Below are 400,710 nucleotides of genomic sequence, written 5' to 3' on the forward strand. Positions count from 1 at the left end.
TGGCCGGGTCAGGCCAGAACACTGTTTGGCGATCATGATCGTTTCGAACAAACCTACTTCTCCACCTTTAAAGGCATGTATTTCAGTGGTGATGGCGCCCGCCGTGACGAAGATGGCTACTACTGGATAACCGGCCGAGTCGATGATGTGTTGAACGTTTCAGGCCACCGCTTAGGTACTGCCGAGATTGAATCAGCCTTAGTCGCTCACCCCAAAATTGCCGAAGCAGCGGTTGTTGGGGTTCCGCACAGCATTAAAGGGCAGGCTATCTACGCCTACATCACATTGAATCATGGTGAAGAGCCAACACCAGAGCTCTATACCGAGGTTCGTAACTGGGTGCGCAAAGAGATTGGCCCGATCGCCACACCAGATATTCTGCACTGGACCGATTCGCTGCCAAAAACCCGCTCAGGCAAAATTATGCGTCGAATTCTGCGTAAAATTGCGGCGGGGGATACCAGCAACTTAGGGGATACCTCTACGCTGGCCGATCCGGGTGTTGTGGACAAATTACTGGAAGAAAAACAATCAATGCAAACACCGTCGTAAATTGTGCCGCCTGCGGGCGGCAACCTTAATTAATGCCTCAAAGGAGAAACTCTGATGAATGACAGCATTTATCAAGAGATTGAAAATAACCCGCGTTTCAAAGAGTTGGTGCAAAAGCGTGGTCGCTTTGCCTGGCTACTGTCGCTGATTACTTTGGCGCTGTATGTCGGCTTCATTTTCCTTATTGCTTTCGAACCACAATGGCTCGGCACCCCGCTCTACGACGGTTCCAGCATTACTCGCGGTATTCCCGTTGGTGTGGGGCTGATTGTTATTTCTTTTGTTCTTACCGGTATTTACGTAATTCGTGCTAATGGCGAGTTTGACCGTCTGACGGCAGAAATTCTTCGCGAGGTGAAGCAATGAAGATCCGCCATTGGTCTGCACTTTCCTTACTGGCTCTGCCTGCGCTGTCACAGGCAGATGCAATAACTGGCGAAGTTCATCGCCAACCGCTAAACATCCAGGCGATCGTGATGTTCCTTCTGTTTGTCGGCGCAACACTGTATATCACCTACTGGGCGTCAAAACGGACTCGCTCCCGACAGGATTATTACACCGCAGGCGGGCGGATTACCGGCTTCCAAAATGGCCTGGCGATCGCCGGTGATTTTATGTCGGCAGCATCCTTCCTCGGCATTTCTGCACTGGTTTATACCTCCGGCTACGATGGCTTAATTTACTCCATCGGGTTCTTAATCGGCTGGCCGATCATTCTGTTTTTAATCGCGGAACGTCTGCGTAATCTGGGGCGCTATACCTTTGCCGATGTGGCTTCCTATCGATTGAAGCAAAAGCCCATTCGAACCTTATCCGCCTGTGGTTCATTAGTGGTCGTTGCCCTGTATCTGATAGCCCAAATGGTGGGTGCAGGTAAATTGATCCAGCTGTTATTTGGCTTGAACTACTACGTCGCTGTGGTGCTGGTCGGTATCTTGATGGTGCTGTATGTACTGTTTGGTGGCATGTTGGCAACCACATGGGTGCAGATTATTAAGGCGGTCATGTTGCTGGCCGGTGCATCATTTATGGCCCTAATGGTCATGAAATCCGTTAATTTTAACTTCAATACGCTATTTAGCGAGGCTGTCAAAGTTCACCCTAAAGGCCTGGCAATCATGAGCCCAGGCGGGTTGGTCTCTGACCCCATATCAGCACTATCTCTTGGTCTGGCATTGATGTTTGGTACTGCGGGTTTACCCCACATTCTGATGCGCTTCTTTACGGTAAGTGATGCGAAAGAGGCACGTAAAAGTGTGTTCTACGCCACTGGTTTTATCGGCTACTTCTACATCTTGACCTTCATTATTGGGTTTGGCGCGATTCTATTAGTTGGCCCGAATCCCGCATTTAAAGATGCAGCAGGCGCACTGCTGGGTGGTAACAATATGGCGGCAGTCCATCTGGCTGATGCCGTTGGTGGTAGCTTCTTCTTAGGATTTATCTCAGCGGTTGCCTTTGCAACCATTCTCGCCGTCGTCGCCGGCCTGACATTAGCGGGTGCATCGGCGGTCTCCCATGACCTTTACGCTAGTGTGATTAAGAATGGTAAAGCGAATGAGCGCGATGAGCTGAAAGTCTCAAAAATTACGGTCGTGGTGTTAGGATTCGTGGCTATTGGTTTGGGGATTCTGTTTGAAAAACAGAACATTGCCTTCATGGTAGGTTTGGCATTCTCCATTGCAGCCAGCTGTAACTTCCCCATTATCTTCATCTCGATGTATTGGGAAAAACTGACCACCCGTGGTGCGATGATTGGCGGCTGGTTGGGGTTATTGACGGCGGTTATTCTGATGATTTTAGGCCCCACCATCTGGGTAACGATTCTGGGACATGCAAAACCAATCTATCCGTATGAATACCCTGCACTGTTCTCAATGATAGTGGCGTTCGTCGGCATCTGGTTCTTCTCCATCACCGATACTTCAGAAGCAGGTCAGCAAGAGCGCCTGCGCTTCAAAGCTCAGTTTGTCCGCTCACAAACGGGCTTGGGCGCATCACAAAGTAGCTCTCACTGATAAAGTTTTATCGCGACAAGGCCCCTCGGGGCCTAAGGTTATTGACAAAGTGCCGGTTGTGGAGAGAACAGCTAGATCGTAAAGACGCCGTAAATCCTTCCCTGGAGGCTCGAGCCGCTCCATCCCTGGCGCGGACGCTTTACTCTTCTACCCGCCCTCTCCGTTCCAGATCGCGTCATCGGGGGTTTGTCAGCACTCTGGGCCCCTCGGGGCCTTTTTTTATGGTTTTAACCAACGATCTAACCACGGAAAAACCACGTCTTGCTGCTCTTGATAAAATACATGTCCGAGATCCGGCCAACTGCGAGTGACCAGCCGCGACTCCGCATTTTGCGAACGCCAGATGGCATGCACTTTGCTGTAGGCCTGCTCGACTGCCGCTGACGGGAATAATTTATCTTTGCCACCATTAAAAAGTAGCATCGGCTTTGGCGCAGCTAAACTTGCAATATCAGGGAAATCCAACTTATTGGCGATACCGGGATGAAGCATGTAGAAAGCTGACTGCCCGCGCAGCACATTATTGCTCGGCGTCATCAGACCTTGATAGTTGCCAAACCAGGATACAGCTGCGGTTGCGGCCACCTTATCTGACAGTGCCGCCAGTTGCCATGCACGGTATGCTCCCATAGAAAAACCGAGCGCCCCAATACGTTGGCGATCAACTGACGGGAGTGTCGCCAGAAAATCAACAGTCCGCATATCTTCATAAGCCATATTGCCAGCTAATGAGCGGCCGAGATTAAAGAAATTGCTGGCTAAAGCCTGCTGCTGCTCATAGCTCATAGGGCCTCTATCACCCCAGCCAATAGCATCAATAGAGAGCACCACATAGCCACGTTTTGCCAACTCATCGCCGATAAACTTGCCGCTAAAGAATTTATCTGACCACGCCTGCGCCGAGGCCAGTTGTGCGCTATCCCCCCAAGGGCGGATCATTTTCTCTTTACCAATATCAAACTTAGAGCCGTGATCATGCAAAAGAACAATCGCCGGATGAGGGCCTTGCCGTTTAGGGGTTAATAGCAATCCCTGCACACGACTTTCGTCAGTGATATTAAATACTATTTTTTCAGCGACATAACTCCCACGATCTTGCTGATCTATCCTCTCTGCGGCGAACGCAATTGTTGAGTCAGGGGTAAGCAATGCTTGCCGGAAGATTTTTCGCGTATCACTTTTCCATAGCGCGAAATCTGTATATTTCCCAGCAAGCCATGAGCTTTGGTATGTCATCTGTTTTTTTAACTGCGGGTAAAAGACCGGAAGATTATTTTCGGTAATGGCTTCTTTTTGATGTGTCACTGAACTTGCCTGCACAGCTGTAACAGCAAGCATCGCAGATAGTGCGAGAGTGCGTACGAAGAGACCTGCATTCATTCAAACCTCACAATCAAAACATCATTCCAATTTAAGATTGAATGATTTTAAAGAAATAAAGGCTATTTTCTGTGGCGGGAACGATAGAAATGGGAGAAAACTAAAAAAGATTAATTCGGGGTAGATAATATTCGTCTCAACTTTAGGATCAGCCTCACCCCTCCGCGGCCAGCACAGGCGCTGTTCAAACTGCATTCGCAATTTGCTCAAGTCGCACTCAGTTAAAAACCATAAGCAAAAAAAGCCACTCATCAGTGGCAGGAGGTTATTGACAAAGTCGCCTGAGCGGAGAGAACGGTCAGATCGTAAAGACGCCGTAAAAACATCCCTGATGGCGCGGACGCTTTACTCTTCTGCCCATCCCCACTGTTATCGATCGAGTCATCGAGGTTTGTCAGCAGTCTGGCAGGTTTTTGTCTTTTTACACATAGCAAAAACCCCACGCTTTTGGCATGGGGTTTCGGCTTGATTTGATGCCTGGCAGTGTCCTACTCTCGCATGGGGAGACCCCACACTACCATCGGCGCTACGGCGTTTCACTTCTGAGTTCGGCATGGGATCAGGTGGGACCACCGCGCTATGGCCGCCAGGCAAATTCTGTTTTAACTCACCCGCTTCACAATAATATATCGTGCAGCCAGTCAGTCCAATCTCGGAACTTCGCTGAAAATCTCTCTCTCAAACCACCAAAACACCTTTGGTGTTGTAAGGTTAAGCCTCACGGATCATTAGTACTGGTTAGCTCAATGCATCGCTGCACTTACACACCCAGCCTATCAACGTCATAGTCTTTAACGTTCCTTCAGGGGGCTTAAAGCCCCAGGGAAGACTCATCTCGAGGCAAGTTTCCCGCTTAGATGCTTTCAGCGGTTATCTCTTCCGAATTTAGCTACCGGGCAATGCCATTGGCATGACAACCCGAACACCAGTGATTCGTCCACTCCGGTCCTCTCGTACTAGGAGCAGCCCCTCTCAATCTTCCAACGCCCACGGCAGATAGGGACCGAACTGTCTCACGACGTTCTAAACCCAGCTCGCGTACCACTTTAAATGGCGAACAGCCATACCCTTGGGACCTACTTCAGCCCCAGGATGTGATGAGCCGACATCGAGGTGCCAAACACCGCCGTCGATATGAACTCTTGGGCGGTATCAGCCTGTTATCCCCGGAGTACCTTTTATCCGTTGAGCGATGGCCCTTCCATTCAGAACCACCGGATCACTAAGACCTACTTTCGTACCTGCTCGAGCCGTCACTCTCGCAGTCAAGCTAGCTTATGCCTTTGCACTAACCTCACGATGTCCGACCGTGATTAGCTAACCTTCGTGCTCCTCCGTTACTCTTTGGGAGGAGACCGCCCCAGTCAAACTACCCACCAGACACTGTCCTCACCCCAGATTATGGGGCCGAGTTAGAACATCAAACATTAAAGGGTGGTATTTCAAGGTTGGCTCCATGCAGACTGGCGTCCACACTTCAATGCCTCCCACCTATCCTACACATCAAGGCTCAATGTTCAGTGTCAAGCTATAGTAAAGGTTCACGGGGTCTTTCCGTCTTGCCGCGGGTACACTGCATCTTCACAGCGAGTTCAATTTCACTGAGTCTCGGGTGGAGACAGCCTGGCCATCATTACGCCATTCGTGCAGGTCGGAACTTACCCGACAAGGAATTTCGCTACCTTAGGACCGTTATAGTTACGGCCGCCGTTTACTGGGGCTTCGATCAAGAGCTTCGCCTTGCGGCTGACCCCATCAATTAACCTTCCAGCACCGGGCAGGCGTCACACCGTATACGTCCACTTTCGTGTTTGCACAGTGCTGTGTTTTTATTAAACAGTTGCAGCCAGCTGGTATCTGCGACTGGCTTCAGCTCCGAGAGCAAGTCTCTTCACCTAGCGCCAGCGTGCCTTCTCCCGAAGTTACGGCACCATTTTGCCTAGTTCCTTCACCCGAGTTCTCTCAAGCGCCTGAGTATTCTCTACCTGACCACCTGTGTCGGTTTGGGGTACGATTTAATGTTACCTGATGCTTAGAGGCTTTTCCTGGAAGCTTGGCATCAACTACTTCACCACCGTAGTGGCTCGTCATCACACCTCAGCGTTGATAAGCAACCGGATTTACCTGGTCACTCCGCCTACATGCTTAAACCGGGACAACCGTCGCCCGGCTAGCCTAGCCTTCTCCGTCCCCCCTTCGCAGTAACACCAAGTACAGGAATATTAACCTGTTTCCCATCGACTACGCTTTTCAGCCTCGCCTTAGGGGTCGACTCACCCTGCCCCGATTAACGTTGGACAGGAACCCTTGGTCTTCCGGCGTGCGGGTTTTTCACCCGCATTATCGTTACTTATGTCAGCATTCGCACTTCTGATACCTCCAGCAACCCTCACAGGTCACCTTCAACGGCTTACAGAACGCTCCCCTACCCAACAACACCTAAGTGTCGCTGCCGCAGCTTCGGTGCATGGTTTAGCCCCGTTACATCTTCCGCGCAGGCCGACTCGACCAGTGAGCTATTACGCTTTCTTTAAATGATGGCTGCTTCTAAGCCAACATCCTGGCTGTCTGTGCCTTCCCACATCGTTTCCCACTTAACCATGACTTTGGGACCTTAGCTGGCGGTCTGGGTTGTTTCCCTCTTCACGACGGACGTTAGCACCCGCCGTGTGTCTCCCGTGATAACATTCTTCGGTATTCGGAGTTTGCATCGGTTTGGTAAGTCGGGATGACCCCCTAGCCGAAACAGTGCTCTACCCCCGAAGATGAGTTCACGAGGCGCTACCTAAATAGCTTTCGGGGAGAACCAGCTATCTCCCGGTTTGATTGGCCTTTCACCCCCAGCCACAAGTCATCCGCTAATTTTTCAACATTAGTCGGTTCGGTCCTCCAGTTAGTGTTACCCAACCTTCAACCTGCCCATGGCTAGATCACCGGGTTTCGGGTCTATACCTTGCAACTAGACGCCCAGTTAAGACTCGGTTTCCCTACGGCTCCCCTATTCGGTTAACCTTGCTACAAAATATAAGTCGCTGACCCATTATACAAAAGGTACGCAGTCACACCACGAAGGTGCTCCCACTGCTTGTACGTACACGGTTTCAGGTTCTATTTCACTCCCCTCGCCGGGGTTCTTTTCGCCTTTCCCTCACGGTACTGGTTCACTATCGGTCAGTCAGGAGTATTTAGCCTTGGAGGATGGTCCCCCCATATTCAGACAGGATGTCACGTGTCCCGCCCTACTCATCGAGTTCACAGAATATGCATTTTTGTGTACGGGACTATCACCCTGTACCGTGCGACTTTCCAGACGCTTCCACTAACACATAAACTGATTCAGACTCTGGGCTCTTCCCCGTTCGCTCGCCGCTACTGGGGGAATCTCGGTTGATTTCTTTTCCTCGGGGTACTTAGATGTTTCAGTTCCCCCGGTTCGCCTTGCATGGCTATGTATTCACCATGCAATAGTGCAACGAATTGCACTGGGTTTCCCCATTCGGGTATCGTCGGTTGTAACGCTTCATATCAGCTTACCGACGCTTTTCGCAGATTAGCACGCCCTTCATCGCCTCTGACTGCCTAGGCATCCACCGTGTACGCTTAGTCGCTTAACCTCACAACCCGAAGGTGTCTTTGCAGACCCTTTGCGTTGCGATTATTTGAGAGACTCTAATACAGGCTACTCTTTATCTCAGTCACTCTACGGAGAGATAAGTTTCAGCTGTATTGTTTCAATTTTCAGCTTGTTCCAGATTGTTAAAGAGCAATATTTCACAACACACTGTGTCTTGCGACCGCAGTACGTTTTGAAATAGTTTTTTATATGGTGGAGCTAAGCGGGATCGAACCGCTGACCTCCTGCGTGCAAGGCAGGCGCTCTCCCAGCTGAGCTATAGCCCCATATAAAAAGCAAATCACCTTATTGCTGCAACTCAACAGGGAATGGTGAGTTGGTGGGTCTGAGTGGACTTGAACCACCGACCTCACCCTTATCAGGGGTGCGCTCTAACCACCTGAGCTACAGACCCAACAAGGTACTAAAGCCCGGCTAATCTCTCAGCCCGGCCTTATTTGCTCGTTACTTTCTATCAGACAATCTGTGTGGACACTGCGCAATGCGTATCGTGAGGTAAGGAGGTGATCCAACCGCAGGTTCCCCTACGGTTACCTTGTTACGACTTCACCCCAGTCATGAATCACAAAGTGGTAAGCGCCCTCCCGAAGGTTAAGCTACCTACTTCTTTTGCAACCCACTCCCATGGTGTGACGGGCGGTGTGTACAAGGCCCGGGAACGTATTCACCGTAGCATTCTGATCTACGATTACTAGCGATTCCGACTTCATGGAGTCGAGTTGCAGACTCCAATCCGGACTACGACAGACTTTATGTGGTCCGCTTGCTCTCGCGAGTTCGCTTCACTTTGTATCTGCCATTGTAGCACGTGTGTAGCCCTACTCGTAAGGGCCATGATGACTTGACGTCATCCCCACCTTCCTCCGGTTTGTCACCGGCAGTCTCCCTTGAGTTCCCACCATTACGTGCTGGCAACAAAGGATAAGGGTTGCGCTCGTTGCGGGACTTAACCCAACATTTCACAACACGAGCTGACGACAGCCATGCAGCACCTGTCTCACAGTTCCCGAAGGCACCGAAGCATCTCTGCTAAGTTCTGTGGATGTCAAGAGTAGGTAAGGTTCTTCGCGTTGCATCGAATTAAACCACATGCTCCACCGCTTGTGCGGGCCCCCGTCAATTCATTTGAGTTTTAACCTTGCGGCCGTACTCCCCAGGCGGTCGACTTAACGCGTTAGCTCCGGAAGCCACGCCTCAAGGGCACAACCTCCAAGTCGACATCGTTTACAGCGTGGACTACCAGGGTATCTAATCCTGTTTGCTCCCCACGCTTTCGCACCTGAGCGTCAGTCTTTGTCCAGGGGGCCGCCTTCGCCACCGGTATTCCTCCAGATCTCTACGCATTTCACCGCTACACCTGGAATTCTACCCCCCTCTACAAGACTCTAGCTTGCCAGTTTCAAATGCAGTTCCCACGTTAAGCGCGGGGATTTCACATCTGACTTAACAAACCGCCTGCGTGCGCTTTACGCCCAGTAATTCCGATTAACGCTTGCACCCTCCGTATTACCGCGGCTGCTGGCACGGAGTTAGCCGGTGCTTCTTCTGCGAGTAACGTCAATCAATCGTGCTATTAACACGACTGCCTTCCTCCTCGCTGAAAGTGCTTTACAACCCGAAGGCCTTCTTCACACACGCGGCATGGCTGCATCAGGCTTGCGCCCATTGTGCAATATTCCCCACTGCTGCCTCCCGTAGGAGTCTGGACCGTGTCTCAGTTCCAGTGTGGCTGGTCATCCTCTCAGACCAGCTAGGGATCGTCGCCTAGGTGAGCCATTACCCCACCTACTAGCTAATCCCATCTGGGTTCATCCGATGGCGTGAGGCCCGAAGGTCCCCCACTTTGCTCTTACGAGGTCATGCGGTATTAGCTACCGTTTCCAGTAGTTATCCCCCTCCATCAGGCAGATCCCCAGACATTACTCACCCGTCCGCCGCTCGCCGGCGAAGTAGTAAACTACTTCCCGCTGCCGCTCGACTTGCATGTGTTAGGCCTGCCGCCAGCGTTCAATCTGAGCCATGATCAAACTCTTCAATTTAAGATTTGTTTGATTTGCTACCGAAGTAGCGATGCTCAAAGATTACTTTCTGCAAATATGCATTCGAACCGAAGTTCAAATGTGTACTGCTTTGGTCACTCTTCAAGACTTTGATATTGCTTCTGCCTGCCGAAACAGGCTTCGATATCGTCTTGCGAGTGCCCACACAGATTGTCTGATAAATTGTTAAAGAGCGTTCGTTACCCGTTGGCTTTTCAGCGAATCTTACGGTAACGCGGGAGGCAGATAATACGCTTTCCCGCTGAAGAGTCAAGGTGTTATTTGATTTCTTTCGAACTCAAACGCGTTCTTTTCTCTTCCTGACCCGGCGAAGTTTGTTTCGTTGTTCCCGGTCAGTGGAGGCGCATTATAGGGAGTTCCTGACAGGCTGCAACCCCTAATTTGAAAAAACTTTTCAACCGTGTTTTATTTCAACGATTTGCTGTGATAACCAGCGGTATTGCTATTTTTCGTACTGTAGTGCCGAGAAATCCTGAGTAAAACTGCTTACTTGTTGCCAATCGGTATATTCAACTTCTTTACTCGTATCGGTTTCTCCGCCTGTCATTCGCATAATCAGTTGAATCATCACCCGATCTATCCAGCGATAACGGGGATAACGCAGAGCACCCGCAAATACTGTACATAGCGTGGGCTGCCAAGGTGTACTCAGTAAGAACTTACGCACGTAAGCATTCGTTTGTGGAGAACGCTTTTCTGGCTTACGTGCAGTCAGATTTACCGCAAAGAAGGCACTCGGCATTTGATTTAACTGTTCGACGTGTTTGCTAACGAATTTACTCAATACCGGACTGAAATGCCCATAACGCACAGATGCGCCAATCATGACTTGTTGATATTGGTTTAAGTCGATTTGTCCAACCTGAGATAGGTCTTGTATTTCACAGGTCGCCGTTGCCGATAATTGCTTAGCTATATAAGAAGCGATTGCATGTGTTTGGCCATCTCGGCTAGAGAAGAGTATCAGTATGTTCATAGCAATATTCCTTATGCAAAATTACTCTCGCCAGAATGTTGGGGTGAAAAGAACCAGCAAGGTGAAGACTTCCAATCGGCCAAACAGCATAGTTATCACTAATATCCATTTAGCTGCCGGGTTCATAGAGGTGAAGTTATCAGCGACCACTCCCAAGCCTGGCCCGAGGTTATTTAGCGTTGCAGTGACGGCGGCGAAGGCTGAGAACTCATCAACACCAGTGGCGATGATCGCTAACATACTGATGATGAAAACCAGTGCATAAGCTGAGAAGAAGCCCCAAACCGCTTCCAGTATCCGTTCCGGCAATGCCCGCCGCCCCAGTTTGATGGTATAAACCGCATTCGGGTGAACCAGCCTTTTTAGTTCACGCGAACCTTGCAGGTAGAGCAACAGGATGCGGATAACTTTCAAACCGCCACCAGTCGACCCTGCACATCCACCGATAAAAGCAGAACATAATAAGAGTATTGGGAGGAACAGCGGCCACTTAGAAATACTGTCGGTCGTGAAGCCCGCCGTTGTCGCCATGGAGACCACCTGGAAGAATGCCTGATTTAAGGTTTCCATCCCCGACTTGTACACATTATGTTGCCAGAGTACCAAGGTACAAACGATAACCAGAGTCAATTGTACAAAGATAAACATACGGAATTCGGGATCGCGCCAATAAACCTTCAAGCTGCGGCCACTCAGAACCGCAAAGTGCAGACCAAAGTTACAACCAGAAATCAGCAAGAAAATGCCAATGATGGTGTTAATGGTGGGGCTGTTGAAATAGCCGATACTGGCATCATGGGTTGAGAAGCCACCAATGGCTATAGTAGAGAAGCTGTGAGAGATGGCATCAAACACTGACATCCCCGCACCCCATAGAGAAAGCGCACAGGCAATGGTCAGTAATACATAGATGAGCCAGAGTGTTTTAGCTGTTTCAGCGATTCGGGGCCGCATTTTATTATCTTTCAGCGGACCGGGCATTTCTGCACGGTAGAGCTGCATTCCCCCCACCCCCAAAATAGGCAGGATAGCCACCGCCAACACAATGATCCCCATACCACCGAGCCATTGCAGCATTTGCCGATAGAATAGAATGGCTTTGGGCAGTGAATCCAATCCCACCAAGGTGGTCGCACCGGTGGTCGTTAGCCCAGAGAATGATTCAAAAAATGCATCGGTGAGTGAAAGATTTGGCCGTTCTGAGAATAGGAAAGGTAATGCCCCCACGCTGCCCAGCACCGTCCAGAAAAGTACCACGATAAGAAAGCCCTCACGGGGCTTGAGCTCATGTTTCTGTTTTCGGTTAGGTAACCAGAGCAAAAGACCTATCGATAGGGCAACAAAAAAGGTTTCGCTGAAGGCTCGGCCAGCACCATCACGATAGATCAAGGCTACTAGTCCGGGGATAAACATAGTTCCGGAGAATAAGATGACCAGCAGACCAACAATACGGGTTATGGCACGAAAATGCATTCCGGCACGTTCCTTAGCAATTCACTTGGATGGGGATTATTGCGAAATGGGCGTCAATTGCAACGTACCACGACTGAGATCACGCAATTTATCCCCGACCTGACTGGCTTGAGTTGCTGGCAAAGAGAGATGAAGTGTTACGAGTTCGCGTATTCACTCCGTAAAGTCTGGCCTTCAACCTGCTGTAATAGCGTTTCAACCATGGCAAGCTGCGCGTAGTCACACTGTAAAGTATATTCTACCTGTGGGACTTTATATTTTACTTCAATCTGTTTTAACGCCTGTTGTACGCCGCTGCCGTAAGCCCTTACCAACCCGCCAGTTCCCAGTTTGATGCCGCCATAATAGCGGACAACCACCGCGGTTATCTCGCCAATATCACTGCCCATCAACTGGGCTAGAATAGGTTTACCCGCAGTACCCGATGGCTCACCATCATCGGAAAAACCTAATTGCTGTGAATCCGTCGGCGTGCCCGCAACAAAAGCCCAGCAATGATGCCGGGCGGTTGGGTGCTGCTGTTTAACCTGCTGAATGAAATCTTTCGCTTCATTCACCCCACAGGTATGCGCCAGTAAGGTGATAAAACGACTTTTTTTGATCTCTTCGCTGATTGATACCGACGCGGCAGGTATCAGATAAGGTTGCATCAGGCTAATTTCAGATCACGCGTCATATTCTCAACCCGCTTATCGTGAATAACAATATTGTCTTCTATACGTATACCACCATAAGGCTTCAGCGCATCAATACGTTCCCAATTGAAATGCTTACTGAACTCCCCGGTACGCCACGGTGCCAACAGTGACTCGATAAAGTACAGACCAGGTTCGATGGTCAGTACCATGCGGGGTTGCAGAATACGGGTACAACGCAGGTAAGGATACTTGGATGGCGCACTGAGGTGGGTGCCTTTATCATCCTGCATAAATCCAGCAGTATCATGCACTTGCAATCCAAGAGGATGCCCCAAGCCGTGTGGCAGGAATGGGCAGGTAATGCCTTGTTCGACCATCGCCTCTTCACTAATACCCGTGACTAGATTATGAGTGCGCAACAGCTTGGCAATGCGCCGATGCATTTGAACATGATAGTCGGTGTAGCGTTCACCACTTTTAATGGTTTTGATCAGCTCGAGCTGTTCGGTATTCAGGTCTTTGATTAATGCTGCAAAATCGCTGTCACTGTCTGCGGCATAAGTGCGGGTCAGGTCGGCAGCATAACCGTTATATTCAGCACCCGCATCCATGAGGAAGCTACGCATTTCTGCCGGAGGCTGATGTTGTAACGTGGTGTAGTGAAGTACTGCCGAGTGTTCATTCAGCGCAACGATATTATCGTAAGGTACATCAGTATCACGATGACCCGTCGCCATCAGATACGCCAGGTTGATATCAAACTCACTCATACCCGACTGGAAGGCTTCATGGGCTGCACGATGTCCAACAACTGCGGTCTTTTGCGCTTCACGCATACACGCCAGTTCATAATCCGTTTTATACGAACGGTAGAAATGAAGGTAATCCAGTACGGGTTGTGGATTGATATTTTCGGCACTGAATCCCAATGCCTGAGCGCGTTGTTGGGCATAGCCAATGTAGGCCACGCGTTCACGCTGCACAGGTAATTGCTGCGCGATGTCATCCGCATTGGTTAACGGCTGGATATCAATGGCCTTCGTCCAGAAGCTGTCCGGCAATGGCTCGACACAGTGCCAATAATCTACTGGCGAGTAAAACCATAACTTCGGTGTATTTACCCCATCGACCCATAACCAACAGTTTGGTACTTGAGTAACAGGCACCCAAGCTTTGAACTGTGCATTGGCTTTAAAAGGATAGTCACGATCATCGAGGAAAATTCGTTGCAATTCACCAGAATGAATCAGTAAAGCATCTAGCTGATGACGCTCCAGCACATCACGGGTGCGCTGTTGTAGGGTGGATAAATGTTCGTTATATAAAGAAGCCAGCGTTTCCATCACAGTACCCTTCGCTATTAGAACTTAATTTTTTAATCTTATCATAGTCACCGAGGCCATGTTTCGCCGACACTCATTCCATGACGTGATAACAACGATATCCAAAATAACTGACGTGGTAGCCCGCTCGCAAGCAGGCAATAAGCTCGTTTTTCCGCCCCTCGATACACCTCGAATAAAATTGATGAAAATCAGTTATCCCATCCGATTGACTGTGATCTTCACTGCAAAAAATCAATCTCTCATTTGCAATTCATTAACAAAATATCCACACTTCCTGAATATCTGGTCATACCAGATCACATGCGCTTATTCAGGAGATAGATATGCTCTACCAAAGCGAAACATTACAGCTTCACTGGCTAGAAAACGGCATTGCCGAGTTGGTGTTTGATGCACCGGGTTCAGTTAATAAGCTGGATACCAAAACCGTAGCCAATTTGGGTGAAGCCCTGGCTGTATTGGAAAAACAAAGCGAACTCAAAGGGTTGCTGCTTCGCTCTGCTAAAGCGGCCTTTATTGTCGGTGCTGATATCACCGAGTTTCTGTCTCTATTTAATGCCCCACCAGAAAAACTGCACCAATGGCTGGTTTTCGCAAATGATATTTTCAATCGTTTGGAAGACTTACCGGTGCCGACCATTTCTGCGATCAATGGATACGCATTGGGTGGCGGATGTGAATGTATTCTCGCTACAGATTTCCGTGTTGCCTCGCCGGAAACCCGAATTGGCCTGCCAGAAACCAAGCTGGGTATCATGCCCGGCTTTGGCGGTTCGGTGCGTTTACCTCGCTTATTAGGTGCGGACAGTGCACTGGAAATCATCGCCGCTGGCAAAGATATTATTGCCAAAGAGGCCTTAAAAGTTGGGCTGGTTGATGCAGTTGTCGCCGCCGAAAAACTGACGGAAGCTGCGTTGGTCATGCTGAAGCAGGCTATTGATGGCAAGCTCGACTGGCAAGCCGCGCGCCGCCCGAAACTGGAACCGCTGAAACTGAACCCAACGGAAGCCGCTATGTGCTTCACCATTGCCAAAGGTATGGTTATGCAAGTGGCTGGGAAACACTATCCAGCCCCACTGACCGCGGTAAAAACCATCGAAGCTGCGGCAAAATTTGGCCGCACCGAAGCGCTAAAGCTGGAAACCAATAGTTTTGTGCCATTGGCAGGTTCCAACGAAGCCCGTGCTTTGGTCGGTATTTTCCTAAACGATCAATATGTTAAAGGACAGGCGAAAAAACTGTCTAAAGGTGTCGATGCGCCAAAACAGGCCGCAGTATTAGGTGCCGGGATTATGGGCGGCGGAATTGCCTATCAGTCGGCATTGAAAGGTGTGCCAGTCATTATGAAGGATATTAATGACAAATCCCTGACCATTGGGATGAATGAGGCGGCTAAGCTACTGAACAAACAGCTGGAACGCAGCAAAATCGATGGCCTGAAAATGGCGAATATTTTGGCGACCATCCAGCCAACCTTGGATTACACCGGCATTGAACGCGCCCAACTCATCGTGGAAGCGGTGGTGGAGAATCCAAAAATTAAAGCCGCCGTTCTTGCTGAGCTTGAAGCGCTGATCGGCGAAGAGGCTGTTTTAGCCTCTAACACCTCTACGATCCCGATCGATCAATTGGCGAAATCCCTTCAGCGCCCAGAAAACTTCTGCGGTATGCACTTCTTTAACCCAGTTCATCGGATGCCGTTAGTTGAAATTATTCGTGGTGCGAAAACCTCAGATAAAACTATCGCTGCCGTAGTGGCATATGCCACGCAAATGGGTAAAACCCCAATTGTGGTTAATGATTGCCCAGGTTTCTTCGTTAACCGCGTATTGTTCCCGTATTTGGCTGGGTTTGGCATGTTAGTCAGAGACGGCGGCGACTTCCGCCAGATTGATAAAGTGATGGAAAAACAGTTCGGCTGGCCGATGGGTCCGGCTTATCTGTTAGATGTGGTGGGCATTGATACCGCGCACCATGCGCAAGCCGTGATGGCGGTAGGTTTCCCTGATCGGATGAATAAAGATTATCGCGATGCAGTGGACGTAATGTTCGATAACAAGCGTTTTGGTCAGAAGAACGGCCAAGGTTTCTACCGTTATACGCAGGATGCAAAGGGCAAACCGCGTAAAGAAAATGACGAGCAGGTGGATACCTTGTTGGCAGCCATCAGTCAGCCTGCACAGAAATTCAGCGATGAGGATATTATCGCCCGCACCATGATCCCAATGATCAATGAAGTGGTGCGCTGTCTGGAAGAGGGCATTATTGCCAGCCCGGCCGAAGGGGATATCGCGTTGGTTTATGGCCTTGGTTTCCCGCCATTCCACGGAGGTATCTTCCGTTATCTCGATACCCTCGGTAGCGCCAATTATGTCGAAATGGCCCAGCGTTACGCCCATCTTGGCGCGTTGTATCACGTCCCTGCGGGGCTGAGAGCCAAAGCTGAACATAACGAAAGCTATTATCCTGTGGCAGCAGCGCTGCTTGATGTTTCTACCAATCAACCGGCATGAGGTCTGAAAACATGGAAAATGTAGTCATTATTGATGCCGTCCGCACGCCAATGGGCCGCTCGAAAGGGGGCGCATTTCGCCAAGTGCGGGCTGAAGATCTCTCCGCTCACTTAATGCGAGAAGTGCTGAGCCGCAATCCAGGGCTGAATGCCGCAGAGATCGACGATATCTATTGGGGTTGTGTACAGCAAACGCTGGAGCAGGGTTTCAACATCGCCCGCAATGCCTCTTTGCTGGCAGAGATCCCGCACAGCGTACCGGCAGTCACCGTTAACCGCCTGTGTGGTTCATCAATGCAAGCGTTGCATGATGGTGCCAGGGCTATCATGGTGGGTGATGCACAAGTGAGTTTGATTGGTGGCGTGGAACATATGGGCCACGTCCCTATGAATCACGGCGTGGATTTCCATCCGGGTATGGGGCGTACTGTCGCGAAAGCTGCCGGTATGATGGGTTTGACCGCAGAAATGCTGGCAAAAATTCACAATATTAGCCGCCAATCACAAGATGAGTTTGCCGTCCGCTCTCATCAACGTGCCTATGCCGCAACTCAAGCTGGCCATTTCGCCAATGAGATTGTCGCCACCAATGGGCATGATGCCGATGGCATATTGAAACGTTTTGATTTTGATGAAGTTATTCGCCCTGAAACCCATCTGGCAGGTCTGGCTGCTCTGCGCCCTGCCTTTGATCCGGTAAATGGCACAGTGACGGCTGGTACCTCATCAGCACTTTCCGATGGCGCATCTGCCATGCTGATTATGAGCGAATCCCGAGCAAAATCATTAGGTTTAACGCCGCGCGCACGTATTCGCTCAATGGCGGTGGTGGGTTGTGATCCATCCATTATGGGTTATGGCCCAGTACCTGCAAGCCAACTGGCATTAAAACGTGCCGGGCTAAAGTTGGAAGATATTGGATTATTTGAATTAAATGAAGCATTTGCCGCTCAATCGCTGGCTTGTCTGAAGGGGTTGGGTTTGCTGGAGAGTATAGATGACAAAGTGAACCTCAATGGTGGAGCCATTGCATTAGGCCACCCATTGGGTTGCTCAGGGGCGCGTATTTCTACCACGTTGATCAATCTGATGGAGCGCCGTGACGTGCAATTCGGTCTGGCCACCATGTGCATCGGCTTAGGCCAGGGCATCGCGACCATCTTTGAGCGCGTTTAACTTCCGAACATATTTATCTGAAAAACATTAAGGGCCTGAATACAGGCCCTAATAACCGCTCTACCTGGTGTTTAGTTGCCGTTTTCCCGCCTGTCAGGGGCGGGTTTTTTTAACTGTTTTTTACTCAGATAAAGGCAAACGCATCACCAAAGATATGGGCTTCCTGCGCACCACGTTCAGCACAGAAACGCTCACGAGCAATCTTCGCCATCTCAAAACGGCCGGCGATATAGATATCTTGCTCAGCAAGAGAGCCGTAATCTTGCAGGACCGCACTCAGTACTGTTCCGGTTCGACCACGCCAGCCCTCTTCCGGCTGCTCCACGACAGGAATAACTTTCAACTGTGGGTACTGAATTGATAGCGCTTCCAGTTCACTTAGGTCATAGAGATGCACAGCTTCGCGCCCACCCCAATAGATAGACACTTCACGATCAGGCTGCTCTGCTAACGCGGCCAACAAAATTGAACGCGCATAGGAAAAACCGGTGCCGCCAGCAATCAGCACTAACGGACGGTGACTCCCCTCGCGGAACCATGCTTCACCATGCGGGATATCCACATCCAAGGTTTTCTCTTTTAAAATCCGGTCCATCACGGCCATGGCATACAGATTCAGTTCCGAAGCACCGATATGCAACTCAATGAAATCTTGCTGCAACGGCGTGGATGCCATAGAAAATGGTCGTTTATCACGCTCGTCCATGACTACCATCAAATACTGCCCAGCACGGAAAGAAAACGCAGATGCAGGCACCAATTGCACCCGGTACACCGTATCGGTAATGGCCTCTACGGAGGTTACTTTACAGCTTAAAGTTGTCATGCCTTCCCTCTGTCGGGTCATCAAATGCAAAACTAAGGACAAAATCTAACGCCGGTTAGCGTTTGGTCTCATTGTCACTGAAAATGGCGAGTTCGTCCCAAATAGCATCAACGCGAGCACGGACGTCTTCATTCATTTTAATTGGACGCCCCCATTCACGCGGGGTCTCAGCTGGCCATTTGTTGGTGGCATCCAGCCCCATTTTCGATCCTAAACCGGAAACCGGTGAGGCGAAATCCAAATAGTCTATTGGTGTATTTTCAATCAACACCGTATCGCGGGATGGGTCCATTCGAGTCGTAATCGCCCAAATGACATCATTCCAATCACGTGCATTAATATCATCATCACAAACAATAACAAATTTTGTATACATAAACTGGCGTAAAAATGACCATACGCCCATCATCACGCGTTTAGCATGGCCTGCATACTGTTTCTTGATAGTCACTACCGCCAGTCGGTATGAGCATCCTTCTGGCGGCAGATAGAAATCAACAATTTCTGGGAACTGTTTTTGCAAAATAGGAACAAACACCTCATTCAGCGCAACCCCCATCACCGCAGGTTCATCCGGCGGGCGGCCAGTATAGGTTGAATGATAAATCGCGTCTTTACGCTGAGTAATATGTGTGACGGTAAAGACAGGGAAACTGTCTATTTCATTATAATAACCGGTGTGATCGCCATAAGGACCTTCCGGAGCCATATCACCCTGCTCAATATATCCTTCCAATACAATTTCTGCACTTGCCGGAACTTCAAGTGAGTTGGAAATACACTTCACAACTTCCGTTTTATGCCCGCGTAATAGACCGGCAAAAGCATATTCAGACAGAGTGTCAGGAACTGGCGTGACTGCGGCCAAAATAGTCGCAGGATCTGCCCCCAGAGCAACAGCAACGGGGAAGCGTTCACCGGGATGTGCTTCGCACCACTCCTGGTAATCCAAAGCACCACCACGGTGGGATAACCAACGCATAATTAATTTGTTTTTGCCCAGCACTTGTTGGCGATAGATGCCCAGATTCTGGCGCTCTTTATGCGGGCCTCGAGTGACAGTCAGCCCCCAAGACACGAGAGGTGCAGCATCTTCTGGCCAGCAGTGCATAACAGGAATTCGGCTTAGATCGACATCATCACCCTGCCAGATTTGCTCCTGACACGGGGCCGAGCTTAAGCATTTCGTTGGCATATTCAATACCTGCTTAAATTTCGGCAGCTTATCGAATAGATCACGAAAACCTTTCGGTGGATCAGGTTCTTTCAGGAAAGCTAACAGCTTGCCTACATCTCGCAGTGCACTGACATCCTCTTGCCCCATCCCCATTGCCACGCGTTTGGCCGTACCAAACAGGTTGCACAGCACGGGCATGTCATATCCCTTCGGATTCTCAAAAAGCAGGGCAGGCCCACCGGCACGCAAGGTGCGATCGGCAATTTCTGTCATTTCCAAATAGGGGTCAATAGGCTGGCTAATACGTTTAAGTTCGCCCCTCTGTTCCAGCAACGAGAGGAAGTCACGTAAGTCACGGTATTTCATGCTGATCATTTCGGCGGCTAGGTGATGCGCCATTATAGGCTGTCTTTATAGTAGTTGCTGTCTTTTTGTTAAAAATGAGCACCACCTGACTCAAAAAATAGCCGACGGCAAGGTGCTACTAATTATCACCAATATAAGCATCATTATATCGATATAAGATAGATTAAACCTTTGTATAACAAACTATATATCCAAAGTGATGATTTCTTCCTCACTATATATATTCTCCCACTTTTGCTATGCTGCCAGATAGGATCACAAAGGCATGTGACATTATGAAACATTGGCATTTATTATATTGTAAACGTGGTCAACTTTTGCGTGCCAAAGAGCATTTAGAGCGGCAAGCAGTGAACTGTTGGACACCGTTAGTGATTATCGAAAAAATAGTTCGCGGGAAGCGTACTGAGGTGACGGAGCCTTTATTCCCCAACTATCTGTTTGTGGCGTTCGATGCAGAGGATATTCATACCACGACTATCAGTGCAACTCGCGGTGTAAGCCACTTTGTCCGTTTTGGTGCACAACCTGCGGTAATACCAGACATCGTTATTACCGAGATGCAGTCCCATACAACGGACAAAATCATTGCGCCAGAAGTACCTCTTCCTGGTGATATTGTGACGATTACTGAGGGTGTTTTTGCCGGATTACAGGCGATTTATACTGAACCTGATGGTGAAGCGCGGTCAATGCTGTTGCTGAATATGCTAAATAGCCAAGTGATACAGAGTCTGGAAAATCGCCAGTTCGAAAAGCAATAATATTGCTGTTTAGCATAATACAAACCATATTCCAGGTAGGCACATTTGTACCTACCTTCTTAATTTATACCAAATGAGTCATACCAGAGATATTAACGCTGCATTTGGTCGTCATGTAGCCATTGTGCTACCTGCTTCGCGAAATAGGTTAATACCCCATCTGCACCCGCACGTTTAAAGCATAATAGTGACTCCATCACAGTGGGCTTTTCTTGCAGCCAACCATTCTGAATTGCAGCCATGTGCATGGCATATTCACCCGAGACTTGATAGGCAAAGGTCGGCACGCCGAAAGTCTCTTTCACCCGACGCACCACATCCAGATAGGGCATTCCAGGTTTCACCATCACCATATCCGCCCCTTCCTGCAGATCCTGAGCTATCTCTTGCAAAGCTTCATCACTATTAGCCGGGTCCATTTGATAGTTTTTTTTATCGCCGCCTTTCAAATTACTGCTGGAGCCAATTGCATCGCGGAATGGGCCATAGTAACAAGAGGCATACTTTGCTGAATACGCCATGATTTGTGTATTTACCAAACCTTGTAGTTCCAACTGATCGCGAATAGCACCGATACGGCCATCCATCATATCGCTCGGAGCAATAATCTCAGCGCCAGCTTCAGCGTGTGACAATGCCTGACGGACTAAAATCTCTTTCGTAATATCATTAATGACATAGCCATCAGCATCAATCACACCATCTTGACCATGGGTTGTGTAGGGATCGAGAGCGACATCGGTAAGAATACCTAATTCTGGTACTGCGTCTTTAAGCGCGCGCACCGTGCGTTGTACCAGGCCATTCGGGTTATAAGCCTCTTCCGCGAGCAGTGATTTGGCACCGGACTCAATGACAGGAAATAACGATATGACCGGGACACCCAGCCTGGCAATTGCCTCAGCTTCTTTCACCAACAGATCGATCGTCATACGCGAGACGCCCGGCATAGATGAAACGGCCTGTTGCTGGTTAGATCCCTCCATGACAAACACCGGATAGATCAGATCATTAACTGTCAGCTGATTTTCAGCAACCAGGCGACGACTGAAATCATGACGGCGCACACGGCGCATACGGCGACCAGGAAAGGTGCCTGGGAATGCATAGCTCATATTGTTCTCCTAACTCAAACCAACCGGAAAATCCGGCGGGCGTTTTCATCAGTTTTCTGCCCTAGCCATTGAGGGTCTTCTTGTCGCCAGGCAGCAACCTGCTGGACGATATGGGGCAGAAAGCAGGGTTCATTGCGACGGGATGCAGGTTTAGGATGTATATCCCTTGGCAATAAATAGGGAGCATCTGTTTCTAGTAACAGCTGTTGCGCCGGAATGCGTGACAGCAGAGATCTCAGTTCAAGGCCACGGCGTTCATCGCAAACCCACCCGGTAATACCAATAGATAAGCCCAAGGCCAGACAGGAATCCAATTCATCAGCAGTGCCGGTAAAGCAATGCACAACGGCTGCGGGGATCTTGTCTAGCCAGGGCGAAAGTAGCGTAATGAAACGTTCGTGGGCATCACGGCAATGTAAAAATACCGGCATAGAAAGCTCGGCAGCCAGCGCCAATTGGGCGGTAAATGCAATTTCTTGCTCTATTGGGGTGGAGAAGTTGCGGTTAAAATCTAATCCACACTCACCAATAGCCACTACAGATACATTGGTGGCTAAAATTCTAATTTGCTGTTCAACATGGTTTTGCCAAGTGCTCGCTTGATGAGGATGAACACCAGCGGTTGACCAGCAATATTCCGGATTAGCGATAGCAAGATCAAGTGCGGCCTGACTTTCCTCAGCATCAGTACCCGTGATAAGTATACCGGTAACCCCGGCATCTTTTGCGCGAGCAACGACCTGCGAGTGATCTTTTGCAAATTGTGAACTTGTTAAATTCACGCCAATATCAAACATGAGCATTCCAAAATAGAAGCCGCCCAAAGGACGGCTTAAAATATCAAGGTATCTATTTAAGGCACTTTCGGATGATGGTCTATTTCGTCATCCTCTTCCTCAATATCTGAGCGACGTTGTTTACCGGTATAAAAACGGGCAAAGAATACACCGACTTCAAATAACAGATACATCGGAATTGCCAATAATGTCTGTGATAGCACATCTGGGGGCGTAAGAAGCATGCCGACAACAAAAGCGCCGACAAACACATAAGGGCGCTTTTTCTTCAATGCCTCAGGTGTTGTTACCCCTGTCCAGCACAAGAGAATTATCGCAATCGGGACTTCAAAAGAGATACCAAAGGCCATAAAAAGCGCCATAACAAAATCAAGATATGTAGTAATATCCGGCGCGAATAATACGTTTTCCGGCGCTGTTTTGGCGAAAAAACCAAAGGCTAACGGAAAAACAACAAAGTAAGCAAACGCCATACCTAGATAAAATAAGAAGCTGCTGGATATTAACAGTGGAACCATCAAGCGGCGTTCATGCTTATACAGCGCAGGGGCAATAAATGCCCAAACCTGATAAAGGATCATCGGTGCTGAGACAAATACCGAGACCATCATCGTCAATTTAATCGGGGTGAAGAAAGGCGATGCAACATTTGTTGCAATCATACTGGCACCCACAGGCATCTGTTTGATCAGCGGTGCCGATACCAGTTGATAAATATCATTGGCAAAAAAAACCAATACCAGAAAAACCACTAGAACAGTGATTATGCAATTCAATAGCCGCTTACGCAGTTCTATCAAATGCGTGATAAGGGGTTGGGTATCATCAACAGCCATGTTTACCGATCGCCGCCAGGTTGGTGAGTTCGAGGTTGGTCAGCGCTGAGTGAGTCAGTGCTATGGGAGTCAACTGTGGCAGTGTGTGCCTTGGCTACGGATGTTTTTGTAACAGGCACAGGCTCCCCACCAACAGAGGGGATGGGCTTAGTAAATTCCTCAACCTGAATAACAGGTTTCTCAACGCTATCAGGTGCAGTCTCCACAAGCTTAGTCTCTACCAGCGTGCTCGCATCACTCATCTCCGGCACTTGCGGTGACGCCGAAGCTTGAGTTGCTGACTCAGCCGGTGTAACTCCATCATGAATGGCTTCAGGCTCAGTCACCAATGGATTATGGATCGTATGTGGCGCTTCCGAGCTAGTGTCAGACTGATAAGAGCGTTTCAGCGCTTCAGCGGCCTCTTTGAGTTCATCCATTGAAGCTTTCAGCTCAGGTGTCAGATTTTGCAAGCCAGCCTGTTCTACTTTCTTTAAGCTATCTTGTAACTCTTGTACCTTAAGCTCTTGCGCCAATTCGTTTTGCACTGTTGCTGCAAGTGAACGCAATGTACGAATCCAGCCCGAGACAGTTCTGACAGCCACAGGTAACCGTTCCGGCCCAAGGACTACCAGACCGATGACAAGAACCAGCAGCAGTTCACTTACCCCAATGTCAAACACAGCTTATCCCTGCTCTTTGTCGTGACTCTTAGTTTCTTCAGCTTTGACTACCGGCTGCTGTTTTTCAGTAAGAGATTTTGCAAAATCAGCATCGTTGCTGGTTTTGTCAGCATTCGTTGGCGGGGTTTGTGGATCATCACCAATGGCCTTTTTAAAGCCTTTGATAGATGCACCCAGATCTGACCCTAAAGTCCGCAGTTTGTTGGTACCAAACAGCAGAACGACGATCACGGCAATGATTAATAACTGCCAAATGCTTATGCCACCCATTACATATACCTCTATTTACAGGGGTTATTCCACAGAAAACCATATTATACGTTATATAGCTTTTGTGAATACTAATCTAACTTACCGCACTTTGAACTAGCTCATAATCTGGCACTCTGAGCGATAGATATTTTAACGAGTACGTCTCCAACCAATAAACCAAGCTAATATGCCTACCGTAATGAATCCTATAGAGATTTCCATTTCACTGGCTAAGAATAAAATAGTACCGCTCACTAACAGTGTAGCGCCAACACCAAACAAATACCGTGACTGCCCCTGACGTTGTTGCTGGCCTTGTATCTGTATAGTGAGCTTATCCACACTTTGTTGTAATAATTTATGCTGTTGTAAGCTGTCGTAAACCAGTTCTGGCAATTCAGGAAATTTTTCAGCCCAGAACGGGGCCTTTTCTTTCAACGCACGGATCACGGCGGGCAGGCCGACTTGATCCCGTAGCCAACTTTCAAGGAAAGGTTTGGCCGTCGTCCAGAGATCGAGCTGAGGGTATAGCTGACGCCCTAACCCTTCGACATATAACAAAGTTTTTTGCAGCAACACGAGTTGTGGCTGCACTTCCATGTTAAAGCGGCGCGCAGTATTAAAGAGATTCAACAGCACATGCCCGAATGATATCTCTGCCAGTGGTTTTTCGAAAATAGGTTCGCAAACAGTACGAATAGCAAACTCAAAATCTTCTACATTAGTGTCACGGGGAACCCAACCAGAATCGACATGCAGTTCGGCAACCCGCCGGTAGTCGCGGTTAAAGAAAGCAATAAAGTTTTCAGCAAGATAGCGCTTATCCGCTTTGTTTAGCGAACCGACAATACCACAGTCAATACCAATATAAAGCGGATCATGGGGATGCTCATAGCTGACAAAAATATTCCCTGGATGCATATCTGCATGGAAAAAACTGTCGCGAAAAACCTGAGTGAAGAAGACCTGAACCCCGCGCTCAGCCAGCAGTTTCATATTTGTGCCTTGAGCTTCCAAAGCGGCAATATCAGATACTGGGATGCCATAAATCCGCTCCATCACCAAGACACTTTCCCGGCAATAGTCGGAATAGACTTCTGGAATGTAGAGCATGGGACTGTTTTCAAAATTACGGCGCAATTGAATGGCATTAGCTGCTTCACGCAGCAGGTTTAGCTCATCAAGCAGCGTTTTTTCGTATTCACGCACCACTTCTCGTGGACGCAGTCTACGTCCATCAGGTAGCAGTTTGGGAACCCAGCCCGCCAAACGGTACATCAAGCGCACATCTGCTTTGATAATCGGCAAAATATCAGGGCGAATAACTTTGAGCACCACTTCCTGACCGTTATGCTTTAAGCGCGCAGTGTGTACTTGAGCAATAGATGCTGAAGCTAGCGCTTGCTGGTCAAAGTCGTCAAACCATGTTTCTAAAGGTCCACCCATCGCTATTTCGATGTGCTTTCTTGCGAGTGCTCCATCAAATGGAGCAACCCTATCCTGTAACATCGCAAGTTGGTCGGCGATTGTCGGTGGGAAAAGATCACGGCGGGTGGACATCATCTGACCAAATTTGATCCAAACTGGCCCTAATTCTTGCAAGGCAAGGCGCAAACGCTCACCTAATGGCATCTCTTTATGCCGATTTGGCAGCCAGAAAAACAGATAACGACCAATACGCAGTGGTAGCGTCAAACGTATCTTCGGAATTAATTCATCCAGCCCGTAACTTAAAAAAACCCGAATAATGAGATACAGGCGCCGAAGTTCTCCTGGCGTCATTGTTTTGTCTCCATGGTTGCCAATCTGGCACTCAAAGCCTCAGTCTCTCGGGCTGTAGCGTCAACCTCTTCGTTAAACCACACTACTTCCAGTGGTGCCGGAGCCATTTTCCATTCTTCAGTGATAGCTTCAGCCAAATAGTGTTGTTGCTGTCGCAATTGCTCACGAAGAACATGGTGGCTCTTATGTACTACCTGCCCAATAGTTTCTGCCGCAATATCACCGATATAGGGTGCCAGCCATTCCGCGGGATCCCACTCGGCGAGATCCAAAAGAGCAACAATTTGTTGAACTACCTGAATGTCACCTTCGACGATCAGCTCACCACTGCGCATTAAAGGTGAAAGTTGCTGCCGGTCACGCAGTTTTGCCAACACAGCAACTTCCGTTTTTACTATGCAATCCGCATCACCATCCCATTGACTTAAAACATCCACCTGCCGTTCGCTGAATATGAGTAGCAAAGGGAAGTTAAGCTCGCGTAACTCGATACGCAAGACCTTCCCCACCAAACGTAAACGCGCAGTTTTCATGCTCTTATCGCGAAATAGCACACTATTTAATGATGTCTCTATAATGGCTGTTATGAGCGGCGACAGCAGTGTAGGCTTTAATGAAAATGGCTTAAATAACAGTGTTCTTAGCGGCATATCCATATTCCTGTTAAAACTTAAAACCCCGATGTAATGCAACAATGCCACCGGTTAAATTGGAATAAGTTACGTTCTCGAACCCAGCATCAATCATCATGCCTTTGAGTGTTTCTTGATCAGGGTGCATCCGAATAGATTCCGCCAAATAACGGTAACTTTCAGAATCCTGAGCTACAAGCTCACCAATTTTAGGCAAGATATGGAAGGAGTATGCATCATAGGCTTTGCTCAAAGGCTCCAGAAGTGGTTTGGAGAATTCAAGAACGAGCAAACGGCCACCGGGTTTTAAGACACGAAACATTGAGCGCAACGCTTTTTCTTTTTCGGTTACATTTCTCAAACCAAATGAAATAGTAATGCAATCAAAGTAGTTGTCAGGGAAAGGTAGCGCCTCGGCATTGGCTTGCACATAACTAACATTACCGACAATACCTTTGTCACGCAGCTTTTCACGGCCCATACGCAACATAGATTCATTGATATCAGCCAGAACCACTTCACCCTGCTCCCCCACCAAGCGAGAGAACTTAGCAGTCAAATCTCCAGTACCACCTGCCAGATCCAATACCCGCTGACCGCGACGGACACCGCTACAGTCAATGGTAAAACGCTTCCAAATACGATGAACGCCGAACGACATCAGGTCATTCATCAGATCGTATTTAGCTGCTACGGAATGAAAAACTTCTGCCACCATGCCTTCTTTTTTTTCTTTGGCTACGGTGCGGAAACCAAAATGAGTGGTTTCCTTCTCCTGATCTACCATTTTTTTATGCCTGCTTTTCAGTCAATCTTTCGAGGAAGTGTACCAGAACTCCGATGAAAGCCCCACCTCACCTGGTATTAAGGCCACTGCTTAACTGCAGTCTTCTCAACATCATACAGAAGAGGAACATGCAACTAACCCTGATACTTCAGCGGTGCAGGATCATCTATACCCATCTTACTGGGGTATGCCTCTGATTCCGCATCATCGGATAGTGCTAAATCGCCCTCTAGTTGATCTTCCATACTGGCTTTCTCTGCCAATGATGGACTAATAGGCCGCTTTACCTCGACCCCCAGAGCGCGAAAACCTTCAACTTGCCCTATCAGATTACCACGGCCTTGCGACAGTTTGTTCATTGCCTGACGATAACTTAGCTGCGCTTTATCGAGGCTTTGCCCCAATGACTCCATATCATCAACAAATAAACGTAATTTGTCATAGAGTTTGGCTGCTCTCTCAGCGATACGTTGTGCATTTTGGCTTTGATGCTCGTAGCGCCATAAATTAGTAATAGTCCGTAAAGCCACCAGCAATGTTGTTGGGCTAACCAACATAATGTTGTGCTGTAGCGCTTCACTGATCAATTCGGGTTGACGATCGATAGCCACCAAAAAAGCAGGTTCTACCGGGATAAACATCAATACATAATCAAGTGAACGTAAGCCAGGAAGCTGCTGATAATCCTTGCGGCCTAACATTTTGATATGAGAACGCAGCGACGATAAATGTTCATTCAACGCAACTTCGCGTTCAGCATCATCCTCACTATTAAAATAGCGTTCATAAGCCACCAGCGACATTTTAGCGTCAATAACAACATCTTTCCCCTGTGGCAAGCGGACGATCACATCTGGCTGCATACGGCTATTGCTATCAATTTTTACACTCACCTGAGTTTGATATTCATAGCCTTCACGCAGCCCCGATGCTTCCAGCACTTTAGCCAGAACCACTTCACCCCAGTTCCCCTGCGTTTTATTATCCCCTTTCAGGGCCTTGGTTAGGTTTAGCGCTTCTCGTGCCATTTGTGCATTGAGTTGTTGTAGGCTACGAATTTCGTGAGTCAAAGTATGCCGCTCTCGAGCTTCCTGCCCGAAGCTGTCCTGAACTTGGCGGCGGAAACCATCCAGTTGTTCCCGCAAGGGCAACAACAAGCGATCCAAACTCTGCTGATTTTGCTCATCTGCCCGCCGCCCTGTCTGTTCAAAAATACGGTTAGCTAGATTTTCGAATTGCGTAGTCAGCCGCTGCTCACTGTTAAGGAGTAAACGCTGCTTCTCTTCTGCGGTAAGACGCGTCTCTTCCAGGCGAATAGTCACTTCCCGTAGCTCCGCCTCTTGGGCGCTATTCACTTCTCGTTGAGCGCGCAGCTCTTGATTGAGTTGTTCACATTCACCACGCCAATGAGCCAACTGTTGTAGTTTTTCAGCATTACCCGCAAGTTGACTGTGCAAATTGCGCTGCTCCAACTCACCTTGCCGTAATTGCTGCTCATTGCGTTGCAAAGTAGACTGTAAATCTGCCGTATTCTGTTGGGCTTGCTGTAGCGCCTGCTCCAATAATCGCCGCTCAATATCTTGCTGTGCCTTATTACGCTGCTGATACAAGCTGGCAATCAACCACCCCATCAGCCCGCCAATAAGGCAGCCACCCAGCCCATAAAATAAACTGATATCCACGGTTATCTCCCCATTAACCTAATGTCAGTCAAGGTAAGGGGATACTGTATGGATGTCCAGAGTGTTTTTTCTATTACATTCTGTCTTGCGAAGCTGTGCGCATAAATAACAAGCAGATAAAAAAGCGCTCGCCATCTTGCGCAAAGTTAGGTTAAAACTGTCACCCGTTGACCGCCGACTGCCACTTGTGGACTTAATCTATCCAGCGAGAGAACCACTGAATACCGAATGCGCCCGGGGCCAAAATGCCAAAGGCCCAAATGAGGGCAGAAGTGATATTAGCCAATTGAAAATAGAATTTTGGCATGGCACAGATACCGGCAACCAAAGGAACGACTGCACGTAATGGGCCGAAGAAACGGCCGATAAAGGCACCAAAAAAGCCCCAACGCTCAAAGAATGCATGACCGCGCACGAGTAACTGGGGATTGCGAGAGAGTGGCCACATTTTGCCGACACGGTCTTTGTAATGGATACCAACCCAATATGAGACCCAGTCGCCAAAAAAAGCACCGGCGGCGGCGGCGGCCCAAATTGGCCAGAATGAGATACCACTTTCACCAATTAGCGCACCCAGTCCGAGCAAGATAACCGTTGCAGGCAGCAGTAAAGAAAGGAAGGCGAGGGACTCACCAAAAGCGAGAATAAAGACGATAGGCATGGCCCATGACTCATGTTCGCGAACAAAATCAATAATGATAGTAATGATGTCATTCAGGGTCACATGCGTTTTCCTATTGTTAAGAAAGTGGTCATTAGCATACTCAATGTATCGCTATTTTGGCTTAACAAATAATAAACGGCCGGAGGATCCCGACCGCTTATATAGATTAACGCGATGAATCAAGGGTATCAGGCGTTGGCAGTTACCACTTTATTACCAGCCATCTCGGCAGATCTGCGGATCCACAGTTCACGCCATTTTTTCAGTGCTGATATCAGGATAATAACGCCCAGTGTCATCATAATAATAGAGATAATACCGTTGAACAGATTGTAACCCTTCGCTGCTGAATTGAAGTACACGTGAGTGATCATCCAGTAGCCCGCATAGTTTACGGTGACAAACAGATAAGCGAGAGGAATCACACAGGTCAGCATATAGATACGTTTGGTTGCTAAACGCAGAATAATAGTGGCACCAATGATTAAACCAACAGAAGCCATTAACTGGTTGGATACACCGAATAGCGCCCAAACCGAATTGATGTCACCCGAGTTAAGGAGATAACCCCATAACGCACAAGCGATAACACTACATGCCAGGGTGCCAGGTAACCAGTCGGTGCGTTTTAGTGGTGCCCAGATGTCACCCAAGAAATCTTGCAGTAGGTAGCGAGCAACGCGGGTGCCTGAGTCAACGGCAGTTAGGATAAATACAGCTTCAAACATAACAACAAACTGGAAGAAGTAAGCAGCCATGCTGCTGAACCATGGCACACGAATAAAGATATCCGTCATGCCGACCGCTAAGGTTACAGCACCACCGGTGCGGCCATACAGGTCCAGACCAATTTCCTGGCTCAGTTGTGGCAGATTAACCACTTCCATACCCAGCAAACTCCATGCTTCAGCGGAAGAGTTAATGGCAAAGTAGTCAGCAGGATGCAGAGAGGTTGCCGCAATCAGAGCCATTACCCCAACCATACACTCGGCCAGCATCGCACCAAAGCCGACAGGTAAGATATCGCTCCATTTGTCGATCTGTTTTGGTGTTGTCCCTGAACCGATAAAGGCATGGAAACCAGAAATAGCACCACAGGCAATAGTAATCGAGATAAACGGCCAGACTGGACCTGCCAGCACTGGGCCACCACCATGGATAAATTGTGTTAATGCTGGGAATTGAATTTCGGGGTTAATAAATACAACACCAACAATCAGCGCACCGAATACACCGATCTTCATAAAACTAGAAAGATAACCGCGAGGGGTCAGTAACATCCAAACAGGTAAGGCGGTCGCAAAGAAAGCATACATTGGCAGAATAATGCTGACGGTATCGGCTTTCAGCATTAACCAATCGCCAAGCCAAGTGCCTTCAATGTATGGGCCAACAAATACGCACACCATGATAGCGGCGATACCGACATAAGAGGCCCCTTTCATGCTACCTGTCATGCGTTCCCATAAACCTACGCAGATAGCGATCGGGATTGTCATGAATACCGCGAAAGTACCCCAAGGGTTACGTTCCAAGGCATGTACCACAACCATTGATAACCCGGCCATGGTGATAGTGATAATGAACAGCATGGCAAGACCGGTGCACCAGCCAGCCACCGGACCAAGTTCTGATTTAGCGACTTCTGATAGGGATTTCCCTTGATGTTTCATTGACGCAAACAGAACCACAGTATCGTGAACAGCACCGCCAATAACACAACCAATCAGTAGCCACAGGAAACCGGGTAAATAACCATATTGGGCTGCCAGTACCGGGCCAACCAAGGGGCCAGCCGCAGCAATTGCTGCAAAGTGGCTACCAAAGTTCACCCATTTTTTAGTCGGAACGTAATCTTTACCATCTTCAAAGGTGTGGGAAGGTGTGACTTCACTGTCATCGACCCGCAGTACCTTACGAACAAAAAAGATACCGTATAAACGGTAGCAGATTGTCAGGATACACGCGGACGCGATAACAAAGGTAATCGCATGTTGCATGAGCATTCTCTCCAGGGAATTTGTCAGGCGTTAACATACGCCTGACGCCTAAGAGAAATATCAGCGATCTGGTTAAGCGGTAGTTTGTATCATTAAGCGGTTAAAAAGAGCCACTCAGTGGTGGCTCAGTACGAGATAAAAGCGGATGAATGGCGTGCAGGAAAAAAATCACTCTAAGAAGTAGGACTGTAACTTTTCACGCTCGATACTGCCTAGGCCAAATTCATGTTGCAACCAATGCTCACGGCTACCATATCGCTCTTGAATACTGCGCAACGCAGTTTGAATAAACTCTTCTTTGGCTGACAATACGAAAGCAAATTGTCCTAGCGCCTCATCGTTGAGTTTCAGTGACAACTCAGCCAGCATATGTTCACGGAAAGGCGTCAGTGTGGTTTCGGTCAACAGGTAATCTTCCAATACTGTTGATTCGTCGGCACCTAGCGCGAATAGCACCAGCGCAGAACCCACACCGGTGCGGTCTTTCCCGACAGCGCAATGCTGTACGACACTGGCAGCAGTATGTTCTGGCGAAGCGCAGTTTTGCAGCAAACCCGTCAGTTGCTTATAAGCCTGATTATTAAACGGTAATCGGTGATAAAGCTCTAACATAAAAGCACGGGCATCAAATGCCGCTAACGTCTCATTAGTTAGTTTTTCCAGATTGGCATTCACCTCGCTACTTAGCGGGTTGGCTGGAGTGTTGTGGTAACTGGCCCCTTGCCACACCACGTCGGGCTTGGCCTGAACTTCATCAGCATCACGATAATCAAGAATTTGAGCAATGGGGCCGCGACTGAGAACATCACAATCTTTGGCACTCAAGCGATCAAGTGAACCAGAGCGAAAGAGTAGGCCGCGCTTGATGCGCCGACCATCAGCGCCAAGGTTGCCACCGAGATCACGAAAGTTAATACCACCATCCAGTTGCAACAGGGAAGGATGAGAGAGCGCAGGTTTCGTCATGTTTTCCTCTTATTATTGTCCTTTATGTGAGCTACGACCTTACCAGATAACCGGATAAAATAAAAAACGGGCCAGTAAACTGACCCGTTCCAGACGGCTGACAAACCCTGATGACTCTATCTTGAGCGGTGAGGATAGGCAGAAGAGTCCAGCGCCGCGCCAGGGATGTACTGACGGCGTCTTGACGATCTGCCTGTTCTCTCCGTTGTAGCCACTTAGCCCATAAACGGAGAACTGTTACAGCAGGTGCCGTGCGGCTTCTACCACAATTTTCACCGCGTGGCTTTCGGTTGCTTTCATGGTTTCTTCGTTCGGGATCTCTTGCTGGGTGCGGTTTACAATCACCCCGGCGACCATACCAGCGCGCAGGCCCTGGCTGGCACACATGGTTAGCAAGGTTGCAGATTCCATTTCATAATTCATCACGCCCATAGATTGCCACTCTTCCATTGAACCTTTAAAACGGCGAACAACACGGCCAGAGAAAGTGTCGTAACGCTCTTGTCCTGGATAGAAAGTATCGGAGGAAGCGGTAACACCAATGTGGGTAGTTGCGCCCACTGATTTTGCGGCATTAACCAGTGCGGTTGTGCAGGCAAAGTCCGCCACTGCTGGGAACTCCATTGGGGCAAAGTGCAGGCTGGCACCATCTAACCGCACCGCCGCCGTGGTGACCAAAACATCACCAACATTAATATGTGACTGAATAGCACCAGTAGTACCAATACGTAGGAAAGTCCGAACACCGAGCTGCGCTAACTCTTCAACAGCAATCGACGTTGAAGGGCCACCAATACCGGTTGAGCAGACAATCACAGCTTTGCCGTCTAATTCAGCGCGCCATGAGGTAAATTCACGATGAGAAGCCAGATGTACTGGGTTATCCATCAATTTAGCGATTTTCTCAACACGTTGCGGATCACCCGGCACGATAGCCAGAGTTGCCCCTTGCAGATCATTTTTAGTCAGGCCCAGATGAAAAACGTCGGATTTAGCCATGTGTGAGACTCCTCTTTCATGAGAGATGTTGTAGGGGGTACAAAGAGATACTTTACTCAAAATCATCACATTATTTCGTGATGACAGTCACCTTGATAAAAGAAATGGTAATAGCCAATACATTATAATTGTGAACAAAATCACATATAGCATCAATTAAGGCTATTTATCATCCAAAAACAGCCAGTTGCAGTCGCCATTTTGTATGTGAATGACAATGATAGAACTCATTGATCAATGTCGTACCAATATCTTTTCAGTATTTGTCAGCCTGACTTATCAAATTCCCTTTATGTCACCACAAAGTCATTAATCACGACAAAACCTGACCTCATAAATCTCAAAGATTACCTATAGTTAAATTCGGTAGCGGATAACACAGTAGTAATAATTTAGTGACGGCAGTAATAGCTTATCGGGTAACTTTTCCTCATCTGCAAGGAGACCACAGTGAAAACTGATCTACTTATGACTCTCAGGCAGGCAGCAGGCGGCTTCACAGCTGCGGTATCACCATTAGCCTCGACGACCCGCCATACCGATCAACAGGGTATTCACTGCGGAGAAACCACCATTCCGTCTCAGGGTGATGAATTGCCGGCTTATATTGCCAAGCCCGCCCAGCACACTGGGCCATATCCTGTAGTGATTGTTGTGCAGGAGATTTTTGGTGTGCATGAGCATATACAGGATATCTGCCGCAGTTTGGCGAAGCAGGGATATCTGGCTATCGCACCGGAGCTATATTTTCGCCAAGGTGATGCCAAAGAGTATGATGATATCAATGCGTTAGTTAAAAATTTGGTTAGCAAAGTACCCGACCGCCAGGTCATGGTCGATCTTGATCACGCGGCACACTGGGCCTCTCGCCATGGTGGTGATACCAGCAAATTGGCGATTACAGGATTTTGCTGGGGTGGTCGCATTGCCTGGCTATATGCCGCCCATAATCCGCAGCTCAAAGCCGCCGTGGCCTGGTATGGCAAATTGGTGGGCGAAAAAACCTTACTGTTACCCAAATATCCGGTTGATGTTGCCATCGATCTCAGTGCGCCGGTACTGGGGCTGTATGGCGGCAAAGATGGCAGTATCACACCAGAGCACATTGACACTATGCGGCAGGCACTACGCGCCGCCAATGCTGATGCCGAAATCATTGTTTATCCAGAGGCAGGACACGCATTTAATGCCGACTATCGCCCCAGTTATCATGCAGACTCTGCGCTGGACGGCTGGCAGCGGATGCTCGATTGGTTTGCTCAGCACGGCGTGGCCGCCAATCCGGTAGCTGAAGAGGGCAAATAGCCACCATAAAAAAGGGCGCAATATGCCCCCACAGACTGCTGACAAAGTCGATTGAGGGGGAGATGTTCCGTTGGGGTCGTAGTCGCGTAAGCGACCGAAGCGCCCCGAGGGACAGTCGCCCCTTCACGCACCTGGCTTGATGCTGAGTTTGTCATTAACCTCAAGGGCGCAATATGCGCCCAAGTGTCACCACAGAGAGTTAATGGGTATCAATCAGATCTGCTCTTCACGCAAACGCTGTGCAGCCAGCACCATGTTGGCCAATGCCTGGCGGGTTTCCGGCCAGCCACGGGTTTTCAGACCGCAATCTGGGTTAACCCACAACCGTTCTGCTGGGATACGCTGAGCGGCTTTGCGCAGTAGCGCTTCAATCCACTCCACACTCGGCACATTCGGCGAGTGAATGTCATAAACGCCGGGGCCAATCTCATTGGGATAGGCGAAATCTTCGAATGATTCCAGCAACTCCATATCTGAGCGGGAAGTTTCGATGGTAATCACATCCGCATCCAGCGCAGCAATGGAATCCATAATGTCATTGAACTCGCAATAACACATATGGGTGTGAATTTGGGTATCGTTCTGCGCGACTGCTGCATTCAATTTAAAGGCATCGACTGCCCATTGCAGATAGGCTTGCCAATCGGCGCGGCGCAGCGGCAACCCTTCACGCAGTGCTGGCTCATCAATCTGGATGATACCAATACCTGCTTTTTCAAGATCTTCCACTTCATCACGCAGTGCCAGCGCAATTTGTTTGGCGATGGTTTCGCGGCTGACATCTTCCCGTGGGAATGACCAGCACAGAATGGTGACCGGCCCGGTCAACATGCCTTTTACCGGTTTATCCGTCAGCGACTGGGCATATTTCGCCCATTCAACTGTAATGGCTGCCGGGCGGCTGATGTCACCAATAATCACTGGCGGCTTGACACAGCGGGAGCCGTAGCTCTGCACCCAACCATTTTGGGTAAACACAAAACCATCCAGATGCTCACCGAAATACTCCACCATATCATTACGTTCAGCTTCACCATGTACCAGCACATCCAGACCCAAACGCTCCTGCTCCGTGATAGCTTGCTTGATATGCTCGCTGATACCGGTGCGGTAGTTTTTCCCATCCAAACGACCCTGTTTGAAGTCCAGGCGCAGGCCACGGATCTCGGTGGTTTGTGGGAATGAGCCGATAGTGGTGGTCGGCCAGGCGGGTAAGTTAAAGCGCTTACGCTGAGCTGTTGCACGGGCCTCATAAGGCAGTTGGCGCTCAATATCTTGGGCAGTGATTGCCGCCAGACGTTGTTCCACTTGCGCATTATGTACACGGCTGGAGGCACGGCGGGCGCGGATTGGCGCACTGTAAGCGGCCAGCTCCGCCCGCTTGGCTTCACTCGGTGCATTCAGCGCCTGAGTCAGTAATGACAGTTCAGCACATTTTTGCAGGGCGAAGGCGAACCAGCTTTTCACCTCGGCATCAAGGCGCGTCTCTTCACTTAAATCAATCGGGCTATGTAATAGGGAGCAAGAGCTGCCAAGCCATAACGGGCGGCTATTAATCAGTGGTTTCAGGCGTTCAAACCAATGACTGAGATCAGCACGCCAGACGTTACGGCCATTGATAACCCCCAGTGATAGCAGCCACTCTTTTGGCAGTTTTGCATTCAGAACCGCAATATCATCCTGGCCGGCAACCACATCCACATGCAGACCTTGCACCGGTAATGCCCGAATAGTGTCGAGATTATGGCCGATGCTGTCGAAATAGGTGGTCAGCAGCAATTTAACCTGGCCCTGCAATGCCTGATAAGCCGGTTGATAGGCATCCAGCCACTCTGGCGGAAGTTCCAGTACCAGTGCCGGCTCGTCAATCTGCACCCACTCAATGCCGCGCTTAGCCAGTTCAGCCAGAACTTGCTGATAAACCGGCAGAATATCTTTCAGCAATGAGAGGCGATCGAACTGCTCACCTTTCACTTTACCCAGCCACAGGTAAGTTACCGGGCCAAGCAGTACAGGTTTGATTTTGTGGCCCAAGGCCAGTGCTTCATCCACTTCATCCAGCAGTTGAGTCCAGCCCAGTTTGAACTGCTGGCCTTGCTGGAACTCCGGCACCATGTAGTGATAGTTGGTATTAAACCATTTGGTCATTTCTGCCGCAGCCGCGGGTGTGCCAGTGGGGGCGCGGCCACGACCAATGCGGAATAGGGTATCCAGATCAATCGAGCCATCGGCATTCTGATGGCGCTCTGGGACATTACCCAGCAGCAAACTGGTGGTCAATACATGGTCATACCAGGCAAAGTCACCCACGGGCACTAAATCAACGCCAGCTTGCTGCTGTTGTTGCCAATGACGGGCGCGCAATTCACGACCCACATTGAGCAATTCCTCTTGTGTCGAGTTGCCTGCCCAGTAACTTTCTTGTGCTTTTTTCAGTTCACGTTTCAGACCTACACGCGGAAAACCCAGTGTGTGATTTAAAATTGTCATCGTCATATTTCCCATTTAGCCATCCAGATGTTTACACATCCATAATCAGCAGGTACTGTATAATCCACAAGCGCAATTTGTTCACTGTCACTGTGAAGGACTCTCATGATCGAACTGAAACACTTACGCACCCTGCAAGCTTTGCGTAATACCGGCTCACTGGCGGCGGCGGCGACACAACTTCATCAGACCCAATCGGCCTTGTCCCATCAATTCAGCGATCTGGAACAACGTCTGGGCTTTCGTCTGTTTGTGCGTAAAAGTCAGCCGCTGCGCTTCACCACGCAGGGAGAGATCCTGTTACAGCTGGCAGAGCAAGTGCTGCCACAGATCAAACAGGCACTGCAAACCTGCAACGAGCCGCACCAAACCGCACTGCGTATCGCCATCGAGTGCCATAGCTGCATTCAATGGCTAACGCCAGCACTGGATAACTTCCACAAAAACTGGCCGCAAGTGGCGATGGATTTCCAATCTGGAGTGACCTTCGACCCGCAACCCGCCTTGCAGCAAGGGGAGCTGGATCTGGTGCTAACATCAGATATTTTGCCGCGCAGTGGTTTGCACTATTCGCCCATGTTTGATTTTGAGGTACGTCTGGTATTAGCGCCAGACCACCCATTAGCCAATAAAGCCCGCATTGAGCCGGAAGATTTAGCGCCAGAAGTGTTGATGATCTACCCGGTGCAGCGGCAGCGATTAGATATCTGGCGGCATTTTCTGCAACCGTCAGGGGTCACCCCAGTGCTGAAAAATGTCGATAACACCCTGCTGCTGATCCAGATGGTCTCCGCACGGATGGGGATCGCCGCACTCCCCCATTGGGTGGTGGAGAGTTTTGAACGTCAGGGGCTAATTACCACCAAAACATTGGGGGATGGCTTATGGAGCCGGTTATACGCTGCCGTCCGTGATGGAGAGCAGCGCCAACCGGTGACTGAGGCATTTATTCGTTCGGCCCGGCAGCACGCTTGCGATCATCTGCCATTTGTAAAGAGTGCGGAGCGACCCAACGCCGGTGTACCCATAGTGAGGCCATTATCACAGTTGCCCCAATGATAAAGCTGGGCCAATGGGGTTTTTCCTGCCAGATGGCCAGATTCACCAGTAACCCAGCCGGAACATGCACGTTATTCATGATACCTAAGGTGCCGGCATCGACCTGTGTCGCACCATAGTTCCACATGAAATAACCTAAGCCGGAAGCGCCAATGCCAAGCCACACCAGCACCCCCCATTGCAGTTCAGTGGTCGGTAGTTTTTGTGGATTGCCAAAAGCAAACCAGGCAAAGACCGCAACCAAAAAAGCACCGACATAGAACCATGAGAAGGCCACATGCTGCGGGATCGGGTGGAGTTCCATCAACCGCTTATACCCCACCTGCCCGATGGCAAAACAGAGATTTGCCGCCTGTACCAGCACCAATCCCCACCAAAAATGCTCACTCAGGTGGTCATAGCGAATGATAGCCGCCCCCACCACCGCCAATAGTGCACTGAGAGCATAGCCCCAACGCAGGCGCTGACGGCGCAGCAAATCATAAATTAAGGTGACATATAGCGGGGTCATCACGGTAAACAGCAAAAATTCCGGCACAGTCAGGTAGAGATAGGCGCGGAAGCTGAATAAGTACATGATACCTAATTGAATTGCGCCCACCACCATATACAGCAGGATCACTCGCCAACTAATATTGCGCCAACGCAGGAACGGCAAAAAGACCAGCGCAGCCAGCCCAACCCGCATCAACACGGAGAACCAGCTATCCACCTGCCCTGCCAGATATTCGCCAATCAGGCTAAAAGAGAATGCCCACAAAATGGTGGTAATGACCAGTAATGGCACGATAATTTGGCTCAATGAGGTGATAAAGTGCCATTGTAGCGGAAGTGAGGGAGCAGTTTTGGGCGAAGTGGGTTTACAATTGGTTAAAAATAAACCCACCGAGCTATCTAGCGCACTTTTACATCGCCGAGCTACATCCCGACCCCAATAATGGTCAAAATCAGGGGGGTGGTGACCGCGGCCAGCACCGTGGACATCACCAGACTGGCGGCAGCGGGGCCAGTTAGCACATTAAACTGGCGCGACATCAGATAGACATTCACACCTGTCGCCATTGATCCCAGCAATACCACCACCTGGGTTTCCAGCACTGGTAGATTCATCGCCCATGCCAGCGCCCAAATTACCATGGGTTGAACAATCAATTTGAGCAAGCAGATGGCGCTACTGATTTGCCAGCCTTCGGTGACTCGGTACTCCGCCAGCCCCATTCCCAGCACAATCAATGAGAGTGGTGGCGCGACTTGCCCCAGCATGGTAACCGGTTGGTCGATAAACTGCGGCAGTTGCAACCCCGTCAGGCTGAATAAGGTGCCGGAGATAATCCCGATAATCAATGGGTTGGTCAGCACACTACGCGCCGTTTTCACAAAACCCGCCATGGTCGGTGAACCATTGCGCGCCCACTCCACCGAAATTGTCACCAATGTCCACAAAATCAATCCGTTAAACACCAATACCAGCGCCACTGCCGGAATGGACTTCTCCCCCAGCATAATGGTGGCGATGGGCAGCCCTAACATCACGTTATTGGAGAAAATCCCGCCGAGAGCAAATACCGAGCCGGATACACCATCCAGATGAAATACCCGACTGGCGATAATTCGCCCGATAATAAACACCACCAGGCAGCTACCAAAAAAGGCGATCAACAGACGTGCATCTACCGCTGGGCGCTCGGAGAAGTCGCACATCATACGAAACAGCATGGCGGGCAGCGCGAGGGAGAAAACAAAGCGGGTCAGGCCATCAGTGATAGTGGATGGCCACTTACCGAATCGCACCAAGCAGTAGCCCAGTGCAAGCAGAACAAATAGCGGTGAAGACAAGACAATCTGGTGCCAGAGCGAAATAACAAAGGCGGGCATGGTTTACTTCCTGTCAGACCGGGCCAGGTCAGCCCGTAAATGTAAGAATGGCTGACCTGCTCTGTTCCTGTTCTGTTTATATCAAAGTCATTGGAGTTAGAGGTAGGCAACCAGCAAGCGAATCCCGATGAGCATACTCAAGTATGTGATTCTGGTGAGTGAGCGCAGCTAACACCCCTGTAGCTTCAAGGACGAGGATATATTAAATCTATACGGTCAGTACAGATACAATCAACGCCCCAATTTAACAACTCCTGCGCTCGGGTGGGCTGATTGACGGTATAGACCAAAATACGCAGCCCAGCGGCCTTGAGCTGCGCCACTCGCTCAGCGGTCAGTTGCTTGTGATTGATATGCAAAGAGACGCAATCCAGCTGCTGGGTCAATACCGGCCAATTATCATCCCATTTATCCAGCAATAGCCCACGAGGCAGCTCCGGTGCTGCTTGCTGCGCGGCGGCTAAAGCATCAAATGAGAATGACGACAACAGCGGCGGTATCGCCTGATCTTGCCACAGCTGACCCGCCGCCAGCGCGATAACTCGCCCGGTGACCACTTCCGCACCGCGGGTCGGCTTAATTTCGATATTCGCGGCCATGCCGTATTGCGCGCAGCGCGCAGCCACTTCTGACAGCAGTGGTAAGCGCTCACCCCGGAATTCCGGGCTATACCAGTCGCCCGCATCCAACTGAATCAGCTTCTCCCACGGCAAATCACCCGCAACACCCCAACCATTACTGGTCCGCTCCAGCGTGTCATCGTGCAGCAGAAATATCTGGCCGTCTTGCGATAACTTGGCGTCGAACTCAATCATTTTGTGACCATGACGCGCGCCGACCTCAATGGCCGCCAAAGTGTTTTCCGGTGCCAATGCACCACCGCCCCGATGGGCAACAATCGGAGGGTAAGGCCAATTTTTACTCATGATTCCATCCGTAGTCCGCTATCTGAATCAAAAAAGTGCAGCGCCGCAGGGGGCAGGGATAAGTACAGCACACTGCCCGCCGCCGGCATCTCTTCGTGGGATAAGCGGGCAATGATACTCTGCCCGCCCCACCGGCCATGCGCCAGATTGTCCGCCCCCAATAACTCCAGCGTTAACAGCGCCATCGGCACCCCCAGCGCTGAAGTTGTCTGCTGAATATGCTCCGGACGGATACCCAGGGTCAAGCGCCGATCGGCCCATTGTGGCCGAGGAGTTTCCAGCGGCAAGCGCACTCCATCAGATAAAATAAAGGCGCCGCCATCGGCACTGACACTTCCGGCAAACAGGTTCATGGCGGGTGAGCCGATAAAACTGGCGACAAACAGTGATGCGGGTCGCTGGTAAACTTCGCTTGGTGTGCCAATTTGCTCCGCCACCCCTTTGTTCATCACGATCACCCGCTGAGCGAGGGTCATCGCCTCCACCTGATCATGGGTCACGTACAAACTGGTGGTTTTCAGCCGACGATGCAGCTGTTGCAGCTCCAATCGCATCTGCACCCGCAACTTAGCATCCAGATTAGACAGCGGCTCATCAAACAAGAAAACCGCCGGTTCGCGCACGATGGCCCGCCCCATCGCCACCCGCTGCCGCTGACCGCCCGATAGCTCACGCGGTTTGCGTTTTAGTAGCGGCTCCAGCTCCAGAATGCGGGCCGCTTCATCAACGCGCTGACGGATCTGCTCTTTGCCAAAACCGCGGATTTTCAGGCCATAAGCCATATTGTCAAACACGCTCATATGGGGATAGAGCGCATAATTCTGAAACACCATGGCGATGCCGCGATCTTTCGGTTCCAGATCGGTAACCCGCTGATTATCGATATAAATATCGCCACTGGTGGTGCGCTCCAGCCCCGCTACCATGCGCAGCAGAGTCGATTTACCACAACCGGAGGGGCCAACCATCACGATGAATTCACCGTCGGCGACATCTAAATCAATCTGCTTAATCACCGGCGTGATGCCATCGTAAGATTTAGTTACTGCCTGAAGCTTTAAACTTGCCATATCAGATTACTTCTCACTGTCTACCAGGCCGCGAACAAACCAGCGCTGCATCAGAAGAACCACCACGACCGGTGGAATTAAGGTCAGAATCATCGCCGCCATCACCTGATTCCACTGGGTGGGTGCGCCCGAGCTGGAGATCATGCTGCGAATTCCCGCCACCGCCGTGCCCATGGAGGCATCGCTGATAATCAGGATTGGCCAGAGATATTGGTTCCAACCATAGATAAATGTGATAACAAACAGCGCGGCCAAATTGGTTTTTGACAGCGGCAGCACGATATCCCAGAAAAAGCGCATCGCCCCTGCGCCGTCGATGCGCGCGGCTTCCAATAGCTCATCCGGCAGGGTCATAAAAAACTGGCGGAAGAGGAAGGTGGCGGTGGCTGACGCCATCAGCGGCAGGGTCAGTCCGGTGTAGCTATCCAGCATATTCAGGTTTGCAATCACCTGAATTGTCGGGAAAATTCGCACTTCTACCGGCAGCATCAGTGTCAGAAAAATCAGCCAGAAGAACAGATTGCGCAGCGGGAAGCGGAAATAAACGATGGCGTAGGCCGAGAGCATCGACACCGTGATCTTGCCGACGGTAATTGCAAACGCCATCACAAAACTGTTCAGCAGCATCAGCCCGAAAGGTGCGCTGTTATTGCCCACCCCCGCGTGCCAAATGTGGCTAATATTCTGCCACAAATGCGGCCCAGGGATCAGGGTCATCGGCACCTGAAACACCTGAGTGTCATCTAGCGAGGCCGCCACAAAGGCCACATAGAGCGGGAACAGAATCAGTAGCACGCCAATTATCAGCATGATGTGACAAAAGATATCCAGCCCACGACGATTCTCAATCATTGGTAACGCACCTTACGCTCAACAAAGCGGAACTGGATAACCGTCAGGCCAATCACCAGCAACATCAGCACCACCGATTGGGCAGCAGAGCTGGATAAATCCAGTCCGGCAAAGCCTTCGCGATAGATTTTATAGATCAGTGTGGTTGTCGCCTGCATCGGGCCACCGCCAGTCGCCGCATCAATAACCGGGAAGGTATCGAAAAAGGCATAAACCAGATTCACCACTAGCAGGAAGAAACTGACCGGGGATATCAGCGGCAAGACCAAATTGAAGAAGCGGCGTACCGGCCCGGCACCGTCAATGGCGGCGGCCTCAACCAGTGAGCGCGGAATAGATTGCAAAGCCGCCAGGAAAAACAGGAAGTTATAACTGATTTGCTTCCAAACCGAGGCCAACACCACCAAAAACATCGCCTGCCCGCTATTTTGTGCATGATTCCAGTTGTAACCCAAGGCGGCAAGAAAGTGGGTTATCAAACCTAGCCCCGGATTGAACAGAAAGATCCACAAAACAGCAGCCACCGCAGGGGCGACGGCATAGGGCAGAATCATTAAGGTCTGATAGATACGGCTGCCGCGCACCACATAATCCACCATGGCGGCTAAAAATAGCGACACTATCAGGCCAATCCCCGCCACCAATGCACTGAAGATCAGCGTGGTGTAAAACGAGGCTAAATAGTATTCGTCCTGAAAGAGCTGAATAAAGTTGCTCAGCCCGACAAACTCGCTGGAGAGGCCGAAGGGGTCTAGCATTTGCACCGAATACCACAGGGCTTCGCCAGCAGGCCACAGGAAAAACACGGCCGTAATAGCCAGTTGCGGGAAGACCAACAGGTAAGGCAACCAACTACAGGAGAAACCGGGACGGGAGGATGACATAAAATTAACCGTTTATCTGACAGGTGCTCGTGTGACACAAACCATTTGCCGTGACAGGCACTGCCAGTTTGGGGGCGAAAACCGCGCCCAAACTGGCCAGTAGCGTCGCTGAATAACTCTATTTATTCGCCTGCTCGAAGCGGCGCAGCAACACATCACCCCGCTTCACTGCGCCATCCAATGCCTCTTGCGGGCTATTTTTACCGGTCCACACCCCCTCCAACTCCTCATCAACCACGGTGCGGATCTGCGGCATATTGCCCAGACGCAAACCCTTGGTATAAGGCAATGGCGGCTTATTCAACATTTGGCGCGTAGCAACATCAGCACCGGGGTTCTTCTCATAGAAGCCCTGCTGCTTGGTTAGCTCATAAGCGGCGGTGGTGATCGGCAGATAGCCGGTCTTCTGGTGCCATTCAGCCGCGATCTCCGGTTGAGCCAGATATTGCAGGAACTCAGCTACCCCCTGGTAGGTCTCTTTATCTTTACCATCCATCACCCACAAGCTGGCCCCACCAATAATGGCATTTTGTGGGGCATCTTTCGCATCGGCGTCGTAAGGCATCATGCCAACACCATAGTTAAATTTCGCGTATTGGCGGATATCGGCCAGTGAACCGGAAGAGGCGGTGGTGATGGCGCAATCGCCACTATAAAACTTGGCGGTCGACTCATCTTTGCGGCCAAAATAGGTGAAATCACCCTTTTTATTCATATCCGACAGCAGTTGAATATGCTTCACCTGCAATGGCTTATTGAACTCCAGCACCGCATCAGTACCATCAAAACCATTATTCCGGCTGGCGATCGGCTGACCATGCCAGGCGCTGAAGTTCTCGATTTGAATCCACCCCTGCCAACCGCTGGCATAGCCGCAGCTTGAACCCGCAGCCCGTAGCTTAGCGGTATCTGCCGCCAGCTCTTGCCAGGTTTTGGGCGGCTGATCCGGGTTCAGACCCGCTTTTTTGAAGGCATCTTTGTTGTAATACAGCACTGGGGTGGAGCTGTTAAATGGCTGGGATAGCAAATGACCTGTTTTGGCGTCGGTGTAATAACCGGCTACTGTCGGCACGAAAACAGATTCATCAAAATTAATATTGGCGTCTTTAAACACCTGGAATACTGGCTTGATCGCCTTACTGGCCATCATGGTCGCCGTGCCCACTTCATAAACCTGCAAAATGGCCGGCGCTTTACCGGAACGGAAAGCCGCAATCCCCGCCGCCAGACTCTGCTCGTAGTTGCCCTTATAGACAGGGACGATCTTATAATCGCTATGCGACTGGTTAAAGCGGTCAGCTAATGAATCCACCTCTTTACCTAACTCCCCCTCCATGGAGTGCCAAAAAGGAATCTCCGTTACCGCCATGGCATTGGCACTAAATACTAAAGTCAGCGCGATACAAATCGATGTTTTACTAATAGTATTATTAAACATAATCCGGCCCCTGAATAAATCTGTCTGACTCACCTCAATCAATTGCAGTGGATGAGCAATTTTGTTCGAAAGCAAACATGACACCACTTAGTGACAGAAATATAACTTTTACATGACATAAAAATGACAAGTCACTAATGGAAAAACAAAAATGACTTTTTAACGCTAGGATTAATTAAATAAACTTGTAATCTAAGTTAATAAAGAGTCAATTAACAAAATGCATTAGCACATTAGATTACTCATAGTGATAAATATAATTTTTATATATCTCAGCAGTTACTCAGATTAATTTTTTCTCCTTAATGCGACCTGTTAATTATTGAGCCACCTGATATGCCGTGATAGCATCACCTCGCCCTGATGGATGAATTATATTAATGCGATTCTATTAACGCCCAACCTATTATCGCTACTATATATATCCATCAAATAAGCATCATAGAGTATGATATTGCCTTCTCAGGTATCATCTGGAGCAAGGCTTCATTTAAACATTAAAGGACTATTAGGAATTTATGATGAAAAAGACCCTACTATCTATTATGACTATGGCAATATTGGCTAGCAGCACAGCGGCTTATTCAAACGCAGTAACCAAAGATATTATAGTTGAAGCAACAATCCCGGCGACATTAGATATGACTGATGCTCAGGGGAAGGCAATTAATATCACCCCTCTGAAAATGGTGCACGACCCCGATAACGGCGCTTACACAATAACTCAGCCAGTCAGGTTCAGAGGCAACGGTGACGGCTTGAAGGTTACTATGACCGAAGAACTCAAGCTAGAAGAAAAAATAACCAAAAAAGATTTTGGCAAGATTGACCTAAAACTGGGTACACACGATCTGAAGGTTGGCGAGGTTATTGACTTCGGAAATGACGATCTTAACAAAGATGTTAACTTAGTTATTTCGGGTAAAACACCAATTGATGCTGTGGGAGGAGATACATATAGTGGCACCCTTAAACTTACTTTAGAACCTAACTCTTAATTACCACCATGCTGTATATATTTATTTGATTAACAGATGCAGCTGGGAGACTTAGTTCTCGGCTGCATTTTTCACGCTATGAAAATTGAGTGATTACTACAATGAAATGGATATGGATTTTGCGCTTTGTTGTCATGGTAATGTTTGCTAGCAGCACAGTTGTTTACTCAGCGCCAGTGACCAAAGAGATTAAAGTTGAAGCAACAATTCCGTCAATATTAGAATTGGATATCGTGAGCCTGACAAAATCTGCACCGGGAGATGTCATTGTATTAGAATATGGAGATTATAATGGCCATGCGCCTCGTTTCATGAGCAGTGCCTTAAGTCTTAAAATAAGACATAATTCTGATGCTAAGCAGGGATATAATCTGAGTATCAACGACGACGCTGAATTGACAACGCTTACGAGGAGGGGATATAAAGGCTTTCCCATGGAGGTATCTATTAGTACAAATAACGGGGAGAAGCGTTTATTATCTGCCAATCCCGTAAAAATTAACAAAGTATCAATACTTCTACCAGGTAATGATGATGTAGTCCCTTTGTTAATACCGCTAAGGATTGAAGCTATACCAGGGTCTGTCCTTATAAAGGCGGGAGAGTTATACACTGGGATACTTACCTTTACCTTAGAACCATTGAGTTAATTATCCTTAAATGGCAGTAAAAAATATTGATAACACATCACTATCGACAACATAGACAAAAAATTTGGAATGAGTGTTACGCCCCTATCTGACACCAAAATATATAAAGGAACAATTAAGCTCGTTGTGGAGCCTATACTTTAGTTAAATTAAAAAAGCATTTAACCCTAAGCAAGACCATATTTTATAATAATTAATCGCGGAATGGAATCCAATGGCAAAGATACTAAAAGACAATCAGTTGATTTTATGTATTTTATTATTTCCTACATTTAATCCAGCGTGGGCAGAAGATATATCCATTGAGTACTTAGTCCCTGCAGGATTCTCTGCCGCTGAAGAAAATAATACACTGCAATTAATTGGCGTGTTAGATGGCAAAACCTTGCCTGGCCCGCTATTTTTTTCAGAAGATAAACAGCAATTAAGTTTTGACAAGCAAAAATATAGAAACAACAATGTTAGTGAACAATCAATTATATTGTTAGAACAGATCCTAGCTCAACTCCCCTATTTACAATGTCAAAATGGTTGTGACTATATTTTATCTGGCCATAATATCATGCTGGATAAAATTAATAATGTCATCACAATAAACAATAGCAACAACCGCTACTTGATGCCACCGACTACGTGGGGCCTGGTGCATAACCAATCTTTTGATCTGCGCATGACGGCCAAAAACTACCGAGCTATATCTGGTCGTGGTCAGGGCTATATTGGTTTGCCTTTGCAATCATATGGTTTTATAAATTGGTTTTATAACACCACACGTTCGAAGAGTAATTATCTGCAAAGGAACACCCCCCAGTACCAACACCAAACCCAGAAAGGAATTGATAGTTGGTATCTACAAAAGAACTTTCAGACACTCTATTTACGAACAGGCAGGCAAAATAGTCTAGATAACAGCGCCGGTAGCATTCACACCTTACTTAACCCGGCGTTAGACCAATTTATCACCTTGGGTAGCCAAAGCTATTTGGCTCTTGATAAGCCCTCTGCGGGTAGCCTGGTGTTATATGCCACTGCGGATGGGGATTTTGAGATTTACCGCGATAATCAACTTACTCGTCGTATTCCTGCACAACTGGGCCGCAATGAAATTAATTATAATCAACTGCCTGGCGGCTATTATAACGTTGAAATTCGCTTAGTAGATAATACTGGCCGCGTAATCAGCCAGGAAAGCCAAATCATCAGCAATATCAGTACTCAAACCAATAATGGTTGGTTTGTCACCATGGGAAAAGGGACGGTACGCAATAAAAATCCTAATAGAGATCACCCTTATAGAGCTCACCCTTATTTAGTGCAATTTGGCCGCAGTATGAATATAAAAAATCTACAAACAAATATTTCGCTGCTTAAAGATAATGCCCATCACTGGGCCGCTGAAGGGAATATATCGCGCCCATGGGGTTTCTCCGATCTGACGATTACCCCGACCCTTGGCATGATGTCTGGTGAAAAACATGGTGGTGGATATCTGCGCTTGAATGGCGGGAATACTATATTAGGCTATCTATCAGTAGCTCGATATCAAACACCAGATGTATCAATATATGCACCAAACTACGGCAGTACATCTGTATCTTACAGTCGTCGCTTTGGGCCAACTCAACTCAGTTACCAATTTAATCAATATGAACGCAGTAGACAGCACCGTATTCAGGGCAGTTGGGACTGGCGGCACCCACAATTTGGCCTAAACCTCTCCCTTGGCGTACAAAAAGGGGGCCTGTGGAACAGAACAAATAGCTATAGCTATCGCGATAATAACTATGGTGTTTTTCTCAATACTACACTCTCTTTCCAGCAGAGCAGCGCCAGCATAAACAGCGTCTATGCACAGCAACAGTTAACCACCAGTGCCAGTTACCAAAAAGAGTTCACCGATAACCATGGCACCAGCTCTTTGGGTATTAATGGCAGTACCAGTGGGAGTAACAATAGTATCGGCAGCTTTGCGCATCGTAGTGGAAGCCGTGGAGATATATCCGCCCGAGTAGGTATTGATAGCAAAATAGCCAATGGTGGGATCAGTTATAACGGTATGCTCGCCGTCAGCCCACAAGGGGTAGCTCTGGGGCGTAGTAGCTACAGCGGCTCGGCACTATTAATAGAAACGCCAGAATTATCAGATACGCCTTATAGCTTCCAGGCAGAAGGCCATCCAATAACGGGCGGCGGCCTCTATGCCATACCGATTCCCCGCTATCAGGATCGTTTCTTTATCTCTACTCATAATGACCGTAGTGATCTGGATATGCATATTCAGCTACCGGTCAATATTGTACGGGCGCACCCCGGGCAGGTCTTCTCCAGTAAAGCAGACATTAGTTTAAGCCTGCTTTACAACGGATTCCTCAAAGATCTCCGTGGGCAACCCGTCAGCGGAGTTATTCAGGAGACAGGTGATGCCGTCCACCCTAATGGGCTGTTCTCCATTAGTTCAAATACCATATTGAGAGAAATTACTGTCCAAAATGGCTCAATCCGTTATCGCTGCGATATGCGTCGGCAGCATGATCATATTTACCAGTGCCACTCGAATTAACATCAACAGGAATTATAATGAAACACAATAAGTTACTATCAGCCGCTTTTTTACTGTTGCTGCCAATTACTGCAACTTACGGGCAATTATCAGTCATTCCCGTCAAAACTACGGTTAATGCACTGGATCAACACCGCACGATACAAGTCTATAACAGCGGTGATAAGCCACTCTATTTAGATATCTCACTGCAACGGGTCGATAACCCAGGTATCAATCCAGAGAAAAAAACCCTGATTAGTGATATTCCTCAGCCTGAAATGATTTTTAACCCTAACCGAATTACATTAGGGCCGAAACAGAAGCGGGATATCAAGTTATTACCGCTAAAATCGCCAACGCAAGAAACACTCTATCGTCTATATATCGATCCGATAGTCGAGACCAAAGCCGTTGTGAACAAAGCCGATAAAAGTAAAATTCACGCGCCTATGACTATCAGTATTGGTTATGGGGTGCTGATTCACCATGTTCCACCTCTAGCGGCACAAACTCGCCATTGGCAGCATCAATGTATGCCCGACAACCGTTTGATGCTGAGTTCCACAGGTAGCGTCCACAGTAAGTTTGAACAACTCAAATCACCCAATGACTCCAAACTGGCTGACAGCCTGAATCTATACCCTGGCACGCCGATCACCTTGCCAGTCAAACAGCTTAGCGGGAAGGTAGATAATGAACCTTTTACTCTTAATTGCGGTTAGTTTGCTACCGCTCAGTGCATTTGGCGCCATTGATATTCAGCCACATGTGTTGGAGATGCGACAGGCCAATGCTGTGGTAAATGTTATCAATCGCAGCTCAATGACCGAATACATCACGGTCCAGCTATATCAAGTCAATAACCCCGGTGTATCACCCGAGCAAGAATCATTGACCGCAGTTGGGGAACAACTGCAGCCGTCACTGTTTGCCGTTCCAGCCAAACTGACTCTCGGCCCCAAGCAGAGCGGAAGAGTACTCCTGAAAGCGCTACAAGCGCCGGAGAAAGAGCAGGTCTATCGGTTATCAGTGGCCCCTGAAAAAAACCTGCGGGTTAAGGGCGGTCATGGGGCGGTATTAGGTGTGCAATTAAGTTATATGGGGTTGATCAGGCATTTGCCAGCATCATCGCAGCACCAGTGGGAGCACCGCTGTGTCAACGGGGGGATAGAGTTACAAAATATCGGTAATACCCGTCTGCGGTGGCACCAACTAATAGCCCAAGGCCAGGATATCAAAGATTTTAATCTCTATCCCGAGCAACGTCGGCAACTGGCAGCCAGAGATATACAGGGAATGATTGAGGATAAAACCTTTAGCTTGAGATGCACTGTCGATTAAAGACAAGGAGCGTTATGAAAATTATCACAATAGTCGCCATATCATTATTACTTCTCTGTCAGGTAGCTTCAGCGACAGCTCCGATTCCGCTAGGAAGTATTGATGTCAAATTAGATGTCACTGCACCAGAAAGAATTGAGATCGAAAATCCGACAGGCGGTGGTTGGTATAGCAACATTAAGCTGGAGAATACCCCAGAAAATCGGTCTCTTTTTCAGGCAGAAGTGCCAGTGAGGGTAAAACTTCGACAGGCAGAGAGTTTCACTATTTCGGTTAAGACGCCATTAATACTCACCCGCGAAACCAGTGCTGCACATTCAGTAGCATTGGCGTTCCTGCCAGCCGAGGTGAAGTGGGGCAGGGCTGGCCATCTACAGCCGTTAGCCGCTATTCCACAAAAATTTACTGTCGACAAAGGTACAACCAGCCAGAATAGTGCCGATTATCTATTACATATTTCGGCCCTGGCACCTGATGGGCAAGATACTGCTGGAAAATATCAAGGGCAGCTAACATTAATCTTCGAAATAAACAGCTGACAGTTATGGAGATATACCAAGTGAATATAATCAATAAACACTTATTTATGGGGCTATTGCTATTAATACTGTCTCCCGCCGTGATGGCAGCGCCTGAGTTCGTCAAAGACTATGCTAATTGCTCAATAAAACTATTAGATGATGACAGCGTAGAAGTCTCTTTTCGGGCAAATGTGGTAGATGATTTATCTGAAAAAACTGAGGATTCTGATGATCTGCACCCATTATTATCATTCCATCTTTATGATAAGGATGGTGATAAATTAAGTTCATATTATCCAGCCACTATCAGTAATTTATCTATTAATGGCAACGGCATAGTATCGCCCCTTCCCAATAATGAATGGGTACTTGACTCTAAAACTATTACTGGGACGGCATTCTATAATGTCTCATTTGTAGTTCCCTCTCATATTATTCGCTCTCTTGCCGCTGTAAGAGTCGGCGTAACTATTGGCCTTCTTGAATCTATTGATGACCATGCTCAATTACTTGTTGTTGATCCAAAGGGTGTTTCTTTTAACCCATTAGGCAATCAGTGCAAAGACTTTGATCCAAGTTCACCACCAGATGCGTTGAAAATTCCCCCTAAGTTTATTTTAAAATCAGCAACATGGGAATTAAAGCCCATTGATCTGGATACGTTGCTCGATAGGAAAGCTCGCGGCTTAGAGGCTCCACTGAAACATCCAGAGGCCAATCGCTTATGTATCAGCTACCGAGGGATGGGGATAAATGATGATGGTTATGTGATTAGCGTCGACAATACAAATGGGTTATCTGCAGACGGTCAACATTTTAAATTAATTGAAAAATCCGGCAATAACGTTATTAACTACAAGATATTTCTAGATGGCAATGACTATCAAGAGGACATCGTCGTTCTACCTGAGCAAGGAAATTGGGTTGAGTTAGCACGACACAAAAATGAGGCATGTTGGTCACCTAGAATTGAGGTTTATAGCACTGAAACTACTGATAAAGGTAGTTATAGCGACACACTGAATTTTACGATCACCCCTGAGGCATGATACTGATTAGCCCATTGATAATGTTATATTTTCACCATAAAAAGGCCCGTTACCGGGCCTTAAAAGAGAATCCTGCGTAATAGCTATGGCTGCTTAACCCCCCAGATAAGCTGAACGCACAGCTTCATTCGCCAGTAAAGCAGCCCCTGTATCTTCCAGAACAATACGCCCATTCTCCAGTACATAACCACGATCAGCCAATTTCAGCGCCTGATTCGCATTCTGCTCAACTAAGAAGATGGTCATTCCCTCTTCTCTTAGCTGTTGAATAGTATCAAATATTTGCAGGATAATAATCGGCGCCAGCCCCAGTGACGGCTCATCTAAAAGCAGTAACTTAGGTTGACTCATCAATGCACGGCCTATCGCCAGCATCTGCTGCTCACCACCGGACATCGTCCCTGCCCGCTGAATACGCCGCTCAAACAACCGTGGAAACAAGTCGTAAACGCGCTCAATGCGCTGCTGATATTGCTGGCGATCAGCAAAGAAGCCGCCCATCGCCAGATTCTCTTCAACCGTCATGCGCGAAAACACCCGGCGGCCTTCAGGTACAATCGCAATTGCCTCGCGCATAATGCGAGCCGTCTGCCAGTCAGTAATATCCTGCTCACCAAAAACGATGCTGCCTTCAGTGGCGCGCGGCTCGCCGCATAATGTTCCCAACAATGTCGTTTTACCCGCACCATTGGCCCCAATCAGCGTAACAATTTCGCCCTGTTGAATATGTAAACTAACCTGATGCAGCGCCTGAATTTTGCCGTAATGGGCTGAAACTTGATTAAATGACAACATGTTATGTTTATGCCTCGCCCGCTTTCCATTTACTCAACATAAGGTTACTCACCCAAATAGGCCCGAATCACATCCGGGTTATCACGGATTTCAGCGGGAGTGCCTTGTGCCAACGGCGTTCCCTGATTCACCACATAAATGCGGTCAGAGATACCCATCACCAGTTTCATATCATGCTCAATTAACAAAACTGAAACCTGATGCTGGCTTCGTAGCTCCATAATCAACTGATTCAGTTCATCAGTCTCTTTCGGGTTCAGACCTGCCGCAGGTTCGTCGAGCATCAATAGTTCGGGCCGGGTCACCATGCAGCGGGCAATTTCCAGACGCCGTTGCTGACCATAGGCTAAATTCCCTGCCTGTCGGTTTGCCAGCTCTAATAAGCCGACACGCTCCAGCCAGGTTGCGGCACGTTCCAGGGCATCAGCTTCTGCGCGACGAAAGCCCGGCGTCTTCAGCAAACCGGCAAAAACACCACTTTTAAGATGCTGATGTTGTGCCACCAGCAAGTTCTCTACGACAGTCATTTCGCGGAACAAACGCACGTGCTGGAAGGTACGAATCACGCCCATGCGGGCAATCATCTGGCCGGGTAGCCCTTCCAGATGGCGATCACGTAACTTAATGGTGCCGCCAGTTGGGCGGTAAAATCCAGTCAGGCAGTTAAAAATGGTGGTTTTTCCCGCCCCGTTAGGGCCAATCAGTGAGACAATCTCCCCCTGATTAAGGGTCAATCCCACATTGTTGACCGCCAGTAATCCACCAAAACGCATCGACAGCCCTTCAACGGCTAACAAAGGTTGCGTACTCATGCTTTCTCCCCCTGTTTAGCGTTGATTTCGGCTACTTTCAGCTTCAGTTGTGGCCGTTTCATTGGCAACAGGCCCTGCGGTCGCCAAATCATCATCAATACCATCAATGCCCCCAACAGCAACATGCTGTAGGCATTGAGATCACGCATTAACTCGCGCGAAACCACCAGTATTACCGCCGCCAGAATGACCGCGAACTGTGAACCCATCCCCCCTAAGACCACTATCGCCAGCACGAAAGCCGATTCAACAAAGGTAAAAGACTCTGGGCTGACAAAACCTTGTCGGGCAGCAAACAGCGTACCGGCAAAACCGGCAAAGGCCGCACTGATGGTAAACGCCGTTAGCTTGATTTTGGTTGGGCTAAGGCCCAGTGAACGGCAGGCAATTTCATCCTCGCGCAGCGCTTCCCATGCCCGGCCTAGCGGCATACGCAGCAATCGGTTAATCACAAACAGGGTCAAAATCACCAACAGCAGTGCCACCATATACAGGAAAATGATGCGATCGCTTGGGTCATATGTCAGGCCAAAGAAGTTATGGAAGGTATCCCAGCCGCCATCTTTTGCGGTGCGGCTAAACTCCAGACCAAACAGTGTCGGTTTAGGAATTTGGCTAATGCCATTCGGGCCACCAGTGATTTCGGTATTGTTGAGCAGCAAAATACGCACAATTTCACCGAAACCGAGTGTTACGATCGCCAGGTAATCCCCACGTAGGCGCAGGACGGGGAAGCCCAGCAAGAAACCGGAGAGCGCCGCGACAATCCCAGCCAGCGGCAAACTTTCCCAGAAGCCTAAACCGTAATAGTGATTCAACAGCGCGTAAGTGTATGCACCGATGGCATAAAACCCACCGTAGCCCAGCACCAGCAGGCCAGATAAGCCCACCACGACATTCAATCCCAGCCCCAGCATGACATAAATTAGCGTCAGGGTTGCAATATCAACTGAACCTCGGGAGACCAAAAACGGCCAGGCAATTGCGGCGATAATAATCGCGGTGGCGAATAATTTCTGCCGAGGCGTGGTGCCGTCAAAACTGGGCAGTACCCAGGCGGGGCCAGAGATTTTCTTGATGCCCTGTTGGATAACCGGGCGCACCAACTGGAAGAAAAACACCACGATACATGCCGCGCCAATCCACAGCCAGCGGACTTCCGAGGCACCTTGCACGATCAGTTTGGTGCCATCTAGCTGCAACTGTAGCCCCATAACAAACGAGGCGAGAACCAGCAGGACGAAACTGGAGATAATGGCGTTGACGAAGTTGAGCTGTTTCATACCTTTTCAACCTCCGGACGGCCTAATATCCCAGTCGGCATGACTAACAGCACCACAATCAGCAATGCGAATGAAACAGCATCTTTGTATTCGGTGCTGAGATAAGCAGAGGTCAGTGCTTCCGCAACCCCCAGAATCAAGCCGCCGATCATCGCGCCTGGAATACTGCCGATGCCGCCCAATACTGCCGCAGTGAATGCCTTCATGCCAGCCATAAAGCCGATGTATGGGTTGATCACGCCATAGAATTGGCCGAGCAATACGCCCGCAACTGCCGCCATCAATGCCCCGATCACGAAGGTCAGTGAGATGACTCGATCCGTATTAATGCCCAGCAGACTAGCCATTTTCAAATCTTCAGCACAGGCGCGGCACGCGCGGCCCATCCGGGAGTAGCGGATAAAGAGTGTCAGCGCCAACATGGCGAGGAAGGTGACTATCCAGATCGTCAGTTGCATGGTGCTGATAGTGGCGGCGAAACCATTGGTTTCAGCCAAGGTCCACTGGCCGGTCACCAAACTCGGTAGCGCCAGATCCCGGGAGCCTTGCGTTAGGCTGACGTAGTTTTGCAGGAAGATAGACATCCCAATTGCAGAAATCAGTGCAATCAAACGCTTAGAGCTACGAACCGGCTTATATGCCACCCGTTCGATACTCCAGCCATAAGCACTGGCGATCACAATTGAGACCAGGAAAGCACAGCCAATCAATAACCAGCTGGCATCAATCCCCATCATCATTAATGCGGCTATCACGATAAATGAGACGTAGCTGCTGATCATATACACTTCGCCATGAGCAAAGTTGATCATGCCAATAATGCCGTACACCATGGTGTAACCGATGGCGATCAGCGCATAGGTGCTGCCCAACGTCACGCCATTGAACATTTGTTGCAGAAAATACAGAAACTGCTCTGACATACCCTAACCCTTTGATTCACTTGCCTGGCTGCCCTAGCCAATTGCACCTAATCTACTGTGTGCAGAGAGGAAAATCCCCCCGAAACCTGGGGGGAATGCAACGGGTAAAAGGGGCCGGGTTGCTGCGGGAGCAACCCTACAACTTGATGTTTCTAATATTATTGTTATTTGACTGCGGTAGATGAGCCATCCGCGTGCCATTCAAAAATACCGAACTCAAACCCTTTCAAATCACCTTTATCATCCCAGCTCAATGGCCCCATCACTGTTTCGACCGGCTTGCCGGTTTTCAGATCTTTGACCAAATCAGCGGGTTCCTGGCTACCAGTGCGCTCCATCGCCGTAGTCAGCGATTGCAATGCGGCATAGGTGGTCCAGACGAATGGGCCAGTTGGGTCCAGCTTCTTCGCTTTCAGTGCATCAACGATAGGTTGGTTTGTCGGCACTTGATCATAACGTTTCGGTAATGTCACCAGCATACCTTCGGACGCATCACCGGCGATGTTGGACAGTGAGGAGTTACCCACGCCCTCTGGCCCCATGAAGCGGGCGGTCAGACCGGCTTGCTTAGCCTGACGCAGAATTTGCCCCATCTCCGGGTAGTAACCACCGAAGTAGACGAAATCGACATTCTCTTTCTTCAGACGAGCAACCAGAGTTGAGAAATCTTTATCACCGGCGGTCACCCCTTCAAACAGCACAGGTTCTGTACCCTGTTTTTTCAGGCTATCACGCACGGAACGCGCCAGACCTTCACCGTATTGCTGCTTATCGTGCACAACTGCGATACGTTTAGGTTTGATGGTCTCAAGAATATATTTAGCGGCAGTTGGGCCTTGATCAGAATCCAGACCCGTGGTGCGCATAATCATTTTATAACCACGGGTGGTTAGATCAGCATTTGTCGCGGCAGGGGTGATCATAATCACGCCTTCATCTTCATAAATGTCTGATGCAGGCTGAGTCGAAGAAGAGCAAAGATGACCAATAACGTAGCGGATACCGTCATTAATGACTTTGTTGGCAACAGCAACGGCTTGTTTCGGGTCGCAGGCATCATCGTATTCCACACCGACCAGTTTATCGCCTTTAATTCCACCTTTGGCATTGATATCAGCAATAGCCTGACGTGCACCGGTAAATTCCATGTCACCATATTGGGCTACCGGGCCGGACATCGCGCCAACAATGGCAACTTTAATGTCTTTCGCCAGTACAGAGTGGCTCATCGCCATCGCGATACACCCAGCCAGCAACACTTTACCTTTTGTTAATTTCATCCGCGAATTCCCCATCTGTCATTGTGAACGTGCTTGTTGTGTTGGTCTTAACGTTTTATCGTGCCGCTACGTTTTATTCATATGTAATAATGATTTAGTCTCAAAAGTGATGCTTTTTTCTAATAAGACTTTATTTTTCATGTTATTAAACAGGAGTTTTATGCTGTAAATCAACTCAGACAAGCAGAAACAAGCGGTGTAAACAGCATAAAATTAGGATTAAATTGAATGGGTTTTACTCAAATGATAGTGGGTTATGCTGGTTGCGTGACCATTTACTCAGTTAAAACTCGGAAAATGCAGTATCGAAAAAACATTTTCCCCCAAGCACGTACAGAAAAACTTACACAACGCTCTGGTCTGTGATCTAGTACAATAAACCACAGCATAATTCCCTTTACTTTTTTATGGTCTTTTGGCGATGAAACTGACTATTGAACGATTAACAGCTCTGACTCATCAAGATTTTATCGATTTAGCGAAGATTTGGCCTGAGCAGCAGCAAACCAGCTGGCAACAATGGATTATCGACGGTAATCCGCTCTTTGCTGCGCGCTTTAATGAGCGCCTGTTAGGTGCGGTGAAAGTTGTTGTGAATGGTCAAAATGCCAGGCTTCAGGATTTGTGTGTCAGAGAAGTGACGCGTCGGCGTGGCGTGGGGTTATATCTGATTGAAGAAACATTGCGTCAGCTGCCGGCCGTTCAGCACTGGGCGCTGGGTGATGAGCAGGTCACAGCCGAGAATCGCGCGGCCATAGCGGGTTTTATGCACGCCTGTGGTTTTAGTCGTAGCACGCAGGGCTGGCAGCGATAACTTGCAGCAATCATTAGAGGTGGAGTTATTAACGAAAAATGCCAGTGGCGGGGAGAACAGGCAGATCGTAAAGACGCCGTAAATCCATCCTTGGAGGCTCGAACCTCTCCGCCTTGGTGCGACATTTTACTCTTCCACCAGCCCTCACCGTTCCAGGTCGAATCATCGGGATTTGCCATCAGTTTGATGAGTAATTAACTCTGCGGCTTTGTACGATTTCAAACCAGGTTAACCAGATCAGCCTTGAGTGCCAGAAAAGCAAAAGGGCGATATTAATATCGCCCTTTCTGTGGTATCACAATCGCTGAATCGCCCTATCAGGCTTCAATTGCCATACGTAATTTTTTCATCGCATTTTTTTCAAGCTGCCGAACACGCTCAGCGGATACACCGTACTGATCGGCCAACTCCTGCAACGTAGACTTGTTGTCATCATCCAGCCAACGGGCACGGATAATATGCTGGCTCCGCTCGTCCAAACCTTCCAACGCATAAGCCAGTTTGTCTGCTGCGTGGTTATCCCAGTTATCCTCTTCAATGCCATCGGCAAAATCAGAAGTTTTATCCTGCAAATACAGGACTGGGGCCATAGATTGACCATCACGTGCTTCGTCATCTGGAGATGGATCGAAAGTCATATCCTGTGCGGACATACGTGATTCCATCTCGCGAACGTCTTTACTGGTCACACCCAGCTCTTTGGCAACCAACTCGACTTCATCCTGGTTAAACCAGCCCAGACGCTGCTTAGTTTTACGCAGATTAAAGAACAGCTTACGCTGAGCTTTAGTGGTCGCGACTTTAACAATCCGCCAGTTACGCAGAACATATTCGTGAATTTCTGCTTTGATCCAGTGTACCGCGAAGGAGACCAGACGCACCCCAACTTCAGGGTTGAAGCGGCGAACTGCTTTCATCAAGCCAATATTACCTTCTTGGATAAGGTCAGCCTGTGGCAAACCATACCCAGAATAATTACGGGCAACATGAGCGACAAAGCGCAGGTGAGACAGGATAAGCTGTTTAGCCGCTCCCAGATCGCCCTGGTAATGCAGCCGTTCAGCCAGCTCCCGTTCTTCCTCTGCTGTCAGCATTGGATAGGCGTTGGCAGCCCGAATATAGGCTTCCAGACTACCTTGGGGTACTAAGGCTAAAGTTTGCATTTCTTTGGTCATTCAAAACCCTCTCATTGCATTGGCTAGTAAGTGCAGATTTCTCTCAGCGCCGATATTTTAGCATCTGCTTAGACAGATTCAAGCGCTGGGCACCTTATCATTTCACTGTGCTTTTCGACCGAGTATTGCCAAAAAAGTTCATGCTGGATCACATTTTTTGCAGCGGATCGTAGTCAATAATTTGCAATACATAGCAGAAAACGTCGATGGAATTCACGGGTAAACAGCGCCTCTCTCCCTGCTTTAACTAAACACCGCAGGGAAAGAGTATAACAAACATTCTTTACTGCGGTGTAAATCGGCGTAAATGTTGCACCGTCGCCAGCCAGGCGGCGATCCAGCCAATCATGGCGGAGATCAAGACCAATAGCAGGCACTCATCCCAGCTTAGGCCATGCAGTGTAAAGCTGGTGCCGAACACCGTCGCTACCTGTGTAACCACTGATCCGAGCTTCCAAACCAGCGCTTCAGAGAGCAGCAGCGACAGAACCGCACCACCGAAGCCCAGCATCGCACCACCATTCAGGAACGGCCGTAGGATGAATCCATCAGTAGCACCAATCAGCTTCATGACATTGATAGTATCGCGACGGCTGAAAATGCTCAAACGCACACTGTTACCAATCACCAAGAACACGGCAACCACCATCAACACGCCAATTATGGCCGCCACCTGCCCAACCAAGCCCGTGAGAGCGGCCAGACGGGCAAACCAGCTGTCGTCCATGCGGACTTCAGCGACCCCCTCCACTTTACTGACGCGGTCTCGCAAGGTATCCAGTGTTCCAGAGCTTTGGAAATCCAACTTGGGTGTGATGATAGCAACAGCGGGCAGCGGGTTCTCTTCCAGCATATCCAGCGCACCACCAAAACCGGACCAGTTGCGAAACTCACCCATCGCTTCTTCCCGCGATAGATAATTGACCTTCTCGACGCCGGCTTCTGCTTTCAGTGTGGTGACCACATTTTCCGCCGCGTTATCATCCAGAGCTTTATCCAGATAAACTGTCAGTTGCGGGGTTGGATACCACTGGTCTGCCGCCTGACTGACGTTCTTCCACACGATATAGCAGACACTTGGCAGTGTCAGTGAGATAGCAATCACCATCACCGTTAAGAGAGTTGCCAGTGGTTGGCGCATCATATCGGCGATCGCATTGACCCACGAATAGCGCCACTGTTCACGCCAACCGCCTTTCAGCGCTCTGGTTTTAGCTTTCTGTGCACTATTCGCCATGGTGCGCTCCTGACATTCGCCCCTGACTTAGCGTCAGAATCGGGTAGCGCCGCCGGGCAATCAACGACGTATCGTGGGTTGCCATCAAGACGGTAACGCCCACACGGTTAAATTCTTCAAATAAGCGCAAAATACCTTCGGATAACGCGTCATCCAGATTACCGGTGGGCTCATCTGCCAGTAATACCGCGGGTTTGTTCACCACTGCTCGGGCAATGCCAACGCGCTGCTGTTCACCACCAGAAAGCTGAATCGGAAAGTTCTTCGCCTTATCCAGCAGCCCCACTTTATCTAGCGCCGCTGATACGCGCCGGCGAATATCTTCAGTGCTGGCACCGGCGATAATCAATGGCATGGCTACGTTGTCGTATACCGTCCTGTCCAGCAGCAGATGGTGATCTTGGAAGATCATGCCGATCTGGCGACGCAGGAATGGAACTTCGCGGTTTTTCAAGCGGCTGATATCGTGACCACCAAACCAAATATGGCCGGCACTGGGGCGCTCGATACCACAAATCAGTTTCAGCAGCGTACTTTTCCCTGCGCCAGAATGGCCGGTGAGAAACGCCATTTCCGCTGGTCGCAGATGAAAATCTACTCCTTGCAACGCCTGTCGTCCGCCTAGATAAGCTTTACTGACCTGTTCAAAGCGAATCATCCGTATTAATCCTCTCGGGCAAAAAGAGCCTCAATAAAATCGTCAGCCTTGAATGGCCGTAAATCTTCTATGCCTTCCCCAACACCGATATAACGGATTGGGATACCGAACTGATCTGCGATGGCGAAAATCACCCCGCCTTTGGCGGTACCATCCAGTTTAGTCAGAGTAATCCCGGTCAGACCCACGGCTTCATTAAAGAGTTTCGCCTGACTCACCGCATTTTGTCCGGTACTGGCATCTAACGTCAGCATAACCTCATGGGGGGCATCGCCGTCCAGTTTTTTCATCACCCGGACAATCTTCTTCAGCTCCTCCATCAGGTGGGCTTTATTTTGCAAACGCCCGGCAGTATCGGCCAGCAACACATCAATACCACGGGCTTTAGCCGCTTGAATGGCATCGAAAATCACCGAGGCGGAGTCCGCACCGGTATGTTGAGCCACCACGGCAATTTTGTTGCGTTCACCCCAAACTTGCAGCTGTTCTACCGCAGCTGCGCGGAAAGTATCACCCGCAGCCAGCATAACGGATTTACCCTCAGCCTGGAATTGACGCGCCAGTTTACCGATGGTAGTCGTTTTGCCCACGCCATTAACGCCAACCATTAAAATAACAAATGGGTTTTTACCACTAACATCCAGTGGTTTGTCTACTGTGGACAGAATTTCGGACATCTCCTCTTTGAGCTTGCTATATAACGCCTCCGCATCTTTTAGCTGCTTACGGCTAGCATGTTCAGTCAATGAGGTGATGATTTTGCGGGTGGTTTCAACACCAACATCGGCGATCAGGAGTTGTTCTTCTAACTCTTCAAACAGATCGTCGTCGATTTTTTTACCGCTGAACAGCCCCATAAAACCAGAACCGAGGTTCTGCTTGGTTTTGAGTAAGCTGCGTTTTAACCGCGCGAAGAAGCCCTCTTTGGTTGGCCGCTCTTGTTCTTGCGCCGCGACTGGAGCAGTGACCTCTTCAAGCACTTCTTCCGGTTCAATTTCGTCGTCAACGGCAGCATCTTCTGCAACGACCACCGTTTGCTCGAGAAGCTCGACCAATGGCTCTTCCACAATGGCTTGTGGTGCCGGTGTCTCGATAGCAATGCTCTCTTCCGTTATCGGCAGTTCTGGCGCACTGACAGTACCTTCATCCCATTCATCAGCACTGTTATCATCACTTTGAGATTGAGAGAAATGATGCTGTAAATACTCGGGTTCTGAAGATAAATTGAGCGGTTCGTCGACGACCTGAGCGGTAGGTTCAGCATCCACCTCTGGCAGAATTTCAGCGGCAGCTTCACTGATAGCAGCACTATCCCACTCACCTGGTGTTACCGCAGAGTGTTCAGCCGGTTGTTCATGCCCATCGGCATCAGCAGACTGACTTTCAGATATCACTTCAGATGCAACTTCAGCCTGTTTTTCGCTGCTAACTTGCTCTTCAGCTTGCTCAGCAACACCTTCTTTCTCAGTAGCCAATGGCTCTGCTGTTTGTTCTTCACTCTGACGGCCAAGACCCAGCCAGGAAAAAAATCCACGTTTTTTTTCTTTTGCCATTTTGGACTCTAATTACTTTGGGTTTGCATAAATAAGATAATAGTTCGCAAGTCTATCACTTTCCCCTGAACAGCAACACGCGCACAATGCTGCTTTCTAGTGTGAATTCAATCAACAAAAGTTTAACGTTTCCCCCTCGAGGGAGCTATAGGTAGAATAGACGCTAACTCTTTTATTCAGTGCTGCAATACTGGCCTATTTTCAAGTAAAGCGATCTATGGCAAAGCGACCAATAGCAAAAGAAAAACAAGCACCACAACAGTCCGCAGGGCAGATCCGGATTATTGGTGGCAAATGGCGAGGGCGTAAATTGCCGGTGCCAAATAGCCCTGGACTGCGCCCGACAACGGATCGGGTCAGGGAGACACTGTTTAACTGGCTGGCTCCCATGATTCAGGGCGTTCGCTGCCTGGATTGCTTTGCGGGTAGCGGAGCCTTAGGGCTGGAAGCACTATCCCGCCAAGCTGGCGAAGCCGTATTGCTGGAAGCCGATCGGCATGTCGCTAAACAACTGAGCAATAATTTGACTCTCTTGAGCGCCGATAATGGGCAAGTTGTGAATACCAACGCTTTACAGTGGTTAGCTCAACCGGGACAACCCTTTGATCTGGTATTCCTTGATCCTCCGTTCCGTAAAGGTTTGTTAGCTGAAACCATCAAGTTACTAGAGCAATTTAACTGGCTGACTGCCGATGCCTGGATTTATGTCGAAGCCGAAGCCGAGAGTGCCACCACCGACCTCCCTGCCAGTTGGCAGTTGCATCGCGAGAAGGTTGCCGGGCAGGTGGCCTATCGCCTCTATATTCGCCGTAAAATGGCGCACCAAGATGGTGAACCAGTTGAAGAACAGGAGCAACACCATGTGGATTAATCTCGGCCGATTATTGATGTTAGGAGTGTGGTTCTTCTTGCTGCTGAATCTGTTCCAACCGTTCCCTACACCTTTAAGATATTTTATTAATGTTGCCATGATATTTATGGTTTTGATGCATGGTCTGCAACTGGTCTTGCTCAAATCCACCCAACCAAAAGATCAACCGATCAGTGGCTTACAACAATTTAAGATTTTTGTCTTCGGGGTGTTTGAATTACTGGCCTGGCAAAAGAAACAGCCACCACTGCCTAAAAAATAGAGCTTCTGCCGCGAAGCTATTACCTAAGCTGCCATTTCTAAACGGTTATGGCGGCAACGGCTTATTTGGCCGCCGAATTGGAGGTAAAACCAATATAGCGGGTGCCTTGTAAACGCAATGTTCCCTGTGCGCCTTGCTCTATGCGGTTATACTCCTGCTGTGGCAATATCATTTTGATTTTACTGTTATTTTTCACTTCCATTCCACTAAAAAGTGGTTGGAAATAGACTTCATAGCGCTTTTCTTCGGCGACAATCTCTTCGCGCTGACGCGAGCGGCGATTAGGGGCCAAGACCTCCCGCTTTTCAGCAACTTCAACTTGCAAGCTGCGCACAGGCGCGCGGTCATTTTCTGCATCCTGCCGTTTTTTCTGCCAGTACTGACGAGTCGCCAGTACAACGATCAATACCACCACGGCAATCAATAATAACGGCGGTTTACTCATAAGGTTTGACCTTAAAATCACACCCAATAGCGGTAGTTGGGTTTATGACCCGATTTAGCTTTATGACCCAGTATTAAGGCTTATTGCCTGGTAAATAAGGGAAACTCATCACGTTATTGCCCAATTCAGAGATGCGGGCGCTACCCTTTTCTGTCACGGCATCAATGCGAATGACTGAATGCAGGGGAACATAGCTGCGGTTAACACCTGAAAACTCGGTCTTCAGCTTTTCTGTTGAGGGGTCGACCAGCAATGTTGATTGGCTATCAAAGACAAAATCAGCAATTTCAATAAATCCAAAGAGGTTACTAGGCCCTACCTCGCGGACATAGAGCTGATAATTCTTACCGTTATTTATAAACTGAATACGATAAAGTAACTGTTCATTGGTCATGACGTTATCTGCCTCTATCCCTTGATTTAGCGAAAGGAAATCGGCGTTAACATAACATGTGGGCCAAACAAGACCAAGAGCTGCGCCGGTTGATTCTGCCGCTAAATCAGATTATGCGCACTGCCGCGCATTTAGTGTTATAAAACATTCAAATCACTCTCGTGTCGCTATCACTCTGCTCCTCCATCCTTTACACTTATTCAGTGTATATACCCAAAGTTATTGGTGTTGCGCTTTTTTATTACAACCCAGGTATCTCGCTGAAACCTGCATAGAAAAAAGGATAAATAATGAGCTGGCCATTCCTTGCCGTATTCTTTTCTGGTTGGTTGTTTGTCGATGCTACTTATCGTGGCCCACGCTGGCAGCGTTGGGTATTCAAACCCGTTACTCTGTTGCTGTTACTCTTACTTGCCTGGCAAGCGCCAATTCTTGGCCCTATGGGGTATCTGATTGTATTAGGTTTGCTGGCAACCCTGGCTGCTGATGCCTTATTATTGCTACCCAGTGAGCGCTTACTTTATGCGCTAGGGGCATTTTTCCTCTCTCATTTGCTGTACACCGTCAGCTTTGCCAGCCAGATGACTTTCACGTTGTTTTGGCCGCTGCCTTTAGTTTTGATCATTGTCGGCGTGTTGCTGTTAGCCACTATCTGGACCAAGTTGGAAGAGATGCGCTGGCCCATTGTGGCATTCGTGGGCATGACTTTATTGATGGTATGGATGGCTGGTGAGCAATACTTTGCCCGCAGCACAGACCTGAGCTTCTCATTGCTGGCAGGGACGGTTTTATTGCTGATTTCACACAGTATTTGGCTGCTGAACCGCTATCGTTTCTCTTTCCGGGCTTCAGATGCCATCGTCGCGGGATGCTATTTTGTCGGGCACTTCCTGATTGTCAGATCGCTCTATTTGTAATTGAGTACATAAGTAATTGAGTAAATAAGTAGTGCAGCAACACATTATTTAGCTGATTGATGTGACTCATGGCTCCAGGGAGGGAGCTAAAACCTTAAGCGCAGGATGCGTTCCCCTTAGTCGTGTCCTTTCTGATATCAAAAAACCTTTTTAGCAATTATTCTCATTTGCCCTCTTGACTCTAGAGTTAACTCCAAGGTGTAGAGTGCCGTTATCTACCAAATCCTGTTTAGGGGTCACTACTATGCATTCACATTCTGAACATAAGCACTCAACTGAGACACAGGGCAGCTGTGGCTGTGGTCATTCTCATGCCAAAAAGCAGGCCGGTTGCAGCAGTCAACACACAACCAATACCAGCAATGACACGGTAAAATCAGTGAGTGAGCACTCACATAAGGATGGAGATTGCTGTAGTCAGATCCATGCAGATGAAGGTGATGACGAAAGCGACATACTTGCGGCAGCGATGCCTGCGGGGAGCCAGCGCTTTAGCTGGCAAATCAAAGGGATGGACTGCCCAAGCTGCGCTCGAAAAATTGAGAATGCCGTCAGTAGTCAGGTTGAAATTGAAAATGTAAAAGTGCTGTTTGCCACGGAAAAACTGGTGGTGGATGCCAGCACGGATATTCGTCTGCAAGTCCAGCAGGCGGTCAGGCAGGCTGGGTTCATCCTGATTGATACCCAATTATCTGCCGAAAATCAGGTTGAAGCGCCCGAATCACGCTTTCGTGAATACCTGCCAATAGCACTATTAACCCTATTGATGTTGATCAGTTGGGGAATCTCTCTATTCAGCACCGAACTGGCTGAGTTCGCCTTCGCCGCGACCACCATTGTTGGGCTGATTCCCGTGACAACCAAAGCCTGGAAGCTCATCCGCTCAGGTACACCTTTTGCCATTGAAACCTTGATGAGTGTCGCGGCAATCGGGGCGATGTTTATCGGCGCAACTGCTGAAGCGGCGATGGTATTGTTGCTGTTTATGATCGGCGAATTGCTGGAGTCCTATGCCGCAAATCGTGCCCGTCGTGGGGTGAAAGCGCTGATGGCGCTGGTGCCAGAAGAGGCGCTGTTATTGAAAAATGGTGAGCGTATCTCAGTTCCGGTCGCCAGTTTACGTCCCGGCGATATCATCGAAATTGCACCGGGAGGCCGCCTGCCCGCGGATGCCGAATTAATGACCCCGTTCGCCAGCTTTGATGAGAGCGCCCTCACCGGAGAGTCAATCCCTGTTGAGCGGCAGCAAGGCGAAAAAGTCGCGGCGGGATGCTTATCCGTCGATCGCGCCACCGAGATGCGGGTGATTTCAGAGCCGGGTAATAACGCCATTGACAGAATACTGCAACTTATTGAATTAGCAGAAGAACGTCGTGCCCCCATTGAGCGCTTTATTGACCGTTTCAGCCGTATTTATACCCCTGCGATTATGCTGCTCTCGGTGCTGGTGATGCTGGTGCCGCCGTTGGCTTTCGCCGAACCTTGGGAAAGTTGGATTTATCGCGGCCTGACATTGCTGCTAATTGGTTGTCCGTGCGCACTGGTGATCTCGACTCCAGCGGCCATTACCTCCGCACTGGCGGCGGCGACGCGACGCGGTGCACTAATCAAAGGCGGCGCGGCACTGGAACAACTTGGGCGCATTCAAACCGTGGCTTTCGACAAAACCGGCACACTGACCGAGGGTAAACCGAAAGTGACCGATGTTCTGCCGGTCGGTGGCGTAAGTGAAACCCGCCTGCTGGCTTTGGCAGCCGCAGTCGAAGCCGGATCGCACCATCCGCTGGCTGTCGCGATTATGCAGCGAGCACAACAAAACACCCCACTGCTGCCGCTGGCTGAGGGGCGTCGCGCGCTGGCAGGTATCGGCGTTGAGGGCAGCGTGAATGGGCTGGCGGTGCTTGTCAGTGCGCCCGGTAAGTTGCCCGCAGGGTTATTGACCGATGAGTGGCAAACGCAGCTCGATCAGTTGGAAAGCAGCGGCAAAACTGCCGTCGCCGTACTGGAGGATGAGAAGTTTATTGGCTTACTGGCGCTGCGCGACACACTGCGCACCGATGCTAAGCAAGCCATTGATTCACTGAAAAAATTGGGCATTCAGGGTGTAATGTTAACCGGCGATAACCCACGGGCGGCAGCGGCCATTGCCAGTGAGTTGGGAATTGATTACCGTGCCGGATTGTTGCCCGCAGATAAAGTGCAGGCGGTGATGGCGCTAAATGAAGCTCAGCCGACAGTGATGGTCGGAGACGGCATTAATGATGCGCCAGCAATGAAAGCGGCCAGTATTGGTATCGCCATGGGCAGTGGCACTGATGTGGCACTGGAGACAGCCGATGCTGCACTGACCCATAACCGGCTTACCGGGCTGGCAGAGATCATTCTGTTATCGCGGGCAGCGAATGCCAATATTCGCCAGAACATTACGATTTCGCTCGGGCTGAAAGGGATTTTCCTGGTGACCACGTTGCTGGGTTTAACCGGCTTGTGGCTGGCGGTATTAGCGGATTCAGGCGCCACCGCATTGGTGACGGCTAACGCATTGCGGTTATTGCGAAAAAGAGATGTTTAAGCGCTAAGACGAAAGGGGCAATTACTCCACCTTTGCCCCTTTCTGCACCAGATACCGATAGGGGGTCTGTTGGGTATCTTGGGCCAGCAACTGGTGATCCATAAAGCGGCAAAAGCCGGGGATATCACGGGTGGTGGCCGGGTCGTCAGCAATGATCAGCAGTGTTTGGCCATTTTCCATATGGCGAACCGTTTTACGTACCATCATCACCGGCTCTGGGCAGCGCAGGCCCAATGCATCAAGTGTTTTATCTGGATTAGCAAAAATATCGGTCATGACGGCTCTCTTGTGGGTCAGTATGCAGTTGCGCAACAGTATCGGAATTTATAAGCTGGCTGACGAAGCCGCATTCGTTTACGAAGTGGTGCTCGTTTACGAAGTGGCGCTCGTTTATGAAGTGGCATAGTTTACCCCGCCGATTTTTAGGTGCAAGTAGTGCTAACGTTTGCGTTAAAATTAACCATTGCATTCGTTGCGCAAACGGGTATCATGCCGCCGCGCCGTAAAATTACGGTACATTTTGTTTGGGTTCCCTCACCCCAGTAACCAAAAAGGTCACATTTATGTTTTCGTTTACTCCCCAACAGCGGATGACCGCGTTGGTATGGCTATCGCTATTCCATATCGTCATCATTACCTCCAGTAACTACCTGGTGCAATTGCCGATCGCTATCTTCGGTTTTCACACCACCTGGGGGGCCTTTACCTTTCCATTTATCTTCTTAGCCACCGACCTGACTGTGCGGATTTTTGGTGCCCCTTTGGCGCGCCGGATTATTCTGTCGGTGATGGTGCCTGCGCTGCTGATTTCATACCTGATTTCAGCGCTGTTTTATCAGGGAAGTTGGCAAGGGTTCCCAGCGCTAACCAGTTTTAATCTATTCGTGGCGCGTATCGCAGCCGCCAGTTTTATGGCCTATGTGCTTGGGCAAATTCTGGATGTTCAGGTGTTTAACCGCCTGCGTCAGCGCAGTGCCTGGTGGGTTGCCCCGACGGCAGCAATGTTCTTCGGTAATATCAGCGATACTATGGCGTTCTTCTTTATTGCGTTCTACCGCAGCACTGATCCGTTTATGGCGGCAAACTGGGTGGAGATAGCCCTGGTGGATTACAGCTTTAAGTTGCTGATCTGCATGTTGTTCTTCCTGCCAGCTTATGGCGTAATGCTTAATGTATTGCTGAAATATTTTGCCCGTAAGACCAACCAGCAACCATTGGCGACTGTCAGTTCTGCGACACATTAATGGCTATTCCGGCAGCCACACCCCTGTGGTTGCCCCTCGCTGACCAACAAGCGCTTATGGATTTCTCCTAAAACCGCCACCTCTTGGTTGCCCACAGAACAATAGGTTGCTTTTAGCGACTGAATAAGGTGCGATAGAGTGATTGATCATTAATAACTGATTAGTTATCGATGACGGTGAGTCATCGTATTTGACACGCGCTCAGCATTAATAAGGAACTCCCATGCATAAAATTACCAAGTTTCTCGCCGTCGGCCTGCTGGTTGTAGGACTCAGCGCCTGTGATAGCGGCAACGATAAAAATGTGGGTCAGGCGGTCAGCCTGCTGGAAGGTAAAGTCACGTTGAGTTTGCCCGCAGATTTATCGGACCAAAGTGGGAAAATGGGCAATCAAGCCAATAATATGTCTGTTTTCGCCAATAAAACCGGCGATAAAGCGGTGATCGTGATTTTAGGCGATAACACGAATGAAGCGCTGGAGGTGCTGACTGGCCGTTTAGCCGATCAACAGCGTGCACGCGATGCTAATTTACAAGTGGTGACGAATAAAGCGATCAAAATCGATGGGCAACCTTTCCAGCAGCTGGACAGCATTATTACCAGCGGCGGCCAGAAAGCTTACTCATCCGTGTTGATGGGGAGAGTCGATAACCATTTGATGACATTACAAATTACCCTGCCAGCTGAAAATCAGCAGCAAGCACAAGCTGAAGCTGAGTCCATCATCAGCACCTTGAAGTTGAAATAACCCTCCTCAACAGAGCGCAGTCAATCGCGCTCTGTCCCCATAGCCCTAGACTAAAGCTCGTGCCAGTAACGTAATTGGATGCTCACACTTCTTGCTCGTCGACATCTCAATCTGCCATTTGCAGGTTTCGCAGTCGGTGATCACCAGATCGACGCCACTCTCCTCAATTTGCTGGAATAGCGATGCGCCGATCCCTTGAGCTGTGGCGTAATTCTCTGATTTAAAACCATAAGTTCCAGCTATGCCGCAACATTGAGAATCCAGCACCACCAGCTCAATATTGGGAATGCGCTGCAATAAAGCCAAGGTATAGGCGGTCCAGCCCATTTTCTCCATGTGACATGGCGTGTGGTAGGCGATGCGCAGTGGCTTGTTTTTTGAGGAAAAAAGAGGTTTCAGCGGTAATTCTCGCCCCTGATCCAATAAACGGTAGAGGTAGCGAGTGGCCAATTCCACCCTGTCGCGCACGGGCGCAGTATCGACATCCAGCAAATGCGGATACTCATCACGTAACGTAAACGTACAGCTGGAGGAGGTGGCGACCACCGGAATATCCCGCCCAATTACCGCGTCAGTCAGTGATTCCAGATTGACCCGCGCCTGTTTCTTCGCCTGCTCAATAAAACCATTGGCGATCAGCGGTACACCGCAGCACTTCTCCCGCTTAAGCAGTTGCACGCCAATGTTCATCGCGTTGAATACGCTAACTAAATCTTTCCCCAGCTGCGGGTGGTTGTAGTTAACAAAACAGCCGTGGAAAAACGCGACCTGCTCCGCATATTGCTGCTGTTTCTCCGCCTGTTTGTGATACCAACGGCGAAAGGTGCCAAACGAATATTTTGGTAATTCACGGCGGTGGTCGATCTTCAGCGCTTTATCCAGCAAGCTCCGCACCGGTTTCAGACCCGTGACCGCATTAATAATGGGCGCGAATGGCGTCGAGAGTGTCCCCATGATATCGGTATGACTGAGGATCGCGTCGCGCAGTTTCGGTTTATGGCTACTGTAATTGGCTTTCGCGCGCTGGATGATGTCACCGATTTTGACATCCGACGGGCAGGCAACCTCGCAGCGTTTACAGTTGGTGCAATATTTCAATGCATCGTCATACAGCGCCGGATCCTTCAGGCGCAGGCGCTCACCATCCGGGCCAGCCTGCTTCGGCCCCGGATAGAGCGGGTTAACCTTCGCCACTGGGCAATAGGTGGTGCAAACCGTGCATTTAATGCAACTTTCAAAACTGTTATCTCGTGCCAAATGCTTATCCTGCGGTAGATCCTGAGAAAAAGTGCCGCTCTCTTTGTTCTGTGGCAACCCGGTCATAATGTCACCTCCATGGCGCTGACAATCTGCTCAGCGACGAACAGGGCGCTAGTCAGTGATACGCCCGCGCCACAGCCCTGTTGTAGCGGATCGTATCCCCCCAGTACCGCACCAATCACGTGCAGATTATCCAGTGCAACACCGCCACGCAGCGCCCGTAGCCGGTTGTCGGTGTTGACACCAAATTGCAGGTAAGGCTGCGGGGCAAACATATTGCTGCGGCTCCAGTCAGCCCGATTCGGCAGCGATAAGATATCCAGATCCAGTATCGGCTCATAAACATGCTCGAAGGTGGCGACCAGCCCATTGCTGAAGAAGCTGCCGCTGGCGAGCACCATTTGGGCCGCGCGCAACGGAATATCGCCATGGTTACGGCTATACAGCCCGGTAATCCGGTTACCCACCAGTTCGGCGCGCAGTACCGCGTCACCTGGCATGATAATGCCGCCCAATTGCTGAAAGCGCTGGCGCAGCGCCTGATGTAAGCGGATGCCGAGTAATGAAGGTGGCAGTGTCGGTAGCAGCTGAATCGGTTTGCCGACTGCCGTGCGCAGGGCCTCCAGCGGAGCGGACTCATCCAGCCCGATACAGGCTGGCAGTAAAATCATTTCCGCATCCGATGATAGGCGCGATAGCTCATCTGCCAGTGGTTGCCGATTCTCCGGCAGATCCAGCAAGCGGGCGATATTCACCGCACGGAATTCACTGGGGTTATCGCGCAAGCGGTCGAGTGCCGGTAAATGCAGATAATCCGCCGTGGCTTCAACGCCCTGCTCCTGTAAAGCGCTGGCGACCATCTGTGGCTGAAAATCGAGGAAGCCTTCAATGCCAATAACCGCGACATTTCGCCATGGCAGTGGCCCTTCCAGTGGCGCAACCGGAATATCCGCCGGGCTGAGCCAAGTGGGCCGGCAGCCACCTAATGGCGTCAAGCGCAGGTGATTTTTTGCCGCACTGCCCACCAGTGTCAGGCCGCAACGCTGTAATAGAGCTTCGGCTTGTGGCGCTAATTCACTCAATTCACCCACTGATCCGGCCTGGCGCATTTTGCTGTAGGGGTGCTCAGGGGCCAATTCAGCCAAAGCATCAATTGCCGCTAACGGCTGGCTGACCGCCCGCCCGTCAGGTAGTTTTGCCAATAGATCCAAAGAGCCGGAGGAGAAGTGCAGTGCATTTTGGCCGGCGCTGACAATCGCACAGTATTTGCCTTGCTCGGCCAGCCGTATCCCACAAGCCAGGCCAGCCAGCCCACCGCCGATGATAATGACATCAAATTTCATCGTGTTTCTCCTGAGCAGGGGCCACGGACGGGGTGTCATCCAACCCACACAATCCCTGATAGACCCAATGGGTAAACTCACTCTCCCGCAGCGCGTCGCCCCAAGCTATTGGGCGCACACCTTTCCAGCGCTCATTGAGAAATTGCACCAGTTGTTCGCGGGATTGTTGCGGCGTCGTCACTTTAAAGCGGCTGAGTAAACCGGCAGCCCGGCAGGCGCAGAGTTCGCCCTGACAGGTGCCCATGCCGACGCGGGTGCGGCGGCGTAAATCCAGCAGGTTGTTCACGGATAGTGACTCAACGGCATAGCGCACTTCACCGGCCGTGACCGCTTCACATTCGCAGACCAAGCTGTTATCGAGCCGATTCCCCGCCAACAGCTGTGTCGCGCGGTCGCCGTGGCGATAAACCGCAGAACCGCGAATGCTGGCAGGCAGCGAAATTACTTTGCTGAGGGTCTGTTCCGCCGACTGTTGTGAGCCGGGTAGCGGCTCCTTGGCGGTGGTGCAGCTCGCGGTCACCCCCAATTTTTCGCACACTTTATCAGTGGCCCACTCCGCCATCAGGCGGTAGGTCATCAGTTTACCGCCAGTGATGGTGATGAAACCTTCCAACCCATCACGGCTGGCATGATCTAGTAGCACGATGCCACGACTAACATTGCGCCCTGACGGGTCATCATCACTGGCCACCAGCGGTCTGACGCCGGCGTAAGCCCGTAGAATGCGGGTTTGCGCCAGTTGCGGCGAGAGTTTGGCCCCTTCGCGGATTAAGGTGTCCACCTCTTGTGCGGTGACCACCATATTGTCTATTTGGTCATATTCGATGTGGGTGGAGGTGGTGCCGATCAATGAGATGGTGTCGCCGGGAACCAAAATGTCCGCATCCGCCGGTTTACGGCAGCGGTTGATCACCATGTTATTGATCCGATGGCCGAGGATCAGTAGCGCACCTTTAGCAGGGAACATGCGAATACGAAGATCCGCGTATTCGGCAATGTGCTGCCCCCAGATCCCTGCGGCATTGACCACAATCTGCGCATGGATCTCATATTGGCGATGATTTTTATGATCGAAAACGCGCACGCCGCTCACACGGTCACCCTGGCGTAAAAGACCGATAACCTCATGATAAGTGAGCACATTCGCACCGTGCTCACGAGCATCCAGCATATTGGCGGCGGTTAAGCGAAAGGGATCAACAGTGCCATCTGGGACGCGAACGGCGGCAATCAATGCGGGGTTAGCGGCAGGTTCCAGTCGCAGGGCCTGTTTGGGATCAATGGCTTGCGCTTCGATCCCCGCCTCCTGACAGCGGGCAATAAATTGCTGCTGATACTCCAGAGAGTCTTCTGGCAGGGTAATAAACAGGCCATCTGTTTGCTCAATACAGTGGCGAGCAATACGTTTTAGGATCCGGTTTTCTTCAATACATTCACGGGCGGACTCGCCATCAGTCACCGCATAACGTGCGCCACTGTGTAGTAAGCCGTGGTTACGACCCGTCGCGCCGGTGGCAATGTCATGCCGCTCCAACAACGTACAAGCCAAACCCCGGCGGGCGCAGTCACGCGCGATCCCTGCGCCGGTGGCGCCGCCACCGATGATGATGACATCCGTTTCTGTGTAAGGAGAACTGTTCGTCATGAAAGACCCCGCATTATCAGACAGCCGCCTGGCGGCTAATTATGCGTCTATTGAGCCACACTCTTTATGGGTATTGTTTGATAAGGAACAAAAACGAACTAAAAACGAAACTATTATGGTGCTTTAAAACCATGATTGTGATCAAAGTCACAGGGAATTTCTCATTACTGGTTTCAAAATGTTAACCAATCGCTCAAAATTGCCCCTGCTTTCATATAAGTGTAACAAATGCGCCATCACTCACAGATAAACAGAGTGAATTTATCTAGCATGGCGTTCGTTATAGAACATAAACGAGAGCATGTACGCCGTTTAACCACCGGGTTGAAACACCGGGGTAAAAAACAACAAAAAAGCCATCGGAGGCACTCATGTTGAGTATTTTCAAGCCCGCGCCACATGTGGCACGGCTTCCCACAGACCAGGTCGATCCAACTTACCGCCGCTTACGCTGGCAAATATTCATGGGCATTTTCTTCGGTTATGCCGCCTACTATCTCGTGCGTAAAAACTTTACTTTGGCCATGCCGTATTTGATCGAACAGGGGTTCTCGCGCGGGGATCTAGGTTTCGCACTATCCGGTATTTCTATCGCCTATGGTTTCTCAAAATTCATCATGGGGTCGGTCTCTGACCGCTCGAATCCGCGGGTATTCCTCTCCGCCGGTTTGATTCTCTCCGCCGCCGTGATGCTGTTTATGGGCTTCGTGCCTTGGGCAACCTCCAGCATTGCCGTGATGTTTGTGCTGCTGTTCTTGTGCGGCTGGTTCCAGGGTATGGGTTGGCCGCCATGTGGCCGAACCATGGTGCACTGGTGGTCGAAGAAAGAGCGCGGCAGTATTGTGTCGGTCTGGAACTGCGCCCATAACGTGGGTGGTGGTTTGCCGCCATTGCTGTTCCTGCTAGGGATGGCGTGGTTTAACGACTGGAAAGCGGCACTCTATATGCCGGCGTTCGGTGCCATTTTGGTGGCATTGATTGTCTTTGGTCTGATGCGCGATACCCCTCAATCCGTGGGCTTGCCACCGATTGAAGAGTACAAAAACGACTATCCGGACGATTACAGTAAAGAAGCGGAAGAGGAGCTGACAGCTAAGCAGATCTTCATGCAGTACATCTTGCCCAACAAACTGTTGTGGTACATCGCGATTGCTAACGTTTTTGTCTATTTGCTGCGTTACGGCATCCTCGACTGGTCACCCACCTACCTGAAAGAAGTGAAGCACTTCGCGCTGGATAAATCGTCATGGGCATATTTCCTGTATGAATACGCTGGTATTCCAGGGACGCTGCTGTGCGGTTGGATGTCCGACAAAGTGTTTAAAGGCAATCGTGGTGCAACTGGCGTGTTCTTTATGACACTGGTGACTATCGCGACCATCATTTACTGGCTGAACCCGGTCGGTAATCCGGGCATCGATATGGCCTGTATGATCACCATCGGCTTCCTGATCTATGGCCCGGTGATGCTGATTGGTTTACATGCCCTTGAATTAGCACCGAAAAAAGCGGCAGGGACGGCGGCGGGCTTCACTGGCCTGTTCGGTTATCTGGGCGGTTCGGTCGCAGCAAGTGCCATCGTCGGCTACACCGTTGACTTCTTCGGTTGGGATGGCGGCTTTATGGTCATGATCGGCGGCAGCATTCTGGCCGTGGTGTTACTGATCGTCGTAATGTTTAGCGAGAAAAAGCATCACGAAGAGCTGGCGAGAAAGCAGGACCTATAAGTTCTGATAGTTCAGTGAGTTAAGATGATGACAGGCTGTGCCGTTATTTATGGATTAGATAGCGTCACGGCCTTTTTTTACCCCCTAGAACCTATACCCAATAGATTTCAAGATGGAGCACTATCAATGCAAACCCACATCAAAACCGTGTTGGCGAGTATTATTCTGGCATCTTCAATAGCAGGTCAGGTGCAAGCGGCGGAACCATTAGCCAAAGATAAATCAGCAGACAAAGTCGTTATCGCGCATCGGGGTGCCAGTGGCTATTTACCTGAGCACTCCCTGCCCGCTAAAGCCATGGCTTATGCGCAAGGCGCTGATTATCTTGAGCAAGATTTAGTGATGACCAAAGATAATGAGTTGGTGGTGCTGCATGACCATTATCTGGATCGGGTGACAGATGTCGCTGATCGTTTCCCTGATCGCGCACGCAAAGATGGCCGCTATTACGCCATTGATTTTACACTGCCGGAAATCAAGTCACTGAAATTTACCGAAGGTTTTGATATTGATAAGAATGGTAAAAAGGTGCAGAGCTATCCGGGCCGTTTCCCGATGGGCAAATCTGACTTCCGCGTGCACACCTTCCAGGAAGAGATTGAATTTGTTCAGGGGCTGAATCATTCGACCGGTAAGAACATCGGTATTTATCCTGAAATCAAAGCGCCGTGGTTCCATAAGCAGGAGGGCAAAGATATCTCCACCAAGGTGCTGGAAGTGTTGAAGCAGTATGGTTACACCAGCAAAGCCGATAATGTTTATCTGCAATGCTTTGATGCGAATGAGTTAAAGCGCATTAAAAATGAGCTGGAACCGAAGATGGGCATGAACCTGAAGCTGATTCAGTTGGTGGCCTATACCGATTGGAATGAGACCTACGAGCAGAAACCAGATGGCAAGTGGGTAAATTACAGCTACGACTGGATGTTCAAACCAGGCGCAATGAAGCAAGTGGCGCAGTATGCTGACGGTATCGGCCCTGACTACCATATGCTGGTTGTTGAAAGCTCCACGCCGAATAACATCAAGTTGACGGATATGGTCAAGGAAGCCCATGCCAATAACATGATGGTTCATCCGTTCACTATCCGGGCGGATAAACTGCCTAAATACGCCACTGACGTCAATCAGCTGTTCGACATTATCTACAACCAGGCGCAGGTTGATGGGGTGTTTACCGACTTCCCAGATAAGGGCGTGCAGTTCCTGCAAAAGCAGGGGCAGCATCAGTAAGTTAAAATAAGAAGTTAGGTTATTGAGTGACGGAGAGAACAAGCAGATCGTAAAGACGCCGTCAATCCATCCCTGGAGGCTCGAGCCGCGCCATCCTTGGCGCGGACGCTTTACTCTTCTGCCGGTTCTCACCGTTTCAGATCAAGTCATCGGGATTTTTCAGCCGTTACTTATCGGTGCCTAAAAACATCTTGCGCAGATAGTGTGGCACCGCATCATCCGCATTCGAACCAATCACTTCCAGATTCGGCAGCATATCTTTCAGGCGCTGGTGGGCATCCTGCATGATGCAACCTTTGCCCGACATAGAGAGCATCTCCAAATCATTCATGCCATCGCCAAACGCGATGCACTCTTTAAGTGAATAGCCGATGATTTTGGCGACTTGCTCGAGGGCGTGACCTTTAGATACACCGCCGCCCATCACTTCCAAACAGGTCGGGAAGGAGAAACTGACATTCACGCGATCACCCCAACGCGCATTGATAGCCTCTTCCAAAATCAATAACTTGTCATGATCTTCGCAAGTAAAGTAAACCTTGCACACCCCTTCGGTCGGCAGCAATGCCGGTTCAAACACCTGATAATTGAACACAGATTCGCGGAAAAACTCTTTCTGCGCTGGGCTTTCGCGGTTCATGTACCACTCATCATTCAGATAGACGTTAGTCAGAATATCGGGGTTGTGGTGTTCAATGTTGTACAGATCACGGGCAATATCCGCATCGAGGTTATGGGTGAAAATCAGCTCCCCCTCAGTGTTATGCACGCGGGCGCCGTTGGAGGTGATCATAAAGGCGCTGATCTCCAGACTGTCACGGATTTGCGCCACATCGATATGATGACGGCCAGTGGCAAACACAAAGTGCACATCACGCTGAGTTAGCAACTTTAGTGTCTCTTTGGCATAAGGCGTCAGAAGGTGATCTGGTGATAGCAGCGTGCCATCTAAATCGGAAGCAACGACATGATACATAACGGTATGTTCTAACCTCTGGTGGCGTCGGGGCCTTCATGGCCGACTGATGGTTGATGCTGCGCAAAAAAACGCAATATGGCGCTTAGCGCCTCGGCACGCAGTGTGTCCCGCTCGAACAGGATCTCATGGCGTGCACCTTGAATGACCTTAGGCTGCCCCCCTTCGCAAGGGTGCCCCGCCAGCGTCATTGCCTGAGAAAATGTGTTATGGGCCGGGTTATGTACCACCCGATCCTCACTGGCCTGTAACAACAGTACCGGCGTGGTAATTTTATCTGCTTGCGCGATAATTTGCTCACCCACCAGCAGACTTTCGCGGATCCAATGGTAAGTTGGCCCGCCGACCCGAATTTCAGGGGTGTCGGCGTATTGACGTAAATAGCGGCGATAGCGCTCGCGGCTGTGGGTCAGCATATTGACCAAATAGGGCAGTGGCCGCCACTGTCCAGTGCCAATCGCGTAATAATCCCGCAGCTTCTGATGCCGCTCGGCCCAATCAACAATCCGGTGCGCCAGCCAACCTGGCATCGGCAAGTGGATGCCAAACATTGGTGCGCATAAAGCCACAGCATCAAAGGTTGTCGGCTCTTGGGCCAGAAAACGCGTCAGAATCGCCCCCCCCATCGAGTGGGCGAGTGCAAAACGCTGCTGATAATGGCTATTGGCTATTTCGCGCTGCACCAGCTGCGCAAAATCCGCAATATAATCATCGAATTTGATCACATGACCGCGGTGATGATCAGCAAGCAACCGCCCTGAACGGCCCTGTCCGCGATGATCCAGCACGATGACATCGTAGCCCTGCTGGAACAGATCATAAGCGACTTCAGGATATTTGATGTAGCTTTCAATGCGGCCAGGCACCACTACCACCACGCGAGTATGTTGCGGCGCGCAAAAGCGGACATAGCGGATGGGGATGTTATCGACGCCGATAAACTCATCTTCATCTCGCTGTTGCCAGAAATCCAATAACGGCCCGTTCACAAAAGCAGCAAACTGCGCTTCGCGGTTGAGCCAATTGTGCATCTGATTATCTAACGGCATAGTATTTATCTGATGGCATAGTATTTATCTGACGGCATAGTGTGATTGATTGCATCCTTAAGCCGAGCGAAGCTACGATTATGTGAGCCATAGCACAACGATTAGCAATGGAGTATTGTGGCATAAAATGAGACGTTCAGGGAACTTTGCCGATGACCTTAGACTGGTGGTTAACCTATCTGCTGACAACACTTATCCTCAGTCTCTCCCCAGGATCGGGGGCCATTAACACCATGAGCACCACCATCAGTCATGGCACTCGCGGGGTTATCGCCTCGATTTGCGGCTTACAACTAGGGCTGGCCGTTCATATTGTATTGGTTGGCGTAGGACTTGGCGCACTCATTTCACAGTCGCTGCTAGCATTCGAAATATTAAAATGGCTCGGGGCGGCTTACTTAATCTGGCTAGGCATCCAGCAGTGGCGGGCGGCCGGTGCACTGGATTTACATGCGCTGGCCAACAGCATGCCACGGCGAAAACTGTTTAAGCGCGCGGTATTTGTTAACCTCACCAACCCGAAAAGCATTGTTTTTCTGGCCGCGTTGTTCCCGCAATTTGTGCTGCCACATCAACCGCAAGTAGCGCAATACCTGATTCTCGGCAGCACCAGCGTGATTGTCGATATCATTGTGATGATAGGTTACGCCACCCTCGCCACACGCATTGCAGGCTGGATTCGATCACCCCATCAAATGAAATTGCTGAACCGAATATTTGGTGGCTTATTTATGCTAATTGGCGCACTATTGGCGACCGCCAGAAAAGTGTAGTGCGGATATCAAAAAATGAGGCTCCAACCGGGATAAACCGTCGGTTGGAGTCTCACTCCACTCGCCAATAGGGTTAGCGGGACAAAATCAGGTGGATGCCGAATCCGGCGAACAAGACGCCCGCCAAACCATCAATCCATTTGGATAACCGCTGATAACCACGGCGCATCACTGGCAGGGCAAAGACGCAGGCCACCACACTGAACCACACGAAAGTTTCAGCCACGATCAGCACAAATAAGCCCCAACGCACACTGGCGCTCACATCATCGCCAACAAACAGTGAGAACACACTGCCGAAATAGACAACGGCTTTCGGGTTCGAGATATTGGTCAGGAAGCCCCGCAGGAAAGTGCGGCCACGGGCAGGTAACGCAACTTGCACCTCACCTTCTATCCCATGACGTTTGGCGCGGGCAGATTTCAATAATTGCCAGCCCATCCAGCACAGATACAGGCCGCCACCGACCATGATAACTTGGTGTAGCCACGCCATTTTCTGCAAAATCAGGTTCAACCCCATCAGTGCCACTCCCGCCCAGACAACAATGCCGAGGGAGATCCCGATCACCCCTTTCATCGCTTCACCACGTGAACGGCTGGCGGCGGTTTGTGAGACAAAAAAGAAGTCAGGCCCCGGGCTCATCAGCGCCACCAGGTGAACCAGTGCAACCGTCAGAAATAGCATTAGCATGAGAGTGTTCTCTTTACAGGGGAAACGGTATGTTAATCATCGTTGTTATCCACATGGTCGCGGATCATCGCCATAAAGGGCGCACCAAAGCGCTCGAGTTTGCGTTGCCCCACACCAGTGACACTCAACAGTTCGCTGGCAGTAATTGGCATCTGCTCCGCCATCTCCAGCAAGGTAGTATCGTTAAACACCACATAAGGCGGAATATTGCCTTCGTCGGCGATAGATTTGCGCAGTTTGCGCAGTTTGGCGAACAACTTGCGATCGTAATTGCCGCCATAGGATTTTTGATTGGCGCTGCTGCGCACTTTCAAACTTTGAATGCGCGGCACCGCCAGCTGTAACGGCAATTCAGCACGCAATACCGGGCGCGCGGCCTCGGTCAGTTGTAAGGCCGAGAACTGGGCAATATTCTGGCTCAATAGCCCCAGATGAACCAATTGGCGCAATACACTGACCCAGTGTTCGTGGCTCTGCTCGCGACCCAGACCATACACCGAGAGTTTATCATGACCAAACTCGCGGATGCGCTGGTTATTGGCCCCACGCAGCACTTCGACGATATAGCCCAGGCCAAAGCGCTGCCCAACACGATAAACACAGGAGAGGGCTTTTTGTGCATCAGCCAAGCCATCGTAACGTTTTGGCGGATCGAGACAGATATCGCAGTTGCCGCACGACTGCTGCTTGCCCTCACCAAAATAGTTGAGCAACACTAAACGACGGCAGGTTTGCGCTTCAGCAAACGCCCCCATGGCATTTAATTTATGCCGCTCGATATCTTGCTGCGCACCCGCTGGTTTCTCCTCCAGACAGCGGCGCAACCACGCCATGTCAGCCGGGTCATACAGCAGCACCGCTTCGGCGGGCAAACCATCACGCCCGGCACGCCCCGTCTCCTGATAGTAAGATTCGATGGTGCGCGGAATGTCAAAATGGACCACAAAGCGGACGTTGGGCTTATTAATCCCCATGCCGAAGGCCACGGTGGCGACCACCACCTGCAAGTCATCGCGCTGGAAAGCTTCCTGCACATGCGCCCGCCGTTCGTTATCCAGCCCCGCGTGGTAGGCGGCGACACTCAAACCACGGCTTTGCAGGCGTGCTGTGGTGTCCTCCACTTTGGCGCGGCTGTTGCAGTAAATAATGCCACTTTTGCCGCGCTGGTCTTGGACAAAACGCCACAATTGATCAAGCGGTTTGAACTTCTCCACCAAGGTGTAGCGGATATTCGGGCGGTCAAAGCTGCTGACCTGAATCAGTGGCTGATGCAGATTGAGTAAACGCACGATATCGCCCCGCGTGGCTTCATCAGCCGTGGCGGTCAGGGCAATTACCGGTAAATGAGGAAATCGTTGCTTGAGTTGCCCAAGGGCGCGGTATTCCGGGCGGAAGTCGTGGCCCCATTGGGAGATGCAGTGTGCTTCATCCACGGCTAACAGCGCAGGACGCCATTGATGCAGTTGGTCGAGGAAGCTCTCCATCACCAGCCGCTCTGGCGCGATATACAGCAGCTTAATCTGCCCACTGCGGCAGCCATCCATCACCGCCAATTGCTGTTCCCGCGTCTGTGACGAGTTTAAGCACCCCGCCCCTACGCCATAGGCCAGCAGTTGATCGACCTGGTCTTTCATCAGGGAAATTAAGGGGGATACCACCAGCGTCAATCCGTCGGTCACCAGTGCCGGAATCTGATAACACAAGGATTTACCACCGCCCGTTGGCATCACGACCAGACAGTCTTGCCCCTCTAGGGTGGCGTTGATAATTTCCTGTTGCCCGGGCCGGAACTGCTGATAGCCGAAAGTATCTCGCAATACTTGCACTGCCAGTAGTTCCCTATTCATCACTGCTGCGGTCGACACACTGTTCCCCAACTATGAGATCTGCACAGGCCGATTAACCGGCCTGTGGCTGAAACTGTTCTAACGCCGGATGACGTTAAAGGACATCGTTCAACATGATACCCACACCCACCCGTGTTTGCCTAAAGTTATAGTCGATCATTGACTCACCATAACCGCTGAACACTTGCGTGTAGAAGCGAACATGACTGGTGATAGGGTAGCTCCAGCCCATCTCTGCGCCACCGAAACCGGTATTCCAGTTATAGTGACCATCAATACTGAACACGCTGTCACCCAGGGCATAACCCACTTTCAGGCGATAATAACCCATGTATTTATTGATATCTGGGTTGTCATCTTTGACATCATTTTCCGGCAGACGATACCAAGGTTTCAGGTCAATTTCCAAATTACCGCGCTGTGCCATCACACGGGTGTAAACCCGATCCCAGCTACGTGAGGTGGGATCGGCTTTCCCGTTGGATTGGTGGTTATAACCAAACTCCACTTCACGGAAGGTCCAGCCCGCCAGTTCGTAATCTGTCGCCCAGGCCAGGAACAACTGCGGTTCATAGTTCGTTTCACGGAATGGCGAGGACTCATCACTATTCGACGCCTGCCACCAAGAACGCTGCGTATAGGATGCACCCAGTAATGAGTTATCGCCGAGAATACCGCGCCAGATAGGGAAACCTAAACTCAGCTGAAACTTAACTTCATCTCTCTTGGCATTTTCAGCCCAATTATAAGAGCTGATCGCATCCTTATTGATATCGCTGGTATAGGTATATAGCAGATAGTTCGTTTCATACGGATACAGCAGAAACGGGTTATCGTGATCCTGCAACATTGCCGCGATAATACTACCGCGCACCGCAGGCGCATCATGAATACTCTCAACCTTTGCTGGCTCCGCCTGTACCAAGGTTGGCACCAGTAATAACCCTATCAATACCCGCCAAAATCTACCCATTATCATCCCCCATCATCTTACGAATTATTTCTATTTATAATGAAAACAGCTCATTCTACACACAAATGTTACTCGGCATTATCATTGTTTCAGATTATGATTTAACGACTGGAAAACAACAAAATAGAAGCATAAAATAAACAATTCATTAACTCACAGTCTTATTACCCGTTGGTAATATCGAGAGAATAGAACGCAATGTCAGTAACACCACTAACGTTAGAAGATGCTCGCCGCATGATCGGCGAAGTTTTCGTGTATCACATGCCCTTTAATCGTGAGCTAGGGCTGAAATTAACCCGCTTCGAGCAAGATTACGCAGAAATCACATTCGATAACAGTGACAAACTGGTCGGCAATGTCGCGCAACGAATTCTGCACGGTGGGGTTATCGCCGCAGTACTGGATGTGGCCGCAGGATTAGTCTGTGTTGGTAACAGCCTGGTTCGTCATGAACCGCTGATCCAAGAACAACTGCAAATGAAACTCGCCAAAATGGGCACTATCGACCTGCGTGTCGACTATTTACGCCCCGGCCGTGGTGAGCATTTTATCGCCAGCAGCAGTATCTTGCGCAGTGGCAATAAGGTGTCTGTCGCCCGCGTCGAGCTGCATAATGACCAACAAATGCATATCGCCAGTGCAACCGCGACCTATCTGGTTGGCTGATTTGATCTTCAGCGGTGATGATTCGTAGCCTGAAGTTAAGTACACTCACCGCATCTCCTCTTTTGTTCTGAGTCACACCATGGATAAACAACGAACCCGTCAGGGCATTTTTTTTGCTCTGGCCGCCTATTTTATTTGGGGTATCGCCCCTGCTTATTTCAAGCTCATCCAACAGGTGCCGGCTGATGAAATTCTGACCCATCGGATTATCTGGTCATTTTTCTTTATGTTGATTCTGCTCACCGTCAGCCGCAATTGGCCACAAGTTCGCAGCGCCTGCCGAAATGGTAAGCGCCTGTTATTGCTGGCCGTGACCGCAGTATTGATCGCCAGTAACTGGCTCATCTTTATCTGGGCGGTAAACAATAGCCATATGCTGGAAGCCAGTTTGGGTTACTTTATCAATCCGCTGGTGAATGTGTTGTTTGGCATGATCTTTCTTGGCGAGCGCTTTCGTCGTATGCAGTGGGTGGCGGTATCATTGGCTTTTGCCGGCGTGTTGATTCAGTTGTGGCAGTTTGGTTCGCTGCCCATCATTGGGCTGAGTCTGGCGATTACCTTCGCTTTATATGGCCTGATACGCAAAAAGCTGGGGGTTGATGCCCAAACCGGTATGCTGGTTGAAACCCTGTGGCTATTGCCGATTGCGGCGGTCTATCTGTTCTTGATTGCCGATAGCCCCACCAGCCACATGAGCGCTAATGCCTGGTCGCTTAACCTGCTATTGGCTGCCGCCGGGGTGATTACCACTATCCCACTGCTGTTCTTCACGGCCGCCGCCTCGCGTTTAAAGCTGTCGACACTGGGCTTTTTCCAGTATCTCGGGCCGACCCTGATGTTTATTCTGGCGGTCACCTTCTATGGTGAGACGATTGGCCGCGATAAAATGGTGACCTTCATCTTTATCTGGGCCGCCCTGCTGCTGTTCACGCTGGATGCGCTCTATACCCAACATAAGAGACGTAACCTAAAAGAGGCCTGATATTGCTGCCACAAAGCAAAACGCCCACTGAGTGAGTCCGTGGGCGTTTTTTTATCGTGGCAGCAGTAGCGCAGTGTTATAACCAATTCTTGCGTTTGAAATAGAGATAGGGCGCTAAACCGGCAATAATCATCAATCCAATGGCCGCCGGATAGCCGAACGACCAGCGCAACTCTGGCATAAACTCAAAGTTCATCCCATAGCTGGATGCCACCAGTGTGGGCGGCAGAAAGACCACCGAGACCACCGAGAATATCTTGATAATGCGGTTCTGCTCGATATTGATAAAACCCATCGCCGCCTGCATCAGGAAGTTCACTTTCTGGAACAAGGATTCGTTGTGTGGCAGCAGGGATTCGATATCGCGCAGCACTTCTCGAGCTTGTTCCAACTGACCGCTAGGCAGCCGCGCCTTACGCACCAAGAAATTCAGCGCTCGCTGGGTATCCATCAGACAGAGTCGCACTTTCCAGCCAATATCTTCCTGTTCTGCCAAGGTCGAGAGCGCAGCATCATACTCATCCCCCTGCTGGCCCTCCATAATGACGCGGCTTAGCGCTTCCAGATCGCTGTAAATGTTTTCAATTTCATCAGCTAACTGCTCAATTTTGGTTTCGAACAGATCCAACAACAGCTCATAAGCATTGCCGTCAACCAGTGTCTGGTTACGGGCGCGCATACGATACAAACGGAAAGCCGGTAATTCACGCTCACGCAGGGTATAAAGGCGGCCATCACGGATGGTAAATGCCACGGTTGAGTTACCGGCGTGATCTTCCGCATCTTCATAATAAAAGAAGGAGTGAATATGCAAACCATCTTCATCTTCGAAGAAACGGGCAGATGCTTCGATGTCGTCCAGCTCAGGCCGGGTCGCCAGGCTCTGCCCTAACTCAGACTGGACGCGTTCCCGCTCGCCCTCTTCCGGCTCGACTAAGTCGACCCAAAGTGAGGTGGTCAGGTCATCTGATTCATCCAGCTCCAAACGGGATAAGCGATTGTTGCTTATTTTAAATGCGCTCAGCATGTGCCAAAACTCCCTTGCGGTGATGGATAGGGATAACGCATTGAAGCACAGAAACAGCTAAGTATTGAGAAATACTCTATGTTTCAGACCATAAGGAGATCTGACTCACAGCGACGGTTTAGCGGGGCCGCTGACAACCACGAAGGCTATCAGCAAATAGGAGGATAGCCTTAGAAGTTGCACCATATGAACAGGTTATTGAGCCAGCATCTACTGGGTGTGTCCAAGGCGAATGTCCTCATAAAGAATAGTGCGCGCATGTTACGCCGAGAAGAAAAAGACTGTCAACAGAGCGTTCAGAATTCTGTACTCAGTTCATTATGATAATGTGGGATTTTATGCATATCGACACTCATTCCAACACAATAGGATAGCCTCCACCCAAGAGCTACTGGCACAGCGGTAACAAAAATTTCATGCAGAGTGATGCGTAAAGCAGACGTGTTAAGGCTTAATGCCCGTAATGAGACTGAAATAGCCAGACGCAGGGATTATCTCAATATCACGGAACCCTGCACGGTACAGCAGCTGTTTTATCTCTGAAAAAGAGTACTGCTTACCTTGGCTCCAACTCAACATGGTGACATTAAATCCTGCAACCGCCAATGGCCCAGGAATATCACCATTAAAAAGTATTTCATGAATAATAATCCGCCCCCCATGAGGTAGGGCGTCGTAGCTTTTTTGGGTCAGAAATACATTTTTCTGCTCCGGCCAATCATGAAGTACATTGGAATAGAAATGAAGGTCAGCATCGGGATAAGGTCCAGACCACATATCGCCAATATGAATTGAGATGCTCTCTTCCAGACCATAGGATTTTATGAATCCTGCCGTAATACGCCCGACAGGGGCAAGGTCATAAATAGTGGCGCGCAGATGAGGCCAACGAGTCACCGCCCCCACTGAATGTATTCCCGAACCGCCGCCAATATCTAACATGCAGTGGTAATTAGCCAAATTCAGCTTATTCGGCCATACACTCGCCGCACCAATACTGATACCGTGCATAGCTTTCGTAAAAGCCTCCGCTTTTTCAGTGCTGTATATACTCTCTTCAAATAAGCTTTCCTTCTCCTCTTCTTGTATTTCAGACTTTCTCATCACGTTTTCTAAATTAGCCAGAGAGAAATTATCTCCAGTGCTATAAATCAGATCCCAATAGTATCCACAATAATTAGGACTTTCTTTAAGTAAAAACTCCTCGGTGACCTTTGTGAGCCTATAGCGCCCATCCTCAAACTCAACCAGTTCCAGCGCCAGTACAACCGCCATCACTACCTCAACAGATCTCAGTTCAATACCAATAAATGCGCAAATCTCGGATGGGCTTTTATTATCTTTCGCAATGTACTCAAAAATCCCGAAGTGATGGGCAAGGATTGCGGTCGGATATAAATATAAGCTGGTTGCTATATTGAATAGTTTTCTATCATCACATTGTGCTTGCTTAATCACTCTAATCATATAACCCCCACAGTAATAGTCGTCATATAAATTAACTTTCATGAAAAAATAGCGTGAATCAATATTCGAAAATAAATCCTGATGCTAAGCTTATTAATCCCAAACAAATTGCGGTTAAAACTATACGCATATCTCCTATGCAACCGCATTACTGTTTTTTAGTTAAATAATGATCAAAAAAAAAACCGAGGCCAGAATTGACCTCGGTTTTACGTATCCTGTAGCTTCATTTAGCCGATCATTTAGCCAAACTCACACACAGGCTTTCCCTTAAGTATTGGCAAGAATATCAACGTTTTATTTTTTTAAACTGTCTGGTCGTGTCCGTCAGTGCAATTTCTGTCGGTAACCGTTCCATCGAACTGGCACCGTAGAAACCGTCACATTGCGGGCAGTTATCCATAATATATTGGGCATCTTCAGGCGTAGAGATCGGCCCGCCGTGGCACAGCACAATCACATCTTCACGTACCGCTTTGGCGGCGGCCGCCCAGTCGTTAATCAAAGGCACACAGTCCGCCAGTTTCAGCGCCGTGTCTGCGCCAATATTGCCGCCGGTGGTCAGCCCCATGTGAGGAACAATAATATCGGCACCGGCTTGTGTCATGGCGACCGCGTCGGCAGCACTAAAGATATAAGGTGTTGTTAGCATATCTTTTTCGTGGGCCAGGCGGATCATCTCCACCTCCAAGCCATAGCCCATGCCGGTCTCTTCCAGATTGGCGCGGAAGTTACCATCAATTAAACCCACTGTTGGGAAGTTCTGTACACCAGAAAAGCCCAAGCTCTGCAAATGATCTAAAAAGTGGTCAAACTGGCAGAAGGGGTCGGTGCCATTAACACCGGCCAGTACTGGGGTGTTTTTCACTACGGGCAGCACTTCTTTCGCCATATCGACCACAATTTCGTTAGCATTACCGTATGCCAGCAACCCGGCCAGCGAACCACGACCTGCCATGCGATAGCGGCCTGAGTTGTAGATAACGATTAAATCAATCCCGCCAGCCTCTTCACATTTGGCTGACAACCCTGTCCCCGCACCGCCGCCAATAATGGGTTCACGGCGGGCAATCATTTCCCGGAATTTGGCCAAGATGGCCTGGCGTTGAAATTTTGGCATCTGCTTCTCCACTATAAATTGGCCCTAATGGGATCGGCTCTTCGCGATCTCGTGAAAGTTCTCTACCGCAGCTTGTGCAAACTGAGGGTCGTTAATGTTGAACGGATAATGGACCAGGCGGCGCTTATCGGTTTGAATCACGGTCTCTTCCAGCGTCTGGATAAAAGCGTTTAGTGCCTTTTCATCCCAGAATGGCTGGCCGGGGGCATCCAGCGCCGAAAATCCACCTTCCGGAATTAAAAAGCGCACTTCTCCCTGGCAACGATTTAGCTTCTCGCCAATCCAGCGTGCCAGTTGAATGTTCTCTTGCTCGGTGGTGCGCATCAGCGTGACTTGTGCGTTGTGCTTATAGAACAGCCGATCAGCATATTTAGCCGGAATAGTTGCCGGACTACCGAAGTTGACCATATCCAGCGCGCCACAGGAGCCGACGTAAGGAATATGGGAATGGGCAATAGCATCGAAGCGCTCTGGGCCACAGGCCAATACGCCATCAAATAGCAGATCACAAACTTCGGTGGTGGTCAGATCAAGCGCCCCTGCCAGCAAACCACTCTCAGCTAGTTTTTCCATCGCTTTGCCGCCGCTGCCAGTGGCGTGGAAGACCAGGCAGTCATACTCTGCGGATAATGCCGCGCTAACCGCTTGAATACAGGGGGTGGTTACACCGAACATGGTCAAACCCAGCGCTGGTTTGTCCTCTACCTGTAGCTCCTCTTTGGCGAAATAGACCGCACCCGCAATTTGGTGGGCCGCATTACTCAACACCCGCCGAGAGATACGATTTAGCCCAGCAATGTCGGTAACGGAATACATCATGGCAATATCGCTCGCGCCGATGTAACCAGACACATCACCAGAAGCCATAGTCGACACCATCAGTTTAGGAATACCGATAGGTAAACTCTGCATTGCTGGCGTGATTAGCGCCGTTCCACCGGAACCCCCCAAACCTAAGAGTGCGGCGACATCATCACGGCTCACCATAAATCGCTCAAATGCCACCGCCATTGCGCTAATCGCCCGCCCTCTGTCACCACAAAAAACCGCCTGACACCCTTCAGGATGGTAGCCCGCCACCAGATCCGCCGAGATATCCGCGCCGCTATCGCGCCTCCCTTCTCTGGTCGATAAATCAACCGTGACCGTCGTCAGTCCGGTTGCCTTAATCAATGCGCTGACATAGGCCAGCTCTTCACCTTTGGTATCTGTGGTCGTCGCGATAAAAATATGACGGGGCATCTGAACATCCTTCTATAAGGGCGGAATGTCACAAAATTTAAGCAGCTCACTTTTCTTATTGGGGGCTTATTTTTTTGCTTATAGCCGAACAATGAGGTGAGTTGGTTAAGATAGAATCATATTGAGACTAGAGTATCATTTTCGCAAAGTGCATGACTAAAATTTGAGACTGTAGTCTCAAAATTAATTTGCGCATGAAATGCTTTCATAGAGATTTGCGTGGATGGTTTGTTATAGTGGGCGCGAATACCCTCTGTAGACCCTGGAGTGACCGTGAATAATCAAGATAAGCAGGACAGCGCTCCTCCATCGTTAACCACCATCAAGGCGAGAACCCGACGGTTACTGATTGATACGGCCATGTCGATGTACGAGCAAGGGGCGTTTCCGTCGATAACTGAGGTGGCCAACGCCGCCCAGCTTTCTCGTGCAACGGCATACCGCTATTTCCCGACACAAAGTGCGTTAGTCTCCGCCATGGTTGATGAAAGTCTCGGCCCAATATTGGCATGGCAACCGACCCAGCCTGATGCAGGGCAGCGCATTGCCGAACTGCTCTCCTTTGCTTATCCACGGATGTTACAGCATGAGGGTGTGCTACGTGCCGCGCTGCATCTATCATTGCAGCAATGGGCTGATAACCGCAGCAATCCGAACAATAAAGAGAAGTTAGTCCGTGGCAACCGTAAGCGATTGTTAAAATTGGCGGTAGAGCCACTGGAGGGGAAACTGGCACCCGCAGCTCTGCAACGGGTGATCCATGCGTTTTCGCTAATTTATGGCTCAGAAGTGTTTATGGTGCTGAAGGATATTTGGCATCTGAATGATGCCGATATTCAGGATGTCACCCAATGGATGGGGAGAGCTATTTTATTGCAGGCCGAAACCGACGCCAAACAGGTAGCTCAGAATGAGAGCCGCTAACACCGCTGCGGCGTCAAGGGTACAGGGCTTACCCAACGTCATTGGCGTTGCAGCAAGGCAGCAAATGAACTCATCCCGATGAGCTTACATCAGTAAGTGATTCGGGTGGGTGAATGCCGCTAACACCGCTGCGGCGTCAAGGACACAGGGCTTACCCAACGTCATTGGCGTTGCAGCAAGGCAGCAAATGAACTCATCCCGATGAGCTTACATCAGTAAGTGATTCGGGTGGGTGAATGCCGCTAACACCGCTGCGGCGTCAAGGACACAGGGTAATTTATACCGCTTCTAACCGTGCATAAGCCGCGACTAGCCACTTAATGCCTTCACCTGGGAATGCCACTTGCAACCTGCTATGTTCGCCGCTACCTTCCAAATTAACGATGGTGCCTTCGCCAAATTTAGGGTGGCGCACGCGCTGGCCCAATGAAAATCCGCTATCATTCTCATTCATTGGCGTCCCCATGCTGCGGTGATTTACTGGGCGGGATACTGTCGCCCGCAGCCGCACCTCCTCGACACACTCCGGCGGCAGTTCACCAATAAAGCGGGAGGGGCGATGATTCACCTCTTTACCATACAATCGGCGGCTTTCGGCATAACACAGTGTCAGTTTTTGCATCGCACGAGTGACGCCAACATAGGCTAGCCGGCGCTCCTCCTCCAGACGCCCGCCCTCATCGAGTGACATCTGGCTTGGGAACATCCCCTCTTCCATGCCCACGATGAATACCTGCGGGAACTCCAAACCTTTGGCTGAATGGAGCGTCATTAGCTGCACCGCATCCTGATAGGCATCCGCTTGCCCCTCTCCCGCTTCCAAAGCCGCATGAGAGAGAAATGCCTGAAGTGGCATCAAGTCCTGATCTTCATCCTGATAACTGTACTGGCGGGTCGCGTTGACCAGCTCTTCAAGGTTTTCTACCCGCGCCTGACCTTTCTCGCCCTTCTCCTGCTCATACATCGACCACAAACCAGAGTCACGGATCACCCGGTCAGTTTGGACATGTAGCGGCATATCTGCGGTTTCATGGGCTAATGAGTCCACCAACTCGACAAAACGTTGCAGTGCAGAGGCCGCGCGGCCTGCCAGCACTTTTTCCTGCAACATGGAGCGGGTTGATTGCCACAAGGTTAACTGGCGATCACGGGCAGTCTGGCGCACCACATCTAGCGTGCGATCGCCGATACCACGGGTTGGCGTATTGACCACTCGTTCAAAAGCGGCATCGTCATTGCGATTAGAGACCAGACGCAGGTAGGCCAGTGCATCTTTGATCTCCTGACGCTCGAAGAAGCGCTGACCGCCATAGATGCGGTACGGCATCGCAGTCTGCAATAGAGCCTCTTCCAATACGCGCGATTGGGCGTTGCTGCGATACAAGATGGCGCAATCATTCAGCGCGCCGCCATTGTCCTGCCAGGCGCGAATGCGGTTCACCACAAAGCGGGCTTCATCCAGCTCGTTAAAGGCGCAATAGATCGAGATGGGTTCACCTTCGGCCCCTTCGGTCCAGAGGTTTTTCCCCATGCGACCATCATTGTGGGCAATCAGGGCGTTCGCCGCCGTCAAAATATTGCTGGTTGAGCGGTAATTTTGCTCCAGCCGGATAGTTTCGGCACCGGGGAAATCTTTCAGGAAACGCTGGATATTTTCGACCTGTGCCCCGCGCCAGCCATAAATTGACTGGTCATCGTCGCCGACAATCATCACATTCGCGCGGTCACCCGCCAGCAGGCGAATCCAGGCATATTGGATGTTGTTGGTATCCTGAAACTCATCTACCAGAATGTTGGTAAAGCGCTCGCGATAGTGATTAAGAATATGGGGTTTGTTGAGCCACAGCTCATGGGCGCGCAGCAATAGCTCGGCAAAATCCACCAGCCCCGCGCGGTCACAAGCCTCCTGATACGCCTGATAAATACGCAACCAGGTGGCCTCAACCGGATTACCGTAGCTTTCAATGTGTTGCGGACGTAACCCTTCATCTTTTTTGCCGTTGATGTACCACATAGCCTGACGTGGCGGCCACTGTTTTTCATCTAAATTCAACGCCTTAACCAGACGTTTTAATAAGCGCAGTTGGTCGTCGCTGTCCAGAATTTGAAAGTCTTGCGGCAGATTGGCATCCATATGGTGGGCGCGCAGCAATCGATGCGCCAGCCCGTGGAAAGTGCCGATCCACATCCCGCCCTGACTAGTGCCAATCAGATGCTCGATACGGTGGCGCATTTCTGCCGCCGCTTTATTGGTGAAGGTGACCGAGATAATCGAATAGGGCGAGGCGTTTTCTACTGATAGCAACCAGGCAATACGATGCACCAGCACCCTGGTTTTGCCACTGCCCGCACCGGCCAGTACCAACAGGTTGCAGCGTGGCGCAGCCACGGCTTCGCGTTGTTTTTCATTCAGGCTGTCGAGCAGATCAGAAACGTCCATAGGCACCGTTTATCGGATAAGGGAAGATGGTCAAATCACCGGTCATTCGGGTATTTTACCACCATTCCACTGTGAATTTATACAGAGTTATTGCAGGGGATTATAGCAATGCTGTCAGCGATGCCAACTGAGAAATCTCAATATGGGGTAATAATCGGCTATCACGGGCGGTCATCAGGCCTTGTTGCCGGTCATTGATCCAACACGCCTGCATACCACAACGCAGCGAACCTGCTACATCCGTGGTGAGATCATCACCCACATGCAAGATATGTTTCAGCGGGATATCCAGATGATTGGCCGCTTTATGGTACATATCACGGAACGGCTTGGCACGGCCATGAGGGCCGGAGCGCAGTACAAACTGAAAATAGTGGTCGAGGCCGCAAGCTTTAGGGTCAGCATTGCCGTTGGTGATCGCCACCAGCGGATAGTGCTCAGCCAGCGCGCTCAGCGTGTCATGAGTCTCTGCCGGCACATAAATGCGACTACGCCACAGGGCGAAGTTCTCCATGGCGGCATCGGCCCCACATTGCGCCTCTGATTTGCTCAGGCCATGGCGAATTAGGCCCAGCTCAATGGCATGCCAGCGCCACTGGGTCACATCGTGGTAGATATCCGGGTCTTGCGCCAGTAACTCACTGCGAAAACGCTGGAAATCCGCGGCCTGCAACTGCGCCAAATTAGGATGGTACTGCTGCAAAAAAGCCACTGACTCTTGTTCAGTGCGGGTAATTACCGGGCGATTGTCATACAGCGTGTCATCCAAGTCGAAGGTAATGGCGGAAATACGCTCAAGTGGACGATAAAAATGCATCAGGATTTGCCTCGTTTGGCCCGTGGATGAGCAGCATCATACACTGTCGCCAGATGTTGAAAGTCGAGATGGGTATAAATTTGTGTGGTGGTCAGATTGGCGTGGCCCAGAAGCTCTTGTACTGCGCGCAGATCGCCGCTGGATTCCAGCATGTGTGTGGCGAAGGAGTGGCGCAATTTATGTGGGTGGATGTGGCTACTGACCCCCTGCTTCACGCCCCATTCAGCAAAGCGTTTTTGCACATTGCGCGCCGAAATTCGCTTGCCGGTATTGGCTAAGAAGATAGCGTCATCTTGCGGCTCAAACAGTTCGCGCAGCGCCAGCCAGTGATGCAGCCATGTCACTGCCGTTTTGCCGATCGGCACTTTGCGCTCTTTGCTACCCTTACCCATCACCCAGACTTCACCGCTGGCTAAGTCGACGTGTTTGCAGTTCATGCCCACCAGCTCAGAGAGACGCAGACCGGCACCGTACATCACTTCCAGCATCGCGCGGTCGCGCACCGCCAGCGGGTCGTTGAGGTCGATATCCAGCAGTTTATCCACTTCATCGACATCAATATTTTTCGGCAGATGGCGGCCAGAGCGCGGCGTACTCACCCCCTTGGCGGGATTGGCCTGCATGACACCCTGGCTAACCAGCCAATTGAGGAAACTGCGCAACGCCGAAAGCCGCAATGCCAGGCTGGAGGCGTGCAAGCCCGCGCGTTTGCTGCGGGAAACCAGTGAGCGAACCTGCGCGGCATCCAGTGTTTGCCAGTGCGCCAGCCCCATCTGCTCGCCCATCTCCATCAGCGCCTGCAACTGGCGTCGATAGCTGGTGATGGTGAGCGAGCTGAGTTGGCGCTCAACTTTGAGGTAACGCAGAAAAGCCTCGACCTGTGGGGCAAGTGAGGCACTGAACTCGGTCATACCGGCTCGATCCAACGCGCCAGCAAGCTTGGCAATAGCGTGGATAACTGATTGAGCATCACAGTACCCATGCCTTGCTGGTAGTGCTGTGTGTCACGGCTGCTGAAGATAATCACGCCCAAATCCCCCTCTTTGCCCAGTAGTGAGAGCGCTACCGAACCGACTTGCTTCGCCTGAGGCAGTAACAGCAGCAGTTCCGGCCCATTCAAGCTGCCGAGATAGTGGTTATCACTACCTAGCCGCTGAATGCGTAGCGGCTCAAAGGCGTGGCGAGAGAGGCCTAAATGGGTGAAATCAGAGGGTGCACCAATATGCCAGCGGTCACTGAACAACCTGACATTGGCACCACTTAGCCCGAAATCTCTGGCCCAGCGCTGTAAGCGATTGAGCATATCTTGCAAGCTGCTGGCCGCCGTCAGATGAGTTTGCAGTTGCAGCAAGCGGTTGAACAGCACTTCGTTCAGGCCAGCTTGCTCCATCAGCAAGGTGATCTCCTCTTCCAACTGGCCAATCTGGTTACGCTGTCGCCCCAGTTGCCACTCCACCAGCGAGACACTGCCTCGAACCGGATGGGGAATATGCATCTGTTCAACCAGACGGGCATTGCGGATAAAGAAGTCGGGATTTTGCAATAAGTACTGCATGACAGTATCGTCGTCTAGCGCGATACCCTCTAACGCCTGCTCCTCATAACTTTTCATGTCACACCCGTCATACTTCAGTACCTGTTACATTATAGATGAATGAATCCGTCGTACACATGGGTTGCTGGCCCCGTCATATACAGCGGATGGCCTGGCCCTTTCCAACTGATAAGCAAACTACCGCCCGGCAGCTCCACCGTGACCTCTTCATCCAACAGATCTTGCTGGATACCGACGGCCACCGCAGCACAAGCGCCGCTGCCGCAGGCTTGAGTTTCACCGGCTCCGCGCTCATACACCCGCAGACGGATATTGTCACGGCTAACCACCTGCATGAAACCGATATTCGCCCGTTCAGGGAAGCGCTCATGGCTTTCTAATACTGGCCCCAGTAACGCAACATTGGCAACTGCAACATCATCAACTTGCAGCACACAGTGAGGGTTGCCCATCGACACCACGCCACATAATACCGTCTGTTCTGCCGCACGAAAAATATAGGTTTTCTCAGCTTTAGTCGCCCGGAAAGGGACGCTTTGCGGGTCAAAATTGGGTTCGCCCATATTCACGCAAACCTCTTCATCTTCCGTGACACTCAAGATCATGCGACCAGTCTGGGTGCTCACACTGATGTCGCGCTTGTTGGTCAAGCCCTTCAGCCGGACAAAACGGGCAAAACAGCGCGCACCATTGCCACACTGAGAGACTTCACTACCATCAGCATTAAAAATACGGTAGTGAAAATCCAGCTCAGGATCGTAAGGCGGTTCAACCACCAACATTTGATCAAAGCCCACGCCAGTGTGCCGGTCTGCTAATCGGCGGATTAATTCCGGCGAAAAGTAAACATTTTGGGTAACTGCATCGACAACCATAAAGTCGTTGCCAAGACCGTGCATTTTGGAGAACTGCATTTCATACTCCGCTGACTTTCATTTTTATTGCTGGATCAATTCGGTACTGGCTAAGCTTGATCCTGACACACTCTGGCGGCGATAGGGCTAATTACTGTGGCCCAGCGATCGTTTGGCTCTGCTTAGTGCCAGATAAGTCCTGCTGATTGCGTTCGGTCTTGCCACTATCGGGTTGCGTTGTTTCTGTTTTGGGTTTGTCTGACGGCGGAAAGTATAGCGGCCCTTTCAGGCCACAGCCGGAGAGTGCAAGCACCATCATCGCCACCAGCGGCCAACCTAGTTCTTTTTTCATTTCTAACGCCTGTAAATTGTTTTAGCGCATTAATGCCTGTGATTCATGCGCCCAAGGTCTCTATAATCGCAGGTGGATCATGAAAAGCAACAGGAATTGAATATGAACGATAGCGAGTTTCATCAGTTAGCCGATCAATTGATGCTTTGCATTGAAGAAACACTGGATAGTTTTAGCGGCGATAGTGATATCGATTATGAAACCAATGGCGGGGTGATGACCCTGACTTTCGAGAATGGCAGCAAGATTGTTATCAACCGCCAAGAGCCATTACATCAGGTCTGGCTGGCCACCAAAGCGGGGGGTTACCATTTTGATTACCGAGATGGGCACTGGTACTGCTCACGCAGCGGCGTAGAATTTTTCGCTAAATTATCTGAAGCCGCCACCACACAAGCGGGCGAAGATGTGAGTTTTGGTTAACTGCGGTTGGATCAATAAGGGACACGATTTTTTACGTGTCCCTTTTATTTGCTTATCAGATAGTGGTTTATCAGATAGTTGTTTATCAGCATGCTAATGCAGTTGGAATTGCTGCGGTGCTGGCAGGGTAGACTCTTTATCCGCAATATACAGATGCGATAACGTATTGCTGCGGAAAGGAATAACTTGCGTGCGGCCATCTAACTGCACAATTTGGTAGAACTGCGGCAAGTTGAAGTTGATAAAGCTGGAGCCGTAGGTAAAACGATCATGAGAAGAGGAGTAGAAACGGCTGACATCCCGCACCAGCTCCTCTTTGCTCCCTTCGCAATGGTGATAAACCTCAACGCGGTTTGACTCATCCAAAATGTAAATATTAAAGCCTTTCTCATCTGCGGTGCCTTCGAAGAAGAACTGAATAATCCCTTCACTGGCAAAACCGTCGACAACCGGCGGCAGATGAATTTGATCAGTTTCAACCTGAATCGATAACCCATGCAGTTTGTTATTGGAGATAGCCCCGTAGAATTCAACCGCGTTCTCCAGCTTCTGCACTGACACACTCAGGCGCTCGAAGAACAGCCCCCACGTCTGACCGGAAACCCGCACCGCTTTGAAGCGGCCCGGCTCTTGACGGGTGCTGGATAGGCGCAGCTCAATGCACTCCGAAACCAACTGCTGAATGCGGGTACGAATCAAGCCGCGTAAATGCTGGCTATAGCAGAACACATCCACCGACTCTGGCGGTGCCGCATCCTGATGCATCTTACCTAAAATCGTTTTCAGTGCTTCCAATACCGCCTGTTCGCCGCTGAAATGCAGGGTACGCACTTCGTTCCACGAGTTGCGGTACAGCAAATCGATACTGCCCACCAAACACTGCTGCTGCTCGCCAAAACTGAATACATCCAGTTTACGGAAATCAAAATGCACCACCTGATTGCGGAACGCGGCGGTCGGGTCATGCTCCAAATTGACGATAATCGCTAAGTGGCGGATCTCGCACGGGCTGTAGAGTGCCTTCGGCGTTGGCGCAGGTAGGCGCAGCGGGAAGTGGTGAGAGATATCCGTCACCAACTCTTGCAGTTTGGTGGTATTGCACAGATTGGCACTTTTTATATGTAGCCGGGTCTTGCTGGTCAACAGGCCGTTGAAATAGGCCCACGACACCAATTTGTTTAGGTAGCGGTTATACTCTAGCGGTTGATGGCTGACGATAGTGTCCATCGAGGGCGCTTGATTATACAAGTACCAGCCAGGGCGGTTCGCGCGACCCGCAGGGACATGAATAAAGGTCAGGTGCTCTTCCGAAAGATCCGGCGAAATTTGCGGGTTAACCAACGTCACTTTACCCGGCAAAGCTTCAAATGCCGCGTACAGTTTACGGGTCAATACCCCGATATCCTGCGGGCTAGCGCTGACACTCAGGTTGTTGCGGCGCGCAAAGCGAATCAAATTGCGATAACTCTGCATCATCGCATCTAACAGCTCATTATGCGCTTCACGTACCCGTTCAATCTTCCAGTTGGCGCGATTATCCAGCACCGCCAGACTCTCATCGCTCCAGCCCCACTCACTAACCAGTTGGCTAAGGATTTCACGCCGCCAGCCAACACTCGCCGGGGTGCGCGAGAGTTTCTCACACACTTTCAGATAGAAGCAGCGGCGCACCAAATTCAGCCGAGTGGTGTCATTGATTTGGGTCAGATAGCGGGTGACGCGATCGAGCATCATGCAGTAAGCATCAAGGCCGAAGGCCACAATTTCACCGGCATGTAGGCGCTGTTTGATCTCCATCGCCAATAATTGGGAATTAGGGTATTCCCAAGAGTAAGCTTCCAGCAGCAGGGTTTTTAGCACCGCTTTATATGGCGAATCGATACTTTTATACAGCTGCCACAAACTAGCACCGAAATACTCTTCCGCCGACAGGGTGCTTAAACCGCCCAGATCCAGCCACTCATTCGGCGTTAATACGCCCTGCGCATAGAGCGACAGCACGTAATCATCGTAATTATTCTCTTCTTCAACCGGAACCATATTCCACAGAATACGTTTCCCAGCCAGACGAACCGCGCTGCGGTAAAATTCATCTAGCAATAAAATATGTTGGGTCGAGCCGCAATCTTCGCCACCCAAACTGCCACTGGCATTGTGACGGAAGCGGTTTTCATCAATCAGGAAGAAGCTGACTTCAACACCCATTGATGCGGCCCATTTCTCTAGCAGGCTGCATTTTTGCTGTAGGCGATGGCGCTCGTCAGTATCGAGCCAAGCCTGATGACACACCCAGATATCCAGATCTGAGGTATGGCATTGCCCGATGGAGGAGGTGCTGCCCATGGAATAGACACCCGTAATCGGCAGTTCGCCGCCGACACTCTGCTCTAGAGGTGCGCCCGACTTAGCTTCAACCTCAGACAGATAATCCTGTTGTGTTTCATTAGGCGTGAAAATACAGACGCCATGGGGAACGTTACCATCAAGGTAACCCGGCATCAGTGGATGATGATGATGTAGTAGGGTCGGTAGCAGACTGTAAACCTTTTGGAAGGCTGGCCCCATGGCCGCCAAGGCGCGATCGACTCGTAATTGGTTGATCGCATCCAGTCGCTGTTTCAGTGTCTCGATGTAGAGGTACAAGACGTCTCGCCTGATTGTTCCGGTGCTTAGAAAGAAACCCGCGTTCCACATTCGTTTGTTGTTTATTTGAAGAATATTTAACGAATGATTGCTGGAAACGTGATCAATCTAACACCTTGCCGATTGACCGTAAAGAAAGTAAAGCTATCCCTACAATTATAACGTCACTTTCTGACTAAAATCATTCATCTTGCCATCGGGCAACAGACCAATAAATTTTAGCTAAAGCCGCTGACAACGCAGCAGTGGGCGGAAGGAGGGGATAAACCCCTTATCCAGCCACACATTTGTTACAATAGTTGCTTTCTTGTACTCTTACCCGCCTTGATCATGTGGCTACCGCACTGACACTACTCGTCGGTCAATGGTAGGATGGGCCGCAAAATATAAAACGGTAACAAGCAATGTTAGACAAAATTATTCGAATTGCCACGCGACAAAGCCCGCTCGCCTTATGGCAAGCACATTATGTTCAACATTTACTGCAAGCCAATCACCCCGGCCTGCATGTTGAGTTGGTCCCGATGGTCACTCGCGGGGATATCATTCTGGATACGCCACTAGCAAAAGTGGGCGGTAAAGGCTTATTCGTCAAAGAATTAGAGTTAGCATTACTGGATGGTCGGGCTGATATCGCCGTGCACTCAATGAAAGATGTGCCGATCGCTTTCCCTGACGGCTTGGGTCTGGTCACCATTTGCGAACGTGATGACCCACGTGATGCGTTCGTCTCATCGAGCTATGCCCATCTGGATGACCTACCGGCGGGTAGCATCGTCGGCACCTCCAGCTTGCGCCGCCAGTGTCAGCTACGCGAACGCCGCCCCGACCTGATTATCCGCGATCTGCGGGGTAACGTCGGCACCCGCCTCGCCAAGTTGGATAACGGCGATTACCATGCGATTATTCTGGCCGTTGCCGGCCTTAACCGCCTTGGGCTGGAAACCCGTATCCGCTATGCCATGCCAGTTGAAGAGTCGTTACCGGCGGTGGGTCAGGGCGCGGTGGGTATTGAGTGCCGCCTAGACGATGATTTTACCCGCCAACTGCTCGCACCACTCAATCATCGCGACACAGAATTACGCGTCTGTGCAGAACGGGCGATGAATACCCGTCTTGAAGGGGGCTGTCAGGTGCCGATTGGCAGCTATGCTGAATTGGAAGGCGACGTGCTGTGGCTTCGTGCCTTAGTGGGTGCGCCGGATGGCAGTGAGATCATTCGTGGTGAGCGCCGTGGCCCGGCTAACAATGCCGAGCAGATGGGGATTGAGCTGGCCGATGAGCTACTTTCACGTGGCGCGCGGGAGATATTGACCGCTGTTTATCAGGATAACCTACCGCGATGACCATTTTGGTGACCCGTCCCTCCCCCTCTGGGGAGCAGTTAGTCAGCCGCCTGCGTGCGCTGGGCCGGGTTGCCTATCATGCTCCCTTGATTGATTTCTCGCCCGGTGATGACCTGCCAAAACTGCCCGCCTTGCTGCAAAATATGCAGGCGGGTGATCTGGTTTTTGCGCTATCACAGAACGCCGTGCGCTACGCTAACCCGCTGTTAAAAAGAAATAACCTGTTATGGCCTGCGCAGTTATCCTATTATGCTATTGGTCGTGGCACCGCGCTGGCACTGCATACCGCCAGCCGGTTGCACGTCACCTTTCCGCCAATGGGTGAGACCAGCGAGATGCTGTTATTATTGCCTGATCTGCAAAAACTGAGCGGTAAAAAGGCGCTGTTATTGCGCGGTAATGGCGGGCGAGAGCTGCTAGGTGAGAGCCTTGCACAGCGAGGGGCGGAGGTGACTTTCTGCGAATGTTATCAACGTAGCCCGATCTTTTATGATGGCAGTGAGCAAAGTGCGCACTGGCAACGTGCTGGCGTCAATATTCTAGTGGTGACCAGCGGCGAAATGTTACAACAGATCTATACTTTAGTTCCTGATTACTATCGTTCTTCCTGGTTGCTACGCTGCCGCTTGGTGGTGGTGAGTGATCGTTTAGCTACCCTGGCCGCCCAAATGGGCTGGAGTGATATCCGGGTGGCAGAGAATGCTGATAATGACGCGCTGATCCGCGCGCTACAAGACCTAAAACATACCTGAAACCTGACTATGGGATGCCCAATATGACGGAACAAAATACCCCATCCGCACCAGTGGAAGAGACAACCACTGCGGTTGAGAGGCACCAACAGCCAGCACCTGAAAACCGCCGGGAAAAACGCACCGGGCCAATTCTGGGGGCTATTGCTATTGCATTGGCTATCGCGCTGGGTGCCGGGCTTTATTATTACGGACACCAGCAGGCCCAGTTACAGGATGCCGCGACTCTCTCGCTGCAAGAACAGCTGGCGGAACTAAAACAGAGCCAGTTGCAGGAAAAACAACAGTTTGAGTCATTGTTGCAGCAACAAGCTAAGGCGCTGGAAGCCGCTGATCGCCAACAGACCTCGCTGACTCGCCAACTCAATGAGTTGCAGGAAAAAGTCGCCACCATTTCAGGGAGTGACGCCAAAACCTGGCTACTGGCACAGGCTGATTTTCTGGTGAAAATGGCCGGCCGCAAACTGTGGAGCGATCAGGACGTCACCACCGCCGCCACATTATTGAAAAGCGCCGATGCCAGCCTCGCAGACATGAATGACCCTAGTCTGATAGATGTGCGCCGCGCCTTGACCGAGGATATCAGCACCCTTTCGGCGGTCAGCCAGGTGGACTTCGACGGCATCATCCTCAAATTAAATCAGCTGTCCAATCAGGTCGATAATCTGCGTCTGGCTGACAACAATATTGATGATTCGCCGATGGATGCCGATAGCGATGAGCTATCCAGTTCATTATCTGAATGGCGCCAGAATTTGACCAAAAGCTGGCACAGCTTTATGTCTGACTTTATGACTATTCGCCGCCGTGATAGCAGCGCCGAGCCACTGTTGGCGCCAAATCAGGACATTTATCTGCGTGAGAATATCCGCTCGCGCCTGTTGGTGGCGGCCCAAGCAGTGCCCCGCCATCAGGATGAAGTGTACAAACAGTCGCTCGAGACTATCTCCACCTGGGTTCGCGCCTATTTTGATGTGAACGACCCTAGTACCAAGGCTTTCCTGGATGAATTAGATAGCCTGAGTCAGCAGTCGATATCAATGGATGTGCCTGATCAATTGAAGAGCCAGCCAATGCTAGAGAAATTGATGCAAACTCGGGTTCGTAACTTACTGGCGCAAGCGCCAGCTGCCGCTCAGGGGGAATAAGTATGCTGCGAGTTTTACTGTTATTCCTCATTCTGACCGCCGGTATCGTCCTTGGCCCAATGTTGGCTGGCCATCAGGGCTATGTGTTGATCCAGACCGACAACTATAACGTTGAGACTAGCGTGACGGGTCTAGTCATCATGCTGGTGCTGGTTTTGGTCGCGTTCCTGATTGTGGAATGGATACTGCGCCGGATTTTCCGCACTGGCGCTCGCACCCGTGGCTGGTTTATGGGCCGTAAACGTACTCGCGCCCGTAAGCAAACCAAAGCTGCGCTGATCAAACTGGCTGAAGGTGATTTTAAGCAGGTGGAGAAGTTGCTAACCCGCAATGCCGATCACGCTGAGCAGCCGATGGTGAACTATTTGCTGGCGGCGGAAGCGGCCCAGCAGCGCGGCGATGAGTTCCGCACCAATCAATATCTGGAGCGGGCGGCAGAAGTGGCCGATACCGACCAACTGCCGGTGGATATCACCCGCGTGCGCATTCAGCTGGCACAGGGCCACGTTCATGCAGCGCGCCATGGTGTCGATCGTCTGCTGGATCAGGCACCGCGCCATCCGGAAGTCCTGCGCCTGGCGGAACAAGCTTACCTGCGCTCTGGCGCTTACAGCTCATTGCTGGAAATTTTACCGGCAATTGGCAAGGTTCAGCTTCATACGCCCGAGGAGATCGCCGCACTGGAGCAGCAAGCTTACATCGGCATGATGAATCAGTGCATGGCGGAAGAGGGTAGCGATGGCCTGAAACGTTGGTGGAAAGATCAGAGCCGCAAAGTTCGCAACGAGATCCCGCTGCAAGTGGCGTTAGCTGAGCATCTGATTGAGTGTGATGATCATGATGTTGCCCAGCAGATCATTCTGGATGGCTTGAAGCGCCAATATGATGAGCGCTTGGTGCTGTTGATCCCGCGTCTGAAGTCAGGTAATCCCGAGCCGCTGGAGAAATCATTGCGCCAGCAAATAAAACAACATGGCGCGACACCGTTGCTCAATAGCACTTTGGGCCAGCTTATGCTGAAACACGGTGAGTGGGAGAAAGCCAGAGAAGCTTTTGCCGCCGCGCTTGCTCAACGCCCAGACGGGTATGATTACGCATGGCTGGCGGATGCCTTAGATAAACTGCATCGCCCTGAGGATGCCGCACAAGCACGTCGTGAGGGGTTGCTATCGACCCTGCGGCAGAGTGGCGAACCACTTTAAACACTGTGAGTGCAGCGGAGAACGGGTAGATCATCAAGATGCCGTCGGCCCTTTGAAAAAAGCCATCTCTAGAGACTCGAGCCGCGCCATCCCTGGCGCGGACACTTGACTCTTCCACCCGTCCTCGCGCAGTCTGAAAGCTCTTACGGGAGCTTTGAGGTTAATGATAAAGCGGCTGATAGCTCAGTGAGTGAAGGGTTTACCGCACCTAGGGGCACTTCGGTGGCTCACGCCACTGCGACCCCAACGGCACGATTCCCCTTCATTTGACTTTGTCAGCAGTCTGAAAGCTCCTACGGGGGCTTTTTTGTTATCTATTTTGCCAAAAAAAAACGCTTGCCGTTTTCGGCAAGCGTCTAAAATTTTCAGGTCTACAGACAACATGTTGGCGCCTCACTCAACGTTATGCCCGGTATGTGATGAAGATATTCAACATCGTTTACATGGACAATAGGCACCCTAAAATCGGCTCTGCATCATCTCTGGGTTTATGAAGTGGCTATAAAGCCAAGCTGTCATAATAAGTGAGATGAGCATCTACTGGGTAGATATTGCAGTTAGCGTGCCAAAATGCGTAATCGGCAGCAATTTCACTCAATCGCCCGCAGATAACTTCCTAACAATATGATAAATAATAGATTTATTTTTATGTCCATTTGGCATGTCATGCCCTGCTCTGCCGAGGCTGATAGCGACACGCCCTAAGTGATCTGTCGCTACAAAACGACGCAATCGAGCATCATGATTTTTCTTTTTATTTATCAACATATTATATGTCTCCATTCAGAGACAATGCATTCGTCTTTTGTCGCGAAAAGCCAACACTTCTGATCTAAGAGGATAAATCACCGATCGAGGCCGGCTATCCGCCTAATTTGATCAAAGGGCAGCAACAAAGTTTCGGGCATAAAGAAAATGACAGTGAAGTGATAAAGCGCCATTGGCCGTGAACAAAACCGAGAGAGGATGAATGGCGACGAATAGAGATAACCAAGGGCGCGCTATTAGCGAGAGACAAAATAGAGACGAAAAAAAACCCCGCATTGCGGGGTTTCTTCTGAAATTGGTCGGCGAGAGAGGATTCGAACCTCCGACCCACTGGTCCCAAACCAGTTGCGCTACCAAGCTGCGCTACTCGCCGATTTCTTGCTTGTTACTCTACATGGTCTTGCGACCTATGTCCATGTAAATCTTAATAAAATCTACATGTTTGTGTGGTGCGAAGGGAGGGACTTGAACCCTCACGTCCGTAAGGACACTAACACCTGAAGCTAGCGCGTCTACCAATTCCGCCACCATCGCATGTTCCACAAAATTTGGGGTGGCTAATGGGGCTCGAACCCACGACAACTGGAATCACAATCCAGGGCTCTACCAACTGAGCTATAGCCACCATAACTTCTTACAGCTTACTTCGTACTCGTCGTACGCGGCAATCTTACCACCGCAGCTCTTGCACACAAAATTAATGGTGCGCCCGACAGGATTCGAACCTGAGACCTCTGCCTCCGGAGGGCAGCGCTCTATCCAGCTGAGCTACGGGCGCTTAGCGCCGTTGCGGGTGAGGATACTACGGTTTTAATAGTTGGCTGTCTAGTGCTTTTTTAGAAGAAATGGCCTGTTTGCTTACGCTTTGCTCAGTCTGCCACAAAAGTCAGCCATTGGTAGCCCTCACCTCACCTTGTTCGCTGGTTTTATAGGCGTTCCGTTTCGACCAGCATCGGTTTATGCATTCTCAGGCCGAAATAGCCTGCGGTTACTAATCCTAAGAAAATCGCCCCGGCTAATAGAGATAAACGTGTCTCTGGGTTAATCCCCATCCCCACCAGCACACAAATCAAAAAGGCGATTGTGAGGTAGTTGACGTAGGGGAACATGATCGATTTAAACGGATGCTGTTTCAATGCCTCTTTATGTAGCTGCCGGAAACGTAGCTGGCTCACCAGTACCACAAACCACGGCACCATACCCGGTAAGACGCTGGCACTGTATACGTACACAAATACCTGCTGCGGATTTGGAATGATGTAATTGAGGCTAGATCCCACCAGCAGACACAAAATCGTGACGGCAATGCAGTTAACCGGAACACCATTGGCGGAGAGTTTCGTCAGGCAAGCGGGTAACTGCCGGTTTTTTGCCAGGGCATACAACATGCGCCCGCCACTGTACATGCCGCTGTTACAGCCGGACAGCGCGGCGGTCAGCACCACGAAGTTGATAATCCCGGCGGCGGCGGTGATCCCTATCTTGGCGAAGGTCAGCACAAAGGGGCTACCTTCGGTGCCGATGCCGTTCCACGGGAAGATGGTGACAATGACAAATATCGCGCCGACATAGAAAATTAGAATGCGCCACAAGATATTATTGATGGCACGCTTTAAGGTGACTTGCGGGTTTCTGGCTTCGCCGGCGGTAATGCCGACCAATTCAACGCCCTGATAGGATGCCACCACAATACAGAGCGCGAACATGAATCCTTTCCAGCCGCCCGCAAAGAAGCCACCGTGAGCGGTCAGGTTATCAAAACCAATCGGCTGGCCGTGATTGCCAAAACCAAAGAAGATGACCCCTAGCCCCACCAGAATCATCACAATGATGGTGGTGACTTTGATCATCGCAAACCAGAACTCTAACTCGCCATATAATCTGACGGCCGCCAGATTAGCCAGTGCCACGATGGCGACCCCGGCGATAGCAGGCAACCATTGGGGTATTTCTGGGAACCAAAACTGAACGTAGACGCCAATGGCGGTAATTTCGGATATCCCCACCGCTATCCACATAAACCAGTAGCCCCAGGCGGTCAGATAGCCAAAATAGGGGCTGAGATATTTATGTGCGTATACGGCAAAGGAGCCAGCCACCGGCTCCAGATAGAGCATTTCGCCCATTGCGCGCATGATGAAGAACACAAATAAGCCGGCAATCATGTAAGCCAGCAATACCGACGGCCCGGCCCATTTCAATGTGCTGGCTGACCCCATAAACAGCCCGACACCAATAGTGCCACCTAGCGCTATCAACTCGATATGCCGAGCTTCCAGCCCACGGTGTAATCCTTTTTTCTCTTCGTTGTCTGCCATATTTCCCTCTGTAAACCAACTGGTGTGTGTCTGCTCCGGATCCCCGGTTGTTGTAGTTATAAAAAATAAAATACGCGACTGAATAAGGTATTCAGCCTAATTATTAATAACGACAGGTTAAAGACATAATGAAAAAACGCGTGACTGCAAAACTCTAACCGGGCCGTATCGTTTCGTATCTGCGGCAGATTAGCAAACAGGAAACTAAAACTTTATGGAATAAAAATAATTAAATTGGTTCCAGAATGGAATTACAGAGGAGTGGTATTAGCGGAGGAAATAAGTGGAATCGTTATCATAGCAGGGCCTTCGGTGGCCCTGCTTAGCTCAAAATATTACAAGCGGCCACTGTAATAGTAGCCCACAAACTTAAGCAGTTTGAATTGGCGACGAATGCGGCTGGGCTGTGCCAGTAGGCGATAAAGCCACTCCAGCCCCAGATTCTGCCAGATCTTCGGCGCACGTTTGACGTGACCCGTAAAGACATCGTAAGTCCCGCCAACGCCCATATAGAGCGCGTCAGGATAGAACTTACGGCAATCGCGCATAAACATCTCTTGCTTAGGTGACCCCATGGCAACCGTGACAATCGCCGCGCCACTGGCCGCAATACGGGCAAACAGTGCCTCACGCTGTTCTGGCGTGAAATAGCCATCCTGGCTCCCCACCAAATTCACACTCCACTGCGCACGCAACTTAGCTTCCGTTTCAGCCAGAATTTCCGGCTTGCCACCGACTAAAAAGACCGGCGTCCCTTGCTGGCCTGCGCGTTGCATCAAGGCTTCCCACAGATCCGCCCCTGCGACCCGCGAGAGCTGCGCCTGTGGGTATTTACGGCGAATAGCCCGCACCATGCTGATACCATCGGCATACAGGTATTCAGCCTCATTAATCAGTTCACGCAGTGCAGCGTCATCTTCGGCTTTCAGCAGTTTCTCTGCGTTCATGGCCACTAGCGTGCCGGTTTTTACCGGGCCACTGCTTAGCAGATGATCCAGTGTCTGAGCCATGTCACGAAAGCCCCAGATCTCGAAACCACGGACATTATATTTTGGAATGTCAGTTTCTTGGGTTGGAATAGCAGTATTCGGTTCCATTACAATCCTTACAGTTGATTGCCCGCTTCAGGCATGGACAGGCGCTTGGATCTGTTAACACGACGCTGAACCCGCTGCGTTATCAAACCCGCCGTATCGAACAACCAGTACAACAATTTTGCCAGTACCAGACAGGCACCAAAAATCACGCAGAAAAACACCACGCGCGAGACAAAGGAGTCTAACCCTTCGCGGGCCAAGACGATGATGTTAAATATCGCACCAAAACAGAAGCTTTGCAGAATGGCCGCTTTGTAGCGGTTTTTTTCCGCTTTACCCTGTTCGTACAGCCAGTCGAACCACTTAATGATTAACCCGACCACAATGGCACCCAGCGGGATAAACAGTACCCCGCCCATCACCACCAAAGAGCCGATCAGGGTGGGGGAGATTGCCAGCCCTGAGTGGTTATCCAGCACATCCCAGGTAAAGTAGTTGGCGGTATTTAGCACCAGGTCTGGGCGCTCCGGCCACAGGAGGCTGGGGATAAACACATAGAAATCACGGATTATCGGCGCTAAGCCCTGGAAATCTATTTTGTCGTAGTTCTGTAGCAGCAACCCGAGGTTTTCCCACGGCGAGAAGGTATCCCGTGTCAGGTAGAGGAAAGTGTAAAATGCCTCGGCCCCATTAACATCCAGCCCATAGCGTTTCAACGCCAGCCAGAACATTCCCACAATGCCAAAGACCCCCGCTGCCGCCAGCATCCACAGGGTTATCCAGCCGCGGACAATGCCGATAAACAGGAATAGTGAGAATGCGATAATAATGTTAGCCCGCGTCCCGCCGACGATAACATAGGTCAGGATGCCAAAGGCCACGGTGCTCGCAAGGAAGAAGAACCAGGCACGCATATCCTGTTTCAGGAAGTAGACCACCAGCATAGCTGGGATAAAGAAGTAGAAAAAGCGCTTCAACGCGACGCCCGAAACATCACTGGAGAAGATTTTACTGTAGGAGTCCAGCTTAAACAGCAGGAAACCATTCTGCATGAAGAAGATGCCCACGGTGCCGATGGCTACCAGCGCCAGCAGCATCCAGGTCAGATTGGTCTCCACCCGATTCATGGTGAAAATCGGGGTGCGCGGCTGAGTGCGCGGCTTGGTCAGCCGTGTTTTGTAGCTCACATAGTAAATGGCATAAAACGCCGTGGCGGAGAGCATGGCATATAGCAAGTACTCAACCGGCACGACTGCCACCCCAAATTGGAACACCAGCATACAGGTCAGCGGGAAGCCAAAATAGAAAGTGAGCAGGTAGAGCATGGAGAACAGCACGTTGAAGTTAAAGCGGACGCGCCGAAACTCCTGATACGTCAAGATCAGGATAAAAATGACCGCGATCAGGTAGACACCGAACAGACCGCCAAATTGCCCCAGTGTCATGGGTGTTCTCCTGCGGCCAGTGCCAGCGCTTGCTGCCAGCCCACAATGTAATTGGGGTTAAAGAACGCAATTGCGTGCTTATCCAGCCCGGCTAATTGGCGCTGTGCCTCGCGAATCAATGGCTCATCCAGTGAGTCGCCATAGAAAAGCACCGGAATATGCTGTTCGGCCAAATCTTGCCAGAAGGGGTTTTTACGGCTCAGGACAAAAGGCACGCCAAATTGCGTCAACAAACACAGGGTGCCAATGCCTTGCTGACGGTTGAAAATAAAGTAGCCCAAATCGCATTCGCGCAGGATATTCAGATAGTCATCAAAGGGGACCTGATCCGTCAGGATGCGCAGATTTTCTGCTGCGAACAGTGCCAGTCCCGCCTGCCTGACCTGCTCGATATACAGCTCATTATTCGCCGGATAACCCATTGGCAGAATCACTCTGGCATCCGGGCCAAACTGCTGATGAATCGCTTTCAGCGCTTCAATATGGCGGTTAGTGGTGTCACCGGAGTTCCCCACTAAAATTGTCATTGGCCCCGCCAATGGCTTCTCCACGTTGATAGCGGTTAATGCCGGATCCATGCGCGTCGGGAAGTAGAGTAGTGACGCAGGCACCCGAGGATGGCGCTGCTGGAAATAGATTAAGTCGCCACGGGTCGCAAAGACATGACCCACTCGCCCTTGAGCAAGGCGGCGCAGCAGGTAAAACAGACGAAATTTCCAGCTCTTGGCGTCTTCATATAAATCAGCGCCCCAGACATGCCAATAGACCTGCCGTGGTTTGATTTTGCCACTCAATAGCGCCAGCCACAGGGTGGCATTAAACTGACCGTGCCAGAAGAAGCGCGTGCTGCGATCCGCCTGTGCGCGGGCGATGACCGCCTCAGCCAAAGCTTTTTTATTTCCGTGCGTTTCAATATCCAACTGCGTGAATAGTGAAAAAGCTGCCGTCTCTTTTGCCGCCACCATAAAGTGCCGCACCTGCTCTGTGGGCGCGCGAGTTGCCAGCACATCATTAAAGAAGCGCAGCACAGTCAGATTATGGTGCGGGATATCAGATCCTAGTACATGAATCAGGGTTGTCATTTTTTTCTGCTGTAAAGAGTGTTTACGGTGATGAATGTCTACGATACATAATGAATACGCAGCTACAGAGCGCGAAATAGACAATATAAGTCGCCATATAGGCTTGTGCCGCGCCCAATGAGCCATTCATTGGGATTAACCAATGGGCAAACCCGGTCAACAGTAAGAACTGGCTCACTTCCGTCAAAATGTAAAAGCGCAGCGAGGCTTTGGCAATAACCAGATAGCCAAACACGTACGACCCCACTTTCAACACATCCCCCACCAGTTGCCAGGCAAAGAGGTCGCGCATCGCCGTGAACTGATGTGAGAACAACAGCCAGATAGCAAAGTCACGTAACAGCCAGACCAGTAGACTGGCGGTCGCCACTGCCGGTAAGACAAATTTCAGTGAGCGCAGAATCTCGCAGGAAATATCCGCTTTCGCTTTGAGTCGCGACAGTGTTGGCAGCAAATAGACGGTAAATGACGCCGTAATAAATTGTAGATAAGCATCGGAAATACTGCTCACCCCTTGCCAGATCCCCACTGCATCCCAGCCATATTGGTCAGCCAGCAAGTTTCGCATCATCACGTAGGCTACCGGCAAGGTCACTGAGGTAATCAGCGCCATGATAGTAAATTTGCCTAAATGGCTCGCTAACGCTTTATCCCAACTCAGCTTAAGATAGCTCAGCGGAATGGTTTTACGGCGAATCAACATGGCTGCCGCAGGGATAACCACCAGCGCAGGGACTAATGCCAAGCCCACTAATGCGCCGGGATAGCCGCCAATGCGAAAGCAAATATAGTACGCCAACACCCCAATCAGGCTGCCGCCAATCACCGCTAACGCATTGCCCATCGCATCGCGATAGCCTTTGAGGATCGCCAAAAACAGGTTGGCGTAGGCAATCCCCATCTGGATAAGTGCTACCGCGCGCACCACATTTTGGTAATCGCTATGACCAAATAACGCAATACTGACAGGTTTCGCTGCCAGCAGGAAAATCAGTGCCAGCAGCGTCGAGAACCCCAGCACAATGGCGGATGAGGTGCCCAGAACCGCACGTAGGCGTTCAGGTTGCTGATGATATTCAGCAACATATTTGGTAATTCCGTTAAAGATACCCGCGCCGGAGAGCACGCCTAATACCGTAATTAGCTGGCGGAAATTCCCCGCCTGCCCAACACCACTGGGGCCAAAGGTCACCGCCAGCAGTTTAACCACTAATAGCCCTACGCCAATCTTAATCAGCGTAGAGCCAGCAGTCCAAATCGATGCTTTTGCCAGAGACATATCAGGCGAAGTAACTCAGAACAGTATTAATGACCGTTTTCTGATTGATATCCGTCAGGTTATAGAAGATTGGCAGGCGAACCAGGCGCTCACTCTCTTGGGTGGTAAAGCGATCTTCACCCGCCATACGGCCAAACTCCTCACCCGCCGGACAGCCGTGCAGTGGGATGTAGTGGAAGACCGCCATAATTCCGGCTTCTTTTAGGAAGCTGATAAATTTAGAGCGATCGTCGATGTCGCGCAGTTTGATGTAAAACATGTGCGCATTTTGTTCCATATCGGCTGGGATCACCGGCAAATCAATGCGCCCCGCATCAGCCAGCGGCTTGAAAGCATGGTAATAGCTATGCCACAGCGCCAGACGGCGTTCGTTAATTTGTTGCGCCGCTTCCAATTGGCCCCACAGGTAAGCGGCCTGTAAATCAGACATCAAATAGCTGGAGCCAATATCACGCCAGGTATATTTGTCTACCTGACCACGGAAGAACTGGCTGCGGTTGGTGCCTTTTTCGCGGATAACTTCTGCACGATCAATCAGTGATGGATCATTGATCAGTGTCGCGCCGCCTTCACCGCCTGCGGTGTAGTTCTTGGTTTCATGGAAGCTGAAACAGCCAATATGTCCAATAGTGCCCAGCGCTTTGCCTTTGTAAGTCGACATCACACCTTGAGCGGCATCTTCGACCACAAACAGATTATGCTTTTTCGCCAGCGCCATAATGGTATCCATCTCGCAGGCAACACCCGCGTAATGCACTGGCACGATCACTTTAGTTTTATCGGTAATCGCCGCTTCAATCTTGGTTTCATCGATATTCATGGTATCTGGACGGATATCAACAAACACCATTTTCGCCCCACGCAGCACAAAGGCATTGGCGGTCGAAACGAAAGTGAAGCTTGGCATGATGATCTCATCGCCGGGCTTGATATCCAGCAATAAGGCGGCCATCTCCAGCGAGGCGGTGCAAGAAGGTGTCAGTAAAACTTTCGGGCAAGCAAAATGCTGCTCCATCCACTGCTGACAGCGGTGGGTAAATCCACCATCACCACATAATTTGCCACTGGCCATCGCGGCCTGCATATAACCCAGTTCAGTACCCACTACCGGTGGAGCGTTAAATGGAATCATTTTATCCCCTGCATAACCAATACGCGGTGCTCTCAATCGAAGCACCACTGCGAATATAAAGACGCAAAGCAGCAATATTGCTCATCTGCGTGGCCACCCGTAACCGCGGTAACCCGTGACTATGGCACCACTGCTTTGCCGCCAACATTAATGATGTGCCGATACCTTTACCCTGCGAATCAGGGAATACCCCTAACAGGCCGATACGTGCGCTGCCATCTTGCAGATCCCGTAACGTCACAAACCCCGCCGGCTGCCCTAACGAATTCATCACCAATAAGCATTGATGGTCGAAGGTGCCCAATACCGCCTTTTCAGCCCACAATGCATAAAACCGCCCGCTGTCTTGTGGGTCATACCAAGGTGCGCGAAAGCGGCTTAATGCAAAAGTGCTGGCGGCGACACTGCGCAACAGCGGAATATCCGCAGCAGTGGCGACCCTAGGTTTACCCTCTGCCTCAGATGAAGCATTTTCCGTGCCAATCCCAGTGTTGATATCCACGGCCAGTGACAGATCGACCTCCCCCTCAACTAATTTGAAGCCGAGTTGACCAAGGGAATCAATGAGATCAAGGCGATGGGTGGGCACTTTAGCTTGGGTAAGGGTATAAGCCTCCAACTCAGCCGGATTAAGTTGCGGGGCTGAGTCGGAAAAAATCAGTTTTGCACTGTGGCGCTGGAAAAATTCACTCTCCCAGGCCAGTGGCTCAATACTGGCGTGGACGGGCATGTAACAGATCCAACAAATATTTGCCGTAACCCGTTTTGGCTAGCGCGGTTGCTGCGCGTCTTACGCCGTCATCATCCAGCCAACCATTGCGCCATGAGATCTCCTCCAGACAGGCGATTTTGAAACCTTGCCGTTTTTCAACGGTTTGCACAAAGGTGCTGGCTTCAATCAAACTGTCATGGGTGCCGGTGTCCAACCAGGCGAAACCACGGCCTAGCAGCTCCACCGTTAGCTCACCGCGCTCCAGATACATCTGGTTGATGCTGGTAATTTCCAGCTCACCACGGGAGGAGGGCTTCACCTGCCTGGCGAAATCAACCACCTGATTATCATAGAAATATAGCCCAGTTACCGCCCAATTAGATTTTGGTTGGCTCGGCTTCTCTTCGATAGATAGAGCGCGGAAGTTGTCATCAAACTCCACCACACCAAAACGTTCTGGGTCCATAACCTGATAGCCGAACACTGTCGCTCCGTGCTCACGGGCCGCCACGGCTTTCAGTTTCGGGCTAAAGCCTTGACCAAAATAGATATTATCGCCCAGCACCAAGCAGCAAGGTTCATTACCGATAAACTCTTCGCCGATAATAAATGCCTGTGCCAACCCATCTGGGCTTGGTTGTGCGGCATAACTCAGATTAATACCAAACTCGTCGCCATTACCCAGCAAGCGCTGGAACGACGGCAGATCTTCTGGCGTAGAGATGATCAGGACATCACGGATACCGGCCAGCATCAGCACTGACAACGGATAATAGATCATCGGCTTATCATAAACCGGAAGCAGTTGCTTAGAGACGCCACGGGTGATGGGGTGCAATCGGGTGCCAGAGCCACCAGCGAGAATTATGCCTTTCATACGATCTCCTGAAACATACCATCTGCTGAAACCATCAGGCAGACGTTATACATAGGCAAAACATCATGCAAATGATTGAATGACGTCATCCCAATGATAAATAGACTCGAATTTACCCTAAGTCACCCAGGCGCTCACCGGCGTAGGAACCATCCTGAACACGACGCCACCAAGACTCATTGTTCAAATACCACAATACGGTTTTGCGGATACCACTTTCGAAGGTCTCCTGTGGCCGCCAGCCCAGCTCTCGCTCAATCTTACCTGCATCAATGGCATAGCGCATATCGTGGCCCGGCCTATCTTTGACGAAGGTTATCAAGTCACGGTAGTGAGCAATACCCGCAGGTTTTGCTGGCACCAGTTCATCCAGCAGTGCACAAATGGTCTCAACCACTTCAATATTTCTGCGTTCATTATGACCGCCGATATTGTAAGTTTCACCCACCACACCTTCTGTCACGACCTGATACAGCGCCCGCGCGTGGTCTTCGACATACAGCCAGTCACGGACTTGCGCGCCATTGCCATACACCGGTAGCGGTTTGCCTGCCAGCGCATTCAAAATCACCAGCGGGATCAATTTCTCAGGGAAATGATATGGGCCGTAGTTATTTGAACAGTTGGTCACCAGCGTCGGTAAACCATAGGTTCGTAACCAGGCGCGGACTAAATGGTCGCTGGATGCCTTAGATGCCGAATAGGGACTGCTTGGCGCATAGGGGGTAGTTTCGGTAAACAGATCGTCGGTGCCATGCAGATCGCCATACACTTCATCCGTTGAGATGTGGTGGAAACGAAATGCCAGTTTGGCCTCAGCACTGAGTTGCTGCCAGTAGTGACGCGCCGCCTCTAACAGGGTGTAAGTGCCCACCACGTTAGTTTCGATAAAGGCCGCCGGCCCATCAATGGAGCGGTCAACATGGCTTTCAGCCGCCAGATGCATCACTACATCCGGCTGATACTGGGCAAAAACGCGGTCTAACTCAGCGCGATCACAAATATCGACCTGCTCAAAGGCATAGCGCTCACTTTTTGCGACCACCGCCAGTGACTCCAGATTACCGGCGTAGGTGAGTTTATCCACCACCACCACGCTATCTGAAGTGCCATCGATAATATGTCTTACCACCGCAGAGCCGATAAAACCGGCCCCGCCTGTGACTAGAATACGTCTCAACGCCATACTCCTTTGGTGTCCACAATCCACGCTTGCTTCACATCTTCAGGTTTGATCGCCTTGAACTGGCTGTGATCAACTAACATCACCAGCACATCAGCCTGCTGCAATGCCGTGGCGGTATCTTTCAGGGTCACGTGGCCAACCAGTGATTTTGGCAGTTGCTCAACATTAGGTTCAACCACCAAGGTTTCGCCAGAGTGCCATTCAGCGATTAAATGGGCAATTTCAACCGCTGGGCTTTCGCGCAGATCGTCGATATTTGGCTTAAAGGCCAAACCAAAACAGGCAATTTTCACTTCAGACGCACGTTTGTCCGTCGCGGCCAGACAATCTGCAACAGCGGCTTTCACGCGGTCAACCACCCACAGCGGTTTGCCATCATTCACCAGACGTGCAGTGTGAATCAGGCGCGCCAACTCTGGATTCTGAGAAACGATAAACCATGGGTCAACCGCGATACAGTGACCACCAACGCCCGGGCCGGGTTGCAGGATATTGACGCGCGGATGACGATTCGCCAGACGAATCAGCTCCCACACATTGATGCCCTGCGCGTCACAAATCAGTGACAGCTCATTAGCAAAAGCGATGTTAACGTCGCGGAAGCTGTTTTCAGTCAGCTTGCACATTTCAGCGGTGCGGGAGTTGGTCACCACACATTCGCCTTCCAAAAAGATTTTGTACAACTCACTGGCGCGAGCTGAACATTTTGGCGTCATACCACCAATCACACGGTCGTTCTGAATCAGCTCAACCATCACCTGACCCGGCAACACGCGCTCCGGGCAGTAGGCAACATTAATGTCGGCCTCTTCACCGGCGTTTTGTGGGAAGCTCAAATCTGGGCGAGCTTCAGCCAGCCATTGGGCCATTTGTTCTGTAGCGCCCACTGGCGATGTGGATTCCAGAATGACCAGGTCACCCTTTTTCAGTACCGGTGCGATAGATTTAGCGGCAGATTCAACATAAACCATATCTGGGTCATGATCGCCTTTAAAAGGTGTCGGCACGGCAATAAGAAACGCATCTGCGGCCAGTGGCTTGGTCACCGCCTGAAGGTAGCCCCCTTCAACCGCAATTTTCACCACTTTGTCTAAATCGGGTTCGACAATATGGATCGCGCCGCGATTGATGGTTTCAACAGCATGGGCGTTGACATCAACACCAATCACTCTCTTCTTGCGCGAGGCGAAAGCCGCAGCGGTTGGCAGACCAATATACCCAAGACCGATAACAGAAATAGTTTCAAAACTCATAGCGTCACCTGATGATTCTTTAAAGCTTCAAGGATGCGTTGACAGGCATGCCCGTCACCGTAAGGATTATGTGCCCGGGTCATCTGATGATAGGCAGACTCATCAGTCAGCAAGCGGGTCACTGCATCGACTATCTTATTAATATTAGTGCCCACCAACAGAACCGTACCGGAATCTACAGCTTCCGGACGTTCGGTGGTATCCCGCATAACCAATACCGGCTTACCTAATGAAGGTGCCTCTTCCTGAATACCGCCAGAATCTGTCAAGATCAGGTAGGCATGATTCATCAGGTAAACGAATGGCAGGTAATCTTGCGGGTCGATCAGAATGATATTATCAATCCCTTTCAGGATGCGGTTGACCGGCTCACTGACGTTAGGGTTGAGATGCACCGGATAAACCACCTGCACTTCTGGGTGTTTACGGGCAATTTCCGCTAGCGCGCTGCAAATCCGCTCAAAACCACCACCAAAACTCTCGCGGCGATGACCTGTAACCAGAATCATCTTTTTACTGGTATCGAGGAATGGGTAACGTTGCGCCAGGCTGGCCCGTAGTTCTGGATTATTCATCACCCGATCACGGACCCAGAACAGCGCGTCGATCACTGTATTGCCGGTCACGAAAATGCGGCTCTCTGGTACCATTTCACGTAACAGATTTTGCCGCGAATTCTCCGTCGGCGCAAAATGGTACATGGCAAGGTGGCCCGTCAGTTGACGGTTGGCCTCTTCCGGCCACGGAGAGTAGAGATTTCCAGTGCGCAAACCCGCTTCGACATGGCCGACAGGAATGCGATGATAAAACGCAGCGAGACTGGTCGACAGTGTCGTGGTGGTATCACCATGAACTAAGATCACATCTGGCTTAAACTCAGCCAGCACCGGCTTTAAACCCTCCAAAATGCGGCAGGTTATTTCCGTCAATCCCTGTCCCGGCTTCATGATATTCAAATCATAGTCCGGCTGAATCTCGAATAAACGCAGCACCTGATCCAACATCTCACGATGCTGAGCCGTCACGCAAACTCGCGATTCAAAGGCTTCGTCCTGAGCCAAAGCATGCACCAGAGGAGCCATTTTAATGGCTTCAGGCCGGGTGCCAAAAACAGTCAACACTTTCACAGTGAATCTCTTTAAGGTCAGTTAGCCGCAGACAACGCCTGCAAGTTGGACGCACAATGCGCCCATTAACGATTTATACGCTTCTTACCTGACGTCGCAATATGACTTTTTTTGTCAGTCTGCGACGCCAATTTATTAGGGTCTAAACAACTTATTTAGCATCTAAGCCACTTATTTAGAATCTAAGCCACAGAGCCAATTACGGTTGTGTGCTGGTGCGACGAACCAATACCACACCGGCCCCGACCAATGCCCCAATCGCGCCCCACATAATCAGCAGGAACACACGGCGCGGACTATCACGAGTCACCGGATCTTCCGGGGTACGTAAGTAGCGGTAAGTTTGGAATGTTTTATCCAGTGTTGGCCCCACATTCAATGTGGCCAGCATGGCACGGTTCTGATCGTAATCAATATCAAAACTAGGGCCGGTCGCCTCTAATGTCTCCAGGCGAGCTTCGAGCATGGGCTTGCCTAACATAAACATTTTGGAGTCTGGCAACTGCTCAGCGGGGGTATCCGTTTGATTACGGTTAATCCCTTGCTGGCTGGCGACTTTCAATGCTTGTTTCACCGCAGCAACTTCACGATCAAACACCGCTTGTGCCACCGCCTCCTGCCGTTTGACTTGTGCTTTCATTGATTGAGTACGAACAGCCCATGCCCCCTCAATCTCGTCATTCAAATGGCGGGCCGCACGTTGGCTGGCAAAATCAATGTAACTGCGAAGTAATTTATTGGAATCTGTCGCGGTTTCTGCCGTTAGCTTAATGCTGTCGTTAAGCATTTTTTTATCATCACGGGGAGTGAAAACAATATTATTCACCAGCTCATCCAGTAATGCCGCGTCTGCTTTGGCATCACCTTCTAACCGCTGCTTGTAGTAATCACTTTGCAGCCAGAAGTCACGACGGGTGTCGTAGGCCGCTAACTGGGTGATAAACTCGCTGTAGGCCTCATCAGAAATCCCCGGCTGCTCACTGGCAACACCGCTATTAATCCGGGTATCCAGGTTACGCAAAAATTGCTGCTGAGAATAAAAACCGCCCAGATTATTGACTGTTGGTCTGTCAGTAATGGCCGTAGCACTCCACTGCTGTTTCACCAGATAGGAGACACCCACCGCAAGTGCAGCGAAAAGAATGGCCATACCGATAATCCACACCTTGCCACGCCAAAGCGTACGGCACAGGCTACGGATATCTAATTCGTTATCCACAGTAGGCTCATTATGGGTAGATCCTGTTTTATCCGACGACATAGATTCTGATTTCATCACTGCCTAAAAGCCTCTGATTAAGATTCATGCTTATTTTGCGATGCACGACGCATCCGGCGCTTCATACGCTTGATAAAACGCGCCACTCGCCATGCCCGTTTGATGCAGTAGCCGTACAACAGAAATGCAAGCAAGAATAATGCCAACATAACCCATTCAGGGATAAATGTTAGCCGTTCGCCGATTACACCTATCGCCGCTAATAGCGCCGCAGCCAGAGTGATTAAGACAAAAGCCTGCCGCGAGGTAAAACCCGCACGCATAATTAAGTGATGGATATGCTGACGGTCTGGGGAGAATGGGCTCATCCCTTTACGTAAGCGCCGATACATGATGGCTATCATATCCATCAATGGGATGGCGATAATCCATAATGCAGTAACCGGATTAATCGGGTGTGAGTTCCCTTGTGTCGTTTGCAGCAGCATCCAAATCGCCGTGAAACCAATCAAGGTGCTACCAGCATCGCCCATAAAGACTTTATAGCGACGCCCTAACAGCCCGAGGTTAAGCAAGATATATGGCAAGATCGCGGCAATCATGGCGAAACACCATAACGCCAATGCCATCTGTCCGCTTTGATAGAGCAAAATACCCATCGCGCCGAAAGAGACACAGGAGAGGCCGCCGAGCAAGCCATCGATGCCATCCACCATATTGAAAGCATTGATTGCCGCCCATACTGCGAACAGCGTCACGACATAGCCGAAAGGCCCTAATACCATCTCCCATGGGCCAAAAGTGTGCCCCAGGCTGCGTAAATAAAGCCCGCCGATCGCCATCATGGCAATGCCAACCAGTGCCTGAACAAAGGCTCGGATTTTTACGCTGATATCAAACCGATCATCTAGCGCGCCGATGAATACCAATAAGCCGGCGCAGCCAAGATATAAACGGAAATGGGGGATCTGCTGATTGGTGATCAGAAAAGTAAAGCAAATACCCGCAAACACAGATATTCCACCCACTAATGGGATTAACCCTTGGTGGCGTTTACGATAATTAGGTTTATCGACTAATCCAATTCTCTTGGCAACCTTGCGAGCAACAAATAAAAATGCCAGAGAAAACAGGAAGATAACAAATATTTCAGTACTCATAGTGAGTAAGTTCACGTTTAACCGCTCTCTGCAAATAGATACAACAGCTTAGCATGTAGGTTGGCGCAAACCATGCCTTAGCCACGCTTTCAGTTATTTCTGAATATGATGACAGCCTTGCTTGTTATTCCCAACTCTATTTTTGGTATTTTCTCGCTGGTAGTGAGAATAAATACCAAAATAACCGTTAGTTCGATCTTGCGATCGACTCAATGAATAGCAAACCCGAGTATCCTATATTCCAAAAGCAAAAAACGCCACGACTGAGCGTGGCGTTTTGACTAATTCCGATAAACTTACGAACGTCTCATATTATCGAAAAACTGATCGTTAGTTTTTGCTGTTGCCAGCTTGCTGATGAGGAACTCCATCGCATCGATTTCACCCATTGGATGAAGGATTCGGCGCAAGATCCACATTTTTTGCAGCTCTTCAGTGGTTGTCAACAGCTCTTCTTTACGTGTACCAGAGCGGTTGAAATCAATGGCTGGGAAGACACGTTTTTCCGCAATTTTGCGGGACAGGTGCAATTCCATGTTGCCGGTACCTTTGAACTCTTCATAGATAACTTCATCCATTTTAGAGCCGGTATCAACCAACGCGGTAGCAATGATGGTCAGGCTTCCGCCCTCTTCAACATTACGTGCAGCACCAAAGAAACGTTTTGGACGATGTAAGGCATTCGCGTCCACACCCCCGGTCAGTACTTTGCCTGAAGCAGGTACGACGGTGTTATAGGCGCGAGCTAAACGGGTAATGGAGTCCAGCAGAATGATAACGTCTTTTTTGTGCTCAACCAGACGTTTTGCTTTTTCAATTACCATTTCAGCGACTTGAACGTGACGGGATGCCGGTTCATCAAAGGTAGAAGCAATGACTTCGCCTTTAACCAGACGTTGCATCTCGGTCACTTCTTCCGGACGCTCGTCAATCAGCAATACCATCAATACGCAATCAGGGTGGTTGTAAGCGATGCTGGTCGCAATATTCTGCAACAGCATGGTTTTACCCGCTTTAGGCGGTGCCACAATCAGACCACGTTGACCGCGACCGATTGGCGATGCCAAATCCAGTACACGGGCAGTTAAATCCTCCGTCGAACCATTACCACGTTCCATGCGCAGACGAGAGTTGGCATGTAATGGGGTTAAGTTTTCGAACAGAATTTTGTTACGGGCGTTTTCCGGTTTGTCATAGTTAACTTCGTTAACTTTCAACAATGCAAAATAACGCTCACCCTCTTTAGGCGGACGAATCTTACCGGCAACGGTATCACCAGTACGGAGGTTGAAACGGCGAATTTGGCTTGGGGATACATAGATGTCGTCGGGACCGGCGAGGTAGGAGCTGTCTGCAGAGCGGAGGAAACCAAATCCATCCTGCAATATCTCCAACACACCGTCACCGAAGATATCTTCTCCACTTTTCGCGTGCTGCTTAAGAATAGAGAAAATAATATCTTGTTTACGCATCCGGGCCAGGTTTTCCAGCCCCATATTTTCGCCAAGTGTTATCAGATCAGAAACCGGCGTGTTCTTTAATTCGGTAAGATTCATAATGGTGGGTTCTTAAACTCGGGGTATGTCTCGAACTATGGTCGTGAATGGTATGGCAGCGTCATCCGTGCCTGTTTAATGGGCATTCAATCACCGGCCTTAGGCAAACTACGTAAGTCATCACTTACGCGAGATTTGCGCGACACTACGGTAAAAAGATTGAAGGTGCCTTCGACTGATTTTGTAAAGCCGTTAGACTGTCAAAAAACTGATTGAGTTCATAATCATTCTCAACACACATTATTTCGACATAGAGTAAAACTTTAGATTTAAACTTTTTAGATGCTACAGACTATTTATTAGATACTAAAGAATAAGCTAGATGCTACAAACCTGGACTCTGTACACAGGAATGTTTTATGCGCAGTAGAGTAAACTTAACACGCTTCTTTGCAGGCGTCTAGCGGTCAATGTGAGAAATCACCGCCACCACTAAACTCGCCGGAGTCCTTGACGCCACAGTGAGGTTAGCAGCGCTCAATCACCCGAATCACTGACCTGAGTCAGCTCATCGGGCTTTGTTCGTTTGCAGCCTTGCTACAGCGCCAATGACTTGGGTTGTACAGGCGGCTAATTACAGATTTGCATCCAAGAATGCTTTTAACTGGCCTTTAGACAATGCACCCACCTTGGTGGCAACCACTTCACCATCACGGAACAACAACAATGTTGGGATACCACGAATACCATATTTAGGTGCCGTGCCCTGATTGTCATCAATATTCAGTTTAGTGATGGTTAGTCTGCCTTCGTACTCTTCAGCAATTTCATCCAAAATCGGAGCAATCATCTTGCACGGACCACACCATTCAGCCCAGAAATCGACCAGAACCAGGCCGCTGGCTTTTAGCACGTCAGTGTCGAAGCTTTCGTCACTCAGGTGAATAATTTTATCGCTCATGTTCTACTCCAAAGGATTGTGTCTACCTCGTTGGTGTAGCATTAACCAACAATAGGATTGACTTTATTTCACCGGATACGCTTTCGTAAAGCAATAGTTAGCTGATATTCTACCACACTATGAGCAAAACACACTTGACCGAACAGAAGTTTTCCGACTTCGCCCTGCACCCGCTAGTTATTCAAGCCCTTGAAAATAAAGGATTTGAGTATTGCACGCCGATCCAGGCGCTAGCATTGCCACTCACTCTCTCCGGGCGTGATGTAGCGGGTCAGGCGCAAACAGGAACCGGCAAGACGCTGGCTTTCTTAGCGTCTACTTTCCATTATTTGCTTTCTAACCCCGCACAAGAGGGTCGCCAGACTAATCAACCACGCGCTTTGATTATGGCACCAACGCGTGAATTGGCTGTGCAAATTCACTCCGATGCAGAATCACTTTCCCAGATAACCGGGCTGAAATTAGGGCTGGCTTATGGTGGTGATGGCTACGACAAACAGCTTAAAGTGCTGGAGAGTGGCGTTGATATTCTGATCGGGACAACTGGCCGTTTAATCGATTACGCTAAACAAAATTATATTAACCTCGGGGCGATTCAGGTTGTGGTCTTGGATGAAGCGGATCGTATGTACGATTTGGGCTTTATCAAAGATATCCGCTGGCTGTTCCGCCGTATGCCTTCCGTTGATAAGCGTTTAAACATGCTGTTCTCTGCCACCCTCTCGTACCGTGTACGTGAATTGGCCTTCGAACAGATGAACAATGCAGAATATGTTGAAGTGGAACCGTTACAAAAAACGGGCCACCGCATTCAGGAAGAGCTGTTCTACCCTTCAAATGAAGAAAAAATGCGTCTGCTTCAGACGTTGATTGAAGAAGAGTGGCCAGACCGCTGCATTATTTTTGCCAATACCAAACATCGTTGCGAAGAGATCTGGGGCCATCTGGCTGCTGACGGCCATCGTGTCGGTTTGCTGACCGGTGATGTCGCTCAGAAAAAACGCCTGCGGATTTTGGAAGATTTCACCAAAGGTGATTTGGATATTCTGGTTGCGACTGACGTTGCCGCTCGTGGTCTACACATTCCACTGGTGACCCATGTCTTCAACTATGACCTGCCCGACGATTGCGAAGACTATGTTCACCGCATTGGTCGTACTGGTCGTGCTGGCGAAAGTGGTCACTCCATCAGCCTGGCATGTGAAGAGTACGCGTTAAACTTACCGGCTATCGAGACTTACACCGGTCATAGCATTCCGGTCAGCAAATATAATAGTGATGCGCTATTAACAGATTTGCCGGCGCCAAAACGTCTGGCCCGTACCCGTACTGGGAATGGCCCACGCCGTAACTCTGCCCCACGTCGTAGTGGTGCACCACGGAATAATAACCGTAAGCGACCGAGCTGATAAAACGATGCTAAGTTCCACCTCGCTTTATGCTGCCATCGATCTTGGCTCCAACAGTTTTCATATGTTGGTGGTACGTGAGGTGGCAGGGAGTATCCAGACACTGGCCCGCATCAAACGGAAAGTCCGTCTGGCGGCGGGTCTGGATAGCCAGAATCACTTATCACAAGACGCGATGGAACGCGGCTGGCAATGCTTGAAGCTCTTCTCCGAGCGTTTACAGGACATTCCTCGGGATCAGATCCGCGTGGTCGCCACGGCTACCCTGCGTCTGGCCACTAACGCTGAAGAGTTCCTGCAAACGGCAATCGAGATCCTCGGCTGCCCTATTCAGGTCATCAGCGGCGAGGAAGAAGCTCGGCTGATTTATCACGGGGTAGCACATACTACCGGTGGGCCAGAGCAGCGTCTGGTGGTCGATATTGGCGGTGGCAGCACAGAGCTGGTGACTGGCAATGGCGCACAAGCGAATGTTTTAGTTAGTTTATCAATGGGTTGCGTCACCTGGCTAGAGCGCTATTTCGGTGACCGCAATCTGGCAAAAGAGAATTTTGAACGCGCTGAACTGGCCGCACATGAGATGATCAAACCGGTCGCGGCGCGCTTTCGTGAGCATGGCTGGCAAATTTGTGTCGGTGCTTCGGGCACGGTACAGGCCCTGCAAGAGATCATGGTCGCCCAAGGCATGGATGAGCTGATCACCTTACCCAAATTGCAGCAACTCAAGCAAAGAGCCATTCAGTGCGGCAAATTGGAAGAGTTGGAGATCCCCGGCCTAACACTGGAGCGGGCGCTGGTTTTCCCCAGTGGATTATCTATCTTGATCGCGATATTCCAAGAGTTGGCGATTGAAAGTATGACGCTGGCGGGCGGCGCACTGCGCGAAGGGCTGGTCTACGGTATGCTTCATTTACCGGTGGAACAGGATATTCGCAGCCGCACCATCCGAAATTTGCAGCGCCGCTATATACTCGACACCGAGCAAGCCAAGCGGGTGAGCAAACTGGCCGATAACTTTTTGCTACAGGTAGAAAAAGAGTGGCATCTCGACCGCCGATGTCGGGAGTTATTGCAAAATACCTGTTTGATTCATGAAATTGGCCTTAGCGTCGATTTTAAGCGCGCTCCCCAACATGCGGCTTACCTGATTCGCAATCTGGATCTCCCCGGTTTTACCCCTGCGCAAAAGTTACTGCTCTCTGCGCTGCTACAAAATCAGTGTGATACCCTCGATTTAACCCTGTTGAATCAGCAAAATGCCTTGCCGGTAGATATGGCACAGCACCTGTGTCGTTTGCTGCGTCTGGCGATTATTTTTGCCAGCCGTCGGCGAGACGATACACTGCCTGCAATCAGATTGTCGGCCAAGGGTGAAGCACTCTATGTGCTGCTACCTCAGGGCTGGCTGCAACAGCACCCCTATCGAGCGGAAGCGCTGGAACAAGAGAGTCATTGGCAAAGCTATGTCCAGTGGCCTCTCTTCCTCGAAGAGTTTAACTAATTTTTTTGCTGTTGGGCGGCTGCAGTCGCCCCTCTCACTCTCTCCTCTCCCTAGCTCTTCTAAGTGACCTCTCCACAAAACCATCAGTTTGTGATCGCCTTCAGTTTAAAAAAGAAACATTGTGTGTATTTTTATAAAACAGCGTTTCTTTATGGTAAGGGATCACAATGCGATTACAGTTTCAACGCCCACATACCGCCGGTATGCTGGTGATGATGTCTAGTCTGATGGTCTGCGCCCCTCTGGCAATGGCCGCTAAATCAAGTCACCACGATGCTCCTCAGCAGCTGCAAGTACCCACTCTCGCTTATGACGAGAGCAGTATTGTGCTGGTATGGAAAGCCCCGGAAGAGACCGGGAAAATTGTGGATTATCAGATTTACTCTGCGGGCAAATTGCTGGGCAAAGCCAGTGATAACAATGATAAATTCTCCCCCGCCAAGCCCTATATCGACCACTTCTATGCTAACGATAAAGAGGATTTTCAGCATAAAATTGTGCTACAGAACTTCACTGTTGATGGCTTAAAACCCAATACTCGCTATCAGTTTACGGTCAAAGCCCAATACGCCGATGGATCGTTATCTGCCGCCAGCAACCCGATTAATGCAAAAACCAGTGTTAAGCCACAGATTGTGAATGTGCGCGACTTTGGTGCTATCGACGATGGCAAGACATTGAATACCAAGGCTATCCAGCAAGCCATTGATAGCTGTAAGCCGGGTTGTCGGGTCGAGATCCCTTCCGGCACTTACAAAAGCGGCGCACTGTGGCTGAAAAGTGATATGACCCTCAATCTGCAAGCTGGGGCAACACTGCTCGGTTCGGAAAATCCTGATGATTATCCCGCTGGCTACCGCCTCTACCCTTACTCCACGATTGAGCGCCCAGCATCACTGATCAATGCCATCGACCCCAATCACAGCAAGCCCGGCACTTTCCGCAATATCCGCATTACCGGTTCGGGGGTCATTGACGGCAATGGCTGGCAAAGAGCCAAAACCACTGAAATTACCGATGAGTTAGGCCGCCCACTACCGCAATATGTGGCAAGCAAAAACAGTAAAGTGCATGAAGATGGCATTCTGGCGAAGAATCAGGTTGAGAAGGCTGTTTCCGACGGTATGGATTTAAAAAATGCCTACGGTCAACGCCGCTCAAGCCTGATGACACTGCGCGGGGTAGAAAATGTCTATCTGGCGGGCTTCACCGTGCGTAACCCCGCTTTCCACGGCATTATGAATCTGGAAAACCACAATGTGGTGGCGAACGGCTTAATCCATCAAACCTATGATGCTAATAATGGGGATGGAATTGAGTTTGGTAATAGCCAGAATGTGATGGTGTTTAATAACTTTTTTGATACCGGTGATGATTGCATCAACTTTGCTGCCGGCACTGGGGAAAAAGCGCAACAACAAGAGCCAATGAAAGGTGCATGGCTATTCAACAACTACTTCCGGATGGGACACGGTGCCATTGTTACCGGCAGCCATACCGGTGCTTGGATTGAGGATATTCTGGCTGAGAATAATGTGATGTACCTGACTGACATCGGCCTGCGCGCTAAGAGCACTAGCACCATTGGTGGCGGTGCGCGTAATGTCACGTTCCGCAATAATGCGATGCGTGATTTGGCGAAACAAGTGATGGTGATGACATTGGATTATGCCGACAGCAATGCCAACATCGACTATCCACCGGCCAAGGTTCCGGCTCAATTCTATGATTTCACATTAAAAAATGTGACGGTGGATAACACCACCGGCAAGAGTGCGTCAATTGAGATCAAAGGGGATACAGCAAATCAAGCATGGCACCGTTTAGTGCACGTCAATAATGTACAGTTAAAACAGGTTGCCCCAACCGCCATTAGCGACTTACGTGACAGTGAATTTAACAAGGTTACCTTCACCGAGCTACGTGGTGAGACGCCATGGCATTTCAGCGAGGTGAAAAACGTCACTGTTGATGGCAAACAGGTGACTCCGTAATCAAGCAATAAATGGGCAGTACATCGCCCATTACTGTTTTTTGGCGTTAGCTAACTGAGCACGAATATTGGCCAGATGACTCTGGCCTTTTTGCATCCGCTCCTGTGGGCTAACCACCTGGCGCTCATTGTCCCACTTCAAATCATCCTGCGGTAACTCCATCAGGAAGCGGCTCGGTTCCGGGCGAATCAGCTCACCATACTGCCGCCGCTCTTTGCAGAGGGTAAAGAACAGCTCACGCTGAGCGCGGGTGATCCCCACATACGCTAACCGCCGCTCCTCATCAACATTATCTTCGTCGATGCTACTTTGGTGCGGCAACAACCCCTCCTCCATGCCCACTAAGAACACATAAGGGAATTCCAGCCCTTTGGAAGCATGCAGGGTCATTAATTGCACTTGATCCAGCTCGCCGTCACTCTCCCCCCGCTCCATCATGTCGCGTAGGGTAAAGCGCGTCACCACCTGTGTCAGCGACATCGGCTCATTCAGCTCAGACCCCTCCAACATTTCGGTCATCCAGCTGAAGAGTAGATTGACGTTCTTCATTCGCATTTCTGCGGCCTTCGGGCTAGGCGAGGTTTCGAACAGCCAGCTCTCGTAATCAATACCGTGGATCAGATCCCGCACTGCCGCCACCGGCTCGCGTTCAACTAGCCGGATAATAGCTTCCATCCAGTGGGTAAACCGCTGCAATGACTCCAGACCCCGACCTTTTAGATGCTCGCCCAACCCCAAATCGAAGCTGGCGCGAAATAGGCTTTTATCACGCACCTTTGCCCATTCACCCAGTTTTTGGATGGTCGCCGATCCTATCTCACGTTTTGGTGTATTGACGATGCGCATAAATGCGCTGTCATCATCCTGATTAGTCAATACTCGCAAGTACGCCAGCAGATCTTTGATCTCGGGTCGCGAGAAAAACGAATCACCACCGGAGATACGATAGGGGATGCGGTTTTGCATCAGCAGCTTTTCAAACAGCCGTGACTGATGGTTACCACGATACAAAATGGCATAGTCACTGTATTGCGTCTTTTTAACAAAATGATGGGCGATAAGCTCACCAACCACGCGCTCGGCCTCATGATCTTCATTATTGGCAGTGATGACTTTTAACTCGTCACCATACTCCAGCTCAGAAAAGAGCTTCTTTTCAAAAACGTGGGGGTTATTGGCGATCAGAATATTCGCCGCTTTTAGAATCCGGCCCGAGGAGCGGTAGTTCTGCTCCAGCTTAATCACCTGCAACTGCGGGAAATCTTCATTCAGCAGCACCAGATTTTGGGGTCGCGCCCCACGCCATGAGTAGATCGATTGGTCATCATCACCCACCACGGTAAAGCGCGCCCGACTGCCCACCAGCAATTTCACCATATGATATTGGCTAGTATTGGTATCTTGGTATTCATCTACTAATAGGTAACGCAGGCGATTTTGCCAACGCTCCCGCACTGCCAGATTATTTTGCAGCAGTAACGTCGGCAGGGAGATAAGATCATCAAAGTCCAGCACATTACAAGCTTTCAAATGGGCGTCATATAAGCCATAACAGTGAACAAACAACTTATCGCGCTCGGATCGCGCCTGTGCGGCAGCGGCGGCGGGATCAAGCAGATCATTCTTCCAGTTGGAGATCTGTGATATCAGTTGTTGCAGTAAGGTTTTATCGTCTTCCAGCCACTTGTGGGTCAGATCTTTCAATAATCCCAGTTGATCCTGCGCATCAAACAGCGAGAAGTTAGACTTCATCCCCAGTGCCGCATACTCTTTTTTGATGATTTCCAGCCCCAATGTATGAAAGGTCGCAATCATCAAACCACGGGACTCTTTGCGCCCCAGTGTCTGAGAGACACGCTCTTTCATCTCACGTGCAGCTTTATTGGTAAAGGTCACCGCGGCAATATGCTTTGGCTGATAACCGCACTGGCGGATCAGATGGGCTATCTTGTTGGTGATCACCCGGGTTTTACCCGATCCCGCACCGGCCAACACCAGGCAGGGTCCGGTGACAAATTCGACGGCTTGTTGTTGGCTGGGATTTAATCGCATGGGCGCAGGATCGCTCTTGGGTTATCAGGGGAAGAGGATTGTAGCAGAAAGCAGCCGTCGACCAAGAATCGCCTGTGCTTTTGAATTGTAAAACACGCGCCACAGTGGCCCCATCACCAGAAAAATAGGCTACACTGGCGCGCTTCTAGACCCTAATGAAGATAACCTTCGTTCAAATAACATTGTGGTGATTGTGACATGGCAAACAAAGCTTCTGCGCTACACATTCTGGTAGATGATGAAAAGCAGGCAAACGATATTCTGGCACAGTTGAATAACGGTGCAGATTTCCAAGAGTTGGCGAAAAAATTCTCCAACTGCCCATCAAAACGTAATGGCGGCGATCTGGGCGAGTTCAATAAAGGGGATATGGTCCCGGCATTCGATAAAGCGGTCTTCAGCTGCGAACTGCTGCAACCTTATGGCCCGGTAAAAACTCAGTTCGGTTATCACATTATTAAAGTGCTATATCGGAACTAAGTTAGAAGTGCGCCTCCTTAATCGGCGGCGCAAATAACACCTTGTCAGAAAAGTCACTAGCACAATGACTCATAATTAATAACATAATAATATTCCCACCTATAGTTTTCGCCTGTCATTTCTATACAAGATCTTTACCTAACTATATAAAACGACCGATGAATTAATATCTAAAATATTCTACATTAATGGACTAAAATCAGCCAAAAACAAACATTACCAACAAAAACAACAAGAAAGATCTTATAAACACACTATTTTTTATTCATAAAACTCATTTAAATACAATAAGTTAAATTAAATTCACCTCCAAATTCTTAATGGTAGGAATTTTCCCACATCAATTGGTTCTCTTGTCTTATTTGCAATAACCATCACCTTCTATATTATTGTCGTCATCAAGTAAGGGATGCAGCGGAAATATAAAACCTCTGAGTCACTTTAAATGAAAAACCCTTGTGGAAAGCTGACGAATATAATCGAATAACATTCGCCATATAGTCATTCACCACTTCATCTTTATTAAGTTAAGTTCTCATTCGCAATTAGATACTCATGAGAATCTGACTTACCTTAAATTATCGTATTGGAGTTTCAAATGAATAAGATTACTTTGGCTATGGCATTATTCGCAGCATCTACAACGGCTTCAATGGCAGCAAGCAATAATACAATTACTTTCCAAGGCGAAGTCACTGCACAAACTTGTTCAGTTACTGTAAATGGTCTTGAAGCTAACCCAATGGTTTTATTGCCGACAGTATCAAGTGCTGACCTAGATACCACAGGTAAAACCGCAGGTAAAACAACCTTTACTCTGGGTGTGTCTGGTTGTGCACCAGATTCTTCTGATGTTGATATCAAAACTGTTTTCGTTGGTAATCAAGTGACCACTTCTGGTAACTTAAAAAATACCGGCACAGCGGCAAATGTTGAGCTTCAATTATTGAAAGACACAACAACAACAACAACAGGTATTGATTTGAATAGTGGTTTGCCGCAAGAAGGTATTGTATTGAAAGCAAACCAGACATCAGCAGAGCATGATTTTGCGGTTCAGTACCTTGCTACTGGGCAAGCAGCACCGGGTTCTGTGATTGCATCTGTACAATATGCGGTTTCTTACCTGTAATATCTGTACTATCGGGTGGGTGACCCACCCGATAAATGCCTACAGAGGATATACCCATCATGTTTAATACACCTAGCTATCGTTATCTGTTCGCCACTTTATTAATGTTTATGGGTATCTCTTTTGCCAACGCCAGTGTCGTCATGGGCGGCAGCCGTATTATATATTCGGCGGGTGAAAAGGAGCACAGCGTACAATTAACCAATAATGACAACTTTCCTAATGCTGTTCAGGTTTGGTTAGACAGTGGTGACGCTACATCAACTCCTGAAACGGGCAAAGCGCCATTTCTCGTCACCCCTCCCTTCTTTCGTATTGAAGCCAATGCAGGCCAGACATTACGACTGAAATATACCGGCAGTGGTCTACCAACAAATAAAGAATCTGTATTTTATCTTAATTTTTTGCAGGTGCCGCCCGTCAATAAAGCAGAGAAAAACAATAAAATGTTAGTCCTGCTACGTAACCGTATTAAAGTATTTTATCGGCCGGAAGCTATTGTTGGTAAAGTTGATCAAGTTCCCAGTGCGCTGACATTCAGTGTCCGTCAACAAGGCAGTAATGTGGTTGTCACCGGAAAAAATCCAACCGGTTTCTTTGCCACTATTGCCAGCGGTGAAGTGGTTGGGAGCGGTAAAAACCTTAAAATGAAATCAGAGATGATCCCCCCCATGTCTCAGGTTGAATGGGTTATTCCAAATTCATCAGCGCCAGCTAATCCAGTTATTAATTTTCGACTAGTGAATGATTTCGGTGGACAAGATGCCGGTACTTATCGGATTTAATTGTCACATTCCGGCAAAGGAATATTTATGGGTTTCGCACGCGTCATTCTAAAAAAGAAATTTTCCGGCCGTAAGAAAGCATTAACGTTATGTATCAGTTTAATCCTACATGTTGATACTGTTTTAGCGCAAGAGGCGTCACAAGAGCTTGAATTTGATGAATCTCTCTTTTTAGGTACAAATTTTGCCTCAGGGTTGAATCAACTGAATAAAGAGAATTCTGTTACAGCGGGAACTTACGATGCTGTAGATGTCTTGATCAATAATAAGCAGTACAAACGCACCACCATTAAATTTATTAAGAGTGCTGACTCTTCAGAGGTTTACCCCTGCCTAAGTGATGAGTTCTTGACGGCCGCAGGTATTGAATTAGTCGGTAAAGATAGTGCAACACCCAAAGAAGCCAATACTGTAGCCACAGATTCATTAGCGGCGGATACTACAGCAGATGCCCCAGAAGACACCTCAGCAGGCCAATGTGTGCCACTCGCTGAGCGGGTCAAAGGAGCTTCTTTCCACTTTGATCAGGCCAAATTGCGCTTAGAACTCTCTATTCCACAAGCTTTATTGAAAAAGCAGCCGCGCGGTTATATCGAGCGGACAGAGTGGCAAGAGGGTGAAAAACTCGCCTTCGTTAACTACAGCACCAACTTTTATCGTAGCGAAACACAAGGTCAGCAGAATAATACCTCTGATTACGGGTTTATTGGCATCAAGGGTGGCTTGAACTTAGGATTGTGGCAACTGCGCCAGCAATCAAACGTGCGCTATTCCAGCAACACGAATAGCAGCGACACACAATGGAATAATATCCGCACTTATTTGCAGCGCCCTATTCCACAATTGGATAGTCAATTAACGCTGGGCGAAACCTTCACCGACAGTACATTATTCGGCACCATGTCATTTCGTGGCGCGAAAATGGCGACTGACCAACGTATGTGGCCAGAGTCGATGCGTGGCTTTGCGCCAGAAGTCCGTGGTGTTGCCAGTACCAATGCCCGCGTGGTTATTCGCCAGAATGGGCGGGAAATATATGAAACCAACGTTGCACCCGGCCCTTTTGTTATTAACGATTTATACAGCACCACCAGCCAGGGCGATCTTAATGTTGAGGTAATAGAGGCAAATGGTAGCCGCTCAACATTTACCGTGCCATTTAGCGCGGTGCCAGATTCAATGCGTCCTGGGGTGAGCCGTTATAATGCCGTTATCGGGGAGTCACGCGATTTCACTGATATCGATAATTATTTCACCGACTTTACCTATGAGCGCGGGCTGACCAATCAATTAACAGCGAATACCGGTGTGCGCTTAGCGCAAGATTATACGGCACTGCTCGTTGGCGGGGTTATTGGCACCTCGGTAGGCGCTTTTGGCCTGAATACCACCTATTCCCACGCCAAAGTTGAAGATGACCAAACACAGGATGGCTGGCGGATGCAGGCCACCTATAGCCAGACCTTTAGTGAAACCGGGACCTCATTCTCATTAGCGGGATATCGCTACTCCACCAAAGGATATCGCGATTTAAATGATGTTTTCGGCGTGCGTTCAGTGCAAAAAAATGGCGGGACTTGGGACTCATCCACCTATCAACAGCGCAGCCAATTTACCACTACGGTCAATCAGAGTTTAGGTAATTTTGGTCAGTTGTATGCCTCTGCCTCAACCAATGATTATTATAACGATACGCAGCGAGATACACAGTTACAGTTAGGCTATTCCAATAACTATCGTGATATTAGTTATAACGTGGCAATTAGCCGCCAGCGCAGTGTTTATACCTCGACACTGTATAACTGGGATACCGACGACACCAATCCAACCACCACGGCAACACGCTATGGCAATACCGAGAATATCGCGACCTTAACTGTCTCTATTCCGCTAAATATTGGCAGTAAAAATCAATATTTATCAATGTCTGCCAGCCGTAATCCAAAAAGCGGCAATAGTTATCAGACAGCACTTTCAGGTACGGCGGGTGAACGAAATGCCTTTAACTATTCCGTCAATGCCGGTTATGACGATAGCAATTTCGGCGGCAGCTCAAATACTTGGGGGGTGAATGTGCAGCAGCAGTTCCCTAATGCGACGGTTAATGGGAACTATTCTCGCGGTAATAACTACACCCAATATGGTGCAGGTGCTCGCGGTGCCGCAGTAATTCATAGCCAGGGTCTGACACTGGGGCCTTATTTGGGTGAGACATTTGGCTTAATTGAGGCAGAGGGTGCTCAAGGGGCCGCCGTGCGTAATGCGCAAGGGTCGAGAGTTGATAGTAACGGTTTTGCCCTGGTGCCTTCGTTAACACCTTATAATTACAATACGATCGGTTTAGATACCAAAGGCATTAACCGCAACACTGAACTGAAAGAGAATCAGGGCCGCGTCGTTCCTTATGCTGGGGCCGCAGTAAAAGTGAAATTTGAAACACTGACCGGTTATGCGGTGCTGATTCAGACTCAAACTGCCGGGGATGACGGGTTACCGCTAGGTGCCGATGTCTATAACAGCAAAGATGAACTGGTCGGTATGGTAGGTCAGGGCAATCAGATCTATGCACGGGTGCAAGACAAAAAGGGTTCACTCTTTGTTCGCTGGGGTGAAAACAGCAGCGACCAGTGCGAATTGCCTTATGCATTTGACTCTAAAGAGACTGAGCAAGATATTATTCATTTAACAGGCAGTTGCCGCCGTTAACGATGTGAGAAAAATAATGTTAAGACCAACAGCGCCATTAATATCTTACGAAGTTTCGCGGCCATCAACCGCTGCCTGTTATCGTCGCCCGCGCCTGCTGTCCGGGGTATTACTGCTAATAGGATTATGCAGTACCTCTGCGTGGTCAGCCTGTACCAAAATTACGGCACAAAACCAGCTAACTGCGGGTGATGGTACAGCCAGTTCCTGGGCTGGCTCAACGGATACCAACAATGGATCCCTCGGCTTACCGGGCATTATTGACCTCAGCACCAATGCTAACTTTCAGCCGGATGGCACCTTATTGGCGGCAGCAACCTCTAACTTTACCACTTTTGCCCTGAATACTGGCTATGACCCCGAGCGGGTGCTCTTCCGCTGTGCGGCGGCAGATGTTGATCAACTGTTCGAGATGTATGCAACTAACGGGGATAATGATTTTGCTGGCAAGAATGAAGATGGTGCTATTGCCGGCAATGTTCCCTCTGGTTTTGCCACCTATGTCCGCAATGTTGTTATCAGGCTTACCAATCTCTCCACTGGTGAGTATTACTCTCGCCTATGGAAAGGCCGCCGCTTAACCGACCTTGATACTGACAGCACTGGGCGTATTTTAGTCAAAGCCAAAAATTTCAGTAATCTGTATACCGAACTGTTTCGCGTTGATTATGTCCGCACCAGTACTAATAATGCAGCCTCTTATACCTATGCTTACACCCAACCGAATGCCTATATCGCCTTTAAAGGGCCAGGCATCACTGGCCCGGTTGAAGGAACTGACTCACTAACAAACTGGCCAGGTTGGTATGGCACCTGGCCGGCCTCCATTGGGTTGTACAACTATGTCACTTTCCGCCGAACCACGATCTGTGCAGTCACCCATTTTACCCCGACTGTGGTCTTACCCCGAATTTCGGTGGCAGAACTCAATACCGGGCATACCAGCGCCGCTGATTTTAATGTCGATTTTCAGTGTCAGACTGGCGTGACCTCAGGCGTGACGGCAGGTACGGTGGCAATGGGCTTTTTAGTGCCCGCCGCCAATGTCGCAAAAGCGCAAACATTGGGATTAATTAACGCCAGCGGGGGCGTCAGCCACTTAGTGTCGGATAATTATGGTGCAGCTGGTATGGCAAATGGGGTCGGCATCCGCATCTACCGTAACAATAACCCAATGAATCTACTATCAAAAGATGTCACCCAAACAGGTAATAGTGGTGGCTGGTATGGCATCTTCCAGGGCGCACAACAACAGACGGGTAGTGTGGCTGGAGGGAATAGCTACACTGAGAACTTTCGGGCTGAATTAAGCAAAATCAGCGGGCAAACTGTGACGGCGGGAGCAGTAAATGCACATGCGCAAGTGGTTATTCGTGTCCAATAATGTGCTTTTCAAAAGCATAAATAGCGGGATCAGCAGCTTGCTACTGTTGCTGATATTGGTCAGCAGTGCACCCACGATGGCGAGTGTGATTGCAGAAAGAACACGGGTTATCTTCAGCGAAGGGAGCACGGAAGAGTCACTGCAACTGGTGAACAGCAACAGCTATCCGGTGGCAGTGCAGGTTTGGGTGGATGATGGCAATTTGATGGCGACACCGGAGAAAGCAATTTCGCCGGTATTAGTGTTGCCGCCGATATTTCGGCTACAACCGCAGGCACAACGCAGTTTGCGATTAATTCTATCAGGTGCCAGTAAATTACCGATGGATAGAGAATCCGCATTTTGGCTCAACGTTTACGAAATTCCGCCTAAATCAACCACCAAAGTTGAGGATGAATCTTTCGTCACGCTAGCCCTGCGTATGCAGTACAAAGTATTTAATCGCCCTAAGGGCATACCCGCGCCGGGGGACACTCTAGCTAAAGCATTAACTTTTACTTTAGCGCGTAGTGGCGATACATCCCTGATTAAAGTGAATAACCCGACCCCCTATTTTGCGTCATTGGCCTCACTGAAATTAGGCTCGGCGGAAGCCTTACCAGATATGGTGGCCCCCTTCTCAACACTCGACTTTCCACTCAATCACTCGCCAACGGCTGGCAGCGCAACTCTCAATTTTGTCTTAATCGATGATTTGGGTAATAGTCAGGCCCTAAGCAGCAATCTAAAATAGAGAAAAAGAGTCGGGAGGGGGTTCAGAATATCGGACGATTATTACTTAATAATTGATCCTACCATTTTCGGCTCGCCATATATTGGTGAGCCAATCCTTAGAGATCATAACTTAAGTTAACCCCATTAATTTATGCTCTTTTTTTCGTCCATAAAGTCAATCACCTCATCCAATCGCCCTTTACAGATCTGTAGTTCTCGTTTTAATACCAAGGCGTAAATTCCGCCATCCCCCCAACTAACACCAGTAAATGCTGGTATTTCACAAGTTATTAATGCTGACTCTGGTGGAGATAATCGAATAACCTCGGCAACTTTTGGTGTCAGTGAATTACTCTTGCAAGAGGTTAATAATAGAGTCAGGCATGTGTTGAACAGCGCAAGGATCACCCATTGCTTCAGCCTGAAACTGCCTGACTTTCTCCTCATTTTCATTGCGAATCACCCTCTCACTCTCTAATTGACGGGTAATGGCTACGCGATTGGCACTATTATTTTCCTGATAAGCATCGATAATATGACCCAATGCAACGTTCATTGCCCGCTCTGTCGCTAACTCTTTTTCTCTTTTCTCTACCTGTTTAGAAAGGTTATGCCAATGAACAAACTGCATCAGAGAAAAGGCTACTAATACGGTTATAATCCCACCGACTATTTTATAAGGCATAGCACCCCTGTTATTTCATTAGTGATATATGGATAGTCATATTTGCACTCTCTCTGGCCATTCACTCCAGAACTTTAATTCAACCTTGATATTTTACCCGATGGGTTAATTTAAATAATATAACCGCCATAAAAGACGGTTGGCATGATGGTTTAGCGAGTTAACCTACTCTTTAACACCGCCATTGGGCCTCGGCTAGCATGGCCTGATACATGACTGCTTCATACCTCCAGATATCTCTGCACCATCGAAATTAATGTTAATACATTTCCAGTGAAATATTTGATTGCGCCAGACACCCGTCAATAAAACTCTCAGCGATTTGCAATTGACGCCGAATTTCCCGCTCATTACATTTTTTCAATCGGGCAATTGAAGCTTTAGATTGTCCATAAACGTAATAGCGAATAATAAGTTCCAGCTCTTTTTCTCTGGCTGAGCGCTTTAAATACCCAACGGCAACATCAATTGCCAAACCATCATTATCACTACAGGATTCAAGCTGTTTTTCTGCTGAGACTACTTCCTTAAATCCGCTGGCAATATGTGGGTAATCCAGACGATTATTATCTCTGGCCCACACACCCCAACGAGTGAGAATAGCGGGTATATTACTCATAACAACTCTCCTTGTTATATATAAATAATTTTGATTCAGTTTTAATATAAGCAGTAACAATACAAACAAAAAAACCTCGCTAATTAGCGAGGTCATTTGTTATAGCTCAATTATTTTTGACTACAGGAGTGAAAATAATAGGGTCTTCGCGATGGACTTAATCACAACTAACACCTTACAAGATTTTTTTCGGGCCGTGATAGCATTAATTACCTTGTCAGTTAATAAAACAGAAAGTGCATAACTGCCATAAAACAAATTAATAATTACTTCACTTATAAGTGCTTACACATACAGTCTATCTTAGTAAGATATCCCGCCATAAAAGACGAATTATATTATTTTTTAGTAAGCTAACTTACTCTTTAAAACCAGGCTTGCCATTCTCGGCTCGCCATTTTTTGATAACGCTTAGAATACCCTCAGGACTAGCCTCTGCCTCAGTCTCGGGATAAAAAAGAACCCCATTACCTTGTGGGTGTTCAGTAATCTTTACAAAATGACGAATAAGTTCGTCATGTTCATTTTCAGAAACCTCGACAGCAAGAATTTTATTTAAAAAATCTAAAAAATCAGATTCCGTATATTCAGTTATGCTATTTTTCAATTCCATTATTTACCTCCATTTTTTGAGTGAATACTAATGTGGTTTTTCGGTGTCACTATTCGTAGGTTGTCCACGTTGTAAACTGCTCTGCCATCTTTAATTGGAATAAAATGATGAAGTTCGAATTTCTCTCTCCCCACTACCTGCTCAATTGGTACTGGATACGGAGCATAACCATTCTTCATTCTATTCTGGTTCAGAGGTGAAAACTGCCCCGCTAGCTCAGGATCATGCCCAACGGCGGCCCAAAATGCCTCTCTGAATTTATCAAAACGACTAAACCATCTGCCACGTAATTGATCCGCAATCTGTGTGGGCTTTTAAGGTAAACATATAACCACTACATACGGAAACAAAAAAACCTCACTGCTTAGCGAGGTCATTTGTTATGGCTATAATTATTTTTGACTACAGGAGTGAAAATAACAGGGTCTTTGTGATGAGCTTAACCACAACTAACACCATACAAGATTTTTTCCGGGCCGTGATAGCATTAATTACCTTGTCAGTTAATAAAACAGAAAGTGCATAACTGCCATAAAACAAATTAATAATTACTTCACTTATAAGTGCTTATACATACAGTCTATCTTAGTAATATATCCCGCCATAAAAGACGGATTATATTATTATTTAGTAAGCTAACTTACTCTTTAAAACCAGACTTGCCATTCTCGGCTCGCCATTTTTTAATTTCCTCTACAAGTCCTTCAGGGGTATCCTCTTGATCAGAACTAGGATAAAAGATAATATCTGTACCCTTTGGGTGTTCTGATAAACGAATAAATTCGCGAACAGATTCATTAGCTTCAGTTTCAGTTTCGTAATCTGCGTTGCATATTTTCCGTGCGAATGCTAAAAACTCAGCCTCAGTATAATTTTCCAGCTTATTTTTCGTCTCCATTTTACCCCCTCCCTTTATTTGAATGAATCTCAATATGGTGCTTTACCGTTACTATCCGCAGATTATCTATATTGTACACAGCCCCACCATCTTTAATTGGAACAACATGATGAATTTCAAATTTCACTCTTCCCCCCAACTGTTCTTCAACTTGAGAATATTGTGCATAACCTCGCTTAAGAAATGCAATATTACGCAAATTAAACTGCCCCGCTAGCTCAGGATCATACCCAACGGCGACCCAAAATGCCTCTCTGAATTTATCAAAACGACTAAACCATCTGCCACGTAATTGATCCGCAATCTGTGCGGGCTTTTAAGGTAAACATATAACCACTGCATACGGAAATAAAAAAGCCTCACTGCTTAGCAAGGTCATTTGTTATGGCTATAATTATTTTTGACTACAGGAATGAAAATAATAGATTCTTCGCGATGGACTTAACCACAACTAACACCTTACACGTATTTTCTCGGGCCGTGATAGCATTAGTTACCTTGTCGGTTAATAAAACAGAAAATGCATAACCGCCATAGAACCAATTAATAATTACTTCACTTATAAGTGCTTATACATATAGTCTATCTTAGTAATATAACCCGCCATAAAAGACGGATTATATTATTGTTTAGCCCGCTAATTTACTCTTTAAATCCGGGTCTGCCATTCTCGGCTCGCCATTTTTTAATTTCCTCTACAAGTCCTTCAGGGGTATCCTCTTGATCAGAACTAGGATAAAAGATAATATCTGTACCCTTTGGGTGTTCTGATAAACGAATAAATTCGCGAACAGATTCATTAGCTTCAGTTTCAGTTTCGTAATCTGCGTTGCATATTTTCCGTGCGAATGCTAAAAACTCAGACTCAGTATAATTTTCCAGCTTATTTTTCGTCTCCATTTTACCCCCTCCCTTTATTTGAATGAATCTCAATATGGTGCTTTACCGTTACTATCCGCAGATTATCTATATTGTACACAGCCCCACCATCTTTAATTGGAACAACATGATGAATTTCAAATTTCACTCTTCCCCCCAACTGTTCTTCAACTTGAGAATATTGTGCATAACCTCGCTTAAGAAATGCAATATTACGCAAATTAAACTGCCCCGCTAGCTCAGGATCATGCCCAACGGCGACCCAAAATGCCTCTCTGAATTTATCAAAATTACTGAACCACCTGCCACGTAATTGATCCGCAATCTGTGCGGGCTTTTAAGGTAAACATATAACCACTACATACGGAAACAAAAAAACCTCACTGCTTAGCGAGGTCATTTGTTATAGCTAAATTATTTTTGACTACAGGAGTGAAAATAATAGACTCTTCGCGATGGACTTAACCACAACTAACACCTTACACGTATTTTCTCGGGCCGTGATAGCATTAATTACCTTGTCGGTTAATAAAATAGAAAGTGCATAACTGCCATAAAACAAATTAATAATTACTTCACTTATAAGTGCTTATACATATAGTCGATCTTAGTAATATAACCCGCCATAAAAGACGGGTTATATTATTGCTTAGCAAGCTAGTTTACTCTTTAAAACTAGGCTTGCCATTCTCGGCTCGCCATTTTTTTATAACGTTTAGAATACCCTCAGGACTAGCCTCTGCCTCAGTCTCGGGATAAAAAAGAACCCCATTACCTTGTGGATGTTCAGTAATCTTTACAAAATGACGAATAAGTTCGTCATGTTCATTTTCAGAAACCTCGACAGCAAGAATTTTATTTAAAAAATCTAAAAAATCAGATTCCGTATATTCAGTTATGCTATTTTTCAATTCCATTATTTACCTCCATTTTTTGAGTGAATACTAATGTGGTTTTTCGGTGTCACTATTCGTAGGTTGTCCACGTTGTAAACTGCTCCGCCATCTTTAATTGGAATAAAATGATGAAGTTCGAATTTCTCTCTCCCCACTACCTGCTCAATTGGTACTGGATACGGAGCATAACCATTCTTCATTCTATTCTGGTTCAGAGGTGAAAACTGCCCCGCTAGCTCAGGATCATGCCCAACGGCGCCCCAAAATGCCTCTCTGAATTTATCAAAACTACTAAACCGTCTGCCACGTAATTGATCCGCAATCTGCGCGGGGATCGGTGCGCCTAGCCCCTCTCCCGCCCCTGCCAGCCAAATACCCGTCACGGATTGCCCTCGTCCCGTCACGATACCCGGCTCCTCGCGCGGGCTTTTAAGGTAAACATATACCGGCTCCAGCCCCGAATCTGCCGGGAACCAGATGACGTAATCGTGGAAATCATGCTCTTCCAGCGCGGGCAGGGGGAAAACAGTATGGATGACTGCGTGCCGGATGACGGTTTCACCGGTATGCAGCGGGACTGCGGGCGCACTCTCCGGTTGTGGTAGCAGCGGACTGAGATCCGTTCCCGGCGGTGTTACTGGTGTAAACATAAAAGTGCGGGACGGTAAATTATCAGTGGTAAAAAAATAGGTGCCCTTAGCTGCATCATATTGTGCACCCACAAGTTTTACCCTGGCGGAAACACCGCCCACACCGGTTTTTACCGCATGAACCTCCATCAGGCCATCAGCGTCAGTGATTAACATTCGAATCGGGAGTTCAATATCCGCTTGCTTTGCTGACCAAACTCCATGTGATAACCACATGCTATGAAGGGGAATGGCGCCCGCTAAAAGTGGCCGAGCCAAATCCGGCAGTTGAGCTGAGCCATCCCCCTCTTTAAGGGCGTCGGAAGCAGCGGCAATAACAGCAGCAATCATCGGATCAGCTACCAAGTAGTTAGCCAGGCGAATAGTGCTTGCTAAAGGTGGACGATCCCAGCCTGCTGGTTTATCTGGGCCTTCCCCCTCTTTAAGAGAGTCGGAAGCAGCGGCAATAACAGCAGCAATCATCGGATCAGCTACCAAGTAGTTAGCCAGGCGAATAGTGCTTGCTAAAGGTGGGCGATCCCAGCCTGTTGGTTTATCTGAGCCTTCCCCCTCCTTTCGTGGGTTGAAAGCGGCGGCAACAGTCACAGCCATTGGATCTGCTACCGATGAGGTTGTAATGGCTCCGAGTCTTACCAGTGCCATTCGCAGTGAAGTACCTAATCCCTGTATAACTTCTTGCCCTAGCTCAATAGACCCCATTCCGGCGACGGCAAAACCAGGTGGGTAAAAACTCCACATCGAATAAGCGGGCAAAGAGTACGTATCCTGGCGAATGGCTTCCTGTTGTCTGGCCTCTGCTTTCTCCCGCTCCCTCATTAGCCGTGCATTTTCAACGCGCTGCCGTTCTGCTGCTGCTTCTGCTGCCAGCCGTGCACTTTCAACGCGCTGCTGTTCTGCTCTTTCAATATCGGCATTAACTTGTTGTTGCAGCACTAATAACGCTGCCTGCCTGGCCCTTAACTCCGCAATACCCTGATTTAAGGTATTCACCTCGCCTTGTTGGGTGCTCGCCACCGCCCTCAACCTGCGTATCTCGGGAATGTGCCTGAATGTCCTTCTGTTTTCAGGACTTAGAAGGTGAGTAAGGCGTTGCTGCACCTGAGTGACCTCCTGGTTCAGCAACATCAGGTTTTTTTCCAGCAGCAGAATATGTGCCGCGACTTCTGTCACCTGCTTGTCCGTTAGCGATTTTTTCAGCCCCATCTCTTCTGCAACCGAGTTGAACGGCTGGCCCTGTACCAGAGCACTTTCCGCCACCTCCCGCTCACTCCGCGCCATTTCATAAGCACGGCGCGCTTCCTCCCTAATCTCATGAGTACTGATGATTCGAATCATTGAGATATACAACGGATCAATATTTGTACCCTCGGGAAAGACGATGATGGCATCACGGGTATGGCGACCCGCAGAGGTAGCCACCTTCTTAACGGGCGCATTCTCAATAGGTATCGCGGCGGGTTTGCCAGCCACTGCCGGTGGTGTCTGATGAGCAGGCACCACATTATCAACCACATTGATGTGTATCGGCGTGACACCAGGAACCGGTGCGGTATAGAGATTCGGTGTCGCCGTTGGAACCGCTTTAACCACCGGAACACGTTGTATTACCGCGGGATTTTTGACTAATACTGCCTGTTGCACACCCGCTTCCGTCACATCACTGATGCGGACATTAACCGCAACATCCGCCACTGTCTGTAACGCCTCTTTCGGCATATCAGTGACTCTGTTGGCGGGCAGAACCGGGGTGGTAAAGTAATGGCCCATCGGGGGATCAGGGGCAATGGATGAGGGCATCATGCCCATGACTGCCACTCCGATGGGGCTGGTGCGCATCGCCCATGACCCTATGCGAGTGAGCTGAGTTTCGACAAATGCCGCCACCACCGAAAGCCGACTTAAGGTGATCCCCCAATTCCCATCAATTAATGTGATAACTGCGGGTACGCCCCCGACAGCCATATAAGCCTGCATATCTGGCCGTTGTGCCAGACTCGGTGTATTGCTGGTAGCCCCTGAATGATTATTACCGCCCTTATTTCCACCACGATTGCTGCGACCAAATTGGCTCGGGCTATAATGATGAATTTTGCCATAAGGCGTATTTGAGGTTCCCCAGCCACTGCCCCGATTTGAATTACTACTGCCTTGTCCGGCAGGCCCCCCTTTAATACCGCCGGTTGGGCCTCGGCTGCCGTGGCCCGTTACATTACTGTGTCCTTCACCCATAATTAATTTCCTTATTTAGAGTTGAGTTGAATGCTATAACTCACGAGACTATTTATTTATCTGCTCATTGATTGATTAATTAACTTATTTCACCTCCATTAATATTTTTAATATCAATAGCCACCACGCCCGGAAACAAAAAAACCTCGCTAATTAGCGAGGTCATTTGTTATGGCTATAATTATTTTTGACTACAGGAATGAAAATAGTAGGGTCTTCGTGATGGACTTAACCACGATTAACACCTTACAAGATTTTTTTCGGGCCGTGATAGCATTAATTTAATTATTTTTTCGCCACGCAATACACTCTATTTGAGACAAAAAAAACCGCCGCCATTAATCAATGGCAGCGGCTTGTTTCTACTAAAAATAATACTCATCATCCCTGGTGTGGCAGCTAGAGCTAAATAATTACGCTGTCACACTCAAGGGCTAAGCTATTTTAGCCAGCAACGGCGATACGTTTCATATCCGTCATATAGCCACGCAGTTTATGACCTACCGCTTCGATTGGGTGATTACGGATAGCTTCATTTGCATCACGCAGTTGGGCATTATCCACCGCCGTGCCAGCAACACTTTTACCCAAATCGCCCGCTTGCAGTGAATCCATAAATTTGCCTTTCAGCAGGGGAACTGCGGCGTTAGCGAACAGATAATTACCGTATTCTGCGGTATCAGAAATAACCACGTTCATTTCATACAGACGTTTACGGGCAATGGTATTCGCAATCAGTGGCAGTTCATGCAGGGATTCGTAATAAGCGGACTCTTCGATAATACCGGAATCAACCATAGTTTCGAATGCCAGCTCAACCCCAGCTTTTACCATGGCAATCATCAATACGCCGTGGTCGAAATACTCTTGCTCAGAGATTTTGCCTTCAAACTGTGGCGCATTCTCAAATGCCGTTCTGCCAGTCTCTTCACGCCAGCCCAGCAATTTAGCATCATCGTTAGCCCAGTCGGCCATCATGCCGCTAGAGAATTCACCAGAAATGATGTCATCCATATGTTTCTGGAACAGTGGTGCCATGATCTCTTTCAGTTGCTCAGACAGGGCATAAGCACGCAATTTTGCTGGGTTGGATAAACGATCCATCATCAGCGTGATGCCACCTTGCTTCAGCGCTTCGGTGATGGTTTCCCAGCCGAATTGAACCAATTTTTCAGCATATGCCGCGTCAGTACCTTCAGAAACCAGCTTGTCGAAGCACAGCAGTGAACCGGCCTGCAACATGCCACACAGAATAGTTTGCTCGCCCATCAAGTCAGATTTAACTTCAGCAACGAAAGAGGATTCCAATACCCCGGCACGATGGCCGCCGGTGGCTGCCGCCCACGCTTTAGCGATCGCCATGCCTTCGCCTTTCGGGTCGTTTTCTGGGTGAACGGCGATCAGTGTCGGCACCCCAAAACCGCGTTTGTACTCTTCGCGAACTTCAGTGCCAGGACATTTTGGCGCAACCATCACCACGGTGATGTCTTTACGCACCTGTTCACCCACTTCAACGATGTTGAAACCATGGGAGTAGCCCAGCGCTGCGCCATCTTTCATCAATGGCTGAACCGCCTGAACCACTGCGGAGTGCTGTTTGTCTGGTGTCAGGTTAACCACCAAATCTGCCTGTGGGATCAACTCTTCATAGCTACCCACTTTGAAGCCGTTTTCAGTCGCTTTGCGCCATGAAGCACGTTTTTCGGCAATGGCTTCTTTACGCAGAGCGTAAGCCACGTCCAGACCGGAGTCGCGCATGTTTAAGCCCTGGTTCAGCCCCTGTGCGCCACAGCCCACGATCACCACTTTTTTCCCTTTCAGGTAGCCAGCTTCATCGGCGAATTCGTCACGTGCCATAAAGCGACACTTACCTAATTGCGCCAACTGCTGGCGCAGGTTCAAGGTGTTGAAATAGTTAGCCATGGTATTACTCCGTTCAGATTCTGTTTTATGGGTGTAGGGGATAACCTTGGATTCACTATATGACAGGAAACACATTGCTGAAATTGATATATTAACAATGTGATATTGCAGATTCTGCAATACAGACTATTTCTGATGCAATACAATGGATATTCTCACCCAAGAGGCTGTCTGTGATGGATTTACGTGACCTAAAATTATTCCTACATTTGGCTGAAAGTCGCCATTTTGGCCGCACCGCCAAAGCCATGCACGTCAGTCCATCCACCCTTTCACGCCAGATCCAGCGGTTGGAAGAGACCATCGGCCAGCCACTTTTTTTACGTGATAATCGTACCGTACAACTGACCGATGCTGGCACCCAACTGAAATCCTTTGCGCAGCAGACCTTGCTGCAATATCAGCAATTGCGCCATGCCTTAGGCCAACACGGGCCATCACTGAGTGGCGAACTGCGGCTATTTTGCTCAGTCACCGCCGCTTATAGCCATCTGCCGCCGATTCTGGATCGCTTCCGTGCCCGCCATCCGCTGGTTGAAATCAAGCTCACCACCGGTGATGCTGCCGATGCGGTCGATAAGGTGCAGTCCAATGAAGCTGATTTGGGGATTGCGGGCCGCCCTGAAGTGCTGCCCAGCAGTGTGGCTTTTACCCAAATTGGGGAAATTCCGTTGGTGCTGATTGCCCCCGCCCTCCCTTGCGCGGTGCGCTCGCAGGTGTCGGTCGAACAGCCTGATTGGGCCACCATTCCCTTTATTTTACCGGAGCACGGCCCATCGCGAAAACGCATTGATTTATGGTTTCGCCGCCAACGAATCACTAACCCATTGATTTACGCTACGGTTTCCGGCCATGAAGCGATTGTGTCAATGGTTGCGTTAGGCTGTGGCGTGGCGCTGATCCCGTCAGTGGTGGTGGATAATAGCCCAGAACCGGTGCGCAACCGTATCTCCCTGCTGGATGATGTCTCACTGGTGGAGCCGTTTGAATTGGGGGTTTGCGTCACCAAAAAGCGGCTCAATGAGCCGCTAATTGACGCTTTTTGGCGACTACTGTGATGCTTAGTTCGCCCATGGCAGCCTGGCTAATAATTTATAGCGGGGCAACGAGCATACTCGAATTGATAGTTGGCATAAGAATCTTATCAGCAGGGGCCGCAACCCCCCTATTGGTGCCAAAACCATTCATCGCACTTATCAGTTGATCTGATTTCCCTCCAAATCTAGAGAATTGATTGAAGTTAGCAATCACTTTTCCGCTAGCATTATACTCACGTCTGGAATAGGAAGTTTCCTCTCCATCAGAATTAAATGTTTTAGATAATTCATTCAATACTTTTCCAGTCATGTCTTCTGTTGTTTTAATTTCTGATGCTACCTCTCCATTTTGGTATGTGCACTCAACGATAACTCGAGTATTATCGCTAACTGTTGTTACGCGACGAGAGCTGATTAATTCACCCTTATCACTGTACTTTGGATCATAGGATTCAAAGATATTTACATCGCTATTATTGTTAATTGTCGGCGCTAACTGTTCAGAAAGGGGATTATTAACGGCTTCTGGCAGTAATTCAATTGGCTCTACCTCTATTTTCTCTCCATAGGCATCATAGTTCTCTGTCACACTTGACGTTTGCTCACCATCAGTAGCAAATTTTTCAACTGTTTTTACACTGCCGATAGTATTACCTTGAGGGTCATACGAATATGTGGTTTCAGTTCTGTCCGTCAATTTACCGCTAGTTTTATCGAAATTCTGCCATATCTCAACTGCACTAATCATGATGTCATTAGCACCATAAAGATCTTTATTATGGGAATACATTTGACCATTTTGGCGTTTTATCTCTTCTTCAACCTTTGATATTAACTCACCAGAAGAATCAAACTCTTGACGTATAATCGTATTTTCACAACCATCAGCACTAGTTTCATCACGGTAAATTAGATTGCCTTTAGCATCAAACTCCTCTTCAATTTCCTTACTGAAGTTACCATCTTCTAATTCTTCTTTATTGTCATATATTTCTTTCTGTTGGCTAAGTACATTGCCATTATCATCAAATTTTTTGCTAATACTGGCGACTTCAATAATATCACCATGACTATCAAAGGTTAACTCCTCATAATAAACAGAGGCATTGCCATAACTAAATTTAGTCATCTCCACTCTGCTCGTTAATTCCCCCTCACCACTATAATGTTTTTCCGTACAACCAGTGATTTTGTAATCACGGTTAGTTTTATACTCTATTTCTTTAATTACTTTATTATTTTTATCATATTCCTCACTCAACAACACATTCCCATGAATATCAACACGCTGTACAACCTTACTCAGCAAGCGCTTACTGGAATCCAATATCTCTTCAACTTTTGAAATCATTCCCCCTAAATATTTGTACTTAATTTTTTTAGTCTTGGCAGATTTACCTTGTCCCATATTAAGACGCTCCTCGCACTCAATTAACTCACCAGCGGCGTTATAAGTTGTATCATGACGATTAATTATCCTCCCTTTTTCGTCACGACTGAAGTTTGTAATGACCTTTGAAGTTATTTCTCCTTTCTTATTACAAACTAACCGTTCACGCCAAATTAAATTTTTATCGTTATCATATTTATCTGTCAATTGATCTCCATTTTTATCTTTATACCTTTTACCAGCCTGCTTTTCTAAATTAATATTATTATCGTCAGTAGCGTGATGGTCATGGATATTTTTATTATTCATATGGATACCTATATTATTTATTAAATTTAAGTTATTTTTGAATATGTTTTGTCTAATGATGCAGTGAGTAAACTAATATCGCCATGTCATATAAACAAAGCGTAACTCATTGCAGTTAGATGCTAATGATTCTATCTATAAATATCTAATGACATGGGATACCATAAGGAAATAAACAAAATAATATGAAAAATAAGTAAAATAATAAATACACAGTTATTTCATTATATTTAGGTATCATTGATTGAGGAGTTAAGATGGGGTGAGTTGGTGAGATAAAAAACGGCTCACTGAGCCGTTAATTAACATCTTTGGATCTGAGGTTTATTGATAAGTCAGCAGCAAAGCTTTCAGGATGCCGCAGTCTCATTAAAATACGCCAGCAATTATTGTACCCACGAATGCAGCACCCGCCAAAGTTGTCACTGCCATGATATCGTTTGTCACTATATCGACACTACCGAGTGGGAAGCTGTGTATTGATTCAACCAATGAGAATTCTTTTCCTATTAAAGGATCAGTAACAGTATCATTGAGCATTCCGTCATCCACTTTATGGTGATCTATTGTTGTTCCATCAGCATCCAGTTTACTCTCTACGTTGCCCAATATATTTCCTGTGGCATCAAACTCCGTAAACTTGACCGTATAGCCAACAATATTATCGGCGCTGTATTCTGCTTCAACATAGATTTTGACGTTATTAATCCCTTCAGCATTCGCTGCTTCGGTAGAATATGAGTGGGAAGTACCATCGCTATTCTCTTGATAAGAACCAGAACATTGGTTAGCAGCGCTCTTATCTGTTATTATTTTTGCCACATCAGATAAAGTTTTTTCTAAATGATGCTGATTCACTTTAACAACCCCTCCCTCATTAGGTAGCGTTGAATTACTCTCAGGGTTAATACTTCCAGTTTGATTGTTTATCATAGACATAAATGACCTCTCTATATAATCAGTATTGCTGTTACTCGTACAGAGCACTGAAATAAATAACACAAAACCACCATTACTCAATAACCAGCAATGAAGTAAAATGAAATTAAGGTCATTAAGGTTTTGGGGCTATTTATTGGCGGGCGATTTATTAGATGTGATTTTTAATAATAACTGATATCAAGAAAATTAATATTTATTGCCTCTATTTTAATTATTTACTGCCTTCATTTTAATAAGGTGGATCGTGCCCCTATCTATCATTAGATAGGGGCACGATCCTGATGGCTTTGTTTAGCCGGCGAGGAAAAATTTAAATGCCGGGTTATTGGTTTCATCATGGCAGTCGTAGCCCAATGCGGCCAGGTGCTGCTCAAATTGCGGTTCAGATGCCGATAGCTCAAACCCCGCCAATACTCGGCCAAAATCGGTGCCGTGGCTGCGGTAGTGGAACAGTGAGATATTCCAGTGTGTGCCGAGTGTATGCAGGAATTTCAGCAAAGCCCCCGGTGATTCAGGGAATTCAAAACTGTACAGCCGCTCACGTAGCGGCTTGGATGGCCGGCCCCCCACCATATAGCGCACATGGAGCTTGGCCATCTCATCATCAGAGAGATCCACGACCTGATAGCCCTTATCCTGCAACTCGGACAAGATCTCAGCCCGCTCAGCATAGCCGCGGGTCAAACGGACCCCGACAAAAATGCAGGCATTATCCGCATCCGCATAACGGTAGTTAAACTCCGTCACCGAACGGCCCCCCAGCAACTCACAGAAACGCAAGAAACTGCCTTTTTGCTCTGGAATAGTGACCGCCAGCAAGGCTTCGCGCTGCTCACCTAGCTCACAACGTTCTGATACATAACGTAAACCGTGGAAGTTGACGTTCGCACCGGAGAGCACATGAGCCAGACGCTCGCCTTGAATATTGTGCTGCTGCACATATTTTTTCAGCCCCGCCAACGCCAGCGCGCCAGAAGGTTCGGCAATGGCGCGCACATCTTCAAAAATGTCTTTGACCGCAGCACAGATAGCATCACTGTCGACCGTGATCACCTCGTCCAGATACTCCTGGCACAGGCGGAAAGGCTCATCGCCAATGCGTTTCACCGCCACCCCTTCGGCAAACAGACCGACACGAGCCAGATCCACCGGCTGGCCCGCATCTAGCGCGGCACGTAAACAGGCTGAATCTTCCGCCTCAACCCCAATCACTTTAATCTGCGGCATCAGTTGCTTGATAAGCACCGCAACACCCGCCACCAGCCCGCCACCGCCGACCGGCACAAATATCCGGTCAAGATGCGCATCTTGCTGGAGCAACTCCATAGCCAGTGTTCCCTGCCCGGCAATCACCGCTGGGTGGTCAAAAGGGGGAATAAAGGTATAGCCCTGCTGTTGGGAGAGCGTGATAGCTTTGCCTTTGGCTTCATCGAAATTGGCACCAAACAGCAGCACCTCGCCACCAAAACCACGCACCGCATCAACTTTGATGTCAGCGGTGGCTACTGGCATCACAATCAGCGCCTTAATGCCTAGCTTACTGGCCGACAGAGCCACCCCCTGCGCATGATTACCCGCAGACGCGGTTATCACACCACAGGCTTTCTGCGCTTCTGTCAGACTCGCCAGCATCGCGTAAGCGCCACGCAGCTTAAAACTATGTACCGGCTGACGATCTTCACGTTTGACCAAAATGGTATTGCCCAAGCGGGAGGAGATCTTTTCCATCACTTGCAGCGGGGTGACTTGCGCCACCTCATACACCGGCGCACGAAGTATCGCACGCAGGTACTCTGCCCCACAGGGGGCAGCGGATAAGGGTTGTGATACCGCCATGGGGATTAGCCTCCCAGCTTACTTTTATCGCGCACCGCACCTTTGTCAGCGCTGGTTGCCAATAGGGCATAAGCGCGCAGTGCATAAGAAACCTGACGTTCGCGGGCTTTCGGTGACCATGCAGCAGCGCCACGGGCCTCTTCAGTTTCACGACGGGCAGCCAGTTCAGACTCACTCACATCCAATACGATGCCACGGTTCGGAATATCAATATTGATGAAATCGCCATTCTGCACCAAACCAATCAGGCCACCACTAGCCGCCTCTGGTGAGACGTGACCAATCGACAGACCTGAGGTGCCGCCCGAGAAGCGGCCATCCGTCAGCAAGGCGCAGCTCTTGCCCAAGCCCATAGATTTCAGGTAAGTGGTCGGGTAGAGCATCTCCTGCATCCCCGGCCCGCCTTTCGGCCCTTCGTAGCGAATCACCACCACATCACCGGCAACCACTTTGCCGCCGAGAATGGCTGCTACCGCATCATCCTGACTCTCATACACTTTGGCCGGGCCACGGAAGACCAGACTCTCTTTATCCACACCGGCGGTTTTAACAATGCTGCCGTTTTCGGCAATATTGCCGTACAACACCGCCAAACCACCATCTTGACTGTAGGCATGTTCACGAGTGCGGATACAGCCCTCTTCGCGGTCGGTATCCAGTGATGGGAAACGGCAATCCTGCGAGAAGGCTTTGGTGGTACGGATACCGGCCGGGCCGGCGGCATACATCTGCTTCACGCCCTCGTCTTGGGTCAGCATCACGTCATAGGCTGACAACGTTTGCGTCAAATTCAGCCCCAAGACGTTTTTCACTTCACGGTTCAGTAGGTTAGCGCGATCCAGCTCGCCTAAAATCCCCATCACCCCACCCGCACGGTGTACATCTTCCATATGGTATTTCTGGGTGCTCGGCGCAACTTTGCACAGATGGGGCACCTGGCGAGATAGACGGTCAATATCGCTAATATCGAAATCAACATCCCCCTCCTGCGCCGCAGCCAGTAAATGCAACACGGTATTGGTTGAGCCGCCCATGGCGATATCCAGCGTCATGGCGTTTTCAAATGCCGCTTTGTTGGCGATACTACGCGGCAAGGCGGTGACATCATCTTGCTCGTAATAACGTTTAGTCAGCTCAACGATATGCTTACCGGCATCCAGGAACAGCTGTTTACGGTCAGCGTGAGTTGCCAGCAGTGAGCCGTTACCCGGCAAGGCCAGGCCCAGCGCCTCATTCAGGCAGTTCATCGAGTTGGCGGTAAACATCCCGGAGCAGGAGCCGCAGGTTGGGCAAGCTGAGCGCTCAATCTGCTCACTGTCGGCATCGCTGACATTGGGGTTAGCGCCCTGAATCATGGCATCCACCAGATCCAGCTTGATAATTTGGTCTGACAGCTTGGTTTTCCCCGCCTCCATCGGCCCACCGGACACAAAGATCACCGGGATATTCAGCCGCAGAGAGGCCATCAGCATCCCTGGGGTAATTTTGTCGCAGTTAGAGATACAGACCATGGCATCTGCGCAGTGGGCATTAACCATGTACTCAACTGAGTCAGCGATCAATTCGCGCGAAGGCAGAGAGTAGAGCATGCCGCCGTGACCCATGGCGATCCCATCATCCACCGCAATGGTGTTGAACTCCTTCGCCACACCGCCAGAAGCTTCAATTTGCTCCGCGACCAGTTTACCTAAATCGCGCAAATGAACGTGGCCCGGGACAAACTGGGTAAATGAGTTAACCACGGCAATAATCGGTTTGCCGAAGTCATCATCGGTCATACCGGTAGCGCGCCACAGTGCGCGGGCGCCGGCCATATTACGGCCATGGGTGGTGGTATGGGAACGGTACTTAGGCATTGTCTCTTTACTCCGCGTTTTTTATTTTGCACATCAAGTCGGTGTTGCAAATGAAAAATGATTGTTAGGTGGCAAATGATTGTTAAGTGGTAAATGATTGTTATAGGGTAAATCACAGGCTGCATTGCAGGTGGCGAACGAACCACCTGCGGCTTTCTGCTACTGACGATTAATTATTTACTGGCGACTTATCTGCTACTGACTATTTAGATGATGACTCTGGGTAAACCTGATCCAACCAACCCCATTTGTCTTCGGTTTCGCCAGTGAATAGGCCGAAGAATGCTTGCTGGATTTTTGCCGTGATCGGGCCACGTTTACCAATACCGACCTGAATGCCATCAACACTGCGTACTGGCGTGATCTCTGCCGCCGTACCTGACATAAACACTTCATCCGCCAGATAGAGAGACTCACGTGACAACACTTGCTCACGCACTTCCAGCCCCATATCTTTCGCCAATTTGATAATGGCGTCGCGGGTGATACCCGGCAGTGCGGAAGAGGTAAATGGTGGCGTGAACAGGATGCCATCTTTCACTTCAAACAGGTTCTCACCGGCACCTTCAGATAGGAAACCGTGGATATCCAGTGCAATCCCTTCCTGATAGCCATGGCGGCGTGCTTCACTGCCCACCAGCAAGGAGGAGAGGTAGTTACCGCCAGCTTTTGCGGCCGTCGGGATGGTGTTAGGTGCAACACGGTTCCACGAGGAGACCATGGCATCAATGCCTTGCTCCAGCGCTTCCGGGCCAAGATATGCACCCCATGGGAATGCCGCGATAATCACATCCGTCTTATAGCCATCTGGCGGATTCACCCCCATGCCAACATCACCGATAAATACCAATGGGCGGATATAGGCGCTGGTCAAATTATTGGTACGCAGTGTCTCGCGGCAAGCTTCCATCAGCTCATCAACCGACTGAGAAACGGGCATACGGTAAATTTTGGCTGAGTCATGTAAACGCTGCATGTGTTCGCGGTGACGGAAAACCACTGGCCCTTTATGGGAGTCGTAGCAACGAACACCTTCGAAGACTGACGTGCCGTAGTGTAACGCGTGAGACATTACGTGAACTTTGGCCTCTGCCCACGGAACCATTTCACCGTTAAACCAAATAAAATCAGCTTTCTTCGTCATTCTTTTCTTTCCTTGTGGCGCATCAGGCGCGTATCTGTAATGAATTAGGTTGTAGGATCTCGACGCAGGCGACATCCATAAGCTTACTTAGCTGAGAAGACAGTAAATCGACAGGTCGCCCGCTGGCAACGGTCAATTCAATATTAATATTCTCAGCATTAATCATTGGTGACATATTCATAGCACAAACCTGAAAACCGCGGTGCCGCACAACCCGCAATACGCGCTCTAACATCTCAGGGCGGAAGCGGGCTTGAATAGAGAGTTGATGTTGCATCATGAGACTTTCTCCAGCATGGTTTCATTACCTGCGCCTGGCGGCACTAACGGCCAAACGTTTTCGAGTTCGTCGATAGAAACCTGGAGCAAATAAGGGCCTTCGCTGTTAAACAGCGCATCCAGTGCGGCTTCGACTTGGTCTTTTCGGGTGATACGTTGGCCGGGGATATTAAAAGCACTGGCCAGAGTGATGAAATCGGGGTTATCAGAGAGATTGGTTTCGCTATAACGTCCATCAAAAAACAGCTGCTGCCACTGCCGAACCATCCCCAACCGCTGGTTATCCAACAATACTATCTTCAGCGGCAACTGTTTTCGTTTTATGGTGCCCAACTCCTGAACATTCATCATAAACGAACCATCGCCGGAGACACAGATAACCATATCATCAGGGCGGGCCATCTGTGCGCCAACCGCCGCCGGAACGCCAAAGCCCATGGTGCCAAGGCCGCTGGAGGTGATGAAATTCTCAGGACGGGTAAAGTTCATATGTTGCGCCGTCCACATTTGATGCTGACCCACATCAGTGGTCACCACGGTTTCCGGCGCTTTACGCTCAGAGATCTGCTTTAGCAACAGCGGAGCATAAATGGCCTGCCCTGGGTGGTCATAACGCCAGCTATGTTGCTGTTTTAACGCCATCACCTCATCGCGCCACGGTTGGATATTCAGCGGCTGTTGTAAGGCGGGCAGTAACACCTTCAAATCGCCCTGCAATGCCACGTGAACCTGACGCAATTTACCCAGCTCAGCCGGATCGATATCCATATGAATAACTTTTGCTTTCGGGGCGAATGTATTCAATTTTCCAGTTACGCGGTCATCAAAACGGGCGCCAACTGCGATCAATAAATCACAATCCTGTACGGCAAAGTTCGCGGCTTTGGTGCCATGCATTCCCAGCATCCCCAGATAGCAAGGGTGCTCAGTATCCGGTGCGCCCAAGCCTTTCAGGGTCGCCACCGCAGGTATACCTGTGGCCTGAATAAAAGCACGCAGCGCAGGAACCGCCTGTGCCATACCGACGCCACCACCAACATACAGCATCGGCTTTTTCGCGGTCGCCAGCATATCCCAGGCTTGTTGCAGCTCAGCGGCAGAATCAACCAAGTGCTCTTCAACTGGCATCAAATGCGGGGTCAACTCACCCACGGCCAACTGAATATCTTTCGGAATATCAATTAAAACCGGGCCAGGGCGGCCACTGGTGGCGATGGCAAAAGCTTCAGCCATGATACCCGGCAGCGCATCCAGTGATTCAACGAGGAAACTGTGTTTTGTGCAGGCCAGTGATAAGCCCAGTACGTCAATCTCTTGAAAAGCATCGGTGCCGATGAGCGCAGAACCCACCTGACCGGTGATCGCGATAACCGGTACGGAGTCCAGCAACGCATCAGCCAAACCGGTGATCAGATTCGTGGCCCCAGGGCCGGAAGTGGCGATACACACCCCCACTTTGCCGGTTGCTCGGGCATAACCAATGGCGGCGATCGCCGCGCCCTGCTCATGGCGGCAGAGCAGATGCTCAACACCACCATCATACAGAGCGTCATACACTGGCATAATCGCACCACCCGGGTAGCCGAATACCGTATCAACACCCTGCGCACGCAACGCCTGAACCACCCACTGAGCACCATTCATAGTTATTTCCCCGAACTTTTGCGGGAGGCACAGGATTTTATTCTGTTGTGCATTTTATGTTCCTCGCGTCTTTAACGTGCCAATAAAAAAACCCCCGGACCTTTCGGTGCGGGGGTTCTCTTGAGATTAAGGCTTGATTTTTATGCCTTTCTTCGTCCAAGTGCAGCCCCGCACGGTGGGATAATAATCACCACCACGCTAATTAGGACTAGGTTAATCACTTGGACAATCGCTTTCATAATTAGGTTGTTCATCTATCTAGTGTCGAACGAATACCTACAGAGTTATCACAGTTATTGGTTATCTGACAATATTTATTTAAATTATTATTTTGTGAGTCCACACACGAAACGCCACAAACGTATTATTTATCAACCAGTAAAACCCACATTAGCATACTGGGCTTTTTTTGCGGGCCGAGCTGCAATTTTTAATTTTAGTGCAGCAGTTACAGCGAAATTTCTCGCGATATTTCGCAAACCCACCATTTTCCTGCGCACAGAAAAAATCCCCGAGGCACTATCTTGCTTGCAACAATTACAGCAAAGGAGTGCATTATGTCACTGGCAACCATTCACACTCGTGCCACGCTGGGCATTCAGGCTCCCAATGTCACGGTAGAAGTCCATATCAGCAATGGGCTACCGGGATTAGTCTTGGTCGGCTTACCAGAAACCACGGTAAAAGAGGCACGGGATAGGGTTCGAAGCGCATTAATCAACAGCGGTTTTAACTTTCCCGCGAAGCGGATCACTGTCAGTCTGGCACCGGCAGACTTACCAAAAGAGGGGGGTCGTTATGATCTGCCTATCGCATTAGCGATACTGGCGGCGTCAGAACAGATTCCTACAGATAAATTAGCGCACTATGAGTTCTTGGGTGAGCTCGCCCTGTCAGGAGCGCTAAGGCGGGTTAGCGGCGCAATTCCGGCAGCACTCGCCAGTCGTGAGGCCCAGCGACAGCTAATCCTCCCGACCGCCAATCATCTTGAGATAGGTTTGATCCCACAAGGTAACAGCTGGGTTGCTGAACACCTATTGGCGGTGTGTGGTTTTTTGCAGGGTGAAAACAGCCTCGCTCAGGGCCACCCCCTTGAGCTGGCCCCATCTTGGGATAACAACCTCGACCTGCAAGATATCATCGGCCAATCACAGGCTAAGCGCGCTTTGGAGATCGCCGCAGCTGGCGGCCATAACTTACTGCTGCTTGGGCCACCGGGAACCGGTAAAACTATGCTGGCCAATCGGCTGACCGGATTACTGCCGCCGCTCACCGATCAAGAAGCGCTGGAGGCTGCCGCCATCAACGGCCTGCTGCACAGTAACGAACTACCCGCCCAGTGGCGTCACCGCGCTTTTCGCGCCCCCCATCACAGCGCATCCATGGCGGCACTGATTGGTGGCGGCTCCATTCCCCGTCCGGGTGAGGTATCGCTGGCCCACAATGGGGTGCTGTTTCTGGATGAACTGCCAGAATTTGAGCGGCGGGTACTGGACTCACTACGTGAGCCGCTGGAGTCAGGCGAGATCATTATTTCCCGCGCAGCAGCCAAAGTATGTTTTCCCGCGAAAGTGCAACTGATAGCCGCGATGAATCCCAGCCCCAGCGGCCATTATCAGGGCATTCATAACCGAACGCCACCACAGCAAATTTTGCGCTATCTGGCAAAACTGTCTGGCCCGTTTCTGGATAGATTTGATCTCTCAATTGAAGTCCCATTGCTCCCCGCAGGTATGCTCGGGGCACAGAAAAATCAGGGGGAGAGTAGTGAAACGGTTAGGCTGCGAGTGTTACAGGCGAGGCAAAGGCAGCTAGATAGGGCTGGAAAGATAAATACCCAACTGAGCAGCCAAGAAGTTGCTGAACATTGCTATTTAGCACCGGAGAACGCCGCCTTTCTGGAACAGGTTCTGTTGACATTGGGGTTGTCGGTGCGCGCCTGGCACCATATTTTGAAAGTCGCACGTACCATCGCGGATCTGGCTCAGGAAAATAGCATCCAAAAAAGTCATCTTTCAGAAGCGCTAAGCTATCGTTGTATGGATCGATTGCTGTTGCAGCTACATAAGAGCCTAATGTGAATAGGGAGCAAAAGCCCCCTATTATTCATCACCGCACTTACACCCTGCGGCTTCGAAAACGGAGAGTATACCCAAAGTCATTGGAGTCGCAGGTAGGCAGCAAGCAAACAAATCCCGATGAGCTTACCCAAGTAAGTGATTCGGGTGCGTGAGCGCGGCTAACAACCCTGCGGCTTCGAAAACAGAGAGTATACCCAAAGTCATTGGAGTCGCAGGTAGGCAGCAAGCAAACAAATCCCGATGAGCTTACCCAAGTAAGTGATTCGGGTGCGTGAGCGCGGCTAACAACCCTGCGGCTTCGAAAACAGAGAGTATACCCAAAGTCATTGGAGTCGCAGGTAGGCAGCAAGCAAACAAATCCCGATGAGCTTACCCAAGTAAGTGATTCGGGTGCGTGAGCGCGGCTAACAACCCTGCGGCTTCAAGGACGAAGGGGATTAGTCGTCGCTATCAGTATAATCTTCCACCGCATCCATCTGCGGCTTACCGCCTGACAACGTATGGAAGCGTTTAGGACGACGAGTCCGGGTCACATATTTTGACCAGACTTTTTCCTCGGCACTGACCGGTTCACGTTCGCCGCGACAAACAGCCACAAACTGCTGTTCTTCTTCCGTTGCAGGCTCGCGCTTGCCAAGGTCGAGTTCGTTAAAAGCGTAACCATGGCGCTCTAGCAATTGCGCCTCTTTAATGGTGAAATCGCCGTGACGCGAGAACCCGCGAGGATAATGTTTATTATCAAAAAAACGATTGGTCGTGATGAAGCTATCCGCCATCTGACACGCTCCTAATTCTCTCATGGTCGTGCTGTTTATGGCGCGGAGTATTAGATAGGCTTGACAGCGTGTAAAACAAAACATTTAAATCTTAACGATAAAAAAAATTGGAGATAGGTGTGGATACTGAATTACTGAAAACCTTTTTGGAAGTCAGTAGAACTCGCCACTTTGGTCGCGCTGCTGAATCTTTGTACTTAACGCAGTCGGCGGTAAGTTTTCGTATCCGTCAGTTGGAAAATCAATTAGGTGCAAATTTATTCACTCGTCATCGCAATAATATTCGTCTAACACCGGCAGGTGAGCGGCTGGTTCCCTATGCTGAAACACTGATGAGCACCTGGCAACTGGCTAAAAAAGAGGTGGCACACTCGCTGCAACATACTGAATTGTCTATTGGTGCAACCGCGTCGCTTTGGGAGGCTTACCTCACCCCCTGGTTGCAACAATTGTACCAACAGCGAGGCTCATTGCGCCTTGAGGCACGTATTGCCCTTCGGCAATCGCTGGTGAAACAGCTGCACGAACGGCAACTGGATTTGCTGATGACCACCGAACCACCGAAAATGGACGAGTTAGCCAGCCAGCTGTTAGGGCATTTTTCGCTGCGACTTTTTTCGTCTATAGCCCCTGATTCGTCGAAAGAAAATGACGTCGAGAATGAGCATGAAAATGCAAATGAAGCGCCCTATATCAAACTTGAGTGGGGAGCTGATTTTCAGTTGCAAGAGAATCGACTACTCAACAGTGAGCAGTCGCCGGTATTAACCACCACCTCGGCCCATTTAACCCGGCAGCTATTGGAAACCACCGGGGGTTGCGCATTCTTGCCGGAACATTGGCAAAAAGAGTACCCTCAATTGGTACTTAATGCTGATATACCCGCAATCGTACGGCCACTGTATGCCGTTTGGTTGCAAAACAGTGACCAACAACCCTTGATCCGACAACTATTAAAAACCCCTATGAATAACGCCACCCAGAGCGCTATACCGGATTAAGTGGTGGTGACTTAGGGCGAGCTCGGCGATTCAAATAAAAGGCACTCATCATCTTCTGAATCGCAATAAAGCTAAATAGCAAGATTCCGATGACAATCTTGGTCCACCATGAGCTGAGCGTGCCATCGAAAGTGATGTAACTCTGTATCAGCCCCTGAATCAACACTCCAAACAGGGTGCCGAAGACAGTTCCGATCCCCCCGGTGAGTAATGTGCCGCCGATAACGACGGCAGCAATAGCATCTAACTCGACACCACTGGCCGCCAAGGCATAACCTGCGGAGGTGTAGAGCGAGAAAACAATGCCCGACAATGCGGCGAGGGTGCTCGATAACATATAGATTTTAATGGTGGTTTTTCTGACGGGAACGCCCATCAGCGCAGCGGAAACACTGTTCCCCCCTATCGCATAGACGTTATGACCAAAATGGGTACGGTGGGCCAGTAAGACCCCAAATACCACCACCATTAGCATGATAAAGGCGAGTAATGTAAATCGCCCCCCTCCGGGGACTTTCCAAGCATAGTTCGCCAGCGTGGCATAGATCGGGTGATTAATGGGAATAGACTCTTCAGACACGATAAAACTCATGCCTCGCACAAAGAACATCCCCGCCAAAGTGATGATGAATGCCGGAAGTTTCAGGGAGTCGATAATCCATCCCATCAATGCACCAAACATCGCCCCCATAAATAAGACTATGGCGAAGGCATATACCGGATGAATACCATAAGTCCCGATTAACTTTGCCAACAGCACGCCGGTAAAAGCAATGACTGAACCAACGGATAAATCGATCCCACCCGATAAAATAACGAAGGTCATACCCACGGCAACAATGCCCAGAAAGGCATTATCCGTCAGTAAATCACACCATACGCGGGTGGATGAAAAGCTGGGAAACTGGTTGAGACAAAAAGCATATCCCAGAATAAAAACGGCAATAGTAATCAGCAAAGGAATATTACGCTTTAACATTACTTTTGCCTCCGGAAGATATGGCTAAATGAGATCATTGGTGACTGCACCACCAAGACAGCTAAGACCACAATGGCTTTAAGCACTAAGTTAAATTCCGGCTGATAACCGGAGAGTAAGATCCCAGTATTCATCCCCTGAATAATCAAAGCGCCGATCACCGAGAGCAGAAGGTTAAAACGCCCCCCCATCAAGGATGCGCCACCAATAACCACCGCCAGAATTGCATCCAACTCCAGCCATAAACCAGCATTGTTCGCATCTGCACCACGGATATCTGCGGTCACGATAATGCCCGCAACGGCGGCACAGACACCACAGATCACATACACCGCAATGAGCACCAACCGAGTACTCACCCCCGCATTCCGCGCTGAACGTAAGTTAATGCCCACTGACTCAATAAATAGCCCCAGTGCTGTTTTGCGGGTCAATAACCACACAATAATCAGCATACTCAATGCGATGACCACGGACATCGGCAAGTACATCAACGTACTGCTGCCTAACTTCGCCAAACCACCACTATCAAAAGTAACAATTTGCCCTTCTGTAATCAGTTGGGCGATGCCGCGTCCGGCCACCATTAACATCAAGGTGGCAACAATGGGTTGAATTTGTAATACCGCCACCAAGAAGCCGTTCCATAATCCGCATAACGCGCCAACTGCCAGCGCGGCGGCTAATACGGTCGGTAAAGGATGCCCCGCACTGGTTAATGTCGCTGCTGTCGCCCCAGCAATCGCCATCACCGCCCCGACAGATAGATCTATGCCGCCAGTGGCAATCACTAATGTCATTCCCAGAGCCAATAAGGCAACAGGCGCGCCTCGATTCAAGATATCAATGACACTGCCAAACAGTCGCCCATCCTGAATGTGGATTGAGAAAAAGTGTGGAGCGACCAAACTATCAATTAATAAAATGACCGCCAGAGCGCCAAATTGAGTGGCACCTTTCGGTAAGACCCAGTTAACTTTGCGCGGTCGTTGCGGCATCGATAGGCTCCTATTTACCATGAGGTAACTCCTTATTACACCGCAATCGCCTGCATAATGGCAGGAACGGAAATCTCACTGTGCTCAAGCTGAGCAATATGCCGGCGGTCACGCAGCACAATGACGCGATCGGCATATCCCGCTAACTCTTCTAACTCGGATGAGATAATTAACAGTGCCAACCCTTCGTCACACAGCTTCTCAATCAGTCGAATAATCTCAGCATGTGCCCCTACATCAATTCCGCGTGTTGGCTCATCCAAAATTAAAAATCGCGGTTTTGTGGCGAGCCAACGGGCTAATAACACCTTTTGCTGATTTCCGCCGGAGAGATATTGAATTTGTTGCTCGGGGCCGGGGGTGCGAATACCCAACTGCTGAATGAACTCCTCAGCGATTTGAGTTTGTTCACGCATTGAGATGGGCCGCAACCAGCCCCGTTGGGCCTGTAATGCCAGGATAATATTTTCCCGAACCGTTGCCGCGCCGACAATGCCATCCGTTTTGCGATCTTCCGGACAATAGCCAAAACCAAATTTTGATGCTTTCCGGGGGGTTCTGATTTTGACCGGCTTGCCCTGAATTTTGGCTTCGCCGGTATCCGGTGTGGTGACACCGAAAATTAGCTGTGCGGTTTCGGTACGTCCTGAGCCTAATAACCCCGCCAGACCAACAATTTCACCAGGAGAAACCGATAAATCAAAACTTTCAACCACACCCCGTCGACCATAGTTTTTAAACTCAACCAATGGGTTACTTGCCGTAATATTATGTTCACCGCGTTTCAGTAATTGCTCATCAAAACTGTGGCCCAGCATCATCTGTACCAACTCAATGCGGGGAAGTTCTGCGGCAGTTTTCGTGCCGACGAGTTTGCCATTACGAAAAACGGTGATGCGATCACTGATCCGATAGACCTGATCGAGGAAATGGGTCACGAATACCATGCCGATGCCTTGGTCTCGTAACTGACGTAAAATATCCAGTAACATACTGACTTCTTTGGCGTCCAAACTGGCCGTCGGTTCATCCAAAATCAGAACTTTTGCTGAGAGATCAACGGCGCGGGCAATCGCGACAATTTGTTGTATCGCAATAGAAAAGTTCGCTAAAGGCTGCTGCACATCTAATGCTAAGCCATAACCGGTCAGTAGCTTCTCCGCCTGCCGGTTCATCGTCCGGTGATCAATCATTCCCCAGCGTAATGGCTCCCGGCCAATAAAGAGATTAGCCGCAACCGATATGTTGGGCAGTAAGTTAACTTCTTGATAAACAGTACCAATCCCCATTTTTTGAGCATCAGCCGTATCAATTGGACAAATAGCCTTACCGTCCAAATAGACCTCACCGGCGCTGCGCTTATAGACCCCAGTTAATGCTTTGATTAATGTCGATTTCCCTGCACCATTCTCCCCCAACAAGGCGACAACTTCACCGCGATGCAGAGAAAAATCGACAGAGTCCAATGCCTTAACACCCGGAAATTCAACCGACAAGCCGCGGACTTCTAGCAGTGTTTCCATCAGATGTACCTATGCTCAAAAACGACTCAGATATTGCCCAAATACAGGTGACGAAAGTAGGCGGAGCAAGCCCCGCCTTTGAATCAATAACCTAGGCTTTTCTTAGATTCATACTCCTGTTTGGCCGTGTCAGGCTGTAGCAGGCGAGATTCTGTCTGGATAAATTTAGGCGGTTGAGTCCCGTCTTTCTTCAGTGCGATTAATGCGTCGAAAGCCGGACCCGCCATATTTGGCGTTAACTCGACGGTAGCGTTTGCTTCGCCGCTACTCATTGCTTTAAAAATGTCAGGTACACCGTCGATAGAGACGATTTTGATTTCTGTACCGGGTTTCAGGCCCGCTTCTTTAATGGCTTGAATGGCACCAATCGCCATGTCATCGTTATGCGCATAAACAGCGCAGATATTCTTGCCGTTTTGCTCCGCCTTGATGAAGCTCTCCATCACTTCTTTACCCTTACTGCGCGTGAAATCCCCGGATTGAGAGCGGATAATTTTCACGTTAGGTGCTGAAGCTATCCCATCAGCGAAACCTTTTTTACGGTTAATGGCCACGCTAGAACCCACGGTGCCTTGCAGTTCAACGACATTACAAGGCTTGCCTGCCACATCCTTCAAGAGCCACTCACCCGCAACCTTACCTTCATAAACGCTATCTGAAGCTACGGCGGCTGTGTATAAAGAAGGGTCATTGACTTCAATCATACGGTCGAGCAGGAATACCGGGATTTTGGCCTCTTTCGCTTCCTGTAATACTGGTGTCCAACCCGTTGCAACCACTGGCGCAATAAAAATGGCATCAACACCCTGAGCGATAAAGGATCTCACTGCTTTTATTTGGTTTTCTTGTTTTTGTTGAGCATCCGCTATTTTTAATGTTATCCCGCGTTTTTCCGCTTCTTGTTTAGAAACCTTAGTTTCCGCAGAGCGCCAACCAGATTCTGAACCTATTTGAGAGAAACCCACGACTAACGGAGCCGCCTGGACTGCACTACACATTGCTGTTGTTACAGCTGCTGCTAACAGTAAACGCCTGTACATATTTATTCTCCTCACTTGCCATCGTCGGGCCGTTGATTCATTCCCATTCCGCAGAACAGTTCAGATAATCATTCAGGTTATTAACTGCCCTGAAGTTCGGCTAATTTGCAGATAATGTCGTTCGAAAAACAGATAATATTTTTTAAGGTGAGCTTCCCGATAGCTAAAATGTTAATTAGTTTTAGTACATTTTGTAAAAGTAATAATGAGCAACGTCACACCACAGAATAACAATCGTTTTGTACATAAATTCAGCCAAATAGGTATACATTGGGAACGTTACCTTCTTAAGTTTTGTGGTGGCTAAAGAAGAAATAGGATCAATAAGTGGAGCGCTCACACAGAGGCTATTTGCTGGATTAACCAAAACAATTGGGAGATATAAGACAAAAATAGAAGAGTAGCAGCCATTACAGCGCTGAAAAGAAGGAGTAAAAATAGTGTGGGAGTCATGACTCCCAGCCGAAACGACAATTTTAGTACCTACACAGAAATTAGTGTCATTAGCTAATTTCAACTGTTTGATTAAGCATCAGAAACAGGTGTGATTATGGACGAAAAATTGAAGGCTCATGTTTCTGTTCACTAATTTGGAGCAGCTGACAGGTGATGAATCGCTTTATAATCGAGCTGAATAACCCTTCAGCAGCTATCTAGTAAAACATGAAGTCATGACGATGACCAAATACCGTGCATAGGCTTTGATTTTTTGACATAAAAAAACCCCTCGCTTTCGCGAAGGGTTATTTATATGGCAGGGGCGGAGAGACTCGAACTCGCGACACCCGGTTTTGGAGACCGGTGCTCTACCAACTGAGCTACGCCCCTAAATTGCGCTTAACATTATGCCTGCTAACATAAGCAGGCATAATTTAAATAAGTGGCGGAACGGACGGGGCTCGAACCCGCGACCCCCTGCGTGACAGGCAGGTATTCTAACCAACTGAACTACCGCTCCACCGATTCTTTTACGTGTATCTTCCCGATACTTACCCCTTACAGGGCCAGCGCTCCGCGCTGTGCAAAACCGCTTCTGGCGATTTTGTCAGTTACCAGATGTCACTCTGATAACTCGTGTTTGATGCCTGGCAGTGTCCTACTCTCGCATGGGGAGACCCCACACTACCATCGGCGCTACGGCGTTTCACTTCTGAGTTCGGCATGGGATCAGGTGGGACCACCGCGCTATGGCCGCCAGGCAAATTCTGTTTTAACTCACCCGCTTCACAATAATATATCGTGCAGCCAGTCAGTCCAATCTCGGAACTTCGCTGAAAATCTCTCTCTCAAACCACCAAAACACCTTTGGTGTTGTAAGGTTAAGCCTCACGGATCATTAGTACTGGTTAGCTCAATGCATCGCTGCACTTACACACCCAGCCTATCAACGTCATAGTCTTTAACGTTCCTTCAGGGGGCTTAAAGCCCCAGGGAAGACTCATCTCGAGGCAAGTTTCCCGCTTAGATGCTTTCAGCGGTTATCTCTTCCGAATTTAGCTACCGGGCAATGCCATTGGCATGACAACCCGAACACCAGTGATTCGTCCACTCCGGTCCTCTCGTACTAGGAGCAGCCCCTCTCAATCTTCCAACGCCCACGGCAGATAGGGACCGAACTGTCTCACGACGTTCTAAACCCAGCTCGCGTACCACTTTAAATGGCGAACAGCCATACCCTTGGGACCTACTTCAGCCCCAGGATGTGATGAGCCGACATCGAGGTGCCAAACACCGCCGTCGATATGAACTCTTGGGCGGTATCAGCCTGTTATCCCCGGAGTACCTTTTATCCGTTGAGCGATGGCCCTTCCATTCAGAACCACCGGATCACTAAGACCTACTTTCGTACCTGCTCGAGCCGTCACTCTCGCAGTCAAGCTAGCTTATGCCTTTGCACTAACCTCACGATGTCCGACCGTGATTAGCTAACCTTCGTGCTCCTCCGTTACTCTTTGGGAGGAGACCGCCCCAGTCAAACTACCCACCAGACACTGTCCTCACCCCAGATTATGGGGCCGAGTTAGAACATCAAACATTAAAGGGTGGTATTTCAAGGTTGGCTCCATGCAGACTGGCGTCCACACTTCAATGCCTCCCACCTATCCTACACATCAAGGCTCAATGTTCAGTGTCAAGCTATAGTAAAGGTTCACGGGGTCTTTCCGTCTTGCCGCGGGTACACTGCATCTTCACAGCGAGTTCAATTTCACTGAGTCTCGGGTGGAGACAGCCTGGCCATCATTACGCCATTCGTGCAGGTCGGAACTTACCCGACAAGGAATTTCGCTACCTTAGGACCGTTATAGTTACGGCCGCCGTTTACTGGGGCTTCGATCAAGAGCTTCGCCTTGCGGCTGACCCCATCAATTAACCTTCCAGCACCGGGCAGGCGTCACACCGTATACGTCCACTTTCGTGTTTGCACAGTGCTGTGTTTTTATTAAACAGTTGCAGCCAGCTGGTATCTGCGACTGGCTTCAGCTCCGAGAGCAAGTCTCTTCACCTAGCGCCAGCGTGCCTTCTCCCGAAGTTACGGCACCATTTTGCCTAGTTCCTTCACCCGAGTTCTCTCAAGCGCCTGAGTATTCTCTACCTGACCACCTGTGTCGGTTTGGGGTACGATTTAATGTTACCTGATGCTTAGAGGCTTTTCCTGGAAGCTTGGCATCAACTACTTCACCACCGTAGTGGCTCGTCATCACACCTCAGCGTTGATAAGCAACCGGATTTACCTGGTCACTCCGCCTACATGCTTAAACCGGGACAACCGTCGCCCGGCTAGCCTAGCCTTCTCCGTCCCCCCTTCGCAGTAACACCAAGTACAGGAATATTAACCTGTTTCCCATCGACTACGCTTTTCAGCCTCGCCTTAGGGGTCGACTCACCCTGCCCCGATTAACGTTGGACAGGAACCCTTGGTCTTCCGGCGTGCGGGTTTTTCACCCGCATTATCGTTACTTATGTCAGCATTCGCACTTCTGATACCTCCAGCAACCCTCACAGGTCACCTTCAACGGCTTACAGAACGCTCCCCTACCCAACGAACGTATCCCTAAGCCAACTCGACTTTATTGGACGCATTGACGTCGCTGTGCTCCGTCAATCATTATCCACATCATCAAATTGTCTTGGGTGATACGTTCGCTGCCGCAGCTTCGGTGCATGGTTTAGCCCCGTTACATCTTCCGCGCAGGCCGACTCGACCAGTGAGCTATTACGCTTTCTTTAAATGATGGCTGCTTCTAAGCCAACATCCTGGCTGTCTGTGCCTTCCCACATCGTTTCCCACTTAACCATGACTTTGGGACCTTAGCTGGCGGTCTGGGTTGTTTCCCTCTTCACGACGGACGTTAGCACCCGCCGTGTGTCTCCCGTGATAACATTCTTCGGTATTCGGAGTTTGCATCGGTTTGGTAAGTCGGGATGACCCCCTAGCCGAAACAGTGCTCTACCCCCGAAGATGAGTCACGAGGCGCTACCTAAATAGCTTTCGGGGAGAACCAGCTATCTCCCGGTTTGATTGGCCTTTCACCCCCAGCCACAAGTCATCCGCTAATTTTTCAACATTAGTCGGTTCGGTCCTCCAGTTAGTGTTACCCAACCTTCAACCTGCCCATGGCTAGATCACCGGGTTTCGGGTCTATACCTTGCAACTAGACGCCCAGTTAAGACTCGGTTTCCCTACGGCTCCCCTATTCGGTTAACCTTGCTACAAAATATAAGTCGCTGACCCATTATACAAAAGGTACGCAGTCACACCACGAAGGTGCTCCCACTGCTTGTACGTACACGGTTTCAGGTTCTATTTCACTCCCCTCGCCGGGGTTCTTTTCGCCTTTCCCTCACGGTACTGGTTCACTATCGGTCAGTCAGGAGTATTTAGCCTTGGAGGATGGTCCCCCCATATTCAGACAGGATGTCACGTGTCCCGCCCTACTCATCGAGTTCACAGAATATGCATTTTTGTGTACGGGACTATCACCCTGTACCGTGCGACTTTCCAGACGCTTCCACTAACACATAAACTGATTCAGACTCTGGGCTCTTCCCCGTTCGCTCGCCGCTACTGGGGGAATCTCGGTTGATTTCTTTTCCTCGGGGTACTTAGATGTTTCAGTTCCCCCGGTTCGCCTTGCATGGCTATGTATTCACCATGCAATAGTGCAACGAATTGCACTGGGTTTCCCCATTCGGGTATCGTCGGTTGTAACGCTTCATATCAGCTTACCGACGCTTTTCGCAGATTAGCACGCCCTTCATCGCCTCTGACTGCCTAGGCATCCACCGTGTACGCTTAGTCGCTTAACCTCACAACCCGAAGGTGTCTTTGCAGACCCTTTGCGTTGCGATTATTTGAGAGACTCTAATACAGGCTACTCCTTATCTCAGTACATCTACGGAGAGATAAGTTTCAGCTGTATTGTTTCAATTTTCAGCTTGTTCCAGATTGTTAAAGAGCAATATCTTAAACACGACTCGTTAAAGTCATCTTTAAGTTATTTTTTAGTTCATAAAGAACCGGTTGATAATGTCTTTCACACATTATCGGATTGGCGTCCCCAAGGGGATTCGAACCCCTGTTACAGCCGTGAAAGGGCAGTGTCCTAGGCCTCTAGACGATGGGGACACGAAATTTGACTCTCGAAGCACTGCTTCGAGAATTTCGTGTAGAGGCGAGAATTTGCCTGCAAATCCGAGCGACTGATGCAGTCAACACTCGATTTTGCGGTGCGCGTCTCACCCATCTACAGCAGGTTACCTTGCTCATTACATTCATCAGACAATCTGTGTGGACACTGCGCAATGCGTATCGTGAGGTAAGGAGGTGATCCAACCGCAGGTTCCCCTACGGTTACCTTGTTACGACTTCACCCCAGTCATGAATCACAAAGTGGTAAGCGCCCTCCCGAAGGTTAAGCTACCTACTTCTTTTGCAACCCACTCCCATGGTGTGACGGGCGGTGTGTACAAGGCCCGGGAACGTATTCACCGTAGCATTCTGATCTACGATTACTAGCGATTCCGACTTCATGGAGTCGAGTTGCAGACTCCAATCCGGACTACGACAGACTTTATGTGGTCCGCTTGCTCTCGCGAGTTCGCTTCACTTTGTATCTGCCATTGTAGCACGTGTGTAGCCCTACTCGTAAGGGCCATGATGACTTGACGTCATCCCCACCTTCCTCCGGTTTGTCACCGGCAGTCTCCCTTGAGTTCCCACCATTACGTGCTGGCAACAAAGGATAAGGGTTGCGCTCGTTGCGGGACTTAACCCAACATTTCACAACACGAGCTGACGACAGCCATGCAGCACCTGTCTCACAGTTCCCGAAGGCACCGAAGCATCTCTGCTAAGTTCTGTGGATGTCAAGAGTAGGTAAGGTTCTTCGCGTTGCATCGAATTAAACCACATGCTCCACCGCTTGTGCGGGCCCCCGTCAATTCATTTGAGTTTTAACCTTGCGGCCGTACTCCCCAGGCGGTCGACTTAACGCGTTAGCTCCGGAAGCCACGCCTCAAGGGCACAACCTCCAAGTCGACATCGTTTACAGCGTGGACTACCAGGGTATCTAATCCTGTTTGCTCCCCACGCTTTCGCACCTGAGCGTCAGTCTTTGTCCAGGGGGCCGCCTTCGCCACCGGTATTCCTCCAGATCTCTACGCATTTCACCGCTACACCTGGAATTCTACCCCCCTCTACAAGACTCTAGCTTGCCAGTTTCAAATGCAGTTCCCACGTTAAGCGCGGGGATTTCACATCTGACTTAACAAACCGCCTGCGTGCGCTTTACGCCCAGTAATTCCGATTAACGCTTGCACCCTCCGTATTACCGCGGCTGCTGGCACGGAGTTAGCCGGTGCTTCTTCTGCGAGTAACGTCAATCAATCGTGCTATTAACACGACTGCCTTCCTCCTCGCTGAAAGTGCTTTACAACCCGAAGGCCTTCTTCACACACGCGGCATGGCTGCATCAGGCTTGCGCCCATTGTGCAATATTCCCCACTGCTGCCTCCCGTAGGAGTCTGGACCGTGTCTCAGTTCCAGTGTGGCTGGTCATCCTCTCAGACCAGCTAGGGATCGTCGCCTAGGTGAGCCATTACCCCACCTACTAGCTAATCCCATCTGGGTTCATCCGATGGCGTGAGGCCCGAAGGTCCCCCACTTTGCTCTTACGAGGTCATGCGGTATTAGCTACCGTTTCCAGTAGTTATCCCCCTCCATCAGGCAGATCCCCAGACATTACTCACCCGTCCGCCGCTCGCCGGCGAAGTAGTAAACTACTTCCCGCTGCCGCTCGACTTGCATGTGTTAGGCCTGCCGCCAGCGTTCAATCTGAGCCATGATCAAACTCTTCAATTTAAGATTTGTTTGATTTGCTACCGAAGTAGCGATGCTCAAAGATTACTTTCTGCAAATATGCATTCGAACCGAAGTTCAAATGTGTACTGCTTTGGTCACTCTTCAAGACTTTGATATTGCTTCTGCCTGCCGAAACAGGCTTCGATATCGTCTTGCGAGTGCCCACACAGATTGTCTGATAAATTGTTAAAGAGCGTTCGTTACCCGTTGGCCTTTCAGCGAATCTTACGGTAACGCGGGAGGCAGATAATACGCTTTCCCGCTGAAGAGTCAAGGTGTTATTTGATTTCTTTCGAACTCAAACGCGTTCTTTTCTCTTCCTGACCCGGCGAAGTTTGTTTCGTTGTTCCCGGTCAGTGGAGGCGCATTATAGGGAGTTCCTGACAGGCTGCAACCCCTAATTTGAAAAAACTTTTCAACCGCTGTTTCTTTGGTCAAAACGCCGTTAAATTGGTAGTTTTTGCAGCGTTTGGAAGCCATAACCCTGCAGAACGGGCAATAAAGCGTCAGTGTCCGTGTTCAGTGCCATGCAATACGCCATGTTCTCATCTTGAGAAGAGACCACATTTTCCTGAGAAGAGATCAGCCAGGCGGTTCGGCGAGCAATGGCAGCACCGGAATCGACCATACGTGTACCTTCCGGCAATACTTGTGCTAACTCTTCTGCTAATAGAGGGAAATGCGTGCAACCTAAGACGATGGTGTCTGGTGGTTCACGCATTGCCAGCCATGGATGAAGGATTTTCTTTAATGCTTCGACAGAAACGACGCCGCCATGCAGTTTGCTTTCTGCCAGTTCCACCAGCTCAGATGAACCCAATAGCTCAATTTTGCAATCAGTGGCAAAGCGCGCAATGAGATCCAGTGTATAAGAGGCATGAACGGTGCCGCGGGTCGCCAATAAGCCAACAACACCATTGCGGGTGAGCCGCACCGCAGGTTTGATAGCGGGTACTACACCAACCACGGGGAATGCGAAGCGCTCGCGTAGAGCAGGGAGGGAGACGGTGCTGGCGGTGTTACATGCAATAACCACAATCGCCAGTGGGTGGCGCTGCTGTACCGCGGTGACAATTTCCAAGACGCGTTCAACAATAAATTCACCGGACTTCTCCCCATAAGGGAAGGCAACATTGTCGAATGCATATATATAGTGGAGATCCGGCAGCAACTGCCGAATCTCTTGATAGACAGATAGCCCGCCAACACCTGAGTCAAAAATCAGCGCTGTCGGGCGAGGAGCAGTATTGACCTTAGAAGTTATAGCTTCCGGTGAGGTAATACTCTCGTCCAGCGGTTTTATAGCCATAAGCCGTTTCGTAATCTTTATCAAACAGGTTAGCAATTCTACCACGAACTGTTAGATGAGAAGTAACGGGATAAGCAATCGAAGCGTCTACTGTGCTGTAACTTGGTAATTCACGCTGAGTCGCACTATAAAGAGAGGTGTTATTGTCGTAGCGCTTGCCGTAATACTGGTATGACACATCCATATCAAAATTGAACATTGCCCAATCCAGTTGATACTTGGCCTGATGTTTAGAGCGGCGGGCTAGGACTTCGTTATTGAGATCATTACGCGGGTCAATATATTGCAATGTGACCTGGTGGGTGAAGATGCCTGTATCGAAGTTTCCGCTCCACTCCACGCCTTTTATCGTCGCGGAGTTAACATTGTAATATTGTCCAATATAGGTCACTGGATCTGAGTCGTAGTCGATCAGGTTTTCAATTTTGTTGTGATAAGCTGACAAACGCCAGTCAAGCGGCCCGGTCACCCCTTCTAACCCAGCTTCCCATTGGCGGGACTCTTCCGGCTTAAGGTTGCTGTTTGGCTCAATCCGAGGGCTAAAGCGCTGTGCGCCGTACTGTTGGCCCAACGACGGCGCCAGGAAGCCCGTTCCGTAAGATAAGGTCACGCGGTAATCAGGAACGAATTCCCAGCCCGCCGCAGTTTGCCATGTCTCATGCCAGCCAAATTGTTCATCTTTATCGGCACGGCCCGAGGCTTCTAGCGTCACGCTGTCAAATTTTTGCTGCCCGCTGAGGTATAAGCCGGTGTTATCCCGCTTATAACTGTCAGAAATCGTGGTGTTGGATGAGGTCAAACGCTGCTGCTGCCAGTCAAGCCCTGCGCTTAGGGTCGCACTTTCGAAGCTATAAGTGTTGCCCCATTGTAGATTTCGCTGTTCCATATCATCCAGCGTGGTCGCCACCCCATAGCGGCCATATTGGCTGCTGTAGTTGTAATCTTTATATTTCTGGTAGCTGGCAATTAATTGAGCAGAGTAAGCGCCCGCTGCATAACGCAGACCGGTATCATAAGTGTGGTTATATAACCGCTCTTTATCGCCACTGTATTCAGGGAGGTAAGGTGTGCTCCCGACATCGTAATCCGTGCTATTGGTATAGCCATAACCTCGGACAAAACCAGAGAACGCTTGGTTGAACTGATGATCCAGCCCTGCCCAGAAGTTTTTATTACGGAAGCCGTCTCGATCACTGTCTACCGAGTAATCTGAACCCGGTTTGATGTTGAAGCCGTTAGTGGTTTGATACCCCCCCGCTACCGTCGCCAATGTATCGCCAAAGCGCTGACGGACACTGCCATCATATTGCTGGTAGCCTTTAGAACCGACGCCAGCATTAATCTGTGCGCCTTCTTTATCTGATTGCGTAATCACGTTAATCACACCACCAATCGCACCTGAGCCATAGACCGCCGAGCGCGGCCCACGGATGTATTCAACTCGCTGCACTAAAGAGATCGGTATTTGATTGAAGTCGACACTGTTGATGATACCGGTACGCGCCAGAGGAATACCATCAACCAGTACCAGTACATGCCGGGCTTCGGTGCCGCGGATATACATAGAAGAGCCTTGCCCTAAACCACCAAATTGCGCGATATCCACACCCGGTAACCGGCGCATCACTTCATTGAGGCTTTTGGCCTGCCAGCGATCGATATCATCCCGCGTCACGACATCCGTGGGGGCCAATACAGTGGAGACTGGCTGTTTAAAACGGCTGGCAGTCACCACCATTTCGTCATTGTTACCGGTGGTGTTGTTACCCTGCGCCCAGCCAGAAAATGCCGTCACAGAGAGCGCTGTGAGCAGCGTATATTTTTTAATTGTCATAAAGCATCCAAACTCAATTGGTGGATGCCGCAGTGCCATGGCCGGTAGTACGCGACGACCACGAATATTGCGACGTAATACCGGCAGGTCTTCGGGCTTGGGATCTCTGAGAACAGAGCTGGCGATGACTTCCCATCCTGGTGGACAGTGTCTGTTGCAACCTTTCGCCGTGACTTCCCCTTACCGCTGCGCGTCAGCTCCGGATTTACACCGGATTCCCTTTTAACTCGTAGGTGTATAAGTACCGCATGAGGCCGGACCGCAATGTTACGATTAAGTAAAATGGATGTCTAGACTTCCATTCTTGGAACGAAGAATAAGCATAACAAAACTGGACATCAGGGCCACTTTCCCTACAATCCGCAGGAATAACCCTCTTTTTATGTCCAAACGAGAAGAAACATGACTCCCAACATCCTGCCGACTGACGGCTATGATCACCAATTGGCGGAAAAATCTGCCCGTCTTCAGGCAATGATGTTGCCGTTTCAGGCCCCCGCCCCGGAAATATTCCGTTCTCCTGCCGAGCATTACCGTATGCGGGCGGAGTTCCGCGTTTGGCACGATGATGACGACCTCTACCACATCATGTTTGACCAACAGACCAAGCAGCGTATTCGGGTCGAGCAGTTCCCGGTCGCCAGTCTGTTAATCAATCGTCTGATGAGCGCCCTGATGACCGCCATCCGGGCTGAGCCGATCTTGCGCCGTAAGCTATTTCAGATTGATTACTTATCGACTCTGAGCGGTAAGCTGATCGCCTCTTTACTGTATCACCGCCAATTAGATGAAGAGTGGCAGCAAAAAGCGCTGGAGTTGCGAGATCAACTGCGCGAGCAGGGTTTTGATCTGCAACTGATTGGGCGGGCTGCGAAAACCAAAATCATGTTGGATCATGACTATATCGATGAAGTGTTGCCAGTTGCGGGCCGTGAGATGATTTATCGTCAGGTTGAGAATAGCTTCACCCAGCCGAATGCTGCGGTGAACATTCATATGTTGGAGTGGGCGATCGATGTCACTCAACATGCAAGTGGGGATCTGCTGGAGCTGTACTGCGGTAATGGCAACTTCTCGTTGGCACTAGCACGTAATTTTGATCGGGTGCTGGCAACTGAGATAGCCAAACCCTCAGTGGCAGCGGCGCAATACAATATTGCAGCGAATAATATCGATAACGTGCAAATTATTCGTATGTCAGCGGAAGAGTTCACTCAGGCCATGCAAGGTGTCCGTGAGTTTACTCGCCTGAAAGGCATTGATTTGAAAAGCTATAACTGTGAGACAATTTTTGTCGATCCACCGCGTAGCGGGCTGGATGATGAAACCGTCAAATTGGTGCAGGCTTATCCGCGTATCCTCTATATCTCCTGTAACCCAGAGACGCTGTGCGCCAATTTGGAACAGTTGCAGCACACCCATAAAATCAGCCGCTTAGCGCTCTTCGATCAGTTCCCTTATACCCATCATATGGAGTGCGGGGTCTTGTTGGAGAAGCGGGACTAACGAATAACTGAATCCTAGATAAACAAAAGGGCAACGCTATGTTGCCCTGAAGTTATTGGCAGAGTGCCAGCGGCGGAGAGAACAGGCAGATCGTAAAGACGCCGCCCGAAAATTACTGCGGCTGCTGGTTATCGCTATTCTCTGACTCAAATTCCGTGTTCGCCTGCGCCGATTTACGCGCCTTTAGCTTAAACAAGATCCAGAACACCAGCGCCACACTGAGAATAGAGGGCACGAAGTTGGAGCCAATCGCCGGATGCTCGACCCGCACAATGGCGCTGTACACTAAAATACCCAGCAAGAAACAGGCCGCAGCCAGCACTGGCAACCCCTGCGGCATGGCAAAATTGAGGTAGCGCTGATGCAAGCAATACACCGCCAATATTAACGTCAGCAGCGGGAAGATTGAAAAAGGGACAAATGCGCTAAATAGTGTGCTGAATGAACCATTGATGGCCAAACCCGTGATCAATGCCAACAGCAGAGTGCCCGTTTCACGGCGAGGCTGTTTCTCCGGGTGAGATTGCTTTTCAAGGTAAGATTGTTTTTTTGGGGTAGATTGTTCCATCATTTTCCTTTCCTTATTAAGTGCGGGATACAGCGAGCTTCTCCTGCTCGCGACGATACCAATAATAAGCGCCTTTGGAGATCATCCGCAGTTGTAGCACCAAGCGTTCTTCTAACTGTCGCCGCTGTTCACTGTCCACGTCCAGCGCTTCTGCACCCGCACTGAAGACAATTGTGACCATGGCCTCAGCTTGAGCTTCGGTGAAGCTGCGCGGCATGTGATTTTCCAGTTCGAGATAATCGGCCAACTCGGCAATAAAATGCTGAATTTCACGCGCAACAGCGGCCCGGAAGGCTGCTGAGGTGCCCGAGCGCTCCCGCAGCAATAAGCGGAAGGCATTGGGATTATTGCCGATAAATTCCATAAATGTAGAAACTGACGTACGGATAACACTGCCGCCCTTGGCAATCCGCTGACGTGCCTGACGCATCAGTTGGCGTAACATCAGGCCGCTTTCATCGACCATTGTCAGACCAAGCTCGTCGACATCACGAAAATGCCGATAAAAAGAAGTCGGCGCGATGCCCGCTTCGCGAGAGACTTCCCGCAAACTCAAGCTAGCAAAACTCCGCTCAGCACTCAGTTGGCTGAACGCCGCTTCGATAAGGGAACGACGAGTCCGCTCTTTTTGTTGTGCTCTGACGCCCATAATCGTGCCCAAGGGATATCCAAATTCTCAATCTAAGACATATAGTCAGCAATATACCAAACTTTATAGTAACAACCGTTATACAAACGTATCATCCCAATACGGAATTACCGCTTTACAGCAACCATCACGGTGATTTACCCATTGTTGATTGGGTTATGCTTGGGATGATGTTAATATATCGTTGTAATTTTGTATAATAATAGGTCTCTCCTACATGCAACAGCACTTCCATTTTGATGCCATTGTTATTGGCTCGGGTCCTGGCGGTGAAGGTGCCGCTATGGGGTTGGTCAAGCAAGGCGCCCGCGTTGCCGTGATTGAACGGTACAATAATGTGGGTGGTGGATGTACCCATTGGGGCACTATCCCATCCAAAGCTTTACGCCACGCCGTTAGCCGTATTATAGAATTCAACCAAAACCCACTCTACAGCGACAATGCCCGAACCATCAGCTCCTCTTTCGCTGATATTTTAAACCATGCGGATCGCGTAATTAATCAGCAAACCCGCATGCGCCAAGGCTTTTACGATCGCAACCACTGCCAGATGTTCTCCGGCGATGCCAGCTTCATTGATGCCAATACTATCAATGTGCGTTATGCCGACGGCACCAGCGATACACTGCGCGCCGATAACATCGTCATTGCCACGGGTTCACGCCCTTATCGCCCAGCAAACGTTGATTTTACCCACGAACGCATTTACGACAGTGATACCATTTTGCAGCTCAGCCATGAGCCACAACACGTCATTATCTATGGTGCGGGGGTGATTGGCTGCGAATATGCATCGATCTTCCGTGGTTTGAGTGTCAAAGTGGATTTGATTAATACCCGCGACCGCCTGCTGGCTTTCCTCGATCAGGAGATGTCAGATGCCCTCTCGTACCACTTCTGGAATAACGGCGTGGTTATCCGCCACAACGAAGAGTTTGAGCAGATTGAGGGGACGGTTGATGGGGTTATCGTTCATTTGAAATCAGGCAAAAAAGTGAAGGCGGACTGCTTGTTGTACGCCAATGGCCGCACCGGGAATACCAGTGGGTTAGGGCTGGAAAAGATTGGTTTGGAAGCCGACAGCCGTGGCCTGCTGAAGGTCAACAGCATGTATCAGACCGCACTATCCCATGTGTACGCCGTCGGTGATGTCATTGGTTATCCGAGTTTGGCCTCCGCAGCTTATGATCAAGGGCGGATTGCGGCACAAGCGATGATCAAAGGTGAAGCCAATGTTCACTTGATCGAAGATATCCCAACCGGCATTTACACCATTCCAGAGATCAGCTCTGTGGGTAAAACCGAGCAAGAGTTGACCGCGATGAAAGTGCCTTACGAGGTCGGTCGGGCGCAGTTTAAGCACCTGGCGCGCGCACAGATTGTCGGGATGAATACCGGCAGCTTGAAAATCCTGTTCCATCGGGAAACCAAGCAGATCCTCGGCATTCATTGCTTTGGTGAACGCGCGGCTGAAATTATCCACATCGGGCAGGCTATCATGGAGCAAAAAGGCGAAGGTAATACCCTCGAATACTTCGTTAATACTACCTTCAACTACCCAACGATGGCCGAAGCTTATCGTGTGGCTGCCCTCAATGGGTTAAACCGCCTGTTCTAACTTTTCGCTTATCACGTCCTGGCTCATGCGCGGTTGCATGTGCTCACGTATCGCCTCGGCAAGTTGCTCATAGCGGCCACGCAATGGGGAGCCGGGGCGGTAGACCAAGGCAATGGTGCGCTTGGGTATCGGCTTGTAGCACTCCAGATAGCATACGCCGTCACGCTCTCTTTCATTCGGCACCGCCAGTGAAGGCAATAGCGTGATGCCGCTGCCTGCGGCGACCATATTGCGCAAGGTTTCTAAACTGGTAGCACGGAAATGTGTATCCTCTTCAGCGCCGGCCTGGAAGCAAAAACCCATCGCCTGATCACGTAAACAGTGACCATCTTCCAGCATCAGCAACTTCTCGCCAGCCAGTTCATGCATCTGCACTCGATCACGGCCTGCCCACGGATGATCGGCGTAAATCGCCAGTTGCATCGGTTCGTCAAACAGCGGGACTTCAATAAACGCTTCGCTCTCTTTAACCAGTGCCAAAATGGCACAATCGAGCTTGCCACTGTCCAACTGAGCTAGCAGGTTTTGGGTCTGCGCTTCATGCAGATACATTTCCAGTTTTGGGAATGTTTGATGCAGCGTAGGAATGATTTGCGGCAGCAGATAAGGCCCGACCGTAGGGATCAGCCCAATATGCAGCGGGCCAGACATACTCTCACCCTGCAAACTAGCCATCTCTTTCAGTACTTTAACTTCCCGTAGCACCGTTCTGGCCTGCTCCACCAGCAACAATCCAGCCTGCGTAAACAGGACTTTACGACTAGTGCGCTCTAACAGCATAACGCCCAGCTCATCTTCCAGTTTACGGATTTGACCGCTTAACGTGGGTTGGCTGACATGACAAGAGTCGGCAGCACGCCGAAAATGCCTGAATTCAGCCAGCGCCACCAGGTATTCTAGATCTCGAATATTCATCGATGCTCCGCTTTATGATAGTCATTGACGATAGATAAGATAGCAATCAGTGATTAGAACTATCAAGTGATAAAATGAATAATGTGTTCCAACGAAAAAAGAGCTAGAAAAATTCAAATCTTTTATTTTCCAATTAAGGAGTTACCGATGTTCGCTAGCCAAGAAGGTAAAAAAATCCCACAGGTGACTTTCCATACCCGTCAGGGCGACCAGTGGATTGATGTAACCACCGACGAGTTATTCAACAACAAAACCGTTATTGTATTTTCACTGCCGGGCGCATTTACCCCGACCTGCTCCTCCAGCCATCTGCCGCGTTATAACGAGCTGGCCGGCGTGTTTAAACAGCACGGTGTTGATAGCATTCTCTGTGTGTCCGTCAATGACACTTTCGTGATGAATGCCTGGAAAGCGGATCAGAGCGCTGAAAACATTACCTTTATTCCAGACGGCAACGGTGAATTCACCAAAGGCATGAATATGCTGGTTGAGAAAGCTGATCTGGGCTTCGGGCCGCGTTCATGGCGTTACTCCATGCTGGTACGTAACGGCGTGGTAGAGAAAATGTTTGTTGAGCCAAACAAGCCGGGCGACCCGTTTGAAGTCTCTGATGCCGACACCATGCTGAAATATCTGGCCCCTGATTTTAAAGTGCAGGAGTCTGTTTCTGTCTTTACCAAACCGGGCTGCCCATTCTGCGCCAAAGCAAAACAGATGCTGCAAGAGCGTGGCATTCAATACGAAGAGATCGTGCTGGGCAAAGACGCCACCACTGTTAGTCTGCGTGCCGTCACGGGCCGTGGGACTGTGCCGCAAGTCTTTATCGGCGGGCGACACATCGGTGGCAGTGATGATTTAGAGAATTACCTGTCTGCCTAATGACATCAATAAAAATGAAGATAAAGTGAAGTAATTTGGTAGGCTCCGGCCTACCCTTTTTTTCTGTTCTTGCTGTTTTTCCTGCTAGGAGTAGACATGAAAACCTTAAACGTTGATGTCGCCGTGATTGGCGGTGGCACTGCCGGGCTTGGCGCTTATCGCGCTGCCAAACTATCGACCCCAAGTGTGGTGATGATTGAAGGTGGCGAGTATGGCACCACCTGTGCACGCGTCGGTTGCATGCCATCCAAACTACTGATTGCAGCGGCTGACGCCGTGCATCACATTGAGCAAGCCCCCGGATTCGGTATTCATCCGCAAGGCGAAACTCTGATTAATGGTCGTGAAGTGATGGATCGTGTTAAACGTGAGCGCGACCGTTTTGTTGGCTTCGTTCTGGAAGGTGTCGATAACATTCCGGCGACGGATAAAATTCAGGGCTATGCTCGCTTTATTGATGATAATACTCTGCAAGTTGATGATCACACACGTATTGTCGCGCAACGTATCGTGATTGCCACCGGCTCGCGCCCCACCTGGCCTGCGGCCTGGAATGCATTAGGTGATCGGCTGATCATCAATGATGACGTGTTTAACTGGGATGATTTACCAAAATCAGTTGCCGTTTTTGGCCCCGGTGTTATCGGGCTGGAGTTGGGTCAGGCGCTGCACCGATTGGGTGTTCAGGTAAAAATGTTTGGCGTTGGCGGTGGTGTTGGCCCGCTGACTGACAGCATTGTGCGCAATTACGCCGCGAAAACGCTAGGTGAAGAGTTCTATCTCGATCCCGATGTAAAAGTTGAAGTGATGCAGCGAGAGGGGGATAAAGTCTTTATCCGCTATCTGGATAAAGCCGAAAAGCCCCAAGAGATAATGGTGGATTATGTATTAGCCGCCACGGGTCGCCGTCCTAATGTCGATAAGCTGGGTCTGGAAAACACCTCGCTACTGTTCGATGATCGCGGTGTGCCACTTGCTGACAAGCTGACGATGCAGACCAGTGTGCCACATATCTTTATCGCCGGTGATGCCAGTAACCAATTGCCACTACTGCATGAAGCAAGCGATCAGGCTCGTATTGCTGGCGTGAATGCCGGTGGCTTCCCAGAAGTGGTGCCTGGTTTACGTCGTAGCCCCATTTCGGTGGTGTTCTCTGATCCACAAATCGCGATGGTAGGCTCGACCTTCCGCGAATTGACACAAAAATTCAGTGCTTGCGGCTGTTTTGAAATCGGTGAAGTCTCTTTTGAAAACCAGGGCCGTTCGCGGGTGATGCTGAAAAACAAAGGTATTTTGCGGGTTTATGGCGAGCAAGGCACTGGCCGCTTCTTGGGTGCCGAGATGATGGGCCCCAGTGCCGAGCATATTGCTCATCTGTTGGCCTGGGCACATCAACAGCAAATGACCATTGATCAAATGCTAGATATGCCGTTTTATCATCCGGTAATTGAGGAGGGCTTACGTACTGCGCTGCGTGATTTGCAGTCTAAACTCAGACTGGGTGCCGATGAGGCCGAGCGCTGCCTGCGCTGCCCTGGCGAATAATATTGCTAGAGTGCCTTCACCGGAAATAGGGTGATATTGATCACCCCATGAAATTGTTTTGCCCGCGACCACGATTACCGTTTTTTATTTTTTAGATCAAAACCAATAGGTAGCTCCAATACTATTTGCCCATGTGATAGCAACTCTGTCGGGGGTTTGGGTAAGGGTTGGGCACGTTTGATCAGTGCCAGAGCTTCGCGATCTAAAATGGCAACCCCACTGCTTTTGATCAATTGAGACGAGAGTACATATCCCTCTCTATTCACCACAAAACGAATCATTGCGGTGCCCTGTTGGCGCTGCTTCCTGGCAATGGGGGGGTAACGTTTAAACCCCATCAGATGCCCTTGTAAGTGGCTTCTCCAATTCATTTTAATCTGCTGCACATGCAAAGAGTCACTGTTCGTCGCGGCTGCAATTTGCTTGCTCTCACCAGATAACGTGGTGCTGGTTGTCGCGGCAGGTGGCGATGGTTTGCTGCGATTCACCGCCGTCTCTTCAATAACAGGCTTACGTGGTTTGCTCACCTCTGGTTGTGGCCACTTTGCTTTCACTGGCTCTTTTTTAACCACTTCTCGCTCTTTTTCGACGACCAAAGATGCATTGGACTGTTCCGGGGCAGTTAGCAACTCACTCACTTGTTCTGGCTGACTTTCCGCGGGTTCAACTATCGGCTCGCTGAGATTCTGAGTCATACCCACTACCGGATTCTGCTCTACATTGGGGGTGAATTCTGGTTCGGCTGACAGCCCAAGCATCACCGCCATGGGATACTGGTATGGAGAGGTTACCGCCACTGCTGGCGTACTCAGCCACCAAAGCAAATATAGATGAACACAACTCGCAAATAGGGCACTTCCCAACCAAAGTAGAATGCGGCTGTTATCCTGCTGAATTTTCATCAATTAAATCACTATATTTCTTTATTTTTAATGAGTTATATAAAATAACTCATCACGACGATTACTCTTCGGCAAATGCGACATGCAAACGATCGGTTAGCGGCTTAAACAGATAATTGAGCAACGACCGCTCTCCGGTACGGATAAAAACATCCACCGACATACCCGGCCGGATTTTCAGCGGGGTTTGGTTGATATCAAACACGATAGTTAAGGGGTAATAAGGCTCTAAAGTCTGTGGATGCTGTATGCGATCAGCCCCGATGCGTAATACTGAGCCGTACAATCGTGGCGTTGTGCTTTGATTAAATGCAGAAAAATTAAGGTCAACCGGTAACCCCACCATAGCTTTATCAATCAAGGCCACAGGTAACTGGGCTTCAACGAGCAAGGGTTGCCCGCTGGGAACCAACTCCATCAATGTTTGCCCGGTGCTCACCACCCCACCCACGGTGTGTTGTGCCAGCGCAATAACCGAACCACTAACAGGGGCGGTAACACGGGTATTTTCCAACTCAAACTCTGCAACACTCAAACGCTGCGCCAGCTCTTGGGTAGCTTGCTGCGCTTTGGCTAATTGTTCGCGATTCTCACTTTGGTACTGTTCACGCCGCTGTGAAATATGCTGCTCAGTTTCATCAATCAGCTTATAAGCCTCCGTGATGTCGCTGGAGTCTTGCTCCACTCGGGTACGCAGTGAAATGGCTTGACGCTCCATATCCAACAACTGATTTTGGGCAACATGACCATTTTTTGCCAACGACTGTACGCCATGTAGTTGTTGTTGAAATAAGTCGAGCTGGTGCTGGTTATTATCGCGCAGCGCTTGCAAACCGCTCAGCCGACTCTGATGCCGCGTAATTTGTGCCGATAAACGTGCAATTTCGCTCCGTTGGGCCTGGCGGCGATGCTGAAAAAGCTGCCGCTGCAAAGCAATAATGCGCTCAACCAAATATTGCGCGGAGTCCTGAAGCAGCACTTCAGGGAAATCAATTTCAGGCCAGTCGTGTTGCTCGGCAATTAAGCGGGACTCCTGAGCCAGCGCGCTAAGATACTGATGCTGTAGATTATCCCGATGGCTACGTATCGCAGTATCATCCAGCGTGATAAGTAATTGGCCTTGCTCGACCTCATCCCCCTCGATGACATGTAATTGCTGAATACGTCCACCTTGTAACGGCTGGATCACTTTACGGTTTTCGGCAACGACAATCTGCCCCATAACAGCAATCCCTTTATCCAATGGTGCCAGTCCGGCCCAAAGCAAAAAACCGATGAAACCGCCGACAACCAATCCTCCTCCCAGACGAAGGTACTTCCCGCTATTGATTTGCAGTGGTGGCGGATTTTGCTGACCGCTGCCCACTGCCATAGACAGGTCACGACCTGTTTCAGGTAACATCAGTTATCTCCCATCCGTGGTATATCTCATTTAAGGTTATGATTTTGGTGATGCTGTGCGGGCAGGTGCAGCACCATATGACATGCCGCTGCCCCAACTCTTTTTACTGGTGAATGCTTTTACATCAGCATTAGCCGCAGGCTTATCCTTCGCGCTCTGTAAAACTGCCTGAGTACGATCAAACAGCTCCATCCGGCCATTATTGAGGAACAACAAATAGTCACTACCGGATAATAACTCTGGCTTATGGGTGATCATCACGATGGTGCTACCCTGCTGTTTTAACTGGGTAATACTATTTAGTAAGGCTTTTTCACCCTCTTTATCCAAACTGGCGTTAGGTTCATCCAGCACAATAAGTCGTGGCACGCCGTACATGGCGCGCGCCAAAGCAATACGCTGGCGCTGACCGCCGGATAGCCCTTCGCCATCATCTCCCAGTTGAGTGTCATAGCCTTGCGGCAGATGCAGGATGAGATCGTGTACATCGGCGAGCTGTGCAGCCGCGATCACTTTTTCGGTATCAATTTGACCAAAGCGCGAGATATTTTCAGCAATCGACCCACGAAACAGCTGAATATCTTGCGGCAGGTAACCAATAAACTCACCCAAACGGGTTTTATCCCATTGAGCAAGATTGACACTGTCTAAGCGAACCGAGCCGCTAAAGGCGGGTTTACATGCCACCAACAACTTTGCCAAGGTGGACTTGCCACTACCCGATGGCCCTAAAACACCGAGTACATCACCGGGTTGTAACTCAAAATTGATGGCCTGTAACACAGGTATATGGGTGCCGGGTTTGCATACCGTCAGTTGCATCACACTGAGCTTCCCGGTGGGGGGAGGGAGCAGCATACCTGTTTGTACCGGGGGATATTGAGCTAACAGATCTGTGAGACGCAGGTAGGAGAGCCGCGCATGGCTCCACTGTTTCCAGACCGCGATGAGTTGATCAATGGGACTTAATACGCGCCCGATTAAAATTGATCCCGCAATCATGACGCCGGCGGTAATTGCACTATCAATAACCAACAGTGCGCCTAGCCCTAGCATCATTGATTGCAGCGCCTGACGGCTAGATTTGGATAGGGCGGTGACCCGACTGCTCTTATCGCTGGCAATATTTTGTTGATAAAGGAAATGTGAATGCTGTTTTAGCCAGCGCCCACGTAAGCTCTCTAGCATCCCCATGGCTTCGATAGAGTCTGCATTACGCAAATTCGCATTCGCCTGCTGGGTAGCTTGTGACGTGATGGTGGATGCTGCTTTCAGTGCCTTTTTACACACTTTCTGGTTTAGCCAGGCGAGAAAGATCAGTACACAAGCCCCCGCAGTGGCTAATGCGCCGAGCCAGGGGTGGAGCAGAAATATCACCAGTAAGTAAAGTGGAAACCAGGGGGCATCAAAAAAAGCAAAGAGTGCATTGCCGGTAGCAAATTGGCGCAAAGCAGTCAGGTCATTTAATGCTTGGGCCGCCGGTGTTTTATGGCCTATAAGTTGCGAAGCAAAGGCGGCATTAAACACCCGTTGATTGAGTTGCATATCAATGCGTGTTCCCAGACGGATAACAACGGCACTGCGAATCCACTCTAATAAACCAATAAATACAAATATTCCGAGCACCAAAATAGTGAGCATCAATAATGTCATGGTATTATTTGAGGCAAGAACGCGATCATAAACTTGCAGCATATAAATTGCCGGCGCTAACATCAGTAAATTTATTACCGCAGTAAATAGTCCGATACCCCAAAGGCTTTTTTTGTGGCTAGCTAAAACAGAGAGAATGAGCGAGGAAGCCGACGAAAGGCTGGGGGTTTTGCAAGATTCCATGGCGTCCATTTCCATTAATGAAAGCAGTGCTGTTGTCAAAAAAGTCGCTGGTGACAGATTTGTATTTATCTATCTTATCCAGCCACAATACAAACTACCGCCAATATCAGTATGAGAAGTATGGCGGTGATATTACTCATCTAACCGGAGGGAAACTTTCTAACCACCAACTCAGGCAAATAATACGTCACTATTATCAGCCACACCCACAGCATCAACAGTGAGTGTATCGACGGTGATTTCACTGGTAGTTTCAAGCTGACTGGCAATAGCCATATCATTCAGTGGTATATTTATATCAATACCTTTAGCTTGGAGTATTTCGAGTAAAGGATCGGGGTTGCCTTGTACCAAACCGTCAATAACTTTATGAACCTCACCTTGTTGATTCTCAGCTATTGTTTTGGCAGCATCAAATTCACTGGTAATATTTAATCCGCTAAATTTCAATTCAAGTTTTTTAAGCTGTTGGCCTATACCATCAAGACTAGGGATCAAGCCTTCTCCCAGCATCAAACTATCTAGTTTTCCGTAAAAAATATTTTGCGGTGTTTTGGAGTACATTAACTCCCCACGGAAAATCATCATATCAGGATAGTTTTCAGCACTACAGCCAGTATCAATAGAAATAAAACCGCAGTCAACCTCACTATTAATATAAGAACCACACATCTTGGCCAATGCCTGTTTGGCGTGTGCCGTATCTTCAGTCTCTGCCTCTGCGTTTTTAATTATTGTTATCTCCTTTACATCGCCAACTTTCAGTTTTTGGCTATAAGTTGCCAGGGTAGCACTGCCTAATGGAGCATTAAATTGAATAGATACTGTCATAATAATTTCCTTTATAAATTGGAAAAAATTTATCATTAATGATGTTCTATAAGCAGCCGAAATAACTTAGTTATTTATTGAGATAAAACATGAACCACCGCCGCAACTAATATAACAGAGTACGACGGTGGTATTGTTTTATTTAATAAAAAGTTATTTTCGTATTGCTGATTTAAGCCGCCATTGACATGTCAGCAGCATCATCATATACACCCACAGTTTCAATGATTGGGGCATCAGCCGCCATTTCAGTGTCAGGGATCTGGGTGGCAATAGCCATATCTTTAAAGGCGGTATCCACATCAATACCTTTGGCTTTGAGGACTTCCAGCATTGGATCGGCATCGCCTCGCATTAAGCCATATACCGATTTATGCATGTCACTATCGCGATTTTCAGCCACTGGCTTGGTAGCATCAAATTCACCAGAAATATCCACATCGTTAAAGGCCACTTGCAGATCGTTGAGGTGTTTACCCACAGCGCCATCAGTATTAACCACTAAGTCCTTACCAAACTGTATGTTGGTTATCTGACCATGGAAAGTATGTGCCATAAAAGCATAGTTTAAATTACCTTCAACAATCATCCCCATATCAGTGTCGTGCGAACTTCCAATTGAGTATTGAGTACCACTAAAGATAGTGTCACCACCTGCAAACTGGCCTCGATCTTTTGTCTCCGCCTGATTCATATCACCAAAAGTCTCGGCCCAGTTGCTAAGATAAGAAGATACGGTATAGTCGGCAAACTCACTGTTATATTGAACTGTTACACTCATAATAATATCCTTTTAATTAATGATTGTTACTCCGAAATAATGGCTTATTAAGCCATTCACTCAATAGGTAAACAATATTATTCACCTAAAGAATTTATAATTCAGAACCTATATTCAAAGCCACCCTGAATAGTTCTTCCCCGATTGGGAGCAAAAGAGAGTGTGTCTCCATAACTAATCAAATAAGCTCGATTGGTTATATTTTCTATTGAAGTGCGCAACACTAAATTATTAGTTACCTGATAGCTGGCATACAAATCAAATATAGTATACTTAGGCCAGTCTGCCACAAAAGCAACATTTGGATACCCATGACTACCAAGCACTGATTTATCTTGATGACCTTTGTTATAACGGATAATAGTGCCAAGATCCAGTTTTTGATCAAATATTCTTCCGCCTAAAGTTAAACTCCCTCGGTCACCTGGCAAATAAGCCGAGGAACCAAATAACCCACTTGCCTTATAGCATTCAATAATATTATTAGCTCTGTTGTCATCAACAAAATAACGGTGTTTCTGCTTGGTTTTTTGTAGTTTCTCTACCCCACCTAACCAAGCTGTTTTTGAACAAACACTATTTTTACCAATCATTCTGGTATAATTTAAATTAGTATAAAAAAAACCAGCGTCATAGCTTAATTGATATTCCAGCCCGCGAAATTGCGTTTTCAATAAATTATTAATATAGGTTGCATGAGAGAAATCACCACCACCAAACTTTGGCTTCATCTTGGATAATTCCATGCTGGAATAATTTCTTACTCTAGTATTAAAATATGCCACCTTAGCAGCAAAGCGATCTTCATTAATAAACAGGCCTGTTTGTTGAATATTAACCCCCAGCTCCCAGGCTTTAGAGTGCTCTGACACCAACAACGGATTGGGTAATATCCGGCCATGGCCATGCGCGCTGCCCGTGGCCAACATTTCAGTCATTGCTGGTGGCCGCCAGGATTTACCATAAGTACCAAAAAACTCCAACCATGGCGTGCCGGGCTTGATACCGATAGCTGCCGTAGGTGACAGTTGCTGTTCACGGCGATCCACATCCCAACTCATTATTGTCGCTACACTTGATGAGCATCTTGTAAGCGGTCTTTCAGATTGCTCATCCCGTTTTGGGTCACAAGGTTTCTCAAGGGTATAGTGGTGACGAAAGCCTCGGGTATACATCCAGGTATTGCCCTGTAAACGGAATTGATCGTAACGCAGCCCCCCTTCCAGCCGAAACCAATCATCATAATCGTAATTAATTTGGGCAAAGGTACTGGTAATCGCGCGCTTGCCGGGTGGGGTAATCCGATTCACGAGGACCTGACCCGTTCGATTACGCTCTCGTTGGTAGTCATTGGTTGTGTTACCTCTGGAGCGATCACTAAACCACTCCAGGCCATATTTAATGCGCAATTGATGTTGATCGGCGGGGGTAAATAGGCTGGTATTTTGCAGTTGTAAACCCTGGGTGGTTAAACGGGTTTGCGTCCAATAGGCTTTGCGGAAAATAGCATCTGCATTGTGGGTATCAGTTTTATCATCAGTATCGACATAATAGACTTTTGCCGTTGCATCCAGCCAGCCGATATGTTCCGGCTTTAAGCTATAATCTAGCCCAATATTCTTATTCATCACATCCGATACGCTGCCGCTTAACCAGCCATATTTAAAAGCAGGACCTGATGTTAGTGACTGGCTCAAATCGATCTGGGTAAGCATACCTGCATTGGGGCTTTCTACTTGTGTTTGCAGGTAGCTGAATACCAGGCGCTGATCAGCGGATAAATTCCACCCTATTTTGGCCAACCGTGAATACATTTTATAGTGAGTAAAATCGACCTTATTACTTTTAATGTCATTGCTTAATTTGCGTTCTTTCTTTCCTCCCATGTGAAGTTCACCGATTTCCCCTTTATTCCCCGGCCAGTAATCTTTTAAGTTACGTTCACTAGCGGAAATTAACAGGTCACCATACTCATTACCCAGCGCCAACATTGCACTGCCAATAAATTGGGTGCCATTATCACCGGTTGTCGCGCGGACTTTACCGCCAATCTCTTTTCCTGGTTCGATAAAGTCACTGGCATTAATTGTATTAAAAGTGGCAATCCCCCCAATAACCCCCGCACCGCCAATACCACTACTGACCCCTTTCTCTATTGTTACATTATTAAGAATTTCTGGATCAATATACATAACGCCATTGCGCTGCCCATGGCTACTTTTCATAAAGTTCTGGCGCATACCATCAATATTCATATTGACGCGACCATAATCTTGCATACCACGGATATTCACCGATAGCCCTGGGTCTTGCTGGCTAAGGCTGGAGTAGACCCCCGGCGTTTGCTCTAAAATATCCGCCGCGTGACGTGCTGGGCGGTTATCCATTTGTTCACGGGATATTTCGCTGACCGAGCGGGCTTCATCATAGACCCAGTCACCCTCATGAGCATTACTCACTTCTTCTACTTTGAGCTTATCCAGCACCATCTCACTCTTACCAGAGGATGCCTCTGCGGCGGCCGCCTGAGTGGCTTCAGCTTTAATGGTTTCAGATTTGGCGCTTTCTGAATAACCTTGCGCCGTTAGTGCTAAGAATATACCTAGTGATATTTTACTCATCGGGCTTATTGTTGTTTTTCTCTGTAAAACTATATTATCCATTTATGAGTTTCCATCCTTATTAATACAAATAAAATACACATGCTAACTATTAGCTTAATGACACACGCGATAAATTTGGCAATAGATATTCGTGCCGAATAATAGAAATTATCGGATAATTAGTATGTTGTAGCTTTCTATAAAACCAATAAGTTATTTAACCCACCATAAATGCAGATTAAATTGACTAAAATAAATAGGCTTATTTTATTAGTGGATAAGGTAATATATCTGAGTTATCCCTTCAGTTATTAAAACTGATCTGAACCTCTCTAATTCCTTAATGCTAGTATAGGTTTTCCTATAGCGCCACCATTTGATAATGATTATCATAATCATTTGAGGGTATAAACTCAATGGCATTCAAAAATAAAAAATTATGTGGCTGAGAATATTGGCTTTATAGAAAGTTTAAATGATCTATAAATAAGTGTTGCTGTAACGTTTATTAATTTTTTCTGAATATAGCGGGTCAACTGAAGGCAAAAATACCATTTAGCTTCTACCATAAAAAATGGGCCACTATAAAAGTGACCCATTTCCGATATTAATACTCAGCGAACTAAAACAGGCGGGTTTTAGCCTCGGCAATAGCGGTAGCCACTTGCTGTGGTGAAACTCCACCTTTGGCGACACGCTTATCCAGGCAGGATTGCAGCGCCAGAATCGGGTACACATCGTCGCCAATCACTGCACTGAACTTCTGCAAGTCACTGAGTGATAATGCCTCTAATGCTTTGCCCTGACGAATCGCCTCAACCACCGCTTCGCCGACAATATGGTGCGCTTCGCGGAAAGGCACCCCCTTGGCGACCAAATAATCTGCTAATTCAGTGGCGTTGGCATAGCCCTGTTCAGCGGCTTCTTTGCAACGCGGGCGTTTTACCTGAATACCATCCAAGACCAGCGCGGCCATATGCAGGCAGTCGAGCCAGGTATCCAGCGCATCAAACAGCCCTTCTTTGTCTTCCTGCATATCTTTGTTATAAGCCAGAGGCAAGCCTTTGAGCGTCATCATCATCCCGGTCAATGCGCCCTGGACTCGGCCACACTTACCACGGATTAATTCTAATGCATCCGGGTTTTTCTTTTGTGGCATCAGAGAGGAGCCGGAGGTCACGCGATCAGATAAATCGACAAACGCCGCTTCGCCACTGTTGAAGAAGATGAGATCTTCTGCAAAACGCGACAGATGCACCATGCCGATGCTGGCATCGGAGAGTAGTTCCAGCACATGGTCACGGTCAGACACACTATCGAGACTGTTGCGGGTCGCAGAGGCAAAACCTAACCAGCCCGCCAGCTGTTCGCGGTCAATGGCATACGCCGTACCCGCCAATGCGCCACTGCCTAATGGGCTGACATCCAGGCGATTTAGGGTATCTTGCAGGCGGCTTTCATCACGAGCCAGCATTTCAACGTAGGCCAGACACCAGTGTGCGAAGGTCACCGGTTGGGCGCGTTGCAAGTGGGTATAACCCGGCATCACCGCATCCTGATTGGCTTCAGCGGTGATAACCAGTGCTTGCTGTAGCTGCTGCACCGCAGTTTTTAATTCAGTTATTTGGAATTTGCACCACAATTTTAGATCAGTCGCGACCTGATCATTACGGCTACGCCCAGTGTGCAATTTTTTGCCTAAATCGCCCACTTTATCAATCAGTTTGGTTTCTACCCAACTGTGAATATCTTCCGCATCACTGGCTAAAATGGCCTGTGGATCGGCCTGCACCTCTTCCAATAAAACAGAGAGTGCCTGCTCAAGTTGTTGCTGCTCGGCGGCTGTTAAGACACCAACCGTGACCAGTGCTTTCGACCAGGCAACAGAACCTATAATATCCTGCTCTGCCAGTCGGTAATCAAACCGCAGGGAGTCATTGAACTGCTTAAAACGCTGATCTGCTGCCTGACTAAACCGTCCGCCCCACAATGCCATAATCTTGCTTCCCTAAGTTCTGAAAAAATCGTTTTGATATAGAAATTTATAATAGCCTGTTACGCGAGAATACGTGTACCAATTGGCACGCCGTTAAACAGCGCTGGCAGTTGATCAGCATGACGCCAGCTGGCGATATCCACCGGGCGGCCCAGTGAACGCGCGGCATCCAGCGCAGCATTCACTTTGACAATCATGCCATCAGTAATAATGCCTTGAGCAATTAATTGCTCGGCTTTCTGTGCCGTCATTTCAGCAATTCGCTGGCCTTTGCCATCCAGAATGCCGCTCACATCAGACAGCAAAATCAGATCCGCCCCCAGTGTCGCCGCCAGGGCGGTTGCAGCCTGATCGGCATTCACATTCATCAGTTTGCCGTCTACGGTAATACCAATTGAGCTGATGATTGGCATGTAATCCGCTGCCAACAAGGTTTGCACCAAGGCCGGTGAGCCAGGCTGCGCTTTACCCACATGCCCCAGTTCGGCATCCAGCGGTGTAACCGAAACCGTATTGCCATCACCCAGACAGAGACCAACAGCATTTATCTGGTGTTTTACCGCCCAGGAGAGCAACGTTTTGTTGGCGGTGCCTGCCAATGCGCCAGTGATAATATCAATCTGGTCAGCCGGAGTAACACGCAGGCCGTTTTTCTTCACCACCGGCAGTGCCAGTTTTTTCATCAGCTCATCTACCAGACAGCCACCACCGTGCATAATCACAAGCGGGCGCTCATGCTTCTCACGATAGGTCACTAATGCAGTAAACAGGCGTTCCAGCGCTTCTTCGCTGTCTAGCAACACGCCACCTAATTTAATGACCAACGGGTTCATCATGTTTCGCCTCAATATAATTGGATAAAGTATCTGTTTCTGCCCACTCTGGCTCGGTTACCGCCCCCTGGTGACTCACAATAGGGACTGGGTTTCCACAAAGCCAAAACGGATATTCATGCATTGTACCGCCTGCGCCGCCGCGCCTTTCAGCAGGTTATCTTCTGTCGCGACAATGATTAAATGCTCGCCCTGCACCGAGAAACCAATATCACAGAAAGGCAGGCCGACCACAGCTTTTAGTGCCGGTACGCCTTGCTGATATAACCGCACCAGCGGTTTATCTTGATACGCATTGTGGTACGCCTCGGCGATATCTTCTGCCGTGACACCGACTTTCAGGCGGCAAGTGATGGTCGCCAAAATGCCGCGCGCGAAGTTCCCCAAGTGCGGGGTGAAAATCACCGGTGTACCGAGGTGAGCGACAATCTCAGGCTGATGACGATGGTTAAACAAGCCGTATGGCTGCAAGCTCACTTCGCAAAAACTGTTGCCAATGCTGGCTTTACGCCCTGCACCGCTGACGCCACTTACCGCGTTAATCACCGGCCATTGAGCTTCATTCAACAAACCGCCATCAACCAGCGGCTTTAGTGCCAATTGTGAAGCGGTTGGATAGCAGCCTGGGACGGCAATCAATTGCGCCTGTTTGATCTCTTCGGCCTGCCATTCAGCCAGCCCATATACCGCTTTGTCCAACCAATCAGCGTGCTGATGTTCAAAACCGTAATATTGAGTGTAAAACGCGGCGTCCTGAACCCGGTATGCACCAGAGAGATCAAACACCACGCAGCCCGCGGCTAAAAATTGCGGTGCCAAATCATGGCTGACTTCATGGGCGGTGGCGAGGAACACCACATCAACACCTTTTGCCGCCTGAGCCACATCCACCAAGGGTTGCAGCGGAAGATCAATGATGCCTTTCAGTTGCGGATGCAGCTCAGAAAGTAATTTTCCTGCATCTGCACTTTGCGCTGAAACCGCTAAAGCGGTTATGTTCATATGTGGGTGACGATTGAGGTAAGCCGTAAGCTCCGCTCCGGCATAGCCGCTGGCACCAACAATTAGCGTATTTAGCATGGGTTCAGTTCACCTTGCCCTTCTGACTTGAAGTGGCCGCAGGACTCGCTCGCCCGCAACCTGCCACATCAAGTACTTTGGGTATAAAATTTAATCGGGTATAAAGACATAAGTAGTCAAAACCGGCATTTGGGTGATCAGCAAGGTTTTACTGTTCCCCAGGTGATTGAGCATTGACATTTTCGTAAATTTAAGGGTCTTTTTAGGTTCCCTTACGCTTAAGCTTAATGTATTTTTATTCATAATTATTGCATGAATATTGATACTATCCTAACCAAAGGCTGTCAACAGTGAAGATGAAATTACCTCCATTTATTGAGCTGTATCGGGCATTAATCGCCACGCCATCGATCAGCGCGACCGATAGCGCCCTCGATCAAAGCAATGAGGCGTTAATCAACTTGCTGGCCGGATGGTTTGCTGATTTGGGTTTTCGTATCGAAATCCAACCAGTGCCCGATACACGCCACAAATTTAACCTGCTTGCCTCTATTGGTGAAAAAAGTAGCGGCGAAGGTAATGGCGGATTACTGCTCGCCGGTCATACCGATACCGTACCTTACGATGAGGGGCGTTGGACCCGTGATCCCTTCACGCTGACGGAGCACGACAACAAGTTATATGGTTTGGGCACTGCCGATATGAAAGGCTTTTTTGCCTTTATTCTGGATGCGGTACGTGATATCGATGCCAGCCAGCTGAGTAAACCGCTCTATATTCTGGCGACCGCCGATGAAGAGACCACCATGGCAGGCGCGCGCTACTTTGCCGCCTCCATCCAGTTGCGCCCTGACTTTGCCATTATTGGCGAACCAACCTCACTGCAACCGGTGCGGGCGCACAAAGGGCATATTTCCAGCGCCATCCGCATTACCGGCCAGTCCGGTCACTCCAGTGATCCAGCGCGTGGCGTCAATGCCATTGATTTGATGCATGAATCCATTACCGAGCTAATGAAGCTGCGCACCACCCTGCAAGAGCGTTATCACAATCCGGCGTTCACCATCCCTTATCCGACGATGAATTTCGGTCATATCAATGGTGGTGATGCAGCAAACCGTATCTGTGCTTGCTGTGAATTACATATGGATATCCGCCCGTTGCCGGGTCTGACATTAAGTGATCTGGATGAGTTGATGACCGAAGCGCTAGCGCCGGTAAGCCAACGCTGGCCGGGCCGCCTAAGCATTGATGAGCTGCATCTGCCGATTCCTGGCTATGAATGCCCAACAGATCACCATATGGTGGGGGTTATCGAAAAATTGTTGGGTGAGCGCACGGCGGTGGTGAACTACTGCACTGAAGCGCCATTTATCCAGCAAATTTGCCCAACATTAGTGCTGGGGCCAGGTTCCATCAATCAGGCCCACCAGCCGGATGAGTTTATTGATATGGCCTTTATCGAGCCAACTCGCGAGCTGATTGGCCAATTAGTTGACCATTTCTGCCAACAGAGATAACCACTATGGGGTAGGCGGATCAATATCGGTGATAAGCCAAACTGATAACCTAGCCTTGGTAATTAAATTTCAGAAATATCCCTAAAATTGATGTTTTTTTGCTGAAAATAGTGTCAATTGGGGTATGGAATTGAACGTGGCGAGTGGATTTGTCCATCTCTGCCTTTTGGATGAAACTAATTTACAAAAAGAAACCATAAAAGTTTATACCCAAAGTCATTGGCGTTGCAGGTAGGCAGCAAGTGAACGAATCCCGATGAGCTGACACTGGTCAGTGATTCGGGTGAGTAAACGTCGCTAACAACCCTGCGGCGTCAAGGGCGAAGGGGATATGGGTCAGGGGTCATATGAACGAACAATATTCCGCAATGCGAAGTAACGTCAGTATGCTCGGCAAACTACTCGGGGAGACCATCAAGGAAGCGCTCGGCGAGCACATTCTTGATCGGGTAGAAACCATCCGTAAATTATCTAAATCTTCGCGTGCTGGTAATGAGGCGAGCCGTCAGGAACTGCTGACGACGCTGCAAAATCTGTCCAACGACGAGTTACTGCCGGTAGCCCGTGCTTTTAGCCAATTCCTCAATTTGACCAATACGGCGGAGCAATATCACAGTATTTCGCCACACGGTGAAGCGGCAAGTAACCCGGAAGCCCTGGCCCAGCTATTCACCCGCTTGAAAGACAAGAAGCTGAGCGAAAAAGATATGCGCAGCGCGGTTGATGAGTTGTCTATTGAGCTGGTGTTGACCGCTCACCCAACCGAAATAACTCGCCGTACTTTGATCCATAAACTGGTGGAAGTGAATACCTGCCTGAGCCAGTTGGATCACAATGATTTAGCCGATTACGAACGCAACAAGATCATGCGTCGTTTGCGGCAGTTGGTTGCACAATCATGGCATACCGACGAAATTCGCAAAATTCGCCCCTCCCCAGTGGATGAAGCCAAATGGGGTTTTGCGGTGGTTGAAAACAGCCTATGGGAAGGTGTACCCGCTTTCTTGCGTGAATTTAACGAGCAGTTGCAGAACTCACTCGATTACCGTTTGCCGGTCGAAGCCGTGCCGATTCGCTTCACGTCATGGATGGGCGGCGACCGCGACGGTAACCCGAATGTGACCGCTGAAATCACCCGCCATGTGCTGCTGCTGAGCCGCTGGAAGGCCACCGATCTGTTCCTGCGTGATATCCAGGTGCTGGTGTCAGAGCTGTCAATGTCGGAGTGCACCCCAGAACTGCGTGAGCTGGCTGGTGGCGACGAGGTGCCGGAACCTTATCGCGAGCTGATGAAGCGCGTCCGTACTCAGTTGACCAATACCCAAACCTATCTGGAAAAACGCCTGAAAGGCGAGCGTGTCTTGCCGCCGACTGATTTGCTGGTCAGTAATGATCAACTGTGGGATCCACTCTACGCCTGCTATCAATCGCTGAAAGCCTGCGGCATGGAGATTATCGCTAACGGTCAATTGCTGGATACCCTGCGCCGTGTCCGCTGCTTTGGCGTGCCATTGGTGCGCATCGATGTGCGCCAGGAAAGCACCCGCCACACCGATGCCATTGCGGAGTTAACCCGCTATCTGGGCCTCGGCGATTATGAGAGCTGGTCTGAAGCTGACAAGCAAGCTTTCCTGATCCGCGAATTGAACTCTAAGCGCCCACTAGTCCCGCTGAAATGGGAACCGAGCGCCGACACCCAGGAAGTGCTGGAGACCTGTCGGGTGATTGCCGAAGCACCAGAAGGCTCAATCGCTGCCTATGTTATCTCCATGGCGAAAGTGCCATCAGATGTGTTGGCGGTACATTTGCTGCTGAAAGAAGCGGGTTGCCCGTTCACCCTGCCGGTGGCTCCGCTGTTCGAAACCCTTGATGACCTGAACAACGCTGACGACGTGATGACTCAGCTGTTGAACATCGACTGGTATCGCGGCCTGATCCAAGGCAAGCAGATGGTGATGATTGGCTATTCTGACTCGGCGAAAGATGCCGGTGTGATGGCGGCATCTTGGGCGCAATATCGTGCTCAGGATTCATTGATCAAAACCTGCGAGAAAGCGGGGATCTCACTGACGCTATTCCATGGCCGTGGCGGCTCTATCGGCCGCGGTGGTGCGCCCGCTCACGCCGCGCTACTCTCTCAGCCTCCGGGCAGCCTGAAAGGCGGCTTACGGGTGACTGAGCAAGGCGAGATGATCCGCTTTAAGTTTGGTCTGCCGGAAGTCACCATCAGCAGTCTGGCACTGTACGCCGGTGCAATTTTGGAAGCCAATCTGCTGCCACCGCCGGAACCGAAGAGTGAGTGGATTGAGGTGATGGATATTTTGTCGAACGCATCCTGCGATATGTATCGCGGCTATGTGCGCGAAAATCCAGAGTTCGTCCCTTACTTCCGCTCAGCCACGCCAGAGCTGGAATTAGGCAAGCTGCCATTGGGTTCACGCCCGGCCAAACGTCGCCCGAATGGCGGTGTTGAGAGCTTACGTGCAATACCATGGATCTTCGCCTGGACACAAAACCGTCTGATGCTGCCCGCCTGGCTGGGTGCCGGTGCCGGTTTACAGAAAGCGATTGATGCCGGTAAGCGCGATGCGCTCGCGACCATGTGCCGTGACTGGCCGTTCTTCTCAACCCGCATAGGTATGCTGGAGATGGTGTTCGCCAAAGCCGATTTGTGGTTGGCAGAGTATTACGATCAGCGCCTGGTGGATAAATCCTTGTGGCCGCTGGGTCAGCAACTACGCGATCAGTTGGAAGCGGACATTAAAGTGGTGTTGGCAATTGCCAACGATGATCACTTGATGGCTGATTTGCCGTGGATTGCGGAGTCTATCGCGTTACGTAACGTCTACACCGACCCGCTGAACGTTCTGCAAGCGGAGCTGTTGCATCGGTCGCGCCAGCAAGAGCACCCTGATGCCCGTGTTGAGCAGGCATTGATGGTGACCATCGCCGGTGTCGCGGCGGGGATGCGCAATACCGGCTAGTGTTAGCGGCCAGACTTTCATCTGTGAGTTCGATGGTTAGGTCAGTGGGCAGGTAATTGGTGCCCACCGACCGCCAATATCTGCCTCATCAATGCTTACCAATACTGCTCGCTGGTCATATGCCCCGGTTTACGGCGCAAGTGTTTACGCATATCACGTTGTTCTTTCAGCAATTGCTGGGTATCTCGCACCATTTGCGGGTTACCACACAGCATCACATGACTATCCTTCGCATCAATGTTTAAGCCAACCGCCGCTTCCAGTGAGCCATTTTCAATCAATGCTGGCACCCTGCCCGTCAACGAACCGGGAGATCGCTCGCGACTCACCACTGTCTGGATACGCAGCTTGCCGTTATAGCGCTGCTCCAGCTGTTGCATCAGTGGCAAGTAGCTGAGATCACGGGCAAAACGTGCCGCATGGACTAGCACCACATGCTTGAAACGCTCTAGATCGCGCCCCTCCTGCAAGATAGAGAGATAGGGGCCAATGGCGGTGCCGGTTGCCAACATCCATAAGGTATCGCAATCCGGTATCTCTTCTAGCACGAAGAAGCCCGCGGCCTGCTTGGTCACCATCACTTCGCCGCCCACCGCCAGTTGGTCCAGTCGTGGGCTGAGCTTTCCTTCCGGCACAGTGACCAGATAGAACTCCAGATTGTCGTCACTCGGTGCATTGACGTAAGAGTAGGCCCGCTGTACCCGCTCGCCATTAATATCTAATGCCAGCTTGGCAAATTGACCGGCGGTAAAGGGATCGACGGGCGCATTGACCCGAATACTGAACAGCGCGTCTGTCCAGTGCTCGACGTGAGTAATTTTGCCACTAACCCATTCAGCCATCGTTATGATTCCCATTAGAAGTAATGCCAAAAGCGCAGGGGATATTTTAGGGGATCTGGCTAAAAAGTATTATCGATTAAATGTTATCGCGCTGTTTTACTTAGCAGATTCACGCCACCACGGTGAATTTGGACACTTTAGTTTACGTGAGTGGTGGATTTATCTGCCAGTCGTCCATTTGGCAATATGTCGTGCTGACTCGCTAAAAAATTCAAATTTGTTAGCTTATGCGCCGATAGTGAGGTGTGCCGCCATAAACGGCACGTATTACGGCTAATTAACGCATTAAGATAATGAAAAAAATAGAGAATTTTCACCTGTTAGTCATGTTGATCCTGCTGGTTGCCGTGGGTCAGATGGCGCAAACGATCTATGTGCCGGTTATCGCGGATATCGCCCGTGATTTATCCGTGCGTACCGGTGTGGTACAGCGTGTCATGGCGGCCTATTTGCTGACCTATGGCTTCTCACAGCTGATTTATGGCCCCCTCTCCGACCGGATTGGCCGTCGCCCCGTGATTCTGGTGGGCATGATGATTTTTATGTTAGGCGCATTGGGGGCGTGGTTGGCCGGTAGTCTGACCATGCTGGTGGCCGCTAGCGCTTTGCAAGGCATGGGGACCGGTGTCGCAGGTGTGATGGCGCGAACCATGCCGCGCGACCTCTATTCCGGCACCGCCTTACGTTACGCCAACAGCATGTTAAACATGGGGATTTTGGTCAGCCCGCTGATGGCGCCAGTGATTGGTGGGGTGCTGGCGAGTCTGTTTGGCTGGCGCGCCTGCTACGCATTTCTGCTGCTTTTATGCGGCGGTGTCGCATTTTGTATGTTCCGCTGGCTGCCAGAAACCCGCCCGCAGCAAACCGAAAAACGGCGAATGTTAGCCAGCTTCCGCCTGTTGCTCTCTGATAGCGCCTTTAGCTGTTATCTGGTGATGCTGATTGGTGCATTGGCTGGGATTGCCGTCTTTGAGGCCAGCGCGGGCGTGTTGATGGGCGGCGTGCTTGGGCTGAGTGGCGTGACCGTCAGTATTCTATTCATCCTACCAATTCCAGCGGCATTTTTTGGCGCATGGTATGCCGGTCGCGACGGCAAAACCTTCCACAGTCTGATGTGGCATTCCGTTATCAGCTGCCTGTTGGCAGGGCTGATGATGTGGATCCCCGGCTGGTTTGGTGTAATGAATATCTGGACCTTAGTGATACCGGCGGCACTATTCTTCTTTGGGGCGGGGATGTTATTCCCACTGGCCACCACCGGCGCGATGGAGCCGTTCCCTTATCTGGCGGGAGCTGCGGGGGCCTTGGTCGGCGGGCTACAGAATGTGGGATCAGGGCTGGCGACGTGGCTGTCCGCCATGCTACCGCAAACGGGGCAGTTCAGTTTGGGGTTGCTGATGTTCGCCATGGCGATTCTGATTTTGCTCTGCTGGTGGCCGCTATCCCATCGGATGCAACCACAAGAGCATCGCGTTTAACCGATTGAAATACTGAGACAAAAACGGGTGCCGAATGCAGCACCCGTTTTTTCACTGAAAATTTATGAGCCGGATTACAGTAAGAATTCGTGCAATGACGGGTCTTTGCGATCCAGGAAATGGGTTGAGCGGATGCGGCGAATAGTGCGAGATTTACCACGGATCAACAGTGTTTCAGTGGTAGCCATATTCCCTTTGCGATAAATCCCCTCCAGCAGATCACCTTTGGTAATCCCGGTGGCGGAGAAAATGACGTTGTCATTGCGCGCCATGTCCCCCAGTAGCAGAACCTTACCCGCTTCGATACCCATGGATTTACAGCGCACCAGCTCTTGCTCACCGATTCGGCGATTGTCTTCGTTATCCCCCTTCACTTGATGACGCGGCAACAAACGGCCTTGCATATCACCATCCAATGCACGGATCACCGCAGCAGAAATCACCCCTTCAGGTGCACCGCCGATGCAGTACATCACATCCACTTCGCTTTCTGGCATACAGGTCAAAATGGAGGCTGCCACGTCGCCATCAGGAATGGCGAATACTTTGACGCCAAGTTGCTGCATTTCAGCGATGATGCCGTCATGACGCGGTTTGGCTAGCGTGATCACGGTTAAATCGACCAATGGCTTATTCAGCTTATTGGCCACATTGCGCAGGTTTTGTTCCAGTGACAGGTTAAGGTCGATAGCGCCTTTCGCGGCAGGGCCAACCACCAGCTTTTCCATATACATATCCGGCGCATGTAAAAATGTGCCTTTATCGCCGACGGCCAGCACCGCCAATGCATTGGCCTGCCCCATGGCGGTCATGCGCGTGCCCTCAATGGGGTCAACCGCGATATCAACAGCATCCCCTTGACCCGTACCGACATGTTCACCAATAAACAGCATCGGTGCTTCATCGATTTCGCCTTCACCGATAACAATCTGCCCATCAATATTGACCTGATTGAGCATAATGCGCATAGCCCGTACAGCAGCGCCGTCAGCAGCATTTTTATCGCCCCGACCCAGCCACTTATAACCTGCCAGCGCGGCAGCTTCGGTAACACGGGAGAACTCGATGGCTAATTCACGTTTCATGGTTAGACCTGTTGATTGCGAAATGGAGGAGTTGTGTATGGGCGGGAATTCTATCACCCTTCGCCCTTGAAGTCGTAGAGGGGTTAGTGGTGGCGCCGTGAGCGCATAAAAAAACGCGCTATCGGGGGGCGATAGCGCGTTGATAACAAAAACACGTTCAGCGTAAAACAGGCAGACTGTTACTCTTCGTGCTCTTCCCATGCCTGAGCACGGGCCACCGCTTTCTTCCAGCCTTTGTAGCGGAAATCACGCTCAGTGGTTTCAATCCCTGGGCGGAATTCGCGCTCAATCGTTGCCTTGCTCTTCACTTCATCCAGATCATTCCAGAAGCCCGTTGCCAGACCCGCCAGGAATGCCGCACCCAGCGCAGTACTTTCGCGCACTGCCGGGCGCTCAACACGTGTGCCCAGAATATCGGCCTGGAACTGCATCAGGAAGTTGTTCGCCACTGCGCCACCATCGACACGCAGTGATTTCAGGCGTGCGCCGGAATCCGCTTGCATCGCATCCAGTACATCGCGAGTTTGGTAAGCGATTGACTCAAGTGTTGCGCGGATAATGTGGTTACTGTTAACGCCACGGGTCAGACCGAAAATCGCACCACGGGCATACGGGTCCCAATAAGGGGCGCCCAAGCCAGTGAAAGCAGGCACCACATACACGCCGTTGCTGTCTTTCACTTTAGTCGCGAAGTATTCGGAGTCGGTGGCATCACTGATCAGTTTCAGCTCATCACGCAGCCATTGGATAGATGCGCCACCAATAAACACTGCGCCTTCCAGTGCATAGTTAACTTCACCACGTGGGCCACAGGCGATAGTGGTCAACAGGCCATGATTAGACTGAACCGCTTCTTCACCGGTGTTCATCAGCAGGAAGCAGCCAGTGCCGTAGGTGTTTTTCGCCATGCCTGGTTGCACACAAAGCTGGCCGAACAGAGCCGCTTGTTGATCACCGGCGATCCCAGCGATTGGGATACGCGTCCCGCCCTTACCACCAATGTTGGTTTGGCCGTAAACTTCGGAGGAGGGGCGAACTTCAGGCAGCATAGCGCGTGGAATGTTCAGCGCCGCCAGCATACGTTCATCCCACTCTTTGGTGCGGATATTAAACATCATGGTACGTGATGCGTTGGTGTAATCCGTAACGTGTACACGGCCCTGTGTCATGTTCCACACCAGCCAGGTATCCACGGTACCAAACAGCAGCTCGCCACGCTCAGCACGGTCACGCGCGCCCTCCACGTTATCGAGGATCCATTTCACTTTCGTGCCGGAGAAGTAAGGGTCAACCACCAAGCCGGTGTTGTGGCGGATGTACTCTTCCAGCCCCTCTTTTTTCAATTTTTCGCAGATATCGGCAGTACGGCGACATTGCCAAACAATGGCGTTATACACCGGTTTACCGGTCGCTTTATCCCAAACAATGGTGGTTTCACGTTGGTTGGTGATGCCGATACCGGCTATCTCATCAGAACTGATACCGGCTTTCGCCAGCACTTCAACCAGCGTGGAACTCTGGGTTGCCCAGATCTCCATGGGGTCATGCTCAACCCAACCCGCTTTCGGGTAAATTTGGGTGAATTCGCGCTGAGACACACTCACGATATTAGCATCATGATCCAGCACCACTGCTCTGGAGCTGGTGGTCCCTTGATCAAGCGCAACAATATATTTTTTTTGAGTCGTATTTTCAGTTGTCATAATAAGCTCACATTTTAAGTTGCCGTTTATAGCATTATCTATTATTTATGCTTTGCGTTCTGTGGCGGTGACCGTAGTTTCTTCTTCATCGATTGCACACACATCACATGGCAAGTGGCGGCCAATCAGCGCGCGATAACCAAATGCACCAAGCAATGCACCGACAATTGGCCCGAAGATTGGCACCAGGAAGTAAGGAATATCACGCCCGCCAGTGAAGGCAATTTCGCCCCAACCTGCCAGATAAGCGAAAGCTTTTGGACCAAAGTCACGTGCAGGGTTTAATGCGAAACCGGTCAATGGCCCCATTGATGCACCGATAACGGCTATCAGTATACCAATCAGCAGAGGAGCCAGTGGGCCACGTGGAATACCGTTACCATCGTCAGTCAGCGCCAAAATCAGGCACATCAGAATGGCGGTAATCACGGTTTCAACCAGGAAAGCCTGGAAAACAGAAATGTGCGGGTTTGGATAGGTGGAGAAGATACCCGCCAGATTTAGGCTCTCAGCGCTGCCGCGAACCATTTGATGGGTCTGTTCAAAATCGACGAACAGGTTGTAGTACAGGCCGTACACTAATGCGGCAGCGCAAAATGCGCCGGCAACCTGCGCCACAATGTAAGGGATAACTTTACGGCGATCAAAGCAGGCGAATAACCACAGTGCGATGGTTACTGCCGGATTAAGGTGTGCACCTGAGATTGCTGCTGTTAAATAGATGGCCATGGCAACACCCAGGCCCCAAATGATACTAATTTCCCATTGCCCGAAACTGGCGCCGGCCAACTTCAACGCAGCAACACAACCTACACCAAAAAAGATTAGCAGACCGGTACCGAGGAACTCTGCGATACACTGGCCCTTCAAGGTCGAACTAGCGGTTTGGCTCATAGTAGATGTCCTACAGACAGAGATTTATAGGGTATTTCTTATTTTTGCCCTTCGGACCGCGAAGGGAGTGATGTAAATTTATCGTTAACGAGCACAAACGAGAAATAGCGAAATCAAAATGTGTGTGGTGCGTCATAAAAATGAGCGATTTCGCGTTATTCATGGCTGTTAAGGGACTTTAAAAGTGTGATCAGACCAGTGGTTTTCTCCCTGCTTGTTAAGAGAATGTAGAGTTTTACAGGATAGCTCACCGCCGTCTTTCAGTTTTTACTGATTTATACTTATACGAAATTGCTACAGAGTGTGGTTTGTGCCCGTATGGCGCTAGACAGGGGGAGACTGGCTACATACAATCGGTTTATCAAGAGCATCGTTTTTATCAAGCTGCGTTGCCTTTATGAAGGAACGCGTTAGAACATAGCGCTTGTTACACTCGTTCGATGAATATATAGCGCGATAAGTATTCACAGCAGTTTCATCTACCGAGGGTTGCTTTAGTCGATACGGGTTATGTCGTGCATAGGGTAACTTCGGTGAAGAATGATGACTGCGACTAAAAGTTGTACGCCTTGCTACCAGAAGGGGACCGAAGAATGTCATTTGAAGTATTTGAGAAATTGGAAGTTAAAGTTCAGCAGGCGATTGATACCATCACTTTATTGCAGATGGAAATTGAAGAGCTGAAAGAGAAAAATAACACCCTGTCCCAAGAAGTTCAGGATGTAGCGGGTGGTCGTGAAGCCTTAGTGCGTGAAAATGAGCAACTAAAGCAAGAGCAGCACGTCTGGCAGGATCGTCTGCGGGCGCTGCTGGGAAAGATGGAAGAAGTCTGAGTACTGACTGGCTTGCACAAACTCTTCCTGCTTGAAGTGGCAGGAAAGCAAAAGGGCGATATCGATATCGCCCTTTTTTATGTTTTTCGCTGAGAGATACGTGGAGTGTTATTCAATATCCAAGGGTTCTTCTGACAGAATAATACCGGTGTTGTCAGCATACAAATGGTCACCGGAGAAGAAGGTTACACCGCCAAAGTTAACGCGGATATCACTCTCGCCAATACCTTCATCGGCGGCACCGACAGGGATAGCGGCCATGGCCTGAATACCGATATCCAACTCAGCCAGTTCATCAACCTGACGGACGGCACCGTAAACGACAATCCCTTCCCACTCGTTTCTCAACGCTAAATCAGCAAGTTCAGCATTGACTAATGCACGGCGCACCGAGCCACCGCCATCGACGACCAGGACACGGCCCAGACCATTCTCTTCAAGCAGGTCAAACAACAAGCCGTTATCTTCGAAACATTTTACAGTAGTAATCTTGCCACCAAATGAAGTACGTCCGCCAAAATTGGAGAACAGTGGTTCTACCACATTTACCTCTTCGTGATAGATATCGCAGAGATCGGAAGTATCATATTTCATAGGATTAACGTCTGGTTGCGGCTGGGATGCTAAGTATATCCCTTTCTGGCTACTGTTGGCAAAATCATCAATTGTTAAATTTATCCGAGCCGACCTTCGCGCCAGCCCGCTCGGACAAAGAGAGACACGGGATTAACTGAATACTAAGCCGACAGCAAACAGGATATTGGTCAGTAGTGCGGCTTTTACCATATGTTCGAGCATTGGCCTCATGCCCGCCGCCGTTGGCTCGCGCAGGACAAACAGAGCATGTTTAACCAGCAATGGAACGGCCAGAATAAAGATCCATCCCGCCCAGCTATGCAAATTCAGAGTGCTAAACAGCGCCAGGCAGAAGATCGCGGCGGCGATCAATAGAGCATGATAATAACGTGCGACAACCGGCCCTAATCGCACTGCGAGCGTATTTTTGCCATTCGCTCTGTCATTTTCGATATCGCGCAAATTATTGATATTTAGTACGGCGGTCGCCAGTAGACCACAGGCGGTGGCTGGCAGCATGACAATGCTATCAAAGTGCCCGGCCTGAAGGTAGTAAGTCCCGGCGACACTCAGCCAGCCGAAAAACACTAATACTGAAATATCGCCCAGCCCCATATAACCATAGGGTTTAGTACCCACGGTGTAGGTAATGGCAGCCACAATAGCCATCAGCCCGAGCAATAAGAAACCTAAAACGTCACTGGGCTTTTCACAAGCGATGGCGATGAGTGAGATACCGGAAATGACCGTCAGGGTTACGGTGATAATCAGTGCGGCCTTCATCTGATGGCGGGTAATCATCCCTTTCTGCATACCGCGTAACGGCCCGATACGCTCCTCGGTATCACTGCCTTTAATCGCATCGCCGTAATCATTGGCCAGATTGGACAGAATTTGCAGCAGGCCAGCAGTTAACAAGGCGAGTAAAGCGACGGCGGGTTTAAAACTATCGAGCCAGACAGCCAGTGCTGAGCCAGTGACGATAGAGGCAAAAGCCAGAGGTAGGGTTCGTGGCCGTAGGCTTTCCAGCCAAGCCTGAGTTTGGCTGCTATTGGTTGATAGGCTCATTTTTCGCTTCATTTTATAGGAGTCTGGTCCGCCCATATTGGCGCGTTAAAAAGATTCATGTCTGCCAAGAGTAATATCGTCAGAAATAATGTCATCAAAAACAAGAGTGGGAGGCGATGCCTCCCACTCGATATCTAACGGCGGACCATTTTATCCAGCATAGGGCTATAAAGCGAATTATAGGATAAAACGACTTAGATCTTCATCTGCGACCAGTTCATCCAGATGCTTACCGACATATGCAGCATCAATGGTGATGGATTGACCATGACTTTCGCTAGCGTCATAGGAGATATCCTCCATCAAACGCTCCAACACGGTATGCAAACGACGTGCGCCGATATTCTCGGTGCGTTCGTTAACCTGCCATGCCGCTTCAGCAATTTTGCGGATACCTTCGCGGGTAAACTCAACGGTCACACCCTCGGTCGCCATTAATGCTTTGTACTGCTCGGTTAACGAGGCACTCGGCTCAGTCAAAATGCGCTCGAAATCATCCGTGGTCAGCGCCTGCAATTCTACGCGGATTGGCAAGCGACCTTGCAATTCCGGGATAAGATCTGACGGGCTGGAGACCTGAAACGCACCGGAGGCAATAAACAGAATATGGTCAGTTTTTACCATGCCGTGCTTGGTTGAAACAGTACAACCTTCCACCAGTGGCAGCAAGTCACGCTGTACCCCTTCGCGGGACACATCGGGGCCTGACGTCTGGCCGCGCTTACAGATTTTATCGATTTCATCGATGAACACGATCCCGTGTTGCTCCACCGCATCAATTGCCTGCTGTTTCAGCTCTTCCGGGTTAACCAGCTTCGCGCCCTCTTCCTCAATCAGCAGTTTGAATGCGTCTTTGATTTTGATTTTGCGTGGTTTTTGTTTCTGACCAGCGATATTCTGGAACATCGATTGCAGCTGATTGGTCATCTCCTCCATGCCCGGAGGTGCCATAATTTCAACCCCCATCGGCGAGGCCGCCAGATCAATTTCAATCTCTTTGTCATCTAACTGACCTTCACGCAGTTTTTTGCGGAAAGCTTGGCGGGTTGCGGATGGCTCTTGAGTCTCATCCGGCTGGCCCCAGTTATTTTTGGCCGGAGGGATGAGCACGTCCAGAATGCGCTCTTCGGCTAACTCTTCCGCTCGATAGCGCATTTTCTCAATGGATTGATGACGAACCATTTTTACCGCCGCATCAGTCAGATCGCGGATAATCGAGTCCACTTCCTTACCAACATAGCCAACTTCGGTGAACTTGGTGGCTTCAACTTTAATGAACGGCGCATTGGCCAGTTTTGCCAGACGGCGGGCAATTTCAGTTTTACCTACACCGGTTGGGCCGATCATCAGAATATTTTTAGGGGTAACTTCGTGACGCAACTCTTCGTTGAGCTGCATACGACGCCAGCGGTTACGCAGGGCAATGGCCACTGCACGTTTGGCTTTATCTTGGCCGATAATGTAGCTATCAAGTTCGCTGACAATCTCACGTGGGGTCATTTCAGACATGTCACTCTATCCTTACGCTTTGTTCGTTAATAACGCCTGGTACGAATTACTCTGTAGGTTACAAATACCTAGTACGTTAATTCTTCAATAGTTTGGAAGCGGTTGGTATAGATACAGATATCCCCCGCAATGCTCAGTGATTTCTCAACAATATCCCGCGCACCTAATTCGGTATTATCTAGCAGCGCACGTGCCGCAGACTGGGCATAAGGCCCGCCGGAACCGATAGCAATCAGATCATCTTCAGGCTGAACAACATCGCCATTACCGGTAATGATGAGTGAGGCGGTTTCATCAGCAACAGCCAGCAGAGCCTCGAGCTTGCGTAGCATACGGTCTGTACGCCAGTCTTTGGCTAACTCAACCGCCGCTTTCGTCAGATGGCCCTGGTGCATCTCTAGTTTACGCTCAAACAGTTCAAACAGCGTAAAAGCATCAGCGGTTCCCCCCGCAAAACCCGCTATGACTTTATTGTTATAAAGACGGCGGACTTTTTTAGCATTACCTTTCATTACGGTATTGCCCAGGGTGACCTGGCCATCACCACCGATAACAACATGACCATTACGGCGAACACTTACAATTGTTGTCACGAGCGAACCCTCGTTGCAGACTGAATGGACCCCCATACTGTCTTTCAGAAAAACAGTATGGGGTATATTGAGATTATAAATGGGGGAGGATTACTACTTTTCAACCCCCTACAGCGAGGGGAATGCATCCTGATTGACCAGCATCTTTCAAACGCTGCAAGGTTTTATCCGCTACAGCTTTGGTGCTGTACGGGCCGAGCACCACACGATTCCAGCCACCGCCAGCGGTAATACGGCTTTCGATACCACCAAATGCCAATTGGGCGCGGATAGATTCAGCCTGATCAATGGCTTTGAATGAACCACATTGCACCATCCAACGTTGCGCTTTTTCTTTCTCTTTTTCCGGCTTCGGCGGTGTTACCGGTGCTACAGGCTGGGTACGCGGCGGTGTAGAGACCTGCGACGGTACTTGTGTCTGCGGTTGTACGCGACTTGCCGACGGTGCCGCCGCTGGCGATTGCACCGGCGTGGTCACTTGTCGCGGCTGTGTTAGTGGCGGCTGCATATTGGCCGGCGGCGGTGTGATAGTCACCGCAGAACGTGGCACCGATATCCCTTGGTTATAAGGCACCTCGGACAACTGTGTCGGCTGCTGGCGCATATCCGCCTGCATCTGCTCAAGCAATTGCCGCTGCTCATTTGTCAGTTGAGTCTGGGAATTAACTTCACCACCAGCAGAAGGCTCGGTGGGTGTCGGTACGCCAATCTGGCGATTCTCCAGCTCTTTAATGTAGCGCCAGCGCTCCTCCGGTTTCGGTGGTAACCCATTGCCCGTACGAGGGTCATGATTGGGCAGTAGCGGAAGCTCACCCGGCTTATTGTGGGTGATGAAATAGAGACCACCAATAAATACCACTAATAACGCGACGGCCAGCGCCACCACGGTTTTAGATATTGCTGGAGCACTGCGTTTTTTCCGGCTGGGGCTTTTGCGCCGCGCTCCTGAGCGCCCTCGGCTTACATAATCTCTCTGTGCCACTATCGTTTCGCTGCGTCGTAATGATGGGATAAGTCCGTCATGTTACTGAACCCCTGAATATTTGCCTAGCTTTTAGGCGCAGCAGTACTTTCCCTGATGATTAATTCGGTGTCTAACAAGCGGGAGCCACTTTGTACTGAATGCCCTTGTAACTGTTCGAGTAATAGTAACATGGCTTGCTGACCAATTTGATAACGAGGTTGCGCCACCGTGGTTAAAGGTGGGTAGCAATACTGTGACAGCTTCAGATTATCAAACCCAACCAATGAGACATCCTGCGGCACCTTTAGCCCCATTCTCTTCGCCTGCCACATGGCCCCTATCGCCATCACATCATTGTGACAAAATATTGCTGTGGGCGGGTTGGGCAGCGCCATCAGAGTGGCAAAGGTTTCAGCACCCGCTTCATAACTGAAGTCACCGCGCAAAATATAGTCACTATCGACCGCAATACCATTACGGCGTAGCGCTTGAATATAGCCCTGTAGCCGATAATGGCTCAGCGGCAATGTCTCTGGCCCCGCCACACAGGCAATGCGCTGGTGCCCCAATTCATGCAGATAGTTCACTGCTTCATAGGCAGCGGTTAGATTATCGATATGCACCGTTGGCAGTTCCAGCTCAGGTGAGAACTCGTTTGCCATCACCATTGGCGGCAGATTGCGCTGCTCTTCTTTGCTGGCATCAAACGGCAGATTAGAGCCTAACAGCAACATACCATCGATCTGCTTGGTGATAATTAAGTTAACGAAGGTGCGCTCTTGCTGAGTTTGTTGTGCGCAGTCGCCAATTAAGATCAGATAGTCTTGCTGGGCTGCCGCAAACTCAATGCCTTGGATAATGTCGGCAAAAAACGGATCGCTGATATCCGGTACGATAACCAGAATCGTGCGCGATTCGTTACGTTTAATGTTGCGAGATAAAGCGTGAGGAGAGTAGCCCACAGCCAGAACAGCTTGCTCCACCTTTTGTCGAGTCACTGCTGAAACCTTTTCTGGATTCATCAATGCGCGTGACACCGTCGCTGTTGAAACGCCCGCCATTCCAGCAACGTCTTTCATGGTGGCTACCGTGAACTCTTTCTTCTGTTCCAACGCCTTTCTCCTTGCTCTGGCTCCATGCCAGCACTAATTGCTTTGAGATATCCCGAGGCCAATGGCTCAGGATATTAACGAGTTGTCACACGTCAACCCTGGTTATCGGTTAGCCGCGCTCATATCCTTTCATGGCAGTGTGGTTTCGGTTAAATACAGACTTTGCGACATTCTATACAGATAGTGGGGGCAATTTGTTACCTAATTTGCATTAAAAGTGTGACATAAGTGGGGTTTTTCGAACTGGCTCGCAGAAAGCAGGGTAATCGATTGCTTAGAGATAGAGATCAAACCGCAAATCACCCATTTTCACCCCAAATAAAATGAAGAGTTTTTATTCCCCAAAATCATTGGCGTTGCAGCTAGGCAGCAAATGAGTGAATCCCGATGAGCTTACACCAGTAAGTGATTCGGGTGAGCGAGAGCAGCTAACAACGCTGCGGCGTCAAGGAAGAAAGGCATTACCTAAAATCATTGGCGTCGCAGCTAGGCAGCAAAGGAGTGAATCCCGATGAGCTTACATCAGTAAGTGATTCGGGTGAGCGAGAGCAGCTAACAACGCTGCGGCGTCAAGGAAGAAAGACATTACCTAAAGTCATTGGCGTTGCAGCTAGGCAGCAAAGGAGTGAATCCCGATGAGCTTACATCAGTAAGTGATTCGGGTGAACGAGAGCGGCTAACAACGCTGCGGCGTCAAGGACGAAAGGTAATTAGCTATCGATGGGATCGACGTCTAACGTCCACTTAACCTTCCGCGCTTGCGGCAATGTATTGATTAGTGGTTGAGAGGTTTTAATCAGCCGTTGCAGCAATTGCCTTGAGGGGTGCTGTAGCAAGAGTTGCCATCGGAAGCGCCCACCTCGTTTGGCTTGCAAGGCGGGTACTGGCCCCATGATCCAGAGGGCATCATCTTTGAGCGGACTGGCTTCCAATAAATTGCGCAATTGTTGCAGGAAAAGTGCTGACTGCTGATTATCGTGATCTTCGCTGCGCACGATGATATGGCTGGTATAGGGCGGTAAAAATACACTTTTACGCTCTGCCAGTGCCTGTTTGGCAAAAGCATCGTAGCCCTGTTGCAGCAGGATTTGTAACAGTGGGTGCTCAGGGTGATGGGTTTGTAAAAGGACTTCACCCTGCTTACCGGCACGCCCGGCGCGGCCTGACACCTGCGTATAGAGCTGGGCAAAGCGCTCCGCTGAGCGAAAATCGGCGGAGAATAGCGCACCATCGACATCTAACAATGCCACCAACGTGACATCAGGGAAGTGATGCCCTTTGGCCAACATTTGCGTGCCAATCAAAATACGCGCACCGCCCTGATGGACATCCGCCAGATGCTGCTCCAGCGAGCCTTTGCGGCTGGTGGTATCACGGTCAATTCGAGTGATTGGCGTGTCGGGGAACAGTGGGGCCAGCTCATTTTCCAGCTGTTCAGTGCCGACCCCCACCGAGACCAGATGCGTGGTTCCGCATTTCGGGCATTGCTGAGGCACTGGCCGCTGACTGTCACAATGGTGGCAACGCAACTGGCGGTGATTCTGATGCAGGGTGTAATAGTGGTCGCAGCGCTGACACTCGGCAATCCAGCCACACTCATGGCACAGTAACGCGGGTGCATACCCTCGGCGATTTAGAAACAAAATCACCTGATTATCTGCCGCCAAATGGGCCTTCATCCGTTTCAGCAGAGGCTGAGAAAGCCCCACTTTTAGCGGCAACCCTTTGAGATCAAGCAAGTGCTGCGCGGCGGGTTTGGCATTACCGGCTCGTTTGCTCAACGTTAGCTGGCGATATTTGCCCATTTGCACATTATGTAAGGTTTCCAGCGCGGGGGTGGCAGTGCCCATCACGATAGGAATACCCTCTTCACGGGCGCGGAATACTGCTAAATCTCGCGCGTGATAGCGCCAGCCCTCCTGCTGCTTATAGGAGCTGTCGTGCTCCTCATCAATAATAATGACCCCCAGACGGGAGAATGGGGTAAACAGCGCAGAGCGCGTACCAATGACAATCGCGGCTTCACCATTACGCGCCCGCAACCAGACCGACAGACGTTCACTGTCGTTTAAGCCAGAGTGTAACACCTCAACCGGTGCGCTAAACCGCTCACGAAAACGGGCGATAGTCTGCGGGGTCAAGCCAATCTCAGGCACCAACACCAGCGCCTGGCGGCCCTGCGCCAGAATATTTTCCAGCACACTCAGATAAACTTCCGTTTTACCGGAACCCGTCACCCCCGCCAGTAACCAAGCGGCAAACTGGGTATCTTCGCTGCGGATCGCGCCAACGGCGGTGGCCTGCTCGGTATTCAGCCGCAGGCGCTCACCCAGCACGGCAAAACCCTGGCGCCAATCGGTGGTCGCCACCTCTTGCGAACGCAGATCAATCAACCCCTTGCTGCGCAAGGCTTGCAGGGCGCTTTCGGTTAATGCCATTTCATTTATTTGGTGGCGATAGACCGGTTTTTGCAATAAAGCGGCAAGCGCCTGTTGCTGCTTTGGCGCACGTTTTAAGCTGTCCGGCGGTGTTGCGCGGCCCTGCTCGGTGGCAAACCATTGCCACAAAGGGGCCGATTGTGCCGGTTTTCCTTGCCGCAACAGAATAGGCAGGGCATGAAACAGCACTTCGCCGATGGGATAGTGGTAGTAGTCGGTTGCCCAGCAGAGAATGCGCCACAAGCTGGGCGGGAATAAGCTGCAGTCATCCAAAATGGCATCAACGGCTTTCAGTTGATCAAGGGGGAGTGCGCTGGTACCACTGATACCCACCACAATCCCGATGGCTTTGCGTTTACCAAACGGCACGCTGACGCGAGCACCCACCACCGGGCAGGCCATGGCGCGGTCTAATCGGTAATCAAAGGTACGGGCCAGCGGTACGGGTAAAGCCACTTGAACAACGGACATGTGTTGTCATCCTGAATAAAAAAATTGGCCTGAATAAAAAATGATTGAACAGTTTACACCGCATGCTTCACAATGTGCGGATTCGATTGCGCGGCTTTGGCAAATTCTGTATGATTCGCCGCCTTTGATATAATTCGATATCAAATCCTGTTAACAACCGTTGGTTACTTTATCAGCGATTGTTAGTTATCAATCGTGTGGTGTCTGGCGGAACAGGGCTGGATAGCGACACGGCCTAAATATAGAGGTTTCCATGAAACAAGGTATCCACCCTAAATACGATTTAGTTACTGCTTCTTGCTCTTGCGGTAACGTTATCAAGATCAACTCTACCGTTGGTCATGACCTGAATCTGGACGTGTGCGGCGAATGCCACCCGTTCTACACTGGCAAGCAGCGTGATGTTGCGACCGGTGGCCGTGTTGACCGCTTCAACAAGCGTTTCAGCGTGCCAGGTGCAGCTAAGAAGTAATGTCTGCCCGTCAGACGAAAAAGGCGCCTTAGGCGCCTTTTTTCATTTCTACTCCCCCATTCACATTCAGTGATGAACAGGGTCGTTGTGGGAAATCAATATTCCCAAGTATCGGGATCAACACCCAATTCACGCATTAAAATCTTCGCGGCTTCCGGGATTTCATCACTGCGCTCTTTACGCAGATCTTCGTCATTCGGCAGCGGCTGGCCAGTAAATGCATGCAAAAAAGCCTCACACAACAATTCACTGTTGGTGGCGTGGCGCAGGTTATTCACCTGACGGCGGGTCCGTTCATCGGTGAGGATTTTTAACACCTTCAGCGGAATGGATACCGTAATTTTTTTGACCTGTTCGCTTTTCTTGCCGTGTTCAGCGTAAGGGCTGACATACTCGCCGTTCCACTCAGCCATGGGACACCTTAAATTTATCGGAAAAATACTAAATTCTGAAAACGGGCCAATTATGCCCGATCTTCGCTGTTCTCACTAAATAAATGTCAGTTTTACTAGACTAACGTCACTCATTTAATCATTTTCGCCATTTATTAATAGCCGATACCTTTCTCTGCCATCTTTACGGGTAAACAAAACCTCACCGAAACCTGACTGACATCATTAAGATATCTAAAACCTCTATAATTTTAGCGGTTATTATTCCATTGCTCAATCTATACGCAAAGAAGTTTAGATGTCCAGATGTATTGACGTCCGTAATTTGTGCGTCTACTCTGGCGTAACATTTTCTCGATCCCGGCTGGTGGAAATCCATATGACGCGTAAACAGGCAACAATAGCAGTCCGTAGTGGGTTGAACGATGACGAGCAATACGGCTGCGTTGTCCCCCCGATTCACCTCTCCAGTACTTACAATTTTATCGATTTTAATCAGCCACGCGCACATGACTATTCACGTCGCGGTAACCCAACGCGCGATGTGGTGCAGCGGGCCTTGGCTGAACTGGAAGGGGGCGCTGGTGCTGTAATGACCAGCAGCGGGATGTCGGCGATTCATTTGGTTTGCACCACATTGCTAAAACCGGGCGATCTGCTGGTCGCGCCGCACGACTGTTATGGCGGCAGCTACCGTCTATTCGATAGCCTGAGCAAACGCGGGGCTTACCGCGTGCTGTTTGTTGATCAGGGTGATGAAGTGGCCCTGAGCCGCGCCCTGGCTGAAAAACCTAAGCTGGTATTGATTGAAACACCAAGCAATCCGCTACTGCGGGTGGTGGATATTGCCGCCATCTGCAAAGCCGCCCATGCCGTTGGCGCACTGACAGTTTGCGACAATACCTTCCTCAGCCCAGCCTTGCAGCAGCCGCTCGCTTTAGGCGCGGATCTGGTAGTTCACTCCTGTACCAAATATCTGAATGGTCACTCAGATGTGGTGGCCGGTGCGGTGATTGCCAAAGATCCTGAGCTGGCGGTCGAGCTGGCCTGGTGGGCAAATAATATTGGCGTCACTGGTGCGGCGTTTGATAGCTACCTGTTATTGCGCGGTTTGCGTACCTTGTCACCACGTATGGCCCAACAGCAACGTAATGCCGATGACATTGTTCGTTATTTACAGCAGCAGCCTTTGGTGAAAAAGCTGTATCATCCCTCTCTGCCACAACATCCCGGCCACGAAATTGCTTGCCGTCAGCAGTCAGGTTTTGGTGCGATGCTCAGTTTTGAGTTCGATGGTGATGAACAGGTGTTGCGTCGTTTCCTCTCTGCCCTTGAGCTGTTTACCTTGGCGGAGTCTTTGGGCGGCGTGGAGAGCCTGATCTCCCATGCAGCGACCATGACCCATGCCGGTATGGCGCCAGAAGCGCGCACTGCCGCCGGTATTACTGATAGCTTGTTGCGTATTTCCGTGGGTATTGAAGACAGCGAAGATTTGATTGCCGATTTGGAAAATGCCTTCCAGTTGGCGGGAACGAGGTAAGCATGAATGCAACAGCGGTAGCAGCGGCGGTCACTGGCCGTCAGCTGCACAAGTTTGGTGGTAGTAGCCTTGCGGACGTGAAGTGTTACCTACGGGTGGCCAATATTATGGCCAACTACAGTCACCCCGGCGATCTGATGGTGGTGTCTGCGGCAGGGAGTACCACAAACCAACTGATCAGTTGGTTGAAACTCAGCCAAAGCGATCGTCTTTCTGCCCATCAGGTACAGCAAAATCTGCGGCGTTATCAGCACGACCTGATCAGCGGTTTATTATCGCCAGAAATGGCTGAGCCACTAATTAGCGAGTTTATCCATGATTTGGAGCGACTGGCCGGTTTGCTGGATAACAAAATCGACGATGCGACTTATGCCGAAGTGGTTGGGCACGGCGAGATTTGGTCCGCCCGCCTGATGGCTGCGGTGCTAAACAAGCTGGATATGAAGGCCAGCTGGCTGGACGCGCGCAGTTTCCTGCGTGCTGAGCGGGCGGCACAACCTCAGATCGATGAAGGCCGCTCTTATCCGTTGTTGCAACAATTGATCGCGCAGCACCCGCATCAACGGTTAGTGGTGACCGGCTTTATCTCGCGCAATAACGCCGGCGAAACCGTGCTGTTAGGGCGTAACGGCAGTGACTATTCCGCGACACAAGTTGGTGCGCTGGCAGGTGTCGAACGGGTCACCATCTGGAGTGACGTTGCCGGGGTCTACAGCGCTGACCCGCGCAAAGTGAAAGATGCCTGTCTGCTGCCCCTGTTGCGGTTGGATGAGGCCAGTGAACTGGCCCGTTTGGCGGCACCGGTGTTGCACACCCGCACATTACAGCCGGTTTCAGGCAGTGATATCGATTTGCAACTGCGCTGTAGCTACCAGCCGGAACAAGGTTCCACCCGCATTGAGCGCGTATTGGCCTCAGGCTCGGGCGCCAAAATTGTCACCAGCCACGATGATGTCTGCCTGATCGAATTGCAGATTGCGGGCCATCATGACTTCTCACTGGCGCAAAAAGAGATCGATCTGCTGCTTAAACGCGCGCAAATCAAGCCGCTGGCGACCGGTATTCACCCGGATCGCAACTTGCTGCAACTTTGCTATACCTCCGAAGTGGTGAACAGTGCGCTCCGCGTGCTGGAAGATGCCACCCTGCCGGGGAGATTATCCCTGCGCGAAGGACTGGCGCTGGTGGCACTGGTCGGCGCGGGGGTGAGTAAGAACCCACTGCACAGCCATCGTTTCTATCAACAGCTGAAAGATCAACCGGTTGAGTTTATCTGGCAAGCGGAAGATGGTATCAGTCTGGTGGCGGTTCTGCGCCTTGGGCCGACAGAGCACCTGATTCAGGGTCTGCATCAGTCACTGTTCCGCGCGGAAAAACGTATCGGTTTAGTGCTGTTCGGCAAGGGCAATATCGGCGCGCGCTGGCTGGAGCTGTTTGCTCGCGAGCAAAAAAATATTTCAGCCCGCAGTGGTTTTGAATTCGTGCTGGCTGGGGTCGTGGATAGCCGCCGTAGCTTGCTGAGCTATGACGGGCTAGACGCCAGCCGGACATTGGCATTTTACGATGACGAAGCCATAGAGCAGGATGAAGAGTCGCTATTTTTATGGATGCGCGCGCATCCGTTTGACGATCTGGTGGTGCTGGATGTGACTGCCAGCCAGTCACTGGCAGAGCAATATTTGGATTTCGCCAGCTACGGTTTTCACGTCATCAGCGCTAACAAACTGGCAGGGGCCTCCAGCAGCAATAACTATCGCCAAATCCGCGATGCCTTCGCCAAAACAGGTCGCCATTGGCTGTATAACGCCACGGTCGGCGCGGGTTTGCCGGTTAATCACACGGTGCGTGACCTACGTGACAGCGGCGACAGCATTCTGGCAATTAGCGGTATTTTCTCCGGCACGCTCTCTTGGCTATTCCTGCAATTTGACGGCACTGTGCCCTTTACCGAGCTGGTGGATCAAGCCTGGCAACAAGGGTTGACCGAGCCGGACCCGCGAGTGGATCTCTCCGGTCAGGATGTGATGCGCAAATTGGTGATCCTGGCCCGTGAAGCGGGTTACGACATCGAACCGAATCAGGTGCGGGTAGAGTCGCTGGTGCCTGCCGGTGCCGATGTTGGCTCGGTGGATCAGTTCTTCGAGAACGGCGAGGCATTGAATCAGCAAATGGTTCAGCGCTTAGAAGCTGCGAATGAAATGGGTCTGGTGTTACGTTATGTGGCCCGCTTTGATGCCAATGGTAAAGCGCGGGTGGGGGTTGAAGCCGTGCGTGCTGACCATCCACTGGCCTCCCTGCTGCCGTGCGATAACGTCTTCGCCATTGAGAGCCGTTGGTATCGCGACAATCCGCTGGTGATCCGTGGCCCCGGCGCTGGTCGTGATGTCACTGCCGGTGCGATTCAATCTGATCTAAACCGCCTATCTCAACTGCTGTAATCTGCATTCACTCGCCTCTTCTACCCACCGTAGAAGAGGCGAAATCCGCGCCCCACCTCTGTTTTACTCGCAACATGAATTTTCCGCATCTGGCGTGTGAAGATTAATCATCGGCCTAAACTTATTTAAACGTTGACTCTTTAGCCAACTTCCGGCACCTTCTATTTAGCCATCTAAACGTATAGACGCTCATAAATGGGCAGCAACAGATAACATAAGTCGTTATAGCGACAACGGAGTGACAGGGTATGAGTTTTTTTCACGCAAACCAGCGGGAAGCGCTAAATCAAAGTCTGGCAGAGCTGCAAGGCCAAATTAATGTTTCTTTTGAGTTTTTCCCGCCGCGTACCAGCGAGATGGAGGAGACCCTGTGGAGCTCGATTGATCGCCTGAGCACCCTGAAACCAAAATTTGTTTCGGTGACTTATGGCGCTAACTCCGGCGAGCGCGATCGTACCCATAGCATCATCAAAGGAATTAAAGAGCGCACCGGCCTTGAAGCCGCGCCACATCTGACCTGCGTGGATGCATCTCCGACTCAGTTACGTGATATTGCAGCTGATTACTGGAGTAGTGGCATCCGCCATATCGTGGCCCTGCGCGGTGATTTACCGCCAGATAGCGGCAAGCCAGAGATGTATGCCTCTGATTTGGTGACCTTGCTGAAAGACGTGGGTGACTTTGATATCTCGGTGGCGGCTTATCCGGAAGTTCATCCCGAAGCAAAAAGCGCACAAGCTGACCTGATTAACCTGAAGCGCAAAATTGATGCCGGCGCTAACCGTGCTATTACGCAGTTCTTTTTTGATGTTGAGAGCTACCTGCGCTTTCGCGACCGCTGCGTAGCCACCGGTATTGACGTCGAAATCGTACCGGGCATCTTACCGGTTTCCAACTTTAAGCAGCTTCAGCGCTTCGCCACCATGACCAATGTGCGGGTGCCTAATTGGATGACCACCATCTTTGAAGGGCTGGATAACGACCCTGAGACGCGTAAAATGGTCGGTGCTTCAGTGGCGATGGACATGGTAAAAATCTTAAGCCGCGAAGGCGTGAAAGATTTCCATTTCTATACCCTGAACCGCGCTGAGTTGAGCTATGCGATTTGCCATACCTTGGGGGTTAGACCTTAGGCGTTATCAGAAGGCGTGAATATATTTAGCGAACAGATAACCGGCAAGGAGGGTTTAGCAGCTAACCCCTCCTTTGCCCCCACACATCTACCTATGCTTTGTCTGCCAAAAACTTCACCGGCACAGCGGGCGGGCCAAAACGGTTATCGCCGTCAGTTCCCAGAAACGCGCCGCAGTCGATAAACATCATGACAATAATTAGCGTGGGAATGAAGCGCCCGACCCCCCATTGCCAGATAGGGGCCAGCATCTGCCAATTACCCGCCATCAGCATCCAGGCCAGCACCACCAGAAACGCCCACCAGCCGGCTTTATTGCGGTCATGCAGCCGCTTAACTACCACCGCCGCTGTTGGCCACAGTAAAAAAACGATCGCAAAAGCGGCGGTCTGAATAGGTAGCCAATCCTGCCCGGCTAGCGTAAAAATCACCAGCATCGCCATGAGCCACAGGCCGATCCAGATCCAAAAATCCCGCCGCCCGATACGGCCTTTAAATGAAAAACACCACTGCTGTATTGTCATCGATGAACTGATCCACTGACCTGATTTAATAGTGCCAGAGTGTAACTCAACCACACTGCCAACCGACAAACTTTGCTACGAATTTTGACAATCACCCCTGATTACCGTTTTAATCCCCTCACACACTTCTAACGACGGCGTAAGTCATGAGAAAAGAAATTGCCGCAACACTAACCCTACTGCTGCTTATAGCTACGGTTAGCCGCGCTCATGCCGATCCCGCAGACGACAGTGGTCAGCCAACGGAAGAGGCACAACCGACTGCACCTTATCTGCTTTCTGGCGCACCAACCTTTGATTTAACTTTGGTTAAATTCCGTGAGAGTTATAACCACGCTAACCCGACACTGCCCATCAGTGAGTTTCACGCCATCACCGTCAAAGGCGATGCGCCACCACTGACGCGGGCGGCCAGCAAGATCAATGAAAATCTCTATGCTTCAACCGCGCTGGAGAGAGGCACTGGTAAGATTAAAACTTTACAAATCACCTACTTGCCGATTAAAGGGAGCGAGGAGAAAGCAGCCCGACTGGTGGCGGTCAATTACATGGCGGCCCTGATGCGGCAGTTTGAACCGACACTCACACTACAGCAGAGCATTGAGAACGTGCAGCAGTTGTTGACCAAAGGTAAAGGCTCCACTTTCTACACCCATCCTGTCGGCGCAATTCGCTATGTTGTGGCAGATAATGGCGAAAAGGGGCTTACCTTCGCTGTTGAACCGATTAAGCTGTCACTATCAGAAGCATAACTCGCCGCAATTAATGACGAAAAGCAAAGCCATTGTCACTAATCATCTCTATACTGTTGGACAGGTAAACTGCCTGTTGGGCAGTCATTATTATTGACCCTCGTGTCCCTTTGTTGGAGGAAGAAACATGCGTCATCCATTAGTTATGGGTAACTGGAAACTGAACGGTAGCACTCACATGGTTAACGAGCTTATCGCTGGCCTGCGTAAAGAATTGAGCACCGTTGACGGTTGCGGTGTTGCCATTGCGCCACCGGCTATCTATCTGAATCAGGCTAAACATGAGCTGTCAGGTAGCCGTATCACTCTGGGTGCACAGAATGTTGATGTGAATCTGTCCGGCGCATTTACTGGCGAAACCTCGGCAGAAATGCTGAAAGACGTGGGTGCCCAATACATCATCATCGGTCACTCTGAGCGCCGCACTTATCACAAAGAGAGTGATGAATTGATCGCCAAGAAATTCGGCGTGCTAAAAGAGACTGGCCTGATCCCAGTACTGTGCATCGGTGAATCTGAAGCAGAAAACGAAGCGGGTCAAACTGAAGCGGTTTGCGCTAAACAACTGGATGCGGTGCTGAACACCTTGGGCGTGAAAGCGTTCGAAGGCGCAGTTATCGCTTACGAACCAATCTGGGCGATCGGTACTGGCAAATCAGCCACTCCAGCACAAGCTCAAGCGGTTCACAAATTCATCCGTGACCATATTGCCAAGCTTGATAAGGCGGTTGCAGAACAAGTGATCATTCAGTACGGCGGCTCTGTTAACGACAAAAACGCAGCAGAACTGTTCACCCAGCCTGATATTGATGGTGCGCTGGTTGGCGGTGCTTCACTGAAAGCAGATGCCTTCGCGGTTATCGTGAAAGCAGCAGCAAAAGCTAAAAAAGCCTGATTCAGGTTTAAGTCGCTACTGATTAAGCCGGAGCAGATGCTTCGGCTTTTTTATGGCTAAATGCCAGCACGGTTCTATTCGTTAATAGAATACAATTTAATACTCAGTTCATCTTCAGCAACAGCATCAATAAAATTTTTTAGTTCACTGAGTAATTGTTCTTTCGACGCAGTTGAATCAGGTTCCATTTCCACAGACTTAAATATCTTTTTTTGCGCATCAATTAAGTAAATGCGATTACCGCTTTTAATAATATTACAGGCATGCCCATCAACCCCACTAAATTTTCGATACCAAGCCTTGGGCCGATTTATTGTAATAACGGCATTTAAGCTATCAGCTTTATTTATCGCCTCAGAAACTGAATTAATACTTGCTAAACACAGACCACTCGACGAGTTAATAGAAGCAAAGTTAGCAGGAGATGCCCCCCTCAGTTTAGGTTCAGCACGATGTAAGATCTTGTCTCTATATGATTCACCTACCGATGTCGCGCAAGATAAACAGTTGGTTTGACCAAAACCATGTATTTTTAGTACGTTACTTAAAAAAAAAGCAACTAGCCTTAACAATACAGGCGCTTTACCTTTGCGATTCACTTCAGCTAATAAGACGTTGAAGAATCCTTTAGGATCTGAAACATAATCCGGCAGAATTATTGTAGGATCAGCAGTGTTATTTATAATTTTTGGTGGTTTCTCGGCCAAGAAATCGGTTATATTTTTGGAATCACCTATAAGCTCATATGAGTCATCGCACTCCGTGCTACATAGCTGTTCGAAAGAGCTACTACTTGTTAATGACATATTAGGTTCTGAAACTGACTGAGGGGTTTCACTACTAGAAATGTTACTAATATTCATAATTTCGTCCTATATGCTATGCAGCCCTATTGGCTGATATAACTCGATAACCTATTCAGCATCGGTTGGCAAATTGGGGTGTGGGTATTTATAAAAAAGGAGGTAATTATGAAAATAAAAAGAGAATTGGAGCGATTAATAAAACAAAATGCCCGTAAGTATTAACTGACGGGCATTTTTATTCGCAACAGTGATCAGCGCACTATCTTAACGTTTACTGATCTCATCAAATACACCACCAGTGGCGAAATGTGTCTGTTGCGCTTTGGTCCAGCCACCGAAAACGTCATCAATAGTAAACAGCTTCAGTTGCGGGAACTCACTGGCAAATTTGGCCGCTACAGCCGGATCACGTGGGCGGTAGTAATTCTTAGCCGCGATAGTCTGGCCTTCTGGTGAATAGAGGTATTTCAAATAGGCATCAGCAATGTCGCGGGTGCCGCGCTTATCGACCACTTTATCCACCACCGATACCGTCGGCTCCGCCAGAATCGACACACTTGGCGTGATGATATCAAACTTATCTTTGCCCACCTCATTCACCGCCAGCAGAGCTTCGTTTTCCCAGGCAATCAGCACATCACCAATGCCGCGTTCAACAAAAGTATTGGTGGCACCACGTGCGCCAGAGTCCAGCACTTCCACATTCTTATACAGGGTTTTGACAAACTCCTGCGCCTTGGCTTGATCGTTATTGTTATGCTCTAACGCATAACCCCAGGCGGCCAGATAGTTCCAGCGCGCACCACCGGAGGTTTTTGGATTCGGGGTGATCACTGAGATACCCGGTTTTACCAGATCTGACCAATCATGAATCTGCTTAGGATTCCCTTTGCGCACCAAAAACACGATGGTTGAGGTGTAAGGTGCGGAGTTATCCGGCAGACGCTTGATCCAGTTTTTATCAATGCGACCACGCTCAGCAATAGCATCGACGTCATAAGCCAGTGCCAGTGTCACCACATCGGCTTCAATACCATTAATCACCGAGGTCGCCTGTTTACCAGAACCGCCATGGGATTGACGCACTGTCACCTTGTCGCCGGTTTGTTGTTCCCAATGTTTACTGAATGCCTGGTTATATTCCTGATAAAACTCACGTGTCGGATCATAAGACACATTCAGTAATTGAATATCTTTTGCCATGGCACCTGATGCCAACAACAGTAACGACAAACCTACACCCCATTTACGCATTGGCCCGCTCCCCAAAATGATTGTTATTAATCTAAATAATTGCTATCAACCTAAATGGTTTTAACTTAAATGCTAATCAACCCAATTGGTTGGCTTGATACAGAGCGTGCCAGAAACTATCCATCCAATTAAAGAATAAAAAACTTCTGATTATATCAATACGAAATATACAGTCCCTGAAATCGGGATAGGGGCTGATCTCACAACCAGCCTCCTCCCACACCACCGTACATACGGGTCCGTATACGGCGGTTCGGTTATGTTGATCGTCGCCTTCCTATAACTCTGGCAGGCCCAGTCTGACGAACAGGTTATTGGGAAGTGCTATGTTCAGCGCCGGGCTACAGCTCACCCGCCACTGTTTATGGCAACTTCCCACCGTCTGCGCCGAGAGGTCTTTGCTAACCCCGCGATTGTGCAGCTCTTTATAACGCTTGCCGCCCGTTTTCCACTGTTTCCAGAGGACACTCCGCAGCCTGCGCCTTATCCACCCGTTCAGCTCTCTTATCAGCGATGGCCACTCGTTCAGCCTGTAGTAGCTTTTCCAGCCCGTCATATATCGCTTTAACGGCTCGATTAGCTGCTCCAGGCTTCTGCCCGTGTTACGTCCCGTCAGTTCCCTTATCCGCGTTTTGAACCGCTTCACCGATCCCGGCGACACCACGCACCACACTTTCCTGCCCCTTATGAAGCTGTAACCCAGGAACTTACGCGACTCCGGATGCGCCACTGCGCTCTTTTTCGCATTCACCTTCAGCTTCAGTTTACGGCTCAGCCAGTGCGTCAGCCCCGCCATCACACGATTGCCTGCACGTTCGCTTTTCACATACACATTACAGTCGTCTGCATAACGGGCGAACTTCAGGCCGCGTTTCTCCAGTTCCTTATCGAAGTCATCCAGCAGCAGATTCGATAACAACGGCGACAGCGGGCCGCCCTGCGGCGTCCCTTCTGTCACCGGCCTTACCAGACCGGCTTCCATCACGCCTGCATTCAGGAACCTGCGGATAAGTGACAGCACCCGTTTATCCGACACCCGTTTCGCTATCCGGCTCATCAGTACATCGTGGTTCACCCGGTCGAAGAACTTCTCCAGATCGAGATCGACCACCCAGTGATACCCGGACCCAATATATTCATGAGCCTGTTTCACAGCCTGATGGGCAGAGCGCCCGGGGCGGAACCCGTAGCTGCTGTCGCTGAACGACGCATCCCACTGCATCTGCAACACCTGCATCATCGCCTGCTGGATAAAACGATCCACCACCGTCGGGATACCCAGCAGACGTTCGCCGCCGCAGGGTTTCGGGATGGTCACTCTTCTTACAGGGGATGGGCGATAGCTGCCGGACAGCAGTTGCGCTTTCAGTTCGGGCCAGTGGTGTTTCAGGTACTCCGGCAGTTCGCTTACGCTCATGCCGTCGGCTCCCGCCGCACCTTTATTGGCCTTCACTCTTTTCAGGGCTTGCCTGAGATTGACGGGTTCACAGATGGCTTCCATCAGCCACGCTGTTGACGACGGACTTTCTCTGGTCGTCGGTGCCTGCCCGGTTTCAGCCCCCCGGGAACCGGCGTCCGGGGCTTCACCCCTTCTTCGGGCTTCAGGGCCGCGATGCGTTTTCTGCTGCATGACCGTTCAGAACCTCCGCTGATACTCGTCACTCATTACCGTTCGGGCCTTCAGACGTCACGTCCTACTATGCCCTCTGCTGACTCCTGTCCACCGGTCAGCGCACCTTACGATGCACTCAGTTCTGAATACAGAACGCCGGACAGGCCTCCCGGGGTAAGCTCAGCCGCTTTCACCACACACCTGCCCAATCTACCACCCCGGCTCTTGATGGTTATGGCCTTCGCAATCACATGCTTGCTCCGCCAGTCGGGTAGGCCTTATATCGGGTTTCTGTCCGTCAGGTCATGGTTTTGCTCCACGCTTCCTTCAGACCCCGCCTCACGACGACGCCCTTGCGCTTCACTAGTCCTTCGCCACCATCAGGCTGGACAGGGGACTTTCACCCCCGAGCTGCTGAGCATGCCCGGCACACATGCAAAAAGCCCCCGCAAGCGGAGGCTCTGTGACCATGCAATAAACTGTTTTAGAACAGTTTTTTCGCAGTGTTGTACCAATCTTCTTTGAATTTACTTTTCTTGTTCTCTGGCGCGATACAAACGGAGATTAATTCATGCACCATTTTCTCGTTCTGTATACCGACGCAGAAGCCGCCTTGGGTGAAATCATGATCCTGCAACAGCAGATCAACCGCATAAGACCCCATACGGGAAGCCAGAATACGGTCATAAGCCACTGGCGCACCGCCGCGTTGGATATGACCCAACACCGTGCCACGAGTTTCACGGCCAGTCTCTTTCTCGATGTATTTAGCCAGCGAATCAATATCATCCAACTTTTCAGTAATCGCCACGATAGCGTGCTTCTTACCTTTCGCGATGCCCGCTTTGATTTCAGCCACTAAATCTTCACGTTTAAATTCAACTTCAGGGATAGCGATAAACTCGCAGCCCCCGGCAATAGCAGCGGCCAAGGTCAAATCACCGCAATAGCGGCCCATCACTTCAACGATAGAGATGCGCTGATGTGAGGAAGAGGTATCACGCAGGCGGTCAATCGCTTCAACCACAGTTTCCAGTGCGGTGAAGAAACCGATGGTGTAGTCAGTACCGGCCACATCGTTATCGATGGTGCCCGGTAAACCCACACAGTGAATACCACCCTCTTTGGTCAACAAATCTGCACCCGCATAAGAACCGTCACCGCCGATAACCACCAGGCCATCAATACCACGGTCTTCCATATTCTTAAGGGCAACTTTACGCACAGCTGGATCACGAAATTCAGGGAAACGCGCAGAACCGAGGAAAGTACCGCCACGGTTAATCATATCTGACACGCTATAGCGATCCAGTTTCCTCATGCGATTTTCATGCAAGCCAAGGTAGCCATCTTCAATACCATAAACTTCCAATCCTGCTGACAAAGCAGCACGAACCACCCCACGAATGGCTGCGTTCATACCTGGCGCATCACCGCCGCTTGTTAGTACACCGATTTTCTTGACCATGACTACCTCTGAACTTGTAGATGCGATTTTTTAAAATTCGTTGTCTGCTGATTTATGTCTTGCACAGGTGAAGAGTACAGAAAATCAGCTTTATGAGCTTAATATCGGATATTATAGCAAAAAGACCAAGCTGAATTGATTCAAGTCATGCCATTTGGCGGTATTTTCTTCATAACCGAACCATAATGTCACCACGGTTTACTTATCGTTAATTAAGCAATTATTAATTCAGTAATTATAGTTCCCAATGCGCATGACGCTCTTTCGGCACCACAGAGCAGGGATCTTGATGGATAAGGACATCAGCACCGGGAAAACGGTGTAGCAATGCACGCTCAACTTGCTCAGCTAAAAGATGCGCCTCCATCAACGGCACCCTATCTTCCATCTCGAGGTGCAGCTGAATAAAGCGTGTTGGCCCCGATTGACGGGTACGCAAATCATGAGCGCCAATCACACCCGGCCATGACATCACAATATCGATTATTTCCTGCCGCTCATTATCAGGCAAGGCACGATCCAGTAAGGATTGCACCGCTTCATAGCCCATACGCAGCGCACTATAGAGAATATAGCCCCCAATACCCAAGGCAAACAGAGCATCCGCGCGATGAAAACCATACCAACTTAATGCCAACGCAATAAGAATAGCACCATTCATCATGACGTCAGATTGATAGTGCAACATATCAGCGCGAATCGCCTGACTGTGGGTTTTTCGTACCACCCAACGCTGAAAAGTGACTAATATCAGTGTACTGAATAGTGCAATTAACGTTACCCAGATACCGACACCAAGATCTTGCAACGGCTCCGGTGAGGCTAAATGCTGGAAACCGGTCAGAAACAGGAATAGCGCCGAACCGGAAATGAACATGCTTTGCGCCAACGCCGCCAGTGATTCAGCTTTGCCATGACCAAAAGTATGTTCTTCATCAGCAGGTTGCAGTGAGTAGCGCACCACGAAAAGGTTTGTCAGCGAGGCCGCGAGATCTACCAGTGAGTCAACTAGCGCAGCCAACAGACTCACCGATCCGGTATGCCACCAAGCAAAGATTTTAATAATCAGTAAAATTGAGGCCAACACCGTCGCACTGAGCGCAGCAGCTTTAACCAGTCGCGCATATTGCGGGTCCATAACTCATTCCGAATAATATTCAGGGCTTATTAGTATATACCCTAAATAATTTGAGTTGCAGTCAGGTAACAAGCGAGCACTTCAGGTGGCGGGGGTGACACAAAAAAAAGCCCTCCATCATGGAGGGCGAAAGACAGGGATGGTGTCTATGGCAAGGAAAACAGGGTATTACTTGGTACTACTTACTTCTGGGCAGAAGAGGGTTGTGCTGCTGGCGCCTGCTGCATTTTCTCAATGCGCTGCTGGTGCTTTTGATTCAGGGCAGCTTTTTGCTCTGGTGTGAGCAAGTTGTACATTTGGTTACGAACTTTGGCCATTTCGACCTGGCGTTCAACCTGGTCTTTGGACATCTTCTCGGCTTGTGCTCTTACCGCGGCTTCGTCGAATTTATCGGCGGTAACCAGCTTGTGCATTGCTTCACGGTCAGCAACATCAAGGCGAGGTTGACCCTGGCGAGACTGGCGCATCAGGTCACGCATTTGCTGGCGCTGCTGCTCAGTCAGATTCACACCGTCAAACATGTTATGGTGGCCACGACCGTCTTTCTTATTCATCATCGCACCGTCACCGTGGCACCAGCCATCTGCGGCTTCGGTCTTATCAGCGGCGAAGGCGGCGTGAGAGCCGAGAACTAACATTGACGCCATGATTAACGTTGTTACTTTAGTTACTTTACGCATCATTTAACTCCTGGTTTCTATCTGCTAAGCGGTTTGCTGCTATGCGATTCATTGAGAAGCAGTCTATCGGCCCGGCTGCAAACATGCGTCAGTGGATGTAAAACTGGAGTCAGGGCATGTAAAGCTAAGTAAAGTCATGGAATACCGGTAATTGTTAACGTATTTTGCGTCAAGAGGAGAAATAAACATGCATAAGATCCTATTAGTTGATGATGACCGTGAATTGACGTCACTATTGAAAGAGTTGCTGGAAATGGAGGGCTTTAATGTTGTGGTTGCCTATGATGGCGAACAAGCATTGAACCTGCTGGACAGCTCTATCGACTTGTTATTACTTGATATTATGATGCCACGTAAGAACGGCATCGAAACACTGAAAGAGCTGCGTCAACATCACCAGACACCAGTGATTATGCTGACTGCCCGTGGCAGTGAATTGGATCGGGTGCTTGGCCTTGAGTTAGGCGCGGATGATTATCTGGCAAAACCCTTTAATGACCGCGAGCTGGTGGCACGTATTCGCGCCATCTTGCGCCGCTCTAACTGGAGCGAACAGCAGCAAAATGTCGATCAGGGTGCCCCGACACTGGAAGTTGATTGCCTGCAACTGAATCCAGGCCGTCAGGAGGCCAGCTTTGAAGGCCAATCGCTGGAACTCACCGGTACTGAATTTACCTTGCTCTACCTACTGGCCCAGCACCTCGGTCAGGTTGTCTCACGCGAGCATCTCAGCCAGGAAGTTCTAGGGAAGCGGTTGACGCCTTTTGACCGCGCCATTGATATGCACATTTCAAACTTGCGCCGTAAGTTGCCGGATCGCAAAGATGGGTTGCCGTGGTTTAAAACCCTACGTGGTCGCGGGTATCTGATGGTATCCGAAACATGATCAACAGTTTAACGACGCGAATTTTTGCTATTTTCTGGTTTACCTTAGCACTGGTATTGATGCTAGTGCTGATGGTACCAAAGCTTGATTCGCGTCAAATGACCACCTTGCTCGACAGCGAACAGCGTCAGGGAACGATGCTGGAGCAACATATTGAAGCTGAACTGGCCAGTGATCCTGCCAATGATCTGATGTGGTGGCGCAGGCTTTATCGCGCCATTGAGAAGTGGGCGCCGCCGGGTCAGCATTTGGTGTTGGTGACCACCGAGGGGCGAGTCATTGGTGCCCAGCGCCACGAAATGCAAATGGTGCGTAATTTTATCGGCCAGTCAGATAACTCAGATCAGCCGAAAAAGAAAAAATATGGCCGCGTCGAGATGGTCGGCCCCTTCTCTATCCGTGATGGGGAAGATAACTATCAGCTCTACCTGCTGCGTCCAGCCAGCAGCCCACAATCTGATTTTATCAATTTGATGTTTGACCGCCCGCTGCTGCTCTTGATTGCCACCATGCTGATCAGTTCGCCGTTGCTACTGTGGCTAGCCTGGAGCCTGGCGAAACCAGCGCGTAAGCTGAAAAATGCCGCCGACGATGTCGCGCGAGGTAACCTGAAGCAGCACCCTGAATTGGAATCCGGGCCGCAAGAATTTTTGGCAACCGGGGCCAGTTTCAATCAAATGATCAGTGCGCTTGATCGGATGGTGGTGGCCCAACAACGGCTCATTTCTGATATCTCCCATGAGCTACGCACCCCGCTAACCCGCTTGCAACTGGCCACTGCGCTGATGCGCCGCCGCCATGGTGAAGGGAAAGAGTTAGAGCGTATCGAAATGGAGGCGCAACGGTTAGATAGCATGATCAATGATTTACTGGTGCTATCTCGCAGTCAGCACAAAAACGAGCTACACCGCGAGCCGATTAAAGCCAATGATTTATGGTCTGACGTGCTGGAAGATGCGCAATTCGAGGCTGACCAAATGGGTAAGACGCTGGAGGTGACATCACCACCAGGGCCATGGACCCTATTTGGCAACCCAGCGGCCCTTGACAGTGCGCTAGAGAATATCGTGCGTAATGCGCTGCGCTATTCCCATCACCACATTGCGGTGGCATTCAGCTCGGATAATCATGGTGTCACTATCATTGTTGATGATGATGGGCCAGGGGTCAGCGCAGATGATCGTGAACAGATATTCCGGCCATTCTATCGCACTGATGAAGCCCGAGATCGCGAATCAGGCGGGACTGGCTTAGGGCTGGCGATAGTTGAAACCGCCGTCAATCAGCATCGCGGTTGGGTGCGGGCAGAGGACAGTCCATTAGGTGGCCTGCGGCTGATACTTTGGTTGCCGCTGCATCCTCTGAAAGCTTAACTGCCCTTCACATTTGAAGTGGCAACGCTGTGAGCTGCCACGCCAATGGCTTGAGCATAAACCTTGCTGCCCGATCATTTTAGATCGGGCAGATCACTGGCTATCACCACCGCGCCCTCTTTTGCCAGTAACTGTTTCTTACGTTCAACACCCCAACGATAACCTGATAATGCACCATCCTGGCGAATGACTCGGTGACAAGGAATAGCGACGGCCAACATATTGGCCGCGCAAGCACCCGCAACGGCACGCATGGCTTTGGGTGAACCAATCTTAGCGGCAATATCGGCATAACTGGCGGTTTCACCGACCGGAATCTCTCGCAGCGCCTGCCAAACCCGCTGCTGAAAAGCGGTACCCTGAATATCCAGCGGCAGATCAAGGCCGAACCTGGGCGCCTCAACCAACCCCACCACCTGTGCGAACCACTGCTCAAACTCGGCATCACCACCAATTAACTCCGCCTGCGGAAATTTATCCTGCAACTGCTGCACCAATGGTGCGGGTGAGTCACCTAATAAAATCGCGCAGATACCCAGCTCACTTTTCGCCATCAAAATCGCGCCAAGGGAGCTTTCACCAACGGCAAAGCGCAACGTAACATCACGTCCCCCCTGACGATAACGGGTCGGCGTCATCCCCAATAGCTGATTTGACTGCGCATAAAATCGACCATTAGCGTTATAACCAGCATCAAAAATAGCATCGGTCACTGAGCCTCCCCCGGCCAATTGAGTGCGGACACGGGCACTTCGCGTCGCATTGGCATACCCCTTGGGGGTCAGTCCGGTTATGGCCTTAAACAGCCGATGAAAATGAAAAGCGCTGAGATTTAGTTCAGCGGCCAGTTCAGCCAGCTTCAGCGGCACTTCCGCTTGCTCAATTAAGCGGCACGCCTGACTGATTTTCTCTGCATGCTGCAACGCCAGCGGTAACTGAGTCGGCTGACAACGTTTACAAGGCCGATAGCCCGCAAGCTCGGCGGCGTGATTATCAGCAAAGAATTCAATGTGTTCGGCTTTAGCCTGACGAGATGGGCAAGAGGGGCGACAATAGATACCGGTGGTTTTCACCGCATAAATGAACTGCCCATCGGCGGCTTTATCGCGAGTCACAATGGCGGCCCAGCGTGGGTCCTGCGCACTGCCGATCGATCCTTTAGCTGATGTCATGATACATCCCCCATGAGTACTGACTGTGGCGGCCAACATATAAAATAACCGCTATCGGCACTCTCCGCTCCTTGCTATTAAATTTTTGTTTTACGACACCGGCATTGGCAACCGCTGCACTGAGAGGGGGATTCTGATATCCTGCGCCCCTCATTATTGGGGGACATATGCTTAATATCGTTTTATTTGAACCCGAAATCCCGCCCAATACCGGTAATATCATCCGGTTATGTGCGAATACCGGCTGCCAACTTCATCTGATTAAACCTTTGGGTTTCACCTGGGATGACAAACGCTTACGCCGTGCGGGTCTTGATTATCATGAGTTTGCCAGTATCAAGCATCACCATGATTACCAAGCATTTTTGGATAGTGAAAAACTTGATGGCGCACAATCTGCCGGGGCAACACCCGCCCGCTTATTTGCCTTGACCACCAAAGGGACACCCGCCCACAGCGCCGTCAGCTATCAGGCTAATGATTACCTGCTGTTTGGCCCTGAAACCCGAGGTTTACCCGCTAGGGTTCTGGATGTGTTGCCCGCTCAGCAGAAAATCAGAATTCCGATGCAAGCCGATAGCCGCAGCATGAATCTGTCAAATGCCGTGTCAGTGGTGGTGTATGAGGCCTGGCGGCAGTTGGGTTATCCGGGTGCGTTACTGAAAGAGTAGTTGGGATTATTGACAAAGTGCCAGCAGCGGAGAGAACAGGCGGATCGTAAAGACGCCGTAAAATCACCCCTGATAGCTCGAGCCGCGCCGTCCATGGCGCGGACGCTTTACTCTTCCGTCTGTCCTCACCGTTTCTGATAGTCAGATACCGTCGCCGTACTCAAAACCATGCCCAGCCCCATTGAAATGCTGATCCATATCCAACGAAGGTTTATCGCTCTCTGGTTTACCCACGATACGCGCAGGCACGCCAGCGGCGGTGGTATGTGCGGGGACGGATTGTAACACCACTGACCCAGCGCCAATTTTGGCACCACGCCCGACTTCAATATTCCCCAGAATTTTCGCGCCAGCACCAATCATCACACCTTCGCGGATCTTTGGATGGCGGTCACCACTGGTTTTGCCGGTACCGCCGAGGGTAACGGATTGCAGGATGGAGACATCATTCTCAACGACGGCGGTTTCACCAATGACAATACCGGTGGCGTGGTCTAACATAATGCCACAACCAATGGTCGCCGCAGGGTGGATATCCACACCAAAAGCGACAGACACTTGATTTTGTAGATAAATTGCCAGCGCTTTACGATCTTTCGCCCACAGCCAATGCCCGATACGGTATGCCTGTAACGCGTGGAAGCCTTTAAGATACAGCAGCGGCGTGGAGTATTTATCAACAGCGGGGTCACGCAAGCGTACAGCCAAAATATCGCGAGCAGCGGAGACAATCATCTGTTCATCCGCGCGATAGGCATCCTCTACCACCTCACGAATGGCAATCGCAGGCATGATTGGATTAGCCAGTTTATTTGCCAGAATATAGCTCAGCGCACTGCCTAAATTTTCATGCTTCAATAATGTCGCGTGAAAAAAACTTGCCAGCATTGGTTCACACTCAGCCAGCGCTCTGGCTTCTGATTTAATGCTACTCCAGACCAGCTCTAACTCTTCTGACGACATTGCATACTCCTGCCCATAAACAGGTCACTTCGGGGAACGGCCGAAGCAACTGATACCCTAACTCCCTGAGGCCACAACCCCAGTGACGTTGGATATATCGTTATTATTTTATTTCAGCCCAGAACTTATTGCAGGCAAATAACCTCATTGGCTAAATGCCGCTTTTTTCATCTTTTTTGGTCCGCCCCAACAGAGTCAATGCCGCTTCACGGGCATTTTTGTGGCAATACAACACCTGATAAATCTGTTCGGTTATTGGCATCTCTACACCATGACGCTGTGCCAATGCCAGAACTTCCTTGGTGTTGCGGTAACCTTCAACCACTTGACCAATGCTGTCCTGTGCTTCTTGTACCCCTAATCCCTGACCCAGCATGATGCCAAATCGGCGGTTACGGGATTGGTTATCAGTGCAGGTTAGCACCAAATCACCTAATCCTGCCATGCCCATAAAGGTGGAGGGATCCGCGCCCAATGCAGAACCCAGACGGGTCATTTCAGCCAAGCCACGGGTGATCAGCGCAGTACGGGCATTCGCGCCAAAGCCAATGCCATCGGACATCCCCGCACCAATCGCAATCACGTTTTTAACCGCGCCCCCCAGCTGCACCCCGATAAAATCAGGATTGCTGTACACCCGGAAACTTTTGCCACAGTGCAACAGCTGTTGCAAATCTTCGCTGAACCTCGCATCGGTTGAGGCCAATGCGATCGCGGTCGGTAAGCCGGCGGCTAGCTCTTTGGCAAAGGTGGGGCCGGAGACAACAGCTAGCGGGATGCTCTCACCCAACACTTCCCGCGCGACATCTTGTAGCAAGCGCCCGGTTTCGGCCTCAAGCCCTTTGGTGGCCCAGACAATGCGTGCATCTTTGCGTAAATGCGGTTTCAACTGGTGCAACACCGCCCCAAAAACATGGCTCGGCACAACGACCAACACATCACGGCTGGCTGCCAGCGCACGTGCCAGATCCGTCTCCAGCAGCAAAGTATCAGGGAAAGGGACATCGGGCAGGAAAGCCTGGTTACAGCGGTCGTGTTGCAGCAGCTGAATGTGCTTAGGGTCATGACCCCATAACACAACTTGATGGCCATTACGCGCTAGCGTAATGGCTAATGCGGTGCCGTAAGATCCGGCACCGATGACAGTCATTGAAGCATGGGTGGTGTTCATCAGGCATCCTGACGTTGTTCTGCACCTTCGCCTTCAGCCTGCTGTTGCAGATAGTTCATGAACAGGGCATCAAAGTTAACCGGTGCCAGATTCAGCTGTGGGAAAGTACCGCGAGAAACCAGGCTGGTGATGCATTCGCGAGCATACGGGAACAGAATGTTCGGGCAGTATGCACCTAAGCAATGGGCCAGTTGGGTGCCGTCGATACCTGCGATGGAGAAGATACCGCCTTGCTGAACTTCACACAGGAATGCAGTTTCTTCGCCTAAAGAGGCAGTTACCGTAACACGCAGTACCACTTCATACACATCTTCAGCCAGCTGACTGGAAGCAGTATCAAGATCAAGTTTAACTTCTGGCTGCCAATCCTGCTGGAAAACCTGCGGAGCATTAGGTGCCTCGAAGGAGATATCCTTGGTGTAGATACGTTGGATCTGAAAAGCCATTTCGGTGTTGTTTTGCTCTGACATGTGTATAGATACCCTAAAGTTAGACGTCCTTATTAAACAGCACTGCCGCCGTGGGCTCTTTCAATTAATGACTGTGGCCCACTGACGAGTTAAAGCAGCGGGTCTAGCCCACCGCGCGCATCCAGGGCGTGTAAATCATCACAGCCACCGATATGCTGCCCATCAATAAATATCTGAGGCACCGTCGTCCGCCCGCTACGAGCAATCATCTCTTCACGTTTGGCCGGCTCATTATCAATTGCGATTTCATGGAAAGCGGCACCTTTACTGTTCAGCAGTGCCTTGGCACGGTGACAGAACGGGCAGGTTGCTTTGGTATAAATCTCAATCTTCGCCATGGATACACCTCAGTTAATTTTACAATTTATTGATATAGCAAAATTTGTATCGTAATTACTTGCCGCGCGCCAGTGGCAGATTCTCGCCACTCCAGCCGGAGATACCCTCTTTCAAGGTATAGACTCGTTCAAAACCGGCTTTATTCAGCAACTCAGCAGAAGCGCGGGAGGTGGTTCCTGTGGCACAAACTACAATAATAGGCTGTGCTTTGTGCTTTTCCAACTCAGCCAGGTTACCGTTTTTAATGTCGCTCGGAAGCAAATTAAGGGAACTGGCAATATGACCTTTGCGATAGTCATCACGTGTGCGGACATCAACCACAACCGCATCTTCTTTGTTAATCAGACGCGTCGCTTCACCACGGGTTATCTCTTTCACTTTGGAGAGAGAACTTTTGAAGGTGGTGAAAATTACGGCGACAAGTAACGCCACCCAGGCCAGACTCAAAACTGGATGCTGGCTAATGAATTGCATAATCTCTTGCAACATGGGGGTAAAAACTCCCGTTAGTTAGGGGATAATATTCAAGGCCACAGAGTATACCTGCGCGATGCGGCAAATACAGCCAATATGCAAGCGCTATTGCAGAAACTGCGAGCAGTCTCGGGAAGTTTTGTCGCCTAAATAGTGTTTTTTACGCAAAACCCCGCACCAATGTTGATCTCTTTGGGCTATTTTTAACCGGTTTTATAGTAAATTACCGCCTTTCAACATATATCCCCAATAGCTACATATATACCCAATAGAACAAGAAAGAGGTTATGCAATGTCGAGCACTAAAAAACCACTGGTTCTGACTATTCTGGATGGCTACGGTCACCGCGAAGAACAGCAGGATAATGCCATTCTGAATGCCAAAACGCCGGTTATGGACCGTTTATGGCAGCAACAACCTCACACATTGATCGCCGCCTCAGGTCTGGATGTCGGCCTGCCCGATGGTCAAATGGGTAACTCTGAAGTGGGTCACGTCAATCTGGGCGCTGGCCGTATTGTCTATCAGGACTTGACCCGCCTCGACAAAGAGATCAAAGAGGGTGACTTTTTCACCAACCAGACCCTGACCGCCGCCATTGATAAAGCGGTTAAAGCCGGTAAAGCGGTTCATATCATGGGTCTGCTCTCTGCTGGCGGCGTTCATAGCCACGAAGAGCACATTCGTGCCATGGTTGAGTTAGCCGCCAAACGCGGCGCGACCGCCATCTACCTACATGCTTTCCTCGATGGCCGTGACACCCCGCCGCGTAGTGCTGAGCCGTCGCTGAAACGATTCACTGAGCAGTTTGCAGCATTGGGTAAAGGCCGCATCGCGTCGATTATTGGTCGTTACTACGCCATGGACCGTGATAACCGCTGGGATCGTGTGCAGCTGGCCTACGATTTGATGACGCAAGCAAAAGGCGAATTCATCGCAGATAACGCCGTCGCTGGCCTGCAAGCCGCCTACGCCCGCAATGAAAATGATGAATTTGTTAAGCCGACCGTGATTCAAGCGGCAGGTGAAGCTGATGCCACCATGAATGATGGCGATGCATTAATCTTCATGAACTTCCGTGCTGACCGCGCCCGTCAAATTACCCGCGCCTTTGTTAATGCCGATTTCGACGGCTTCAAACGCGATAAAGTGGTTAACTTCGGCGATTTCGTCATGTTGACAGAGTATGCTGCGGACATCAAAGTCGCCTGCGCTTACCCACCAGCATCACTGGAGAATACCTTCGGTGAGTGGTTGATGAAGCATGACAAAACTCAGTTGCGCATTTCTGAAACTGAGAAATATGCTCACGTGACTTTCTTCTATAACGGCGGCGTTGAAGAGCCGTTTAAAGGTGAAGACCGCATTTTGATTAACTCGCCGAAAGTGGCGACTTATGACCTGCAACCTGAAATGAGTTCAGCAGAACTGACTGAAAAACTGGTCGCGGCTATCGGCAGCGGCAAATATGATGTGATCATTTGTAACTATCCAAATGGCGATATGGTCGGCCATACCGGCGATTATGATGCTGCGGTGAAAGCAGTAGAAACACTGGATAATTGCATTGAGCAAGTGGTTGCTGCGGTAAAAGCCGCTGACGGTCAATTGCTGATCACCGCTGACCACGGCAATGCTGAGCAGATGCGCGACCCGGCAACCGGCCAGGCGCACACTGCCCATACCAGCCTGCCGGTGCCACTAATTTATGTCGGCAATAAAGGGGTTAAAGCGGTTGAAGGCGGTAAACTCTCTGATATCGCGCCAACCATGCTGTCACTGATGGAAATGGAAATCCCGCAAGAGATGACTGGTAAGCCGCTGTTCATCGTGGAATAATCCTTCGTTATGAAGGAAAAAGCGACATTCACGATACCAATGGCCCCGGCCGACGTTATTACTGGCAGCAAAGAGTCAATTTCTCTGTTGCCAAATAAGTTTGTCCGTCGTCCGTGGTCAGCACTGTACGCCAGCGTTTTTTGCGCTGGCGTATTGCTATTGCCATTATCCGTCAGTGCTGCCGATGCCCCTGCGACCGCGAAAACAGCAGAGAACAAAAACCAGCTGAAAACACTGCAGCAGGATATCGCCGAGAAAGAAAAAAGTGTTCAGCAACAAAAACAGCAACGCAGTTCATTGCTGGATCAGCTGAAACAGCAGGAGAATACCATTGCCCAGGCCAGTCGTAGCCTGCGTGACACCCAAGGTACTCTGACCACACTAGACAAAGAGATCGCCAGTCTCACCGCTTCAATTGCCAAATTGCAAAGCCAACAATCTCAGCAACAAAATATACTGTCTAAACAACTTGATGCCGCCTTTAAGCAAGGCCAGCACAGTGGTTTACAGCTTATTTTAAGTGGTGAAGAGAGTCAGCGTAGTGAGCGTATTTTGGCCTATTTCAGTTATCTCAATGAAGCCCGACAAAAATCCATTGAGGAGCTGCAACAGACCCGCGCGGATCTCTCGGCTGAGAAAAAGACGCTAGAACAGAAGCAAAATCAGCAAAAATCACTGCTAGATGAACAAAAAAACCAGCAACAGAAGCTGGAGCAGGCGCGCACTGCACGCAAAAAAACCCTAACCTCACTGGAAGCTTCGCTGGAAAAAGATCAGCAGGGTCTGGCGGAGTTAAAACTGAACGAATCACGTTTGCGCGATCAGATAGCTAAAGCAGAGCGGGAAGCCAAAGCCCGTGCTGAGCGGGAAGCGAAAGAAGCCGCCCGCGTGCGTGAACAGGTGAAAGCCAAAGAGCAACAAGCCAAGAAAACCGGCTCGAGCTATAAGCCGAGTGAAAGTGAGCGCTCATTAATGGCACGAACCGGTGGTCTCGGTCGCCCAGGTGGTCAAGCTGTCTGGCCGGTACGAGGTAACGTGACCCATCGCTTCGGTGAATCCTTGCAAGGGGAACTTCGCTGGAAAGGTATGGTTATCTCCGCGCCAGAGGGCAGCGAAGTCAAAGCGATAGCAGATGGACGAGTGCTGCTGGCAGACTGGCTACAAGGCTATGGGCTGGTCGTGGTGGTCGAGCACGGCAAAGGGGATATGAGTCTATACGGCTACAACCAGAGTGCGCTGGTCAATGTCGGTGCTCAAGTGAAAGCCGGTCAGCCGATAGCACTTGTTGGCACCAGCGGCGGTCAGGGTGAGCCATCACTCTATTTCGAAATTCGCCGTCAGGGGCAAGCTGTTAACCCACAACCTTGGTTAGGAAGATAGAGAACAACGTTAGGGAGCACCACCTATTGCGCTATTTCAACGCACGCCTATTTATCATCGTCAGCACCCTCGTGATCGCCAACGCCGCACAGGCGGGCAAACTTTCAATCGTGATTGATGACTTTGGTTATCGCCCCCAGAATGAAAACAAGGTGTTGCAGATGCCGCTGCCTATTTCAGTCGCTATCCTGCCTAATGCCCCCTACGCCCGAGAGATGGCTGTCAAAGCCCATAATCAAGGGCGTGAAATTCTGATTCACCTGCCCATGGCCCCCCTGAGCAAGCAGCCATTGGAGCGCGATACATTGCAGCCATCAATGAGTAGCGAAGAGATCCAGCGCATCATCCGCCAGGCGGTGAGTAATGTCCCTTATGCGAAGGGGATGAATAACCATATGGGCAGCGCGATGACCTCCAGTTTGCCGGGTATGCAGAGAGTGATGCAGGCGCTGGAACACTATCAGCTCTATTTCCTCGACAGTGTGACCATCGGCAATAGTCAAGCCAGCAGAGCCGCCGAAGGCACTGGCGTCAAAGTGATTAAGCGCAAAGTCTTTCTGGATGACTCACAAAATGAAGCCGCGATCCGCCAGCAGTTTAACCGCGCAGTAGAACTGGCGCGCCGAAATGGCTCCGCCATTGCTATCGGGCATCCCCATCCCGCTACCATTAAAGTGCTGCAACAGATGTTGCCTCAGTTGCCGTCTGACATTGTATTGGTCAGACCTAGCGCACTGCTGAATGAACCGGTAAACAATAATAGTGGCAGTGGCACGGTCTCACCGGGCAAGTCAAAACCGCGCGAACCGGCGAAAAATGATCGCCTGAAAGCCATCAAGCAGTGCAGTGCGAAAGCCAGCTATGTGCCTGAGAAAATCTACGCCGGCAGGATGTTTAGCGTCATTGGCGAGAGCTTGATGCAAAGTCCGGCTGTAAGCTTTATTCAGCGCTATTTTACCTCGTCAGCACCCATCGCGCCGGTTGATGAACCAAAAGTAGATGCACCAAAAATAGATATTCCAAAAGTGGAGAAGCCAAAAACGGATAACCCGTAATTGGCTAATAAAAAACGGAGCTGTCATTATCTGACAGCCCCGTTTTTAACTCTGCGGCTGCAAGGCCGAAGGCTATTTTAGTCCCAGCTTAATACTACCTTGCCCGACTTACCTGAACGCATAGCATCAAAGCCCTCCTGGAACTCATCAATGGAGAAACGGTGAGTGATGATCGGAGTTAAATCCAGGCCGGATTGAATCAATGCCGCCATTTTGTACCAGGTTTCGAACATCTCGCGGCCATAAATCCCTTTGATAAACAGCCCCTTGAATATCACCTGATTCCAGTCGATCGACATATCAGAAGGCGGTATTCCCAGCATTGCAATACGCCCGCCGTGATTCATTGAGTTAAGTAATGAACGGAATGCAGGCGGCGCACCTGACATCTCCAGGCCCACATCAAAACCTTCTGTCATGCCCAGCTCTGCCATCACATCATTCAGGTTCTCTTTGCTGACGTTAACCGCGCGCGTTACCCCCATTTTGCGCGCCAAATCCAAGCGGTACTCATTCACGTCAGTGATAACGACATGGCGAGCGCCCACATGCTTACAGACAGCAGCAGCCATGATACCAATAGGGCCTGCGCCAGAAACCAATACATCTTCGCCCACTAAATCAAAGGATAAGGCGGTATGCACGGCATTGCCGAAGGGGTCAAAAATGGCGGCTAACTCATCGGAAATATTGTCTGGGATCTTGAACGCATTAAAGGCCGGGATAACCAGGAACTCAGCAAAAGAGCCGGGGCGATTCACGCCCACACCCACTGTATTGCGGCACAAATGGGTACGACCGCCACGACAGTTACGGCAATGTCCGCAGGTGATATGGCCTTCGCCAGACACCCGGTCACCAATATTAAAGCCTTTCACTTCCTGACCAATGGCGACCACTTCACCCACATACTCATGGCCGACCACCATAGGCACCGGGATGGTTTTTTGCGACCATTCATCCCAGTTATAGATATGCACATCAGTGCCACAGATAGCGGTTTTGCGAATTTTGATCATGATGTCGTTGTGGCCCAGCTCTGGCTGCGGCACATCGGTCATCCAAATACCCTCTTCTGCTTTTAGCTTGGACAGTGCTTTCATGACATTCCTTACGCAATAACGTTAAGTTGCTTACCAATACGCACAAAGGCTTCGATAGCCCGCTCGACCTGCTCTGTCGTGTGGTCTGCCGACATCTGGGTGCGGATGCGAGCCTGACCTTTTGGCACCACCGGATAGAAGAAACCGGTGACGTAAATACCCTCTTTCAGCAGCGCGTTGGCAAACTCTTGCGCCAATGTCGCGTCACCCAGCATCACTGGGATAATAGCGTGGTCAGCACCGGCCAAGGTGAAACCGGCGGCACTCATTTTCTCGCGGAATAAGCGGGCATTCGCCCATAGACGATCGCGCAGTTCAGCACCATCCTCCAATAGCGATAACACTTCAATTGAAGCTGCAACAATTGCTGGCGCTAATGAGTTTGAGAACAGATAGGGCCGCGAACGCTGGCGCAACCACTCAACCACCTCTTTACTACCAGCGGTGTAACCACCTGATGCTCCGCCCAGCGCCTTACCCAAAGTACCAGTGATAATATCAACGCGGCCCATCACTTCGCAGTATTCATGCGTACCACGGCCATTAGCACCGACAAAGCCCACCGCATGGGAGTCATCGACCATCACCAATGCCTGATATTCATCTGCCAAATCACAGACGCCTTTCAGATTGGCGATCACCCCGTCCATGGAGAACACGCCGTCAGTGGCGATCATAATATGGCGCGCGCCCTCCGCTTTAGCTTGTTTTAGCTGTGCTTCCAGCTCGCTCATGTCATTGTTGGCATAGCGGTAACGCTTGGCTTTACATAACCGCACTCCATCAATGATGGAAGCGTGATTCAGCGCATCAGAAATAATGGCATCTTCTGGCCCCAGTAAGGTTTCGAACAAACCACCATTGGCATCAAAGCAAGAGGAGTAGAGAATGGCATCTTCCATGCCGAGGAAACTGGCGAGCTTCTGTTCAAGCTGTTTGTGTGTGTCTTGAGTGCCGCAGATAAAGCGCACTGAGGCCATGCCAAAGCCATGAGTATCCATGCCTTTTTTCGCCGCCGCAATCAGTCGCGGGTGGTTTGCCAAGCCCAAATAGTTATTGGCGCAGAAATTAATTACGCGATTCCCATCAGCGACAGAAATATCGGCTTGCTGGGCAGAAGTGATGATCCGTTCATTTTTATACAACCCTTCAGCACGGGTAGTTTTGAGTTGTTGTTCTAGTTGCTGATAAAACGGGTTTCTCTCACGAGGCAGGGACATTGGGTTATCTCCAGAATGGGCAGTTTCGCCTGACATTTTACTGCCTGACGAGTGAACTGACGAGTAACCTTGTCTTATATTGCAAAAAATGCAGCACATATCACGGTGAACAATCCTAAAGCAGCATAGAAAACGAGAGATTAACCCCCTTCCGGCTGTGCGCTATCCGATGAAATGTTATGATAACGCCAACTAGCGTGTCGGGTATTGTGCCCGACCAGGCAAATTAACAAGGGTGAATCTGATGATTATCGTCACTGGTGGTGCCGGCTTCATTGGCAGCAATATTGTTAAGGCACTGAATAATATTGGTTATAAAGATATTCTGGTCGTAGATAACCTGAAAGACGGCACTAAATTCGTCAATCTGGTTGATCTGGATATCGCGGATTACATGGATAAAGAAGATTTTGTTGCCAGTATTGTTGCCGGTGACGATATGGGTGACATTGACGCGATTTTCCACGAAGGTGCCTGCTCTTCCACCACCGAGTGGGATGGCAAGTATATGATGGATAACAACTATCAGTATTCAAAAGATATCTTGCACTTCTGCCTGGATCGCGGCATTCCATTCTTATACGCCTCTTCTGCGGCTACTTACGGCGGGCGCACTGATAACTTCATCGAAGATCGTCAGTACGAACAACCACTTAATGTTTATGGTTACTCCAAATTCTTATTCGACCAGTATGTGCGTGAGATCTTGCCGCAAGCTGATTCGCAGATTTGTGGCTTCCGTTATTTCAACGTTTATGGCCCACGTGAAAGCCATAAAGGCAGCATGGCCAGCGTTGCTTTCCACCTGAATAACCAAATTAATGCAGGGGAAAATCCTAAGTTGTTCTCCGGCAGTGAAAATTTCAAACGCGATTTCATCTATGTGGGTGATGTGGCTGACGTGAATCTGTGGTTCTGGCAAAACGGTGTATCCGGTATTTTCAACTGCGGTACTGGTCGTGCTGAATCTTTCCAGGCTGTCGCCGATGCGGTGGTGGATTTCCATCAAAGCGGGCCTGTGGAGTACATTGAATTCCCAGAAAAACTGAAAGGCCGCTATCAGGCATACACGCAAGCTGATCTCACTCATTTGCGTGCTGCCGGTTATGACAAGCCGTTCAAAACCGTCGCTGAAGGCGTCAAAGAATATCTGGCGTGGCTCAATCGCCCGATCTAAATTACTTGCTGCAAGGAATTGATAAACGGTATGAAAATACTGGTCATCGGCCCTTCTTGGGTTGGCGATATGATGATGTCGCAAAGTCTTTACCGCACCCTGAAGGCCGAATATCCGGCAGCAGATATTGATGTGATGGCCCCCGCGTGGTGCCGTCCGCTTTTGGCCAGAATGCCGGAAGTACGTCACGCCATCCCAATGCCATTAGGGCATGGCGCTTTTGCTTTTGAGGAGCGCCGCCGCTTGGGGCTGGCTTTACGTGAAACAGGCTATGATCGCGCCTATGTTCTACCAAATTCGTTCAAATCTGCCCTAATACCTTACTTTTCAGGAATTAAGCAACGTATTGGCTGGCGTGGCGAGATGCGCTATTTCTTGCTCAATGATATGCGTATTCTGGATAAAGAGGCCTTCCCCATGATGGTCCAGCGCTATGTTGCGCTGGCCTATGATAAAGAACGCGTCCAGTCGGCTGCTGATTTGCCGCAACCTTTGCTCTGGCCGCAATTACAGGTTCGCGACCAAGAGATCGCCGAAATCACGGCGTCATTTAATCTAACCGATAACCGACCCATTATTGGGTTCTGCCCCGGTGCTGAGTTTGGCCCAGCAAAACGCTGGCCACACTATCACTACGCCGCGCTGGCGCAGAAACTAATTGATGCGGGCTATCAAGTCGTCTTATTGGGTTCAGCGAAAGACAACGAAGCTGGCGAGGAGATCCGCCACTCTCTGGGCGACGATTCGCGCGAATATTGCCTCAATCTGGCGGGCCAGACATCGCTGGAACAAGCCGTCGTGCTGATTGCAGCCTGTAGCGCAGTGGTTAGCAATGACTCCGGTTTAATGCATGTCGCCGCCGCATTAAATAAGCCATTGGTCGCCTTATATGGCCCAAGCAGCCCAGATTTCACCCCACCACTGTCTGATAAAGCCACCATCATTCGCCTGATTACCGGCTATCAAAAAGTGCGCAAAGGCGATAGTGCACAGGGCTATCATCAAAGTTTGATTGATATCCAGCCAGAGCAAGTGATGGATGCGCTTGAGAAGCAGCTCGCTGCGCAAAAATGTTCCACCAAAGAGGGTGATTAATGCACGTATTGATCGTTAAAACCTCTTCAATGGGCGACGTTTTACATGCATTACCTGCGCTGACAGACGCCATGCAGGCCATTGCGGGTATTCGCTTTGATTGGGTGGTCGAAGAGGGTTTCAGCCAGATCCCCTCCTGGCACCCGGCGGTGGATAATGTGATCCCAGTGGCGATTCGCCGTTGGCGCAAAAACTGGTTTGGTACTGACACTCGGCAGGAGCGCTGTGATTTTAAACGTGTTGTGCAGCAGCGCAGTTATGATTTGGTGATCGATGCGCAGGGGCTGATTAAAAGTGCTGCGCTAATTACCCGCATCGCCAAGGGCGTCAAGCATGGCCCGGATTGCAAAAGCGCTCGCGAGCCATTTGCCAGTTGGTTCTATAACTGCCGCCATGAGATTGACCCCAAGCAACATGCGGTGGAGCGCACACGCCAGTTATTTGCCAAAAGTCTGGGTTATGACCTGCCAGAAAGTTATGGCGATTACGCCATCGCGCCCCGATTTTTAAGCCAGTTACCCGCTGATGCCGGTCAGTATCTGGTTTTCCTGCATGCAACCACTCGCGACAGTAAGCACTGGCCCGAAAGTCACTGGCGGCAACTCATTGATCTGATTGCCCCCACGGGGCTAAAAATCAAATTACCTTGGGGCGCAGAGCATGAGTATCAGCGCGCTTTGCGGCTAGCGGAGCACTCTCCTCATGTTGAGGTATTGCCTAAACTCAGCCTCCAACAGGTGGCTGAAGTGCTGGCGGGCGCAAAAGCAGTGGTGTCCGTTGACACTGGCCTTAGCCATCTAACCGCCGCACTCAGTCGCCCCAATATTACGCTGTACGGCCCGACCGACCCTGGCTTAATTGGTGGCTATGGCGAAAATCAAATTGCCGTTATTTCTGAGCAAAAAAGTATGGATACTATTACTGCTGAAACCATTATGACGCGATTAGAAACATTGATTTCATAAGTAATAATTACTTATTTCCCATCACGTAAACACGCTTAAAATTTCACCAGTCACTATTTATTCTGTAATAACAATCGGCTCTGGTAATTATCAGAGCCGATTGTTATCAGCTTTATGATTGTTAAACATGGCTAATTGGTTATTTAACTCATTGAGAAAATAGAATCACTCACATATTACGAATAATCCCATCTAAATTTCTCTGCTCACGCATGAAGAACGAAATACAATCCCAATAACACTTAAATTTCATTAATCCACAGCAACTCACTGAGTTAACGCCTAATGTCAGGTAAAAAAACTGCCACTAAAATGAACTGACAGCACCTATCACCAAATTTTTAACCGCCCACAGGCATTAATGAAAACCATTCTCATTACTAAATCTATTAAATCAACTTTTGTCCATTCACTTACTGAAATTGTTAAAATTCTATATTCTTTTTATGAATGGCATGGCCCTATTCTGGCTATCAGCCTGGCCCAGCCGAAAAGAGCCTTTCTTGCACAAATATGGTATTATTATTAGTAATCCATATAAATGAAATTGATAGAATGTTGCTGCGTTTATATCAGGTACTGCTCTACCTTATTCAACCTTTGATTTGGCTACGGTTGCTGTTACGTAGCCGTAAAGCCCCCGCTTATCGCAAGCGCTGGGGAGAACGTTATGGTTTTTGTGCCGGTAAAGTTGTCGCTGGCGGCATCATGCTGCATTCAGTTTCAGTCGGTGAGACACTGGCCGCGATTCCGTTAGTCAGGGCATTACGTCATCGCTATCCATCATTACCCATTACCGTGACCACCATGACCCCCACTGGCTCCGAACGGGTCCAGTCTGCTTTTGGTAAAGACGTTCACCACGTCTATCTGCCTTATGATCTTCCCGGTTCGGTGAACCGCTTCTTAGATCAGGTCAATCCTAAGCTGGTCATTATTATGGAAACAGAGCTGTGGCCAAACCTGATCAATGCACTGCATCGCCGTAAAATACCGCTGGTGATTGCCAATGCACGTCTATCTGCTCGCTCTGCCGCTGGCTACAAAAAAATCGGCAGTTTTATCCGTAATATGCTGCAACGCATCACGCTAATCGCCGCACAAAATCAAGAAGATGGTGATCGTTTCATCGAGCTGGGCCTCAGACGCTCACAACTGACAGTAACCGGTAGCCTGAAATTTGATATTTCTGTCACCCCTGAATTAGCCGCCAGAGCGGTGACATTACGCCGCCAATGGGCAGCGCATCGCCCGGTATGGATTGCCACCAGTACCCATGATGGCGAAGAAGCCATTTTGCTGGAAGCTCACCGCCAATTATTGCAACACTTCCCAACATTGCTGCTGATTTTGGTGCCACGGCACCCTGAACGCTTCCCGAAAGCGGTCGAGCTGACACAGAAAGCAGGGCTGAGTTACACATTACGCAGCAAAGGCGAAATCCCCTCAACCAGTACGCAGGTCGTGATTGGCGATACCATGGGTGAGTTGATGCTGTTGTACGGCATTGCCGATCTGGCCTTTGTGGGCGGTAGTCTGGTTGAACGTGGTGGCCATAATCCGCTGGAGGCAGCGGCCCATGCAATACCGGTGCTGATGGGGCCACATACATTTAACTTTAAAGATATCTGTGCCAAGCTGGAACAGGCTGAGGGGCTGATCACCGTCACCGATACCTTATCGCTGGTGAAAGAGGTAACCATGCTGCTAACTGATGAAGATTGCCGCCTCTATTATGGCCGCCACGCGGTTGACGTGCTGCATGAAAATCAGGGCGCACTACAACGGCTATTACACTTGCTGGAGCCTTATCTACCGCAACGGAGCCACTAATGAGTGCAAAAAAACGCCTGTCAGTTGTGATGATTACCAAGAATGAAGCCTCACTGCTGGCAGATTGTTTGGCATCCATTAGCTGGGCTGATGAAATAGTCGTCTTAGATTCAGGCAGTGAAGATAACACCGTCGCACTGGCCCAGCAGTATGGCGCTAAAGTGCATAGCAACACGGAGTGGCCAGGTTATGGCAAACAGCGGCAATTAGCCCAACAATATGCCAGTGGCGATTATATTCTGATGCTGGATGCTGATGAACGTGTTACCCCTGAGCTAAAAGCCGCAATTGAGACCGTGCTATTGGCCCCCGAAGAGGGCGCTGTTTATAGCTGCGCACGGCGGAATCTGTTTTTAGGCCGCTTTATGCGCCATAGCGGCTGGTATCCGGATAGAGTCACCCGGTTATATCCGCACCACCAATTCCGTTACAACGACGATTTAGTTCATGAATCACTAGCCAGTGGCTATGCCAAAGTTATTCCGTTGGCGGGCGATTTGCTGCATCTAACTTGCCGCGACTTCTTTACTTTTCAACGTAAACAGCTCAATTACGCTGAAGCATGGGCGACTCAACGCTATCAACAAGGTAAAAGTTGCAGTTATTTTTCAATTCTTAGCCATACTCTTGGGGCATTCTGTAAGACATGGTTATTCCGTGCCGGTTTCCTCGATGGTCAACAGGGGTTCTTGCTCGCGGTGGTAAACGCACAATATACCTTTAATAAATATGCGGCCCTGTGGGCATTGAGCCATCAACATCAGAAAAGCGAGAATTCATGACCACTAAAGCCATCTATCCCGGGACGTTTGATCCAATGACTAATGGGCATTTGGACTTAGTGACACGGGCCTCCATGATGTTCAGCCATGTGATTCTGGCTATCGCCGACAGTTCCAGCAAAAAACCGATGTTTACCCTCGACGAACGGGTCGCATTGGCAAAGCAAGTGACTGCGCCACTTAAGAATGTTGAAGTGCTAGGGTTCAGTGAACTGATGGCGGAGTTTGCCAAAAAGAATAATGCGAATATTTTAGTGCGGGGATTACGTTCGGTCTCAGATTTCGAGTATGAGTGGCAACTGGCAAATATGAACCGCCACTTGATGCCAAAACTGGAGAGTGTATTTCTGATGCCATCAGAAAAATGGTCGTTTATCTCCTCTTCTCTGGTAAAGGAAGTGGCGCGCCACGGTGGTGATATTACCCCCTTCCTTCCAGCACCAGTAACTAAGGCGCTGCTGGCTAAACTGGCTTAACCATCGGCTCATTCAAAGCAATTAATTTTGGCAGTGGCGGCAAAAAAAGGTGCTACGCTGCCCATGTTTCGCGATTTCAATCAGTTGCCCACAGCGGCGGCATGGCTCTCCCGCCCGTCCATATACCTGCAACTCTTGCGCAAAGTAACCCGGTTTACCGTCTGACTGCAAAAAGTCGCGTAGTGTGGTACCACCCTGCTCGATGGAGTGCAATAACACCGCTTTTATCGTTGCAACCAGTAGCGAAATCTCAGCTTGCGTCAAGGAGCCAGCGGCACGATCAGGCAAAATACCGGCAGCAAACAGAGATTCACTGGCGTAGATATTGCCAACCCCAACGACCACTTTGTTATCCATCAACCACGGCTTAACCAATGTGCGTTTATTACGTGATTTATCAAACAAGTATTGAGGGTTAAATTCGTCGTTCAGCGGCTCTGGGCCTAAATGTGCCAGTACGTTACTGGTTTCAAGGTCTGTCGCCCATAACCAGGCCCCAAAGCGGCGTGGGTCGGTATAACGCAATATTTTGCCATTGCTGATCACCAAATCGACATGATCATGTTTTCCCGCTGCGGTCTCTTCAGGCAAAACGCGTAAGCTGCCCGACATCCCCAAATGCACAATAATCCAGCCGGTGGGGAGTTCTAGCAGTAAATACTTAGCCCGACGCCGAACACTCAGTACCGGCTGGTCGCTAAGTGCCAAAATTTCATCGGATACCGGCCAGCGCAAGCGGGCATTTCTGACCACCGCATATAAAATCGTCTGGCCGACAAGATAGGGTTCGATCCCGCGGCGGCTGGTTTCAACTTCTGGTAATTCAGGCATCAATCCTCCCTTCGTGGTATCTCACTGTACTTTATATAATAAAAAACCCGGCCGAGGCCGGGTTTTCTTAATCCACTAAAATTACTTAATTTTAGCTTCTTTGTAGATCACGTGTTGACGGACAACTGGATCGAATTTCTTCAGTTCCAATTTTTCCGGCTTAGTACGCTTGTTCTTCGTAGTGGTATAGAAGTGACCAGTACCAGCAGAAGAAACCAGCTTGATCTTCTCGCGAACACCTTTAGCCATGATTCAGTTCCTTAATACTTCTCACCGCGGGTACGAAGTTCGGCCAAGACCGTTTCAATACCCTTCTTATCAATAACACGCATACCTTTAGCAGATACACGCAGAGTTACAAAGCGCTTCTCGCCCTCAACCCAAAAACGGTGAGAGTGAAGGTTCGGCAGAAAACGGCGTTTGGTCGCGTTCATTGCGTGGGAACGGTTGTTACCGCTCACCGGGCGCTTGCCAGTAACTTGGCAGACTCGGGACATGTCTATTCTCCAAAAATCAAATCAGCTCGAGCTTCGTATAGGATTTGGCCGCCTCGTCAGGCTTTAGAGCCCATCTCAGCAAATTCACTGAGAAGACTCACTGTCATCAGGTCAGAAACCCCTGTCACCAGGTTATAAACCTGCTGAGATAGGCTCTTCACGCCAAACCCAAGATTCTCAAAGGTGGCGTAGTATACGCTCTGAAGCGTAAGTGCTCAAGTCCCGAACAGCTAAAGATCCTAAAAGGATCAATTATTATTTCACTAAAGCCATCCGCGTTCAGCAAATGAGACACATTCACCCCGACCGACTACCAAATGATCGAGTACCCGAATATCTAATAATGAACAGGCTTTTATCACCTGCTGCGTCATCAAACGGTCGGCTTGACTCGGTTCAGCTCGCCCCGAAGGGTGATTATGCGCCAGAATCAGCGCGGCGGCATTCGCCTTCAGCGCTTCACGCACAATTTCTCTCGGATGGACCTCAACGCTGCTGATGGTACCAGTAAACATCTCTTCATGGCGAATAACACGATGCTGATTATCCAAAAACATGACTAAAAAAATCTCACGCTCACGGTGAGAGAGAATATTTTGCAGAAAATGCTGTGTGACCTCGGGATTAAGCAGGACACTTTCTTGCATCAAATGCGATGAAAAACAGCGATTGGCCAGCTCCGCAATCGCCTGAATCTGACTGTATTTTGATGCGCCAATCCCCTTTTGGGCGCATAACGTCTGATAATCCGCAGACATCAGCCCATGCAGCGAGCCGAAGGTTTCAATCAAATATTCCGCCATCTTCATGACATGCATCCCCGGAATACCGGTGCGCAGAAAAAGAGCGAGCAATTCGGCATCTGATAGCACAGAGGCACCATATTTTAGTAATTTTTCTCTTGGGGCGCTCTGCCCATACCACTCATCCATCCCCTGGCTCCTGTAATCCCCAAACAGCGCGGACAGCATGACAGAAGGTTTTATGCTCTGCGACGCCATGATTAACAGCATGCGTAACGTCTCGCAAATTTGATGATTGATGGCATCAGGAGATGCCCTGATAGCTAATCTGCGCAGCTGTTATGCTAAAATATCGTCTCTTACAGCTTTCATTCGGACAATCATGATGACGGGACTCTCCGGCAAACATATTGTGCTCGGGATTAGTGGCGGTATCGCCGCCTACAAATCACCTGAGCTGGTACGCCGCTTACGTGATAGAGGCGCGGATGTGCGGGTGGTGATGACCGCTGCCGCCAAAGCGTTCATTACGCCACTCACACTGCAGGCAGTCTCGGGTTATCCCGTCTCTGATGATTTACTCGATCCTGCGGCAGAAGCTGCTATGGGCCATATTGAGCTAGGTAAATGGGCTGATTTAGTGATTATGGCTCCCGCTACTGCCGATTTGCTGGCCAGAGTCGCTGCGGGCATGGCAAATGACCTGCTGACCACGGTTTGCCTGGCAACTTCGGCACCTGTCGCGGCAGTACCCGCCATGAATCAACAGATGTACCGTGCCACCGCAACTCAAGCGAACTTACAGACCCTCGCTAACCGTGGAGTGCTATTGTGGGGGCCTGACAGTGGCAGTCAGGCTTGCGGTGATATCGGGCCAGGTAGAATGTTAGACCCGCTGGAAATCGTCGCTCTGGCACATGATCATTTTTCTGCAAAACAAGACCTGCAACATTTGAGTGTCATGATTACCGCAGGACCAACACGTGAAGCACTTGATCCAGTTCGCTTTATCAGCAACCAAAGTTCCGGCAAGATGGGATTCGCCATTGCGCAGGCAGCCGCCGCAAGAGGGGCGAAGGTGACGTTAGTTGCGGGGCCGGTAAATCTCCCAACGCCCGCAGGGGTTGACCGTATTGATGTTGTCAGTGCGCTTGAAATGCAGCAAGCCGTTCAGAATTTAGCCGCCCAGCAGAATATTTTTATTTCTTGTGCTGCGGTAGCAGATTACCGCGCTGAGCAAATTTCTGACGAGAAAATAAAAAAGCAGGGCGATGAAATTACCCTTAAGTTAGTGAAAAACCCAGACATTGTGGCTGGGGTAGCCTCAATGGCTAAAAATCGTCCATTTGTGGTTGGATTTGCTGCCGAAACCCAGAATGTGGAAGAATACGCGCGACAAAAACTAGCGCGAAAGAGTCTGGATCTTATTTGCGCTAATGATGTATCGCTCGCAGAGCATGGTTTTAACAGTGATACCAATGCCTTGCACCTTTTTTGGCCGGCTGGAGAGAAACGTTTACCGCTCAGCGATAAGCACCTCCTCAGTCAGCGTTTAATAGACGAGATTGTCAGCCGTTATGATGAAAAAAATCGACATTAAAATTCTGGACCCACGTGTTGGCAATGAATTTCCGCTACCAACCTATGCAACCGAAGGTTCTGCTGGGCTAGATTTACGTGCCTGTCTGGATGAATCAGTGAATTTACTGCCGGGTCAAACCACATTATTACCGACAGGTTTAGCAATACATATCGCCGATAACGCACTGGCGGCAGTGATTCTGCCTCGCTCTGGGTTAGGACATAAACACGGCGTAGTATTAGGTAATCTGGTTGGGTTGATTGATTCCGACTATCAGGGGCAGTTGATGGTGTCAGTCTGGAACCGTGGCCAGCAGCCTTTCACTATCGAACCCGGTGAGCGTATCGCCCAGATGGTGTTTGTTCCTGTTGTACAAGCAGAATTCAATCTGGTTGAAGATTTTGACCTGAGTGAACGTGGTACTGGTGGTTTTGGTCATTCTGGGCGCCAATAACCTACCCTAGACCTCAATACCGTAAAAAAGCTATCACATAAGCCGCCGGGGCTTGGTACCCAGTGCGGCCGGTATTGGGGTTTTTGTTATTAAGTCATTTTTAGCAAGGGTCTACTCGGACATGGCAGAAAAAGAAAATACCAAAAGGAATAGGCGCGAGGAAATTTTGCAGGCTTTAGCGCAGATGCTGGAATCTAGCGATGGTAGCCAACGCATAACTACCGCCAAACTCGCCGCCAATGTGGGGGTGTCTGAAGCCGCGCTTTATCGGCATTTCCCCAGTAAAACGAGGATGTTTGATAGCCTGATCGAGTTTATTGAAGATAGTTTGATGTCCCGCATAAATTTGATTCTGCAAGATGAGAAAGAGACGTTCAATCGCCTCCGCTTGATCCTGTTACTGGTATTAGGGTTCGCGGAGCGTAACCCAGGGCTAACCCGAATTATGACTGGACATGCACTGATGTTTGAACAAGATCGCCTGCAAGGCCGGATTAACCAGCTGTTTGAGCGTATTGAAGTCCAACTGCGTCAGGTTCTGCGCGAGAAAAAGCTGCGCGATGGGCAAGGTTTTATCCATGATGAGGCTCTGCTGGCAACACAGTTGCTAGCCTTTTGTGAAGGGATGCTGTCGCGCTTTGTTCGTTCTGAATTCCGCTATCGGCCAACACAAGAGTTTGATGCCCGCTGGCCGCTGATTGTCGCTCAGTTGCAGTAGCTCGGTTGCAGTCACTTTGTTGCGCTAGAGATTGTTCAAGATGGGGCCATGACTGGCCCCGTGAGGAAAAGCGCCGAGCAGATAGACCCTGGGAAGCCATTGCTCGGCACTTTTCCCAACAACGACCCCAGCACGGGCCGTCATTGGGACTATTTACGACCGTTCGGTTGCAGCTTTTCACCTACATTGAGCAAGAACAGCTCATTATCGCGGGTTGAAATCCGCGCTGAACCATCATCCATTCGGTAAGCTCCCTCAGTAAAGCCAGCACCATTCAGGAAAGGGGCAACGGCTTGTGGCTTATTGCGCAGTGAAGCTTCCAGCGCCAGTAAAGCGTAAGGCTCGATAGCATCGACATCGGCATATTGACGATCCGGAGAGGCCATAAAGAAGCCGTTGATGTAGCGGGTTTTAATAATGTTATCGCCGATTTTCTCTGCCAATAACCGGTAGTCAGCAACCTGACTGGCATTGTAGAGGTCCAGCAACGCAAACAGGGCATAGGGATCACTGTTGGTGGTATCCAGCTTAATTTTCATCGCCTTACCTGGAGCGGTGCCAATATCACCTAGCCCCTGATCACTGGCAATACCGCGTGCCACTTTCCACAATAACGGATCGTTATCAATGGCGTAGGCACGAGCATACGAGATCAGGAATTCGTTACCTGCTTTGTACGGCTTAATCACCGTGCCTTTTTTGCCGTAATATCCATCACGTGGCAGCGTGTAATTTGATAAGTCCTGTCCATTGGCAATCATCGGACGGAAAGTATTGTCCTGATCGTTATAAGCATATTTGGCGAACGCTTTTAGGCCATCTACCGTCCATTGCTGTAAATCCTGCCCTTGAGCACCCAAATCCTTACCCAGTTGCAACTGCATCAGCGCATTTTCAGAGTAAAGCGTGCTGGTACGCCCTTTGAGCATCATATTGCCCTCCAGCGCGCTGGGGCCAAACTCAGGCCCGAACTGGCGTTGTGCGCGGTCACCAAACTTGGAGTGCGTATCAGCATCATCCGTTGGCTCTTCGCGTTTCAGAGCTTGGGTAAACTGATAGACCCCCAGACCCGTTTTAGCATCACGGGGCAACACATATTGGTCTGCCAGACGCTTAGCCCACACCAATGCCCCTTGATCCTGCTGATGTTTGTAGAGCAGTGAAGCTGAATAGATCAGGTCATTACCCGCATTGAGGAAACTCAGCCCTTTGGTGGCAAAGAAAGGTGGCTGTTGCTCGAATTTACTCTCCCACAACTCCCCCATCTTCTTGCCATATTCACCGTGGCGGCTGGTTTCAAGAATGCGCCAGTCATAGACATGGGCGTTCCAGAAGCCACGAATAAAGCGGGCGGTGGCATCGCGGTCGACGCTGAACATTAGGTCATAGTAGGGATAGGCATTTTTCAGCTCATGCACCATCTCTTTTTCACTCGGCCCTTCGGGTTGCAGTGTTTTCAGATCAACAAAACGGTGACCGCCCCAGTAGAGTAAGCCACTTGGGTCTTGATAATTCTGGAAGTGGTAGCGGACGATATCTTCAGCACGCTGTTGATAGCGATTATCGCCACTCAACTGGCTCAGACCACTCATGACTCGCATCAGGTTTTGTTGCGCGGAGAAGTTTGATAACACGGCCCGACGGCCATCGGGGAAAATCCATTCCAACTGCTGTCCGGTACGGGGGTCAACACCATCTGCCAGTAACGGGCTGGGCTTATCACCGTGATAAGTATCCGACGCTTTGCTCAACACATTATCGACATACTGCTTTACCACCGTCAGGCGATCAGCATCTGCTGCTTGCCCGGCGGGTATATATAACGTCGCCAGCGCAGCCATACTCAAAAATAATGCTCTTTTTTTCATTACTTTTTTACCTGTCAAAAATCGTTATGGTGAGGTGTGACCCCAGAGATCAGAATCTGATGATTTCAGTGATAAATCAGAAGCTGTATTTTATCCCTACGCGATAACGAGTCTGGCGTTCGCTGGTATCTTTACTGCCAGAGACATTACCGACCGCCATATAAGGCGACCAACTCTTATCCCACTTGTAAGTTAATTTTAAGTCGTGAGTCCAGTCATAGCTCTCTTTATTCGCTAATATGACACCGGCTTTATTGGCTTTTTTATAGTCAATTTCATAATCTAATTGATAATCTTTGGCGAGTTTATAGCTGATAACACTCGTCAAATTATAACCATTTTCAGACGTGTCTTTTTTTGTATTAATATTGGCGCTGGTGCGTTTGTAATAAGGACGATAACGTAATGAAACAGAGAGATCGTCAATGATATTCGCCTTGCCGCGCAGGTAAGGGCGATAGCTGTTAGCTGTAGAACTTGAATCTAATGAGAATCCGGGTTCAATAGAGAATGTCTTATCAATTTTATAGACATAGCTGGCGACAACTTCAGTCCCATTACTGACTGTTTCGTTAAATGCTTTATCTTTATCTTGAGCGCCTTTCCACTTGCCCTCTAGCGATAATCCAAAGCCATTAGCGAAGCGGTGAGACATTAATAAACGGTCTTTATGGCTGTTGCCACTTTGGTCTTGCATTTCATGGCGATAGTCAATAGTCACGGCGATTGCACTAGTGCTGATAAGTGATGCTACTGCCAGAGATAATAATTTAATATTCATTACAGTCACCTTATTTTAATAAAAACATATCCATCTAAAAAACACAAAAATCAGTTATGGAACAGCATTCTATTTATTTTGATATAAAGTTCCGAGATCAATAGCTAATAGTCTGAAATTAGTCAACTCAATATCAATTTATGTGACAAGGTTCAAAGTAAATAGTTTTAGTCAATGTTTTATCACTGTGATTTTCTGTTATATCGCAGATGTAGCAAGGGATTGACGCTATTTTTGATGGGATTATTTTAGAGGTAAATATCCTTGACGCGGCAGGTAATAATATTGTAACCATCTTGAAATGAGGGAAATAGATTCCAGTCCAATATTTTCTTATCGGTATTATTATCAGTTTTAAGTACTTTTATATAATCGCTATTATTCTCTTTGTTTCTGTAGGAAATGGCTCAGTCAAAATATGTGTCACTCCCCGTGACAGCAGGTATTTTCACTTAAATATAAATATTATTTAATATAGGAAAGGATAATATTTTGGCATTTATCTGTTAGACGAAAAGACTGATATTTTTACATATTCCAGCGATTAATACTGAGTAGTTAACCGCAATAAGGATAGACCCGCCACGAATGCAGCTAACAACGCTGCTGCGTCAAGGCGAAAGTGGATACCCAAAGTCATTGGCGTGACAGCTAGGCAGCAAATGAGTAAGTCCCGATGAGCTGACTCAAATCAGTGATTCGGGCGCGCGAATGCAGCTAACAACGCTGCCGCGTCAAGGCGAAAGTGGATACCCAAAGTCATTGGCGTGACAGCTAGGCAGCAAATGAGTAAGTCCCGATGAGCTGACTCAAGTCAGTGATTCGGGCGCGCGAATGCAGCTAACAACGCTGCCGCGTCAAGGCGAAAGTGGATACCCAAAGTCATTGGCGTGACAGCTAGGCAGCAAATGAGTAAGTCCCGATGAGCTGACTCAAGTCAGTGATTCGGGCGCGCGAGTGCAGCTAACAACGCTGCTGCGTCAAGGCGAAAGTGGATACCCAAAGTCATTGGCGTGACAGCTAGGCAGCAAATGAGTAAGTCCCGATGAGCTGACTCAAGTCAGTGATTCGGGCGCGCGAGTGCAGCTAACAACGCTGCCGCGTCAAGGACGAAGGGTATAGCGGGCCTCAAACACCTCACGTGGTAACGGCTGCGAAAATAAAAAACCCTGCCCACACAGAATACCGTGCTTCAACAACCATTGGCGCTGCTCATCTGTTTCGACGCCTTCGGCCATCACTCGCAGCTTCAGCACCTCGGAGATGGTACTCACAATACGCGCCATGGCATCATCTTCTGGCAAGTGCTTCACAAAGCTCTTATCCAGCTTAATCATGTTGATCGGCAGACCTTTCAGGTGGTTGAGATATTGTAGGCTTGAATACCCCATACCAAAGTCATCCAAGGCGATGGATAAACCAAGCCCTTGCAATTCGCGCAGTAACCTCAGTGCTTCATCAAGATCCTGAATGCGGGCGGTCTCGGTTATTTCCAGCAACAGCTGGCGCGGATCTATCTGATACTGATTGATTAGGTTTTGCAGATGCGGCAGAAATTGGTCACTTTGTACCTGCAAGCCGGAGATGTTCACCGCCAGTGACAAAGTAATCCCTTGGGCCTTCCAGTCTGCCAGAATGCGGCACGACTCCTCCAACACCCAGTTACCCAGCGGCATCATCATGCCCCCCTCTTCCGCCCCGAGGACAAACTCGGAAGGGGAGCGATAGCTACCGTCCGGTTGACGCCAACGTAACAGCGCTTCAGCGCCGATAACCCGCTGATCTTGCATGTTCCATTGCGGCTGTAAGAAGAGGGTGAAATCGCGGTTTTCAATCGCCTGTAAGATGTCATTTTCGTGTGTCAGCCGCTTTTGTGTTTTCTCAATCAAATGCGGTTCAAACACGAAAATCTGGTTTCGCCCCTGATGGTGAGCGGCCATCATCGCCGTACTGGCATTGCGCATCAGGGATTCGGCGGTCTCATCTTGGGATTGGTATTCGGCAATCCCAATACTGGCACTGGGCCGCAGTTGGATATTGCCAAAAAGCAGTGGCTGGGTAATTTGCAGCATCACTTGTCGCGCCAGTTGCATGGCAGGGAAGGGGCGACTAATCCCTCGGGCCAGTACCGCAAATTCCGTTTTACTCAGTTGTGCCAACAAGCTGTTTTCATCGATACATTGCTCAAGGCGCTGCGCCATCGTCAGCAGCAGCTGGCGATGTTGTTCCTCACTCATCACGCCGGAAACCTCTTGCAAGGTTTCGATGCCAATCACCAACAGATGGAATTTTTCACTCCGCATACCGCCGTTAATTTCCTGTTCAAGCAACTGCTTAAACAGCACACGATTGGGCAGTTCAGTGACCGGGAAGCGGGTACTGATACGGCTCATATCCGAATAGGCTTCGGCCAATAACTGTTGGTTACGATTATAGTTGTGCACCAAGACCCCCAGCTCATCATCCTGATGGTGGGCCGGTAAGGTGAGTTGGTGATGCAGTACACCTTGCTGACCAATTTTCTCCAGCTCTTTAGCCATCGCCCGTAGCGGGTGAATAATCAGTCGATTAATACACCAGGCGATTGAGACCGAAAGCACTAATGCCAGTAACAGATAGGTCGAGAGCATGGCTGACAGCGCGCTGAGAATAAACTGGTACATCCGATATGAGTCAGCCTGCAACACTAAGTGCGCCAGTGGTTGCGGATTGGCGGAGACTCGCTCCAGCGCATACAGCGGTAGCGTTATCTCTACCGGCAGGGAAAAAATACGTTTAGCCCAGCGGGGAACAGGCCGCTCCGTGGGAAAATTGGCGTGCAACACCTGAATTTGGTTCGGCAAAATGACTTCAGCACGGCTGAGAATACCAATCGGCAACAGGCTATTGAGGATTTTTTTGGCTTGCGGGACATCAACACTTAATATTGCTTCGGACAGGGGTTGGCGAACCGAATAAGCGATGCTCTCCAACTGCCTGGCATAGTCATCCTTGCGCTGCTGCACAAAGTGGAATAACTGAAGGACGATAAAAATGCAGATAGTCACCAGTGCAACTACCGCAACTGCCGCCATCTGTTTTATCGTTAATGAACGCCTTACCCGCAAACTCGCTCTCCGCCAATGCCGACTGAATAAAAAAAGTGGTTGCCACATCATGGGGCTACCCGTCGATTCTGTCTGAGTATACTCGATCGCTTTCAGATTTTATCTGGTGATACTAAACCGGAGGGGAAGAATACCGTGGGTTTCAGTGTTTTCCTATCAGGATCACAACGTCAGAGTGCTATTTCTCACTCTGACGTTGTTTTTTCATGCAAATCAATATGGCGATGTTGCCGGATTAGCTAGCTTGCTCAGCTTCATCCTGATCAACTGCAAAACAGGCCACCATTTGGTCACCATACTGTTTTAGTTGCGGCTGCAACTGAGTGCAAGTACCAAAAGCTCGACGACAGCGCGCATTGAACGCACAGCCCGGTGGCGGGTTCATCGGGCTAGGTAACTCGCCCGTCAGCTTAATGCGCTCGCGGCGCATATCAGGATTCAGGCGCGGTGTTGCCGATAGCAATGCCTGCGTATAGGGGTGGCGTGGATTATTAAAAATGGCCTCTTTGCTACCCTTCTCAACACAACGCCCCAGATACATCACCATCACTTCATCAGCGATATGCTCAACTACAGACAGATCATGGGAGATAAAGACGTAAGACAGCCCCAACTCCTGCTGTAAATCCATCATCAGGTTCAATACCTGCGCCCGCACGGATACATCCAGCGCCGAAACAGGTTCATCAGCAATCACCACATCTGGATTCAGCATCAAGCCGCGTGCAATCGCGATGCGCTGGCGCTGACCACCGGAAAACATGTGGGGATAGCGATCATAGTGCTCGGTTTTCAGGCCGACCTTCGCCATCATCGCCAGTGTCTTCTCGCGGCGCTCTTTGCTGCTGAGTTTGGTATTGATTTGCAGCGGCTCTTCCAGTATCTGCCCCACTTTCTTGCGTGGGTTCAGTGAACCATAGGGGTTCTGGAATACAATCTGGATTTTCTGACGGCGCAGTTTTTCCGCACTTTCATCCGGCTTGAGCAAATCCTGCCCTTGGTAGTAAAGCTCGCCACCGGTTGGGATCTCAATCATGGTCAGTAAGCGGCCCAACGTGGATTTACCACAGCCCGACTCCCCGACCACCGCCAGGGTTTTGCCACGCTCTAAGGTGAATGACACCCCATCAAGTGCCTTAACCAGGCGCTCCGGCGCAAAGAGACCTTTTTTAACCGGATAGTATTTCTTCAGATCAATGGCCTGCAACAGTGGCTTGCCAGCTTGGGATTCTGGTTTCATTTCAGTTTTATTCTGGCTCATAGGGTCGGCCTCCCCGCATCATCGAGCGGTGTATGGCATTTAACCTGACGCCCCGCTGGCCCCAGCAATTCAGGCTCTTCACGGCGGCAACGATCATTGGCATACGGGCAGCGTGGGTTGAGTAGGCAGCCCTCTGGGCGGTCATACTTACCCGGCACCACACCCGGTAAGGAAGCCAAGCGCGCTTTATCCTGAGCAAACTCCGGTAAAGCGCGCAACAACGCCTGCGTGTATGGGTGGCGCGGTGCGCGGAAGATTTCCGATGATTTACCGGTTTCCACCACCTGGCCGGCATACATCACAATAATGTGGTGTGCCGCCTCGGCAACCAGTGCCAGATCATGGGTAATCAGCAACAGCGCCATATTTTCACGCTGCTGTAACTCCAGCAGCAGCTCAATAATTTGCGCCTGAATGGTCACGTCCAGCGCGGTTGTCGGCTCATCGGCAATCAGTAACTTGGGCCGACAGGCAATGGCCATGGCAATCATCACCCGCTGGCTCATCCCACCGGAGAGCTGATGCGGATAAACATCCAACCGCGAAGCGGGATCAGGAATACCCACCAGTGTGAGCAGATCCACCGCCCGCTGAAAACGGGTTTTACGGTTGCCGCCCTGATGCACCTTCAGCGCTTCCATAATCTGGAAACCGACGGTATAGCAGGGGTTAAGGCTGGTCATCGGGTCTTGGAAGATCATCGCAACTTCCGACCCCACCAACTGACGCCGCTCTTTTTCAGAAATCTTGGTCAGGTCGCGGCCGTTAAATTCCAGCTTATCGGCCATCACTTTGCCGGGGTAATCAATCAGCCCCATGATAGCCAGTGAGCTGACTGATTTACCGGAGCCAGATTCACCAACAATCCCAACCACCTGACCTTGCTCAATGCTGTAACTGATACGGTCTACGGCCTTGAACGGCGCACCTTCGTCACCGAAGTGCACCGACAATTTATCTACATTTAAAAGTGCCATCTCTCTACCTCTGTTACTGCTTGAGTTTGGGGTCGAGAGCATCACGCAGGCCGTCCCCCATCAGGTTAAACGCCAGAACCGTTAGCAGGATCGCCACACCGGGGAAGGTCACGACCCACCAGGCGCTTTGGGCGAACTGCAACACGTCAGAGAGCATAGTGCCCCATTCCGGTGTTGGTGGTTGCGCACCCATGCCGAGGAAGCCGAGAGCCGCCATATCCAGAATGGCGTTAGAGAAGCCGAGAGAGGCCTGCACAATTAATGGCGCGAGGCAGTTTGGCAAGATATTGATAAACATTTGGCGCATAGCCCCCGCACCGGCCACTCTTGAGGCCGTCACGTAGTCGCGGTTGACCTCAACCAGCACCGCTGCGCGCGTTAAGCGCACATAATGCGGTAGAGCGACAAAGGTGAGCGCCAACGAGGCATTCACAATCGAAGGCCCAAACACGGCTACCAGAACGAGCGCCAGTAACAAACTTGGCAGGGCCAGCATGATATCGACAACACGCATGATGATGGCATCAACGATGCCGCCAAAGTAACCGGCCAGTAAGCCGAAAACGACGCCCATCACCAGCGACAGCACCACTACCAGACAACCGACTAACAGCGAGAGTCGTGCGCCATACATCAAGCGGGACAAAACATCGCGGCCCACATCATCAGTGCCTAGCAGGAATTTCCAGCTGCCGCCCTCTTCCCAAACCGGCGGTTTCAATAGTGCGTCACGGAACTGCTCTGCTGGCCCGTGTGGGGCAAGCCAGGTGGCACCCGCGGCAATCACCAGCATAATAATGATATAAAACAGGCCAATCACGGCCCCTTTGTTGCGCTTGAAATAGTGCCAAAACTCCTGCAAGGGAGTCATTGGCTTCGGCGCACTTTTTACTGTCGACTCAGTAAGTTGAGACATTCTGCGCCCCTTATTTCTTGTGACGAATACGCGGGTTAACTACGCCATAGAGCACATCTACCAGCAAGTTAACTAAAATAATCATGATCGCGACCAGCAATACCCCGCCCTGTACTACCGGGTAGTCGCGGCGTTGCAGGGCATCCATCAACCAGCGGCCCAATCCCGGCCAGGAGAAGATGGTTTCCGTCAGAATCGCCCCAGCCAGCATGGTGCCGACCTGTAGGCCGATCACCGTCACCACCGGCAGCAAGGCATTGCGCAATGCATGAACCACAATTACGCGCATCCGGCTCAGGCCCTTGGCCCGGGCAGTGCGGATATAGTCCTCACCCAGCACTTCCAGCATGGAGGAGCGGGTCATGCGCACGATAACCGCCAGAGGGATAGTGCCCAGGACGATGGCCGGTAAAATCATATGCATCACCGCATCTTTGAAATCACCCGGCTCACCCCAGATTAGGGTGTCAATCAGCATAAAACCGGTGAGTGGCAGAGTGTCATCCAAGAACACCGTATCGCTGACGCGCCCAGAGACTGGGGTGAGGTTCCATTGCACCGAAACCAGCATGATCAGCATGATGCCCCACCAGAAGATAGGCATCGAGTAACCAGTGAGGGAGATCCCAACCGCAGTATGATCGAATATTGAGCCGCGTTTGACTGCCGCCAGCACCCCAACCGGTATCCCGACCGCGATAGCAAACAGCATCGCGCAGATCCCAAGTTCCAGCGTGGCTTTAAAGCGTGGGACAAACTCTTCCCAGACGGCAATACGGCTTTTTAGCGAGATGCCGAGGTCGCCATGTAATACGCCATTCACATAATGGAAGTATTGTTGGTAGAGAGGCTTGTCCAGCCCCATTTCCGCCATGATTTGAGCATGACGCTCGGCGGAGATACCGCGTTCCCCAGCCATGATGGTCACCGGGTCGCCCGGGATCATATGAACAAAAGCAAAGGTCAGCAAAGTAATGCCGATAAACGTTGGGATAACTAACCCCAAACGTCGGAGTATGAACTGCAACATATCCCGAACTCTCTGTGTAGAATGCCAGGCTGCTCGTGGGCAACCCAGCTTATTAAACCTTCCCAATAAGCTATTTACTTGCCATTTTGACCTAGGGCAGTGCTCACCACCGTCACGTACTGCGTGTACGCTCCGGTGCTTGCGCGCTGTCCATGCTCAAAATTTCTGCGACAATGACACTTATTGGGGAAGGTTATATGGCTCACATCTGTATCTGTCTTAACCTAAATGAAAAGACCGACGAGCGATCGCCCATCGGTCATCTGCAAGGTTAAAATTAATCCAGGGACACGTTCTCGAAATGGTGTTTACCCAACGGATCGACAACATAACCTTTCACTTCTTTACGCACTGGCTCGTACACGGTTGAGTGAGCAACAATCAGCGCTGGCGCTTGATCATGCATCACAACCTGAGCTTGTTTGTAAAGCGCGACACGTTTGTCATGGTCAGACTCAGCACGGGCTGGCTGGATCACCTCTTCAAATGGCTTATAACACCACTTGGAGTAGTTGGAACCTTGTTTTGCCGCATCACAGCTGAACAGGGTGGCGAAGAAGTTGTCTGGGTCCCCATTGTCCCCGGTCCAACCCATCATCACAGTTTCATGCTCGCCATCTTTAGCACGCTTGAGGTATTCGCCCCACTCGTAGGTCACAATCTTGGCTTTCACGCCCACTTTCGCCCAGTCAGACTGGATCATTTCAGCCATACGGCGCGCATTCGGGTTGTATGGACGTTGAACTGGCATTGCCCACAGGTCAATGGCGAAACCATCTGGCAGACCAGCTTCTTTCAGCAACTCTTTCGCTTTAGCAGGATCGTAAGCGTAATCTTTCACCTCATCGTTGTAGCCCCACATAGTGGGTGGGATCAGGTTCTTGGCCGCCTGGCCTGCACCCTGATAAACCGCATCGATAATGGCTTGTTTGTTAACCGCCATGGTCAACGCCTGGCGAACCTTAACGTTATCCAGTGGTTTTTTCTCAACGTTGAAGGAGAGGTAACCGACGTTCAGGCCCGGTTGCTCCATCAGGTTGATAGTTTTATCTTCTTTCATGCGAGCAATGTCAGCCGGGTTAGGGTACGGCATAACCTGACACTCATTTTTCTGCAATTTAGCGTAGCGAACTGACGCATCTGGCGTAATAGAGAAGACCAGACGATCAATTTTTGGTTTGGTGCCCCAGTAGCCATCAAAGGCTTTGTACAGGATGCGGGAGTCTTTTTGGTACTGCTGCAACTGGAACGGGCCGGTGCCGATTGGGTTCAAATCGACTTTTTCCGGTGTGCCGGCTTTCAGCATGTTGTTCGCATATTCAGCAGACAGAATTGACGCGAAGTCCATCGCCAGGTCAGCCAGGAATGGTGATTCCGGACGGGCCAGTTCGAAGCGAACAGTGTTGTCATCAACTTTAACGATATTGGTGATCAAATCACCCATCCCCATGCCCTGGAAGTACTCATAGCTGCCGCCAGAGACTTTATGGTACGGGTGTTTATCATCTTTCTGACGCATGAAGGAGTAGATCACATCATCAGCGTTGAAGTCGCGAGTCGGCTTAAACTCCTTGTTATCTTGCCACTTCACACCTTTGCGCAGATGGAAGGTGTAGCTCTTACCATCTTCACTGACTTCCCACTTCTCAGCCAGACCGGGTTCAATTTCGGTTGTACCGAGTTTGAATTCAACCAGACGGTTGTAGATAGGAACGGAACTTGCGTCATACGTCGTGCCCGAAGTAAATAGCTGCGGGTTGAAACCTTCCGGAGAACCCTCAGAACAATATACTAATGTTTTCGCTTGTACACTGGCCGCCACGGTCAGTGCAATTAGCCCAATACCGAATTTCAGTATCCCTGTTTTTCCCAAGGAAATCGTCATCGCTTGTGCTCCATTATGGTGATGTGTGTTGTGTGTACGGCCAGACCCTATAATTTTTTCGTCCGTGGTCTGTACCGTTTTGGCCCATTAGCCGCAGGGATGCGGGATTGAGATGTTGGATAAATATCATCGCAACAGCAATTTTGGACGCGTGGAATGACCCAAACTGCACTCGATTACTCCCCCTGAGGTTACCAATTTGGCAACACTTGGTGGCAACGTCAATACGGTTTGAAAGGATTTATCAGGACAATGCGAAACAGCATGCAAACATAAAAAAAACTTCTCGTTAACATTCTCAGCATGAAAATTTATGCTAGCAGCACTTTACCAGCGGGATTAACTGGGCAATTAAAATAAAGCAGTGGTAATACCCAGAGACAAACCGAAAAACTTTGTTGCTAAATGATGCTTATCCGTTCAGATTTTTTTATAATTTCGACAGAAAACAGGAGGAAATGCTGCTATGGCAGCCGATAAGTGACGCGAATCTTGTCACATACAGCCATAATCTTAAACATCTTGCGTGCTGTTAAAAAAGAGCCGTCCCGCACGGTAGCGCGACTCCGTTAACAATTAATACTGGCTCGACAAGAAGCGCACTACAACAGTGCCCCAAATCAGTGCCAGACTCCTGATCGCCCCTGCCAATCATCAAAAAAGATGATTTAAGCCGCCCAGTAAAATCGCGGTTCACCGCCGATAGCCCGGTAAATAATCTGGGAGTGCCGCTAAATCCACCACTAAGGCTTAATTACTTTACTTACCCCTAAGCCACCATTGATAATCCCTTTACCACTATTTAGCGTTTTATAGTATAGGTCTATTTGATCAAATACGCTGACGACTCTACCATGATGATTTTTAAAAGCGTTGGTATTGATCTTGATACTATCAGAGCTAATAACACCACCATTAATGTTATTTATATTCTTGGCTTTGATCTTAATATCTGCCGGGCCTGAGGTGCTTAGTGTTCTAATTTCACCATGGTTATTAAAAAATATGTTACTTGCCTCCATAGAAACATGGCCACTATTGGCATAAATTCTGCCTTCATGATTCCTAATCGCCCCTCCTTTTATTCTTATACCGAATTTTTCTTTGGGATCGTAATCTCTTCCCTGTCTTTCACTTTTTATCCGACCTTTACTATTATCTATTAACCCTGTACTTTTTAACTTTATTTTAGGACTTTCTATCTTCCCTGAGACATTACTAATAAAGGCGTCAGAATCTATGTTGACCACCTTATCAGCGATAATCTCTCCTTGATTACTGCTGCCACTTCTCTTCGCTATGATATGAATTTTATTGGCATACATTCCACCTAATTTACCGACGTCCATACCTATTTTATTTTCAGCATCATAGAATAACCCCGCCAGTGATATTAGCCATAATTTTTTACCGCCCTTAAAAGTTATCGCATTCTTTCCAATGATGGATAATAGATCGATCGTCTCTATTTTACCATCAACTTTCAGTGAGTCAGAAAACAAGTCCAAATAATTATCCACAGACTCATTATGTTGCAAACCCTCTCCTCCAATATATATATCGCCTTGATGAACATTGAAACCAGCAAACTTATCACCTTTAAATGCAGGAACCCCGGTTGTTAACGTAACATAATCTGTATTCACGAAACGACAACCGTTACAACTTATTCCCGCAGGATTGGCAATAACAAGATCAGCCGACTGTCCGGCAACGACCAAAAGAGTATCAAGCTGACTTTTATTCATTGAAGTTATTTCATTTAATATAACCACGGCCTCACCGTTGATTAAGTTTGAATTTCCATTCTCTTCTGATGGTAAAATATTATTAAATATTACTTTATCATAGCCATTACCTCTATTTGCATTAAACTTTACATACTTGTTATGTGATACTCCTTCTATATCTGGCGTTTGAATATTAATAATAGTCTTCTTTCCGCCCTGGCAATATGCATTTTGTATTTTACACATTTTCTTCTTTTCTATATGATAGAGCAAATCAGGTTGGTTATTTTTAGGCGCATTTTTATCAACAATGATCTCAGCATATGAAAAGATCGGTGCGTAAAATAAAAGGAGAACTCCATAGTATATTTTATGTAAATTCACACTTACTTCTCTCATTGAAAGTCCTTACTTAATTTATGTATAAGAATAGTAGCTGACAAGACAAATAACATCTCAAGCTAAAAATTAAGTGACCACAAATAAAAAGCTAATATTGCCAACTAATAGTGAAACCAGATACCAAAGAATCTGCGGAGAAACTGGCAGGCTTAATTAAAGGTATAGCAAAATAAAAATCATAACCAATCTGGTGATATTTTCCACGTAAACCACTTGCAGCACCTGCGAGAGAATGACCAGAAAATAGCGGCTTATTTATTTCAACGACTTGACCATAATCAATACCGGCATACAGTTGCAGACTGGCCACCGGACTATACCAGGCGACTTCATTTCTTAAGTACCAACCACCAGAATCAGCCAGTCCGCTCCCCTCATTAAACCCACGAACTGAACCTCGCCCACCAATTAAAAAATTATCCTGTATCGTGAGATTTGAGCGGGTGTATTGTTGACTGAAAATTGGTTGATAATGAAAACGTTGCTCACCCAGTTGAAACGGGATATCCAGTGAAGCATTGGTATTAATCAACCTGACTGTTGCCTCCCCATTAAGCCCTGGCGCTGGACGTGCACTAAACCAATTAGTACCTTGCTGATAGGTCACCCCTCCATTGAACGTCCCCCAATGGCCATAATATAAATATTGTAATCCTAGCTGCCAGTCTATGGTATTAAGTCGTTGAACGCCCAGTTCAATATCACCAAAAAAACGGTTAGTATTACGAATTAATACTCCTGTGTTAGCTACAGTCTTATAATTATAGCCTCGCATCACTAATCGTTGAATTTGCATATCCAGGGCCTGCCACCGTGTTTGGTATTTAAAGGCACTCTCTGCGAATAGCAAAGATTGATAGCGACTCCCCCGACTGCCAGTCATACTCAGCAACCAATTACCGTAAGGTACAGAATAGTGCAGAGAAAAGTAATTATGACCTTTATCATCGTAATGATCAAAGTCTCGACTGGCAGAGAAATAAGCCATATCGCTTAATGAGAATGGGTTATCAAGATATAGCGCTCCGCCTATGCGATAACGACCAAAAACATTATTCCCTGCATCATCTAAAAAAGCATTCGCACGAAAAAAACGAGATTGCTGGCGTCTAATAATAATATCACTGCTTAAATCGTCACGATTTATCGCCACATCCATAGTAGCGCTTACTGTTGGTAAACGCTGTAAATTATCCAGCCCCTGCTCAAGATGGCGCAAATTGAGTAAATCCCCCGATTTACTGGGAAAGATCGTATTTAATTGTGCATAACTATCATTGGTTGCTTCATATACAATATTATTAATCCGCCCCGGTATCAGCGTGATATATAAAGTTCCGCTATCAAGGCGCGGTTCCGGTATGACTAATGTTGAGGTGAGATAGCCATCAGCAATGAGCTGATTCATTAATTGGTTGGTTAAAATACCAATACCCTGCTCACCTAAACAGCGCCCATATGCATCCTGCGCTATTTTTTTTAGCTTCGTCCCATTAGGAAATTCATTCACCCCCGTTAATTCAATAGATTTAATAGCAAAACACCCCTCCTCAATAGGAAATAGGGCATCTGTTACCGGCTGATCTTGCCTGACTAAATTGGCCTTAATTTCAATTGAAAAAGCCAGCGCGACTATCGGTACAAAATAGAATATTACACATCTCATTACTCGATTATTTTTTATTATATTCATAATTGAAATAACCTTTATTATAGGAATAAGGACCTGTAACAACACGGGCCTTAAATAGTGAATTCCAGGCTATATTATTATTTTATTTAAGTGACATTTTGGTGATCCTATTCGTTTTAAAAAGCCACAAGTAGATTATTTTTCGAGAGATTAATCCTAACCAATAATTATCACTTCCCAAGACACATGCCGACAAGTTGCTATTATGCAGGTGATAAAGCGGTGACGATATTATAATTTTTATTCCGCAACGGGTTGAAAATAACGGGCAATAAAAACAAAAAAACCCTGACATTTCTGTCAGGGTTCTTAAATTTGGTCGGCGAGAGAGGATTCGAACCTCCGACCCACTGGTCCCAAACCAGTTGCGCTACCAAGCTGCGCTACTCGCCGAATTGGGGCGCATCTTACTGCTACGATCCTAGAGCGTCAATCACTTTTTAACACCCCGCTGGCGACTGTTGCTTATATCATCACCCGCGGTCAAAACAGCATCACTTCGAGCTTAAATCAAGCTTCCACAGGTTTTAGCTGCGGCGACTGCGCCCGCAGGAATGGCAGCAAGAAGAAAGCAGATAAGCAGGCGGCAACGGAAATCACCACAAAGAAGCCATTCCAGTGCCAAATCTCCATTACCCTGGCAATAGGGTAGCCAGATAAAGCCGCACCTAAGTATGCAAATAAGCCAACAAAGCCGGTGGCGGCACCTGCTGCGTCTTTATGTGAGCATTCTGCGGCAGCCATGCCAATCAGCATCTGCGGGCCAAAAATAAAGAAACCAATGGCGAAGAAACAGCCCGCCTGCAAAACATAACTGACCCCCGGCATAATCCACAACGACGCGACAGAGAGGAAAATACCAATGGCGAAAATCAGGTTCATTGGCCCACGATTACCGCGAAACCACTTATCAGAACCCCAGCCCGCCACCAGCGAGCCAATAAACCCGCCCACTTCAAATAATGAAATTGCTGAGTTGGCGGTCATCAATGAGTAACCTTTCTCTTGCGTTAAATAGAGGTTTCCCCAGTCATTAATTGCAGTACGAACGATATAAACCAGCACATAGGATACCGCCAGCAACCAGATATATTTATTGGTTAACACATAGCGCTTCACTATCTCTTTATTCGATAACCCCTGGCCCTCTGACTCCTGCACCAGCTCCATAGCATCATTGCGCCACTTACCGACACTCGGCAGCCCCATGGTGCTTGGCTTATCGCGCAAGCGCCAACACATCAGCAAACCAATCACTACACCAATAATACCGGGAATAATCATGCCGTAGCGCCAGCTAAAATGCAGAGAGATAAAACCGACTAACAGTGGGATTAATGCCCCGCCAAAATTATGGGATGTATTCCAGACGGCCCACCAACCACCGCGCTCTGAGCGTGAATACCAGCTGGTTAAAATTTTGGAACATGGCGGCCAACCCCAGCCCTGGAAGAACGCATTAAGGATCCACAGCGCACCAAATACCAAGAGTGACGAACTCATGCCAAACAGGATATTGATAATTCCGGTCATGACCAGCCCAATGCCCATAAAGTAGCGCGGGTTTGAGCGGTCACTTATCATGCCAGAGATAAATTTAGAGCAGCCATAGGTGATATAAAACAGTGTACCTAAGATCCCAACATCCGACATCGTGAGGCCCAGATCACTAAGCATGGCGGGCATGATGAAGGTGAAACTTTTGCGGGTAAAATAGAATGCAGCGTAGCCGATATACATCGTCCACATTAATTGAATGCGCCAATATTTATAAGAGGAATCAATTTGTGTTTGATTCGTTACTGGCGGTACGTTATCGCGGCTTTTGAGGAAAGACCACATGTTGAACCTCAGGATATTTTTACAAGTGCCATCATCATGATGCGCGCGCGCGCGAACCCCATCAGAGAAACTCCCGTCGCATCCGAGAATATTTCCTAGTTTTCATTAGCTGGCGATGAAACTGTGGGAAGGATCACATTTAAACAGGTGCCCTGATCGACACTCAGGCTAAAGCTGCCCCCCAGCGCACTCACTCGTGATTGCATACCACGTAGCCCATACCCCGGCGTTAAAGTGGCCAAATCGATACCTTTTCCATTATCACGAATCGTCAGATATATTTTCTGGTTATCCTGCCGTGCATTAATCTCAATCCGGCTGGCGGCTCCATGGCGATAGGCGTTGGTCACCCCCTCCTGACAGATGCGGTATAGCGTGATTTTCAGCGTCTCGTCTATCGGATGATCATCCAACTGCCAATTCAATACCCCCACGACGGATTGGTCTTGCGGGATCAGTTCACGCATCAATGCCGCAACTGCCGCCGATAACGGCAAGTTATTCAAGGCCGCTGGCCATAATTTAGCTAACACATCATGGACGCCATCATAGACCCGCAGTGCCAGTGTCTCTATCATCTCGGCGCTGGTCAGCGCTGGCGGCTCCGTGGTCAAGCGCCTGATAATACTGGCTTGAGTACGAATCACAGTCACGGTCTGCCCCACTTCATCATGCAGCTCTCGTGCTACATCACGGCGGGCGTGCTCTTCCGCCACCACTAATGCTTTCGCTAACTCACGATTTTCATTCAAGCGAACCTGCAGTTGTTGATTCAATTCTCGCTGGCGCTGAATGCCCGCCCCCAACAATAAGCCGATCAGACTCTGCGCAAGCAGTGACAGTAGCAGGTCACGATGGGAGTCCAATTGCGCCGGCGTGTTGATCAATAGCACAACACTATTTAGCAGTGTCGCCACCGCGCCCCCTTGCCAGCCATAGCGGTAAGACATAAAGACAATCGGGATCGCCAGGCAGAATGGCGCAAACAGGTGCAAATCCGTTTCGGTGACTTGATACTGCAACCAGATACTTAACGCAAATAGCAGCAGATACCACATGATATGCTGCAAACGCAGATTAATCGGTTTATGAATCAGCCCCGGCTCTAAGGGTAACCAGATCTGGCGTGCAAAATAGTGCCACAATAACAAGCAGGTAGGCGCGATAGTAAAGCCACCAACCAGCCCCAGCAATAGCGCCATTGCCCCCTGTTGACTCGCGATTTGCCACCCCAATGCCTGTATCAAGGCGGCAGCCAGGATCACCGCGCCTTGCATCAAAGGCCATTGCCATTCGCTGCTATTTTTCTGATGGCGTAATAACCAGGGGGAAGCAAAAACGGCCAATAAGGTGGTCGCCAGTAGGAAGGGGATCGCGTACCACAATAGATAGACATAACCAAACTGATCGGTTAATAGCCACCACAGTAGTGCGTCACCCAGCAGAATACCCGGCCAGTACTGACGTGGGCTTTGCAATAAAATGCCCATTCGCAGGCCAAAGGGGAAGAGCAGCAATGCCTGTAAGGGCCGATCAACCAGTTGAGTCCCGATTGACCATAAGCAGAAAGTTGCCGTGGTATAGATAAAAAACAGCGCGACTGACATGATCAAACGCTGCATCATAGGTTTAGAACCTGCTTCGCCAGCTCCACATTATTGCTGACACCCAACTTGGCAAATAGGTTAGCGCGATGCACATGGACGGTTTTAGGTGATAGGCCGAGCGACTCTGCAATTTCGCGTACTTCCATCCCCTGCGCCAGCAACACCGCCACTTCACGCTCACGGCGGGTCAAGGGATCGACGGCAATGCGCGCCAGTTGTTGAGCAATTTCCGGCATCAAATAGACACCGCCGCTACCCACGGCTCGGACGGCTGAAACCAGATCTTCCGGTTTACAACGTTTGGAGAGGAACCCGCGCGCGCCGCGCTCTAACGCCATCTCGACCAGCGCCGGGCTGTCATGCATCGACAGCATAATGACCCCAAGTCCTGACGGAAGATCCTGCAATAAATCTAAGCCACTCTCATCGGGCATGGAGATATCACAAATACAGATATTGGCTTGTAAACTCGGTAATCCAGCACGAGCCTGTTTTGCCGAGTTGAACTCCCCCACCACCTGAATATCCTCTTCCAGAGAGAGTAGCTGAGCAAACCCTGAGCGCACAATGTCATGATCATCAATAAAAACAACACGGTAAATCATCAAGAACTCCACCGGTGATGGTTTGAGTCTGTAGTATACCGCAAGCCTATTATGTCAAGGGAGATTGGCGTCAAAAATCGAGCCAGAACCAATTATGACCGTGCTAATTGATTATATTATCGGCTGAGAATGTCTGGCGGAAGTCTTGCACCAGTTATTTTGCTCATTAATTCCACCATCCGGGGAGGTATAACCTAAGCAGCCCAAAATAGAATCAAACAGTTCAACATGGCGGTGTGTTTTGCCTACCCGCTGCTCTGCTTGCAGTTGCTCAAAAGCAGCAAGGTGCTCAGGTTGTGACAAAAATTTGTCTGAAGCCCAAACCATCAATGGCACGCGGAATTGCTCCGGCGGGGCCATTTCTCGTGGAGTGCCGTGGAAGTGGGAGTTATCGTCAATGGACTCACCATGGTCAGCGGCATAGAACACCAATGCTTTCTTATCGCGCATTTGGTCAATCACATTGGCGATAAACGAATCGGTGTACAACACACTGTTATCAAAGGCATTTATCAGTTGTTGTTTGCTACAAAAGTCATCCACGCCCATACATTCTGGCTGATAGCGGGCATAGCTACGAGGGTATCGTTGGGAGTAAAGATAGTGTGAGCCTTTGGTATGCAGAATCACCAAATGCTTACCTTCGGGATAGCGCCCAAGTGACTCTTTCAACTCATCAACCAGCAGCATGTCATCTACCGGCTTATCATCATTACGTTTCTCTGAGGCAATCAATTCTCGGAACGAATAGTTATCAGTGTTCGCATTATTGTAGAACCACATCTCACTCTGCATGGCGAACAGCTCAGAAGTGAAACCCAATGATTTCATGACGGCGAACACATTTTGCTCTTTCAGAGTGCGCTGCGGATTATCTTCCGCGCCACCTTCGCGCACAAACATACAGCGCAGCGAGAGTTTGGTGGAGGTATCGCAGGATGTGCCACGGAAAGCGACCAGATTCTTCTCTTTACTTAAACGAGGAGTGGTATCACGTGCATAACCTAGCAGCCCCATATGATCCCAGCGGGTCGTCTCACCAATGATAAACACGACATAGGTTTCATCAATACCGGCGGGTGCGACATAAGTATGATGCTCAGCCGGGTTATACAGCGTAACCGCATCATACTTTTCGTTATATTGCGTATACGCATATAAACCCAATGCAGCCAACCAGTTAGAGGGCAAATAGGAGTGAGCAACCACCCCTCCATAGCTCGGTAAATCCACCGTTCTCAGTTGTTCATTGGTCGTCTGCACATTATCCAGATAACGAAGCGGTAGCCAGACCAACGCCACCGCCGCCATCATCAATAAACCAGGCCTAATGCGCTGACCGGGGGTCTTAAATTGCTCAAGCAGGGTGAGTCGTAGGGAGTTTTTCCAGATAAGTAGCAGCGGCAATGCACTGACCAGTACCATCCAGACCACAAAATGCAGCCCGATGACCTCTTTCGAAAGGTCGGTATCCGTGGTTAATACAGAAATCACAATGCCATAGCCAATCACCACATTGAAAAAAGTCATGTAGTAGCTGGCAGCAACAGAAATTAGCACCAATAAGCTCGCGACCACACGATAAAACCATCGGCCACCGAGTGATATCACCCGCATAACAAAAAAGGTAAAGAGGATGATCGCCATCACTTCGATAATAGCGGTCAATACTTTTATGCCTTGGATACCTTGGCTAAAGGAGTCAAAACGACGATAAAAGACAGAGATATTCAGGAAAATTCCAATATAAACAGCCAACAACAAAGAAATACTTTGCTGCGATAAAGATTTCACTCTGTCCATAAAACGCCAGGTCTCCAAAGATACTATTTGCGGCTTGAATCAATCAGACAGTGAACCTCGTTTCAGGTTCAGTATGATATCGATAAGCAGGCTATTGAATCTTAATGTGAGAATTATCTTAGCGGCTATTAGTGGACCAGTCCGCGAGCTAACGCAAACTCTATATAGACCATATTGGCTGATGTGCTCAAAAACAGCACAAAAGAGACTTAAGGGGAAAAGTAGAACGACACACAGCCCACAAGAGAGTTCCCATGGGCTTCTGAGGGGGCTTATTTGATATTTAACGTGACATCAATATTGCCACGAGTTGCATTGGAGTATGGGCAGACAACATGCGCCTTTTTCACTAAATCTTCGGCAACAGTGCGCTCAATCCCCGGCAAGCTGATATCCAGTTGAACTTCAATGCCAAAGCCGGTCGGAATGGCACCAATACCGACAGTACCCTCAATGCTGGCATCGTCAGGGATTTTGACCTTCTCTTTTGATGCAACGAATTTCAGTGCGCCAAGGAAGCAGGCCGAGTAACCCGCAGCAAACAGTTGCTCTGGATTAGTCACCGCACCACCCGCGCCGCCCATCTCTTTAGGCACACCTAATTTCACATCCAATACGCCATCAGAGGATGTTGCCCGGCCATCACGACCACCGGTGGCTTTAGCTTTAGCGCGGTACACGACTTTTTCGATAGACATAGTGCTTTCCTTTCAGGGTCAATAAATATGAAGACTAAGTACAACTTGAAAGTATGGCACTCATTATGAAAAAGCCCCCAATTTTGGAGGCTTCAAAGGCGATCTTACTGAGCGGGCGTCTCTATCTTGTCGTCTATCCGCTGCAACATATACGGATAGAACGGGTTGGACGAAATGCGCATCAATGAATCCAATCCGACCACCAGCACCGCACGCTCACCCCGCGCGGCAAAGGTCCCCAAACTGATACCGTATTGGTCACGCGGATCAGGGTAGCGACCATACAGTGAATCACTCATTGGGAATGGTAATGCAACGTGAGACAACGAGAAGATATCCGGCGGATAGATCAAACCAGTTGGCACTGAAGTCTCGTTGGTTTCACCTGCCAGTGTGGTTATCGCCAATGTCTCATTACTTTGTGGCGAAACATTGGTAATCACGGTTGCACTGTAATTACGTGGCGGCGGCGGCAATAAACGAGCCAGCGCGGTATAAGAAGATGTTCTCAGTAACGGGCCGAAGCTGGCTGCGCGGTTCAAATCAAACAGCACCACTTCGCTGCCATTTTTCGGCAGGTGATTGTAGAGTGCGGTTACAACAGCTCGGGTACTAACCGTTGAGTCCATTAATGACTGGAAAGTCAGAATTGGCGGCAACTCTTCCATCTTATTGTTTCTGGCATCACGCGCAATTTGCTGCTGCAAGACAGAAGTGAGCAAATAGGACTGACGCGCGGCATTGACCGGGAATGAGTTGTATTTGAAAGGATTAAACTCAGGCACTATCCCCAACCAAGCCGCTTTAGCAAAGGCGGGGAAGATAGCCGGCCAACCAGCAACACCGGCAAAACGCGCAAAGCTAGTCACACCAATCATTGGCGAGATCAATATCACCCGCGCAGGTTTCGCTAGTTTGGGGTCATCCATTGAGTCCAGTGTGTACTTCATTGCCAGCGCACCGCCATTGGAGAAGCCAACGACATGCAGGGGTAAATCTGGCCCACTAAGCGCTTTGGCCTCACGGACTGCCAGACGTGTTGCGGCTAACCAATCCTGCCATTCAACATCGGTCAGGGCTGCGGGTACAGATCCATGGGCTGGCAAACGGATACCAATGGCGACATAGCCCCGCTGACGATAATTTTCAGCAATATGGCGCAAGCTGTAAGGGGTATCGGTCAACCCATGCAGCAATACCACAGCACCTTTCGGCTGCCCATCAGGTTGCAGAATATAAGAACGATTCCAGTCGTTTTTAAAATGTGGCGGGTAGATCGAACTACCAGAATAATAGCGGTTTAGTGGAACCTGAGTTCTTGGTTCCAATTTTTCGGTAACGTTTATCCGAACTTCATCGAAAATGTTATTTTCAGTTTTTATGTAATCCGCCCAACTGGCTTTATCAATCTCAGCCGCGCGCATTTCATGGGGAACGAAAGTGTGCCAAAGCTCGAGCTTTGGGCCACGTTGTGTATCGTAAATACGTATTGCCAGTATGGTAACGGACATTACCACCAAGATAAGTATAATCCGTTTAATCCACCGCTTAATGGCTATGCCAAGCATGGGCCGTTACTCCGTAGGTCTATAATTTTTCACAATTGAGGTCAGTTTATCACCATCTGGCCACGCCGCTACTTTAAACGCAAAATATTCTCTTGGTATAGAGTGCGATATAAATAAATCAGCATGCCATTATTGCTGTCAAATGAATCTCAACAAATAGATTAATTATCCGATATCTCTTGATATCTCATGGTGGCATTAAATATGCCCGCGGAATTAAAAATATCTGTTTTAATCTTGCATCGGTGCAGTATCGAGCTAATCATGCTGCCACATAAAGTAATGACCTGGATGCTATTAGCGTTTTTGATATTAATCCCAGCACGGGAGTTAATTTGTGCAAGGTTAGCAGTTCACTCTTAACAACTTAAATTTGGCCGCTAGATTATCTACCAGCGGCCAATTATTATCCTAATTCCATTATGCTTCGGGGCTTTCTACCTGTGCCTGAAGGATATGCGATGGAGACTTACGCAACCAAATCCACCATGCAAGGGTCATCAAGATAATCCACGCCAAACCAACATACATGGCAATGCGGGTATCAGGGAAATACCCCAGAACCGCAATAATAAATGCCATAAAGATAATGGTCAGAATCGGTGCTAACGGCCAAAACGGCACAGGGAAGGCCAACCTGGCGACATTTTCTTTGCTCATTGAACGGCGCATCGCCACTTGCGATATCAGAATCATCAACCACACCCAAACCGTGGCGAAGGTCGCGATCGAGGCGATAATCAAAAACACATTTTTCGGAATCAGATAGTTCAGTACCACACCACATAACAGCGCAATTGCCATCACCAAAATAGTCATCCAAGGCACACCATTTCGTGTCAGGCGGCTAAAGCACTTAGGCGCCAGCCCTTCTTGTGCCATGCCATACATCATGCGGCCAGCCCCGTAAATATCACTGTTAATCGCCGAAATAGCGGCAGTGATCACCACCAGATTGAGAATATTGGCGGCAGAACTGATACCTAAACTGCTGAAAATCTCAACAAATGGACTGCCATTCTGCCCAATACTATTCCACGGATAGATCGCCATCAGGACAAATAGTGTCAAAACATAGAACAGCAGAATACGCACTGGCACGGTATTAATGGCGCGGGGTAATACTTTTTCTGGGTTCTTCGCCTCACTGGCCGTCACCCCAATAATTTCAATACCACCAAAAGCAAACATCACTACCGCAAATGAGGCAATCACCCCCGTGATACCATTTGGCATAAACCCTTGGTGAGACCATAAGTTACTGACGCCAGTACTCTCATGACCCGCGCCAAAACCAAACATCATAATGCCCAAACCTGCGGCAATCATGGCAATAATCGCCGTCACTTTTAGCAGAGATAACCAGAACTCCATCTCACCAAAGACTTTGACTGAACAGAGATTTAGCGCACCAATAAAGAAAATAATACTTAGCACCCAAACCCACTGCGGGGCATCAGGGAACCACAGCCCCATATAGATGCCGAACGCGGTGACATCAGCCAGCGCCACGATAATCATCTCAAAGGTATAGGTCCAACCGGTCAGAAAACCCGCCAATGGCCCAAGATAACGGCTGGCATAGTGCCCAAATGAACCGGCAACAGGATCATGCACCGCCATCTCACCCAGTGCGCGCATCACCATAAACACGGCAGCACCACCAATCAGGTAAGCGAGTAAAACGGCTGGCCCCGCCAGACGAATTGCCTCGGCAGAACCATAAAATAAGCCGGTACCAATGGCGGAACCTAACGCCATAAACCGAATATGTCGCGCACTGAGACCGCGTTTCAGCGTGGATGAATCATTCTTCATGGTACATTCTCGCAAAATTTGTGCCCTTTCAGGCAAGGGGTCAGAGAGGGTGATCCCGTTAACCGGGATCACCTATAGGCAAAATGATGACTGCTTTTTGTTTATTAGAGGCTGGGTAGAAGATGCGGTGGCATCAGTTCATTCATATGACGCTGTGCAATGAGCTGACTGGCAGCTTCAATATCGGGGGCAAAGAAACGATCTTTTTCGTAGTAGGCCACATGCTGACGCAATAGCTGACGTGCCGGCTCCAGCGCATCTGACGTTTTCAAGCCTTTACGCAAATCCAGTCCCTGACACGAGGCCAGCCACTCCACGGCCAAAATACCGCGTACGTTTTCGGCCATTTCCCACAAACGCTTACCTGCGCGGGGAGCCATAGAAACATGATCCTCCTGATTCGCCGAGGTAGGAATACTGTCGACGCTGGAAGGGAATGCCAGCCCTTTATTCTCACTGGTGAGAGCCGCAGCAGTGACCTGCGCAATCATAAAACCAGAGTTTACGCCGCCGTTCTCCACCAAAAATGGCGGTAACTGCGACATATGTTTATCCATAAGTAGCGAAATACGGCGCTCTGATAATGAACCCATTTCTGCCAGTGCCAATGCCAAATTATCTGCCGCCATCGCCACCGGTTCAGCATGGAAGTTACCACCAGATAACACATCGCCTTGCTCAGCAAAGACCAGTGGGTTATCCGATACCGCATTAGATTCAATAGCTAACACTTCAGCAGCCTGACGCATTTGAGTTAAACAAGCCCCCATCACCTGCGGCTGGCAACGCAGAGAGTACGGATCTTGTACTTTGTCACAATTACGGTGGGACTCTGATACTTCGCTACGGTCACCTAACAGATGGCGGTAAGTACTGGCAGCATCAATCTGCCCACGTTGGCCTCGTGCCGCATGGATACGGGCATCAAATGGGTTTCGGGAGCCTAATGCTGCTTCAACCGTCAAGCTGCCGAAGACAGAAGCCGCAGCATAGAGGTCTTCCGCCTCAAATAGGCCGCGCAGTGCATAAGCGGTAGAAACCTGAGTACCATTAAGCAGCGCCAGCCCCTCTTTTGCTGCTAGCGTGAGTGGCTGCAGACCCGCTTTGACCAGCGCGGTACGCGCATCCAGCCACTCCCCTTGATAACGAGCCTTACCTTCACCGAGTAACAGCAAGCTCATATGGGCCAACGGCGCCAGATCGCCAGAAGCACCTACAGAGCCTTTTAGCGGAATATGAGGGTAAACTTCGGCATTAACCAACGTTATCAGCGCCTGAATAATCTCCAGTCGAATGCCCGAAAAACCACGAGCCAAGCTGTTGATTTTCAACACCATAATCAGGCGCACAATAGCATCATCATTGGGTTCGCCAACACCCGCAGCGTGGGAAAGAACAATCGAGCGCTGTAGATTTTCCAGATCTTCCGTGGCAATACGAGTAGATGCCAATAGACCGAATCCAGTATTGATACCATAAGCGGTGCGCTTCTCTGCCAATATGGCTTGCACACAATCCACACTTTGTTGAATGGGTGCGTAAGCACTATCATCCAGCATGATATGTACCGGATGCTGGTAAATATACCGCAAATCAGCCAACGTCATCTGCCCTGGGCGCAGGGTCATTGTTTCCATTGTTGCTTTAATATTTGTTTTCATGAAGGTTTCCCCTGAGTCGCGGCAACCATTGGCAGATTCAACCCCTGCTCTTGTGCACATTGAATGGCGATATCATAGCCCGCATCGGCATGACGCATCACACCAGTAGCAGGATCATTATGCAGTACCCTAGCGATACGTTCGGCGGCTTCGTCGCTACCATCACAAACCACCACCATGCCAGAGTGCTGGGAGAAGCCCATCCCCACACCACCACCATGATGCAGCGACACCCAAGTGGCACCACTCGCAGTATTCAGCAATGCATTGAGCAGCGGCCAGTCAGAGACCGCATCAGAACCGTCTTGCATAGCTTCGGTTTCACGATTAGGACTGGAGACCGATCCGGAGTCGAGATGGTCGCGACCAATGACAATCGGAGCCGACAGTTCACCACTGCGTACCATTTCGTTAAAAGCTAAACCTAATTTAGCGCGCTGGCCTAGGCCGACCCAGCAAATACGCGCCGGCAGCCCCTGGAAGCTGATACGCTCGCGGGCCATATCCAACCAATGATGCAAATGTTCATCATCAGGGATGAGTTCTTTAACCTTCGCATCTGTTTTATAAATATCGTCGGCGTTACCAGAGAGCGCGACCCAGCGGAACGGACCAATACCACGGCAGAATAACGGCCGAATATAAGCGGGGACAAAACCAGGGAAATCAAAGGCGTGAGTCACACCCATATCCTGCGCCATCTGGCGAATATTATTACCGTAATCAAATGTTGGGATGCCCATATTGTGGAAGGCCAGCATCGCTTCAACATGTTCAGCCATCGAAGCCTTAGCGGCATTAACCACCAGCACTGGCTCACTTTGGGCGCGTTGACGATACTCTTCCCAGCTCCAGCCTCTCGGCAGATAACCATTCAACGGGTCATGGGCACTGGTTTGATCGGTTACCATATCCGGGCGAACACCACGGCGTACCAGTTCAGGTAAAATCTCAGCCGCATTACCGCACAAGGCGATAGAGACCGCTTCACCCGCAGCGGTATATTTTTTGATTCGCGCTAACGCATCATCCAGATCTGTAGCTTGCTCATCCACGTAACGGGTTTTCAGACGAAAATCGATACGGCTCTGCTGACACTCAATATTCAGGGAGCAGGCACCGGCTAAGGTTGCCGCCAGCGGTTGTGCGCCGCCCATGCCACCTAGCCCCGCGGTTAATACCCAGCGCCCTTTCAAGCTACCGCCAAAATGCTGCCGCCCCGCCTCGACGAAGGTTTCATAGGTGCCCTGTACAATGCCTTGACTACCGATATAGATCCAACTGCCCGCCGTCATTTGGCCATACATAGCCAACCCTTTGGCGTCCAGTTCATTAAAATGTTCCCAATTAGCCCAGTGAGGAACCAAATTTGAGTTGGCAATCAATACCCTAGGTGCATTACTGTGAGTTTTGAAGACGCCGACAGGTTTACCAGACTGAATCAGTAAGGTCTCATCATCATTTAGCTGCGTCAGGCTTGCTACAATTTGGTCGTAGCACTCCCAGTTACGAGCTGCGCGGCCAATACCACCGTAAACCACTAACTCTTTTGGATTCTCAGCTACTTCAGGATCAAGGTTGTTCATTAACATACGCAATGGGGCTTCGGTCAGCCAACTTTTGGCGGTAAGTTTTGTACCACGTGCGGCTCGAATCTCATTATCACGGAATCTGTTTTGGGCAGTCACGGCAATTTCCTTCAACCAGTTTTTCAGGTATCAACGACATTACTTCTATTGAGCATTTATTAACATATACTCGTATAGACAAGTACAATCAAGTTCAGGAAAAACTGCAATATTCCGCCAGCGGCACAAAAAATAATTACGTTAATAATCTTCAAAATTAATTAGTTACAGCCATCTCAATTCTGAACCAAGGTAGAGTAAAAGAATTTTCGACGTGTTTTTCTCTATAAAATCAGCATAAAATTGGTCTATTTTTGCGCACGGAGTCACATATAGTTCACACAAATTTTACATTACAACACGCTATATGCGCGATACCTCGCAGCTGATTTGAGTGCCCGATATCACTTGATCCATTATCTGACTCCTCATTTGGAATCAAAAAATGGATCTATTTTTGCAAATCAGTCAGAGATAAAAATCCGATCAACGATAAACACGACAAATCATGCCAAAATAATAAATAAAGGTGGGTACATATAGAGCAGGGATCATTTATAGATCTATAGATGGCAGGAGATATCCATACACCTAAAGCGGGTCGTCGGACGCGGAGATGGGTAAAGGTTTTCTCTAATAGTCGTTCCCAGAATGATAAAAGCCCCAACTGTGTTAGTCAGGGCTTTTAAGGTACTACAAATTTAAAATTAAACATTAATCAACTTAATAACGTGATACTTATCTTCGTACTGTTTATAACGATGTACATGTTTCTACAGGAATATTTTCGCTTATTACTAACTTCCCTCCAATATATTAACTGAATGGTAACAATTCCCGTTTATTCATTTTAGCTATGCTCATGATAAAACAAGCTAAATTAGTACATCCCCTCGCGATATATACTCTTTGTTACGTGGCTTTACTTTCGTCGCGATATCCTCGATCTCATACTTGTGTACACAAATCGCGAACATTACTATTAACAACAAAGCCTTAACTCATCGCGTTATCGTCCACAAAATGCGATTGTAAAGATCTACTGCGTAGCCTTAAAGCTTCATCACAACGATTAATTATAAAAAACCATTGTGAATCTCACATACAAAAATATTTCGTGACCTTTATCGCATTATTTAAACTTTACTACATGGACACCGGCTAAATAAAAAATTTACTACTAATTGCACCGGTGTTGAATTCCAATGTACTTGTTCTAGATGAGATGTCAATACTGTTTTTAAGAACATGGTTTTATTATCAGTACTACTTAAAAACCATCGCTTTTTATTAGCTTAAATTATGTTCTAAGTCATTATCTTAGCATCATAGCCTTCAGTAGCGCTGCCTAGAGTCGCGTCCACGTTAAGTTTTTCTATTCTGCGGTGGGGGGCTGAATAAACAGCACTACTATGGCCTGTTTTTCCGTGTTAGTGTATTTTGAATAAATAGAGGCTGTTGCTAATATTTTTCAATAATTTACCCTCCAGTAATCAATCTGGCCTGTAATAGACGAAAATAATACCAACGTAAAGATAATGCGATTGCCCTGAGCTACCACTTCCTTTAAAAGGAAATATGCTGATTACATCCCATTTTCATGCTTTAGTGATACTAACCGACTAAAACGTCACTTCTCTCGACATGCTCACTTAAACAAACTTTCACCTGCTATATTTTATTAATTTTAGGAATTAACTTAAATGAGCATAACAGCATAAAAAATATAGTGTTTTTTTATTTTTTTCATGCTTAACTTTCGCTCTATCTCAAAATCTGAGAGTAGAAAGAAAATTTAATATGATTATCGCTACTATCTAATATCAGCTATGAAGAAATTACACATATACTTTATCAGTTGAATGGTCACGATAGCGTCGTGCTATAGAGGTCAAGATAACCACAATGATAGAGCAAGCTAGGGATAGGACTGTTTTAACCACTGGCTAAGGTAACTAAAAGACACATAGATACTTATTGGGGGATCGCGCATGTTCGAAGACCAAGACACATCGATCCTCAATACCTATTTTGGTACTCATAGCCCTTTTTGGCGACTTGCTTTTGACAGCCAAGCTTTAGAGTTAGCTGCGATTAAAGGGACGACCAATATTGCGATTCCCCTTAATTCAGTTCAAACAATGAAAATCCGCAGCTTAACCGGAATTACTGCCAGCTTAGATGTAGAAATTGAGATTTATGGTCATCCACTCCATTTACACCTTGTCGGCCGAAAAATTAATAGCAAAGAGTGGGGAGGAACAGCCTCCGCCTATGCTGATACTGAATCTGTCGCTCGCGATTTAGTCATGGGACTCTCCTTTGCAGAGCAGGTCGTTTCCGAAGCGAATTCAGTTATCGTTATTCTCGATAAAGATGGCTACGTCCAACGTTTTAATCACCTCAGCGAAGAATATACCGGCAAAAAAGAGCAAGATGTTATTGGCAAAAATGTTTATGACTTATTTATGACAGCCAAAGAGGGGGCGTCATCGCGGAAAAATATTGAAGGCTTCTTCCAACGCGGCGCGTCTTATGAAGTTGAACGTTGGGTTAATACAGTAAAAGGGAAACGCCTCTTTTTATTCCGCAATAAATTTGTTCACAGCGGCAGTGGAAAAAATGAACGTTATCTCATCTGCTCTGGTACTGATATTACCAAAGAGCGGCGCGCCCAAGAGCGCCTCAGGATTTTAGCTAATACCGACATGATTACTGGCTTACCTAATCGCCATGCGATTCATGAACGGATTAATAGCGCGATCCAAACTCGCGGTGATACCTCGGTGGGTATTATTTACCTCGATCTCGATAACTTTAAAAAAGTGAATGACCATTACGGGCACATGTTTGGTGACCGGTTACTCAAAGATGTTTCGCTGGCTATTTTGAGTTGTTTAGAGGAAAACGAAATGCTGGCCCGGTTGGGCGGCGATGAGTTTATTGTGCTGGTCGAGAATTCCTGCCTGAATGAACTGGAGGCAACCACACAGCGTATTCTCAACCGCATGAAATTACCTTTTAGAGTGGGATTGATCGAGGTATATACCGGCTGCTCTATTGGCATTGCATTATGCCCTGAGCATGGCGATACATTGGAAAATATTATCCGCAGTGCGGACACGGCCATGTATACCGCGAAAGAACATGGCAAACGAACCTATTCAATCTTTTCGCAAGAGATGAATAAAAAAGTATCTGAATATGTTTGGCTAGATACTAATTTGCGCAAAGGTTTAGAACAGCATCAGCTGCAAGTGTTTTACCAACCAAAAATATCCACGCAAACCGGTAAAGTACATAGTGTCGAAGCATTAGTCCGATGGCTATCGCCTGAACGCGGCTTAATCGCGCCTCTAGAGTTTATCTCATATGCAGAAGAGTCTGGACTAATAGGGCCACTAGGTAAATGGGTTCTGCAAACGTCAATGCAGCAAGCAGTTGATTGGAAGAGTCGAGGAATTAATCTGCGGGTGGCAGTAAATGTCTCTGCCCGGCAATTAATTGACGAGGCGATCGTAACCAGTTTTATTGAATCTCTTGAAGCCAGCGATCTGGAGTCTAGCTTAGTTGATGTGGAACTCACCGAAAGTTGCTTAATAGATGACGAAGATGCCGCTATTAACATCATGAAGCAGTTGCGCCACTTAGGGGCTCAAGTTCATTTGGATGATTTCGGTACAGGCTACTCTTCCCTTTCTCAATTAGCACGTATCCCAATTGATGCCATTAAGCTGGACCAAAGCTTTGTGCGCGGCATTGATAATAATCCTATTTCACAATCTCTGGTTCGGGCCATTATCGTTGTTGCCGAAGCCCTTAAAATGCGGGTTATTGCCGAAGGGGTAGAGACGACAGGAGAAGAGGAGTTTTTGGACTCTATTGGCATTGATGAAAAACAGGGATTTCTTTACGCTAAACCAATGCCCGCAGATGAACTGGAGCATTGGCTGGTAACACAGCACCCTCACCTTTTACTGGATTAGGTGCCAAAAACTATATTGCTTTTGGCATTGTCGAAGTATGGCGATCTTGTAGCATAACCAAACGTTCAATATAGGCGATATCTTTTGGCTCAATAGAGAATGCAGAATCAACCCAATCCTCAGTAATATCCATTAGTTCAGAACGTGTTAATTGCAAAACACGCTGCCGGACCCTAATCATGGCTCTTATACCATTTAGCTTAGGTCTTATCGTATCTATAAAAGTGCGAGTCGCAAGATACGCATCGCCCGGTTGAAATAATTTATCCACTAACCCACGACTCTCATACCATTCAGCAGCATGGGGTTCGCCGGTCCAAATCAGCTGTTCAGCCACTCGCATTCCCGCTTTTCTCGCGACAAGCGAATAACCTCCCATGCCAGGGAATAGGTTAAAAGCAATTTCCGGAAAACCCATTCTGGCGGTTGTTTGTGCTAGAACAAAATGATGGGCCAGTGCGGCTTCAAATCCCCCCCCTAATGCACTGCCTTCAATCATTGCAATAGATATTGCGCCAGTATCAAACCCGCGAGAAGCTCCATGAACACAATCTACACAAGCGCGCGCATAGGCCATTAATGCTTCACGTTTACGACTGCGAATCATTTGTGCAAAAAAGCTTAAATCACCTCCCACATTAAACATATTGGGTACAACTGAGCCGGTCACCCAAAAATCAAAAGGTAATTTTGACTCTTTAGCGGCCTGTGCCAACGTCATAATATTTTCAATTAACTCTAAGTTAAAACAGGGACGCGGATGAGCACGCAACAACATCCACATGATATTGCGCTCCTCTTCATAATAGGCCGATATTTGAGATAAATGGCCGGCTTCGCTAAAAGGGCGGCAGCTAGGCAGATTAATCATATTCATATTCCATCCAATGAGTTAGTTGAACACCAAGAGTACTTTTGAGCCTGAGCCTCCTTGAGGAAGCGCTAAACATGTCGCAATCGCGACAATTTAAGCTGGCAGATAAATAGTGAGCCACTCAATGAATAAATGATGGAAAAGCAGTAAAATTTTCAGCTCTCGAAATTTTTGGGATACAGCTATGCGATGCGTAGAATATATATTTTCAGGAGGGTTGAATTTCAGATGAAAAAAATCTGTTATTGCAGATAAAATGCTAGCTGAATTTTATCCCTAACGGACTTATTATGTTGCAAATTCTGCATTTTCTTCTGGCGTTGATGACTATTGCAATACTGGCATTACTGGCTAGCCGTGACCGGAAAAGCATTAGACTGCGTTATATTTTTCAATTACTGATTATAGAGATCGCCCTCGCTTATTTCTTTTTACACTCAGAAAGTGGCTTGGGCGCGATCACGTATTTTGCTGGATTATTCGAAGTGTTGATGAAATTTGCCGCAGTCGGCACCAGCTTTGTTTTTGGCAACATGAATGAACAAGGGTTAGCCTTTATATTCTTGAATGTTCTTTGCCCAATCATTTTCGTTTCCGCATTGATTGGAATTTTGCAGCATTTTCGCATATTACCACTCATCATTCGGGTGGTCGGTACATTGCTGTCCAAAGTTAATGGGATGGGTAAACTAGAATCTTTTAATGCCGTGAGCACATTGATTCTAGGGCAGTCAGAGAATTTTATTGCCTACAAAGGAATTATTGCTGATATATCGCCGCGCAGAATGTACACCATGGCGGCGACAGCGATGTCGACAGTATCCATGTCAATTGTAAGTGCTTATATGACCATGCTCGAACCGAAATTTGTGGTGACGGCACTAATATTGAATATGTTTAGTACATTTATTGTTCTTTCTATTATTAACCCTTACCAAGCCATTGAAGAACCCGAATTAAAGCTCAACAAGCTTCATGAAGACCAAAGTTTTTTTGAAATGTTGGGAGAATATATCCTGGCTGGATTTAAAATCGCGATGATTATAGCTGCAATGTTAATCGGGTTTATTGCCATCATTTCTGCTATTAATGCTTTATTCAGTAGCTTATTCCAGATTAGCTTCCAAGGCGTGCTGGGATATCTATTTTATCCACTGGCGTTTCTGATTGGTATCCCTGCTCAAGATGCCTTGCAAGCTGGGAGTATTATGGCGACCAAACTGGTTGCTAATGAATTTGTTGCCATGATTGAGTTGAAAAAGGTTGCAGCTGAAATGTCTCCACGTGGCTTAGGTATTCTTTCTGTGTTTTTGGTCTCTTTTGCCAATTTTGCCTCTATTGGAATAGTGGCAGGTGCCATTAAGGGGCTTAATGAAAAACAGGGTAATGTGGTTTCACGCTTTGGGTTAAAGCTGGTATATGGTTCAACATTAGTCAGCTTACTTTCCGCTGCCGTTGCGGGGCTTATCCTGTAGCCGGATATAATAAATGGTGCTCTTGGTCTTTTACCTCCCATAAATTAGAGATAAAAGGCCAAGCATTCGCACGAGAGCTTCACTACCAGAGTTTCACTGTTAGAAATTTATCACTAAAAATCGACGCACACATTGGTATCAACACGCATCACAGACTCTTGCGCAAACTGCTGTTTATAGCGGGAGCGCAGAGCTTCAATGTCAGCATCTTTATCATTTTTATGGATAAGCACCAACGCCCTGCTACTCTCTTTGGCTACACGACCATCATTTCCTAACCACTGCCCTTTGGCATCAATGATGGTCAGGCCCTCTTTAAAGCGGCTAGTCACATCATTATCCACAAAAGAGTGCCATTCAGCTGTAGAAATAGCGGGGCCATGAGGGCGATTTAACCCGAAATAGAGTGTCGTTTGTGCCATCGGTTCACCTTTAATACAAGCCGGAGATGATACTTTCGCTGTTGCTGTGTCGCTGTGGACAGGGCGATCAACACAACCACTCAGTAATATGCCGGCAGCAATCATGCCGGTAAACAATACAGCCCGATAGTGGAACCGATTAATACACTTATCCATGAACAAATCTCACTGAAATAAAAGATAAAAACTAGCATCGGATAAGAAACTCTGCAATCAGGCCTGGTAATCATAAAATAGGCTCGCTAGCTCCCACGCAGAATCCATACCGCCATCGTTTACCATAGAAATATTCATGGTAAATAATTATATACATAGTATTTTATCTATATTTATTATGCAGATAATTAAAAAAACGATTAGATTAAATAATCATAAATGCATGACTTAGAAAATCTCAGTCGCAACAACCAAACTGTGTGATTACTCTGCAACCTTTGCAGCCCTTAAGAAATTTGACTCATTATGCTACTTAGCGTTCTTTATATTATTGGTATTACCGCCGAAGCCATGACAGGGGCGCTGGCTGCTGGCCGCCGTCAAATGGATATGTTTGGCGTCATTATCATTGCCTCTGCCACGGCAATCGGCGGTGGTTCGGTCAGAGATATGCTATTGGGTCATTATCCACTCGGTTGGGTTAAGCACCCTGAGTACATTGTGATTGTCGCTGTTGCTGCCATTGTGACAACTTGGATGGCGCCTTTAATGAAACACTTGCGCCACTTATTTCTCGTGCTTGATGCCATTGGGCTGATTGTTTTTTCCATTATTGGTGCACAAATTGCCCTTGATATGGGCCACAGCACAATTATTGCAGCTATTGCTGCGGTGATTACCGGTGTCTTTGGCGGTGTCCTACGCGACATGTTTTGTAACTGCATTCCATTGGTGTTTCAAAAAGAGATCTATGCCGGTATCTCCTTTGCTGCTGCTTGGATCTACATTGCCCTGCAATACACACCGCTGTCCCATAACTGGGTGATTATCATTACCCTTATCACTGGGCTAAGCGCCCGATTGTTGGCATTAAGATTCCACCTTGGTCTGCCCGTCTTCAAGTATGAGCATTCAGAGCACTAAGTCAGTGCCGCAAAAGCTTTACTGTTCGGGCCGGAACCCCACAATAGATTGTTTCGATAAGAAATCAGCCATCGTTTGCACCTCTGGGTGGTGTAAGAAATCATTAATCTGTTTCGCTCGTACCGGCCCAACACCCGTCATTAAGCGCCACTCAGCAATACTTTTTCGCTGTAAAGAGTGCCAGTGGCCATTACTGAATGTCACCAGTGGGAATCCCAATGCCTGTAACCACTGAGAAAATGGCTTCTGAGTTGTGCGTTGAAATTGTTGATAGATACTCTCTGCCCGATCACGACTTATCCCAGGAATATCAGCAATTTGATCTGGCGTTAGTGATAACCACCCGACCAGATCTTTGACAAGTCCATGGTGGATAAGCTCTCGCCAAAGCCCACCACTAATGTTGTGCATATTCAGCCCCTTCGGGCCACTGAGCCAGATCAAACGAGATAAGAATTGTGGCTCACACTCGTACGGCAAGTTACGAAAACAACTTAATTGATGAAATTTATCTCCATCTGGAGGGGTGAATTTATGGCGCTGGTTGACCCGCCAAACAACATTATTCAACCTTGGAATACTCTGTCCAGCCAGAGTAATGGTGACTTGATCTCCTGTGGTGATATCCCATTGTCGCCAACGCGCAATAGAACCAATATTCACTCGCCGAATCCATTTATCATCAATTTTTACCGGCGAAACCTGCAAAACCACAGTGATTTTACCAGTGCGACCAATCGTAAATTGTATATCTTTTATTTCTGCCATTTGCTGCTGTGGTGGGTATTTCCACGCCACAGACCACGGCCCCGGAACGGCCTGCCAATAGCGCCCGGCTGGCTCCTCTTCCTGACGGATAACAACACCATCAGTCACGAAAGGCAGAGGGGTTTGATGCCAGCGCTCCCGCCACCGGGCAACATCCTTGGCTGAAGTGACAGGCTTGCTGTATTGCGCGGTCAAAGGAAAGCCCATGTCCTGTAATCGCATGTTTTTTTCCACCATGCTTTTCGGCCCATCGGGCCATGCCCAAATAAAAATACCGAGTTGAGCCAGCAAAGGGGACGATGATTTTCTCATCAGCGCACCCGCGACTGAAGAGCGGGCATTAACACCGCCAAACTGGGCTTGTTTATGCCCTTCCATCTGTAGAAACAACTCCCCTTGCAGCGTTAGTAAAGGAGGGGCACCGGCAATATAGTGAGGAATGGCGGCAATAAAAGGAGCTTTATCGCTCCAGTTTTGACCCTTCCATCCATCTCCTCGGCTGAGCAGTTGCATCAGCTTTCCGTTCTGGTAAACCAGTGTCACTGCAACGCCATCAACTTTGGGTTGTACCCAGAGTTTTTCCCGCCGCAACATCCAGTTAGCTACTTCAGTTTCACTTTTCAGTTTTTTTAATCCGGTATGAGCAACAGGATGAGAAAACTTCCCGTGACCTGGTACTCCTTTATTTTCCGTGCTGTCAGGCTGACCACCACAGACCTGCCATCCCTGTAATTTAATCTGCAATTGATCGTAAATATCATCCTCAAGCAGGCTAACCCCCTGTTGATGATATGCCGCATCCCATTTATCCAACTGCTTTTTAAGGGAATTGACCTCAAGAGACACTCTTTCTGCTGACCACTCTGGGCAACCAGATACCGCACTGGTGTTCCAGCTCATAAAGCCAACCATCAGCAAGCTTAGTATTTGTATATTAGACATATTTACAGGCCCCTTTCCTTGGAGGTAAGCAGTAAACCCTGAAATGTCTTATCCGTCGAAGGCCAAAATTGTTAAATGCGCGGGCTGCCGAACAATACTTTTATATTTACTGTAACGAGTCGAAATTACGCTATCCTCCCCGCAAAATCAGAAAATCGGGCTGTTTATAGACAAAACATTCGGGTGAAATGCGTTGTAACGCTGCATGACGCGTAGCAGCCGTGTATACTGTGCGGAGATTCACACTTCTGCTTTCTATATATCAACCTAATCAACTGAAACGTCATCATGGTCCAAGGCACGCTATATATTGTTTCCGCGCCCAGTGGCGCAGGGAAATCAAGCCTGATTCAGGCTTTGTTAAAAACACAACCGTTGTACGACACGCAGGTTTCTATTTCTCATACCACGCGTGCTAAACGTCCGGGTGAGAATCACGGTGAGCATTACTTTTTTGTCGCTGAAGAAGAGTTTTGCCAGATGATTGATGACGACGCTTTTCTTGAGCATGCTAAGGTTTTTGAAAACTACTACGGCACCTCACGTTTGGCGATTGAGCAGGTTCTCGCAACCGGGGTTGATGTGTTTTTAGATATCGACTGGCAAGGTGCGCAACAAATTCGCGCAAAAATGCCAACCGCGCGCAGTATTTTTATTTTGCCTCCCTCTAAAGAAGAGCTGGATCGCCGCTTACGTGGCCGTGGGCAAGATAGCGAAGAGGTTATTGCAAAGCGTATGGCGCAAGCTGTCGCCGAGATGACCCATTACGCAGAGTATGATTATTTAATCGTAAATGATGATTTCAATCTGGCATTATCTGACCTGAAAACCATTATTCGCGCAGAACGACTGCGTTTAGGCCGCCAGAAACAGCGGCATGACGCTTTAATCAGCAAATTATTGGCAGACTGAACAGAGTTTCAGTATCATGCCCAGTCATTTCGTCACCTGTGGAGTAGCAGAATTATGGCACGCGTAACTGTTCAAGACGCTGTAGAGAAAATTGGTAACCGTTTTGACCTGGTGTTGGTCGCTGCTCGTCGGGCACGTCAAATCCAGTCCGGCGGCAAAGACGCACTGGTTCCAGAAGAGAACGATAAAGTTACTGTGATTGCGCTGCGCGAAATCGAAGAAGGTCTGATTACTAATCAGATTCTTGATGTTCGTGAACGCCAAGAGCAGCAAGAGCAGGAAGCCGCAGAGATCCAAGCGGTTACCGCGATTGCTGAAGGTCGTCGTTAATTAGACTGCGAGTCTGCCTTGTACCTGTTTGAAAGCCTGAATCTGCTGATTCAACGTTACCTGCCAGAGGAGCAGATTAAGCGCCTCAAACAGGCATATCTTGTTGCACGTGATGCTCACGAGGGTCAGACACGCTCCAGCGGTGAGCCTTATATCACTCACCCGGTTGCTGTGGCCTGTATTCTCGCGGAGATGCGGCTTGATTACGAAACCTTAATGGCGGCGTTATTACATGACGTCATTGAAGACACCCCTGCCACATATCAAGATATGGAGCAGTTGTTTGGGAAAAGCGTAGCCGAGCTGGTCGAGGGTGTTTCTAAACTCGATAAACTGAATTTTCGTGATAAGAAAGAAGCCCAGGCGGAAAACTTCCGCAAAATGATCATGGCGATGGTGCAGGATATCCGCGTCATTTTGATCAAACTGGCTGACCGCACACATAACATGCGAACGCTGGGTTCATTACGGCCAGATAAACGTCGCCGTATTGCCCGCGAAACCCTTGAAATATACAGCCCACTGGCCCATCGGCTGGGTATTCACCATTTAAAAACCGAGCTGGAAGAGCTGGGTTTTGAAGCGCTCTACCCGAATCGCTATCGCGTCATCAAAGAAGTGGTGAAAGCCGCGCGCGGTAACCGCAAAGAGATGATTCAGAAAATCCTGGCGGAGATAGAAGGGCGTCTGACTGATGCGGGAATTCCTTGCCGGGTCAGTGGTCGTGAAAAGCACCTCTATTCTATCTATTGCAAGATGAACCTGAAAGAGCAGCGCTTTCACTCCATCATGGATATCTATGCGTTCCGGGTTATCGTCAAAGAAGTCGATACTTGCTACCGCGTGCTGGGTCAGGCCCACAGCCTGTACAAACCGCGCCCTGGTCGAGTAAAAGACTATATTGCCATCCCTAAAGCCAACGGCTATCAATCACTGCATACCTCATTAATCGGCCCTCATGGAGTGCCGGTTGAGGTGCAAATCCGTACTGAAGATATGGATCAGATGGCCGAAATGGGGGTTGCTGCACACTGGGCTTATAAAGAGCAGGGTGAATCCGGTACTACCGCACAAATCCGCGCTCAGCGCTGGATGCAGAGCTTGCTGGAGTTACAGCAAAGTGCGGGTAGCTCATTTGAATTTATTGAAAGCGTGAAGTCTGATCTCTTCCCTGATGAGATTTATGTTTTCACCCCGGAAGGCCGCATTGTTGAGCTGCCTGCCGGTGCGACACCTGTCGACTTCGCCTATGCCGTGCATACCGATATCGGTCATGCCTGCGTCGGTGCCCGTGTTGACCGCCAGCCCTACCCGCTCTCTCAACCCCTAAGCAGTGGTCAAACGGTTGAGATCATTACCGCGCCGGGCGCACGGCCAAATGCCGCCTGGCTGAATTTTGTTGTCAGTTCAAAAGCGCGCGCCAAAATTCGTCAGTTACTGAAAAACCTGAAGCGCGATGAGTCGGTGAGCCTTGGCCGTCGATTACTGAATCATGCATTAGGCAATGGCCGTAAACTGGCTGATATTTCTGAAGAAAATATCAAACGTGAACTAGAGCGCATGAAGCTGGCGACGCTAGATGATTTGCTGGCTGAAATTGGTCTTGGCAATGCGATGAGTGTGGTGGTGGCTAAAAACCTGTTGGGTGACCCATCCACACTGGCGACCTCCGGCACCCGCAATCTGGCCATCAAAGGCGCAGATGGCGTATTGATCACTTTCGCTAAGTGCTGTCGCCCGATTCCAGGTGACCCCATTATTGCCCATATCAGTCCAGGTAAGGGGTTGGTCATCCATCACGAGTCTTGTCGTAACATCCGTGGCTACCAAAAAGAGCCTGAGAAGTTTATGGCGGTCGAGTGGGATCAAGAGACTGAGCAAGAGTTTATCGCTGAAATTAAAGTCGATATGTTCAACCAACAAGGTGCGCTGGCAAATCTCACGGCGGCAATTAATGCAGCCGAATCAAATATTCAGAGTCTGAATACCGAAGAGAAAGATGGTCGGGTATACAGCGCCTTTATTCGCCTAACTACCCGTGACCGGGTCCATCTGGCTAACATTATGCGTAAAATTCGTATCATGCCGGATGTGGTTAAAGTCAGCCGAAACCGTAATTAACGCCGATGAATCCTCAACGCTATGCGCGGATTTGTGAAATGCTTGCCACCAGACAGCCGGATCTGACGGTCTGTCTGGAGCAAGTGCATAAGCCCCATAATGTATCCGCAATCATTCGCACAGCTGATGCTGTCGGTATCCATCAAGTCCATGCCATTTGGCCCACCACCGAAATGTATACGCGGCTCTCTTCTGCTGCCGGCAGCAACAGCTGGGTACAGGTCAAAACGCACCCCCATATCACCGATGCCATTGCCCATTTGAAATCGCAGGGTATGCAAATACTGGCGACACATTTATCTGATAAGGCAGTAGATTTTCGCGAAATCGACTATACCCGCCCAACCTGTATCTTGATGGGGCAGGAGAAAACCGGTATCTCTGAAGAGGCATTGGCGCTAGCAGATCAAGACATCATTATTCCGATGATTGGCATGGTGCAATCTCTCAACGTTTCCGTCGCCTCCGCACTCATTTTATATGAAGCTCAACGGCAGCGGCAAAACGCGGGCATGTATCAGCGGGTGCTGAGTGTTCTGCCACCGGCTGAGCAACAGCGGCTTTTGTTTGAGGGCGGTTACCCAGTGTTAGCGCAAGTTGCCAAGCGAAAAGGGCTTCCTCAGCCCCATATTGATGAACAGGGCCAGATTATTGCTGATCCGCAATGGTGGTCTGCCATGCAATCCACGGAGTCTTAAATGAAAGGCCGCCTACTGGATGCCGTACCCCTAAGTACACTTTCCGGTGTTGGCGCAAGTCAGGCGGGGAAACTGGCTAAAATGGGTCTGGAAACCATTCAAGACCTGCTACTTCACCTCCCACTGCGTTATGAAGATCGCACTCAGCTGTACCGTATTGGCGATCTACAGCCCGGTCTTTCGGTGACTGTCGAAGGTGAAGTTCTGCGTTCCGATATCACTTTTGGCCGCCGCCGCATGATGACCTGCCAAATCAGCGACGGCAGTGGTGTTCTTACCCTGCGCTTTTTTAACTTCAATGCCGCGATGAAAAACAGCCTATCGCCGGGCAAGCATGTCATTGCCTATGGTGAAGCTAAACGGGGCAACAGTGGCCCGGAAATCATTCACCCTGAATATAGGGTGCATGGCGAGAATATTGGCGTTGAATTGCAGGAGTCGCTGACCCCAGTTTATCCCACCACGGAGGGCATTCGTCAGGCAACGCTACGCAAACTTATTGATCAGGCGCTGGCGATGCTGGATACCTGTGTTATTGCTGAATTATTGCCGATTGAACTCAGCCGCTCGCTCCTTAGCTTGCCGGAGGCCATTCATACTCTGCATCGCCCACCAGCGGATATTCAGCTGGCCGATTTAGAGAAGGGAAAACACCCCGCGCAGCGGCGGCTAATTATGGAAGAGCTACTGGCCCATAATCTCAGCATGTTGGCCGTCAGAGCTGGGGCGCAAAGTTATCGGGCACTGCCATTGTTGGTAGAAGATCAGCTTAAACAACGTTTTCTGGCCGCACTGCCGTTCACACCCACCCGCGCACAACAGCGGGTGGTGGCGGAAATTGAGCAAGATATGATGCACAATTTCCCGATGATGCGACTGATTCAAGGGGATGTTGGCTCAGGAAAAACCGTCGTTGCCGCGCTGGCAGCGCTGCGCGCCATTGCTCACGGCAAACAAGTTGCGTTGATGGCCCCTACTGAATTACTGGCAGAGCAACATGCCAATACCTTCCGCCAATGGCTGGAGCCGTTGGGTCTGGAGGTGGGTTGGCTGGCGGGGAAGCAAAAAGGCAAAGCGCGATTAGCGCAGCAAGCAGCTGTCGCCAGTGGTCAGGTTTCGATGGTTGTCGGCACGCACGCAATGTTTCAGGAGCAGGTGAAATTTTCTGGATTAGCGCTGGTTATTATTGATGAACAGCATCGTTTCGGTGTTCATCAGCGGCTCGCACTCTGGGAAAAGGGTGAGGAGCAAGGCTTTCACCCACATCAGCTGATTATGACCGCGACCCCTATTCCGCGCACCCTGGCGATGACCGCCTATGCGGATCTTGATACTTCGGTGATTGATGAGTTGCCTCCCGGTAGGACACCCGTCACGACTGTCGCCATCCCAGATACTCGCCGCAGTGATGTTATTTCGCGGGTTAAAAATGCCTGTCTGGAAGAGGGTCGTCAGGCCTACTGGGTCTGCACTCTGATTGAAGAGTCTGAGCTGCTGGAAGCGCAAGCCGCTGAGGTGACCTGTGAGGAGCTGAAAATTGCCCTGCCAGAGATTAAAGTCGGCCTCGTGCATGGGCGCATGAAAGGCCCAGAAAAACAGGCGGTTATGCTGGCATTTAAGCAGGGTGAGTTGCAGCTATTGGTCGCTACCACGGTCATTGAAGTTGGGGTGGATGTGCCGAATGCTAGCCTGATGATCATCGACAACCCAGAACGTTTGGGGCTAGCGCAATTACACCAGTTACGTGGCCGCGTCGGCCGTGGTGCTGTCGCGTCCCACTGTGTGTTGCTCTACAAAACGCCGCTCAGCAAAACCGCCCAGATGCGTTTGCAAGTGCTGCGCGACAGTAATGATGGTTTCGTTATTGCTCAGCGAGACTTAGAGATCCGTGGCCCCGGCGAGTTATTGGGTACACGGCAGACGGGGAGTGCTGAGTTTAAAGTGGCTGATTTACTGCGTGATCAGGCGATGATCCCAGAAGTACAGCGGGTCGCTCGCCATCTGCATCAGCAGTATCCCGAACACGCGCGGGCATTGATTGAGCGGTGGTTGCCGGAGCGGACGCGTTATACCAATGCATAATTCCGGGCAGACAAACTCCCCCCTTTAGACTGCTGACAAACCCCGATGGCTCGATCGGGAACGGTGAGGACAGACGGAAGAGTAAAGCGTCCGCGCCAGGGATGGCGCGGCTCGAGCCTCCAGGGATGGATTAACGGCGTCTTTACGATCTGCCTGTTGTCTCCACATTGTCATTAACCTCAGGGGCAGGCAAAGCTGCCCCCAAGCTCCCTATCCGATTGCCGCCGGGAAGATTGGCAGTAACAGATAGAGCTTAATCACAATCACATTGACGATATCAATAAAGAACGCGCCAACCATCGGCACTACCAGGAAGGCTAAATGCGATGGACCAAAGCGGTCAGTGATCGCCTGCATATTGGCAATCGCGGTCGGTGTCGCGCCTAAACCAAAACCACAATGCCCTGCCGCCAGTACTGCCGCATCATAGTTTCTCCCCATCACCCGATAAGTGACAAAGATAGCGTACAGTGCCATCGCCAATGCCTGCGCCGACAGAATCACCAACATCGGCAGAGCTAATGAGGCCAGTTCCCAGAGTTTGAGGCTCATCAACGCCATCGCCAAAAACAGTGACAAACTGACATTGCCCAGCACCGATACCGCGCGATCAAAAACTTTATAAAAACCTATCGTCGACAGTGTGTTACTGAGAATAACCCCGACAAATAGCACGCAGACGAATGTGGGCAGCTCAAACATCGTGCCCTCTAACAAGCTAGAGATCAGGCGACCTGCCATCAAGCAAATGGCAATCATGGCGATAGTTTCGACCAATACCAGCGAGGTAATCATACGGCCAGCTGAAGGTTTTTCGAAGGCGGAGGGCACCTCGCTATCCTCTGGTGTGCCATCTGGCGTAGAGGAGTGCTTAACCAGATAACGGGCAACCGGCCCGCCAATTAGCCCACCGAGCACCAAGCCGAAAGTCGCACAAGCCATGGCAACTTCAGTTGCATTTTCAAAGCCATAGCGCTCAACGAACACTTTACTCCACGCCGCACCCGTACCGTGTCCGCCCGATAGTGTAATGGAGCCGGCCAATAACCCCATCAAGGGGTCTAGCCCCATCAACTTAGCGAGGGCGACACCAATGGCGTTCTGCACCAGCAGCAAACCGACGACCACAAAGACAAATACACTCAGGGCCTTGCCGCCAGCACGTAGGCTCGCCAAATTGGCGTTCAGACCTATAGTTGCGAAGAATGCCAGCATCAGTGGATCTTTCAGCGACATATCAAAACTGATTTCCCAACCGAGGGTTTTTTGCATCAGCAGCATCATAAAAGCCACCAGCAAACCACCGGCGACCGGTTCAGGAATGGTGTATTTTTTCAGGAAAGAGACAGTTTGTACCAGTTTACGGCCTAACAATAAAACCAAACAGGCCGCGACTAGCGTGCCATAGGTATCGAGATGAAACATCTTGGTACTCCATGCGATTAAAATATCGAATAAAAATATGACGTTAAGCAGTTCCTTAATAAACGCCAAAACCGTTAAGGGGGGATTAGAAAAAAAAACACCGCTAATTACAAGTTTAGTCGTTAAAAATGTAGGGTAACGCCAGATATAAATATTTAAAAAAATGCGGCGCAACCGATTGCTTTTGTGAGGCGGATCATTAAAATGCCCTCTTTGCCGATCAGGGTATCCCACTCCATGTCTACGCAATCCGCCGAACTTGATACGCCGCAGCAAGTCACCACTCGCCCTAGCGAATTGATTTATCGTTTAGAAGACCGCCCGCCACTAGCACAAACACTGTTTGCCGCCTGCCAACATTTATTAGCGATGTTTGTCGCGGTGATTACCCCCGGCCTGCTGATTTGTCAGGCGCTCGGATTACCGGCGGAAGATACCCAACGCATTATCAGCATGTCCCTGTTCGCATCGGGGCTGGCATCGCTGCTACAAATTAAGACCTGGGGGCCGGTTGGCTCTGGCCTGTTATCGATTCAAGGCACCAGTTTTAACTTTGTTTCTCCACTGATCATGGGGGGGCTGGCGCTGAAAAATGGGGGCGCGGATATCCCAACCATGATGGCGGCACTGTTCGGCACCCTGATGGTGGCCTCTTGCACCGAAATTATCCTCTCCCGTTTCCTGCATCTGGCGCGCCGTATTATCACTCCGCTGGTCTCCGGTATTGTGGTGATGATTATCGGCCTGTCATTGATACAAGTTGGGCTGACATCTATTGGTGGCGGTTATGGCGCGATGAGCGATCATACATTCGGCGCACCAAAAAACCTGTTATTGGCGGGAGCCGTCCTGGTGGTCATTATTCTGCTGAACCGCCAGCGCAACCCCTATCTGCGCGTCGCCTCGTTAGTGATCGCTATGGCCGTGGGTTACCTGCTGGCCTGGTCGCTGGGTATGCTGTCGGAAAGCCGTCCGGTGGTAGACACTGCGCTTATCACCATTCCAACGCCGCTCTATTATGGGTTATCTTTTGACTGGAACTTGCTGGTGCCGCTGATGCTGATCTTTATGGTGACCTCGCTGGAAACCATCGGCGATATCACGGCCACCTCAGATGTTTCAGAGCAACCGGTTCATGGCCCACTGTATATGAAGCGCCTCAAGGGTGGCGTATTGGCGAATGGCTTGAACTCCATGCTGTCAGCCGTGTTCAACACCTTCCCTAACTCCTGCTTCGGCCAGAACAACGGGGTGATTCAATTGACCGGTGTTGCCAGCCGCTATGTCGGTTTTGTGGTGGCGCTGATGCTGATTGTGCTGGGCTTGTTCCCCGCCGTTGCTGGGTTTGTGCAGCATATCCCTGAGCCAGTGCTGGGTGGCGCAACCCTGGTGATGTTCGGCACCATTGCCGCCTCTGGTGTGCGCATCGTGTCGCGCGAGACCCTTAACCGCCGCGCCATTATGATTATGGCGCTGTCATTGGCGGTTGGTATGGGTGTGGCGCAACAGCCCTTGATCCTGCAATTTGCGCCTGACTGGATCAAAACCCTGCTCTCTTCCGGGATTGCGGCCGGTGGTATTACTGCCATCGTCCTTAACCTGCTCTTCCCACAAGAGAAATAATCCTCGCACGAACACGTCACTGAAATGGCCGGTGGTAAACGACACCGGCCATTTTTTATGCCTGGATAACGGATTGTCTATTGAGCTAATGGACGATTTGCGGCATAAACAGGGTTCCGTATACCGACAGGCGTGAATTGACCAGATGAAATTTCTCGGGAAAGTGCTGCTAACGTTATTACTGCTCTTGGTGCTATCCGTCGTGCTCTGCTACGTATTGCTCCAAACCAGTTGGGCCGCCGGATGGCTAAGCCGTTGGGTCAGTGATAACAGCGAATATCGCCTCTCTCTGGGGAAAATAGATCACTCATGGTCCACTCCTGGGCAAATCAGTGTTAAGGATGTCACGCTAGGACGCGCCAACCAGCCGCCTTTCCTTATCACCCAGCAGGGAATCATTGGCCTGAGCTGGCGACAACTGACGGAGCCTCGCCATCTTCTCAGTCTGAATTTGCAAAATGGCAGTTTGACCCTCAACAACAGCACATCACCATTACCTTTGCAGGCGGATACCTTGCAATTAACCAATATGGCGCTGAATACCACTATTGAACCAAAAAACTCAGCGGGCCAATGGAGAGTGACTGGCCAGCAAGTCACGGGTGGATTAGTGCCGTGGCGGCCCTTGGCGGGCAATAGTTTGGGCGAAAATGCCCAATTTCAGTTCAGTGCCGGTTCTTTAGCGGTCAATGGTATCGCGGCACAAAAACTCTATGTGCAGGGCTTGATACAGAAAAACGCACTGACGCTGAACACTTTCGGGGCCGATATCGCGCAGGGGGAATTAACCGGTAGTGCCAGCCAATCCGCCGATGGCAGTTGGATGGTTGATCGCCTGCGCCTGAGTAATATTCGCCTGCAAACCCCCACAACCGTTGATGATATTTGGCATACCTTCCTAAAACTGCCGCCAATTACACTCAAACGCTTTGACTTAATTGATGCGCGGGTCGAAGGGAATAACTGGGCATTTAATGATTTAGATCTGACGCTAAAAAATATCACCTTTAAGCAGGGCGATTGGCAAAGTGATGATGGTGAACTCTCCTTCAATGCGGGGGATATAATTAAAGGTAATATTCATCTGATTGACCCAATCGCCACATTTGCTTTATCTCCTACTGGCGTGGCAATTAATCAGTTCTCCACCCGCTGGCAGGATGGGCTGCTAAGAACACAGGGGCAGTGGGTGCGTGATACCCGCCGCTTGCAACTGAATGAGCTGACACTGGTGGCGCTGGTCTATACCCTCCCTGCCGATTGGAAGCAGCAATGGCAACAAACGCTGCCAAACTGGTTGTCTGAGGTCTACGTTGGCAAGCTAAGCGGCAGCCGTAACTTATTGATTGATATCAGCCCTGACTTCCCATTCCAAATTACGTCGCTGGATAGCGCGGGTACAGACTTGCTGCTGGCTAAAAACCATCAATGGGGTCTGTGGTCGGGGTCACTGATGTTGAATGCTGGTAACGCGACCTTCAATAAAAACGATGTTCGCCGGCCATCACTGGCGCTCAGTGCCAATGAACAACAGATCACCTTTAGTGATTTAAGCGCCTTCACCAAAGAGGGTTTACTGGAGGCCACCGCCAGCATTGATCAAACACCTGCCAGAACTTTTTCGCTGGGGCTAACTGGCCGTTCTGTTGAGTTGGATATTCTGCAAAACTGGGGCTGGCCAGCATTACCACTACAGGGGCTGGGTAACTTAAAGTTGCAGATAAAAGGTAGTTTGGCGGCTGATAGCGCGCTAAAACCAACTGTTACTGGCTCCCTACAGGCCACTGACAGCCACGGGCAGCAAGTTAATCAAGTCATGCAGCATGGCGAGGTGCATAGCGCAGCGGGTCAATAAGAGGGCTTGGGAGCGGCGACAGAGTACCGACTCCGTTCGCGTAAACTCGCCGATTACGTCAAAGTGCGGACGTAATCGGCAACTGCTGAGCTGACCACTATATTAATGAGAAAGAGCCAGAGGAATCAAAAAAGCTCTGTGGTACATAATTATTGATTTTATTCTCATAGCAATACTCAATGATCTGCCGCTTGCTAGTAACTCCGACTTTCTTATAGATTCCTTGGGTAATATTGCAGATAGTCCTGGGTGATAAAAATAGCTTTTTAGCAATCTCGGGGCTGGTATAAGCATGTAAAAGATAGAACAGCACTTCCCACTCTCTTTTGGTAAATAGTTCCGATGGTGGAGTAAATGTAAGTGATGTGGGGATTTTTACTTTAGTTAGGCGGGTTAGCATGGTATCAGTTACTGGTTTCGCATGGAGAATAACCCCCTGTGATACACCATCCTCATCAATTAATGGGTATTTATCGCAGAAATAAGGCGTACAATAAGAGTGTCCATCAAATAGTTGTATATCAACTGATGTACCACGCTCCTGTAATAACTCGACCCTACGGTCTTGTTTCTGGAATTCATCCTGAAACTCTGCCGCTGGTGTTGGAATTTCGCCATCTAACCGTCCTTCTACACAATAATTATCCGACAAACCCCACAGTTTATTGGTTCTTGCGTTAGCATAGATATATCTGGATTGATGATCCTTTATTGCCCAAGGATCATCACTGTGCTCCCAAAAGCGAATTAACATTTCCAGTGATTGAGATAATTTTTTCCCATTCATTTTATCCTCCTAAGCTGAATTAATCCTTACATTAATGGAAAAGAACCTGAAGACTCGAAGAAGCTCTGCGGAACATAATTATTAATTTTATTCTCATAGCAATACTCAATGATCTGCCGCTTGCTGGTAACTCCGGCTTTCTTATAGATGCTTTGGGTGATGTTGCAGATAGTCCTGGGTGATAAAAATAGCTTTTTAGCAATCTCCGGGCTGGTGTAAGCATGTAAAAGATAGAACAGCACCTCCCACTCTCTTTTGGTAAAAAAATCAGAAGGTGGGGTGAATACTAATGATGTGGGAATTTTTATTTTAGTTAGACAGGTTAACATGGTGTCAGTTACTTGTTTCCCATGAAAAATAACCCCTTGTGATACGCCATTTTTATCAATTAATGGATACTTATCGCAGAAATAAGGTTGAAAATAGGAGCGCCCATCGAATAAGTGTATCTCAACTGTTGTAATGCGATCCTGCAATAATTCCACCTGCCGATCATGTGCCTGCCACTCATCCTGAAACTCTGAAACGGGTGAAGGAAGCTCGCCATCTAATCGACCTTCCATAGTAAAACCAGCAGGCAAATTATATAATCTATGCAACCTAGGATTTGTATAAATGAATCTGGATTGATTATCCTTTACCCCCCAAGGTTCAGAACTGTGTTCCCAAAATCGAATTAACATCTCAAGTGAGTCAGTTAGCGATTTGTCCATTACGTCCCCCTCTTCATAACATGATAATTTTCCTTACATTAGTGAGAAAGATCCTGAGTGCTCAAAGAAGCTCTGCGGAACATAATTATTAATTTTATTCTCATAGCAATACTCAATGATCTGCCGCTTACTGGTAACTCCGACTTTCTTATAGATGCTTTGGGTGATATTACAGACTGTCCTGGGTGATAAAAATAGCTTTTTAGCAATCTCCGGACTGGTGTAAGCATGTAAAATATAGAACAACACCTCCCACTCTCTCTTGGTAAATAAATCTGATGGTGGAGTAAATATAAGTGATGTAGGTGCCTTAATTTTAGCTAAAAAGGTTAAATATATGTCGACCATAGGTCGGCCATGAAAAAAAGTGCCTTGAGATATCCCATTCTCATCAATTAATGGATATTTGTCACAGAAATAGGGCTTAAAATAGGGAAGCCCATCATGACAATGTATCTCAACTGATGTTATACGGTCTTGTAATAACTCTACCTGACGATCTTGATGCTGAAATTCATCCTGAAATGCTGATACAGATGAGGGCATTTCACCATCTAACCGCCCTTCGACATTGTATTTAGCGGGCAAATTTATTACTTTATTGAATCTGGGATTGGCATAAATAAACCTGGACTGATTATCCTTTATTGCCCAAGGTTCTGAGCTATGTTCCCAAAATTGAATTAACATCTCCAGTGATTGAGATAACTTTTTCCCATCCATTTTTATCCTCCTAAGCTGAATTCATCCTTACATTAATGGGAAAGATCCTGAGTACTCAAAGAAGCTCTGCGGAACATAATTACTAATTTTATTCTCATAGCAATACTCAATGATCTGCCGCTTACTGGTAACCCCTGCTTTATTATAGATACTTTGAGTGATATTGCAGATGGTGCTGGGTGATAAAAATAGTTTTTTAGCAATCTCATGGCTGGTGTAAGCATGTAAAATATAGAATAACACCTCCCACTCTCTCTTGGTAAATAAATCTGAGGGCGGGGTAAATGTCAGTGATGTGGGTGCCTTAATTTTACTTAGATGGCTTAATACTACATCTTGCACCGGTCTTACATGAAAGATAGTACCCTGAGCTATACCATCTTTATCAATTAATGGATATTTGTCACAAAAATTAGGCATTAAATAAGAAAGCCCATCCCATGCATGTATTTCAACAGTTGTAATACGGTCGTTTAGTAATTCTACTTGACGGTCATGTGCCTGGAATTCAAATTGGAAATCTGCAGTTGGTGAAGGGAGCTCGCCATCTAACCGACCTTCAAGACAATATTTATCAGGTAAATTTAATAATTTATGATGTCTGGCATTTGAATAAATGAATCTGGATTGATTATCCTTTACCCCCCAAGGTTCAGAACTGTGTTCCCAAAATCGAATTAACATCTCAAGTGAGTCAGTTAGCGATTTATCCATTATGCCCCCCCTTTTCATAACATGATAAATTTCCTTACATTAATGGGAAAGAACCTGAAGATTCAAAGAAACTCTGTGGGACATAATTATTAATTTTATTCTCATAGCAATACTCAATGATCTGCCGCTTACTGGTGACACCGACTTTCTTATAGATACTTTGGGTGATATTGCAGATAGTTCTGGGTGATAAAAACAGCTTTTTCGCGATCTCGGGGCTGGTATAAGCATGTAAAATATAGAACAATACTTCCCACTCTCTTTTGGTAAATAAGTCAGATGGTGGAGTAAATGTGAGTGACGTGGGGACTTTTATTTTAGTTAAGCGAGTTAACATTATATCGGTCGCGGGTCGACAATGAAAAATAACCCCTATGGATATGCCGCTCTCATCAATTAATGGGTATCTATCACAGAAATAGGGTGTAAAATAAGAGTGTCCATCATATAACTGTATATCAACTGATGTAGCTCGCTCCTGTAATAACTCGACCCGACGATCTTGCTTTTGAAATTCATCCTGAAACTCTGCTGATGGTGTTGGAATTTCCCCATCTAACCGCCCCTCCACACAATAATCATCCGATAAATGCCATAGTTTATTGACTCTAGGATTGGCATAGATATATCTGGATTGATTATCCTTTATTGCCCAAGGATCATCACTATGCTCCCAAAAACGGATTAATGATTCAGTGAATTGAGATACCTTCTTCTCCATTTAATTTACCTCCTTAAATTAAGCCACTCATTATTTTAAAGGAAAAGGTCCTGAGTATTCGAAGAAACTTCTAGGAACAAAATTATTTATTTTATTTTCATAACAATACTCAATAACCTGTCTATTATTGGCAACACCTGCTTTTTTATAAATGCTTTCACTAACATCACACACTTCACTTGGTGATAAGCTGAGTTTTCTAGCAATCTCTATGCTTGATAAGTTATGTAAAAGGTAAAATAGCACTTCCCACTCTCTTTTTGAAAATATCTCTAGCGGGGAGGTTAATACCAATGATGTGGGCATTTTTATTTTATTTAGCCGAGTAAGTATAATGTTATTCACAGGTCTGATATGGCAGATCACCCCTTGGGATATATCATTTTCGTCAATTAGTGGATATTTATCACAGAAATATGCCGTGTAACAAGAGCAACCATCAAGTAAGTGGATTTCAATTGATGTAATCCGATCCTGTAATTTTTCTGCCTGCCGATCTTGCCGTTCAAATTCAGCGGAAAACTCTGCTATTGGTGTCGGGAGTTCACTATCAAGTCGCCCTTCGACACAATATTCATCAGGTAGGTATAAGAACTGATTAAACCTAGGATTTGCATAAACATATCTTGAGCAATTATCTTTTACACTCCATGGCTCTGCACTTTGATCCCAAAATCTTATTAACATTTCAAGTGAGTCGAATAATTCTTTTTCCATTATATTTCTCCCTTTATGATTAACTGTATTTATACCAATGAGGGTATTTCATCATCTAACAGACCTTCTACATTATATTTAGCAGGTAAGTTAATGGCTTTGTTGGATCTGGGATTTGCATAAATAAACCTGGGTTGATTCTTTTTTACACGCCAAGGGTCACTACTATTCTCCCAAAATCGGATTAACATATTAAGAGACTGCTCTAATATTTCCCTCATGAGATACTCCTTTAACGTTTAGTTTTTTCTTATCCTTCTGATAATTTTATGTCCTCTATAATCGATAAATCGGCTGGGCCATATCTCTTGAGGTGATATACCAATGGCATTGGCAATAATCATTTCACCTTTTGGCCAAGGACGCATGAGCGCATTAGAGAGTGTGCAGGGGGATAGCCCATGTTCTCTTGATAACTCGGCAAGTGAACCTTTCTCTTTTCTGATTGCAGCTAAAATGTCTTGTTTATGCCAGTCTTTGTTCATTTTAATTCACTCCAAATAGTGCTAATGGAATTTAATTAATTACTTTTGTTTAATCTGTTATTAAATTATCAAATGATGGTTTTTAATTAATTCTAGATGTAAAATACTAAGCAGATAAATAATAACACCCTGTTCTGTCATCACATGATAATTAACAGCAGATTCGAAATCATTAAATATCTATTATCGGTTTTCGTCCAGTGCAATTCATACTCTAGTTACACTAAAAACTACTAAGCAGGAATATCAGATAATAAAATATCGCTTTTTAATGATATATATTTTTTAGCAATCCTATGACTGGAATGTTAATTATAGCGACTTTTAAGAAAGGCGAATTGAAACTTATAGCGTAATGATGGGATAGGGAAAAACATAGGTTGCGGGTGAACCGATAAGCAACCATGCGGGCGCTGTTTATCGGTTCACTATTTTACCATGCTTACTCACTCACTGATGGTTAACCATAAACCGGCAAACTCATAACCACTTTGTTGCTGAAATTCCGCTAACGTTGGATTGCCCCAGTCGTTATTACGAATGCCAGTGGCGGGGTCGTAATAAAGCCCGTCGGAACCACGGGCAAGCATATGAAGCGCTTGCGGGCCAGAGGCCACACAAATTAACTGAACTTGTCCGACGTTGGGATCGGTATAATCAGCATCCGTATGTACATTTTGCTGACCAACAACTGCCTCACAAGCGACCTGTTCATGAGGGTACAGCATACCTAAGGCAAATAAGCCCGCAGTAGTGATACTCACCGATGCCGTGCGGGTGAAATCCATGGCCACGGCGGCCATGGCTGCCGGAGAGTTATATCCCCCATTAGCAACATTTGCCCCACCATCAGGGTTTAGTATGCCCGTCAGGCCATAGATTTTGGTCTTAGCCGTAACAAAATCATCAACTTGGTAAATCACATTCGTGTTTTCCAGATAGGTGATAATGGTACTTTCCGGCCAGTCCGCAAAGGCAGCCAATGTGGCCGTTAGGGCATAGGCACCACACTCGTTACTAAAAGGTGGTTGAGTCAATTGGCCCACAGGATCAGCAAGTTGGCCTAGCAATAGATTGAGTGGAATGCTGGTTGTCAGATTAGGCATAGTGCCTCCTCATAAAAATGGGATAATAGAAATGAGTTGTCGTAAGAGGCACGGCGAGTTGATCAAGCTGCCGTGCAGATCTGCTTTTATCAAGCCGACGTTACCGTCCAGGTGCCTTGCGGGTTGTAGGTCACGTTAAACGCGGTAACCCCTTGAGTGGTATCGCATATTGCAGAACCGACTGACGAGGTGGAGAAATTAATCACCGTCCCCGGCTGGTAAGTCCCGGTTTGGACATAGAAGCTCAGCACCGGCTGGCAATCGATGTTTTTACTCGGTTCCGCATTGATAAAGCTCGATAAAACCGTGCCACCGCTCGCGCTTTGCACCGCTAACCCCGCATTCAATACTTCCGTAATCGGATTGAACGCGGGTGTGATAATGCGATAGGCGCCGGGCTGGACACCCTCGGTATAGCTAGCAGGTGATAGACCTAGGGAGGGATCAACGGAAAGTAATGTGGTGTTGGCCGTTTGCACTCCTGCGGTTGCCGAGGTTAAATCGACCGCCTGACTGGAGGTGATGAATCCCGAGTCTTGCCCGACACTCAAATTCGGTAGCTGAGTTTGTGCGCCAGCATAGAACTGCATTAAGCACTCAAAGGTCAGCACGGAACCGGAGTTCGCATAGGGCTGCAACACTTCCTGGTAGATACTGTTGGAGTAGACTTTAGCGCCACCGGTATAAATCGCCGGTTTTTGGAAGAAGAAGAAGTCCTGCGCTGTTGGGCTGTTATTGATTACGTTAATTGTATAGAGAGTACTCATATTGTGTTCCTTAATAGATAAGAGAGAAACATCATTAGGTAGTACATCTGATACTCTACCCACAGTAGAAATTGCAACCTGCGTGCCAACCAATTAACCAGTTGATTTATAACTATTAATTTAATTTTTGTGCGCTAAAAATTCACAAACATGGACGATTCCGTCCAGAGAAAAAAGAGCATTGGCCGAAAATGACCATCGGCGCTGATGCCGGCTCATTCCGGTTGAAGCCACTCAGCTAGTAGTTGAGTCGCTCGGCTAACAAAAGGGGGAGCCTCATGAGGATCGATGCTTTTCAGCATGTTGGACAGCAGGGTAATAGCTTCTGGTTTTCGCCGCGTTTGGGCTAATAAGTTGGCCAGTTCGTGAGTCGCAACCAGTTGGGCAGGAATAACCCCCAGTGTTTGTGCGGTCGCAATGGCACAACGAAAACCTTGTTCCGCACCAATAAGGTCATGCAGTGCTCCTCTGGCGCGGGCTTTAACAACCATTAATTCGCTGATATAGGCCCGCTCTTGGTGCTTGAAGGCGAGTTCCAGCGCCGATGAAATTAGGGCATCGCACTGTTGTGGTCGCCCAGATAGCAGTAATAATTCGCCACGTTTCCATGCTTGAAAAGAGTGAAATAGCTTGCCGCCCTGACAAAATAGGTCGGTTTCATCGCCATCAAGCATATGCTGCTCCGCCTGCGCATAATCATGCTGCATCAGTAGATGACAGCCTTTCAACAACTTCCCCAGACCCTGATAAAACGCAAAACCATATTGCTGCGTCACTGTTTCTAACCCGTGGGTCAATCGCCCCAAACTGTCACTCTCCTCGAATAGGCAGGCCAGCCATGCCGCCCCTCGCAGTGAGATAACACGATGAAAAGCAATAATATTTTCATCAGCGGCGCGTAATTCCAATTTTTTGGCGATCTCTCTGGCCCGCTTGAATTTGCCCAGTTGCAAGAGCGCCAGCCCCTCCAAGGTCAGCGCCATGCCGACTAAATCCAAACCCTGTTGATCACTATATTCGCAAGGCATACTCAGCAATTTGCTGCGCAATAAGCAGGTTAAAACTTCCTGATTATCCCCCAGCCAAAACAGGGTGCTGGCCAGTGCGATATGGGCTTCACGCCATATCTGCGCAGTTTTTTCTGTCTGCCCGCGTTGCAGTAACTCCTGAGCCAGGGTGCGAACCTGCGGCAAATCAAGGAGCATTAACTGTGCTGACCAGCGCCAGAAACATAGTTCGGCCAGCTCCGACTCATCGCCGGTTTTCTTACCCAGAGTGATCGCATCATTATGATATTTCAGGGCATCATGACTTAACCAACCATGCAATATTTGATAGCTGAGACTGAGTTGGCGATAGAGGTTGTAGTGAAGCTGCCGGACCTCCTCATCTAAAGTGATCCCCACCAGCAGTTGTAATCCTTTTTGCAGATCAGCAATAGCTTCGTGGTAGGCCGAGCACTGCATCAGCCGCATTCCCTCCTGCAAATGCTGTAGCGCTATGGGCCGCTTATCCATCCGGCCTTGAATGCGCCGCTCCACCGATTTGCGGCTGATACCCAGCAATTGGGCTGCTGCCGTTTTATTGCCCGTCGTCCGCTGGAGTGCTCGCTCAATCAACAGCTGTTCCACCACCACCAACTTATCGCCCCCCGGTAGTGCCAACATGGCGTCAGCCAGCAGATCCGATGACACTTTCACCTCAAGCTGCGCGGTTGGCATAAAGGTGTCCAGCACCTCGCGAGTAATTAAGTGGGTATCCGATAGTGCCGCTAATCTGTCGACTAAATTGCGCAACTCCCGCACATTGCCCGGCCAGGGGTACTGCTGTAGGTGCGACATCGCGTGGGCGTTGAAGACTAATCGGTGAGTTTGCAGTGAGGCGAAATGTTCAATTAAGGCGGGGATATCCTCCCTGCGCTGACTAAGGGCGGGAATATCCAGTGTGATGACCCCTAAGCGGTAGTAGAGATCCTCCCTGAAAACGCCGCTTTTGACTTGAGTCAGCAGGTTCCGGTGGGTCGCCGCCACCACTCGCCCCTTAAAATGGCGCACATCACTGCTGCCAATCGGACGAAATGTGCGGGTTTCTAATGCCCGCAGCAGCTTAGGTTGCACCGATAAGGGCATTTCACCGATTTCATCTAAAAATAGGGTGCCACTGCCGACCATTTCCAAATGCCCGCGCCGATCACCGGATGCCCCGGTAAATGCCCCTTTGACATGGCCAAATAGCTCCGCCTCAACCAAATGCTCAGGGATCGCGCCACAGTTAAGATCAATAAAGGGGGCCAAGGGATTCTTACTGCGCTGATGAACCAATTGGGCAATCACCTCTTTGCCGCACCCGGTGGGGCCGCAAATCAGTAAACTTTGTTGCGATGGCGCAACCCGCTCAACCAAACGTAAAAGCTGATTAAATGCCGGGGACGAACCAATAACATTAATTGATGAATTACCCTCAAATACTGGCATGACTCCCTCCTTGACACCAAGGATGGAGAAATAAGATCGAACCATCTGGAGGTGATTGCTGTGATTAGAGTATGGGGAAAGATGAGTGCTTCAGTGGTTTTTATTCAATAATATCAACAAAATTTAATGCATTGGCGTGTGCTCTGCACATCAAATAGGCGGTGTTCCCCCTGCCTGTTATGGCGAAAAAATCAGATCCATCAATATATAACTGTAAGTTATATATTTAATATTGCACATGTCTCGGCAAACAATTCGGTGAAATAGTGCGGGCGGTCACAGGAAAGCGGGGCGAATAAGGCGGTGAGGTAAAAAGCTGCCCGTTAATCTGCTATCAATTGGACGGGCGGCTTAAAGGTGATGTTTAGCGGACGGCGTCATCTCCGGCGGCAACAGGTAGCACCATATAAGTGCCTGAAAAGACAGAACCTACATCTTCATCGCCAAATAATTTGACGTCTAACTGCACTCTGGCGCGGCGGCCTCGGGCCAGACGATCCAGATCGCCACTTAATGAACTTAGTTCAGCAACCGCTCTTGGCCTGCCGGTCACCGGCGCACTGTAGCGAATATGTGCATCGACGAGAATGATGGTGCCGCCTAAATGACGTTCGCGCAACAATAACCAAATCAGCCCCCAGCCCGTCAGGGTCGCCAGCGAGAACAGACTACCCGCGAATAAGGTGTGGTGCGGGTTTTGGTTGCCCGCCTCCGGCATCGTGGTGACAAAACGCTGACCGGTATATTGGCTGATGCGCACCCCCATTTTTTCACTGAGCGGGATATGGTCGTACCAAGCTTGCTGCAACTGACCACACCAATCGGGGCGATGTAAAATGTCATCCATGGTGGCGACGGGTTTTATCATCAAAAAGTGGCGTACTGGTGTCGTTTGCGGCGCGGTTATCTCCCCCTGGCTGACAAAGCCCAGTTTGGCAAAGAAATCGACCGCATCTTCACGGGCGCTACAGACGACCCGCTTCACCCCCTCCTGACGCGCCACCGACTCTAAGGTCATCGCCACCAGTGTTCCTAGCCCCTTATCACGGACTGAGGGGGCAACGGCCAGAAAGCGAATAGCGGCCTCATTATCAGCATTGATATACAGCCGACCAATGGCGACGGGCTTGCCCTGCTCATCCACCACCATCTGGTGATGTGCCATAGCATCGTAGGCGTCTTTTTCTGAACCCACCGGTTGGTGCAGTGGCTTGCGTAACATCTCCCAACGGAATTGATAATAATCTTTGAGTTCTTGTTCTGTTATGGGCACACGCAAGTGGTACATAGGCACATTCTCTCTTTATAATTATCAATAAAATCTATGACATAACCCTCAATCCATGTCGTAAGCCCAAGCAATATCCTGCCCCTAGACTTGTAACCAGAAAGTCACTGGGCCATCGTTTACCAGACTGACTTTCATATCTGCTGCAAATAATCCCGTTTCAGTTTTTACACCACGCTCACGGCACTGAGCAACAAAATAGTGATATAAGCGTTCAGCTTCTGCGGGCGCTGCACCACGGGAAAAGCTCGGCCTCATGCCCTTTTGGGTGTCGGCAACCAGTGTAAATTGCGATACCACCAGCACGCTGCCGCCCGCTTGCTGAACATTGAGATTCATTTTGTCGTTTTCGTCGCCAAAAATTCGATACCCCAGCACCCGATCACATAAGCGCTGCGCTTTTTGCTCGGTATCCTCTTGTTCGACGCCGAGTAAAATCAGCAATCCGGGGCCTATCCCCCCGACAACCTTTCCGTCTACCACCACATTGGCGCTAAGCGCCCGTTGAATCAACGCAATCATAATGCTTCACATCTCCTTGCTCTGGCTCTCGTCCCCATTCGGCTTATGGCGCAGTGCTCGATACTCACCCAAGGTGACGGTAATTTCCGCCCCCAGTAGCACGATGCACCAGCTCCAGTAGACCCAGAGGAATAGGATTGGGATGACGGCCAGCACCCCATAAATCAACTGATAAGAGGGGAACAGCGTGATATACATCGTGAATCCTTTCTTACCTAGCTCAAATAGCAGTGCCGCGACCAATGCGCCGATCAGCGCGTCTCGGGCCGGTACTCGCACGGTGGGCACCACACTGTACAATAACCAAAATGAGACCCAGGAGATCAATAGCGGAAACACCCGCAATATCTCATCGATCATGCTGTCGACCTGAGCATTTGCCAGCCATTGCAGTGACAGCAGGTAGGAGCTTATCACCATGCTGGCCCCCACCAGAATCGGCCCCAGAGTCAGTACCATCCAGTAGACCGCAAATGAAAACACCAGTGAACGCGGGGTTTTGCTGCGCCAGATCTGGTTAAGCACACTGTCTACCGAGTAAATCAGCAGCAGCGCGGTCACAATCAAACCACAGGTGCCGACCACCGTCATGCGATTGGAGTTCGCGACAAACTGCTCAAGGTAGTTTTGGATGATGTCGCCGGTAGCGGGCATAAAATTGGAAAAGATGAAGGCTTTCAATTTGATGCTGATATCGGCAAACATCGGAAACGCCGCGAACAGGGCAAAAACCACCGTGATAAGTGGCACCAGCGAAAGTAATGATACATAGGCCAAATGGCCAGCTAGCATCGTTAACCCGTCTTTATCGATTCGGCTGTAAAGCATTCGCCCAAAAGTGACACAGGGTTTTAAGGGAGGAGCTACGCGAAAACGCAGAAATTTTGCCATGTTCGTCTCTCAGTCAACACGATCTGGCCCAGTTTGGGGCCAGCGTGACCACTAAGGCTAACCCATTAATGGTTGGAGCAAGAACTTATCAGGAAAAATAAGCAGGAATAACCGTTCGGTCGGTGACATGAATGGCAGTAATTCCTTCGATTCTAGCCGCGACAATATTCGCCTCGACATCATCGAAGAAGATAGCCTGTTCCGCTGGGGTACTTTCCGCGTTTAGCACATGTTGATAGATTCGGGCTTCCGGCTTGCGCATCCCCAGATCTTGAGAGAGATACATATGGTCGGCAGCGGCGGCCACTTCAGGGTAGTGTTGTGGCCAGTGATTACAGTGCAGGCGGTTCGTATTGGATAGCACCACCACTCGATGCCCCTCCTCGCGCAATTTATGCATAATCGCGATCACTTCAGGGCGCAACGCGACAAATACCGCCTGCCATCCTTCGGCGAACTGTTCAAAGCTAAGAGAGACGCCCATTTCATCACTAAGCTGGCGGGCAAACTCCTCATCGCTGATTTCTCCACGTTCATGCTGTTGGAATACCTCGCCCATCGTAAAGCGCTCGCTCAATGTCGCTAGCGGAATACTGCTTAATTTGCTCCAGACACCCAACACGCGTTTAAAGTCGATATCAACAATCACATTCCCTAGATCAAAGATATACAGCATAGCGCTCTCCCAATTAGATGGTGAGTTTCACTGTAACGGGAAAAGGTAAAACTGAACAGAGAGAGAAGGAAAAAGGCAGGGGTGAATCAGGAAAAATATTACTTTTGTAAGCAGCGGGAAGTATCCCCAAACACACTGGAGTTACGGCAAGGCAGCAAGTGAACGAAGCTAACACAGTAGCAGCTTCAAGGTCGAAGGGGATAAAGAACTCAGGGCGCTTTTCGCGCCCTAAGTATCAGCAGAACAAAGAAGAATTAACCTTCTTTAGGACCACGACCTGCACGCTTACGATCGTTTTCCGTCAAATGACGCTTACGGATACGGATTGATTGCGGGGTAACTTCAACCAATTCATCGTCATCGATGAATTCCAGAGCCTGTTCCAGTGTTTTCTTCAGGAAAGGAACCAGAGTGGTTGCTTCGTCAGTACCGGATGCACGCATGTTGGTCAATTGCTTACCGGTCAGGCAGTTTACAGTCAGGTCGTTAGAACGTGAGTGAATACCGATGATCTGGCCTTCATACACTTCTGTACCGTGACCGATGAACAGCTTGCCGCGGTCTTGCAGTTTGTACAATGCGAACGCTACAGCTTTACCCTGACCGTTAGAGATCAGCACGCCATTTTGACGTTGGCCGATTTCGCCCGGACGCACATCATCATAGTGACTGAATGTGGAGTAAAGCAGGCCAGTACCCGAAGTCATGGTCATGAATTCTGTACGGAAGCCAATCAGACCACGGCTTGGGATCATGTAATCCAGACGAATACGACCTTTGCCGTCTGGGATCATGTCCTTAACATCGCCTTTACGCTCACCCATGGCTTGCATCACTGCGCCCTGGTGCTGCTCTTCGATATCCAAAGTAACGCTTTCAAATGGTTCTTGATGGCGACCGTCGATAATACGGTTGATAACTTTAGGACGAGATACAGCCAGCTCGAAACCTTCGCGGCGCATGTTTTCGATCAGAACCGACAGGTGAAGTTCACCACGGCCTGATACGCGGAATGCGTCAGCATCTTCAGTTTCTTCAACACGCAGAGCAACGTTATGGATCAACTCTTTGTTCAGGCGGTCTAGGATCTGACGTGAAGTCACGTACTTGCCCTCTTTACCACAGAACGGAGAGGTGTTAACGCAGAAATACATGGTGACGGTCGGTTCATCAACAGACAGCGGCGGCAATGCTTCAACAGCATTCACGTCACAGATAGTGTCAGAGATGTTCAACTCGCCCAGACCCGTGATAGCAACGATGTCGCCCGCTTCAGCCAGTGTGGTTTCGATACGTTCCAGACCCATATGGCCCAGTACTTTACCGACTTTACCGTTGCGAGTTTTACCTTCGCTATCGATAACAGTGACTTGCTGGTTAGGTTTAACCACACCACGTTTGATACGGCCGATGCCGATAACACCAACGTAGTTGTTGTAGTCCAACTGGGAGATTTGCATCTGCAATGGACCGGTGCTGTCTACGTCTGGCGCAGGCACATGGTCAACGATTGCTTGATACAGCGGGGTCATGTCCGGCGCCATATCATTGTGGTCTTCGCCCGCAATACCCATCAATGCAGATGCATAGATGATAGGGAAGTCCAGTTGTTCGTCGGTTGCATCCAGGTTAACGAACAGGTCAAACACCTGATCCACAACCCAGTCAGGACGCGCGCCAGGACGGTCAACTTTGTTGATTACCACGATAGGTTTCAGACCATGAGCAAAGGCTTTTTTGGTCACGAAACGGGTCTGCGGCATCGGGCCATCCATTGCGTCGACGACCAGCAGCACAGAGTCAACCATAGACATTACACGCTCAACCTCACCACCGAAATCGGCGTGTCCTGGGGTATCCACGATGTTGATGCGGTAGTCTTTCCAGTTAATGGCGGTATTTTTCGCGAGGATGGTTATCCCACGCTCTTTCTCCAAATCGTTGGAGTCCATTACACGTTCAGTTGCTTCAGTACGTTCACCGAAAGTACCAGATTGTTGTAGCAACTTATCGACCAGGGTAGTTTTCCCATGGTCAACGTGCGCAATAATGGCGATGTTACGCAGATTCTCGATCACAGCTTTTTTGCCTCAGGCATTTAGAAATAGCGCGCTATTGTACACGTAATAAGCGAGGGACTAAACAAGATCACAAACTTCTCTTATAAACAACCTGACGGCGGTTAGTTTGTGATCCCTTTCACGGTGCAAAAATAGCCTCTCGACCCACTTTTGCACCAATATAGTGCTCAACGGCGCAAATGAAGCACCAGAATAGTGCAATATAGCTATCCTGGTGCATACTGAATATCAGCTGACCCCTATGATATGGCATAAACGGGGGGTTTGGAAAGTTGGCATAGATTTCGCAATGTATTTTAGCATGAATCGCCAGCTCTAATAACTGTACGAAATAAATAGTGACAAGTTTGCTGTTTTGAGTGACACCGAAGCACTATAAACCTCAGTAATACACGGTAATCGTTCCACGACGACGACTATGACAAATCCAGGAGATATAAGTATGTCCGCTGAACATGTTTTGACGATGCTGAATGAGCACGAAGTGAAATTTGTTGATTTGCGTTTCACCGATACCAAAGGTAAAGAACAGCACATCACTATTCCAGCTCACCAGGTCAACGCTGACTTTTTCGAAGAAGGCAAAATGTTTGATGGCTCCTCGATTGGTGGCTGGAAAGGCATTAACGAATCCGACATGGTACTGATGCCAGACGCCAGCACCGCTGTTATGGACCCGTTCTTCGAAGACTCCACACTGATTATCCGTTGTGACATCCTTGAGCCAGGCACCATGCAAGGTTATGACCGCGACCCACGCTCTATCTCTAAGCGGGCAGAAGATTTCCTGAAATCTTCTGGTATCGCCGATACCGTGCTGTTCGGGCCTGAACCAGAATTCTTCCTGTTCGACGACGTTCGTTTTGGTAGCAGCATCCGTGGTTCCCACGTATCTATCGATGATATCGAAGGCGCATGGAACTCCAGCACTAAATACGAAGGCGGCAACAAAGGCCACCGTCCAGCAGTGAAAGGCGGCTACTTCCCAGTGCCTCCTGTCGACTCTTCACAGGATCTGCGCTCTACCATGTGTTTGACCATGGAAGAGATGGGTCTGGTAGTTGAAGCGCATCACCATGAAGTGGCAACAGCAGGTCAGAACGAAGTGGCTACCCGCTTCAATACCATGACCAAGAAAGCTGACGAAATTCAGATCTACAAATACGTGGTGCACAACGTGGCACACGCATTTGGTAAAACCGCGACCTTTATGCCAAAACCTATGTTTGGCGATAACGGTTCAGGTATGCACTGCCATATGTCTTTGTCCAAGAACGGGACTAACCTGTTCGCTGGCGATAAATACGCTGGCCTGTCTGAAATGGCGCTGTTCTACATCGGCGGCATCATCAAACATGCTAAAGCTATCAATGCCTTAGCTAACCCGACTACCAACTCCTACAAGCGTTTGGTCCCAGGCTACGAAGCACCGGTCATGCTGGCATACTCTGCCCGTAACCGTTCAGCTTCTATCCGTATCCCAGTGGTTGCTAGCCCGAAAGCGCGTCGTATTGAAGCCCGCTTCCCTGATCCAGCGGCTAACCCGTACCTGTGCTTCGCCGCACTGCTGATGGCTGGCCTTGATGGCATCATCAACAAAATTCACCCAGGTGATGCGATGGACAAAAACCTGTATGACTTGCCACCGGAAGAAGAAGCAGAGATTCCAAAAGTAGCAGGTTCACTGGACGAAGCCATGATTGCACTGAGCGAAGACCGCGAGTTCCTGACCCGTGGTGGCGTGTTCACTGACGATGCTATTGATGCTTATATCGAGCTGCGTAAAGAGGAGATGGACCGCGTCCGTATGACTCCGCACCCAGTTGAGTTTGAACTGTATTACAGCGTTTAGTTTTAGTTTACCCAATAGATTTCAAGGTGTAGGAAGGCGGCAAACAAGAGAACCCCGATGAGCTTACACCAGTAAGTGATTCGGGTGAGCGAGAGCAGCCAACACACCTACAACTTGAAAGATGACGGGTTGTTGCCGTGGAAACTTTTGGCCCATCTTCGGATGGGCTTTTTTCTCCGCCGCTTAATTAGCTAATAAATTATACCCGAAGTAATTGAGTCCGCAGGTAGGTCGCGAATCTTGATAAAAAAGGTATTGATGCACCCCCAATGTGCAGGAGTCTGCGTAATGGCAACAGGCACGCTGCCCGATGCTGGGCAGATCCTCAATTCTCTCATTAATAGCATTCTGCTATTAGATGACTCTCTGGCGATTCATTATGCCAATCCCGCGGCGCAACAACTGCTGGCGCAAAGCTCCCGTAAACTTTTTGGTACACCACTACCCGAATTATTAGGCTATTTTTCCCTGAATATCACCTTGATGCGGGAAAGTCTGACGGCCGGGCAGGGTTTTACCGATAACGAAGTGACGTTAGTGGTTGATGGTCGCGCGCATATTTTGTCACTGACAGCACAAGCGCTGCCGGAGGGTTTTATCCTGCTGGAAATGGCACCAATGGATAATCAGCGCCGGTTAAGCCAAGAACAATTGCAGCATGCTCAACAAGTTGCCGCCCGTGATCTGGTGCGAGGGCTGGCTCACGAAATTAAAAACCCGCTGGGCGGTTTACGGGGGGCGGCGCAATTATTGTCAAAAGCACTGCCTGATCCGGCCTTGCTGGAGTACACCAAAGTGATCATCGAACAGGCTGACCGCTTGCGAAATTTGGTTGACCGCTTATTAGGCCCACAACGACCTGGCCAACATGTGACGCAAAGTATCCATCAGGTTGCTGAACGGGTCTGTCAGTTAGTCTCGCTGGAAAAGCCGGATAACGTGACGTTAATTCGCGACTATGATCCGAGTTTACCCGAGCTGGCCCATGATCCCGACCAAATTGAACAAGTGCTGCTCAATATCACCCGCAATGCATTACAAGCGCTAGGTAAAGCTGGCGGCACTATTACGTTGCGTACCCGAACCGCATTTCAGGTCACTCTCCATGGTATGCGCTACCGGTTAGCAGCGCGAATTGATATTGAAGATGACGGCCCCGGTATCCCCACGCAATTACAAGATACGGTGTTCTATCCGATGGTAAGTGGCCGCGAAGGTGGTACTGGCCTTGGCTTATCTATTGCCCGCAATCTTATCGATCAGCATTCGGGTAAAATTGAATTTAACAGTTGGCCGGGACACACCGAATTCTCGGTTTACCTGCCTATTCGCCAGTGAGGTTTCTATGCAACGAGGGATAGTCTGGATCGTCGATGACGATAGCTCCATCCGCTGGGTGCTTGAACGCGCACTGACTGGGGCAGGTCTAAACTGCGCAACATTCGATAGCGGTAATCAGGTGTTGGATGCATTGGCGACGCAAACCCCAGATGTGTTGTTATCAGATATTCGTATGCCCGGCATGGATGGATTAGCACTGCTGAAACAGATTAAGCAGCGCCATCCGATGCTCCCGGTCATCATAATGACGGCACACTCTGATTTAGATGCAGCGGTCAGTGCTTATCAGCAAGGGGCATTTGATTATCTGCCCAAGCCCTTTGATATCGATGAAGCTGTCGCGCTGGTTGAGCGCGCGATCAGCCATTATCAGGAGCAGCAACAACCGCCACGCAGTCAGCCGGCCAGCGGCCCAACCGCAGATATTATTGGCGAAGCCCCAGCGATGCAGGACGTTTTCCGCATCATTGGCCGCTTATCTCGCTCCTCGATCAGTGTGCTGATCAATGGTGAGTCGGGTACTGGTAAAGAGTTGGTGGCCCATGCACTGCACCGCCATAGCCCGCGCGCTAAAGCGCCCTTTATTGCGCTAAATATGGCGGCTATCCCGAAAGATTTGATTGAGTCGGAGCTGTTTGGCCATGAGAAAGGCGCGTTTACCGGTGCCAATCAGGTGCGCCAGGGCCGCTTTGAGCAAGCCGATGGCGGCACACTGTTTTTAGATGAAATTGGTGATATGCCGCTGGATGTACAAACTCGCCTGCTGCGCGTGCTGGCTGATGGTCAGTTCTATCGGGTCGGCGGCTATGCACCGGTCAAAGTGGATGTGCGCATTATTGCCGCAACCCACCAGAACCTGGAGCTGCGCGTTCAGGAGGGGAAGTTCCGCGAGGATCTATTTCATCGTCTGAACGTGATTCGAGTGCATTTACCGCCGCTGCGTGAGCGCCGTGAAGATATTCCGCGTCTGGCTCGCTACTTCTTGCAAGTGGCCGCCAAAGAGTTGGGGGTCGAAGCCAAGAACCTGCATCCTGATACAGAAGTGGCGCTCACTCGCCTGCCTTGGCAGGGTAACGTGCGCCAACTGGAGAACACCTGTCGCTGGCTCACCGTGATGGCGGCAGGGCAGGAGGTGCTGGTGCAGGATCTCCCTTCTGAGCTGTTTGAAACCAGCACGCCGGATGCGACAGGTCAGCGGACACCGGATAACTGGTCAACACTGCTGGCGCAATGGGCGGATCGGGCATTGCGTTCCGGCCATCAGGATCTGTTATCTGAAGCGCAGCCAGAGATGGAGCGGACACTGTTAACCACCGCCTTGCGCCACACCCAAGGCCACAAACAGGAAGCAGCACGCTTGCTGGGCTGGGGTCGCAATACCTTAACGCGCAAGCTGAAAGAGTTGGGAATGGAGTAGCGGGGCAACATAGTTCTGACCTGAAAGTCACCCTCATCGCTGAGGGTGACATCATCAGATCACGCGGGAGAACTGCTGTCTGCGCGCCTGTTTACGTAAATAGATATCGAAGCACATACAGATATTACGAATGAGTAAGCGCCCACGCGGCGTCACACGAATGCCCTTTTCATCCCGCTCCACCAGCCCATCTTGCTCAAAGGGGGCCAGCAGTTCAAAATCCTCGGCAAAATAATCCGCAAAATGAATCCCGTACTGTTGCTCAATCGGCTGATAATTGATTTGGAAATGACAAATCAGCGTTTTAATCACATCACGGCGCAGGCAATCATCGTCGGTCATTGTCAGACCACGCCACAGCGCATTGCCCCGCTGTTCCACGCAGGCATAGTAGGTTTTCAGATCTTTTTCGTTCTGCACATAGCTGTCACCCAACATGCTGATCGCCGAAACCCCTAAACCCAGTAGATCACTCTCGCCTTGGGTGGTATAGCCCTGGAAATTACGGTGTAGTGTCCCTTCCCGCTGCGCAACCGCTAACTCATCATCTGGGCGGGCGAAGTGATCCATGCCAATAAACTGATAACCGGATTCGGTTAGGAAACTGATGGTGTGCTGCAAAATATCCAGCCGTTGCTCGGCACTGGGCAAATCCGCATCTTTGATTTTGCGCTGCGCGGCAAACAGGCTCGGCAAGTGGGCGTAATTAAAGACGCTCAAACGGTCAGGATTTAGCTCAGCTACCCGTTTGAGGGTAAAAGCAAAGCTTTCCGGCGTCTGCTTGGGCAGACCATAAATCAGATCGATATTGGTGGAGTTAAAACCGAGGGCTTTCGCGCGCGCAATCAAGGCGAAGATAAAATCTTCATCTTGCTCACGATTAACCAGCCGTTGAACCTCTTTATTGAAATCCTGCACCCCCATGCTCAGACGGTTAAAGCCCTCCGCACGTAGGTGATCAAGCACATCCAGTTCAATTTCCCGTGGGTCTACTTCAATCGACTGCTCCGCATCGGGCAGGAAATCAAAGTTTTCACGCAGCAGATTCATCAGGTGGGTAATTTGCGTTTTATTCAGGTAGGTGGGGGTACCGCCGCCCCAGTGCATCTGGCTAACCTGACGCCCAGCGAACAGCGCCGCACGCTGACGGATCTCTTTTTCCAAGACCGCCAGATATTCATCAGCTTTATGCTGCTGGCGCGTCACCAGCTTATTGCAGCCGCAGAAGTAACAGAGCTTATGGCAAAACGGAATATGCACATACAGTGATAAAGGCCGCTGCGGGTAGCGCTGCACCGCCCGCTGAAAAGCAGCTTCATTATAACCTTCACTGAACTCAAGGGCGGTGGGGTACGAGGTGTAGCGCGGCCCTGAATAATTATATTTTTGAATCAGGGACAGATCCCAAACTATGGTGCTTTCAGATATCGCGTGCTCAGACATGTTCACTCCTTCCGATATTTGCGCCTACCGGGCCGGTTAGAGGGCAGATGTTTTCGTTGTCTGGCCGCAGTAGCGCTGCGCAACCGTGATCGCCGTTGCGACAGCCGCCATAGTTTACCCAATAACCACAATAGATAACACGTCAGTAGTAGGGCTATTATTGGGATGACCCACTGCATAACTTAAAATGCGTCTTTGGGATTACCGCCTTTCAGCAATTTCAGAATATCTTCCGGCTTCTCTTCTTTCTCTTCGTCATCTTCATCGTCGCCCAATTCAATACCCAACTGCTCCATCAGGGCATCAATGCGGTCTAATGTCAGATCAACGTAAGCCTGATCTTCTTTGCTCAATACTTCGTCGTTATCGAGCCTATCCAGCAATGCATCCAGACGCTCATCATTTTCCAGCTTGGAAAGCTCCTCTTCCGGTGTCAGACGTGGCTTAGCTTCAGCTTTAACCACCGGTTTAGTGGTTGGCTTGGCTTTAGCTTTGCTCTCAACCACCAGCGGCACAGGCACTTTACTGCCAAAACGCGGATCTTTCTCCTGCACTGGGGTCTGGCCCTTCTTATTGCTGCCCTCAACATTACTTCTCGCGCCGGAGCGGTTGCCGCTATGTTTTTTCTGACGTTTACGTTCGCGAGCTTCGATATCCAGCTCTACACGGGTCTTTTTAATGCGCTTTGGTGTTGCGGTGCCTTTTGGGGCTGCGCGTGGTGCTTTAGTTGGCTGCTTCATAACCTGTGCTCTTAAATGAGTATGGGATCGGATTAGTATATACCCGTCATCTTAAAATTTATTGGGTATAGGATTGGGCCGGAATCTAGCAGAAAGCGGACAAAGAAAAAAGGCGGCAGATTAACCTGTCGCCTTTTTTCGCACCTTCTGCGGAAGGATATCCTTACAGCGCACTCCCTGCACTTACATAACGTCCCGGTTTCTCCATCCTGCAATACGCCATCCCTACTGTCCCTTCAGCCCTGAAGGTGACTCACCCGGCACTCCGGCCTGTGTCCCTAAACATCCTTTTACCTGAGCTACATTATCATCCCTGGCTCATCGCATATCCATTACGTTCCTTAAGCATAGGCCACTCATCCTAAGTGATTTCGCTCCCTGCCAGCACATCCCGCGCTATGGGTAATACAAACAGTTATTTGTTTTTATTCAAAAAAACAATTATAAAAACAAATTAGCCGTTAATGATATTAGCTGACTTTAATGAAGTTTTTCTTAACAGTTGCTCAATGATAGGCTATTAATTTTCTCGACAATGACCGCCAACTCACAAAAATAGCAATTTCACGGGGAAAGTGCAGAAAAGAGCAGTGGAAGATAAACCCCCTTTTTTCGTCGTGATGCAGTTATAATCGCTCCATGTAAGCTATCTCTCACGGAGACGACAAATTTTGACTATCAGAAACTATAACTACCACATGACTCATTTCGTCATCAGTGCTCCGGATATCCGCCATCTGCCACGTGATGAAGGTATTGAGGTGGCATTTGCTGGCCGCTCAAATGCCGGTAAATCGAGCGCACTCAATACGTTAACCAACCAGAAAAGTCTGGCTAGAACCAGTAAAACCCCAGGCCGTACCCAGCTGATTAACTTGTTTGAAGTAGTCGATGGCGTGCGCTTGGTTGACTTGCCGGGCTATGGTTATGCCGAAGTTCCAGAAGAGATGAAACTCAAGTGGCAGCGCGCACTGGGCGAATATTTGCAAAAGCGTAACTGCCTGAAAGGATTGGTTGTGTTGATGGATATTCGCCATCCGCTGAAAGATTTGGATCAGCAGATGATTACCTGGGCAGTGGCCGTCGGCACGCCGGTACTATTATTACTGACCAAAGCAGATAAGTTGGCATCAGGCGCTCGCAAGGCCCAATTGAATATGGTGCGGGAAGCGATTATTCCCTTTATGGGCGATATTCAGGTTGAAGCTTTCTCATCATTGAAAAAGATTGGTGTCGATAAATTGCGGGAAAAACTGGATACCTGGTTCAGTGAGATCCCACCAGAAGTGATGATTGATGACGAGCATGATGATCAAGGTGAGTAATTAACCACCTACCGCAGCCCGTAAGGGCTGTTATCTCCCCTGAATACGCCCCGCTCAGACGACGAAAAGTGCCCATTTCGCTGGCAAAAGCCCAATAAAAAACGCCCCAGTCAACAAGTGACTGGGGCGGCTAATATATAGCCAAATCCGATTACGTGAAGTAAAAGGTCTGAAAGATAGAACATCTTACCTCTGTACCCTACGTCTGTAACTCTACATCATTTTTTCGCAGGGCAAAAGAATTTTTTGTTGTATAGTTACACAAATTGGCACGATTCAGCGCACCTATTCCCACCATAACCGGCACTAAATGTAGCTTAATTACATAAAGTGTTTTATTTATCGCCACTTACCCATACAACTAATGAGCTTGATCCCAGTTGTCGCCAACCCCCACGTCAACCTTCAGCGGCACCGCCAGTTGCATACTCTGTTCCATCAACTCACGGATTTTCTGTTCAGCGCTTTCCAATACACTCTCGTGCACTTCAAATACCAATTCATCGTGTACCTGCATGATAACCCGCACCAAAGGTTCAGACTCTTGCTGTAACCAGGCATCCACGGCAATCATCGCGCGTTTAATAATATCCGCAGCAGTGCCTTGCATGGGGGCGTTGATCGCTTCACGTTCAGCCGCCTTACGGCGGTTGGCATTACGCGAGTGAATATCAGGTAGATAGAGACGGCGGCCATCCAGTGTGGTGACGTAGCCCTGGTCAGCGGCTTGTTTGCGCGTGCGCTCCATATATTCCAGCACACCCGGATAGCGCTCAAAGTAGAGATCCATGTAACGCTGTGCCTCGCCACGAGGAATGTTCAGCTGCCGTGCCAGACCAAAGGCACTCATGCCATAAATCAGGCCAAAGTTAATTGCTTTGGCGCTACGGCGCTGTTCGGTTGTGACTTTTTCCAATGGCAAACCAAAGACTTCTGCCGCTGTAGCGCGATGAATATCTTTACCCGCCGCAAACGCAGCCAATAGCCCTTCATCCTGCGACAGATGCGCCATGATGCGTAGCTCAATCTGTGAGTAGTCGGCCGCCATGATGCGGTAACCTTTCGGCGCAATAAAAGCCTGACGTATACGACGCCCTTCTTCATTTCGCACCGGTATGTTTTGCAGGTTAGGATCACGGGAGGAGAGACGCCCGGTGGCCGTCACCGCCTGATGATAAGAGGTATGGACACGGCCCGAAACCGGGTTAATCATCAGCGGTAGCTTGTCGGTATAAGTACTTTTCAGTTTCGCCAAGCCGCGATATTCGAGGATCACTTTCGGTAGAGGATAATCCAGCGCCAACTCCGCCAGCACTTCTTCGTTAGTCGACGCCGCGCCGCCTGGCGTTTTTTTCAAGATAGGCAGTTTCTGTTTTTCATACAAAATCACCTGTAGCTGCTTAGGTGACGCCAGATTGAATGGCTCTTCCGCCAGTTCATGGGCCTGTTTTTCCAGCTCATCAAGGCGAATGGTCAGCTCTTTTGAGTGCGCAGCTAATATATTTTGGTCAATTAATACGCCGGTGCGCTCAATGCGGGACAAAATCGGCAGCAGTGGCATCTCAATCTCTTGGAATACCCGCTTCAGACCTTCACTCTCCTGCAACTTAGGCCACAGCACCAGATGCAGCTGTAGGGTGACGTCGGCATCTTCTGATGCATAAGGCCCCGCCTCCTCCAGCGCAATCTGATTGAATGTCAGCTGATTTTTGCCTTTACCGGCAATCTCTTCAAAGGTGATGGTTTTATGGTTGAGGTAACGCTCCGCCAAGCTATCCATATCATGACGACCAGCAACGCTGTTTAAAACATAAGATTCCAGCATGGTATCGAATGCGATACCGCGCAGCTCAATGCCATAACGCGCCAACATGCTTTGATCAAATTTGAGGTTTTGCCCCACTTTAAGGGCTTTTTCATCTTCCAGCAGCGGTTTTAGGGTCGCGAGAACCCAGTCACGATCAAGCTGCGCGGGAGCATCCAGATAATCATGTGCTAATGGCAGATAAGCCGCTTCACCCGGTGCGACCGCGAAAGAGAGGCCAATTAAGTTACTGCTAAGGGTATCAAGGCCGTCGGTTTCAGTATCAAACGCGAACACCTCCGACTTTTTAAGACGCTCGATCCAGTCGGCTAAGGATTTCTCATCCAAAATAGTCTGGTAGTTCTCTTGCGATAGCACGGCGGTGACTTCAGCCGCAGGAGCGGGTTCTGCTGCCACAAAGGCTTTATTACTGGTCTGCCCCGTTGGCCGCTCTTTTTTGCCATCCAGCCATTTGCCCGCTTCGACATCGGCTAACCAGCGCTTGAATTCATAGCGGCTGAATAATTGATGCAGCTGCTCATCATCCGGTGGTGAGACAGTTAGCTCGTCGCAAGTCACATCCAGTTCGACATCTGTTTTGATGGTGGCGAGCTTATAGGAGAGATAGGCGACATCCTTATTCTGCTCTAATTTGGCAGACATAGTTTTAGCGCCACGGAATGTTAGCGTGGGTATTTTATCCAAATTACTAAATAGCGAATCTAATCCACCCAAGCCTTGCAATAAAGCCTGCGCTGTCTTTTCACCAACACCGGGGACGCCAGGAATATTGTCTGATGAATCCCCCATCAGGGCCAGAAAATCAATAATCAGTTCAGGAGGAACGCCATATTTTTCACACACTTCCTGTGGCCCTAAAATAGCATTGTTCATTGTATTAATAAGAGTGATATTCGGCGTAACTAATTGCGCCATATCTTTATCACCGGTACTAATTAATACTGAATGACCTGCTTTTTCTGCTTCTTGCGCCAGAGTGCCAATAACATCATCCGCTTCTACCCCGGAAACAACCAATAAAGGCAATCCCATCGCCTTTACCATTTGATGGAGCGGTTCTATTTGCGACCGTAAATCATCGGGCATCGGTGGACGGTGGGACTTATATTCGGCGAACAACTCATCACGGAATGTTTTACCTTTAGCATCAAAAACGACCGCAACATGGCTGGGACGATATTGCAGCAACAGACTGCGCAACATGTTCAACACGCCATACATCGCGCCCGTTGGTTCACCACTGCCATTGGTCAACGGTGGGAAGGCATGGTATGCGCGATAGAGGTAAGAGGAACCGTCAACGAGGATCAATGGGTTTTCTGCAATCTGGGCCATAGAGTTTCTTCATCTTTATTCAGCAAGGTCTGACGCTAAGAATGCCATAGCTGGCGGCAAGAGACGAATCTTAGCGTCCATTCTTGTGCGAAAGAGAGCATTTTGCTCAGAGATCTTGAAGATCCTTTCTGTGGATAACTTTGTGAGTAAAAGCATGTGCAGATTATATTTATTTGTCATCTTTTACAGGATTAATAATTAAATTAAGTATAATCATGTAGTTATGATTGATGCCTTTCTATTTTACAGTCATTTTTATTTTATCTAAATTGTGGATATTACTTATTTAGTCTTGAGCTTAAGATAAATAAATTTCACTTATCGGTGTATTATCTCACGCCTTTTTTTATTAGCCTCAGCAAGCTTTTTGGCATTTTTACATCACGAATATCTATACTCAACCATCACAGAAATAGATAAATGGATTGAAAGTAACACCCTTAAAAATAGATAGTCGGTATTCAATCACGCAGCTATTACTTTAGATAATATGATGATTTTGCAGCAGAGAAAGAAATAGAATTGTGCGAAACGCAGTACAACACAGAGAAAAAAGTAAATGAGACGCTAACTAAAGCTAGCGCCTCTTTACGTATAATTACTTTTGGGTCAGCAGGAACTTAACAACATCCGCATACTGTTTGACATAGATATCCATTGAACTGGTATCCATACCATCGTTCTTAATCATATATTTGCCATTAACAAACATGGCTGGAACGCCGCGTAATTCTAAATCTTCAGCCGCTTTTTGCTGCTGAACAACCAATGACTTAACCACAAAGCTGTTTAATGCCGCATCGTAGTCTTCACCACTCACACCGGCTTTGATAAAGACATTACGAATGTCATCCGGGGTCTGAACAGTTTGGGTTTTCTGTACGCCTTCAAACATCAGTGGCGTGATCTTCTCTTCAACGCCCAACGCCATGGCAACAGCCCATGCTTGAGTCAATTGTTTACCCAATGGACCAAGGAACTCAACATGATAACGGGTCATTTTAGTCCCTTCTGGCAGTGCTTTTTTTACTGCCTGCGGAACATGGTAAATTTCTTCAAACTGATAACAGTGTGGGCAGTAGAAAGAGAAAAACTCTAAAACCTGAGGCTCACCCGTTACTGGTTTGTTTAACGTCTGGTACTGAGTACCGTCAGTAAATTGTGCGGCTGATGCACTGAATGCCATCACCATGCCAACGAGAGCTAACCAAACATTTTTCATACTATAACGATCTCCATTATCTTAACTTTAGTACATTGGCATCAGCTGCAAAGGCGGGGCCTGCAACAGCTTAACCTGCTCTGTAAATGATGCAGTCTGCTGTAACCAAAAATCAGACTCCGCCATCCACGGAAAACTTTTAGGGAATGCCGGGTCCTGCCAACGTCTGGCAACCCATGCAAGGTAATAAACCATCCGCATCGCGCGTAAAGGTTCAATCAATGCCAATTCACGCTGATCAAAATCAGCAAACTCGCCATAGGCTTCCAGTAAAATATCCAACTGGATCAACTGCTCACTTCGTTCACCATGTAATAGCATCCAGAGATCCTGAATAGCTGGGCCATTTCTGGCATCATCCAGGTCGACAAACATCGGCCCATCACGCCATAAAATATTACCTGGGTGGCAGTCGCCATGTAGCCGCAGTGGCTGCCAATCGGTGTGCCAATAGTGCTTAATTGTGCTGATCAATAGATCGGTCGCAGCCAGAAACTTATCTCGCTGTTTTGCTGGCACCAAACTACTGCTGGCCAACAACTGGCGCGGTTCTGTCAGATACTCTTCGATACCGATAGTTGAGCGGACAACAAAAAGTTTATCGCTACCCACCTGATGAATTCGCCCCAGAAAACGGCCAACCCACTCTAACTGATCAAGATTATCTATCTCATACTGGCGGCCACCGACACTTGGGAATACCGCAAAGAAAAACCCATTATGAGTATGCAAGGTGTGCCCATTAAGCTGCAATGGGGCAATCACCGGGATCTCCGACTCTGCTAAATCAAGCGAGAACTGATGTTCTTCGGTGATTTGTTCGCTGTTCCAGCGCTCAGGACGATAAAACTTCACCACGTAACGTTTACGATCTTCATCCATAAACTGATAAACGCGGTTTTCGTAACTGTTAAGCGCGGTTAATCCTGAATCCACCCGTAATCCTACCCCTTCAAGGGCATCCATAATTAGGTCAGGAGACAACGTCTGAAAATTAAAGGCAGAGCTGTTCATAACAACATTCAGTCTATATAAGTGACAGCGACGCGCTGAGAATAAGAAATAGTATCATCAAAGCCCTAATCTACGCAGATAAGGAGTATGACTAATCTTTAATGACGCCACGAGCGCGCAATATGGCAGTTTTAAAATCTTCTTCGAAATCTTTTTTCAGTCCTGGGATCACTTCTGTCGACGCCGAACCACGCATTTTCAGATGATAAATAAGAATATCGTCGGTTAGATCTGAAAACTCACCTTCAAAACCAGCTTCAGCGGCCAATTTTTGTAAAAACTGTACCAAATTTAAGTCAGGCTCTTGCTGCCAGGCCGGATGTAAAAGCTCAATCAATTCATTAACACGATGGCATTTCATAGCAAATCTACCTTATTCAAAAATATGCAGACAAAGTAGCAGGGATATTCACACAGGGAAAGAGAGCTTACTGTCAATAAAAGTAAATCCTGACCTCCTCTCCTATTTAAAGATACAATTCGTCAGTAAGTTGAATGTAGCGGAGTGATAGAAATGCAGCCCAATATAACAGGCGTTATTCTTGCAGGCGGTCGTTCTTCCCGAATGGGCGGAAACGATAAAGGACTGATTATTCTTCATGGCAAACCGCTGTTTCAATATGTGATTGAGCGATTAAAACCTCAGGTTCACCACATGCTAATTAATGCTAATCGTAATCAGGCGTTGTATCAAGAAAGTGGCATACCAGTCATCAGCGATATCATTCCTGGCTTTGTAGGGCCACTGGCAGGTATGCATGCAGGACTGAGTCATTCACCTACAGAATGGGTTGTTTTTGCTCCCTGCGATGTTCCGACACTGCCTATCAATTTGGTCTATCAGCTTTGGCACGGGAAAGGGCAAACACTGGCGGCTTATGCTCATGATGGTGAGCGAGCACACCCAACATTGGCCTTAATGCATGTCAGCTTGAAGCCACTGCTTGCTGAATTTCTGGCAAAAGGAGATCGTAAACTAATGATATTGATGGAGAGCATGAATGCTCAACCCGTAGTTTTCAGTGGGCAAGCCAACCCATTCAGCAACCTAAATACCCCCGCAGATTGTGACTTATGGGAACAAGAGAAAAGAGGGCCGTTATGAGCCAAAAGATACCGCCGCTATTAGGTATAGCCGCATACAGTGGCACAGGAAAAACTACGTTACTAAAAAGTCTAATCCCCTTACTGCAACAGCGCCAAATCCGAGTCGGCTTAATCAAACATACACATCACAATATGGAAATTGATACGCCAGGGAAGGATAGCTATGAATTACGTAAAGCCGGCGCTCATCAGACGCTGGTTGCGAGTGATTGCCGTTGGGCATTAATGACGGAAACACCAGAGTCGCCCCCTTTAGATCTTCACTACCTTGCCAGTCGGCTAGATGCCTCAACCATCGATCTCATCTTAGTTGAAGGTTTTAAACATGAACCGATCAGCAAAATCGCACTTTATAGAGAAGCTGTGGGTAAACCATTCACTGACTTGATTGATAAATATGTTATCGCTTTAGCGAGCGACAAACCGATAGTGAGTACCGTAGAGCAATTGGATATTAACCAGCCAGAAGAGATCGCAGATTTTATTTGCGATTGGTTAACGAGAATTGATAGGAAGTAAAACTGAATGGCGATTTTACCTAAACGCTAACAGGTTTATGCTCCACTCATATTTTATGCTAGATAATATTCGTCTCAACTTTAGGATGAGCCTCGCCCCTCCGCGGCCAGCACAGGCACTGTTCAAACTGCATTCGCAATTTGTCGTATCCCATGCTCGAGCCGCACCATCCCTGGCGCGGACGCTTTACTCTTCTGCCCATCCCCACTGTTATCGATCGAGTCATCGAGGTTTGTCAGCAGTCTGGCAGGTTTTTGTCTTTTTACACATAGCAAAAACCCCACGCTTTTGGCATGGGGTTTCGGCTTGATTTGATGCCTGGCAGTGTCCTACTCTCGCATGGGGAGACCCCACACTACCATCGGCGCTACGGCGTTTCACTTCTGAGTTCGGCATGGGATCAGGTGGGACCACCGCGCTATGGCCGCCAGGCAAATTCTGTTTTAACTCACCCGCTTCACAATAATATATCGTGCAGCCAGTCAGTCCAATCTCGGAACTTCGCTGAAAATCTCTCTCTCAAACCACCAAAACACCTTTGGTGTTGTAAGGTTAAGCCTCACGGATCATTAGTACTGGTTAGCTCAATGCATCGCTGCACTTACACACCCAGCCTATCAACGTCATAGTCTTTAACGTTCCTTCAGGGGGCTTAAAGCCCCAGGGAAGACTCATCTCGAGGCAAGTTTCCCGCTTAGATGCTTTCAGCGGTTATCTCTTCCGAATTTAGCTACCGGGCAATGCCATTGGCATGACAACCCGAACACCAGTGATTCGTCCACTCCGGTCCTCTCGTACTAGGAGCAGCCCCTCTCAATCTTCCAACGCCCACGGCAGATAGGGACCGAACTGTCTCACGACGTTCTAAACCCAGCTCGCGTACCACTTTAAATGGCGAACAGCCATACCCTTGGGACCTACTTCAGCCCCAGGATGTGATGAGCCGACATCGAGGTGCCAAACACCGCCGTCGATATGAACTCTTGGGCGGTATCAGCCTGTTATCCCCGGAGTACCTTTTATCCGTTGAGCGATGGCCCTTCCATTCAGAACCACCGGATCACTAAGACCTACTTTCGTACCTGCTCGAGCCGTCACTCTCGCAGTCAAGCTAGCTTATGCCTTTGCACTAACCTCACGATGTCCGACCGTGATTAGCTAACCTTCGTGCTCCTCCGTTACTCTTTGGGAGGAGACCGCCCCAGTCAAACTACCCACCAGACACTGTCCTCACCCCAGATTATGGGGCCGAGTTAGAACATCAAACATTAAAGGGTGGTATTTCAAGGTTGGCTCCATGCAGACTGGCGTCCACACTTCAATGCCTCCCACCTATCCTACACATCAAGGCTCAATGTTCAGTGTCAAGCTATAGTAAAGGTTCACGGGGTCTTTCCGTCTTGCCGCGGGTACACTGCATCTTCACAGCGAGTTCAATTTCACTGAGTCTCGGGTGGAGACAGCCTGGCCATCATTACGCCATTCGTGCAGGTCGGAACTTACCCGACAAGGAATTTCGCTACCTTAGGACCGTTATAGTTACGGCCGCCGTTTACTGGGGCTTCGATCAAGAGCTTCGCCTTGCGGCTGACCCCATCAATTAACCTTCCAGCACCGGGCAGGCGTCACACCGTATACGTCCACTTTCGTGTTTGCACAGTGCTGTGTTTTTATTAAACAGTTGCAGCCAGCTGGTATCTGCGACTGGCTTCAGCTCCGAGAGCAAGTCTCTTCACCTAGCGCCAGCGTGCCTTCTCCCGAAGTTACGGCACCATTTTGCCTAGTTCCTTCACCCGAGTTCTCTCAAGCGCCTGAGTATTCTCTACCTGACCACCTGTGTCGGTTTGGGGTACGATTTAATGTTACCTGATGCTTAGAGGCTTTTCCTGGAAGCTTGGCATCAACTACTTCACCACCGTAGTGGCTCGTCATCACACCTCAGCGTTGATAAGCAACCGGATTTACCTGGTCACTCCGCCTACATGCTTAAACCGGGACAACCGTCGCCCGGCTAGCCTAGCCTTCTCCGTCCCCCCTTCGCAGTAACACCAAGTACAGGAATATTAACCTGTTTCCCATCGACTACGCTTTTCAGCCTCGCCTTAGGGGTCGACTCACCCTGCCCCGATTAACGTTGGACAGGAACCCTTGGTCTTCCGGCGTGCGGGTTTTTCACCCGCATTATCGTTACTTATGTCAGCATTCGCACTTCTGATACCTCCAGCAACCCTCACAGGTCACCTTCAACGGCTTACAGAACGCTCCCCTACCCAACGAACGTATCCCTAAGCCAACTCGACTTTATTGGACGCATTGACGTCGCTGTGCTCCGTCAATCATTATCCACATCATCAAATTGTCTTGGGTGATACGTTCGCTGCCGCAGCTTCGGTGCATGGTTTAGCCCCGTTACATCTTCCGCGCAGGCCGACTCGACCAGTGAGCTATTACGCTTTCTTTAAATGATGGCTGCTTCTAAGCCAACATCCTGGCTGTCTGTGCCTTCCCACATCGTTTCCCACTTAACCATGACTTTGGGACCTTAGCTGGCGGTCTGGGTTGTTTCCCTCTTCACGACGGACGTTAGCACCCGCCGTGTGTCTCCCGTGATAACATTCTTCGGTATTCGGAGTTTGCATCGGTTTGGTAAGTCGGGATGACCCCCTAGCCGAAACAGTGCTCTACCCCCGAAGATGAGTCACGAGGCGCTACCTAAATAGCTTTCGGGGAGAACCAGCTATCTCCCGGTTTGATTGGCCTTTCACCCCCAGCCACAAGTCATCCGCTAATTTTTCAACATTAGTCGGTTCGGTCCTCCAGTTAGTGTTACCCAACCTTCAACCTGCCCATGGCTAGATCACCGGGTTTCGGGTCTATACCTTGCAACTAGACGCCCAGTTAAGACTCGGTTTCCCTACGGCTCCCCTATTCGGTTAACCTTGCTACAAAATATAAGTCGCTGACCCATTATACAAAAGGTACGCAGTCACACCACGAAGGTGCTCCCACTGCTTGTACGTACACGGTTTCAGGTTCTATTTCACTCCCCTCGCCGGGGTTCTTTTCGCCTTTCCCTCACGGTACTGGTTCACTATCGGTCAGTCAGGAGTATTTAGCCTTGGAGGATGGTCCCCCCATATTCAGACAGGATGTCACGTGTCCCGCCCTACTCATCGAGTTCACAGAATATGCATTTTTGTGTACGGGACTATCACCCTGTACCGTGCGACTTTCCAGACGCTTCCACTAACACATAAACTGATTCAGACTCTGGGCTCTTCCCCGTTCGCTCGCCGCTACTGGGGGAATCTCGGTTGATTTCTTTTCCTCGGGGTACTTAGATGTTTCAGTTCCCCCGGTTCGCCTTGCATGGCTATGTATTCACCATGCAATAGTGCAACGAATTGCACTGGGTTTCCCCATTCGGGTATCGTCGGTTGTAACGCTTCATATCAGCTTACCGACGCTTTTCGCAGATTAGCACGCCCTTCATCGCCTCTGACTGCCTAGGCATCCACCGTGTACGCTTAGTCGCTTAACCTCACAACCCGAAGGTGTCTTTGCAGACCCTTTGCGTTGCGATTATTTGAGAGACTCTAATACAGGCTACTCCTTATCTCAGTACATCTACGGAGAGATAAGTTTCAGCTGTATTGTTTCAATTTTCAGCTTGTTCCAGATTGTTAAAGAGCAATATCTTAAACACGACTCGTTAAAGTCATCTTTAAGTTATTTTTTAGTTCATAAAGAACCGGTTGATAATGTCTTTCACACATTATCGGATTGGCGTCCCCAAGGGGATTCGAACCCCTGTTACAGCCGTGAAAGGGCAGTGTCCTAGGCCTCTAGACGATGGGGACACGAAATTTGACTCTCGAAGCACTGCTTCGAGAATTTCGTGTAGAGGCGAGAATTTGCCTGCAAATCCGAGCGACTGATGCAGTCAACACTCGATTTTGCGGTGCGCGTCTCACCCATCTACAGCAGGTTACCTTGCTCATTACATTCATCAGACAATCTGTGTGGACACTGCGCAATGCGTATCGTGAGGTAAGGAGGTGATCCAACCGCAGGTTCCCCTACGGTTACCTTGTTACGACTTCACCCCAGTCATGAATCACAAAGTGGTAAGCGCCCTCCCGAAGGTTAAGCTACCTACTTCTTTTGCAACCCACTCCCATGGTGTGACGGGCGGTGTGTACAAGGCCCGGGAACGTATTCACCGTAGCATTCTGATCTACGATTACTAGCGATTCCGACTTCATGGAGTCGAGTTGCAGACTCCAATCCGGACTACGACAGACTTTATGTGGTCCGCTTGCTCTCGCGAGTTCGCTTCACTTTGTATCTGCCATTGTAGCACGTGTGTAGCCCTACTCGTAAGGGCCATGATGACTTGACGTCATCCCCACCTTCCTCCGGTTTGTCACCGGCAGTCTCCCTTGAGTTCCCACCATTACGTGCTGGCAACAAAGGATAAGGGTTGCGCTCGTTGCGGGACTTAACCCAACATTTCACAACACGAGCTGACGACAGCCATGCAGCACCTGTCTCACAGTTCCCGAAGGCACCGAAGCATCTCTGCTAAGTTCTGTGGATGTCAAGAGTAGGTAAGGTTCTTCGCGTTGCATCGAATTAAACCACATGCTCCACCGCTTGTGCGGGCCCCCGTCAATTCATTTGAGTTTTAACCTTGCGGCCGTACTCCCCAGGCGGTCGACTTAACGCGTTAGCTCCGGAAGCCACGCCTCAAGGGCACAACCTCCAAGTCGACATCGTTTACAGCGTGGACTACCAGGGTATCTAATCCTGTTTGCTCCCCACGCTTTCGCACCTGAGCGTCAGTCTTTGTCCAGGGGGCCGCCTTCGCCACCGGTATTCCTCCAGATCTCTACGCATTTCACCGCTACACCTGGAATTCTACCCCCCTCTACAAGACTCTAGCTTGCCAGTTTCAAATGCAGTTCCCACGTTAAGCGCGGGGATTTCACATCTGACTTAACAAACCGCCTGCGTGCGCTTTACGCCCAGTAATTCCGATTAACGCTTGCACCCTCCGTATTACCGCGGCTGCTGGCACGGAGTTAGCCGGTGCTTCTTCTGCGAGTAACGTCAATCAATCGTGCTATTAACACGACTGCCTTCCTCCTCGCTGAAAGTGCTTTACAACCCGAAGGCCTTCTTCACACACGCGGCATGGCTGCATCAGGCTTGCGCCCATTGTGCAATATTCCCCACTGCTGCCTCCCGTAGGAGTCTGGACCGTGTCTCAGTTCCAGTGTGGCTGGTCATCCTCTCAGACCAGCTAGGGATCGTCGCCTAGGTGAGCCATTACCCCACCTACTAGCTAATCCCATCTGGGTTCATCCGATGGCGTGAGGCCCGAAGGTCCCCCACTTTGCTCTTACGAGGTCATGCGGTATTAGCTACCGTTTCCAGTAGTTATCCCCCTCCATCAGGCAGATCCCCAGACATTACTCACCCGTCCGCCGCTCGCCGGCGAAGTAGTAAACTACTTCCCGCTGCCGCTCGACTTGCATGTGTTAGGCCTGCCGCCAGCGTTCAATCTGAGCCATGATCAAACTCTTCAATTTAAGATTTGTTTGATTTGCTACCGAAGTAGCGATGCTCAAAGATTACTTTCTGCAAATATGCATTCGAACCGAAGTTCAAATGTGTACTGCTTTGGTCACTCTTCAAGACTTTGATATTGCTTCTGCCTGCCGAAACAGGCTTCGATATCGTCTTGCGAGTGCCCACACAGATTGTCTGATAAATTGTTAAAGAGCGTTCGTTACCCGTTGGCCTTTCAGCGAATCTTACGGTAACGCGGGAGGCAGATAATACGCTTTCCCGCTGAAGAGTCAAGGTGTTATTTGATTTCTTTCGAACTCAAACGCGTTCTTTTCCCTTCCTGACCCGGCGAAGTTTGTTTCGTTGTTCCCGGTCAGTGGAGGCGCATTATAGGGAGTTCCTGACAGGCTGCAACCCCTAAATTGAAAAAACTTTTCAACCGTGTTTTTTTTCAGCAAATATGGGGTAATAGCCGGGTTTTTAAACAATTATTAAGCTAAACATTCAATCCCAGAGTGAATCTGTAGAGTAAAATAGAAAGATAAGAAGATAGATAGGACAAATCACCATGCAACTAAATACCCAACAACAGGCCGCCCAACGCAATCTTTCATATCTATTGGCCGAAAAAATTGGTCAGCGCATTCTCGCAGGTGAATATGTCGCCGGTAGCATACTGCCTGGCGAGATAGAGTTGGGTGAGCAATTTGGTGTTAGTCGTACTGCCGTTCGTGAGGCAGTGAAAATGCTCGCAGCAAAAGGGATGTTATTACCGCGCCCACGTATTGGCACTCGAGTTATGCCGCAAGCAAATTGGAACTACCTTGATCAGGAGTTACTGACATGGTGGATGAATCGAGAAAACTTTGATCAAGTGATGCAGCACTTCCTTATATTAAGGACATCACTCGAGCCTCAAGCTTGTGCCCTGGCGGCGGTGAATGCCAATGATAAGCAGCGGGTGCGGTTAGCCTCATTAATCGCAGAGATGCGCGAGCTATATGCTCACTTTAATCGTGAACGATGGATTGAGGTGGATGCTCAGTTTCATCAATTAATCTATGAAGCCAGCGGTAATCCATTTTTGACTTCGTTCGCCAATTTGTTTAGCTCGGTTTATCACAGCTATTTTCGCGCCATTACCGGCGATGAGGTGATTAAGCTGCAACAGCATCAGGATATTGTCGATGCGATTCTGGCAAATGATAGCCAAGGTGCTTTATTAGCCTGTCGGGTGTTATTAGCAGGGAAAGAGTAGCGGCGAGATGTTATTTATCTATATATAGATAGAGGGTACTCACACCCACTCAATTTAATCAGGACGGACAATGATAAAATCTGCGCGCAGCATGGCGGGTCTTCCTTGGATAGCCGCCATGGCTTTCTTTATGCAGGCTTTGGATGCCACCATACTGAATACGGCACTGCCATCAATCGCCGAAAGCCTCCATCGGTCGCCACTGACCATGCAATCCGCGATTATCAGCTATACCCTGACAGTCGCGATGCTGATTCCGGTAAGTGGTTGGCTAGCAGACCGTTTTGGCACCCGAAGAGTTTTCATTTTGGCGGTCTCTCTCTTTACGCTGGGGTCGTTGCTGTGTGCACTTTCAGGTTCACTGCCATTTCTGGTTGCCTCCCGCGTGATTCAAGGTGTCGGCGGGGCGATGATGATGCCCGTCGCCAGACTGGCGCTTATTCGAGCTTATCCGCGCAGTGAATTGTTGCCGGTATTAAATTTTGTCACCATTCCCGGATTAATTGGCCCTGTCATGGGGCCACTCTTGGGCGGACTACTGGTGACCTACGCCACCTGGCACTGGATTTTTATCCTTAATATACCTATCGGCATATTGGGCATTATCTACGCACGTAAATATATGCCCGACTTCACCATGCCCAAACGCGCCTTTGATTTTATCGGCTTTCTGCTATTTGGTAGCAGCTTAGTTTTGATATCCGTGAGTTTGGAAATCATGGGGCGGCCAGACATTGCCAATTATCTGCCCGCCGCGACACTGGTTGGTGGCTTATTGATGTTGCTCTTCTATATATTCCACGCCAAAGGCCATCCAAATCCATTAATTGGTTTGCCGCTATTTAAAACCCGCACATTCTCTGTTGGGATCGCCGGTAACGTGGCCTCACGGTTAGGCACCGGCTGTGTACCATTCTTAATGCCATTGATGTTGCAGGTTGGTTTTGGTTATTCCGCCATTATTGCCGGTTGCATGATGGCGCCGACTGCCATTGGTTCGATGATGGCAAAATCCGCCGTGACGCAGGTATTACGTTCATTGGGTTATCGCACAGTGTTAGTGGGCATTACCGCCATTATCGGCGTGCTGATAGCCTTGTTTGCACTGCAATCACCGGGGATGTCACCTTGGCTGATGATCTTGCCACTCTTTGTATTGGGTATGGCGATGTCAACTCAGTTCACCGCGATGAATACCATCACCTTGGCAGACTTGACCGATAACAATGCCAGCTCGGGTAACAGTGTTCTGGCCGTCACCCAACAGCTGGCGATCAGCTTTGGGGTAGCAATTAGCGCGGTGGTATTGCGGTTTTATGATGGGTTGTCGTTTGGTGGTGCTGTCGATCACTTCCACTACACCTTTATTACCATGGGCGTGGTGACACTACTTTCATCAATGGTATTCCTATTACTCAAACCCAAAGATGGCGACAATTTGATTCAGGGGCGCAATGTGAAAAAAGTCTCGCGCCCGGCAAAAAGTGAAGTTTAACGGATAGCGACCGACCCACGTTCAATTAGCTCGGGAGTGAGAACCAGCACTTGCGGTTCCGCTTCCGGGTTATTCAACCGATGAATCAGCGTATCAATTGCCAGTTCGCCAAGGTCATCTTTTGGCTGATGGATGGTCGTCAGTGGCGGTGTCATATATTGTGCAATTTCAATATCATCGTAACCAATCACCGCCATATCTTGCGGGATCGATAATCCAGCCTGATGTAACGCCTGATAAACCCCCACCGCCATGGCATCGTTGCTGGTAAAGACGGCATCGGGTGGCTCCGGCAGGGCAAGTAACTGCTTCATCGCCGCCAACCCACCACCAAATTCAAAATCACTGGCGACTTCATAACCCACAAGTACCGGTAAACCCGCGCGCGCCATGGCTTGGCGATACCCTTCCAAACGCTCTTTGGCCGGAGTTTTGTCTTGCGGACCCGCAATGCAGGCGATTCGGGTATATCCCCTGGCAATCAAATATGAGGTTGCCATTTCACCGCCAAATAGCGAGTTATCCTGAATCACATCGTTCACCCCTTCAAACGGGGCCCAGTCCATCATTATGATCGGCAATGAGGGGTAACAACGCAGAATATCCTGGGAGGGGCGGTGGCTTTCGGTGCACATCAGCAGCAAGCCATCGACACGCTTTTGCATCAAGGTTTCAATGCTACGGCTCATGCGATCAATATCGCCTTCGGTATTACACAGAATCAAACTATAACCGCGCTCATAGCAACTGCGCTCCACACCACGGACTACTTCGGCATAGAACGGGTTGCTACTGGCGGTGACCAGCATACCGATGGTGCGGGTTTGTTTGAGTTTCAAGCTGCGGGCTAGTGCGGAAGGGGCGTAGTTGAGCTGCGCGATTGCAGACTGCACTTTGTCGCGAATAGGGTCGCTAACAAAGCGGTTTTTATTAATTACATGCGAGACAGTTGAGGTTGATACGCCCGCTAAACGGGCGACATCTTTCATGGTGGCCAAAGTTATACCTGGCCTTGTAAGAAGCTATCGATCTCGGTACGCCATGGAATGGACGGTTGCGCGCCAGAGCGAGTCACGGCGATCGCGGCAGCGGCATGAGCAAAGCGCACGGCTAAGTCCATCGATTGACCTTCCAATAACGCTGTCAGTAATGCGCCATTAAATGTATCACCAGCAGCAATAGTATCCACTGCATCGACTTTGAACCCAGCAACCAATTTCCCCTTGCCCTGTTCACTGAGCCAGACACCACGGCTACCCAAGGTAATAATCACGGTAGCGATGCCTTTATCATGCAGAATTTGTGCTGCTTTCGCCGCATCATCATCCTGCTCAATATGAATACCCGTTAAGCGCTCAGCTTCGGTCTCATTTGGGGTGATCATATCCACCAGCGCTAACAGCTCGTCGGGGAGTTCACGGGCAGGCGCCGGATTGAGAATAACCTGAGTTTGATGCTGTTTTGCCAGTTTAGCGGCGGCAATCACGGTATCGAGCGGAGATTCCAGTTGCATCAGCAGTGCATCGGCAGCAATAACCTGCTGCTGATAGCGGCTAAGATATTCAGGTGTCACTGCCGAGTTGGCCCCAGCATTGATACCAATGACGTTTTCGCCCTCACCATTGACGAAAATCAGCGCTACACCGGTGGTCGTTCCCGCAACAGCCTCAATAGGGGCCGTATCAATATTATCGCTGGCTAACTGCCGGCGCACCCGTTCACCAATATCATCTTCACCCACACAGGCAATAAACGCGATTTTCGCCCCACTACGGCCAGCGGCAACAGCCTGATTAGCCCCTTTGCCACCGAAAGCAACCTTATACTGCTTCCCGATCACCGTTTCACCTGGACGCGGAAACTGCTCAATATTCAGAATATGGTCGGCATTGATGCTGCCCAAGACCACCAGCTTACCTGTTTCCATCGTATTTATTCCTTTGTCATTGAAGTTGCAGGGGGGTTAGCTAGGTTCACTCACCCGAGTCACTTACCTAAGTAAGCTCATCGGGATTAATGAGCCTCAAAGAGGCTCACCCTACGGGCTAGCATAAATGCTGTTCAAATCGGTTTTCACCGATTTGTCATTCACTTGCCGCCTACCTGCAACTCCAATTATCTTGGGTTTATTGAATGACAACTACTGATTGAATGACGATATTATTTAGTCACTAACTTCAGATCTACTGGGATAACGGCCTGGACTTTCTCGCCTTTCAATACTTTATCCGCAGTTTGGATGCCAATGACGCCAATTTGGTCCGGGCGTTGAGCGATGGTAGCACCCAGCTTGCCACTCTCAACCGCTTTGATACCATCGTCAGTGCCATCAAAACCGACCACTAACACATCCGTTTTGCCGGCAGTTTGCAAGGCGCGCAGCGCACCCAGCGCCATCTCATCATTCTGGGCAAACACTGCCTGTACAGTTGGATGAGCGGTCAGCAAGTTCTGCATGACGTTCAAGCCCTTGGTGCGGTCAAAGTCAGCAGGCTGGCTGGCCAGCAGCTGGAATTTGTTTTTTTCCATCGACTGTTTAAAGCCTTCGCCACGTTCACGAGCCGCCGAGGCCCCCGCAATCCCTTCCAGCTGAATAACTTTGGCATCACTACCCAATTTTTTAGCAATGAAGTCACCGGCCATTTTGCCGCCGAAACGGTTATCAGACGCGACGTGGCTAACCACGGTGCCGGCGTTAGCCAGACGGTCAAGGGTGATGACCGGAATCTTCGCCTGATTAGCCATTTTCACCGCATTACCCACCGCATCAGAGTCAGTTGGGTTAATCAGCAGCAATTTCGTGCCGCGAACCGTTAAGTCCTGCACGTTCGCCAGCTCTTTAGCCGGGTTATTTTGTGAATCCAATACCACCAGGTTGTAGCCCAGCTTATCAGCTTCTTTTTGCGCACCCTCTTTCATTGAAACAAAGAACGGGTTATTCAGCGTGGAAACGACCAAGGCGATAGTGTCTTTTGCCAGCGCGTTAGCACTCACAGTCGCGCTCAATGCAACAACAGAGATCAAGGTAGCCAGTTTCTTCATTTTCATGGTCACAATTCCTGTAGGGAGAGAGGTTATTTGCTGCTTTTGTTATCTACCAGTACCGCCAGCAGGATAACCACTGCTTTTACGATCATTTGGTAGTAAGAGGAGACACCCAGTAAATTCAAACCGTTATTTAAGAAGCCGAGGATTAACGCGCCGATCAGGGTGCCGACGATCCGCCCTTTCCCCCCGGCAAGACTGGTTCCGCCCAGAACTACTGCGGCTATTGCATCCAACTCATAGCCAGTACCGGCCGTCGGTTGTGCTGATGATAAGCGGGCCACTTCGATAATCCCCGCCAGGGCCGCTAACAATCCACACAGTGAATAAACAATAATTTTAACTTTATCGACGCTGATACCCGAGAGCCGTGTAGCTGACTCATTACCGCCCAAGGCATAGATATAGCGGCCCAAACGGGTGTGGTGCAGCATGTACCAGGCAGCAATAAAGACGATAGCCATCAACCAGATAGGAGTGGGTATACCTAGGGGACGACCAATACCGAACCAGCCAAAGGTATCTGCCACTTCAGTAAAACCGGTATTGACTGGGCTACCATTGGTGTAAACCATGGTTACACCGCGCAGTAACAGCATCATGACCAGCGTGGCGATAAATGCCTGCACTTTACCTTTGGCGACAATCACCCCGGTAATGCCGCCAATAAACGCCCCCAATACCAATGCAGCAGCCACCGCCACCATGGCATTCACTTCTAACCCCACAATTGAGGCCGCTACCGCGCCAGTCAGCGCCAGTAGTGATCCCACCGACAGATCAATGCCGGAAGTCAGGATAACCAGCGTCATCCCCACCGCCATAATGGCATTGACGGAGGTCTGCTGAAGAATATTGAACAGATTATTAAGGGTAAAAAAGTTTGGGCTTAGTGACGAAACCACAGCAATCAGCACCAGCAGCGCAATCAGTGATTTTTGTTCTAATAGCCACTCTTTACTGAACCAGCGTTTTGTCTGGATCGTCTGGGAACTCATATCTGATTACTCCTGCTCACTAAGCTTTTGCTTATCAAAAGATTGCTTGCCGACAGCAGCTGCCATCAACACTTCTTGGGTCGCCTGTTCAATCGAGAACTCGCCGCTTAGTTGGCCCTCATGCATCACGAGAATTCGGTCACTCATGCCGAGCACTTCCGGCATCTCTGAGGAGACCAGAATGATGCTCAGCCCTTCTTGCTTGAATTGGTTAATTAACTGGTAGATCTCTTTTTTAGCCCCGACATCTACCCCACGCGTAGGTTCATCAAGGATCAGCACTTTCGGACGGGTCATCAAGCCGCGCGCAATCGCCACTTTCTGTTGATTGCCGCCGGATAACAAACCAATCGGCTGCTCCATCGAAGGCGTTTTGATATTAAATAAGCGAATGAAATCCGCGACCGCCAGTTGTTCATCTGCGTGCTTGAGCGAACCGCCCGCGCGGCTGAAATAACGTAATGCCGTCAAAGACATATTCTCTTTCACTGACATGCCCAGCACTAAGCCATCTCGTTTACGGTCTTCAGAAATATAGACGATGCCATTTGCCAAACCATCCTGCGGTGAATGGGTTACCACTTCGCGACCATCCAGCATAATAAAACCAGACTTACGCGGCAGTGCACCGTAGATGATTTTCATCAGCTCAGTACGCCCTGCGCCCATTAAGCCCGCCACGCCGAGGATCTCACCGCGATATAGAGTAAAGCTGACACTCTTCACCCCAGGGCCGCATAGCTGTTTGACCTGTAAGCGCTTTTCGCCGCGAGGCAAATTCAGGCGCGGATATTGCTCTTCTAATTTGCGGCCAACCATCATCTCAATTAGTGAGTTTTCCGTCAGCTCGCTCACCGGTTTTTCCGCGATAAACTGCCCATCACGGAAGACGGTGACGTCATCGCAAATCTCAAAAATCTCTTTTAGCCGATGAGAGATATAAACGATGCCGCGACCTTCCGCTTTCAACTCGTTAATAACGTTAAATAAAGAGGCGGTTTCAGTATCGGTCAGGGCGTCGGTTGGCTCATCCATGATGATGACTTTGGATTCAAAACTCAGCACTTTGGCGATCTCCACCATCTGCTGATCACCAATGGAAAGCTCACCCACCAGCCGGTGGCTGCTGTAATGAATATTCAGGCGCGCCAGCAGTAAATCCGCTTCGGCATACATCTTTTTCCAATCGATGCCGCCAAAACGATTAACAAACTCACGTCCTAAAAAGATATTTTCTGCGATGGTTAACTGTGGGATCAGGTTAAGTTCCTGATGAATAATGCCAATGCCCGCTTCCTGAGATGCTTTGGGGCCATTAAACACCACTTCTTGCCCCATGAAATGTTGACTGCCGGCATCCTTACTGTAGATGCCGGTCAGCACTTTCATCATGGTCGATTTTCCGGCCCCATTTTCGCCAACCAGTGCCATCACCCTACCAGGATAGACACTGAGCGCCGCACCGGAGAGTGCTTTGACGCCGGGAAAGGCTTTATCAATCCCTTTCAGTTGCAGCAAAGGTTGCATAAATGCCTCAGAAGGTTACGCCGGAGCAGAGAATGATGTTAGCAAAGGGGGAACACTCCCCGCTACGAATCACTGCCCGGCTTTGTTTGGTCTGCTCTTTAAAAGCCTCGTGGCTGATATAGCGCAGAACAATTTGGTTTCCCTGGTGTTGCTCAAGTTGTGTTAACTGGGCGAGTAACGCTTCATGGAGTTGCGGATTATTTTTAACTATCTCCTCCGCAAGGTACGCACTCTCAACCTGCATCTCTTGTGTGACCACCTCAAGAACCTGGAGGAAACCAGGAACGCCTCGTGTCAGTGCCAGATCGATACGTGTGGTGGTTGCCGGTATTGGCAGCCCCGCATCACCTATCACAACCTGATCGGTATGACCCAGGCGGGAGATAACAGCGGAAATATCAGAATTCAGTAATGCGCCTTTTTTCATTTTCTACTCCAACAGCGAAACGTTTCGCTAATACTGAGTTTAGAAAAATAGCCGCAGAAGGCAAACCCAATTTGATGAAATTGTGATCGCCATCGAAACGTTTCGCTGAAAAAAGAGAAGTGGGAGTTATAGAGGTGAAAAAGGCCGTTATGATTAACGGCCTTTCAGGTTAAATCTCTACCTGCGTTCCAAGTTCAATGACCCGGTTAGGGGGGATTTCAAACTGATCTGCGGCGCGGAGCGCATTGCGGCTGAGGGCAATAAACAGCTTGCCGCGCAGGAACAGATACCATGGCCGCCTTGTCAGGATGAGCGACTCGTGGGACATAAAGAATGAGGTTTCCATCATCTGGCACGGTAAACCTTCCAGACCACAGCGGTGGAATACCTCCTCCACATTCGGCGTTTCGCGCCAACCATAACTCGCCACGACCCGCCAGAAGGTTGGCGAGAGCTGCTCGATGGTCACCCGCTTCACATTGTGGACGTAAGGGGCGTCCTCGGTTCGCAATGTCAGCAACACCACACGCTCATGTAACACTTTGTTGTGTTTGAGGTTATGTAGTAGTGCGAACGGAATCACATTCATCGCCCGCGACATATACACCGCCGTCCCGGTGACCCGCACTGGCGGTGATTTCTCCAATGACGCAATCATCGCTTCCAGTGAATTGCCATGTTCATGCATCCGGCGCAACAGACCGAAACGCTCGCTTTTCCAGGTGGTCATGATGATAAACATCACCAGACCCAGCGAGATAGGCAACCAACCGCCGGAGAACAACTTCAATGCGTTGGCTGAAAACATCGGAACATCAATTATCAGTAACACCACCAGCAGGCACCACACAAAGAGGCGGTTCCAGTGCCAGTTTTTCAGCGCCACAATGCAGAACAGAATGCTGGTTATCACCATGGTTCCGGTCACCGCAATACCATAAGCGGCCGCCAAATTACTGGAGCGCTCGAAGCCGACAATCACCAGAACCACCGCCAGATAGAGTGTCCAGTTAATGACTGGAATATAGATCTGGCCGGACTCCATTTCAGAGGTGTGGATGATGCGCATTGGCGGCAAGTAACCTAACCGCACCGCTTGTCGTGTCAGTGAGAAGACGCCAGAAATAACCGCCTGCGAGGCGATCACTGTTGCTAATGTCGCCAAAATTAGCAGTGGAATCAGCGCCCAGTCAGGGGCTAACAAGAAGAAGGGGTTTTTGATGGCTTCAGGGTTTTTCAGCAGTAGTGCCCCCTGCCCAAAATAGTTCAGCACTAATGAGGGTAACACCACGGTAAACCAGGCCAACCGGATAGGGAATTTACCAAAATGGCCCATATCAGCATACAGCGCTTCCACCCCAGTTATCGCCAGCACCACCGCACCAAGGGCATAAAACGATACCGCTTTATATTCCGTAAAGAAGCCGAACGCCCATTTGGGATTCAGCGCAGACAGAACTTCTGGATTCGCAATAATACTGCGTAGACCCAGCAGAGCGATGGTTAGAAACCACACCAGCATCACTGGGGCGAATAATTTACCAACACTGCCGGTGCCGTGTTTTTGAATCACAAACAGCAGGGTTAGCACTGCAATAGAGCAGGGGACGATATAGGGATCAAGCGCAGGTGCGGCGATTTCCAGCCCTTCGATGGCTGACATAACTGATATTGCCGGGGTGATGACCACCTCGCCATAAAAGAAGCTGCCGCCAATCAAACCAAGGATGACCAGTATTGAGGTGGCTCGGGAGGAGGTATTGCGCCCGGCCAAAGACATTAAGGTTAAAATGCCCCCTTCACCGGCGTTATCCGCGCGCATCACATAGGTCAGATATTTAACCGAGACTATCAGGATGAGCATCCAGAAAATCAGCGATAAAAAGCCAAACACCACATCCGGGCGGACATCAAAACCATAATGACCAGAAAAGCACTCTCTCAAGGTATAGAGCGGGCTGGTACCAATATCACCGTAAACCACCCCTATTGCTGCCAGGGTTACCGCCGATAAAGACTGTTTATGTTCTGTGCTCATAATTGATTTCTTTTTGCGAGAACATCCATAAGCTGATGCAGGTGTTAAAGAACCGCATTAGCCGACTCTGTATTCTTTATATGCCCATCAAAAGGCGCACAGTATGCACGATTTCAATGGATTGCCTACTCTTAAATAAGGCGACTAAAATAACCCAAAAGGGCCGGCCACAAATCACTGATGATATAAAAATTCTACTAATCAACGATCTATCTCATTAAGAAAAACACGCTATCCCACTAAGAAAAAGAGGATTTATTCCCTCTTATCAGGTAAAAATCAATCAACTAACGGAACATGTAGAGCAATTATGGCGCAATCATCACAATTAGCAGAAAGAATCTCCCGCTTGAGCAGTGCCCTTGAAAGTGGTCTGTATGAAAGACAGGAGGCTATCCGCTTGTGTTTGCTGGCAGCGCTCAGTGGTGAGAGTGTATTCCTGCTCGGCCCGCCGGGTATTGCTAAAAGCTTGATTGCTCGCCGCTTGAAATTTGCCTTCCGTAATGCCAGAGCATTTGAGTACCTGATGACCCGTTTTTCCACGCCAGAAGAGGTGTTTGGCCCGCTCTCCATTCAAGCATTGAAAGAGGAGGGGCGCTACCAGCGCATGACGGCCGGTTACCTGCCTGAAGCTGAAATCGTCTTTCTTGATGAGATCTGGAAAGCCGGCCCCGCCATCCTAAATACCCTGCTGACCGCCATTAATGAACGGCGTTTTCGTAATGGTGATCGGGAAGACAGTATCCCGATGCGCTTGTTAGTGACCGCCTCCAATGAACTACCGGATGCGGACAGCAGCCTGGAAGCACTGTATGACCGAATGCTGATCCGCCTCTGGCTGGATCGCGTGCAAGAGAAGCAAAACTTTCGCTCACTACTGCTCAGCCGCCAGGATGAAAATCATAATCCTGTGGCCGAAAATCTCAGCATCAGTGATGACGAGTTTTATCAGTGGCAGCCGTTAATTGATAAAATCGCCTTACCAGACCTCTGTTTTGAGCTTATTTTTCAGCTACGTCAACGGCTCAGTGCGCAAGAACAAGCGCCTTATGTCTCTGATCGTCGGTGGAAAAAGGCACTGCGCCTGCTGCAAGCCAGCGCCTTTTTCAGTGGTCGAAATGAAGTGACCCCCATTGACTTAATTTTACTGAAAGATTGCCTGTGGCATGATCTTAGCTCCCTGAAGCTGCTACAGCAGCAGCTTGAGCAGTTGTTAACTGAGCAGGGATATCAGCAGCAAAACTTATTAATGAAGCTACAGCATATTCAAGGCCAATGGTTGCAGCACCAGCAGCAACAGAGTGATCATCAGGCGCTAACCGTGACGAAACAAAGCGGTATGTTCAGCCGTAAACCACAATATGTACTGCCCGAAGCGCTAACCGATAGCACATTGACACTTTTGCTGCAAAAACCCCTTAACTTGCATGACATTCAGGTCAGTCATCTGCAAATAGAGAAAGATGCTCTTGCTCAATGGTTGAACAAAGGGGGCATATTGCGGGCAAAATTAAATGGGGTTGGTTATGCCCAATCCATTGATGCAGAAATTGATGAGCAGCTGCATATCACGGTGCTGGATGTCAGTCGCCAACCATCGATACTGTCACAGCCCGGTGCGGCGACCACCAGTGTGCCGCCAGAATTGCTGGTGGCGTTAACAGAACTGGAAAATAGCCTGACCGAGCAACGGCGATTATTCAGTCAGCATCAGCCCTGCTTGTTCACGCCATCCACCTGGTTGGCCAAAATAGAAGCCAGCCTATTGCAGGTTGCGGAGCAACTGAAGCAGCAACAACAAAAACTGCGCGGGCACTGATCGATGCTCAGCCTGGCAACACTAGATCTGCTGCTATCAATAAGTGAAAGCGAGCTTATTGAAGAGATGGTGGTGGGATTACTGGCATCACCGCAATTGGCGCTATTCTTTGAGAAATTCCCGCGCATTAAGCGGGCGTTAATGAAGGATATCCCCGGCTGGAAGCAAAACTTGCAACAGCGTATCCGTGAGGCAAAAGCGCCCCCAAGTCTGGCAAATGAGTTTGCTTTATACCAACAGAGCCAGTTGGAGAGTAGCCCGCTATTTTATGCCCACTTGCCGGATATCGTGGCACAGCTACAGCAGATGCATTCGCCCTTTGCGGCACAAGCAGACACATTGCTACAAAGCGCTGATTTAACGCGAAATCCCCAAACTGGCGATAGCCTGCAAACCCTATTTTTACAGCGCTGGCGTGTCAGTCTGACTCTACAAACCATCACCATTCACCACCAATTACTAGAGCAAGAGCGGGAGCAACTACTAGCTGAATTACAGCAGCGATTGGCGCTCAGCGGTGCATTGGAACCCATATTGGCAACCAATGACGGGGCTGCCGGCCGGCTTTGGGATATGAGTCATAGCCATTTACAGCGCGGTGATTATCAGTTGTTGCTGCAATATGGCGATTTTCTGCAACAACAGCCGGAATTGCAGCAATTAGCGGAGCAGTTGGGCCGTAGCCGCAGCGCCAAAGCACAGCCCACACCAGATGCCCGCTACGAGCCTTACACCCTGATGGTGCGCCAACCCGATACGGTGCCAGAAGAGGTCAGTGGTATTCATCAGAGCAATGATATTTTGCGATTACTGCCCACTGAGCTGGTGATGTTGGGGATGAGTGAATTGGAATTTGAGTTTTATCGCCGCTTACTGGAACGGCGCTTGCTCACCTACCGCTTGCAGGGTGATAACTGGCAGGAAAAAACCTTACAGCGGCCGGTTAGCCTTAAAAGCAACGACCAACAACCCCGTGGCCCTTTTATCATTTGCGTTGATACCTCAGGCTCCATGGGGGGATTTAATGAGCAGTGCGCCAAGGCATTTTGCCTGGCACTGCTACGTATTGCGCTGGCGGATAATCGCCGCTGCTACATCATGCTATTTGCCACAGAAATCATTCACTACGAGTTATCGTCAGCCAGTGGTATCGAGCAGGCAATTCGTTTTCTTAGTCAACATTTTAGTGGCGGTACTGATCTGGCCGCTTGCTTAGCCAGCACCCTTGGTAAAATGGAGGAGCGAGAGTGGCATGACGCTGATGCAGTGATCATTTCAGACTTCATTGCCCAACGCCTGCCTGACGAATTGATCCGCAAGATAAAAATCCAGCAACAGGCCCACCAGCATCGCTTCCATGCGGTGGCGATGTCTGCCTATGGCAAGCCCGGAATCATGCGTATTTTTGATCACATCTGGCGTTTTGATACCGGCTTAAAAAGCCGGTTAATGCGCCGCTGGAAGCGCTAATTCAGTAGGCCAGCACCAACGTTAATCGACAGTCCCAAAATCGTCATATTAAAAACGAAGGATAATACAGATTGTAATAATACAACGCGGCGGATATCTGACGTGCCGGTGGAAACATCTGCTGTTTGCGAAGCCACACCAATGGTGAATGAGAAATAAAGAAAATCCCAATAGGAAGGGGTAGTGATCTCTTTGGGGAAAAGCAGAGGGAGGATAGTCTCCGACTTATCCCGAGGCAGATAAAATAAGTGGGCATAATGCATGGTAAAAGCGGTCGGCAATAATAGCCACGATACTAATAGCGTCATCCCCGTCAGTATTAAGTGAAATGCCTTAGCTGAACCTGACAGCTGATTTGCCGTGCTCAATTCAAATAAAATCACCAGAATACTGGCCAAACACGCCATGCTGACAATACTCAATACCATACTGGCACTTTCATCCTGCACCTTGGCTATCTTGCTGATTTTCGCTGGATTAGTCCGTAGCAGTTGCAGCCATAAAAAGAGTAAATAGAGCCAGGCTGAGACATTCCAACTCACCATTAGACGCAGTAATAAGGTGTAATGCGTTGGCAGTAGGAAATAAGTGATAATCCCCGCACTAACGGAGAACAATAATCTTGGGCGGGCATGCAAATAGTGTCTAATAGGATGAATTAGGGCCATGACGTTAGCGACCTTGCATCTAGTGATATAAAAGAAACCATGAAATGAGGCATCTCATTATGCCACCTACAGCATAGAGTAAAAACGGGCTTACGTTAAAAACCCGCTATGGCTTATGCAGCGATAGCGGGTTGGGGAAATATATATACCCAAAATAAAGGGCATTGCCGGAGTATTAGAGTAAGCCAGCCACTCTCTCGCTAATCTCTGGCCCCCACACACCACATTGAACCTGACCAATATGTTGCTGTTGCAGCAGTAACATCACTAAGCGAGATTGGCCGATGCCACCCCCGATAGTTTGCGGCATTTCGCCATTCAGCAGTGATTGGTGCCACTCCAGTTTCAGACGATCTTCATCAGCAGTCAGAGCCAACTGACGTTTCAGCGCCTCGGCATCAACACGAATCCCCATGGATGAAATCTCAAAAGCGTCCTCCAGTACCGGGTTCCAGACAATAATGTCGCCATTCAGCCCGGTAAAACCTTCCGCGCACGGCGACGTCCAGTCATCATAATCCGGAGCACGCACATCGTGAGATTGACCATCAGCCAATTTACCACCGATACCTATCAGAAATACTGCACCCAGCTCTTTGGCGATAGCACGTTCGCGGCCTTTGGCATCTAAATCAGGGAAGCGAGAACGCAGGGTTTCGCTATGCACAAAGTGAATCTGTTCTGGCAAGAAAGGTTTGATGCCGAACTCGGCGCTAACAGTGGCTTCCGTCTCTTTTATCGCGGCATAAATTTTGTTAACGGTGGACTTCAGGTAAGCCAGGTTGCGTTCGCCATCGCTCATTACGCGCTCCCAGTCCCACTGATCGACATACACAGAGTGAATAGCACTCAGGCGATCTTCATCAGGGCGTAATGCTTTCATATGGGTGTACAGACCTTGATCAGCGCCAAAATCAAAGCGACCCAAGGTCTTACGTTTCCATTTAGCCAATGAATGTACAACCTCAAAAGTTGCATCTGGCAAGGTTTTCACTTTTACCTGAACCGCTTTTTCTGAACCAGAAAGGTTATCTTGGGTGCCATCACCCACACGGCTCAGAATCGGTGCCTGAACTTCAATCAGACCCAGTTGTTGTTCCAACTGGCGAGAAAAAAAGGATTTTACGAAGCTAATTTGTTGTTGTTTTTGGATAAATTGTTTTTTCATTGCCGTTATCTCAATTCGTTATTGTTTATTATGCTAATTAGGTTGTGCCGTTTGGCTTGTCATCGATTAAGCAACAGAATGGGCACTAAACTCAATATCCAATAACAAATATTGCCTTTTCACTTTTGATCATTCATTTTTATGGTGCTTTAATTAAATAATCGACAAAAAAAGGGGGCTAATATGGGTGAAATTTATCAAATCGATAATCTCGATCGCGGCATCCTAAACGCATTAATGGAAAATGCGCGCACACCTTACGCTGAATTGGCGAAAAACTTTGGTGTCAGCCCAGGCACCATACATGTGCGGGTGGAGAAAATGCGTCAGGCAGGAATCATCACAGCGGCTTGCGTTCACGTTAATCCAAAACAGCTGGGTTATGACGTGTGCTGTTTTATCGGCATTATCTTGAAAAGTGCGAAGGACTACCCGTCAGCGCTGAAAAAATTGGAAGGTTTAGAAGAAGTTGTCGAAGCCTATTACACGACAGGCCACTACAGCATCTTTATTAAGGTGATGTGTAAATCGATAGATGCGCTCCAACAAGTACTTATCAACAAGATCCAGACTATTGATGAGATCCAATCCACTGAGACACTAATCTCCCTGCAAAACCCCATCATGCGTACCATTGTGCCTTAAACCTTAAATAGCTATACCCACATTATCCACAGGTAGATCCCAGCTGATTCACAGCGTACAATACCAGTTCATTACTTCGGTTGGGTTCTTTATGGCTGACATTACCTTGATCAGTGGCAGTACGCTCGGCAGTGCTGAATACGTTGCTGAACATTTAGCTGAAAAATTAGAAGAAGCGGGTTTCACCACAGAAATGCTTCATGGTCCTGGATTAGACGAACTAACACTTGATGGCATGTGGTTAATCGTCACATCGACCCATGGCGCAGGCGATCTGCCGGATAATCTTCAACCATTATTAGAACAGATCGAAGAACAGAAGCCGGATCTCTCTCAGGTACGCTTTGGCGCTGTTGGTTTGGGTAGTTCTGAATATGACACTTTTTGCGGTGCCGTAAGACGGTTAGATCAGCAGTTGATCGTTCAGGGAGCAAAAAGGTTGGGTGACATTTTAGAAATTGACGTCATTCAACATGAAATTCCGGAGGATCCAGCAGAGGTTTGGGTTAAAAATTGGATTAATTTACTCTAATTTGCTTAAAGATCACGCGAACGAATGTGTATAAGTATGCTTAAAAGCAGGGTAAAACCAGTACATATCCACATAACAACCTTGTGCTCTCCAAGTGCCTGTGCATAACATGCCATTTAGATCCCAGCTTATACGCAATAGGATCACCGATCATTCACAGCAATCGATCTTCCTTAATCCTATGATCTATCATGTGAATAATCACTTATCCACAGAGGATCACGATCCTAATAAGAGATCTAATAAAGAGATCTTTAAATAAAAAGATCTTCTTTTAATTAAAGGCGATCCTAAGCTGCTTGGTCGATCGTCTAAACTTGAGTAGAATCCCCCACCCCAGGGCAAACACAGAAATTCGCATAACGGCGAGGTGCAGTACCATGTTTTATCCAGATCAATTTGACGTCATCATCATTGGTGGTGGCCATGCCGGCACGGAAGCTGCAATGGCAGCGGCACGCATGGGACGTCAGACCTTATTGCTGACGCACAACATCGACACACTGGGGCAGATGTCTTGTAACCCAGCGATTGGCGGTATCGGTAAGGGACATTTGGTCAAAGAGATCGATGCTCTGGGCGGCCTGATGGCGAAAGCAACCGACCTCGCCGGGATTCAGTTTAGGATACTAAACGCCAGCAAAGGCCCTGCGGTAAGAGCGACTCGTGCTCAAGCTGACCGCGTTCTGTATCGCCAAGCGGTGCGTACTGCACTTGAAAATCAGCCTAACTTGATGATCTTCCAACAACCGGTAGAAGATCTGATTGTTGAAAATGATCGCGTTGTCGGTGCGATTACGAAAATGGGTCTGAAATTTCGTGCTAAAGCGGTGGTTCTCACCGTCGGTACTTTCCTTGATGGCAAAATTCATATTGGGCTGGAAAACTACAGCGGTGGTCGAGCGGGTGATCCGCCGTCAATCTCATTATCACAGCGTCTACGAGAATTACCGTTACGAGTCAATCGCTTGAAGACCGGTACGCCACCGCGTATTGATGCACGAACAATCGATTTTAGCCAGTTAGCCCCTCAGTTGGGCGATACGCCAATTCCAGTATTTTCTTTCCTCGGTAATGCTGAACAGCACCCTGAGCAGATGGCGTGTCACATCACCTACACCAATGAAAAAACGCATGAAGTGATCCGTAATAATCTGGATCGTAGCCCAATGTATGCCGGGATCATTGAAGGGATCGGGCCACGTTACTGCCCATCGATCGAAGACAAAGTAATGCGTTTTGCCGATCGTAATTCACATCAGATTTTCCTTGAACCAGAAGGTTTGACCAGTAACGAGATCTACCCGAACGGCATTTCGACCAGTTTGCCTTTCGATGTTCAGATGCAAATTGTCCGCTCAATGAAAGGGCTGGAAAATGCACGTATCGTTCGACCTGGCTATGCCATTGAGTATGATTTCTTCGATCCACGTGATTTGAAACCGACACTGGAAAGCAAATATATCCATGGCCTGTTCTTTGCTGGGCAAATCAATGGGACTACCGGCTATGAAGAAGCAGCGGCTCAAGGGCTGCTTGCGGGGCTTAATGCGGGCCGTTTCGCTAACGATGAAGATGGATGGTCACCTCGTCGCGATGAAGCTTACCTTGGCGTGCTGGTGGACGATTTAAGCACCCTGGGAACAAAAGAACCCTATCGTATGTTTACCTCACGGGCTGAGTATCGCTTGATGCTACGTGAAGATAACGCTGATTTACGCCTGACTGAGATGGGACGCAAATTAGGGCTGGTTGATGATGAACGCTGGGCGCATTTCAGCAAAAAAATTGAGCAAATCGAAAAAGAACGTCAGCGTCTGCGTGATATCTTGGTACATCCTCTCTCCGAGAACGTATCTGAAATCAATGAGTTACTGAAAGCACCTTTGTCAAAAGAAGCTAACGGTGAAGAGTTGCTGCGCCGCCCTGAAATTGACTACCGCTTGTTGATGACATTGCCCTCTTTTGGCCCCGCATTAACTGATCCGCAAGCTGCGGATCAAGTTGAAATTCAGGTCAAATATGAAGGTTATATTGCCCGTCAGCAGGAAGAAATTGAAAAACAGCTACGCAATGAGAACACGCTATTGCCGGTGGATCTTGATTATCAACAAGTGTCTGGCTTGTCGAATGAAGTCATTGCTAAGCTGAATGATCATAAACCTAACTCTATCGGGCAAGCTTCACGCATTTCAGGAATTACCCCAGCGGCTATCTCTATTTTGTTAGTTTGGCTGAAAAAACAGGGGTTGTTACGCCGTAGTGCATAACAATCAATATCTGGCTGTACAGCGGAGAGTTAGCGGTACAGCCAGATTGTGCTCGATTTTCAGCGCACAACGAACGATTCAAACAGCTGCTAAGCTAGATTATCATTCCTCATATCGGCCCTTTACATACTGACTAAGCATTTTTTGGTCAGGGGAAATTGTTGTGTTAATAAAATTAAATTCTCTGCTCAACGCCGCAGACATTGAGTTACCCGATCAACAAAAATTACAACTGATAGGCTATGTGGAACTGCTGCATAAGTGGAACAAAGCCTATAATCTGACTTCTGTTCGTGACCCACAGCAAATGCTGGTCCGGCATATTCTGGACAGCATTGTGGTTAATCCGCACTTGCAAGGTCGTCGGTTTATCGATGTTGGCACCGGTCCAGGGCTTCCTGGTATACCACTAGCCATTGTGCGCCCTGATTCACACTTTACCTTGCTCGATAGTCTGGGTAAGCGCGTGCGCTTTCTCCGGCAGGTACAACACGAATTGGGGTTAAGTAATATTGAGCCGGTACAAAGCCGGGTTGAGGAGTTCGCCGCAAACCCCCCCTTTGATGGCGTAATAAGCCGTGCATTTGCATCACTACAAGATATGCTGTCTTGGTGTCACCATCTGCCAGCCAAACCTGAGGGGCGATTTTATGCGCTTAAAGGGGTAAGGCCCGATGATGAATTAGCGACACTGCCCGCAGGAATAACCCTTGAGTCAGTTGTGCGTTTGCAGGTGCCTGAATTGGAAGGTGAGCGCCATCTGGTCACTCTTAAGTCAAACTAACTTTGCTATTTATCAAAAAAATGTAATAAATCCTTAGTGGGTCACTGTAAATTTATCTGATTTATTGTTTTCAATGTTGATGGATAATTATTCTATCACTCTCGTTTGAATCAATAATATTTCACGTATTGTTTACAAAATCAGCAGTAACATGTGGCATGATTATATTCAAAACGGTCGAATAATAACGTTAGTCATTACTTTGCTCATAACGTGGATCTTTTTATGTATCCGAACTGTTATAAAAATATAATCTTAAATGTCAATGGGAAGTTTTACTAAGTAGATAAGTTGTTCGATAATGTTTTAATTTTAACATTATGATTTATTAAAGTTTTTAATGGCTCTTTTGGTTAAAGACAAAGTAAAGCTTTATGCGATATAACTCAGTTTGTTTTAAATTATGTGATCCGTTACACATTTTATTGATAATAACTGGAATCGTCAGACAAATTAATGAGAGATTTATTCCGAGGCTTTTCTTGTGAAAATAGCCGTAAATAATAAAATTTAAATAATTGTTCGCCTTTTCACTACTTATCGATTGAATTCGTTTGAGTGGCCCGTATAATTTGCTCGTTTTTTGCTGCTTGACTCAATGGGGTAAAAAGCAGTTTTATACCTCACTCAGCATACCCTTAGTGTGGTTCAGAGAGAACAAACGTCATGCCTGTGTCCCTTTACAGTGGGAAAATTGCACGAAAGTTGCTGTTATTGCAGTTAATGACTTTTGTTGTTCTCAGTGCTGCTTTTGGCTTTAAAAGCCTGGAATGGAGCGCTTCTGCTCTGGCAGGAGGGCTGGCAGCCTGGTTGCCCAGCGCCATGTTTATGTTGTTTGCTTGCCGCCATCAAGCAGACACTGCTGCTCCGGGTCGTGTTGCGTGGTCGTTTGCCATTGGCGAAGGGTTAAAAATTATCGTGACGATAATTTTGCTGATTGTGGCGTTAGGGCTGTTTAAAGCCGCGTTTGCTCCACTTGGCTTAACCTATTTAGCGGTGCTGATTGTGCAGATATTGGCACCGACCGTGATTAGCGGCTACCGTACTTAACAGTTATCGTATTTAACGGTTATCGCATTTAACTACAAAAGGGTAAGAGGCATCATGTCTGCATCAGGAGAAATCTCTACTCCAAGGGACTACATAGGACACCATCTGAATAACCTTCAGTTGGACCTGCGTACCTTTGAGTTGGTCAATCCCCACTCACCTGGCCCTGCAACGTTCTGGACGTTGAACATTGACTCTTTGTTCTTCTCTGTCGTGCTGGGGTTAGCTTTTCTGTTTGTATTCCGCAAAGTTGCGGCCGGTGCCACCAGTGGCGTGCCTGGTAAATTGCAAACAGCTGTTGAGCTAATTATCGGTTTTGTCGATAACAGCGTTCGGGATATGTACCACGGCAAAAGTAAAGTCATCGCACCATTAGCCCTGACGGTGTTTGTTTGGGTTCTATTGATGAACATGATGGACTTACTGCCAATCGATTTACTGCCTTACATCGGCGAGCATGTCTTTGGATTACCAGCACTTCGTGTGGTTCCTACTGCTGACGTGAGCATTACCTTGTCCATGGCATTGGGTGTATTCATCCTGATCCTGTTCTATAGCATTAAAATGAAAGGTGTAGGTGGCTTCGTAAAAGAATTAACGATGCAGCCGTTCAATCACCCGATATTTATTCCAGTTAACTTAATTCTGGAAGGTGTCAGCCTGCTGTCCAAACCGGTTTCACTCGGTCTGCGACTGTTCGGCAACATGTATGCGGGTGAGTTGATCTTCATCCTGATTGCTGGCCTGTTGCCGTGGTGGTCACAGTGGATGCTCAGTTTACCTTGGGCTATCTTCCACATACTGATTATTACGTTACAAGCCTTTATCTTCATGGTTCTGACGATTGTCTATCTGTCGATGGCGTCCGAAGAGCACTGATTTTCTTATAACACTACTGCGTTTTAACTGAAATAAACTGGAGACTGTCATGGAAAACCTGAATATGGATCTGCTGTACATGGCTGCCGCTATAATGATGGGTTTAGCGGCAATCGGTGCTGCGATCGGTATCGGCATCCTGGGTGGTAAATTTTTGGAAGGCGCTGCACGTCAGCCTGACCTGATTCCTCTGCTGCGTACACAGTTCTTTATCGTCATGGGCCTGGTTGACGCCATCCCTATGATCGCTGTTGGTCTGGGTCTGTACGTGATGTTTGCTGTCGCGTAAGTAGAGTTTTCTCTACTGTGAAACTACACCAAACTATTAACTTTGAAAGAGGCATTGTGCTGTGAATCTTAACGCAACAATCCTCGGCCAGGCCATCGCGTTTGTCCTGTTTGTCCTGTTTTGTATGAAGTACATATGGCCGCCAATTATGGCTGCCATCGAGAAGCGTCAAAAAGAAATTGCTGACGGTCTCTCTTCTGCAGAGCGTGCCAAAAAAGATTTGGACTTAGCGCAAGCCAATGCGACCGACCAACTGAAGAAAGCTAAAGTAGAAGCACAGGTGATCATTGAGCAGGCAAGTAAACGCAAAGCTCAGATCCTTGATGAAGCTAAAGCAGAAGCTGAACAGGAACGTAACAAAATCGTGGCGCAAGCGCAGGCAGAGATCGACGCCGAACGTAAGCGCGCTCGTGAAGAGTTGCGTAAGCAAGTCGCGATGTTGGCTATAGCTGGCGCCGAGAAGATCATCGAACGTTCCGTGGATGGAGCTGCTAACAGCGACATCGTTGATAAACTGGTCGCTGAACTGTAAGGAGGGAGGGGCTGATGTCTGAATTTGTAACTGTAGCTCGCCCCTACGCCAAAGCAGCTTTTGACTTTGCTGTTGAGCACCAGGCGGTCGAGCGTTGGCAGAATATGCTAGCGTTTACTGCCCAAGTGACTCGCAATGAACAAATCGCTGAATTGCTTTCCGGTGCAGTGGCACCAGAAACAATGTCTAAGACGTTTATTGCAGTCTGTGGTGATCAGCTCGATGAATCCGCACAGAACTTCATTCGAGTTATGGCGGAGAATGGCCGTTTACTGGTTCTTCCTGAGGTGTTGGAGCAGTTTATTCAACTGCGTGCCTCACTGGAGTCAACCGTCGACGTCGAAGTGAGCTCAGCGAGTCCACTGAATGACGAACAGCTGGCTAAAATTGCCGCTGCGATGGAAAAACGTCTGTCACGCAAAGTTAAGCTGAATTGCAAAATCGATAAGTCTGTAATGGCCGGCGTAGTAATACGTGCGGGCGATATGGTGATAGATGGCAGCGTTCGCGGTCGTCTAGAACGCCTGGCGGACGTCTTGCAGTCTTAAGGGGACTGGAGCATATGCAACTGAATTCCACCGAAATCAGCGAACTGATCAAGCAGCGCATTGCTCAGTTCAATGTAGTGAGCGAAGCTCACAATGAAGGTACTATTGTTTCCGTCAGTGACGGGATCATCCGTGTACACGGTCTGGCCGATGTCATGCAGGGCGAGATGATCGCACTGCCAGGCAACCGTTACGCAATCGCACTGAACTTGGAGCGTGACTCCGTAGGTGCTGTAGTTATGGGTCCGTACGCCGATCTTGCCGAAGGCATGAAGGTTAAATGTACGGGTCGTATCCTGGAAGTTCCAGTCGGTCGTGGCCTGTTGGGTCGCGTCGTCAACACTCTGGGTGAACCTATCGATGGTAAAGGTCCGGTAGAAAACGACGGCTTCTCAGCTGTTGAAGCTATCGCACCTGGCGTTATCGAACGTCAATCTGTTGATGAACCCGTTCAGACTGGCTATAAGTCAGTCGATGCCATGATCCCAATCGGTCGTGGTCAGCGTGAATTGATCATCGGTGACCGTCAGACAGGTAAAACTGCCCTGGCGATTGATGCGATCATCAACCAGCGCGATTCCGGCATCAAGTGTGTGTATGTTGCTATCGGCCAGAAAGCCTCTACTGTTTCTAACGTAGTGCGTAAACTGGAAGAGCATGGCGCATTGGCTAACACTATTGTGGTTGTCGCTACTGCCTCAGAATCTGCAGCATTACAATACCTGGCACCATACTCCGGTTGTGCCATGGGTGAATATTTCCGCGACCGCGGTGAAGATGCGTTGATTATTTATGATGACCTGTCCAAACAGGCTGTTGCATATCGTCAAATCTCCTTGCTGCTTCGTCGCCCACCAGGCCGTGAAGCTTATCCTGGCGACGTATTCTATCTTCACTCCCGTTTGCTGGAACGTGCTGCGCGTGTTAACGCTGACTACGTTGAAGCCTTTACCAAGGGTGAAGTGAAAGGTAAAACCGGTTCTTTGACCGCTCTGCCAATCATTGAAACTCAAGCAGGGGACGTTTCCGCGTTCGTTCCGACTAACGTAATTTCGATTACCGATGGTCAGATCTTCCTGGAATCCAGCCTGTTTAACGCCGGTATTCGTCCTGCGGTTAACCCAGGTATCTCCGTATCCCGTGTGGGTGGTGCAGCGCAAACCAAGATCATGAAAAAACTGTCCGGTGGTATCCGTACCGCACTGGCACAGTATCGTGAACTTGCTGCGTTCTCCCAGTTCGCATCCGATTTGGATGACGCAACACGTAAACAGCTGAGCCATGGTCAGAAAGTGACCGAGCTTCTGAAACAGAAACAGTATGCGCCGATGTCGGTTGCGCAACAGTCTCTGGTTCTGTTCGCTGCTGAACGTGGTTATCTGGGCGATATCGAGTTGGCGAAGGTAGGTAGCTTCGAAGCTGCGCTGTTGGCGTTTGCTGACCGTGAGCACGCCGAACTTCTGCAACAAATCAACCAAACTGGCGCGTATAACGATGAGATCGAGGCCAAGCTGAAAGGCATCCTTGATACATTTAAGGCAACCCAGTCCTGGTAACGCTATACGGCCCTGCTTTTCATTAGGAAAGCAGGCCGTCTGGCAATGAGGAGAAGCAGAAATGGCCGGCGCAAAAGAGATACGTTCTAAGATCGCTAGCGTGCAAAACACGCAAAAGATCACCAAAGCCATGGAGATGGTCGCCGCCTCCAAAATGCGTAAATCGCAAGAACGCATGGCGGCTAGCCGTCCTTATGCAGAAACAATGCGTAGTGTGATTGGTCACCTCGCGTTAGGTAATCTGGAATATAAGCATCCGTACCTGGAAGAGCGCGACGTTAAGCGTGTCGGGTATCTGGTGGTTTCTACAGACCGTGGCTTGTGCGGTGGTTTGAACATTAACCTGTTCAAAAAACTGTTGTCTGAGATGAAAGGTTGGTCTGAAAAAGGCGTTGAATGTGATTTAGCGCTGATCGGGTCAAAAGCGGCTTCTTTCTTTGGTTCCGTGGGCGGCAAGATTGTTGCTCAGGTGACTGGCATGGGGGATAACCCTTCTCTGTCAGAGCTTATCGGGCCGGTTAAAGTCATGCTGCAAGCCTATGATGAAGGTCGTCTGGATAAACTGTATATCGTGAATAACAAGTTTATCAATACGATGTCTCAGGAACCACGGATCATGCAGCTACTCCCTCTTCCGCAGGCGGAAGATGGTGAGCTGAAGAAGAAATCCTGGGATTACCTGTATGAACCCGATCCTAAAGCACTGCTGGATACCCTCCTGCGCCGCTATGTGGAATCGCAGGTTTATCAGGGCGTCGTTGAAAACCTGGCCAGCGAACAGGCCGCGCGAATGGTAGCGATGAAAGCCGCCACCGATAACGGCGGTAGTCTGATCAAAGAGCTGCAGTTGGTTTACAACAAGGCTCGTCAGGCCAGCATCACTCAGGAACTCACCGAGATCGTCGGGGGAGCCTCCGCGGTTTAACCAGGTTATTACCCTAAATAGTTCAGATTGCAGGAAGGCAGCCAATGCATCAGCAACTTGAAATATGACGGGTAAACGTATTACGTAGAGGATTCAAGATGGCTACTGGAAAGATTATCCAGGTAATCGGCGCCGTAGTGGACGTCGAATTCCCCCAAGACGCTGTACCAAAAGTGTACAACGCCCTTGAGGTTGAAGGCACAGCTCAGAAGCTGGTGCTGGAAGTTCAGCAACAGCTGGGCGGTGGTGTTGTTCGTTGTATCGCAATGGGCTCTTCCGATGGTCTGAGCCGCGGGTTGAAAGTCATCAACCTGGAACACCCAATTGAAGTGCCGGTGGGTAAATCAACTCTGGGCCGTATCATGAACGTATTGGGTGACCCAATCGACATGAAAGGTCCTATCGGTGAAGAAGAGCGTTGGGCAATCCACCGCGAAGCGCCTTCTTACGAAGAGCTTGCCAGCTCGCAAGATCTGTTAGAAACCGGTATCAAGGTAATGGATCTGATTTGTCCGTTCGCTAAGGGCGGTAAAGTCGGTCTGTTCGGTGGTGCGGGTGTGGGTAAAACCGTCAACATGATGGAGCTGATTCGTAACATTGCGATTGAGCACTCAGGTTATTCTGTATTTGCCGGTGTGGGTGAGCGTACTCGTGAGGGTAACGACTTCTACCACGAGATGACTGACTCCAACGTTCTGGACAAAGTATCCTTGGTTTATGGCCAGATGAATGAGCCACCAGGTAACCGTCTGCGCGTTGCACTGACCGGCTTGACCATGGCGGAGAAATTCCGTGATGAAGGTCGTGATGTACTGTTATTCATCGATAACATCTATCGTTATACCCTGGCCGGTACAGAGGTATCTGCACTGCTAGGTCGTATGCCATCAGCGGTAGGCTATCAGCCAACGCTGGCAGAAGAGATGGGTGTGTTGCAGGAACGTATCACTTCCACCAAGACGGGTTCAATCACCTCCGTACAGGCCGTTTACGTACCTGCGGATGACTTGACTGACCCATCACCAGCAACCACCTTTGCTCACTTGGATGCAACCGTCGTTCTGAGTCGTCAAATCGCCTCTTTGGGTATTTACCCAGCGGTTGACCCACTTGACTCCACCAGCCGTCAGCTCGATCCGCTGGTTGTTGGTCAGGAGCACTACGATGTAGCGCGTGGCGTGCAGTCTATTCTGCAACGTTACCAGGAGCTGAAAGATATTATCGCTATCTTGGGTATGGACGAGTTGTCAGAAGATGACAAACTGGTTGTATCCCGTGCGCGTAAAATCCAGCGCTTCCTGTCTCAACCGTTCTTCGTGGCAGAAGTCTTTACCGGTTCTCCGGGCAAGTTCGTGTCGCTGAAAGATACCATTCGTGGTTTCAAAGGCATCATGAACGGCGACTACGACCACCTGCCGGAACAGGCGTTCTACATGGTTGGCACCATTGAAGAAGCAGTGGAAAAAGCCAAGAAACTGTAACGCTGTTGACTGGAGGGTGACATGGCTGCAATGACTTACCATCTGGATGTTGTGAGCGCAGAGAAAAAGATGTTCTCTGGCGTGGTGCAAAAGATTCAGGTGACGGGTAGTGAAGGTGAACTGGGGATTTTCCCTGGCCATGCCCCACTGCTCACTGCCATTAAGCCTGGCATGATACGTATCGTTAAGCAGTTCGGTGAGGAAGAGTTTATCTATCTTTCTGGCGGCATCCTTGAGGTGCAACCGAGTGTTGTGATCGTATTGGCTGACACTGCTATTCGTGGGCAGGATCTGGACGAAGCTAAGGCGCTGGAATCTAAGCGCAAAGCAGAAGCCCATATCAATAACTCCCATGGTGATGTCGACTATGCTCAGGCATCCGCTGAATTGGCGAAAGCGATTGCGAAATTACGCGTAATCGAATTGACCAGGAAAGCGATGTAATTTTATATCATGTGGCTTTTTAGATTTTCCTTACGGATATCTGATCGGCAACGCACTGATTTATAAATTATTGTCTATAGAATGCCAGTCAGTAAGCTGATTGGCATTTTTTTATCCCCACTTTGCAGAGCCGCGACGAATCCCCCAACCTACTGTCTGAAGCTCGCCCCTCAATCACCTATTCTGTGCTTAATTAATCCTAAGCTAAACTAAAAGAGTTTCTTTCTGAAAACTTCTTATTTCTTGACGTAAAATAAGTGGTTAATAGCCTGAATGAGTGAATGTAATTTGACAAAAAGAGGGCAGAAAACGTCGCTGATCGCAGACACTTTTTGCCACATTTTTTCGTTACATGGTCAGTGGCTACAACCCTTTAATCATGCGGGTTGAGTCCATTTTTCGTTGAGAAATATGTAGTAATTATTTCGCCAAACAGGTTTACTTCCGTCTATTAAATTGGAGTTATCAGGTTGCTTATGTCTAACAGCTCAATGAGTGTAGTCATCCTTGCCGCAGGTAAGGGAACTCGCATGTATTCCGACCTTCCTAAGGTGTTACACCCATTGGCAGGTAAGCCGATGGTTCAGCATGTTATTGATGCGGCCATGAAGCTGGGCGCACAAAATGTCCATTTGGTATACGGACACGGTGGCGAGTTGCTGAAAAAGAGGCTGTCTGATCCCTCCTTGAACTGGGTATTGCAGGCGGAACAGCTTGGTACAGGGCATGCAATGCAGCAAGCCGCACCACATTTTTCTGATGATGAAGATGTGTTGATGCTATACGGCGATGTGCCGTTGATCTCTGTTGATACCCTGCAACGCCTGTTGGCCGCTAAGCCGCAAGGTGGCATTGGCTTGTTGACGGTGAAGCTGGATGACCCAAGTGGCTATGGCCGCATTGTGCGTGAAAATGGTGATGTGGTGGGGATCGTTGAGCATAAAGATGCCAGCGATGCACAGTGCGAGATCAATGAAATCAACACCGGAATATTGGTGGCGAACGGGCGTGACCTAAAACGTTGGTTATCGCGGTTAGATAATAACAATGCTCAGGGTGAGTTTTATATCACCGATATTATTGCTATGGCCCATGCTGATGGACAGAAGATTGCTACCGTCCATCCTACTCGTCTGAGTGAGGTTGAAGGTGTCAATAACCGCCTGCAATTGGCGACTCTTGAGCGGGTATTCCAGTGCGAACAAGCAGAAAAACTGTTGTTAGCGGGGGTTATGTTACTGGACCCTGCGCGCTTTGATTTGCGCGGAGAATTAACACATGGGCGCGATATCACTATCGACACCAATGTCATCATTGAAGGCCATGTGACTTTAGGTGATCGGGTTCGTATTGGGACTGGATGTGTGCTGAAAAATTGTGTTATTGGCGATGATTCAGAAATCAGCCCTTACACGGTTTTGGAGGACTCTCGTCTGGATGCCGGCTGTACTGTTGGCCCATTTGCCCGCTTGCGCCCAGGGGCTGAGTTAGCGGAAGGCGCACACGTCGGTAACTTTGTTGAAATCAAGAAAACCCGCTTGGGCAAAGGCTCGAAAGCGGGTCATCTCTCCTATTTAGGTGATGCTGAAATTGGTTCTGGCGTAAATATCGGCGCAGGGACCATAACTTGCAACTATGATGGAGCTAATAAGTTTAAAACGATTATTGGCGATAATGTCTTTGTTGGCTCTGATACTCAGCTGGTGGCTCCCGTCACTGTTGCTAATGGTGTCACCATCGCTGCGGGGACGACCGTGACCCGTGATATCGCTGAAGATGAGTTAGTCCTCAGCCGTGTTAAGCAGGTACATGTTCAGGGCTGGCAACGTCCGGTGAAGAAAAAATAACTATTTAAAACAGCCCCTTTAAGGTGAAGTCTTCTGCTTTGAAGGGGTGTTTTGCCCTGTATTTTTGGCCAATATATTCAAGCTGAGAATACAGAACAAAACATAATAATCCCCAACTCTACAGGCTCGGGGAACCCGGAAAATCCGGAAAATCAGGTCACTGACATCGACAAGGTTCTAACAGAACCTTACATAGGAATAAAACAGATGTGTGGAATAGTTGGCGCAGTAGCGCAACGTGATATCGCTGAGATTCTGATCGAAGGTTTACGTCGTCTTGAATACCGTGGCTATGACTCTGCGGGTTTAGCCGTGGTTGATGCTGAAGGTCACATGACCCGTTTACGTCGGGTGGGTAAAGTTCAGGCACTATCTGACGCGGCCGAAAATCAGGTACTGCATGGTGGTACTGGGATTGCACATACCCGCTGGGCTACCCATGGTGAGCCATCAGAAGCGAATGCGCACCCTCATGTTTCTGACTATATCTCCGTGGTTCACAACGGCATTATTGAAAACCACGAACCTTTACGTGAATTATTGATTGGCCGTGGTTATCGTTTCAGCTCTGAAACTGATACTGAAGTTATTGCTCACTTGGTACATTGGGAGCAAAAACAGGGTGGTTCGTTGCTGGAAGTCGTTAAGCGCGTCATCCCGCAATTACGTGGCGCTTACGGTGCTGTGGTGATGGATAGTCGTGATCCAAGCCGCCTGGTCGCTGCCCGCTCAGGTAGCCCATTGGTGATCGGTTGTGGCGTTGGCGAAAACTTTATCGCCTCAGATCAGCTGGCCCTGCTGCCAGTGACTCGCCGCTTTATCTTCCTGGAAGAGGGTGATGTGGTTGAGGTCACTCGTCGCAGCATTGAGATTTTTGATAAGCAGGGCAATGCGATTGAGCGCCCTGAAATCGAATCTCAAGTGCAATACGATGCCGGTGATAAAGGTGTGTACCGCCACTACATGCAGAAAGAGATTTATGAGCAGCCAATGGCGATTAAAAATACGCTGGAAGGCCGCTTAAATCATGGTGCGATTGATCTCTCTGAGCTTGGTCCAAAAGCTGATGCTCTGCTGGCTAATGTGCAGCATATTCAAATCATTGCCTGTGGGACTTCTTACAACTCCGGTATGGTTTCGCGTTATTGGTTCGAGTCATTGGCTGGTGTGCCTTGCGACGTGGAAATTGCGTCGGAATTCCGTTACCGCAAATCAGCTGTGCGCCCTAACAGCCTGTTGATCACTCTGTCTCAATCGGGTGAAACCGCCGATACATTGGCTGCTCTGCGCTTATCAAAAGAGTTGGGGTATTTAGGTTCATTAGCAATTTGTAACGTAGCCGGCTCCTCACTGGTGCGTGAATCAGATTTAGCGTTAATGACTAAAGCGGGTACTGAGATTGGCGTAGCCTCAACCAAAGCCTTCACCACTCAATTGACAGTTTTACTGATGCTGGTGGGTCGTATTGGTAAGCTGAAAGGCGCTGATGCCAGCCTGGAACAGAATATTGTTCATGCGCTACAGGCACTGCCTGCCCGTATTGAGCAAATGCTGTCTCTGGATAAAACCATTGAAGCGCTGGCTGAAGGTTTCTCCGATAAGCACAATGCATTGTTCCTTGGCCGTGGTGATCAATACCCGATCGCGATGGAAGGTGCATTGAAACTGAAAGAGATCTCCTATATTCATGCGGAAGCTTATGCGGCCGGTGAATTGAAACATGGGCCATTGGCATTGATTGATGCTGATATGCCGGTCATTGTGGTCGCACCAAACAATGAATTGTTGGAAAAACTGAAATCCAACATTGAGGAAGTGCGCGCACGTGGTGGCCTGCTGTATGTGTTTGCTGATCAAGATGCCGGTTTCACTGATAGCGAAGGGATGAAAATCATTCAGTTGCCTCACGTGGAAGAGATTATTGCCCCTATCTTCTACACTGTGCCGCTACAGCTATTGTCCTATCACGTCGCCTTAATTAAGGGCACTGATGTGGATCAGCCACGTAACCTGGCAAAATCAGTCACGGTTGAATAATTCGCGATAACTATTCCATAGGTGTTGTGGGATAACAAAAGAGTTATCGATCTTAAAACCCGGTATGTTGGTTAAAAAGCATACCGGGTTTTTTATGATTAATTTAAGTTGCCTGTCAGGCGACGATGAAAATCGCTGCTGCGCATATCCAGCCCTTCAATAGTTACCCTGGCCCCATGACGTTGATAGCGATACTCAATGCCATCCAAAGCGGCAACAGTAGAAGCATCCCAAATCTGCGCATGTGTGAGGTCAATAATGACTTTTTTAGGATCATGGGCATAATCGAAATGCTCGAACAGGTCGTTACTACTGGCAAAAAATAGTGGGCCGCGCACGGTATAGCGCACACTTTCTCCATCATCACTTATTGTCCGCTCGGCGTGGATCACATGGGCGATACGGCGGGCGAACAGCACCATGGCAACGATAACTCCAGCCAGTACCCCCAGCGCGAGGTTACTGGTCCATACTGTCACCACCACAGTGAGCACCATCACCCATGTTTCTGACCAGGGCATCCGTTTTAGGGTCGCCGGTTGTAGGCTGTGCCAGTTAACGGTTTTCACCGCGACCACCATCATGATACCTGCGAGCACCACCATCGGGATTTGTGCCAGCAGATTGCTCAGGCCAGTGACGAGCAGCAGTAAGACGATGGCTGCTGCGACAGTTGAAACGCGACTCCGGGCTTTGCCTAACTCAACATTGACAATGGTTTGACCAATCATCGCACAACCAGCAATGCCGCCATAAAAACCAGCAAGAATATTACCGACCCCGAGACCCCAGGACTCTCGACGCTTACTGGATGGCGTATCAGTGATGTCATCGACCAGTTTCGCCGTTAACAGTGACTCCATCAGCCCGACAAAGGCGATACTCAAGGCTGTAGGCCATATGATTTGTAGTGTTTGCCAGTTCAGCGGAACCAAAAGCTGAGTGAACCCCGGTAAACCGGGAGTCATCGGCCCCTCATCACCCACGTTAGGTAGTCGGTAACCCATCAACAAGGCAACAGCAGTGACGACCAGGATCGCGATAAGTGGCGAAGGGACTGTTTTGAGGATGCGCGGGAGTAGCAAAACAATGAGCAGGGTAATAATAAGCATCACCCATACCATTCCCGACTGCCCCCAGACGTGCGGCACCTGAGCAAAAAATATCAGGATGCCCAGCGCATTTACAAAACCAATCATCACCGAGCGGGGAATGTAGCGCATCATGCGAGACAGGCCGGTGATACCGAACAGGATTTGAATGACGCCTCCGATCACTACCGCTGGCAGAATGTATTCGACGCCATGTGCATGAACCATTGGGCCTATAACCAGTGCGACTGAACCGGCGGCGGCGGTGACCATTGCAGGGCGGCCACCCAAAATAGAGAGTGTCAGACATAATACAATCGACGCGACCAGACTCACTTTCGGATCGACACCGGCAATGACAGAGAATGAGATCACTTCAGGAATGAGTGCGAGCGCCGTCACAATCCCGGCCAAACACTCACGCGTCATTAATTTGGGTGATTTCAACACCTGCACTACGCGCAACACATCGTCAGACTCTTCGGCGCTAGTGAGGTTGTTATTGTTACTCATTATTTTTCAGTCTCTTATCATGATTTATCAGGTAAATCTTACCGAGTATTGGCAGGAGTTCTCAGCAGTTAAAACCTCGTAGTGTTGCCAAACTCGTAACACTATTTGCGACCATTATTCATAAAATAGCAAAATACGCATATTACTCGCATTTCGTTTCATTGCTGCTATCCCGCGTGGCGGCCATACTATTTTTCGTCGAATAACTTAATTATCGTGTTGGCTACTCAAACAGAGTTGGTATAAAAATAGATGCTAATCATTAGGTTACTTACATTTCTGTTGATTGTCATATAACTGAAATATTACGTACATTTTTCTGTCATTAAAGTGCCCTATTTTCCCTCCTGCACCATACTTAATCTGATGAAAACAATTTAGAGTTAATTCTAATATCCCATTAGGAGGGATTATGAAACTGATGCGTACCACCGTAGCCAGCATTGTGGCAGCGACTTTATCTATGACAACCCTGTCCGCGTTCGCTGCTGCAAGCCTGACAGGTGCAGGTGCGACATTCCCCGCGCCGGTGTATGCCAAGTGGGCAGATTCTTATCAGAAAGAAACAGGTAACAAAGTTAACTATCAGGGGATCGGCTCTTCCGGTGGTGTGAAACAGATTATCGCCAACACGGTTGATTTCGGTGCCTCTGATGCGCCATTAGCAGACGAAAAACTGGCTGCTGAAGGTTTGTTCCAATTCCCGACAGTGATTGGCGGTGTGGTACTGGCCGTGAATATCCCTGGCATTAAATCCGGTGAACTGACATTAGATGGTAAAACACTGGGTGATATCTATCTGGGCAATGTTAAAAAGTGGAATGACCCGGCAATCGTTAAATTGAACCCAGGTGTTAAATTACCTGATCAAAATATCGCGGTGGTTCGTCGTGCTGACGGTTCTGGCACCTCATTCGTTTTCACCAGCTATCTGGCGAAAGTGAATGCAGATTGGAAAGAGAAAGTGGGCGCAGGCTCTACAGTTAACTGGCCAACCGGTTTAGGTGGCAAAGGTAACGACGGTATCGCTGCTTTCGTTCAGCGTCTGCCGGGTGCCATTGGTTATGTGGAATACGCTTACGCCAAACAGAATAACCTGGCTTACACCAAACTGGTTTCTGCTGATGGAAAACCGGTTAGCCCGACTGAGCAGAGCTTTAGTGCAGCGGCTAAAGGTGTAGACTGGAGCAAAACCTTCGCTCAAGACTTAACCAATCAGAAAGGTGATGATGTATGGCCAATTACCTCAACAACCTTCATTTTGGTGCACAAAGTGCAGAAAAATGCAGCTAACGGCACTGAAGTTCTGAAGTTCTTTGATTGGGGTTATACGCACGGTGCTAAGCAAGCTAACGCGCTGGATTACGCCACACTGCCAGCCGAAGTTGTTGAGCAAGTCCGTGCTGCCTGGAAGACTCAGATTAAAGACAGTAACGGCAAACCAATCTTCTGATTGAAGTTAGTTTTCCCTGTAATAAGTTATTTATAAAATTACCTTATACCCAAAGTCATTGGAGTTGCAGGTAGGCGGCAATTGAGCTAATCCCGATGAGCTTACTGGTGTAAGTGATTCGGGTTAGTGAACGCAGCCAACACCCCTGCGGCTTCAAGTACGAAGGGGGTATAACACTCAGATGAGAAGAGAGTCTATGGCTGACAAGCCGACGATCAAAGCACCGAGTCGATACGGTGACATCATTTTCAGTGCGCTAGTTAAACTGGCTGCGCTGATTACCCTATTTCTGCTAGGCGGCATCATCATTTCACTGATTGTTGCCTCCTGGCCTAGCATCGAGAAGTTTGGTTGGGCCTTCCTGTGGACCAAAGAGTGGGATGCCCCGGCGGAACAGTTTGGTGCCTTAGTGCCAATTTATGGCACTGTGGTCACCTCGGTGATTGCCCTGATCATTGCAGTTCCGGTCAGTTTTGGTATCGCCTTGTTCTTAACTGAATTGGCCCCAAACTGGTTAAAACGCCCGCTCGGTATCGCAATCGAACTGTTAGCGGCGATCCCCAGTATTGTTTATGGCATGTGGGGCTTGTTTGTCTTCGCGCCCCTCTTTGCTCGCTATTTCCAGGAACCGGTCGGCAACGTAATGTCCGGCATCCCGATAGTGGGGGTACTGTTCTCTGGCCCCGCATTCGGGATCGGCATTCTGGCCGCGGGTGTCATCTTAGCCATCATGATTATTCCTTACATTGCCGCGGTGATGCGCGATGTGTTTGAACAAACGCCGGTGATGATGAAAGAGTCCGCTTACGGCATTGGCTGCACCACCTGGGAAGTTATCTGGCGCATTGTGCTGCCTTATACCAAAAACGGGGTTATTGGTGGCGTGATGTTGGGGCTGGGCCGTGCATTAGGGGAGACCATGGCGGTGACCTTTATTATCGGCAACACCTATCAGCTCGACAGTTTCTCACTGTTTATGCCCGGTAACAGCATTACCTCGGCGTTGGCGAATGAGTTTGCCGAAGCTGAATCTGGCCTGCACACCGCAGCATTGATGGAGTTGGGGCTGATCTTATTCGTCATTACCTTTATCGTGCTGGCTTTATCTAAGCTAATGATTCTGCGTCTGGCTAAGAAAGAGGGGCGTTAAGATGGCGACGATGGATATGCAAAGTGATGCGACGCTGATGGAAACCCGCCGTAAAAAGCAGGCATGGCGTCGTCAAAAGAACCGAATTGCCTTATTGCTTTCAATGGCGACGATGGCGTTTGGTCTGTTCTGGTTAGTGTGGATTCTGTTCTCGACGGTCACCAAAGGTATTGATGGAATGTCGCTGGCGCTGTTTACCGAGATGACACCACCACCCAATACCGCAGGCGGCGGTTTGGCGAATGCGATTGCCGGTAGTGGGTTGTTAATTCTATGGGCGACAGTGATTGGTACGCCACTGGGTATCATGGCGGGGATCTATCTGGCCGAATATGGGCGTAAATCCTGGCTGGCGGAGATCACCCGCTTTATCAATGACATTCTGTTATCAGCCCCCTCTATCGTGGTCGGCCTGTTTGTCTACACCATCGTGGTTGCCAAGATGGAGCACTTCTCCGGTTGGGCGGGGGTAATTGCACTGGCGCTATTACAAGTGCCGATTGTTATCCGCACCACCGAGAATATGTTGAAGCTGGTGCCGGACAGCCTGCGTGAAGCCGCTTATGCACTGGGAACACCGAAGTGGCGTATGATTTCGGCCATTACGCTGAAAGCCTCTATCTCCGGTATTTTGACCGGTATCTTATTGGCGGTGGCGCGTATTGCTGGCGAAACGGCACCTTTGCTGTTCACCTCGCTCTCCAACCAGTTCTGGAGTACCGATTTGACTCGGCCAATTGCTAACTTGCCGGTCACCATCTTTAAGTTTGCCATGAGTCCATTTGCCGAATGGCAACAACTGGCCTGGGCCGGGGTGCTGCTGATTACCCTGTGTGTACTGTTACTGAATATTCTGGCTCGCGTTGTTTTCGCTAAGAAAAAGTATTAATTGGCTGAGAGAACATCAGCTATTAGCAATAGAAAATACCGATTCGCCAATAAATTCCAAAATGCGGCTCCGGCGGCATTGGCTAAAAGAGAGAAGTCTTGATGAGTATGGCTACTGACAGCAACAACAGCAAAATTCAGGTTCGCGATCTGAACTTCTACTATGGCAAATTCCATGCGCTGAAGAATATCTCGCTGGATATTGCCAAAAACCAGGTCACAGCATTTATCGGCCCATCAGGTTGCGGTAAATCGACACTGCTGCGTACATTTAACAAAATGTATCAGTTGTATCCGGATCAGCGAGCTGAAGGCGACATCTTGCTGGATGGCCAGAATATCCTGACCGACAAACAAGATATTGCGTTGTTGCGGGCGAAAGTGGGCATGGTTTTCCAAAAACCGACGCCATTCCCCATGTCGATTTACGATAACATCGCTTTTGGTGTAAAACTGTTTGAAAACCTGTCTCGCGCGGATATGGATGAGCGGGTGCAATGGGCGCTAACCAAAGCGGCACTGTGGAATGAAACCAAAGATAAGCTGCACCAGAGCGGTTATAGTTTGTCCGGTGGACAGCAGCAGCGCCTCTGTATTGCGCGCGGTATCGCAATCCGCCCGGATGTGTTGCTGCTTGATGAGCCTTGCTCGGCGCTTGATCCAATCTCCACTGGCCGAATTGAAGAGCTGATCAGTGAATTGAAGTCTGATTACACGGTGGTGATTGTGACCCACAACATGCAACAGGCGGCCCGTTGCTCAGATCACACTGCATTTATGTATTTGGGTGAGTTAATTGAATTCAGTGATACCGATACACTGTTTACTGCGCCACAGCAGAAACAGACGGAAGATTATATTACCGGTCGCTATGGTTGATAGGCCTATCCCCGTCATACTTCAAGCTGCATGTGCGTTGGCTGCTTTCGTTCACCCCAGTCACTTACTTGAGTAAGTGACTGGGAATGCGCTCAATTGCCGCCTTCCTGCAACTCGAATTATTTAGGGTATACATCAATTTCTACTATTTATATGTACGGGAAGTATCATGGACAACCTGAATCTAAATAAACATATTTCCGGCCAGTTCAACGCAGAACTTGAGCATATCCGCACCCAGGTTTTAACTATGGGTGGGCTGGTGGAACAACAATTATCTGACGCTATCACCGCCATGCATAATCAGGACGGTGAGTTAGCCAAGCAGGTCATTGCTGGCGATAAAAAGGTCAATATGATGGAAGTAGCCATTGATGAAGCCTGTGTGCGCATCATTGCCAAACGTCAGCCAACCGCCAGTGATTTGCGGTTAGTGATGGCGATCATCAAGACTATTTCTGAGCTGGAGCGTATTGGTGATGTGGCGGATAAAATCTGCCGCACCGCATTGGAAAAATTCTCCCATCAGCATCAGCCTTTGTTGGTCAGCCTGGAGTCATTAGGTCGCCACACGGTGCAGATGTTGCATGATGTGCTGGATGCTTTCGCGCGCATGGATTTGGATGAGGCTATCCGGATTTATCGCGAAGATAGGAAGGTCGATCAGGAGTATGAGGGCATCGTGCGCCAATTGATGACCTATATGATGGAAGATCCGCGCACCATCCCCAGTGTGCTGACCGCGCTATTCTGCGCCCGCTCGATTGAGCGCATCGGCGACCGCTGCCAAAATATTTGTGAATTCATTTTCTACTTCGTCAAAGGGCATGATTTCCGCCACCTGGGCGGTGATGACTTAGAGAAACTGCTCTCCAATAAGAGTGAAAAATAATATATCCCCCAATCAGGCTGTGTATTGATACTTGATTGGGGGATGACTTTTACTAGACCAGAACACTTTAGTGAATATCATCCCGCCACTTGCATTATCCTCTAGGCTATTATCCAAAAACGTTAATTCCACATTGTTTTGTATTTGTTTATATTTCGCCATCAATTGATTGACATAATGCCATAGTCTTATGCTTATTTGTGTGGGTGTTGTTTTTGAGTGGATGTTTTTATGGAAATACAATTTCCGCTGCAATGGAAAACTATTTTCCGGGTTAAATTTAAAACTCAACTCAATTTCAGATCACATAAATTCATATCACTATTAATGCGTTTTTACACTGGGCGGGATAAGTGAACATGCGTCTGTATATACCAAAAAATGTGGCCCTTAGCCTGTTGTGGGTGCTATGGGGTGCAGCTTTAGTGGGTTATATGGTCTACAATTTATTTTTTTATCTTCTTCTTGCGCCTACTTTATTCCTCATTTTTATTCTGATAACTATTATGTTTAAAAAGAAAGAAAACAGTCATAACACGGTGTCTACAATGGTCAACTCTTCTCTACAATCCAATACACCACTATCTAACTCACCATCAGACTCAGTGAAGACCAACACGATTATCGCGGCGGGAACAAAAATAAAAGGAGATATTAATCTTGATGGTGATATTCAAATCTACGGTATGGTGAATGGGAATATTACGGTAAATGAAGGCACGATAAGGTTGATGCGCAGTGGCCAAATTGAAGGGAATTTAACGGCTCCCAACATGACGGTTGATGGGCGCATTGATGGTGTTTGTATTTCCGATCATCTGGAAATTTTAGAGAATGGCCGCTTAAACGGCATTGTAAAAGGCAGTAATTTCTCCATTAAAAAAGGCGGCATTTTTATTGGTCAGTCAGAGATTACGGAAGAGTCAGTTAGTCTGCCTCGAAAAGTCAAATCTGCAGTCATGGAGAGTCAGGAAAAACCCAAAGCAGCAGTGGCAATACCTGATGCCCCTGATGACAGTAAATAATTCTGCCTGATGACATTTTTCAAACATATGGTAATGACACGACTAGGTCGAAATGTGCGGCTACAATCGTGTCATTAGCCCATGAGAGCAGAATGAATATTCACTGTTTTTATATGGATAAATTGAAGTGGAGGTTTTATGGGCACCCCATCCTCCGGCGTTTCACTTACCATATATCCCGCTCTCTTTCCCAATATAATTAGTCTCATTCACTGAGATTAATTAGTTATAAATATATCGTTTTATATTATTTCCTGACCTAACGATGAGTTGCTAGCTTATGCATATCGCAACATCTCAATCATCTTAGGAGCTTTCAATGAAGCAATCTCTGACCACCAAAAAAAGCGCTCTGGCATTAACCTTGCTAGCTGGTCTGGCGACACTTTCTGCTGCAGCTCACGCCGATAAGTTAGATGACATCAAGCAAGCGGGTGTGGTGCGGATTGCCGTTTTTGATAGCAACCCCCCATTCGGCTATATCGATCCGCAGAGTAAAAAACTGGTGGGCTATGATGTGGATGTGGCGAACGCGATTGCCAAAGATTTAGGGGTAAAAGTGGAACTGCGGGCAACTAACCCGGCTAACCGTATTCCACTGCTGACCTCGAAGAAAGTCGATCTGATTGCGGCCAACTTCACCATCACTGATGAGCGCGCCAAGGAAGTTAACTTCAGCCTGCCCTATTTTGCCACCGGTCAGAAATTTATCGCCCATAAAGGGGTGCTGAAAACGCCGGAAGATATCCGCAAATTACGTATCGGCGCCGATAAAGGCACGGTGCAGGAGATCACTCTGCGTGAGCACTACCCCACAGCAAAAGTGATCTCTTATGATGATACACCACTGGCATTTACTGCCCTGCGTAATGGTAACGTTCAAGCCATCACTCAGGATGATGCAAAATTAGTGGGGCTGCTGGGTAACTTGCCTGCGGCCCAAAAAGCAGATTTTGAGATTTCACCCTTTAGTATCACCAAAGAGTATCAGGGCGTGGGTATTCCTAAGGGCGAAGAGCGCTTAACCGCAACAGTGAACGAAACACTGGTTAAACTGGAAAAAGAGGGCGAAGCGGCAAAAATTTATGACCGCTGGTTCGGGCCGGCAACCAATGCCGCTCAACCAAGAGGTGAGTTTAAATTTGCACCTTTAGATCAACAACCTAAAGCCTGATTTCGCGTGGAACACCAAGGCCCTGCATGATGATCATGCGGGGCTGTTTGCATTACAACGGGTATAGAGATATATGAATCTACATCATCTCACCGACTGGCTGCTAGCCCCGCAATATCTCGGCTGGCTGTGGAGCGGTTTCCTGCTTACCTTGTGGATCTCCGCCTGCACCGTGGTGGCCTCGACGCTATTGGGCTTTTTACTGGCAGCGGCCAGAGATAGCGAAAATAGAGCGCTACAGTGGTTTGCCATGGGGTACAGCACTCTATTTCGCAATACGCCGCTGTTGATCCAGCTGTTCTTTTGGTACTTTGCCGCCAGCCAACTCCTGCCCGCCAGTTGGATCCCCTGGCTGAACTCTTCCCATGAAATCACTCTGCTCGGGTTAACCCTGAACTGGCCCTCTTTTGAGTTTTTAGCCGGTTTTATCGGGCTGACCCTCTACTCCACGGCGTTTATTGCGGAGGAGCTGCGAGCCGGTATCAGCGGGGTGGCGAAAGGGCAAAAATATGCCGCCCATGCGCTGGGGCTAACGGGCTGGCAATCGATGCGCCATGTGGTGTTGCCACAGGCGTTGAAAATCGCGATGCCGCCATTGCTGGGCCAATATATGAATATTATTAAAAACTCCTCTTTGGCGATGGCGATTGGTGTGGCCGAACTCTCCTATGCATCCCGTCAGGTGGAAACCGAGACATTGCGGACGTTTCAGGCATTTGGCGTAGCAACGGTGCTGTATATCGCCATTATTGCGCTGATCGAGGCGTGGGGTATGTGGCGTCAACAACGAACTGCCACCAGAGGGCATTAAGATGGATTTTACGATTATTGCCGATAACTGGAGCTATCTGCTGTGGGGCACCTACCCGGATGGCCCGCTGGGTGGGGCGGCATTAACTGTGCTGATCAGCATCATGGCGGGGGTCGCTTCCGCTATTTTAGGCACTCTATTGGGGGTGGCGCTGGCGATGTCTCGTGGTGTCTGGGCGGGCATATTGGCGGCTGTTTTAGGTTTTTTCCGTGCTATTCCCGTGATTATGCTGATTTTTTGGACCTATTTCCTGCTGCCGATTGTGTTTGGCGTGGATATTCCCGAAATCACCACCGTGGTGTGTGCGCTGGCGTTGATTGCATCCGCCTATCTGGCTCACGCGGTGAAAGCCGGAATTGTGGCGATCGGTGCGGGTCAGTGGCAGGCGGGTCTGTCACTCGGCTTTAACCGCTGGCAAGTTTTAGGGTTTGTGGTGCTGCCGCAAGCCCTGCGCATGATGGTGCCATCATTTATTAATCAATGGATCTCATTGATTAAAGATACCTCGTTGGCTTATATCGTCGGGGTGAATGAGCTGACGTTTTTGGCGACTCAGGTCAATAATCGCAGCATGGTTTACCCGATGGAAGTGTTTCTGTTTGTGGCGCTGGTCTACTTTGTTCTCTGTCTGGCGCTGGATCTACTGGCGAATGGCCTTAACCGCCGTTTCAGCCCGCAACACGTCATTAAGCAGCAAAGCGCCATTAAAGGTGCATGGCGCTGGTGGCGAAATAAAGTGGCACTGCCAGTCACTAGTCGTGGGTGATACGCCAGCCTTTTTCACGCCATAAATCAGGTAGTTGCTGCATATCATCGAACATGGTGACTAGCGGGTGGTGGATCGGCTGATTGTGCGGATCGGCGCAGTAGTAAAAGACCGGAATACCTGCCGCGATCCCGGCGTGTGTTCCGGCAGCGGAGTCTTCCACCAGAATGCAGCGCTCAGCCGCGACCTGCATCTCTTTCGCTGCATGGTAAATCAGCGCCGGATCGGGCTTCCAGCGTTGAATGTCGTAGCCGCTATAGAGCCTATCTTCAAAGAAGGGGCGCAAGCCCGTCAGGCCAAGGGAGTGCTGCATCTTGCTCACCGGCCCGTTGGATACCACACAAACCGGCAGCGTAATTTGCTCTAGCAGCGCCTTTGCACCGGCGATCGGTTGCAATTGGGCATCAAATAAGCGGGCGACTTCTGCGCGATAGAGTTTTTCCAGTGTTTCAATCGGTTGGTTCAGGTCGTTCTCTTTGCTCACCAACGCGACGATCTCATTCAGTTTCACGCCTTTAAAGCGCTTAATCACCTGCTCCAGTGATAAGTGAATGTCGTAATGGGCAAACATCACCACATAAGCCTGGCAGCACAGCACTTCGCTATCCACCAGGGTGCCATCGCAATCGAACATTACGCAATCTATCTGGTTCACTCAATTTCCTTATTTTCGTATCTATATAATCGAGACTTACCCCCTACTTACTTTAATCATCCTGGCTCAGAATGCGATACATAATTACCCTGCTAGCAATATAACGAATATTAAACGAATAAAATTCAATGCGTTGAGTGATGAGGGTTAGCACCATGCAGATGTTGCGCAACAGAGGCGATAAAAAACAGACAAAAAAGAGTGTGATCCCGCTCTTAAGATTGGTTTTTTGTTATAGGATGTTCCCAACTATCACTCCCTTCTTGTGGAACGCCTTATGAGTAAACCAAACCTTGATACTGAGCAGGGGCTGCTCGAACGTGTTTTTAAGCTAAAGCAACACGGCACCACGGCACGCACTGAGCTGATCGCCGGTATCACCACCTTCCTGACCATGGTCTATATCGTGTTCGTTAACCCACAGATTTTAGGGGTTGCGGGGATGGATGTGCAGGCAGTATTCGTCACTACCTGCCTGATCGCCGCTTTTGGCAGCATCTTTATGGGCTTATTGGCGAACTTACCGGTAGCACTGGCACCGGCGATGGGGCTGAACGCTTTCTTCGCTTTTGTGGTGGTTGGCGCGATGGGCATTTCATGGCAGGTTGGCATGGGGGCGATTTTCTGGGGCGCAATCGGTTTCCTTTTGCTGACTATTTTCCGCATTCGCTATTGGATGATTGCCAACATCCCGCTGAGCCTGCGCGTGGGGATCACCAGTGGTATCGGCCTGTTTATTGCCATGATGGGGCTGAAAAATGCCGGTATCGTGGTTGCAAACCCAGATACATTGGTGACCGTGGGTAACCTGACCTCTCACAGCGTGCTACTGGGGGCGCTGGGCTTCTTTATTATCGCGATACTGGCATCACGCAATATCCATGCTGCGGTGCTGGTTTCTATCGTGGTGACCACCCTAATTGGCTGGGCGCTGGGTGATGTACACTACTCGGGTATTTTCTCCATGCCGCCAAGTGTGACCTCGGTGGTCGGGCAGGTTGACCTGGCTGGGGCGCTGAATGTTGGTATGGCGGGGATCATTTTCTCCTTCATGCTGGTTAACCTATTCGATTCATCCGGCACATTGATTGGCGTGACGGATAAAGCGGGCTTAACCGATGATAAAGGCAAGTTTCCGCGCATGAAACAAGCGCTGTACGTCGATAGTATCAGCTCTGTTGCCGGTGCTTTTATCGGCACTTCGTCAGTGACGGCCTATATTGAAAGCTCCTCCGGAGTTTCTGTCGGTGGTCGTACCGGCCTGACTGCCGTGGTGGTGGGTATCTTGTTCCTGCTGGTGATGTTTATTTCGCCACTGGCGGGTATGGTGCCCGCTTATGCTGCCGCCGGGGCGCTGATTTATGTGGGCGTATTGATGACCGCCAGCTTATCCCGCGTGAAGTGGGATGATCTGACCGAAGCGGTTCCGGCGTTTGTCACTGCCGTGATGATGCCTTTCAGCTTCTCAATTACCGAAGGTATCGCGCTGGGCTTTATCTCTTATTGCCTGATGAAGTTGGGTACTGGCCGCTGGCGTGAAATCAGCCCATGTGTGGTGGTGGTGGCGCTGCTATTTGTGCTGAAAATTGCTTTTGTTGACCACTGATTGCCAGTGATTGACCTCTGATCTTGCCAACGCCCCCCTTTCGACACGAGGGAGGGGGCGTCTTATCGATAATCTTAAGCTTTCAACTGAGCGCTGATTTGCTCCAGTGCCTTGCTGGCACATTGCGCATCCAGATGCCCACCCGGCGCACCGGCAACACCCACCGCACCCACCACTTCATCACCCGCTTTCACTGGCACTCCACCGCCTAACAGCAAGAAGCCCGGAATATCTTTCAGGTTATTGGCCGCCGGCGTTTTTTGGCTGTTCTCCATCACTTGCCCGCTTGGCGTTTTAGTTGAGAGCGCCGTAAAGGCTTTCTGTTCACTGGCTTTAACGGTATGTGGCCCAGCACTATCTGCGCGCAGCACGGTTTTGATGATACCGGCACGATCTACCACCGTGACTGCGACGTTATAGCCATCAGCCTGACAAACCGCAAGGGTACGGCTCGCCAAATCGGTCGCCAGCGCCAGAGAGATATTACGTTCAGTGTTGAGACCCGCAGCAGAGGCCTGTGTTATTAGGCCAATGAATAAGGCAGAGGTGAGGGCAATAGGCTTGATCATATAAAATCCTTATTGTTAGCGACGTGATTTCATCACAGTGCCATCATCCTACGGCGATAAGTGGTGAAAAAATATTCGGCTAACTACCCATTTTGCACCGTAGATCTACCTATCCCCTCATTCAGTTGTGGTCGACCTGCAACGGCCGGTGCTTTATGGATGCGCCTATTTTATCAATGGCGCGTAATACTGAATCAGCAGTGCTAACGAGCTAACCTCCAGTTTTGCAAAGATATTTGCGCGATGAGCCTCCACGGTTCGCGGCGAAAGAGACAAAATATGCGCAATTTGTTTACTGGTCTCCCCCTGAATAATCAGAACGACAACTTCTCGTTCACGGGGCGAGAGTTGGCTGAGCAACTGTTGATAGCCTGCCAACTGGCGATAAGTTGCTAGCGCCTGCTCATGCTGCTCTAGTGCCAGGCTGATGGTTTCAATCAGCACATCAGCATCAATGGGTTTGGTCAGGAACTCCAATGCACCGCCCCTAAAGGCGCGGCGGCACAATTCAATGTTACCGTGCCCCGTCATTATGATGACCGGTAGCGAGCTATCACGAGACTGAATGGCTTCCAATACCGCCATCCCACTTTTACCGGGCATTCTGATGTCAACCAGCACACAACTGGGTTGAGTGACCACCAAGGTGTCGAGAAAGATCTGGCCGTTGCTGAATGCTTTGACCTCCCAGCCCATGGTGGCGAGCAGCGCGGCGAGTGCGGCGCGGACCCCTGCATCGTCATCAATGAGATAAATCTGTTTGGTCATGCATCCTCCGTGCTGACGTTATGGGAAAAGTCAGGGTAAAGCAGGCGCCCCCCTGTTCGCTGTTTCCTGCTTTTATGTCGCCCCCCATTCGCTGCACCAATGTTTCGCACAGAGTCAGCCCCAATCCCAATCCACTTTCGCGGGTGGTGTAGAAGGGGGAAAACAGGTTGTCCAACTGCTGTTGGCTCAGCCCTGGGCCATTATCTTCGATTTGGATAACCCACTGTTTTGGCTGATGGTTAACTCGGAAATAGAGTGTCGGCGCGGGGGTATCTTGCAGCGCGTGAATTGCATTACTCAGCAAATTATGAAAAACCTGCTCCAGCCAGAGCGGATCACTCTGGAGTGGCGGTAAAGGGGCCGGGATGTCGCTACGCACTGTCAGGTTAGCGGCGCTAATCTCTTGCTTTAACAGTAAGTTAACCCGCCGCCAGACATCGGCCATCATCACCGGTTGTAAGTTGACCTGCCCACGACTAAGTAGTGTGCGTAGGCGGTCGAGCAGCGCGGCGATGCGCTTGATTTGCTCAACCGACGCGACTAGCAGTGGCGCGACTTTTTCGTCATGCGGTGGTAACAGTCGTAGCGCGGTCTGGTTATAGCTCAGGGTGGCGGTGAGTGGCTGATTCAACTCATGGGCGATACCGGTCGCAATCTCCCCCATAGCATTGAGTCGGGCCTGATCGGCGAATTTGGCCCGCTGTTCGGCGTGCAAGCGGTGCTGTGCCAACTGTTGCCAGCGGTGCCAACCATACAGGGCGGCGGCGGTGATCAGCGAAAGCAGCAGGGCGGTTAACCAAGGCAAATTGCGCCAAACGGGGGTGGCATGGCCGATTAAGGTGAATGATTGCGCCCCCTCTCCCAACGGCTTTTGCCACTGCCAGAAGCTTTCAGGCGCTGAATGGCCCAGTAGCGCGAGTTGATGCTGCTGATAGCGCAATACCAGGCTGTCAAAGTTAGCGGGCAAACCCACCACTTGCAGCAGTCGCTGGCCATTAACCTGCAAGACACTGCCGTTGTATGAGTTAGATAAACGGTAATCGCCGCCCAGAATTTGCAGGCTAAGCTGGCCGGCTTTTGATCTGTCAGCCGCTGTTTGGCTGATGGCCGCCAGTTGCGGTAAGTGGCGCTGTAGTTGCGTCAGTTGGCCCGGCTCTAGCGCCAAAAACAGAATCGCCTGCTGCTGGGCCAGTTGTTGGCTCAGTTCACGGTGAATGGTGCGGAAATCCGCCTCACGTTCAGCTTGCTGGGTGTTTAGCCCGTACCAACCCAGCCAAAGAGTGGATATCAGGGTCAGAGTCAACCAGACAGTGATTTTAATGGCCATCGGTCAGCAGCATCCGCAAAAAGAGAGTGGCAGGTGTGGGGGCAGAGCGGCTCCCCACTACCCGCAGGCTTATGGGGAGCAGAGATAAAAACTTACTTTTCGCGCACACGATCAATGTAAGTGGCAAAGGCAGCAAGCTGTTTTGTCAGGAAATCCAGTGTCCCTTGATCGGAAAGCTCTTTGGCTTGCTCATCCACTTTGCTTTGAATCACCCCGCCCATAAATTCAGGCTTATTCATCACCATTGCATCGAGGAAGACCAAAATTTGGCGCAGATGGTATTGGCAACGTGCACCGCCAATCGGCCCCATAGAGCTGGTTTGAATCGCCACGGGTTTGTTCGCCAGCGGCTGATTGGGTAAACGGGATAGCCAGTCGATCGCATTCTTCAAGCCGCCGGGGACGGAGTAGTTATATTCCGGCGTCACGATAATTACGCCATCCGCCTGACGGATTTGCTCCGCAATGGCCTGAACCGTGGTTGGGAAGCCATCTTCCTGTTGTACATCAGCATCATAAAGCGGAATATCGCGAATAGACGGCAGGGCTTCGATGGTGACACCCGCAGGTGCTAATTTAGGCAGCGCACGGGCGACCATGGCATTGTAAGAACCACTACGCAGGCTACCTAGCAGGGTAACGATTTTAAGGGGTTGCTGTGACATGACATACTCCCATTGAGTAAATGAGTAACACTGTTTCACCACCAGAGTAGGACAAACTTGCGCGATATCACAATGACTATCTACCGCTCCCCCCCTGAAAATTTCACTTAACTGTTTGTCATCCGCCGATTAATTACACTGAAATTGTGATCGACGGATAAAAACGGAAAAATCGTTTCAATCCGTTATCAAGTCTGCGCGCGGAGTGCCGTTAATAGATCTGGAGCTATCCAGCTCTCTGACATTGAGCGACACGATAATGCTAAAAACCACTCAAGCCCGATTCACCTTACTCGTTAGTGCGTTTTTCATTCTTTTGCTAATCATCACCCTAGTGGTGATTCAGCTTTTTATCACACCACAACTCAAACAATCGGAAAGCACTATTGTTGGCAATAGCGTTGACCAAATTGCGACGGCCATCACCGCGCAAATGAATAAAGTGGAAGCCCAGGCCCGCAGTATTACCCAGGCGGTTGCCATTATGGACAGCAGTACCATCGACTCACTATTACCGGGCTTGGTGGATCAATACGGCGACAGCAATGTATTCGGCGGCGGTATTTGGCCTCTGCCCAATAAACGTGAGCAAGGGGTGGCGAAATTCAGCACCTTTTTTGCCCGTAATGGGGAAAATAAGTTAACGGTTAACACTCATTGGAACTCGCCAGAATCGCAAAATTATTTTGAGCAGTCGTGGTACAAAGATGGCTTAAATGCGCCGAAAGGCTTCTGCGCCTGGGCTAAAGCCTATCAGGATGACGCCAGCCCGCAGCCGAGAACCAACTGTGCGATGGCGATTTATAAAGGCAACGAGGCATATGGCGTTTCAACCATTGACGTCACTTTAGGCTTCTTTAACCGCCTGGTTAAAGAGATGGAGCAGAAAGTGAACGGCACCATTCTGATTGTCGAAGCGGATGGTAAGATTGTGGGTAGCAGCGCCTTGGCTGACGGCAAAGCAGAGCTAAAAAATCTCTCTGATTTTGCCGCTAGTTTGCCGATGGCGGCCGAAACCCAGCGGTTGTTGCCACAAATGAGAGAGCAAAAATCGCTGGAAAGCGAATTTGATGTCGATGGCACCTCACACACCCTGTTTATCCGCCCGATCGCCAATAGCCCATGGTATTTGGTCACTGACTTGCCAACCAGCTTATTGGTCAAACAGAGCCACAGTATCCTGATGCATCTGGGGCTAGTACAGATTCCTATCATGCTGTTATTGCTGATTTTCCTGGTGTTCTCTATCCGCGTATTTATGAAGCGCTTAGCGAATTTGAAAGAGAATATCACCGCATTGTCTGCGGGCGGGGCCGACTTAACCCAGCGCTTGCCGGAAAGCAGCAGTCCGGAGTTCAATGCCATTAACCAGAGTTTCAATGCTTTTATCGACTATTTGCAGCAAATGATGCGCCAAGTCGGTGAGAGCAGTTTGGCTATTGCATCGGCATCACGTGAAATCGCCAGCGGTAATTTGGATTTGTCTGCCCGTACCGAAGATCAGGCCAGCTCAATTGAAGAGACGGCGGCTTCGATGGATGAGCTGACCAGTACCGTGAAGCAAAATGCGGATAACGCCAGCCATGCCAACCAATTGGCGATGGATGCTTCAGCCGTGGCGGTGAAGGGCAGTACGGTAGTGAAAAAAGTGGTGGATACCATGGGTTCCATCAATCATTCATCGAAGAAAATTGTCGATATTATCAGTGTGATTGACAGTATTGCCTTCCAAACCAATATATTGGCACTGAATGCGGCAGTGGAGGCCGCCAGAGCGGGTGAGCAGGGGCGTGGTTTTGCGGTGGTCGCATCGGAGGTGCGTAATTTAGCGCAACGTTCGGCAACTTCTGCCCGCGAGATTAAAAAGCTGATTGAAGATTCGGTGTCTGATATTGCGATTGGTACTGGCTTAGTGGCCGATGCGGGCACTACCATGGATGATCTGATGAGCGGTGTTTCCAATGTGGCGGCACTGATGAATGAGATTATGTCATCCAGCCAGGAGCAGAGTTTGGGTATCGAGCAGGTTAATTTGGCGATTAATCAGTTAGATAACGCAACTCAGCAAAATGCGGCGCTGGTGGAGCAAGTGGCGGCAGCAGCTCAAGCCATGCAGGATCAAACCTTGCAGCTAGAAAGTGTGATTAGCGGCTTTAAGGTTTAATTAAATACGGTATTTTTGCTGAAATTCTTAGTGACTCGATCTTAAGTGGTGAGGATAGGTAGAGGAGTAAAGCGTCCGCGCCAGGGATGGCGCGGCTCGAGCCATCAGGGAGGCGTGTTTTTAAAAAAGAAGTACGGCGTCTTTACGATCTACCTATTCTCTCCGCCGCAGGCACTTTGCGTATAAATCTAACTCTCTTTGGTTTACTCACGGCGAATTTTACTGGCAAATAAATTGCCCAGTGATTGGATTAACTGCACAGTAATAATTAATACAATGGCGGTGGTGATCGTCACAAAAGTATCAAAACGCTGATAACCATAAGTAATAGCTAAATCCCCGATCCCGCCGCCGCCCACAGTTCCCGCCATTGCCGTTGCACCAATTAAGCCAATGGTGGCGGTGGTCAGGGCCAATATTAACGATGACAAGGCTTCGGGTAACAGAAAATACCAAATCGCCTGCAAAGGGGTCGCGCCCATTGATTTTGCGGCCTCCAGAATACCGGGGTTCACATCCAGTAATGAGTTCTCTACCAGCCGGCCAATATAGGGCGCGATAAAAATAATCAGCGGCACAATCGCTCCCGGTGTCCCAATAGTGGTATTCACAATCAGGCGTGTTAGCGGAATAATCGCCACCATCAGAATAATAAAGGGCAGTGATCGGATGATATTGATCACGGGATTGAGAATATTATAAAAGGCACGGCTCTTAATTAATCCGCCCGGCCGAGTTACCACCAGTAAAATTCCCAGTGGTATACCAATAAGAGAACCGATCACCAATGAGATACTGACCATCACCAGTGTGTCGTGTAGCGCTTGAATAAATTGGTCTAGTGTAATGGCGGTTTCGATCATCAATTTATTTCCTGTATATCAATACCGGTTTCCGTCAGATAACTGACAGCACCATCAATGGTATGATTCTCGCCGGTTAATAACAGCACCATGTGGCCGAGGGTGGTGTCCTGTATCTCTGACATGTTGGCAAACAGAATATTAACGCCAATGTCATACTGCTTGATAAGCTGATTGATCACCGGCTGAGTGGCTATTGACCCCATAAAGGCTAATCGGAATTGGCGGCCTGCATGGCTGTTATTCAACAGCTTTTTCACACTCTCAGGTAAACTATCTTTTATTACGGTGCGGACGAAATTAAGGGTGGTGGGATGAGTTGGGTGACCAAACACCGTTAATACCGATCCTTGCTCAATAATTTGGCCGTTCTCCATCACTGCCACCTTATTGCATATTTTTTGAATCACTGACATTTCATGAGTAATCAGCAAAACCGTAATGTTGTATTGCTGGTTGATTTTCTTTAGCAATAATAAGATCTGGGCGGTTGTTTGTGGGTCCAGTGAGGATGTGGCCTCATCACATAATAGGATCGACGGATTGGTTGCCAGGGCGCGCGCAATACCCACCCGTTGCTTCTGGCCGCCCGATAATTCGTTAGGGAAGCTATGGCTTTTATCACCTAAGCCAACAAAATCTAACAGTTCAGCAACGCGTTCCTGAATGAATTTTTTGTTTTTCCCCAATAGAATGAGCGGCATAGCGACATTTTTAAAAACCGTTTTTGATTCCAGTAAATTAAAGTTTTGGAATATCATGCCAATATTTTTTTTCAGCAGCCGTAGCTGCTCATGACTAAAGTCATGCAGATTTTTACCATCAATAATGACATTACCTGATGTCGGGCTTTCCAGCGAATTGACCATCCGTAATAAGGTGCTTTTCCCTGCTCCGCTATAACCGATGATGCCAAATATATCGCCATCTGCGACGGTTAAACTGACATTATTCAATGCCTGTAGTTTGATACCTTGGCGTTCAAAGGTTTTAGAAATATGCTGAAGCTCAATCATCGGCTTATTCCATTAGTTCAGATAATCAGGCAGCATATAACCCGTATACTTTTCGTTTTCCAAAATGTATTTTTTGAATTCAGGTGAGTGATATCCGGCAATAATATCTTTAGCAAACTCAGCGTCCTTATTTTTACCAGCAACAGTAACCACATTAACAAATTGTGTAGTGGGTTTTTCAAGTTGCAGAGCTGAGGTGAGTTTTATTCCGTTAGAGACGGCAAAGTTACCTTGAATAGCACCAAAGTCGACATCAGGTAGCGCCCTGACTTGCTGGGCATTATCCATCTCTTTGATCACCAAGTGATACGGATTTTCCGCAATATCTTTCTGCGAGAAGGTCGCGGGATCAATTTTCTCTTTCAGCTTTATCCAGCCAATGGATTGCAGTAAGAGTGCCGCGCGGTACTCATTTGAGGGTTGGTTCGGGACTGAAATCCATGCGCCATCTTTGGGTTTATCCTCTTTTTGGTGCTTATTGGAATATAGCCCCATGGGTGGCGTTGGTACCTGAACAATACCCGTATTATCTATGCGCAGTCGGTCATTTATTGCTTGCAGATAAATCGGATGCTGCATGATATTGCCATCAATCTCACCAGTGCTGACCGCATTATTGACCTGAATGCCATCATTGAAATCTTTATATTCAATGCTGTAGCCTTTTTTTATCAGATAGGGGGCCACGCCCTTCTCAAATTGTTCTTTATAGGGGCCGGGGTTAAACCCTAACTTAATCAATCTCTGCTCCTCACTGTGAGCATTCAGCGAAGTTAAAATAATTAAGCTAAGGAGAGGTACTGCCACTGAAGGTATTCTCATCATCATTTCCCTGTGGAATAAATATTAATTCAGTATCTAAAGGAGAATTTATTCACAAGGTTGCAGGCGATTGCGCTATCCGTAAACGAAGAATATAGACTTAGCTTATCCATTATAAAGCTATAGCGGTATCAAGGAGAGTATAAGAGAGGGGGATATAAGATTATTATCAACCCGCTGCGCGGTCGTGTTGCAGCGCAGCGGGTTTTAGTGCGATAAACCTGAGTTTAGCCCTGAATCAGATTCGGGATTTTCACATCAGGATTAACATCGGCGTCATAGTCCACACCGTCGATCGAGAAACCGAACAGATTGAGGAATTCGGTTTTATAGCCAACAAAATCAGTTAGTTGATAGATGTTGTCATTGGTAACTTGATCCCACAACTGCTGCACCTGGCTTTGAACTTCAGGAGCCAGCTCTTTGTAGTCTGCGCGCAGACGGCCCTCTTGATCCATATGTGGCGCGTTGCCACACAGGCTATCTTTATACAGCGAGTAGACCTGCTCGATACAACCTTCGTGAGTGCCTTTCTCTTTCATCACTTTGAATAACAGTGACAAATAGAGTGGCATCATTGGAATGGCAGAGCTGGCTTGAGTCACAACCGCTTTCAGCACTGACACACGGGCATCACCGCCGCCGTGGGCTGCCAGGCTATCGCGGATAGCCAGTACCTTTTGGTCTAGATCCTTTTTGGCTGCGCCAATGGAGCCGTTCCAGTAGATATCATGGGTGATCTTCTCGCCCAGATAGGTGAAGGCGGTGGTTTGCGCACCTTCCGCCAGCACGCCGGCTTCCAACAGCGCATCAATCCACATCTGCCAGTCTTCGCCACCCATGACCGCAACCGTGTTGTCGATCTCTTCCTGGGTAGCTGGTTGCAGTACGGCTTCTTTGATCACTTCTTTGTCGGTATCAAGACCACGGAACTTAACTTCATGACCGATAGGTTTCAGTGTGGAGTTGAACACTTCACCGGTTTTTGGGTGAGTACGGCGTGGTGAGGCCAGGCTGTAGATCACCTGATCAACTTGACCTAAATCTTGTTTGATAGCATCAATGGTCAGCTGTTTAATCTGATCGGAGAAAGCATCACCATTGATACTCTTCGCGTACAGACCTTTTTGCTCGGCAAACTTATGGAATGCCGCGCTATTGTACCAACCAGAGGTTGCGGGTTTGCTCTCTTCGCCAGGGCGTTCGAAGAAAACACCCAAGGTATCGGCACCACAACCAAATGCTGCTGTGATGCGGGCTGCCAGCCCGTATCCAGTTGACGCACCAATCACTAATACTCGTTTTGGGCCATTAGCGATGGGGCCTGCTGCGGTGACATAGTCGATTTGCTTTTTGACGTTGGCTTCACAGCCCGCCGGGTGAGCAGTCACACAGATAAAGCCGCGTACACGTGGTTTTATAATCATGGATACCTCAAATTTAGGGATATAGTTAAGTGTTCGAGTCACTGGCAGTGCTGATTTTGCTCGCTCAAGCCGCTGCACAGTTCAGACACATAGAGCAAGATTATCAAAATTAGCGATAATCTGCTCCCGCGCTAGCGCATCACACTCATTTTCCAATACAAAAACTGGAGAAAATGCGCCCCAGTAAGTCATCCGAGCTAAATTCACCGGTAATTTCACTCAATGACTGTTGTGCTAACCGTAACTCTTCAGCCAGTAGTTCACCGGCGTAAGCGCTTACTAACTGTTCGTGGCCCTGCACCAAATGCCGTGCGGCTGTTTCCAGTGCCTGCAAATGGCGGCGGCGAGCCAGAAAACCGCCTTCGGTGTTGCTGGTAAAGCCCATACTCTGCTTCAAATGGTTGCGTAGCAGGTCAATGCCTTCGCCTGTTCGGGCGGATAAGCGAATTAGTGAGTGACCATTCACTTCTGTTAGCCCCAGCGTCTCACCGGTGATATCCGCTTTATTGCGCACCACAGTGATGGGGAGCGTCGAGGGCAAGCGCGCCATAAACTCCGGCCAAATCGCGGCGGGTTCAGTGGCATCCGTGGTGGTGCCATCAACCATAAACAGCACTCGGTCGGCTTGTTCTATCTCATTCCATGCCCGTTCGATGCCAATGCGCTCAACTTCGTCACTGGCTTCGCGTAAACCGGCGGTGTCGATGATATGCAGTGGCATCCCATTGATATGAATATGTTCCCGCAATACATCACGAGTGGTTCCTGCAATATCGGTGACAATCGCGGCTTCACGGCCTGCTAACGCATTGAGTAAGCTAGATTTACCGGCATTAGGGCGGCCTGCAATCACCACTTTCATCCCTTCGCGCAGCAGACTGCCTTGGCGGGCTTCAGTGCGCACCTGCTCCAGCTCGGCCATGACGCCGTTTAGCTGGCCTTCAATTTTGCCATCGGAAAGGAAGTCGATTTCCTCATCTGGGAAGTCAATGGCAGCCTCGACGTAGATTCGCAGGTGAGTAAGTGCTTCCACCAATTGATGGATGCGAACTGAAAACGCCCCCTGCAATGAGTTCACCGCCGAGCGCGCGGCTTGCTCTGAACTGGCATCAATCAAGTCAGCAATCGCCTCTGCTTGTGCCAAGTCCAGCTTGTCGTTGAGGAATGCGCGTTCAGAGAACTCACCCGGACGGGCAATGCGCAGCTCTGGCAGGGCCAGAATGCGTTTTAACAGCAGATCCAGTATCACGGGGCCGCCGTGACCTTGTAGTTCCAGCACGTCCTCGCCAGTGAAGGAGTTCGGGCCGGGGAAGTAGAGAGCAATACCTTGATCCAGCGTACTGCCATCGACATCTTTAAATGGCAGATAATCGGCATAACGTGGTTTGGGCAATTTGCCCAAAACCGCCTGCGCGACGGCGGCGGCAGCACGACCTGAAACACGTAAAATACCCACGCCACCACGGCCTGGCGGCGTTGCTTGTGCGACGATAGTATCAGTGGCGCTCATGGTAATTTCTCTCTTTAACTTATTGTTTTTGCACAAGCCTGAATCACGAAAATCAGGCTTGTGTAAAAAGAATAAGGCGGTCATATTGACCGCCTTGATACCCTGCTTACTTGAGGTTACAGCGTTTTGTTAGCTGTTTATCTACCTGGCCCATCCTTGGGCCTCTGCAACGCCAATTAATTTGGGTATCTATCTATTACGACTGTTTTTTCTTATCGCGGCTGTGTAAGCCACGTTTTTCCAGACCACGATAAATCAGCTGTTGCTGCAGGATGGTCACCAGGTTACTGACGATATAGTACAGTACCAGACCCGCCGGGAACCACAGGAAGAACACCGTGAAGATGACTGGCATGAAAGTCATGATCTTCTGCTGCATCGGGTCAGTCACGGTGGTCGGTGACATCTTCTGAATGAAGTACATGGTGATACCCATCAGAATTGGCAAGATGTAGTACGGGTCTTGTGCTGACAGGTCATGAATCCACAAGATGAACGGCGCGTGGCGCAATTCAACCGAGCTCATCAACATGTAGTACAACGCCAGGAAGATAGGCATCTGAATGACCAGCGGTAAGCAGCCACCCAGTGGATTAACCTTCTCAGCTTTGTACAGCGCCATCATCTCCTGACTCATGCGCTGCTTATCGTCGCCGATACGCTCACGCATGGCGGCCAGTTTAGGCTGCAGCAAACGCATTTTCGCCATCGAGGTGTATTGCGCCTTCGTCAGCGGGTACATGATACCGCGCACGATAAAGGTGATGACAATGATGGAGAAGCCCCAGTTACCGACAAAGCTGTGAATGAATTTCAGCAGTTTGAACAGTGGCTGAGAAATAAACCATAACCAACCATAATCAACCGTCAGATCCAGGTGTGGCGCGATGGCTGCCATTTTGTCCTGAATTTCCGGGCCAACCCACAAGGTGGCACCCAGTTGTTTCTGCTCACCCGGTTGAATGACGACGGGCATGCCTTTGAAGCCGATAGCAGCCAGACCGTTACCCAAATCAGCAGAGTAGAAGGTGTTGGTTTCGTTAGCCGCTGGAATCCACGCTGTGGCGAAATACTGCTGCAACATTGCAACCCAGCCACCTTTGGTGGTGATGTCTAAACTTTTGTCTTCGATATCACTAAAGCTGTATTTTTTATATTTAGTGTCATCAGAAGAGTAAGCGGCACCACGATAAGTATGCAGCGCAAAGTTATTGCTGCCAGTATCACGGTGTTTAGGCAAGTTGATGCTCTGCTTCAATTGGCCAAATAGCGTCAGTTCCAATGGGGCATCTGAGGCATTTTTAACGTGATAATCCACGCCAATGGCGTAGTCGTTACGTTTTAGCACAAAAGTTTTGGTGAAAACGGAGCCATCTTTGCCAGTGAAGGTCAATGGAATGCGCAGTTCATCCTGACCATCGGCTAAGACAAAGCTGGTCTGTGGCGCTTCAAATAGCGGGCGCTCACCGTTAGCTGGATTATCCGGGCCGCTTTTGCCTGTCAGACCGCTTTGCGCCTGATAAACGAAAGCTGGTGTGGTTTCCAGTAATTCGAAAGTTTTGTCTGAACCCAGAGCATCCGGGTAAGCCAGCAGGTTAGCCTGCTCGATGTCACCGCCACGGGTATTAATGGTCAGAGACAGCACATCAGTTTTTACAGTAATCAGTTGACCCTGACCACTGGCTGGCACGGCCTGACTTGCTTTATCACCGGTAGCAGTATTCGCAGTCTGTTGCGTGGTCTGGGCCGCTGGTTGTGGATTGTTATCCACTTGCCAGGCTTGCCAGATCATGAAAGACACGAACAGCAGAGCGATGAGTAGAAGATTGCGTTGCGAATCCATCGTTAGTGTTCTCTGTTATCGTCGGGTTTCGGCGGCACGGGATCATCGCCACCTGGGTTCAAAGGGTGGCATTTTAATACGCGTTTCAGTGTTAACCAACTGCCTTTTATCATGCCAAACCGGCGCAATGCCTCAATTCCGTAATGAGAGCATGTCGGATGGAAACGACAGCGCGGCCCCAGCAGCGGACTAATCACGAGCTGATAGCCCCTGATTAGCCCGATCAGGATGCGGGAGCCTGGCGACAGTGGCGACGCCATAATTTTTCCAAAGCTTCCGTCAACGCACGGTTATCGAGGTCAGCCACACCCTTTTTCACCAAAACGACAAAATCCATAGACGGCAACGTGTGCTGATGTAAACGGAAGCTTTCGCGGGTTAGGCGCTTTATCCGATTACGTTCGTGAGCACGTTTGACATGTTTTTTGGCGACGGTAAGACCGATGCGGGGATGCCCCAGCTCGTTCAGGCGGCCGAGGATGGTGATTTGCGGCGTGCCAGCCCGTAGTGGCTGCTGGAAGACGAAAGTGAAATGACTGGGAGTTAACAAACGTAACTCCCTAGGAAATGCTAGCTTAACCACTGAGATGGTTAGCTTTTATTACTTAGAAACAGTCAGACGAGAACGGCTTTTCGCACGACGGCGAGCCAGAACTAGACGACCATTTTTGGTGGCCATACGAGCACGGAAACCGTGGCTACGGTTGCGCTTCAATACGGACGGTTGGAAAGTGCGTTTCATAGCGATTTCTACCTAAACTTAAAATAATTACTGATTCAGTAAACGCGTTTGGCTGCTCGGAGTGAAGACACCGACGCCTCAATCGCAACATATAAAGAAGCGGGATTGTAATAATTGTACAGTCCTGAGTCAATTGACATTGCGCACGCCCGCACAGAAGTTTTCTGTATCGGGAGTTTACCAAGAGCCTGTCCGTGTTTACTGCTGGTCTCTTTTTGACCTGGGCCATCAAGATAACAGTCATCACACGTAGGGCTGAGGATTATACGGACTCCCGAATAAAGCGCAAGGATCGCTGTGAGATCCTTTGTGGAATAATGAGGATCAGTTGCCGGAAAAGGGGAAGGTGGAACCAGTATAATCTGAAATATTTCGCGATCGTTGACGATGAGGGGCACGAAAAGCTGTGCGCTGGGTTACACTCCCGGCAGAAGTTATGCCCTGTGGATAAAAAGGATCTAATCTGTGAGGAAGGGGAGGATCTATTGCTCCTTTTGCGCTATGATCCGCCATTCCGATCGCATCTACTACTCTGGGATCACTACTCCGGGATCGCGGGGAGATGTTAGTCGTAAAAACAACCGAAAAACGGTTCGCATGTCACCTTGGCTTGCTACAGGCCTATTGGCGTGTGTCAAAAACGATGAGTTGCAAAAATCCTGATTTCTTTCTTTTATTGATCTTGTTCGAGTGGAGTCCGCC

General features: G+C 49.2%; 334 protein-coding genes, 11 tRNA genes, 9 rRNA genes, 1 pseudogene and 1 riboswitch (1 of these 356 only partly in view). Of the genes and pseudogenes, 122 read left to right on the top strand and 233 right to left on the bottom strand.

Annotated features, from left to right (window positions below; translation table 11 throughout):
* The 3 genes in view from acs to actP are tightly spaced (at most 54 nt apart) and all read left to right on the top strand, a layout consistent with a single transcriptional unit that may run on beyond the window.
* A protein-coding gene (acs, locus tag FFE93_RS19620; protein WP_049602900.1) for an acetate--CoA ligase crosses the window boundary here: on the top strand, positions 1 to 552 show its final stretch. 1,407 nt of this gene lie to the left of the window's left edge; the window shows 552 of its 1,959 coding nt (coding positions 1,408-1,959); its start codon lies off the left edge, out of view; its stop codon occupies positions 550 to 552.
* Between the two features lie 54 nt (positions 553 to 606).
* Positions 607 to 918, top strand: coding sequence for a DUF485 domain-containing protein (locus FFE93_RS19625; RefSeq protein ID WP_049602899.1), 312 nt, complete (start codon positions 607 to 609; stop codon positions 916 to 918).
* A complete protein-coding gene (actP, locus tag FFE93_RS19630) occupies positions 915 to 2,570 on the top strand; it encodes a cation/acetate symporter ActP (protein WP_032898690.1) in 1,656 nt (551 codons plus the stop codon). The genes FFE93_RS19625 and actP overlap by 4 nt, the downstream gene beginning before the upstream one ends.
* Before the next feature lie 219 nt (positions 2,571 to 2,789).
* Here the strand turns inward: actP and FFE93_RS19635 are convergent, their stop codons facing one another.
* From FFE93_RS19635 to pepQ, 10 genes and pseudogenes are all read right to left on the bottom strand, one after another.
* Positions 2,790 to 3,806 carry a dienelactone hydrolase family protein gene (locus tag FFE93_RS19635; protein ID WP_172678492.1) on the bottom strand — a complete coding sequence of 339 codons (1,017 nt, stop codon included), beginning with the start codon at positions 3,804 to 3,806 and terminating at the stop codon, positions 2,790 to 2,792.
* 619 nt (positions 3,807 to 4,425) lie between these two features.
* Positions 4,426 to 4,541 (bottom strand): 5S ribosomal RNA (gene rrf, locus FFE93_RS19640).
* Positions 4,542 to 4,657: 116 nt separating this feature from the next.
* Positions 4,658 to 7,564, bottom strand: a 23S ribosomal RNA gene (locus FFE93_RS19645).
* 210 nt (positions 7,565 to 7,774) lie between these two features.
* Positions 7,775 to 7,850: transfer RNA gene (locus FFE93_RS19650), tRNA-Ala, on the bottom strand.
* A gap of 51 nt (positions 7,851 to 7,901) precedes the next feature.
* Positions 7,902 to 7,978, bottom strand: a tRNA-Ile gene (locus tag FFE93_RS19655).
* A gap of 102 nt (positions 7,979 to 8,080) precedes the next feature.
* Positions 8,081 to 9,623: ribosomal RNA gene (locus tag FFE93_RS19660) — 16S ribosomal RNA — on the bottom strand.
* The 16S, 23S and 5S rRNA genes sit together here with 2 tRNA genes alongside, the layout of an rRNA operon.
* Before the next feature lie 463 nt (positions 9,624 to 10,086).
* Positions 10,087 to 10,620 (bottom strand): menaquinone-dependent protoporphyrinogen IX dehydrogenase, encoded by a 534-nt coding sequence (gene hemG, locus FFE93_RS19670; RefSeq protein ID WP_005274735.1) that lies wholly within the window; start codon positions 10,618 to 10,620, stop codon positions 10,087 to 10,089.
* 21 nt (positions 10,621 to 10,641) lie between these two features.
* Complete coding sequence (gene trkH / locus FFE93_RS19675; RefSeq protein WP_005274737.1) at positions 10,642 to 12,093, bottom strand: Trk system potassium transporter TrkH; 1,452 nt, start codon at positions 12,091 to 12,093, stop codon at positions 10,642 to 10,644.
* A gap of 36 nt (positions 12,094 to 12,129) precedes the next feature.
* Positions 12,130 to 12,743 (bottom strand): annotated as a pseudogene (locus tag FFE93_RS19680) (IMPACT family protein).
* Complete coding sequence (gene pepQ / locus FFE93_RS19685) at positions 12,743 to 14,074, bottom strand: Xaa-Pro dipeptidase (RefSeq protein ID WP_057648640.1); 1,332 nt, start codon at positions 14,072 to 14,074, stop codon at positions 12,743 to 12,745. Before pepQ ends, FFE93_RS19680 begins: the two are co-directional and overlap by 1 nt.
* Before the next feature lie 326 nt (positions 14,075 to 14,400).
* On the opposite strand from pepQ, the gene fadB reads away from it, so the two are divergent.
* Complete coding sequence (gene fadB / locus FFE93_RS19690; RefSeq protein WP_054873005.1) at positions 14,401 to 16,590, top strand: fatty acid oxidation complex subunit alpha FadB; 2,190 nt, start codon at positions 14,401 to 14,403, stop codon at positions 16,588 to 16,590.
* A gap of 11 nt (positions 16,591 to 16,601) precedes the next feature.
* Entirely contained in the window at positions 16,602 to 17,765 is a 1,164-nt protein-coding gene (gene fadA / locus FFE93_RS19695) for an acetyl-CoA C-acyltransferase FadA (RefSeq protein ID WP_005274743.1), read from the top strand.
* Positions 17,766 to 17,889: 124 nt separating this feature from the next.
* Here the strand turns inward: fadA and fre are convergent, their stop codons facing one another.
* Both fre and ubiD read right to left on the bottom strand, forming a co-directional pair.
* The gene (gene fre / locus FFE93_RS19700; protein ID WP_032814905.1) at positions 17,890 to 18,591 is read right to left on the bottom strand and encodes an NAD(P)H-flavin reductase; all 702 of its coding nucleotides are present in this window, start codon (positions 18,589 to 18,591) and stop codon (positions 17,890 to 17,892) included.
* 55 nt (positions 18,592 to 18,646) lie between these two features.
* On the bottom strand, positions 18,647 to 20,143 hold the full coding sequence (gene ubiD / locus FFE93_RS19705; RefSeq protein WP_138776037.1) for a 4-hydroxy-3-polyprenylbenzoate decarboxylase: 1,497 nt from the start codon (positions 20,141 to 20,143) through the stop codon (positions 18,647 to 18,649).
* A gap of 266 nt (positions 20,144 to 20,409) precedes the next feature.
* On the opposite strand from ubiD, the gene rfaH reads away from it, so the two are divergent.
* A complete protein-coding gene (gene rfaH, locus FFE93_RS19710; protein WP_005274751.1) occupies positions 20,410 to 20,898 on the top strand; it encodes a transcription/translation regulatory transformer protein RfaH in 489 nt (162 codons plus the stop codon).
* A gap of 92 nt (positions 20,899 to 20,990) precedes the next feature.
* Here the strand turns inward: rfaH and hemB are convergent, their stop codons facing one another.
* From hemB to udp, 13 genes are all read right to left on the bottom strand, one after another.
* Positions 20,991 to 22,013: a porphobilinogen synthase gene (hemB, locus tag FFE93_RS19715; protein WP_005274752.1), complete on the bottom strand. Its 1,023-nt coding sequence runs from the start codon at positions 22,011 to 22,013 to the stop codon at positions 20,991 to 20,993.
* Positions 22,014 to 22,027: 14 nt separating this feature from the next.
* Positions 22,028 to 22,810 carry a 3'-5' ssDNA/RNA exonuclease TatD gene (gene tatD / locus FFE93_RS19720; RefSeq protein WP_138775843.1) on the bottom strand — a complete coding sequence of 261 codons (783 nt, stop codon included), beginning with the start codon at positions 22,808 to 22,810 and terminating at the stop codon, positions 22,028 to 22,030.
* Positions 22,811 to 22,866: 56 nt separating this feature from the next.
* A complete protein-coding gene (gene tatC, locus FFE93_RS19725) occupies positions 22,867 to 23,646 on the bottom strand; it encodes a Sec-independent protein translocase subunit TatC (protein WP_032897998.1) in 780 nt (259 codons plus the stop codon).
* A 2-nt stretch (positions 23,647 to 23,648) separates the two neighbouring features.
* Positions 23,649 to 24,308: a Sec-independent protein translocase protein TatB gene (tatB, locus tag FFE93_RS19730; RefSeq protein WP_005274762.1), complete on the bottom strand. Its 660-nt coding sequence runs from the start codon at positions 24,306 to 24,308 to the stop codon at positions 23,649 to 23,651.
* A gap of 3 nt (positions 24,309 to 24,311) precedes the next feature.
* Positions 24,312 to 24,578, bottom strand: a complete 267-nt coding sequence (tatA, locus tag FFE93_RS19735) for a Sec-independent protein translocase subunit TatA (RefSeq protein ID WP_005274764.1) — start codon at positions 24,576 to 24,578, stop codon at positions 24,312 to 24,314.
* A gap of 132 nt (positions 24,579 to 24,710) precedes the next feature.
* Complete coding sequence (gene ubiB, locus FFE93_RS19740) at positions 24,711 to 26,342, bottom strand: ubiquinone biosynthesis regulatory protein kinase UbiB (RefSeq protein ID WP_032897999.1); 1,632 nt, start codon at positions 26,340 to 26,342, stop codon at positions 24,711 to 24,713.
* The gene (locus FFE93_RS19745; RefSeq protein WP_032898000.1) at positions 26,339 to 26,992 is read right to left on the bottom strand and encodes an SCP2 domain-containing protein; all 654 of its coding nucleotides are present in this window, start codon (positions 26,990 to 26,992) and stop codon (positions 26,339 to 26,341) included. Before FFE93_RS19745 ends, ubiB begins: the two co-directional genes overlap by 4 nt.
* 13 nt (positions 26,993 to 27,005) lie before the next feature.
* Positions 27,006 to 27,761 carry a bifunctional demethylmenaquinone methyltransferase/2-methoxy-6-polyprenyl-1,4-benzoquinol methylase UbiE gene (ubiE, locus tag FFE93_RS19750; protein ID WP_004875874.1) on the bottom strand — a complete coding sequence of 252 codons (756 nt, stop codon included), beginning with the start codon at positions 27,759 to 27,761 and terminating at the stop codon, positions 27,006 to 27,008.
* Positions 27,762 to 27,895: 134 nt separating this feature from the next.
* On the bottom strand, positions 27,896 to 29,443 hold the full coding sequence (gene rmuC, locus FFE93_RS19755; RefSeq protein WP_054873003.1) for a DNA recombination protein RmuC: 1,548 nt from the start codon (positions 29,441 to 29,443) through the stop codon (positions 27,896 to 27,898).
* A gap of 193 nt (positions 29,444 to 29,636) precedes the next feature.
* Positions 29,637 to 30,167, bottom strand: a complete 531-nt coding sequence (locus FFE93_RS19760; RefSeq protein WP_005274769.1) for a DedA family protein — start codon at positions 30,165 to 30,167, stop codon at positions 29,637 to 29,639.
* A gap of 128 nt (positions 30,168 to 30,295) precedes the next feature.
* Positions 30,296 to 32,107: a carbon starvation protein A gene (locus FFE93_RS19765; protein ID WP_004875871.1), complete on the bottom strand. Its 1,812-nt coding sequence runs from the start codon at positions 32,105 to 32,107 to the stop codon at positions 30,296 to 30,298.
* A 168-nt stretch (positions 32,108 to 32,275) separates the two neighbouring features.
* The gene (locus FFE93_RS19770; protein ID WP_057648648.1) at positions 32,276 to 33,073 is read right to left on the bottom strand and encodes a tyrosine-protein phosphatase; all 798 of its coding nucleotides are present in this window, start codon (positions 33,071 to 33,073) and stop codon (positions 32,276 to 32,278) included.
* 237 nt (positions 33,074 to 33,310) lie between these two features.
* Positions 33,311 to 34,072, bottom strand: a complete 762-nt coding sequence (udp, locus tag FFE93_RS19775) for a uridine phosphorylase (protein WP_004875869.1) — start codon at positions 34,070 to 34,072, stop codon at positions 33,311 to 33,313.
* 450 nt (positions 34,073 to 34,522) lie between these two features.
* Here udp and FFE93_RS19780 point away from each other — a divergent pair, with 450 nt between their 5' ends.
* The gene (locus FFE93_RS19780; protein WP_138775845.1) at positions 34,523 to 35,377 is read left to right on the top strand and encodes a dienelactone hydrolase family protein; all 855 of its coding nucleotides are present in this window, start codon (positions 34,523 to 34,525) and stop codon (positions 35,375 to 35,377) included.
* 213 nt (positions 35,378 to 35,590) lie between these two features.
* Here the strand turns inward: FFE93_RS19780 and metE are convergent, their stop codons facing one another.
* On the bottom strand, positions 35,591 to 37,867 hold the full coding sequence (gene metE / locus FFE93_RS19790) for a 5-methyltetrahydropteroyltriglutamate--homocysteine S-methyltransferase (protein WP_072083884.1): 2,277 nt from the start codon (positions 37,865 to 37,867) through the stop codon (positions 35,591 to 35,593).
* Positions 37,868 to 37,972: 105 nt separating this feature from the next.
* Between metE and metR the strand changes: the two genes are divergently transcribed.
* Positions 37,973 to 38,926, top strand: a complete 954-nt coding sequence (metR, locus tag FFE93_RS19795; RefSeq protein ID WP_054873001.1) for an HTH-type transcriptional regulator MetR — start codon at positions 37,973 to 37,975, stop codon at positions 38,924 to 38,926.
* Here metR and FFE93_RS19800 read toward each other — a convergent pair.
* From FFE93_RS19800 to ugpB, 7 genes are all read right to left on the bottom strand, one after another.
* Complete coding sequence (locus tag FFE93_RS19800; protein ID WP_032898018.1) at positions 38,814 to 39,713, bottom strand: carboxylate/amino acid/amine transporter; 900 nt, start codon at positions 39,711 to 39,713, stop codon at positions 38,814 to 38,816. The two genes, metR and FFE93_RS19800, sit on opposite strands and share 113 nt — an antisense overlap.
* A gap of 131 nt (positions 39,714 to 39,844) precedes the next feature.
* Positions 39,845 to 40,801 carry an AEC family transporter gene (locus FFE93_RS19805; protein WP_005274779.1) on the bottom strand — a complete coding sequence of 319 codons (957 nt, stop codon included), beginning with the start codon at positions 40,799 to 40,801 and terminating at the stop codon, positions 39,845 to 39,847.
* 185 nt (positions 40,802 to 40,986) lie between these two features.
* A complete protein-coding gene (gene ugpQ / locus FFE93_RS19810; protein WP_032898002.1) occupies positions 40,987 to 41,727 on the bottom strand; it encodes a glycerophosphodiester phosphodiesterase in 741 nt (246 codons plus the stop codon).
* A complete protein-coding gene (locus FFE93_RS19815; protein ID WP_054872999.1) occupies positions 41,724 to 42,797 on the bottom strand; it encodes a sn-glycerol-3-phosphate import ATP-binding protein UgpC in 1,074 nt (357 codons plus the stop codon). The genes ugpQ and FFE93_RS19815 overlap by 4 nt, the downstream gene beginning before the upstream one ends.
* A gap of 6 nt (positions 42,798 to 42,803) precedes the next feature.
* A complete protein-coding gene (gene ugpE / locus FFE93_RS19820) occupies positions 42,804 to 43,649 on the bottom strand; it encodes a sn-glycerol-3-phosphate ABC transporter permease UgpE (RefSeq protein ID WP_057648655.1) in 846 nt (281 codons plus the stop codon).
* Positions 43,646 to 44,533 (bottom strand): sn-glycerol-3-phosphate ABC transporter permease UgpA, encoded by an 888-nt coding sequence (ugpA, locus tag FFE93_RS19825; protein WP_057648658.1) that lies wholly within the window; start codon positions 44,531 to 44,533, stop codon positions 43,646 to 43,648. The genes ugpE and ugpA overlap by 4 nt, the downstream gene beginning before the upstream one ends.
* Positions 44,534 to 44,651: 118 nt before the next feature.
* Positions 44,652 to 45,971, bottom strand: a complete 1,320-nt coding sequence (ugpB, locus tag FFE93_RS19830) for a sn-glycerol-3-phosphate ABC transporter substrate-binding protein UgpB (protein WP_138775849.1) — start codon at positions 45,969 to 45,971, stop codon at positions 44,652 to 44,654.
* A gap of 518 nt (positions 45,972 to 46,489) precedes the next feature.
* On the opposite strand from ugpB, the gene FFE93_RS19835 reads away from it, so the two are divergent.
* From FFE93_RS19835 to FFE93_RS19865, 7 genes are all read left to right on the top strand, one after another.
* Complete coding sequence (locus tag FFE93_RS19835; RefSeq protein ID WP_081444622.1) at positions 46,490 to 46,969, top strand: CS1 type fimbrial major subunit; 480 nt, start codon at positions 46,490 to 46,492, stop codon at positions 46,967 to 46,969.
* 101 nt (positions 46,970 to 47,070) lie between these two features.
* A complete protein-coding gene (locus FFE93_RS19840; RefSeq protein WP_032898005.1) occupies positions 47,071 to 47,619 on the top strand; it encodes a hypothetical protein in 549 nt (182 codons plus the stop codon).
* A 214-nt stretch (positions 47,620 to 47,833) separates the two neighbouring features.
* Positions 47,834 to 50,179: a TcfC E-set like domain-containing protein gene (locus tag FFE93_RS19845; RefSeq protein ID WP_138775851.1), complete on the top strand. Its 2,346-nt coding sequence runs from the start codon at positions 47,834 to 47,836 to the stop codon at positions 50,177 to 50,179.
* A gap of 17 nt (positions 50,180 to 50,196) precedes the next feature.
* Positions 50,197 to 50,883, top strand: coding sequence for a hypothetical protein (locus FFE93_RS19850; protein ID WP_005274800.1), 687 nt, complete (start codon positions 50,197 to 50,199; stop codon positions 50,881 to 50,883).
* Positions 50,855 to 51,502, top strand: coding sequence for a hypothetical protein (locus FFE93_RS19855; protein ID WP_032898006.1), 648 nt, complete (start codon positions 50,855 to 50,857; stop codon positions 51,500 to 51,502). The genes FFE93_RS19850 and FFE93_RS19855 overlap by 29 nt, the downstream gene beginning before the upstream one ends.
* 20 nt (positions 51,503 to 51,522) lie before the next feature.
* Complete coding sequence (locus FFE93_RS19860) at positions 51,523 to 52,041, top strand: fimbrial protein (RefSeq protein WP_099460559.1); 519 nt, start codon at positions 51,523 to 51,525, stop codon at positions 52,039 to 52,041.
* A 20-nt stretch (positions 52,042 to 52,061) separates the two neighbouring features.
* The gene (locus FFE93_RS19865; protein ID WP_138775854.1) at positions 52,062 to 53,072 is read left to right on the top strand and encodes a hypothetical protein; all 1,011 of its coding nucleotides are present in this window, start codon (positions 52,062 to 52,064) and stop codon (positions 53,070 to 53,072) included.
* Positions 53,073 to 53,165: 93 nt separating this feature from the next.
* Here FFE93_RS19865 and livF read toward each other — a convergent pair whose 3' ends face one another.
* The 5 genes from livF to FFE93_RS19890 form a co-directional block, all read right to left on the bottom strand.
* The gene (gene livF, locus FFE93_RS19870; protein WP_004875850.1) at positions 53,166 to 53,867 is read right to left on the bottom strand and encodes a high-affinity branched-chain amino acid ABC transporter ATP-binding protein LivF; all 702 of its coding nucleotides are present in this window, start codon (positions 53,865 to 53,867) and stop codon (positions 53,166 to 53,168) included.
* A 44-nt stretch (positions 53,868 to 53,911) separates the two neighbouring features.
* Positions 53,912 to 54,679 (bottom strand): high-affinity branched-chain amino acid ABC transporter ATP-binding protein LivG, encoded by a 768-nt coding sequence (livG, locus tag FFE93_RS19875; protein WP_049602600.1) that lies wholly within the window; start codon positions 54,677 to 54,679, stop codon positions 53,912 to 53,914.
* Complete coding sequence (locus tag FFE93_RS19880; protein ID WP_049602599.1) at positions 54,676 to 55,962, bottom strand: high-affinity branched-chain amino acid ABC transporter permease LivM; 1,287 nt, start codon at positions 55,960 to 55,962, stop codon at positions 54,676 to 54,678. The genes livG and FFE93_RS19880 overlap by 4 nt, the downstream gene beginning before the upstream one ends.
* Positions 55,959 to 56,885, bottom strand: a complete 927-nt coding sequence (gene livH, locus FFE93_RS19885) for a high-affinity branched-chain amino acid ABC transporter permease LivH (protein ID WP_005274815.1) — start codon at positions 56,883 to 56,885, stop codon at positions 55,959 to 55,961. The genes FFE93_RS19880 and livH overlap by 4 nt, the downstream gene beginning before the upstream one ends.
* Positions 56,886 to 57,049: 164 nt before the next feature.
* Entirely contained in the window at positions 57,050 to 58,165 is a 1,116-nt protein-coding gene (locus tag FFE93_RS19890; protein WP_004875846.1) for a branched-chain amino acid ABC transporter substrate-binding protein, read from the bottom strand.
* A 421-nt stretch (positions 58,166 to 58,586) separates the two neighbouring features.
* Between FFE93_RS19890 and panM the strand changes: the two genes are divergently transcribed.
* The gene (gene panM, locus FFE93_RS19895; RefSeq protein ID WP_138775856.1) at positions 58,587 to 58,979 is read left to right on the top strand and encodes an aspartate 1-decarboxylase autocleavage activator PanM; all 393 of its coding nucleotides are present in this window, start codon (positions 58,587 to 58,589) and stop codon (positions 58,977 to 58,979) included.
* Positions 58,980 to 59,296: 317 nt separating this feature from the next.
* Here the strand turns inward: panM and rpoH are convergent, their stop codons facing one another.
* From rpoH to ftsY, 4 genes are all read right to left on the bottom strand, one after another.
* The gene (rpoH, locus tag FFE93_RS19900; protein WP_005274819.1) at positions 59,297 to 60,154 is read right to left on the bottom strand and encodes an RNA polymerase sigma factor RpoH; all 858 of its coding nucleotides are present in this window, start codon (positions 60,152 to 60,154) and stop codon (positions 59,297 to 59,299) included.
* 283 nt (positions 60,155 to 60,437) lie between these two features.
* Positions 60,438 to 61,391, bottom strand: coding sequence for a permease-like cell division protein FtsX (gene ftsX / locus FFE93_RS19905; RefSeq protein WP_032898010.1), 954 nt, complete (start codon positions 61,389 to 61,391; stop codon positions 60,438 to 60,440).
* A complete protein-coding gene (gene ftsE / locus FFE93_RS19910) occupies positions 61,381 to 62,049 on the bottom strand; it encodes a cell division ATP-binding protein FtsE (RefSeq protein WP_004391337.1) in 669 nt (222 codons plus the stop codon). The genes ftsX and ftsE overlap by 11 nt, the downstream gene beginning before the upstream one ends.
* A gap of 5 nt (positions 62,050 to 62,054) precedes the next feature.
* Positions 62,055 to 63,602: a signal recognition particle-docking protein FtsY gene (gene ftsY, locus FFE93_RS19915; protein WP_057648668.1), complete on the bottom strand. Its 1,548-nt coding sequence runs from the start codon at positions 63,600 to 63,602 to the stop codon at positions 62,055 to 62,057.
* Between the two features lie 217 nt (positions 63,603 to 63,819).
* Between ftsY and rsmD the strand changes: the two genes are divergently transcribed.
* Together rsmD and FFE93_RS19925 are read left to right on the top strand one after the other, a co-directional pair.
* Positions 63,820 to 64,473, top strand: coding sequence for a 16S rRNA (guanine(966)-N(2))-methyltransferase (gene rsmD, locus FFE93_RS19920; protein ID WP_138775858.1), 654 nt, complete (start codon positions 63,820 to 63,822; stop codon positions 64,471 to 64,473).
* Positions 64,463 to 64,735, top strand: coding sequence for a DUF1145 family protein (locus FFE93_RS19925; RefSeq protein WP_049602597.1), 273 nt, complete (start codon positions 64,463 to 64,465; stop codon positions 64,733 to 64,735). Before rsmD ends, FFE93_RS19925 begins: the two co-directional genes overlap by 11 nt.
* Positions 64,736 to 64,796: 61 nt before the next feature.
* Here the strand turns inward: FFE93_RS19925 and FFE93_RS19930 are convergent, their stop codons facing one another.
* Both FFE93_RS19930 and FFE93_RS19935 read right to left on the bottom strand, forming a co-directional pair.
* A complete protein-coding gene (locus FFE93_RS19930; RefSeq protein WP_057648672.1) occupies positions 64,797 to 65,180 on the bottom strand; it encodes a DUF2500 domain-containing protein in 384 nt (127 codons plus the stop codon).
* Between the two features lie 73 nt (positions 65,181 to 65,253).
* Positions 65,254 to 65,574, bottom strand: a complete 321-nt coding sequence (locus FFE93_RS19935; RefSeq protein ID WP_005274836.1) for a DUF1820 family protein — start codon at positions 65,572 to 65,574, stop codon at positions 65,254 to 65,256.
* Positions 65,575 to 65,864: 290 nt separating this feature from the next.
* Between FFE93_RS19935 and FFE93_RS19940 the strand changes: the two genes are divergently transcribed.
* Together FFE93_RS19940 and FFE93_RS19945 are read left to right on the top strand one after the other, a co-directional pair.
* Positions 65,865 to 66,491, top strand: a complete 627-nt coding sequence (locus FFE93_RS19940; protein ID WP_005274839.1) for a lysoplasmalogenase — start codon at positions 65,865 to 65,867, stop codon at positions 66,489 to 66,491.
* 244 nt (positions 66,492 to 66,735) lie between these two features.
* A complete protein-coding gene (locus FFE93_RS19945; RefSeq protein ID WP_138775860.1) occupies positions 66,736 to 69,063 on the top strand; it encodes a zinc/cadmium/mercury/lead-transporting ATPase in 2,328 nt (775 codons plus the stop codon).
* 21 nt (positions 69,064 to 69,084) lie between these two features.
* Here the strand turns inward: FFE93_RS19945 and tusA are convergent, their stop codons facing one another.
* Positions 69,085 to 69,339, bottom strand: a complete 255-nt coding sequence (tusA, locus tag FFE93_RS19950) for a sulfurtransferase TusA (protein WP_057648675.1) — start codon at positions 69,337 to 69,339, stop codon at positions 69,085 to 69,087.
* On the opposite strand from tusA, the gene FFE93_RS21820 reads away from it, so the two are divergent.
* The 3 genes from FFE93_RS21820 (at position 69,338) to FFE93_RS19960 (ending at position 71,055) form a co-directional block, all read left to right on the top strand.
* The gene (locus FFE93_RS21820; protein ID WP_261369028.1) at positions 69,338 to 69,469 is read left to right on the top strand and encodes a hypothetical protein; all 132 of its coding nucleotides are present in this window, start codon (positions 69,338 to 69,340) and stop codon (positions 69,467 to 69,469) included. The genes tusA and FFE93_RS21820 overlap by 2 nt on opposite strands.
* Before the next feature lie 157 nt (positions 69,470 to 69,626).
* Positions 69,627 to 70,307 (top strand): 7-cyano-7-deazaguanine/7-aminomethyl-7-deazaguanine transporter, encoded by a 681-nt coding sequence (locus tag FFE93_RS19955; RefSeq protein WP_049602595.1) that lies wholly within the window; start codon positions 69,627 to 69,629, stop codon positions 70,305 to 70,307.
* Between the two features lie 223 nt (positions 70,308 to 70,530).
* On the top strand, positions 70,531 to 71,055 hold the full coding sequence (locus FFE93_RS19960) for a DcrB family lipoprotein (RefSeq protein ID WP_005274852.1): 525 nt from the start codon (positions 70,531 to 70,533) through the stop codon (positions 71,053 to 71,055).
* Positions 71,056 to 71,100: 45 nt separating this feature from the next.
* Here the strand turns inward: FFE93_RS19960 and glpC are convergent, their stop codons facing one another.
* From glpC to glpA, 3 genes are read right to left on the bottom strand one after another with little or no spacing between them, the layout of a single operon-like run.
* The gene (gene glpC / locus FFE93_RS19965) at positions 71,101 to 72,378 is read right to left on the bottom strand and encodes an anaerobic glycerol-3-phosphate dehydrogenase subunit GlpC (protein ID WP_049602594.1); all 1,278 of its coding nucleotides are present in this window, start codon (positions 72,376 to 72,378) and stop codon (positions 71,101 to 71,103) included.
* Positions 72,375 to 73,658, bottom strand: a complete 1,284-nt coding sequence (glpB, locus tag FFE93_RS19970; protein WP_057648678.1) for a glycerol-3-phosphate dehydrogenase subunit GlpB — start codon at positions 73,656 to 73,658, stop codon at positions 72,375 to 72,377. Before glpB ends, glpC begins: the two co-directional genes overlap by 4 nt.
* Positions 73,648 to 75,303, bottom strand: coding sequence for an anaerobic glycerol-3-phosphate dehydrogenase subunit A (glpA, locus tag FFE93_RS19975; protein ID WP_049602592.1), 1,656 nt, complete (start codon positions 75,301 to 75,303; stop codon positions 73,648 to 73,650). Before glpA ends, glpB begins: the two co-directional genes overlap by 11 nt.
* Between glpA and FFE93_RS21825 the strand changes: the two genes are divergently transcribed.
* The 3 genes from FFE93_RS21825 (at position 75,302) to glpQ (ending at position 78,263) form a co-directional block, all read left to right on the top strand.
* The gene (locus FFE93_RS21825; protein ID WP_258953875.1) at positions 75,302 to 75,430 is read left to right on the top strand and encodes a hypothetical protein; all 129 of its coding nucleotides are present in this window, start codon (positions 75,302 to 75,304) and stop codon (positions 75,428 to 75,430) included. The genes glpA and FFE93_RS21825 overlap by 2 nt on opposite strands.
* 244 nt (positions 75,431 to 75,674) lie before the next feature.
* Positions 75,675 to 77,030, top strand: a complete 1,356-nt coding sequence (glpT, locus tag FFE93_RS19980) for a glycerol-3-phosphate transporter (RefSeq protein ID WP_005274866.1) — start codon at positions 75,675 to 75,677, stop codon at positions 77,028 to 77,030.
* A gap of 126 nt (positions 77,031 to 77,156) precedes the next feature.
* Entirely contained in the window at positions 77,157 to 78,263 is a 1,107-nt protein-coding gene (gene glpQ, locus FFE93_RS19985) for a glycerophosphodiester phosphodiesterase (RefSeq protein ID WP_049602591.1), read from the top strand.
* A gap of 166 nt (positions 78,264 to 78,429) precedes the next feature.
* Here glpQ and yigL read toward each other — a convergent pair whose 3' ends face one another.
* Entirely contained in the window at positions 78,430 to 79,239 is an 810-nt protein-coding gene (gene yigL / locus FFE93_RS19990; protein ID WP_005279377.1) for a sugar/pyridoxal phosphate phosphatase YigL, read from the bottom strand.
* Positions 79,240 to 79,250: 11 nt separating this feature from the next.
* A complete protein-coding gene (gene pldB, locus FFE93_RS19995; RefSeq protein WP_049602590.1) occupies positions 79,251 to 80,288 on the bottom strand; it encodes a lysophospholipase L2 in 1,038 nt (345 codons plus the stop codon).
* A gap of 152 nt (positions 80,289 to 80,440) precedes the next feature.
* Between pldB and rhtB the strand changes: the two genes are divergently transcribed.
* Positions 80,441 to 81,061, top strand: coding sequence for a homoserine/homoserine lactone efflux protein (rhtB, locus tag FFE93_RS20000; protein WP_004876640.1), 621 nt, complete (start codon positions 80,441 to 80,443; stop codon positions 81,059 to 81,061).
* A 73-nt stretch (positions 81,062 to 81,134) separates the two neighbouring features.
* Here rhtB and rhtC read toward each other — a convergent pair whose 3' ends face one another.
* From rhtC to pldA, 3 genes are all read right to left on the bottom strand, one after another.
* Positions 81,135 to 81,755 (bottom strand): threonine export protein RhtC, encoded by a 621-nt coding sequence (gene rhtC / locus FFE93_RS20005; protein ID WP_005279373.1) that lies wholly within the window; start codon positions 81,753 to 81,755, stop codon positions 81,135 to 81,137.
* Between the two features lie 32 nt (positions 81,756 to 81,787).
* On the bottom strand, positions 81,788 to 83,620 hold the full coding sequence (gene recQ / locus FFE93_RS20010) for an ATP-dependent DNA helicase RecQ (protein ID WP_005279371.1): 1,833 nt from the start codon (positions 83,618 to 83,620) through the stop codon (positions 81,788 to 81,790).
* 76 nt (positions 83,621 to 83,696) lie between these two features.
* The gene (gene pldA, locus FFE93_RS20015) at positions 83,697 to 84,575 is read right to left on the bottom strand and encodes a phospholipase A (protein ID WP_138775862.1); all 879 of its coding nucleotides are present in this window, start codon (positions 84,573 to 84,575) and stop codon (positions 83,697 to 83,699) included.
* A gap of 198 nt (positions 84,576 to 84,773) precedes the next feature.
* Here pldA and FFE93_RS20020 point away from each other — a divergent pair, with 198 nt between their 5' ends.
* Positions 84,774 to 85,244: a thioesterase family protein gene (locus tag FFE93_RS20020; protein ID WP_005279366.1), complete on the top strand. Its 471-nt coding sequence runs from the start codon at positions 84,774 to 84,776 to the stop codon at positions 85,242 to 85,244.
* A 79-nt stretch (positions 85,245 to 85,323) separates the two neighbouring features.
* On the top strand, positions 85,324 to 86,226 hold the full coding sequence (gene rarD / locus FFE93_RS20025) for an EamA family transporter RarD (protein ID WP_138775864.1): 903 nt from the start codon (positions 85,324 to 85,326) through the stop codon (positions 86,224 to 86,226).
* Between the two features lie 76 nt (positions 86,227 to 86,302).
* Here rarD and corA read toward each other — a convergent pair whose 3' ends face one another.
* The 4 genes from corA to FFE93_RS20045 all read right to left on the bottom strand — a co-directional run bounded on the left by corA (position 86,303) and on the right by FFE93_RS20045 (position 91,082).
* Positions 86,303 to 87,253 carry a magnesium/cobalt transporter CorA gene (corA, locus tag FFE93_RS20030; protein WP_138775866.1) on the bottom strand — a complete coding sequence of 317 codons (951 nt, stop codon included), beginning with the start codon at positions 87,251 to 87,253 and terminating at the stop codon, positions 86,303 to 86,305.
* A gap of 444 nt (positions 87,254 to 87,697) precedes the next feature.
* A complete protein-coding gene (locus FFE93_RS20035; protein ID WP_261369029.1) occupies positions 87,698 to 88,720 on the bottom strand; it encodes a methyltransferase in 1,023 nt (340 codons plus the stop codon).
* A gap of 289 nt (positions 88,721 to 89,009) precedes the next feature.
* Positions 89,010 to 89,840, bottom strand: coding sequence for a phosphoenolpyruvate hydrolase family protein (locus FFE93_RS20040; protein WP_032899031.1), 831 nt, complete (start codon positions 89,838 to 89,840; stop codon positions 89,010 to 89,012).
* Positions 89,841 to 89,864: 24 nt separating this feature from the next.
* Positions 89,865 to 91,082, bottom strand: coding sequence for a Tm-1-like ATP-binding domain-containing protein (locus tag FFE93_RS20045; RefSeq protein WP_005279358.1), 1,218 nt, complete (start codon positions 91,080 to 91,082; stop codon positions 89,865 to 89,867).
* Between the two features lie 273 nt (positions 91,083 to 91,355).
* Here FFE93_RS20045 and FFE93_RS20050 point away from each other — a divergent pair, with 273 nt between their 5' ends.
* Positions 91,356 to 92,006, top strand: a complete 651-nt coding sequence (locus FFE93_RS20050; RefSeq protein WP_032899030.1) for a TetR/AcrR family transcriptional regulator — start codon at positions 91,356 to 91,358, stop codon at positions 92,004 to 92,006.
* Positions 92,007 to 92,283: 277 nt separating this feature from the next.
* Here FFE93_RS20050 and uvrD read toward each other — a convergent pair whose 3' ends face one another.
* The 6 genes from uvrD to lptM all read right to left on the bottom strand — a co-directional run bounded on the left by uvrD (position 92,284) and on the right by lptM (position 98,024).
* Positions 92,284 to 94,446, bottom strand: a complete 2,163-nt coding sequence (uvrD, locus tag FFE93_RS20055; protein ID WP_049602588.1) for a DNA helicase II — start codon at positions 94,444 to 94,446, stop codon at positions 92,284 to 92,286.
* Positions 94,447 to 94,546: 100 nt separating this feature from the next.
* On the bottom strand, positions 94,547 to 95,263 hold the full coding sequence (gene yigB, locus FFE93_RS20060; protein WP_032898172.1) for a 5-amino-6-(5-phospho-D-ribitylamino)uracil phosphatase YigB: 717 nt from the start codon (positions 95,261 to 95,263) through the stop codon (positions 94,547 to 94,549).
* Entirely contained in the window at positions 95,263 to 96,174 is a 912-nt protein-coding gene (gene xerC, locus FFE93_RS20065) for a tyrosine recombinase XerC (protein ID WP_138775870.1), read from the bottom strand. The genes yigB and xerC overlap by 1 nt, the downstream gene beginning before the upstream one ends.
* Positions 96,171 to 96,875 (bottom strand): DUF484 domain-containing protein, encoded by a 705-nt coding sequence (locus tag FFE93_RS20070; RefSeq protein ID WP_057649216.1) that lies wholly within the window; start codon positions 96,873 to 96,875, stop codon positions 96,171 to 96,173. The genes xerC and FFE93_RS20070 overlap by 4 nt, the downstream gene beginning before the upstream one ends.
* A 32-nt stretch (positions 96,876 to 96,907) precedes the next feature.
* On the bottom strand, positions 96,908 to 97,732 hold the full coding sequence (gene dapF, locus FFE93_RS20075) for a diaminopimelate epimerase (protein WP_005275659.1): 825 nt from the start codon (positions 97,730 to 97,732) through the stop codon (positions 96,908 to 96,910).
* Between the two features lie 91 nt (positions 97,733 to 97,823).
* On the bottom strand, positions 97,824 to 98,024 hold the full coding sequence (gene lptM, locus FFE93_RS20080) for an LPS translocon maturation chaperone LptM (protein WP_005275662.1): 201 nt from the start codon (positions 98,022 to 98,024) through the stop codon (positions 97,824 to 97,826).
* A 102-nt stretch (positions 98,025 to 98,126) separates the two neighbouring features.
* On the opposite strand from lptM, the gene cyaY reads away from it, so the two are divergent.
* A complete protein-coding gene (gene cyaY, locus FFE93_RS20085) occupies positions 98,127 to 98,447 on the top strand; it encodes an iron donor protein CyaY (protein ID WP_032898174.1) in 321 nt (106 codons plus the stop codon).
* A gap of 93 nt (positions 98,448 to 98,540) precedes the next feature.
* Here the strand turns inward: cyaY and FFE93_RS20090 are convergent, their stop codons facing one another.
* A complete protein-coding gene (locus tag FFE93_RS20090; protein ID WP_049602586.1) occupies positions 98,541 to 101,090 on the bottom strand; it encodes a class I adenylate cyclase in 2,550 nt (849 codons plus the stop codon).
* A gap of 404 nt (positions 101,091 to 101,494) precedes the next feature.
* Between FFE93_RS20090 and hemC the strand changes: the two genes are divergently transcribed.
* Genes hemC through hemY form a run of 4 tightly spaced genes read left to right on the top strand, consistent with a single transcriptional unit; the run spans position 101,495 to position 105,538 of the window.
* Positions 101,495 to 102,436, top strand: coding sequence for a hydroxymethylbilane synthase (gene hemC / locus FFE93_RS20095; RefSeq protein WP_005275669.1), 942 nt, complete (start codon positions 101,495 to 101,497; stop codon positions 102,434 to 102,436).
* Positions 102,433 to 103,188, top strand: a complete 756-nt coding sequence (gene hemD, locus FFE93_RS20100) for a uroporphyrinogen-III synthase (RefSeq protein ID WP_032898175.1) — start codon at positions 102,433 to 102,435, stop codon at positions 103,186 to 103,188. The genes hemC and hemD overlap by 4 nt, the downstream gene beginning before the upstream one ends.
* 23 nt (positions 103,189 to 103,211) lie before the next feature.
* On the top strand, positions 103,212 to 104,336 hold the full coding sequence (gene hemX / locus FFE93_RS20105; protein WP_049602585.1) for a uroporphyrinogen-III C-methyltransferase: 1,125 nt from the start codon (positions 103,212 to 103,214) through the stop codon (positions 104,334 to 104,336).
* Positions 104,337 to 104,338: 2 nt separating this feature from the next.
* Positions 104,339 to 105,538 carry a protoheme IX biogenesis protein HemY gene (gene hemY, locus FFE93_RS20110; protein ID WP_005275676.1) on the top strand — a complete coding sequence of 400 codons (1,200 nt, stop codon included), beginning with the start codon at positions 104,339 to 104,341 and terminating at the stop codon, positions 105,536 to 105,538.
* A 594-nt stretch (positions 105,539 to 106,132) separates the two neighbouring features.
* Here hemY and FFE93_RS21615 read toward each other — a convergent pair.
* The 20 genes from FFE93_RS21615 to trxA form a co-directional block, all read right to left on the bottom strand.
* Entirely contained in the window at positions 106,133 to 106,306 is a 174-nt protein-coding gene (locus tag FFE93_RS21615) for a hypothetical protein (RefSeq protein ID WP_186367680.1), read from the bottom strand.
* A 296-nt stretch (positions 106,307 to 106,602) separates the two neighbouring features.
* Positions 106,603 to 106,679, bottom strand: a tRNA-Pro gene (locus FFE93_RS20115).
* Between the two features lie 74 nt (positions 106,680 to 106,753).
* A tRNA-Leu gene (locus tag FFE93_RS20120) sits at positions 106,754 to 106,840 on the bottom strand.
* A gap of 15 nt (positions 106,841 to 106,855) precedes the next feature.
* A tRNA-His gene (locus FFE93_RS20125) sits at positions 106,856 to 106,931 on the bottom strand.
* 76 nt (positions 106,932 to 107,007) lie between these two features.
* Positions 107,008 to 107,084 (bottom strand) — tRNA-Arg (locus tag FFE93_RS20130).
* A gap of 148 nt (positions 107,085 to 107,232) precedes the next feature.
* Positions 107,233 to 108,624 carry a bifunctional threonine/serine APC transporter ThrP gene (gene thrP / locus FFE93_RS20135; protein ID WP_005275682.1) on the bottom strand — a complete coding sequence of 464 codons (1,392 nt, stop codon included), beginning with the start codon at positions 108,622 to 108,624 and terminating at the stop codon, positions 107,233 to 107,235.
* 335 nt (positions 108,625 to 108,959) lie between these two features.
* Complete coding sequence (gene wecG / locus FFE93_RS20140; RefSeq protein ID WP_049602583.1) at positions 108,960 to 109,721, bottom strand: lipopolysaccharide N-acetylmannosaminouronosyltransferase; 762 nt, start codon at positions 109,719 to 109,721, stop codon at positions 108,960 to 108,962.
* An 8-nt stretch (positions 109,722 to 109,729) separates the two neighbouring features.
* The gene (wzyE, locus tag FFE93_RS20145) at positions 109,730 to 111,106 is read right to left on the bottom strand and encodes an ECA oligosaccharide polymerase (protein ID WP_032898177.1); all 1,377 of its coding nucleotides are present in this window, start codon (positions 111,104 to 111,106) and stop codon (positions 109,730 to 109,732) included.
* Positions 111,103 to 112,188, bottom strand: a complete 1,086-nt coding sequence (locus FFE93_RS20150; protein WP_049602582.1) for a TDP-N-acetylfucosamine:lipid II N-acetylfucosaminyltransferase — start codon at positions 112,186 to 112,188, stop codon at positions 111,103 to 111,105. Before FFE93_RS20150 ends, wzyE begins: the two co-directional genes overlap by 4 nt.
* 22 nt (positions 112,189 to 112,210) lie before the next feature.
* Positions 112,211 to 113,467 carry a lipid III flippase WzxE gene (gene wzxE / locus FFE93_RS20155; protein WP_138775873.1) on the bottom strand — a complete coding sequence of 419 codons (1,257 nt, stop codon included), beginning with the start codon at positions 113,465 to 113,467 and terminating at the stop codon, positions 112,211 to 112,213.
* Between the two features lies 1 nt (position 113,468).
* Positions 113,469 to 114,599, bottom strand: a complete 1,131-nt coding sequence (rffA, locus tag FFE93_RS20160; RefSeq protein ID WP_049602581.1) for a dTDP-4-amino-4,6-dideoxygalactose transaminase — start codon at positions 114,597 to 114,599, stop codon at positions 113,469 to 113,471.
* A 1-nt stretch (position 114,600) separates the two neighbouring features.
* Complete coding sequence (rffC, locus tag FFE93_RS20165) at positions 114,601 to 115,329, bottom strand: dTDP-4-amino-4,6-dideoxy-D-galactose acyltransferase (protein WP_032898178.1); 729 nt, start codon at positions 115,327 to 115,329, stop codon at positions 114,601 to 114,603.
* A complete protein-coding gene (gene rfbA, locus FFE93_RS20170) occupies positions 115,307 to 116,188 on the bottom strand; it encodes a glucose-1-phosphate thymidylyltransferase RfbA (RefSeq protein WP_138775875.1) in 882 nt (293 codons plus the stop codon). Before rfbA ends, rffC begins: the two co-directional genes overlap by 23 nt.
* Positions 116,189 to 116,300: 112 nt before the next feature.
* Positions 116,301 to 117,374 carry a dTDP-glucose 4,6-dehydratase gene (gene rffG, locus FFE93_RS20175; protein ID WP_172666429.1) on the bottom strand — a complete coding sequence of 358 codons (1,074 nt, stop codon included), beginning with the start codon at positions 117,372 to 117,374 and terminating at the stop codon, positions 116,301 to 116,303.
* Complete coding sequence (gene wecC, locus FFE93_RS20180; protein WP_138775877.1) at positions 117,365 to 118,627, bottom strand: UDP-N-acetyl-D-mannosamine dehydrogenase; 1,263 nt, start codon at positions 118,625 to 118,627, stop codon at positions 117,365 to 117,367. Before wecC ends, rffG begins: the two co-directional genes overlap by 10 nt.
* Positions 118,624 to 119,754 carry a non-hydrolyzing UDP-N-acetylglucosamine 2-epimerase gene (wecB, locus tag FFE93_RS20185; RefSeq protein ID WP_005275700.1) on the bottom strand — a complete coding sequence of 377 codons (1,131 nt, stop codon included), beginning with the start codon at positions 119,752 to 119,754 and terminating at the stop codon, positions 118,624 to 118,626. Before wecB ends, wecC begins: the two co-directional genes overlap by 4 nt.
* Positions 119,755 to 119,953: 199 nt before the next feature.
* The gene (wzzE, locus tag FFE93_RS20190; protein WP_071984913.1) at positions 119,954 to 121,030 is read right to left on the bottom strand and encodes an ECA polysaccharide chain length modulation protein; all 1,077 of its coding nucleotides are present in this window, start codon (positions 121,028 to 121,030) and stop codon (positions 119,954 to 119,956) included.
* A 20-nt stretch (positions 121,031 to 121,050) separates the two neighbouring features.
* Positions 121,051 to 122,148 (bottom strand): UDP-N-acetylglucosamine--undecaprenyl-phosphate N-acetylglucosaminephosphotransferase, encoded by a 1,098-nt coding sequence (gene wecA / locus FFE93_RS20195; RefSeq protein ID WP_005275704.1) that lies wholly within the window; start codon positions 122,146 to 122,148, stop codon positions 121,051 to 121,053.
* Positions 122,149 to 122,429: 281 nt separating this feature from the next.
* Positions 122,430 to 123,689 (bottom strand): transcription termination factor Rho, encoded by a 1,260-nt coding sequence (rho, locus tag FFE93_RS20200; protein WP_004704159.1) that lies wholly within the window; start codon positions 123,687 to 123,689, stop codon positions 122,430 to 122,432.
* A 574-nt stretch (positions 123,690 to 124,263) separates the two neighbouring features.
* Positions 124,264 to 124,590: a thioredoxin TrxA gene (trxA, locus tag FFE93_RS20205; protein WP_004877077.1), complete on the bottom strand. Its 327-nt coding sequence runs from the start codon at positions 124,588 to 124,590 to the stop codon at positions 124,264 to 124,266.
* A 119-nt stretch (positions 124,591 to 124,709) separates the two neighbouring features.
* Between trxA and rhlB the strand changes: the two genes are divergently transcribed.
* The 3 genes from rhlB (at position 124,710) to FFE93_RS20220 (ending at position 129,494) form a co-directional block, all read left to right on the top strand.
* Positions 124,710 to 125,999, top strand: coding sequence for an ATP-dependent RNA helicase RhlB (gene rhlB / locus FFE93_RS20210; protein ID WP_005275706.1), 1,290 nt, complete (start codon positions 124,710 to 124,712; stop codon positions 125,997 to 125,999).
* Between the two features lie 7 nt (positions 126,000 to 126,006).
* Positions 126,007 to 127,500, top strand: coding sequence for a guanosine-5'-triphosphate,3'-diphosphate diphosphatase (gppA, locus tag FFE93_RS20215; RefSeq protein WP_005275709.1), 1,494 nt, complete (start codon positions 126,007 to 126,009; stop codon positions 127,498 to 127,500).
* A 167-nt stretch (positions 127,501 to 127,667) separates the two neighbouring features.
* Complete coding sequence (locus FFE93_RS20220) at positions 127,668 to 129,494, top strand: glycosyl hydrolase family 28 protein (RefSeq protein WP_138775879.1); 1,827 nt, start codon at positions 127,668 to 127,670, stop codon at positions 129,492 to 129,494.
* Between the two features lie 30 nt (positions 129,495 to 129,524).
* Here the strand turns inward: FFE93_RS20220 and rep are convergent, their stop codons facing one another.
* Entirely contained in the window at positions 129,525 to 131,546 is a 2,022-nt protein-coding gene (gene rep, locus FFE93_RS20225; protein ID WP_005275716.1) for a DNA helicase Rep, read from the bottom strand.
* Between the two features lie 198 nt (positions 131,547 to 131,744).
* Here rep and ppiC point away from each other — a divergent pair, with 198 nt between their 5' ends.
* The 6 genes from ppiC (at position 131,745) to FFE93_RS20255 (ending at position 138,766) form a co-directional block, all read left to right on the top strand.
* Complete coding sequence (gene ppiC / locus FFE93_RS20230; protein ID WP_005275718.1) at positions 131,745 to 132,026, top strand: peptidylprolyl isomerase PpiC; 282 nt, start codon at positions 131,745 to 131,747, stop codon at positions 132,024 to 132,026.
* A 598-nt stretch (positions 132,027 to 132,624) separates the two neighbouring features.
* On the top strand, positions 132,625 to 133,158 hold the full coding sequence (locus tag FFE93_RS20235) for a fimbrial protein (protein WP_138775881.1): 534 nt from the start codon (positions 132,625 to 132,627) through the stop codon (positions 133,156 to 133,158).
* A gap of 59 nt (positions 133,159 to 133,217) precedes the next feature.
* Positions 133,218 to 133,943: a molecular chaperone gene (locus FFE93_RS20240; RefSeq protein ID WP_049602576.1), complete on the top strand. Its 726-nt coding sequence runs from the start codon at positions 133,218 to 133,220 to the stop codon at positions 133,941 to 133,943.
* A 27-nt stretch (positions 133,944 to 133,970) separates the two neighbouring features.
* Positions 133,971 to 136,649 carry a fimbria/pilus outer membrane usher protein gene (locus FFE93_RS20245; RefSeq protein ID WP_138775883.1) on the top strand — a complete coding sequence of 893 codons (2,679 nt, stop codon included), beginning with the start codon at positions 133,971 to 133,973 and terminating at the stop codon, positions 136,647 to 136,649.
* A 16-nt stretch (positions 136,650 to 136,665) separates the two neighbouring features.
* Entirely contained in the window at positions 136,666 to 138,033 is a 1,368-nt protein-coding gene (gene stbD / locus FFE93_RS20250; protein ID WP_138775885.1) for a fimbrial usher protein StbD, read from the top strand.
* Complete coding sequence (locus FFE93_RS20255) at positions 137,999 to 138,766, top strand: molecular chaperone (protein WP_138775887.1); 768 nt, start codon at positions 137,999 to 138,001, stop codon at positions 138,764 to 138,766. The genes stbD and FFE93_RS20255 overlap by 35 nt, the downstream gene beginning before the upstream one ends.
* A 330-nt stretch (positions 138,767 to 139,096) precedes the next feature.
* Here FFE93_RS20255 and FFE93_RS20265 read toward each other — a convergent pair whose 3' ends face one another.
* The 11 genes from FFE93_RS20265 to ilvC form a co-directional block, all read right to left on the bottom strand.
* Positions 139,097 to 139,432, bottom strand: a complete 336-nt coding sequence (locus FFE93_RS20265; RefSeq protein ID WP_049602573.1) for a DUF2570 domain-containing protein — start codon at positions 139,430 to 139,432, stop codon at positions 139,097 to 139,099.
* A 259-nt stretch (positions 139,433 to 139,691) separates the two neighbouring features.
* Positions 139,692 to 140,051: an antiterminator Q family protein gene (locus FFE93_RS20270; protein WP_138775889.1), complete on the bottom strand. Its 360-nt coding sequence runs from the start codon at positions 140,049 to 140,051 to the stop codon at positions 139,692 to 139,694.
* Between the two features lie 358 nt (positions 140,052 to 140,409).
* The gene (locus FFE93_RS20275; RefSeq protein ID WP_138775891.1) at positions 140,410 to 140,664 is read right to left on the bottom strand and encodes a bacteriocin immunity protein; all 255 of its coding nucleotides are present in this window, start codon (positions 140,662 to 140,664) and stop codon (positions 140,410 to 140,412) included.
* Complete coding sequence (locus tag FFE93_RS21995) at positions 140,664 to 140,966, bottom strand: HNH endonuclease signature motif containing protein (RefSeq protein ID WP_138776039.1); 303 nt, start codon at positions 140,964 to 140,966, stop codon at positions 140,664 to 140,666. Before FFE93_RS21995 ends, FFE93_RS20275 begins: the two co-directional genes overlap by 1 nt.
* A gap of 338 nt (positions 140,967 to 141,304) precedes the next feature.
* The gene (locus FFE93_RS20285) at positions 141,305 to 141,562 is read right to left on the bottom strand and encodes a bacteriocin immunity protein (RefSeq protein ID WP_138775893.1); all 258 of its coding nucleotides are present in this window, start codon (positions 141,560 to 141,562) and stop codon (positions 141,305 to 141,307) included.
* Position 141,563: 1 nt separating this feature from the next.
* On the bottom strand, positions 141,564 to 141,866 hold the full coding sequence (locus FFE93_RS22000) for an HNH endonuclease signature motif containing protein (RefSeq protein ID WP_138776041.1): 303 nt from the start codon (positions 141,864 to 141,866) through the stop codon (positions 141,564 to 141,566).
* A 338-nt stretch (positions 141,867 to 142,204) separates the two neighbouring features.
* The gene (locus FFE93_RS20295; protein ID WP_138775895.1) at positions 142,205 to 142,462 is read right to left on the bottom strand and encodes a bacteriocin immunity protein; all 258 of its coding nucleotides are present in this window, start codon (positions 142,460 to 142,462) and stop codon (positions 142,205 to 142,207) included.
* A gap of 1 nt (position 142,463) precedes the next feature.
* Positions 142,464 to 142,766, bottom strand: a complete 303-nt coding sequence (locus tag FFE93_RS22005; RefSeq protein WP_138776043.1) for an HNH endonuclease signature motif containing protein — start codon at positions 142,764 to 142,766, stop codon at positions 142,464 to 142,466.
* Positions 142,767 to 143,103: 337 nt separating this feature from the next.
* Positions 143,104 to 143,358 carry a bacteriocin immunity protein gene (locus FFE93_RS20305; protein WP_138775897.1) on the bottom strand — a complete coding sequence of 85 codons (255 nt, stop codon included), beginning with the start codon at positions 143,356 to 143,358 and terminating at the stop codon, positions 143,104 to 143,106.
* Complete coding sequence (locus FFE93_RS20310) at positions 143,358 to 146,216, bottom strand: S-type pyocin domain-containing protein (protein ID WP_138775899.1); 2,859 nt, start codon at positions 146,214 to 146,216, stop codon at positions 143,358 to 143,360. The genes FFE93_RS20305 and FFE93_RS20310 overlap by 1 nt, the downstream gene beginning before the upstream one ends.
* Positions 146,217 to 146,660: 444 nt before the next feature.
* Positions 146,661 to 148,139: a ketol-acid reductoisomerase gene (gene ilvC / locus FFE93_RS20315; protein WP_049603028.1), complete on the bottom strand. Its 1,479-nt coding sequence runs from the start codon at positions 148,137 to 148,139 to the stop codon at positions 146,661 to 146,663.
* A gap of 176 nt (positions 148,140 to 148,315) precedes the next feature.
* Between ilvC and ilvY the strand changes: the two genes are divergently transcribed.
* Complete coding sequence (gene ilvY, locus FFE93_RS20320) at positions 148,316 to 149,197, top strand: HTH-type transcriptional activator IlvY (protein ID WP_005279327.1); 882 nt, start codon at positions 148,316 to 148,318, stop codon at positions 149,195 to 149,197.
* Between the two features lie 34 nt (positions 149,198 to 149,231).
* Here ilvY and FFE93_RS20325 read toward each other — a convergent pair whose 3' ends face one another.
* The 8 genes from FFE93_RS20325 to ilvL form a co-directional block, all read right to left on the bottom strand.
* Positions 149,232 to 150,875: a hypothetical protein gene (locus FFE93_RS20325; protein WP_138775901.1), complete on the bottom strand. Its 1,644-nt coding sequence runs from the start codon at positions 150,873 to 150,875 to the stop codon at positions 149,232 to 149,234.
* A 369-nt stretch (positions 150,876 to 151,244) separates the two neighbouring features.
* Positions 151,245 to 151,814: a hypothetical protein gene (locus FFE93_RS20330; RefSeq protein ID WP_138775903.1), complete on the bottom strand. Its 570-nt coding sequence runs from the start codon at positions 151,812 to 151,814 to the stop codon at positions 151,245 to 151,247.
* Positions 151,815 to 152,108: 294 nt separating this feature from the next.
* A complete protein-coding gene (gene ilvA, locus FFE93_RS20335) occupies positions 152,109 to 153,653 on the bottom strand; it encodes a threonine ammonia-lyase, biosynthetic (protein ID WP_005279324.1) in 1,545 nt (514 codons plus the stop codon).
* A 5-nt stretch (positions 153,654 to 153,658) separates the two neighbouring features.
* A complete protein-coding gene (ilvD, locus tag FFE93_RS20340) occupies positions 153,659 to 155,509 on the bottom strand; it encodes a dihydroxy-acid dehydratase (protein WP_049603025.1) in 1,851 nt (616 codons plus the stop codon).
* 202 nt (positions 155,510 to 155,711) lie between these two features.
* Positions 155,712 to 156,653, bottom strand: a complete 942-nt coding sequence (locus FFE93_RS20345; protein WP_005279322.1) for a branched-chain amino acid transaminase — start codon at positions 156,651 to 156,653, stop codon at positions 155,712 to 155,714.
* 22 nt (positions 156,654 to 156,675) lie between these two features.
* The gene (ilvM, locus tag FFE93_RS20350) at positions 156,676 to 156,933 is read right to left on the bottom strand and encodes an acetolactate synthase 2 small subunit (RefSeq protein ID WP_138775905.1); all 258 of its coding nucleotides are present in this window, start codon (positions 156,931 to 156,933) and stop codon (positions 156,676 to 156,678) included.
* Positions 156,930 to 158,576, bottom strand: coding sequence for an acetolactate synthase 2 catalytic subunit (gene ilvG / locus FFE93_RS20355; protein WP_005279320.1), 1,647 nt, complete (start codon positions 158,574 to 158,576; stop codon positions 156,930 to 156,932). Before ilvG ends, ilvM begins: the two co-directional genes overlap by 4 nt.
* A 140-nt stretch (positions 158,577 to 158,716) precedes the next feature.
* Positions 158,717 to 158,815, bottom strand: a complete 99-nt coding sequence (gene ilvL, locus FFE93_RS20360; protein ID WP_071822504.1) for an ilv operon leader peptide — start codon at positions 158,813 to 158,815, stop codon at positions 158,717 to 158,719.
* Between the two features lie 318 nt (positions 158,816 to 159,133).
* Between ilvL and FFE93_RS20370 the strand changes: the two genes are divergently transcribed.
* A complete protein-coding gene (locus FFE93_RS20370; RefSeq protein ID WP_138775907.1) occupies positions 159,134 to 160,657 on the top strand; it encodes a YifB family Mg chelatase-like AAA ATPase in 1,524 nt (507 codons plus the stop codon).
* A gap of 437 nt (positions 160,658 to 161,094) precedes the next feature.
* On the opposite strand, the gene FFE93_RS20375 is transcribed toward FFE93_RS20370, so the two are convergent.
* Positions 161,095 to 161,433: a DUF413 domain-containing protein gene (locus FFE93_RS20375; protein ID WP_005279710.1), complete on the bottom strand. Its 339-nt coding sequence runs from the start codon at positions 161,431 to 161,433 to the stop codon at positions 161,095 to 161,097.
* 119 nt (positions 161,434 to 161,552) lie between these two features.
* Between FFE93_RS20375 and hdfR the strand changes: the two genes are divergently transcribed.
* On the top strand, positions 161,553 to 162,434 hold the full coding sequence (gene hdfR, locus FFE93_RS20380; RefSeq protein WP_032899127.1) for an HTH-type transcriptional regulator HdfR: 882 nt from the start codon (positions 161,553 to 161,555) through the stop codon (positions 162,432 to 162,434).
* Here hdfR and yjfF read toward each other — a convergent pair.
* From yjfF to btuB, 12 genes are all read right to left on the bottom strand, one after another.
* Positions 162,421 to 163,413, bottom strand: coding sequence for a galactofuranose ABC transporter, permease protein YjfF (gene yjfF, locus FFE93_RS20385; RefSeq protein WP_138775909.1), 993 nt, complete (start codon positions 163,411 to 163,413; stop codon positions 162,421 to 162,423). The genes hdfR and yjfF overlap by 14 nt on opposite strands.
* A complete protein-coding gene (gene ytfT / locus FFE93_RS20390; protein WP_186367681.1) occupies positions 163,413 to 164,411 on the bottom strand; it encodes a galactofuranose ABC transporter, ATP-binding protein YtfT in 999 nt (332 codons plus the stop codon). Before ytfT ends, yjfF begins: the two co-directional genes overlap by 1 nt.
* 35 nt (positions 164,412 to 164,446) lie before the next feature.
* Complete coding sequence (ytfR, locus tag FFE93_RS20395) at positions 164,447 to 165,934, bottom strand: galactofuranose ABC transporter, ATP-binding protein YtfR (protein WP_005279706.1); 1,488 nt, start codon at positions 165,932 to 165,934, stop codon at positions 164,447 to 164,449.
* Positions 165,935 to 166,017: 83 nt separating this feature from the next.
* Positions 166,018 to 166,974: a galactofuranose ABC transporter, galactofuranose-binding protein YtfQ gene (gene ytfQ / locus FFE93_RS20400; RefSeq protein WP_032899125.1), complete on the bottom strand. Its 957-nt coding sequence runs from the start codon at positions 166,972 to 166,974 to the stop codon at positions 166,018 to 166,020.
* Between the two features lie 752 nt (positions 166,975 to 167,726).
* Positions 167,727 to 167,802, bottom strand: a tRNA-Trp gene (locus FFE93_RS20405).
* 53 nt (positions 167,803 to 167,855) lie between these two features.
* A tRNA-Asp gene (locus FFE93_RS20410) sits at positions 167,856 to 167,932 on the bottom strand.
* 125 nt (positions 167,933 to 168,057) lie between these two features.
* Positions 168,058 to 168,173: ribosomal RNA gene (gene rrf / locus FFE93_RS20415) — 5S ribosomal RNA — on the bottom strand.
* A gap of 116 nt (positions 168,174 to 168,289) precedes the next feature.
* Positions 168,290 to 171,282 (bottom strand): 23S ribosomal RNA (locus FFE93_RS20420).
* Between the two features lie 243 nt (positions 171,283 to 171,525).
* Positions 171,526 to 171,601, bottom strand: a tRNA-Glu gene (locus FFE93_RS20425).
* Between the two features lie 191 nt (positions 171,602 to 171,792).
* Positions 171,793 to 173,335 (bottom strand): 16S ribosomal RNA (locus FFE93_RS20430).
* Between the two features lie 445 nt (positions 173,336 to 173,780).
* Entirely contained in the window at positions 173,781 to 174,644 is an 864-nt protein-coding gene (murI, locus tag FFE93_RS20440) for a glutamate racemase (RefSeq protein WP_032898695.1), read from the bottom strand.
* Positions 174,589 to 176,478, bottom strand: coding sequence for a TonB-dependent vitamin B12 receptor BtuB (btuB, locus tag FFE93_RS20445; protein ID WP_032898696.1), 1,890 nt, complete (start codon positions 176,476 to 176,478; stop codon positions 174,589 to 174,591). The genes murI and btuB overlap by 56 nt, the downstream gene beginning before the upstream one ends.
* 64 nt (positions 176,479 to 176,542) lie before the next feature.
* Positions 176,543 to 176,752, bottom strand: a riboswitch (cobalamin riboswitch).
* Positions 176,753 to 176,880: 128 nt separating this feature from the next.
* Here btuB and trmA point away from each other — a divergent pair.
* Positions 176,881 to 177,984, top strand: coding sequence for a tRNA (uridine(54)-C5)-methyltransferase TrmA (gene trmA, locus FFE93_RS20450; RefSeq protein ID WP_005278210.1), 1,104 nt, complete (start codon positions 176,881 to 176,883; stop codon positions 177,982 to 177,984).
* Between the two features lie 112 nt (positions 177,985 to 178,096).
* On the opposite strand, the gene FFE93_RS20455 is transcribed toward trmA, so the two are convergent.
* Both FFE93_RS20455 and fabR read right to left on the bottom strand, forming a co-directional pair.
* Entirely contained in the window at positions 178,097 to 178,552 is a 456-nt protein-coding gene (locus FFE93_RS20455) for a YijD family membrane protein (protein WP_049602952.1), read from the bottom strand.
* A 16-nt stretch (positions 178,553 to 178,568) separates the two neighbouring features.
* Positions 178,569 to 179,201 (bottom strand): HTH-type transcriptional repressor FabR, encoded by a 633-nt coding sequence (fabR, locus tag FFE93_RS20460; RefSeq protein WP_005278214.1) that lies wholly within the window; start codon positions 179,199 to 179,201, stop codon positions 178,569 to 178,571.
* A 217-nt stretch (positions 179,202 to 179,418) separates the two neighbouring features.
* On the opposite strand from fabR, the gene sthA reads away from it, so the two are divergent.
* The gene (gene sthA, locus FFE93_RS20465) at positions 179,419 to 180,819 is read left to right on the top strand and encodes a Si-specific NAD(P)(+) transhydrogenase (protein WP_005278216.1); all 1,401 of its coding nucleotides are present in this window, start codon (positions 179,419 to 179,421) and stop codon (positions 180,817 to 180,819) included.
* On the opposite strand, the gene oxyR is transcribed toward sthA, so the two are convergent.
* Positions 180,802 to 181,734, bottom strand: coding sequence for a DNA-binding transcriptional regulator OxyR (oxyR, locus tag FFE93_RS20470; RefSeq protein ID WP_032898697.1), 933 nt, complete (start codon positions 181,732 to 181,734; stop codon positions 180,802 to 180,804). The genes sthA and oxyR overlap by 18 nt on opposite strands.
* A gap of 147 nt (positions 181,735 to 181,881) precedes the next feature.
* Between oxyR and FFE93_RS20475 the strand changes: the two genes are divergently transcribed.
* Positions 181,882 to 182,613: a glutathione peroxidase gene (locus FFE93_RS20475; RefSeq protein ID WP_005278219.1), complete on the top strand. Its 732-nt coding sequence runs from the start codon at positions 181,882 to 181,884 to the stop codon at positions 182,611 to 182,613.
* Between the two features lie 96 nt (positions 182,614 to 182,709).
* Complete coding sequence (locus FFE93_RS20480) at positions 182,710 to 184,158, top strand: dihydrolipoyl dehydrogenase (protein ID WP_138775913.1); 1,449 nt, start codon at positions 182,710 to 182,712, stop codon at positions 184,156 to 184,158.
* Positions 184,159 to 184,232: 74 nt separating this feature from the next.
* Here FFE93_RS20480 and FFE93_RS20485 read toward each other — a convergent pair whose 3' ends face one another.
* From FFE93_RS20485 to argC, 9 genes are all read right to left on the bottom strand, one after another.
* Positions 184,233 to 185,063 (bottom strand): energy transducer TonB, encoded by an 831-nt coding sequence (locus tag FFE93_RS20485; protein ID WP_186367682.1) that lies wholly within the window; start codon positions 185,061 to 185,063, stop codon positions 184,233 to 184,235.
* Positions 185,064 to 185,121: 58 nt separating this feature from the next.
* Entirely contained in the window at positions 185,122 to 186,462 is a 1,341-nt protein-coding gene (locus tag FFE93_RS20490; RefSeq protein WP_049602947.1) for an HlyD family type I secretion periplasmic adaptor subunit, read from the bottom strand.
* 36 nt (positions 186,463 to 186,498) lie between these two features.
* Entirely contained in the window at positions 186,499 to 188,313 is a 1,815-nt protein-coding gene (locus tag FFE93_RS20495; protein ID WP_005278231.1) for a type I secretion system permease/ATPase, read from the bottom strand.
* A 156-nt stretch (positions 188,314 to 188,469) separates the two neighbouring features.
* Positions 188,470 to 189,129 carry a heme acquisition protein HasA gene (locus FFE93_RS20500; protein WP_082397884.1) on the bottom strand — a complete coding sequence of 220 codons (660 nt, stop codon included), beginning with the start codon at positions 189,127 to 189,129 and terminating at the stop codon, positions 188,470 to 188,472.
* Between the two features lie 172 nt (positions 189,130 to 189,301).
* Positions 189,302 to 189,910, bottom strand: coding sequence for a heme acquisition protein HasA (locus tag FFE93_RS20505; RefSeq protein ID WP_005278237.1), 609 nt, complete (start codon positions 189,908 to 189,910; stop codon positions 189,302 to 189,304).
* 101 nt (positions 189,911 to 190,011) lie between these two features.
* Positions 190,012 to 192,573, bottom strand: coding sequence for a TonB-dependent hemoglobin/transferrin/lactoferrin family receptor (locus FFE93_RS20510; RefSeq protein ID WP_138775917.1), 2,562 nt, complete (start codon positions 192,571 to 192,573; stop codon positions 190,012 to 190,014).
* A gap of 562 nt (positions 192,574 to 193,135) precedes the next feature.
* A complete protein-coding gene (gene argH, locus FFE93_RS20515; protein WP_005278241.1) occupies positions 193,136 to 194,509 on the bottom strand; it encodes an argininosuccinate lyase in 1,374 nt (457 codons plus the stop codon).
* A 59-nt stretch (positions 194,510 to 194,568) separates the two neighbouring features.
* Positions 194,569 to 195,342 (bottom strand): acetylglutamate kinase, encoded by a 774-nt coding sequence (gene argB / locus FFE93_RS20520; protein ID WP_032898701.1) that lies wholly within the window; start codon positions 195,340 to 195,342, stop codon positions 194,569 to 194,571.
* Positions 195,343 to 195,417: 75 nt separating this feature from the next.
* Complete coding sequence (gene argC, locus FFE93_RS20525) at positions 195,418 to 196,422, bottom strand: N-acetyl-gamma-glutamyl-phosphate reductase (protein ID WP_049602942.1); 1,005 nt, start codon at positions 196,420 to 196,422, stop codon at positions 195,418 to 195,420.
* 296 nt (positions 196,423 to 196,718) lie between these two features.
* On the opposite strand from argC, the gene argE reads away from it, so the two are divergent.
* Both argE and ppc read left to right on the top strand, forming a co-directional pair.
* Positions 196,719 to 197,882 (top strand): acetylornithine deacetylase, encoded by a 1,164-nt coding sequence (argE, locus tag FFE93_RS20530; RefSeq protein WP_186367683.1) that lies wholly within the window; start codon positions 196,719 to 196,721, stop codon positions 197,880 to 197,882.
* Between the two features lie 347 nt (positions 197,883 to 198,229).
* Positions 198,230 to 200,866: a phosphoenolpyruvate carboxylase gene (ppc, locus tag FFE93_RS20535; protein WP_057648846.1), complete on the top strand. Its 2,637-nt coding sequence runs from the start codon at positions 198,230 to 198,232 to the stop codon at positions 200,864 to 200,866.
* 95 nt (positions 200,867 to 200,961) lie between these two features.
* Here ppc and fpr read toward each other — a convergent pair whose 3' ends face one another.
* Complete coding sequence (fpr, locus tag FFE93_RS20540) at positions 200,962 to 201,708, bottom strand: ferredoxin--NADP(+) reductase (RefSeq protein ID WP_005279183.1); 747 nt, start codon at positions 201,706 to 201,708, stop codon at positions 200,962 to 200,964.
* A gap of 293 nt (positions 201,709 to 202,001) precedes the next feature.
* On the opposite strand from fpr, the gene emrD reads away from it, so the two are divergent.
* Entirely contained in the window at positions 202,002 to 203,186 is a 1,185-nt protein-coding gene (gene emrD, locus FFE93_RS20545) for a multidrug efflux MFS transporter EmrD (RefSeq protein ID WP_005279177.1), read from the top strand.
* Between the two features lie 74 nt (positions 203,187 to 203,260).
* Here the strand turns inward: emrD and glpX are convergent, their stop codons facing one another.
* The 3 genes from glpX to FFE93_RS20560 all read right to left on the bottom strand — a co-directional run bounded on the left by glpX (position 203,261) and on the right by FFE93_RS20560 (position 206,868).
* A complete protein-coding gene (gene glpX, locus FFE93_RS20550) occupies positions 203,261 to 204,271 on the bottom strand; it encodes a class II fructose-bisphosphatase (protein ID WP_005279175.1) in 1,011 nt (336 codons plus the stop codon).
* A 179-nt stretch (positions 204,272 to 204,450) separates the two neighbouring features.
* The gene (gene glpK, locus FFE93_RS20555) at positions 204,451 to 205,974 is read right to left on the bottom strand and encodes a glycerol kinase GlpK (protein WP_005279174.1); all 1,524 of its coding nucleotides are present in this window, start codon (positions 205,972 to 205,974) and stop codon (positions 204,451 to 204,453) included.
* Between the two features lie 45 nt (positions 205,975 to 206,019).
* The gene (locus FFE93_RS20560; RefSeq protein WP_005279172.1) at positions 206,020 to 206,868 is read right to left on the bottom strand and encodes an MIP/aquaporin family protein; all 849 of its coding nucleotides are present in this window, start codon (positions 206,866 to 206,868) and stop codon (positions 206,020 to 206,022) included.
* A 593-nt stretch (positions 206,869 to 207,461) separates the two neighbouring features.
* On the opposite strand from FFE93_RS20560, the gene zapB reads away from it, so the two are divergent.
* The gene (gene zapB, locus FFE93_RS20570; protein ID WP_004876124.1) at positions 207,462 to 207,701 is read left to right on the top strand and encodes a cell division protein ZapB; all 240 of its coding nucleotides are present in this window, start codon (positions 207,462 to 207,464) and stop codon (positions 207,699 to 207,701) included.
* A 108-nt stretch (positions 207,702 to 207,809) separates the two neighbouring features.
* Here zapB and rraA read toward each other — a convergent pair whose 3' ends face one another.
* The 7 genes from rraA to priA all read right to left on the bottom strand — a co-directional run bounded on the left by rraA (position 207,810) and on the right by priA (position 216,432).
* Entirely contained in the window at positions 207,810 to 208,295 is a 486-nt protein-coding gene (rraA, locus tag FFE93_RS20575; RefSeq protein ID WP_005279170.1) for a ribonuclease E activity regulator RraA, read from the bottom strand.
* Positions 208,296 to 208,427: 132 nt separating this feature from the next.
* Positions 208,428 to 209,345, bottom strand: a complete 918-nt coding sequence (locus tag FFE93_RS20580) for a 1,4-dihydroxy-2-naphthoate polyprenyltransferase (RefSeq protein ID WP_005279168.1) — start codon at positions 209,343 to 209,345, stop codon at positions 208,428 to 208,430.
* A 177-nt stretch (positions 209,346 to 209,522) separates the two neighbouring features.
* A complete protein-coding gene (gene hslU / locus FFE93_RS20585; RefSeq protein WP_004876122.1) occupies positions 209,523 to 210,854 on the bottom strand; it encodes an HslU--HslV peptidase ATPase subunit in 1,332 nt (443 codons plus the stop codon).
* A gap of 68 nt (positions 210,855 to 210,922) precedes the next feature.
* Positions 210,923 to 211,447, bottom strand: a complete 525-nt coding sequence (hslV, locus tag FFE93_RS20590; RefSeq protein ID WP_005279166.1) for an ATP-dependent protease subunit HslV — start codon at positions 211,445 to 211,447, stop codon at positions 210,923 to 210,925.
* A 100-nt stretch (positions 211,448 to 211,547) separates the two neighbouring features.
* Positions 211,548 to 212,429, bottom strand: a complete 882-nt coding sequence (ftsN, locus tag FFE93_RS20595; protein ID WP_057648839.1) for a cell division protein FtsN — start codon at positions 212,427 to 212,429, stop codon at positions 211,548 to 211,550.
* A 65-nt stretch (positions 212,430 to 212,494) separates the two neighbouring features.
* On the bottom strand, positions 212,495 to 213,523 hold the full coding sequence (gene cytR / locus FFE93_RS20600; protein WP_005279162.1) for a DNA-binding transcriptional regulator CytR: 1,029 nt from the start codon (positions 213,521 to 213,523) through the stop codon (positions 212,495 to 212,497).
* Between the two features lie 710 nt (positions 213,524 to 214,233).
* On the bottom strand, positions 214,234 to 216,432 hold the full coding sequence (priA, locus tag FFE93_RS20605) for a primosomal protein N' (protein ID WP_049602939.1): 2,199 nt from the start codon (positions 216,430 to 216,432) through the stop codon (positions 214,234 to 214,236).
* 253 nt (positions 216,433 to 216,685) lie between these two features.
* Between priA and rpmE the strand changes: the two genes are divergently transcribed.
* Positions 216,686 to 216,904: a 50S ribosomal protein L31 gene (rpmE, locus tag FFE93_RS20615; protein WP_004876115.1), complete on the top strand. Its 219-nt coding sequence runs from the start codon at positions 216,686 to 216,688 to the stop codon at positions 216,902 to 216,904.
* Positions 216,905 to 216,999: 95 nt separating this feature from the next.
* Here rpmE and metJ read toward each other — a convergent pair whose 3' ends face one another.
* The gene (gene metJ / locus FFE93_RS20620; protein ID WP_004392248.1) at positions 217,000 to 217,317 is read right to left on the bottom strand and encodes a met regulon transcriptional regulator MetJ; all 318 of its coding nucleotides are present in this window, start codon (positions 217,315 to 217,317) and stop codon (positions 217,000 to 217,002) included.
* 358 nt (positions 217,318 to 217,675) lie between these two features.
* Here metJ and metB point away from each other — a divergent pair, with 358 nt between their 5' ends.
* From metB to metF, 3 genes are all read left to right on the top strand, one after another.
* Positions 217,676 to 218,836: a cystathionine gamma-synthase gene (gene metB / locus FFE93_RS20625; protein WP_032899072.1), complete on the top strand. Its 1,161-nt coding sequence runs from the start codon at positions 217,676 to 217,678 to the stop codon at positions 218,834 to 218,836.
* Positions 218,837 to 218,838: 2 nt separating this feature from the next.
* The gene (locus FFE93_RS20630; protein WP_049602938.1) at positions 218,839 to 221,274 is read left to right on the top strand and encodes a bifunctional aspartate kinase/homoserine dehydrogenase II; all 2,436 of its coding nucleotides are present in this window, start codon (positions 218,839 to 218,841) and stop codon (positions 221,272 to 221,274) included.
* A 248-nt stretch (positions 221,275 to 221,522) separates the two neighbouring features.
* Entirely contained in the window at positions 221,523 to 222,407 is an 885-nt protein-coding gene (metF, locus tag FFE93_RS20635) for a methylenetetrahydrofolate reductase (RefSeq protein WP_005279501.1), read from the top strand.
* Between the two features lie 91 nt (positions 222,408 to 222,498).
* Here the strand turns inward: metF and FFE93_RS20640 are convergent, their stop codons facing one another.
* A complete protein-coding gene (locus FFE93_RS20640) occupies positions 222,499 to 222,930 on the bottom strand; it encodes a DUF805 domain-containing protein (RefSeq protein WP_032899073.1) in 432 nt (143 codons plus the stop codon).
* Positions 222,931 to 223,076: 146 nt separating this feature from the next.
* Here FFE93_RS20640 and FFE93_RS20645 point away from each other — a divergent pair, with 146 nt between their 5' ends.
* Positions 223,077 to 223,682, top strand: a complete 606-nt coding sequence (locus FFE93_RS20645) for a DUF1454 family protein (protein ID WP_005279508.1) — start codon at positions 223,077 to 223,079, stop codon at positions 223,680 to 223,682.
* Between the two features lie 127 nt (positions 223,683 to 223,809).
* A complete protein-coding gene (gene tpiA, locus FFE93_RS20650) occupies positions 223,810 to 224,577 on the top strand; it encodes a triose-phosphate isomerase (RefSeq protein WP_005279510.1) in 768 nt (255 codons plus the stop codon).
* Between the two features lie 74 nt (positions 224,578 to 224,651).
* Here the strand turns inward: tpiA and FFE93_RS20655 are convergent, their stop codons facing one another.
* The 6 genes from FFE93_RS20655 to cpxP form a co-directional block, all read right to left on the bottom strand.
* Positions 224,652 to 225,440: a hypothetical protein gene (locus tag FFE93_RS20655; protein ID WP_138775922.1), complete on the bottom strand. Its 789-nt coding sequence runs from the start codon at positions 225,438 to 225,440 to the stop codon at positions 224,652 to 224,654.
* Positions 225,441 to 225,647: 207 nt separating this feature from the next.
* The gene (locus FFE93_RS20660; RefSeq protein ID WP_005279514.1) at positions 225,648 to 226,637 is read right to left on the bottom strand and encodes a sulfate ABC transporter substrate-binding protein; all 990 of its coding nucleotides are present in this window, start codon (positions 226,635 to 226,637) and stop codon (positions 225,648 to 225,650) included.
* A gap of 277 nt (positions 226,638 to 226,914) precedes the next feature.
* Positions 226,915 to 228,138 (bottom strand): group II intron reverse transcriptase/maturase, encoded by a 1,224-nt coding sequence (gene ltrA / locus FFE93_RS20665; protein ID WP_261368997.1) that lies wholly within the window; start codon positions 228,136 to 228,138, stop codon positions 226,915 to 226,917.
* A gap of 595 nt (positions 228,139 to 228,733) precedes the next feature.
* A complete protein-coding gene (pfkA, locus tag FFE93_RS20670; RefSeq protein ID WP_005273621.1) occupies positions 228,734 to 229,717 on the bottom strand; it encodes a 6-phosphofructokinase in 984 nt (327 codons plus the stop codon).
* Positions 229,718 to 229,952: 235 nt separating this feature from the next.
* Positions 229,953 to 230,855: a CDF family cation-efflux transporter FieF gene (gene fieF, locus FFE93_RS20675; protein WP_138775924.1), complete on the bottom strand. Its 903-nt coding sequence runs from the start codon at positions 230,853 to 230,855 to the stop codon at positions 229,953 to 229,955.
* 182 nt (positions 230,856 to 231,037) lie between these two features.
* Positions 231,038 to 231,535 carry a cell-envelope stress modulator CpxP gene (cpxP, locus tag FFE93_RS20680; protein WP_032897603.1) on the bottom strand — a complete coding sequence of 166 codons (498 nt, stop codon included), beginning with the start codon at positions 231,533 to 231,535 and terminating at the stop codon, positions 231,038 to 231,040.
* A 187-nt stretch (positions 231,536 to 231,722) separates the two neighbouring features.
* On the opposite strand from cpxP, the gene cpxR reads away from it, so the two are divergent.
* Positions 231,723 to 232,421, top strand: a complete 699-nt coding sequence (gene cpxR / locus FFE93_RS20685) for an envelope stress response regulator transcription factor CpxR (RefSeq protein ID WP_004876941.1) — start codon at positions 231,723 to 231,725, stop codon at positions 232,419 to 232,421.
* Positions 232,418 to 233,794, top strand: a complete 1,377-nt coding sequence (gene cpxA / locus FFE93_RS20690; RefSeq protein WP_032897606.1) for an envelope stress sensor histidine kinase CpxA — start codon at positions 232,418 to 232,420, stop codon at positions 233,792 to 233,794. The genes cpxR and cpxA overlap by 4 nt, the downstream gene beginning before the upstream one ends.
* Positions 233,795 to 233,868: 74 nt before the next feature.
* Here cpxA and ada read toward each other — a convergent pair whose 3' ends face one another.
* Positions 233,869 to 234,966, bottom strand: coding sequence for a bifunctional DNA-binding transcriptional regulator/O6-methylguanine-DNA methyltransferase Ada (gene ada, locus FFE93_RS20695; protein ID WP_074007358.1), 1,098 nt, complete (start codon positions 234,964 to 234,966; stop codon positions 233,869 to 233,871).
* Positions 234,967 to 235,133: 167 nt separating this feature from the next.
* Between ada and trmL the strand changes: the two genes are divergently transcribed.
* Positions 235,134 to 235,637, top strand: a complete 504-nt coding sequence (gene trmL, locus FFE93_RS20700; protein WP_005273635.1) for a tRNA (uridine(34)/cytosine(34)/5-carboxymethylaminomethyluridine(34)-2'-O)-methyltransferase TrmL — start codon at positions 235,134 to 235,136, stop codon at positions 235,635 to 235,637.
* 141 nt (positions 235,638 to 235,778) lie between these two features.
* Here trmL and cysE read toward each other — a convergent pair whose 3' ends face one another.
* From cysE to FFE93_RS20725, 5 genes are all read right to left on the bottom strand, one after another.
* A complete protein-coding gene (gene cysE / locus FFE93_RS20705; RefSeq protein ID WP_005273637.1) occupies positions 235,779 to 236,600 on the bottom strand; it encodes a serine O-acetyltransferase in 822 nt (273 codons plus the stop codon).
* A gap of 151 nt (positions 236,601 to 236,751) precedes the next feature.
* A complete protein-coding gene (gene gpsA, locus FFE93_RS20710; RefSeq protein WP_005273641.1) occupies positions 236,752 to 237,771 on the bottom strand; it encodes an NAD(P)H-dependent glycerol-3-phosphate dehydrogenase in 1,020 nt (339 codons plus the stop codon).
* Positions 237,771 to 238,241: a protein-export chaperone SecB gene (gene secB / locus FFE93_RS20715; RefSeq protein ID WP_005164715.1), complete on the bottom strand. Its 471-nt coding sequence runs from the start codon at positions 238,239 to 238,241 to the stop codon at positions 237,771 to 237,773. The genes gpsA and secB overlap by 1 nt, the downstream gene beginning before the upstream one ends.
* A gap of 89 nt (positions 238,242 to 238,330) precedes the next feature.
* Positions 238,331 to 238,579 carry a glutaredoxin 3 gene (gene grxC / locus FFE93_RS20720; protein ID WP_005273645.1) on the bottom strand — a complete coding sequence of 83 codons (249 nt, stop codon included), beginning with the start codon at positions 238,577 to 238,579 and terminating at the stop codon, positions 238,331 to 238,333.
* A 55-nt stretch (positions 238,580 to 238,634) separates the two neighbouring features.
* On the bottom strand, positions 238,635 to 239,069 hold the full coding sequence (locus FFE93_RS20725; protein ID WP_005273648.1) for a rhodanese-like domain-containing protein: 435 nt from the start codon (positions 239,067 to 239,069) through the stop codon (positions 238,635 to 238,637).
* A gap of 277 nt (positions 239,070 to 239,346) precedes the next feature.
* Here FFE93_RS20725 and gpmM point away from each other — a divergent pair, with 277 nt between their 5' ends.
* The 3 genes from gpmM to FFE93_RS20740 are packed head-to-tail and all read left to right on the top strand — an operon-like array spanning position 239,347 to position 243,329.
* Positions 239,347 to 240,894, top strand: a complete 1,548-nt coding sequence (gene gpmM / locus FFE93_RS20730; RefSeq protein ID WP_049602807.1) for a 2,3-bisphosphoglycerate-independent phosphoglycerate mutase — start codon at positions 239,347 to 239,349, stop codon at positions 240,892 to 240,894.
* Between the two features lie 39 nt (positions 240,895 to 240,933).
* Positions 240,934 to 242,274 carry a murein hydrolase activator EnvC gene (envC, locus tag FFE93_RS20735; protein ID WP_005273654.1) on the top strand — a complete coding sequence of 447 codons (1,341 nt, stop codon included), beginning with the start codon at positions 240,934 to 240,936 and terminating at the stop codon, positions 242,272 to 242,274.
* 26 nt (positions 242,275 to 242,300) lie between these two features.
* Positions 242,301 to 243,329: a divergent polysaccharide deacetylase family protein gene (locus FFE93_RS20740; protein ID WP_138775926.1), complete on the top strand. Its 1,029-nt coding sequence runs from the start codon at positions 242,301 to 242,303 to the stop codon at positions 243,327 to 243,329.
* A gap of 77 nt (positions 243,330 to 243,406) precedes the next feature.
* Here FFE93_RS20740 and tdh read toward each other — a convergent pair whose 3' ends face one another.
* On the bottom strand, positions 243,407 to 244,432 hold the full coding sequence (gene tdh, locus FFE93_RS20745) for an L-threonine 3-dehydrogenase (RefSeq protein ID WP_005273661.1): 1,026 nt from the start codon (positions 244,430 to 244,432) through the stop codon (positions 243,407 to 243,409).
* A gap of 8 nt (positions 244,433 to 244,440) precedes the next feature.
* Positions 244,441 to 245,652 (bottom strand): glycine C-acetyltransferase, encoded by a 1,212-nt coding sequence (gene kbl / locus FFE93_RS20750; protein WP_138775928.1) that lies wholly within the window; start codon positions 245,650 to 245,652, stop codon positions 244,441 to 244,443.
* A 244-nt stretch (positions 245,653 to 245,896) separates the two neighbouring features.
* On the opposite strand from kbl, the gene rfaD reads away from it, so the two are divergent.
* The 6 genes from rfaD to coaD all read left to right on the top strand — a co-directional run bounded on the left by rfaD (position 245,897) and on the right by coaD (position 251,980).
* A complete protein-coding gene (gene rfaD / locus FFE93_RS20755) occupies positions 245,897 to 246,829 on the top strand; it encodes an ADP-glyceromanno-heptose 6-epimerase (RefSeq protein ID WP_049602811.1) in 933 nt (310 codons plus the stop codon).
* Positions 246,830 to 246,859: 30 nt separating this feature from the next.
* Positions 246,860 to 247,924 carry an ADP-heptose--LPS heptosyltransferase RfaF gene (gene rfaF / locus FFE93_RS20760; protein WP_005273667.1) on the top strand — a complete coding sequence of 355 codons (1,065 nt, stop codon included), beginning with the start codon at positions 246,860 to 246,862 and terminating at the stop codon, positions 247,922 to 247,924.
* Positions 247,924 to 248,889, top strand: a complete 966-nt coding sequence (rfaC, locus tag FFE93_RS20765; protein ID WP_138775930.1) for a lipopolysaccharide heptosyltransferase RfaC — start codon at positions 247,924 to 247,926, stop codon at positions 248,887 to 248,889. Before rfaF ends, rfaC begins: the two co-directional genes overlap by 1 nt.
* 555 nt (positions 248,890 to 249,444) lie before the next feature.
* The gene (gene waaA / locus FFE93_RS20770) at positions 249,445 to 250,722 is read left to right on the top strand and encodes a lipid IV(A) 3-deoxy-D-manno-octulosonic acid transferase (protein ID WP_032897618.1); all 1,278 of its coding nucleotides are present in this window, start codon (positions 249,445 to 249,447) and stop codon (positions 250,720 to 250,722) included.
* On the top strand, positions 250,722 to 251,504 hold the full coding sequence (locus tag FFE93_RS20775) for a glycosyltransferase family 2 protein (RefSeq protein WP_032897620.1): 783 nt from the start codon (positions 250,722 to 250,724) through the stop codon (positions 251,502 to 251,504). Before waaA ends, FFE93_RS20775 begins: the two co-directional genes overlap by 1 nt.
* Complete coding sequence (coaD, locus tag FFE93_RS20780; RefSeq protein WP_049602814.1) at positions 251,501 to 251,980, top strand: pantetheine-phosphate adenylyltransferase; 480 nt, start codon at positions 251,501 to 251,503, stop codon at positions 251,978 to 251,980. The genes FFE93_RS20775 and coaD overlap by 4 nt, the downstream gene beginning before the upstream one ends.
* A 21-nt stretch (positions 251,981 to 252,001) precedes the next feature.
* Here the strand turns inward: coaD and mutM are convergent, their stop codons facing one another.
* The 4 genes from mutM to radC all read right to left on the bottom strand — a co-directional run bounded on the left by mutM (position 252,002) and on the right by radC (position 254,240).
* The gene (gene mutM / locus FFE93_RS20785; RefSeq protein WP_005273673.1) at positions 252,002 to 252,811 is read right to left on the bottom strand and encodes a bifunctional DNA-formamidopyrimidine glycosylase/DNA-(apurinic or apyrimidinic site) lyase; all 810 of its coding nucleotides are present in this window, start codon (positions 252,809 to 252,811) and stop codon (positions 252,002 to 252,004) included.
* 81 nt (positions 252,812 to 252,892) lie between these two features.
* Positions 252,893 to 253,060 carry a 50S ribosomal protein L33 gene (gene rpmG / locus FFE93_RS20790; protein WP_004392084.1) on the bottom strand — a complete coding sequence of 56 codons (168 nt, stop codon included), beginning with the start codon at positions 253,058 to 253,060 and terminating at the stop codon, positions 252,893 to 252,895.
* An 11-nt stretch (positions 253,061 to 253,071) separates the two neighbouring features.
* The gene (gene rpmB, locus FFE93_RS20795; protein ID WP_019213058.1) at positions 253,072 to 253,308 is read right to left on the bottom strand and encodes a 50S ribosomal protein L28; all 237 of its coding nucleotides are present in this window, start codon (positions 253,306 to 253,308) and stop codon (positions 253,072 to 253,074) included.
* A 263-nt stretch (positions 253,309 to 253,571) separates the two neighbouring features.
* Complete coding sequence (gene radC / locus FFE93_RS20805; protein WP_032897627.1) at positions 253,572 to 254,240, bottom strand: RadC family protein; 669 nt, start codon at positions 254,238 to 254,240, stop codon at positions 253,572 to 253,574.
* A gap of 193 nt (positions 254,241 to 254,433) precedes the next feature.
* Between radC and coaBC the strand changes: the two genes are divergently transcribed.
* The 3 genes from coaBC to slmA all read left to right on the top strand — a co-directional run bounded on the left by coaBC (position 254,434) and on the right by slmA (position 256,805).
* Positions 254,434 to 255,651 carry a bifunctional phosphopantothenoylcysteine decarboxylase/phosphopantothenate--cysteine ligase CoaBC gene (coaBC, locus tag FFE93_RS20810; RefSeq protein WP_005273680.1) on the top strand — a complete coding sequence of 406 codons (1,218 nt, stop codon included), beginning with the start codon at positions 254,434 to 254,436 and terminating at the stop codon, positions 255,649 to 255,651.
* Positions 255,629 to 256,087, top strand: coding sequence for a dUTP diphosphatase (gene dut / locus FFE93_RS20815; RefSeq protein ID WP_032897629.1), 459 nt, complete (start codon positions 255,629 to 255,631; stop codon positions 256,085 to 256,087). Before coaBC ends, dut begins: the two co-directional genes overlap by 23 nt.
* 121 nt (positions 256,088 to 256,208) lie before the next feature.
* The gene (gene slmA / locus FFE93_RS20820; RefSeq protein WP_004714376.1) at positions 256,209 to 256,805 is read left to right on the top strand and encodes a nucleoid occlusion factor SlmA; all 597 of its coding nucleotides are present in this window, start codon (positions 256,209 to 256,211) and stop codon (positions 256,803 to 256,805) included.
* 149 nt (positions 256,806 to 256,954) lie between these two features.
* Here slmA and FFE93_RS20825 read toward each other — a convergent pair whose 3' ends face one another.
* From FFE93_RS20825 to hutU, 20 genes are all read right to left on the bottom strand, one after another.
* Positions 256,955 to 258,673, bottom strand: coding sequence for a pectate lyase (locus FFE93_RS20825; RefSeq protein WP_032897631.1), 1,719 nt, complete (start codon positions 258,671 to 258,673; stop codon positions 256,955 to 256,957).
* Positions 258,674 to 258,749: 76 nt separating this feature from the next.
* On the bottom strand, positions 258,750 to 259,454 hold the full coding sequence (locus FFE93_RS20830) for an oligogalacturonate-specific porin KdgM family protein (protein WP_005273685.1): 705 nt from the start codon (positions 259,452 to 259,454) through the stop codon (positions 258,750 to 258,752).
* A 1,103-nt stretch (positions 259,455 to 260,557) separates the two neighbouring features.
* Positions 260,558 to 262,561, bottom strand: a complete 2,004-nt coding sequence (gene hmsP / locus FFE93_RS20835) for a biofilm formation regulator HmsP (protein WP_204365399.1) — start codon at positions 262,559 to 262,561, stop codon at positions 260,558 to 260,560.
* Between the two features lie 235 nt (positions 262,562 to 262,796).
* Positions 262,797 to 263,801, bottom strand: coding sequence for a dipeptide ABC transporter ATP-binding subunit DppF (dppF, locus tag FFE93_RS20840; protein ID WP_005273691.1), 1,005 nt, complete (start codon positions 263,799 to 263,801; stop codon positions 262,797 to 262,799).
* A gap of 17 nt (positions 263,802 to 263,818) precedes the next feature.
* On the bottom strand, positions 263,819 to 264,799 hold the full coding sequence (gene dppD, locus FFE93_RS20845; protein ID WP_005273693.1) for a dipeptide ABC transporter ATP-binding protein: 981 nt from the start codon (positions 264,797 to 264,799) through the stop codon (positions 263,819 to 263,821).
* 13 nt (positions 264,800 to 264,812) lie between these two features.
* Positions 264,813 to 265,715 carry a dipeptide ABC transporter permease DppC gene (gene dppC, locus FFE93_RS20850; protein ID WP_005273696.1) on the bottom strand — a complete coding sequence of 301 codons (903 nt, stop codon included), beginning with the start codon at positions 265,713 to 265,715 and terminating at the stop codon, positions 264,813 to 264,815.
* A 10-nt stretch (positions 265,716 to 265,725) separates the two neighbouring features.
* Entirely contained in the window at positions 265,726 to 266,745 is a 1,020-nt protein-coding gene (gene dppB, locus FFE93_RS20855) for a dipeptide ABC transporter permease DppB (RefSeq protein WP_032897637.1), read from the bottom strand.
* Positions 266,746 to 267,022: 277 nt separating this feature from the next.
* Complete coding sequence (dppA, locus tag FFE93_RS20860; protein WP_032897640.1) at positions 267,023 to 268,630, bottom strand: dipeptide ABC transporter periplasmic-binding protein DppA; 1,608 nt, start codon at positions 268,628 to 268,630, stop codon at positions 267,023 to 267,025.
* A 743-nt stretch (positions 268,631 to 269,373) separates the two neighbouring features.
* On the bottom strand, positions 269,374 to 270,759 hold the full coding sequence (locus FFE93_RS20865) for a filamentous hemagglutinin N-terminal domain-containing protein (RefSeq protein WP_049602817.1): 1,386 nt from the start codon (positions 270,757 to 270,759) through the stop codon (positions 269,374 to 269,376).
* A gap of 91 nt (positions 270,760 to 270,850) precedes the next feature.
* Positions 270,851 to 272,455 carry a ShlB/FhaC/HecB family hemolysin secretion/activation protein gene (locus FFE93_RS20870; protein ID WP_049602818.1) on the bottom strand — a complete coding sequence of 535 codons (1,605 nt, stop codon included), beginning with the start codon at positions 272,453 to 272,455 and terminating at the stop codon, positions 270,851 to 270,853.
* A gap of 316 nt (positions 272,456 to 272,771) precedes the next feature.
* Positions 272,772 to 272,848 (bottom strand) — tRNA-Pro (locus tag FFE93_RS20875).
* 117 nt (positions 272,849 to 272,965) lie between these two features.
* Positions 272,966 to 274,297 (bottom strand): MFS transporter, encoded by a 1,332-nt coding sequence (locus FFE93_RS20880; RefSeq protein ID WP_005273708.1) that lies wholly within the window; start codon positions 274,295 to 274,297, stop codon positions 272,966 to 272,968.
* A gap of 95 nt (positions 274,298 to 274,392) precedes the next feature.
* Entirely contained in the window at positions 274,393 to 275,922 is a 1,530-nt protein-coding gene (uhpB, locus tag FFE93_RS20885) for a signal transduction histidine-protein kinase/phosphatase UhpB (protein WP_138775932.1), read from the bottom strand.
* The gene (gene uhpA / locus FFE93_RS20890) at positions 275,919 to 276,509 is read right to left on the bottom strand and encodes a transcriptional regulator UhpA (RefSeq protein WP_032897647.1); all 591 of its coding nucleotides are present in this window, start codon (positions 276,507 to 276,509) and stop codon (positions 275,919 to 275,921) included. The genes uhpB and uhpA overlap by 4 nt, the downstream gene beginning before the upstream one ends.
* A gap of 111 nt (positions 276,510 to 276,620) precedes the next feature.
* Positions 276,621 to 278,312: a kdo(2)-lipid A phosphoethanolamine 7''-transferase gene (eptB, locus tag FFE93_RS20895; RefSeq protein WP_138775934.1), complete on the bottom strand. Its 1,692-nt coding sequence runs from the start codon at positions 278,310 to 278,312 to the stop codon at positions 276,621 to 276,623.
* A 272-nt stretch (positions 278,313 to 278,584) separates the two neighbouring features.
* Positions 278,585 to 279,010, bottom strand: coding sequence for an organic hydroperoxide resistance protein (locus FFE93_RS20900; protein WP_005273713.1), 426 nt, complete (start codon positions 279,008 to 279,010; stop codon positions 278,585 to 278,587).
* A gap of 104 nt (positions 279,011 to 279,114) precedes the next feature.
* Positions 279,115 to 280,578 (bottom strand): alpha/beta hydrolase, encoded by a 1,464-nt coding sequence (locus tag FFE93_RS20905; RefSeq protein WP_032897653.1) that lies wholly within the window; start codon positions 280,576 to 280,578, stop codon positions 279,115 to 279,117.
* A 420-nt stretch (positions 280,579 to 280,998) separates the two neighbouring features.
* Positions 280,999 to 282,396 carry an amino acid permease gene (locus FFE93_RS20910; protein WP_005273721.1) on the bottom strand — a complete coding sequence of 466 codons (1,398 nt, stop codon included), beginning with the start codon at positions 282,394 to 282,396 and terminating at the stop codon, positions 280,999 to 281,001.
* Positions 282,397 to 282,500: 104 nt separating this feature from the next.
* Positions 282,501 to 284,033: a histidine ammonia-lyase gene (hutH, locus tag FFE93_RS20915; protein ID WP_005273724.1), complete on the bottom strand. Its 1,533-nt coding sequence runs from the start codon at positions 284,031 to 284,033 to the stop codon at positions 282,501 to 282,503.
* A 20-nt stretch (positions 284,034 to 284,053) separates the two neighbouring features.
* Positions 284,054 to 285,745, bottom strand: coding sequence for a urocanate hydratase (gene hutU, locus FFE93_RS20920; RefSeq protein ID WP_032897656.1), 1,692 nt, complete (start codon positions 285,743 to 285,745; stop codon positions 284,054 to 284,056).
* 1,931 nt (positions 285,746 to 287,676) lie between these two features.
* On the opposite strand from hutU, the gene pdeR reads away from it, so the two are divergent.
* On the top strand, positions 287,677 to 289,671 hold the full coding sequence (pdeR, locus tag FFE93_RS20925; protein ID WP_005273729.1) for a cyclic di-GMP phosphodiesterase: 1,995 nt from the start codon (positions 287,677 to 287,679) through the stop codon (positions 289,669 to 289,671).
* A 10-nt stretch (positions 289,672 to 289,681) separates the two neighbouring features.
* On the opposite strand, the gene FFE93_RS20930 is transcribed toward pdeR, so the two are convergent.
* A complete protein-coding gene (locus FFE93_RS20930; RefSeq protein ID WP_005273733.1) occupies positions 289,682 to 290,548 on the bottom strand; it encodes a crotonase/enoyl-CoA hydratase family protein in 867 nt (288 codons plus the stop codon).
* Positions 290,549 to 290,835: 287 nt separating this feature from the next.
* Between FFE93_RS20930 and FFE93_RS20935 the strand changes: the two genes are divergently transcribed.
* Positions 290,836 to 292,020, top strand: coding sequence for a NupC/NupG family nucleoside CNT transporter (locus FFE93_RS20935; protein WP_057649126.1), 1,185 nt, complete (start codon positions 290,836 to 290,838; stop codon positions 292,018 to 292,020).
* A 113-nt stretch (positions 292,021 to 292,133) separates the two neighbouring features.
* Here the strand turns inward: FFE93_RS20935 and FFE93_RS20940 are convergent, their stop codons facing one another.
* Positions 292,134 to 292,598 (bottom strand): DUF3574 domain-containing protein, encoded by a 465-nt coding sequence (locus tag FFE93_RS20940; protein WP_138775936.1) that lies wholly within the window; start codon positions 292,596 to 292,598, stop codon positions 292,134 to 292,136.
* 306 nt (positions 292,599 to 292,904) lie between these two features.
* On the opposite strand from FFE93_RS20940, the gene FFE93_RS20945 reads away from it, so the two are divergent.
* Positions 292,905 to 293,522, top strand: a complete 618-nt coding sequence (locus FFE93_RS20945) for a trimeric intracellular cation channel family protein (protein ID WP_005273742.1) — start codon at positions 292,905 to 292,907, stop codon at positions 293,520 to 293,522.
* A gap of 18 nt (positions 293,523 to 293,540) precedes the next feature.
* Here FFE93_RS20945 and ligB read toward each other — a convergent pair whose 3' ends face one another.
* Positions 293,541 to 295,232 carry an NAD-dependent DNA ligase LigB gene (ligB, locus tag FFE93_RS20950; protein WP_054872973.1) on the bottom strand — a complete coding sequence of 564 codons (1,692 nt, stop codon included), beginning with the start codon at positions 295,230 to 295,232 and terminating at the stop codon, positions 293,541 to 293,543.
* 288 nt (positions 295,233 to 295,520) lie between these two features.
* On the opposite strand from ligB, the gene gmk reads away from it, so the two are divergent.
* The 5 genes from gmk to recG are packed head-to-tail and all read left to right on the top strand — an operon-like array spanning position 295,521 to position 301,375.
* Complete coding sequence (gene gmk / locus FFE93_RS20960) at positions 295,521 to 296,144, top strand: guanylate kinase (protein WP_005273748.1); 624 nt, start codon at positions 295,521 to 295,523, stop codon at positions 296,142 to 296,144.
* Positions 296,145 to 296,198: 54 nt separating this feature from the next.
* A complete protein-coding gene (gene rpoZ, locus FFE93_RS20965; RefSeq protein ID WP_004392061.1) occupies positions 296,199 to 296,474 on the top strand; it encodes a DNA-directed RNA polymerase subunit omega in 276 nt (91 codons plus the stop codon).
* A gap of 18 nt (positions 296,475 to 296,492) precedes the next feature.
* Positions 296,493 to 298,595, top strand: coding sequence for a bifunctional GTP diphosphokinase/guanosine-3',5'-bis pyrophosphate 3'-pyrophosphohydrolase (gene spoT / locus FFE93_RS20970; protein ID WP_005273753.1), 2,103 nt, complete (start codon positions 296,493 to 296,495; stop codon positions 298,593 to 298,595).
* A 5-nt stretch (positions 298,596 to 298,600) separates the two neighbouring features.
* The gene (gene trmH / locus FFE93_RS20975) at positions 298,601 to 299,293 is read left to right on the top strand and encodes a tRNA (guanosine(18)-2'-O)-methyltransferase TrmH (protein WP_005273756.1); all 693 of its coding nucleotides are present in this window, start codon (positions 298,601 to 298,603) and stop codon (positions 299,291 to 299,293) included.
* Positions 299,294 to 301,375, top strand: a complete 2,082-nt coding sequence (gene recG / locus FFE93_RS20980) for an ATP-dependent DNA helicase RecG (protein WP_138775938.1) — start codon at positions 299,294 to 299,296, stop codon at positions 301,373 to 301,375.
* A 210-nt stretch (positions 301,376 to 301,585) separates the two neighbouring features.
* On the opposite strand, the gene gltS is transcribed toward recG, so the two are convergent.
* Entirely contained in the window at positions 301,586 to 302,800 is a 1,215-nt protein-coding gene (gene gltS / locus FFE93_RS20985) for a sodium/glutamate symporter (protein WP_005273764.1), read from the bottom strand.
* A gap of 237 nt (positions 302,801 to 303,037) precedes the next feature.
* Here gltS and FFE93_RS20990 point away from each other — a divergent pair, with 237 nt between their 5' ends.
* Together FFE93_RS20990 and FFE93_RS20995 are read left to right on the top strand one after the other, a co-directional pair.
* Positions 303,038 to 304,423: a uracil-xanthine permease family protein gene (locus FFE93_RS20990; protein WP_138775940.1), complete on the top strand. Its 1,386-nt coding sequence runs from the start codon at positions 303,038 to 303,040 to the stop codon at positions 304,421 to 304,423.
* A gap of 145 nt (positions 304,424 to 304,568) precedes the next feature.
* The gene (locus FFE93_RS20995; protein ID WP_138775941.1) at positions 304,569 to 306,278 is read left to right on the top strand and encodes an AsmA family protein; all 1,710 of its coding nucleotides are present in this window, start codon (positions 304,569 to 304,571) and stop codon (positions 306,276 to 306,278) included.
* Between the two features lie 97 nt (positions 306,279 to 306,375).
* On the opposite strand, the gene FFE93_RS21000 is transcribed toward FFE93_RS20995, so the two are convergent.
* From FFE93_RS21000 to typA, 15 genes are all read right to left on the bottom strand, one after another.
* A complete protein-coding gene (locus FFE93_RS21000; protein ID WP_005273775.1) occupies positions 306,376 to 307,065 on the bottom strand; it encodes a helix-turn-helix transcriptional regulator in 690 nt (229 codons plus the stop codon).
* A gap of 26 nt (positions 307,066 to 307,091) precedes the next feature.
* Complete coding sequence (locus FFE93_RS21005) at positions 307,092 to 307,778, bottom strand: helix-turn-helix transcriptional regulator (RefSeq protein ID WP_054872970.1); 687 nt, start codon at positions 307,776 to 307,778, stop codon at positions 307,092 to 307,094.
* Between the two features lie 33 nt (positions 307,779 to 307,811).
* On the bottom strand, positions 307,812 to 308,501 hold the full coding sequence (locus FFE93_RS21010; protein WP_049602828.1) for a helix-turn-helix transcriptional regulator: 690 nt from the start codon (positions 308,499 to 308,501) through the stop codon (positions 307,812 to 307,814).
* 27 nt (positions 308,502 to 308,528) lie between these two features.
* Positions 308,529 to 309,215 (bottom strand): helix-turn-helix transcriptional regulator, encoded by a 687-nt coding sequence (locus FFE93_RS21015; RefSeq protein WP_032898605.1) that lies wholly within the window; start codon positions 309,213 to 309,215, stop codon positions 308,529 to 308,531.
* Positions 309,216 to 309,249: 34 nt separating this feature from the next.
* Positions 309,250 to 309,936 (bottom strand): helix-turn-helix transcriptional regulator, encoded by a 687-nt coding sequence (locus tag FFE93_RS21020; RefSeq protein ID WP_005277705.1) that lies wholly within the window; start codon positions 309,934 to 309,936, stop codon positions 309,250 to 309,252.
* 30 nt (positions 309,937 to 309,966) lie between these two features.
* On the bottom strand, positions 309,967 to 310,653 hold the full coding sequence (locus FFE93_RS21025) for a helix-turn-helix transcriptional regulator (protein WP_005277706.1): 687 nt from the start codon (positions 310,651 to 310,653) through the stop codon (positions 309,967 to 309,969).
* Positions 310,654 to 310,892: 239 nt separating this feature from the next.
* Positions 310,893 to 311,138 (bottom strand): helix-turn-helix domain-containing protein, encoded by a 246-nt coding sequence (locus tag FFE93_RS21030; RefSeq protein ID WP_005277707.1) that lies wholly within the window; start codon positions 311,136 to 311,138, stop codon positions 310,893 to 310,895.
* 446 nt (positions 311,139 to 311,584) lie between these two features.
* The gene (locus FFE93_RS21035; RefSeq protein ID WP_049602830.1) at positions 311,585 to 312,244 is read right to left on the bottom strand and encodes a hypothetical protein; all 660 of its coding nucleotides are present in this window, start codon (positions 312,242 to 312,244) and stop codon (positions 311,585 to 311,587) included.
* Between the two features lie 89 nt (positions 312,245 to 312,333).
* Complete coding sequence (locus FFE93_RS21040) at positions 312,334 to 313,011, bottom strand: hypothetical protein (RefSeq protein ID WP_005277712.1); 678 nt, start codon at positions 313,009 to 313,011, stop codon at positions 312,334 to 312,336.
* A gap of 215 nt (positions 313,012 to 313,226) precedes the next feature.
* On the bottom strand, positions 313,227 to 315,485 hold the full coding sequence (locus FFE93_RS21045; RefSeq protein WP_049602831.1) for a sigma-54-dependent transcriptional regulator: 2,259 nt from the start codon (positions 315,483 to 315,485) through the stop codon (positions 313,227 to 313,229).
* Between the two features lie 364 nt (positions 315,486 to 315,849).
* A complete protein-coding gene (gene fabY, locus FFE93_RS21050) occupies positions 315,850 to 316,773 on the bottom strand; it encodes a fatty acid biosynthesis protein FabY (RefSeq protein ID WP_005277715.1) in 924 nt (307 codons plus the stop codon).
* Between the two features lie 84 nt (positions 316,774 to 316,857).
* Positions 316,858 to 317,295, bottom strand: coding sequence for a D-aminoacyl-tRNA deacylase (dtd, locus tag FFE93_RS21055; RefSeq protein ID WP_138775943.1), 438 nt, complete (start codon positions 317,293 to 317,295; stop codon positions 316,858 to 316,860).
* Between the two features lie 6 nt (positions 317,296 to 317,301).
* The gene (locus FFE93_RS21060) at positions 317,302 to 318,186 is read right to left on the bottom strand and encodes a virulence factor BrkB family protein (RefSeq protein WP_138775945.1); all 885 of its coding nucleotides are present in this window, start codon (positions 318,184 to 318,186) and stop codon (positions 317,302 to 317,304) included.
* A gap of 88 nt (positions 318,187 to 318,274) precedes the next feature.
* A complete protein-coding gene (yihX, locus tag FFE93_RS21065) occupies positions 318,275 to 318,862 on the bottom strand; it encodes a glucose-1-phosphatase (protein WP_005277720.1) in 588 nt (195 codons plus the stop codon).
* Between the two features lie 254 nt (positions 318,863 to 319,116).
* Complete coding sequence (gene typA / locus FFE93_RS21070; RefSeq protein WP_005277722.1) at positions 319,117 to 320,940, bottom strand: ribosome-dependent GTPase TypA; 1,824 nt, start codon at positions 320,938 to 320,940, stop codon at positions 319,117 to 319,119.
* Positions 320,941 to 321,385: 445 nt separating this feature from the next.
* On the opposite strand from typA, the gene glnA reads away from it, so the two are divergent.
* From glnA to glnG, 3 genes are all read left to right on the top strand, one after another.
* Positions 321,386 to 322,795 (top strand): glutamate--ammonia ligase, encoded by a 1,410-nt coding sequence (glnA, locus tag FFE93_RS21075; protein ID WP_005277724.1) that lies wholly within the window; start codon positions 321,386 to 321,388, stop codon positions 322,793 to 322,795.
* A 288-nt stretch (positions 322,796 to 323,083) separates the two neighbouring features.
* Entirely contained in the window at positions 323,084 to 324,133 is a 1,050-nt protein-coding gene (glnL, locus tag FFE93_RS21080; protein WP_138775947.1) for a nitrogen regulation protein NR(II), read from the top strand.
* 7 nt (positions 324,134 to 324,140) lie between these two features.
* A complete protein-coding gene (gene glnG / locus FFE93_RS21085) occupies positions 324,141 to 325,553 on the top strand; it encodes a nitrogen regulation protein NR(I) (protein ID WP_005277730.1) in 1,413 nt (470 codons plus the stop codon).
* A gap of 54 nt (positions 325,554 to 325,607) precedes the next feature.
* Here the strand turns inward: glnG and hemN are convergent, their stop codons facing one another.
* Positions 325,608 to 326,996 carry an oxygen-independent coproporphyrinogen III oxidase gene (hemN, locus tag FFE93_RS21090; RefSeq protein WP_138775950.1) on the bottom strand — a complete coding sequence of 463 codons (1,389 nt, stop codon included), beginning with the start codon at positions 326,994 to 326,996 and terminating at the stop codon, positions 325,608 to 325,610.
* Between the two features lie 182 nt (positions 326,997 to 327,178).
* Entirely contained in the window at positions 327,179 to 327,736 is a 558-nt protein-coding gene (gene yihI / locus FFE93_RS21100; RefSeq protein WP_049602833.1) for a Der GTPase-activating protein YihI, read from the bottom strand.
* 671 nt (positions 327,737 to 328,407) lie between these two features.
* Between yihI and yihA the strand changes: the two genes are divergently transcribed.
* Positions 328,408 to 329,061 carry a ribosome biogenesis GTP-binding protein YihA/YsxC gene (gene yihA / locus FFE93_RS21110; protein WP_032898610.1) on the top strand — a complete coding sequence of 218 codons (654 nt, stop codon included), beginning with the start codon at positions 328,408 to 328,410 and terminating at the stop codon, positions 329,059 to 329,061.
* Positions 329,062 to 329,422: 361 nt separating this feature from the next.
* Here yihA and polA read toward each other — a convergent pair whose 3' ends face one another.
* The 4 genes from polA to FFE93_RS21130 all read right to left on the bottom strand — a co-directional run bounded on the left by polA (position 329,423) and on the right by FFE93_RS21130 (position 334,818).
* Positions 329,423 to 332,221 carry a DNA polymerase I gene (polA, locus tag FFE93_RS21115; protein ID WP_005277749.1) on the bottom strand — a complete coding sequence of 933 codons (2,799 nt, stop codon included), beginning with the start codon at positions 332,219 to 332,221 and terminating at the stop codon, positions 329,423 to 329,425.
* 598 nt (positions 332,222 to 332,819) lie between these two features.
* On the bottom strand, positions 332,820 to 333,443 hold the full coding sequence (gene dsbA, locus FFE93_RS21120; RefSeq protein ID WP_005277752.1) for a thiol:disulfide interchange protein DsbA: 624 nt from the start codon (positions 333,441 to 333,443) through the stop codon (positions 332,820 to 332,822).
* A 27-nt stretch (positions 333,444 to 333,470) separates the two neighbouring features.
* Positions 333,471 to 334,457: a serine/threonine protein kinase gene (locus FFE93_RS21125; RefSeq protein ID WP_032898611.1), complete on the bottom strand. Its 987-nt coding sequence runs from the start codon at positions 334,455 to 334,457 to the stop codon at positions 333,471 to 333,473.
* A 91-nt stretch (positions 334,458 to 334,548) separates the two neighbouring features.
* Entirely contained in the window at positions 334,549 to 334,818 is a 270-nt protein-coding gene (locus FFE93_RS21130; protein WP_005277758.1) for a YihD family protein, read from the bottom strand.
* 153 nt (positions 334,819 to 334,971) lie between these two features.
* Between FFE93_RS21130 and mobA the strand changes: the two genes are divergently transcribed.
* Positions 334,972 to 335,562 (top strand): molybdenum cofactor guanylyltransferase MobA, encoded by a 591-nt coding sequence (mobA, locus tag FFE93_RS21135; RefSeq protein WP_049602836.1) that lies wholly within the window; start codon positions 334,972 to 334,974, stop codon positions 335,560 to 335,562.
* On the top strand, positions 335,559 to 336,083 hold the full coding sequence (mobB, locus tag FFE93_RS21140; protein ID WP_049602837.1) for a molybdopterin-guanine dinucleotide biosynthesis protein MobB: 525 nt from the start codon (positions 335,559 to 335,561) through the stop codon (positions 336,081 to 336,083). Before mobA ends, mobB begins: the two co-directional genes overlap by 4 nt.
* A gap of 316 nt (positions 336,084 to 336,399) precedes the next feature.
* Here the strand turns inward: mobB and rrf (FFE93_RS21145) are convergent.
* From rrf (FFE93_RS21145) to FFE93_RS21160, 4 genes are all read right to left on the bottom strand, one after another.
* A 5S ribosomal RNA gene (gene rrf, locus FFE93_RS21145) occupies positions 336,400 to 336,515 on the bottom strand.
* Between the two features lie 116 nt (positions 336,516 to 336,631).
* Positions 336,632 to 339,624, bottom strand: a 23S ribosomal RNA gene (locus FFE93_RS21150).
* Between the two features lie 243 nt (positions 339,625 to 339,867).
* Positions 339,868 to 339,943: transfer RNA gene (locus tag FFE93_RS21155), tRNA-Glu, on the bottom strand.
* A gap of 191 nt (positions 339,944 to 340,134) precedes the next feature.
* Positions 340,135 to 341,677, bottom strand: a 16S ribosomal RNA gene (locus tag FFE93_RS21160).
* 548 nt (positions 341,678 to 342,225) lie between these two features.
* Between FFE93_RS21160 and FFE93_RS21170 the strand changes: the two genes are divergently transcribed.
* Both FFE93_RS21170 and mdtD read left to right on the top strand, forming a co-directional pair.
* Positions 342,226 to 342,915, top strand: a complete 690-nt coding sequence (locus FFE93_RS21170; protein ID WP_005271454.1) for a FadR/GntR family transcriptional regulator — start codon at positions 342,226 to 342,228, stop codon at positions 342,913 to 342,915.
* 70 nt (positions 342,916 to 342,985) lie between these two features.
* Positions 342,986 to 344,410 (top strand): multidrug transporter subunit MdtD, encoded by a 1,425-nt coding sequence (gene mdtD / locus FFE93_RS21175; RefSeq protein WP_005271457.1) that lies wholly within the window; start codon positions 342,986 to 342,988, stop codon positions 344,408 to 344,410.
* Here the strand turns inward: mdtD and rbsR are convergent.
* The 7 genes from rbsR to kup form a co-directional block, all read right to left on the bottom strand.
* Positions 344,407 to 345,408, bottom strand: a complete 1,002-nt coding sequence (gene rbsR, locus FFE93_RS21180) for a ribose operon transcriptional repressor RbsR (protein WP_032896676.1) — start codon at positions 345,406 to 345,408, stop codon at positions 344,407 to 344,409. The genes mdtD and rbsR overlap by 4 nt on opposite strands.
* 2 nt (positions 345,409 to 345,410) lie before the next feature.
* The gene (gene rbsK / locus FFE93_RS21185) at positions 345,411 to 346,337 is read right to left on the bottom strand and encodes a ribokinase (RefSeq protein WP_005271459.1); all 927 of its coding nucleotides are present in this window, start codon (positions 346,335 to 346,337) and stop codon (positions 345,411 to 345,413) included.
* Between the two features lie 233 nt (positions 346,338 to 346,570).
* Positions 346,571 to 347,458, bottom strand: a complete 888-nt coding sequence (rbsB, locus tag FFE93_RS21190) for a ribose ABC transporter substrate-binding protein RbsB (RefSeq protein WP_032896678.1) — start codon at positions 347,456 to 347,458, stop codon at positions 346,571 to 346,573.
* Positions 347,459 to 347,484: 26 nt separating this feature from the next.
* Positions 347,485 to 348,453, bottom strand: coding sequence for a ribose ABC transporter permease (gene rbsC / locus FFE93_RS21195; RefSeq protein WP_138774636.1), 969 nt, complete (start codon positions 348,451 to 348,453; stop codon positions 347,485 to 347,487).
* A 6-nt stretch (positions 348,454 to 348,459) separates the two neighbouring features.
* Positions 348,460 to 349,980, bottom strand: a complete 1,521-nt coding sequence (gene rbsA, locus FFE93_RS21200) for a ribose ABC transporter ATP-binding protein RbsA (protein ID WP_005271466.1) — start codon at positions 349,978 to 349,980, stop codon at positions 348,460 to 348,462.
* A 7-nt stretch (positions 349,981 to 349,987) separates the two neighbouring features.
* Positions 349,988 to 350,407: a D-ribose pyranase gene (rbsD, locus tag FFE93_RS21205; RefSeq protein ID WP_004875731.1), complete on the bottom strand. Its 420-nt coding sequence runs from the start codon at positions 350,405 to 350,407 to the stop codon at positions 349,988 to 349,990.
* A gap of 169 nt (positions 350,408 to 350,576) precedes the next feature.
* Positions 350,577 to 352,445: a low affinity potassium transporter Kup gene (kup, locus tag FFE93_RS21210; protein ID WP_005271470.1), complete on the bottom strand. Its 1,869-nt coding sequence runs from the start codon at positions 352,443 to 352,445 to the stop codon at positions 350,577 to 350,579.
* 310 nt (positions 352,446 to 352,755) lie between these two features.
* On the opposite strand from kup, the gene ravA reads away from it, so the two are divergent.
* Positions 352,756 to 354,264 carry an ATPase RavA gene (ravA, locus tag FFE93_RS21215; RefSeq protein WP_138774637.1) on the top strand — a complete coding sequence of 503 codons (1,509 nt, stop codon included), beginning with the start codon at positions 352,756 to 352,758 and terminating at the stop codon, positions 354,262 to 354,264.
* A gap of 3 nt (positions 354,265 to 354,267) precedes the next feature.
* Complete coding sequence (gene viaA, locus FFE93_RS21220; RefSeq protein WP_049601029.1) at positions 354,268 to 355,734, top strand: ATPase RavA stimulator ViaA; 1,467 nt, start codon at positions 354,268 to 354,270, stop codon at positions 355,732 to 355,734.
* On the opposite strand, the gene FFE93_RS21225 is transcribed toward viaA, so the two are convergent.
* Together FFE93_RS21225 and asnA are read right to left on the bottom strand one after the other, a co-directional pair.
* Complete coding sequence (locus FFE93_RS21225; RefSeq protein ID WP_049601032.1) at positions 355,731 to 356,402, bottom strand: DUF1345 domain-containing protein; 672 nt, start codon at positions 356,400 to 356,402, stop codon at positions 355,731 to 355,733. The genes viaA and FFE93_RS21225 overlap by 4 nt on opposite strands.
* Before the next feature lie 175 nt (positions 356,403 to 356,577).
* Positions 356,578 to 357,570 carry an aspartate--ammonia ligase gene (gene asnA / locus FFE93_RS21230; RefSeq protein ID WP_049601035.1) on the bottom strand — a complete coding sequence of 331 codons (993 nt, stop codon included), beginning with the start codon at positions 357,568 to 357,570 and terminating at the stop codon, positions 356,578 to 356,580.
* Positions 357,571 to 357,753: 183 nt separating this feature from the next.
* Here asnA and asnC point away from each other — a divergent pair, with 183 nt between their 5' ends.
* The 15 genes from asnC (at position 357,754) to glmS (ending at position 373,389) form a co-directional block, all read left to right on the top strand.
* The gene (gene asnC, locus FFE93_RS21235) at positions 357,754 to 358,215 is read left to right on the top strand and encodes a transcriptional regulator AsnC (protein WP_049601040.1); all 462 of its coding nucleotides are present in this window, start codon (positions 357,754 to 357,756) and stop codon (positions 358,213 to 358,215) included.
* 91 nt (positions 358,216 to 358,306) lie between these two features.
* Positions 358,307 to 358,747, top strand: coding sequence for an FMN-binding protein MioC (gene mioC, locus FFE93_RS21240; protein WP_049601043.1), 441 nt, complete (start codon positions 358,307 to 358,309; stop codon positions 358,745 to 358,747).
* Positions 358,748 to 359,127: 380 nt separating this feature from the next.
* The gene (gene mnmG / locus FFE93_RS21245; RefSeq protein ID WP_005271489.1) at positions 359,128 to 361,017 is read left to right on the top strand and encodes a tRNA uridine-5-carboxymethylaminomethyl(34) synthesis enzyme MnmG; all 1,890 of its coding nucleotides are present in this window, start codon (positions 359,128 to 359,130) and stop codon (positions 361,015 to 361,017) included.
* Between the two features lie 163 nt (positions 361,018 to 361,180).
* Entirely contained in the window at positions 361,181 to 361,801 is a 621-nt protein-coding gene (rsmG, locus tag FFE93_RS21250) for a 16S rRNA (guanine(527)-N(7))-methyltransferase RsmG (protein WP_005271492.1), read from the top strand.
* Between the two features lie 666 nt (positions 361,802 to 362,467).
* Positions 362,468 to 362,851, top strand: a complete 384-nt coding sequence (atpI, locus tag FFE93_RS21255) for a F0F1 ATP synthase subunit I (RefSeq protein ID WP_032896682.1) — start codon at positions 362,468 to 362,470, stop codon at positions 362,849 to 362,851.
* A gap of 54 nt (positions 362,852 to 362,905) precedes the next feature.
* Positions 362,906 to 363,730 carry a F0F1 ATP synthase subunit A gene (gene atpB / locus FFE93_RS21260; RefSeq protein ID WP_005161179.1) on the top strand — a complete coding sequence of 275 codons (825 nt, stop codon included), beginning with the start codon at positions 362,906 to 362,908 and terminating at the stop codon, positions 363,728 to 363,730.
* Between the two features lie 49 nt (positions 363,731 to 363,779).
* A complete protein-coding gene (atpE, locus tag FFE93_RS21265) occupies positions 363,780 to 364,019 on the top strand; it encodes a F0F1 ATP synthase subunit C (RefSeq protein ID WP_004393045.1) in 240 nt (79 codons plus the stop codon).
* A 61-nt stretch (positions 364,020 to 364,080) separates the two neighbouring features.
* A complete protein-coding gene (atpF, locus tag FFE93_RS21270; RefSeq protein WP_138774638.1) occupies positions 364,081 to 364,551 on the top strand; it encodes a F0F1 ATP synthase subunit B in 471 nt (156 codons plus the stop codon).
* Between the two features lie 14 nt (positions 364,552 to 364,565).
* Entirely contained in the window at positions 364,566 to 365,099 is a 534-nt protein-coding gene (gene atpH / locus FFE93_RS21275) for a F0F1 ATP synthase subunit delta (protein WP_005271503.1), read from the top strand.
* Positions 365,100 to 365,113: 14 nt separating this feature from the next.
* Positions 365,114 to 366,655 (top strand): F0F1 ATP synthase subunit alpha, encoded by a 1,542-nt coding sequence (atpA, locus tag FFE93_RS21280; RefSeq protein ID WP_004707324.1) that lies wholly within the window; start codon positions 365,114 to 365,116, stop codon positions 366,653 to 366,655.
* A gap of 61 nt (positions 366,656 to 366,716) precedes the next feature.
* On the top strand, positions 366,717 to 367,580 hold the full coding sequence (gene atpG / locus FFE93_RS21285) for a F0F1 ATP synthase subunit gamma (protein WP_005271504.1): 864 nt from the start codon (positions 366,717 to 366,719) through the stop codon (positions 367,578 to 367,580).
* 98 nt (positions 367,581 to 367,678) lie between these two features.
* Positions 367,679 to 369,061, top strand: a complete 1,383-nt coding sequence (gene atpD, locus FFE93_RS21290) for a F0F1 ATP synthase subunit beta (RefSeq protein ID WP_032896688.1) — start codon at positions 367,679 to 367,681, stop codon at positions 369,059 to 369,061.
* Positions 369,062 to 369,082: 21 nt separating this feature from the next.
* Positions 369,083 to 369,505, top strand: coding sequence for a F0F1 ATP synthase subunit epsilon (locus FFE93_RS21295; protein WP_004875717.1), 423 nt, complete (start codon positions 369,083 to 369,085; stop codon positions 369,503 to 369,505).
* A gap of 476 nt (positions 369,506 to 369,981) precedes the next feature.
* Positions 369,982 to 371,352, top strand: a complete 1,371-nt coding sequence (gene glmU / locus FFE93_RS21300; protein ID WP_138774639.1) for a bifunctional UDP-N-acetylglucosamine diphosphorylase/glucosamine-1-phosphate N-acetyltransferase GlmU — start codon at positions 369,982 to 369,984, stop codon at positions 371,350 to 371,352.
* A 207-nt stretch (positions 371,353 to 371,559) separates the two neighbouring features.
* Positions 371,560 to 373,389: a glutamine--fructose-6-phosphate transaminase (isomerizing) gene (gene glmS, locus FFE93_RS21305; protein WP_057648936.1), complete on the top strand. Its 1,830-nt coding sequence runs from the start codon at positions 371,560 to 371,562 to the stop codon at positions 373,387 to 373,389.
* A gap of 98 nt (positions 373,390 to 373,487) precedes the next feature.
* Here glmS and FFE93_RS21310 read toward each other — a convergent pair whose 3' ends face one another.
* A complete protein-coding gene (locus FFE93_RS21310) occupies positions 373,488 to 374,993 on the bottom strand; it encodes a SulP family inorganic anion transporter (protein ID WP_057648938.1) in 1,506 nt (501 codons plus the stop codon).
* A 412-nt stretch (positions 374,994 to 375,405) separates the two neighbouring features.
* Here FFE93_RS21310 and pstS point away from each other — a divergent pair, with 412 nt between their 5' ends.
* The 9 genes from pstS to FFE93_RS21355 all read left to right on the top strand — a co-directional run bounded on the left by pstS (position 375,406) and on the right by FFE93_RS21355 (position 384,031).
* A complete protein-coding gene (gene pstS, locus FFE93_RS21315; protein WP_005271513.1) occupies positions 375,406 to 376,446 on the top strand; it encodes a phosphate ABC transporter substrate-binding protein PstS in 1,041 nt (346 codons plus the stop codon).
* A 196-nt stretch (positions 376,447 to 376,642) separates the two neighbouring features.
* Positions 376,643 to 377,596: a phosphate ABC transporter permease PstC gene (pstC, locus tag FFE93_RS21320; protein ID WP_005271515.1), complete on the top strand. Its 954-nt coding sequence runs from the start codon at positions 376,643 to 376,645 to the stop codon at positions 377,594 to 377,596.
* Between the two features lies 1 nt (position 377,597).
* Positions 377,598 to 378,485 (top strand): phosphate ABC transporter permease PstA, encoded by an 888-nt coding sequence (gene pstA, locus FFE93_RS21325; protein ID WP_005271516.1) that lies wholly within the window; start codon positions 377,598 to 377,600, stop codon positions 378,483 to 378,485.
* A 101-nt stretch (positions 378,486 to 378,586) separates the two neighbouring features.
* Complete coding sequence (gene pstB / locus FFE93_RS21330) at positions 378,587 to 379,363, top strand: phosphate ABC transporter ATP-binding protein PstB (protein ID WP_032896692.1); 777 nt, start codon at positions 378,587 to 378,589, stop codon at positions 379,361 to 379,363.
* A 169-nt stretch (positions 379,364 to 379,532) separates the two neighbouring features.
* Positions 379,533 to 380,255 carry a phosphate signaling complex protein PhoU gene (gene phoU, locus FFE93_RS21335; RefSeq protein WP_005271518.1) on the top strand — a complete coding sequence of 241 codons (723 nt, stop codon included), beginning with the start codon at positions 379,533 to 379,535 and terminating at the stop codon, positions 380,253 to 380,255.
* A gap of 359 nt (positions 380,256 to 380,614) precedes the next feature.
* Positions 380,615 to 381,280: a polymer-forming cytoskeletal protein gene (locus FFE93_RS21340; protein WP_005271522.1), complete on the top strand. Its 666-nt coding sequence runs from the start codon at positions 380,615 to 380,617 to the stop codon at positions 381,278 to 381,280.
* Between the two features lie 319 nt (positions 381,281 to 381,599).
* Positions 381,600 to 382,454: an ABC transporter substrate-binding protein gene (locus FFE93_RS21345; protein ID WP_005271525.1), complete on the top strand. Its 855-nt coding sequence runs from the start codon at positions 381,600 to 381,602 to the stop codon at positions 382,452 to 382,454.
* A gap of 73 nt (positions 382,455 to 382,527) precedes the next feature.
* Complete coding sequence (locus tag FFE93_RS21350) at positions 382,528 to 383,265, top strand: amino acid ABC transporter permease (protein ID WP_049601057.1); 738 nt, start codon at positions 382,528 to 382,530, stop codon at positions 383,263 to 383,265.
* A 1-nt stretch (position 383,266) separates the two neighbouring features.
* The gene (locus FFE93_RS21355; protein WP_005271531.1) at positions 383,267 to 384,031 is read left to right on the top strand and encodes an amino acid ABC transporter permease; all 765 of its coding nucleotides are present in this window, start codon (positions 383,267 to 383,269) and stop codon (positions 384,029 to 384,031) included.
* Here the strand turns inward: FFE93_RS21355 and yieH are convergent.
* On the bottom strand, positions 384,018 to 384,686 hold the full coding sequence (gene yieH / locus FFE93_RS21360; RefSeq protein ID WP_138774640.1) for a 6-phosphogluconate phosphatase: 669 nt from the start codon (positions 384,684 to 384,686) through the stop codon (positions 384,018 to 384,020). The two genes, FFE93_RS21355 and yieH, sit on opposite strands and share 14 nt — an antisense overlap.
* 277 nt (positions 384,687 to 384,963) lie before the next feature.
* On the opposite strand from yieH, the gene FFE93_RS21365 reads away from it, so the two are divergent.
* Complete coding sequence (locus FFE93_RS21365; RefSeq protein WP_049601066.1) at positions 384,964 to 386,292, top strand: NCS2 family permease; 1,329 nt, start codon at positions 384,964 to 384,966, stop codon at positions 386,290 to 386,292.
* A gap of 74 nt (positions 386,293 to 386,366) precedes the next feature.
* On the opposite strand, the gene FFE93_RS21370 is transcribed toward FFE93_RS21365, so the two are convergent.
* From FFE93_RS21370 to FFE93_RS21385, 4 genes are all read right to left on the bottom strand, one after another.
* Positions 386,367 to 386,861: a GlcG/HbpS family heme-binding protein gene (locus FFE93_RS21370; RefSeq protein WP_057648944.1), complete on the bottom strand. Its 495-nt coding sequence runs from the start codon at positions 386,859 to 386,861 to the stop codon at positions 386,367 to 386,369.
* 165 nt (positions 386,862 to 387,026) lie between these two features.
* Positions 387,027 to 387,629: a response regulator transcription factor gene (locus FFE93_RS21375; RefSeq protein WP_057648946.1), complete on the bottom strand. Its 603-nt coding sequence runs from the start codon at positions 387,627 to 387,629 to the stop codon at positions 387,027 to 387,029.
* Positions 387,604 to 388,956 carry a sensor histidine kinase gene (locus FFE93_RS21380; RefSeq protein ID WP_138774641.1) on the bottom strand — a complete coding sequence of 451 codons (1,353 nt, stop codon included), beginning with the start codon at positions 388,954 to 388,956 and terminating at the stop codon, positions 387,604 to 387,606. Before FFE93_RS21380 ends, FFE93_RS21375 begins: the two co-directional genes overlap by 26 nt.
* Before the next feature lie 92 nt (positions 388,957 to 389,048).
* On the bottom strand, positions 389,049 to 389,621 hold the full coding sequence (locus FFE93_RS21385; protein ID WP_049601068.1) for an NADPH-dependent FMN reductase: 573 nt from the start codon (positions 389,619 to 389,621) through the stop codon (positions 389,049 to 389,051).
* Positions 389,622 to 389,880: 259 nt separating this feature from the next.
* On the opposite strand from FFE93_RS21385, the gene FFE93_RS21390 reads away from it, so the two are divergent.
* A complete protein-coding gene (locus tag FFE93_RS21390) occupies positions 389,881 to 391,785 on the top strand; it encodes a methyl-accepting chemotaxis protein (protein WP_049601071.1) in 1,905 nt (634 codons plus the stop codon).
* Between the two features lie 203 nt (positions 391,786 to 391,988).
* Here FFE93_RS21390 and FFE93_RS21395 read toward each other — a convergent pair whose 3' ends face one another.
* The 9 genes from FFE93_RS21395 to rpmH all read right to left on the bottom strand — a co-directional run bounded on the left by FFE93_RS21395 (position 391,989) and on the right by rpmH (position 400,008).
* Entirely contained in the window at positions 391,989 to 392,648 is a 660-nt protein-coding gene (locus FFE93_RS21395; protein WP_032896698.1) for a methionine ABC transporter permease, read from the bottom strand.
* Entirely contained in the window at positions 392,648 to 393,664 is a 1,017-nt protein-coding gene (locus tag FFE93_RS21400; protein WP_005271538.1) for a methionine ABC transporter ATP-binding protein, read from the bottom strand. Before FFE93_RS21400 ends, FFE93_RS21395 begins: the two co-directional genes overlap by 1 nt.
* Positions 393,665 to 393,676: 12 nt before the next feature.
* Positions 393,677 to 394,486: a MetQ/NlpA family ABC transporter substrate-binding protein gene (locus FFE93_RS21405; protein ID WP_032896700.1), complete on the bottom strand. Its 810-nt coding sequence runs from the start codon at positions 394,484 to 394,486 to the stop codon at positions 393,677 to 393,679.
* A 227-nt stretch (positions 394,487 to 394,713) separates the two neighbouring features.
* Positions 394,714 to 395,913 (bottom strand): enoyl-ACP reductase FabV, encoded by a 1,200-nt coding sequence (fabV, locus tag FFE93_RS21410; protein ID WP_032896702.1) that lies wholly within the window; start codon positions 395,911 to 395,913, stop codon positions 394,714 to 394,716.
* A gap of 145 nt (positions 395,914 to 396,058) precedes the next feature.
* The gene (gene mnmE, locus FFE93_RS21415) at positions 396,059 to 397,423 is read right to left on the bottom strand and encodes a tRNA uridine-5-carboxymethylaminomethyl(34) synthesis GTPase MnmE (protein ID WP_138774642.1); all 1,365 of its coding nucleotides are present in this window, start codon (positions 397,421 to 397,423) and stop codon (positions 396,059 to 396,061) included.
* 196 nt (positions 397,424 to 397,619) lie between these two features.
* Entirely contained in the window at positions 397,620 to 399,266 is a 1,647-nt protein-coding gene (gene yidC / locus FFE93_RS21420; protein ID WP_049601081.1) for a membrane protein insertase YidC, read from the bottom strand.
* A gap of 2 nt (positions 399,267 to 399,268) precedes the next feature.
* Entirely contained in the window at positions 399,269 to 399,526 is a 258-nt protein-coding gene (yidD, locus tag FFE93_RS21425; RefSeq protein WP_032906726.1) for a membrane protein insertion efficiency factor YidD, read from the bottom strand.
* Positions 399,490 to 399,849 carry a ribonuclease P protein component gene (gene rnpA, locus FFE93_RS21430; RefSeq protein WP_032814795.1) on the bottom strand — a complete coding sequence of 120 codons (360 nt, stop codon included), beginning with the start codon at positions 399,847 to 399,849 and terminating at the stop codon, positions 399,490 to 399,492. The genes yidD and rnpA overlap by 37 nt, the downstream gene beginning before the upstream one ends.
* An 18-nt stretch (positions 399,850 to 399,867) precedes the next feature.
* Entirely contained in the window at positions 399,868 to 400,008 is a 141-nt protein-coding gene (gene rpmH, locus FFE93_RS21435; RefSeq protein WP_019212655.1) for a 50S ribosomal protein L34, read from the bottom strand.
* Positions 400,009 to 400,710: the final 702 nt, after the last annotated feature.

The sequence above is a fragment of the Yersinia sp. KBS0713 genome (assembly GCF_005937895.2).
Lineage (GTDB): Bacteria > Pseudomonadota > Gammaproteobacteria > Enterobacterales > Enterobacteriaceae > Yersinia > Yersinia bercovieri.

Excerpts from the sequence above, each read along its gene's own strand:
- FFE93_RS19625 (WP_049602899.1), top strand. The coding sequence starts at position 607 with ATGAATGACAGCATTTATCAAGAGATTGAAAATAACCCGCGTTTCAAA.
- actP (WP_032898690.1), top strand. The coding sequence starts at position 915 with ATGAAGATCCGCCATTGGTCTGCACTTTCCTTACTGGCTCTGCCTGCG.
- FFE93_RS19635 (WP_172678492.1), bottom strand. The coding sequence starts at position 3,806 with ATGACATACCAAAGCTCATGGCTTGCTGGGAAATATACAGATTTCGCG.
- hemG (WP_005274735.1), bottom strand. The coding sequence starts at position 10,620 with ATGAACATACTGATACTCTTCTCTAGCCGAGATGGCCAAACACATGCA.
- trkH (WP_005274737.1), bottom strand. The coding sequence starts at position 12,093 with ATGCATTTTCGTGCCATAACCCGTATTGTTGGTCTGCTGGTCATCTTA.
- pepQ (WP_057648640.1), bottom strand. The coding sequence starts at position 14,074 with ATGGAAACGCTGGCTTCTTTATATAACGAACATTTATCCACCCTACAA.
- fadB (WP_054873005.1), top strand. The coding sequence starts at position 14,401 with ATGCTCTACCAAAGCGAAACATTACAGCTTCACTGGCTAGAAAACGGC.
- fadA (WP_005274743.1), top strand. The coding sequence starts at position 16,602 with ATGGAAAATGTAGTCATTATTGATGCCGTCCGCACGCCAATGGGCCGC.
- fre (WP_032814905.1), bottom strand. The coding sequence starts at position 18,591 with ATGACAACTTTAAGCTGTAAAGTAACCTCCGTAGAGGCCATTACCGAT.
- ubiD (WP_138776037.1), bottom strand. The coding sequence starts at position 20,143 with ATGATCAGCATGAAATACCGTGACTTACGTGACTTCCTCTCGTTGCTG.
- rfaH (WP_005274751.1), top strand. The coding sequence starts at position 20,410 with ATGAAACATTGGCATTTATTATATTGTAAACGTGGTCAACTTTTGCGT.
- hemB (WP_005274752.1), bottom strand. The coding sequence starts at position 22,013 with ATGAGCTATGCATTCCCAGGCACCTTTCCTGGTCGCCGTATGCGCCGT.
- tatD (WP_138775843.1), bottom strand. The coding sequence starts at position 22,810 with ATGTTTGATATTGGCGTGAATTTAACAAGTTCACAATTTGCAAAAGAT.
- tatC (WP_032897998.1), bottom strand. The coding sequence starts at position 23,646 with ATGGCTGTTGATGATACCCAACCCCTTATCACGCATTTGATAGAACTG.
- tatA (WP_005274764.1), bottom strand. The coding sequence starts at position 24,578 with ATGGGTGGCATAAGCATTTGGCAGTTATTAATCATTGCCGTGATCGTC.
- ubiB (WP_032897999.1), bottom strand. The coding sequence starts at position 26,342 with ATGACGCCAGGAGAACTTCGGCGCCTGTATCTCATTATTCGGGTTTTT.
- FFE93_RS19745 (WP_032898000.1), bottom strand. The coding sequence starts at position 26,992 with ATGCCGCTAAGAACACTGTTATTTAAGCCATTTTCATTAAAGCCTACA.
- ubiE (WP_004875874.1), bottom strand. The coding sequence starts at position 27,761 with ATGGTAGATCAGGAGAAGGAAACCACTCATTTTGGTTTCCGCACCGTA.
- FFE93_RS19765 (WP_004875871.1), bottom strand. The coding sequence starts at position 32,107 with ATGCAACATGCGATTACCTTTGTTATCGCGTCCGCGTGTATCCTGACA.
- FFE93_RS19770 (WP_057648648.1), bottom strand. The coding sequence starts at position 33,073 with ATGACGAAACCTGCGCTCTCTCATCCTTCCCTGTTGCAACTGGATGGT.
- udp (WP_004875869.1), bottom strand. The coding sequence starts at position 34,072 with ATGGCTAAATCCGACGTTTTTCATCTGGGCCTGACTAAAAATGATCTG.
- metE (WP_072083884.1), bottom strand. The coding sequence starts at position 37,867 with ATGACAATTTTAAATCACACACTGGGTTTTCCGCGTGTAGGTCTGAAA.
- metR (WP_054873001.1), top strand. The coding sequence starts at position 37,973 with ATGATCGAACTGAAACACTTACGCACCCTGCAAGCTTTGCGTAATACC.
- FFE93_RS19805 (WP_005274779.1), bottom strand. The coding sequence starts at position 40,801 with ATGCCCGCCTTTGTTATTTCGCTCTGGCACCAGATTGTCTTGTCTTCA.
- ugpQ (WP_032898002.1), bottom strand. The coding sequence starts at position 41,727 with ATGAGTAAAAATTGGCCTTACCCTCCGATTGTTGCCCATCGGGGCGGT.
- FFE93_RS19815 (WP_054872999.1), bottom strand. The coding sequence starts at position 42,797 with ATGGCAAGTTTAAAGCTTCAGGCAGTAACTAAATCTTACGATGGCATC.
- ugpE (WP_057648655.1), bottom strand. The coding sequence starts at position 43,649 with ATGATTGAGAATCGTCGTGGGCTGGATATCTTTTGTCACATCATGCTG.
- ugpA (WP_057648658.1), bottom strand. The coding sequence starts at position 44,533 with ATGTCATCCTCCCGTCCCGGTTTCTCCTGTAGTTGGTTGCCTTACCTG.
- ugpB (WP_138775849.1), bottom strand. The coding sequence starts at position 45,971 with ATGTTTAATAATACTATTAGTAAAACATCGATTTGTATCGCGCTGACT.
- FFE93_RS19835 (WP_081444622.1), top strand. The coding sequence starts at position 46,490 with ATGATGAAAAAGACCCTACTATCTATTATGACTATGGCAATATTGGCT.
- FFE93_RS19840 (WP_032898005.1), top strand. The coding sequence starts at position 47,071 with ATGAAATGGATATGGATTTTGCGCTTTGTTGTCATGGTAATGTTTGCT.
- FFE93_RS19845 (WP_138775851.1), top strand. The coding sequence starts at position 47,834 with ATGGCAAAGATACTAAAAGACAATCAGTTGATTTTATGTATTTTATTA.
- FFE93_RS19850 (WP_005274800.1), top strand. The coding sequence starts at position 50,197 with ATGAAACACAATAAGTTACTATCAGCCGCTTTTTTACTGTTGCTGCCA.
- FFE93_RS19855 (WP_032898006.1), top strand. The coding sequence starts at position 50,855 with ATGAACCTTTTACTCTTAATTGCGGTTAGTTTGCTACCGCTCAGTGCA.
- livF (WP_004875850.1), bottom strand. The coding sequence starts at position 53,867 with ATGTTGTCATTTAATCAAGTTTCAGCCCATTACGGCAAAATTCAGGCG.
- livG (WP_049602600.1), bottom strand. The coding sequence starts at position 54,679 with ATGAGTACGCAACCTTTGTTAGCCGTTGAAGGGCTGTCGATGCGTTTT.
- FFE93_RS19880 (WP_049602599.1), bottom strand. The coding sequence starts at position 55,962 with ATGAAACAGCTCAACTTCGTCAACGCCATTATCTCCAGTTTCGTCCTG.
- livH (WP_005274815.1), bottom strand. The coding sequence starts at position 56,885 with ATGTCAGAGCAGTTTCTGTATTTTCTGCAACAAATGTTCAATGGCGTG.
- FFE93_RS19890 (WP_004875846.1), bottom strand. The coding sequence starts at position 58,165 with ATGAAATTAACAAAAGGTAAAGTGTTGCTGGCTGGGTGTATCGCGATG.
- panM (WP_138775856.1), top strand. The coding sequence starts at position 58,587 with ATGAAACTGACTATTGAACGATTAACAGCTCTGACTCATCAAGATTTT.
- rpoH (WP_005274819.1), bottom strand. The coding sequence starts at position 60,154 with ATGACCAAAGAAATGCAAACTTTAGCCTTAGTACCCCAAGGTAGTCTG.
- ftsX (WP_032898010.1), bottom strand. The coding sequence starts at position 61,391 with ATGGCGAATAGTGCACAGAAAGCTAAAACCAGAGCGCTGAAAGGCGGT.
- ftsE (WP_004391337.1), bottom strand. The coding sequence starts at position 62,049 with ATGATTCGCTTTGAACAGGTCAGTAAAGCTTATCTAGGCGGACGACAG.
- ftsY (WP_057648668.1), bottom strand. The coding sequence starts at position 63,602 with ATGGCAAAAGAAAAAAAACGTGGATTTTTTTCCTGGCTGGGTCTTGGC.
- rsmD (WP_138775858.1), top strand. The coding sequence starts at position 63,820 with ATGGCAAAGCGACCAATAGCAAAAGAAAAACAAGCACCACAACAGTCC.
- FFE93_RS19925 (WP_049602597.1), top strand. The coding sequence starts at position 64,463 with ATGTGGATTAATCTCGGCCGATTATTGATGTTAGGAGTGTGGTTCTTC.
- FFE93_RS19930 (WP_057648672.1), bottom strand. The coding sequence starts at position 65,180 with ATGAGTAAACCGCCGTTATTATTGATTGCCGTGGTGGTATTGATCGTT.
- FFE93_RS19935 (WP_005274836.1), bottom strand. The coding sequence starts at position 65,574 with ATGACCAATGAACAGTTACTTTATCGTATTCAGTTTATAAATAACGGT.
- FFE93_RS19940 (WP_005274839.1), top strand. The coding sequence starts at position 65,865 with ATGAGCTGGCCATTCCTTGCCGTATTCTTTTCTGGTTGGTTGTTTGTC.
- FFE93_RS19945 (WP_138775860.1), top strand. The coding sequence starts at position 66,736 with ATGCATTCACATTCTGAACATAAGCACTCAACTGAGACACAGGGCAGC.
- FFE93_RS21820 (WP_261369028.1), top strand. The coding sequence starts at position 69,338 with ATGACGGCTCTCTTGTGGGTCAGTATGCAGTTGCGCAACAGTATCGGA.
- tusA (WP_057648675.1), bottom strand. The coding sequence starts at position 69,339 with ATGACCGATATTTTTGCTAATCCAGATAAAACACTTGATGCATTGGGC.
- FFE93_RS19955 (WP_049602595.1), top strand. The coding sequence starts at position 69,627 with ATGTTTTCGTTTACTCCCCAACAGCGGATGACCGCGTTGGTATGGCTA.
- FFE93_RS19960 (WP_005274852.1), top strand. The coding sequence starts at position 70,531 with ATGCATAAAATTACCAAGTTTCTCGCCGTCGGCCTGCTGGTTGTAGGA.
- glpC (WP_049602594.1), bottom strand. The coding sequence starts at position 72,378 with ATGACCGGGTTGCCACAGAACAAAGAGAGCGGCACTTTTTCTCAGGAT.
- glpB (WP_057648678.1), bottom strand. The coding sequence starts at position 73,658 with ATGAAATTTGATGTCATTATCATCGGCGGTGGGCTGGCTGGCCTGGCT.
- FFE93_RS21825 (WP_258953875.1), top strand. The coding sequence starts at position 75,302 with ATGAAAGACCCCGCATTATCAGACAGCCGCCTGGCGGCTAATTATGCG.
- glpA (WP_049602592.1), bottom strand. The coding sequence starts at position 75,303 with ATGACGAACAGTTCTCCTTACACAGAAACGGATGTCATCATCATCGGT.
- glpT (WP_005274866.1), top strand. The coding sequence starts at position 75,675 with ATGTTGAGTATTTTCAAGCCCGCGCCACATGTGGCACGGCTTCCCACA.
- glpQ (WP_049602591.1), top strand. The coding sequence starts at position 77,157 with ATGCAAACCCACATCAAAACCGTGTTGGCGAGTATTATTCTGGCATCT.
- yigL (WP_005279377.1), bottom strand. The coding sequence starts at position 79,239 with ATGTATCATGTCGTTGCTTCCGATTTAGATGGCACGCTGCTATCACCA.
- pldB (WP_049602590.1), bottom strand. The coding sequence starts at position 80,288 with ATGCCGTTAGATAATCAGATGCACAATTGGCTCAACCGCGAAGCGCAG.
- rhtB (WP_004876640.1), top strand. The coding sequence starts at position 80,441 with ATGACCTTAGACTGGTGGTTAACCTATCTGCTGACAACACTTATCCTC.
- rhtC (WP_005279373.1), bottom strand. The coding sequence starts at position 81,755 with ATGCTAATGCTATTTCTGACGGTTGCACTGGTTCACCTGGTGGCGCTG.
- pldA (WP_138775862.1), bottom strand. The coding sequence starts at position 84,575 with ATGGGTAGATTTTGGCGGGTATTGATAGGGTTATTACTGGTGCCAACC.
- FFE93_RS20020 (WP_005279366.1), top strand. The coding sequence starts at position 84,774 with ATGTCAGTAACACCACTAACGTTAGAAGATGCTCGCCGCATGATCGGC.
- rarD (WP_138775864.1), top strand. The coding sequence starts at position 85,324 with ATGGATAAACAACGAACCCGTCAGGGCATTTTTTTTGCTCTGGCCGCC.
- corA (WP_138775866.1), bottom strand. The coding sequence starts at position 87,253 with ATGCTGAGCGCATTTAAAATAAGCAACAATCGCTTATCCCGTTTGGAG.
- FFE93_RS20035 (WP_261369029.1), bottom strand. The coding sequence starts at position 88,720 with ATGATTAGAGTGATTAAGCAAGCACAATGTGATGATAGAAAACTATTC.
- FFE93_RS20040 (WP_032899031.1), bottom strand. The coding sequence starts at position 89,840 with ATGCCAAAATTTCAACGCCAGGCCATCTTGGCCAAATTCCGGGAAATG.
- FFE93_RS20045 (WP_005279358.1), bottom strand. The coding sequence starts at position 91,082 with ATGCCCCGTCATATTTTTATCGCGACGACCACAGATACCAAAGGTGAA.
- uvrD (WP_049602588.1), bottom strand. The coding sequence starts at position 94,446 with ATGGACGTTTCTGATCTGCTCGACAGCCTGAATGAAAAACAACGCGAA.
- yigB (WP_032898172.1), bottom strand. The coding sequence starts at position 95,263 with ATGCATTTTTATCGTCCACTTGAGCGTATTTCCGCCATTACCTTCGAC.
- xerC (WP_138775870.1), bottom strand. The coding sequence starts at position 96,174 with ATGACCGAGTTCAGTGCCTCACTTGCCCCACAGGTCGAGGCTTTTCTG.
- FFE93_RS20070 (WP_057649216.1), bottom strand. The coding sequence starts at position 96,875 with ATGAAAAGTTATGAGGAGCAGGCGTTAGAGGGTATCGCGCTAGACGAC.
- dapF (WP_005275659.1), bottom strand. The coding sequence starts at position 97,732 with ATGCAGTTCTCCAAAATGCACGGTCTTGGCAACGACTTTATGGTTGTC.
- lptM (WP_005275662.1), bottom strand. The coding sequence starts at position 98,024 with ATGAAAAAAGAACTAGGTTGGCCGCTGGTGGCGATGATGGTGCTTGCA.
- cyaY (WP_032898174.1), top strand. The coding sequence starts at position 98,127 with ATGAACGATAGCGAGTTTCATCAGTTAGCCGATCAATTGATGCTTTGC.
- hemC (WP_005275669.1), top strand. The coding sequence starts at position 101,495 with ATGTTAGACAAAATTATTCGAATTGCCACGCGACAAAGCCCGCTCGCC.
- hemD (WP_032898175.1), top strand. The coding sequence starts at position 102,433 with ATGACCATTTTGGTGACCCGTCCCTCCCCCTCTGGGGAGCAGTTAGTC.
- hemX (WP_049602585.1), top strand. The coding sequence starts at position 103,212 with ATGACGGAACAAAATACCCCATCCGCACCAGTGGAAGAGACAACCACT.
- hemY (WP_005275676.1), top strand. The coding sequence starts at position 104,339 with ATGCTGCGAGTTTTACTGTTATTCCTCATTCTGACCGCCGGTATCGTC.
- FFE93_RS21615 (WP_186367680.1), bottom strand. The coding sequence starts at position 106,306 with ATGTTGATAAATAAAAAGAAAAATCATGATGCTCGATTGCGTCGTTTT.
- thrP (WP_005275682.1), bottom strand. The coding sequence starts at position 108,624 with ATGGCAGACAACGAAGAGAAAAAAGGATTACACCGTGGGCTGGAAGCT.
- wecG (WP_049602583.1), bottom strand. The coding sequence starts at position 109,721 with ATGGAACCGAATACTGCTATTCCAACCCAAGAAACTGACATTCCAAAA.
- wzyE (WP_032898177.1), bottom strand. The coding sequence starts at position 111,106 with ATGACACTGGGGCAATTTGGCGGTCTGTTCGGTGTCTACCTGATCGCG.
- FFE93_RS20150 (WP_049602582.1), bottom strand. The coding sequence starts at position 112,188 with ATGACAACCCTGATTCATGTACTAGGATCTGATATCCCGCACCATAAT.
- wzxE (WP_138775873.1), bottom strand. The coding sequence starts at position 113,467 with ATGTCTCTGGCAAAAGCATCGATTTGGACTGCTGGCTCTACGCTGATT.
- rffA (WP_049602581.1), bottom strand. The coding sequence starts at position 114,599 with ATGATTCCATTTAACGCTCCACCGGTAGTGGGTACTGAACTGGGTTAT.
- rffC (WP_032898178.1), bottom strand. The coding sequence starts at position 115,329 with ATGCCCGTCCACGCCAGTATTGAGCCACTGGCCTGGGAGAGTGAATTT.
- rfbA (WP_138775875.1), bottom strand. The coding sequence starts at position 116,188 with ATGAAAGGCATAATTCTCGCTGGTGGCTCTGGCACCCGATTGCACCCC.
- rffG (WP_172666429.1), bottom strand. The coding sequence starts at position 117,374 with ATGGCGTTGAGACGTATTCTAGTCACAGGCGGGGCCGGTTTTATCGGC.
- wecC (WP_138775877.1), bottom strand. The coding sequence starts at position 118,627 with ATGAGTTTTGAAACTATTTCTGTTATCGGTCTTGGGTATATTGGTCTG.
- wzzE (WP_071984913.1), bottom strand. The coding sequence starts at position 121,030 with ATGAAATCAGAATCTATGTCGTCGGATAAAACAGGATCTACCCATAAT.
- rho (WP_004704159.1), bottom strand. The coding sequence starts at position 123,689 with ATGAATCTTACCGAATTAAAGAACACGCCGGTTTCTGATCTGATAACA.
- trxA (WP_004877077.1), bottom strand. The coding sequence starts at position 124,590 with ATGAGCGATAAAATTATTCACCTGAGTGACGAAAGCTTCGACACTGAC.
- rhlB (WP_005275706.1), top strand. The coding sequence starts at position 124,710 with ATGAGCAAAACACACTTGACCGAACAGAAGTTTTCCGACTTCGCCCTG.
- gppA (WP_005275709.1), top strand. The coding sequence starts at position 126,007 with ATGCTAAGTTCCACCTCGCTTTATGCTGCCATCGATCTTGGCTCCAAC.
- FFE93_RS20220 (WP_138775879.1), top strand. The coding sequence starts at position 127,668 with ATGCGATTACAGTTTCAACGCCCACATACCGCCGGTATGCTGGTGATG.
- rep (WP_005275716.1), bottom strand. The coding sequence starts at position 131,546 with ATGCGATTAAATCCCAGCCAACAACAAGCCGTCGAATTTGTCACCGGA.
- ppiC (WP_005275718.1), top strand. The coding sequence starts at position 131,745 with ATGGCAAACAAAGCTTCTGCGCTACACATTCTGGTAGATGATGAAAAG.
- FFE93_RS20235 (WP_138775881.1), top strand. The coding sequence starts at position 132,625 with ATGAATAAGATTACTTTGGCTATGGCATTATTCGCAGCATCTACAACG.
- FFE93_RS20240 (WP_049602576.1), top strand. The coding sequence starts at position 133,218 with ATGTTTAATACACCTAGCTATCGTTATCTGTTCGCCACTTTATTAATG.
- FFE93_RS20245 (WP_138775883.1), top strand. The coding sequence starts at position 133,971 with ATGGGTTTCGCACGCGTCATTCTAAAAAAGAAATTTTCCGGCCGTAAG.
- stbD (WP_138775885.1), top strand. The coding sequence starts at position 136,666 with ATGTTAAGACCAACAGCGCCATTAATATCTTACGAAGTTTCGCGGCCA.
- FFE93_RS20255 (WP_138775887.1), top strand. The coding sequence starts at position 137,999 with ATGCACATGCGCAAGTGGTTATTCGTGTCCAATAATGTGCTTTTCAAA.
- FFE93_RS20265 (WP_049602573.1), bottom strand. The coding sequence starts at position 139,432 with ATGCCTTATAAAATAGTCGGTGGGATTATAACCGTATTAGTAGCCTTT.
- FFE93_RS20270 (WP_138775889.1), bottom strand. The coding sequence starts at position 140,051 with ATGAGTAATATACCCGCTATTCTCACTCGTTGGGGTGTGTGGGCCAGA.
- FFE93_RS20275 (WP_138775891.1), bottom strand. The coding sequence starts at position 140,664 with ATGGAATTGAAAAATAGCATAACTGAATATACGGAATCTGATTTTTTA.
- FFE93_RS20285 (WP_138775893.1), bottom strand. The coding sequence starts at position 141,562 with ATGGAGACGAAAAATAAGCTGGAAAATTATACTGAGGCTGAGTTTTTA.
- FFE93_RS20295 (WP_138775895.1), bottom strand. The coding sequence starts at position 142,462 with ATGGAGACGAAAAATAAGCTGGAAAATTATACTGAGTCTGAGTTTTTA.
- FFE93_RS20305 (WP_138775897.1), bottom strand. The coding sequence starts at position 143,358 with ATGGAATTGAAAAATAGCATAACTGAATATACGGAATCTGATTTTTTA.
- FFE93_RS20310 (WP_138775899.1), bottom strand. The coding sequence starts at position 146,216 with ATGGGTGAAGGACACAGTAATGTAACGGGCCACGGCAGCCGAGGCCCA.
- ilvC (WP_049603028.1), bottom strand. The coding sequence starts at position 148,139 with ATGGCTAACTATTTCAACACCTTGAACCTGCGCCAGCAGTTGGCGCAA.
- ilvY (WP_005279327.1), top strand. The coding sequence starts at position 148,316 with ATGGATTTACGTGACCTAAAATTATTCCTACATTTGGCTGAAAGTCGC.
- FFE93_RS20325 (WP_138775901.1), bottom strand. The coding sequence starts at position 150,875 with ATGAATAATAAAAATATCCATGACCATCACGCTACTGACGATAATAAT.
- FFE93_RS20330 (WP_138775903.1), bottom strand. The coding sequence starts at position 151,814 with ATGTCTATGATAAACAATCAAACTGGAAGTATTAACCCTGAGAGTAAT.
- ilvA (WP_005279324.1), bottom strand. The coding sequence starts at position 153,653 with ATGGCGGTATCACAACCCTTATCCGCTGCCCCCTGTGGGGCAGAGTAC.
- ilvD (WP_049603025.1), bottom strand. The coding sequence starts at position 155,509 with ATGCCTAAGTACCGTTCCCATACCACCACCCATGGCCGTAATATGGCC.
- FFE93_RS20345 (WP_005279322.1), bottom strand. The coding sequence starts at position 156,653 with ATGACGAAGAAAGCTGATTTTATTTGGTTTAACGGTGAAATGGTTCCG.
- ilvM (WP_138775905.1), bottom strand. The coding sequence starts at position 156,933 with ATGATGCAACATCAACTCTCTATTCAAGCCCGCTTCCGCCCTGAGATG.
- ilvG (WP_005279320.1), bottom strand. The coding sequence starts at position 158,576 with ATGAATGGTGCTCAGTGGGTGGTTCAGGCGTTGCGTGCGCAGGGTGTT.
- ilvL (WP_071822504.1), bottom strand. The coding sequence starts at position 158,815 with ATGAAAGCGATTGTCCAAGTGATTAACCTAGTCCTAATTAGCGTGGTG.
- FFE93_RS20370 (WP_138775907.1), top strand. The coding sequence starts at position 159,134 with ATGTCACTGGCAACCATTCACACTCGTGCCACGCTGGGCATTCAGGCT.
- FFE93_RS20375 (WP_005279710.1), bottom strand. The coding sequence starts at position 161,433 with ATGGCGGATAGCTTCATCACGACCAATCGTTTTTTTGATAATAAACAT.
- yjfF (WP_138775909.1), bottom strand. The coding sequence starts at position 163,413 with ATGTTAAAGCGTAATATTCCTTTGCTGATTACTATTGCCGTTTTTATT.
- ytfT (WP_186367681.1), bottom strand. The coding sequence starts at position 164,411 with ATGCCGCAACGACCGCGCAAAGTTAACTGGGTCTTACCGAAAGGTGCC.
- ytfR (WP_005279706.1), bottom strand. The coding sequence starts at position 165,934 with ATGGAAACACTGCTAGAAGTCCGCGGCTTGTCGGTTGAATTTCCGGGT.
- ytfQ (WP_032899125.1), bottom strand. The coding sequence starts at position 166,974 with ATGTACAGGCGTTTACTGTTAGCAGCAGCTGTAACAACAGCAATGTGT.
- murI (WP_032898695.1), bottom strand. The coding sequence starts at position 174,644 with ATGGCTATAAAACCGCTGGACGAGAGTATTACCTCACCGGAAGCTATA.
- btuB (WP_032898696.1), bottom strand. The coding sequence starts at position 176,478 with ATGACAATTAAAAAATATACGCTGCTCACAGCGCTCTCTGTGACGGCA.
- trmA (WP_005278210.1), top strand. The coding sequence starts at position 176,881 with ATGACTCCCAACATCCTGCCGACTGACGGCTATGATCACCAATTGGCG.
- FFE93_RS20455 (WP_049602952.1), bottom strand. The coding sequence starts at position 178,552 with ATGGAACAATCTACCCCAAAAAAACAATCTTACCTTGAAAAGCAATCT.
- fabR (WP_005278214.1), bottom strand. The coding sequence starts at position 179,201 with ATGGGCGTCAGAGCACAACAAAAAGAGCGGACTCGTCGTTCCCTTATC.
- sthA (WP_005278216.1), top strand. The coding sequence starts at position 179,419 with ATGCAACAGCACTTCCATTTTGATGCCATTGTTATTGGCTCGGGTCCT.
- oxyR (WP_032898697.1), bottom strand. The coding sequence starts at position 181,734 with ATGAATATTCGAGATCTAGAATACCTGGTGGCGCTGGCTGAATTCAGG.
- FFE93_RS20475 (WP_005278219.1), top strand. The coding sequence starts at position 181,882 with ATGTTCGCTAGCCAAGAAGGTAAAAAAATCCCACAGGTGACTTTCCAT.
- FFE93_RS20480 (WP_138775913.1), top strand. The coding sequence starts at position 182,710 with ATGAAAACCTTAAACGTTGATGTCGCCGTGATTGGCGGTGGCACTGCC.
- FFE93_RS20490 (WP_049602947.1), bottom strand. The coding sequence starts at position 186,462 with ATGTTACCTGAAACAGGTCGTGACCTGTCTATGGCAGTGGGCAGCGGT.
- FFE93_RS20495 (WP_005278231.1), bottom strand. The coding sequence starts at position 188,313 with ATGGAAATGGACGCCATGGAATCTTGCAAAACCCCCAGCCTTTCGTCG.
- FFE93_RS20500 (WP_082397884.1), bottom strand. The coding sequence starts at position 189,129 with ATGACAGTATCTATTCAATTTAATGCTCCATTAGGCAGTGCTACCCTG.
- FFE93_RS20505 (WP_005278237.1), bottom strand. The coding sequence starts at position 189,910 with ATGAGTGTAACAGTTCAATATAACAGTGAGTTTGCCGACTATACCGTA.
- FFE93_RS20510 (WP_138775917.1), bottom strand. The coding sequence starts at position 192,573 with ATGGATAATATAGTTTTACAGAGAAAAACAACAATAAGCCCGATGAGT.
- argH (WP_005278241.1), bottom strand. The coding sequence starts at position 194,509 with ATGGCATTGTGGGGCGGACGGTTTAGTCAGGCAGCAGATCAGCGTTTT.
- argB (WP_032898701.1), bottom strand. The coding sequence starts at position 195,342 with ATGAACCCGTTGGTCATTAAATTAGGTGGCGTGTTGCTAGACAGCGAA.
- argC (WP_049602942.1), bottom strand. The coding sequence starts at position 196,422 with ATGCTAAATACGCTAATTGTTGGTGCCAGCGGCTATGCCGGAGCGGAG.
- argE (WP_186367683.1), top strand. The coding sequence starts at position 196,719 with ATGAAATTACCTCCATTTATTGAGCTGTATCGGGCATTAATCGCCACG.
- ppc (WP_057648846.1), top strand. The coding sequence starts at position 198,230 with ATGAACGAACAATATTCCGCAATGCGAAGTAACGTCAGTATGCTCGGC.
- fpr (WP_005279183.1), bottom strand. The coding sequence starts at position 201,708 with ATGGCTGAATGGGTTAGTGGCAAAATTACTCACGTCGAGCACTGGACA.
- emrD (WP_005279177.1), top strand. The coding sequence starts at position 202,002 with ATGAAAAAAATAGAGAATTTTCACCTGTTAGTCATGTTGATCCTGCTG.
- glpX (WP_005279175.1), bottom strand. The coding sequence starts at position 204,271 with ATGAAACGTGAATTAGCCATCGAGTTCTCCCGTGTTACCGAAGCTGCC.
- glpK (WP_005279174.1), bottom strand. The coding sequence starts at position 205,974 with ATGACAACTGAAAATACGACTCAAAAAAAATATATTGTTGCGCTTGAT.
- FFE93_RS20560 (WP_005279172.1), bottom strand. The coding sequence starts at position 206,868 with ATGAGCCAAACCGCTAGTTCGACCTTGAAGGGCCAGTGTATCGCAGAG.
- zapB (WP_004876124.1), top strand. The coding sequence starts at position 207,462 with ATGTCATTTGAAGTATTTGAGAAATTGGAAGTTAAAGTTCAGCAGGCG.
- rraA (WP_005279170.1), bottom strand. The coding sequence starts at position 208,295 with ATGAAATATGATACTTCCGATCTCTGCGATATCTATCACGAAGAGGTA.
- FFE93_RS20580 (WP_005279168.1), bottom strand. The coding sequence starts at position 209,345 with ATGAGCCTATCAACCAATAGCAGCCAAACTCAGGCTTGGCTGGAAAGC.
- hslU (WP_004876122.1), bottom strand. The coding sequence starts at position 210,854 with ATGTCTGAAATGACCCCACGTGAGATTGTCAGCGAACTTGATAGCTAC.
- priA (WP_049602939.1), bottom strand. The coding sequence starts at position 216,432 with ATGTCCGTTGTTCAAGTGGCTTTACCCGTACCGCTGGCCCGTACCTTT.
- rpmE (WP_004876115.1), top strand. The coding sequence starts at position 216,686 with ATGAAACAAGGTATCCACCCTAAATACGATTTAGTTACTGCTTCTTGC.
- metJ (WP_004392248.1), bottom strand. The coding sequence starts at position 217,317 with ATGGCTGAGTGGAACGGCGAGTATGTCAGCCCTTACGCTGAACACGGC.
- metB (WP_032899072.1), top strand. The coding sequence starts at position 217,676 with ATGACGCGTAAACAGGCAACAATAGCAGTCCGTAGTGGGTTGAACGAT.
- FFE93_RS20630 (WP_049602938.1), top strand. The coding sequence starts at position 218,839 with ATGAATGCAACAGCGGTAGCAGCGGCGGTCACTGGCCGTCAGCTGCAC.
- metF (WP_005279501.1), top strand. The coding sequence starts at position 221,523 with ATGAGTTTTTTTCACGCAAACCAGCGGGAAGCGCTAAATCAAAGTCTG.
- FFE93_RS20640 (WP_032899073.1), bottom strand. The coding sequence starts at position 222,930 with ATGACAATACAGCAGTGGTGTTTTTCATTTAAAGGCCGTATCGGGCGG.
- FFE93_RS20645 (WP_005279508.1), top strand. The coding sequence starts at position 223,077 with ATGAGAAAAGAAATTGCCGCAACACTAACCCTACTGCTGCTTATAGCT.
- tpiA (WP_005279510.1), top strand. The coding sequence starts at position 223,810 with ATGCGTCATCCATTAGTTATGGGTAACTGGAAACTGAACGGTAGCACT.
- FFE93_RS20655 (WP_138775922.1), bottom strand. The coding sequence starts at position 225,440 with ATGAATATTAGTAACATTTCTAGTAGTGAAACCCCTCAGTCAGTTTCA.
- FFE93_RS20660 (WP_005279514.1), bottom strand. The coding sequence starts at position 226,637 with ATGCGTAAATGGGGTGTAGGTTTGTCGTTACTGTTGTTGGCATCAGGT.
- ltrA (WP_261368997.1), bottom strand. The coding sequence starts at position 228,138 with ATGGAAGCCATCTGTGAACCCGTCAATCTCAGGCAAGCCCTGAAAAGA.
- pfkA (WP_005273621.1), bottom strand. The coding sequence starts at position 229,717 with ATGGTCAAGAAAATCGGTGTACTAACAAGCGGCGGTGATGCGCCAGGT.
- fieF (WP_138775924.1), bottom strand. The coding sequence starts at position 230,855 with ATGGACCCGCAATATGCGCGACTGGTTAAAGCTGCTGCGCTCAGTGCG.
- cpxP (WP_032897603.1), bottom strand. The coding sequence starts at position 231,535 with ATGCGTAAAGTAACTAAAGTAACAACGTTAATCATGGCGTCAATGTTA.
- cpxR (WP_004876941.1), top strand. The coding sequence starts at position 231,723 with ATGCATAAGATCCTATTAGTTGATGATGACCGTGAATTGACGTCACTA.
- cpxA (WP_032897606.1), top strand. The coding sequence starts at position 232,418 with ATGATCAACAGTTTAACGACGCGAATTTTTGCTATTTTCTGGTTTACC.
- ada (WP_074007358.1), bottom strand. The coding sequence starts at position 234,966 with ATGACATCAGCTAAAGGATCGATCGGCAGTGCGCAGGACCCACGCTGG.
- trmL (WP_005273635.1), top strand. The coding sequence starts at position 235,134 with ATGCTTAATATCGTTTTATTTGAACCCGAAATCCCGCCCAATACCGGT.
- cysE (WP_005273637.1), bottom strand. The coding sequence starts at position 236,600 with ATGTCGTCAGAAGAGTTAGAGCTGGTCTGGAGTAGCATTAAATCAGAA.
- gpsA (WP_005273641.1), bottom strand. The coding sequence starts at position 237,771 with ATGAACACCACCCATGCTTCAATGACTGTCATCGGTGCCGGATCTTAC.
- secB (WP_005164715.1), bottom strand. The coding sequence starts at position 238,241 with ATGTCAGAGCAAAACAACACCGAAATGGCTTTTCAGATCCAACGTATC.
- grxC (WP_005273645.1), bottom strand. The coding sequence starts at position 238,579 with ATGGCGAAGATTGAGATTTATACCAAAGCAACCTGCCCGTTCTGTCAC.
- FFE93_RS20725 (WP_005273648.1), bottom strand. The coding sequence starts at position 239,069 with ATGTTGCAAGAGATTATGCAATTCATTAGCCAGCATCCAGTTTTGAGT.
- gpmM (WP_049602807.1), top strand. The coding sequence starts at position 239,347 with ATGTCGAGCACTAAAAAACCACTGGTTCTGACTATTCTGGATGGCTAC.
- envC (WP_005273654.1), top strand. The coding sequence starts at position 240,934 with ATGGCCCCGGCCGACGTTATTACTGGCAGCAAAGAGTCAATTTCTCTG.
- tdh (WP_005273661.1), bottom strand. The coding sequence starts at position 244,432 with ATGAAAGCACTGTCCAAGCTAAAAGCAGAAGAGGGTATTTGGATGACC.
- kbl (WP_138775928.1), bottom strand. The coding sequence starts at position 245,652 with ATGTCCCTGCCTCGTGAGAGAAACCCGTTTTATCAGCAACTAGAACAA.
- rfaD (WP_049602811.1), top strand. The coding sequence starts at position 245,897 with ATGATTATCGTCACTGGTGGTGCCGGCTTCATTGGCAGCAATATTGTT.
- rfaF (WP_005273667.1), top strand. The coding sequence starts at position 246,860 with ATGAAAATACTGGTCATCGGCCCTTCTTGGGTTGGCGATATGATGATG.
- rfaC (WP_138775930.1), top strand. The coding sequence starts at position 247,924 with ATGCACGTATTGATCGTTAAAACCTCTTCAATGGGCGACGTTTTACAT.
- waaA (WP_032897618.1), top strand. The coding sequence starts at position 249,445 with ATGTTGCTGCGTTTATATCAGGTACTGCTCTACCTTATTCAACCTTTG.
- FFE93_RS20775 (WP_032897620.1), top strand. The coding sequence starts at position 250,722 with ATGAGTGCAAAAAAACGCCTGTCAGTTGTGATGATTACCAAGAATGAA.
- coaD (WP_049602814.1), top strand. The coding sequence starts at position 251,501 with ATGACCACTAAAGCCATCTATCCCGGGACGTTTGATCCAATGACTAAT.
- mutM (WP_005273673.1), bottom strand. The coding sequence starts at position 252,811 with ATGCCTGAATTACCAGAAGTTGAAACCAGCCGCCGCGGGATCGAACCC.
- rpmG (WP_004392084.1), bottom strand. The coding sequence starts at position 253,060 with ATGGCTAAAGGTGTTCGCGAGAAGATCAAGCTGGTTTCTTCTGCTGGT.
- rpmB (WP_019213058.1), bottom strand. The coding sequence starts at position 253,308 with ATGTCCCGAGTCTGCCAAGTTACTGGCAAGCGCCCGGTGAGCGGTAAC.
- radC (WP_032897627.1), bottom strand. The coding sequence starts at position 254,240 with ATGGATGAGTGGTATGGGCAGAGCGCCCCAAGAGAAAAATTACTAAAA.
- coaBC (WP_005273680.1), top strand. The coding sequence starts at position 254,434 with ATGATGACGGGACTCTCCGGCAAACATATTGTGCTCGGGATTAGTGGC.
- dut (WP_032897629.1), top strand. The coding sequence starts at position 255,629 with ATGATGAAAAAAATCGACATTAAAATTCTGGACCCACGTGTTGGCAAT.
- slmA (WP_004714376.1), top strand. The coding sequence starts at position 256,209 with ATGGCAGAAAAAGAAAATACCAAAAGGAATAGGCGCGAGGAAATTTTG.
- FFE93_RS20825 (WP_032897631.1), bottom strand. The coding sequence starts at position 258,673 with ATGAAAAAAAGAGCATTATTTTTGAGTATGGCTGCGCTGGCGACGTTA.
- FFE93_RS20830 (WP_005273685.1), bottom strand. The coding sequence starts at position 259,454 with ATGAATATTAAATTATTATCTCTGGCAGTAGCATCACTTATCAGCACT.
- dppF (WP_005273691.1), bottom strand. The coding sequence starts at position 263,801 with ATGAAACCAGAATCCCAAGCTGGCAAGCCACTGTTGCAGGCCATTGAT.
- dppD (WP_005273693.1), bottom strand. The coding sequence starts at position 264,799 with ATGGCACTTTTAAATGTAGATAAATTGTCGGTGCACTTCGGTGACGAA.
- dppC (WP_005273696.1), bottom strand. The coding sequence starts at position 265,715 with ATGTCTCAACTTACTGAGTCGACAGTAAAAAGTGCGCCGAAGCCAATG.
- dppB (WP_032897637.1), bottom strand. The coding sequence starts at position 266,745 with ATGTTGCAGTTCATACTCCGACGTTTGGGGTTAGTTATCCCAACGTTT.
- dppA (WP_032897640.1), bottom strand. The coding sequence starts at position 268,630 with ATGACGATTTCCTTGGGAAAAACAGGGATACTGAAATTCGGTATTGGG.
- FFE93_RS20865 (WP_049602817.1), bottom strand. The coding sequence starts at position 270,759 with ATGAGAGAAGTAAGTGTGAATTTACATAAAATATACTATGGAGTTCTC.
- FFE93_RS20870 (WP_049602818.1), bottom strand. The coding sequence starts at position 272,455 with ATGAATATAATAAAAAATAATCGAGTAATGAGATGTGTAATATTCTAT.
- FFE93_RS20880 (WP_005273708.1), bottom strand. The coding sequence starts at position 274,297 with ATGTGGTCTTTCCTCAAAAGCCGCGATAACGTACCGCCAGTAACGAAT.
- uhpB (WP_138775932.1), bottom strand. The coding sequence starts at position 275,922 with ATGATGCAGCGTTTGATCATGTCAGTCGCGCTGTTTTTTATCTATACC.
- uhpA (WP_032897647.1), bottom strand. The coding sequence starts at position 276,509 with ATGATTTACCGTGTTGTTTTTATTGATGATCATGACATTGTGCGCTCA.
- eptB (WP_138775934.1), bottom strand. The coding sequence starts at position 278,312 with ATGGACAGAGTGAAATCTTTATCGCAGCAAAGTATTTCTTTGTTGTTG.
- FFE93_RS20900 (WP_005273713.1), bottom strand. The coding sequence starts at position 279,010 with ATGTCTATCGAAAAAGTCGTGTACCGCGCTAAAGCTAAAGCCACCGGT.
- FFE93_RS20905 (WP_032897653.1), bottom strand. The coding sequence starts at position 280,578 with ATGCTTGGCATAGCCATTAAGCGGTGGATTAAACGGATTATACTTATC.
- FFE93_RS20910 (WP_005273721.1), bottom strand. The coding sequence starts at position 282,396 with ATGAAGAATGATTCATCCACGCTGAAACGCGGTCTCAGTGCGCGACAT.
- hutH (WP_005273724.1), bottom strand. The coding sequence starts at position 284,033 with ATGGAAACAATGACCCTGCGCCCAGGGCAGATGACGTTGGCTGATTTG.
- pdeR (WP_005273729.1), top strand. The coding sequence starts at position 287,677 with ATGTTCGAAGACCAAGACACATCGATCCTCAATACCTATTTTGGTACT.
- FFE93_RS20930 (WP_005273733.1), bottom strand. The coding sequence starts at position 290,548 with ATGAATATGATTAATCTGCCTAGCTGCCGCCCTTTTAGCGAAGCCGGC.
- FFE93_RS20935 (WP_057649126.1), top strand. The coding sequence starts at position 290,836 with ATGTTGCAAATTCTGCATTTTCTTCTGGCGTTGATGACTATTGCAATA.
- FFE93_RS20940 (WP_138775936.1), bottom strand. The coding sequence starts at position 292,598 with ATGGATAAGTGTATTAATCGGTTCCACTATCGGGCTGTATTGTTTACC.
- FFE93_RS20945 (WP_005273742.1), top strand. The coding sequence starts at position 292,905 with ATGCTACTTAGCGTTCTTTATATTATTGGTATTACCGCCGAAGCCATG.
- ligB (WP_054872973.1), bottom strand. The coding sequence starts at position 295,232 with ATGTCTAATATACAAATACTAAGCTTGCTGATGGTTGGCTTTATGAGC.
- gmk (WP_005273748.1), top strand. The coding sequence starts at position 295,521 with ATGGTCCAAGGCACGCTATATATTGTTTCCGCGCCCAGTGGCGCAGGG.
- rpoZ (WP_004392061.1), top strand. The coding sequence starts at position 296,199 with ATGGCACGCGTAACTGTTCAAGACGCTGTAGAGAAAATTGGTAACCGT.
- trmH (WP_005273756.1), top strand. The coding sequence starts at position 298,601 with ATGAATCCTCAACGCTATGCGCGGATTTGTGAAATGCTTGCCACCAGA.
- recG (WP_138775938.1), top strand. The coding sequence starts at position 299,294 with ATGAAAGGCCGCCTACTGGATGCCGTACCCCTAAGTACACTTTCCGGT.
- gltS (WP_005273764.1), bottom strand. The coding sequence starts at position 302,800 with ATGTTTCATCTCGATACCTATGGCACGCTAGTCGCGGCCTGTTTGGTT.
- FFE93_RS20990 (WP_138775940.1), top strand. The coding sequence starts at position 303,038 with ATGTCTACGCAATCCGCCGAACTTGATACGCCGCAGCAAGTCACCACT.
- FFE93_RS20995 (WP_138775941.1), top strand. The coding sequence starts at position 304,569 with ATGAAATTTCTCGGGAAAGTGCTGCTAACGTTATTACTGCTCTTGGTG.
- FFE93_RS21000 (WP_005273775.1), bottom strand. The coding sequence starts at position 307,065 with ATGAATGGGAAAAAATTATCTCAATCACTGGAAATGTTAATTCGCTTT.
- FFE93_RS21005 (WP_054872970.1), bottom strand. The coding sequence starts at position 307,778 with ATGGACAAATCGCTAACTGACTCACTTGAGATGTTAATTCGATTTTGG.
- FFE93_RS21010 (WP_049602828.1), bottom strand. The coding sequence starts at position 308,501 with ATGGATGGGAAAAAGTTATCTCAATCACTGGAGATGTTAATTCAATTT.
- FFE93_RS21015 (WP_032898605.1), bottom strand. The coding sequence starts at position 309,215 with ATGGATAAATCGCTAACTGACTCACTTGAGATGTTAATTCGATTTTGG.
- FFE93_RS21020 (WP_005277705.1), bottom strand. The coding sequence starts at position 309,936 with ATGGAGAAGAAGGTATCTCAATTCACTGAATCATTAATCCGTTTTTGG.
- FFE93_RS21025 (WP_005277706.1), bottom strand. The coding sequence starts at position 310,653 with ATGGAAAAAGAATTATTCGACTCACTTGAAATGTTAATAAGATTTTGG.
- FFE93_RS21030 (WP_005277707.1), bottom strand. The coding sequence starts at position 311,138 with ATGAACAAAGACTGGCATAAACAAGACATTTTAGCTGCAATCAGAAAA.
- FFE93_RS21035 (WP_049602830.1), bottom strand. The coding sequence starts at position 312,244 with ATGCCTAATCTGACAACCAGCATTCCACTCAATCTATTGCTAGGCCAA.
- FFE93_RS21040 (WP_005277712.1), bottom strand. The coding sequence starts at position 313,011 with ATGAGTACTCTCTATACAATTAACGTAATCAATAACAGCCCAACAGCG.
- FFE93_RS21045 (WP_049602831.1), bottom strand. The coding sequence starts at position 315,485 with ATGCCAGTATTTGAGGGTAATTCATCAATTAATGTTATTGGTTCGTCC.
- fabY (WP_005277715.1), bottom strand. The coding sequence starts at position 316,773 with ATGTACCACTTGCGTGTGCCCATAACAGAACAAGAACTCAAAGATTAT.
- dtd (WP_138775943.1), bottom strand. The coding sequence starts at position 317,295 with ATGATTGCGTTGATTCAACGGGCGCTTAGCGCCAATGTGGTGGTAGAC.
- FFE93_RS21060 (WP_138775945.1), bottom strand. The coding sequence starts at position 318,186 with ATGGCAAAATTTCTGCGTTTTCGCGTAGCTCCTCCCTTAAAACCCTGT.
- yihX (WP_005277720.1), bottom strand. The coding sequence starts at position 318,862 with ATGCTGTATATCTTTGATCTAGGGAATGTGATTGTTGATATCGACTTT.
- glnA (WP_005277724.1), top strand. The coding sequence starts at position 321,386 with ATGTCCGCTGAACATGTTTTGACGATGCTGAATGAGCACGAAGTGAAA.
- glnL (WP_138775947.1), top strand. The coding sequence starts at position 323,084 with ATGGCAACAGGCACGCTGCCCGATGCTGGGCAGATCCTCAATTCTCTC.
- glnG (WP_005277730.1), top strand. The coding sequence starts at position 324,141 with ATGCAACGAGGGATAGTCTGGATCGTCGATGACGATAGCTCCATCCGC.
- hemN (WP_138775950.1), bottom strand. The coding sequence starts at position 326,996 with ATGTCTGAGCACGCGATATCTGAAAGCACCATAGTTTGGGATCTGTCC.
- yihI (WP_049602833.1), bottom strand. The coding sequence starts at position 327,736 with ATGAAGCAGCCAACTAAAGCACCACGCGCAGCCCCAAAAGGCACCGCA.
- polA (WP_005277749.1), bottom strand. The coding sequence starts at position 332,221 with ATGGCCCAGATTGCAGAAAACCCATTGATCCTCGTTGACGGTTCCTCT.
- dsbA (WP_005277752.1), bottom strand. The coding sequence starts at position 333,443 with ATGAAAAATGTTTGGTTAGCTCTCGTTGGCATGGTGATGGCATTCAGT.
- FFE93_RS21125 (WP_032898611.1), bottom strand. The coding sequence starts at position 334,457 with ATGAACAGCTCTGCCTTTAATTTTCAGACGTTGTCTCCTGACCTAATT.
- FFE93_RS21130 (WP_005277758.1), bottom strand. The coding sequence starts at position 334,818 with ATGAAATGCCATCGTGTTAATGAATTGATTGAGCTTTTACATCCGGCC.
- mobA (WP_049602836.1), top strand. The coding sequence starts at position 334,972 with ATGCAGCCCAATATAACAGGCGTTATTCTTGCAGGCGGTCGTTCTTCC.
- mobB (WP_049602837.1), top strand. The coding sequence starts at position 335,559 with ATGAGCCAAAAGATACCGCCGCTATTAGGTATAGCCGCATACAGTGGC.
- FFE93_RS21170 (WP_005271454.1), top strand. The coding sequence starts at position 342,226 with ATGCAACTAAATACCCAACAACAGGCCGCCCAACGCAATCTTTCATAT.
- mdtD (WP_005271457.1), top strand. The coding sequence starts at position 342,986 with ATGATAAAATCTGCGCGCAGCATGGCGGGTCTTCCTTGGATAGCCGCC.
- rbsK (WP_005271459.1), bottom strand. The coding sequence starts at position 346,337 with ATGGAAACAGGTAAGCTGGTGGTCTTGGGCAGCATCAATGCCGACCAT.
- rbsB (WP_032896678.1), bottom strand. The coding sequence starts at position 347,458 with ATGAAAATGAAGAAACTGGCTACCTTGATCTCTGTTGTTGCATTGAGC.
- rbsC (WP_138774636.1), bottom strand. The coding sequence starts at position 348,453 with ATGAGTTCCCAGACGATCCAGACAAAACGCTGGTTCAGTAAAGAGTGG.
- rbsA (WP_005271466.1), bottom strand. The coding sequence starts at position 349,980 with ATGCAACCTTTGCTGCAACTGAAAGGGATTGATAAAGCCTTTCCCGGC.
- rbsD (WP_004875731.1), bottom strand. The coding sequence starts at position 350,407 with ATGAAAAAAGGCGCATTACTGAATTCTGATATTTCCGCTGTTATCTCC.
- kup (WP_005271470.1), bottom strand. The coding sequence starts at position 352,445 with ATGAGCACAGAACATAAACAGTCTTTATCGGCGGTAACCCTGGCAGCA.
- ravA (WP_138774637.1), top strand. The coding sequence starts at position 352,756 with ATGGCGCAATCATCACAATTAGCAGAAAGAATCTCCCGCTTGAGCAGT.
- viaA (WP_049601029.1), top strand. The coding sequence starts at position 354,268 with ATGCTCAGCCTGGCAACACTAGATCTGCTGCTATCAATAAGTGAAAGC.
- FFE93_RS21225 (WP_049601032.1), bottom strand. The coding sequence starts at position 356,402 with ATGGCCCTAATTCATCCTATTAGACACTATTTGCATGCCCGCCCAAGA.
- asnA (WP_049601035.1), bottom strand. The coding sequence starts at position 357,570 with ATGAAAAAACAATTTATCCAAAAACAACAACAAATTAGCTTCGTAAAA.
- asnC (WP_049601040.1), top strand. The coding sequence starts at position 357,754 with ATGGGTGAAATTTATCAAATCGATAATCTCGATCGCGGCATCCTAAAC.
- mioC (WP_049601043.1), top strand. The coding sequence starts at position 358,307 with ATGGCTGACATTACCTTGATCAGTGGCAGTACGCTCGGCAGTGCTGAA.
- mnmG (WP_005271489.1), top strand. The coding sequence starts at position 359,128 with ATGTTTTATCCAGATCAATTTGACGTCATCATCATTGGTGGTGGCCAT.
- atpI (WP_032896682.1), top strand. The coding sequence starts at position 362,468 with ATGCCTGTGTCCCTTTACAGTGGGAAAATTGCACGAAAGTTGCTGTTA.
- atpB (WP_005161179.1), top strand. The coding sequence starts at position 362,906 with ATGTCTGCATCAGGAGAAATCTCTACTCCAAGGGACTACATAGGACAC.
- atpE (WP_004393045.1), top strand. The coding sequence starts at position 363,780 with ATGGAAAACCTGAATATGGATCTGCTGTACATGGCTGCCGCTATAATG.
- atpH (WP_005271503.1), top strand. The coding sequence starts at position 364,566 with ATGTCTGAATTTGTAACTGTAGCTCGCCCCTACGCCAAAGCAGCTTTT.
- atpA (WP_004707324.1), top strand. The coding sequence starts at position 365,114 with ATGCAACTGAATTCCACCGAAATCAGCGAACTGATCAAGCAGCGCATT.
- atpG (WP_005271504.1), top strand. The coding sequence starts at position 366,717 with ATGGCCGGCGCAAAAGAGATACGTTCTAAGATCGCTAGCGTGCAAAAC.
- atpD (WP_032896688.1), top strand. The coding sequence starts at position 367,679 with ATGGCTACTGGAAAGATTATCCAGGTAATCGGCGCCGTAGTGGACGTC.
- FFE93_RS21295 (WP_004875717.1), top strand. The coding sequence starts at position 369,083 with ATGGCTGCAATGACTTACCATCTGGATGTTGTGAGCGCAGAGAAAAAG.
- glmU (WP_138774639.1), top strand. The coding sequence starts at position 369,982 with ATGTCTAACAGCTCAATGAGTGTAGTCATCCTTGCCGCAGGTAAGGGA.
- glmS (WP_057648936.1), top strand. The coding sequence starts at position 371,560 with ATGTGTGGAATAGTTGGCGCAGTAGCGCAACGTGATATCGCTGAGATT.
- FFE93_RS21310 (WP_057648938.1), bottom strand. The coding sequence starts at position 374,993 with ATGAGTAACAATAACAACCTCACTAGCGCCGAAGAGTCTGACGATGTG.
- pstS (WP_005271513.1), top strand. The coding sequence starts at position 375,406 with ATGAAACTGATGCGTACCACCGTAGCCAGCATTGTGGCAGCGACTTTA.
- pstC (WP_005271515.1), top strand. The coding sequence starts at position 376,643 with ATGGCTGACAAGCCGACGATCAAAGCACCGAGTCGATACGGTGACATC.
- pstA (WP_005271516.1), top strand. The coding sequence starts at position 377,598 with ATGGCGACGATGGATATGCAAAGTGATGCGACGCTGATGGAAACCCGC.
- pstB (WP_032896692.1), top strand. The coding sequence starts at position 378,587 with ATGAGTATGGCTACTGACAGCAACAACAGCAAAATTCAGGTTCGCGAT.
- phoU (WP_005271518.1), top strand. The coding sequence starts at position 379,533 with ATGGACAACCTGAATCTAAATAAACATATTTCCGGCCAGTTCAACGCA.
- FFE93_RS21340 (WP_005271522.1), top strand. The coding sequence starts at position 380,615 with ATGCGTCTGTATATACCAAAAAATGTGGCCCTTAGCCTGTTGTGGGTG.
- FFE93_RS21345 (WP_005271525.1), top strand. The coding sequence starts at position 381,600 with ATGAAGCAATCTCTGACCACCAAAAAAAGCGCTCTGGCATTAACCTTG.
- FFE93_RS21350 (WP_049601057.1), top strand. The coding sequence starts at position 382,528 with ATGAATCTACATCATCTCACCGACTGGCTGCTAGCCCCGCAATATCTC.
- FFE93_RS21355 (WP_005271531.1), top strand. The coding sequence starts at position 383,267 with ATGGATTTTACGATTATTGCCGATAACTGGAGCTATCTGCTGTGGGGC.
- FFE93_RS21365 (WP_049601066.1), top strand. The coding sequence starts at position 384,964 with ATGAGTAAACCAAACCTTGATACTGAGCAGGGGCTGCTCGAACGTGTT.
- FFE93_RS21370 (WP_057648944.1), bottom strand. The coding sequence starts at position 386,861 with ATGATCAAGCCTATTGCCCTCACCTCTGCCTTATTCATTGGCCTAATA.
- FFE93_RS21375 (WP_057648946.1), bottom strand. The coding sequence starts at position 387,629 with ATGACCAAACAGATTTATCTCATTGATGACGATGCAGGGGTCCGCGCC.
- FFE93_RS21380 (WP_138774641.1), bottom strand. The coding sequence starts at position 388,956 with ATGGCCATTAAAATCACTGTCTGGTTGACTCTGACCCTGATATCCACT.
- FFE93_RS21385 (WP_049601068.1), bottom strand. The coding sequence starts at position 389,621 with ATGTCACAGCAACCCCTTAAAATCGTTACCCTGCTAGGTAGCCTGCGT.
- FFE93_RS21390 (WP_049601071.1), top strand. The coding sequence starts at position 389,881 with ATGCTAAAAACCACTCAAGCCCGATTCACCTTACTCGTTAGTGCGTTT.
- FFE93_RS21395 (WP_032896698.1), bottom strand. The coding sequence starts at position 392,648 with ATGATCGAAACCGCCATTACACTAGACCAATTTATTCAAGCGCTACAC.
- FFE93_RS21400 (WP_005271538.1), bottom strand. The coding sequence starts at position 393,664 with ATGATTGAGCTTCAGCATATTTCTAAAACCTTTGAACGCCAAGGTATC.
- FFE93_RS21405 (WP_032896700.1), bottom strand. The coding sequence starts at position 394,486 with ATGAGAATACCTTCAGTGGCAGTACCTCTCCTTAGCTTAATTATTTTA.
- fabV (WP_032896702.1), bottom strand. The coding sequence starts at position 395,913 with ATGATTATAAAACCACGTGTACGCGGCTTTATCTGTGTGACTGCTCAC.
- mnmE (WP_138774642.1), bottom strand. The coding sequence starts at position 397,423 with ATGAGCGCCACTGATACTATCGTCGCACAAGCAACGCCGCCAGGCCGT.
- yidC (WP_049601081.1), bottom strand. The coding sequence starts at position 399,266 with ATGGATTCGCAACGCAATCTTCTACTCATCGCTCTGCTGTTCGTGTCT.
- yidD (WP_032906726.1), bottom strand. The coding sequence starts at position 399,526 with ATGGCGTCGCCACTGTCGCCAGGCTCCCGCATCCTGATCGGGCTAATC.
- rpmH (WP_019212655.1), bottom strand. The coding sequence starts at position 400,008 with ATGAAACGCACTTTCCAACCGTCCGTATTGAAGCGCAACCGTAGCCAC.